At 74.8% G+C, this 461373-nt stretch carries 399 protein-coding genes, 2 tRNA genes, 6 pseudogenes and 1 riboswitch (2 of these 408 cut by a window edge); of the genes and pseudogenes, 258 read left to right on the top strand and 149 right to left on the bottom strand.

The features are described from left to right. Positions 1-1762 carry the 5' portion of an isoleucine--tRNA ligase gene (ileS, locus tag HNR12_RS05430; RefSeq protein WP_179766463.1) on the bottom strand. The gene continues 1430 nt to the left of window position 1, outside the view, so the window shows 1762 of its 3192 coding nt (coding positions 1-1762); the start codon lies at positions 1760-1762; the stop codon falls past the left edge of the window. 423 nt (positions 1763-2185) lie between these two features. On the opposite strand from ileS, the gene HNR12_RS05425 reads away from it, so the two are divergent. The 4 genes from HNR12_RS05425 (at position 2186) to HNR12_RS05410 (ending at position 4894) form a co-directional block, all read left to right on the top strand. Then, on the top strand, positions 2186-2479 hold the full coding sequence (locus tag HNR12_RS05425; protein WP_308118603.1) for a hypothetical protein: 294 nt from the start codon (positions 2186-2188) through the stop codon (positions 2477-2479). Positions 2480-2841: 362 nt separating this feature from the next. After that, positions 2842-3222, top strand: coding sequence for a TraR/DksA family transcriptional regulator (locus HNR12_RS05420; protein ID WP_308118604.1), 381 nt, complete (start codon positions 2842-2844; stop codon positions 3220-3222). An 89-nt stretch (positions 3223-3311) separates the two neighbouring features. Beyond that, positions 3312-3953 (top strand): signal peptidase II, encoded by a 642-nt coding sequence (gene lspA, locus HNR12_RS05415; protein ID WP_308118602.1) that lies wholly within the window; start codon positions 3312-3314, stop codon positions 3951-3953. A 32-nt stretch (positions 3954-3985) separates the two neighbouring features. Further along, the gene (locus HNR12_RS05410) at positions 3986-4894 is read left to right on the top strand and encodes an RluA family pseudouridine synthase (protein WP_179770423.1); all 909 of its coding nucleotides are present in this window, start codon (positions 3986-3988) and stop codon (positions 4892-4894) included. Positions 4895-4928: 34 nt separating this feature from the next. Here HNR12_RS05410 and HNR12_RS05405 read toward each other — a convergent pair whose 3' ends face one another. From HNR12_RS05405 to HNR12_RS05390, 4 genes are all read right to left on the bottom strand, one after another. Continuing rightward, positions 4929-6659, bottom strand: coding sequence for a thiamine pyrophosphate-dependent enzyme (locus tag HNR12_RS05405; RefSeq protein ID WP_179766461.1), 1731 nt, complete (start codon positions 6657-6659; stop codon positions 4929-4931). Positions 6660-6750: 91 nt separating this feature from the next. Beyond that, positions 6751-7065 (bottom strand): AzlD domain-containing protein, encoded by a 315-nt coding sequence (locus HNR12_RS05400; RefSeq protein ID WP_179766460.1) that lies wholly within the window; start codon positions 7063-7065, stop codon positions 6751-6753. Continuing rightward, the gene (locus HNR12_RS05395; RefSeq protein WP_179770422.1) at positions 7062-7736 is read right to left on the bottom strand and encodes an AzlC family ABC transporter permease; all 675 of its coding nucleotides are present in this window, start codon (positions 7734-7736) and stop codon (positions 7062-7064) included. Before HNR12_RS05395 ends, HNR12_RS05400 begins: the two co-directional genes overlap by 4 nt. A gap of 167 nt (positions 7737-7903) precedes the next feature. Further along, positions 7904-8743 (bottom strand): AraC family transcriptional regulator, encoded by an 840-nt coding sequence (locus tag HNR12_RS05390; RefSeq protein WP_179766459.1) that lies wholly within the window; start codon positions 8741-8743, stop codon positions 7904-7906. Positions 8744-9114: 371 nt separating this feature from the next. Here HNR12_RS05390 and HNR12_RS05385 point away from each other — a divergent pair, with 371 nt between their 5' ends. The 4 genes from HNR12_RS05385 (at position 9115) to HNR12_RS05370 (ending at position 12349) form a co-directional block, all read left to right on the top strand. After that, positions 9115-9540, top strand: coding sequence for a GNAT family N-acetyltransferase (locus HNR12_RS05385; protein WP_179766458.1), 426 nt, complete (start codon positions 9115-9117; stop codon positions 9538-9540). A gap of 211 nt (positions 9541-9751) precedes the next feature. Beyond that, a complete protein-coding gene (locus HNR12_RS05380) occupies positions 9752-10426 on the top strand; it encodes a PaaI family thioesterase (protein WP_179766457.1) in 675 nt (224 codons plus the stop codon). A gap of 118 nt (positions 10427-10544) precedes the next feature. Beyond that, positions 10545-11474 carry a hypothetical protein gene (locus tag HNR12_RS05375; RefSeq protein WP_179766456.1) on the top strand — a complete coding sequence of 310 codons (930 nt, stop codon included), beginning with the start codon at positions 10545-10547 and terminating at the stop codon, positions 11472-11474. 137 nt (positions 11475-11611) lie between these two features. Beyond that, entirely contained in the window at positions 11612-12349 is a 738-nt protein-coding gene (locus tag HNR12_RS05370; protein ID WP_179766455.1) for a carbonic anhydrase family protein, read from the top strand. Positions 12350-12415: 66 nt separating this feature from the next. On the opposite strand, the gene HNR12_RS05365 is transcribed toward HNR12_RS05370, so the two are convergent. Next, complete coding sequence (locus tag HNR12_RS05365) at positions 12416-12697, bottom strand: hypothetical protein (protein ID WP_179766454.1); 282 nt, start codon at positions 12695-12697, stop codon at positions 12416-12418. Positions 12698-13000: 303 nt separating this feature from the next. Here HNR12_RS05365 and HNR12_RS05360 point away from each other — a divergent pair, with 303 nt between their 5' ends. The 3 genes from HNR12_RS05360 to HNR12_RS05350 all read left to right on the top strand — a co-directional run bounded on the left by HNR12_RS05360 (position 13001) and on the right by HNR12_RS05350 (position 16329). Next, positions 13001-13780: an SDR family NAD(P)-dependent oxidoreductase gene (locus HNR12_RS05360; protein WP_179766453.1), complete on the top strand. Its 780-nt coding sequence runs from the start codon at positions 13001-13003 to the stop codon at positions 13778-13780. 118 nt (positions 13781-13898) lie between these two features. Further along, entirely contained in the window at positions 13899-15695 is a 1797-nt protein-coding gene (locus tag HNR12_RS05355; protein ID WP_308251213.1) for an AMP-dependent synthetase/ligase, read from the top strand. Between the two features lie 253 nt (positions 15696-15948). After that, on the top strand, positions 15949-16329 hold the full coding sequence (locus tag HNR12_RS05350) for a chorismate mutase (RefSeq protein ID WP_246425003.1): 381 nt from the start codon (positions 15949-15951) through the stop codon (positions 16327-16329). A 50-nt stretch (positions 16330-16379) separates the two neighbouring features. Here HNR12_RS05350 and ligD (HNR12_RS05345) read toward each other — a convergent pair whose 3' ends face one another. The 3 genes from ligD (HNR12_RS05345) to HNR12_RS05335 form a co-directional block, all read right to left on the bottom strand. Next, the gene (gene ligD, locus HNR12_RS05345) at positions 16380-17333 is read right to left on the bottom strand and encodes a non-homologous end-joining DNA ligase (protein ID WP_179766452.1); all 954 of its coding nucleotides are present in this window, start codon (positions 17331-17333) and stop codon (positions 16380-16382) included. After that, positions 17330-17995 carry a DNA polymerase ligase N-terminal domain-containing protein gene (locus HNR12_RS05340; RefSeq protein WP_179766451.1) on the bottom strand — a complete coding sequence of 222 codons (666 nt, stop codon included), beginning with the start codon at positions 17993-17995 and terminating at the stop codon, positions 17330-17332. The genes ligD (HNR12_RS05345) and HNR12_RS05340 overlap by 4 nt, the downstream gene beginning before the upstream one ends. Before the next feature lie 146 nt (positions 17996-18141). Continuing rightward, positions 18142-19371, bottom strand: a complete 1230-nt coding sequence (locus HNR12_RS05335) for an endonuclease/exonuclease/phosphatase family protein (protein WP_179766450.1) — start codon at positions 19369-19371, stop codon at positions 18142-18144. A gap of 236 nt (positions 19372-19607) precedes the next feature. Here HNR12_RS05335 and HNR12_RS05330 point away from each other — a divergent pair, with 236 nt between their 5' ends. Continuing rightward, positions 19608-20549, top strand: coding sequence for a PadR family transcriptional regulator (locus HNR12_RS05330; RefSeq protein ID WP_179766449.1), 942 nt, complete (start codon positions 19608-19610; stop codon positions 20547-20549). Between the two features lie 97 nt (positions 20550-20646). Here the strand turns inward: HNR12_RS05330 and HNR12_RS05325 are convergent, their stop codons facing one another. Further along, positions 20647-21186 carry a DinB family protein gene (locus HNR12_RS05325; protein WP_179766448.1) on the bottom strand — a complete coding sequence of 180 codons (540 nt, stop codon included), beginning with the start codon at positions 21184-21186 and terminating at the stop codon, positions 20647-20649. On the opposite strand from HNR12_RS05325, the gene HNR12_RS05320 reads away from it, so the two are divergent. Further along, on the top strand, positions 21178-22026 hold the full coding sequence (locus HNR12_RS05320; RefSeq protein WP_179766447.1) for a hypothetical protein: 849 nt from the start codon (positions 21178-21180) through the stop codon (positions 22024-22026). The genes HNR12_RS05325 and HNR12_RS05320 overlap by 9 nt on opposite strands. A 21-nt stretch (positions 22027-22047) precedes the next feature. On the opposite strand, the gene HNR12_RS05315 is transcribed toward HNR12_RS05320, so the two are convergent. The 4 genes from HNR12_RS05315 to HNR12_RS05300 form a co-directional block, all read right to left on the bottom strand. After that, positions 22048-23166: a TIGR04222 domain-containing membrane protein gene (locus HNR12_RS05315; RefSeq protein ID WP_179766446.1), complete on the bottom strand. Its 1119-nt coding sequence runs from the start codon at positions 23164-23166 to the stop codon at positions 22048-22050. 117 nt (positions 23167-23283) lie between these two features. Further along, complete coding sequence (gene ybaK / locus HNR12_RS05310; RefSeq protein WP_179766445.1) at positions 23284-23766, bottom strand: Cys-tRNA(Pro) deacylase; 483 nt, start codon at positions 23764-23766, stop codon at positions 23284-23286. Positions 23767-23819: 53 nt separating this feature from the next. Then, positions 23820-24497: an LON peptidase substrate-binding domain-containing protein gene (locus HNR12_RS05305; RefSeq protein ID WP_179766444.1), complete on the bottom strand. Its 678-nt coding sequence runs from the start codon at positions 24495-24497 to the stop codon at positions 23820-23822. An 88-nt stretch (positions 24498-24585) separates the two neighbouring features. After that, entirely contained in the window at positions 24586-25158 is a 573-nt protein-coding gene (locus HNR12_RS05300; RefSeq protein WP_179766443.1) for a ferritin, read from the bottom strand. 301 nt (positions 25159-25459) lie between these two features. On the opposite strand from HNR12_RS05300, the gene hisD reads away from it, so the two are divergent. The 9 genes from hisD (at position 25460) to HNR12_RS05255 (ending at position 35149) form a co-directional block, all read left to right on the top strand. Continuing rightward, a complete protein-coding gene (hisD, locus tag HNR12_RS05295) occupies positions 25460-26773 on the top strand; it encodes a histidinol dehydrogenase (RefSeq protein ID WP_179766442.1) in 1314 nt (437 codons plus the stop codon). A gap of 41 nt (positions 26774-26814) precedes the next feature. Then, entirely contained in the window at positions 26815-27930 is a 1116-nt protein-coding gene (locus HNR12_RS05290) for a histidinol-phosphate transaminase (protein WP_179766441.1), read from the top strand. A 49-nt stretch (positions 27931-27979) separates the two neighbouring features. After that, positions 27980-28573 carry an imidazoleglycerol-phosphate dehydratase HisB gene (gene hisB, locus HNR12_RS05285; protein WP_179766440.1) on the top strand — a complete coding sequence of 198 codons (594 nt, stop codon included), beginning with the start codon at positions 27980-27982 and terminating at the stop codon, positions 28571-28573. Further along, positions 28573-28734 (top strand): hypothetical protein, encoded by a 162-nt coding sequence (locus HNR12_RS05280; RefSeq protein ID WP_179766439.1) that lies wholly within the window; start codon positions 28573-28575, stop codon positions 28732-28734. Before hisB ends, HNR12_RS05280 begins: the two co-directional genes overlap by 1 nt. 70 nt (positions 28735-28804) lie before the next feature. Continuing rightward, on the top strand, positions 28805-29452 hold the full coding sequence (hisH, locus tag HNR12_RS05275) for an imidazole glycerol phosphate synthase subunit HisH (protein ID WP_179766438.1): 648 nt from the start codon (positions 28805-28807) through the stop codon (positions 29450-29452). A 70-nt stretch (positions 29453-29522) separates the two neighbouring features. After that, positions 29523-30254, top strand: a complete 732-nt coding sequence (gene priA / locus HNR12_RS05270; protein WP_179766437.1) for a bifunctional 1-(5-phosphoribosyl)-5-((5-phosphoribosylamino)methylideneamino)imidazole-4-carboxamide isomerase/phosphoribosylanthranilate isomerase PriA — start codon at positions 29523-29525, stop codon at positions 30252-30254. After that, complete coding sequence (gene hisF, locus HNR12_RS05265; RefSeq protein WP_179766436.1) at positions 30251-31021, top strand: imidazole glycerol phosphate synthase subunit HisF; 771 nt, start codon at positions 30251-30253, stop codon at positions 31019-31021. The genes priA and hisF overlap by 4 nt, the downstream gene beginning before the upstream one ends. A gap of 235 nt (positions 31022-31256) precedes the next feature. Further along, a complete protein-coding gene (locus tag HNR12_RS05260; protein ID WP_179766435.1) occupies positions 31257-33317 on the top strand; it encodes an ABC transporter ATP-binding protein in 2061 nt (686 codons plus the stop codon). Further along, entirely contained in the window at positions 33314-35149 is a 1836-nt protein-coding gene (locus tag HNR12_RS05255) for an ABC transporter ATP-binding protein (RefSeq protein ID WP_179766434.1), read from the top strand. Before HNR12_RS05260 ends, HNR12_RS05255 begins: the two co-directional genes overlap by 4 nt. Before the next feature lie 25 nt (positions 35150-35174). Here the strand turns inward: HNR12_RS05255 and HNR12_RS05250 are convergent, their stop codons facing one another. Next, positions 35175-36161, bottom strand: coding sequence for an SIS domain-containing protein (locus HNR12_RS05250; RefSeq protein WP_179766433.1), 987 nt, complete (start codon positions 36159-36161; stop codon positions 35175-35177). Positions 36162-36301: 140 nt separating this feature from the next. Here HNR12_RS05250 and hisI point away from each other — a divergent pair, with 140 nt between their 5' ends. The 13 genes from hisI (at position 36302) to HNR12_RS05185 (ending at position 47683) form a co-directional block, all read left to right on the top strand. After that, the gene (hisI, locus tag HNR12_RS05245) at positions 36302-36721 is read left to right on the top strand and encodes a phosphoribosyl-AMP cyclohydrolase (RefSeq protein WP_179766432.1); all 420 of its coding nucleotides are present in this window, start codon (positions 36302-36304) and stop codon (positions 36719-36721) included. Further along, the gene (locus HNR12_RS05240) at positions 36718-37413 is read left to right on the top strand and encodes a Trp biosynthesis-associated membrane protein (RefSeq protein WP_179766431.1); all 696 of its coding nucleotides are present in this window, start codon (positions 36718-36720) and stop codon (positions 37411-37413) included. Before hisI ends, HNR12_RS05240 begins: the two co-directional genes overlap by 4 nt. Next, positions 37413-37832 (top strand): HGxxPAAW family protein, encoded by a 420-nt coding sequence (locus HNR12_RS05235; RefSeq protein WP_179766430.1) that lies wholly within the window; start codon positions 37413-37415, stop codon positions 37830-37832. The genes HNR12_RS05240 and HNR12_RS05235 overlap by 1 nt, the downstream gene beginning before the upstream one ends. Before the next feature lie 288 nt (positions 37833-38120). Further along, positions 38121-38489: a CD225/dispanin family protein gene (locus tag HNR12_RS05230; protein WP_179766429.1), complete on the top strand. Its 369-nt coding sequence runs from the start codon at positions 38121-38123 to the stop codon at positions 38487-38489. Then, complete coding sequence (locus HNR12_RS05225) at positions 38489-38932, top strand: DUF2752 domain-containing protein (protein ID WP_179766428.1); 444 nt, start codon at positions 38489-38491, stop codon at positions 38930-38932. The genes HNR12_RS05230 and HNR12_RS05225 overlap by 1 nt, the downstream gene beginning before the upstream one ends. A gap of 206 nt (positions 38933-39138) precedes the next feature. Continuing rightward, on the top strand, positions 39139-39945 hold the full coding sequence (trpC, locus tag HNR12_RS05220) for an indole-3-glycerol phosphate synthase TrpC (protein WP_179766427.1): 807 nt from the start codon (positions 39139-39141) through the stop codon (positions 39943-39945). 263 nt (positions 39946-40208) lie between these two features. After that, on the top strand, positions 40209-41447 hold the full coding sequence (trpB, locus tag HNR12_RS05215) for a tryptophan synthase subunit beta (protein ID WP_179766426.1): 1239 nt from the start codon (positions 40209-40211) through the stop codon (positions 41445-41447). Positions 41448-41452: 5 nt separating this feature from the next. After that, on the top strand, positions 41453-42316 hold the full coding sequence (trpA, locus tag HNR12_RS05210) for a tryptophan synthase subunit alpha (RefSeq protein ID WP_308118869.1): 864 nt from the start codon (positions 41453-41455) through the stop codon (positions 42314-42316). Between the two features lie 261 nt (positions 42317-42577). Beyond that, a complete protein-coding gene (locus tag HNR12_RS05205; protein WP_179766425.1) occupies positions 42578-43099 on the top strand; it encodes a MauE/DoxX family redox-associated membrane protein in 522 nt (173 codons plus the stop codon). A 108-nt stretch (positions 43100-43207) separates the two neighbouring features. Then, the gene (locus HNR12_RS05200; RefSeq protein ID WP_179766424.1) at positions 43208-44221 is read left to right on the top strand and encodes a DsbA family protein; all 1014 of its coding nucleotides are present in this window, start codon (positions 43208-43210) and stop codon (positions 44219-44221) included. Positions 44222-44241: 20 nt separating this feature from the next. Further along, positions 44242-45345: a prolipoprotein diacylglyceryl transferase gene (gene lgt / locus HNR12_RS05195; RefSeq protein WP_179766423.1), complete on the top strand. Its 1104-nt coding sequence runs from the start codon at positions 44242-44244 to the stop codon at positions 45343-45345. 78 nt (positions 45346-45423) lie between these two features. Beyond that, complete coding sequence (locus HNR12_RS05190; RefSeq protein WP_179766422.1) at positions 45424-46668, top strand: hypothetical protein; 1245 nt, start codon at positions 45424-45426, stop codon at positions 46666-46668. 292 nt (positions 46669-46960) lie between these two features. Beyond that, entirely contained in the window at positions 46961-47683 is a 723-nt protein-coding gene (locus HNR12_RS05185) for a hypothetical protein (RefSeq protein ID WP_179766421.1), read from the top strand. A gap of 90 nt (positions 47684-47773) precedes the next feature. Here the strand turns inward: HNR12_RS05185 and HNR12_RS05180 are convergent, their stop codons facing one another. Next, complete coding sequence (locus tag HNR12_RS05180; protein WP_308118913.1) at positions 47774-49492, bottom strand: bis-aminopropyl spermidine synthase family protein; 1719 nt, start codon at positions 49490-49492, stop codon at positions 47774-47776. Between the two features lie 768 nt (positions 49493-50260). On the opposite strand from HNR12_RS05180, the gene gltB reads away from it, so the two are divergent. From gltB to pyk, 6 genes are all read left to right on the top strand, one after another. Further along, positions 50261-54823, top strand: a complete 4563-nt coding sequence (gene gltB, locus HNR12_RS05175; RefSeq protein ID WP_179766419.1) for a glutamate synthase large subunit — start codon at positions 50261-50263, stop codon at positions 54821-54823. A 36-nt stretch (positions 54824-54859) separates the two neighbouring features. Further along, positions 54860-56314, top strand: a complete 1455-nt coding sequence (locus HNR12_RS05170) for a glutamate synthase subunit beta (protein ID WP_179766418.1) — start codon at positions 54860-54862, stop codon at positions 56312-56314. A gap of 158 nt (positions 56315-56472) precedes the next feature. Then, positions 56473-56868 (top strand): DUF2784 domain-containing protein, encoded by a 396-nt coding sequence (locus tag HNR12_RS05165; protein ID WP_179766417.1) that lies wholly within the window; start codon positions 56473-56475, stop codon positions 56866-56868. A 131-nt stretch (positions 56869-56999) separates the two neighbouring features. Beyond that, positions 57000-57902, top strand: a complete 903-nt coding sequence (locus HNR12_RS05160; protein WP_179766416.1) for a prenyltransferase — start codon at positions 57000-57002, stop codon at positions 57900-57902. 195 nt (positions 57903-58097) lie between these two features. Next, positions 58098-58652 (top strand): type 1 glutamine amidotransferase domain-containing protein, encoded by a 555-nt coding sequence (locus HNR12_RS05155; protein WP_179766415.1) that lies wholly within the window; start codon positions 58098-58100, stop codon positions 58650-58652. Positions 58653-58723: 71 nt separating this feature from the next. Continuing rightward, positions 58724-60154, top strand: coding sequence for a pyruvate kinase (gene pyk / locus HNR12_RS05150; RefSeq protein ID WP_179766414.1), 1431 nt, complete (start codon positions 58724-58726; stop codon positions 60152-60154). A 204-nt stretch (positions 60155-60358) separates the two neighbouring features. Here pyk and HNR12_RS05145 read toward each other — a convergent pair whose 3' ends face one another. Both HNR12_RS05145 and HNR12_RS05140 read right to left on the bottom strand, forming a co-directional pair. Next, a complete protein-coding gene (locus tag HNR12_RS05145) occupies positions 60359-61297 on the bottom strand; it encodes a DUF1266 domain-containing protein (protein WP_179766413.1) in 939 nt (312 codons plus the stop codon). 242 nt (positions 61298-61539) lie between these two features. Next, a complete protein-coding gene (locus HNR12_RS05140; RefSeq protein WP_179766412.1) occupies positions 61540-63021 on the bottom strand; it encodes an MDR family MFS transporter in 1482 nt (493 codons plus the stop codon). Between the two features lie 147 nt (positions 63022-63168). Here HNR12_RS05140 and HNR12_RS05135 point away from each other — a divergent pair, with 147 nt between their 5' ends. Next, entirely contained in the window at positions 63169-63774 is a 606-nt protein-coding gene (locus HNR12_RS05135; protein ID WP_179766411.1) for a TetR/AcrR family transcriptional regulator, read from the top strand. A 113-nt stretch (positions 63775-63887) separates the two neighbouring features. Here the strand turns inward: HNR12_RS05135 and HNR12_RS05130 are convergent. Continuing rightward, positions 63888-63961: transfer RNA gene (locus HNR12_RS05130), tRNA-Leu, on the bottom strand. A gap of 150 nt (positions 63962-64111) precedes the next feature. Here HNR12_RS05130 and HNR12_RS05125 point away from each other — a divergent pair. The 5 genes from HNR12_RS05125 to HNR12_RS05105 all read left to right on the top strand — a co-directional run bounded on the left by HNR12_RS05125 (position 64112) and on the right by HNR12_RS05105 (position 69445). Further along, the gene (locus tag HNR12_RS05125; protein WP_179770418.1) at positions 64112-64681 is read left to right on the top strand and encodes an ANTAR domain-containing response regulator; all 570 of its coding nucleotides are present in this window, start codon (positions 64112-64114) and stop codon (positions 64679-64681) included. 396 nt (positions 64682-65077) lie between these two features. Continuing rightward, positions 65078-66538, top strand: a complete 1461-nt coding sequence (locus HNR12_RS05120; protein WP_179766410.1) for a branched-chain amino acid ABC transporter permease — start codon at positions 65078-65080, stop codon at positions 66536-66538. Positions 66539-66550: 12 nt separating this feature from the next. Continuing rightward, positions 66551-67549, top strand: coding sequence for a branched-chain amino acid ABC transporter permease (locus HNR12_RS05115; RefSeq protein ID WP_179766409.1), 999 nt, complete (start codon positions 66551-66553; stop codon positions 67547-67549). Next, positions 67539-68432 carry an ABC transporter ATP-binding protein gene (locus HNR12_RS05110; protein ID WP_179766408.1) on the top strand — a complete coding sequence of 298 codons (894 nt, stop codon included), beginning with the start codon at positions 67539-67541 and terminating at the stop codon, positions 68430-68432. The genes HNR12_RS05115 and HNR12_RS05110 overlap by 11 nt, the downstream gene beginning before the upstream one ends. A gap of 182 nt (positions 68433-68614) precedes the next feature. Next, a complete protein-coding gene (locus HNR12_RS05105) occupies positions 68615-69445 on the top strand; it encodes an ABC transporter ATP-binding protein (RefSeq protein ID WP_179770417.1) in 831 nt (276 codons plus the stop codon). Positions 69446-69881: 436 nt separating this feature from the next. Here HNR12_RS05105 and HNR12_RS05100 read toward each other — a convergent pair whose 3' ends face one another. Both HNR12_RS05100 and HNR12_RS05095 read right to left on the bottom strand, forming a co-directional pair. Next, positions 69882-71129, bottom strand: coding sequence for an ABC transporter substrate-binding protein (locus tag HNR12_RS05100; RefSeq protein ID WP_179766407.1), 1248 nt, complete (start codon positions 71127-71129; stop codon positions 69882-69884). A gap of 376 nt (positions 71130-71505) precedes the next feature. Beyond that, a complete protein-coding gene (locus tag HNR12_RS05095) occupies positions 71506-71922 on the bottom strand; it encodes a PaaI family thioesterase (RefSeq protein WP_179766406.1) in 417 nt (138 codons plus the stop codon). Positions 71923-72164: 242 nt separating this feature from the next. Here HNR12_RS05095 and polA point away from each other — a divergent pair, with 242 nt between their 5' ends. The 19 genes from polA to HNR12_RS05000 all read left to right on the top strand — a co-directional run bounded on the left by polA (position 72165) and on the right by HNR12_RS05000 (position 93892). Next, positions 72165-74831: a DNA polymerase I gene (polA, locus tag HNR12_RS05090; protein WP_246425311.1), complete on the top strand. Its 2667-nt coding sequence runs from the start codon at positions 72165-72167 to the stop codon at positions 74829-74831. Positions 74832-74947: 116 nt separating this feature from the next. Further along, on the top strand, positions 74948-75412 hold the full coding sequence (gene arfB / locus HNR12_RS05085; RefSeq protein ID WP_179766405.1) for an alternative ribosome rescue aminoacyl-tRNA hydrolase ArfB: 465 nt from the start codon (positions 74948-74950) through the stop codon (positions 75410-75412). A 420-nt stretch (positions 75413-75832) separates the two neighbouring features. Then, positions 75833-77314: a 30S ribosomal protein S1 gene (gene rpsA / locus HNR12_RS05080; RefSeq protein ID WP_179766404.1), complete on the top strand. Its 1482-nt coding sequence runs from the start codon at positions 75833-75835 to the stop codon at positions 77312-77314. Between the two features lie 111 nt (positions 77315-77425). Next, on the top strand, positions 77426-77941 hold the full coding sequence (locus tag HNR12_RS05075; protein WP_179766403.1) for a GNAT family N-acetyltransferase: 516 nt from the start codon (positions 77426-77428) through the stop codon (positions 77939-77941). A gap of 8 nt (positions 77942-77949) precedes the next feature. Beyond that, positions 77950-78543, top strand: coding sequence for a dephospho-CoA kinase (gene coaE, locus HNR12_RS05070; protein WP_179766402.1), 594 nt, complete (start codon positions 77950-77952; stop codon positions 78541-78543). Between the two features lie 95 nt (positions 78544-78638). After that, entirely contained in the window at positions 78639-80735 is a 2097-nt protein-coding gene (gene uvrB / locus HNR12_RS05065) for an excinuclease ABC subunit UvrB (protein ID WP_308118660.1), read from the top strand. Positions 80736-81290: 555 nt separating this feature from the next. Then, positions 81291-82286, top strand: a complete 996-nt coding sequence (locus HNR12_RS05060; protein ID WP_179766401.1) for a GNAT family N-acetyltransferase — start codon at positions 81291-81293, stop codon at positions 82284-82286. Between the two features lie 87 nt (positions 82287-82373). After that, positions 82374-83276 carry a hydroxymethylglutaryl-CoA lyase gene (locus tag HNR12_RS05055; protein ID WP_179766400.1) on the top strand — a complete coding sequence of 301 codons (903 nt, stop codon included), beginning with the start codon at positions 82374-82376 and terminating at the stop codon, positions 83274-83276. A gap of 178 nt (positions 83277-83454) precedes the next feature. Beyond that, positions 83455-85104, top strand: a complete 1650-nt coding sequence (locus HNR12_RS05050) for a CTP synthase (RefSeq protein WP_179766399.1) — start codon at positions 83455-83457, stop codon at positions 85102-85104. Then, entirely contained in the window at positions 85101-85745 is a 645-nt protein-coding gene (locus tag HNR12_RS05045) for an NUDIX domain-containing protein (RefSeq protein ID WP_179766398.1), read from the top strand. The genes HNR12_RS05050 and HNR12_RS05045 overlap by 4 nt, the downstream gene beginning before the upstream one ends. Before the next feature lie 192 nt (positions 85746-85937). Next, positions 85938-86936, top strand: a complete 999-nt coding sequence (locus HNR12_RS05040; protein ID WP_179770414.1) for a site-specific tyrosine recombinase XerD — start codon at positions 85938-85940, stop codon at positions 86934-86936. Between the two features lie 215 nt (positions 86937-87151). Beyond that, positions 87152-88111, top strand: coding sequence for a ParA family protein (locus HNR12_RS05035; RefSeq protein WP_179766397.1), 960 nt, complete (start codon positions 87152-87154; stop codon positions 88109-88111). Further along, positions 88108-88482: a hypothetical protein gene (locus tag HNR12_RS05030; protein ID WP_179766396.1), complete on the top strand. Its 375-nt coding sequence runs from the start codon at positions 88108-88110 to the stop codon at positions 88480-88482. The genes HNR12_RS05035 and HNR12_RS05030 overlap by 4 nt, the downstream gene beginning before the upstream one ends. 73 nt (positions 88483-88555) lie before the next feature. Next, on the top strand, positions 88556-89386 hold the full coding sequence (locus tag HNR12_RS05025; protein ID WP_179766395.1) for a segregation and condensation protein A: 831 nt from the start codon (positions 88556-88558) through the stop codon (positions 89384-89386). A gap of 23 nt (positions 89387-89409) precedes the next feature. Continuing rightward, positions 89410-89997, top strand: coding sequence for an SMC-Scp complex subunit ScpB (gene scpB / locus HNR12_RS05020; RefSeq protein ID WP_308118661.1), 588 nt, complete (start codon positions 89410-89412; stop codon positions 89995-89997). After that, positions 89981-91564 carry a pseudouridine synthase gene (locus tag HNR12_RS05015; RefSeq protein ID WP_179766394.1) on the top strand — a complete coding sequence of 528 codons (1584 nt, stop codon included), beginning with the start codon at positions 89981-89983 and terminating at the stop codon, positions 91562-91564. Before scpB ends, HNR12_RS05015 begins: the two co-directional genes overlap by 17 nt. A 100-nt stretch (positions 91565-91664) precedes the next feature. Then, positions 91665-92027: a chorismate mutase gene (gene aroH, locus HNR12_RS05010; RefSeq protein WP_179766393.1), complete on the top strand. Its 363-nt coding sequence runs from the start codon at positions 91665-91667 to the stop codon at positions 92025-92027. A 237-nt stretch (positions 92028-92264) separates the two neighbouring features. Beyond that, positions 92265-92783, top strand: a complete 519-nt coding sequence (locus HNR12_RS05005; protein WP_179766392.1) for a flavin reductase family protein — start codon at positions 92265-92267, stop codon at positions 92781-92783. Positions 92784-92800: 17 nt separating this feature from the next. After that, on the top strand, positions 92801-93892 hold the full coding sequence (locus HNR12_RS05000; protein ID WP_179766391.1) for an LLM class flavin-dependent oxidoreductase: 1092 nt from the start codon (positions 92801-92803) through the stop codon (positions 93890-93892). A 104-nt stretch (positions 93893-93996) separates the two neighbouring features. On the opposite strand, the gene HNR12_RS04995 is transcribed toward HNR12_RS05000, so the two are convergent. Then, positions 93997-94431, bottom strand: coding sequence for a nuclear transport factor 2 family protein (locus tag HNR12_RS04995; protein ID WP_179766390.1), 435 nt, complete (start codon positions 94429-94431; stop codon positions 93997-93999). A gap of 282 nt (positions 94432-94713) precedes the next feature. Here HNR12_RS04995 and HNR12_RS04990 point away from each other — a divergent pair, with 282 nt between their 5' ends. From HNR12_RS04990 to HNR12_RS29695, 3 genes and pseudogenes are all read left to right on the top strand, one after another. Then, entirely contained in the window at positions 94714-95982 is a 1269-nt protein-coding gene (locus HNR12_RS04990; protein ID WP_179766389.1) for a cytochrome P450, read from the top strand. Positions 95983-96002: 20 nt separating this feature from the next. Then, entirely contained in the window at positions 96003-96311 is a 309-nt protein-coding gene (locus tag HNR12_RS04985) for a muconolactone Delta-isomerase family protein (protein WP_179766388.1), read from the top strand. A 259-nt stretch (positions 96312-96570) separates the two neighbouring features. Further along, positions 96571-96972, top strand: a pseudogene (locus tag HNR12_RS29695) (SDR family NAD(P)-dependent oxidoreductase); the annotation flags it as partial. A gap of 202 nt (positions 96973-97174) precedes the next feature. Here the strand turns inward: HNR12_RS29695 and HNR12_RS29430 are convergent. The 5 genes and pseudogenes from HNR12_RS29430 to HNR12_RS04955 all read right to left on the bottom strand — a co-directional run bounded on the left by HNR12_RS29430 (position 97175) and on the right by HNR12_RS04955 (position 102329). Continuing rightward, positions 97175-98340 (bottom strand): annotated as a pseudogene (locus tag HNR12_RS29430) (SDR family NAD(P)-dependent oxidoreductase). Between the two features lie 64 nt (positions 98341-98404). Further along, positions 98405-99403 (bottom strand): 3-oxoacyl-ACP synthase III family protein, encoded by a 999-nt coding sequence (locus HNR12_RS04970; RefSeq protein ID WP_179766386.1) that lies wholly within the window; start codon positions 99401-99403, stop codon positions 98405-98407. Between the two features lie 77 nt (positions 99404-99480). Continuing rightward, on the bottom strand, positions 99481-99738 hold the full coding sequence (locus HNR12_RS04965) for an acyl carrier protein (RefSeq protein WP_179766385.1): 258 nt from the start codon (positions 99736-99738) through the stop codon (positions 99481-99483). 84 nt (positions 99739-99822) lie between these two features. After that, the gene (locus tag HNR12_RS04960) at positions 99823-101067 is read right to left on the bottom strand and encodes a beta-ketoacyl synthase N-terminal-like domain-containing protein (protein WP_179766384.1); all 1245 of its coding nucleotides are present in this window, start codon (positions 101065-101067) and stop codon (positions 99823-99825) included. Next, positions 101064-102329 carry a beta-ketoacyl-[acyl-carrier-protein] synthase family protein gene (locus HNR12_RS04955; RefSeq protein WP_179766383.1) on the bottom strand — a complete coding sequence of 422 codons (1266 nt, stop codon included), beginning with the start codon at positions 102327-102329 and terminating at the stop codon, positions 101064-101066. The genes HNR12_RS04960 and HNR12_RS04955 overlap by 4 nt, the downstream gene beginning before the upstream one ends. 436 nt (positions 102330-102765) lie before the next feature. On the opposite strand from HNR12_RS04955, the gene HNR12_RS04950 reads away from it, so the two are divergent. From HNR12_RS04950 to der, 3 genes are all read left to right on the top strand, one after another. Beyond that, on the top strand, positions 102766-103884 hold the full coding sequence (locus HNR12_RS04950; RefSeq protein WP_308118666.1) for a prephenate dehydrogenase: 1119 nt from the start codon (positions 102766-102768) through the stop codon (positions 103882-103884). A 114-nt stretch (positions 103885-103998) separates the two neighbouring features. Beyond that, positions 103999-104712 carry a (d)CMP kinase gene (gene cmk / locus HNR12_RS04945; protein WP_179766381.1) on the top strand — a complete coding sequence of 238 codons (714 nt, stop codon included), beginning with the start codon at positions 103999-104001 and terminating at the stop codon, positions 104710-104712. 132 nt (positions 104713-104844) lie between these two features. Further along, positions 104845-106272, top strand: coding sequence for a ribosome biogenesis GTPase Der (der, locus tag HNR12_RS04940; RefSeq protein ID WP_179766380.1), 1428 nt, complete (start codon positions 104845-104847; stop codon positions 106270-106272). Between the two features lie 71 nt (positions 106273-106343). On the opposite strand, the gene HNR12_RS04935 is transcribed toward der, so the two are convergent. Continuing rightward, entirely contained in the window at positions 106344-107720 is a 1377-nt protein-coding gene (locus HNR12_RS04935; RefSeq protein ID WP_222600972.1) for an MFS transporter, read from the bottom strand. Positions 107721-108883: 1163 nt separating this feature from the next. On the opposite strand from HNR12_RS04935, the gene HNR12_RS04930 reads away from it, so the two are divergent. The 4 genes from HNR12_RS04930 to HNR12_RS04915 all read left to right on the top strand — a co-directional run bounded on the left by HNR12_RS04930 (position 108884) and on the right by HNR12_RS04915 (position 112348). Further along, complete coding sequence (locus tag HNR12_RS04930; RefSeq protein ID WP_179766378.1) at positions 108884-109795, top strand: LLM class flavin-dependent oxidoreductase; 912 nt, start codon at positions 108884-108886, stop codon at positions 109793-109795. Between the two features lie 95 nt (positions 109796-109890). Next, positions 109891-110196: a GNAT family N-acetyltransferase gene (locus HNR12_RS04925; protein ID WP_179766377.1), complete on the top strand. Its 306-nt coding sequence runs from the start codon at positions 109891-109893 to the stop codon at positions 110194-110196. A 93-nt stretch (positions 110197-110289) separates the two neighbouring features. Further along, entirely contained in the window at positions 110290-110898 is a 609-nt protein-coding gene (locus tag HNR12_RS04920; RefSeq protein WP_179766376.1) for a cysteine hydrolase, read from the top strand. A gap of 160 nt (positions 110899-111058) precedes the next feature. Continuing rightward, complete coding sequence (locus HNR12_RS04915; RefSeq protein ID WP_179766375.1) at positions 111059-112348, top strand: ArsR/SmtB family transcription factor; 1290 nt, start codon at positions 111059-111061, stop codon at positions 112346-112348. A 978-nt stretch (positions 112349-113326) separates the two neighbouring features. Here HNR12_RS04915 and HNR12_RS04910 read toward each other — a convergent pair. After that, positions 113327-114064 carry an HAD family hydrolase gene (locus tag HNR12_RS04910; RefSeq protein ID WP_179766374.1) on the bottom strand — a complete coding sequence of 246 codons (738 nt, stop codon included), beginning with the start codon at positions 114062-114064 and terminating at the stop codon, positions 113327-113329. 255 nt (positions 114065-114319) lie between these two features. Between HNR12_RS04910 and HNR12_RS04905 the strand changes: the two genes are divergently transcribed. Next, positions 114320-114649: a histone-like nucleoid-structuring protein Lsr2 gene (locus HNR12_RS04905; protein ID WP_179766373.1), complete on the top strand. Its 330-nt coding sequence runs from the start codon at positions 114320-114322 to the stop codon at positions 114647-114649. Between the two features lie 78 nt (positions 114650-114727). On the opposite strand, the gene HNR12_RS04900 is transcribed toward HNR12_RS04905, so the two are convergent. The 6 genes from HNR12_RS04900 to paaA all read right to left on the bottom strand — a co-directional run bounded on the left by HNR12_RS04900 (position 114728) and on the right by paaA (position 119535). Further along, on the bottom strand, positions 114728-115558 hold the full coding sequence (locus tag HNR12_RS04900) for an SAM-dependent methyltransferase (protein WP_179766372.1): 831 nt from the start codon (positions 115556-115558) through the stop codon (positions 114728-114730). Positions 115559-115701: 143 nt separating this feature from the next. Continuing rightward, positions 115702-116787, bottom strand: a complete 1086-nt coding sequence (gene paaE, locus HNR12_RS04895; protein WP_179766371.1) for a 1,2-phenylacetyl-CoA epoxidase subunit PaaE — start codon at positions 116785-116787, stop codon at positions 115702-115704. Between the two features lies 1 nt (position 116788). Continuing rightward, positions 116789-117316, bottom strand: a complete 528-nt coding sequence (gene paaD / locus HNR12_RS04890; protein WP_372451108.1) for a 1,2-phenylacetyl-CoA epoxidase subunit PaaD — start codon at positions 117314-117316, stop codon at positions 116789-116791. After that, positions 117310-118245 carry a 1,2-phenylacetyl-CoA epoxidase subunit PaaC gene (gene paaC, locus HNR12_RS04885; RefSeq protein WP_179766370.1) on the bottom strand — a complete coding sequence of 312 codons (936 nt, stop codon included), beginning with the start codon at positions 118243-118245 and terminating at the stop codon, positions 117310-117312. Before paaC ends, paaD begins: the two co-directional genes overlap by 7 nt. A gap of 16 nt (positions 118246-118261) precedes the next feature. Next, a complete protein-coding gene (paaB, locus tag HNR12_RS04880) occupies positions 118262-118582 on the bottom strand; it encodes a 1,2-phenylacetyl-CoA epoxidase subunit PaaB (RefSeq protein WP_179766369.1) in 321 nt (106 codons plus the stop codon). Beyond that, positions 118579-119535, bottom strand: a complete 957-nt coding sequence (gene paaA / locus HNR12_RS04875; protein WP_179766368.1) for a 1,2-phenylacetyl-CoA epoxidase subunit PaaA — start codon at positions 119533-119535, stop codon at positions 118579-118581. The genes paaB and paaA overlap by 4 nt, the downstream gene beginning before the upstream one ends. A gap of 131 nt (positions 119536-119666) precedes the next feature. Here paaA and paaZ point away from each other — a divergent pair, with 131 nt between their 5' ends. Together paaZ and HNR12_RS04865 are read left to right on the top strand one after the other, a co-directional pair. Further along, positions 119667-121706 carry a phenylacetic acid degradation bifunctional protein PaaZ gene (gene paaZ, locus HNR12_RS04870; RefSeq protein WP_179766367.1) on the top strand — a complete coding sequence of 680 codons (2040 nt, stop codon included), beginning with the start codon at positions 119667-119669 and terminating at the stop codon, positions 121704-121706. Between the two features lie 482 nt (positions 121707-122188). Next, the gene (locus HNR12_RS04865; RefSeq protein WP_179766366.1) at positions 122189-125008 is read left to right on the top strand and encodes a tetratricopeptide repeat protein; all 2820 of its coding nucleotides are present in this window, start codon (positions 122189-122191) and stop codon (positions 125006-125008) included. Between the two features lie 73 nt (positions 125009-125081). Here the strand turns inward: HNR12_RS04865 and HNR12_RS04860 are convergent, their stop codons facing one another. Together HNR12_RS04860 and HNR12_RS29425 are read right to left on the bottom strand one after the other, a co-directional pair. Beyond that, positions 125082-126203, bottom strand: a complete 1122-nt coding sequence (locus HNR12_RS04860) for a baeRF2 domain-containing protein (protein ID WP_179766365.1) — start codon at positions 126201-126203, stop codon at positions 125082-125084. Positions 126204-126403: 200 nt separating this feature from the next. Beyond that, entirely contained in the window at positions 126404-127303 is a 900-nt protein-coding gene (locus HNR12_RS29425) for a diacylglycerol/lipid kinase family protein (RefSeq protein WP_338119838.1), read from the bottom strand. Between the two features lie 181 nt (positions 127304-127484). Between HNR12_RS29425 and HNR12_RS04850 the strand changes: the two genes are divergently transcribed. From HNR12_RS04850 to HNR12_RS04835, 4 genes and pseudogenes are all read left to right on the top strand, one after another. Beyond that, positions 127485-128669 carry a polyprenyl synthetase family protein gene (locus HNR12_RS04850; protein WP_179766364.1) on the top strand — a complete coding sequence of 395 codons (1185 nt, stop codon included), beginning with the start codon at positions 127485-127487 and terminating at the stop codon, positions 128667-128669. 241 nt (positions 128670-128910) lie between these two features. Further along, positions 128911-130437 (top strand): phytoene desaturase family protein, encoded by a 1527-nt coding sequence (gene crtI / locus HNR12_RS04845; protein WP_179766363.1) that lies wholly within the window; start codon positions 128911-128913, stop codon positions 130435-130437. After that, a pseudogene (locus tag HNR12_RS04840) lies at positions 130434-131384 on the top strand (phytoene/squalene synthase family protein); the annotation flags it as partial. The gene crtI and the pseudogene HNR12_RS04840, both read left to right, overlap by 4 nt. Before the next feature lie 266 nt (positions 131385-131650). Beyond that, positions 131651-132652, top strand: coding sequence for a DUF5914 domain-containing protein (locus tag HNR12_RS04835; protein ID WP_179766362.1), 1002 nt, complete (start codon positions 131651-131653; stop codon positions 132650-132652). Between the two features lie 597 nt (positions 132653-133249). Here the strand turns inward: HNR12_RS04835 and HNR12_RS04830 are convergent. Together HNR12_RS04830 and HNR12_RS04825 are read right to left on the bottom strand one after the other, a co-directional pair. Next, entirely contained in the window at positions 133250-134812 is a 1563-nt protein-coding gene (locus tag HNR12_RS04830) for an FAD-dependent oxidoreductase (RefSeq protein WP_179766361.1), read from the bottom strand. Next, positions 134809-135546, bottom strand: coding sequence for a class I SAM-dependent methyltransferase (locus tag HNR12_RS04825; protein ID WP_179770410.1), 738 nt, complete (start codon positions 135544-135546; stop codon positions 134809-134811). The genes HNR12_RS04830 and HNR12_RS04825 overlap by 4 nt, the downstream gene beginning before the upstream one ends. Positions 135547-135630: 84 nt before the next feature. Between HNR12_RS04825 and HNR12_RS04820 the strand changes: the two genes are divergently transcribed. From HNR12_RS04820 to HNR12_RS04775, 10 genes are all read left to right on the top strand, one after another. Then, positions 135631-136821, top strand: a complete 1191-nt coding sequence (locus HNR12_RS04820) for a lycopene cyclase family protein (RefSeq protein WP_179766360.1) — start codon at positions 135631-135633, stop codon at positions 136819-136821. Positions 136822-136972: 151 nt separating this feature from the next. Next, complete coding sequence (locus HNR12_RS04815; RefSeq protein WP_338119722.1) at positions 136973-137581, top strand: helix-turn-helix domain-containing protein; 609 nt, start codon at positions 136973-136975, stop codon at positions 137579-137581. Between the two features lie 236 nt (positions 137582-137817). Then, positions 137818-139005, top strand: a complete 1188-nt coding sequence (locus tag HNR12_RS04810) for an NAD(P)/FAD-dependent oxidoreductase (protein WP_179766358.1) — start codon at positions 137818-137820, stop codon at positions 139003-139005. 77 nt (positions 139006-139082) lie between these two features. Then, positions 139083-139352, top strand: coding sequence for a (2Fe-2S)-binding protein (locus HNR12_RS04805; RefSeq protein WP_179766357.1), 270 nt, complete (start codon positions 139083-139085; stop codon positions 139350-139352). Further along, the gene (locus HNR12_RS04800) at positions 139349-140755 is read left to right on the top strand and encodes an FAD/NAD(P)-dependent oxidoreductase (RefSeq protein WP_179766356.1); all 1407 of its coding nucleotides are present in this window, start codon (positions 139349-139351) and stop codon (positions 140753-140755) included. Before HNR12_RS04805 ends, HNR12_RS04800 begins: the two co-directional genes overlap by 4 nt. A 66-nt stretch (positions 140756-140821) precedes the next feature. Further along, positions 140822-141745, top strand: a complete 924-nt coding sequence (locus tag HNR12_RS04795; protein ID WP_179766355.1) for a dihydrodipicolinate synthase family protein — start codon at positions 140822-140824, stop codon at positions 141743-141745. A gap of 1 nt (position 141746) precedes the next feature. Further along, positions 141747-142748: a proline racemase family protein gene (locus HNR12_RS04790; RefSeq protein WP_179766354.1), complete on the top strand. Its 1002-nt coding sequence runs from the start codon at positions 141747-141749 to the stop codon at positions 142746-142748. A 196-nt stretch (positions 142749-142944) separates the two neighbouring features. Beyond that, positions 142945-144396 (top strand): alanine/glycine:cation symporter family protein, encoded by a 1452-nt coding sequence (locus tag HNR12_RS04785; protein WP_179766353.1) that lies wholly within the window; start codon positions 142945-142947, stop codon positions 144394-144396. 285 nt (positions 144397-144681) lie between these two features. Continuing rightward, complete coding sequence (locus HNR12_RS04780; RefSeq protein ID WP_179766352.1) at positions 144682-146205, top strand: aldehyde dehydrogenase family protein; 1524 nt, start codon at positions 144682-144684, stop codon at positions 146203-146205. Positions 146206-146350: 145 nt separating this feature from the next. Next, positions 146351-147274, top strand: a complete 924-nt coding sequence (locus tag HNR12_RS04775; protein WP_179766351.1) for a YDG/SRA domain-containing protein — start codon at positions 146351-146353, stop codon at positions 147272-147274. Positions 147275-147384: 110 nt separating this feature from the next. Here HNR12_RS04775 and HNR12_RS04770 read toward each other — a convergent pair whose 3' ends face one another. Continuing rightward, positions 147385-148089 carry a carbonic anhydrase gene (locus HNR12_RS04770; protein WP_179766350.1) on the bottom strand — a complete coding sequence of 235 codons (705 nt, stop codon included), beginning with the start codon at positions 148087-148089 and terminating at the stop codon, positions 147385-147387. A gap of 381 nt (positions 148090-148470) precedes the next feature. On the opposite strand from HNR12_RS04770, the gene HNR12_RS04765 reads away from it, so the two are divergent. Both HNR12_RS04765 and HNR12_RS04760 read left to right on the top strand, forming a co-directional pair. After that, positions 148471-149286: an SAM-dependent methyltransferase gene (locus HNR12_RS04765; protein ID WP_179766349.1), complete on the top strand. Its 816-nt coding sequence runs from the start codon at positions 148471-148473 to the stop codon at positions 149284-149286. A gap of 323 nt (positions 149287-149609) precedes the next feature. Beyond that, positions 149610-152885, top strand: a complete 3276-nt coding sequence (locus HNR12_RS04760; RefSeq protein WP_179766348.1) for an amidohydrolase family protein — start codon at positions 149610-149612, stop codon at positions 152883-152885. Positions 152886-153000: 115 nt separating this feature from the next. Here HNR12_RS04760 and HNR12_RS04755 read toward each other — a convergent pair whose 3' ends face one another. Beyond that, positions 153001-154314 (bottom strand): FAD-binding oxidoreductase, encoded by a 1314-nt coding sequence (locus HNR12_RS04755; protein ID WP_179766347.1) that lies wholly within the window; start codon positions 154312-154314, stop codon positions 153001-153003. A 104-nt stretch (positions 154315-154418) separates the two neighbouring features. Between HNR12_RS04755 and sigJ the strand changes: the two genes are divergently transcribed. Further along, complete coding sequence (sigJ, locus tag HNR12_RS04750; protein WP_179766346.1) at positions 154419-155306, top strand: RNA polymerase sigma factor SigJ; 888 nt, start codon at positions 154419-154421, stop codon at positions 155304-155306. A gap of 27 nt (positions 155307-155333) precedes the next feature. On the opposite strand, the gene HNR12_RS04745 is transcribed toward sigJ, so the two are convergent. After that, complete coding sequence (locus HNR12_RS04745; RefSeq protein WP_179766345.1) at positions 155334-155912, bottom strand: TetR/AcrR family transcriptional regulator; 579 nt, start codon at positions 155910-155912, stop codon at positions 155334-155336. A gap of 32 nt (positions 155913-155944) precedes the next feature. Continuing rightward, positions 155945-157459 (bottom strand): MFS transporter, encoded by a 1515-nt coding sequence (locus HNR12_RS04740; RefSeq protein WP_179766344.1) that lies wholly within the window; start codon positions 157457-157459, stop codon positions 155945-155947. 237 nt (positions 157460-157696) lie between these two features. Between HNR12_RS04740 and HNR12_RS04735 the strand changes: the two genes are divergently transcribed. Both HNR12_RS04735 and HNR12_RS04730 read left to right on the top strand, forming a co-directional pair. Further along, the gene (locus HNR12_RS04735) at positions 157697-158674 is read left to right on the top strand and encodes an ABC transporter substrate-binding protein (protein WP_179766343.1); all 978 of its coding nucleotides are present in this window, start codon (positions 157697-157699) and stop codon (positions 158672-158674) included. 245 nt (positions 158675-158919) lie between these two features. Then, complete coding sequence (locus HNR12_RS04730) at positions 158920-159795, top strand: GntR family transcriptional regulator (protein WP_179766342.1); 876 nt, start codon at positions 158920-158922, stop codon at positions 159793-159795. 51 nt (positions 159796-159846) lie between these two features. Here HNR12_RS04730 and acnA read toward each other — a convergent pair whose 3' ends face one another. Continuing rightward, positions 159847-162621, bottom strand: coding sequence for an aconitate hydratase AcnA (gene acnA / locus HNR12_RS04725; RefSeq protein ID WP_179766341.1), 2775 nt, complete (start codon positions 162619-162621; stop codon positions 159847-159849). A gap of 428 nt (positions 162622-163049) precedes the next feature. Here acnA and HNR12_RS04720 point away from each other — a divergent pair. Then, positions 163050-163931: pseudogene (locus HNR12_RS04720) on the top strand (tripartite tricarboxylate transporter permease); the annotation flags it as partial. 147 nt (positions 163932-164078) lie between these two features. Here HNR12_RS04720 and HNR12_RS04715 read toward each other — a convergent pair. Both HNR12_RS04715 and HNR12_RS04710 read right to left on the bottom strand, forming a co-directional pair. After that, positions 164079-164297, bottom strand: coding sequence for a DUF6243 family protein (locus HNR12_RS04715; RefSeq protein ID WP_179766340.1), 219 nt, complete (start codon positions 164295-164297; stop codon positions 164079-164081). Between the two features lie 193 nt (positions 164298-164490). After that, the gene (locus HNR12_RS04710; protein WP_179766339.1) at positions 164491-164844 is read right to left on the bottom strand and encodes a cupin domain-containing protein; all 354 of its coding nucleotides are present in this window, start codon (positions 164842-164844) and stop codon (positions 164491-164493) included. 117 nt (positions 164845-164961) lie between these two features. Between HNR12_RS04710 and HNR12_RS04705 the strand changes: the two genes are divergently transcribed. Further along, complete coding sequence (locus tag HNR12_RS04705) at positions 164962-166404, top strand: aminotransferase-like domain-containing protein (RefSeq protein WP_338119721.1); 1443 nt, start codon at positions 164962-164964, stop codon at positions 166402-166404. A gap of 13 nt (positions 166405-166417) precedes the next feature. Here HNR12_RS04705 and HNR12_RS04700 read toward each other — a convergent pair whose 3' ends face one another. After that, the gene (locus HNR12_RS04700) at positions 166418-166999 is read right to left on the bottom strand and encodes a hypothetical protein (RefSeq protein ID WP_179766338.1); all 582 of its coding nucleotides are present in this window, start codon (positions 166997-166999) and stop codon (positions 166418-166420) included. A 200-nt stretch (positions 167000-167199) separates the two neighbouring features. Here HNR12_RS04700 and HNR12_RS04695 point away from each other — a divergent pair, with 200 nt between their 5' ends. From HNR12_RS04695 to HNR12_RS04625, 15 genes are all read left to right on the top strand, one after another. Further along, positions 167200-167793, top strand: a complete 594-nt coding sequence (locus tag HNR12_RS04695) for a sugar O-acetyltransferase (RefSeq protein WP_179766337.1) — start codon at positions 167200-167202, stop codon at positions 167791-167793. A gap of 186 nt (positions 167794-167979) precedes the next feature. Continuing rightward, entirely contained in the window at positions 167980-168711 is a 732-nt protein-coding gene (locus HNR12_RS04690) for a hypothetical protein (protein WP_179766336.1), read from the top strand. A 284-nt stretch (positions 168712-168995) separates the two neighbouring features. Next, a complete protein-coding gene (locus tag HNR12_RS04685) occupies positions 168996-169418 on the top strand; it encodes a YciI family protein (RefSeq protein ID WP_179766335.1) in 423 nt (140 codons plus the stop codon). A 108-nt stretch (positions 169419-169526) separates the two neighbouring features. Further along, positions 169527-170756: a sigma-70 family RNA polymerase sigma factor gene (locus HNR12_RS04680; protein WP_179766334.1), complete on the top strand. Its 1230-nt coding sequence runs from the start codon at positions 169527-169529 to the stop codon at positions 170754-170756. Positions 170757-171835: 1079 nt separating this feature from the next. Next, positions 171836-172873 (top strand): substrate-binding domain-containing protein, encoded by a 1038-nt coding sequence (locus tag HNR12_RS04675; RefSeq protein WP_179766333.1) that lies wholly within the window; start codon positions 171836-171838, stop codon positions 172871-172873. Positions 172874-172935: 62 nt separating this feature from the next. Then, positions 172936-174567 (top strand): sugar ABC transporter ATP-binding protein, encoded by a 1632-nt coding sequence (locus tag HNR12_RS04670; RefSeq protein WP_179766332.1) that lies wholly within the window; start codon positions 172936-172938, stop codon positions 174565-174567. A gap of 12 nt (positions 174568-174579) precedes the next feature. Beyond that, the gene (locus HNR12_RS04665) at positions 174580-175590 is read left to right on the top strand and encodes an ABC transporter permease (protein WP_179766331.1); all 1011 of its coding nucleotides are present in this window, start codon (positions 174580-174582) and stop codon (positions 175588-175590) included. Positions 175591-175626: 36 nt separating this feature from the next. Continuing rightward, positions 175627-176718, top strand: coding sequence for a zinc-dependent alcohol dehydrogenase family protein (locus HNR12_RS04660; RefSeq protein WP_179766330.1), 1092 nt, complete (start codon positions 175627-175629; stop codon positions 176716-176718). Further along, on the top strand, positions 176715-177677 hold the full coding sequence (locus tag HNR12_RS04655; RefSeq protein WP_179766329.1) for a DUF4380 domain-containing protein: 963 nt from the start codon (positions 176715-176717) through the stop codon (positions 177675-177677). Before HNR12_RS04660 ends, HNR12_RS04655 begins: the two co-directional genes overlap by 4 nt. 20 nt (positions 177678-177697) lie before the next feature. Continuing rightward, positions 177698-178453, top strand: coding sequence for an SDR family NAD(P)-dependent oxidoreductase (locus HNR12_RS04650; RefSeq protein WP_179766328.1), 756 nt, complete (start codon positions 177698-177700; stop codon positions 178451-178453). A 22-nt stretch (positions 178454-178475) separates the two neighbouring features. Continuing rightward, positions 178476-179204 carry a FadR/GntR family transcriptional regulator gene (locus HNR12_RS04645; protein ID WP_179770408.1) on the top strand — a complete coding sequence of 243 codons (729 nt, stop codon included), beginning with the start codon at positions 178476-178478 and terminating at the stop codon, positions 179202-179204. Continuing rightward, entirely contained in the window at positions 179201-180346 is a 1146-nt protein-coding gene (gene dgoD / locus HNR12_RS04640; RefSeq protein ID WP_179766327.1) for a galactonate dehydratase, read from the top strand. Before HNR12_RS04645 ends, dgoD begins: the two co-directional genes overlap by 4 nt. Beyond that, positions 180340-181236 (top strand): SMP-30/gluconolactonase/LRE family protein, encoded by an 897-nt coding sequence (locus HNR12_RS04635; RefSeq protein ID WP_179766326.1) that lies wholly within the window; start codon positions 180340-180342, stop codon positions 181234-181236. Before dgoD ends, HNR12_RS04635 begins: the two co-directional genes overlap by 7 nt. 29 nt (positions 181237-181265) lie before the next feature. Beyond that, on the top strand, positions 181266-182222 hold the full coding sequence (locus HNR12_RS04630; protein ID WP_218902261.1) for a sugar kinase: 957 nt from the start codon (positions 181266-181268) through the stop codon (positions 182220-182222). Further along, positions 182219-182812 (top strand): bifunctional 4-hydroxy-2-oxoglutarate aldolase/2-dehydro-3-deoxy-phosphogluconate aldolase, encoded by a 594-nt coding sequence (locus HNR12_RS04625; protein ID WP_179766324.1) that lies wholly within the window; start codon positions 182219-182221, stop codon positions 182810-182812. Before HNR12_RS04630 ends, HNR12_RS04625 begins: the two co-directional genes overlap by 4 nt. 95 nt (positions 182813-182907) lie before the next feature. On the opposite strand, the gene HNR12_RS04620 is transcribed toward HNR12_RS04625, so the two are convergent. Beyond that, entirely contained in the window at positions 182908-184170 is a 1263-nt protein-coding gene (locus HNR12_RS04620) for an MFS transporter (protein WP_179766323.1), read from the bottom strand. A 1243-nt stretch (positions 184171-185413) separates the two neighbouring features. Between HNR12_RS04620 and HNR12_RS04615 the strand changes: the two genes are divergently transcribed. The 5 genes from HNR12_RS04615 (at position 185414) to HNR12_RS04595 (ending at position 192473) form a co-directional block, all read left to right on the top strand. Then, the gene (locus HNR12_RS04615) at positions 185414-187168 is read left to right on the top strand and encodes an ABC transporter transmembrane domain-containing protein (protein ID WP_179766322.1); all 1755 of its coding nucleotides are present in this window, start codon (positions 185414-185416) and stop codon (positions 187166-187168) included. Further along, positions 187165-189048 carry an ABC transporter ATP-binding protein gene (locus tag HNR12_RS04610; protein ID WP_179766321.1) on the top strand — a complete coding sequence of 628 codons (1884 nt, stop codon included), beginning with the start codon at positions 187165-187167 and terminating at the stop codon, positions 189046-189048. Before HNR12_RS04615 ends, HNR12_RS04610 begins: the two co-directional genes overlap by 4 nt. A gap of 171 nt (positions 189049-189219) precedes the next feature. Beyond that, on the top strand, positions 189220-191433 hold the full coding sequence (locus HNR12_RS04605; RefSeq protein ID WP_179766320.1) for a hypothetical protein: 2214 nt from the start codon (positions 189220-189222) through the stop codon (positions 191431-191433). Positions 191434-191651: 218 nt separating this feature from the next. Continuing rightward, the gene (locus tag HNR12_RS04600) at positions 191652-192287 is read left to right on the top strand and encodes an MBL fold metallo-hydrolase (protein ID WP_179766319.1); all 636 of its coding nucleotides are present in this window, start codon (positions 191652-191654) and stop codon (positions 192285-192287) included. Between the two features lie 112 nt (positions 192288-192399). After that, a tRNA-Pro gene (locus HNR12_RS04595) sits at positions 192400-192473 on the top strand. Between the two features lie 79 nt (positions 192474-192552). Here the strand turns inward: HNR12_RS04595 and HNR12_RS04590 are convergent. The 8 genes from HNR12_RS04590 to HNR12_RS04555 form a co-directional block, all read right to left on the bottom strand. Continuing rightward, a complete protein-coding gene (locus HNR12_RS04590) occupies positions 192553-193791 on the bottom strand; it encodes a tyrosine-type recombinase/integrase (RefSeq protein ID WP_179766318.1) in 1239 nt (412 codons plus the stop codon). Between the two features lie 29 nt (positions 193792-193820). Then, positions 193821-194021, bottom strand: a complete 201-nt coding sequence (locus tag HNR12_RS04585) for a helix-turn-helix transcriptional regulator (protein WP_179766317.1) — start codon at positions 194019-194021, stop codon at positions 193821-193823. Next, complete coding sequence (locus tag HNR12_RS04580) at positions 194018-195697, bottom strand: replication initiator (protein ID WP_179766316.1); 1680 nt, start codon at positions 195695-195697, stop codon at positions 194018-194020. Before HNR12_RS04580 ends, HNR12_RS04585 begins: the two co-directional genes overlap by 4 nt. Next, the gene (locus HNR12_RS04575) at positions 195697-197109 is read right to left on the bottom strand and encodes an FtsK/SpoIIIE domain-containing protein (RefSeq protein ID WP_179766315.1); all 1413 of its coding nucleotides are present in this window, start codon (positions 197107-197109) and stop codon (positions 195697-195699) included. The genes HNR12_RS04580 and HNR12_RS04575 overlap by 1 nt, the downstream gene beginning before the upstream one ends. Then, positions 197109-197339, bottom strand: coding sequence for a hypothetical protein (locus HNR12_RS04570; RefSeq protein WP_179766314.1), 231 nt, complete (start codon positions 197337-197339; stop codon positions 197109-197111). The genes HNR12_RS04575 and HNR12_RS04570 overlap by 1 nt, the downstream gene beginning before the upstream one ends. A 114-nt stretch (positions 197340-197453) precedes the next feature. Next, positions 197454-197870 carry a plasmid replication, integration and excision activator gene (locus HNR12_RS04565; RefSeq protein ID WP_179766313.1) on the bottom strand — a complete coding sequence of 139 codons (417 nt, stop codon included), beginning with the start codon at positions 197868-197870 and terminating at the stop codon, positions 197454-197456. 150 nt (positions 197871-198020) lie between these two features. Beyond that, positions 198021-199229, bottom strand: a complete 1209-nt coding sequence (locus HNR12_RS04560) for a helix-turn-helix domain-containing protein (RefSeq protein WP_179766312.1) — start codon at positions 199227-199229, stop codon at positions 198021-198023. Further along, entirely contained in the window at positions 199226-199534 is a 309-nt protein-coding gene (locus HNR12_RS04555; protein WP_179766311.1) for a putative quinol monooxygenase, read from the bottom strand. The genes HNR12_RS04560 and HNR12_RS04555 overlap by 4 nt, the downstream gene beginning before the upstream one ends. A gap of 156 nt (positions 199535-199690) precedes the next feature. Here HNR12_RS04555 and HNR12_RS04550 point away from each other — a divergent pair, with 156 nt between their 5' ends. From HNR12_RS04550 to HNR12_RS04535, 4 genes are all read left to right on the top strand, one after another. After that, on the top strand, positions 199691-200107 hold the full coding sequence (locus HNR12_RS04550; RefSeq protein ID WP_179766310.1) for an ATP-binding protein: 417 nt from the start codon (positions 199691-199693) through the stop codon (positions 200105-200107). Between the two features lie 1485 nt (positions 200108-201592). Continuing rightward, complete coding sequence (locus tag HNR12_RS04545) at positions 201593-202912, top strand: hypothetical protein (protein ID WP_179766309.1); 1320 nt, start codon at positions 201593-201595, stop codon at positions 202910-202912. Between the two features lie 144 nt (positions 202913-203056). Further along, the gene (locus HNR12_RS04540; RefSeq protein WP_246425000.1) at positions 203057-203656 is read left to right on the top strand and encodes a class I SAM-dependent methyltransferase; all 600 of its coding nucleotides are present in this window, start codon (positions 203057-203059) and stop codon (positions 203654-203656) included. Positions 203657-203804: 148 nt separating this feature from the next. After that, positions 203805-204722, top strand: a complete 918-nt coding sequence (locus tag HNR12_RS04535) for an NAD(P)-dependent oxidoreductase (RefSeq protein WP_179766308.1) — start codon at positions 203805-203807, stop codon at positions 204720-204722. Between the two features lie 48 nt (positions 204723-204770). On the opposite strand, the gene HNR12_RS04530 is transcribed toward HNR12_RS04535, so the two are convergent. Then, complete coding sequence (locus tag HNR12_RS04530; protein WP_179766307.1) at positions 204771-205319, bottom strand: DUF523 domain-containing protein; 549 nt, start codon at positions 205317-205319, stop codon at positions 204771-204773. A gap of 157 nt (positions 205320-205476) precedes the next feature. Here HNR12_RS04530 and HNR12_RS04525 point away from each other — a divergent pair, with 157 nt between their 5' ends. Then, positions 205477-205791 carry a hypothetical protein gene (locus HNR12_RS04525; RefSeq protein WP_246424999.1) on the top strand — a complete coding sequence of 105 codons (315 nt, stop codon included), beginning with the start codon at positions 205477-205479 and terminating at the stop codon, positions 205789-205791. Positions 205792-205960: 169 nt separating this feature from the next. Next, positions 205961-206788 (top strand): aldo/keto reductase, encoded by an 828-nt coding sequence (locus HNR12_RS04520; protein ID WP_179766306.1) that lies wholly within the window; start codon positions 205961-205963, stop codon positions 206786-206788. Between the two features lie 87 nt (positions 206789-206875). Here HNR12_RS04520 and HNR12_RS04515 read toward each other — a convergent pair whose 3' ends face one another. Beyond that, on the bottom strand, positions 206876-207034 hold the full coding sequence (locus HNR12_RS04515; RefSeq protein WP_179766305.1) for a hypothetical protein: 159 nt from the start codon (positions 207032-207034) through the stop codon (positions 206876-206878). 431 nt (positions 207035-207465) lie between these two features. Between HNR12_RS04515 and HNR12_RS04510 the strand changes: the two genes are divergently transcribed. The 3 genes from HNR12_RS04510 (at position 207466) to HNR12_RS04500 (ending at position 209188) form a co-directional block, all read left to right on the top strand. After that, positions 207466-207900, top strand: a complete 435-nt coding sequence (locus HNR12_RS04510; RefSeq protein ID WP_179766304.1) for a RidA family protein — start codon at positions 207466-207468, stop codon at positions 207898-207900. 113 nt (positions 207901-208013) lie between these two features. Continuing rightward, positions 208014-208841 carry an alpha/beta hydrolase family protein gene (locus HNR12_RS04505; RefSeq protein ID WP_179766303.1) on the top strand — a complete coding sequence of 276 codons (828 nt, stop codon included), beginning with the start codon at positions 208014-208016 and terminating at the stop codon, positions 208839-208841. Positions 208842-209029: 188 nt separating this feature from the next. Then, the gene (locus HNR12_RS04500; RefSeq protein ID WP_179766302.1) at positions 209030-209188 is read left to right on the top strand and encodes a hypothetical protein; all 159 of its coding nucleotides are present in this window, start codon (positions 209030-209032) and stop codon (positions 209186-209188) included. On the opposite strand, the gene HNR12_RS04495 is transcribed toward HNR12_RS04500, so the two are convergent. Continuing rightward, on the bottom strand, positions 209185-210069 hold the full coding sequence (locus HNR12_RS04495; RefSeq protein ID WP_179766301.1) for a sulfotransferase: 885 nt from the start codon (positions 210067-210069) through the stop codon (positions 209185-209187). The genes HNR12_RS04500 and HNR12_RS04495 overlap by 4 nt on opposite strands. 450 nt (positions 210070-210519) lie before the next feature. Here HNR12_RS04495 and HNR12_RS04490 point away from each other — a divergent pair, with 450 nt between their 5' ends. Next, positions 210520-211293: an SIR2 family NAD-dependent protein deacylase gene (locus tag HNR12_RS04490; protein ID WP_179766300.1), complete on the top strand. Its 774-nt coding sequence runs from the start codon at positions 210520-210522 to the stop codon at positions 211291-211293. Between the two features lie 34 nt (positions 211294-211327). Here the strand turns inward: HNR12_RS04490 and HNR12_RS04485 are convergent, their stop codons facing one another. From HNR12_RS04485 to yczE, 5 genes are all read right to left on the bottom strand, one after another. Next, entirely contained in the window at positions 211328-214699 is a 3372-nt protein-coding gene (locus HNR12_RS04485; RefSeq protein ID WP_179766299.1) for an NACHT domain-containing protein, read from the bottom strand. 130 nt (positions 214700-214829) lie between these two features. Then, positions 214830-215504 (bottom strand): uracil-DNA glycosylase, encoded by a 675-nt coding sequence (locus tag HNR12_RS04480; RefSeq protein WP_179766298.1) that lies wholly within the window; start codon positions 215502-215504, stop codon positions 214830-214832. 111 nt (positions 215505-215615) lie between these two features. Beyond that, a complete protein-coding gene (locus HNR12_RS04475; protein WP_246424998.1) occupies positions 215616-216326 on the bottom strand; it encodes an MgtC/SapB family protein in 711 nt (236 codons plus the stop codon). A gap of 42 nt (positions 216327-216368) precedes the next feature. Further along, complete coding sequence (locus HNR12_RS04470) at positions 216369-218192, bottom strand: glycoside hydrolase family 15 protein (protein ID WP_222601007.1); 1824 nt, start codon at positions 218190-218192, stop codon at positions 216369-216371. Between the two features lie 492 nt (positions 218193-218684). Then, positions 218685-219278 (bottom strand): membrane protein YczE, encoded by a 594-nt coding sequence (yczE, locus tag HNR12_RS04465; protein ID WP_246425299.1) that lies wholly within the window; start codon positions 219276-219278, stop codon positions 218685-218687. 202 nt (positions 219279-219480) lie between these two features. On the opposite strand from yczE, the gene yczR reads away from it, so the two are divergent. Then, positions 219481-220905: a MocR-like transcription factor YczR gene (yczR, locus tag HNR12_RS04460; protein WP_308118692.1), complete on the top strand. Its 1425-nt coding sequence runs from the start codon at positions 219481-219483 to the stop codon at positions 220903-220905. 141 nt (positions 220906-221046) lie between these two features. Continuing rightward, positions 221047-222924, top strand: a complete 1878-nt coding sequence (locus HNR12_RS04455) for an AMP-dependent synthetase/ligase (protein WP_179766296.1) — start codon at positions 221047-221049, stop codon at positions 222922-222924. Positions 222925-223001: 77 nt separating this feature from the next. On the opposite strand, the gene HNR12_RS04450 is transcribed toward HNR12_RS04455, so the two are convergent. From HNR12_RS04450 to HNR12_RS04440, 4 genes are read right to left on the bottom strand one after another with little or no spacing between them, the layout of a single operon-like run. Further along, positions 223002-223829, bottom strand: coding sequence for an alpha/beta hydrolase (locus HNR12_RS04450; protein ID WP_179766295.1), 828 nt, complete (start codon positions 223827-223829; stop codon positions 223002-223004). A gap of 42 nt (positions 223830-223871) precedes the next feature. Then, the gene (locus HNR12_RS29055) at positions 223872-224306 is read right to left on the bottom strand and encodes a cation:proton antiporter domain-containing protein (protein WP_276516404.1); all 435 of its coding nucleotides are present in this window, start codon (positions 224304-224306) and stop codon (positions 223872-223874) included. Continuing rightward, positions 224306-224773 carry a cation:proton antiporter domain-containing protein gene (locus tag HNR12_RS29050; protein ID WP_276516365.1) on the bottom strand — a complete coding sequence of 156 codons (468 nt, stop codon included), beginning with the start codon at positions 224771-224773 and terminating at the stop codon, positions 224306-224308. Before HNR12_RS29050 ends, HNR12_RS29055 begins: the two co-directional genes overlap by 1 nt. Positions 224774-224782: 9 nt before the next feature. Then, positions 224783-225262 (bottom strand): cation:proton antiporter regulatory subunit, encoded by a 480-nt coding sequence (locus HNR12_RS04440; protein WP_179766294.1) that lies wholly within the window; start codon positions 225260-225262, stop codon positions 224783-224785. Positions 225263-225629: 367 nt separating this feature from the next. Between HNR12_RS04440 and moaA the strand changes: the two genes are divergently transcribed. From moaA to mobA, 4 genes are all read left to right on the top strand, one after another. Next, on the top strand, positions 225630-226619 hold the full coding sequence (gene moaA, locus HNR12_RS04435; protein WP_179766293.1) for a GTP 3',8-cyclase MoaA: 990 nt from the start codon (positions 225630-225632) through the stop codon (positions 226617-226619). Positions 226620-226966: 347 nt separating this feature from the next. Beyond that, positions 226967-228154 (top strand): RtcB family protein, encoded by a 1188-nt coding sequence (locus HNR12_RS04430; RefSeq protein ID WP_179766292.1) that lies wholly within the window; start codon positions 226967-226969, stop codon positions 228152-228154. A gap of 76 nt (positions 228155-228230) precedes the next feature. Next, positions 228231-228800 carry an NADAR family protein gene (locus HNR12_RS04425; RefSeq protein WP_179766291.1) on the top strand — a complete coding sequence of 190 codons (570 nt, stop codon included), beginning with the start codon at positions 228231-228233 and terminating at the stop codon, positions 228798-228800. 139 nt (positions 228801-228939) lie between these two features. Then, the gene (gene mobA / locus HNR12_RS04420) at positions 228940-229554 is read left to right on the top strand and encodes a molybdenum cofactor guanylyltransferase (protein WP_179766290.1); all 615 of its coding nucleotides are present in this window, start codon (positions 228940-228942) and stop codon (positions 229552-229554) included. 44 nt (positions 229555-229598) lie between these two features. On the opposite strand, the gene HNR12_RS04415 is transcribed toward mobA, so the two are convergent. Then, positions 229599-229886, bottom strand: coding sequence for a hypothetical protein (locus tag HNR12_RS04415; RefSeq protein WP_372451135.1), 288 nt, complete (start codon positions 229884-229886; stop codon positions 229599-229601). Between the two features lie 489 nt (positions 229887-230375). On the opposite strand from HNR12_RS04415, the gene HNR12_RS04410 reads away from it, so the two are divergent. Further along, a complete protein-coding gene (locus tag HNR12_RS04410; RefSeq protein ID WP_179766289.1) occupies positions 230376-230585 on the top strand; it encodes a dodecin in 210 nt (69 codons plus the stop codon). 135 nt (positions 230586-230720) lie between these two features. Here the strand turns inward: HNR12_RS04410 and HNR12_RS04405 are convergent, their stop codons facing one another. From HNR12_RS04405 to HNR12_RS04395, 3 genes are all read right to left on the bottom strand, one after another. Further along, the gene (locus HNR12_RS04405; RefSeq protein WP_179766288.1) at positions 230721-232187 is read right to left on the bottom strand and encodes a serine hydrolase domain-containing protein; all 1467 of its coding nucleotides are present in this window, start codon (positions 232185-232187) and stop codon (positions 230721-230723) included. A gap of 279 nt (positions 232188-232466) precedes the next feature. Further along, positions 232467-233894, bottom strand: a complete 1428-nt coding sequence (locus HNR12_RS04400) for a metallopeptidase TldD-related protein (RefSeq protein ID WP_179766287.1) — start codon at positions 233892-233894, stop codon at positions 232467-232469. Continuing rightward, on the bottom strand, positions 233891-235384 hold the full coding sequence (locus tag HNR12_RS04395) for a TldD/PmbA family protein (RefSeq protein WP_218901859.1): 1494 nt from the start codon (positions 235382-235384) through the stop codon (positions 233891-233893). Before HNR12_RS04395 ends, HNR12_RS04400 begins: the two co-directional genes overlap by 4 nt. Positions 235385-236066: 682 nt before the next feature. Between HNR12_RS04395 and HNR12_RS04390 the strand changes: the two genes are divergently transcribed. Continuing rightward, positions 236067-237407 (top strand): MFS transporter, encoded by a 1341-nt coding sequence (locus HNR12_RS04390; RefSeq protein WP_179766286.1) that lies wholly within the window; start codon positions 236067-236069, stop codon positions 237405-237407. Between the two features lie 97 nt (positions 237408-237504). On the opposite strand, the gene HNR12_RS04385 is transcribed toward HNR12_RS04390, so the two are convergent. Then, on the bottom strand, positions 237505-238281 hold the full coding sequence (locus tag HNR12_RS04385; RefSeq protein WP_179766285.1) for a hypothetical protein: 777 nt from the start codon (positions 238279-238281) through the stop codon (positions 237505-237507). A 359-nt stretch (positions 238282-238640) separates the two neighbouring features. Here HNR12_RS04385 and HNR12_RS04380 point away from each other — a divergent pair, with 359 nt between their 5' ends. Continuing rightward, positions 238641-239189 (top strand): flavin reductase family protein, encoded by a 549-nt coding sequence (locus HNR12_RS04380; RefSeq protein WP_308118972.1) that lies wholly within the window; start codon positions 238641-238643, stop codon positions 239187-239189. Between the two features lie 87 nt (positions 239190-239276). Here HNR12_RS04380 and HNR12_RS04375 read toward each other — a convergent pair whose 3' ends face one another. After that, complete coding sequence (locus HNR12_RS04375; protein ID WP_179766283.1) at positions 239277-240854, bottom strand: LCP family protein; 1578 nt, start codon at positions 240852-240854, stop codon at positions 239277-239279. A gap of 375 nt (positions 240855-241229) precedes the next feature. On the opposite strand from HNR12_RS04375, the gene HNR12_RS04370 reads away from it, so the two are divergent. The 3 genes from HNR12_RS04370 to HNR12_RS04360 all read left to right on the top strand — a co-directional run bounded on the left by HNR12_RS04370 (position 241230) and on the right by HNR12_RS04360 (position 244039). Next, positions 241230-242174: an Lrp/AsnC family transcriptional regulator gene (locus HNR12_RS04370; protein WP_179766282.1), complete on the top strand. Its 945-nt coding sequence runs from the start codon at positions 241230-241232 to the stop codon at positions 242172-242174. A gap of 112 nt (positions 242175-242286) precedes the next feature. Beyond that, positions 242287-243162, top strand: a complete 876-nt coding sequence (folP, locus tag HNR12_RS04365; RefSeq protein WP_179766281.1) for a dihydropteroate synthase — start codon at positions 242287-242289, stop codon at positions 243160-243162. 202 nt (positions 243163-243364) lie between these two features. After that, on the top strand, positions 243365-244039 hold the full coding sequence (locus HNR12_RS04360) for an RraA family protein (protein WP_338119720.1): 675 nt from the start codon (positions 243365-243367) through the stop codon (positions 244037-244039). A gap of 61 nt (positions 244040-244100) precedes the next feature. Here the strand turns inward: HNR12_RS04360 and HNR12_RS04355 are convergent, their stop codons facing one another. From HNR12_RS04355 to HNR12_RS04340, 4 genes are all read right to left on the bottom strand, one after another. Next, positions 244101-245705 carry an alkaline phosphatase D family protein gene (locus HNR12_RS04355; protein ID WP_217782697.1) on the bottom strand — a complete coding sequence of 535 codons (1605 nt, stop codon included), beginning with the start codon at positions 245703-245705 and terminating at the stop codon, positions 244101-244103. 125 nt (positions 245706-245830) lie between these two features. Beyond that, on the bottom strand, positions 245831-246775 hold the full coding sequence (locus HNR12_RS04350; RefSeq protein ID WP_179766280.1) for an ABC transporter ATP-binding protein: 945 nt from the start codon (positions 246773-246775) through the stop codon (positions 245831-245833). 21 nt (positions 246776-246796) lie between these two features. Beyond that, positions 246797-247597 (bottom strand): ABC transporter permease, encoded by an 801-nt coding sequence (locus HNR12_RS04345; protein ID WP_308251346.1) that lies wholly within the window; start codon positions 247595-247597, stop codon positions 246797-246799. Then, complete coding sequence (locus HNR12_RS04340; RefSeq protein WP_179766279.1) at positions 247594-248394, bottom strand: ABC transporter permease; 801 nt, start codon at positions 248392-248394, stop codon at positions 247594-247596. Before HNR12_RS04340 ends, HNR12_RS04345 begins: the two co-directional genes overlap by 4 nt. A gap of 259 nt (positions 248395-248653) precedes the next feature. On the opposite strand from HNR12_RS04340, the gene HNR12_RS04335 reads away from it, so the two are divergent. Then, positions 248654-249385 (top strand): TetR/AcrR family transcriptional regulator, encoded by a 732-nt coding sequence (locus tag HNR12_RS04335; RefSeq protein WP_179766278.1) that lies wholly within the window; start codon positions 248654-248656, stop codon positions 249383-249385. On the opposite strand, the gene HNR12_RS04330 is transcribed toward HNR12_RS04335, so the two are convergent. Then, positions 249349-250026 carry an FCD domain-containing protein gene (locus HNR12_RS04330; RefSeq protein ID WP_179766277.1) on the bottom strand — a complete coding sequence of 226 codons (678 nt, stop codon included), beginning with the start codon at positions 250024-250026 and terminating at the stop codon, positions 249349-249351. The two genes, HNR12_RS04335 and HNR12_RS04330, sit on opposite strands and share 37 nt — an antisense overlap. Positions 250027-250185: 159 nt before the next feature. Here HNR12_RS04330 and HNR12_RS04325 point away from each other — a divergent pair, with 159 nt between their 5' ends. Further along, on the top strand, positions 250186-251439 hold the full coding sequence (locus HNR12_RS04325) for a CynX/NimT family MFS transporter (protein ID WP_308118354.1): 1254 nt from the start codon (positions 250186-250188) through the stop codon (positions 251437-251439). On the opposite strand, the gene HNR12_RS04320 is transcribed toward HNR12_RS04325, so the two are convergent. Beyond that, positions 251436-252335: a CPBP family intramembrane glutamic endopeptidase gene (locus HNR12_RS04320; RefSeq protein ID WP_179766275.1), complete on the bottom strand. Its 900-nt coding sequence runs from the start codon at positions 252333-252335 to the stop codon at positions 251436-251438. The two genes, HNR12_RS04325 and HNR12_RS04320, sit on opposite strands and share 4 nt — an antisense overlap. A 162-nt stretch (positions 252336-252497) precedes the next feature. Beyond that, positions 252498-253796: an isocitrate lyase gene (gene aceA / locus HNR12_RS04315; protein WP_179766274.1), complete on the bottom strand. Its 1299-nt coding sequence runs from the start codon at positions 253794-253796 to the stop codon at positions 252498-252500. 228 nt (positions 253797-254024) lie between these two features. On the opposite strand from aceA, the gene HNR12_RS04310 reads away from it, so the two are divergent. Continuing rightward, complete coding sequence (locus HNR12_RS04310; RefSeq protein WP_179770397.1) at positions 254025-255461, top strand: helix-turn-helix transcriptional regulator; 1437 nt, start codon at positions 254025-254027, stop codon at positions 255459-255461. Between the two features lie 196 nt (positions 255462-255657). After that, the gene (locus HNR12_RS04305) at positions 255658-256908 is read left to right on the top strand and encodes an acyl-CoA dehydrogenase family protein (RefSeq protein WP_179766273.1); all 1251 of its coding nucleotides are present in this window, start codon (positions 255658-255660) and stop codon (positions 256906-256908) included. 44 nt (positions 256909-256952) lie between these two features. On the opposite strand, the gene HNR12_RS29045 is transcribed toward HNR12_RS04305, so the two are convergent. Continuing rightward, positions 256953-257087, bottom strand: coding sequence for a hypothetical protein (locus HNR12_RS29045; protein WP_274706711.1), 135 nt, complete (start codon positions 257085-257087; stop codon positions 256953-256955). Between the two features lie 173 nt (positions 257088-257260). Here HNR12_RS29045 and HNR12_RS04300 point away from each other — a divergent pair, with 173 nt between their 5' ends. The 8 genes and pseudogenes from HNR12_RS04300 to HNR12_RS04265 all read left to right on the top strand — a co-directional run bounded on the left by HNR12_RS04300 (position 257261) and on the right by HNR12_RS04265 (position 264087). Continuing rightward, positions 257261-257872 carry a TetR/AcrR family transcriptional regulator gene (locus tag HNR12_RS04300; RefSeq protein ID WP_179766272.1) on the top strand — a complete coding sequence of 204 codons (612 nt, stop codon included), beginning with the start codon at positions 257261-257263 and terminating at the stop codon, positions 257870-257872. 269 nt (positions 257873-258141) lie between these two features. Beyond that, a complete protein-coding gene (locus HNR12_RS04295; RefSeq protein ID WP_179766271.1) occupies positions 258142-259107 on the top strand; it encodes an aldo/keto reductase in 966 nt (321 codons plus the stop codon). Between the two features lie 62 nt (positions 259108-259169). Further along, complete coding sequence (locus HNR12_RS04290; protein WP_179766270.1) at positions 259170-260075, top strand: transposase; 906 nt, start codon at positions 259170-259172, stop codon at positions 260073-260075. 88 nt (positions 260076-260163) lie between these two features. Beyond that, positions 260164-261041, top strand: a pseudogene (locus HNR12_RS04285) (IS5 family transposase). An 85-nt stretch (positions 261042-261126) separates the two neighbouring features. Then, positions 261127-261789: a TetR/AcrR family transcriptional regulator gene (locus tag HNR12_RS04280; protein WP_338119719.1), complete on the top strand. Its 663-nt coding sequence runs from the start codon at positions 261127-261129 to the stop codon at positions 261787-261789. A gap of 55 nt (positions 261790-261844) precedes the next feature. Then, positions 261845-262453: a hypothetical protein gene (locus HNR12_RS04275; RefSeq protein ID WP_179766269.1), complete on the top strand. Its 609-nt coding sequence runs from the start codon at positions 261845-261847 to the stop codon at positions 262451-262453. After that, positions 262450-262836, top strand: a complete 387-nt coding sequence (locus HNR12_RS04270; protein WP_179766268.1) for an SRPBCC domain-containing protein — start codon at positions 262450-262452, stop codon at positions 262834-262836. Before HNR12_RS04275 ends, HNR12_RS04270 begins: the two co-directional genes overlap by 4 nt. Positions 262837-263073: 237 nt before the next feature. Beyond that, entirely contained in the window at positions 263074-264087 is a 1014-nt protein-coding gene (locus HNR12_RS04265; RefSeq protein WP_179766267.1) for a substrate-binding domain-containing protein, read from the top strand. On the opposite strand, the gene HNR12_RS04260 is transcribed toward HNR12_RS04265, so the two are convergent. The 3 genes from HNR12_RS04260 to HNR12_RS04250 all read right to left on the bottom strand — a co-directional run bounded on the left by HNR12_RS04260 (position 264041) and on the right by HNR12_RS04250 (position 270186). After that, positions 264041-265264, bottom strand: coding sequence for an MFS transporter (locus tag HNR12_RS04260; protein ID WP_179766266.1), 1224 nt, complete (start codon positions 265262-265264; stop codon positions 264041-264043). The two genes, HNR12_RS04265 and HNR12_RS04260, sit on opposite strands and share 47 nt — an antisense overlap. Positions 265265-267379: 2115 nt before the next feature. Continuing rightward, on the bottom strand, positions 267380-267841 hold the full coding sequence (locus tag HNR12_RS04255) for a nuclear transport factor 2 family protein (protein WP_179766265.1): 462 nt from the start codon (positions 267839-267841) through the stop codon (positions 267380-267382). Positions 267842-267927: 86 nt separating this feature from the next. Next, a complete protein-coding gene (locus HNR12_RS04250; protein ID WP_179770395.1) occupies positions 267928-270186 on the bottom strand; it encodes a HelD family protein in 2259 nt (752 codons plus the stop codon). Positions 270187-270575: 389 nt separating this feature from the next. Here HNR12_RS04250 and HNR12_RS04245 point away from each other — a divergent pair, with 389 nt between their 5' ends. The 9 genes from HNR12_RS04245 (at position 270576) to HNR12_RS04205 (ending at position 281372) form a co-directional block, all read left to right on the top strand. Continuing rightward, entirely contained in the window at positions 270576-272804 is a 2229-nt protein-coding gene (locus HNR12_RS04245; RefSeq protein ID WP_179766264.1) for an anthranilate synthase component I, read from the top strand. Between the two features lie 68 nt (positions 272805-272872). Continuing rightward, on the top strand, positions 272873-273679 hold the full coding sequence (locus HNR12_RS04240) for an NAD-dependent epimerase/dehydratase family protein (RefSeq protein ID WP_179766263.1): 807 nt from the start codon (positions 272873-272875) through the stop codon (positions 273677-273679). Between the two features lie 66 nt (positions 273680-273745). Then, the gene (locus tag HNR12_RS04235; protein ID WP_179766262.1) at positions 273746-273886 is read left to right on the top strand and encodes a GPGG-motif small membrane protein; all 141 of its coding nucleotides are present in this window, start codon (positions 273746-273748) and stop codon (positions 273884-273886) included. A gap of 280 nt (positions 273887-274166) precedes the next feature. After that, positions 274167-274964, top strand: a complete 798-nt coding sequence (gene thyX, locus HNR12_RS04230) for an FAD-dependent thymidylate synthase (RefSeq protein ID WP_179766261.1) — start codon at positions 274167-274169, stop codon at positions 274962-274964. A gap of 397 nt (positions 274965-275361) precedes the next feature. Then, complete coding sequence (locus tag HNR12_RS04225) at positions 275362-275973, top strand: CDP-alcohol phosphatidyltransferase family protein (protein ID WP_179770394.1); 612 nt, start codon at positions 275362-275364, stop codon at positions 275971-275973. 136 nt (positions 275974-276109) lie between these two features. Then, positions 276110-278608, top strand: a complete 2499-nt coding sequence (locus HNR12_RS04220) for a mannose-1-phosphate guanyltransferase (protein ID WP_179766260.1) — start codon at positions 276110-276112, stop codon at positions 278606-278608. 364 nt (positions 278609-278972) lie between these two features. Next, positions 278973-279515, top strand: coding sequence for an FHA domain-containing protein (locus HNR12_RS04215; RefSeq protein WP_179766259.1), 543 nt, complete (start codon positions 278973-278975; stop codon positions 279513-279515). A 293-nt stretch (positions 279516-279808) separates the two neighbouring features. Then, positions 279809-280279, top strand: a complete 471-nt coding sequence (locus HNR12_RS04210) for a bifunctional nuclease family protein (protein WP_179766258.1) — start codon at positions 279809-279811, stop codon at positions 280277-280279. Positions 280280-280415: 136 nt separating this feature from the next. Continuing rightward, a complete protein-coding gene (locus HNR12_RS04205) occupies positions 280416-281372 on the top strand; it encodes an ATP-dependent DNA ligase (protein WP_179770393.1) in 957 nt (318 codons plus the stop codon). Positions 281373-281441: 69 nt separating this feature from the next. On the opposite strand, the gene ku is transcribed toward HNR12_RS04205, so the two are convergent. Then, positions 281442-282545: a non-homologous end joining protein Ku gene (ku, locus tag HNR12_RS04200; protein WP_179766257.1), complete on the bottom strand. Its 1104-nt coding sequence runs from the start codon at positions 282543-282545 to the stop codon at positions 281442-281444. 109 nt (positions 282546-282654) lie between these two features. Between ku and ligD (HNR12_RS04195) the strand changes: the two genes are divergently transcribed. Continuing rightward, positions 282655-283563 carry a non-homologous end-joining DNA ligase gene (gene ligD / locus HNR12_RS04195; RefSeq protein ID WP_179766256.1) on the top strand — a complete coding sequence of 303 codons (909 nt, stop codon included), beginning with the start codon at positions 282655-282657 and terminating at the stop codon, positions 283561-283563. Between the two features lie 26 nt (positions 283564-283589). On the opposite strand, the gene HNR12_RS04190 is transcribed toward ligD (HNR12_RS04195), so the two are convergent. Together HNR12_RS04190 and HNR12_RS04185 are read right to left on the bottom strand one after the other, a co-directional pair. Further along, positions 283590-284861, bottom strand: coding sequence for a D-arabinono-1,4-lactone oxidase (locus HNR12_RS04190; RefSeq protein WP_179766255.1), 1272 nt, complete (start codon positions 284859-284861; stop codon positions 283590-283592). A 102-nt stretch (positions 284862-284963) separates the two neighbouring features. Then, positions 284964-285491: a hypothetical protein gene (locus HNR12_RS04185; protein ID WP_179766254.1), complete on the bottom strand. Its 528-nt coding sequence runs from the start codon at positions 285489-285491 to the stop codon at positions 284964-284966. A gap of 397 nt (positions 285492-285888) precedes the next feature. Between HNR12_RS04185 and HNR12_RS04180 the strand changes: the two genes are divergently transcribed. From HNR12_RS04180 to HNR12_RS04165, 4 genes are all read left to right on the top strand, one after another. After that, a complete protein-coding gene (locus HNR12_RS04180) occupies positions 285889-286482 on the top strand; it encodes a MerR family transcriptional regulator (RefSeq protein WP_372451070.1) in 594 nt (197 codons plus the stop codon). Between the two features lie 278 nt (positions 286483-286760). Continuing rightward, positions 286761-286850, top strand: a riboswitch (glycine riboswitch). Between the two features lie 119 nt (positions 286851-286969). After that, positions 286970-289894, top strand: a complete 2925-nt coding sequence (gcvP, locus tag HNR12_RS04175) for an aminomethyl-transferring glycine dehydrogenase (RefSeq protein WP_179766252.1) — start codon at positions 286970-286972, stop codon at positions 289892-289894. Between the two features lie 293 nt (positions 289895-290187). Then, positions 290188-291387, top strand: coding sequence for a hypothetical protein (locus tag HNR12_RS04170; RefSeq protein ID WP_179766251.1), 1200 nt, complete (start codon positions 290188-290190; stop codon positions 291385-291387). A gap of 89 nt (positions 291388-291476) precedes the next feature. Then, on the top strand, positions 291477-292085 hold the full coding sequence (locus HNR12_RS04165) for an alpha/beta hydrolase family protein (protein WP_179766250.1): 609 nt from the start codon (positions 291477-291479) through the stop codon (positions 292083-292085). 170 nt (positions 292086-292255) lie between these two features. Here HNR12_RS04165 and HNR12_RS04160 read toward each other — a convergent pair whose 3' ends face one another. Both HNR12_RS04160 and HNR12_RS04155 read right to left on the bottom strand, forming a co-directional pair. Beyond that, entirely contained in the window at positions 292256-292453 is a 198-nt protein-coding gene (locus HNR12_RS04160; protein ID WP_179766248.1) for a DUF5999 family protein, read from the bottom strand. Positions 292454-292711: 258 nt separating this feature from the next. After that, positions 292712-293431: an endonuclease V gene (locus HNR12_RS04155; protein WP_179766247.1), complete on the bottom strand. Its 720-nt coding sequence runs from the start codon at positions 293429-293431 to the stop codon at positions 292712-292714. Between the two features lie 817 nt (positions 293432-294248). Between HNR12_RS04155 and HNR12_RS04150 the strand changes: the two genes are divergently transcribed. From HNR12_RS04150 to HNR12_RS04140, 3 genes are all read left to right on the top strand, one after another. After that, positions 294249-294971, top strand: coding sequence for a (Fe-S)-binding protein (locus HNR12_RS04150; RefSeq protein ID WP_179766245.1), 723 nt, complete (start codon positions 294249-294251; stop codon positions 294969-294971). After that, positions 294968-296620: an LUD domain-containing protein gene (locus tag HNR12_RS04145; protein WP_179766243.1), complete on the top strand. Its 1653-nt coding sequence runs from the start codon at positions 294968-294970 to the stop codon at positions 296618-296620. The genes HNR12_RS04150 and HNR12_RS04145 overlap by 4 nt, the downstream gene beginning before the upstream one ends. Positions 296621-296761: 141 nt before the next feature. Further along, a complete protein-coding gene (locus HNR12_RS04140; protein WP_179766241.1) occupies positions 296762-297421 on the top strand; it encodes a LutC/YkgG family protein in 660 nt (219 codons plus the stop codon). 296 nt (positions 297422-297717) lie between these two features. Here the strand turns inward: HNR12_RS04140 and HNR12_RS04135 are convergent, their stop codons facing one another. Beyond that, positions 297718-298488, bottom strand: a complete 771-nt coding sequence (locus tag HNR12_RS04135) for an SDR family NAD(P)-dependent oxidoreductase (protein WP_217781679.1) — start codon at positions 298486-298488, stop codon at positions 297718-297720. Between the two features lie 68 nt (positions 298489-298556). On the opposite strand from HNR12_RS04135, the gene HNR12_RS04130 reads away from it, so the two are divergent. After that, positions 298557-298904, top strand: a complete 348-nt coding sequence (locus tag HNR12_RS04130) for an ArsR/SmtB family transcription factor (protein ID WP_179766239.1) — start codon at positions 298557-298559, stop codon at positions 298902-298904. Positions 298905-298920: 16 nt separating this feature from the next. Here HNR12_RS04130 and HNR12_RS04125 read toward each other — a convergent pair whose 3' ends face one another. Beyond that, entirely contained in the window at positions 298921-300054 is a 1134-nt protein-coding gene (locus HNR12_RS04125) for an NADAR family protein (RefSeq protein WP_179766237.1), read from the bottom strand. Between the two features lie 121 nt (positions 300055-300175). On the opposite strand from HNR12_RS04125, the gene HNR12_RS04120 reads away from it, so the two are divergent. Beyond that, entirely contained in the window at positions 300176-300757 is a 582-nt protein-coding gene (locus tag HNR12_RS04120) for a MarR family winged helix-turn-helix transcriptional regulator (RefSeq protein WP_179766235.1), read from the top strand. Positions 300758-300899: 142 nt separating this feature from the next. Further along, a complete protein-coding gene (locus tag HNR12_RS04115) occupies positions 300900-301754 on the top strand; it encodes a multidrug DMT transporter permease (RefSeq protein ID WP_179766233.1) in 855 nt (284 codons plus the stop codon). 91 nt (positions 301755-301845) lie between these two features. Here HNR12_RS04115 and HNR12_RS04110 read toward each other — a convergent pair whose 3' ends face one another. The 6 genes from HNR12_RS04110 to HNR12_RS04085 form a co-directional block, all read right to left on the bottom strand. After that, positions 301846-303267: a threonine/serine exporter family protein gene (locus HNR12_RS04110; RefSeq protein WP_179766232.1), complete on the bottom strand. Its 1422-nt coding sequence runs from the start codon at positions 303265-303267 to the stop codon at positions 301846-301848. Positions 303268-303850: 583 nt separating this feature from the next. Continuing rightward, entirely contained in the window at positions 303851-306403 is a 2553-nt protein-coding gene (locus HNR12_RS04105; protein WP_276516401.1) for an ABC transporter permease, read from the bottom strand. 2 nt (positions 306404-306405) lie between these two features. Next, the gene (locus HNR12_RS04100; protein ID WP_179766230.1) at positions 306406-307227 is read right to left on the bottom strand and encodes an ABC transporter ATP-binding protein; all 822 of its coding nucleotides are present in this window, start codon (positions 307225-307227) and stop codon (positions 306406-306408) included. 243 nt (positions 307228-307470) lie between these two features. Continuing rightward, a complete protein-coding gene (locus HNR12_RS04095; protein WP_179766229.1) occupies positions 307471-308148 on the bottom strand; it encodes a response regulator in 678 nt (225 codons plus the stop codon). A gap of 111 nt (positions 308149-308259) precedes the next feature. After that, positions 308260-309624 carry a sensor histidine kinase gene (locus HNR12_RS04090; RefSeq protein ID WP_308251245.1) on the bottom strand — a complete coding sequence of 455 codons (1365 nt, stop codon included), beginning with the start codon at positions 309622-309624 and terminating at the stop codon, positions 308260-308262. An 80-nt stretch (positions 309625-309704) separates the two neighbouring features. After that, positions 309705-310529: a RecB family exonuclease gene (locus HNR12_RS04085; protein WP_179766228.1), complete on the bottom strand. Its 825-nt coding sequence runs from the start codon at positions 310527-310529 to the stop codon at positions 309705-309707. A gap of 733 nt (positions 310530-311262) precedes the next feature. On the opposite strand from HNR12_RS04085, the gene HNR12_RS04080 reads away from it, so the two are divergent. Then, positions 311263-312348, top strand: a complete 1086-nt coding sequence (locus tag HNR12_RS04080) for a site-2 protease family protein (protein ID WP_179766227.1) — start codon at positions 311263-311265, stop codon at positions 312346-312348. 110 nt (positions 312349-312458) lie between these two features. After that, positions 312459-313336 (top strand): annotated as a pseudogene (locus HNR12_RS04075) (IS5 family transposase). Here HNR12_RS04075 and HNR12_RS04070 read toward each other — a convergent pair. Continuing rightward, the gene (locus HNR12_RS04070) at positions 313333-313806 is read right to left on the bottom strand and encodes a hypothetical protein (RefSeq protein ID WP_179766225.1); all 474 of its coding nucleotides are present in this window, start codon (positions 313804-313806) and stop codon (positions 313333-313335) included. The pseudogene HNR12_RS04075 and the gene HNR12_RS04070 sit on opposite strands and share 4 nt — an antisense overlap. A 66-nt stretch (positions 313807-313872) precedes the next feature. After that, complete coding sequence (locus HNR12_RS04065) at positions 313873-315135, bottom strand: helix-turn-helix domain-containing protein (RefSeq protein WP_179766223.1); 1263 nt, start codon at positions 315133-315135, stop codon at positions 313873-313875. 164 nt (positions 315136-315299) lie between these two features. On the opposite strand from HNR12_RS04065, the gene HNR12_RS04060 reads away from it, so the two are divergent. Then, complete coding sequence (locus HNR12_RS04060) at positions 315300-315665, top strand: hypothetical protein (protein ID WP_179766221.1); 366 nt, start codon at positions 315300-315302, stop codon at positions 315663-315665. A gap of 107 nt (positions 315666-315772) precedes the next feature. On the opposite strand, the gene ppgK is transcribed toward HNR12_RS04060, so the two are convergent. After that, complete coding sequence (ppgK, locus tag HNR12_RS04055) at positions 315773-316552, bottom strand: polyphosphate--glucose phosphotransferase (protein WP_179766219.1); 780 nt, start codon at positions 316550-316552, stop codon at positions 315773-315775. 215 nt (positions 316553-316767) lie between these two features. Here ppgK and HNR12_RS04050 point away from each other — a divergent pair, with 215 nt between their 5' ends. The 8 genes from HNR12_RS04050 to HNR12_RS04015 all read left to right on the top strand — a co-directional run bounded on the left by HNR12_RS04050 (position 316768) and on the right by HNR12_RS04015 (position 326469). Then, a complete protein-coding gene (locus HNR12_RS04050; protein ID WP_179766218.1) occupies positions 316768-317730 on the top strand; it encodes a tRNA (adenine-N1)-methyltransferase in 963 nt (320 codons plus the stop codon). 161 nt (positions 317731-317891) lie between these two features. Continuing rightward, positions 317892-319661, top strand: coding sequence for a proteasome ATPase (gene arc, locus HNR12_RS04045; RefSeq protein WP_179766216.1), 1770 nt, complete (start codon positions 317892-317894; stop codon positions 319659-319661). 270 nt (positions 319662-319931) lie between these two features. Next, a complete protein-coding gene (dop, locus tag HNR12_RS04040) occupies positions 319932-321452 on the top strand; it encodes a depupylase/deamidase Dop (protein ID WP_338119717.1) in 1521 nt (506 codons plus the stop codon). Positions 321453-321637: 185 nt separating this feature from the next. After that, positions 321638-321841 (top strand): ubiquitin-like protein Pup, encoded by a 204-nt coding sequence (locus HNR12_RS04035; RefSeq protein WP_179766214.1) that lies wholly within the window; start codon positions 321638-321640, stop codon positions 321839-321841. 247 nt (positions 321842-322088) lie between these two features. Further along, positions 322089-322937: a proteasome subunit beta gene (prcB, locus tag HNR12_RS04030; RefSeq protein WP_179766212.1), complete on the top strand. Its 849-nt coding sequence runs from the start codon at positions 322089-322091 to the stop codon at positions 322935-322937. A gap of 44 nt (positions 322938-322981) precedes the next feature. Beyond that, complete coding sequence (gene prcA / locus HNR12_RS04025; protein ID WP_179770389.1) at positions 322982-323740, top strand: proteasome subunit alpha; 759 nt, start codon at positions 322982-322984, stop codon at positions 323738-323740. Positions 323741-323913: 173 nt separating this feature from the next. Next, on the top strand, positions 323914-325272 hold the full coding sequence (gene pafA / locus HNR12_RS04020; protein ID WP_179766210.1) for a Pup--protein ligase: 1359 nt from the start codon (positions 323914-323916) through the stop codon (positions 325270-325272). Positions 325273-325374: 102 nt separating this feature from the next. Then, the gene (locus tag HNR12_RS04015) at positions 325375-326469 is read left to right on the top strand and encodes an FKBP-type peptidyl-prolyl cis-trans isomerase (protein ID WP_179766209.1); all 1095 of its coding nucleotides are present in this window, start codon (positions 325375-325377) and stop codon (positions 326467-326469) included. Positions 326470-326518: 49 nt separating this feature from the next. On the opposite strand, the gene HNR12_RS04010 is transcribed toward HNR12_RS04015, so the two are convergent. Beyond that, positions 326519-327604: a DUF3866 family protein gene (locus HNR12_RS04010; protein WP_179766207.1), complete on the bottom strand. Its 1086-nt coding sequence runs from the start codon at positions 327602-327604 to the stop codon at positions 326519-326521. Between the two features lie 71 nt (positions 327605-327675). Here HNR12_RS04010 and HNR12_RS04005 point away from each other — a divergent pair, with 71 nt between their 5' ends. The 12 genes from HNR12_RS04005 (at position 327676) to HNR12_RS03950 (ending at position 343044) form a co-directional block, all read left to right on the top strand. Beyond that, on the top strand, positions 327676-329772 hold the full coding sequence (locus HNR12_RS04005; protein ID WP_179766205.1) for a helix-turn-helix transcriptional regulator: 2097 nt from the start codon (positions 327676-327678) through the stop codon (positions 329770-329772). Positions 329773-329870: 98 nt separating this feature from the next. Continuing rightward, entirely contained in the window at positions 329871-330059 is a 189-nt protein-coding gene (locus HNR12_RS04000; protein WP_218903484.1) for a hypothetical protein, read from the top strand. A 66-nt stretch (positions 330060-330125) separates the two neighbouring features. Then, positions 330126-330518 carry a twin-arginine translocase TatA/TatE family subunit gene (locus tag HNR12_RS03995; protein WP_179766201.1) on the top strand — a complete coding sequence of 131 codons (393 nt, stop codon included), beginning with the start codon at positions 330126-330128 and terminating at the stop codon, positions 330516-330518. 143 nt (positions 330519-330661) lie between these two features. Continuing rightward, positions 330662-331471: a twin-arginine translocase subunit TatC gene (tatC, locus tag HNR12_RS03990; RefSeq protein ID WP_179766199.1), complete on the top strand. Its 810-nt coding sequence runs from the start codon at positions 330662-330664 to the stop codon at positions 331469-331471. Positions 331472-331532: 61 nt separating this feature from the next. After that, positions 331533-331949, top strand: coding sequence for a DUF397 domain-containing protein (locus HNR12_RS03985; protein ID WP_179766198.1), 417 nt, complete (start codon positions 331533-331535; stop codon positions 331947-331949). Positions 331950-332061: 112 nt separating this feature from the next. Further along, a complete protein-coding gene (locus HNR12_RS03980) occupies positions 332062-334929 on the top strand; it encodes a DEAD/DEAH box helicase (protein WP_179766196.1) in 2868 nt (955 codons plus the stop codon). A gap of 407 nt (positions 334930-335336) precedes the next feature. Beyond that, on the top strand, positions 335337-336485 hold the full coding sequence (locus HNR12_RS03975; RefSeq protein ID WP_246424996.1) for a glycosyltransferase family 4 protein: 1149 nt from the start codon (positions 335337-335339) through the stop codon (positions 336483-336485). A 259-nt stretch (positions 336486-336744) separates the two neighbouring features. Continuing rightward, on the top strand, positions 336745-337992 hold the full coding sequence (locus tag HNR12_RS03970) for an acyl-CoA dehydrogenase family protein (RefSeq protein WP_179766194.1): 1248 nt from the start codon (positions 336745-336747) through the stop codon (positions 337990-337992). A gap of 206 nt (positions 337993-338198) precedes the next feature. Continuing rightward, positions 338199-339428, top strand: a complete 1230-nt coding sequence (locus HNR12_RS03965; RefSeq protein WP_308118577.1) for an ABC transporter ATP-binding protein — start codon at positions 338199-338201, stop codon at positions 339426-339428. Continuing rightward, the gene (locus HNR12_RS03960) at positions 339421-340728 is read left to right on the top strand and encodes an ABC transporter substrate-binding protein (RefSeq protein WP_179766191.1); all 1308 of its coding nucleotides are present in this window, start codon (positions 339421-339423) and stop codon (positions 340726-340728) included. Before HNR12_RS03965 ends, HNR12_RS03960 begins: the two co-directional genes overlap by 8 nt. A 70-nt stretch (positions 340729-340798) precedes the next feature. Then, positions 340799-342136, top strand: coding sequence for a carbohydrate ABC transporter permease (locus HNR12_RS03955; protein WP_179766189.1), 1338 nt, complete (start codon positions 340799-340801; stop codon positions 342134-342136). Continuing rightward, positions 342133-343044 carry a carbohydrate ABC transporter permease gene (locus tag HNR12_RS03950; protein WP_179766187.1) on the top strand — a complete coding sequence of 304 codons (912 nt, stop codon included), beginning with the start codon at positions 342133-342135 and terminating at the stop codon, positions 343042-343044. The genes HNR12_RS03955 and HNR12_RS03950 overlap by 4 nt, the downstream gene beginning before the upstream one ends. A 121-nt stretch (positions 343045-343165) precedes the next feature. On the opposite strand, the gene HNR12_RS03945 is transcribed toward HNR12_RS03950, so the two are convergent. Next, a complete protein-coding gene (locus tag HNR12_RS03945) occupies positions 343166-344377 on the bottom strand; it encodes an ABC transporter ATP-binding protein (RefSeq protein ID WP_179766186.1) in 1212 nt (403 codons plus the stop codon). Positions 344378-345001: 624 nt separating this feature from the next. On the opposite strand from HNR12_RS03945, the gene lnt reads away from it, so the two are divergent. The 7 genes from lnt (at position 345002) to HNR12_RS03910 (ending at position 351685) form a co-directional block, all read left to right on the top strand. After that, complete coding sequence (lnt, locus tag HNR12_RS03940; RefSeq protein ID WP_372451101.1) at positions 345002-346600, top strand: apolipoprotein N-acyltransferase; 1599 nt, start codon at positions 345002-345004, stop codon at positions 346598-346600. A 75-nt stretch (positions 346601-346675) separates the two neighbouring features. Beyond that, entirely contained in the window at positions 346676-347188 is a 513-nt protein-coding gene (locus tag HNR12_RS03935) for an FxsA family protein (RefSeq protein ID WP_179766184.1), read from the top strand. 141 nt (positions 347189-347329) lie between these two features. Next, entirely contained in the window at positions 347330-348121 is a 792-nt protein-coding gene (locus HNR12_RS03930) for an HAD-IIA family hydrolase (RefSeq protein ID WP_179770386.1), read from the top strand. A gap of 299 nt (positions 348122-348420) precedes the next feature. Then, positions 348421-348690 carry a hypothetical protein gene (locus tag HNR12_RS03925; protein ID WP_179766182.1) on the top strand — a complete coding sequence of 90 codons (270 nt, stop codon included), beginning with the start codon at positions 348421-348423 and terminating at the stop codon, positions 348688-348690. A 4-nt stretch (positions 348691-348694) separates the two neighbouring features. Next, positions 348695-349294: a DUF6879 family protein gene (locus HNR12_RS03920; RefSeq protein ID WP_179766180.1), complete on the top strand. Its 600-nt coding sequence runs from the start codon at positions 348695-348697 to the stop codon at positions 349292-349294. Beyond that, the gene (locus HNR12_RS03915) at positions 349284-351146 is read left to right on the top strand and encodes a tetratricopeptide repeat protein (RefSeq protein WP_179766178.1); all 1863 of its coding nucleotides are present in this window, start codon (positions 349284-349286) and stop codon (positions 351144-351146) included. The genes HNR12_RS03920 and HNR12_RS03915 overlap by 11 nt, the downstream gene beginning before the upstream one ends. Continuing rightward, on the top strand, positions 351035-351685 hold the full coding sequence (locus HNR12_RS03910; protein ID WP_338119837.1) for a tetratricopeptide repeat protein: 651 nt from the start codon (positions 351035-351037) through the stop codon (positions 351683-351685). The genes HNR12_RS03915 and HNR12_RS03910 overlap by 112 nt, the downstream gene beginning before the upstream one ends. A gap of 58 nt (positions 351686-351743) precedes the next feature. Here the strand turns inward: HNR12_RS03910 and HNR12_RS03905 are convergent, their stop codons facing one another. Together HNR12_RS03905 and HNR12_RS28220 are read right to left on the bottom strand one after the other, a co-directional pair. Next, positions 351744-352127, bottom strand: a complete 384-nt coding sequence (locus HNR12_RS03905; RefSeq protein WP_179766176.1) for an RNA polymerase-binding protein RbpA — start codon at positions 352125-352127, stop codon at positions 351744-351746. Positions 352128-352411: 284 nt separating this feature from the next. Next, complete coding sequence (locus HNR12_RS28220) at positions 352412-352825, bottom strand: nitroreductase family deazaflavin-dependent oxidoreductase (protein ID WP_179766174.1); 414 nt, start codon at positions 352823-352825, stop codon at positions 352412-352414. A 322-nt stretch (positions 352826-353147) separates the two neighbouring features. Here HNR12_RS28220 and HNR12_RS03895 point away from each other — a divergent pair, with 322 nt between their 5' ends. Further along, a complete protein-coding gene (locus HNR12_RS03895) occupies positions 353148-354587 on the top strand; it encodes a S28 family serine protease (protein WP_179766172.1) in 1440 nt (479 codons plus the stop codon). Positions 354588-354634: 47 nt separating this feature from the next. Here the strand turns inward: HNR12_RS03895 and HNR12_RS03890 are convergent, their stop codons facing one another. Next, entirely contained in the window at positions 354635-356050 is a 1416-nt protein-coding gene (locus HNR12_RS03890) for an MFS transporter (RefSeq protein ID WP_179766170.1), read from the bottom strand. Between the two features lie 71 nt (positions 356051-356121). Beyond that, the gene (locus HNR12_RS03885) at positions 356122-356988 is read right to left on the bottom strand and encodes a glycerophosphodiester phosphodiesterase (protein ID WP_179766169.1); all 867 of its coding nucleotides are present in this window, start codon (positions 356986-356988) and stop codon (positions 356122-356124) included. A 209-nt stretch (positions 356989-357197) separates the two neighbouring features. Between HNR12_RS03885 and HNR12_RS03880 the strand changes: the two genes are divergently transcribed. The 11 genes from HNR12_RS03880 (at position 357198) to HNR12_RS03830 (ending at position 368354) form a co-directional block, all read left to right on the top strand. Then, positions 357198-357641 carry an Rv3235 family protein gene (locus HNR12_RS03880; RefSeq protein ID WP_218901851.1) on the top strand — a complete coding sequence of 148 codons (444 nt, stop codon included), beginning with the start codon at positions 357198-357200 and terminating at the stop codon, positions 357639-357641. 318 nt (positions 357642-357959) lie between these two features. Beyond that, positions 357960-359117: a Gfo/Idh/MocA family protein gene (locus tag HNR12_RS03875; RefSeq protein ID WP_179766168.1), complete on the top strand. Its 1158-nt coding sequence runs from the start codon at positions 357960-357962 to the stop codon at positions 359115-359117. Next, entirely contained in the window at positions 359114-360286 is a 1173-nt protein-coding gene (locus tag HNR12_RS03870) for a dihydrodipicolinate synthase family protein (protein WP_179766166.1), read from the top strand. The genes HNR12_RS03875 and HNR12_RS03870 overlap by 4 nt, the downstream gene beginning before the upstream one ends. A 92-nt stretch (positions 360287-360378) precedes the next feature. Beyond that, positions 360379-361230, top strand: a complete 852-nt coding sequence (locus HNR12_RS03865) for a sugar phosphate isomerase/epimerase family protein (RefSeq protein WP_246425281.1) — start codon at positions 360379-360381, stop codon at positions 361228-361230. Positions 361231-361365: 135 nt separating this feature from the next. Then, complete coding sequence (locus HNR12_RS03860) at positions 361366-362271, top strand: 5-dehydro-4-deoxyglucarate dehydratase (RefSeq protein ID WP_179766164.1); 906 nt, start codon at positions 361366-361368, stop codon at positions 362269-362271. Positions 362272-362311: 40 nt separating this feature from the next. Beyond that, positions 362312-363373 carry a mandelate racemase/muconate lactonizing enzyme family protein gene (locus tag HNR12_RS03855; RefSeq protein ID WP_179770383.1) on the top strand — a complete coding sequence of 354 codons (1062 nt, stop codon included), beginning with the start codon at positions 362312-362314 and terminating at the stop codon, positions 363371-363373. 7 nt (positions 363374-363380) lie between these two features. Then, positions 363381-363677, top strand: coding sequence for a hypothetical protein (locus HNR12_RS03850; protein ID WP_179766163.1), 297 nt, complete (start codon positions 363381-363383; stop codon positions 363675-363677). A 164-nt stretch (positions 363678-363841) separates the two neighbouring features. Then, positions 363842-364306, top strand: a complete 465-nt coding sequence (locus HNR12_RS03845) for a hypothetical protein (protein ID WP_179766162.1) — start codon at positions 363842-363844, stop codon at positions 364304-364306. After that, entirely contained in the window at positions 364303-366567 is a 2265-nt protein-coding gene (locus HNR12_RS29035; protein ID WP_179766160.1) for a hypothetical protein, read from the top strand. The genes HNR12_RS03845 and HNR12_RS29035 overlap by 4 nt, the downstream gene beginning before the upstream one ends. 107 nt (positions 366568-366674) lie before the next feature. Continuing rightward, positions 366675-367346, top strand: a complete 672-nt coding sequence (locus HNR12_RS03835; protein ID WP_179766158.1) for a HEAT repeat domain-containing protein — start codon at positions 366675-366677, stop codon at positions 367344-367346. A 3-nt stretch (positions 367347-367349) separates the two neighbouring features. Further along, entirely contained in the window at positions 367350-368354 is a 1005-nt protein-coding gene (locus HNR12_RS03830; protein ID WP_179766156.1) for a MerR family transcriptional regulator, read from the top strand. A 91-nt stretch (positions 368355-368445) separates the two neighbouring features. Here the strand turns inward: HNR12_RS03830 and HNR12_RS03825 are convergent, their stop codons facing one another. Continuing rightward, positions 368446-368838: a peptidase inhibitor family I36 protein gene (locus tag HNR12_RS03825; RefSeq protein WP_179766154.1), complete on the bottom strand. Its 393-nt coding sequence runs from the start codon at positions 368836-368838 to the stop codon at positions 368446-368448. A 665-nt stretch (positions 368839-369503) separates the two neighbouring features. Between HNR12_RS03825 and HNR12_RS03820 the strand changes: the two genes are divergently transcribed. The 5 genes from HNR12_RS03820 (at position 369504) to HNR12_RS03800 (ending at position 374072) form a co-directional block, all read left to right on the top strand. Continuing rightward, the gene (locus HNR12_RS03820) at positions 369504-370010 is read left to right on the top strand and encodes a hypothetical protein (protein ID WP_179766153.1); all 507 of its coding nucleotides are present in this window, start codon (positions 369504-369506) and stop codon (positions 370008-370010) included. 22 nt (positions 370011-370032) lie between these two features. Continuing rightward, entirely contained in the window at positions 370033-370482 is a 450-nt protein-coding gene (locus tag HNR12_RS03815) for a hypothetical protein (RefSeq protein WP_179766152.1), read from the top strand. Further along, entirely contained in the window at positions 370476-371255 is a 780-nt protein-coding gene (locus HNR12_RS03810; RefSeq protein WP_179766150.1) for a hypothetical protein, read from the top strand. Before HNR12_RS03815 ends, HNR12_RS03810 begins: the two co-directional genes overlap by 7 nt. Positions 371256-371291: 36 nt before the next feature. Then, positions 371292-371795 (top strand): hypothetical protein, encoded by a 504-nt coding sequence (locus HNR12_RS03805; protein ID WP_179766149.1) that lies wholly within the window; start codon positions 371292-371294, stop codon positions 371793-371795. 270 nt (positions 371796-372065) lie between these two features. Further along, on the top strand, positions 372066-374072 hold the full coding sequence (locus tag HNR12_RS03800) for an amino acid transporter (RefSeq protein WP_246424994.1): 2007 nt from the start codon (positions 372066-372068) through the stop codon (positions 374070-374072). A 133-nt stretch (positions 374073-374205) separates the two neighbouring features. Here the strand turns inward: HNR12_RS03800 and HNR12_RS03795 are convergent, their stop codons facing one another. The 3 genes from HNR12_RS03795 to HNR12_RS03785 are packed head-to-tail and all read right to left on the bottom strand — an operon-like array spanning position 374206 to position 377316. Continuing rightward, entirely contained in the window at positions 374206-375759 is a 1554-nt protein-coding gene (locus HNR12_RS03795) for a tripartite tricarboxylate transporter permease (RefSeq protein ID WP_179766147.1), read from the bottom strand. 1 nt (position 375760) lies between these two features. Beyond that, entirely contained in the window at positions 375761-376327 is a 567-nt protein-coding gene (locus HNR12_RS03790; protein ID WP_179766146.1) for a tripartite tricarboxylate transporter TctB family protein, read from the bottom strand. Beyond that, the gene (locus HNR12_RS03785; protein WP_179766145.1) at positions 376324-377316 is read right to left on the bottom strand and encodes a Bug family tripartite tricarboxylate transporter substrate binding protein; all 993 of its coding nucleotides are present in this window, start codon (positions 377314-377316) and stop codon (positions 376324-376326) included. Before HNR12_RS03785 ends, HNR12_RS03790 begins: the two co-directional genes overlap by 4 nt. 294 nt (positions 377317-377610) lie before the next feature. Here HNR12_RS03785 and HNR12_RS03780 point away from each other — a divergent pair, with 294 nt between their 5' ends. Genes HNR12_RS03780 through HNR12_RS03770 form a run of 3 tightly spaced genes read left to right on the top strand, consistent with a single transcriptional unit; the run spans position 377611 to position 380464 of the window. Next, entirely contained in the window at positions 377611-378405 is a 795-nt protein-coding gene (locus tag HNR12_RS03780; RefSeq protein ID WP_218901850.1) for an IclR family transcriptional regulator, read from the top strand. Further along, on the top strand, positions 378402-379628 hold the full coding sequence (locus tag HNR12_RS03775) for a CaiB/BaiF CoA transferase family protein (RefSeq protein WP_217782311.1): 1227 nt from the start codon (positions 378402-378404) through the stop codon (positions 379626-379628). Before HNR12_RS03780 ends, HNR12_RS03775 begins: the two co-directional genes overlap by 4 nt. Further along, complete coding sequence (locus HNR12_RS03770; protein WP_179766141.1) at positions 379625-380464, top strand: citryl-CoA lyase; 840 nt, start codon at positions 379625-379627, stop codon at positions 380462-380464. Before HNR12_RS03775 ends, HNR12_RS03770 begins: the two co-directional genes overlap by 4 nt. A 47-nt stretch (positions 380465-380511) precedes the next feature. On the opposite strand, the gene HNR12_RS03765 is transcribed toward HNR12_RS03770, so the two are convergent. Together HNR12_RS03765 and HNR12_RS03760 are read right to left on the bottom strand one after the other, a co-directional pair. Continuing rightward, positions 380512-381546, bottom strand: coding sequence for a LacI family DNA-binding transcriptional regulator (locus HNR12_RS03765; RefSeq protein WP_179766140.1), 1035 nt, complete (start codon positions 381544-381546; stop codon positions 380512-380514). Positions 381547-381765: 219 nt separating this feature from the next. Continuing rightward, positions 381766-382680: an NAD-dependent epimerase/dehydratase family protein gene (locus tag HNR12_RS03760; protein WP_179766139.1), complete on the bottom strand. Its 915-nt coding sequence runs from the start codon at positions 382678-382680 to the stop codon at positions 381766-381768. Positions 382681-383127: 447 nt separating this feature from the next. Here HNR12_RS03760 and HNR12_RS03755 point away from each other — a divergent pair, with 447 nt between their 5' ends. Both HNR12_RS03755 and HNR12_RS03750 read left to right on the top strand, forming a co-directional pair. Further along, the gene (locus HNR12_RS03755; protein WP_179766137.1) at positions 383128-383868 is read left to right on the top strand and encodes a hypothetical protein; all 741 of its coding nucleotides are present in this window, start codon (positions 383128-383130) and stop codon (positions 383866-383868) included. Between the two features lie 22 nt (positions 383869-383890). Next, positions 383891-384142: a hypothetical protein gene (locus tag HNR12_RS03750; RefSeq protein WP_179766136.1), complete on the top strand. Its 252-nt coding sequence runs from the start codon at positions 383891-383893 to the stop codon at positions 384140-384142. 18 nt (positions 384143-384160) lie between these two features. Here HNR12_RS03750 and HNR12_RS03745 read toward each other — a convergent pair whose 3' ends face one another. Next, entirely contained in the window at positions 384161-385102 is a 942-nt protein-coding gene (locus tag HNR12_RS03745; RefSeq protein ID WP_179766134.1) for a DUF6807 domain-containing protein, read from the bottom strand. A 99-nt stretch (positions 385103-385201) separates the two neighbouring features. Beyond that, on the bottom strand, positions 385202-386356 hold the full coding sequence (locus tag HNR12_RS03740) for a Gfo/Idh/MocA family protein (protein ID WP_179766133.1): 1155 nt from the start codon (positions 386354-386356) through the stop codon (positions 385202-385204). A gap of 317 nt (positions 386357-386673) precedes the next feature. Between HNR12_RS03740 and HNR12_RS28210 the strand changes: the two genes are divergently transcribed. Beyond that, positions 386674-386856, top strand: a complete 183-nt coding sequence (locus HNR12_RS28210) for a hypothetical protein (RefSeq protein ID WP_246424993.1) — start codon at positions 386674-386676, stop codon at positions 386854-386856. 182 nt (positions 386857-387038) lie between these two features. After that, a complete protein-coding gene (locus HNR12_RS29030; RefSeq protein WP_308118505.1) occupies positions 387039-387392 on the top strand; it encodes an STAS domain-containing protein in 354 nt (117 codons plus the stop codon). 136 nt (positions 387393-387528) lie between these two features. On the opposite strand, the gene HNR12_RS03730 is transcribed toward HNR12_RS29030, so the two are convergent. Together HNR12_RS03730 and HNR12_RS03725 are read right to left on the bottom strand one after the other, a co-directional pair. After that, the gene (locus HNR12_RS03730) at positions 387529-389187 is read right to left on the bottom strand and encodes a PH domain-containing protein (protein WP_179766130.1); all 1659 of its coding nucleotides are present in this window, start codon (positions 389185-389187) and stop codon (positions 387529-387531) included. After that, positions 389184-389690 carry a PH domain-containing protein gene (locus HNR12_RS03725; RefSeq protein ID WP_179766128.1) on the bottom strand — a complete coding sequence of 169 codons (507 nt, stop codon included), beginning with the start codon at positions 389688-389690 and terminating at the stop codon, positions 389184-389186. The genes HNR12_RS03730 and HNR12_RS03725 overlap by 4 nt, the downstream gene beginning before the upstream one ends. 91 nt (positions 389691-389781) lie before the next feature. On the opposite strand from HNR12_RS03725, the gene HNR12_RS03720 reads away from it, so the two are divergent. Together HNR12_RS03720 and HNR12_RS03715 are read left to right on the top strand one after the other, a co-directional pair. After that, positions 389782-390702 (top strand): SPFH domain-containing protein, encoded by a 921-nt coding sequence (locus tag HNR12_RS03720; RefSeq protein WP_179766126.1) that lies wholly within the window; start codon positions 389782-389784, stop codon positions 390700-390702. A gap of 15 nt (positions 390703-390717) precedes the next feature. Further along, positions 390718-390978, top strand: coding sequence for a hypothetical protein (locus HNR12_RS03715; RefSeq protein ID WP_179766125.1), 261 nt, complete (start codon positions 390718-390720; stop codon positions 390976-390978). A 78-nt stretch (positions 390979-391056) separates the two neighbouring features. Here HNR12_RS03715 and HNR12_RS03710 read toward each other — a convergent pair whose 3' ends face one another. Both HNR12_RS03710 and HNR12_RS03705 read right to left on the bottom strand, forming a co-directional pair. After that, positions 391057-392805 carry a class I adenylate-forming enzyme family protein gene (locus HNR12_RS03710; protein ID WP_179766124.1) on the bottom strand — a complete coding sequence of 583 codons (1749 nt, stop codon included), beginning with the start codon at positions 392803-392805 and terminating at the stop codon, positions 391057-391059. A 102-nt stretch (positions 392806-392907) separates the two neighbouring features. Continuing rightward, complete coding sequence (locus tag HNR12_RS03705; RefSeq protein ID WP_179766123.1) at positions 392908-393999, bottom strand: Zn-dependent alcohol dehydrogenase; 1092 nt, start codon at positions 393997-393999, stop codon at positions 392908-392910. A gap of 159 nt (positions 394000-394158) precedes the next feature. Here HNR12_RS03705 and HNR12_RS03700 point away from each other — a divergent pair, with 159 nt between their 5' ends. The 3 genes from HNR12_RS03700 to HNR12_RS03690 all read left to right on the top strand — a co-directional run bounded on the left by HNR12_RS03700 (position 394159) and on the right by HNR12_RS03690 (position 397072). After that, positions 394159-394809, top strand: a complete 651-nt coding sequence (locus HNR12_RS03700) for a TetR/AcrR family transcriptional regulator (RefSeq protein ID WP_179766122.1) — start codon at positions 394159-394161, stop codon at positions 394807-394809. Between the two features lie 150 nt (positions 394810-394959). Next, a complete protein-coding gene (locus HNR12_RS03695) occupies positions 394960-396756 on the top strand; it encodes a thiamine pyrophosphate-requiring protein (protein ID WP_179766121.1) in 1797 nt (598 codons plus the stop codon). An 88-nt stretch (positions 396757-396844) separates the two neighbouring features. Then, positions 396845-397072 (top strand): hypothetical protein, encoded by a 228-nt coding sequence (locus HNR12_RS03690; protein WP_179766120.1) that lies wholly within the window; start codon positions 396845-396847, stop codon positions 397070-397072. A 13-nt stretch (positions 397073-397085) separates the two neighbouring features. Here the strand turns inward: HNR12_RS03690 and HNR12_RS03685 are convergent, their stop codons facing one another. Next, positions 397086-397595: a hypothetical protein gene (locus HNR12_RS03685; protein ID WP_179766119.1), complete on the bottom strand. Its 510-nt coding sequence runs from the start codon at positions 397593-397595 to the stop codon at positions 397086-397088. 391 nt (positions 397596-397986) lie between these two features. Here HNR12_RS03685 and HNR12_RS03680 point away from each other — a divergent pair, with 391 nt between their 5' ends. The 4 genes from HNR12_RS03680 (at position 397987) to HNR12_RS03665 (ending at position 402865) form a co-directional block, all read left to right on the top strand. Beyond that, complete coding sequence (locus HNR12_RS03680; protein ID WP_179766118.1) at positions 397987-399315, top strand: GAF domain-containing protein; 1329 nt, start codon at positions 397987-397989, stop codon at positions 399313-399315. A gap of 483 nt (positions 399316-399798) precedes the next feature. Further along, the gene (locus tag HNR12_RS03675; protein WP_179766117.1) at positions 399799-400203 is read left to right on the top strand and encodes a hypothetical protein; all 405 of its coding nucleotides are present in this window, start codon (positions 399799-399801) and stop codon (positions 400201-400203) included. A 422-nt stretch (positions 400204-400625) separates the two neighbouring features. Continuing rightward, positions 400626-401858 (top strand): aminotransferase-like domain-containing protein, encoded by a 1233-nt coding sequence (locus HNR12_RS03670; protein ID WP_179770380.1) that lies wholly within the window; start codon positions 400626-400628, stop codon positions 401856-401858. Positions 401859-401884: 26 nt separating this feature from the next. Beyond that, positions 401885-402865: a D-alanine--D-alanine ligase family protein gene (locus tag HNR12_RS03665; RefSeq protein WP_338119716.1), complete on the top strand. Its 981-nt coding sequence runs from the start codon at positions 401885-401887 to the stop codon at positions 402863-402865. Positions 402866-402943: 78 nt separating this feature from the next. Here HNR12_RS03665 and HNR12_RS03660 read toward each other — a convergent pair whose 3' ends face one another. From HNR12_RS03660 to HNR12_RS03630, 7 genes are all read right to left on the bottom strand, one after another. Further along, entirely contained in the window at positions 402944-403984 is a 1041-nt protein-coding gene (locus HNR12_RS03660; protein ID WP_179766116.1) for a TerC family protein, read from the bottom strand. 80 nt (positions 403985-404064) lie between these two features. Further along, positions 404065-404628, bottom strand: a complete 564-nt coding sequence (locus HNR12_RS03655; protein ID WP_179766115.1) for a hypothetical protein — start codon at positions 404626-404628, stop codon at positions 404065-404067. Then, positions 404628-406238 carry an Nramp family divalent metal transporter gene (locus HNR12_RS03650; protein WP_179766114.1) on the bottom strand — a complete coding sequence of 537 codons (1611 nt, stop codon included), beginning with the start codon at positions 406236-406238 and terminating at the stop codon, positions 404628-404630. The genes HNR12_RS03655 and HNR12_RS03650 overlap by 1 nt, the downstream gene beginning before the upstream one ends. A 241-nt stretch (positions 406239-406479) precedes the next feature. Next, the gene (locus tag HNR12_RS03645; RefSeq protein WP_179766113.1) at positions 406480-408627 is read right to left on the bottom strand and encodes an acetate--CoA ligase family protein; all 2148 of its coding nucleotides are present in this window, start codon (positions 408625-408627) and stop codon (positions 406480-406482) included. A gap of 4 nt (positions 408628-408631) precedes the next feature. Then, entirely contained in the window at positions 408632-409861 is a 1230-nt protein-coding gene (gene frc, locus HNR12_RS03640) for a formyl-CoA transferase (protein ID WP_179766112.1), read from the bottom strand. 19 nt (positions 409862-409880) lie between these two features. After that, on the bottom strand, positions 409881-411569 hold the full coding sequence (locus HNR12_RS03635; protein ID WP_179766111.1) for a thiamine pyrophosphate-binding protein: 1689 nt from the start codon (positions 411567-411569) through the stop codon (positions 409881-409883). A gap of 75 nt (positions 411570-411644) precedes the next feature. Further along, positions 411645-413009 carry an MFS transporter gene (locus tag HNR12_RS03630; RefSeq protein ID WP_308118900.1) on the bottom strand — a complete coding sequence of 455 codons (1365 nt, stop codon included), beginning with the start codon at positions 413007-413009 and terminating at the stop codon, positions 411645-411647. Positions 413010-413194: 185 nt separating this feature from the next. Between HNR12_RS03630 and sucC the strand changes: the two genes are divergently transcribed. The 3 genes from sucC to HNR12_RS03615 all read left to right on the top strand — a co-directional run bounded on the left by sucC (position 413195) and on the right by HNR12_RS03615 (position 417020). Then, entirely contained in the window at positions 413195-414367 is a 1173-nt protein-coding gene (gene sucC, locus HNR12_RS03625) for an ADP-forming succinate--CoA ligase subunit beta (RefSeq protein WP_179766109.1), read from the top strand. Positions 414368-414394: 27 nt separating this feature from the next. Then, positions 414395-415276 carry a succinate--CoA ligase subunit alpha gene (sucD, locus tag HNR12_RS03620; protein WP_179766108.1) on the top strand — a complete coding sequence of 294 codons (882 nt, stop codon included), beginning with the start codon at positions 414395-414397 and terminating at the stop codon, positions 415274-415276. A gap of 196 nt (positions 415277-415472) precedes the next feature. Continuing rightward, positions 415473-417020, top strand: a complete 1548-nt coding sequence (locus HNR12_RS03615) for an aldehyde dehydrogenase family protein (protein ID WP_179766107.1) — start codon at positions 415473-415475, stop codon at positions 417018-417020. Positions 417021-417152: 132 nt separating this feature from the next. Here the strand turns inward: HNR12_RS03615 and HNR12_RS03610 are convergent, their stop codons facing one another. Continuing rightward, the gene (locus HNR12_RS03610; protein WP_179766106.1) at positions 417153-417344 is read right to left on the bottom strand and encodes a hypothetical protein; all 192 of its coding nucleotides are present in this window, start codon (positions 417342-417344) and stop codon (positions 417153-417155) included. Between the two features lie 174 nt (positions 417345-417518). On the opposite strand from HNR12_RS03610, the gene HNR12_RS03605 reads away from it, so the two are divergent. After that, positions 417519-418343: a TetR/AcrR family transcriptional regulator gene (locus tag HNR12_RS03605; protein ID WP_179766105.1), complete on the top strand. Its 825-nt coding sequence runs from the start codon at positions 417519-417521 to the stop codon at positions 418341-418343. Between the two features lie 95 nt (positions 418344-418438). Beyond that, on the top strand, positions 418439-419026 hold the full coding sequence (locus HNR12_RS03600; protein ID WP_179766104.1) for an HhH-GPD-type base excision DNA repair protein: 588 nt from the start codon (positions 418439-418441) through the stop codon (positions 419024-419026). Positions 419027-419293: 267 nt separating this feature from the next. On the opposite strand, the gene fdhD is transcribed toward HNR12_RS03600, so the two are convergent. The 5 genes from fdhD to HNR12_RS03575 form a co-directional block, all read right to left on the bottom strand. Further along, positions 419294-420154, bottom strand: a complete 861-nt coding sequence (gene fdhD, locus HNR12_RS03595; RefSeq protein ID WP_179766103.1) for a formate dehydrogenase accessory sulfurtransferase FdhD — start codon at positions 420152-420154, stop codon at positions 419294-419296. A 182-nt stretch (positions 420155-420336) separates the two neighbouring features. Next, positions 420337-421278: a 2Fe-2S iron-sulfur cluster-binding protein gene (locus tag HNR12_RS03590; protein ID WP_179766102.1), complete on the bottom strand. Its 942-nt coding sequence runs from the start codon at positions 421276-421278 to the stop codon at positions 420337-420339. Next, positions 421275-423308, bottom strand: coding sequence for an NAD(P)H-dependent oxidoreductase subunit E (locus tag HNR12_RS03585; protein ID WP_179770378.1), 2034 nt, complete (start codon positions 423306-423308; stop codon positions 421275-421277). The genes HNR12_RS03590 and HNR12_RS03585 overlap by 4 nt, the downstream gene beginning before the upstream one ends. Positions 423309-424474: 1166 nt before the next feature. After that, on the bottom strand, positions 424475-426445 hold the full coding sequence (locus tag HNR12_RS03580) for a molybdopterin oxidoreductase family protein (protein WP_179766101.1): 1971 nt from the start codon (positions 426443-426445) through the stop codon (positions 424475-424477). 225 nt (positions 426446-426670) lie between these two features. Further along, a complete protein-coding gene (locus HNR12_RS03575; protein WP_179766100.1) occupies positions 426671-427693 on the bottom strand; it encodes a 2-dehydropantoate 2-reductase in 1023 nt (340 codons plus the stop codon). Positions 427694-428139: 446 nt separating this feature from the next. Here HNR12_RS03575 and HNR12_RS03570 point away from each other — a divergent pair, with 446 nt between their 5' ends. After that, on the top strand, positions 428140-428823 hold the full coding sequence (locus HNR12_RS03570; protein ID WP_179766099.1) for a GntR family transcriptional regulator: 684 nt from the start codon (positions 428140-428142) through the stop codon (positions 428821-428823). A 100-nt stretch (positions 428824-428923) separates the two neighbouring features. Here HNR12_RS03570 and HNR12_RS03565 read toward each other — a convergent pair whose 3' ends face one another. The 3 genes from HNR12_RS03565 to HNR12_RS03555 all read right to left on the bottom strand — a co-directional run bounded on the left by HNR12_RS03565 (position 428924) and on the right by HNR12_RS03555 (position 433061). Further along, positions 428924-430945: a CocE/NonD family hydrolase gene (locus tag HNR12_RS03565; protein ID WP_179766098.1), complete on the bottom strand. Its 2022-nt coding sequence runs from the start codon at positions 430943-430945 to the stop codon at positions 428924-428926. Positions 430946-430978: 33 nt separating this feature from the next. After that, complete coding sequence (locus tag HNR12_RS03560) at positions 430979-432322, bottom strand: ATP-grasp domain-containing protein (protein ID WP_179766097.1); 1344 nt, start codon at positions 432320-432322, stop codon at positions 430979-430981. Between the two features lie 94 nt (positions 432323-432416). Further along, the gene (locus HNR12_RS03555; protein WP_179766096.1) at positions 432417-433061 is read right to left on the bottom strand and encodes a response regulator transcription factor; all 645 of its coding nucleotides are present in this window, start codon (positions 433059-433061) and stop codon (positions 432417-432419) included. 184 nt (positions 433062-433245) lie between these two features. Here HNR12_RS03555 and HNR12_RS03550 point away from each other — a divergent pair, with 184 nt between their 5' ends. Then, complete coding sequence (locus tag HNR12_RS03550) at positions 433246-433668, top strand: hypothetical protein (protein WP_179766095.1); 423 nt, start codon at positions 433246-433248, stop codon at positions 433666-433668. A 563-nt stretch (positions 433669-434231) separates the two neighbouring features. Then, a complete protein-coding gene (locus HNR12_RS03545; RefSeq protein ID WP_179766094.1) occupies positions 434232-434492 on the top strand; it encodes a hypothetical protein in 261 nt (86 codons plus the stop codon). A gap of 327 nt (positions 434493-434819) precedes the next feature. Here the strand turns inward: HNR12_RS03545 and HNR12_RS03540 are convergent, their stop codons facing one another. Beyond that, positions 434820-435962 (bottom strand): pyroglutamyl peptidase, encoded by a 1143-nt coding sequence (locus tag HNR12_RS03540; RefSeq protein WP_179766093.1) that lies wholly within the window; start codon positions 435960-435962, stop codon positions 434820-434822. A gap of 288 nt (positions 435963-436250) precedes the next feature. Here HNR12_RS03540 and amaB point away from each other — a divergent pair, with 288 nt between their 5' ends. Together amaB and HNR12_RS03530 are read left to right on the top strand one after the other, a co-directional pair. After that, complete coding sequence (gene amaB / locus HNR12_RS03535) at positions 436251-437792, top strand: L-piperidine-6-carboxylate dehydrogenase (RefSeq protein ID WP_179766092.1); 1542 nt, start codon at positions 436251-436253, stop codon at positions 437790-437792. 690 nt (positions 437793-438482) lie between these two features. Beyond that, positions 438483-440870: a lysylphosphatidylglycerol synthase transmembrane domain-containing protein gene (locus tag HNR12_RS03530; RefSeq protein WP_308118481.1), complete on the top strand. Its 2388-nt coding sequence runs from the start codon at positions 438483-438485 to the stop codon at positions 440868-440870. A gap of 71 nt (positions 440871-440941) precedes the next feature. On the opposite strand, the gene HNR12_RS03525 is transcribed toward HNR12_RS03530, so the two are convergent. Further along, entirely contained in the window at positions 440942-441187 is a 246-nt protein-coding gene (locus HNR12_RS03525; RefSeq protein WP_179766091.1) for a type B 50S ribosomal protein L31, read from the bottom strand. 214 nt (positions 441188-441401) lie between these two features. Here HNR12_RS03525 and HNR12_RS03520 point away from each other — a divergent pair, with 214 nt between their 5' ends. The 4 genes from HNR12_RS03520 (at position 441402) to HNR12_RS03505 (ending at position 443630) form a co-directional block, all read left to right on the top strand. Further along, positions 441402-441896 (top strand): MarR family winged helix-turn-helix transcriptional regulator, encoded by a 495-nt coding sequence (locus tag HNR12_RS03520; RefSeq protein WP_179766090.1) that lies wholly within the window; start codon positions 441402-441404, stop codon positions 441894-441896. Between the two features lie 91 nt (positions 441897-441987). Continuing rightward, complete coding sequence (locus tag HNR12_RS03515) at positions 441988-442506, top strand: MarR family winged helix-turn-helix transcriptional regulator (protein WP_179766089.1); 519 nt, start codon at positions 441988-441990, stop codon at positions 442504-442506. A gap of 45 nt (positions 442507-442551) precedes the next feature. Next, entirely contained in the window at positions 442552-442974 is a 423-nt protein-coding gene (locus HNR12_RS03510) for an organic hydroperoxide resistance protein (protein WP_179766088.1), read from the top strand. Positions 442975-443087: 113 nt separating this feature from the next. After that, positions 443088-443630 carry a hypothetical protein gene (locus tag HNR12_RS03505; protein WP_179766087.1) on the top strand — a complete coding sequence of 181 codons (543 nt, stop codon included), beginning with the start codon at positions 443088-443090 and terminating at the stop codon, positions 443628-443630. A gap of 34 nt (positions 443631-443664) precedes the next feature. Here the strand turns inward: HNR12_RS03505 and HNR12_RS03500 are convergent, their stop codons facing one another. From HNR12_RS03500 to HNR12_RS03480, 5 genes are all read right to left on the bottom strand, one after another. Beyond that, positions 443665-444606: a DMT family transporter gene (locus HNR12_RS03500; RefSeq protein WP_338119715.1), complete on the bottom strand. Its 942-nt coding sequence runs from the start codon at positions 444604-444606 to the stop codon at positions 443665-443667. Between the two features lie 281 nt (positions 444607-444887). Continuing rightward, positions 444888-445898 carry a hemolysin family protein gene (locus HNR12_RS03495; protein WP_179766086.1) on the bottom strand — a complete coding sequence of 337 codons (1011 nt, stop codon included), beginning with the start codon at positions 445896-445898 and terminating at the stop codon, positions 444888-444890. Continuing rightward, on the bottom strand, positions 445895-447286 hold the full coding sequence (locus tag HNR12_RS03490) for a hemolysin family protein (protein ID WP_179766085.1): 1392 nt from the start codon (positions 447284-447286) through the stop codon (positions 445895-445897). The genes HNR12_RS03495 and HNR12_RS03490 overlap by 4 nt, the downstream gene beginning before the upstream one ends. Positions 447287-447561: 275 nt before the next feature. After that, positions 447562-448158: a TrmH family RNA methyltransferase gene (locus HNR12_RS03485; RefSeq protein WP_179766084.1), complete on the bottom strand. Its 597-nt coding sequence runs from the start codon at positions 448156-448158 to the stop codon at positions 447562-447564. A 143-nt stretch (positions 448159-448301) separates the two neighbouring features. After that, positions 448302-448976, bottom strand: a complete 675-nt coding sequence (locus HNR12_RS03480) for a class I SAM-dependent methyltransferase (RefSeq protein ID WP_179766083.1) — start codon at positions 448974-448976, stop codon at positions 448302-448304. Positions 448977-449180: 204 nt separating this feature from the next. On the opposite strand from HNR12_RS03480, the gene HNR12_RS03475 reads away from it, so the two are divergent. The 4 genes from HNR12_RS03475 to HNR12_RS03460 all read left to right on the top strand — a co-directional run bounded on the left by HNR12_RS03475 (position 449181) and on the right by HNR12_RS03460 (position 452060). Then, positions 449181-449939 (top strand): SDR family oxidoreductase, encoded by a 759-nt coding sequence (locus tag HNR12_RS03475; protein WP_179766082.1) that lies wholly within the window; start codon positions 449181-449183, stop codon positions 449937-449939. A 182-nt stretch (positions 449940-450121) separates the two neighbouring features. After that, complete coding sequence (locus HNR12_RS03470) at positions 450122-450325, top strand: DUF1918 domain-containing protein (protein ID WP_179766081.1); 204 nt, start codon at positions 450122-450124, stop codon at positions 450323-450325. A 34-nt stretch (positions 450326-450359) separates the two neighbouring features. After that, a complete protein-coding gene (locus HNR12_RS03465) occupies positions 450360-450635 on the top strand; it encodes a DUF1876 domain-containing protein (protein WP_179766080.1) in 276 nt (91 codons plus the stop codon). 156 nt (positions 450636-450791) lie between these two features. Next, positions 450792-452060 carry an APC family permease gene (locus HNR12_RS03460; RefSeq protein ID WP_179766079.1) on the top strand — a complete coding sequence of 423 codons (1269 nt, stop codon included), beginning with the start codon at positions 450792-450794 and terminating at the stop codon, positions 452058-452060. 50 nt (positions 452061-452110) lie between these two features. Here HNR12_RS03460 and HNR12_RS03455 read toward each other — a convergent pair whose 3' ends face one another. From HNR12_RS03455 to HNR12_RS03435, 5 genes are all read right to left on the bottom strand, one after another. Next, a complete protein-coding gene (locus HNR12_RS03455) occupies positions 452111-452989 on the bottom strand; it encodes an NUDIX hydrolase (RefSeq protein WP_179766078.1) in 879 nt (292 codons plus the stop codon). Further along, positions 452989-453741: an HAD family hydrolase gene (locus HNR12_RS03450; RefSeq protein WP_179766077.1), complete on the bottom strand. Its 753-nt coding sequence runs from the start codon at positions 453739-453741 to the stop codon at positions 452989-452991. Before HNR12_RS03450 ends, HNR12_RS03455 begins: the two co-directional genes overlap by 1 nt. Before the next feature lie 277 nt (positions 453742-454018). Next, positions 454019-454966, bottom strand: coding sequence for a VWA domain-containing protein (locus HNR12_RS03445; protein ID WP_179766076.1), 948 nt, complete (start codon positions 454964-454966; stop codon positions 454019-454021). 100 nt (positions 454967-455066) lie between these two features. Continuing rightward, a complete protein-coding gene (locus tag HNR12_RS03440; protein WP_179766075.1) occupies positions 455067-456044 on the bottom strand; it encodes a DUF58 domain-containing protein in 978 nt (325 codons plus the stop codon). A 9-nt stretch (positions 456045-456053) separates the two neighbouring features. After that, positions 456054-457133: an AAA family ATPase gene (locus HNR12_RS03435; protein WP_179766074.1), complete on the bottom strand. Its 1080-nt coding sequence runs from the start codon at positions 457131-457133 to the stop codon at positions 456054-456056. Positions 457134-457291: 158 nt separating this feature from the next. On the opposite strand from HNR12_RS03435, the gene HNR12_RS03430 reads away from it, so the two are divergent. Then, on the top strand, positions 457292-458086 hold the full coding sequence (locus HNR12_RS03430; protein WP_179766073.1) for a hypothetical protein: 795 nt from the start codon (positions 457292-457294) through the stop codon (positions 458084-458086). Between the two features lie 656 nt (positions 458087-458742). Beyond that, positions 458743-459048: a 4a-hydroxytetrahydrobiopterin dehydratase gene (locus tag HNR12_RS03425; RefSeq protein WP_179766072.1), complete on the top strand. Its 306-nt coding sequence runs from the start codon at positions 458743-458745 to the stop codon at positions 459046-459048. 29 nt (positions 459049-459077) lie between these two features. On the opposite strand, the gene HNR12_RS03420 is transcribed toward HNR12_RS03425, so the two are convergent. Then, a complete protein-coding gene (locus tag HNR12_RS03420; protein ID WP_179766071.1) occupies positions 459078-460706 on the bottom strand; it encodes an AMP-binding protein in 1629 nt (542 codons plus the stop codon). A gap of 159 nt (positions 460707-460865) precedes the next feature. Here HNR12_RS03420 and HNR12_RS03415 point away from each other — a divergent pair, with 159 nt between their 5' ends. Continuing rightward, positions 460866-461373 carry the beginning of an acyltransferase domain-containing protein gene (locus tag HNR12_RS03415; RefSeq protein WP_179766070.1) on the top strand. The gene runs 512 nt beyond the window's last position, so the window shows 508 of its 1020 coding nt (coding positions 1-508); the start codon lies at positions 460866-460868; its stop codon lies off the right edge, out of view.

The following is a 461373-nucleotide window of genomic DNA, read 5'->3' as shown; positions in this document are numbered from 1 at the left end:
AGTGGCCGAACACGAGCGTGCTCACGGCCATCATCGAGTAGAACCAGCCGCGGGTCTGGTCGATCGCCTCGCAGATGTACTGGCCGGGGAAGTTGGCCTCGAACGCCTCCTTGTTGCGGTGCGGCGCGCCCCACTGGGCGAACGGCATGGCGCCGGAGTCGAACCAGACGTCGATGACCTCGGGCACGCGGCGCGCCTCGGCGCCGCACTGGGGGCAGGGGAAGGCGACGTCGTCAACGTAGGGGCGGTGCGGGTCCAGCGCGCTGAGGTCGCGCCCGGCCAGCCCGCCCAGCTCGGCCAGCGACCCCACCACGGTGTGGTGCTCCTCGGCGCAGGTCCACACCGGCAGCGGGGTGCCCCAGTAGCGGCTGCGCGACAGCGCCCAGTCGATGTTGTTGCGCAGCCACTCGCCGTAGCGGCCCTCCTTGACGTTGCCCGGGAACCAGTTGGTGCGGGCGTTCTGCGCCAGGAGTTCGTCCTTGATCGCGGTGGTCCTGATGTACCAGGACGGCACCGCGTAGTAGAGCAGCGGCGTGTGGCAGCGCCAGCAGTGCGGGTAGCTGTGCTCGTAGGGCTGGTTGCGCATGAGCAGCCCGCGGCTGTCGAGGTCGGCCACCAGCGCGGCGTCGGCGGTCTTGAAGAACCGGCCGCCCACCAGGTCGAGGTCGGCCTCGAACGTGCCGTCGCCGCGCACCGGGTTGACCAGCGGCAGGCCATAGGCGCGGCAGACGGCCATGTCGTCGGCGCCGAACGCCGGGGCCTGGTGCACCAGGCCGGTGCCGTCCTCGACGGTGACGTAGTCGGCCAGCACGACGAAGTGCGCGGGGGCGTCGAACGCCACCAGCTCGAAGGGCCGCTGGTAGGTCCAGCGCTCCATCTCGCCGCCCTCGAACCGCTCGCCGGTGGGCTCCCAGCCCTCGCCCAGCGCCTTGCCCAGCAGCGGCTCGGCGACCAGCACGCGCTCGGTGCCGTCGGTGGCCACCACGTAGGTGACGTCGGGGTGCACCGCCACCGCCGTGTTGGACACCAGGGTCCAGGGCGTGGTGGTCCACACCAGCAGCGAGGTGGGCCGCTCGGGGTCGGCCAGCGGCCCGGAGGTCACCGGGAACCGCACGTAGACCGAGGGGTCGACCACGGTCTCATAGCCCTGCGCCAGCTCGTGGTCGGACAGCGTGGTGCCGCAGCGCGGGCAGTAGGGGCTGATGCGGAAGTCGCGCACCAGCAGGCCCTTGTCCCAGATGGTCTTGAGCGCCCACCACACCGACTCCACGTACTCGGGGTCCATGGTGCGGTACGCCTCGTCCATGTTCACCCAGTAGCCCATGCGCTGGGTCATGGCGGTGAAGGCGTCGACGTTGCGCAGCACGGCCTCGCGGCAGCGGGCGTTGAACTCGGCGACGCCGAACTCCTCGATGTCCTTCTTGCCGCTGAGGCCCAGCTCCTTCTCGACGGCGACCTCGACGGGCAGGCCGTGGCAGTCCCAGCCGGCCTTGCGGTCGACGTGGTAGCCGCGCATGGTCTTGAAGCGGGGGAAGAGGTCCTTGAACACGCGGGCCTCGACGTGGTGCACGCCGGGCTGGCCGTTGGCGGTGGGCGGGCCCTCGTAGAACACCCAGTTGGGCTTGGCGCGGGACTGCTCCAGGGAGCGCTCGAAGACCTTCTGCTCGCTCCAGCGGCGCAGCACCTGGTGCTCGGTGGCCGGCAGGTCGATCTGCGCGGGCAGCACGGGCAGTGCGCGGGAGGCGGTGGGATCGTCGGCCATGCGGCGTCGCCTTTCCAACAGGGCGTGTGGTGTCCTGATGGAGGGACGAGGCCGGGCGCCCCGCGGTACCACCCTCCTTGGGCGTGGCGGCGAACGCGCCGCACGCGCCCCACTTCGTTGCTGCAGCGGCCGGGTCTACTGGGCGGGCGCGGGTGCGCCGCTGCCGTTCTTCCGGCGGCTCCGGGGTGATCTTCGCGGCGGGCATGCCCCCGGGCTCGCACCGTCCCCGGGTCGCTTGGGGCTGGGGCCGCCGTTACTCGTCCCATCAGCGCCGTGCTGTGCCTTGAGGATAGCCCACCCGGCGGCGTGCCCTCCCGCCGTTTTCCGCGCCTGGCCGGGGCGCGGGCATACTGGCCTGCCGTAGGGCGCGCGCCGGCCCCGGGGGGCGGTGGTGCGCCGGGGCGCAGCGAGGGAGGACACGCCGTGGGGAGCGCGACGGGCGGCGCGGGCGGGCCGGACGGCCTGGCGGGCGCCGTGCTGGTGACCCTGGCCGACCGCGAGGACGCCGAGGAGTTGGCCGAGCAGCTGCTGGACCAGGGGTACGCGCCGTGCACGGTGCACCGCGACATGCTGGCCGGCGAGGACGACGCCGAGGACGTCGACTGGGTGATCGAGGTGCGCACCGGCCCGCACGGCGGCCCGGCCGCGCTGGACGAGCCGCACCTGCACCTGCTGGCCGAGGACTACGGCGGGTTCGCGGCGGCCCACCGGCCCTGACCGCTGTGCGCCGCGCCGCCGGCAAATGGGCGCCGATGGCCGGACACGGCCCGATTGGGTAGCGGTGCGGGGTGTGTTCCGGGCTGCGCCGTGGTTGGTTGATTCGCCGCCGGCGGGCGTTTAAGCTACCCGGAATCGCGTGCGGCGGACACGGGGAGTAGCGGTGTCCTCGCACGTCAGGACGGGGGTTGACGGCCGCCGTGCCCGTGCGGCCGAGGGGGGAGTACCGCATGGTGTCCACGACCACTGGCAAGGTCCACCAGCAGGCGCGCACGGCGGCGCCCGACGCCGCGGGCGGGACCGCGGCCCGGACGAAGGCCGCACCGAGCGCGGACGGGGCCGCCGGCGCCGCCGGCCTTCCGGTGCGCCAAGGCGAGGACCCCTGGAGCGAGGCCGAGTTGGCTGAGGTCCGCGAGGGGCTGGAGGCCCAGGTGGAGCGGCTGCGCCGCGACATCGCCGAGGCCCAGACCGAACTGGCCGAGCGGCTGTCGGACTCCGTGGAGGGCGCCGGCGACGACCCCACCGACACCGGGGCCAAGGCCTACCAGCGCGAGCACGACCTGGCGCTGGCCTACAATACTCGTGACCTGCTCGCGCAGAGCGAGCGGGCGATCCAGCGGATGGACGCGGGGACCTACGGGGTCTGCGAACGCTGCGGCAGTGCCATCGGCAAGGCCCGGCTCCAGGCGTTCCCCCGCGCCACATTGTGTGTGCAGTGCAAACAGCGCGAGGAGCGTCGCTGAGTCACGTAGAGCCCTCCGGGCAGCCGAAGCAGACCGTTCACGAGACCGCCGCGCCCCGGCCGCGGCGGTACCTCCCCCTTCTTTTGATCGTGGCGGCGGCCGCTCTGGGGGCCGATTTCGCGACCAAGGAGATCGCGCTGGCCGGCTTCGCGCCGGGCGAGTCCATGCCGGTGGTCGACGGCCTCCTGTGGTTCACGCTGATCACCAACTCCGGGGCCGCGTTCTCCATCGGCTCGGGCGTGCCGTGGGTGTTCTTCCTGATCGCCTCGGGCGTGGTGGTCTACATCCTCTTCATGGCCCGCCGGCTGGGCAGCCTGGGGTGGACCGTCGCGCTGGGGCTGATCCTGGGCGGGGCGAGCGGCAACCTGGTCGACCGCGTCACGCGCCCGCCGGCGCCCTTCCACGGCGAGGTCGTGGACTGGATCGCGGTGCCGAACTTCCCGGTGTTCAACCTCGCCGACTCCTGCATCTGCGTGGGCGGCGCCCTGGCGGTGCTGCTGGCGTTCCGCGGGATCAACATCGACGGCACCCGCGAGTCCGACCAGGCGCGCGGCACCGAGGCGGCCGGGACCGCCGAGAAGGCCGCGAAGTCGGAGGACGCCGAGGCGGCGGAGCCGGCCGCCCAGGACCGCCCGGCGGAGGCGGGCGGCGCCCCCGCCGCCGGTGCCGACGACGGTCCCGGCGAGGCCGGGCCCGCCCCCCGGGGCGAGGACGGAGGACAGCGCCCGTGACCGGTTCCACCGCGGCCGGCGACCACCGCGCCATGCCGGTCCCCGACGGCCTCGAAGGCGACCGCCTCGACTCCGCCATCGCCCGGATGTTCGGCCTGTCGCGCACCCGCGCCGCCGAACTCATCGCCGAGGGCAACGTGCTGGTCGACGGCGGGGTGGGCGCGAAGTCCGACCGGCTGGAGGCGGGCTCGTGGCTGGACGTCACCCTGCCCCCGCCGCCGGGCGTGCCCACCGCGCGCCCCGAGCCCGTGCCGGGCATGGCCGTGGTCCACGAGGACGCCGACATCGTCGTGGTCGACAAGCCCGTGGGCGTGGTGGCCCACCCCACGGTGGGCTGGACCGGCCCCACCGTGATCCAGGGACTGCTGGCCTCGGGGGTCGCGCTGAGCACCAGCGGCGCCGCCGAGCGGCAGGGGGTGGTGCACCGGCTCGACGCCAACACCACCGGGCTGATGGTGCTGGCCAAGAGCGAGACCGCCTACAGCGTCCTCAAGCGCGCCTTCAAGGAGCGCACGGTCGACAAGGTGTACCACGCGCTCGTGCAGGGCCACCCCGACCCGCTGCGCGGCACCGTGGACGCGCCGATCGACCGGCACCCCGCGGGCGACGGCAGGTTCGCGGTGGTGGCGGGCGGGCGGCCGTCGGTCACCCACTACGACACCGTGGAGGCGTTCCGGTCGGCCAGCCTGCTGGAGATCAAGCTGGAGACCGGCCGCACCCACCAGATCCGCGTGCACATGTCCGCGCTGCGCCACCCCTGCGTGGGCGACCACCTCTACGGCGCCGACCCCACGCTCGCCGAGCGGCTGGGGGTGCGCCGCCAGTGGCTGCACGCGGTCCGGCTGGGGTTCGAGCACCCCACCGAGGGCCGCTACGTGGAGTTCGAGAGCACCTATCCCGACGACCTGGCCGGCGCGCTGGAGCGGTTGCGCGCCGAGTGACGCCGCCGCGCCCCCGCGCGGCGGGCGCCGGCGGCTAGGCCCCGCCGAGGAGACCGGACAGGGACGCCTCGGGACTGATGATGTCGGGGTCGGTGCGGACGTCGATGAGGGTGGGGCCTTCGGCGGCCACCGCCTCGGCCAGGGCGTCGGCGAGTTCGCCGGGGGTGGTGGCGGTGCGCCCGGCGGCGCCCAGGCCCCGCGCGTAGGAGGCGAGGTCCAGCGGCCCGCCGATGTCGACGGCCGCCGTGCGGCCGAGTTCGCGGGCCTGGTGCATGGCGATGGTGCCGTACAGGCCGTTCTGGAACACCACCACGGTCACGGCCAGGCCCAGCCGCGCCGCGGTCTCCAGTTCCTGGCCGGTCATCAGCACGCCGCCGTCGCCGGCCACCGCGACCACCGTGCGGTGCGGCGCCGCGAGCTTGGCGGCCACCGCCGCGGGCACGGCGTAGCCCATGGCGCCGCTGGTGGGCGCCAGTTGGGTGCGCGGGTGGCGGTACCACCAGCCCCGGTGCAGGAACGCCGCGAAGTTGCCCGCGTCGTTGGTGACCACGGTGTCCTCGGGCAGGGCCGCGCGCATGGCCTCGACGACCGCCCAGGGGTGCAGGCCCGCCCCGGCGTGCGCGGCGGCCTCGGGCGGCGGGGTGGAGGCGCGCACCCAGGCGTCGTGGGCGGCGGTGTAGTCGCGGTCGGGCGGCACGGCGGGGACCTCGACCAGTGCCGCGAGCGCCCGGCGGGCGTCGGCCACCGCGCCCAGCCACACCCCGGTGGCCGCGCCGATCTGGTGGGGGTCGATGTCGATCTGGGCGACGGTGGCGGCCGCGCCCGGCCCGGCCGCCGGCAGCCGGTAGGACTGGCTGGTGATCTCGCTCAGGCGCGAGCCGACCACGAGGACGGCGTCGGCCGACTCCAGGGCGGCCAGCACCGGCGCGGGGCAGCCCAAACCCAGGTGGCCCAGGTAGAGCGGGTGGTGGTTGGGGAACACGTCCTGGCGCCGCCAGGAGGTGTAGACGCCGGTGTTGAAGCGTTCGGCGACCGCCACGAGTTCGTCGCGCGCCGACCGGGCCCCGCCGCCGGCGACGATGACCGGCCGCTCGGCGCCGACCAGCCACGCGGCCAGGCGGTCGCGCTCGTCCTCGCCCAGTGGGGGCGCGGGCGGGGCGGCCCCGGGCAGGGCGGCGGGGGGCGGCACGCGCCGGCCGAACAGGTCGCCCGGCACCACCACCGCCACCGGACCGGGCCGGCCGGTGGTGGCGGTGCGCAGCGCCTGCGCGGTGGTCTCGGCCAGGCGGTCGGCGCGCGTGACGGTGGTGGTCCACTTGGTGATGGGGGTGTAGAAGGCGGCGAGGTCGACCTCCTGGAACGCCTCGCGGCCGAGGTGGTCGGTGGTGACCTGGCCGAGGAACACCACCATGGGGGTGGAGTCCTGGCGCGCGGTGTGCACGCCCACGGCGAGGTTGCCCGCGCCGGGGCCGCGCGTGGCGGCGGCCACCGCCGGCACCCCGGTGAGCTTGGCCTCGGCCTCGGCCATGAACGCCGCCCCGCCCTCGTGCCGGGTGGAGACGAGCTGGATGTCGGCGTGGCGCTCCAGGGCGTCGGCGAGCTCCAGGAAGCTTTCGCCGGGCACGGTGTAGCAGCGGCGGACACCGGCGGCGGCGAGCACCGCCACCGCCTCCTCGGCGGCGGTGCGCCACTCCGGGTCCTCCGACGGCCGCGGCGCGGCGGCGGGGGAGGTCCGCGGGAGAGCGTGCGGTCCGGTGTGGGTCATGGGGCTGCCTTCCGTCCTTGGCCGGCGGGGGTCACCCTGAGCTTCTGCCCGCCCGCGGCGGATTCGTCACCTCACCCGGCTTTCGCCGCGCTTACAGGCCGAGCAGCCGCAGGCCCGCGGCCACGCCCGCCGCCGCCACCAGCACGACCAGGAACGGCGCGCGCAGCAGCAGGGCGATCGCCGCGGCGCCCATGCCGCCCAGCCGCGCGGGGTCCAGGGCCAGCTCCCGGCCGCCGTCGGTGGCCGTCTGGACGGCGATGAGCGCCGCCAGCAGGGCCACGGGGACCGCCATGGCGAAGCGCCGCACCGCCGGGTGGTCCAGCAGCCGCCGCGGCGCCGAGAGCCCGGCGAGCTTGAGCAGGTAGCACCCCGCGCAGGTGCCGATGATGACCAGCCACAGGGTCACGGCCGGACCTCCTGTTCGGACGGGCCGCCGTCGTCGGCGGCGGGGGAGGCGGCGGCCCGGCCGCCGGGGATGACCAGCGCCGCCGCCGAGGCCAGCAGGATCGGCACGCCGGGCGGCAGGAACGGCACCGCGGCCAGCGCGATCACGGCGGCCAGCAGCGCCACGCCCACCTCGCGGCGGCCCTCGCGCAGGCGCGGGGCGAGCAGGGCGAGGAAGACCGCCGCGCCCATCGCGTCCAGGCCGAAGGCGTCGGTGTCGCCGATGCGCTCGGTGGCCAGCCCTCCGATGAGGGTGGTGAGGTTCCAGGTGAGGTAGATCGCGGCGAACACGGTCACGAAGGACGCCCGTGCGTCGGCGGGGGTGCGCTGGGCGATGGCGCCGGCGAAGGTCTCGTCGATCACGCCGTGGGCGGCGACGAGGCGGCGCGGGCCGCGCCAGGGGAGCATGTCGGCCAGGCGCAGGCCGTAGAGGGTGTTGCGGGCGCCCAGCAGCAGCGCGCCCGCCGCGCCGGCCGTCAGGCTGCCGCCGCCGGCGATCACGCCCACCAGCGCGAACTGCGAGGCGCCGGTGAAGGCGAGCAGGCTGAGGACGCACGCCTGGGCGACCGACAGGCCCGCGGTGACGGCCGCCGCGCCGAAGGCCAGCCCGGACAGCCCCACCGCGATGCCCATCCCCAGTCCGTCGCGGACCGGTGGTGACAGGAGAGTGGTCGAGGTGTTCACGTCCGGCGACGCTAACGGCGTCGTCGCCGCCGCGTCTTGAACGTTCTTGCGCGAAGCGGGGGGATCCGGCGGGGCGGGGCGCGAAGGGGCGGTGTCGGCAGCAGGCGGGGCGCCGGTCAGTCCCGGCGCGGGCGCTCCAGCATCCCGCGCTGGAAGGCGCCGGGCGGCACCCCGGTGCTGCGCTTGAAGTGCCGGGTCAGGTGCGACTGGTCGGCGAACCCCAGCACGGCGGCGACCTCGCCGGGCGGCGTGCCCTGGGCCAGCAGGCGGCGGGCGCGCTGGACGCGGACGTTGTTGACGTAGGCGTGCGGCGGCAGCCCGTGGGCCTTGCGGAAGGCCCTCAGCAGGGCGAACGGCGAGGTCCCCACGGCGGCGGCCAGCTCCTCCAGGCTCGGGGGATCGGCCAGGCGGGCGCGCAGCAGTTCGCCGGCCTCGGCGACGGCGCGCATGGGCCCGGCCGGGCCGGGCGCGGCCGAGCGGGCGCGGGTGTGGCGGGCCAGCAGGCGGTGCAGCGCCTGGCGGGTGAGCGTGGAGGCGCTGAGCCGGTCGCCCCGCTCGGTGGCGCGGTGCGCGGCGCGCACCAGGGCGGCCGAGGCCGGGTCGTCGATCACGTCGTCGCCGAAGCGCGGCACCTGCGCCATGCCCAGGTCGTGCGCGGCCGCGGCGACCACGTCGATCTCGGGGTAGAGCACGCGGTAGCGCCAGCCCTCGGGCACCCCGGCGTGGCCGGTGTGGACCTCGTGCGGCTCCACGACGGCCAGGGTGCCGGCGGGCGCGGTGCGCAGCGCGCCCCGGTAGCTGAAGACCTCGACCCCCGACTCGATGAGGGCGAAGGTGTAGGTGTCGTGCGTGTGCCGGTTGAAGGTGTGCCGCACGTAGCGGGCCTTGAGGAGTTCCACCCCCGGCAGGCCGGGATGACGCCAGAACCGCGCGCGTTCTCCGGACTCGTCGGTCATTCCGCCAGCTTAGGCGGTTGGTCCGCTTTCACGGTGGTTGCCGGGATGCGTCCGGTATCACGCACGTTCGCCCGGAGGTTCGCCGTTCGTGGGCGCGGCGCGTCTGGAGGGAGGCGCCCGCCCGCGGCGCGCGGGGGAGGGCTTGGGCCCGGCGGCCACCGTCGCCGGGACGCACGCGCCCGCTCGCCGCGGGTGCGGGGAGGTTCCCGAGAGCACGCGGGGCGCCCCGCCCGGTGCCCGATGTGGAATCTATGGTGTAAAGGTGGCTGTTCCGGCTTTCGCGTGTCCCCGTCATGGGGGCTCCCGCGCCCGGGCCGGTGCGGTCCGGTGGGATGCGGGACCTGGGCGCGCCGCTGCTCTAGACTGCGCGGGTGCTGAGTATCGACCTCGCGGTGAGCGCCCAGGACCGGGCGGCCGTCTTCGCCATCCGGGGCGCCGTCTTCATCGCCGAGCAGCAGGTGCCGATCGAGGAGGAGTGGGACGCCCACGACCTCGACGCCGACCACCTCCTGGCCCGGATCGACGGAGTCCCGGCCGGGACGGCGCGGCTGGTCGCGGCGGGGCGGCGCGGGGTGCTCGGCCGACTCGCGGTGCTGCCGGGCGCGCGCGGCACGGGCGCCGGCGCGGCGCTGGTGCGCGCCGTGGAGGAGCAGGCCCGCAAGCGCGGTGTCACCGAGATCGAGTTGCACGCCCAGACCCACGCCCTCGGCTTCTACGAGCGCCTGGGCTATGCCGCCCACGGCGAGGAGTTCCTCGACGCCGGGATCTGGCACCTGCACATGAGCAAGGACCTGTAGCGGCCCCCGGGACGGCGCCCGGGCGCGGCGCGGCGGCTTCCCGCGCGCCGCTCGCGCGCGTTTGTGATGGTTGTCGCGCCGTCTGGGGCGGGGGCGCGGTCGATCTTGAAAGCTACCAGCCGGTAATATCTGCTCCGGCGGTGCCGCGCGGCCTGCACCCGCGCGCCCGCCGCTCCCCGTTCTCCCGACGCGCAGCACAGCGAAGGACGCCATGACGGTCGACGCCCATCCGGACACCGAGATCCCCGACCCCCGCGACTTCGGCCTCGCCGTGGTCGCCGAGGAGGACCTCTCCGACGAGGCGCTCGCCCTGGTCCAGGAGGTCCGCGCGCTGGTCGACACGGTCGCCCACACCCGCGCCGGCGCGGACGACCTGGCCGCGGCCCGCGCGGCCGTGGCCGAGGCGCGCGCCCGCCTCGACGGCCCGCGCCACGACGTCGGCACCATGGTCCGCCACTCCTTCCCCGACGGCCGCGTGGAGTGGGGCACCCTCACCAACGCCGTCGCCGGGCCGACCAACCCGCTGGCCATGCCGCTGCGGCTGGAGCGCGCCGAGGACGGCGACCTGCGCGGCACCACCGTGCTCAACGGCGTCTACCAGGGCCCGCCCGGGCTGGTGCACGGCGGCTGGCTGGCCGCCGTGCTCGACCAGGCCCTCGGCTCGGCCGCGAACGCCGCCGGAATGCCGGGCCTGACCGCCAACCTCGACGTCAACTACCGCCGCCCGACCCCGCTGAACACCCCGGTGGAGGTCAGCGCCCGCGTCACCGGCACCGAGCGGCGCAAGGTCTTCGTCGCGGCCGAGATCCGCCACAACGGCGAGGTCACCGCCGAGGGCACCGCCATCATGGTCCGCATCGGCCTGCCGGGCGACAGCGGCTCCTGATCCCCCGGCCCCCGCCGGCCCGGGCCGCCCCCGCGCCGGGGCGCGGGCCGGGCCGACGCAGGGGCGGTGTCCGATTCGATCAAGACGGGCCGGGCGGCCTCCACCCCAGACTGGCCCCATGAGCACCACGATCGACATCGCGGCGGCCACCGCCTTCATGACCGCGCACGCCCGCGTGCTGGACCGCCGCCGCTTCGCCCTGCACCAGGGCCGCACGGACGCGGAAGGCGTCCTCGCCGCTCTGGAGGGCTACCGCAACGCCGACGGCGGCTACGGCTGGGCCCTGGAGCCCGACCTGCGGTGCGAGCGCAGCCAGCCGGTGGCCGCCCTGCACGCCTTCGAGGTCTTCGAGGAGTGCGCGGTGCCCACCGCGCGGGCGCGCGAGCTGTGCGACTGGCTGGAGGCGGCCACGCTGCCCGACGGCGGTCTGCCGTTCGCCCTGCCCTTCGACGGCCCCGACGCTGCCGGGTCCGCGCCGTTCTGGGTGGAGGCCGACCCGTCGGCGTCCTCGCTGCACATGACCGCCGAACTCGCCGGCGCCGCCCACCGGGTCGCCCGCCACGACCCCGGCGTGCGCGACCACCCCTGGCTCGCCCGCGCCACGGAGTTCTGCCGCCGCCGCATCGCCGCGCTGGAGGGCGCGCCGCCCGCCATCGAGTTCCGGTTCGTGCTCGACCTGCTGGACACCGTGCACGACACCCACCCCTGGGCGCCCGCCGAACTGGCGAGGCTGGCCGCGTTCCTGCCGCGCGGCGGCGACGGCGCCATGGCGGTGGAGGGCGGCGCGCCCGGCGAGGCCATGCGCCCCCTGGACGTCGCGCCGCGCCCCGGACGCCCGCTGCGCTCCTTCGTCGACCCCCGGGCCCTGGCCGCCGACCTCGACCGCCTCGCGGCGGGCCAGTGCGAGGACGGCGGCTGGACGGTCGACTGGGCGCCGCGCTCGCCGGCGGGCGCGCTGGAGTGGCGCGGCCACGCCACCGTGCGGGCGGTCGCGCTGCTGACGGCCCACGGCCGACTGCCCGGCCCCGGGGCGGGCGGCACGCACTGAAGCGGGCCGTGTGCGCCGCGTAATGGCGGGGCATAACGCGATGGGACCTCCGTTCCGCCGGCCGGCGCCCCGCCGCGGCGCGCCGGGCGCCGCCGGGTCCCCACCGCACAGACCCGATGACCGACACAGGAGGCACCGTGTCCGACGCGACCGTGCCCGGGCCGGGTGCCGCGGCCCCCGGCCCCTTCCCGCCCGCGCACCCCCGGCCCTGGGGCCAGGAGCAGAGCCCGGTCAACGTGCGCACCGACCGGCTGGTGCCGACCGCGCCGCTGGACCTGCGGTTCGACTACGCGGCCGAGGACGTGGAGTTCCGCTACACGCGCTACGCCGCCGACCAGCCGCCCGGCCTGGAGTACCGCGCGGTCGAGGAGAACGTGCCCGGCACCGTCGTCGGCGAGGGCAGCCGGCTGCGCTGCCAGGGCCGCGAGTACGTCCTCACCGAGATCCACTGGCACACCCCGTCGGAGCACCTGGTCGACGGCCGCTCCTACTGGCTGGAGCAGCACCTCAAGCACCACCCCGTCGACGACCGCGGCGCGGCGCTGGTGGTGGCGGTGTTCTGGGCGGCCGGTCCGGCCAACCCCGACCTCGACCGGGTGTTCGGGGCGCTGCCGCGCGGGCGCGACGCCACCGCCGTCACCCGGGTGGGCGCGGTGCGGCTCGACCGCCTGGTGCCCGAGGCCACCGAGTCCTACGGCTACATCGGCTCGCTCACCACCGGCGCCTACACCGAGGGCGTGCGGTGGGTGCTGCTCAGCACGCCCATGACCGCCTCCGCCGACACCCTCGCCGCGTTCGAGGGGCTGTTTCCCGCCGGCAACGCCCGCCGGGTGCAGCGGCTGCACGGCCGCCGGGTCACCCTCTCCCCGCACTGACCCCGGCATGCGGCGGCCGCCCGGGAGCACCCCAAGGCGCCCCGGGCGGCCGCTCGCCGTGGCCGGTCAGTGGCGGCGCAGCATACGGCGCAGCCGCGACTCGATCTGGCGGATGCCGCGGGACATCTCCGGCGGCAGGCCGCCGCCCGGACGGCCCCCGACCCGGCGGGCCGGACGCGGCCCCGCGCCGTAGGTCGGCCGCCGACGACGGGACATACCGCCGAACCCGCGGGTCGGCGCCACTCCGCCCGTCCGGTGGGGCCGCGGGGAGCGCGCGGTGGGCGCGCCGCCCCGGCCGTTGAGGAACTGGCGGGCCTTGCGTTCGATCCAGGTTCTACGGGTCCCCATGAGATTGCCTCCTCGGGGGGATGGCTCCTTGCTTCGTGCGCGTTCTTCGGCTGTCAGGCTCAGGGTCGGCAATCGCCGGGTCCCTGCTGACTGCGGTACTACCCCGGGCGGGCCGCGATATTGCGCCGCGGGTGCCGGGCCGCCCGCGGCGCGGCACCGCCCGTGCCCGCCGCGTCCGCCCGCGATCAGGCGCATGCGCAGGTCACAGCGGGCGGGCTGCGCCGCGCAGCCCCGCCCGCCCGGCGGCCCGCGGCCCGGAAAATCGATGGACCGCGCCGCGCCGAACCGGGCACACTGCGCCCCATGATCGACACCGGACTGAGCGGATGTGCCGTGCTCGTGACCGGAGCCGCCGGCGGGATCGGGGCCGCCATCGCGCGGGCCTTCGCCGACCAGGGCGCCCGGGTGGCCGTGCACTACCTCGACACCCCGCAGCCCCCGCCCGACGGTGTGGCCTGGGAGCACACCGCCCCCGGCGCCGAGGCCGCCGAGCGGCTGGCCGCCGAACTCCCCGGCGCGGTCGCCGTGGGCGTCGACCTCGCCGCCCCCGACGCCGCCCCGCGGCTCCTGGACGCGGTCGAACGCCGCCTGGGCCGGGTGGAGGTGCTGGTCAACAACGCCGCCCACTGCGAGAACCCCGACTCCTTCGACGCGCTCACCGCCGAGGGCCTCGCCCGCGCCTACCGGGTCAACGCCGCCGCGCCCGCCCTGCTCATCGCCGAACTCGCCCGCCGCACCCCGACCGGAGCGGCGTCCTGCGCCGTCAACATCTCCACCGACGCCGCCCGCGCGTTCCCCGGCCAGATCGGCTACGGCACCTCCAAGGCCGCGGTCGAGGCGCTGACCCGCGCCGCCGCGCTGGACCTGGGCGGGGCGGGCGTGCGCGTCAACGCCGTGGCGCCGGGCCCCGTGCAGACCGGCTGGATGGACGACGCCCTCGTCGCCGAGGTGAGCCGGGCCATCCCCCTGGGGCGGGTGGGCACGCCCGAGGACATCGCCGACGCCGTGGTGTTCTTGGCCTCGCGCCAGGCCCGCTGGATCACCGGGCAGGTGGTGCAGGTGGCGGGCGGCCACGCCCTGTGAGGCGGCCGGGTGCGTGGCCGCCGGGGGGACCGGCGCGGCGCGGGTCCGCGCGCGGCTATGAAATAGATCATGCCGCCCCCGGTGGGAACGGGTGCGGGCGGTCCTATACACCGGAAGGGTGACCAGCTTCTCCTCCCCGCCCCCGCGGCCGCTGGGCGTCGACGGCGGCCTGGCAGAGACCCTCTTCGACCGCGCCCGGCGCCATCCCGACGCGCCCATGATCAGCGTGCGCGAGGCCGACGGGTGGCGCGTCCGCACCGCGGCCCAGGTGCGCGACGACGTCGTGGCCCTGGCCAAGGGGCTGATCGCCGCCGGGGTGGGCCCCGGCGACCGGGTGGGCCTGCTGTCGGCCAACCGCCCCGAGTGGACCCTGCTGGACTACGCCGTCTGGACGGCCGGCGCCGTGTCCGTGCCCGTCTACCCGTCGTCGTCGGCCGAGCAGGTCGCGATGATCCTCGACGACTCCGGCGCGGTGGCCTGCGCGGTCGACGACGCCGAGCACACGGCCCTGGTCGAGGGCCTGCGCGACCGGCTGCCCGGCCTGGCCCGGGTGTGGACCTTCGACTCCGGCGCGCTGGACCGGCTGCGCGAGGCGGGCGCGGGGGTGCCCGACTCCGCGGTGGAGGAGCGCCGCGCGGGCGTGGCGGTGGAGGACCCCGCCACCATCGTCTACACCTCGGGCACCACCGGCTCGCCCAAGGGCTGCGTCCTCACCCACGCCAACTTCCGCGCCGAGATCGCGGCGGTGGTGCAGGAACTGGGCGTGGTCTTCGAGCCCGAGCCCGACGGCACCCCGCCCTCCACCCTGCTGTTCCTGCCGCTGGCCCACGTCTTCGGCCGCATGGTGCAGGTCGGCGTCATCCACGCGGGCGCCTGCCTGGGCCACACCGCCAGCGTCCGCTCCCTCATCGCCGACCTCGGCACGTTCCGGCCCACGTTCCTGCTGGCGGTGCCCTACGTCTTCGAGAAGATCCACGCCACGGCGCGCAAGCGCACCAGCGGCCTGAGCCGCCGGATCTTCGACGCCGCCACCGCCACCGCGGTGGCCTACAGCACCGCCCTGGACGAGGGCGGCCCCGGTCCGCTGCTGCGGCTGCGCCGCCGCCTTTTCAACGCGCTGGTCTACCGCCGGCTTACGGGCGCGCTGGGCGGGCGCTGCCGTCGCGTGATCTCCGGCGGCGGTGCGCTGGAGCCGCGCCTGCTGCACTTCTACCGGGGTATCGGCCTGGAGGTCTACGAGGGCTACGGGCTGACCGAGACCACCGCCGCGGTGCTGGCCAACACGCCGGGCCGGGTGCGGCCGGGCACCATCGGCGGCCCGCTGCCCGGGGTCGAGGTCCGCCTCGCCGACGACGGGGAGCTCCTGGTCCGGGGCGGGCCGGTGTTCACCCGCTACTGGAACCGCCCCGAGGAGACCAAGGCGGCGTTCGTCGACGGCTGGTTCGCCACCGGCGACCTCGGCGCGGTCGACGACGACGGCTACGTCCGCGTCGTGGGCCGCAAGAAGGAGATCCTGGTCACCGCCGGCGGCAAGAACGTCTCGCCGGTGCCCGCCGAGGAGCGCGTCTGCGCCCACCCGCTGGTCGACCAGTGCATGCTGGTGGGCGACGGCCGCTCCTTCGTCGGCGCGCTGATCACCCTGGACGCCGACGAACTCGCCGCCTGGCGCGAACGCGAGGGCCGCCCGGCCGCCGGGGACCCCGACTCCGACCCCGCCGTGCGCGCCGAGGTGCAGAAGGCGGTCGACGCCGCCAACCGGGCGGTCTCGCGTGCGGAGTCCATCCGGGCCTTCCGCATCCTGCCCGAGCCCTTCAGCGTCGAGACCGAGACCATGACGCCCACGCTCAAGCTGCGCCGCGCCCGGATCGCCGACCGCTACGCCGCCGCCATCGAGGAGATGTACGCCAAGCGCTAGCGCGCCGGCCCGCCGCCGAACCGGCCGCACCGACCCGGAGGGGCGGCGGGCCGCGCTACACTCAACGCCATGATCTTCGGCTATCGCGACTTTAGGCAGCCGGCTGCGCGCCGGTCGCCCGCTGGTTGACCCAGCGGTCGCGGTCCGCACGCCGGCTCAGGAGCGCCAAGGCATCGGCCTTGCGCTCCTTTTTGCTTCCAGCGGCGGCTCCGCGACCGGAGTGGAGCGGCCGCGCCACCAACACGGAGAGACCATGGCTGAGATGGCTGAGACCACCCGTACCCTCGACCCGGCCGGCGCCGCCCCCACCGCCGACCCCGCTGACCTCCCGGCCGCCGCGCCGCACCGCGTCCCCGCGCCCTCCGCCGGCGTCGGCGAACTGCGCGAGCGCATCGACCGCATCGACGCCCAGCTCGCCGACCTCCTGGAGCGCCGCGCCCTGCTCGCCGCCGACGTGCAGCGGCTCAAGCCGGTGGGCGGGTTCGCCGGGCGCGACCCCGAGCGCGAGCGGGCGCTGGTGGCGGCGATGGCCGAGCGCGCGCCCCGGCTGGGCGCCGCGCGGCTGGCCCGCATCATGGCCGGCGTGATCGAGGCCGGCCTGGAGGCCGCCGAGGAGGAGCGCGCCGCACGCTGAGTCGCGCGCCCTGGCCCGCGCGGCGCGGCGGGGGAGTGGCGCTGCGCCCCTCAGCCGCCGGTGTCGCGCAGCAGCCGCTCCAGCCGCTCGGCGGCCCGCCGCGGGGAGCGCGCGTGCCGCGCCATCCCGTGCCAGGGGTCGCCGCCCGCCTCGCGGTTCTCGGCCAGCCGCCGCCCCAGGGTGCGCACCGTCCAGGCCCCCGCCGACTCCACGCCGTCCAGCTCCGCCCAGTCCAGCGGCACCGCCACCGGTGCTCCGGGCAGCGCGCGCACCGCGTAGGGGGCCACGGCGTGCTGGGCGTAGGCGTTGCGCAGCACGTCCAAAAACAGCCGCCCGGCGCGCTTGGCCTTGCGGAACTCGGTGGTGTAGGCGTCGGGCCGGCGCCGCGCCACCAGCTCGGCCAGGCCGCGGGTGAACTCCCGGGCGCCGGCGAAGTCGAGTTCGGGCCGGACGGGGGCCACCACGTGGAGCCCGCGCGAGCCGGTGGTCATGGTGAAGGCGGCCAGCCCGATCTCCTCCAGGGCCGTGCGGACGTCGCGGGCGGCGGCGCGCACCAGCGCGAAGTCCGCGCCGGAGGGGTCGAGGTCGACGATGACGCGGTCGGGGCGGTCCAGGTGCCCGGCGCGGCTCAGCCACGGGTGCGGGGTGATCACCGCCTGGTCGGCCAGCCACACGAGGGTGGCGGTGTCGTCGCAGACCACCATGGTGATGCTGCCGCCGTGCTCGCGGCGCACCTCCACGCCCTTCACCCAGTCGGGGGCGTGGGCGGGCAGCTGCTTCTGGTAGAACCCCTCGGTGCCGGCGTCGGGCGAGATCCCGTCGGGGAAGCGGTGCAGGGCCAGCGGGCGCCCGCGCAGGTGGGGCAGCATCACCGGGGCCACGGCGCGGTAGTGCTCGGCCAGCTCCCGCTTGGTGACCCCCTCGGCGCCGAACAGCTCCTTGCCGGGGCGGCCCACCGCGACCGTGCGCGCCCCCGCGCGCAGCCGGGCCGGTTCCGCGCTCACCGGTCGGCGCCCGGGTCGCGGGGCCGCCCCTGCAGGGTGCGGCCGTCGTCGTCGGCGACCTCGGCCAGGACGCGGCCGGTGCGCACCGACTCCGGCCGGGTGGAGACGGGGTCGGTGCGGGGGTCGGCGGCGGCGTCCTTCTCCTTGACCAGCAGCCATGCCTCCTCGCCGTCGTCGCCGCGGAACCGGTTGAGGGCGTAGCCGCCGCTGAGCTTCTCGCCGTGCAGCCGGAACGACACGTGGCCGTGCTCCAGGCCCTCGGCCATGGTCAGCTCACGGCCCTTCTTGCTGGTGGTGTTGGTGTAGGTGCCGGTGTCCCAGACCAGCACGGTGCCGCCGCCGTACTCGCCGGCGGGGATGGTGCCCTCGAACTCGGCGTAGTCGAGCGGATGGTCCTCGGTGGGCACGGCCAGCCGCTTGGCGCGCGGGTCGGTGGAGGGTCCGCGGGGCACCGCCCAGGACTTCAGCACGCCGTCGACCTCCAGCCGGAAGTCGTAGTGCTCGCGCCGGGCGACGTGGTGCTGGACGACGAACACGGGTTCGCCGCGGCCCCGGCGCTTGCGGCGCGGGGCGCCCTCGGGCTCGCGGGTGCGGTCGAAGTCGCGCTTGCGCCGGTACTCCGCGAGACCGGCGCCCTCGGCCCGTCTGCCGCCCCGTTCCATGCTCGCCCCCGCTCGTCCGCAGGCCGCCCCCGCCCGGCGGCTCGGCCGGGCGGGGCCTGTGTAGGTGCGCGGTACCCGGGTGCGGGGCGGTTACACCCGGCGGGCGCGGAGCCCGTGCGGGGCGGCGGCCCCGCACGCGCTCGGCCTCAGCGCACGTCCAGCCAGACCAGGTGGTGGTCGGAGGCGGCGGCCGCCTCGGCGCCGGGCTCGCCGGCGGCGGGCCAGAACACCCCGGTGCCGCGCACCGGCAGCCCGCGCGAGGGCAGGACGTAGTCCACGCGCAGGTTGCCGGGGCCGGGGACGTCGCCGAAGTCGGCGGTGTCGTGGGCCGGATCGCCGGTGTGCCCGGTGTTGGCGCCGCCCTGGGCCGCGGCGGCCTGGGGCCCGCCCTCGCTCGCGGGCAGCAGGCCGCCGTTGACGCGGCGGTGCTCCAGCAGTTGGCGGGTGGCGTCGGGGTGGCCGTCGCCGTCGTTGGGGTCGGCGTTGAGGTCGCCGGCGATCACGAACCGCGCGCCGGGGCGCAGGCCGCCGCGGCGGCCGTCGTCGTCGTAGATGTAGCCGCCGCGGCCGGGCGAGACGTAGTCGGCGAAGAAGCGGTTCTCGTCGTGGTTGCGGGCCACGTTGCGGCGCTCGGGGCCGTCGAAGGAGGGCGGCGTGGGGTGGGCGGCGAGCAGGTGGACGGGCTTGCCGCGGCCGGTGCGCACGGGGATGTCCCAGTGGCTCTTGGACGACAGCCGCAACCGCTCCAGTTCCTCGTCGGAGTAGAAGGGCTCGCCGGTCTGGGGGTCGGTGGGCAGCAGCGCGCCGGGCATGTCGGCCCAGCGGAAGGTCTGGAAGGTGCGCACCGCGCCGGTGTCGATGGGGTAGCGGGAGTACACCACCATCCCGTACTGGCCGGGGAAGGCGCCGAACCCGTAGGCGTCGTCGCCGTAGCCGCCCTGCCCGGGCTCGGTCACGGTGCGCCCGTCGTTGTCGAGGTCCAGGCCGCTGGCCACGCCGGTGTTGCTGGGAGCGGTGTAGCGGTAGGGGTAGTGGATCGGCTCGGCGCCGTTCTGGCCGTGGGAGAGGTAGTTGCGCTGGAACAGGCGGGCGGCCCGCCCCTCGGAGTCGTAGTCGAACTCGTTGACCAGCAGCACGTCGGGCCGGGTGCGCTGGATGACCTCGGCCGCGTCCTGGGCCTGCGCGTCGTGGGGGGTGGACAGGTCGGCGACCAGGCCGCCCTCCTGGGGCCGGTTCAGCGAGGCGTTGAAGGTGGCGAAGCGGACCTCGCCGCCGGGGCGGTGGCCGCCGTGGTCCGCCGAGGCGGGCACGGCCGCCGCCGACCACAGCAGCGCGGCGGCGGCCGAGAGGGCGAGCAGGGTGCGGGGGCCGGTCATGCGGGGTCCCTTCGACGGTCGGGTCCGGTGCCGGGCGGGGCGGACGGCGTCCCAGGGTGCCACCTCCAAACGTCCCCCCGACGATCGGCGGGTGAACAGGGTGCCGCCCGCGGCCGGCTCCGCCCACCGCCGGGCGTTGACCGCGACCTATTGCCGATATATCGTGTAATTGTTCCGACGGTCGGTAGTGTGTCGGAGCTCGTTACGGAGGACTGGTCGATCCAGGGGAGGTCGCCATGACAGCGATTCCGATGCCGTGGACCTGGCGCGGACCGGGCGGTCCCGGCTTCGCGGCCGCCGCCCGCTTCGCGCACGCGGCCCGTGCCGCGCACGACGCCGTGCGCGACCACGACGAAACCGAGGACGCCGCCGACCCCCGCACCGGGCCGCGGGGGCGCCCGGGCCGGTGGGGCGGCTGGGGAGGATGGCACGGCCCGCGCGCCGTCCTGCGGGCGGCCGCCGGCGGCCACGGGGGGCCCGGCGGGCGCGGCCACCACCCCGGCTTCCCGCCGCCCCACCCGCCGCACATGCCGCCCGTTCCGCCGGGCGCGCCGCACGGCCCCTGGGGTGGCGGGCCGTTCCCGCCCAACCCCTTCGAGATGTTCGGCGGCGGGCGGCGCCGCCGCGGCGGCCCCCGGGCGCGCCGGGGCGACGTGCGCACCGGGATCCTGCTGCTGCTGGCCGAGGAGCCGCGCAGCGGGTACGAGGTCATCCGCGAGGGGCGCGAGCGCAGCGGCGGGGCGTGGCGGCCCAGCCCCGGGTCGGTGTACCCGATGCTGCAGCAACTGGAGGACGAGGGCCTGGTGCGCCTGGCCGAGAACGCCGAGGGCGGGCGCCGGCGGCCCTTCGAGCTGACCGACGAGGGCCACGCCTACGTCGAGCGGCACGCGGCCGAGCTGACCCCGCCCTGGGACGCCGTGCCCGAGGAGTACGAGGACGCGCTCTCGCGCTACGCCGAGATCAGCGCGCTGGCCGCCCAGCTGTCGGCCGCCGCCGCCCAGGTGGCCCAGGCCGGCACCGAGGAGCAGGTCGAGCGCGCCAAGCGGCTGCTGGGCGAGACCAAGCGCGGGCTCTACCGCATCCTCGCCGAGGAGGACCCCGCAGAGGAGCCGGCACCCGGCGGCGCGGACGGATCGGACGGGCCGGACGGCACCGCCCCCCGCGGCACGGCCGGCTGACGCCCGCGCCTGGCCGGCGGGCACCCTCCCACCGGGCGCGGTGCGGCCCCGCCGCGCCGCGCCCCGCGGCCGCCCCGGGGCGCGGCACCGCCGCGCGCTAGCGCCCCCGGGCGCCGTCGGCGGCCTCGCGCAGCAGGTCCAGGTGGCCGTTGTGCCGCGCGGTCTCCTCGATCATGTGCACCAGCACCCAGCGCAGCGTGCGCGGGCCGTCGGAGGCCCGCCCGCGCGAGGTGCTGCCCAGCTCCAGCCTGGCGGTGATCTCGCGGGAGCGGGCGCACTGGGCGTCGTAGGCGTCCAGGAGTTCGGCCAGCGGCACCCGCGCCCCCAGCCGCCACTCGGCGTCGGGGTCGTCCCTGGTATAGGGTCCCTGATCGGGCAGTCCGAGCAGCACACTCTCGAACCAGGCGTGCTCCACCCACCGCAGGTGCGAGACGATCCCCCCGATCGACATCAGCGGCGAGGTCGGCAGCGGCGCCCGCCGGGCCGCCCCCGAGTCCAGACCCGCGCATTTCTCCCGTACGGTTGATCGGTGCCAGTCCAGCCACGCGGTGAGCATGGTGCGCTCGTCGGCCGAGTGCGGCGGCTCGACGCGCCGGGCCGGACCGGAGGTCCCCACGGACTCGATCGTGTGTTCCATCCGGTCATTGTCGGTCGGCTCCCGCGCCCGGACCACTGGTTTTCCCCCCGGCGCGCCCGCGCCCGGGCAGGCGGACAAGGCGAGAGGAGCGCCGAGATCGGCAAGGAGGACGGGGCGCCCGCCGCGGCGGCGCGCCCCCGGCAGCTGAGAACGGCGGCCGCGGTCGCCGGGGCCGTCACCGCGCTGGGCCCGCCGCTGGGCGGGCTGTGGTGGCTGGTCGCGCCGCGCCCCGACGTCACGGTGGGCACCGGCGGCGAGGTGCTGCCCTACCCGGTGACCGAGACGACGTTCGCCGTGGACGGCTGGTTCGCGCTGATGGCGATGGCCGCCGGGCTCGTCTGCGGCTACGCCGCCTACATGGTGCAGTACCGCCTGGCCGCGCGCGTGCGCGCTGACCTGCGCCTGGCCTGCCTGCTGGGCCTGGCTCTGGGCTCGGCCGCGGGTTCGGCGGCCGCCTGGCAGACCGGCACCCTGCTGGACGCGGCCCAGTTCGCCGACGCGGTGGCCGCGGCCGAGCCCGGCGACGTCGTCGAGTCGGGGCTGCGGCTCCAGGCGCTGAGCGCGCTGGTGGCCTGGCCGTTCGTCGCCGTGCTGCAGTACGGGCTGTTCGACGCCGTCAGCCTGTGGCGGGGCGACGTGCCCGGCGCGCGCCCGCCCGAGGACCCCGGCGAGGGCGGCGGCGACCCGCCCGGGCCCGCCGGCCCGCATCAGGGGGCCGGGCCCGCCGACGGCGGCGGCCGGCCCGAGGGTACCGGGAGCCCCGGCCCCTTTGAGCCGCCCGGGCACCCCGGACGCCCCGGCGGCGCGGACACCCCCGGCCCCGGCGGCGGCCGGGCCTGAGCGGCGCGCCGCGCCCGGCGGTCAGTCGGGCTGGGGGCGCCGGCGGGCCGCCGGGGGAGCGGCGCCGTCGCCGCCCCACTCCCCGCTGCCGCCGTCGCCGGCGAAGTTGCCGCCCAGGCCGGTGTTGGGCCGGCCCACCCCGCTGCCGCAGGCCGCGGCGAACGACCGCACCGCCGCGAACTCCGCGCACGCGGGCCCCTGGGGGACGCGCCCTGCGCGCGGCCTGCGGCGCAGCGCCTGGAAGCCCAGCAGCGCCGTGGCGCGCAGCGCGGTGTCGACCGGTTCGGGGCCGGGCAGGTCGGCGCGCGCCTCGGCCAGCAGGGCGTCGCCGGCCACCGTGCGCGGCCCCAGCTTGCCCCCGGTCCACCGGTACACCCCGTTGAGCACCGACCACCCGGCCAGCAGCACCAGTCCGGCCGCGAGCCCGCGCGGCGCCGGCACCACCGGGATCGCCGCGCCGGTGACCAGCGCCGCCGCCACCACCGCGCCCTGCATGCCGCCGATCAGCCGGTCGGCCAGGTAGAGCAGGAACGGGTAGGTGATCAGCACCACCGCGAACACCAGCGGCACCGCGTCGATGCGCTCGCCCTTGGGGACCATCGCCCACAGCACGGCCGCGCCGCCCGAGGCGACCCCGGCCACCCCGATCAGCATGTGCAGGCCCCAGGCCGCGCCGCGCAGCCCGCCCACCCGGCGCAGCCGCTCGGGCGCGAAGAACAGGCCCAGCCGGCGCAGCCGCCACAGGGCGGCCACGGCGGGGTCGCCCTTGGCGGCCACCCGCACCAGCTGCTCGGCCGGGACGGGTCGGCCGGCGGTGAGGCGGGCGTCGAGCATCCGCGCGAAGGGCGCGGGCGAGAGCGGCGCCGGCGGCGAACCGCCCTGCGGCGTGCGGGCCACCATGCCGTGGCCGCGCGCCACCGCGCGGCCGCTCAGGTAGAGCTCGGCCAGCGCGACCTCGCCCACGCGCTGCCGGCCGCCGGCCAGCATGCCCAGCTCGAAGGGGGAGAGGTCCTCGGGGCCGACCGCGGGGCGCCGCGGCCCGGCCCGGCGGATGCGCGCGTAGCGCCACCGCGTGGCGAGGTAGCAGGCGGCGATGACCAGGTAGCCCAGTGCTGTTGCGAGCACGATTGCCGTGACCATCGCGCCTCCTCCACGGACCCCGCGCCATGCACCTCGGTGACACAACGGTAAATCCGAAGAGGCACGGAGGAAAGGGGCATCGTGACCTTCGCCACGCGGATCGGGCGAACCCGCGGGTCAGCCGCCGGCGGCGATGGGGCCCGTGGCGGCGCCCGTGAGGCGCACGAGGTCGGCCGGCGCCAACTCCATCTGCAGGCCGCGCCGCCCCGCCGACACGAAGACGGTGGGGTGGGCGGCCGCCGAGGAGTCCACGACCGTGCGCAGCCGCCGGCGCTGGCCCAGCGGGCTGATGCCGCCGCGCACGTAGCCGGTGGCGCGCTCGGCGGCAGCGGGGTCGGCCATGGCGGCCTTCTTCCCGCCGGCCGCGGCGGCCAGCGCCTTGAGGTCCAGGGTGGCGCTCACCGGCACCACGCCCACCGTCAGCGCGCCGTCGACCTCGGCCACCAGGGTCTTGAAGACCCGGTCGCGCGCCACGCCCAGCGCGTCGGCGGCCTCCTCGCCGTAGGACCCGCCGCCGCCCGCCGCCGTGTAGGGGTGCAGGGTGAACGCGATGCCCGCCCGCGTCGCCGCCACCGTGGCCGGGGTGCCCTTGCCGCTCACCGCTGTCGTGCCTCCTCGCCTCGTGCCCGCGTGCCCCGCGCGGGGCACGCCCGTCAGTTCAGGTTGACCTCGTGCCGCAGGAACCGCCCGGCCGGAAGCACGGGCAGCGACGCCAGCACGCGGTTCTCGCGGCGCAGCAGGCCGGCGGCCAGCTCCAGCCGGGCCGCGGCGTGGTCGGCCTCCAGCAGGTCCTGCTGATCGGCCTGGTCGACGACCATGGCGGCCGACACCGCGTAGGACAGCGGCAGGGGGTCCGCCGGGAGCTCCTCGGGCGGCTCGGCGGGCACGCCGACGCGGCGCAGGCGCTCGCGGTAGACGCCGAAGCGGCGCCTGACACGCTCAGCGTAGTCCTCGGCGCCGGGGCCCACCTCGTCGGGCAGGGGCGTGGTGTCGGCGCGGATGAAGGGGGTGTCGGCGTCGGGGTCGTCGCGGCGGTCGACCCGGAACCGGGTGCCGCCCTCGACCACCAGGTCGTAGCGGCCGTCGGCGCGGCGCCGGGCGGTGCGGACCTCGGCGGTGCAGCCGACCGCGGCGATCCGGTGGGCGGACCCGGGGCCGACCTCGTGGCCGAGTTCGATCCCCACCACGCCGAAGACCCGGGGCTCGCCCTCGGGGGTCTGGAGGACGTCGGCGACCAGGCGGCGGTAGCGCTCCTCGAACACGTGGAGCGGCAGAGCGGCCCCGGGGAACAGGACCGTGCCGAGGGGGAAGAGCGGCAACCGGTGAGGCATTGCTCAAGTATGCCCAACCGCCGGGGCCCGAGTGGGTGCGACCGCGCCCGCCCGCCGCGGCGGGCGGGACCAGGGGCCTGCGCGGCGGTCAGCTGACGGCGGGGCCGGCGGTCTCGGGCGCGTTGGAGTCGCCCTCGGCGGGGGAGGACAGTTCGCGGGTGACCCAGGTCTCGACGTCGAACATGTTGCCGCTGCCGCGCTCCACCACGTTGAGCAGGGTCGACATGGTGGCGACCTCCTCGACCTGCTCCTGGAGGAACCAGTTGAGGAACTGCTCGCCGGTGTAGTCGAGTTCGTCGCGGGCGGCCTTGGCCAGCGCCTTGATCTGCTCGGTGACCTGCTGCTCCTGGCGCAGCGCGAGGGCGACGAGTTCGCGCGGCTCGGTGAAGGAGGTCTGGATTTCCCCGATGCCGGGAATGTCGGGCGCGACGTGATTGTCGATCAGGTAGCGCACGATCATGGCGGCGTGGTCGCGCTCCTCCAGCGACTGGCGGTAGAACACCCGGGCCAGGGCCGGGAGGTCGCGGTCGTCGAACCAGGCCGCGAGCGCGAAGTACTGGTGCGACGCGGTGAATTCGTGGCCCACCTGCTCCAGCAGCAGCCGGTGGAACTTGGTGAGGCCGGCGGGGCCGTGGTCAGCGGTTCTTCTCAGCGCGTTCATGCCTGAATAATAACGCGGCCGAAATGCGGTGTCGATTAATGTCCGAGTAATGCGCGACACGCAGGAAAACCTTGGCTACGTTGATTTAGGCTAGGTGATCCAAACTCAGGCGAGTCTAATTCGACCCCATTCACCGCTGTTTCGGTAAGCCTTCCCTCAGCCCTTTCCGGGCCGTTTCGGGCGCCCGCCCGCGCCGCGGGCCGCGCGGACGCCCCGAAGGCGCCCCCCGGCCGCCCCGCGGGCCCGCCACCAGCGCGGCCGGGTGCCGACCGGCCCCGCGCGCGGCCCCTAGAATGAACGCGTGATCTCCCGTATCGACCTCCGGGGCGCCGTCGGCGACCCGCGCGACCTGCTGCCGCGCGCCGAGCTGGACATCGAGACCGCCCTCGACCGGGTCCGCCCCATCTGCGAGGACGTCCGCCGCCGCGGCACCGAGGCGCTGATCGAGCTGACCGAGCGGTTCGACGGCGTCGCGCTCACCGACATCCGCGTGCCGCGCGAGGCGGTCGACTCCGCCCTCGCCGCGCTCGATCCCGAGGTCCGCGCCGCCCTGGAGGAGTCCATCCGCCGCGCCCGCCTGGTCCACGCCGACCAGCGGCGCGAGGACACCACCACCACCGTCGTGCCCGGCGGCACGGTCACCGAGCGGTGGGTGCCCGTGGCCCGCGTGGGGCTCTACGTCCCCGGCGGCCGCGCCGTCTACCCCTCCAGCGTCGTCATGAACGTCGTGCCCGCCCAGGAGGCCGGGGTCGCCTCGCTCGCCGTGGCCTCCCCGCCCCAGGCCGAGTTCGGCGGCCTGCCCCACCCCACCGTGCTCGCCGCCTGCGCGCTGCTGGGCGTCGACGAGGTCTACGCCGTGGGCGGCGCCCAGGCCGTCGCGATGTTCGCCTACGGCGCCGGCCCCTGCGCGCGCGCCGACATGGTCACCGGCCCCGGCAACATCTGGGTGGCCGCGGCCAAGCGCCTGCTCAAGGGCGTGATCGGCATCGACGCCGAGGCCGGCCCCACCGAGATCGCCATCCTCGCCGACGACACCGCCGACCCCGGCTACGTCGCCGCCGACCTCATCAGCCAGGCCGAGCACGACGTCGTCGCCGCCTCCGTGCTGGTCACGCCCTCCACCGACCTCGCCGGAAAGGTCGAGGCCGAACTGGCCGCCCGCGTGCCCGCCACCCGCCACCGCGACCGCGTGGCCGAGGCGCTGGCCGGCCGCCAGTCGGGGATCGTCCTGGTGGACGACATCGACCACGGCCTGGCGGTGGTCGACGCCTATGCCGCCGAGCACCTGGAGATCATGACCGCCGACCCCCACGCCCACGCCGCGCGGGTCCGCAACGCCGGCGCCGTCTTCGTCGGCGACCACTCCCCGGTGTCCCTGGGCGACTACTGCGCCGGCTCCAACCACGTGCTGCCCACGGGCGGCAGCGCCGCCCACACCGCCGGGCTCAGCGTGCAGACCTTCCTGCGCGGGATGCACGTCGTGTCCTACGACCGCGCCGCCCTGGCCGAGGTCGCCCCCCACGTGGTCGCCCTGTCCCAGGCCGAGGACCTCCCCGCCCACGGCGAGGCCGTCATCGCGCGCGTGGGCGCCGGACCCGCCGGAGGCGCCCGGTGACCCCGACCGACCCCACCGACCCAAGGGACGCACCCGCCCCCATGGACGAATCCGCCCGGCCCGACCCCGCCGCCCTCACCCTGGCCGACCTCCCCCTGCGCGCGGACCTGCGCGGCACCGAGCCCTACGGCGCGCCGCAGCTGCCGGTGGCGGTGGCGCTCAACACCAACGAGAACCCCTACCCGCCCTCGCCGCGCCTGGCCGAGGCCCTGGGCCGCAACGTCGCCGACGTGGCCGCCGGGCTCAACCGCTACCCCGACCGCGACGCCACCCGGCTGCGCGCCGACCTCGCCCGCTACCTGGGCCACGGGCTCGACACCGCGTCGGTGTGGGCGGCCAACGGCTCCAACGAGGTGCTCCAGCAGCTCCTGCAGGCGTTCGGCGGCCCCGGCCGCCGCGCGCTGGGGTTCGAGCCGTCCTACTCGATGTACCCGGTGATCAGCCGGGTGACCGCCACCGAGTGGGTCGGCGCCGAGCGCGGCCCCGACTTCGGGCTCACCCCCGAGGCCGCCGCGGCCGCCGTCGAGCGCCACCGCCCCGACATCGTCTTCCTCACCTCGCCGAACAACCCCACCGGCACCGCGCTGCCGCTGGAGGTCATCGCCGCCGTCGCCGAGACCGCCCCCGGCATGGTCGTGGTCGACGAGGCCTACGCCGAGTTCCGCCGCGAGGACACCCCCAGCGCGCTGAGCCTGCTGGCCGACCACCCGCGGCTCGTCGTCACCCGCACCATGTCCAAGGCGTTCGCGCTGGCCGGCGCGCGCGTGGGCTACCTGGCCGCGCACCCCGCCGTGGTCGACGCCCTCCAACTCGTCCGGCTGCCCTACCACCTGTCGTCGGTCACGCAGGTGGTGGCCGGCACCGCCTTGGAGTTCGGCGACGAACTGCTGGGCCAGGTCAAGCAGCTGCGCGAGGAGCGCGACGCCCTCGTCGCCTGGCTGCGCGGCCAGGGCTACACCGTCGCCGACTCCGACGCCAACTTCGTCCTCTTCGGCGACTTCCCCGACCGCTCGGCCGCCTGGCGCGGCCTGCTGGAGCACGGGGTGCTCGTCCGCGAGGTCGGACCCCCCGGCAAGCTGCGCGTCACCGTCGGCACGCCGGAGGAAATGTCGGCCTTCCGCACGGCGTTGCTCCAGGTACGCGCCGAACACCGGTAGAGCAGCCGCCCACCGCCCACCGCCATCCTCCCGGGAGAACCGCACCGCCATGAGCCGCACCGGCCGCGTCGAACGCGCCACCAAGGAGACCAAGGTCGTCGTGGAGCTGAACCTCGACGGCAGCGGGGTCGCCGACATCTCCACCGGAGTCGGCTTCTACGACCACATGCTCGACCAGCTCGCCAAGCACGGACTGTTCGACCTCACCGTCCGCACGGAGGGCGACCTCCACATCGACTCCCACCACACGATCGAGGACACCGCCCTGGCGCTGGGCGCGGCCTTCCGCGAGGCCCTGGGCGACAAGGCCGGCATCCGCCGGTTCGCCGACGCCAAGGTCCCCCTGGACGAGGCGCTGGCCGAGGTCACCGTCGACGTGTCGGGCCGCCCCTACCTCGTGCACAGCGAGCCCGAGGGCATGGCCCCGGTCATCGGCCGCGACTACGACACCACCATGACCCGCCACGTCTTCGAGTCCTTCGTGGCCCAGGCCCGGGTGGCCCTGCACGTCCACGTGCCCTACGGGCGCAACGCCCACCACATCGTGGAGTGCCAGTTCAAGGCCTTCGCCCGGGCGCTGCGCTTCGCCTGCGAGCGCGACCCCCGCGTCAGCGGCGTGCCCTCCACCAAGGGCGCGCTGTAGTGAGCGCGCTCTGGGGCGTCCTGCTCGTCGCCCTGGGCGGACTGCTCGCCGGAGGCACGGCCGCCCTGTGGCGGGTCAACAAGGTCCTGGCGGCGGGCCTGGGGGCGTGCGCGCTGCTGGCGGTCGTCGCCGGCGCGCTGCGCCTGGGCTACTTCGGCTGAGCCGCCCCGCCGCACCGCGCCCACCACACCACCGACCCACCCGCACCCCAGTGAAAGGCGGGATGCGCACATGACGCAGCGCACACCACCACGCGTGGTCATCCTCGACTACGGCTCGGGCAACCTGCGCTCGGCCCAGCGCGCCGTCGAGCGCACCGGCGCCGAGGTCGCCGTGACCGCCGACCCCCATGCCGCGCTGGAGGCCGACGGCCTGGTCGTGCCGGGCGTGGGCGCCTTCGCCGCCTGCGCCGAGGGACTGCGCGCCGTCGGCGGCGACCGGGTCATCGGCAAGCGCCTGGCCGGCGGCCGCCCGGTGCTGGGCATCTGCGTGGGCATGCAGGTGCTGTTCGAGCGCGGGGTGGAGCACGGCGTCACCAGCGAGGGCTGCGGCGAGTGGCCCGGCACCGTGGAGCGGCTGCGCGCCGACGTCGTGCCGCACATGGGCTGGAACACCGTCGAGGCGCCCCAGGGCAGCCGGCTGTTCGCCGGGCTCGACCGCGACGCCCGGTTCTACTTCGTGCACTCCTACGGCGTGCTCGACTGGACGCTGACCCCCGCCTCGGCGCACATCGCGCCGCCGCTGGTCACCTGGAGCACCCACGGCGCGCCCTTCGTCGCCGCCGTGGAGAACGGCCCGCTCAGCGCCGTCCAGTTCCACCCCGAGAAGTCCGGCGACGCCGGAGCCCGGCTGCTGGCCAACTGGGTGGGCACGCTCTAGCCGCGCCCGGCCCGCCCCCAGGGCACCGCACCGCACAGCACCACGATCCGCATCCGACCAGAAGGCGCTCATGTCCTCCACCCTTGAACTCCTGCCGGCCGTCGACGTCGCCGACGGCCAGGCCGTCCAGCTCGTCCAGGGCAAGGCCGGCTCCGGCGGCCGCTACGGCGACCCCCTCCAGGCCGCCCTGGGCTGGCAGCGCGCCGGAGCCGAGTGGATCCACCTGGTGGACCTCGACGCCGCCTTCGGCCGCGGCCACAACCGCGACCTGCTCGCCGAGATCGTGGGCCGGCTGGACGTCCGCGTGGAGCTGTCGGGCGGCATCCGCGACGACGAGTCGCTGGCGGCGGCCCTGGCCACCGGCTGCACCCGCGTCAACATCGGCACCGCCGCGCTGGAGAACCCCGAGTGGTGCGCCCGCATCATCGCCGAGCACGGCGAGCGGATCGCCATCGGCCTGGACGTGCGCGGCCAGACCCTGGCCGCGCGCGGCTGGACCCGCGACGGCGGCGACCTGATGACCACGCTGGAGCGGCTGGAGGCCGACGGCTGCCCCCGCTACGTCGTCACCGACGTCACCAAGGACGGCACCCTGCAGGGCCCCAACCTGGAGCTGCTGCGCACCGTGGCCCGCTTCACCGACAAGCCCGTGGTGGCCAGCGGCGGCATCTCCTCCCTGGAGGACCTCACCGCCATCGCCGCGCTGACCGGCGAGGGCGTCGAGGGCGCCATCATGGGCACCGCGCTCTACGAGGGGGCCTTCACCCTGGAGGACGCCCTCAAGGCGGTGCGCGCGGCATGAGCCTGGCCATCCGTGTCATCCCCTGCCTGGACGTCGACGCCGGGCGGGTCGTCAAGGGCGTCAACTTCCAGAACCTGCGCGACGCCGGCGACCCGGTGGAGCTGGCCGCCCGCTACGACACCGAGGGCGCCGACGAGCTGACCTTCCTCGACGTCACCGCCTCCAGCGGCGACCGCGCCACCACCTACGACGTGGTGCACCGCACCGCCGGGCAGGTGTTCATCCCGCTGACGGTGGGCGGCGGCGTGCGCACGCCCGAGGACGTCGACCGGCTGCTGCGCGCGGGCGCCGACAAGGTCGGCGTGAACACCGCGGCCATCGCCCGCCCCGAGCTGATCCGCGAGATCGCGCACCGCTTCGGCAACCAGGTCCTGGTGCTGTCGGCCGACGTGCGCCGCACCGCCGAGGGCACCGCGACCCCCAGCGGGTTCGAGGTCACCACGCACGGCGGGCGCACCGGGACCGGTATCGACGCGGTGGAGTGGTGCGCCCGCGCCGCCGAACTGGGCGCCGGCGAGCTGCTGCTCAACTCCATGGACGCCGACGGCACCCGCGCCGGGTTCGACCTGGAGCTGATCCGCGCCGTGCGCGCGGTGGTGGACGTCCCGCTGATCGCCAGCGGCGGCGCCGGCCGGGTGGAGCACTTCCCGCCGGCCGTCGACGCCGGGGCCGACGCGGTCCTGGCCGCCAGCGTGTTCCACTTCGGGGAGTTCACGGTCGCCGACGTCAAGGCCGAGCTGCGCGCCCACGGCCACCCGGTGCGCTAGCACGCAGGCCCGGCACCCCGGCACCCCCGGGCGCGCACTCCTAGCACGACACGCCGTCCGCCGCCACCCCTCGCGCTCCGCGCCGAAGGAGGCGGAATAGGGCGCACCCGCCCACCGCTGAACTAAACGGCTACAGCCTGCCCCGCGCGGCGGAGTAGGTTGGAAGGCGGGCGTCCTGTCATGGGACGCCCTCGTCATGGCCGCCACATGCAAGCGTCGAGGCGCAGGGGGACGTATGCCCGGAGACCAGAGCACGACCAGCCGGGAGGAGGGGCGGTCGGCGGTCTTCCGACGCGGCATGTACGTGCTGTGGGTGGCCATCCGCACCGAACCCGTGGTGTTCTCCGTCGCCGTGCTCGGTGCCGGGCTGCACGCCGCCGTCAGCGTGGGCTCGGCATCGGTCATGGGCGGTATCACCGACCGCGTCATCCTGCCCGCGCTCGCCGACAACCGCACCACCGCCGCCGCCCTCGCGCTGGCCGCCGCCGCGCTGCTGGGGGTGGGGGTCGCCAAGGCGCTGGGCCTGGCCGCCCGGCGGCTCTACGCCGGTCTGATGCAGTTCCGCATGCAGGCCCGCTACCGCCGCGCGGTCTCGCGCACCTACCTGCGGCTGCCGCTGTCCTGGCACCACCGCCACGCCACCGGGCAGCTGCTGTCCAACGCCAACGCCGACGTCGAGGCCACCTGGCAGCCGCTCGCGCCGCTGCCCATGGTGATCGGCAGCCTGGTGATGCTGGTCATCGCCGCCGTCGCCATGGTCGCCACCGACCCCGTGCTGGCCCTGGTCGCCTTCGTCGTGTTCCCGGTGCTGGCGGTGGCCAACATCGTCTTCCAGCGCCGCGTGGCGCCGGTGGCCACCCGCGCCCAGGCGCTGCGCGCCCAGGTCAGCGAGGTCGCCCACGAGTCCTTCGACGGCGCGCTGGTGGTCAAGAGCCTGGGCCGCGAGGAGCACGAGACCGAGCGGTTCACCGCCGCCGCGCACCGCCTGCGCGACGCCCAGATCCAGGTGGGGCGCATGCGCGCGGTCTTCGACCCCGTCATGGAGCACCTGCCCAACTTCGGCATCCTGGCGGTGCTGCTGATCGGCATGTGGCGGCTGTCCACCGGGGCCATCGCCCCCGGCGACCTCGTGCAGGTGGCCTACCTGTTCACCCTGCTGGCCCTGCCCATCCGCTCCCTGGGCTGGATCCTGGGCGACCTCCCGCGCTCGGTGGTGGGCTGGAACCGCGTCCAGGCGGTGCTCACCGCCCAGGGCGAGATGCCCTTCGGCGAGCGCCGCATCGCCCCCGGCACCGGCGGGGTCGCCCTGGCCGCCCGCGGGGTGGGCTTCTCCTACGAGGACTCCTACGACACCGGCGCGCGCGACCTCGCCGACGCCGACACCGCGCCCGGGCGGCGCAGCACCGTCCTGCGCGGCGTCGACTTCGGGATCGCCCCCGGCCGCACCGTGGCGCTGGTGGGGCCCACCGGGTCGGGCAAGTCCACGCTCACCACACTGCTGATGCGCCTGGTCGACCCCGACACCGGCACCGTCGAACTCGACGGCGTGGACGTCCGCGACCTCGCCCGGGGCGAGATCGCCGCAGCCGCCGCCCTGGTGCCGCAGTCCACGTTCATCTTCGAGGACACCGTGCGCGGCAACGTCACCCTGGGCGCCGACATCGACGACGCCGACGTGTGGGCGGCGCTGCGCCTGGCCCGCGCCGACTCCTTCGTGGCCGCCCTGCCCGAGGGCCTGGACACCCGCCTGGGCGAGCGCGGCACCACGCTGTCGGGCGGCCAGCGCCAGCGCCTGGCCCTGGCCCGCGCCGTGGTGCGCCGGCCCCGGCTGCTCATCCTGGACGACGCCACCTCGGCGGTGGACCCCCAGGTCGAGGCGCAGATCCTGGCCGGGCTGCGCGACGCCGACCTCGCGGCCACCGTGGTCGTGGTGGCCTACCGCCGAGCCACCATCGAACTCGCCGACGAGGTCGTCTACCTCGAACAGGGCACCGTGCGCGACCGGGGCACCCACGCCGAGCTGCTGGAGCGCTCGCCCGGCTACCGCCGCCTGGTCACCGCCTACGAGCGCGCCGCGGCCGAACGCGCCGCCGAACGGGCCGCCGGCGCCGGGGAGGCCGCCGACCCCGCCGACACCGACGACCCCGCGCCGCGGCCGCTGCGCGCGGGCCGTCTGCCCGGCGAGCCCGGCGGGGCCGCGGGAGCCGCCGCACCCGACGGCGCCGGGGACCGGGGCGGCGCGGCGGCCCCGGCGGGCGCGGACGACACCGAGGCGACCCAGGAGACCGTGCGATGAGCGCCCCCGCCTCCGACCGCACCCGCCCCGCGCCCGGCGCCGAGGCCCCCGCCGCGGGTCCCGGGCTGCGGCGCGCCAACGGCGGCGCCCTCGACACCGTCCGCCGCGGCCTGCGGCTGACCCCGGAGTTCACCGAGGGCCTGTGGCTGACCCTGCTGCTGGCCGTCGTGGCCACCGTGGGCAAGGTCGTGGTGCCCATCGCCATCCAGCAGATCATCGACCGCGGCGTGGGCGCCGAGGGCGGCGGCCCCGACCTCGGGTTCGCCGCCGCCACCGTGGGCGTCTGCGCCGTCCTGCTGGCCGCCACCATGGCCGCCGCCTACGTGATGAACGTCCGGCTCTACCGGGCCACCGAGTCGGCGCTGGCCACCCTGCGCCGCAAGGCGTTCCGGCACGTGCACGACCTGTCGGTGCTCACCCAGAACAGCGAGCGCAAGGGCGCGCTGGTGGCCCGGGTGACCGCCGACGTCGACCAGATCAGCACGTTCATGCAGTGGGGCGGGCTCCAGCTCATCGTCAGCGTGGGCCAGCTCATCGTGGCCACCGTGCTGATGGCCGTCTACTCCTGGGAGCTGACCCTGCTGGTGTGGGTCTGCTTCCTGCCGCTTGTCTACGGCGCCCGCTGGCTGCAGGTCCGGCTCTCCCGGGCCTACCTCACGGTCCGCGAGCGCACCGGCGACATGCTCGGCGCCATCGGCGAGACCGTCATGGGCGCCGCCGTCATCCGCGCACACGCCACCGAGGAGCGCACCGCCCGCCGCATCGACACCACGGTGCTGGCCACCCGCACCGCCCAGGTCCGGGCGCAGCGGCTGTCCATGGCGGTCTCGCCCTTCGCCGAGCTGGTCGCCGCCGTCGGCAACGCGGCCGTGGTCGTGGCCGGCGTGCTGCTGGGCATCGGCGGCGGCATCACCGCCGGGGAGCTGGTGGCGTTCCTGTTCCTGATGACCCTGTTCATCGCGCCGATGATGATGGCCACCGAGATCTTCAACGAGGCGCAGAACGCCATCGCCGGGTGGCGGCGGGTGCTGGGCGTGCTCGACACCGTGCCCGACATCGCCGACCCCGGCGAGGCCGGGCGCACCCTGCCGCGCGGCCCGGTGGCGGTCCGCTTCGAGCGCGTCTCCTACGCCTACCCCGACGGCCCCACCGTGCTGGACGGGGTCGACGAGGAGATCGCCCCCGGCACCCGCGTGGCGGTCGTCGGCGAGACCGGCTCGGGCAAGACCACGTTCGTCAAGCTGCTCACCCGGCTGATGGACCCGGTCGAGGGCAGGGTCCTCATCGACGGCGTGGACCTGCGCGAGGTCGCGTTCTCCTCCCTGCGCGGCCGGGTCGTCATGGTGCCCCAGGAGGGCTTCCTCTTCGACTCCTCACTGGGCGCCAACATCCGCTTCGCCCGCCCCGAGGCCACCGACGCCGAACTGGAGGCCGCCGTCGCCGAACTGGGCCTGGCCGACTGGCTGGCGGGCCTGGCCCACGGCCTGGACACCCCCGTGGGCCAGCGCGGGGAGTCGCTGTCGGCGGGGGAGCGGCAGCTGGTCGCGCTGGTGCGGGCCTACGTCGCCGACCCCGACCTGCTGGTGCTGGACGAGGCCACCTCGGCCGTCGACCCCGACACCGAGGTCCGCATCCAGCGGGCCCTGGACCGGCTCACCCGCGGCCGCACCTCGGTGGCCATCGCCCACCGGCTCTCCACCGCCGAGGCCGCCGACGAGGTCCTGGTCTTCGACGAGGGCCGGGTGGTGCAGCGCGGCACGCACGAGGAGCTGGCGGCCGTCCCCGGCGTCTACGCCGACCTGTACGCCTCGTGGGTGCGCAGTTCGGCCTGATGAGGCGGCCGCGCCGGGCGGGGGCTCAGCGTCCCCGCTCGGCCCACCAGTGCGCGGCCAGCCGCTCGGCCACCACCGGCTCGGTGAGCAGCGCCACGTCGGGCACGGTGTCGCCGGGGTAGCGCACGGTCGCCGCAGCGCCGGGCACCTCGCCGCCCACCGCGACCAGCCTGCCGCGCAGCTGGGTCAGGTGCTCGGCGGTCCGATCGTCGTAGTGGGAGCCCGCGAACAGCAGCGCACGGTAGTCGGTGACCGCCGCGAGGTAGCGGTCGCTGTGGGACCATTCGCCGGTCTCGGCCGCGTACGCCTTGACCACCGGCCCCTTGCGCAGCGCCAGCGCCCCGTGCGCGGCCGAGGACAGCCGCTCGGCGGGGGCCACCAGGTGCACGCCGTCGGGCGAGGACAGCGCGGCGGCGACCTCGGGCACCCAGGTGCCGGCGCGCTCCAGCAGCCCGGCCGTGGCGTTGGCCGCCCGGCGCAGGGTCTGGGCCAGGTCGGCGCCGGGGGAGACCGCGGGCGCGCCCAGCCGGTAGCCCAGCAGGAGCAGCAGCGCCAGCGCGTTCTGCACCGCAGCGCAGGCCAGTCCGCTGCGGTCGGGCCCCGCCAGCAGCGGCACCAGGATGTCGGCGTAGCGCGCCACCGGGGAGTCGGGGTCGTCGCCGAGCACGATGATGGCCGAGCGCTCGGCGTAGGTGTCCAGCAGGGAGCACAGCTCGCGCGCCCCGCCGCCCGCGGCGACCGCCACCACCAGGGTGTCGGGGCCCGGCGGCAGCGACCTCTCGGCCGAGGCGAACTCCGCGGTGGCGCCCAGGCCGCTCAGCCGCATCCGCGCCGCCGCGGTCTCGCACACGTGGCGGGCCGACCCCATGCCCAGCAGCAGGATGCCCGCGGGCTCGTCCTCCAGCAGCGTGGGCAGCGCGCCGTAGGGGTCGTGGCGGGCCAGGCGGTCGGCCAGGCCCATCAGGGCGTCGGGCTTGCCCGCCAGGTCGGCGGTCAGCTGTGCGGCGGTCACGGGTCTCCTGCCAGGTCGGCCAAGCGGTGAGGAGGGTGCCACGGTGGCGCTGGAACTCTACAAAACAACCGGGTGTGCCGGGTGCGCGCGGCGGGGCGACCCGGCCGCGACCGGGCCCGGCACCGCCATAGGGTGGAGGTATGAGCATCAGCCCCGCCGGAGGCGGTGCCGGAACCGCCGGCGCCCGCCTCGCCCCCGAGATCGCCGCCCGGCTCAAGCGCAACCCCGACGGCCTGCTGCCCGCCGTCGTCCAGCAGCACGACACCAAGGAGGTGCTGATGCTGGCCTGGATGGACGACGAGGCGCTGCGCCGCACCCTGGACACCGGCAGCGCCACCTACTGGTCGCGCAGCCGCGGGGAGTACTGGGTCAAGGGCGCCACCTCGGGAAACGTGCAGCGGGTCGTGGGCGTGGCCCTGGACTGCGACGGCGACACCCTGCTGGTGCGTGTCGACCAGACCGGTGCCGCCTGCCACACCGGCGACCACACGTGCTTCGACGCCGGCGAGCTGCCCCTGGGCGGCGGCACGGCCCCCGCCGGCGCGCGGGAGCCGGCGTGACCGAGCACGGCCCCCGGGCCGCGCGCCGCGCCCGCGCCGAGTACGGCGCCGTCCTGGCGGCGCTGGCCGCCGGCGCCGGGGTCCTGCTGGGCGCGGGCGGCCGCGTGTGGGCCCGGGCCGAGATCGCCCTGGGCGGCCGCGTGGCCCCCGCCCCCGTCGAGCTGACCGGCCAGGACGCCGCCGCGCCCGCCTTCGCCCTGGGCCTGGCCGGACTCGCCGCCCTGGCCGCTGTGGTCGCCGCGCGCGGCTGGGCGCGCCGCGCGGTGGGCGCGGCCGTCGCGGCCTTCGGTGCCGCCGCCCTGTACTCCGTGTGGCAGGGCACCCGCACCTCCGCGCTGACCGCGCTGGCCGCCGAGCAGTCCACCGCGCAGGGGCGCGTCGAGGCGCTGCGCGTGGCGGCCCAGTGGCCCGCTCTGGCCGCCGTCGGGGCGGCGCTGCTGGTGGCGGCGGGGGCGGCGATACTACTTCGGGGTGCCGCCTGGCCGGGCATGAGCAGCAGGTACGATCGCCACAGCGCCCCGGGCGCGGCCCGCTCCAGCGATCCCGCCGAGTTGTGGAAGTCGCTCGACAGCGGGGCCGATCCCACCCTGGACCCGCCGGACGCCGCCGCGCCGGAGGCCCCGGCGCGCGAACCGGCCCCCGCCGGGCGCTCCGACGCGCACACCGAGCCGAAGAATCCGAAGGAGCCTTGATGGCCGACGAACACCACGAGGACCACGGCAACACCGTCGCCGCGTGGTTCCTGACCCTGAGCTGGATCGTGCTGTGGAGCGTGGCCGGCGTCGCGATCATCCTCGGCGGCGACCTCATGCTGTGGACCGCCGTGGGCCTGGGCGGCAGTGTGGTCTTCGCCGTGATCGCCGGAGTCATGAAGAAGGCCGGCCTCGGCCGCAAGACCCCGCGTCCCGTCCCGCCCACGCGCGAGGAGTGGGAGGCGCTCCAGGCCAAGGCGAAGAAGACCGCCAAGGAGGCCGTCAAGGAGGTCAAGGACGCCGTGACGGCCGATGGCGGCCACGGCAGGGACGGCGCCAAGGACGACTCCGCCGACTCCGCCGCCCCCGCCGGGTCCGCCGCCGCCTCGGCCGGCGAGACCGCGGGATCCTCGCGTTAGCCCAGGCGGAACGCGCTTCACCGGTACGGCCCGCGGCGGACGCCGCGGGCCGTGGCGTCTGTCGCACCCCGTGGTTACATTACGGGGAACGGCTTGCCGCCGAATGGCCTCCGTTTCGGCAGCCGTCCCGTTTATCTGGCATGATGCGGGTCTGCCCGCGACGCGTTCACGGCGTGCGGCCAGCCAGGACCCCGTTGGCGCGCAAGCAGCACGCGCGCGAGGGCGCATCCTCCCGGATCGCAACCAGTATCCAAACCAGTAGTCACCGCAACGAAAGACGTGTCGACCATGAGCTACGGTCCTCCGCCCGGTCCGCCGCCCTCCCAGCCGCCCGGCGGCGGCTACGGTCCGCCTCCCGGGGGCTCGGGCGGGTACCCCAGCGCCGCCGGCGGCGGCGAGCCGCCGAACAACTTCCTCGTGCCCGCCATCCTGGCCATGTTCTGCTGCTGGCCGCTGGCCATCCCGGCCATCCTGGCCGCCGCCAAGGTGAACGCCCAGTGGAACCTCGGCGACTACGCCGGGGCCCAGGAGGAGGCCGCCAAGGCCAAGCGCTTCACGCTGATCGGTGTGATCGTCGGCATCCTCGCCTACGTGATCATCTTCATCCTCTACTTCGTGATGTTCGCCGCCGCCATGAGCAGCGTCTCGACCTACTGATGTCGGCCGAGGAGACCTCGCTGTCCCGGCGCCGCCGCCCGCACCCGGCGGCGGCGCCGCTGCTGGTGGGCGCGGGGGGCCTGGCCGGGGCGGCCCTGCTGCACTTCGTCGACCCCAACGAGCCGGGCCACTACCCCACCTGCCCCTGGCTCATGATCACCGGAACCTGGTGCCCGGGTTGCGGGACCATGCGGGCCGTCCACGCGCTGACCGAATTCGACGTCGTGGGCGCCCTGGACATGAACCCCCTGTTCGTGGTGCTGCTGCCGTTCATCCTCTACAGCTACGGCCGGTGGCTCTACCGCTCCGTGCGGCCCGCCCCGCCGCGCACCGTGCCCCGCAAGGCCCTCAACCCGATCTGGCTCTACGTGCTCCTCGCCGCCATCCTCGGGTTCTGGTTGGTCCGCAACCTGCCCTTCGGGGCCTTCCTGGCCCCCGGATAAACCGCCCGAGTCCCCCCAACGCCGGGGGGAGTGGCCCCGCGCCCGCCCGGGATCGATACGATCGAGGCAGTCGCGGGAACCGGTTCGCGTCCGGACACGGCCGCGCCCCCGCCGGGGCGCGCGGGGCCACGGGCGCCACCCGCCGACCACCGAGCCCCGCGTCCGCGGGGCGTCCGCAACACGGCGATTTGAGGGGGCAGTCCCACGTGAGCGTGCTCGACGAGATTGTCGACGGAGTGCGCGCCGATCTCGCCGATCGGCAGGCGGCCACGCCCCTGGAGGAGCTGAAGGAGCGGGCGCGCTCGGTGCCGCGCCCCCAGGACGTGGTGGCGGCCCTGCGCCGCCCCGGTGTCCAGGTCATCGCCGAGGTCAAGCGCTCCAGCCCGTCCAAGGGCCCCCTGGCCGAGATCGCCGACCCCGCCGCGCTGGCCCGCGACTACGCCGCCGGCGGAGCCGCCCTCATCAGCGTCCTCACCGAGCGCAGGCGCTTCAACGGCAGCCTGGACGACCTCGCCGCCGTCCGCGCCGCGGTCTCCACCCCGCTGCTGCGCAAGGACTTCGTCGTCACCTCCTACCAGCTGTGGGAGGCCCTGGTCCACGGGGCCGACGCCGTGCTCCTCATCGTCGCCGCCCTCGACCAGGACGCCCTCGTGTCCCTCGTCGAGCGCGCCCAGTCCCTCGGGCTGACCCCGCTGGTCGAGGTGCACACCGAGGAGGAGGTCGGCCGCGCCCTCGACGCCGGCGCCACCGTCATCGGCGTCAACGCCCGCGACCTCAAGACCCTCCAGGTCGACCGCGACACCTTCGCCCGCCTGGCTCCCCTGATCCCCGCCGACCGCGTCCGCGTCGCCGAGTCCGGCGTCCGCGGCCCCCACGACCTCCTCGCCTACGCCGGGCACGGCGCCGACGCCGTCCTGGTGGGCGAGAGCCTGGTACGCGGCCGCCACCCGCGCGACGCCGTCGCCGACCTGGTGACCGCCGGCGCCCACCCGGCGCTGCGGGACCGGAACTAGCGCCCATGCCCGCCCGCCCGGCAGGCCACCGCCGCCCCGGTCCGCCCACCGCCGACCGGCGGTTCGGCGCGGCCGCGCTGCGGCGCCCCGCGGCCGGCCGATGGCGCTAGGGAGTCCTCCTCTTCCGCGCACACCTCCGCGTCCGAGGACTCCCGCAGCCGCGCCGACACCGCGCCCGCCCGGCGGCCACCGCCGCCGGTGCCGCGGCGCCGATCCGCTTCGACCGGCGCGCGCAAGCTCAGCGCGCCGCCATGGAGAACGACATGACATCCGTGACACCGGAGTCCACCGGCCCCGCCACGCCCGACGCCCGCGGCCACTACGGCCGCTACGGCGGGCGGTTCAGCCCCGAGGCGCTCATCGCCGCCCTCGACCAGGTCGCCGCCGAGTGGGACAAGGCCCGCAACGACCCCGCCTACCACGCCGAGCTGGACGCGCTGCTGCGCGACTACACCGGCCGCCCCAGCCCGCTCACCGACGCCAGGCGCTTCTCGGAGTACTGCGGCGGCGCCCGGATCCTGCTCAAGCGCGAGGACCTCAACCACACCGGCTCCCACAAGATCAACAACGTGCTGGGCCAGGCCCTGCTCACCAAGCGCATGGGCAAGACCCGCGTCATCGCCGAGACCGGCGCCGGCCAGCACGGCGTGGCCACCGCCACCGCCTGCGCCCTGATGGGCCTGGACTGCGTGATCTACATGGGCGAGGAGGACACCCGCCGCCAGGCGCTCAACGTCGCCCGGATGCGGCTGCTGGGCGCCGAGGTGGTGCCGGTGACCATCGGCTCGCGCACCCTCAAGGACGCCATCAACGAGGCGTTCCGCGACTGGGTGGCCAACGTCGAGCACACGCACTACCTGTTCGGCACCGCCGCCGGGCCGCACCCCTTCCCGGCGCTGGTCCGCGACCTGCACCACGTCATCGGGGCCGAGGCCCGCGCCCAGGTCCTCGAACTCACCGGCCGGCTGCCCGACGCCGTCGCCGCCTGCGTGGGCGGCGGCTCCAACGCCCTGGGCCTGTTCGGCGCGTTCATCCCCGACACCGGGGTCCGCCTCTACGGCTTCGAGGCCGGCGGCGACGGTGTCGACACCGGCCGCCACGCCGCCTCCATCACCGGCGGCGCGCCCGGCGTGTTCCACGGCGCGCGGACCTACGTCCTCCAGGACGAGTTCGGGCAGACCCTCCCCAGCCACTCCATCTCCGCAGGCCTGGACTATCCTGCCGTGGGCCCTGAGCACGCCTGGTTGGCCGACACCGGCCGCGCCGTCTACCGGCCGGTGACCGACTCCGAGGCGATGGAGGCGTTCCAGTTGCTCAGCCGCACCGAAGGCATCATCCCGGCCATCGAGAGCGCGCACGCGCTGGCCGGTGCCCGGACCATCGGCGCCGAGCTCGGACCCGACGCCGTGATCGTGGTGAATCTCTCCGGCCGCGGCGACAAGGACGTCGACACCGCCGCGGCGTACTTCGGACTTGTCGGCGGCGAGGAGGAGGGCGCGTGAGCGGGGTGATCGGCACCGAGCCGGCCGGCCGGAGCGGTGGACAGGGGGCCGCGGACCAGACCGCGCTCCAGGCGGCGCTGGCCGCCGCCAAGGCGCAGGGGCGCGCCGCACTGGTCGGCTACCTGCCGGCCGGGTTCCCCGACGTGGAGTCCTCCATCGCCGTCATCGAGGCGATGGTCGAGGGCGGCTGCGACGTGATCGAGGTGGGCCTGCCCTACTCCGACCCCACCATGGACGGGCCCTCCATCCAGCGGGCCGCCGCCACCGCGCTGGCCGCGGGCACCACCCCGCCCGACGTGCTGCGCGTGGTCGAGGCCGCCGCCGCGACGGGCGCCGCCGCGCTGGTGATGACCTACTGGAACCCCGTCGAGCGCTACGGCGTGGACCGGTTCTGCGCCGACCTCGCCGCGGCCGGGGGATCGGGGGTCATCACGCCCGACCTCATCCCCGAGGAGGCCGACGAGTGGTTCGCCGCCACAGACGCCACCGGGCTGGACCGCATCTTCCTCGTGGCGCCCTCCTCCAGCGACCGCCGGCTCGACCTGACGGCCCGCGCCTCGCGCGGCTTCGTCTACGCGGCGTCGCTGATGGGCGTCACCGGCACCCGGGCCCAGGTCTCGGGCGCGGCCGAGAAGCTGGTGGCCCGCACCCGCGCCGCCGCCCCCGAGGGCCTGCCGGTGTGCGTGGGCCTGGGGATCTCCAACGGCGGGCAGGCCGCCGAGGTGGCCTCCTACGCCGACGGCGTCATCGTGGGCACCGGGTTCTGCGAGCGGGTGCTGGACGCCCCCGACCTGCGCACCGCCACGGTCGCGGTGCGGGCCTTCGCCGCCGAGCTGGCCCAGGGGATCCGGCTGGGGCGCGAGGACTGAGCACGCCCCCATCCGCCTCCGCCCAGGTGGAAACCGGGTTAGACAGGTAAGAATCGGGTGTGAGCCGGCTCCTGCGGGCCCGCCGGAGGGAATCCATCGCCCTTCCCGGCGTTAGATTGCGCAGGAGCCGGCCCCACGCCCGCGGGCGGATTCCAATCGGGCCGACTTCGTGTAGCGGTGGCGCCACATACAGTAGTATCCGCACGGTGCGCTGTTGGCGCCGCCGTACATGACCGTCTCGCCCCCGGGGATCTGCGACCATTGGACACCACACACCAGCCGGCACCCGCCGCATCCGCCCCGGCGCCGGCCCCCGGCCGCTGGGCCGCCGTCCAGCCGTGGGTCACCCTGCTGGCCCGCCTGGCCCTGGCCGGAGTGCTGGGCTACGCCGCCTACACCAAGCTGCCGCCGGCGCTGTCGGTGCAGTCCGTTGAGGCCTACCAGCTCTTCTCGCCCGAACTCGCCCAGCTCATCGGCTACACGCTGCCGCTGTTGGAGTTCGCGCTGGCCCTGCTGCTGGTCATCGGGCTGGCCACCCGCTACGTCGGCGCCGCCACCGGCCTGCTCATGGCGGTGTTCATCGCCGGCATCGTCTCGGCCTGGGCCCGCGGGCTGGCCATCGACTGCGGCTGCTTCGGCACGGGCGGCCAGGTCGCCCCCGGCGAGACCCGGTACGGCCTCGACATCGCGCGCGACCTCGGCTTCATGGCGCTGGCCGGCATCACCATGCTGTGGCCGCGCTCGCCGCTGTCGATGGACCGGCTCTTCGGCCTCTACCGCTGAACCCGGCCCCGCACCCCCCGCGCGACGGGGCGCCGCGCCGTGCCCGCGCGGCGCCGGGCGCACCACTGACCAACCAACGGACCAACGACGAAGCACGGTGATCGGCTGATGGGCAAGGCGGCACGGGAAGCCTCCCGCGAACGACTCAGGCAGGAACGGCAGAAGGCCGAGGTGCGCGCCCGGCGCACCAAGGTCCTCGCCGTGGTGGGCGCCGCGCTGGCCGTGGTGCTCGTGGTGGTCGGCGGCGGCTACCTGGTGCTGTCCCACCAGCGCGCCGAGGAGCAGGAGTTCGCCAACCGCTACGAGAGCCTGCCCGAGCAGCGGGTGCAGCAGGACGGCAGCGTCGTGGTGGCCGAGGATGGCGCCCGGGCGCCCGTGGTCGAGGTCTACGCCGACTACCAGTGCCCGCACTGCAAACAGTTCGAGCTGACCAGCGGACCCACCCTGCAGCGCCTGGCCGCCGAGGGCGAGGCGATCGTGCACTACCGGCCGGTGAGCGTCTTCGCCCAGCAGCCCGCGCCCCTGGGCGCCAACTCCCTGCGCGGCGCGGCCGCCGCGCGCGCCGCCGCCGACTACGGCAAATTCGTGCAGTACAACGACCTGCTGTTCGAGAACCAGCCCGCCGAGGGCGCCGAGGGCTACTCCGCCGAGCAGCTCAAGGAGTGGGGCGCCGAGGCCGGGATCGACGACCCCGCCTTCGCCGAGCGCGTCGACGCCGAGAGCGAGGTCGTCGACACCTTCACCGGCGGCTACCTGGACGACCTCGTCGCCGCCGCCGAGAAGGAGCTGAGCGCCGAGCGCATCCAGGAGATGGGCCTGAGCGGCCTCATCGACTGGGGCCAGGAGAACGGCGTCGACGGATCGTTCCTGGAGGGCACCTACGTCCGCGAGGCCATCGACTCCACATCGGCGGTCGAAGACAGGTACGCTTCCGGGGCGAACGCTTTCGGCGGCACGCCGGCCGTCTACGTCAACGGCACCCTGCTCGGCAACGAGGCTTACTCCGGCAACGGCATCCAGGAGGCGGTGGAGCAGGCCGAGCCCGGCGAGGTCGACACCGAACCGCTCACCGCGGGCGGTTCCGCGGCCGACGCGTCGCCCCAGCCCGACGCCTCACCCTGACCCAAGGACAGATCCGAGCGATGACGATCCCGCTGATCGCCCCCGAGGGCGCGGCCGACACCGGCCGCGCCCTCGCGGCCATCCCCAGCCCCGACGTGAGTTCGATCTCGCTCGGCCCGGTGACCATCCACTTCTACGCGCTGTGCATCCTCGCCGGGGTCGTGGTCGCGGTGTTCTGGGCCGAGCGCCGCTGGAGCGCCATGGGCGGCGAGCGCGGCACCATGATGGACCTCGCCGTGCCCGCGGTGCTCCTCGGCCTCGTCGGCGGGCGGCTCTACCACGTCATCACCGACTACCAGCTCTACTTCGGCCCGGGCCGCGACCCCATCCAGGCGCTGAACATCCGCAGCGGCGGCCTGGGCATCTGGGGCGCGGTCGCCCTGGGCGCCGTGGGCGTGTGGTACGTCGCCCGCCGCCGCGGGCTGTCGATGTCCAAGCTGTCCTTCGCCATCGCGCCCACCATCCCGCTGGCCCAGGCGCTCGGCCGCTGGGGCAACTACTTCAACCAGGAGCTGTTCGGCGCTCCCACCGACCTGCCGTGGGCGGTGCGGGTCTCGCTGGACTACACCTACAACGCCAACGGCGAACCCCGCCCGGGCATGCAGCCGCTGCCCGGCAGCACCACCGAGTACCACACCACCTACCACCCCACCTTCCTCTACGAGTTCCTGTGGTGCCTGGCCCTGGCCGCGCTGCTGGCCTGGCTGGGGCGGCGCTTCGAGGACCGCCTCGGCGGCGGACGGCTCTTCGCGCTGTACATCATGGGCTACTGTGTGGGGCGGTTCTGGATCGAGTACCTGCGTGTCGACCCCGCGCACGAGATCCTCGGCCTCCGGTTGAACAACTGGACCTCGGTGCTGCTGTTCGCCGGCGCGCTGGCCTACTTCTGGTGGGCCGGGCGCCGCATGGACCGGTTCTCCACCCGCGTCGTGCCCGTGGGCCACGACTCCGGCACCCAGGTCTTCGACACCGACCCCGCGTCCTCGGACGACCCCGCCGCCGAGACCACGGCGGTGGACGACCCGGACCGCACCCGTGCCGCGACCGCCGATCCCACCGCCGTGGACGACGGCGCGACCGCCCCCCGGCCCGAGGCCGGGGGCGCTGACGGGGCGCGGTCCTAAGAAGCAGGCACCCGCCACGCACAGCCGGGTCGGCGGCGCGACACCGCGCCGCGCGGCCCGACGGATGGATGAGACCACGTGAGCAGATCCGACTCCACCGGGCGCTCGGGCAGACGCCGCGCGCGCGGACCGGCGCCGGCCCGCGCGCCACGCGACCGCCACGACTCCGCCGACCGCCACGACGACGGCCATGACGACGGCGGCGCGATGGCGCAGGACCGCTCGGGCGGCGCCGAGGGGCGCGGCCCGAGCCGCGCCCGCGCCGCCTCCCGCCGCGGCGGCCGGGCCGCCGCGGCCGAGGCGCGGCGCGCCGCCCAGCCGCCCAAGCGCGGCGGCCGCGCGGCGGCCAAGGGGCGCCGCGGCGCCCCCGCGCCCGAGGAGCAGCCGCCCGCGCCGGCCCCGCGCCGATCCCGGCGCGGCCAGGGCGACGACACCGGCGGGCGGCGCCGGGCCGCCGCCGTGGACCCGGTCTCCCGGTTCTCCGCCTCGGCGCTGCGCCGCGTCAGCGTGCTGGGCGACCGCCCCAACCAGGTCGTGGCCAACCTCGCCGAGCACAGCACGCGCCGGCGCGGCACCGTGGTGCTGGCCACCCTGCTCGCGCTGTGCTGCGTGTCGCTGGTGGCCCTGCTGGGCGTGCTGGCCTACCAGCTGACGTCGGCGCCCGAGTCCGCCGGCGGCGCGGGCTCCACCGCCATCGTCGAGCCGCCCGAGGGGCACTCGACCCTGGTGCCGACCCTCTACCAGGGCGACCCCGAGGGCAGCGAGCGCTTCGCGCCCATCGCCGAGCGCTCCGGCGACGCCAAGCCGATGGCCGAGGACCAGGTGTTCGCCAAGGACACCAAGAAGCTGGAGCTGAACGACTACGAGCTGGTGCGCGGCCAGACCGAGGTCACCGACACCTGCACGGCCATGGTGTGGGGCGACGCGGTCGCCCAGGCGCTGGTCGACGGCGCGTGCGGTTCGGCCGCCGGTGCGGTCTTCCGCGACCCCGACGAGGACTACATCGCCCAGTTCACCCTGTTCGACCTGGACAGCGCGGAGTCCGCGGGCGCGGTCTCGGCCGCCCTGGACCCCCAGGGGGAGTCCACCGAGGCCGGGTTCGTGCTGCCCATGGACACCGAGGTGCGCGGGCTCCAGGAGGGCTACAGCCAGGCCACTACCCAGGTGATGGGCCACTACCTGGCCGTCTACTGGGTGGCGCGCGCCGACGGCGCCCCGCCCGGCGACGACGAGCACCTCTCCACGCTCAACGTGCTGGCGATGGACGCCTCCACGTGGGTCTACCGGCAGGTCCGCGACGCCGAGGAGGGCGAGGGCTCCTGACCCGGGCGGGGACGGGCGCCGCCGCGCTCAGGCTAGGCTGTGCGACAGCGCGGCGGGCCGCCCTCAGCCCCGCCGTCCCACCCTGCACAGGGTTTCCCCGTTTCCCCCGCGACCTGTCCGAGAGGTTCTGGTGTCTTCTTCTGAGTCGTCCGTGCCCGGTTCCCGCGGCCGGAGGAGGAAAACCGACGATGCCGACGCCATCGCGGGTCTGGCCGTGTCGTCTTCCCGACGCAAGGGAGCCCGCCGGCGGCGCAGGGGCGGCGCCCGCGCGGGCGGCAGGCGCAGGACCCGGATGCTGCCGCTGCTGATGGGCGCGCTGGGGGTGGCCGTCGTGGCGCTGGCGGTCGTGCTGGTCCTGCAGTTCGTCTCGGGCGGCTCCGCGCCGGAGAACCCCGTGCCCACGGCCTATGAGACCCACGACACCGGCGACGAGATCCTGGCCACGCGCGAGGTCGACTCCCGGCCGCTCAGCGAGGGCGAGATCTTCGGCGACGCCGAGGAGATCGACAGCTCCAGCCAGAACGTCACCTTCACGCTGGCCGAGTCCGGGCTGACCGAGGACTGCGCGTCGGCGGTGTGGGGCGAGGAGGTCGCGGCCGCGCTGGCCGACGCCGACTGCACCCAGGCCGCCCGCGCCGGCTACACCTCCGGCGACTACCTGGGCGCCGCCGTGATGTTCAACCTGCGCGACCAGGAGGCCGCCCAGGCGGTGGCCACCGCGCTCAAGCCGCCCAAGGACCCCGAGGCCGAGCCCGCGGGCTTCATCACCGTGCCCGGCGCCGACGGCGAGCTGGCCGACCTCGGCGCGGGCTACAGCGCCGCCGAGGCCACCGTCAGCGGCCACTACCTGACCGTCACGTGGGTGCAGGCGACCGACTCCACCGACACCGCCGAGCGCGAGAGCCTGGTGTCGCCGCTGATCGCGCTCAGCGCCTTCCGCGACCCGCTCTACAACCGGGTGGTCCAGTTGGAGACCCTCCAGGAGAGCCAGACCACCACCACGCCCGTGGCCTGATGAGGCCCCGCGTGCTCCGGCGCCGCCGCGCTCGACCGTGCGGCGGCGCCGCCGTGTGCGCCCGCTCGGCGCTCGCACCGGTGCCGCCGGTCAGCCGCCCGTGGGCGCGGAGAACGGGGCGGCGAGGTCTTGGGCCGCCGCGCGCAGGTCGGCGAACCGGTGCTCGGGCAGGTCCAGCGGGGTGTGGCCGCGCAGCCACGGCGCCGCCCGGGCCACGGCCAGCCGCGCCGCGCGCTTGTTGAGCGGGGCGCCCGCGGCCGCGGCGGCGCGCTGCAGCCCCTCGCGCAGGGTGGCGGTCAGCGTGCCGTGCGCCCGCCGCAGGCAGTGGGCCAGCAGCTCCTCGGCGGGCCCGGCCGGGGCGCGCTCGGCGGCGTGCACCAGGGTGAGGCGGGGGCCGGGGACCCCGCGCAGGAACCGGACCGCAAAGCGCGGCGCCAGCAGGTCGGCGAGCGCGCGCTGCCCGGCCTGGTCGCGGACGCGGGGGTCGTGGGAGGGCACCGCGGCGAAGACCTCGGTGCCGGTGGCGGCGAGCACGGCGCGGGGCAGCAGCGCCGCCCAGCCGCCGGTGAGGTTGAGGGCGGCGCGGTCGGCGGCCACCGGCGACTCCAGCCAGGTCTCCAGGCGCACCCGCCGGGGCGCGTCCGCGTGCCCCTCGGCGGGGCCGGCGGGCCAGTCGCCGACGACGGTGTCGGGCGCCGCGCGCTCCAGTGCCGCCCGCGCCTCCGCCTCGCCCCAGGAGCCGGCCGCCTCGGCGGCGTTGGCGCCCCGGCTGTAGACCCGGGCCCGGGCCGGGCCGCCGCGCGGCGCGGCCGGGGTGCGCGAGGTGGGCCGCAGCACGTAGAGGTCGGCGGCGGCGCCGATGGCCTCGGCGCCGAGGTAGCGGTGGAACTCCGGCCACAGCGCCTCGGTGACCAGGCCCAGCCGCGCCAGGCGCTGCTGGACCTTGGCGGCCAGGGCGGGGGTGGTCTCGCTGGCGCCGTAGGCGAGCAGCACCCGGCCGCGCTGGGGCTGGGCCAGGCCTTCCAGGGCGCGGCGCAGGAAGAGTTCGACGCCCTCGGGGGTGTAGGGCGGGTCGGTGAAGGCGAGGTCGCAGGTGCCGCGCACGGCGGCGGGCAGGCCCAGCCGCAGGTCGGCGAAGTGGCAGCGGACGGGCAGGCCCAGGCGGGCGGCGGCGTCGTCGATGTAGGCCAGGATCCGCTCGTCGATGTCGACGACCACGGCCTCCAGGCCCGGGTTGACGAGGGTGGCGGCCAGCGAGGTGAGGTCGTGGTCGCCCACGCACAGCAGCCGCGCGCCGGCCAGGGCGTAGTTCTCGCCCAGGAACGCGGCGCGGCGCAGCGCGGTCCGCGGGGTGGCGGTGACGTGGTCGAGGTCGGTGAGCGGGGGAGGGGCCGCCTCGACCAGGCGCGCGATCTCGGCCGCCGCCGCGGAGGCGGCACCGCCGGCCAGGGCGGGGCCCAGGGGGTCGGGCGCGGCCGGCCGGGCGTAGCGGGCGTAGGCGCGGGGGGAGCGCAGCCGCACACGGCCCCGGGAGTCCCACTCGGCCTCCTCGCCCAGAGCCTCCAGGACGGCCTGGACGACCCGGTGGGCCACGGCGGTGGCGCGCACCAGGTCGCGGGGCGTCCACCACTCGCCCGAGGAGAGCGCGCCGAGGACCCGGTGCGGGCGCGGCGCGGCGACGCCGTGCTCGGCGAGCAGCGCGTCGAGCGGGGAGCGCGGCGGCGCGGGGGGTCCGTCCGCGGGGTCCGCGGCGGGCGCGTGGTGTTGATCACCCTGGTGGGCGGGGTCTTCGGCGGCGCGGTCGGTCACCGGACGATCCTCCCACGGGCCGCGGGGGGCCGTGGCGGGCGTGAAAACGATCACGTCGCCGGTGCGCGGGGGCGGCCGCGGGGCGGTGCGCGGGCCGCGCGGGGCCGGGTTCGGGGGAGGCGCGCGCGGCCCGGCGGCGGCGCGGATCGTGGGCGTGTGCCGGGGGATCGGGAATGGTGCGGGGACGGCCGCCGTTGCACTGCCCGCGCACGTCGAGCGGCCACGGCGCGGTGGCGGGCGCGCGCGTGCGCGGGGCCGGCGGCCGTTCACGCCCGGCGGTATATGTCCGATCTGTGTCGCGCGGGTTACCCTGACTGGTGTGCCGAGGCGGCCCCGGTGACGGAGCGCGACCCACGGCACGGTACGGTTCCCTAGCCGCATTCGCCCCGGTTTGGGGTGTTTGAGGCATGGGGACATGTTTGCGGGGAACGGCCGGATGGAAAGATCACGGCTAGTGCCCCGACGGAGGACCGACGCCGATCCCCTCGGGGGGTGCCGAAGGCGCCGTCCTCGACCACCGCGCTGTGGCGGTGGTTGGTCTAGACCTTGGGTTCCATGCCGGGGCTGGACCGATGTATAACGTAGCTACTCACGAGTGTGGCCACTCACCTGGGAAAACGCCGGTCACCACGACGAGGTGACGCGTGCCGGCACGTCCGGACACCGCGGTACCGGCGCCAGGCGGAGGGCCGTCTTCGCACGCAGCAGGGCCAATGTCGTCCCGGATGCGCTTTATCAAAGCCCAGACGTACGACGACAGGAGGGTAGATGCCTGCTGGCCAGGTGCAGCGTTCGTCCGTCCGACCGAACGCCGAGTCCACTCACGAGGGCCTGTACGACAGCGCCTACGAGCACGACGCCTGCGGCGTCGGCTTTGTCGCCGACCTCTCCGGTCGTCGCAGCCACGACATCGTCCAGCAGGCCCTGACGGTCCTGCGCAACCTCGACCACCGCGGCGCCTCGGGCCACGACCCCGACGACGGCGACGGCGCCGGGATCATCACCCAGGTCCCCGACGCCCTCTACCGCGAGGTCTGCGGGTTCGACCTGCCCGAGGCCGGCGCCTATGCCACCGGTATCGCGTTCCTGCCCACCGACGCCGCCGAGCGCGCCCGCGCGGTGGCCGGCATCGAGGCCATCGCGGCCGAGGAGGGCCTGGCCGTCCTGGGCTGGCGCGACCTGCCGTTCGAGTCGCGGTTCTGCGGCCCGGCGGCCCGCGAGGTCATGCCGTTCTTCGGCCAGGTGTTCCTGGCCGGCGCGCCGGGGTCGCCGGCCGAGGGCCTGACCGGCATCGACCTGGAGCGCTACGCCTACTGCGTGCGCAAGCGCGCCGAGCACGAGCAGGGCGTGTACTTCCCGAGCCTGTCCCCGCGCACCATCACCTACAAGGGCATGCTCACCACGCCCCAGCTGGAGCCGTTCTTCCCCGACCTGTCCGACCGCCGCTACACCAGCGGCCTGGCGCTGGTCCACTCGCGGTTCTCGACCAACACCTTCCCGTCCTGGCCGCTGGCCCACCCCTTCCGGTTCATCGCCCACAACGGCGAGATCAACACGGTCAAGGGCAACCGCAACATGATGCGGGCCCGCGAGGCCACCCTGGCCAGCGACCTGCTGCCCGGCGACCTGTCGCGGATCTTCCCGATCATCGACCCCGAGGACTCCGACACCGCGTCCTTCGACGCCGCCCTGGAGCTGCTGCACCTGGGCGGGCGCTCGCTGCCGCACGCGGTGCTGATGATGATCCCCGAGCCGTGGGAGAACCACACCGAGATGGACCCGGCGGTGCGGGCCTTCTACGAGTTCCACTCCATGCTCATGGAGCCCTGGGACGGCCCCGCCTCGGTCTCCTTCACCGACGGCACCCTCGTGGGCGCGGTCCTGGACCGCAACGGCCTGCGCCCGGGCCGCTACTGGGTGACCGACGACGGCCTGGTCGTGCTGGCCAGCGAGGCCGGCGTGCTGGACATCGACCCCGCCCGGGTCGTGCGCAAGGGACGCCTGCAGCCCGGCCGCATCTTCGTGGTCGACACCGAGCAGGGCCGCATCATCGAGGACGAGGAGATCAAGGCCCAGCTCGCCGCCGAGCACCCCTACGCCGAGTGGCTGGAGCGCGGCGTCGTGCGCCTGGGCGACCTCGCCCCCGGCGAGCCCGCGCCGCTGACCGACCTCGTGCACCACCAGCAGGTCTTCGGCTACACCGAGGAGGAGCTGCGGGTCATCCTCACCCCGATGGCCCGCACCGGCGCCGAGCCGATCGGCTCGATGGGCACCGACACCCCCGTCGCTGCCCTCTCCGCCAAGCCGCGCCAGCTCTTCGACTACTTCTCGCAGGGCTTCGCGCAGGTCACCAACCCGCCGCTGGACGCCATCCGCGAAGAGCTGGTCACCAGCCTGCAGACCGCGCTGGGCGCCGAGGAGAACGTCCTGTCGCCCGACCCCGAGGACTGCCGGCGGATCGTGCTGCCCACGCCCGTGCTGGACGAGTCCGAGCTGGCCGCCGTGGTCGGCGCCGGCTCGCCCGAGGGCGACCCCGCCTTCCGCGCCTTCACCGTCAACGGCACCTACGAGGTCGCCGGCGGCGGCGCGGCGCTGGCGGCCCGCCTGGACGAGATCTGCGCCGAGGTGTCGGCCGCCATCGCCGAGGGCGCCCACATCATCGTCCTCAGCGACCGCGGCGCCGACGCCCGCCGGGCGCCCATCCCCTCGCTGCTGCTCACCGGCGCGGTGCACCACCACCTCGTGCGCGAGAAGAGCCGCACCGAGGTCGGCCTGGTGGTCGAGGCCGGCGACGTCCGCGAGTGCCACCACGTGGCCCTGCTGCTGGGCTACGGCGCCTCGGCCGTGTGCCCATACGTCACCCTGGCCACCGTGCGCGACCTGGTGGGCCGCGGCGTGATCGGCGGCGTCGACGCCCACACCGCGGTGCGCAACACCGTGAAGGCGCTCGGCAAGGGCGTGCTCAAGATCATGTCCAAGATCGGCGTCTCCACGGTCAGCTCCTACACCGGCGCGCAGATCTTCGAGGCCCTGGGCCTGGGCGGCGAGGTCGTCGACCGCTGCTTCACCGGCACCCCCTCGCCGCTGGGCGGGGTGGGCTTCGACGTCCTCGCCGCGGAGGTCGCAGCCCGCCACGGCGCCGCCTACGCCGCCAACCCGGCCGGCCACCGCCGGCTGGCCGTGGGCGGCGAGTACCAGTGGCGCCGCGAGGGCGAGCCGCACCTGTTCAACCCCGAGACGGTCTTCAAGCTGCAGCACGCCACGCGCACGCGCCGCTACGAGATCTTCAAGGAGTACACCGCCAAGATCGACGACCAGGCGCAGAACCTCATGACCCTGCGCGGGCTGTTCCGGCTCAAGGAGGGCGTGCGCGAGCCGGTGCCGATCGAGGAGGTCGAGCCGGTCTCCGAGATCGTCAAGCGGTTCTCCACCGGCGCCATGTCCTACGGGTCGATCTCGGCCGAGGCCCACGAGACCCTGGCCATCGCCATGAACCGGCTGGGCGGCAAGTCCAACACCGGCGAGGGCGGCGAGGACCCGGCGCGCTTCACCGCCGACGACAACGGCGACCTGCGGCGCAGCGCCATCAAGCAGGTGGCCTCGGGCCGCTTCGGCGTGACCTCGCACTACCTCACCAACGCCGACGACATCCAGATCAAGATGGCCCAGGGCGCCAAGCCCGGCGAGGGCGGCCAGCTGCCGGGCCACAAGGTCTACCCGTGGATCGCCGACACCCGGCACTCCACGCCCGGGGTGGGCCTGATCTCGCCGCCGCCCCACCACGACATCTACTCCATCGAGGACCTGGCCCAGCTCATCCACGACCTGAAGAACGCCAACCCGCGGGCGCGGGTGCACGTGAAGCTGGTCTCGGAGGCCGGGGTGGGCACCGTGGCCGCGGGCGTGTCCAAGGCCCACGCCGACGTCGTGCTGATCTCCGGCCACGACGGCGGCACCGGCGCCTCGCCGCTGACCTCGCTCAAGCACGCCGGCACCCCCTGGGAGCTGGGCCTGGCCGAGACCCAGCAGACCCTGCTGCGCAACGGCCTGCGCGACCGCATCGTGGTGCAGGCCGACGGGCAGATGAAGACCGGGCGCGACGTCATCGTCGCGGCGCTGCTGGGCGCCGAGGAGTTCGGCTTCGCGACCGCGCCGCTGGTGGTCTCGGGCTGCGTCATGATGCGGGTCTGCCACCTGGACACCTGCCCGGTGGGCGTGGCCACGCAAAACCCCGAGCTGCGCAAGCGCTACACGGGCAAGGCGGAGTTCGTGGTGAACTTCTTCGAGTTCGTGGCCCAGGAGGTGCGCGAGTACCTGGCCGCGCTGGGCTTCCGCACCCTGGAGGAGGCCATCGGCGCCGTCGACCTGCTCGACACCACCGAGGCCGTCGACCACTGGAAGGCCGCGGGCCTGGACCTGGGCCCGATCCTGCACGAGGTGGAGCCGTGGGCCGGCGACCACCGCCGCCAGGTGCGGGCCCAGGACCACGGGCTGGAGAAGGCGCTGGACAACACGCTGATCCAGCTGGCCGAGGGCGCGCTGGAGTTCGGCGAGCCGCTGCGGCTGGACCTGCCGGTGCGCAACGTCAACCGCACCGTGGGCACCATGCTGGGCCACGAGGTCACCAAGCGCCACGGCGCGGCGGGCCTGCCCGACGACACCATCGACATCACGTTCACCGGGTCGGCCGGGCAGTCCTTCGGCGCCTTCGTGCCCCGCGGGATCACCCTGCGGCTCGTGGGCGACGCCAACGACTACGTGGGCAAGGGCCTCTCGGGCGGCCGGATCGCCATCCGCCCGCCCGAGGGGGTCCAGTTCACCCCCGAGGACCACATCATCGCGGGCAACGTCATCGGCTACGGCGCCACCTCCGGCGAGATCTTCCTGCGGGGCGTGGTGGGCGAGCGGTTCTGCGTGCGCAACTCCGGCGCGCTGGCCGTGGCCGAGGGCGTGGGCGACCACGGCTGCGAGTACATGACCGGCGGGCGCGCCGTCGTCCTGGGCCCCACCGGGCGCAACTTCGCGGCGGGCATGTCGGGCGGCATCGCCTACGTGCTCGACCTGGACACCCGCCGGGTCAACGGCGAGATGGTCGACATCGACCCGCTGGAGGAGGCCGACCGCGCGTTCCTGCACGACGTCCTCACCCGCCACCACGAGGCCACCGGGTCCGGCGTGGCCGCGGCGCTGCTGGCCGACTTCGACACCGCCGTCGAGCGCTTCGGCAAGGTCATGCCGCGCGACTACAAGCGGGTCCTGGCCGCACGGGAAGAGGCGGAGCGCGCGGGCCGCGACGTCGGCGAGGCCATCATGGCCGCCGCGCAGTCCTGAGAGCCGGCCGCCACAGAAAGGAGGGAGAAACCGACCATGGCTGACCCGAAGGGTTTCCTCAAGATCACCGAGCGGGAGCTGCCCGCCCACCGCCCCGTCGACGTCCGCATCCAGGACTGGCGCGAGGTCTACGCCGACTTCGACCGCGGCACCGTCGTCAGGCAGGCGTCGCGCTGCATGGACTGCGGCATCCCGTTCTGCCACAACGGCTGCCCGCTGGGCAACCTCATCCCCGAGTGGAACGACCTCGTCTACCGGCACGACTGGGGCGAGGCCATCGAGCGGCTGCACGCCACCAACAACTTCCCGGAGTTCACCGGGCGGCTGTGCCCGGCCCCGTGCGAGTCGGCGTGCGTGCTGGGCATCAACCAGCCCGCCGTGACCATCAAGAACGTCGAGGTCTCCATCATCGACCGCGCCTGGGAGGAGGGCTGGGTCCGGCCCCAGCCGCCCGCGGTGCGCACCGGCCGCAAGGTCGCCGTGGTGGGCTCGGGGCCGGCCGGCCTGGCCGCCGCCCAGCAGCTCACCCGCGCCGGGCACGAGGTCACCGTCTACGAGCGGGCCGACCGGATCGGAGGGCTGCTGCGCTACGGCATCCCCGAGTTCAAGATGGAGAAGCGGCACATCGACCGCCGCCTGGGCCAGATGGCCGCCGAGGGCACGGTGTTCCGCACCGGCGTCAACGTCGGCGTGGACATCAGCGTGGCCGAGCTGCGCGCCCGCCACGACGCCGTGCTGCTGGCCGGCGGCGCCACCGCCTGGCGCGACCTGCCCGTGCCCGGGCGCGAGCTGGACGGTGTGCACCAGGCCATGGAGTACCTGCCCCAGGCCAACCGGGTGCAGCAGGGCGACATCGAGGTCCCCGCCATCAACGCCGAGGGCAAGCACGTCATCGTCATCGGCGGCGGCGACACCGGCGCCGACTGCGTGGGCACCGCCCACCGCCAGGGCGCGGCCTCGGTCACCCAGCTGGAGATCATGCCCAAGCCGCCCGCCGAGCGGCCCGCCCACCAGCCCTGGCCGACCATGCCGATGGTCTACAAGGTCACCAGCGCCCACGAGGAGGGCGGCAAGCGGCTGTACTCGGTCAACACCCTGGAGTTCCTGGGCGACGACCAGGGCCGGGTGCGCGCGCTCAAGCTGGTCGACGTCACGCGCACCGACAAGGGCTTCGAGCCGGTGCCCGGGACCGAGCGCGAGATCCCGGCCGGCCTGGTCACGCTGGCCATGGGCTTCGTCGGCCCGCAGAAGGCCGGGATGATCGAGGACCTGGGGGTGGAGCTGGACGGGCGCGGCAACGTCGTGCGCGACCGCGACTACGCCACCACCGTCGAGGGCGTGTTCTGCGCCGGCGACATGGGCCGCGGCCAGTCGCTGATCGTGTGGGCCATCGCCGAGGGCCGCGCCGCGGCCGCCGGGGTGGACCGCTACCTCAGCGGGTCCACCAGCCTGCCGACCGGGATCGCCCCCACCGAGCGGCCCCTGGTCTAGGCGGTGGGCCGGCGGCGCGGGCGGGACCCGCCCGCGCCGCCGGCCCCGCCGAGCGGCCCGGCGGCGCGGTCGAGCCGGGCACGCGAGGCGCCGCGGCGGCCCGCATCCCCGGCCGCGCCGGACGTTCCGGCCGTGCGCGCCGGGGGTATTTCCCTTGCATGGTCTATCGCTTCATCGGCGAGGCGGCCATGCTGGTGCACTTCGGCTTCCTCGCCTACGTCGCGCTCGGCGGGTTCCTCGCCTGGCGCTGGCCGCACGCGTTCTGGCCCCACCTGGTGGTGGCCGCCTACGCCGTCGGCCTGCTCGAAGTCGGATGGACCTGCCCGCTCACCGTGGTCGAGGACTGGGCGCGCCGGCGCGCCGGCCAGGAGGGCCTGCCGCCCGAGGGGTTCATCGACCACTACCTCACCGGGGTGGTCTACCCCGAGGAGCACCTGGGCCTCGTGCAGTTCGGCATGGGCGTGTGCGTGGCGGTCTCCTGGATCGGCCTGCTGGTGCTGCGCCGCCAGGGCGGCCGCCGGGTTCGTGGGGACGGCGCCGAACAGCCGCGTTAAGGATCCGTTCATGTTTTTTCCGGCAAATTCCGCGTAACGGGCGTAAGACAGCGCCATAAAACGGCAAAACCGGGCATTAAGGTCATTGCGGCTGCGGTGCTGGTCGGGGGCACAGGCGTACATTCGGGACCATGAGCAAGGTGACCTCGGAAGCCCTCCGCTCCGCGGAGCACTTCATCTGGCGCAACGCCCGGCTGATCGACCGACACCGGTTCGCGTTTCACTTCCGAAGCGGGCCCGCAGGCCCGGTCCGCTCCGCTCTGGAGTCCTACCGCAACGTCGACGGCGGCTACGGCAACGGACTCGAACCCGATCTGCGCGGCCACGGCAGCCAGCCGCTCGCCGCCGCGACGGCACTGGGCTACCTCGACGAACTCGGGCCCGTCCCCAGGGACGTCGGCGCGGGCCTGTGCCGCTACCTGACCAGCGTCACCCACGCCAACGGCGGAGTGCCCTGCGTCCTGCCCTCAGCCCGACACACCGAGGCCGCGCCGTGGTGGCGCGAGGCCGCCGACCACAGCGGCGCCCTCTACCCCACGGCGACCATCGTCGGCCTCCTGCACCGCCACCACCTCTGCCACGCCTGGCGCGACCGCGCCACCGCCTTCTGCTGGACCCGCATCGGCGCCCTGCACTGGACCGAGCCCGACCAGGCCATCGCCGTGTGCACCTTCCTCCAGCACGTCCCCGACCGGCCGCGCGCCGAGGCGGAGTTCACCCGGCTGGCCTCGGCCATCCGCGCGGGGCTCGCCCTCGACCCCGCCGCCACCGGGCACGTGCACAAGCCGCTGGACATCGCCCCGCGGCCCGACCACATCGCCCGCCGGCTGTTCAGCGACGACGAGATCGCCGCCCACCTCGACGCGCTCGTCGCCGACCAGCGCCCCGACGGCGGCTGGGACGTCCCCTGGCCCACCTGGGCCGAGGCCGCCCGCAGCGAGTGGCGCGGCATCATCACCGTCCACCGGCTGCTCACCCTGCGCGCCTACGGGCGCATCGCCGAGGAGGTGCCCGCGCCCCTGCGCGTCGGCTGACCTCCTGGCCCACGCCGCCCTTCGACCCGCGGCCGGCCCCTTGTGGCCGGCCGCACGCGTAAGCGCCCGCCCGCGTGGGCAGGGGCAAAGGTGCGGGCGCGCGGAGCCCGGGGCGCACACCGGTGCGCCGCCGGCGGGTCCGGGCGCCCGAGCGCACAGCCGAATCCGCCGTACGTACGAAGGAGGACGCCCACCATGCCTTCCGACCTCGCCGGCGCCGCCGTCGCCTTCCTCGTGGCCCCCGAGGGCACCGAGCAGATCGAGCTGACCGACCCCTGGGAGGCCGTGGAGAAGGCCGGCGGCACCCCGCGGCTGGTGTCCACCTCGCCGGGGGAGATCCAGGCGTTCAACCACCTCGACAAGGCCGACACCTTCACCGTCGACGCCACCGTCGAGGAGGTCGGCGCGGCCGACTTCACCGGCCTGGTGCTGCCCGGCGGCGTGGCCAACCCCGACTTCCTGCGCACCGTGCCGCGCGCCGTGGAGTTCGTCAAGGAGTTCTTCGACACCGGCAAGCCGGTGGCCGCCATCTGCCACGCGCCCTGGACGCTGATCGAGGCGCGCGCCGTGGACGGGCGCCGGCTCACCTCCTACCCCAGCCTCGCCACCGACGTCCGCAACGCCGGCGGCGAGTGGGTCGACGAGGAGGTCGTCACCTGCGCGATGGGCCCCAACACGCTCGTCACCAGCCGCAAGCCCGACGATCTGCCGGCCTTCGACCGGGCTTTGCTCGACGCGTTCGCCAAGTAGCGACCTGGCGTACGCCCAGTCGCAACCTGGTTTAGACCACTGCACCAGCGAGACGCTTTAGAGTGTTAGGCGTGACACGTCGAGCAAAGATCGTCGCGACCCTCGGTCCCGCGACGTCGAGCCCCGAGACCATCCGGGCGCTCGTCGACGCGGGACTTGACGTGGCGCGACTCAACCTCAGCCATGGAACGCACGAGGACCACCACACCAGCTATACCAACGTCCGGGCGGCCGCCGAGGCTACCGGACGCAGCGTGGGCATCCTCGCCGACCTCCAGGGGCCGAAGATCCGCCTGGGCACCTTCCCCGACGGCCCCGTCGAACTCGTCGCGGGCGACGAGTTCACGGTGACCGTCGAGGACGTCCCCGGCGACCGGCACCAGGTCTCCACCACCTACAAGGGCCTGCCCGGCGACGTCCGCCCCGGCGACCGCGTCCTCATCGACGACGGCCGGGTCGTACTGGAGTGCGTCAAGACCACCAGCACCGAGGTCCAGACCCGCGTGCTGATCGGCGGCCAGGTCTCCAACCACAAGGGGCTCAACCTGCCCGGCGTGGCCGTCAGCGTCCCGGCCCTCACCGAGAAGGACGAGGCCGACCTGCGCTGGGCACTGGAGGAGGGCGTCGACATGGTCGCGCTGTCCTTCGTGCGCAGCCCCTCCGACGCCGAGGACGTCCACCAGATCATGGACGAGGTCGGGGTCCGGGTCCCGCTCATCGCCAAGATCGAGAAGCCGCAGGCCGTCGAGCGCCTCCAGGACATCATCGAGGTCTTCGACGGCGTCATGGTCGCCCGCGGCGACCTCGGCGTCGAACTGCCCCTGGAGAACGTCCCGATGGTGCAGAAGCGCGCCATCGAGCGCTGCCGCGACAAGGCCAAGCCGGTCATCGTCGCCACGCAGATGCTGGAGTCCATGATCAGCGCGCCGCGGCCCACCCGCGCCGAGGCGTCCGACGTCGCCAACGCCGTCCTCGACGGCGCCGACGCGGTCATGCTCTCCGGCGAGACCAGCGTGGGGCGCTACCCGATCGAGACCGTCGAGACCATGGCCCGCATCGTCGCGGCGGCCGAGCAGGAGTCCCTGCGCGCCTCGCACATCCTCAACCGGGTCCCCGAGACCACGGGAGGGGCCATCGCCCGCGCCGCCGCCGAGGTCGGAGCCACCGTCGGCGCCAAGGCCCTGGTCGCCTTCACCATGTCCGGCGAGACCGCGCGCCGCCTGGCCCGCTACCGCTCGCCCATCCCGCTGATGGCCTTCACCACCAGCGGTGCCACGCGCGCGCAGCTGTCGCTCACCTGGGGCGTCGAGACCCACTGCGTGCCCTGGGTCGACCACACCGACGAGATGGTGCGCCAGGTCGAGAGCGAACTGCTCGACATGGGCGTCTACCAGAAGGGCGACAAGATCGTCATCGTCGCCGGCAGCCCGCCCGGAACCCCTGGTTCCACCAACTTCCTGCGGGTCCACCGCATCGGCGACGCGATCGCCCACGGCAAGTAGCCGGCGCATCCGCCGGCGGCCGGCCCGAGCGGCCGGCCCCACCGCGCCGCCGCGGCCGGCCGAGCAGGCCCGGCCCACCACACGGCGGGCGCGCTCACCACGGCCCCTGCCCCGGGGAGGCGGTCACCGCTTCACCGGGGAGGGCCGACGGGGAGCCCGGGCCCGCGGCCGGCCCGCCGGCATCGCCTCCGGCTTTCTGGCCCGCTACCTCGGCTGGGCGCTCGGCGCCCCGGCCTCGTGCCCGACCCGCTCCAGCGGCATGTCCCAGGGCAGCAGGTTCCACGGGCTCGCCGGATCCGCCACCAGCAGGCCCAGCGCGGTCCACACGCGCTCCCAGCCGGGCCCGCGCTGGCCGTACCACAGCAGGTAGCCGGCGTGGAAGGCCTCGGCGTACTGCTGCCAGCCCGGGTAGCGCCGCTGCAGGTCGGCCGCTGCCCGGCGCAGCAGCGCCCGGGTCTCGGCGCCGCTCAGCCACTCCAGGGTCGCCCCGCCGCAGGCCAGGCGGATGATCTGCGCCGAGCGCCACCACTGGTGGGCGCCGATGACCACGGTGGCGGAGGCGGGGTCGGCCCCGGTCACCGCGCGCAGCCGGCCCACCTGGTCGGGGGTCAGCCCCACCACGCGCTCCTCGGGAGCTCCCGAGCGCAGCCGCCCGCGCAGCGTGGCCGCGCGGAAGTCCACCACCAGGTCGCAGTCGCCGCCGCTGTGCAGGTCGGCCCAGACCCGGTCGACGGCCGCCAGCAGCGAGGCGCGGTCGACGACCCCCCACTCCCGCTCGAAGGCCCGCCGGTAGCGGCGGCGCAGCTGCGGGCGCTCGACCTCGTCCCAGGGCTCGGCCAGCGCCACGCGGAACGGTGCGGCCACGGCGGCGGCCCAGCGCTCGGTGGTCAGCGGGGCATCGGGGTCGGCGGCGCGCAGCGCGGGCGCCTCGCGGGAGCCGATCACCAGTTCGGTGAAGGAGCCGGCGGCCAGCAGCACCGCCGGGAGGAACGCCCACGCGGGCTCGCCCACCACGACCAGCCCCACGACCAGGACCGCCATCGGCGCCAGCAGCAGCGGCTGCCGGCGCTTGGCGCCCCAGGCCACCAGGGCCCAGAATCCGATCGCCAGCGCCCCGGCGATCGCGGCCACCGCGGTCAGCACCGGCCACTCCCTTCGCGGCGGACAGCACGCGCCCAAGGCGGCGGAGGCGCTGTCGGTGGACACACTCCCGCCATCAAGCATCGGCGACCGCGGGGCCCGGTGGCGCCCTCAGCCACGGGTTGTGCTCAGGTTGTGGCCGCGATGTGACCGGCGGCGGCGCGCGGGGCCCACGACGCACCGGCGGCCCCACGCGAACGCGCGGGGCCGCCGGTGCGTGGCGGGGGAGGAGGGCCGGGGCCGCCTCAGTGCGCCGGCGCCGGGGCGTCGGCGGCGGAGGCGTCGTCGGCCGGCGGGCGGCGGACGAAGAACGCTCCGGCTACCGCGACCAGCGAGATGACCGCCGCGGTGAGGAACGCCGTGTGGACACCGGCCGCCTGCGCGGCGGCTTCGCCGAGTCCGGCGGGCTGCCCGCCGGCGACCGAGGACATCGTGGTGATCAGCAGCGACACGCCGGCCGCCCCCGCGACCTGCTGCAGTGTGTTCAGCACCGCCGAACCGTGGGAGTACAGGCGCGGCCGCAGCGAGCCGAGCGAGGACGAGAACAGCGGGGTGAACGACATCGCGAGCCCGAACGACATCCCCGTCTGGATGGCGACGAGCAGCCACACCGGTGTCGTCTGCCCGACGGTGCTGTAGAACCACAGCGCCGCCGCGACCAGGACCGTCCCGGGGATCAGCAGCGGCCGCGGACCGCGCGCGTCGTAGACGCGGCCGATGATCGGGCCCATGACCCCCATGAGCACCGAACCGGGGAGCACGACGAGCCCGGCCTCCGTGGCGGTCAGTCCGAGCACGTTCTGCAGGTACAGCGGCAGCAGGGTCAGGCCGCCGAACATGGACAGCGCCAGCACCGACATGACCGCGACCGCCACCGTGAAGTTCACCGAGCGGAACACCCGCAGGTCCAGCAGTGCGGCGTCCCTGCGCTGGAGCAGCAGCTGCCGCCACACGAACACCCCGAGCGAGACCACGGCGGCGCAGGTGATCACCGCGATCGTCCCGACAGACAGCGCCGCCTCGGCCTGGTGCTCGCCGCCGAGCTGGCTGAGCCCGAAGACCAGCCCGCCGAACCCGATCGCGGAGAGCACGATCGAGAGCACGTCGATGTGCTTGGGCTCCGGCTCGCCGAGGTTCAGCATCCACTTCGCCCCGATCAGCAGCGCGAACACCGCGATCGGCAGGATCAGCCCGAACAGCCACCGCCAGCTCAGCGAGTCCAGGATCAGCCCCGACAGCGTGGGGCCCACCGCGGGGGCCAGGGCCATCACGATCCCGGCGCGGCCCATGATGCGGCCGCGCGAGTGGGTGGGGATCACGTTCATCACGGTGGTCATCAGCAGCGGCATCATGATCGCCGTCCCCGACGCCTGCACGACGCGCCCCACCAGCAGCACGGCGAACCCCGGAGCGACCAGGCAGACCAGCGTGCCGGCGCAGAAGAGCGAGGCCGCGGTCAGGAACACGCCGCGCGTGGTGAACCGCTGCAGCAGGAACCCCGTGATCGGGATCACCACCGCCATGGTGAGCATGAAGGCGCTGGTCAGCCACTGGCCCAGCGAGGGCGGGATCCCCAGGTCGACGTTGAGGTGGGGGATCGCGATCCCCATCGTCGTCTCGTTCAAGATGGCGACGAACGCGGCGATCAGCAGCAGCCAGATCACCCGCATCCCCCGCGGGTCGATGCCATCGGTCGGACGGGCCGTGGGCGTAGCGGCGGTAGCCATGGAACTCCTGTGGACAGACCTTCAAGGAAGCGCGGCGCCGTGCCTCGACCCTGCGGCGGGGAGGTTTTCTCGTGCGGCGGTGACGACTACGGCAGTATATGCCTTTGGTGGCAGTATGTGACAGTTGGGGCAGCCGGACTACGAGTCGTGGAAGACACCATCGTGGGCATCAGAGAGCGCGCGCGGGAAATGCTGCGCGAGGAGTTGGCGGAGACGGCGACGCGCCTGTTCGAGGAGCGCGGCTTCGACCACACGACGGTCGAGGACATCGCGGCCGCCGCAGGAATCTCCCATCGCACCTTCTACCGGTACTTCGGCACCAAGGAGGACGTGCTCTTCGGCGACCTTCCGGCCGCCGGCGGCGAGGCCCTCCGCGACCGGCTGGCCGAGAACCTCGGCCGGTACCGGCCCTGGGACGCGCTGCACCGCCTCATGCGCGCCACGGCGGAGCAGATCCAGCCGCCGGCCGCCCGCTGGGCGCGACTGGTCCGCATCATCAACGCCAGCGAGACCCTGCGGGCCAGGAACCTGGAACGGCAGATGCACCTCTGCCGGCTGCTGACCCCGGTCGTCTCAGAGAGCGTCGACGCGCATCCGCCGCTCAACGAACTCCAGGCCACCGTGCTCGTCCACACGGCGCTCACCTGCTTCGACGCCGCGTTCTCGTTCTGGGCGGAGCAGGGCGGGACCCCCGACATCCTGACCGCGCTCGACACGGCGTTCGCAACGTTCGCACCGGCGGACGCGGACTGAGGCCGGTCGGCGCCGTCGGGGTGGGAGACGCACCGCGGCCCGATGGGTCCGGCGGGGCGGTGGAGGTCCGCGCGAAGGGGGAGCGCCGCGGGTGTGCACCGGGAGGTCCGGGGTGCCCTGAGTGGGACTCGAACCCACACTGTACGAGGTTTGAGCTCGCTCGCTCTACCGATTGGCGTATCAGGGCCGCGCGGCCGCAGGCGACGGGTACCGCACCCGACCTGGGGGCGCGCGGCGCGGCTGCCAAGGTCACGCCTTGGCTCCGTTCCCGTGGCCGTTGCTCTGCATCCTAGCGGATCTCGGTACCCTCATGTACGTGACGACGACGCAGAGCCGCGTGGTGATCGCGGAAGACGAGGCCCTGATCCGGCTCGACCTCAAGGAGATGCTTGAGGAGGACGGCTATACGGTCGTGGGCGAGGCCGGCGACGGCGAGGCCGCCATCCGGCTGGCCACCGAGCACAAGCCCGACCTCGTCATCCTCGACATCAAGATGCCGGTCATGGACGGCCTGACCGCCGCCGAGCGCATCGCCGCCGAGCGCATCGCGCCCGTCGTCATCCTCACCGCGTTCTCCCAGCGCGAGCTGGTCGAGCGGGCGCGCGACGCCGGCGCCATGGCCTACCTGGTCAAGCCGTTCAACAAGGCCGACCTCGTACCGGCCATCGAGATGGCGGTCAGCCGCTACGCCGAGCTGGCGGCGCTGGAGGCCGAGGTCTCGGGCCTGCAGGACCGGCTCGAGACCCGCAAGCTGGTCGAGCGGGCCAAGGGCCTGCTGCAGAGCCGCCACGGGCTCAGCGAACCCGAGGCGTTCCGCTGGATCCAGAAGAACTCCATGGACCGCCGGCTGACCATGCGCAAGGTCGCCGAGACCGTCATCGAGACCCTGAGCGAGCAGCAGCAGTGACCCCGGGCTGACACCCGCCCGCACCCCTTTTCGCCTTGTCGGGCCCCGGCGCGCCGCGCCGGGGCCCTTTCGCGTGCGCGGCGCATCCGGCGGCGCGCGGGGCGGCTGCCGCGGGGCTGCCGCCGGGCAGGGGCGCGGCGGCGGCCCCCGCTTCCGCGCGGCCCGTCGGCCCGTGCGGCCTGCGGGCGGTGACCGAGGGTGACGCTGCGCCATGCCCCGGTCGCGGGCCGTCCAGCGCGGCATCACGGTTGCGCACAAAGCAGTGACGTTTCCATCACGCGGGCTTAAGGGCTGCTGAAGTGCAGGAGTAAACCCGGCTAAACTCACGCCACCGACCAGAAAACAGTCGGTTTAGGACATTGATAATGAATCGGTCAGATGCGCAAGGGAGCGCACGTGCGCACACGCCTCGTGACGCTGCTGCTCGCCGTCATCGCCGCACTCCTGGCGATCCCGGGGACAGCAGCAGCAGACGCCCAGGGCGGTGAGTCTGTGTGGGGCCAGATCCGCAACCCCGACAGCGACGACGAAGGTGTCGAAGGCATCGACATCGCCGTGTCGCAGGAGGGCGAGGAGATCGGCTCCGCCACCACCGACGCCGACGGCAATTGGGAAGTAGAGGTGCCCGAACCCGGCACCTACCAGGTGGTGCTCGACGAGGAGACCGTCCCCGAAGAGTTCGACCTGCTTCAGGTTCCCGCGGGAGCCGAACGGGACGTGGAGGTGCGGGCGGACCAGCGCTTCGCCGTGGTCTACCGGCTCGTGCCCCAAGGGGAGGGCGACGTCGCCGCCTCGCCCAGCGAGTCCGCGGAGTCCGACTCCGAGGACTCCGGCGGCTCCGGCGGTGAGGACTCCGCCGGCTCCGGCGCCGAGGCGGGCGAGGGCGTCGTCGAGTCCCCCGGGGTGGCCGCGGGGCCCGGCCTGGTCAACCAGGTCGTCGGCCTGACCGTCGCCGGCCTGCTGTTCGGCCTGATCATCGCGATCTCCTCGGTGGGCCTGTCGCTCATCTTCGGCACCACCCGGCTCATCAACTTCGCCCACGGCGACATGGTCACCTTCGGCGCCGTGATGGCCATGATCTTCAGCGGCACGTCGCTGCTCACCGGCGTCCACGAGCCCTTCGCCGACGTGCCCGTGCTGGGGCTGGTCACCAATCCGCTGATCGTGGGTGCGGCACTGGCCGTGGTCTGCGGCGCCGCGGTGGGCGGGGTGCTCGAGGTGTTCCTGTGGCGGCCGCTGCGCCGGCGCAACGTCGCGATGATCCAGATGTTCATCGTGACCATCGGCGTGGCCCTGCTGCTGCGCCACCTGCTGCTGGTGGCCTTCGGCGCCAACCGCGAGAAGTACGTGCAGTTCCGCATCCAGGACATGATCACCCTGGGGCCGATCGCGATCACCCCCCGCGACCTGGGAATCATGGTGCTGTCGGTGGCGGTGCTGGTCGGCGTGGCGAGCATGCTGCAGTTCACCCGCATCGGCAAGGCCATGCGCGCGGTCTCGGACAACCGCGACCTCGCCGAGTCCTCGGGCATCGACGTCAACCGCGTCACCGTCTACGTGTGGATGCTGGGCGGCGGCCTGTCGGCGCTGGGCGGGGTGTTCCTGGGCCTCAACCAGTCGGTGTACTGGCAGATGGGCTTCCACCTGCTGCTGCTGATGTTCGCCGCCGTCATCCTGGGCGGTCTGGGCACCGCCTACGGCGCGATGGTCGGCGGCCTGGCGATCGGGCTCGTCGCGCAGCTGTCCACCCTGTGGTTCTCGGCGCAGCTGATGAACGTGTGGGCACTGCTGATCATGATCGTCGTGTTGTTGGTCCGGCCGCAGGGCATCCTCGGCCGGCGCGAGCGGGTCGGCTAGGGGAGACAGACGATGGACATCATGATGACCCTGGCCCTGTCCCTCGAAACGGCGATCGGGCCCATCGCGGCCATCTACGTGCTGGCGGCCATCGGCCTGAACATGCACTTCGGCTACACCGGCCTGCTCAACTTCGGCCAGGTCGGGTTCATGCTCGTGGGCGCCTACGGCGTGGCCGTGTGCGTCACCACCTTCGGCCTGCCGCTGTGGGCCGGGTTCGGCGTCAGCGTGCTGTGCTCGGTGGTGCTCGCCCTCATCCTGGGCATCCCCACCCTGCGGCTGCGCGCCGACTACCTCGCCATCTCGACCATCGCCGTGGCCGAGGTGCTGCGCCTGCTCTACCGCGCCGAGTTCGCCCGCCCCATCACCGGCGGCGTGTACGGGCGGCAGAGCTTCGCCGACGGGTTCTACGAGTTCAACGACCGGCTCGGCATCATCCCGCCGGGCAGCTACGGCATCGGCGACGTCGACTTCTCCGCCGACGAGCTGTGGCTGATGCTGGTGTCGTGGGGGTGTGTCGCCCTGGCGCTGGGCATGACCGCCATGCTGATGCGCAGTCCCTGGGGCCGCGTCATCAAGGGCATCCGCGAGGACGAGGACGCCGTGCGCAGCCTCGGCAAGGACGCCTTCACCTACAAGCTGCAGAGCCTGGTGCTGGGCGGCGTGTTCGGCGGCGTGGCCGGTGTGCTCATCGCGCTCAACCAGGGCAACATCACCCCCGACCAGTTCATGCCGCAGGTGACGTTCTACCTGTGGGCGATGCTGCTGCTCGGCGGCGTGGGCACGCTCTGGGGCCCGGTGATCGGCCCCGTGATCATGTGGTTCCTGCTCACGCTGTTCGACGAGTCGCTGCGCTCGCTGGCCTCCTCGGGGGCGCTGCCGTTCCTGGCCACCTCCGACTCCGGTGCGCTGCGCCACGCCCTGGTGGGCATCGCGCTGATGCTGCTGATCATCTACCGGCCACAGGGCCTCGTCGGCAACCGCAAGGAGATGCTGGTCAATGTCAAGTGACGGGAACGAAGCGACGCGCACCGCGCCCGGCGCGGCCGGCGACCCGCTGGCCGCGGTGGAGCCGGTGCCCGGCGTCGCCAAGCCGGACCCCATCCTGACCGCGTCGAACATCCGCCGCTCCTTCGGCGGCCTGACCGCGGTGAACGTGGACCGCCTGGAGGTCCAGCGCGGCACCATCACCGCGCTGATCGGTCCCAACGGCGCGGGCAAGTCGACGCTGTTCAACCTGCTCACCGGGTTCGACAAGCCCAACGAGGGCACCTGGGAGTTCCAGGGCCGCCCCCTCAACGGGGTGGCCGGCCACCGGGTGGCGCGCCGGGGCATGGTGCGCACCTTCCAGCTCACCAAGGCCCTGACCCGCCTGACCGTGCTGGAGAACATGCTGCTGGCCGCGCCCGGCCAGGTCGGTGAGGGGTTCTTCGGCGCCTTCGGCTGGTGGATGTGGCGCAGGCAGGAGGAGGCCAACCGCGAGCGCGCCATGGACCTGCTCGCCCGGTTCAAGCTCGACGCCAAGAAGGACGACATCGCCGGCAGCCTGTCCGGCGGCCAGCGCAAGCTGCTGGAGATGGCGCGGGCGCTCATGGTCAACCCGAGCATGGTCATGCTCGACGAGCCCATGGCCGGGGTGAACCCCGCCCTGGTGCAGTCGCTGCTGGGCCACATCACGGCGCTGCGCGACGAGGGCACCACCGTGCTCTTCGTCGAGCACGACATGGACGTGATCATGGGCATCAGCGACTGGATCGTGGTCCTCGCCCAGGGCCGGGTCATCGCCGAGGGCCGGCCCTCCGACGTCCGGTCCGACCAGCAGGTCATCGACGCCTACCTGGGCACCCAGCACGACGAGCCGCGCGGCGGCGCGAAGACGGAGGTGAAGCCGTGAGCGAGTCCGGCACCGCGCCCGGTTCCGCGGGCGGCACCGAGGCCGCGGGCGCGCCGGCGCCCGGGGCCCCCGAGCCCGGCGGCGCCGCCACCGGCAGGGATGCGGAGCAGCCGGCCCCGGCCGGCACCCGGACGGCATCCGAGCGGCCCGGCAGCGCCGCGCGCCCAACAGCCGCCGCGCCGCTGGACCACCCCCCGCAGACCAAGGCCGAGGCCGAGGTGCTGCAGGAGCACCGCGAGGACGTCCTGGAGCACGCGGGGGAGGCGGCACCGCGGGTCGGCGACCCCGGCGACTACCTGCTGCTGGCCCACGAGCTGAAGGCCGGCTACATCCCCGAGGTCAACATCCTCAACGGCTGCACGCTTACCCTCACCGAGGGCGAGGTCGTGGGGATCATCGGTCCCAACGGGGCGGGCAAGTCCACGCTGATCAAGACCATCTTCGGGCTGCTGCCGGTGCGCTCGGGCAGCATCACGCTGCGCGGCGAGAGCATCGTGCGCCGCAGCGCCCACCAGTTGGTCTCCAGCGGCGTGGGGTACGTGCCCCAGACGCAGAACGTGTTCCCCTCGCTGACCGTCGAGGAGAATTTGGAGATGGGCGCGTTCTTGCGGCCCAAGGTGTTCCAGCGCCGCCTGGAGGCGGTGGCCGAGCTGTTCCCGCTGCTGGGCCAGCGCCGCAAGCAGAAGGCCGGGGCGCTGTCGGGCGGCGAGCGGCAGATGGTCGCCATGGGCCGGGCGCTGATGATGGAGCCCTCGGTGCTGCTGCTGGACGAGCCCACGGCCGGCCTGTCGCCGATGTTCCAGGACGAGGTCTTCCAGCGGGTCCGCCAGATCAACGAGACGGGCGTCTCGGTGATCATGGTGGAGCAGAACGCCCGCCGCTGCCTGCAGATCTGCGACCGCGGCTACGTGCTCGACCAGGGCCGCAACGCCTACACCGGCACGGGGCGCCAGCTGCTGGACGACCCCAACGTGATCGAGCTGTACCTGGGGACGCTGGCCAAGGCCGACTGACCCGGCCCCGTCCGGGCGGCGCCGCCGCCCGGACGACCGCCGCACAGGGGCGGCGCCCGAACCGGGCGCCGCCCCTTCGGCGTGCCGGGGGCGCCGAAGGGGCGGGGGAGGGGCGGGGAGAGGACGGGAGCGGTGCCCGGGTGCGCGGGCCGCGGGCGCCCCGGCCGGTGGCCGCGGCCCGCGTCCCGCGGCCCTCGGTCCACAGGGCCGCACGCGCGGCGCGGTGGGCGCGGGGAGGGCCGGGGAAGAGGGGAGGGGCGGTGCGGCCGCCCCTCCCCTCGGAGGGCGGGCGCGCCCGGCGGCCGGAACACGGACGGCCCCGGCACGGGTGCCGGGGCCGTCCGCTGGGGGGATGGGGGATGGGGTGGGGTGGTGGGCCCGCCGCCTCCGCTCCGCCGCGCGGCGGAGCGGAGGCGGCGGTCAGGCGCGCCGGCTCCTACTCGCCGGACTCCGCGTCGACGGTGATCTCGTCCTGCTTGCTGTGGACGCCCTCGTCGTCGAAGCCGTAGATCTGGAACGTCGCCGAGGTGACGTCACCGGTGTCGTTGAAGTCGAGCGGACCGCTGACGCCCTGGTAGTCGATGTCCTCGCCGTCGGCGATCAGGTCGCGGCACTCCTCGAAGGTGGTGCACTCGGTGCCCCCCTTGGACACCGCCGCGATCTCCTCCACGAAGACCGCGGGGTCGGTGCTCTCGGCCTGCTCGGCCGCCAGCGCCGTGACGATCACGCAGTCGTAGACCTGGCCGGAGAACTGGAAGACCTCCAGGTCGCTGTCGAAGGACGTGAGGTCGTCGATGAAGTCGTCCCCGCCGTTGTCGGGGGCGGTGCCCTGGAAGCCGGAGACCGTGCCCGGGTCCTCGGCGTCGACCTTCTCGGCGAGGGTCTCGTCGTTCAGGCCGTCGGTGCCGTACATCTGGTCGGCGCTGACCCCGGCCTCGATCAGGCCGGTGACGACCTGCACGCCCTCCTCGAAGGCGACGATGACGACCGCGTCGGGCTCGGCGTCGGCGATGCCGTTGATCACGGAGTCGAAGTTGGAGGCGTTGGGGTCGTAGCCCTCGTTGAACGTCACCTCGATGCCGTTCTGCTCCAGCGCGTCGGCGGTGGCGTTGGCCAGGCCCTCGCCGTAGTCGTCGGCGCGGTAGGTGATCGCGACGCTCTGGTGGCCGTCGGCGGCGATCTTCTGCGCGAGCACCGGGCCCTGCATGAGGTCGCTGGGGGCGGTCCGCCAGTAGAACCCGCTCTCGTCCTCCTCGGCCAGGCCCGGGGCGGTGTTGGAGCCGGAGCACTCCACGACCTCGGCGCTGGTGACCGTGTCCATGATGGCCTGGGTCATGCCGGAGGCGGCGGCGCCGATGATGACGTCGGCGTCCTGGTCGATCAGGCGGCTGGCGGCCTCGGTGGCCTGCGCCGCGTCGTTGGCCTCGTCGCCGGTGAGCATCTCGGGCAGCTCCGCGCCGAGGACGCCGCCGGCGCTGTTGATCTGCTCGCGCGCGTACTGCGCCGCGCTGATCTGGGGCGGGCCCAGGTGGGAGAGGTCACCCGTCTCCGGAAGGACGTAGCCGTACTGCAGCGGCTCGTTCTCGCCGCCTCCGTCCTCTCCTCCGCCGCCTCCGCAGGCGGTCAACCCAAGGGTGAGGGCCGAGGCCGCAGCGATGAGGCTGAGGGCCTTCTTTCTTGGCATCGAGGTGTCTCCGTTCAACCGGCTGGATAGCGCAGGGGCTCCACGCACTGGCCGCGGCGAGGGTGATCGCGCTTAACCAAGGGCGTTAGCGGAGCTTAATCACAAGGGTTCACCTTCCGGTAGATCGCTTCTCATGTCGCTGCTGAGTCGGATTCATGCCGTTATCGCTCCGTAGTCAACATCTGAGGTGAAATGCGCTGATCAGCGGCATTTCTCACGATCCGCCGCCGCGGAATCGCGGTTGGTGACCACGCAATGTGTGCGGCGCCCCAGGCGCCCCGCCCCGGTGGGACCCTCCGGCCCCCGATCGGCCCCCGGACGCGAAGCGGCCCCGCCCCCCAGTGGGGAGCGGGGCCGCTTCGCGTCCGGGCGGCGCTCAGGCGTCGCGCATCAGGCAGGTCAGCCGCGAGGTGCACACGCGCCGGCCCTCGTCGTCGGTGATGGCGATGTCCCACGTGGCCAGGGTGCGGCCCTTGTGCACCGGCGTGGCCACACCGGTGATGTGCCCGGAGGTCGCGCTGCGATGGTGGGTCGCGTTGATCTCGACGCCCATGGCCACCCGCCCCTCGCCGGCGTGGATCATCGAGCCGATCGAGCCCAGCGACTCCGCCAGCACGCACGAGGCGCCGCCGTGGAGGAGCCCGTAGGGCTGGGTGTTGCCCTCCACCGGCATCCGGCCCACCACCCGGTCGGCCGACGCCTCCAGCACCTCAAGGCCCATGCGCCGGCCGAGGTCCCCGGCCGCCGTGTTGGCGTTGATCATCGCGTTCAGCTTCTCGGCGTCGATCGACATCGCCTCTCCCGTTCTGCGATCGCCCCGGCCCGCGCCGTCCGCGGCCCGCCGGCGCCCCGCGCCGCCGGGCGCCCCCGGCGGCGCGGGGCGCCGGGGGCGCCGAGCGGCGCGCAAATGTCCGCACGGCATCCTAGGATTTGCCTGTGGCGATGACAGAAGAGACCCCCGGTCAGAACGGCCCGTCCCCGGCGCAGGCGGCGCCGTCCGATTGCGGACGCCTGCTGCTGCTCGACGGCCACTCCATGGCGTTCCGCGCGTTCTTCGCCCTGCCGGTCGACAAGTTCACCACCAGCACGGGCCAGTCCACCAACGCCATCTACGGCTTCACCTCGATGCTGATCAAGCTGCTCCGCGATGAGCGGCCCACCCACATCGCGGTCGCCTGGGACCTCTCCGGACCCACCTTCCGCGACGAGATCTACACCGACTACAAGGCCGGGCGCGCCGACACCCCCCAGGAGTTCCCCTCCCAGGTGGAGTTCGTGCAGGAGCTGCTCAAGCTCGTGGGCATCACCAGCGTCTCCGCCCCCGGCTACGAGGCCGACGACGTCATCGCCACGCTCGCCGCCCGCGGCCGCGAGGAGGGCATGGAGGTCCTCATCGCCTCCGGCGACCGCGACGCCTTCCAGCTGGTCGACCGCACCTGCACCGTGCTCTACCCCGGCAAGAGCATCTCCGACCTCACCCGCATGACCCCCGAACGGGTCCAGGAGAAGTACGGCGTGCCGCCCGAGCGCTACCGCGACCTCGCCGCGCTCGTGGGCGAGAAGGCCGACAACCTCCCCGGCGTCCCCGGGGTGGGCCCCAAGACCGCCGCCAAGTGGATCGCCAAGTACGGCTCGCTCGAGGAGCTGGTCGCCCACGCCGACGAGGTCACCGGCAAGGCCGGCCAGAGCTTCCGCGACCACCTCGACCAGGTCCTGCGCAACCAGCAGCTCAACCGCCTCGACCCCGACGTCCGGCTCGACGCGGGCGTCCACGACCTCACCATGGGCGAGGCCGACCGCTCCGGCGTCAACGACCTCTTCGACAACCTGGAGTTCGCCTCCACCCTGCGCGACCGCCTCTTCTCCGTGCTGGGCGAGGCCGAGCAGACCGCCGCCCCCGCGGTCGCCGCCGAGGAGTTCAGCGTCGACCTCACCGCGGCCGAACCCGGCACCGTGGCCGCCTGGCTGCAGCGGCACGCCTCCTCCGGCGCCCGCTGCGGCCTGGCCGTCACCGGCACCTGGGGCGCGGGCACCGGCGAACTCACCGGCCTGGCCGTCGCCGCGCCCGACGGCCCCGCCCTCCACGCCGACCCCGCCGCCCTGGGCGCCGACGACGAGTCCGCCCTGGCCGCCTGGCTGGCCGACCCCCGCTTCCCCAAGGCCCTGCACGACTCCAAGGGCCCGCTGCTGGCCCTGTGGGCGCGCGGCTGGGAGCTGCGCGGCCTCACCAGCGACACCGCGCTCGCCGCCTACCTGGTGCAGCCCGGCGGGCGCAAGTTCGAGCTGGGCGACCTCTGCCGGCGCTTCCTCAACCGCGAACTCACCGAGCAGCAGGGCGACGGCGGCCAGCTCGCCCTCGACCTCGGCGAGGGCGAGGGCGACTCCCGCGCCGCCGAGCGCCTCGACCTCGCCGTGCGGGCCCGGGCCACCCTCGACCTCGCCGCCGGGCTCGACTCCGACCTCGACAAGCGCGGCGGCGCCGCGCTCCTGCGCGACGTCGAACTCCCGCTGGTGCGGGTGCTGGCCGGCATGGAGCGCACCGGCATCGCCGCCGACCGCGCCTACCTCGACTCCCTTGAGGAGGAGTTCGCCGCCGCCGTGCGCCAGGCCGTGGCCGAGGCGCACCGCGTGGTCGGCCGCGAGTTCAACCTCGGCTCGCCCAAGCAGCTCCAGCAGATCCTCTTCACCGAACTCGACCTCCCCAAGACCAAGCGCATCAAGACCGGCTACACCACCGACGCCGACGCGCTGGCCTGGCTGGCCGCGCGCACCGACAACGAGCTGCCGGTCATCCTGCTGCGCCACCGCGACCAGACCCGGCTGCGCACCACCGTCGAGGGGCTGGTCAAGACCATCGCCGCCGACGGCCGCATCCACACCACCTACAACCAGACCGTGGCCGCCACCGGCCGCCTCAGCTCGGTCGAACCCAACCTGCAGAACATCCCGGTGCGCACCGACGCCGGGCGGCGCATCCGGCGCGCGTTCGTGGTGGGCGAGGACTACCAGCACCTCCTCACCGCCGACTACAGCCAGATCGAGCTGCGCATCATGGCCCACCTGTCCGAGGACACCGCCCTCATCGAGGCGTTCCAGACCGGCCACGACTTCCACGCCGAGATCGCCGCCCGCGTCTTCGGCATCGACGTCACCGAGGTCGACGGCGAGGCCCGGGCGCGCATCAAGGCCATGAACTACGGCCTGGCCTACGGGCTGAGCGAGTACGGCCTCTCCCAGCAGCTGGGCATCACGCCCAAGGAGGCCAAGGCCCTCATGGACGACTACTTCGTCCAGTTCGGCGGGGTGCGCGACTACCTCCAGGCGGTCGTCGACCGCGCCCGGCGCGACGGCTACACCGAGACCATGCTGGGCCGCCGCCGCTACCTGCCCGACCTCACCAGCGACAACCGCCAGCGCCGGGACATGGCCGAACGCATGGCGCTCAACGCCCCCATCCAGGGCTCGGCCGCCGACATCATCAAGGTCGCCATGCTCGACGTCGACACCGCCCTGCGCGAGGCCGGCCACCGCTCCCGCATGCTCCTGCAGGTCCACGACGAACTCGTGCTGGAGGTCACCGCCGACGAGCTCGACCCCGTGCGAAAACTGGTGTCGGACAAGATGGCCGGCGCCTATCCTCTTCGTGTGCCGCTGGCGGTCTCCGTCGGCGTCGGCCGCGACTGGCACGACGCCGCGCACTGAACCGGGAATTCCCGGTCGGCGCGGACCGCCGCACCCGAACGGGCGGCGGACCGCACCGACCGGGCGGCACGGCGCCGCCCGGCCGCCGACGAACGCGAACCCTGGGGGTGAGGACCATGGGCAGGACACCGGAGCCGGTGGGCCGGCCGCAGACCGCCGACCCGGTCCGCACCTCCCCCCGCGTCCGGCTCGTCGAGCAGGAGCTGGTCTGGCGGTTCTCCCGCTCCGGCGGACCCGGCGGCCAGCACGTCAACACCTCCGACACCCGCGTCTCGCTCTCCCTGGACCTGGCGACCACCCGGTCGCTGTCCGCGCCGGAGCGCGAACGCGCGCTGCGCCGCCTGGCGGGCCACCTGGTCGGGACCGTCTACACCGTCACGGTCGAGGACTTCCGCTCCCAGGCGCGCAACCGCGACACCGCCCGGGAGCGCCTGGCGGTGCGGCTCTCCCTCGCCGCCGCGCCCGAGCCCCGCGCCCGGCGCGCCACCCGGCCCACGCGCGGTTCCGCCGAGCGGCGGCTGGCGGCCAAGAAGCGGCGATCCCAGGTCAAGCGCATGCGCGGGCGCGGCGCCGACGACTGACCCCCGCCCGCCGGCGCCCGCCGCCGGGCCGGCCGGCACCGCTCGCGCGCGGCCCCCGCCGCGCTCCGGGCGCCCCGTTCCCGCCCGCGGCCGGAAGGGGAGTAAGATCACGCGGATGCGCGAAACCCGGTTTGTCGGCCGGATTCCGATTGACCTGACCGCCCCCGTCTCATATTGTGGCTAGAGCGTTGTGGACTCGCGTGCGCAACTCGACCTCGGAGATCGTGCCGGTGTGACAGCCAGATCGCATACTCGACCCCCGGGATTCGGGTCGGCGCAGCGGTCCGCCGGCACCTCACCGGGTCACCGACCCCATCCGGGCCTTTCGTCCGGGCGGGTCGCCCCGGCGGTGGCGGCGCGGCCGGGCGGTTCCGCGGCGCACCCTTTCTGCCAATGTCCGTATCCGGAGTCCACCCACACATGACGAGCAGCACCGAGGTAACCTCGACACCCCAGGTAGCGGTCAACGACATCGGGTCCGAGGAAGCCTTCCTCGCAGCGATCGACGAGACCATCAAGTACTTCAACGACGGTGACATTGTCGAAGGCACCATCGTTAAGGTCGATCGAGACGAGGTCTTGCTCGATATCGGCTACAAGACCGAGGGTGTTATCCCGTCCCGGGAACTGTCGATCAAGCACGACGTCGACCCAGGCGAGGTCGTGTCCGTCGGCGACCACGTCGAGGCCCTCGTCCTCCAGAAGGAGGACAAGGAAGGCCGCCTCATCCTGTCCAAGAAGCGCGCCCAGTACGAGCGCGCCTGGGGCACGATCGAGAAGATCAAGGAAGAGGACGGCGTTGTCACCGGCACCGTGATCGAGGTCGTCAAGGGCGGCCTCATCCTCGACATCGGACTCCGGGGCTTCCTTCCGGCCTCCCTGGTCGAGATGCGCCGTGTGCGCGACCTCCAGCCCTACGTCGGTCGCGAGCTTGAGGCCAAGATCATCGAGCTCGACAAGAACCGCAACAACGTCGTGCTCTCGCGGCGCGCCTGGCTGGAGCAGACCCAGTCCGAGGTCCGCCAGACCTTCCTCAACACCCTCCAGAAGGGCCAGATCCGCAAGGGCGTGGTCTCGTCCATCGTCAACTTCGGCGCCTTCGTCGACCTCGGCGGTGTTGACGGCCTCGTGCACGTCTCGGAGCTGTCCTGGAAGCACATCGACCACCCCAGCGAGGTCGTCGAGGTCGGCCAGGAGGTCACCGTCGAGGTCCTCGACGTCGACATGGAGCGCGAGCGCGTCTCCCTGTCCCTCAAGGCCACCCAGGAAGACCCCTGGCAGCAGTTCGCGCGCACGCACCAGATCGGCCAGGTCGTGCCCGGCAAGGTCACCAAGCTGGTCCCCTTCGGCGCCTTCGTCCGCGTCGAGGAGGGCATCGAGGGCCTGGTGCACATCTCGGAGCTGGCCGAGCGCCACGTCGAGATCCCCGAGCAGGTCGTCCAGGTCGGCACCGAGATCTTCGTCAAGATCATCGACATCGACCTCGACCGCCGGCGCATCAGCCTCTCGCTGAAGCAGGCCAACGAGAGCGTGTCGCCCGACCAGGTCGACTTCGACCCCACGCTCTACGGCATGGCGGCCGACTACGACGAGCACGGCAACTACAAGTACCCCGAGGGCTTCGACCCCGAGAGCGGCGAGTGGCTCGAAGGCTTCGAGGCCCAGCGCGACGAGTGGGAGCGCCAGTACGCCCTGGCGCAGGCCCGCTTCGAGGCGCACCGCAAGCAGGTCGAGGAGGCCCAGGCCGCTGAGGCCGAGGCCGCGGCCGAGCCCGCCTACGACGGCGAGCCCGCCCCCGCGCCCAGCTCCGGCGGCGAGTCGGAGTCCGGCGGCGGCGCGCTGGCCTCCGACGAGGCCCTCGCGGCGCTCCGCGAGAAGCTCGCGGGCGGCTCCGACAGCTAGTCCGCCGCAGCCCGCTCGCGCACCGCGCGAATCGCCAGGGCCGCTCCCGGCTACGGGGGCGGCCCTTCGCTATGATCGCCGAAGCCGAGCCGCCGCACGAGGGGAGCCGCGATGAGCCTGCCGCCCGGCCTCGCGATCGAGGACGCCGTCCCCGAGGACGCGGGCGAGGTCTGGACCCTGCAGCGCGCGGCCTTCGTCGACGAGGCCCAGGCCTACGGCGATCCCTTCATCCTGCCGCTCACCGAGTCCCTCGACCAGGTCCGCCGCTTCGGCGAGTCCGGGGGAGTGCTGCTCAAGGCGGTCCTGGAGGGGCGCATCGTGGGCGCGGTCCGCGGCCGGGCCGCCGAGGGCGTCGCCCTGGTGAGCAAGCTGTGCGTGGCGCCCGACCTGCGCCGCCGCGGCATCGCCCGCGCGCTGATGACCGCGCTGGAGGACCGCGTCACCGCGGCGTTCCCCGCCGTCACCGGGTTCGCCATCGCCACCGGCCACGACAGCGCGGCCAACCTGCGGTTCTACCGCGGCCTGGGCTACCACGAGACCCACCGCGAGCGCCTGGCCGACCACCTGACCATGGTCCACCTCCGCAAGCCCGTCCCCGGCCGCGCCGCCGCGTCGGGAATCGGCTAGGGGCGGCCGTGCTGCGCGTGGGACTCACCGGGGGCATCGGCTCGGGCAAGAGCGCGGTCGCCAGGCGGCTGGCCGAGCACGGGGCGGTCGTGGTCGACGCCGACCAGATCGCCCGCGAGGTCGTGGAGCCGGGCACCCCCGGGCTGGCCGAGGTCGTCGCGGAGTTCGGCGAGGAGGTGCTCACCCCCGAGGGCCGGCTCGACCGCCCGCGCCTGGGCGAGATCGTGTTCTCCGACTCCGCCCGGCTGGCCCGCCTGAACGCCATCGTGCACCCCCGCGTGGCCGCCCGCACCGAGGAGCTGATGGCCGCCGCGCCCGTCGACGCGGTCGTGGTCTACGACGTCCCCCTGCTGGTCGAGAACGACCTCGGCGCGCTCTACGACGTGGTCGTGGTGGTCGACCTGCCCGAGGAGGAGCAGGTGGCGCGGGTGGTCGCCAACCGCGGCATGCCCGCCGACCAGGTCCGCGCCCGCATCAAGGCCCAGGCCACCCGCGAGCGGCGGCGCGCCGCCGCCGACGTCGTCATCGACAACTCCGGCACCCCCGCCGACCTCGACCGGCGGGTCGCCGAGCTGTGGGCCGACCTGAGCGCCCGCGCCTGAGCCGGGGGAGCGGGGAATCCGCCGCGCGCGGCCGGTGTTGTCGCACCCGGGCTATACCGTGGAAGGACCAGTGGTCCCGAGGGGAGTGAGGCAGCGTGCGGCCGGTCACCGACATCCAGCGCAAGATGGCGCCGTTCGAGGTCGTCTCGGAGATGACCCCGGCGGGCGACCAGCCCGCGGCCATCGCCGAACTCACCCGCCGGGTCCGCGCCGGCGACCGCGACACCGTCCTGCTCGGCGCCACCGGCACCGGCAAGACCGCCACCGTGGCCTGGATGGTCGAGCAGCTGCAGCGGCCCACCCTGGTCATGCAGCCCAACAAGACCCTCGCCGCGCAGTTCGCCAACGAGCTGCGTGAGATGCTGCCCAACAACGCGGTGGAGTACTTCGTCTCCTACTACGACTACTACCAGCCCGAGGCCTACGTCCCCCAGACCGACACCTACATCGAGAAGGACTCCTCGATCAACGACGAGGTCGAGCGGCTGCGCCACTCGGCCACCAACTCCCTGCTGACCCGGCGCGACACCGTCGTGGTCGCCTCGGTGTCGTGCATCTACGGCCTGGGCACGCCGCAGGAGTACGTCGACCGCATGGCCGCCCTCGAGGTCGGCATGGAGATCGACCGCGACGACCTCCTGCGCCGGCTGGTGCAGATGCAGTACACCCGCAACGACATGGCGTTCACCCGGGGCACCTTCCGCGTGCGCGGCGACACCGTCGAGATCATCCCGGTCTACGAGGAGCTCGCCATCCGCATCGAGATGTTCGGCGACGAGATCGAGCGGCTGCTCACCCTGCACCCCCTCACCGGCGAGGTCCTGGGCGAGGCCGACCACATGTACCTCTTCCCGGCCTCCCACTACGTCGCCGGCCCCGAGCGCATGGAGCGCGCCATCGCCGGCATCGAGGCCGAACTCGCCGAACGCCTCACCGAGCTGGAGAACCAGGGCAAGCTGCTGGAGGCCCAGCGGCTGCGCATGCGCACCACCTACGACCTGGAGATGCTGCGCCAGGTCGGCACCTGCTCGGGCATCGAGAACTACTCCCTGCACTTCGACGACCGCGCGCCCGGCAGCCCGCCCAACACCCTGCTGGACTACTTCCCCGAGGACTTCCTGCTGGTCGTGGACGAGTCCCACGTCACGGTGCCCCAGATCGGCGGCATGTACGAGGGCGACGCCTCCCGCAAGCGCACCCTGGTCGACCACGGGTTCCGGCTGCCGTCGGCGCTGGACAACCGCCCGCTCAAGTGGGAGGAGTTCGTGGAGCGCATCGGGCAGACCGTGTACCTGTCGGCCACGCCCGGCCCCTACGAGCTGCGCCAGAGCGGCGGCGACGTCGTGGAGCAGGTCATCCGCCCCACCGGCCTGGTCGACCCCGAGGTCGTGGTCAAGCCCACCGACGGCCAGATCGACGACCTCGTGCACGAGATCCGGCTGCGCGCCGAGCGCGACGAACGCGTGCTGGTCACCACGCTGACCAAGAAGATGGCCGAGGACCTCACCGACTACTTCGCCGAGCTGGGCATCCGCGTGCGCTACCTGCACAGCGAGGTCGACACCCTGCGCCGGGTGGAGCTGCTGCGCGAGCTGCGCGTGGGCGAGTACGACGTCCTGGTGGGCATCAACCTCCTGCGCGAGGGCCTGGACCTCCCCGAGGTCTCCCTGGTGGCCATCCTCGACGCCGACAAGGAGGGGTTCCTGCGCTCCTCCAGCGCGCTGATCCAGACCATCGGCCGCGCCGCCCGCAACGTCGCCGGGCAGGTGCACATGTACGCCGACAACATCACCGACTCCATGCGCAACGCCATCGACGAGACCAACCGGCGCCGCGCCAAGCAGCTGGCCTACAACGAGGAGCACGGGATCGACCCGCAGCCGCTGCGCAAGCGGATCGCCGACATCCTCGACTCCCTGGCGCGCGAGGACGTCGACACCGAGGAGCTGATCGGCTCGGGCTACCGCAGCCCCAAGGCTCCGGTGCCCGGCCTGGCCGGGGCGGGACAGGAGCGCTCCAAGGACGTCAGCGCCATGCCGCGCGCGGAGCTGGCCCAGCTCATCGACCAGCTCGGCGAGCAGATGCACCAGGCCGCCGCCGACCTCCAGTTCGAGCTGGCGGCGCGGCTGCGCGACGAGATCAAGGAGCTGAAGCGCGAGCTGCGCGGCATGGACGCCGCCGGGGTGAGCTGACCCCGGCTGACGCTGCGTCACCGGGCGGCGGGGCCGGGGCGGGCGGGCCCCGGCCCCGCCGGCGTGTTTGCGCCGCGCGCCCGGGCCGGTAGAGTACTCCGTTCCCCTCTCGCCCCCTCCGGCGCGCTGAAGTGCGGAAATGACGAAATCGGCCGCCGAATGACACGCAGAGTGAATTGCGGTGCGCCATGGTTACGCTGCGCCGTTCGCGCTGGAGGTGACCGGCGAATGCATGTGCCGACGCCGCGTGCGTTCGCCGAGTTCGGGCGCGTCCGCGCATTTCAGCGCCCCTTCTGCGGGGCCGGACCCCCGTGGTGGCAGGGGATCCCGATCGGCTACCGTAGGGCGGACCGGGCTTTGTCGCCGATGAAATTGCACGGCGACAATTTCAAAACGATCCGGGGAATTCTCGCCGGGTCGGCGGGCGAATGCGCGCCGAAGGCGCTACGGTCTTTGTGTCCGTGTTGCAACGGTATGTGACCGCTGATCGGTCGCCGGCACGCCGCGTCGGCGGGCGGAAGGCAGGTATGCGGTATGCGCGGCCAGGGAGGTGGGATGGGCGGTTATGTCGCTCGGGTGCGGCATGACGAGCTGCCCGGCAGCGGTGCCGAGTTCGACCGGCTGGTGAACTCCGCGGCCCAGCGCTGGCGGGCGGTCGACCCGCTGCTGCCCGCGCCCACGCGCCCCCGGTCCAGCACCTATCCGCTCCTGACGGTGTGCGACGAGAACGGCGAACCGGTCGCCGCCGGCACCATGCGCTACACCTGGCACCAGCCGGGCGAGGTCGGGCGCACCTGGGGCATGCCCGACCAGCACTGGCTCACTCCCGTCGTCGGCGGCCCCGACCCCCGCCGGGCCCTGGACTCCCTGCTGTCGAGCTGGCGCGACCAGCTGCAGCAGCTGCCCACCGGCACCGGGTCGGAGTCGGCCGCCCTGCTGACCTGGCCGGCGCGCGACGTCAGCGCCGTCTCCGCGCTGCAGTGGCACGGCCTGCAGCCCTACAGCGTGCTGGCCGCCCGCGAGCGGCGCCGCGGCGTGCCGCCCTCGCTGCCGCCCCGCGACGTCACCATCCGGCTGGCCGACTCCCAGGACCTCACCCAGATCGTCAGCCTCCTCATGGAGGAGCACCGCTACGAGGAGCACTTCGGCGGCGTGTTCGTCCAGCCCGAGACCGCCGAGCAGACCCGCGGCGTGGCCGCCCGGTCGCTGGCGCGCTCGCCGTCGTGGATCTGGCTGGCCGAGCGCCGCGGCCGCCCCGTCGGCCTGATCTGGGTCTCCCCGCCCGACCGCGCCCGCTGGGCCGCGCCGCTGGTGCGCAGCGCGCCCGCCGCCCACATCGGCTACGGCGTCGTGGCCGAGGAGGAGCGCGGCCGCGGCATCGGCACCGCCCTGGTCAGCCACGCCCACCAGGCGCTGGACACCCACAACGTGCAGGTCACGCTGCTCAACTACGCCATGCTCAACCCGCTGTCGGGCCCCTTCTGGAACCGCATGGGCTACCGCCCGGTGTGGACCACCTGGGAGGTCCGCCCCGCACTCGCCCTGCGCTGACCGCGCGGGCCCCGCCGCACTACCCTGGGCGCAAAAGGCGCCGCCGTGCCGGGCGGCGCCGCGGGCGCGCGACGAAGGGCGGACGGCATGGCGGCGGCGGAGCGGGTGGAGATCGTCGAGGTCGGGCCGCGCGACGGCCTGCAGAACGAGGACACGCCCCTGTCGGTGGCGGACAAGGTCGAGCTGATCCGGCGGCTGGTCGAGGCCGGCGCGCGCCGCATCGAGGCCGTGAGCTTCGTCAACCCGCGCCGGGTGCCGCAGATGGCCGGGGCCGAGGAGGTCATGGCGGCGGTCCCGCGCACCCCGGGCGTCTCCTACATCGGCCTGGTCCTCAACCGCAGGGGACTGGACCGCGCGCTGGCCGCCGGGGTGGACGAGGTCAACGTCGCCATCCCCGCCACCGACGAGTTCTGCCGGCGCAACCAGGGCACCACCGTCGAGGAGATGACCGCCGCCTTCGCCGACATCGCCGCGGCCGCCGCCGAGGCCGGCACCCCCGTCAGCGCCACCGTCTCCACGGCCTTCGGCTGCCCCTTCGAGGGCGAGACCGACCCCGGGCGCGTGGCCGCCGTCGCCCGTGCGGCCGCCGAGGCCGGGGCCGTCGAGATCGCCGTCGCCGACACCATCGGCGTGGGCGTGCCCCGCCAGGTCGCCGACCTGCTCGCGCGGGTGCGCGCGGCGGCGCCGGGCGTGCGGCTGCGCTGCCATTTCCACAACACCCGCAACACCGGCTACGCCAACGCCCACGCCGCCCTGGAGCACGGCGTGGACGTGCTCGACGCCAGTGTCGGCGGGTTCGGCGGCTGCCCGTTCGCGCCCGGCGCGACCGGCAACATCGCCACCGAGGACCTCGTGTACCTGCTGGACCGCAGCGGGGTCGCCACGGGCGTCGACTCCGCCGCCACCGCCCGAACGGGCACCTGGCTGGGGTCGCTGCTGGGCAAGCCGCCCACGGCGCTCCTGGGGCGCGCCGGCGGGTTCCCCGACTGAGGTCGCGCCCGGCGGGCCGCGTCCGGGGCGTGTATCGGCCCAGGTGCCCGGCACTGTTATCCTGGTGGCCCGTGGAGTCCGAGGTCGCCGACGACCAGCCTGACCGCGGCACCGGGCACCGCACGGACGTCCGATCGAAAGCGGGACGGCCGTCGCCTCACGACCACGGGAGCATCATTTGGCATCCGCCGCGAGCACCAAACACCTCTTCGTCACTGGCGGTGTCGCCTCCAGTCTCGGAAAGGGCCTGACCGCCTCCAGCCTCGGGCGGCTGCTGAAGTCGCGCGGCCTGCGGGTCACCATGCAGAAGCTCGACCCCTACCTCAACGTCGACCCGGGAACGATGAACCCGTTCCAGCACGGCGAGGTGTTCGTCACCGACGACGGGGCCGAGACCGACCTCGACATCGGCCACTACGAGCGCTTCCTCGACACCGAGCTGTCGGCGTCGGCCAACGTCACCACCGGCCAGGTCTACTCCAGCGTGATCGCCAAGGAGCGCCAGGGCGCCTACCTCGGCGACACCGTGCAGGTGATCCCGCACATCACCAACGAGATCAAGGCGCGGATCTACGCCATGGAGTCCGCCGACGTCGACATCGTCATCACCGAGATCGGCGGCACGGTCGGCGACATCGAGTCCCAGCCCTTCCTTGAGGCGGTCCGCCAGATCCGGCACGAGATCGGCCGCGACAACTGCTTCTTCCTGCACGTGTCGCTGCTGCCCTTCCTCGGCCCCTCGGGCGAGCTGAAGACCAAGCCCACCCAGCACTCGGTGGCCGCCCTGCGCAACATCGGCATCCAGGCCGACGCGATCGTGTGCCGCGCCGACCGGCCCATCCCGCAGAGCCTCAAGAGCAAGATCAGCCTGATGTGCGACGTGGACGAGGGCGGTGTGGTCTCCACGCCCGACGCCCCCTCGATCTACGACATCCCCAAGGTGCTGCACCGCGAGGGCCTGGACGCCTACGTCGTGCGCCGCCTGGGCCTGGCCTTCCGCGACGTCGACTGGACCGAGTGGGACGACCTGCTGCGCCGCGTGCACCAGCCCGCCCACGAGGTCACCATCGCCCTGGTGGGCAAGTACATCGACCTGCCCGACGCCTACCTGTCGGTGACCGAGGCGCTGCGCGCCGGCGGGTTCGCCGAGAACACCCGCGTGGACCTGCGCTGGGTGGCCAGCGACGACTGCGCCACCGAGGCGGGGGCCGAGCGGGAGCTGTCGGGCGTCGACGGCGTGCTGATCCCCGGCGGGTTCGGCGTGCGCGGGATCGAGGGCAAGCTCGGTGCCATCCGCTACGCCCGCCAGAACCGCATCCCGCTGCTGGGCATCTGCCTGGGCCTGCAGTGCATGGTGATCGAGTACGCGCGCAACGTCGTGGGCCTGGAGGGCGCCAACAGCGCCGAGTTCGACGACAAGGCCAAGCACGCCGTCATCGCGACCATGGCCGACCAGACCGACGTGGTCGCCGGCGAGCGCGACATGGGCGGCACCATGCGGCTGGGCCTGTACCCCGCCGACCTCGCCGAGGGCTCCCTGGCGCGCGAGCTGTACGGCCGCGCCCAGGTCTCCGAGCGGCACCGCCACCGCTACGAGGTGAGCAACGCCTACCGCGACCAGCTGGCAGAGGCCGGCCTGGTGTTCTCCGGGCTCTCGCCCGACGGCCGCCTGGTGGAGTACGTGGAGCTGCCGCGCGAGCAGCATCCGTTCTTCATCGCCACCCAGGCCCACCCCGAGCTGCGGTCGCGCCCCACCCGGGCCCACCCGCTGTTCCACGGGCTCGTCTCGGCCGCCCTGGAGCGCTCCGCCGCGGTCGGCCGCGCATGAGCGCCGCCGGCCCCGGCGCCGCCGCGCTCGCCGACAGCCCGGAGTCCTGGCCGGTCGACCGGACCAGCGAGGTCTACCGGGGCGCCAAGACCTCCACGGTGGTCGACTGGGTGCGCATGCCCGCCGCCGGCGGCGGGCACGAGACCGTGCCGCGTGAGCGGCTGGAACACCCCGGCGCCGTCGCCGCGCTCGCCCTGGACGACCACGACCGCGTGCTGATGATCCGGCAGTACCGGCACGCCGTGCGGCACCGGCTGTGGGAGCTGCCCGCCGGCGTGCGCGACGAGGAGGGCGAGCCGCCGGTGCGCACCGCCCAGCGCGAGCTGGCCGAGGAGGCCGGCTACCGCGCCGAGCGCTGGTATGAGCTGGCCGACTTCTTCCCCTCGCCCGGGTTCTCCAGCGAGCGCATCCAGGTGTTCCTGGGACGCGGGCTGCACGCGCTGGACGAGGCGGAGGTCGCCTTCACCCGCGAGCACGAGGAGGCCGACCTGGCCGCCGCCTGGGTCCCGCTGGCCGAGGCCGAGGCCGCCGTGCTCGCCGGGCGCGTGCACAACGGCGCCGCGGTGATCGGGGTGCTGGCCGCCGCCGCGGCCGCCCGCGCCGGGTTCGCCGACCTGCGGCCGGCTCCCGACGCCGACTGAGCGACCGCGCCCCGCGCTCGCGCCCCGCCGCGCGGGGCGCGAGCGCGGACGGGTTGTCCGCATTGCGGGCTACCTGGGAGTGCTTGGGGATGCTTGGGGAGGCTTGCGCGCATATCGCCGTGTCGCCCGGCGAATGTCGGCGCCGTGTGGCATGATCGGCCGCGTTGACCTCCCCAGCGGCGGAAGACGGTGATCGTGACAGCGGCCGAGCGGCACGAGTCCCCTGCGCGGCAGCCCGGTGCCGCGCTGGTCTCGGTGGTGCGCGGCTACCTCGACCACCTCGCCGTCGAACGCGGCCTGGCCGACAACACCCTGTCCTCCTACCGCCGCGACCTCAACCGCTACCTCGCGTTCCTTGCCGCGCGCGGTGTCACCGCGCTCGACGGCGTCACCGAGTCCGACGTCACCGAGTTCCTGCGCCGCCTGCGCGAAGGCGACCCCGACCACCCGCCCCTGGGCACCAACTCCGCCGGCCGCGCCGTGGTGGCGGTGCGCGGGCTGCACCGGTTCGCCCTGCGCGAGGGGATCACCGCCGCCGACCCCGCCGGGGGCGTGCGCCCGCCCGCGCCGCCGCGTCGGCTGCCCAAGGCGGTCTCGCTGGACACCATCGAGTCCCTGCTGGGCGCGGTCCCGGCCGAGGGCGACCCCCGCGCCGCCCGCGACCGCGCCCTGCTCGAACTCCTCTACGGCACCGGCGCGCGGATCTCCGAGGCCGTGGGCCTGGACGTCGACGACCTCACCCGGGTCAGCGCCGGGGAGGCGGGCTCGGGCGAGGTCAGCGTGGTGCGGTTCCGCGGCAAGGGCGGCAAGGAGCGGCTGGTGCCGATCGGCCGGTTCGCGCGCGGCGCGGTGGAGTCCTACCTGGTGCGGGCCCGCCCGGTGCTGGCGGCGTCGGGCCGGGGCGTGCCCGCGCTCTTCCTCAACGCCCGCGGCGGGCGGCTGACCCGCCAGGGGGCGTGGTCGGTGCTGCGGGCCGCGGCCGAACGCGCCGGGCTCACCGACATCTCGCCGCACACGCTGCGGCACTCCTTCGCCACCCACCTGCTCGACGGCGGCGCCGACGTCCGCGTGGTGCAGGAGCTGCTGGGGCACGCCTCGGTGACCACCACCCAGGTCTACACGATGGTGACCGTGGACCGCCTGCGCGAGGTGTACGCGGCCAGCCACCCCCGGGCCAACGCCGCCACGTGACCCCGCCGCCGGCCGTCCGGCGCCGCCGCCGCCGCGAACCGGCCCGCTACCCGCGGGCGAGGCCGTAGAGTGTCGCGTTGAATCATTGCGTGCCGTCGTTCTAGAGTCGCCGCACGACGGTTGGTCGCTGTCGACATATTGAGTTTTTCCGACGGCCGGCCGCGCGGGGCGCCCAACCGCCCGGCGCCGGCGGGTCCGTAGGGAGGTCAAGGGTTGTGAGCTGGTCGGAGTACGACGACGCGGAGCCGGTCGGCCCCGTCGACGAAAACATGCCGGACTCCCCGGCGAGCAACCCATGGGGGGAAACGCGCAGCACGGGGGCGGCACTGCAAGCGAACAGACCGAAACCGGAGTTCCCGGTACCGGCGCCGTTGGACAGCCACGGTCCGGCACGCATCGTAGCACTGTGTAATCAGAAGGGCGGGGTCGGCAAGACCACAACGACGATCAACCTCGGCGCGGCGATCGCCGAGTACGGCAGGCGGGTGCTGCTGGTCGACTTCGACCCGCAGGGCGCGCTGTCGGTGGGGCTGGGGCGGCTGGATCCGCGCGAGCTCGACCTCACCGTCTACAACCTGCTCATGCAGCGCGACGTCACCGTCGAGGACGTCCTGATCAAGACCGACGTCGACGGCCTCGACCTCATCCCGAGCAACATCGACCTGTCGGCGGCCGAGGTCCAGCTGGTGGGCGAGGTCGCCCGCGAGCACATGCTCTCGCGCGCCCTGCGCCCGGTCATCGACGACTACGACGTCGTGCTCATCGACTGCCAGCCGTCGCTGGGCCTGCTCACCGTCAACGCGCTCACCGCCGCCGACGGCGTGATCGTACCGCTGGAGTGCGAGTTCTTCGCGCTGCGCGGTGTCGCGCTGCTCATGGACACCATCCAGAAGGTGCAGGAGCGGCTGAACGAGCGCCTGGTCATCGACGGCTTCCTGGGCACCATGTACGACCCGCGCACCCTGCACGCGCGCGAGGTGCTGGCCACCATCATCGACGGGTTCGGCGACAAGGTCTACGGCACCGTCATCAACCGCACCGTCCGCTTCCCCGACGCCACCGTGGCCGGGGAGCCCATCACCCGCTTCGACTCGTCGTCGGCGGGTGCCAACGCCTACCGGGAGCTCGCGAAGGAGGTGCTGGCCAGGTGGCCAATCAGCGGACACGACGTGTGACGCTGCCGGGCGCCGACGAGCTGTTCTTCCGGTCGTCGGAGCCCACCGGACCCGAGCCCGCACCATCGGCGCCCGAGCCGCCGGCCGCCCGCTCGGCCGGGGCCTCCGGCACCACGCGGCCGGTGCCGCGCGCCCGTCCGGCGCGTCCGCCGCGGCCCAGTGGCCGCCAGCGCCACGACGAGAAGATCACCGTCTACATCTCGGCGCCCGAACTGCTGGCGCTGGAGCAGACCCGGCTGACCCTGCGGGGCGACCACGGCCTCACGGCCGACCGCGGCCGCATCGTCCGCGAGGCGGTGGCGGTGCTGCTGGCCGACTTCGAGGAGCACGGCGCCTCCAGCATGCTGGTGCGGCGGCTGAGCGAGACGTGAACAGGGCACCGGTTCAACGGTGCCACCCTGGAACGATGACCCAGACCAGCCCGGCCTCGCCGCGGGCGCGCCCATGAGCGCTCCCGGCGGCGAGGCCGTCTCCGACGGCGGATTCCAGGTGCACCTGGACAACTTCGAGGGGCCCTTCGACCTGCTCCTCGGGTTGATCTCCAAGCACAAGCTCGACATCACCGAGGTGTCGCTGTCGAAGGTCACCGACGAGTTCATCGCCCACATCCGCGCCCACGAGGACGACTGGGACCTCGACCAGGCCAGCCACTTCCTGCTGGTGGCCGCCACGCTGCTGGACCTCAAGGCGGCGCGGCTGCTGCCGCGCGGCGACGTGGAGGACGAGGCCGACCTCGCCCTGCTGGAGGCGCGCGACCTGCTGTTCGCCCGCCTCCTGCAGTACCGCGCCTACAAGGAGGCCGCCGCCGTGCTGGCCGGGCGCCTGGCCGCGCAGGGGCGGCGCTTCCCGCGCGCGGTGCGCCTGGAGCCGCGGTTCGCCGAGGCGCGCCCCGACGTGTTCATCAAGCTCGGCCCGCAGGAGTTCGCGATGCTGGCGGCGCGGGTGTTCACCCCCCGCGAGCCGCCCAGCGTCCCGGTGACCCACATCCACCAGACCCGCACCTCGGTGCGCGAGCAGGCCGAACTGGTGGTGCGGGCGCTGCGCGAGCACGGGCGGCTGACGTTCGCCGAGCTGACCGCCGACTGCGCCGGTACCTTCGAGGTCGTCGCGCGGTTCCTGGCGCTGCTGGAGCTGTACCGGGCGGCCAGTGTGGGGTTCGACCAGCCCGAGCCGCTGGCCGAGCTGGTGATCACCTGGACCGGCAGCGCCCAGGGCGCGATCGCGGTGTCCGACGAGTTCGACCAGGCCAAGCGCGAGGGCGAGGACGAGGAGTGAGCGCGGTGGAGCACGAGGAGGCGGTGGCGGACCGGCCCGCGGCGGCCGGCGGCGACGGCGCGGCGGAGCTGCGCCGCGACCTGGAGGCCGTGCTGATGGTGGTGGACCAGCCGGTCGCCGAGTACGACCTGGCGCGGGCCTTCGACCGCCCGGTCGACGAGATCGCGCGGGTGCTCGCCGAGCTGTCGCGCGAGTACACCGCGCAGGGGCGCGGGTTCGACCTGCGCCAGGTGGCCGAGGGATGGCGGTTCTACACCCGGCCCGAGTGCGCGGCCGTGGTCGAGCACTTCCTCAAGGAGGGCCAGGAGGTCCGCCTGACCCAGGCCGCGCTGGAGACGCTGGCGGTGGTGGCCTACCGCCAGCCGGTGTCGCGCGGACGGGTCTCGGCGGTGCGCGGTGTGAACTGCGACGGGGTTATGCGTACCCTCGTACTGAGGGGCCTGATCGAGGAGGCCGGACAGGACCCGGAGTCCGGCGCCCTGCTCTACCGCACCACCACCTATTTCCTGGAGCGCCTTGGCCTTCGCGACCTCGGTGAACTCCCCGACCTCGCCCCCTTCCTGCCTGACGACATCGAAGGTTTTGACGACACCGGTGAACACGCCACGTAAGAACTCCCGATCCCGCGGTGAGCGGGACCACGACGACCGCCGCGCCGAGCGCGGCCGGTCCGCCCCGCGCGGTGAGCGCGGCGACCACGACACCTCGGCCCGGGGCCCGCGCGGCGGCGCCCGCGGGGCCTCCGGCTCTACGGGGCGTGACGGCAACCGCGGGGCGGCCCGCGGCTCCTCCGGCGACCGCTTCGCGCGGGGCGGCCGGGCGGAGCGGTCCGACCGCGCCGGCGGCGGCGCTCGGGGCGAACGCCCCGCGCGCTCGGGCGGCCCGGGCGGCTACGGGCGCTCCGCCCGCGACGATCGGCCCGGCCGGGGCGACTCCCCGGCGCGCGGCGGCCGGCCCGCCCGCGACGACCGCGGGGCCCGCGGCGAGGGCCGCGACCGCGACCGCCGGGACCACCGCGAGTACCGCGACCAGCGGGAGCGCGCCGACCGGTCCGACCGGTCCTCCCGCGACGACCGATTCGAGCGCACCGACCGGGGCGGGCGCGGCCGGCCGGGCGAGCGCGCCGGCTCGGCCCGGGGCGCCGACAGCCGCGCTCGCCGGGGCGCGGACCGCGCCGATCGCACCGCCCGCACCGACCGGTCGGAGCGGTCCGAGCGTCCCGCGCGCTCGTCCTCCCGCGTCTACACCCGCCGCGACGACCACAAGTTCCGGGCCACGGGCCGCGGCCCGGCCGCCCGCGACTTCCGCGACAGCCGCGTGCCGCGCGGCGGCGGCCAGGCCGAGCGCGACCTGTCCCCGGCGGCGCGCGCCCGGCTGAACACGCTGCGCGCCGAATACGACCCGCGCGACGACGACCGCGCCGACGACGACCGCGACACCTACACCGACGTCCCCGGCGGCATCCGGCTGCAGAAGGCGCTCGCCCAGGCGGGCGTGGCCAGCCGCCGCGCCAGCGAGGAGCTGATCGTGGCCGGCCGGGTCACCGTCGACGGCCACACCGTGCGCCGCTTCGGCGCCCGGGTCGACCCCGAGGCCTCCGAGATCCGGGTCGACGGCATGCGCGTGGTCACCGCCCCCGACAAGCTGTACTTCGCGCTGCACAAGCCGCGCGGCGTGGTCAGCACCATGTGGGACCCCGAGGGCCGCCCCACCCTGGCCGACTACACCGGCCAGACCGAGGAGCGGCTCTTCCACGTCGGTCGGCTCGACACCGAGACCGAGGGCCTGATCCTGCTGACCAACGACGGCGAGCTGGCGAACCGGCTCACCCACCCGCGCTACCGGGTCGTCAAGACCTACATCGCCAAGGTGCCGGGACCGGTGCCGCGCGAGGTGGTGCGCGAGGTCCGCGGCGGCGTGGAACTGGAGGACGGCCCGGTCGAGGTCGACTCCTTCCGCGTCGTGGAGAACGGCGAGCCGCAGGCGCTCGTGGAGGTCCGGCTGCACGAGGGGCGCAAGCACATCGTGCGGCGGCTGCTGGACGCGGTGGGGCACCCGGTCTCCGACCTCGCGCGCACGCAGATCGGCCCGGTGGGGATCAACACCCTCAAGCCGGGCACCATGCGGGCGCTGACCGCCAACGAGGTCAGCGAGCTTTACACTGCCGCGGGTATGTGATCATCCCGGCGGCGCGCGGGCCCGACCCGCGCGCCGCCGCTCGGCCGCGCCGCACGGCGGCGGCCGCGGCCGAGAACGAGAGTGCAAAGGACGGGCGAAAGTGGCAGTACGAGCGATCCGGGGTGCGGTCCAGGTCGAGGGCGACGAGCGCGACCTCGTGCTGGAGGCCACCGCCGAGCTGGTGGCCGAGGTCATGCGCCGCAACGACCTCACCACCGACGACGTGATCAGCGTGCTGTTCACGGCCACGCCCGACCTCAGCTCGGAGTTCCCCGCCCTGGCGGCGCGCAAGATCGGATTCACCGACGTCCCGCTGATGTGTGCCACCGAGATCGCGGTGCCGCACGCCCTGCCGCGCGTGGTGCGGCTGATGGCCCATGTCGAGACCGACCGGCCGCGCGCCGAGCTGCAGCACGTCTACCTGCGCGGTGCCCAGGCCCTGCGCCTGGACATCGCCCAGTAGGCCGCACAGCCCAACGCCCGGCCCGGACCGGACCGGGCCCGCCACCGGGGCCCGCCGCACGCCCGCACAGGGCCGCGCGGCGGGCCCCGCGCCGTTGCGCCCCGCCGCTCCCGCCGCCTCCCGCGCCCTCAACCGGGGCTCGACGCCGTCTCGAACATGGTCGGCGATCGTGCTGTGCGACAGCGCGCCCCCGGCCGCCGAGCCCCGGCGGCCGGCGGGGCGGCAGGGGAGGTCCTGATGCCCGCCGAGGTGGTCGACTCCGTTCGGATGCGGCTGATCATGGGGAGGTTCGCCAACGGTGTGGCCGTGGTGACCTCGGTCGACCGCTCCGGCCGGCCGCAGGGGTTCACCAGCAACGCGATCGCCTCGGTGTCGGTGGAGCCCCCGCTGCTGCTGGTGTGCGTCGGCCGGCAGGCCCGCACCCTGGGGGCGATCACCGCCAGCAAGGCGTTCGCCGTGAACCTGCTGGCGGCCGGCGGCGAGGAGCTGTCCCGCCGCTTCGCGGGAACCGGCGAGGACAAGTTCCGGGGCGTGCGGCACCGCCCCTCCGACCGCGCCTCGGGAGCGCCGGTGCTCTACGCCGACAGCGTGGCCACCGTGGAGTGCGTCGCCGTGGACTTCCTCGACGTCGCCGACCACGTCCTGGTCATCGGCGCGCCCCAGGCGGGCGCGGTCTACGACCGGCCCGCGCTCGTCTACCTCCAGCGCGAGTACGGGAGCTGGCGGCCCGGCCCTCCGCGCGCACCGCGTCCGTGAACGAACCGGGAGATGCCATGCGATTCGGGATCAACTTCTTCCCCACCGTCGGCCCCGCCGAGAAGCCGGCCGACCGCTACTTCGCCGAGTGCCTGCGGCTGGCCGAGGTCGCCGACGAACTCGGCCTGGACCACGTCAAGACCGTCGAGCACTACTTCCACCCCTACGGCGGCTACAGCCCCGACCCGGTGACGTTCCTGGCCGCCGCCGCGGCGCGCACCGCGTCCGTCCGCCTGGTCACCGGCGCGGCCATCCCCGCGTTCACCCACCCCCTCAAGCTCGCGGGCAAGCTCGCGATGCTGGACAACATCTCGCGGGGCCGCCTGCAGGCCGGGTTCGGCCGGGCGTTCCTGCCGGACGAGTTCGACGCGTTCGGGGTCCCCATGGACGAGAGCCGCGAGCGGTTCCAGGAGGGCGTGGAGGCGTGCCGCCGGCTGTGGACCGAGGAGGACGTGCGCTTCGAGGGCCGCCACTACGCCTTCGGTCCGCTCACGCTGCTGCCGCGCCCCTACCAGCGGCCGCACCCGGCGATCCTGGTGGCCGCGGCCTTCAGCCCCGAGTCGTGCGCGGCGGCCGGGCGGGCCGGCCACGGGCTGATGGTGGTGCCCTCGATCCTGGACCGCGAACGCCTCCAGGGGCTGCTGGCGGTCTACCGGGAGGGCTGGGCGGCCTCGGGCGGGGCACCCGGCGCCGAGCACGTCCACGTCAGCTACGAGTGCTACCTGGACGAGCACGACAGCTCCGCCGCCTACGCGGCCGGGCGCGCCTACGCCGACAACTACCGCGCCAAGCTGGCCGAGGCCGTGACCGCCTGGGGCCGGACCCGCAGCGACCAGTACCAGGGCTACGAGCGGCTGGTGGAGGGCGTCAAGCGGATCGACTACGACGCCTCGCTGCGCGAGGACAAGCTGCTGGTGGGCACGCCCGAGGAGATCGCCGAGCGGCTGCGGCGGATCCGGGAGCACTTCGGCGAGGTCACCGTCAGCCTGCACGTCAACTCCGGCACCACGACGGTGGAGCGGGCCGAGCGCACGCTGCGGGTGCTCGCCGACCGGGTGCTGCCGGAGTTCACCCGCCCGCGCGAGCAGAGCCCGGCCGCCGCGCGCTGAGGCGCGGCCGGGCCGCCGCCCGGCCGCGCGGCGGCCCGGCGGCGGACCCGGGGAGGCGGGCGCGCCCGGGGCAGGGGTGCGGCGCGGCCCGCCTCCCCGGGCGCTCAGCGCAGGTCGTCGCGCACGACGGTGCGCGCGCGGACCCGCGGCTCGCCGCCGTGGAGGACCAGTTCGTCCTCCAGTACGGTCTGGGCGACCGGCACCGGCGGGGCGCCGGGCAGCGTCTCCACCACGGTCACATAGGAGCGGCAGCGCAGGGTGCCGGCGCCCGCATCGCGCACGGCCAGCGCCGACTGCACGTGCCGGTGGCGGGCACCGCGCGCCCGCCGCTCGGCGGCGGCCCGCAGGGCGCCGGCCTCGATGGCGGCGCGCCCGTGCCCGGGCGCGGGCAGCCCGTTGGAGGAGAAGACGGCGTCCTCGGTGAACGTCGCCGCCCACCCCGCGACGTCGCCGTCGTCGATGAGCTGCATCTGCTCGGCGTAGAACTGCCGCACCCGGCTGACGGTCTCGGGCGCGACCTGCTGGGACGTGGTCGGCATGGCACCTCCTGGCTGGCGTGTGGGCGGCTTGCCGGGGCCAGCCTGGCGCCCGCCGGTCGTCGTCGGGTCGACGGCGGCTGGAGGCGCCGCGGGGGCGCCGGCGGCCGCGACCCGATCTCCAGGCGACGTCGAGCGCCGCGGGGCAGCCTGGCCGGGCGGCCGCAGCGGCCGGGCGGCTCCGCACCGCCGCTGTCCGCCCGCGGGGCCCGCCCTGGGTCCCCGGCCCGTCCATCCACCCCCGAGCGGCCCGGCGCCGCCGGAACCCGGCAGGGAGCACGTGCCATGACCGCTGAGCGGACCGAGCAGCCCCGGCAGCCCGCGGGAGCCTCGGTCGACGAGATGCTGTTCGGACTGATGATGCGCGGGGACATCGACCCCTACCCCGTCTACGCGTGGCTGCGGGAGAACGCGCCCGTCGCCTGGAGCGGGGGCTTCAACGCCTACGTCGTCTCCGGCTACGCCGACTGCGACCAGGTGCTGCGCGACCACGAGGTCTTCCGCGCGATCGACGAGGAGATGCTGGCCGCGCTGTTCCCGCAGGCCGCCCAGCACGAGGCCTACCGCATCTTCCAAACCTCGCTGGTGGGGCACAACCCGCCCGGCCACACCCGGCTGCGCCGCCTGGTCTCCCGCGAGTTCACCCCGCGCCGGATCAACGGCATGCGGCCCGAGATCGAACGCGTGTGCGCCCGGCTGCTGGACCGCGCCCAGGAGCGGATGCGCGCCGAGGGCAGCGTCGACCTGCACCGCGAGGTGTCGGTGCCGCTGCCCATGCACGTGCTCGCCCGGCTGCTGGGGATCCCCGAGGCCGACCTGCCGCACGTGTCGGCCCTGGTGCCCCGCATGCTGCACGTGGTCGACCCGGCGGCGGGCGAGGAGCAGTTCACCGACGCCGACGCCGCCTTCGCGGAGTTCGGGGACTACCTCGACGTCCTGGTGGCCCAGCGGCGCCGCGAGCCCCGCTCCGACCTGCTGTCGGGGCTGGTGTCGGTGCACGACGAGGACGGCGACCGGCTCAGCGGGGACGAGCTGCGCACCATGGTGTTCACCCTGTGGGCGGCCGGGTTCGAGACCCCGGCCATCGCCGCCGACAACGGCGTGGCGACCCTGCTGGCCCACCCCGAGCACGCGCACTGGCTGGACGCCGAGGAGACCGCCGGGGCGTTCGTGGACGAGCTGCTGCGGTGGGAGACGCCGGGACCGGTGGCCGCCGCGCGCCGCTACACCGCCGTGGACACCCGCATCGGCGGCGTCGCGGTGCCCGCCGGGCGCGAGGTGCGGCTGCTGATCGGCTCGGCCAACCGCGACCCCCGCCGGTTCCCCGACTCCGACCGATTCGACCCCGCCCGCGCCGCCGCCAACCCGCTGATGTTCGGCGCGGGCATCCACTACTGCCTGGGCGCAGGGCTGGCCCGGCTGGAGATCACGGTGCTGCTGCGGGAGCTGCGCCGGCGCTTCCCGGGGCTGCGCGCGGCGGCCGAACCGGTGCGCCGCCGCTCCATCCCGCTGCGCGAGTTCAGCTCCTTCATCGTCACCGCCGACAACCGATGAGCCAAGGGAAGGAAAGCGGCATGCTGTTCGAGGTCGTCACCAAAGGAAATCCGGCCGGTATCAGCGGAGCGGAGTTCGAGGACCGTTTCCGCCGCGCATTGCGGTACATGAAAGACCTTCACGAAAAAGGCGTGATCGTGCACGCCTGGGTGCGCGTCGGCGGTTTCGGCGCCACCAACATCTTCGAGGTGGATTCCCACGCCGAACTCCTGGACTACCTCAACGGGAGCCCGATGGTCCCCTATGTGGAGTACACCGTCACACCGGTGGTGGACGGCACCCGGTTCGGCGGTCTCCCGCCCGGCGCCCCCGCTGACCAGGCGGCCTGACGCCGCGTCCGCCCATGCGGCCCGGCCGGGCCCGGCGGCCCCGACGGGTCCGCCGGGCCGCCCCGCCGTACCCCGAAAGCACCGGAAAAACCAGCGAAGATCCTTTTCCCAAGATCGCGGAAACGGCCGTCCGAGTGCACCGGGTCAATTCTTGGTTTCCTTTTTCCGCTCCACTTCCGCGGGCGCCCGGACTCCCTAGAATGAGTACGGTTCCACGCTCGGTCCGCTCGGTTTCACGATTTTTAGAGGGAGACTCTGCATGGCTGCGATGAAGACCGGCGCCCATAGCGCGGTCGTCACGGGCGCGAGCCGCGGCCTGGGCTACCACACCGCGCTAAAGCTGCTGCGCGCCGATCCCGACCGCCACGTCGTGGTCGCGGTGTGCGAGGCCCCCGCCACGGTGGCCCGGCGGCTCGCCGACGAGTCCGGCAACCCCAACGTCCACCCGCTGCACTGCGACTTCGCCTCGCTCGACAGCGTCCGCTCCGCGGCGGCCGAGCTGGGCGAGCGGCTGACCGCCGGGACCCTGCCGCGGCTGGCGGCCCTGGTCGGCAACGCCGGCCTGCAGACCACCACCGCCGACCAGACGACCGAGGACGGCTTCGAGCTCACCTTCGGTGTCAACGTCCTGGGCCACTACCTGCTGGTGCGGCTGCTGCGGGACGCCCTGGTCCCCCCGGCGCGGGTGGTGCTGGTCAGCAGCGACGTCCACTTCGGCGACTTCGCCCACACCAGCCGCGTAATTCGCGTGACCGAATCCGGACGGTTAATCCTGTGTTTCCGCGCGCGGGGAGGGGGCGCACACGCCCGTGCCCCGCGCGGGGGCGCGGGGCACGGGCGCGACGGCGGGGCGGCGGCGCGGGCTACAGGCGGGCGACCAGGCCGGTGTCGTGCCGCCCGGCGCGGAAGTCGGGGTCGCGCAGCACCCGCAGCAGGAACGGGATGGTGGTGCGCACGCCCGCGCCCGCCACCCGGAACTCCTCCAGGGCCCGCACCGCCCGCGCCAGCGCCTGCGTGCGGTCGGGCGCCCACACCACGACCTTGGCCAGCAGGGAGTCGTAGGCGGCGGGGATCCGCATCCGGCGCGGGCGTGGGTGTCCACGCGCACGAACGGCCCGCCCGGCGGGGTGAACTCCTCCAGCGTGCCCGGCGCGGGCGCGAAGCCGCGCTCGGGGTCCTCGGCGTTGACCCGGCACTCGATGACCGCGCCGCGCGGCCGCGCCGCCGCCAGTTCGGCCGACAGCGGCTCGCCCGCCGCCGCCAGGAGCTGCTCGCGCACCAGGTCCACGCCGTAGGCCATCTCGGTGACCGGGTGCTCGACCTGGATGCGGCTGTTGACCTCCATGAAGTAGTGGGCGCCGTCGGGTCCCGTCAGGAACTCCACGGTGGCCGCCTCCTCTTCGCTGACCGACCAGCCCGCCGCGTAGTCGGCGCGCACCCGCTCGGCCATCGGCGTCTCGACGTAGCCGGGGCACACCGCGTTGACCGTGGTGCCGGTGGCGGCCAGCTCCTTGCCCAGGGCCTTGCTGAACCCCACCACCCCGTGCTTGCTGGCCGAGTACGGCGCGGCGAAGGCCACGCCCTGCTTGCCCCCGGTGGAGGCGATGTTGACGATCCGGCCGCTGGGCAGGTCCAGCATCCCGCCCTCGGCCAGCACCTGGCGGGTGGTCAGGAAGACGCCGGTGAGGTTGGTCTCCACGACGTCGCGCCACAGCTCCTCGGACACGTCGCGGGTGACGCCGCCGCCGTTGCGCCCGGCGCTGTTGACCAGGACGCCCACCGCGCCGAAGCGGTCGGTGGCCGCGGCGACCAGATCGGCCACCGAGGCGGAGTCGCGGACGTCGCAGGCGCGCCCGTCAGCAGAGATCCCCTCCTCGCGCAGCCGCTTGACGGTGCGGACGACGTCCTCGGTGGTGCGGGCGCACACGTACACCCGGTGGCCGGCGCGGCCCAGCGTCCGCGCGCAGGCCAGTCCTATGCCGCTGGTGCCGCCGGTGATCAGGACCGGCGGCCGTGGGTTCTCGCTCACGTACTCGTCTCCTTCGTGCTGCGGGGGATCGGCGAAGGGGGCAAGAGCCCTCGAGGGTGCGGTGTCAGGGGATGTCCACGACCTGGGCCGCGTAGACCAGCCCCGAGCCGAACCCGATGCACAGGGCGCGCTGGCCCGGACGCACGGCGCCCGAGGCGCTCAGCGCCTCCATGGCCAGGGGGATGGACGCCGAGGACGTGTTTCCCGACTCGGCGATGTCCCGGGCCACCGCCACGTGCGCGCCCAGGCCCAGCTGGCGGACCAGTGCGTCGGTGACGAGCATGTTGGCCTGGTGGGGGATGAACGCGTCGATGTCGTCGAGGGTGAGCCCGGCGCGCGCCACCGCCAGGCGCGCCGCCGGGGCCAGTTCGGTGGTGGCCCACCGGTAGACCTTCCAGCCGACCATGCCCAGGCGCGGCCAGGGCAGCGCCGGGTCCGCGCGCAGTTCGGGCACCCAGCGGCCGGTCATGCCCACCGCGTCGGGCCGGTCGACGTCGCTGCCCCACACCACGGGGCCGATCGCCGCCCGGTCGGCCGCGCTGACCACCACCGCCCCGGCGCCGTCGCCGAACAGGAACGCGGTGGCGGGGTCGTCGTGGTCGAGGATGTCGGAGATCCGCTCGGCGCCGACCACCAGGACGTGCTCGGCGCTTCCGGCGGCCACCATGTCGCGGGCCAGCCCCACGGCGTAGGGGAACCCGGCGCAGGCGGCGAGGATGTCGAAGCCCGCGACGCCGTTGCCGCCCAGTTCGCGCAGCACCGCCGTGGCGGCCGAGGGCATCTGGCTCAGGTGGGTGGTGGTGGCCACGACGGCGCAGCCCAGGTCGGCGGCGTCCACCCCGGCGCGCTTGAGCGCGGTCGCGGCGGCCATGGCCGTCAGCGTCTCGTGGGGCTCGGCGAAGCGGCGGTGCCGGATGCCCGAGCGCCTGGCCAGCTGCCGTTCAAAGACCCCCAGGCGCTCGGCGATCTCGGCGTTGGGCACCACCCGCGAGGGGCGGTACACGCCCAGCCCGCTGATGCGCGCGCCGCGCGGCGGGGGCGGTGCGGGGGTGAAGGTCGGCATCGGCTGCTGCCCTTTCTGTTCGGGACGCCGGCGCGCGTGCGGGCGGACCCGCGCCGCGCGCCGGCGCGCGGCGCGGGTCAGGCGGTGGCGGGCCGGTGCGCGTTGACGTAGTCGATGACGCTGCGCGGGGTCGTCAGCTCGGCCACGACCTCGTCGGGCATGACCAGGCCGAACCGCTGCTGGATGCTGGTGGCGATCTCCAGCACGGCCAGGGAGTCGAAGCCCATGTCGGTGAAGGGCTGGTCGAGCAGGTCGCCCTCCCAGTCGACGTCGGTGTCCTCGTCGGCGGTGGCGCGCATGATCTCCTTCAGGCGCGGCATGTCGAGCGTGCTCATGTCGGGTCTCCTCTCGCAGGGGGCGCGGGGGCGCGGGGGCGCCCGCCGGGCGTTGTCCGATCGGCCGAAGTGGTGCCGCGCGCGTCAGCGGGTCACCACGGCGGCGGCGTTGAAGCCGCCGTAGCCCCGGGCCAGCACCAGCACGGCGCGCAGCGGGGCGGGGCGCGGCTCGCGCACGAGGTCGACGGTGACCCCCGGCGCGAGCCGGTCGACGTTGGCGGTGGGCGGTATGACCCCGTCGCGCAGCGCCAGCAGCGCCGTGGCGAGGTCCAGCGCGCTGCCGCCGGCCGACAGCCGGCCGGTCAGCGTCTTGGGCGCGGTGACGGGCACACCGCCGGGGCCGAACACGGCCTCGACGGCCCGCGACTCCGCGAGGTCCAGTTCGGGCACCCCGTAGGCGTCGGCGAAGACCGCCCCGATGTCGTCGGGGGCCAGTCCGGCGTCGGCCAGCGCCTTCTCGGCGGCCCGCCGCAGGCGCGGCGCCGCCGGGGCCGAGGGCGGGTCGAACGGCGCGCGGCGCGCGGGCGCCCGCGGGTCGGGCGGGTCGAAGGTGGCGGCGTATCCGGCCAGCCGGCCGTAGATGCGGGGTGCCCCGCGCTCGCGCGCCGCCGCCTCGTCCTCCATGACCAGGATCGCTCCGCCGTCGCCGGGGACGTAGCCGCGGGCCCGCGCGTCGAACGGCACGAACGCCCGGTCGGGCGCCGGCTCGGTGCTCAGCAGGCCGGTGGCGATCTCGAAGCTCAGCCCCACCGGCGACACCGAGGCGTCGGTGCCCCCGGTGAGCACCAGCCGGGTGCCCCGGCGGACCTGCCGCCGCGCGTGGCCCACCGCGTCCAGCCCGCCGGCCTGCTCCGAGGCGGTCACCATGCACGGCCCGCGCAGCCCGTGGCGGATGGAGAGCTGGCCCGCGGTGGCCGCGTAGAACCAGGCCACCGACATGTAGGCGCTGACGTGGGCGGGGCCGTGGGACCACAGCTTCTGCAGCTCGCGCTGGCCGAAGGCCACACCGCCCGAGGAGTTGGCGGCCACCACGCCGCGCTCGAACTCCCCGACCGACTCCAGGTCGACTCCGGCGTCGGCCAGGGCCATCCCCGCCCCGGCCACGGCCAGGTGGGTCATGTGGTCGGTCTGGTTGCGCAGCTTGCGCCCCATGTGCTCGGCGGGGTCGAACCCCCGGGTCTCCCCGGCCAGGCGCACCGGGTAGGAGGCCGGGTCGAAGGCGGTGATGCGGTCGATGGCGCAGCGCCCGGCCAGCGTCGCCGCCCAGTGCTCCTCGGTGCCGATCCCCGTGGGGGCGGCCACCCCGATCCCGGTGAACACCGCGCTCACGCCCGCACCCCCTCGCGGGCGACCACGATGGCGCTCTGGAAGCCGCCGAAGCCGCTGCCGACGCTCAGCACCCGGTCCAGCCGCGCCTCCCGCGCGGTCAGCGGCACGTAGTCCAGGTCGCACCGGGGGTCGGGCTCGTGCAGGTTGGCCGTCGGCGGCACCGCCTGGTGGCGCAGCGCAAGCACGCACGCGGCGATCTCCAGCGCTCCGATGGCGCCCAGCGAGTGGCCGATCATCGACTTGATCGAGCTCATCGGCACCTCGCGGGCGCGCCGGCCCAGCGTCCGCTTGACCGCGGCGGTCTCGTGGATGTCGTTCTGCACCGTGCCCGAGCCGTGGGCGTTGACGTAGTCGATGTCCTCGGGCGCGGTCTTGGCCTCGTGCAGCGCCACGCGGATCGCCTCGGCCAGCTCCCGGCCGTCGGAGCGCAGGCCGGTCATGTGGTAGGCGTTGGCCCGGCTGCCGTAGCCCAGGATCTCGCCGTGGATCACCGCGCCCCGCGCCAGCGCGTGCTCGCGCTCCTCCAGCACCAGCACCGCCGCCCCCTCGCCCAGCACGATCCCGTTGCGGGTGCGGTCGAAGGGCCGGCACGCCGACGCCGGGTCGTCGTTGCGCGGCGTGGTCGCCTTGAGGGCGTCGAAGCAGGCCAGGGTGATCGGCGAGAGCGGCGCGTCGGCCGCGCCGGTGATCATCACGTCGGCCGAGCCGTCCTCCACCAGTTGGGCGGCGTGGCCCACCGCGTCCAGGCCCGAGGTGCAGCCGGCGGTCACCACCCCGGCCGGCCCGGCCGCACCCGCCAGCCACGCCACCTCGGCGACGATCGAACTGGGGATGATGTAGGAGTAGCTGTAGGGCACCGCGTAGCGCCAGTCCACCAGCCAGCCCCGCCCGCCGTCGCTGACGGCGGCGTACTCCTCCTCCATGCGGATGGTGTTGCCGACCGCGCTGCCGATGGAGACCCCCGTGCGGTCGGGGTCGGCCGGGGCGGCCGCCAGGCCGCTGTCGGCCAGCGCCTCCTTTGCGGCGGCCACGGCGAGCTGGGCGGTGCGGTCCATGCGCCGCACCTCCAGCGGGGTCAGCCCGTGGGCCGCGGGGTCGAAGTCGCATTCCGCGGCGATGCGGCAGCGCAGCCCCGCGGGATCGAACAGCGTGATCGGGCGGGTGGCCGTGCGGCCCTCCACCAGCAGCCGCCAGAAGGCGTCCGCGTCGGAACCGCCGGGCGCAACGGCGCCCAGCCCGGTGATCACCACCCGGCGGTTCACGGCGCCGACCCGTCGGCGCGCCCCGTCTGGCTCAGCATGCCCGCGTCTCCTTCGCAGCCCGATGACAGGTGGTGCCGCGGCGCCCGGCCCCAGGGGCGGCCGCCGCGACCGCCCCCATCGTGGGCGGCGGGGTTCGAGGGTCGTTCGAGACCGGATGCGGCAACGGGTCGACGCCCGGCGGCGGACCGTCCGGACCGCCGCTGACCTGGTACACCCGGTCGGGCGCCGGCGGCGGGCGGCCTGGGCGGAACCGGCGGCCGAGGCCGCCGGTGTGCTCTACGCTGGTAGGACGCGCCCGCCGCCGCGCCCGCTCCGCGGGCTCAGCCGCCGGCCGCGCGGCCGATCCGATCCGGGGCCGCGCCCGCGCGGAGGCCGCGGCGGCGCGCCCAGGAACGCGCCGGCCCGCACCCGGACCGGCCCACACCCAAGGAGCCACGTGGCCAGGATCCACCGCGCCGCGGTCGTCGGCGCCGGTCTGATCGGCACCTCCATCGCGCTGGCGCTGCGCGAGCGCGGGGTCGCGGTCGCCCTCGCCGACCCCGACCCGGCGGCCCTGCGGCTGGCCTGCGAACTGGGGGCCGGGGAGCCCCTGCCCGACGGCCCCGCCGAGCGCCCCGCCGACATCGCCGTCATCGCCGCCCCGCCCTCGGCCGTGCCCGACGTGCTGCGCGCCGCCCAGGACCGCGCCCTGGCCCACGTCTACACCGACGCCGCCAGCGTGAAGTCCGGCATCGTGGCGGCCGCCGAGCGCGCCGGCTGCGACATGGCCACCTTCGTGCCCGGCCACCCCATGGGCGGCAGCGAGCGCAGCGGCCCCGGCGCCGCCCGCGCCGACCTGTTCCTGGGCCGCTCCTGGGCCCTGTGCCCCACCGGCAAGTCCGACCCGGTCGCGGTCGCCGCCGTGGTGGAGCTGGCGCGGCTGTGCGGCGCCGAGCCCGTCATGCTGGAGGCCCCCGCCCACGACCGCGCGGTCGCCCTGGTCTCCCACGCCCCCCATGTCGCATCGGCCGCCGTGGCCGCCCGCCTGGCCGGCGGCGACGACACCGCGCTGGCCCTGGCCGGGCAGGGCGTGCGCGACGTCACCCGGATCGCCGGGGGCGACCCCCGGCTGTGGCGGGAGATCCTGGCGCACAACGCCGCCCCCGTCGCCGGGGTGCTGGAGGAGATCGCCGCCGACCTCGCCGCCGCCGCCCACGCCCTGCGCTCGGGCACCCGCGAGCACGACCCCGCGGCCGCGGCCGAGGCACCGGAGTGGGACCGCTCGGTGGTGGGCCTGCTGGAGCGCGGCGTGCGCGGGCGCGACCGCATCCCCGGCAAGCACGGCACCCCGCGCACCGCCGACTACGCCGTGGTGCCCGTGGTCATCCCCGACGAGCCCAACGCCCTGGGCCGGCTGTTCGCCGCGGCCGGCGCCGCCGACGTCAACGTCGAGGACGTCCGCATCGACCACTCGCCCGGCCTGCCGCTGGGTGTGGCCCAGCTCTTCGTGGTGCCCGAGGCCGTGGAGCGCCTGGTCGGCGCCCTCAGCGCCGAGGGCTGGTCGGTGCACGCCTGAGCCGCGCCCGGCCCGCCCGGCGGGCGCGGTACTCCGCCGGTGCCGACGCTCCGCGGCGCCTGTAGGCTGAATGGCTGAGATGAGATGGAAGTACACCTCGGAGGAGAGCACCACGTGAGCGCGCAGGGCAGCGCCGGGGGAGTCGTCGTGGCCATCGACGGTCCCTCGGGGTCGGGCAAGTCCAGCACGGCCAAGGGCGTCGCCTCGGCACGCGACCTCTGGTACCTCGACACCGGGGCGATGTACCGGGCCGTCACCTGGTGGATGCTGCGCAACGAGGTCGACACCGCCGACCCCGCCGCCGTCGCGGCCTCCGCCGCGCACCCGGTCATCACCATGGGCACCGACCCCGCCGCGCCCACCGTCCAGGTGGACGGCCGGGACGTCGCCCGTGAGATCCGCACCCCCGAGGTCACCACGCACGTCAGCGCCGTGAGCGCGGTGCCCGAGGTGCGGGAGCGCCTGGTCGCCCTCCAGCGCGACATCATCGCGCGGGCGCGGCGGCAGGCCGGAGGCATCGTCGTCGAGGGGCGCGACATCACCACCGTGGTGGCCCCCGACGCCCCTGTGAAGATCTACCTGACCGCCAGCGCCGAGGCGCGGGCGCACCGGCGCAGCCGCGAGGTCAGCGCCGACGCCGCGGCCACCCAGGCCGACCTGCTGCGCCGCGACCGCCTCGACTCCAGCCGGGCGGCCTCGCCGCTGACCCGGACCGAGGACGCGATCGAACTCGAGACCACCGGCCTGAGCCTGGACGAGGTCATCGCGATCGTCGTCAAGCTGACCGACGAGGCGGTCGCCGGAACCGGATCCTCGGCGGCGGTCTAGCCGGCCGCGCCCGGCACGGCGCGGCTCCACCTTCACACAGCACTGCTCGCGGCGCCCGACCGGGCGCCGCGCCGTTTCCGCTCCGCGGCACGCATCCTGGGCGCGCGGGGCGGCGAAACCGGGAGTACCGCAATGACTGACAGCAGCCGTGCCCGCAGCGGCGGGCCCGACAACGGCGACGGCGACGGCGAGGTCCGGGTCAAGCCGGTGGTGGCCGTGGTGGGCCGCCCCAACGTCGGCAAGTCCTCACTGGTCAACCGCATCATCGGACGGCGCGAGGCGGTCGTCGAGGACGTCCCCGGGGTCACCCGCGACCGGGTCGCCTACGACGCCTCCTGGCAGGGCCGGGAGTTCACCCTGGTCGACACCGGCGGGTGGGAGACCGGCGCCGCCGGACTGGCCGCCATGGTGGCCCGCCAGGCCGAGTACGCCGCGCAGACCGCCGACGTCATCCTGTTCGTGGTCGACGCCACGGTGGGCATCACCGACGCCGACGAGGCGGTCACCCGGGTGCTGCGCGCCACCAACCGGCCCGTGGTCCTGGCCGCCAACAAGGTCGACGGCGGGCTGCAGGAGGCCGACGCCCTGGAGCTGTGGAACCTGGGCGTGGGCGAGCCGTTCCCGGTCAGCGCCCTGCACGGGCGCGGCTCGGGCGACCTGCTCGACGCCGTGATCGCGGCCCTGCCCGAGACCGCCGAGCCCGAGGAGGAGGACGACGACCTGCCGCCGCGCGTGGCGCTGGTGGGCCGGCCCAACGTGGGCAAGTCCAGTCTGCTCAACCGGCTGGCCGGTGAGGACCGGGTGGTGGTCGACTCCGTGGCCGGCACCACCCGCGACGCGGTGGACGAGATCATCGAGCTGGGCGGCCGGCGGTGGACGTTCATCGACACCGCCGGCATCCGGCGCCGCTTCCGCGCCCTGCAGGGCGCCGACTACTACGCCACCGTGCGCACGTCCTCGGCCCTGGAGCGGGCCGAGGTCGCCGTGGTGCTGATGGACGTCAGCGAGCCGCTGGCCGAGCAGGACATCCGCGTGGTGGAGCAGGTGGTCGAGGCGGGCCGGGCGCTGGTGCTGGCCTTCAACAAGTGGGACACCCTCGACGAGGACCGCCGCTACTACCTGGAGAAGGAGATCGACCGCCAGCTCTCGCGGGTGTCGTGGGCGCCGCGGGTGAACATCTCCGCCAAGACCGGCCGGCACATGGAGCGGCTGGTGCCCGCGCTGGACACCAGCCTGGAGGGCTGGAACACCCGCATCCCCACCGGCCGGCTCAACGGCTGGCTGAAGGAGCTGGTCGCGGCCACGCCGCCGCCGGTGCGCGGCGGCAAGCAGCCCAAGATCCTCTTCGCGACCCAGGCCGACGCCCGGCCCCCGCAGTTCGTGCTGTTCACCACGGGGTTCCTGGAGGACAACTACCGCCGCTTCATCGAGCGGCGGCTGCGCGAGGACTTCGGCTTCGAGGGCAGCCCGATCAAGCTGACCATGCGCATCCGCGAGAAGCAGGGCAAGTCCGGCGGCAAGGCGTCGCGCGGCAGCACCCGCCCCGACTGGAACCGCTGACGACCGCCGGGCGGCGCGCGCCCGGACCGGTGGGGACCGGCCCCGGCGGGCCCCACCGGGGGCGGCCGGGGTCAGCCGCTCGGCCGCCCGCGCCCGGCGGGCCCCGCGCCGTCGGTGTCGCGCGCCGACACGGTGGCGCGGGCGCCCGGCAGGGGGCGGTTGGCCGACTCCGCCATGAGGCTCACCGCGACGATCCCGATCACCCCGGCCAGCATCAGCTGCGCGGCCGGGGCGTAGGGGTTGCCGGTGGCGTCGACCAGCGCCTCGGCCACCAGCGGGGTGGTGCCCCCGAACAGCGCCACCGAGACGTTGAACGCGATGGCCAGCGCCCCGTAGCGCACCCGGGTCGGGAAGAACGCCGGGAGCGCCGCCGGCGCCGCGCCGGAGAAGTGCACCAGGGTCAGCGCCAGCAGCAGCATGCCCGCCAGCACCCCGGCGTAGGTGTCGCGCTGCAGCAGCCAGAACGCCGGGAGGGCCAGCACCACCGTGCACACGCTGCCCGACATCAGCACCGGGCGGCGGCCCACGCGGTCGCTGAGCCGGCCCACCAGCGCCACCGTCAGCAGCATCGCCGCCATCGCGGCCAGGGCCATCAGCAGCCCGTGGGTGGGGCTGTAGCCCAGCACCGCGCTGAGGTAGGTCGGCATGTAGGACGTCGTCATGTAGTTGTTGACGTTGAAGACGAGCACCAGTCCGACGCACAGCAGCATCGGGCGCCACTGGCCGACCACGGTCTCCCGGAGCCGGTGCGAGCCGCGCTCCCCGGCCGGGCCCGCGTGGGCGCCGGCTTCGCCGAAGGACTCCGCGGCGGTGAACACCGGGGTCTCCTCCAGCCGCAGCCGCAGGTACAGGCCCACCGCGCCCAGCGGCAGCGCCAGCAGGAACGGGATCCGCCAGCCCCAGGAGTGCAGGTCGGCGGTGTCGAGCACCCCGGTCAGCACGGTGACCAGCAGCGCGCCCGCCATGTAGCCGCTGACGGTGCCGAACTCCAGCCACGAGGCGAAGAACCCGCGCCGCCGGTCGGGCGCGTACTCGGCGATGAAGGTGGTGGCGCCGCCGTACTCGCCGCCGGTGGAGAACCCCTGCACGAGCCGGGCCGCCAGCAGCAGCACGGGGGCGGTGATCCCGATGGCGCCGTAGGAGGGGATCAGGCCGATGGCGAAGGTGCCCACCGCCATCGTGATCATGGTGATGGCCAGGACCCGCTTGCGGCCGATGCGGTCGCCCAGCGGGCCGAAGAACAGGCCGCCCAGCGGGCGCACCAGGAAGGCGGCGGCGAAGGTGGTGAACGTGGCGATGAGCTGCACGGCGGGTGAGGCGGCGGGGTAGAACACCGCGCCGATCACCACGGCCAGGTAGCTGTAGACCCCGAAGTCGTACCACTCGGTGGCGTTGCCCAGCGCGGCGGCGAAGACCGCGCGGCGCGTGGTGCGGTGGTCGGCGACGATGGGGCGGGCGACGGCGGAGCCGCCGGAGGGGGAGCGGCCGGACGCGTGGTCGGTGGCGCCGGCCGGGGTGCCCGGGGCGGTGCCGGCAGGGGCGCCGGAGGGCGAGCCGGAGTCGGCGGGGGAGGCGGTCGGCTGCTCGGCGGGCGTCCCGGAGGGGAAGCCGTGCGGGGCCGCGGGAACGCCCGGCCGTCGGGGATCGGCCCCTTCGGCGCCCGGCTCTGGCGCCTCGTGCCGGTGGCCGCCCCGGCCGGCTGCGTCGGATTCGCCCACGACCGCTCCGTCCTGTGCCGCCGCGCCCGCGCGCGCCGTCGTGCCTTCGCGCTCGCGCGGCCGCGCGGTGGTGGCGGCTCGACCGCCCACCGCAGCCGGTGACCAGCGCGCACTCCCGTGTGCGCCCATGGTGCCACGCACGGTCCCAAACGGGCGTGAGGGCCGCCCGGCGCGTCCTGCGCGGGCGCGGCGGACGGGGGGTGCGGTGGCGCGCAGCCCGGACGAGGGAGGGGGCGCGCGTGCGCGGTCGCCCGATGGACACGCCCGGCGGCGGCCTGTTACCGGGCTTGCGAGAACACCTTAGGAGCGCGGCCGAAACCGGCCGAAATACGGGCGGTCCCGGGCCTGCGCGCAGACCGATGCGTCTGTATCATCTTCCCGGGAAGCCGAGATCGTCCGCTCGATGCCCGTCCGTCCGCTTTGCGGTCGAACGAGCGCCGAGTCGCGGTCCGCACGGTCCGCGTAGCGGTGTCCGGCGGTGCCCGGCGACCGGGCGGCTCCACTGGAGGGGAGGAGCCGCGGGAGGCGCCCGCGCGAGCGGTGCCTCCTTTTCCATGTCCGGCGGCGGCGCCCGGCGCCGCCGCCCCGCGTCCCCGCGACCGGTTGGTCCGAAGCGGGTGGGGTTCGGTGGGCGGCACGGCGGTGTGTCGGGCGCCCCGTGCGGTCCCCGGAGGCCGGGGGCCGCGGGTTCGGCCTCGGGCCGTCCTCCGCTCTGTCCCCCGCCCGATCGGGGTGGGCGTGGGGCCCCTTGCGGTGGCACGAGGGCTCCGCCGCCGCGCCGCCCGCCCGAAACGTCCGGTCTTTGGCAGACTCGGCCGGGACGGCACACCCCGCGGCGCGCCCGACGGCGCGCCCCGCGCCGCGCGGCGGCGACCGCAGCGAGAGGAGCGGCCATGCCCGACTACGGACAGGACCTGCGCTTCGGCGTCTTCCCTGCGCCCGACGCCGACCGCCTGACCCAGACCCTGGAGTTGGCGCAGCTCGCCGACCGCGCCGGCCTCGACCTGATCGGTGTCCAGGACCACCCCTACCAGCGCCGCCATCTCGACACCTGGGCGCTGATGGCCACCCTGCTGGCGCGCACCGAGCGCGTCCGCGTCTTCCCCGACGTCGCCAACCTCCCGCTGCGCCCGCCCGCCGTCCTGGCCAAGGCGGCCGCCAGCCTGGACCTGCTCTCCGGCGGCCGGTTCGAACTCGGTCTGGGCGCCGGAGGCTTCTGGACCGCCGTCGACGCCATGGGCGGCCCCGCCCGAACCCCCGGCGAGGCCGCCGCCGCACTGCGCGAGGCCGTCGACGTCGTCCGGCTGATGTGGTCGGGCGAGCGGTCGGTGCGCTACGACGGCCGCCACTACCGGCTCGCCGGGGTCAAGCCCGGCCCCGCACCCGCCCACCCCATCGGCGTCTGGCTGGGCGTCTACGGACCGCGCCTGCTGGAGTTCACCGGCCGCGCCGCCGACGGCTGGGTGCCCTCCAGTGCCTACGTCCCCCCGGAGCGCCTGGGCGAGATGAGCGACCGCATCGACACCGCGGCCCGCGAGGCCGGGCGCGATCCCGCCGCCGTACGCCGCGTCTACAACGTGATAGGGGAGATCACCGCCTCCGGCGGCGGCCCCGGCTCGTTCCTCCACGGCCCGCCCGAGCGCTGGATCGACGAGTTGACCGCCCTCGCCCTCGACCACGGTATGGACACCTTCGTGTTCGCGCCCCCCGGAGACGACCCCGCCCAGGTGGAGGTCTTCGCCGCCGAGGTCGCCCCCGCCGTGCGGGACGGCGTCGCCCGCCATCGCGGCTCCGCATCGGGGTAGCGGGCACCCGGACGCCCCGCCGGCGGCCCCGCGCCCGCCCGGCACCCGGGACACCCGGCACACTGAGCACACCACCCACCAGCGCAGGAGGAACCATGGACGTGGCGGTCAGCGACGCGCCCGAGCGCAAGCGCTACGAGGCCCGCACCGGCGACGAGGTCGCCGGGTTCGCCGAGTACATGCTCACCGACGAGATGATCGTCTTCACCCACACCGAGGTCGATCCCGCCTACGAGGGCAAGGGCGTCGGCGGCGCGCTGGTGCGCGGCGCGCTCGACCACGTCCGCGGCAGCGGCCGGTCGGTGCTGCCGCTCTGCCCGTTCGTGAAGGGCTGGATCCAGCGCCACCCCGACTACGCCGACATGGTCTACAAGGGCAGGCCCAGCCGCGTCTCCGACTGACGCGCGCGGCGGCGGCACCCCCGAACAGCGCGCACACCGCGCAATCGGGGGGTGCCGCGCGGCACCCGGAAGGGCGGTGGCAGGATCACCGCCATGACCATCGCAACCGAGCGGGCCGCCGTGCTCGCATTGCACTGGCAGGTGAACGTCATCCGGCCCGAGGGGTTCTTCGGCGGCATGCTGAGCGAGCCCGTGCGGCACAGCGGGGTGGTCGGCCGCGCCGTCGGCTTCCACGCCCGCGCCCGCGCCGCCGGCCTCCCGATCGTGTTCACCCGCTTCGTGATCCCCGAGGGCGAGGGCGCCCTGGTCCGCAACACCGCCTTCATGGCGGCGGTGGGCGACGCCCAGGAGAGCTTCCGCCCCGACGCCCCCGGCAGCCTGCTGATCCCCGAGATGGCCGCTCTGGAGGAGCGCGACGTCGTCGCCGACGGCCAGCGGCTCTCCGGCCTGGCCGCCACCGACCTGCCCGACCGCCTCGCGGCCATGGGGGTCGACACACTCCTGGTGACCGGTGTCGCCACCAACCTCACCGTCGAGCAGACCGCGCGCAACGGCACCGACCTCGGCTTCACCGTGCACGTGATCGCCGACTGCACCGCCGCCGCCGACCCCGATGTGCACGCCGCGTCCCTGGCCAACCTCGACCTGACCACGGCCGGGTGCCTGACGGCCGAGGAGGCGCTGGCCCGGGTGACCGGCTGAGGTTCCCCGCGCCCGGCCCAAGCGATCCGCAACCGGGTTGCAAGCGGACCGCCCCTACCATGGGCCGGTAAGCGAACACGGACGGTAGCGGCGCCTGGTCCGGCCGGTCGGCTCGGGGGGCCGACCCCGGCGCCGCGCCGGCCGTGCCACGGGAGGAACCATGCTGCGCATCCACTTCGACCCCGCGCGCCCCGAACCCGTCCACAGCGCGGCGCGGCCGGACGCCATGTGGGAGGTCCTGCTCAGCCTGCACACCCTGCAGGACCCCTTCGCCGACCCCGGACACGACCGCTGGCGGGCGCGGGTGCGGCGCGACATGACCGAGCCGATGCGCCGGCTGGCCGCCCTCGCGCCGCCCGAGGGCTACTCGCCCGACTTCCTCACCCCGCTGGGCGCGGGCACCGGCCACCCCGCCGGAACCGAGGGCCCCGGCGGCCTCGACGCCGGGCTGGCCGCGCTGCGCGCCACGCCCCCCGACCGCTTCCGCCGCGACCTCCACCTGCTGGCCCGCCAGGACGACCCCGAGCGCGGCGCCACCGCGCGAGGGCTGCTGCGCGAGGGGCCCGCCGCGCTGGGGCCGCTGGCCGAGGCCGTGCGCGCCTACTTCGACCTCGCCCTGGCCGCCGAGTGGGACGCCCGCACGGCGCTGATCGCCGAGAACCTGGCCCCGACACCCCGCCGTCCGGCGCCGGGCCGCCCGGCGGCCGCGTCCGCGCCGCCTTCGGACGCCGGGGTCCGCGCCGTGCCGGGCACGCGGTCCGCGCCGCGGGCCGGCGGGCGCGCGGGAGTCCGCACCGGGCGGGTCCGCACGCCCGGCCGCGTGCCCGCGGCGCGGGTGGCGGCGGCGCCGGCGGGTGCGGCGGGGGAGAGGGGCGTGCGCGGCGCGGTCGGGACGACCGCGGCGGCCGTGGGCACGGGCACCGGCGCCCTCGGGGCGGGCCGGGCGGCCCAGCCCGCCGGAGGGGACACGGGCGGGCCGGTGCCGCTGCCCGCGCCCCTGCGCCGCTCGGCGCGGTGGCGGGGCCCGATCCTGGAGATCCCCTACCCGCTGCACCGCGACCTCCGGCTCGGCGGGCGCCCGCTGCACCTGGTGCCGTCGTACTTCTGCCGGCGCTATCCCATCGCCCTGCGCGACCCGCTCCAGGCGGTCGTGGTGGTCTACCCGGCCGTGCACACCGCGCTGGTCCCCCTGCGCACGTCGCTGGAGCCGCAGCGGCGGGCCGCCCTGGAGAAGCTGCTGGGCCGCACCCGGGCGGCGGTCTTCGAGGCCCTGGCCGAGGGCTGCACCACCACCGAGCTGTCGCAGCGCCTGGAGATCTCGCCCGCCTCGGCCAGTGAGCACACCACCGTGCTGCGCGGTTCGGGGCTGGTGGCCAGCCACCGCGAACGCAACACCGTGTGCCACCGCGTCACCGAACTCGGCTTCCGCCTGCTGCACGGCCACCGCTGACGTCCTGTGGGCCGGCCGCAGCGCAGGGCGGGCCGGACCGAAGGAGTCCGGAAGCAGGCCGAAACGGCCTCCCGGCCCGCAGCGGCATTGGCGGGGATCGGTGCTCGGGCGGGGGATGAGGTCGTTACGGGGCGCCGAGGGCGGCCGGTGGCCGGGCGGGCGGGTGTCGGGGCTTGGAGTGCGTGGCGCCGGCCGGACAGCGGTGGGCCGACAACGAGGCGGGACGGCGCGTGTGCCGAGATGGCCCGGTTGAGTAGCCTGGCGGGCGTTTTTTCACTTTTGCGGTTATCCAGCACGCTTGTTTGTTACTCCGGCTGGATTTTCCGGTCTGTACAGAGGTGCGGCGGGGGCGTTTCGCTGCCGCTGGTCTCAGTATGTGAGACGTGGGTAAATATCGTGTCTGGTTTCGCGAATTATGTCGGATTGTTTGGCCGCCAATCTCGCATTACCGGTCGGTGCGCGTGCTGAGAAGGCGAGATCACCGGTCGGTGGCTTGTATTCGTCTCAACATGTGAGACGTGGTGGGCGGTGGTGCGCTTTCCAGCCGCATCGGCGCCCCGGACACGGCGAACGGAGCGAGGCCGTCGCGCGTAGCCGCGTCCTTCCGGCGCGCCGCGATGCGAGGGCGCGGGGCGCCGGGGCCGAATGCCAGTGCCTCCAGGCCCGGTGGCCGCGTATCCGGGCCCCGGTCACCGTCGCCGCCCCGTCGGCGCCTTGTTACGGCATTGGGGGCGGCGTCGTGCGCCTGGCCCGGCGCCCGCTGTCCTCGCCGCTGCTGAGAGGGGGCCTTGGGTGCGCCGTCCGCCCCGCCCGGCCCTCCGCCACCGCTCTCCCCGCGGTCCGAGGTGAGCGCCGGCGTACCGGTGGCCGCCTGCCGGCCCCGGAGCCCCCGGCCGCCGCCTTCATGCCTCCGCAACTGACTCCGCCGGCTCCGTTCCCCCGCCGGCGCCGTTGCCCGTTCGGACGCGGCTGCTCACCTCACGTCACCGGCCTCGCCGCCGCCTCGGCCAGGCCGACCAGTGTGCTCAGCGCCGCCAGGCGGGTACGGCCGGGGCCGTGGGCGGTGGGCAGCGCCCCGGGTGCCAGCAGGACCCGGCAGCCGGCGCGCTCGGCCGCCTCCGCGCCGCTGGGGGAGTCCTCCACCGCCCAGCAGTCGCCGGGCGCCACTCCCAGCAGTTCGGCGCCGAGCAGGTAGGGCAGGGGGTCGGGCTTGCGCCGCTCGACGTCCTCGGCGGTGACCACGGCGTCGAACTCCGCGCCCGCGAGCGCCTCCAGCACGACCTCGGTGACCTTGCGGGGCGAGGAGGTCACCAGCGCCGTGGCCGCCCCCGCCGCGCGCACGCCGCGCACCGCCTCCACCGCGCCCTCCAGCACGGGCACCGAGTCCCGCAGGACGCCGGTGACACGGTCCACGATCCGCTCGTGGAGCGCGTCCAGTCGCGCGCCGGTCACCGCGACACCGGTGTACTCGGCCAGCATCCGCATGGTGGTGCGGTCGTCGGTACCGGTCATCGCGTCGCGGACGGCCTGGTCCAGGGGGCGGCCGAGTTCGGCGGCGACCTCGTCGAGCGCGACGCCCCACAGCGGCTCGGTGTCCACCAGCGTGCCGTCCATGTCCCACAGGACCGCGCGCGGCGCCACCGCCGCCTCCGTGCTTCCGGCCCTCTCGGCCGCGTCGGCCTCGGCCGCCCCGCGGGCCTCCGGCGTCACCGCCATGCCTCTCCCATCATCCGGCCTTTGGCGGCGCCGTGCGGTCCGCCGCCCAGCAGGATACGGCGCGGCCGATACGCGCGACCGGGCGGGATGGGCCGGGGAAGCGGCGGGCGCGGCCGGGTTCAGGTCAATGAATACTCCGAAAAAACCGGAACAAAGAGAAAGACGGCCTTGTTTGATTTTTGCGTTGGATTTCCTATAGTGGTCCCCACCGACGCGAATCCAGCAGCGCCGATTGAGTAGATCTGAGGTACCGCCATGTCTCGGAAGGTTGAAGTCCTGCTTGTCGATGACTTGGACGGCGGCACTGCCGAGGAGACCGTCGAGTTCGGCCTCGACGGCAGGAGCTACCAGATCGATCTCAGTTCCGCCAACGCGAAAAAGCTGCGCGAGACCCTGTCGCCGTATTTGGACAGCGCCCGCAAGACCTCCCAGGGCAGCCGCCCCGGTCGGCCGCGGCGCAAAACCGCCGACAGCGGCCAGCGCGCCGCCGAGATCCGGTCCTGGGCCAAGCAGGCCGGCAAGCGGATTAACGACCGCGGGCGCATTCCCGCGGACATCGTGGCGGAATATGAGGCCGCTCACTGAGCGCGGGTCCGCCGCGACTCAGACCGACAGAACCCGACCCAATGGAGGCGGGCCCCCGGGCCCGCCTCCATTGGGGTTTCACTGCGTCTTTCGCGCGATTCCGGCCATCCCGAGCTGTTCTCCGGGGGTGAGCCGGCCGGGGTCCACGGGGCCGTCGGGCCGCCACAGCGCGGTGTAGACCACTCCGGGCTCGACGAGTTCGAAATCACCGAAGTGGCGGGCGATCTCCTCGGGCGTGCGCGCCCAGCCCTCCTCCAGGCTCTCCCGCGTGATCCGGGCCAGCTCCTGCTGGGCGGGCAGGCCGGTGTCCACCAGCGAGGTCATGAACAGGTAGCTGCCCGGCGCCAGGCGCTCGCGGTAGGTGCCCACCACCTCGTCCACCACGTCGGGGGAGAGGTAGTGCAGCATGCCCACCAGCATCAGCGCCATCGGCCGGTCGAGGTCCAGCAGGCGGCGCGCCTCGGGGTGGTCCAGCACCTTCTCGGGCTCGCGGACGTCGGCGGTGAACACCCCCGTGTTGGCGTTCTCGGCCAGGATCGCCTGGCCGTGCACGGTCACCAGCGGGTCGATGTCCACGTAGACCACGCGGGCGTCGGGGTTGACGCCCTGGGCGACCTCGTGGGTGTTCTGCACGGTGGGCAGCCCGCTGCCCAGGTCGAGGAACTGGTCGATCCCGGCCTCGGCGGCCAGGTGGCGCACGCCGCGCACCAGCACCCTGCGGTTCTCCCACGCGGAGTCCTTGAGCCCGGGGATGTGCTGGGCGGCGTACTCGGCCAGGGCGCGGTCGGCCGCGTAGTTGTCCTTGCCCCCCAGGAGCGCGTCGTAGGCGCGGGCGATGGTCGGCCTGCTGAAGTCCATGCTCGGGGGCGGCCACGCGCTTCCGGCCGCCGCGGCGCGTTCGTCGGACATGGGGGGTCCTTCACCGTTCGGGGGGTGTGGGGTGGTGCGGAACATCGTAGGGCCTTCGCGGCTCCGGCGCGCACGGCCGCGCCGTCCGCGCCTCCGGCCCCGCCGACCCGCCCGCGACCCCCGCCCGCCGCGCGGGCGCCGGGTCAGGCGTCGTAGTCGACCGCCACGTCCTGGCTGCGCGGGTAGGACTGGCAGGTGAGCACGAACCCCTTCTCGACCTCGGCGGGCTCCAGCGCGTAGTTGCGGCGCATGTCGACCTCGCCGGCGGTCACCCGCGCCCGGCAGGTGCCGCACACCCCGCCCCGGCACGCGAACGGCAGGTCGGCCCGCACCGCCTGGGCGGCCGACAGCAGGGTGCGGTCGGGCGGCAGCGGCGCGGTGGTGGAACGCCCGTCCAGCAGCGCGGTGAGGCGGCCGGCGGTGCCCGGCGCGTCCTCGGCCGCGCGGCGCGGAGGCGGGGGCGGCTCGTCCACGTAGAACAGTTCGAAGTGCACCCGCTCGGGGGGAACGCCGGCCTCGGCCAGGACCGCGCGGGCGCCCTCGATGAGCGGCAGGGGCCCGCACAGCCACACGTGGTCCGTCGCCGCGAGCGGCACCAGCGCGGCCAGCAGCCGGCGCAGGCGGTCGGGGTCCAGCCGCCCCGAGAGCAGTTCGGCCTCGCGCGGCTCGCGGGAGAGCACGTGCACCAGGTGGAACCGGTCGCGGTGGCGGTCCTTGAGGTCGGCCAGCTCCTCGGCGAACATCACCGTGGCGCTGGTGCGGTTGGCGTAGACGAGCGTGGCCCGGGACCGGGGGTCGGCCAGCACCGACGCCGCGATGGACAGCACCGGCGTGATCCCCGAACCCGCGGCGATGAGCAGGTGGTTGCCCGGGGCCGCGGGGTCGGCGCGGAACGCGCCCGAGGGCGGGGCGGCCTCCACCGTGTCGCCGGGCGCGGCCTCGCGCACCAGCCACGAGGAGAACAGGCCGCCGGGCACCTCGCGCACGCCGATGCGCAGCGGGCCGCCCGCCGGCGCGCACACGGAGTAGGTCCGCCGGTGCTCCACCCCGCCGACCCGGCGGCGCAGGGTGACCGACTGGCCCGGCGCGAACGCGAACTCCCCGGCCAGCTCGGCGGGGACGTCGAAGGTCACGGCGGCGGCGTCGGGGCACAGCCGCTCGACGGCGGCCACCCGCAGGGGGTGGAAGACGGGTGCGCGGCGCCGCGCACCGGACACGACGGCGCTCACGTCAGATCTCCTTCACGTGCTCGAACGGCTCGCCGCAGGCGGCGCAGCGGTACAGCGCCCTGCAGGCGGTCGCGCCGAACTCCGAGGTCAGCTCCGCGCCCCGGGCACCGCACCGGGGGCAGCGCAGGGCGCGGCGGCGCGGCACCAGCGACAGCGGCACCGGGCCGCCGTGGCGGGGAGCCGGGCCCGGCGGGGAGATCCCGTGCTCGGCCAGCCGGCGCCGGCCCCGCTCGGTGATCCAGTCGGAGGTCCAGGGCGGGTGCAGGGCGGTGCGCACCCGCACCTCGGTGAACCCGGCGGCCTTCAGCGCCCGCACCACGTCGGCCCGCATGGCCGCCATCGCCGGGCAGCCGGAGTAGGTGGGGGTCAGCGCGACGTCCACCCCGCCCTCGGCGTCGGCGGCGACCTCGCGCAGCACGCCCAGGTCGGCCAGCGTCAGCATGGGCAGCTCGGGATCGGTGACGGCCGCCGCCGCGCGGCGGGCGCGGGCCGTGGCCGCCGCCTCGGGGCCCCGCGCCGCGCTCACCACGACCCCAGGGGGTGCGCGCGGGCGACCGACTGCATCTCGGCCAGCAGCCGGCCCAGCTCCTCGGTGTGCACGCCGTCGCGGCCGGCCCGCCCGCCGACCCGGGCCAGGCCGGGGACCTCGGGCGGGGCCAGGCCGGCGGCCGCCCACACCTCCTCCAGCACCGCCGCGCAGGGCGCGCGCAGGTCCGCGGGGTCCGGGCCGATGCCGGCGCGGGCCATGCGGCGCTCCACCGGGTGGGCGGTGAAAAGTTCGTCGCGGTAGGGCCACACCGCCTCCAGGGCGGCGCCCACGCGGCGGCGGGACTCCTCGGTGCCCTGGGCCAGCACCACCGTCCAGCGGGCCGCGTGGTCGCGGTGGTAGGCGACCTCCTTGACGCCCTTGGCGGCCACCGCCGCCAGGACGGGGTCGCGGGAGCCGCGCAGCCGCTCCAGCAGGGCCAGCCGCCACACCGAGAACAGCAGCAGCCGCACGGTGGAGCGGGCGAAGTCGCCGTTGGCGGTCTCGACCAGCCGGACGTTGCGAAACCCCGGCTCGTCGCGGAAGAACGCCAGCGCGTCCTCGGGCGGGGCGGGCGACCCGGGCGGCAGCACCGGGACCGCGCCGGGGTCGGCCTGGGCGGCGCGCGCCAGCAGCGGGCGCGCCTGGCCCAGGAGGTCCAGTGCGATGTTGGCCAGGGCGACGTCCTCCTCAAGCTCGGGCGCGCGGCTGCACCACTCGGCAAGGCGCTGGGCCAGAACGAGGGCGTCGTCGCCCAGCATCAGGCAGTAGGCGGCCAGGTCGGCGCGGTCCACGCCCTCGGGCACGGCGGTGTCCACCCCGGCCAGCGGGTCGTCGAACCCGGTGCCGAAGGCCCAGTGGGACGCGTCGGTGTCGCCGAGCAGCCCGGCGTAGACCGACTCCTGGTCCCCGGTGGCGTCGTGCGGCGTCATCGGCGGCTCACCCGGCTCACATGTGGGGGACGTCGGCGGGGATGGTGTAGAAGGTCGGGTGCCGGTAGACCTTGTCGCCGGCGGGCGCGAACAGGGGGTCCTTCTCCTCGGGGCTGGAGGCGGTGATCAACGCTGAGCGCACCACCCAGATGCTGACCCCCTCGTTGCGCCGGGTGTAGACGTCGCGGGCGTTGCGCAGCGCCATGGTGTCGTCGGCGGCGTGCAGCGAGCCCACGTGCACGTGGTTGAGGCCGCGCTTGCCGCGCACGAACACCTCGTACAGCGGCCAGTCTCCGGCCGTGGGGGACTCGCGGGGCTCGCGGGGGTCCGGGGTCACGGCGCCTCCTCCGCGGCGGTGCGGGCGGCGTAGGCCGCGGCGGCCTCGCGCACCCAGGCGCCGTCCTCGTGTGCGCGGCGGCGGTGCGCCAGCCGCTGGGCGTTGCAGGGGCCGTCGCCGCCGATGACCGCGCGCAGTTCGGCCCAGTCGGGTTCGCCGAAGTCGTAGGACCCGCGCTCGGGGTTCCAGGCGAGGTCGGGGTCGGGCAGCGTGACCCCCAGCGCCTCGGCCTGGGGCACGGTCATGTCCACGAAGCGCTGCCGCAGCTCGTCGTTGGTGTGGCGCTTGATGCCCCAGGCCATCGACCGGGCGGTGTTGGGGGAGTCGGAGTCGGGCGGGCCGAACATCATCAGCGAGGGCCACCAGAACCGGTTCACGGAGTCCTGGACCATGGCGCGCTGGGCGTCGGTGCCGCGCATCATCGTCATCAGCAGTTCGTAGCCCTGGCGCTGGTGGAAGGACTCCTCCTTGCAGATGCGGATCATGGCGCGGCTGTAGGGGCCGTAGGAGCTGCGGCACAGCGGCACCTGGTTGCAGATGGCGGCGCCGTCGACCAGCCAGCCGATGGTGCCGACGTCGGCGTAGCTGAGCGTGGGGTAGTTGAAGATCGAGGAGTACTTCTGCGCCCCGGTGATCAGCCGCCGGGTGAGGTCGGCGCGGTCGGCGCCCAGGGTCTCGGCCGCCGAGTACAGGTACAGCCCGTGCCCGGCCTCGTCCTGGACCTTGGCCAGCAGGATGGCCTTGCGCCGCAGCGAGGGCGCGCGCGAGATCCAGTTGCCCTCGGGCTGCATGCCGATGATCTCGGAGTGGGCGTGCTGGGCGATCTGGCGGATCAGCGTGCGGCGGTAGCCCTCGGGCATCCAGTCGCGCGGCTCGATCCGCTCCTGGGCGGCGATCACCGCCTCGAAGTCCGCGTTCAGCTCCGCCTCGTCGGGTGCGGCCGGTGCCGTCATGGCCCCTCCCGGGATCGCGCCGGATCATTTACTGACCGATCGGTCTGTAATAGTGTGCACGATGCGGGGCCGGGGGCGCAATGAAGGGCGCCGGCAGGGGCGCATCGGGCTTGAGCGAGAGGACTGCGGCCGTGGGCGCACTACTGGAGAGCTACGCGCAGGGCACCTGGTTCCGCGCGGCCGACGAGGGCCGGCCGCTCACCGACGCCGCCACCGGCGAGACCGTGGCGCGGCTGTCCGGCACCGGCCTGGACGTGGCCGGAATGGTGGAGTACGCCCGCCGCGTGGGCGGTCCCGCCCTGCGGGGGCTCACCTTCCACGAGCGCGCCGCCATCCTCAAGAGCCTGGCCAAGCACCTCACCGGGTTCACCGAGGAGTTCCACGCGCTGTCCCACCGCACCGGCGCCACCGCGCGCGACAACGCCTTCGACGTCGACGGCGGGCTGGGCACCCTGTTCAGCTACGCGAGCCGGGGCGTGCGCGAACTGCCCGACGACACCGTCTACCTCGACGGCCGCACCGAGCGGCTCGGCCGCGGGGGCACGTTCGCCGGCCAGCACGTCTACACCTCACGGCCCGGGGTCGCCGTGCAGATCAACGCCTTCAACTTCCCGGTGTGGGGCATGCTGGAGAAGTTCGCGCCGGCCTTCCTCGCCGGGCTGCCCACCGTCGTCAAGCCGGCCGCGCCCACCGCCTACCTCACCGAGCGCGTCGTGCGGCGCGTCGTGGAGTCGGGCCTGCTGCCCGAGGGGGCGCTGCAGTTGCTGGCCGGCGGTCCCGAAGGGCTGCTGGACCACCTCGGCCCCCAGGACACCGTCGCCTTCACCGGCTCGGCCGCCACCGGCGCGCTGCTGCGCGCCCACCGCGCCGTGGTGGCGGGCGGGGTGCGGCTCCAGGTCGAGGCCGACTCCCTCAACTGCTCGGTGCTGGGGCCCGACGTCGCGCCCGAGGACCCCGAGTTCGCGCTCTACGTCGACCAGTTGGTCACCGAGATGACCGTCAAGGCCGGGCAGAAGTGCACCGCCATCCGCCGCGCCCTGGTGCCCGAGCACCGCGTCGAGGACGTCGTGGCGGCGGTGGCCGAGCGGCTGGCCGCCGTGGTGGTGGGCGACCCCGCCGACCCCGGCGTCGACATGGGGCCCCTGGCCGGGCAGGACCAGCGCACCGAGGTCCGCGCGGCCCTGGCCGCCCTGCGCGCCGGCGCCGACACCGCCTTCGGCGACCCCGACCGCGGCGCGCTCCACGGCGCCGACCGCGAGCGCGGCGCGTTCGTGTCACCCGTCCTGCTGCGCGCCCGCACCGGCGCCGCCGAGCCCCACGACGTCGAGGCGTTCGGCCCCGTCAGCACGGTGATCGGCTACCGCACCGTCGAGGACGCCGTCGCCCTGGCGGCGCGCGGGCGCGGCAGCCTGGTGGGGTCGGTCGTCACCCGCGACCCCGCCGTGGCCCGCGCGGTGGTGCTGGGGTGCGCGCCCTGGCACGGCCGCATCCTGGTGCTGGACCGCGACTGCGCCGAGGAGTCCACCGGCCACGGCTCCCCGCTGCCCGTCCTGGTCCACGGCGGCCCGGGCCGCGCCGGCGGCGGCGAGGAGCTGGGCGGGGTGCGCGGGGTGCTGCACCACATGCAGCGCACCGCTGTGCAGGGCTCGCCCGACATGCTCACCGCCGTCACCGGCCGCTGGACCACGGGCGCGCACCGCCGCGCCACCGGCGAGCACCCCTTCCGCAAGAGCCTGGCGCGGCTGCGGATCGGCGACACCGTCTCCTCGGCGCCGCGCACGGTCACCCTGGACGACATCGCCCACTTCGCGGAGTTCACCGGCGACACCTTCTACGCCCACACCGACCCCGAGGCCGCGGCGGCCAACCCCCTCTTCGGCGGGATCGTCGCCCACGGCTACCTCGTGGTGTCGCTCGCCGCCGGGCTGTTCGTGGACCCCGCGCCGGGGCCGGTTCTGGCCAACTACGGCGTTGACAACCTCCGCTTCCGCACCCCGGTCAAGGCGGGCGACAGCATCGCGGTCGAGCTCACCGCCAAGGAGATCACCCCGCGCGCCGGAGCCGACTACGGCGAGGTGCGCTGGGACGCGGTCGTGCGCAACGGTGACGGAGAGACCGTGGCGACCTACGATGTGCTCACGCTCGTCGCCAAGGAGGACCCGGCCGGGTGAGCGCCCCCGCGCCCCGCCCGCTCCCCGGGGCGCCGGGCCGCGCCTCCGACGTGAAGACCCGGTGAACTCCGCCGGTCCGAACACCCGCGGGCATGGACACCGGCGCCGCGGGGGCCGACCATGAGGTCCCTCCGGACCGCACCCCACGGCCGGGCGCGAGACCCCCACAGCCGAACAGGAGCGCAGAGACCCCCGATGCCGGTGAAGACGAGGGCCGGTGCGGCCGACCGGACCGGACCGCGCATCCGGTGGTGGCTCGTGGGCGTGCTTGCCGCGGTGGGGGCGTGCGCCGGCGCGCTGGCCGTGGTGGGCGACTTCCTGCCCCAGGCGCCCCTGCTCCTGGTGGCGGCCGCCGGCGCCTTCTCCGGCGTCCTGGGCACGGTCAACGAGCTGATCCGCACGCGGATGCTGGACCCCCGGCCGATCCGCCGCCGGCCGCGCCGGGGCCCGCGGCCCCCGAGCGCCTGGCCGAGCGCGACGACATGTCCTACGCCAGCCCTTACTTCGCCGGGCGCGCCGACGTCATCGCGGCCGTCGAACGGGACGTCGAGGAGCACTTCGCGGGCGTACCGGGCCGCAACTCCACCGACCCGCTGATCATCGCCGTCACCGGAGGGCGGGGCCTGGGCAAGAGCGAACTGGCGCTGCACCTCGTCCAGCGCCTGGAGCACCGCTTCGCCGACGGCTGGCTGGCCAAGGTCCTCAACGGCGGCCCCGAACCGCCCGTCGAGGCCGGCCGGCACCCCGGCCACCGCGAGCAGCCCTTCGCGCCGCCCCGCCGCAGGCCCCGCCACCCCGAGAAGGTGCTGGCCGAGATGCTGCGCCTGGTCGACGAGCCCCCGCAGCGCGACGACCTCGGCGTCAAGGCGCTGAGCGCGGCGTGGAAGGCCGCCACCCGCAGGCGCGGCCTGCTCGTCGTGCTCGACGACGCCAGGGACTTCGAGCAGATCAGGCCGCTGCTGCCGGAGGGCCCGCGCAACGCCGTGCTGATCACCAGCAGCGACGCCCTGGCCGACGCGGCCCGGCACGGCGCCCGGCACTACCGCCACTACCCGCTGGGCCCGCTCACGCCCGAGGAGGGGGCCGAGCTGCTGCGGCGGATCGCCGGCGAGCGCGCGGCCGACTTCGCGCCGGAGGCGCTGCGCGAGATCGCCGAGCAGTGCCAGGGCCACCCGCTGTCCATCTCCTTCTGCGGCACGCGGCTGCGCGACCGCGGCGGCTGGCGGCCCGAGCAGCTCCTGGCCGAACTGCGCAGCGACCGCAACACCGTGCTTCTGGGACCGGCCGGGGTCACCGCGGCCTTCGCCGAGGCGTTCGCCGAGTGCACGGCCGCCGAGCGGCTGCTGCTCAGCCGGTTCGCCCGGGTCGGACTCGGCAGCTACACCCCGTGGTCGGCGGCCGCGCTGCTGGGGGTGGGCACCCGCGACGCCCGGACGCTGCTGGACGGGCTGTGCGACCGCTACCTCCTCAAGCGGCTGAACGAGGAGGCCGACGGCCGGTTCCGCTACGCCCTCGACGCCGACGTCCGCACCATCCTCCAGGGCAACGACGCGCGTGCGCTGGGCGTGCCGCGTCCGGAGCTGCTGCGCTGGTCGGCGCGCTCCCTGACCCGCTCCGTCGACCGGCTCCTGGCGGGCTATGTGTGGCTGGCCCAGGAGGCGGCGCGCACCCGCGCCCCGCAGGAGTGGGGCTTCACCGAGCCCGACGTGCCCTCGGCGCCCCCCGACCCCGGCCTGGACCTGCGGGTGCCCGAGCGCCCCGACACCTGGTTCGAGTCCGAGCGGCACAACCTGCGGGCCTGCCTGACCCTCGCCGAGAGCCGCGGCGCCACCGCCGCGGCCTGGCGGCTGGCCCGCGCCATCGCCGCGCTGTGCCGGGCCGGGCGGGTCTACTGGCAGGACTGGGGCGAGGCCCTGGACCGCTGCTCCGCCCACGCCCTCGCCCTGGGCGACCGGCTGGCCCACGGGATCTCGCTGCTGGACCGGGCGGAGTTCGCCGGCAGCCAGGGCCGCCACACCGACGCCGTCGGCCTCGCGCGGCGGGCGCGCGACGAGTTCGCCGGCGGCGACGTGCGCTGGCAGGCCCGCGCCGCCCGCGCCATCGGCGTCAACCTCTACCGGCGCGGCGACCGCGACGAGGGAGAGAGCGAACTGGTGTGGGCCGCTCGGGTGTTCGGCGAGCGCCGCGAGGGCCGCTGGCACGCCCGCACCCTGTGCAACCTGGGCGAGCTGTACCGGTTCCGCGGCGACTTCGAGCGCGCGCAGGAGCACCTCGTCGCCGCCCGCGCGGAGGCGGCGGCCCACGGCGACACCGACCAGGCGGCCAACGCCGGGCTGCTGCTGGGCGAGGTCCTGGGGCACCTGGGGCAGGACCTGCGGGCCTGGCTCATCCTGCGCGACGTCCTGGACACCCTGGAGGCCACCGGCGGCGCCGACTGGTACCGCGCCCGGTGCCTGCGCACCATGGGCCGCCTGGACCCGATCCGGCTGCGCGACCAGTACGACGCGTGCGACCTGCTGCTGGACCCCGGCGCCGAGCAGGCGCGCCGGGCCGGTTGGGAGCGCTACTTCAGCGGCAGCACGCTGGAGAAGCCGGTGTCCGAGCGGCGCCGGGCCGAGCTGGAGCGGGCCTGGAGCCGGGGCCTGCACGCGGCCGCGGAGCGCGCCCTCGGCACGGAGAACTGGCCCGTCTACGTCCGCGTCGTCGGCGGGCGGCCCCGGTGGTCCGCCGGAGCGGCCGCCCGCCGCCTCGCGGCGGACCGGGCCGAGTGGAGCCACGAGGCCGCCGTCGCCCGCGTCGAGGAGGCCGACGACCTGCTGCGCCGGGCGGGCGACGCCTGGGGCAGCCACCGCACCCGGCTCATCCTGGGCGAGCTGCTGATGCGGACCGACCCGGACCGGGGCCGGGAGGTCATGGAGGCGGCGGCCGAGGGGTTCGCCGCCCTGGAGGACTGGTGGTGGCACGCGCGGGCGCTGCGCCACACCGCACAGGAGCTGTTCAACGCCCGGCGCGCCGCCGAGGCGCGGGACAAGGCCGAGCGCGCCAAGGCGGGCTACGAGCGGCTGAGCAACCTGTCGGGCCTGCTGCGCACCCAGGTCCTGCTGGGCAAGATCCTGGGCCAGGCCGGGGACTACCGCGGGGCCAGGGCCGAACTGGACCTCGCCCTGGAACGCGCCCGGGAGGGCCACGCCAAGAAGATCGTCCACCGCGCCCTGCTCGACGAGGTGTACCACGTCCGCAGCACCATCATCGGCGACGACCCCCGCCGCCGGCTGCGGCCTTTCGGGGGCGAGGAGGCCTAGGCCGGGACCGGGCCCCCGCGGCGCGGGGCGCCTCCGCCGCGGGCGGCGCGCCCCGCGCGGATCACCGGGGGCGTCACGTCGGCAGGCTGGGGTCGGAGAACCGCAGCAGCGCCCCGACACCGCCCTCCAGGCGCACCTTGTCCTCGGGCACGAACACCAGCTCGGCGTTGGTCTGGGCGGCGGCGCGGACCAGGACGGGCGCCGCGTCCTCCTCCAGGGCCTCCTCGGCGCCGAGGTCGAGCAGCTCCCGCTCGGTCAGCGCGATCCGCGCGCCCTCGGGGTCGCTCCACAGCCGCTCGCCGCGCAAATCGGCGCCGGCCGACCACAGCAGCGTGTCGACCTGGCCGCGCTGCAGCGTGGCCACGACCGCCTCCAGGCCCTCGGTGACGCGGTCGGCGGTGCCGCGGCCCTCCAGGAAGCCGTCGACCACCCGGCGCCGCCCCTCGTCGGCGTGCTCCTCCAGGACGCGGTCCAGCTCCCGCTCGAAGGCGGCGTTGTCGGACCCCGAGGCGCGGCTGCCCGCCTCGGCCTCCACCGTGCGGGCGCGGGTGCCCTCGGGAAGGTGGTCCACCAGGTCGCGCACCACGCCGGGCTCGCCCGCCACGACGACCACCTCGGCCCCGTCGCGCTGGGCGCGCTCGTGTACGGCCGAGGCGACCTGGCGCGCGTTCTTGAGGACCTGCTCCTCCACCGCGCGCTGCATCTGCTTGTGCTTCCAGCCGCCTCCGGGGACCTTGTGCGTGGGGTGGTCCCCGCCCTCGACGCGGTCGGTGCGGCGCGCCCCCGACGCGGCGACCGACACGAGGTCGGCGCCGATGCTGTCGGCCAGCACGGCGACGTGGGGGACCCGCCGGCCGCGGTTGCGCAGGTAGGGGAGGGGGTCGGGCAGCGGGCCCACGCGGACGGCGTAGTCCTGGGGCGGCGCCGCCACCAGCGCGTCGAAACCGACCTCGCCCCCGCCTGCGAAGGCCACCTGGCCCTGCGCGCCGGAGCCGCCGTCGCTGCGGCCCACGACGCCGTCCAGCGCGCGCAGCGTGTCCTCGTCGGCGCCCTGGGAGCGCAGTTCCGACCGCGCCTCCCGCCACCGGAGGCCGACGGCGTGCTCGGCGTCGGCGCTGTCGCGCGAGACGTTGATGTACACCGACGCGACGGGGGAGGAGACCCGGTACGCCTTCTGCAGAAACGTCAGATCCATGGGTGCGGGCTCCTTCCGTTCGCTCCGGTCGCCTCCGGCCGGAGGTCTGGGCAGTTCCCGGCGGCGCGGCGGGCCGGAGGGCGGACCCCGCGCCGGGAAACCCGGGACGCTGCGTGGGACTCCTGGAGGAGGCGGCTACCACAGGTGCGCGCGGTTAACCGCCCCACGCCGCGCGAACCCGGCGGGGCGGCGGCCCGCCGTCAGGGCGCGGGCGGGGCTCCGGCGTGGTCGGCGAAGGCGCGCGGCACCAGGAAGCGCCAGGCTCGCGGCCGGATCCGCCAGGTGCGGGCGGTGATGTCGTCGGTGAGCTCGCCGTCGTCGCTGGCCGAGCACGGCTCGCCGCTGACGCTGACCCGCCGCGCCTGGCGGTAGTGCACGTCGACCTCCAGCGGGTGGGTGCCCCGGTGCAGCCGCACGGCGTGGACGGCGCGCTTGGTGAACCCGCGCGAGCGCGACACCACCAGGCTGATCATGCCGTCGTCGGGCAGGGCGTCGGGGGCGAACCGGGCCGCGCCGCCGCCGATGAACTTGCCGTTGCCCAGGCCCACCATGAGCACCTTGTGGTTGGTGTCGATGATGATCTCGCCGTCGGCCTCAACGCGCAGCCGGTAGCCGCGCGCGGCGAACCCGGCGATCACGCCGCCGAGGGGGAAGCTCGCCGGGCCCAGCAGCCGCTTCCACCGCGAGGCCGCGCGGGTGCTGTCGGCGCCCACGCCCAGGTGCACGGCGTTCACGGTGATGCCGCCGGTGTCGTCCTCGATCAGGTCCAGCGGGCGCGCCACGGCGTCGCGCAGCGCGGCCCCGGCCTCGCGGGGCTCCAGCGGCATGCGGATGGTGCGCGCGAAGTCGTTTCCGGTGCCCATGGGGATGAGCCCGGCGGTGCGCTCGCCCAGCTCACCGCGCCGGTGCAGGGCGTTGGCGAGCGCGTGCAGGCTGCCGTCGCCGCCGGCGGTGACGACCGTGTCGTGGCCGCGGTCGAGGGCCTCGTCCAGCTCCCCGGGCGAGGAGACCCAGGCCAGTTCGGGGTTGCCGCCCAGTTCCGCCATGGCCTCCTGCAGGCGGTCGGCCTGGGCGCTGCCGGCCTCGCTGTTGGTGACGATGAGGATGGCACCGCTCCGTTCGCTCGACGCGCCCGCGACTGTCCGAGGCGCGCTTCACCACGCAACCTACGCGATCCGGCGGAGGCGCGCCGGAGCGCGGGCGCCCCCGCCGGCCGCCGGCGCGGGGCCGCGGCCGGCCGGGGCGAGGTTTACCGTGCGTGAATCCTGAAACTAGTGCGGTATGAGGCGAAAGGCGGCGAACCACCACGAGGACGCGGCGGCCGGCGGAGCCCGGCGGCCCGCCGCACACGGCGCGCCGCAGGGGCCGGACGGCGGCGGTGCGGGCGCCGACACCGCCGTCGCCGCGGCCGTGACCGCCTGCCTGCGGGAGTTCTTCGCCGAGCGGTCCGCCGACGTCCGCGCCGCCGACACCGCGGAGTTCGCCGACGAGGTCGTGCGGCGCCTCGCCGACTTCACGCTCACCGGGGGCAAGCGGCTGCGGCCGGCCTTCGCGTGGTGGGGCTGGCGCGCGGCCGGGGGAGCCGCGGGCGGCCCGCGGGCGCGGGCGGCGCTGCGCGCGGCCGCCGCCCTGGAACTGCTGCACGCCTGCGCCCTGGTCCAGGACGACGTCATGGACGGGTCGGCGCTGCGGCGCGGCCGTCCGGCGCTGCACGCCGCGCTCGCGCGCGAGCACGCCGAGCGGGGGTGGGCGGGCCGGGCGGGGCGCTACGGCGAGTCGGTGGCCGTGCTGGCCGGGGACCTCGCCCTGGCGTGGGCCGAGGACCTGTTCACCGAGGCCGCGGCCGGGCTGGGCGCCGGCCGCCGGGCGCGCGCCCCCTGGCGGCACGTGCGCACCGAGCTGATCGCCGGCCAGTTCCTGGACCTGCGCGCCCAGGCCAGCGGCGACACCGCGCCCGCCACCGCCCTGCGCGTGGACCGGCTCAAGACCGCCGCCTACAGCGTGGAGCGCCCGCTGCATCTGGGCGCCGCCCTGGCCGGGGCCGACGACGGCCTGGTGCGGGCGCTGCGCGGGTACGGCACCGCCATCGGCACGGCGTTCCAGCTGCGCGACGACCTCCTCGGCGTCTACGGCGACCCCGCGGCCACGGGCAAGCCCGTCGGCGACGACATCCGCGAGGGCAAGCCCACCCTGCTGTGGTCGGCCGGCCTGCGCCGCGCCCGCGAGCGCGGCGGCGCAGCGGAGCGCACCCTGCGGACGGCCTCGGGCGACCCGGCGCTCACCCCGTCCGGGGTGCGGGGTCTGGGCGCGCTGCTGGAGGACCTCGGCGCCCGCGCCGAGGTGGAGTCCCGGATCGCCCGCCTGCTCCGCACCGGCCTGGCGCACATCGCCGACACCCCCATGCCCGGTCCCGCCCGCGCGGCCCTGCGCGCCCTCGCCGCCCAGGCGGCCGCCCGCACCGCCTGACCGGTCCAGAGGCCGCCCGGCGGCGGCGCGTCCGGCCGCGCGCACGGCGGTCGGGCCGCAAGGCCCGTTTCGGCGGGGCCCGCTCGGAAAGGCGGAGTGCCAGGGCGTCCCCGCCCGCACCGGCCGGGGAGCCCGTAAGGAGTGCGGTTTCGGCACGGGCGGGTAAAGGTTGCGCGCAAGGCGGGTCGGGTGCCCGCACTTCGCCGCCGCCCGCTCCGGCGCCCCGAGGGAAAGTGAGCCCATGGCAACACGGTCTGGCACCCCGCGCACCGTGTCCGGCCCCACCGACCACGTCGTCGTCGTGGGCGCGGGCGCGGCCGGCCTGTCGGCGGCGCTGCACCTGCTGGGCGCCGGCCGGTCGGTGACCGTCCTGGAGCGCGACCCCCACCCCGGCGGGCGCGCCGGGCGGCTGGACGTCGACGGCTTCCGGCTGGACACCGGCCCCACCGTGCTGACCATGCCCGAACTGGTCGACGAGGCGCTGGCGGCCGTGGGCGACTCCCTCGACGAGCGCCTGGAGCTGACCCGCCTGGAACCCGCCTACCGGGGCCTGTTCGCCGACGGCTCGTGCATCGACGTCCACACCGGCGCCGAGGCCATGGCCGCCGAGGTCCGCCGTGTCGCCGGCCCCGCCGAGGCCGCGGGCTACCTGCGGCTGCGCGCCTGGCTCGGCGAGCTGTACCGGCTGCAGATGCGCCGGTTCATCGACGCCAACTTCGACTCGCCCCTCGACCTGCTCTGCCCCGAACTCGCGCGGCTGGCCGCCATCGGCGGCTTCGGCCGCCTGGCGCCCGCCGTGGGCCGCTTCCTCACCGACGACCGGCTGCGCCGCCTCTTCACCTTCCAGGCCCTCTACGCCGGGGTGCCGCCCCGGCGGGCCCTGGCCGCCTACGCCGTCATCGCCTACATGGACACCGTCGCGGGCGTGTACTTCCCCGCGGGCGGCATGCGCCGCCTGGGCGAGGCGATGGCGGCGGCGGTGGCCAAGGCCGGCGGCACGCTGCGCTACGGCACCGCCGTGCGCCGGCTGGAGCGCCGGGGCGACCGCGTCACCGCCGCCGTCACCGCCGACGGCGTCCGGGTGCCCTGCGACGCCGTCGTCCTCACCCCCGACCTGCCGATGGCCTACCGGCTGCTGGGCCGCACACCCTGGCGGCCCGTGCCCCTGCGCTTCTCGCCCTCGGCCGTGGTCCTGCACGCCGGGACCGACCGCACCTGGCCGCACCTGGCCCACCACACCGTGTCCTTCGGCGCGGCCTGGCACGGCACCTTCACCGAGATCACGCGGCGGGGCCGCACCATGTCCGACCCCTCCCTGCTGATCACCCGGCCCACCGCCACCGACCCCGGCCTGGCCCCGCCCGGCCGCCACCTGCTGTCGGTCCTGGCGCCCTGCCCCAACCTGCGCACCGGCCCCGCCGACTGGCGCCGGCACGGCCCCACCTACCGCGACCACCTGGTGGAGGTCCTGGAGCGGCGCGGGTTCACCGGGTTCGGCTCGGCGATCGTGGCCGAGCACCTCATCACCCCCGAGGACTGGTCGCGCCGCGGCATGGCGTTCGGCACCCCCTTCGCCACCGCGCACACCTTCGCCCAGACCGGCCCGTTCCGCCCGCGCAACCTCGTGGCCGGCACCGCCAACGCCGTGCTCGCCGGCTGCGGGACCACCCCGGGGGTGGGGCTGCCCACCGCCGTGGTCTCGGGCAAGCTCGCCGCCGCCCGCATCGCGGGAGCCGCGGCCGTGGGCGCACGAGGGGGCCGCCGGTGAGCACCGCCTCCGAACTCGACGCCGCCGGGATCGGCGATCCCGCCCTGCGCGCGGCCTACGCCCGGTGCCGGGCGCTGCACGCCCGCCACGGGCGCACCTACTACCTGGCCACCCGCGTCCTGCCGCCTGACCGCCGGCCGTCGGTGCACGCCCTCTACGGGTTCGCCCGCTGGGTGGACGACGTGGTGGACGACCTCGGCGTAGCCGCGACCACGGCCGAGCGCCTGGCGCGCCTGGACGCCGTGGAGGCCGACCTGCGCGCCGCGCTCGCGGGCGCGGCGGCCCGCGAGCCCGTCGTCGCCGCGCTCGCCCACACCGCCCGGCGCCACGCGATCCCCTCCGGGCACTTCACCGCCTTCATGGGCTCCATGCGCGCCGACCTCACCGTCGACCACTACGCCACCTACGCCGACCTGCGCGGCTACATGTACGGGTCGGCGCAGGTCATCGGCCTGCAGATGGTGCCCGTCCTGGGCACCGTGGTTCCGCCCGAGCGGGCGGCGCCGCACGCCGCCGCGCTGGGCGAGGCCTTCCAGCTCACCAACTTCCTGCGCGACGTCGCCGAGGACCTCGACCGGGGCCGGGTCTACCTGCCCGCCGACGTGCTCGCCGCCCACGGCGCCGACCGCGGCCTGCTGGAGCGCTGCCGCCGCACCCGCACCCAGGACCCGCGCGTGCGGGCGGCGCTCGCCGAGATGGCGCGCCTCAACCGCGACGTCTACCGCGTCGCCGAACCCGGCTGCGCGATGCTCGACCCGGTGGCGCGGCCCTGCATCGCGACCGCGCTGCGGCTCTACCGGGGGATCCTCGACGAGATCGAGGCGGCCGACTACGACGTGTGGACCCGCCGCCACCGCGTCCCCACCGCGCGGCGGCTGCGCGTGGCGCTCCCGGCCCTGGGCCGCGCCGCCGCGGCGCGGGCGGGCGCGGCGCGGCGGCGCCGGACGGCCGATGCGGGCCTGCCGCGGGTGCCGCGCCGGCGCACCGCTGCCGAGCAGGAGCGCGCCCGGGGGCGGGAGCGCGCGAAGGCGCCCCGAACCCGCACCGGCCCCGACGGGGAGCGGGCGCCCCGGGAGGACCGCTGCGGGGCGCACCGCGCTCCCGCGCCCGGCGGTCCGGCCGTGCCGCCGCCGCGCGCCGCCGAAGGCCGCACCGGCTCCGCGCCGCGTCCGGGCGGCGGCGCGGAGACCCCGACCGCGAAGGAGCCTCCGGAATGACCCTCGACCCCGCACCGACCCGCTTCGCCCTGCGCCGCCTGCCGCGCTCGCTGATGCGGCCGCGCACCTCCACCTGGCGCGAGGCCGCGCCCGGGGTGATCGACGCCGCTCTCAAGCGGGCGCAGGCGCGCCCGTCGGGCAACTGGTTCGTGTTCGCCGCCAGCGCCGAGGTGCGCCCCGGCCGCCCTTTCGGGCGCGTCATCGCGGGCACCGAGATCGTGGCCTGGCGCGGCCCCCGCGGCGAACTGCACGCCGCGCCCGGCGCCTGCCCGCACCTGGGCGCCCCGCTGTGCCGGGGCGAGGTGGCGGGCGGCCGCCTGGTGTGCCGCTGGCACGGGCTGTCGCTGGGCGGCGACGGGTTCGCCGGATGGGCGCCCTTCCCGGCCTACGACGACGGCGTGCTCGCCTGGGTCCGGCTGGACCGGGCCGGCGGCGAGGAGCCCCTGCCCCGGCCGGTGATCGGCCCCCGCCCGGCCGGGGCCAACGTGATCGCGGCGGTGGAGAGCACGGCGGGCGCCTGCGAGCCGGAGGACGTCGTGGCCAACCGGCTCGACCCCTGGCACGGGTCCTGGTTCCACCCCTACTCGTTCGTGGGGCTGCGGGTGACCGAGACGCCCGCCGGCCCGGACCCCGACCCCGACCGGTTCGTCGCCGAGGTCGCCTTCAAGGTCGCCGGCCGGTGGGGCGTACCGGTGCGGGCCGCGTTCGAGTGCCCCGAGCCGCGCACCGTGGTCATGCGGATCATCGAGGGGGAGGGGGAGGGCAGCGTGGTCGAGACCCACGCCAGCCCGCTGGGCGTGCGCGCGGGCGTGGCGCGCACCGCCGTCATCGAGGCCGCGATCGCCGCCTCCGAGCGCGCCGGATTCGCCCTGGCCCGCCGCGCCGCGCCGCTGGTCCGCCCTCTCATGCGCCTGGCGGCCCGCCGCCTGTGGCGCGACGACCTCGCCTACGCCGAACGCCGCTACCTGCTGCGCACCACGGGCCGGTGGCCCGGGTAGCTCCGCGGCGCGGTCGCGCGAACGGCCTCGCCGCTTTCTCCGGGAAATCCGGCGGGTTCATTCCGTTTTCCCGCGCTGTTGGTGTCCTGTTTCCGTTTTTATTTCCGGCCGCATGTGCGCGGAAAGCGTCAGGCGGTGTCAACGGAAGACGGTCGCCGCATGCGGATAAAGGGCGTCATTTCGGCTGTGTGCTGCGGTTTCGTCTCTCCCGGGCCGGTGTCCGAATCCGGGCCACGGCAAGGATTCGGAATGCGTTGACCCGTCGTCGTGCGCCCTCCTGGCGTGTGTCCGGGGCGCAGTAAAACGCCTCGGGAAAGGACCCGGAAATGCCGTGCAGGGCAGCGGCGATTATCGGCACTCAGGCCTCGGCCGCCGTCAGTTCTCCATTCCCCAGGATCAGAGCAGTGTGTGGGAGCACGAACACGTGCGCAACCCCAACGCGGTGCCTCGCATCCGGTTCCGGGTGTGCCAGGAGCGCCAGAACGACTCCGACCTGTGCCTGGACTGGCGCTGGTACGCCACGTGATCCACGCGGTCGGCCACCGCTGATGCGCCGCCGCTCGGCCGGACCGGGCGGCGGCGCCGGGCGCGGCGTCCTCACCCCGCGCGCGAGCGCGCCCAGCGGGCGAAGGCGCGGGCCAAGGCCAGGCGGCCCCGGCGGGGGACGCTCCAGACCGTGTGGCCGGGCAGGCCCCAGTCCGCCAGCAGGGCGTTGGCGGCCAGGAACCCGCTGGTGGCGGCGCGCTCCATGAGGGCGACGGGCAGGTCCACCCGCACGTGGTCGCCCGCCACCACGATCCCGGGGTGGGGGGTGCGCACCGCCGCCCGCTCGGCGAACCCGCCCGGCGGGAACAGCGGGCAGTCGGCGCGCAGTTCGTGGCGCTCGTCCACCACCCCGGCGCGGGCGGTCTCCGGATAGACCCGGTGCAGCTGGGCGCGCAGCCGCGCGCGCTCGGCCGCCTCGTCGCAGCCTGCGGGCAGCGCGTAGGCGTGCAGCTCCACCACCGACCCGCCGGTTCGCCCCGCCCACGCCGCCGCCTCGTCCTCGAAGCGCTCCAGGACGCTGACGTTGTCCAGCGTGGGATACCCGGCCGTGCCCAGGAAGCCGGGGCGCGAGGCGGCCACCGGCCGGTCCAGCCACAGCCGCGACACCAGGAACGGCGGCGCGCCCGGCAGCCGCTTGAGCCGGCCCAGCCACGCGGGGTCGGCGCCCTCGACGCGCTCGGCCAGGCCGCGCAGCCCCGGCACGTCGGCGGCCAGCACCACCCCGTCGCAGGCGTGCCGCTCGCCCGCCGCCCACACCGCCGGCCGGCGGCCGGCCGCCGACGCGGCCCCCTCCACCTCGACGCCCTCGGCCTCCGTGCCGGTGCGTACCTCGGCGCCCAGCCGCCGCAGGCGCGCGGCCAGCGGGTCCCACAGCGCCCGGGGGAACGGCGCGCGCGGGACGTCGAACAGCAGCCCCTCGGCCGACCCCAGGAAGTAGATGTGGAACATCACCGCCAGCTCCGCCGCCGACAGGTGCCGGGGGTCGGCGAAGAAGCTGCGCGAGAACACCTCGAAGGCCAGGTGCCGGGCGCTGGCCGGAAACCGCACCGCCGCCAGCAGGTCGGGCGCCGGCACCCGGTCCAGGCGCGCGTAGACCCCGGGCACGTCCACGTCCAGCAGCTGCGCGGCGGCGGCCGTGTTGACCCGCGCCAGCTCGCGCACCGGAAAGCTGGGGCTGCGCGCGGCCAGCGCGAACGCGTTCCACGGCGGCGCGGACGGCAGCCCGGCGAACCCGTCGCGGGCGCCGCCGGCGTGCACCAGCGGGTAGTCGGCGAGCGGGGCGAGCGCGGCCAGGCCGGGGTCGGCGCGCCCAAGCAGCGCCCGCAGGTTGTAGTACTGCCGGAAGAACGCGTGGAACCCGCGCGACATGGTCACCCGCGAACCGTCGCGCAGGGTGGTGGGCCAGCCGCGCAGCCGCCCGCCCAGCTGCGCCTCGCGCTCCAGCACGGTCACCGCCACGCCGCGCTCGGCCAGCGCGGTCGCCGCCGCCAGGCCCGCGATGCCGCCGCCGATCACCACCGCGCGCGGGCGCGGGCCGGCGGGCGCGCGGGAGGCGCGGGGCGGGGGAGCGGGGGCGACGGCCTCGGCGCGGCGGTCGCGGCCCGGGCGCGTCATGCCCCGCCCCGCCCGCCGGGCGCCCGCGCGGTGAGCGTGTGGGTGATGCCGCGCTGCCAGCCCGGCAGGGGATGGGCGCGCACGTCCGCGAACCCGGCCGCGCGCACGCGCTCCCGCAGCCGCGCCAGGCCGTCGAACTCCACAACGCTGCGCCACAGGTAGCGGTACAGGTCGGCCCGGCCGGTCACCAGCCGGCCCAGGGGGATGATCACCCCCCAGCTGACCAGGGTCCACACCGCGCGCGCGGCGGCGGAGTCGGCCACGGAGTACTCGTGCAGGGCCAGGCGCCCGCCCGGCCGCAGCAGCGCCCGCATGGCGGCCAGCGCGGTGTCGGGATCGGGGCAGTTGCGCAGCAGGTAGGCCGCGAAGACGGCGTCGACCGGGCCGCCGATGTCGCGCGGGGTGAGGTCCTCGGCCCGCGCGCGCACGAACCGCACCCGGTCGGGCCAGGGCTTGGCGCGCGCGGCGGCGAGCATGCCCGCCGAGGCGTCGACCCCGATCACGGCGGCCCCGGGCAGCACGGCGGCCAGCGCCGCCGTGGAGGCGCCGGTGCCGCACCCCAGGTCGAGGACGCGCACCCCCGCACCGGGGGCGGCGCCCAGGCGCCGCGCCGAGGTCCGCAGGTCGCGGTGGTAGCCGGGGTTGGCCCCCACCAGGCGGTCGTAGCCGGAGGCGGCGCGGTCGAACTCGGCGGTGACCGCCCCCGCCTTCATGCCGTGCACCGAACCCCGCATCGCGCCCCCCGAGCCGCCAGGCCGCCGCGCCGCGCGGCGGATCGCCGCCGTGCGCCGGGCCGGACCGCGTGCCATGCTGGCACCATGCGCCAGTTCGATGTGGCCGTGGTGGGCGCCGGGGCGGCTGGGCTGTCTCTTACCCACCGCCTGGCGGCGTCGAACCGTGCGGCGGGCCGGCGCCTTGGGATCGCGCTCGTTGAGCCGCCGCCGGGCCCGGCGCGCCCGCCCGAGCGCACCTGGTGCTACTGGGAGCGCGGAGTGGGCCGGTGGGACCCCGTGCTGGCGGCGCGGTGGGAGCGGCTGGCGGTGGTCGGCGCCGACGGGCGGCGGCGGGTCCACCGCACCGCGCCCTTCAGCTACAAGATGCTGCGCTCGCGCGACTTCGAGAAGTACGTGGCCGCGACGGCCGTCGAGGGCGTCACCGTGCTGCGGGCCACCGTGGCCGAGGTCGCCGACGGCGCCGAGCGCGCGGTGGTGCGCGCCGTGGACGGCGCGGGCGCGCCGGTGGAGATCGCCGCCACCTGGGTCTTCGATTCCCGCCCGGCGGCGCCGCCGCCCGGGCGCACCGCGCTGCTCCAGCACTTCCGGGGCTGGTTCGCGCGCACGCCGCACGACGCCTTCGACCCCTCCGGCGCCGTGCTGATGGACCTGCGCACGCCCCAGCCCGCACGCGGGGTCTCTTTCGGCTACGTGCTGCCGCTGTCGCCGCGCGAGGCGCTGGTGGAGTACACCGAGTTCACCCGCGAGGCCTTGGACACCCCCGCCTACGAGGCCGCGCTGCGCGACTACACCGGCCGCGTGCTCAAGTTGCGCGAGGTCGAGGTGACGGCGGCCGAGCAGGGCGCCATCCCGATGACCGACGCGCGCTTTCCCACCCGCGCCGGGCGCCGCGTCTTCCGCATCGGCGCGGCCGGGGGCGCCACGCGGCCCTCCACCGGCTACACCTTCAGCGGGATCCAGCGCCAGACGGCGGCCGTGGCGCGGGCCCTGGAGCGCGGCGCCGAGCCCGTGCCGCCGACGCCGCACCGGCGCCGCCACCTGGCCATGGACGCGGTGCTGCTGCGCGCCCTGGACACCGGCCGGGTCGACGGGGCGGCGTTCTTCACCCGGCTGTTCGACCGCACGCCGCTGCCCGCGGTGCTGGACTTCCTCGACGGCCCCTCCCACCCGCTGCGCGAACTCGCGATCGGCCTGCGCGCCCCGGTGGCGCCCATGGCCCTGACCGCCGCCGAGTGCGCCCTGCGGAGGCGGCCCCGGGTGCGCCCGCGGGGCTGACCCCGGGAGCGGCCCCCGCGTCCCCGAACCGGGCCCGGGGCTCGCCTCCGCGAGACGGGGCCGGTACATTCCAGTGAACGATTCCAGCGCCCCCTCCCGCCGCGCCGTCCGCGCGCCGGGGCCCGGGGCCGAGCCGGGGGAGGGGTCCACGGTGCGCGCACGCGGCGGACAGGTGTTGGCGGCCAATCTGCGTGTCCTGCGCGAAATGGCGGGGATCTCGCTCTCGGAGCTGGCGCGCGGGTCGGGGATCGCCAAGGGCACCCTGTCGCAGCTGGAATCGGGCGCGGGCAACCCCACCCTGGAGACCGTGTTCAGTCTGTCGAACGCCCTGGGTGTCCCGGTGTCCTCGCTGCTGACCGAGCGCCGCGACCCCGACGTGGTGCTCGTGCGGGCCGAGGACGTCGAGGTCTTCAGCGGCGACGCCGTGGACCTGCGCATGCTGCGCCGCCTCGACCTCACCGAGGGCACGATCGAACTCTACGACCAGCGCTTCCGCCCCGGGCGGCCGCAGTACTCCGACGGCCACCCCGGCCGCGAGCACCACATCGTCACCTCCGGCGTCCTGCGGCTGGGCCCGCCCGACGACCCCTTCGAGCTGGGCCCGGGCGACTACGTGTGCTTCTCCGCCGAGCACCCGCACTTCTACGAGGCGGTGGGCCCCGACCCGGTGGCCTCCACCCTGCTCCTTCAGTACTCCGACGACGCCCCCTCGCCCGCGGCGCGCGCGTGCTCGGTGCACGGCCGCCGGCGCCGCGGCTGAAACCCCTGCCGGGCGCGGCGACCGGAGCCTCCGGTCGCCGCGCCCGACGCGTTCGCGGCCACCGGCCGTTCACCCCGACGAACGACCGGGGCGGATTCCGGTTGTGTTCCGGGCAAGTAAAACCTGAACACCAGGGAAAACTTGTCGCCAACCGGGCATTGACGTGAGCCACGCCGCATGATTAGCCTCTCATCGTTCGCTTTAATGAACGGCCTTCGGGTGAGAGGTGGTGCGCCATGCCGGGGAGTCCCGACGTCGTCGTGGTCGGCGCGGGCGTCGTGGGCGCCGCGTGCGCCGAGGCGCTGAGCGCGGCCGGCCGCCGCGTCGTGGTGGTCGACCGCGGCGCCCCCGCGTCGGGCACCACCGGAGCGGGCGAGGGCAACGTCCTGGTCTCCGACAAGGAGCCCGGCCCCGAACTGGAACTGGCCAAGCTGTCCCGCCGCCTGTGGCCCGACCTGCTGGCCGGCCTGCGCGAGGAGCTGGGCCCGCGCGCCGCCGAGGCCGAGTGGGACCCCAAGGGCGGCCTGGTCGCCGCCCTCGGCGACACCGACGCCGAGGCCCTGGCCGCCTTCGCCGCCACCCAGCGCGACCAGGGCGTGCGCGCCGAGGACATCACCCCCGAGCACGCCCGCGAGCTGGAGCCCCACCTCACCCCGCGCGTCTCCGGCGCCGTCCTCTACCCCGACGACGCCCAGCTCCAGCCGGTGCTCGCCGCCACCGCGCTCCTGGCGGCCGTGCGCGCCCGCGGCGGCGAGGTCCGCGGCCGCACCAGCGCGCTGGGCGTGCGCCGCGACCGCTCCGGCGCCGTCGCCGCCCTGGCCACCAGCGGCGGCGACATCCCCTGCGGCGCCGTGGTCAACGCCTGCGGCCCCTGGGCCGGCGCCTTCGCCGAGACCGCCGGGGCCCCGCTGGACATCCGCCCCCGGCGCGGCGTCGTCCTGGTCACCGCCCCGCTGCCGCCGGGCACCGTGCGCCGCAAGGTCTACGACGCCGACTACGTGGGCGCCGTCGGCAGCGACGACGCCGACCTGCAGACCTCCACCGTGGTGGAGTCCACCGCCGCCGGGACCGTGCTCATCGGCTCCAGCCGCGAGCGCGTCGGATTCGACGACACCATGCGCGTCCACGTGCTGCGCGCCATCGCCCGCAAGGCCGCCGCCCTGTTCCCCGTGCTGGAGCGGGTGCCCGTCATGCGGGCCTACGGCGGGTTCCGCCCCTACGCCCCCGACCACCTGCCGGTCATCGGGCCCGACCCCCGCCTGCCCGGCCTGTGGCACGCCACCGGCCACGAGGGCGCCGGGATCGGCCTGGCCGCCGGCACCGGCCGGCTGCTGGCCGACCTGCTCACCGGCGCCGACCCCGTGCTCGACCCCGCGCCCTTCCGCGTGGACCGCCCCGCGCTCCTGGCGGGAGCCCCCGCGTGAGCGCCCCCGCCGACCACCGTCCCCCGGCCGCCGCCCCCGGCGGCCCCCGCCCCGACCCCGCCCAAGGAGGTGCGCCCGTGAGCGAGCGCCTGACCGCGCGGATCGACGGCCGCGAGGTCGCCGTCACGCCCGGAGAGACCGTGGCCGCGGTGCTGCTGCGCCAGGGGCGCCGCTCCTGGCGCACCACCCGGGGCGCCGGCCGCCCGCGCGGCGTCTTCTGCGGCATCGGCGTCTGCTTCGACTGCCTGGTGGTCGTCAACGGCGTGCCCGACGTGCGCGCCTGCCGCCGCCGGGTCGCCGACGGCGACGACATCCGCGTGCAGCACGGAGCGGAGCTGCCCCGATGACCCAGACGACCCCGGCCGCCCCGGCCGCCCGCACGGACCGCGTCGTCGTGGTCGGCGCCGGCCCCGCCGGCCTGGCCGCCGCGCGCAGCGCCGCCGCCGCGGGCGCCGCCGTCCTGGTGATCGACGCCGAGCCCGCGCCCGGCGGCCAGTACCTGCGCCGCGACGCCCTCGCCGGCGCCGATGACCGCGACCCCGCCACCGCGCTGCCGCCCGGTGTCGAGCACCGCCCCGACACCGTGGTGTGGGCGATCGAGCCCGTGCCCGGCGGCCACCGCCTGCACCTGCGCACCGGCCCCGCCGACGACCCCGGCCGCACCGGTGCCACCGTCGACACCCGCGCCCTGGTGCTGGCCACCGGAGCGCACGACCGCGCCCTGCCCTTCCCCGGGTGGGACCTGCCCGGCGTGTACACCGCCGGAGCCGCCCAGGCGCTGGCCAAGGCCCAGCGCCTGGCCGTCGGCGAGCGGGTCCTGCTCGCCGGCACCGGTCCGTTCCTGCTGCCCGTCGCCCGCTCACTGCTCGACGCCGGCGCGCGCATCACCGCCGTCCTGGAGGCGGGCGAGCCCGTCACCGGCTGGCTGCGCCACCCCGGCGGGGTCCTGGCCGGCAGCGGCAAGCTCGGCGAACTCGCCGGCCACCTCGCCGCGCTCGCCCGCCACCGGGTGCCCTACCGGCCGCGCACCACGGTCGTGGCCGCCCACGGCACCGACGCGGTCGAGGCCGCCACCACCGTGCGGCTGGACCGCGACTGGAACCCGGTGCCCGGCACCGAGCGGCGCGTCGAGGCCGACGCGGTCTGCGTCGGCTTCGGGTTCACCCCGCAGACCGAGCTGGCCGTCGCCGCCGGGTGCGCCATGGCCGAGGGCTTCGTGCGGGTCGACGCCGCCCAGGCCACCTCGGTGCCCGGGGTGTTCGCCGCCGGCGAGCTGACCGGGATCGGCGGTGCCGCGCTCTCGGCCGCCGAGGGCGAGGTCGCCGGAGCCGCCGCCGCCCGCCTGGTGGGCCGCGACCCCCGCCCCCCGCTGGCCGCGCTGCGCCGGGTCCGGCGCGGGCGCCGGTTCGCCGCCGCGCTGGCCGCGGCCCACCCCGTGCGCCCCGGCTGGTCCACCTGGCTCGCCGAGGACACCCTGGTCTGCCGCTGCGAGGAGGTCCGCGCCGGGGAGCTGCGCGCGGCCGCCCGCGAGCGCGGCGCCTCGGCGGCGCGCCCCCTCAAGCTGGTCACCCGGGCCGGACTCGGCCCCTGCCAGGGCCGCGTCTGCGGCCGCAACGTCGCCGAGCTGCTCGGCGACCCGCGACTCGCCGACGGGTTCGCCCGCCGGCCCATCGCCGCCCCCGTGCGGCTCGGCGAGCTGGCCGCCGGCGACACCGCCGACGGCGCCGACACACCCGCGGGCCGCCGGTGAACCGCCGCCCGGCCCGCCGCCCCGCCCCCCGTACCACCCCATCCCGAGGAACCGGAAACAGGAGCCATGACGCAAGAGAAGCTTGACGGGGTCATCGTCGCCACGGCGCTGCCCTACCAGGAGGACCCCGCCGCCCCCGCCGGCCTGCGCGTCGACCTCGACCGCTACGCCGAGCACTGCCGCTGGCTGGTCGACAGCGGCTGCCGCGGCGTGGGCCCCAACGGCTCGCTGGGCGAGTACTCCTCCCTGACCGACGACGAGCGCCGCGCGGTCGCGCGCACCGCCATCGAGGCCGTGGGCGACGACGGCGTCGTGGTGGTGGGCGTGCACGGGGTCGGCGCCCACCAGGCCCGCGCCTGGGCCGAGAAGGCCGCCGAGGACGGCGCCGACGGCGTGCTGTGCCTGCCGCCGACCATGTACCGCGCCAACGAGTCGGAGATCATCCACCACTTCGAGCAGGTGGCCGCCGCCGGCCTGCCGGTGATGGTCTACAACAACCCGTTCGACACCAAGGTCGACCTCACCCCCCGCCTCGTGGCCGAGATCGCCGCCATCGACAACGTCGTGGCGATCAAGGAGTTCACCGGCGACGTGCGCCGCGTGCTGGAGCTGCGCGAGCTGGTGCCCGACCTCACCGTGGTCGCCGGCGCCGACGACGTCGCCCTGGAGGCGCTGCTCATGGGCGCCACCGGCTGGTTCGCCGGGTTCCCCAACGTGTTCCCCGCCGAGTCCGCCCGCCTGTTCGAGCTGGCCACCGCCGGCCGCCTGGAGGAGGCCCGCGCCCTCTACGAGCCGCTGGTCGCGGCGTTCCGCTGGGACTCCCGCACCGAGTTCGTGCAGGCCATCAAGTACGCCATGGAGCAGGTCGGCCGCTACGGCGGCCCGTGCCGGCCCCCGCGCGGCCCCATCACCGGCGAGAAGCTCGCGGAGCTGGAGGCCGACGTGCGCCGCGCCCTGGACCACCTCGCCTCCGCGCAGCCGGTGGCCTGACATGCGCGCCGCACGCTACTTCTCCGCGGTCGACTCCCACACCGAGGGGATGCCGACCCGGGTGATCACCGGCGGGGTGGCGCCGATCCCGGGCGCCACCATGGCCGAGCGGCGCCAGTACTTCGTCGAGCACCTCGACCACATCCGCGAACTGCTGGTCAACGAGCCGCGGGGGCACGCCGCCATGAGCGGGGCCATCCTGCAGCCGCCCCTGCACCCCGAGGCCGACTGGGGGGTCCTCTACATCGAGGTCTCCGGCTGCCTGCCGATGTGCGGGCACGGCACCATCGGGGTGGCCACCGTCCTGGTGGAGACCGGCATGGTGGAGGTCACCGAGCCGGTGACCACGGTCCGGCTGGACACCCCGGCCGGCCTGGTCACCGCCGAGGTCGCGGTCGAGGACGGCCGGGCGGCGGCGGTCACCATCCGCAACGTCCCGTCGTTCTCGCTGGACCTGGACGCCGTGGTCGAGGTGCCCGGCGTGGGCACGGTCACCTACGACATGGCCTACGGCGGCAACTTCTACGCGATCGTCCCGGCGGCCGACCTCGGAATCCCCTTCGAGAAGGCCGCCAAGGACCGGATGATGGACACCGGCCTGGCGATCATGGCGGCGATCAACGAGCGGAACCGGCCCGTCCACCCGGCCGACCCGCTGATCTCCGGCTGCAAGCACGTGCAGATCGTCGCGCCCGGCCGCGACGGTTCCCACGCGCGCAACGCCATGGTCATCCACCCCGGCTGGTTCGACCGGTCGCCCTGCGGCACCGGCACCAGCGCCCGCATGGCCCAGCTGCACGCCCGCGGCGAGCTGGCGCTGAACAGCGACTTCGTCAACGAGTCGCTGCTGGGCACCCGGTTCACCGGGCGCCTGGTCGAGGCCACCGAGGTCGGCGGGCTGCCGGCCGCGGTGCCCACGGTGACCGGCAGCGCCTGGATCACCGGCATGGGCCAGTACCTGCTGGACCCGAGCGACCCCTTCCCCCGGGGCTTCACGCTCTGACCGGCCGCGGCCGCGGCCGCGGCCGGTCGGGTACCGCGGTGCGGGGCGGTCCCGCCGCCCCGCACCGCCTGCCGGCGCAACCCGCACACCCCGCGGGTTCCCGCGCACCCCGCTCATCCCCCCATCCCCCCTTCCCTCCCATCGGCTCCGCGTGCGCGCGCCGCCGATCCCCCGGACGACCGAGAGTTGGTCCGCCATGGAAATCCTCGTCACCATCAACGACTGGCTGTGGAACCCGCTGGTCGTGCTGGCCCTGGGACTGGGCCTGACCCTGACCGTGCTCACCCGCGGCGTGCAGTTCCGGCTGCTGCCCGACATGCTCCGCCAGATCCGCGCAGGAAAGAGCGGCGGCAAGGACGCCACCGAGGGCATCTCCCCGTTCCAGGCCCTGGCCCTGACGCTGTCCAGCCGTGTCGGCGTGGGCAACATCGCCGGCGTCGCCACCGCCATCGCCGCGGGCGGGCCCGGCGCCCTGTTCTGGATGGGCGTCATGGCGCTGCTGGGCAGCGCCCTGGCGTTCGTCGAGTCGACCGTCGCCCAGATCTACAAGCGCAAGATCGACGGCCGGTTCTGGGGCGGCATCCCCTACTACATCGAACGCGGCCTGGGCCTGAAGTGGCTGGCCGTGGTCGCCGCCGTCACCACCATCGCGCTGTACGCGGTGCTGGCGCCCGGCGTGCAGGCCAACAACATCACCGCCGCGATCGACACCGCGACCGGGGTGAGCCCCTGGATCAGCGGGGTGGCCCTCACCGCCGTCTTCGCCTTCGTCGTGTTCGGCGGGCGCAAGCGGGTCGTGGGGGTGGCCGACATCCTGGTGCCGGTCATGGCGGCCGGCTACATCCTGGCCGCGGTGGTCGTGCTCGCCGTGCACGCCACCGAGATCCCGGGCGCCGTCGCCCTGATCCTGGGCAGCGCGTTCGGCGTCGACTCGGTCTTCGGCGGCATCGTCGGCGCGGCGGTCGCGTGGGGCGTGCGCCGCGCCATGTTCTCCAACGTCGCCGGCGTGGGCGAGGGCACCTACGGGTCGGCGGCCGCCGACGTCTCGCACCCGGTCAAGCAGGGGCTGGTGCAGGCGTTCTCGATCTACATCGACACCCTGTTCGTCTGCATGGCGACCGGCCTGATGATCGTGGTGACCGGCAACTACAACGTCGTCACCGAGGACGGGCAGCAGCTGGCCGACAACCTGCCGGGCGTGGAGGCCGGGGCCGCCTACACCCAGGCGGCGGTCAGTTCGGTGGCGCCGGGCGTGGGCCCGGTGTTCGTCGCCGTCGCGATCACCCTGTTCGCCTTCACCACCCTGGTGGCGTTCTACTACATCTCCGAGACCGCGCTGACCTACCTGTCGCGCACCGGCGTCCGCGGCGGCTGGGTGCTCGCCCTGCGCCTGGTCATGATCGCGGTGACGATGTACGCGTCCGTGCAGTCGGCGGACCTCATCTGGGCGATCGGCGACGTGGGATACGCGTCGCTGGCCTGGGTCAACATGCTGTGCCTGCTGTTCTTGGCCAAGCCCGCGCTGCGCGCCCTGCGCGACTACGACACGCAGCGCAAGGCGGGGCTCGACCCGACGTTCGACCCCGAGAAGGCCGGCATCCCCGGCGCCGACTACTGGATCGGCGACGACGCCCCGGCGCGCCGCTGACCCGCCCGCGCCCCGGCCGCCCTCCCGCACGGGCGGCCGGGGCCGTGGGCGTTCCCGCGCCCGCGCCGCGACCGGGGGAGCGGCGCGGGGCGCGGGGCGTCCGCGCGGCGCCGCCCGGAACGGGGGACCGGGACGGCGCCGGCCGCGGCCGTGCGGCGCGGCGCAGGGGCCGCCCGGGCCGCCGCGCCCGCACCACCGCGCTGAAGCGCCGGCCCGCGGGGCTGAGGGGCCCGCGGGCCGGCGCGCCCGCACACCACCACGTGAAGCGAAAGGACGAAACCACCCGTGTCCGTCGAAGCCAGCATCGACCCGCGTACCGGACGCCAGGTCGAGGAGGTGGCCGCCACCTCGCGGCCCGAAGAGGTCGCCGCCGCGGCGCTGGCGGCCGAGCGCGCCGCGCCCGCTGTCGAGGCCATGGGCCGGTCGGGGCGCGCGGCACTGCTGCGCGCCCTCGGCGCCGCCCTGGAGAACGGCCGCGAGCGCATCACCGCCGTCGCCGACCGGGAGACCGCCCTGGGGCCCGACCGCCTCAACGGCGAGCTGACCCGGACCGTGGCCCAGGCCGAGCACTTCGCCGAGGTGCTGGAGGAGGGCTCCTACCTGGAGGCCGCCATCGACCACGCCGCCGGGCCCGGACAGCCCGACCTGCGCCGGATGCTCGTGCCGCTCGGCCCGGTGGCGGTGTTCGGGGCGAGCAACTTCCCGCTGGCCTTCTCCGTGCCCGGCGGCGACACGGTGTCGGCCCTGGCCGCCGGCTGCCCGGTCGTCGTCAAGGCCCACGAGTCGCACCCGGCGACCAGCGAGCTGGTCTTCCGCGTCATGGCCGACGCCGCACGGCAGGCCGGGGCGCCCGAGGGCGTGCTGGGCCTGGTCCGCGGCCGCGAGGCCGGCGGCGCGCTGGTCGCCGACCCCCGGATCAAGGCCGTCGGGTTCACCGGGTCGGCCGCCGGAGGGCGGGCGCTGATGGACATCGCGGCCGCGCGCCCGGAGCCCATCCCCTTCTACGGCGAGCTGTCCGGCATCAACCCCGTCGTGGTCACCCGCGCGGCGGCGCGGCACCGCGCGGCGCGGATCGCGGCCGGGGTCCTCGCCTCGGTGACCGGCAGCGGCGGCCAGCTGTGCACCAAGCCCGGCCTGGTGTTCGTCCCGGCGGGCGCCGAGGGCGACGCCCTGGCCGAGGAGGTGCGCGCCGGGTTCGCCGCCGCGCCGGCGGCGGTGCTGCTCAACGAGCGCGTGCACACCGCCTACGGGTCGATCGGCGCGCGGCTGGCCGGCCTGCCCGGCGTCGCGGTGCTCGCCGAGGGCGCGGCCGCGCCCGCCGAGGGCTACTGGGCGGCCCCGCGCCTGCTCGGCGTCGCCGCCGCCGACCTGACGGCGGACGCCGCCGAGGAGTGCTTCGGCCCGCTGGCCGTCCTGGTCCGCTACACGGGGGAGGAGGAGCTGCGCGCGGCCCTGCGCCGCCTTCCGCCGTCGCTGTCGGCTGCCCTGCACACCGGCACCGCCGAGGAGGGCGAGGACGCCGCCGAGGTCGCCGCGCTGACGTCCGTCCTGCGCGCGGGATCGGGCCGCGTGGTGTTCGGCGGCTTCCCCACGGGCGTGCGCGTGTCGTGGGCCCAGAACCACGGCGGCCCGTGGCCGTCGACCTCCACCGTCCACACGTCGGTCGGCGCCACCGCCATCCGCCGCTTCCTCCGCCCGTTCACCTGGCAGGACGCCCCCGAGCCCGTTCTTCCTCCCGAACTCCGCGACGACCAGCCGTCCATCCCCCGCCGCATCGACGGCCGCCTCGTCCTCCCCGCCGCCTACTGACCCGGCACACGCCCCCGCCCGCCCCGAACCGACCCGGGGCGGGCGGCCCCATGTCGCGACTGCGGTACCACACTTTCGTTCTCCCGCGAAGTGGCCGGGGAGAATGGGCTGGTGCTCATCGGGGCGTTTCGGTCAAGATAGGGTCATGGCGTATCAGCGAACGTTCGGCGAGATCCCTGGGCACCCTGAAGGGTCGACCTACGCCACACGGGCAGAAATGCGCAAGCATGGGCTTCATGCGCATAACCAGGCAGGTATTTCAGGAACTAAGAAGCAAGGCGCGGACGCGATCGTGCTGAGCGGTGGTTATCCTGACGACCAAGACTACGGCGATATCATTGTTTACACCGGGCATGGTGGCCAGGACGCCAACAAAAAACAGATTGCAGATCAAACGCTCGATGATAATGGAAATGCTGGCTTGGTCAAGAGTCAACTTGACAAACTGCCGGTGCGAGTGATTCGCGGTTCGGAAGAAGACTCCGAATTTGCGCCCGCAAGCGGTTATCAGTATGGTGGCTTGTATAGAGTGGTAAGGCACTGGTTCAAAACTCGCGCTGACGGTTTCAAGGTCTGCCAGTTTCTAATGGTCAAGTGGGGGAGTGTCGCTGACGTCGAGGATCCCCAGCTCCCTGCGGGGATCGAGCTCCCTGTGCAGGCAGGTGATGAAGGCGACACTGCTGAAGTGGGCCCCGTTGGCCGCACCAAGCATGTTATCAACAAGGTCCAGCGAAGAGCTGACGTTGTTCGCAATGTGAAGTCTTGGTATAAGAACCAGTGTCAGATCTGCAGGAAGTCAGTAGACTTGCCGAGTGGGCCCAGTAGTGAGGCGGCGCATATTCGCCCTCTGGGTGTCCCGCACAATGGTCCGGATCATGAATCCAACGTCTTGTGCCTCTGTCCAAATGATCACCTTCGGTTTGACAATGGGGCCCTCTATATCACCTCTGATTTCAAAATTGTTGACAATTTAACAGGTGAGGTAATTGGGGATCTTTGGGTGCAGTCGGAACATAAAATCGGAGTGGAGTACATTAATTATCACCATGAGTCTTGGACAAAGGAATGATGTCAAATATGATATGAATGCTAGTTTAATATTGGGCTTAATATATGCGGTCTTAAATAAGTGAACCCCAGGGGAGGGCCCCTGGGGTTCACTTATTTTCTACTGCTCATTTAGTCCAAGAAGTGGACGCGGGAGGTGTCGAGGTCGTAGCGGGCCGCGACGATGTGGACGGTGCCGGACTGGACGGCGTCGGTGAGCTCAGGGTCGGCGGCGAGTTCGGCGGCGATGTGGCGGGCGTTGGCGGTGACGCAGGTCTTGACGTAGTCGCCGCCGGTGTCGGGGGTGGACTCCACGACGGGGAGGATGTGCTCCACGAGGTAGCCGATGTGGCCCTCGGGCAGGGGGGCGCCCCGGTGGACGTCGACGGCGGCGGTGACCGCGCCGCACGAGGAGTGGCCCAGGACGACGATCAGCGGGATGTGGACGTGCTCGACGCCGTAGACGACGCTGCCCAGGACCGACTCGTCGAGGACCTGGCCGGCGGAGCGGACGTCGAAGATGTCGCCCAGGCCCTGGTCGAACACGAGTTCCGGGGGGACGCGGGAGTCGGCGCAGCCGACCACGAGGGCGAAGGGGTGCTGGCCCGCCACGAGGCGGTCGCGGGTCGCCTGGCCTTCGCGGGGGTGGCGCTGGTCCAGGCGGCGCCAGCGGCGGTTGCCGGCCTTGAGGCGGTCGAGGGCCTCGTCAGGGGTGAGGCGTCGGGGGGCGGGGGCGTCCTCGTCGGCTAACGCGGGGAGGGCGCCGAGCCCGCCGACGAGCAATCCGGCGCCGCCGGCCGCTTTCGCGGCGAGCGCGCCACGGCGGGAGATCGCCATGGGGGTACCTGCTTTCGGCATCAGGACCGCCCGGTCTGGATGGGGTGGGCGGTGCGATGCAGAGCAACATATTCCTGATGGGGCGAAAACGGTAGAAGTCGCCATTGATAGTGACTTGGTAGACATTGCAATAATTGTGAATTTTGATCGTGGCCCTTCGGCTCCCGCGCGTGCGGGATCGCCTGCCGCCACGGGGCACACGTGTCGTAGCCGGTCGGCCACGAAAAGCGTGGGGCGGATGGGGGAAAGTCGCCTGGAGTGTGCGCGCAACCGTTTCGGGCTTTTACGATGAGTTGCCGACACATGCGGCGCGTGGTGGTTTTTCCGCGGTAACGCGCGCCCGCCGCTGCCGCCGCACCGCCCCCTTCCAGGAAAGACCCGATGACCGACAACGACACCGCCGCCGCCGGCGGCCTCCCCGCATCGATCGACACCTCCGTGCCGCACTCGGCCCGGGTCTGGAACTACTGGCTGGGCGGCAAGGACAACTACGCCGCCGACCGGGAGGCCGGCGAGCAGTTCCGCGAGACCTGGCCGCAGGTGGCCACTTTCGCCCGGCAGGGGCGCGGCTTCCTCAAGCGGGCGGTCACCTACCTCGCCACCGAGGCCGGTATCCGCCAGTTCCTCGACCTCGGCACCGGCATGCCCACCGCCGAAAACACCCACGAGGTCGCCCAGGCCCACGCGCCCGACGCCCGGATCGTCTACGTCGACAACGACCCCCTGGTGCTGGCGCACGCCCACGCGCTGCTCGTGGGCACGCCCGAGGGCAGGACCGACTACATCCACGCCGACATCCGCGAGCCCGAGGCCGTCATCGCCATGGCCCGCGAGCGCCTCGACTTCGAGCGGCCGATCGCCCTCATCCTGATGGGCGTGCTCGGCCACGTGGCGGCCGACCGGGTGCCCGGCATCGTGCGCACGCTCGTCGACGCCCTGCCCAGCGGCAGCCACCTCGCGCTGTGGGACGGCACCGACACCGACGCCGACGTGCTCGCGGCGCTGGAGGAGTACAACCAGAGCGCGCCGCTGCCCTACCGGCACCGGGCCCCGGAGTGGATCGCCGCCCTGTTCGACGGGCTGGAGATCGTCGAGCCGGGCCTGGTGCCCTGCCCGCGGTGGCGTCCCAGCGGCCTGGAGGCCGGGGCCGGATGGTCCAACCCGCCCTCGCTCGCCGGGGTGGGCCGCAAGCCCTGACACTGGCCCTGACACTGGGGGCCCAACCCGGGCGCGGCGCGGGCCGGAGCCTGCCCCCGCCTCGGGCGGGGCGCACCGCCGCCGGGGGGCGGCGCGGCCCGGGTGCGCAGCGCGAGGCGAGGGCGCCTCCCCGGCCCGCTGGAGCGTCCCGGTACGCGGCGGTCCGTGCCGCGGTGCGGGGCCGGCGGGGTGCGCGGGGCGCGGTCCGGCCCAGGTGGCGCGTCCGCCCTCCTTGCGCCGCACGCGTCGCACGGTATACAACGTACCGGTCGGTGTGCCGGGCGTAGTGCGTCCGGCACTCTCCGCCTATTGAGCGAGGCCGTATGGCGCATCCCCGCCCGTCCCAGCCCCCCGCCTCATCCGCCCCCGACACCCCCGCCGCTCCCGGCGCCCCGGCCGCGGCCCCCACCGCCGGCTCCCCCCTCTCCGCACCCCCGCCGCGCCCCGCACCCGAGCAGCCCGCCGAGCCGGGCGGCGCCCTCACCCGGCGCGACCTGTTCGAGACCGGCGGCAAGGCCTCGCTCGCCGGCGGCGCCGCCTGGCTGCTGGCCCCCGGAGCGCCCGCGGCCGCCGACGACACCGCCGACGCCGACTCCTCCGGCGGCTCGGTCACGGTCACCCAGGGCACCAACATCTCGGCCGCCGCCTCGCCCGACGGCGAGTGGATCGCCTTCGACCTCTACACCGCCATCTGGCTGGTCCCCGCCGCCGGCGGCACCGCCCGCCGCCTCACCGGCGACATCGTCGACGCCACCCGCCCGCGCTTCAGCCCCGACTCCTCCCAACTGGTCTTCCAGGCCTACCGCGACGGCAACTACCACGTCTACCTGCTCGACCTGCCCGACGGCCGGCCGCGCCGCATCACCGAGGGGCCCCACGACCACCGCGAACCCGCGTTCTCGCCCGACGGCACCCGCATCGCCCTCGCCTCCGACCGCGAGGACGGCTACGACATCTGGGTTTACGACGTCGCATCCGGCGAGCTGACCCGGATCACCGGCGACGCCTCCGACGCGGGCGAGCCCGCCTGGACACCCGACGGCGAGCGGATCGTCTACACCGCCGACCGCGCCGGCGTCCGCGCCACCGACCTCGACGGCAACAGCGAGGAACTCGTCCCCGCCGCCGACCACACCACCGTCTTCTCCCCGGCCCCGGGCCCGGGCGGACGGCTGGCCCACGTGCGCTTCCACGCCGACACCTGCCGCCTGGTGGTCGACGGCGAGGCCGTCAGCGGCGACGAGGACGTCTTCGTCGGCACCCTCACCTGGACCGGCGAGGACCGGCTGCTCTACACCGCCGACGGCGCCATCCGCCACCGCACGCTCGGCTCCGGCGCCACCGACGTCGACTTCCGCGCCACCGTCCCCTACCTGCGCCGCCAATCCCGCCCCGCCCGGCGCGACATCGACGACCACGACGAGCACCCCGTGCGCGGGATCGCCGGGCCGGTCCTGTCGCCCGACGGCACCCGCGTGGCCTTCCGGGCGCTGGGCGCGCTGTGGGTCATGCCGATCGGCAAGAAGCCCCGCGCCATCGTGGACGACGGCTACTTCAACTCCGACCCCGACTGGCACCCCGACGGCACCTCCCTGGTGTACTCCGGCGACCGCTCGGGCGCGCCCGCCCTGTGGCGCTACGACCTCGACTCCGGCGAGACCACCCGGCTCACCCACCTGGACGGCGCCCAGGTCACGCCCCGCTGGTCGCCCGACGGCGAGCGGATCGCCTACCAGGACCAGGACGGCGCCACCTGGGTCTACGACGTCGCCGCCAACACCACCCGCCAGGTCCTGCCCGCCCTCTTCCAGCCGGGCCGCCCCACCTGGTCGCGCGACGGCCGTGTGCTGGCGCTGGCCGCGGTGCGGCCGCGCTCGCGGCGGTTCCGCGAGGGCACCAGCCAGATCCTCACCGTCGACCTGGAGACCGGCACCACCCGCTATATCGAGCCCGCGCCCTACCGGTCGCTGTCCACGCGCGGCGACGACGGCCCGGTCTGGTCGCCCGACGGCCGCCACATGGCGTTCGTCATGGACAGCGTGCTGTGGACCGTCGAGGTCGACGCCGACGGCGGCTTCCGCACCGAACCCCGCCAGTTGACCACCGAGCCCACCGACGCCCCCAGTTGGAGCGGGGACTCCCAGACCCTGCTGTACCTCAGCAGCGGCCGGCTGCGCACCGTCGCGCGCACCGGCGGGCGCTCCGCCGGGGTGGCCATGCCGCTGCGCCGGCGCCGCGCCCGCCCCTCGGGCCGCACCCTGGTGCGGGCCGGGGCCGTCTGGGACGGCACCTCCGACCGGCTGCGCCACGACGTGGACATCGTCATCGACCGCAACCGCATCACCGAGGTGCGCCCGCGCACGCGAGGCGCCGGCGGCGCCCGGGTGGTGGACGCCGCCGACCTCACCGTGCTGCCCGGCCTCATGGACGCCCACAACCACTGGCACCTGCGCGGCCGCCACTGGGGCGCCCGGCAGGGGCCGCTGTGGCTGGCCTACGGCATCACCGCCACCCGCTCGCCCGGCGACCCCGTCTACCAGATGCTGGAGACCCGCGAGGCGCTGGAGTCCGGCAAGATCACCGGCCCCCGCTACCTCGCCACCGGCGAGGCCGTCGACGGAACGCGCATCTACTACAACTTCATGCGCCCCACCCACGACGAGGAGGCCCTGGAGCGCGAACTGGAGCGCGCCTTCGAACTGGACTACGACCTCGTCAAGACCTACGTGCGGCTGCCGGTGCGCCTCCAGCGCACCGCCGTGCACCGCGCCCACCGCGCCGGCCTGCCCCTGACCTCGCACTACCTCTACCCGGCCGCCCACCTGGGCATGGACGGCATGGAGCACATGGGCGCCACCAACCGGCTGGGCTACTCCCACACCGCCAGCCAGCTCGGCCGCGCCTACGGCGACGTCACGGCGATGTTCGCGGCGTCGGGGATCGCCATCACGCCCACCCTGTTCAACGCCTCCGCGCTCTACGCCGAGGACCGCTCCCTGGTCGAGGACGAGCGCACCCGCCGCCTCTTCCCCGCCTGGGAGTACCGGGCGCTGGAGACCAAGGCCGACGACGCGGCGGCGGGCGGCCCCGACGCCCGGCGGGCCCGCGCGGCGCTGCCCGACAACGTCGCCACCCTGCGCACCGTCCACAAGAAGGGCGGGCTCATCATCGGCGGCACCGACGCCCCGCTGGACAACATGGCCGTCAGCCTGCACCTGAACCTGCGGGCCATGGTGGCCCACGGGTTCACCCCCCGCGCGGCGCTGACCGTCACGACCTCCACCACCGCCCGCTGGCTGGGCCTGGGCCGCGACCTCGGCGCGGTCGAACCGGGCCGGCTGGCCGACCTCGCCGTGGTCGAGGGCAACCCCCTGGAGGACATCACGGCCGCCGCCGCGGTCCGCATGACGATCGTCAACGGCGTGGTGCACCGCGTCGAGGAGCTGATGGAGCCCTTCGCCGAGGACGCCACCCGCCCGCAGACCCGCTCGGCGCCCCCCGCGACCAGGCGCGGCGACCCCCTGCCCTCGGCGGGCACCGGGGGCGACGCCCCGTGGTGGCACGGCGAGTCCGAGCGGACCGCCCCGCACCGCTGCTGATCCGGCCGCGCCCGCCGACCGCCCGGCACCCGCGGGCGGTCGGCGGGCGCGCGGCGCGCGGAGCCGACCACGGCGCCGCGCCCCGCCCCGCGCCCCCGTCGGTGCGCGGAGCCGGTCAGTCCAGCACCGGGAAGTTGGCGCGGAAGACGCCGTGCGGGTCGCGGGCGCGCTTGACCTCCCGCAGCCGCGCCACCGCTTCGGGGGTGAAGGCGTCGGCCGCCGACTCGCCCGGCGCCAGCAGGCTGTAGGGCCGCCGCCCGCCCACCCGCCCGCCCAGGGACTCCCACAGCCGCGCGCACCGCTCCCGCAGCCCCGCCGCCAGGTCCGCCGACAGCGGCAGCCCCAGCGTGTAGACCAGGTAGGGCGCCGCCAGGGCGCCGGTGGCGGAGTCCGACGGGCGGGCCAGCGCGCCCCCGAGGTGGCGCACCTGCACCATGAGCAGCGGCGCCGCGTCCTCCTCCGCCAGCACCGCGCCGGCGTCTCCGTCGAGGTCGGCGAGCGAGCGGGCCCGGCTGAACCCGGGGCCCGGGTCGGTGGGGTCGGCGGTGATCGCGCCGAGTTCGGCGGGGGACATCGGCCGGCGGGTGTCGGCGATCGCCGCGCCCACCGCCTCCAGCGGGCGCAGCAGCTCCTTGGCCTCGGCCTCGCCGCCCAGGAAGGCAACGTCCACCGCGACCAGCGGGTCGCCGCCGGGCGGGTGCAGGCGGGTGTACCACGTCGACAGCGCGTCGGGGGCCTTCTCGGTGATCGCGCGGAAGGCGTCGAACGCGCGGGCGGCCAGCGCGCCGGGGAACAGCATCCGACCGCCGTACAGCTCCGGCGCCGGGTGCAGGTCGAACTCCACCGCCGTCACCAGCGCGAAGTCGCCCCCGCCCCCGCGCAGCGCCCAGAACAGGTCGGGATCGGAGGCGGCGGTCACCCGGCCGCGCTCGCCCTCGGCGTCGACCACCTCGAAGGCGGTCACGCTGTCGGCCGCCCACCCGTGGGACCGGCCGAACCAGCTCAGCCCCCCGCCGAGGGTGTAGCCCACCACGCTCACGATCGGCGAGCTGCCCGCCATGCCCGTGAGCCCGTGCGGGCCGGCCTCGGCCTGCACCCGCCCCCAGGTCACGCCCGCCTCCGCACGGGCGGTGCGCGCGGCCGGGTCGACCGCCAGCCCGTCCAGCGCGCCGGTGCGCAGCAGCACCACGCCGGCGGTGTTGCCGGAGGCGCCGTGGCCGTTGGGCTGGGCCGCCACCGTCAGCCCCGCGGCGCGGGCGTGGCGCACCACGGCCGCGGCGTCGTCGGCGTCGGCGGCCTCCACGACCGCGGCCACGGGCTGCTCCACCGCGCGGTTCCAGGGCGAGCGGGCCTGGGCGAACCCGTCGTCGGAGGGCAGCAGGACGCGGCCGCGCACCTGTGTGCGAAGGTTCTCCACAGCAGCGTTCACGTTCAATCCCCGTATCTCGCAGAGTGTCCGCAGGGGCCGGTCACATCAGCCTCGTTCGGTCCGTCACTCCCATGACGGACCTCGGAGAGGAGATGTGACCGGTTATGGAGAACTTTTTTCTGGGAGACCGGTTCCAGGAGCACCGCGATCGGCTGAGGGCGGTGGCCTACCGGATGCTCGGCTCCCAGGCCGAGGCCGAGGACGCGGTGCAGGAGGCGTGGCTGCGCCTGAACCGCGCGGACGCCGCGGAGATCGACAACCTCGGCGGCTGGCTGACCACCGTTGTCGGCCGCGTGTGCCTGGACATGCTCCGGTCGCGCCGCGCCCGCCGCGAGGAGCCGGCCGGCGCCCGCCTACCCGACCCGGTGGTCGCGCCGCTGGAGGCGGCCGAGGGCCCCGAGCAGCAGGCGCTGATGGCCGACTCCGTGGGCCTGGCGCTGCTGGTGGTGCTGGACACCCTGCCGCCCGCCGAGCGCCTGGCGTTCGTCCTGCACGACCTGTTCGGCGTGCCGTTCGACGACATCGCGCCGATCGTGGAGCGCTCGCCCGCCGCCGCGCGCCAGCTGGCCAGCCGCGCCCGCCGCCGGGTGCGCGGGGCCGCCCCGGCACCCGACCCCGACCTCGCCCGCCAGCGCCGGGTGGTGGAGGCGTTCCTGGCGGCCGCGCGCGGCGGCGACCTCGCGGCGCTGGTGGAACTGCTCCACCCCGACGCCACCACCCGGGTCGACTGGGGCGCGCTGCGGCCCGGCGCGGCGCCGGCGGTGCGCGGCGCCGAGGAGGTGGCGCGCCAGGCGGCGCTCTACGCCCGGCCGCCCGAACTGGTGCGCACGGTGGTGGTCAACGGCGGGATCGGCGTGCTCAGCCGCACCGAGGACGGGCGGCTGTACTCCCTGCTGGCCTACACCGTGGTGGACGGCCGGATCGCCTACATCGACGCGCTGGCCGACCCCGAGCGGCTCGCCCGGCTGGACCTGTCGGCCCTGGACGGCTGACCCCGGTGCCCCGGCGCCGCGTCCGGATCAGGGCGCGGGGGCGGTGTCGGCGGCCAGGGCCCGGCTGAGCACGGCGTGGATGTGGTCGACATCGGCCCGGTCGGGGTCCAGCAGCACACCCGCGCACAGGCCGTCGGCCGCGGCCACGAGCGCGGCGACCCCCTCGGGGTCGGCGGTGTGGGCGCGGCCGAGTTCGGCGACGTTGTCGCGCCAGCGGCGGGCCACCGGCCGCAGCGCCGGGCGGCGCGCCGCCAGCGTGGACAGCTCGCGCTCGGCGAGGGCGCGCTCGCGGCCCGTCCCCGCCGATTCCGCGATCAGCTCCGCCAGCCCGCGCAGGGTGTCCCCTCCGGCGTCGGCGATGGCCCGGATCCGCGCGGTGTAGACGTCGGCGACACTGGACAGCGCGGCCACGAGGAGGTCGTCGAGGGTGGCGAAGTAGTAGGTGGTCAGGCTGGTGGGGATGCCGGCCTCCCGCGCCACGGTGCGGTGGGTGACCCCCGCCGCGCCGTCGCGCCGCACCACCCGCAGCGTGGCCTCGATGATCTCCGCGCGGCGGCGGCGCCCCCGCAGCCGGCGGCCGTCGGTGACGGGCGCGTCTTCACCCATGGTGCCTCCTCGCCGCCCAGGCTAGCCGGTCGTCACGGCTCCGACCCGGTGATGGGCCCGATGCCGCGCAGCGCGACCGCGCACAGTACGGCGGCGGCGACCGTGGCCAGCCCGGCGACACCGGCGGCGGCGTTGAACCCGGCGGTGAAGGCCGCCTGGGCCTGGACGACCGCCTCGGCCGGGACGCGGTCGGCGACCGACAGCGCCCCCGGCAGGCTGTCGCCGACGCGCGCGGCGGCGCCCGCGGGCGCGCCCGGCGGGACGGCCACGGTCGCGCGGTAGACCGCCGTGGCCAGGCTGCCCAGCACGGCCACCCCCACGGCCAGCCCCAGTTCCTGCACGGTCTCCGACATCGCCGCGGCCGACCCCGCCTTCTCGCGCGGGGCCGCGCCCACGACCAGGTCGGTGCCCAGCGCGCTGATCGCGCCCAGGCCCAGGTAGACCAGGGCGAACCCGCCGACCACGGCGACGCGCGCGCCGGAGCCGGCGGTGGCCAGCAGCCCGTAGCCCACCACGGCCAGGACCAGCGATGCGGCCATCACCGTGCCGGGGCGCACGCGCCGGGCGACCAGCGGCGCGCCGATGGCGGCGGCCAGCATCGCCAGCGCGGGCAGCCCCAGCAGCACCCCGGCGGCCGCCGCCGACAGCCCCTCGACCAGTTGGAGGTACTGGGTCACCAGGAACATCACCCCGCCGACACCGGTGAGGCCGACCAGCAGGATGACCAGCGCGCTGGTGAAGGCGCGCCCGGTGAACAGCGTCATGTCCAGCAGCGGCTCGGGCAGGCGGAGCTGGCGGCGGACGAACACCGCGCCCAGCCCCAGCCCGGCGGCCGCCGCCGCGGCCGCCGCGGTGTCGGGGTCCTCGGCGGCGGTGTGCTTGACCGCGTAGACGACCGAGACGATCGCGGCCACCGACAGCGCGACGCTGGGCAGGTCGAACCGGCCCCGCGCGGGCGCCCGGTACTCCGGCAGCAGCACCGGCCCCGCGGCCAGCACCACCGCGGCCACCGGAACGGCGGCCAGGAACGCCGACCCCCACCAGAAGTGCGCGAGCAGCGCGCCGCCCAGGACCGGCCCGGCCGCCATCCCCAGGGCGAACATGGTGGCCCACACCCCGATGGCCAGCGCCCGCTCCCGCGGCGCGGGGAACATCGTGCTGACCAGGGCCAGCGTGGAGGGCATCAGCGTGGCGCCGGCGACGCCCAGCAGCGCGCGGGCCGCGATCAGCGCCGGCGCGGTGGGCGCGAACGCCGCCGCCACGGACACCACCGCGAACGCCGCGGCCCCGATCATCAGCAGCCGGCGGCGGCCGATCCGGTCGCCCAGGGTGCCCATCGTGATCAGCAGGCCGGCGATCAGGAACCCGTAGGCGTCCATGATCCACAGCGTCTCGGTGGCGGTGGGCGCCAGGTCCGCCGCCAGGCTCGGCATCACCAGGTACAGCACGGTGACGTCCAGGCCGAGCAGCACCGTGGGCAGGGCCAGCAGCGCCAGCCCCGCCCACTCGCGCGCGCCGGCGCGCCTTCGCGTATCCGTTCCGACCACGTGGTCCCCCTCGCATAGGCAATGTAGTTGGACGCTAATACAACTAGTACGTTCGTTCAACTAAATGCGGACGAGAGGGGCGGCACACCGGGCCGTGGCGAAAGGCGGCAGGAGGTCGGGCGGGCGCCGGGGGTGCGCGGAGGAGGGGTGGGAGGGGGTGGTGTGCGGCGTGCGCGCCGGGCGGTGCCGTGGACGCGGGCGTTGCGCCTGATGAATTACTAAGGCTAGCCTTACCTCATGAAACCTGGCCGCCTCCTCCGCCGGACCGCCCCCGCCGCCGTGCTCGCGCTCGCCCTCGCCGCGTGCAGCCCCCCGGAGACCCAACCGGAGGACGACGCCCGCCCGCTGGCGGAGCCCGTCCGCGTCGAGCATCAGTTCGGCACCACCGAGATCGACACCGTGCCCGAGCGGATCGTCACCATCGACCTGCAGTGGACCGACGTCCTGCAGTCCATGGGCGTCGACCCCGTGGGCTACACGGTCGACCCCGGCATGCCCGAGGGCGGACCGCCGTGGCAGGACCTCCCGGCCTCCGCCGAGGCGCTGCGGGCGGACGACGGCGTCCCCGTCGAGCAGATCGCCCTGCTCGAACCCGACCTCATCCTGGGCACCTACTCGATCGCCGACCAGAACACCTACGACCGGCTCTCCGAGATCGCCCCCACCGTGGCCACCCTGGACGAGCGCCAGGTCACGCCGTGGGAGGAGCTGGTCGAACTCGCCGGGCGCATCCTCCAGGACGCCGAGACCGCCGACGAGGTCGTCGACTCCGTCCACGGCCGGGTGGACGACGCGGCGGCGGACCTGCCCGGGCTGGAGGGCGGGACGTTCGCGCTGGCCCAGTACATCGTCGGGGACGGCATGATCATCGTCGCCGACGAGGAGGACGGCTCCAGCGTCTTCTTCCAGCGGTTGGGCATGACGATGTACGGCCCCGTGCGCGAGCGGGGCCAGGAGACCGGCCTGCCCCGCATCGAGGTCAGCACCGAGCGGTCGGACCTGCTGCGCGCCGACTTCGTGGCCTTCCTGGTCAACGGCGGCGACGAGGACGACCTGTCCGACATCCCCGGGTTCGACGACCTCCCCGGCACCGTCGCCGTCCTGGACTACGCCACCGTGGCCGGCCTCAACACCCCCACGCCGCTGTCCGTCGAGCACGCTCTTGACGCCATGCGCCCCCACCTGGAGGAGGCGTCGCGGTCCGCGCGGGAGTGAGCGCGCATACCGGGTCCTGCCGGGGTCGCGCCCCGGCAGGACCCGTCCGGGCCGGAGCGCCGGGGCCCGCTCTCCGCTCCGTCTGGGCCCTAAGCTGGTCCGCGTGAATCGCGGCCGTGCCGGGCGGGGAGCCCCGGCGCGCGAAGGCCGGGCGGGTGCACAGCCGTGAGGAGCGGGTGCGGGTGGGCGAAGGAGCCGTTGGGGGGCGCGGGGCGCCCCGCGCCTCGGGGGCGACGGCACTGGCCATGCGGGTCGTCGACCTGGCGGTGCGCCACGACCTCGCCGAGGGCGCCCACGTCACCGAGCAGTGGGTCGCCGACGAGCTGGGGGTGTCGCGCTCGCCCGCGCGCAAGGCCCTGCTGTTCCTCGCCGAGCTGGGGATCGTCGAGCGGATCCCCAACCGCGGTTTCTTCCTGAGCAGGCCCGCCGCCGACCTGGGGCGGGTCGACCTCGACGCCGCCTCCGAGGCCGAGGAGGCCGGCTACTTCCACTTCGTCGACGACCAGCTCGGCGGGCGGTTCGGCACCGAGTTCACGGCAGCCGACGTCGCCCGCCGCTACGGCCTCACCGCCCGCCAGGCCCAGCGGCTGCTGGCCCGCCTGGAGGGCGAGGACCTGGTGCGGCGCCGCGCCGGGCGCGGCTGGGAGTTCCAGCGGGTGCTCACCACCGTCGAGGGCCACGACCAGAGCTACCGGTTCCGGATGATCGTGGAGCCGGGGGCGGTGCTGGAACCCGGGTTCGCCGTGGACCCCGACGCCTTCGCCGAGCACCGCGCGCGCCAGGAGGCGTTGCTGCGCGGGGGCATCCTCACGTCCTCGCGCACCGAGCTGTTCCGTACCGGGGCGGAGTTCCACGAAATGGTGGTGGCCTGCTCGCGCAACGCCTTCCTGCTGGACGCGCTGCGGCGGCAGAACCGGGTCCGCCGGCTGATCGAGTACCGCCACCAGTTCGACCGCTCGCGGCTGGTGGGCCAGGCCCGCGAGCACCTGCGGCTGCTGGAGCTGCTGGAGCGCGGCGAGCGCGAGGCGGCCGCCGCGCTGCTGCGGGCGCACCTGGACCGGGTGCGCTGGCTGAAGACCGGGATCGGCCCCGAGCCGCGCCCCCCGGCCCTGGAACCCTAGAGGGCGCCGCCGGCCCGGCGGTCCGGCGGCGGGTGCCGCCGGACCGGGAGGTCAGCTCCGGGCGGGCGCGCCGGGGCCGCCGGTCCCGCCGGCCGCCGCGGGCTCCGCGGCCCCCGGGTGCGCGGCCGGCCCGCGCGCGGCGTCCGCGGGCAGGAAGCGGCGGACCACGTAGGACATGGTCCCGCCGTGGCGCAGGTAGGCGGCTTCGTGACGGGAGTCGATCCGCAGCCGCAGCGGCTCCTGGGCGGTGGAGCCGTCCGCGCGCCTGATCCGCAGCACGGCGGTGGCCGTGCCCGGCCGCGGGTCGTCCAGGCCCTCGATCGACAGCGGCTCCTCCCCGGTCAGGCCCAGGTCGGCGGCGCGCCGACCCGGGGTGAACTCCAGCGGGAACACGCCCATGCCGATGAGGTTGGCGCGGTGGATGCGCTCGAAGCTCTCGGCGATGACCGCGCGCACCCCCAGCAGCGCCTGGGCCTTGGCCGCCCAGTCGCGGCTGGACCCGGCCCCGTAGTTGCGTCCGGCCACCACCACCAGGTCCAGTCCGGCGTCGCGGTAGGTCCGGGCGGCGGCGTACACCGGCGCCACGCGGGTGCGGTCGGCGGTGTAGGCGCGTCCTCCGCCCCCGCGCAGGTCCGGCGGCAGCAGCAGGTTGGCCACGGCCGGGTTGGTGAAGGCGCCCCGCAGCATCACCTCGTGGTTGCTGCGCCGCGTGGAGTACTGGTTGAGGTGGCGCGGGGGCGTCCCGGCGGCGGCCAGGTGGCGGCCGGCCGGGCTGCCGGGCGGGATGGCGCCCGCGGGCGAGATGTGGTCGGTGGTGATGTCGTCGCCCAGCCACAGCAGGACGCGGGCGTCGGCGACGTCCAGCCGGCGCGGCGGGCGCGGGTCCACACCGGTGAGGTAGGGCGGGCGCCGGACGTAGGTGGACGCCGGATCCCAGGGGAAGCGCGTGGCGCCCTCCGCGCCGAGCGCCCGCCACTGGTCGGTGCCCTCGCGGATGGCGGCGCTGTTGTCGCGGAACATCTCCGGTGTCAGGACCTCGGCGGCCAGGGCCGCGACCTCGTCGTCGTCGGGCCACAGGTCGCGCAGGTGGACGGGCCGGCCCTGGGGGTCGCGGCCCAGCGGCTCGGCAGCCAGGTCGCACAGGACCGTGCCCGCCAGCGCGTAGGCCACCACCAGCGGCGGCGAGGCGAGGTAGGCCAGGGAGACGCCGGGGTTGACCCGGCCGGGGAAGTTGCGGTTGCCCGACAGCACCGCCACGGGCCGCGCGCCGGCCTCGACCAGTTCGGCCATGCGCGGCTGGAGCGGCCCGGAGTTGCCGATGCAGGTCATGCAGCCGAACCCCACGGTGTGGAACCCGGTCTCGGCCAGGGGCTCCAGCAGGCCGGCGGCCTCCAGGTAGCGCGTGACCACCCGCGAGCCGGGCGACAGCGACGCCTTGACCCACGGCCGGGCCGCCAGGCCCCGCTCGCGCGCCCGGCGGGCGAGGAGCCCGGCCCGGATCATCAGCGCGGGGTTGGCGGTGTTGGTGCAGCTGGTGATGGCGGCGATGGCCACGGCGCCGTCGGGGACGGCCGCACCGAGCACGGGGTCGGGTCCGGCGGGTCCGGTGCCGGACGCGGTGCTCGGGGCCGGCGCCGCGGCGCGGTAGGAGCGGGGCACCTGGGAGAGGGGCAGGCGCTGGTCGGGGCGGTGCGGCCCGGCCACGGACGGCTCCACCCCGCCCAGGTCGAGTTCGACGACGCGGTCGTAGTCGGGAACCGGGCTTCTGGGCGTGCGCTTGAGGCCCTGGGCCGACAGGTAGGCGTCGACCACGGCCCGGTGCCCGGCACCGCGCCCGGTCAGCCGCAGGTAGTCGGCCACCTCGTCGTCGTAGGGGAAGAAGGTGCAGGTGGCGCCGTACTCGGGCGCCATGTTGGCCACGGCCGCGCGGTCGGCCAGCGACAGCGCGGCGACCCCGGCGCCGAAGAACTCCACGAACGCCTCCACGACCCCGTGGCCCCGCAGCGCCTCGGTCAGGGTGAGGGCGAGGTCGGTGGCGGTGACCCCCTCGCGCAGCCGGCCGGTGACGTGCACGCCCACCACCTCGGGGAATCCGAACAGCACCGGCTCGCCCAGCAGGGCCGCCTGCGCCTGGAGGCCGCCCACGCCCCACCCCAGCACGCCGATGGCGTTGATCATGGGGGTGTGGCTGTCGGTGGCCACGAGCGCGTCGGGGTGCAGCAGGGGCGGGTCCTGCGCGGAGTCGCGCCAGACCACGCGGGCCAGCGTCTCCATGTTGACCTGGTGGATGATGCCCTTGCCGGGGGGCACCACCCGAAAGCCCCGCAGGCTGCGCTCGGCCCACTTGATGAACCGGTAGCGCTCGCCGTTGCGCTCGAAGTCGACGCGGAGGTTGGCCTCCAGGGCGGCGGGGGAGCCGTGGGCCTCGGCGATCACCGAGTGGTCCACGGTGAGGTCGGCGTCGATCACCGGGTTGACCCGGGCGGGGTCGCCGCCCAGTTCGGCCACCATGTCGCGCAGCGCGGCGAAGTCGGCCAGCGTGGGCAGGCAGGTGGTGTCGTGCAGCATGATCCGGTTGGGGTGGAAGGGGACCTCGCAGGCGCCCGCGCCCGAGCGGATCCGGCCCACCACCTCGGGCAGGGACTCGGGCGCCCGGCGGGCGACGTTCTCCAGCAGGACGCGCACGGAGTAGGGCACAGCCGCGAGTTCGCGCCGGGTGAGCAGGTACTCCAGCGGGACGTAGCGGTAGGCGGTACCGCCGACGTCCAGCACCCGCAGCACCGGCGGCGCCGACGTCGTCGCCCGCGCCTCGTTCGGACCGGTCATCGTCCCCCCAGGGTGGTTCGGCAGCTGATTGTTCAATGATGCAGGTACGTACAATCACGCCCCATCGTAGGGGTGCCGAAGGCCCTCGCCCCGCCTTGGGGCGGGTGGCGAGCAGAAGCATTCCGGTGTGCTCAAGGAGGTGCGTGCGGGATCGGGTCGTCGCGTCGGCGGCTTCCGTTGCCCGTGAACAGGGATTGCACTTACATGCGTTTTCGTACAATAGGCTCCCGTCACAGCGCACCGGGACGCAGGCCACGGTGCGCCCGCGCCCCGCCGGGGCGCGCTTCCCCGCCACCGCGACACCTGCCCGCACCGACCCCCGGGAGAGCGATGAGGATGACCGCCCCAAGCCGCCGCGAGATGCTCGCCGGGACGATCGGCGCCGTCGCGCTCGGCGGCGGCGTGCTGGAGGTGCGCGCCGGCGAGGCGGGTTCCGCCCCGGCGGCGCGGCCGCCGACCGCGTCCTGGCCAGCGGCACGCCGTGGCTCAGCCGCGCCGACCTGCGCCGGTCCTGGCTGCCGTGGCTGCGCGGCACGGCGCTGGGGCTGCCCTTCGGCGTGGTGCCCGCCGGAGGCGCCGAGATCCCCACCTTCCTGTCCTACGGGGCCGAGAAGGCACTGGCCCGCCGGCGCGGCGGCAGCGAGTTCGGCCGCGGGGCGATCGAGGGGGTGGCCGGGCCCGAGGCGGCCAACAACGCCACCACCGCCACCGCCATGATCCCGCTGCTGGGCCCGGGCCTGCCCACCTCGGCGACCGCGGCGGTCATGCTCGCGGCGTTCCAGCAGTACAGGATGCAGCCCGGCCCGCTGCTGTTCGAGAGCGAGGGCGACCTGGTGTGGGCGCTGCCGGCCAGCATGTTCGTGGGCACGGTGCTGCTGCTGGTGATCAACCTGCCGTTCGCGCCGCTGTGGGCGCGCCTGCTGCGGCTGCCCCGGCGGCACCTGTACGCGGGCCTGGTCGTCTTCGCCTCGGTCGGCGTCTACGCGGGCAAGGGCTCGGTCTTCGAGGTCGGGCCGCTGTACGTGGTCGGGGCGCTGGGGCTGCTGATGCGCCGCTACGGCATCCCCGTGGCGCCCGTGCTGATCGGCGTCATCCTGGGGCCGCTGGCCGAGGGGGAGCTGCGCCGTGCGATGGCGGCGAGCCAGGGCGACCCGGCGATCCTGGTGGACAGCGGGATCGCCGTCGGCATCTACGCGGTGCTGCTGGTGGTGGCGGGCGCGCTCGTCGCCAAGCGGGTCGGCGACCGCCGTCGGCGGGCCGATCCGGCGGGGGAGCGGGTCGGGGACGCGGCCCCGTCCGGGCGGGGCTGAGCGCGGCCCGGCGCGAGCGCCGGGCACCCGGGAGAGGAAGGAACGCCTCCGCGGCCGGTGCGGGCCGCGGAGGCGCGGGTGCGCGGTCGCGCACGGGGAGCCGATGGCGCGGCGCGGTCGGCGGAGCGGCCCGCACCGCGCCATCGCTCAGGCGCGGGTGTCGTCCTCGGCGGGGCGCTCGGCCTCGTCGTCCTTGGCGGCCCGGTCGGCCTGGGCGCGCTCGCGCATCTTGCGCAGCAGCTCCTCCTTCTGCGCGGCGGCGCCGGAGCGGGCGCCGGCGCGGCCGGGGGCGGAGCCGGGCTGCTCGGCGGACATGTGCTTGCGCTGCCCTCCGATGCCCAGAAGGCTGTTATGGCGTTTGGCCACGGGTTTCTCCCTTGCTCGGCGGTGGTGCGACGACGTGGGTGGGGGGTGCGTTGCGGCCCGCCGGGCTTTCGTTAGAAAGGCGCTGGACGTGCAGGGCGCGACATGTAACGGTAGCGCGCGCCCAAAGCGCCCGGCATCCGCTTTTTCGGGCACCGGCCAGGCGGGGAGCGCCCCGGCCGCGCGGGGCGGGGCCTCAGCTGCCGTACTGCCGGGTGTCGGGGTGCTCGATGAGGAGGACGTGGGCGGGTTCGTCGGCCACCGGGCGGTGGCGGACGCCGCGGGGGACGACGAAGAGGTCGCCGGGGCCCAGCGCGACCGGCGCGCGGTCGGCCAGTTCGATGCGGAACGCGCCGTCCCAGCAGAGGAAGAGCTCGTCCTCGTCGTGGTGGTGCCAGGGGAACCCGCCCTCCAGGCGGGCCAGGCGGACGACCGTGGTGTCGTTGACCGCCGCCAGGGTGTGCTGCTGGAAGGGGCCCGGCAGGGCCGCGGCCGCGCGGGGGATGGAGACCGCCCCGCCGCGGCGCGGTTCGTCGTGTGCTGTGGTCATGGCACGATCCTGGCCGCCGACGCGTTCGCCGCACAGGGCCAATGCGCGACAATTGGTCCACCGAACGAACCAATCCCCCACCCCTCCCCCCGAACACCCCCTCGAAAGAGCGCGCTCATGTCGATGGACCCGGCCGCGCTGGCCGACCGCCTGGGCCGCTGGTCGGCCGGCCGCGGACCGCTGTACCTCCTGCTCGCCGCGCGGCTGCGCCGCCTCATCGACGAGGGCGAGCTTGCCCCCGGCACCGCGCTGCCGCCCGACCGCACGCTGGCCGCCGCGCTCACCGTGGCGCGCGGGACCGTCGTGGCCGCCTACGAGGAGCTGCGCCGTGAGGGCCGCATCCGGCGGCGGCAGGGCAGCGGCACCCGGGTGGCCGGACCCGTGCGGCCCGGCCCCCGCGAGAGCACGGGCGCGCCGGTCTTCCTCCACCTGCTGGAGCCCCGCGACGACGTCGTCCTGCTGGCGTGCGCCGCGCCCGACGCGCCGCCGCCCGCCCTGCCGGCCGCCTACGAGCGGGCGCTGGCGCGGCTGCGCGAGGTGACCGGCGACATCGGCTACCACCCGCTGGGCCACGTCCGGCTGCGCCGCGCGGTGGCCGAGCACTACGCGCGGCGCGGGGTGCCCACCGAGCCCGACCAGGTGCTCGTCACCAACGGCGGCCAGCAGGCGCTGGCGCTGCTGGCCCGCGCCTTCGTGGGGCCCGGCGGCACGGCACTGGTCGAGGCGCCCACCTACCCCGGCGCCCTGGAGGCGTTCCGCGAGCAGGCGGCCGCCGTGCGGACCCTGCCCGTGGGCCTGGACGGGTTCGGGCGCGCCGTGCGCGACCGGGGCCGCCGCCCCGACCTCGCCTACGTCGCCGCCACCCACCACAACCCCACCGGGGCGGTCCTGCCGCCGCTGGTCCGCCGGCGGCTCGCGGCGGCGGCGGAGGCGGCCGGGGTGCCGCTCGTGGACGACGAGGTCCTGGCCCACCTCGCCTTCCCCGGCCGGGACACCCCGCCGCCGCTGGCCGCCTACGGCCGGACGGTGATCTCGGTGGGCTCCCTGAGCAAGAGCGTCTGGGGCGGCCTGCGCGTGGGCTGGATCCGCGCACCGCGCCCGGTCGTCGACCGCCTCGGCCGGCTGCGCGCCGTCCACGACCTGGGCGGCAACGTCGCCGCGCAGCTCGCCGCCGCCGAGCTGCTGCCGCGCGTGGAGTCCCTGTGCGCGGACGGGGCGGCCGACCGCCGCGCCCGCCACGACCACCTGCGCACCGAACTCGCGCGGCGGCTGCCGGACTGGCAGGCCCCGCCGGTCCCCGGCGGCCAGACCCTGTGGGTCCGCCTCCCGCACGGCGACGGCGACTCCTTCGCCCAGACGGCCCTGCGCCACGGTGTCGCCGTCCTGCCGGGCAGCGGCCTGGACGCCTCCGGCGGCAGCCGGGAGTTCGTCCGCATCCACTTCCTCGCCGACCACGCCACCCTCACCACGGCGGCCGAGCGCCTGGCCCGGGCCTGGCGCGCCTACGAGGGCGGGGAGCCCGACCGGGACACACCGCCGTCGCGGGCGCTGGCGGTCTGACACCGCGAGGGGCTCAGGCCCCGCCGTGGGGCGACCGCCGCCGGCGCCGCCAGTAGGCCCAGGTGACGGCGGCCAGGAGCGGACCCCACAGGACGAGGGGGAGGTAGCAGGCGTAGAGCACGACGGCCTGCCAGCCGCCCGCCTGGGTGGGGAACTCGGCGGGGATCGGGTCGCCGCGCACGGTCAGCCCCGCGAAGTGGGTGGCGAAGGTCCAGGTCCACAGGGCCGTCAGGAGCACGGCGCCGGCGGCGGCCGGGACGACCGCGGCGGGGGTCGGCACCCGGCGGCCGCGCAGCCACGGGATCCAGCGCGGGAACCGCTCGCCCCACCCGGCGACCAGACCGACGGCGGTGAAGGCCAGCAGCTCCGACACCACCGACAGCAGCACGATGTACACCCGCTCGCCGAAGCCGACCTCTTCGAGGAAGGCCACCGGAAGCCGCCACAGGCCGGAGGGCAGCACGGTGAGGGGAACGGCGTAGGCGGCGTAGCGGGCCCAGCGGGGGACGCCGGGCACGGGTTCGTGCGCGGCCCGCCACGCGGCCCGGATCCGGGCCGCGGCCGCGGGGGCCGGGGGTGGCGTCGTGGTTGTCATGGGTGTCCCCTCTTCCGCGTCGGGGCCGGCGGTCCGGCCCGCGTCAACGGTGGCAAGGGGAGCGGGCCGCGGTCCTCACCCGCGCGGGGGAACACGGCCCCCGGACGGGGGAGCGCGGCGCGGGAAGCCTCCGGCCTCGGCGCGGTGCGCCCGCCGGTAACCCGCCCCCGCGGCGGCCGCGGACGGTACGGTCGGATCCCATGGCGACGGACTACTTCGCGGACGACCCCCGTACGAACCTGGAGCGGATGCTCGCCGGAGACCTCTACATCGCCGACGATCCCGAGATCGCCCGGCGCCAGCAGCGCGCCGTGCGGCTGGCCGCGCGGTTCCAGGCCGCCTTCGCGGAGGACGCCGAGGCGGCCCAGGCGGTGCTGCGGGAGCTGCTGGGGTCGGTGGGGGAGGGCGCGCACGTGCGGCCGCCGCTCCACGTCGACTACGGGAGCAACATCGCCATCGGCGCCCGGACCTTCGTCAACTACAACCTGACCGCGCTGGACGTCGCCGCGATCACCATCGGCGCGGACTGCCAGTTCGGCCCCAACGTCCAACTGCTCACCCCCACCCACCCCCTGGATCCGCGCCCCCGGCGCGACAAGCTGGAGGCCGCCCGGCCGATCACCATCGGCGACAACGTGTGGCTGGGCGGCGGCGCGATCGTGCTGCCCGGGGTCACCATCGGCGACAACAGCGTGATCGGCGCCGGGGCGGTCGTCACCCGGGACGTGCCCGCCAACGTCGTCGCCGTGGGCAACCCGGCCCGCCCGGTGCGCACCCTGCACGAGGAGGAGTAGGGCGGCACGGGCGGCGCTCCTGCGGCGGCACGGGCACGCGGCGGCCGCATCCGGCCACCGCCCCGACATCCGCGCCGATCCCGTGCGGCTCCCCTTGCGGGCCGCCGTGCGCCGCCGGGAGGATCGGGGGGCACGGCGACGGACGGAGACGGCAGCGGTGACCGACACGGCAGCGAGGGCCACCCGGTGACGGCGCGGCATCCGGCCCTGTGGGTCGCCGCCGTCGCGGCCGCGGCCGGTGTGGCGGTCGCACTGGCCCTCAACCCGCCCCGGCTCGGCGGCGACCCGCCGGGCGGTCCGAGCGCCGCCTGCCCGGTCGCCCCCGCCCCCGGCGAGCCCGCCGCGCGCCCGCGCCCCTACAACCCCGACAGCCCCGGCTACGCGGGCGCCCCGCCGCATCCGGCCGCCGTGGTCGACACCCTGGACTTCGCGCGGCGGACGCGCGACGGCGCGCCGCTGGAGGCCGAGATGGCCGTCGGCGACGACCCGCCGGGGCGGGCCTACGAACTGCCCGAGGAGTGGCGGCCGGCCGGGAACGGCGATAGCGGCGATGGGGGCGAGGGCGAGGAGGGCGGCGAGGAGCGCACTGCGGCGCAGGTCGTGGCGTGCGTGTACTACGACGCGGTCGGAAAGCCCCTGGAGCACTGCTCCTACCGGATGCAGGACGGCACGTTCGCGATCGCGGCGGTCCGCATGACGGTGGTGGTGCGCGAGGCCGCCACCGGCCGCACCGTCGGCGGCTTCCCGCTGCGCAGCGACCCCGCCAAGGTGGAGGGCGCCAACACCGCCTTCCTGGACACCGAGTACTGCCCGCCCAGCGTCGTCGACGACACCGAGGGGCCGCGCACGTGGCTCGTCCCCCCGCGCAACTCCGACTTCGTTGAGGGTCTGCGGCCGGTGGTGGAAAGGCGGCTGTAGGGGACGTCCGGGGCCCGGCAGGGCGGTCGGGTGCGGAGGACGGCGGCGGCACGGGGGCCGGGTACCGGTGGGGCGGCGGGCGGCCCCGGGGCTCTGCGGCTCCCGGAATCGCAGGTCACCGGCGCGGCGAAGGCGTAGGGAATGTCCGGCGGCGGGCTGTCCCGGACCCCGCCGGAAATTCCTGAGAAAAAATCCACCACTGTGTCGATCGGGGCCCGCGCCGTTCGACGTCTTAGTCAGAGGCGCGGATCACGGCGCCGCTCGCACAACAGAGGAGAACCACCATGAAGTACATGCTCATCATGCGCGCTAACGCCGCCGCCGTCGAAGCCGCCAAGAACATGCCCATCGAGGAGATGATCAACGCGATGGGCGCCTACAACGAGTCGATGATGAAGGCGGGCGTCCTGCTGTCGGGCGAGGGCCTGAGCGACGCCGAGGAGGGGGCGGTCGTGGACTTCGCCGCCGAGGAGCCCATCGTCACCGACGGCCCCTACGGCGAGATCCACGAGTTGTTCAACGGCTTCTGGATCATCCAGGTCGCCAACAAGGAGGAGGCCGTGGAGTGGGCCAAGCGCGCCCCCCTCGGCGCGGGGTCCAAGCTTGAGGTGCGCCGCGTGACCGACGAGAGCGACTTCGAGGACTTCTCCGGCAACGAGTACCTGGAGAAGGAGAAGGGCTGGCGCAAGGACCTCGGCACCGAGTGACGGCGCCACCGGACACGGAGCGGAGTCCCGGTGACGACGACGGCGGCGGCGGGCACGGACGGAACGCGGAACGAGGACGGCAGTGAGCGGCGAACGGACGGGGGCGCGGTGACCGACGACGTCCGCCGCACCGTCGAGGCGGTGTGGCGCATCGAGGGAGCGCGTGTCGTGGCCACGGTCGCGCGCATGGTCGGCGACGTCGGCCTGGCCGAGGACCTCGCCCAGGACGCGCTCGCCGACGCCCTCGCCCAGTGGCCTGAGTCGGGCGTCCCGCGCAACGCGGGCGCCTGGCTCACCGCCGTGGCCAAGCGCCGGGCGATCGACGCGTGGCGCCGCAGCGAGCGCCTCGACGAGCGGTACCGGACCATGGCCCACGACCTGGGCACGGCGGCCGAGCAGGAGTGGGAGCCGATCGAGGACGACGTGCTCAAGCTCGTCTTCGCGGCCTGCCACCCGGTGCTGAGCCGGGAGGCGCAGGTGGCGCTCACCCTGCGCGTGGTCAGCGGTCTCACCACCGAGGAGATCGCGCGGATGTTCCTCGTACCGGTCCCGACGATGCAGCAGCGCATCGTGCGGGCCAAGAAGACGCTCTCGGCGGCCCGGGTGCCCTTCGCGGTGCCCGAGCCCCACGAGTGGGGCAAGCGGCTGTCGGCGGTGCTCGCCGTGGTCTACCTCGTCTTCACCGAGGGGTACGCGGCGACCTCGGGCGATCGCGTCATCCGGGCCGACCTCGCCGGCGAGGCGCTGCGGCTCGGGCGCATGGTGGCGGCGCTGGCCCCGCGCGAACCCGAGGCGCACGCGCTGGTCGCGCTGATGGAGATCCAGGCGTCGCGATTCGCCGCCCGGGTGGGCCCCGACGGCAGCCCGGTCCTGCTGGCCGACCAGGACCGCAGCCGCTGGGACCGGGGGCAGATCACGCGCGGCCTCGCGGCCCTGGCGCGCGCCGACGCCTTCGCGCGGGGGCGCGGGCCCTACGGGCTGCAGGCCGCGATCGCCGCCTGCCACGCCCGCGCGGCCGACGTCGCGGACACCGACTGGGAGCAGATCGTCACCCTCTACACGGCGCTGGAGCAGCTCACCAAGAACCCGGTGGTGACCCTGAACCGCGCCGTGGCGGTGTCGATGGCGGCCGACCCGGCCACGGCGCTGCGCATCCTCGACGAGGAACTCGACGCCAAGCGGCTCGCCGGCTCCCACCTGCTGCCCAGCGCGCGCGGTGAGCTCCTCGCCCGCCTCGGCCGCACCGACGAGGCCCGCGAGGAACTGCGGCGCGCGGCCGACCTCGCGGGCAACGAGCGCCAGCGCGCCGTGCTGTTGGAGCGCATCGCGACGCTGTAAGGCCCGAGAGGCGGCGGGGAGGGCGGCGGGCGGTTCGCGTGCGGCCGTCGGTACACGGGGCGGAGGGCCGGGGCCGTGACGAGGTGACGGGTGTTCGGCATGCGGCCATTGGTTCGCCTGTCGGCGGCCGGGTTGAGGCGGGGCGGCGGCTGGGCGCGTTTGCCGAGGGATGAGTGCCGGAGCCGGGGGCGGCCGCGCGTCTGAGGACCCGCGGGAGGGGCGCCGGGTGCGAGAGCCGCTAAGTCGTCGCGCAGAGGCCCGGTGGTTTGGGAGTATTGCCCGCTCTTTCCGATGACTGTCGCTCACGGAGGATGCGGACTCTCCGGTGGCTGGATGGCCACATGGTGAGACGTCATGCGCTGGGGCGTGTCGATTTGCCCCTTATGCCCGCTTCTTGATGTGACGGGTATGCGCTCGCGTTCACACGGGCTGCCGTGGCGCGTAGACCGTCGTGAAAGCAGCCCCAATCGTCTCGCTCCATGAGACATGCGCGCTGCCGGCTTGTCGGGTTCGGCGGCACGCGGGTCGACGGCGACCGAGGATGGGCCGCGACTCGGCGGCTGGAGCCTCTCCCTTGAAGAAGGGGCGGCGCTGAACCGCCTTCAGAGCTTCGTGCCTTGTCGCTCCGGTCCCGCCGACCGCGGTGTCCGAGCGTGGACCGCCCTCACCCCTTGGGCGTGATTCCCGCGCCCCGGGTGCGCGGCCGCCGTTGGGAACCACCGTCGCCGGTGCAGAGCGCGAGCCGGGGCCGGTGGTCGCCTGCCCGGCCCCTCGCCGTCCTCGCTGCCCCGTCGCAGCCCGGCGATCCGCTCGGAGAAGCGGTGGTCGCCCTCCTGTGCCGGTATCCGAGTTCGCGTCCCCCTCCCCGCCTGTGTCCGCCCTCCCCCTGCGTCCGCTCTCACGTCCGCGTCCGCTCCGGCGCCCGGCGCCGTCTCCTCGCTCTCGCACCACCTGTCCGGAAAAAATAATTAATTAGTATTTATCATTGACGAGACCTAGCGCACAGTGGCATGCTCTCAGCCAGTCAGGACGGCATCCTCCCAGGTGAGGCGGGTGCCTGTACCCCAGGGAGGTCCCCCATGTCTCGATGGCCGCAGCGCCCGCCCGGGCGTGACCGCGCCGGCGGCCGCGCCCGCCTCGGCACCCGTGCCTTCGCCGCCGCGGCGGCGGTGCTGTGCCTGGTCTCCCTCGCGGGGTGCGCCGGGGGCAGGCTCGGTGAGAACGGGCGCGTCGGCATCGTCTACATGGACGCGCAGGGCTACTACGCCGGGGTGCGCGAGGGGCTGCGCGACCACGCCGAGGAGCAGGGGCGCGGGTTCCAGCTGCTGGAGCTGAACGCCCAGGGCGACGCGTCCGAGGAGAGCACGTTCGTGGACGTCACGGCCTCGGCCGGGGTCGACGCCCTCGTGCTCTCCCCGGTCTCGGCGACCGCCTCCGTCCCGGCGGTGCGGCTGGCCCACGAGAGCGGCATCCCCGTCGTCTGCTACAACACCTGCATCAACGACGAGGCGGCCCGCAAGTACGTCACCTCCTACATCCTGGGCGACCCCCACGAGTTCGGCCGCCTTCTCGGCGAGGCCGCCGCCGACCACTTCGAGAGCGAGGGCGTCACCGACCCCGACATCGCCGTCCTCAACTGCGAGTTCGTCGAGGTCTGCGTCCAGCGGCGCGAGGGCTTCGAGGAGGCGCTGTTCGCCCGCCTGCCCGATGCCGAGATCGTCGCCAACCAGCAGGGCGCCACGATCGACGAGGCCGTCGAGGTGGGCGAGCGCGTGCTGACCGCCCACCCCGACGTCGACGCCTTCTACGGCGAGGCGGGCGGCGCCACCATGGGCGCGGTGCGCGCGGTCAACGCCGGCGGACGCGCGGGCGAGGTGGTGGTCTTCGGCAGCGACATGTCCACCGACGCGGCCCGCGCCCTGGCCGACCACACCGTGCTCAAGGCCAACGTCGACATCTCCGGCCTGGTCGTGGGCCGCATGGCCGGGGAGACGGTCGAGGAGATCATCGCGGGCGACGCGCCCGAGGAGTTCATCACGGACGCGCCCATCGACCTCTACACCACGCCCGAGGACGGCGCCCGGTGGCTGGAGGAGCACCCGGACGGGATCCCCTGACCCGTGGCCGCGCCCGCTTCTCCCGCCCGCACCCACGCTCACGCCCAGGAGTGGAGACACCCATGAGCAGCGACACCCCGTCCTCGGCGGCACCCGGCCCCGGTCGGGCCGCCCCGAACGGCCCCGCCTCCAACACCGCCCCCGGCAGTGTCCCCGGCAGTGTTCCCGGCACCGCCCCCGGCACCGGCGCCCCCGCCTCCGCCCCCGGCGCCGTCGTGGCCGCCACGCGCGCCGTGGCCAAGTCCTACCCGGGAGTCCGGGCTCTGGACGGCGTCGACTTCGAGGTCCGCGCCGGCGAGGTCCGCGCGCTGCTGGGCCGCAACGGCGCCGGCAAGTCCACCCTCATCCGCCTGCTGTGCGGGGTGGAGACCCCGGATGAGGGCACCGTCGAGATCGGCGGCACGCCCCTGGCCGACGGCGGCGTCCGCCGGGCCGCCGAACTCGGCGTCGGCACCGTCCACCAGGAGCTGAGCCTGGTGCCCCAGCTCTCGGCGGCCGAGAACCTCTGCCTGGGCGCCTGGCCCACCGCCGGCGGCCGGATCGACCACACCGCCATCCGGGCCGGCGCCCGCGAGGCGTTCGCGGAACTGGGCGTCGACATCGACCCCGACACCCCCGTCGGCGAGCTGCCCCTGGCCCAGCAGCAGCTCGTGGAGATCGCGCGGGCGCTGCGCTCGCGCCCCCGGCTGCTCATCCTCGACGAGCCCACCAGCGCCCTGGCCGCCGGCGAGGCCGAGATCGTGCTGGCCGCGGTCACCCGCGTCGCCGGGCGCGGTGTCGGCGTCGTCTACGTCAGCCACCGCCTGGACGAGATCCGCCGGGTCGCCGACACCGTCACCGTCATGCGCGACGGCGCGGTCGTGGAGACCACCCCGGTGCGCGGGGCCACCACCGCCCGCATCGTGTCGCTCATGCTGGGCCGCGAGGAGGAGGAGCCGGTGCGCCGCCCCGCCGGGGCGGTCGACCGCTCGGGCACCCCGCTGCTGTCGGTGCGCGACCTGGCCGTGCCGCCCAAGGTGGACGCGGTCTCCTTCGACCTCTACCCCGGCGAGGTGCTGGGGCTGGCCGGGCTCATGGGCTCGGGCCGCACCGAGGTCCTGCGCGCCCTGGCCGGTTTCGCCCCCTCCACGGGCACCGTCGCGGTGGAGGGCGACACCGTGGCCCGCCGCACGCCCCGCGCCATGAAGCGCCTGGGCGTGGGCATCACCCCCGAGGACCGCAAGGGCGAGGGCGTCGTCCCCCTGCTGGGGGTCTCGGAGAACATGGTGCTGACCTGGTTCGGCGGCGCCTCCACCGCCGGCACCGTGCGGCCCTCGCGGGTGTCGGCCATCGGCCGCGGCCTGGTCGAGCGCCTCTCCATCAAGACCGCCCGGCCCGACACCCCGATCGTCAACCTCAGCGGCGGCAACCAGCAGAAGGCCGTCATCGGCCGCTGGCTGCACGCCAGGAGCCGGATCCTGCTGCTGGACGAGCCCACGCGCGGCGTCGACGTGGAGGCCAAGGCGCAGATCTACCGGATCGTGCGCGAGCTGGCCGACCACGGCGCGGCGGTCCTCTTCGTCTCCAGCGAGCTGGAGGAGCTGCCCCTGGTGTGCGACCGGGTGCTCACCCTGCGCGCGGGCCGGCTGGAGCGGGAGCTCACCGGCGACGACATCACCCTGGACAACATCATGACCGCCGCGATGGCGGCCTGAGGCGAGGTAGCAATGACCACCACCACCCCAGTCCCCGGCGCCGCCGCCCCCGCGCGGCGCGACCTCGTCGGCCGCTACGGCCGCAGGCTCAACGAGATCGGCCTGCTGGCCGCCATCGTGCTCCTCTACGTCGTGCTCGGCGCCTCCGCCAGCGGCTTCCTGAGCCTGGACAACCAGCTCGGCCTGCTGCGCAACGCCGCGACCATCGGCATCGCCGCCTGGGGCGTGACGCTGGTGATCGTGGCGGGCGAGATCGACATCAGCATCGGCCCGGCCGTGGCCTTCGCCTCGGTCCTGGTCGCCAAGGGCGCCGCCGAGTGGAACCTCGGCGTGGCCGGGGCGATCGCCCTCACCCTGCTGCTGGGTGTGGCCTGGGGCGCCCTGGCCGGGTGGCTGCGCGCCCGGTTCAACGTCCCCTCCTTCATCACCACGCTGGGCCTGTGGAGCGTCCTGGGCGGGCTCGCGCTGTACATGACCGACGCGCTGCCCGTGCCGCTGCCCGAGAGCGCCGTCTTCGACGTCCTGGGCGGATCGGTCCTGGGCGTCCCCACCTCCGCCCTGGTCATGCTCGCCCTGTTCGCGGTGTTCGCCTACGTGGCCCGCTACACCGCCTACGGGCGCTCGGTCTACGCCATCGGCGGCAACGCCGCCGCCGCCCGCCTGGCCGGGCTGAACGTCACCCGGGTGCGGGTGCTGCTGTTCGCCACCACCGGCCTGCTCGCCGCCATCACCGGGATCCTGCTGGCCGCCCGGCTGGGATCGGGCAACGGCGGCGCGGCCGCCGGACTGGAGTTCGACGTCATCGCGGCCGTGGTCATCGGCGGCACCGCGCTGGCCGGCGGGCGCGGGTCCCTGCTGGGCACGTTCCTGGGCGTGGTGTTCATCAGCGTCATCGCCAACGGCCTGGTGCTGCTGGGCGTCAACCCCTTCTTCCAGGACGTCGTGCGCGGCCTCATCATCGTCGCCGCCGTCCTGGTGAACGTCCTGGTCAACAGCCGCTCGGCCGCCAACCGCCTCACTTGAGGGCCGCGGCGGGCTGCGAGAGAGGAAGGAACCGCGTTGAACACGACCACCACCGCGCCGACGCCCGCGACCATGCGCGGGGTCCGGCTGCCGGGCGACTCCACCGCCGTGGTCGACACCCTGCCCGTGCCCGAGCCCGGCCCCGGCCAGGTGCTGCTGCGCATCGGCGCGTCGGGCATCTGCGGCAGCGACATCGGGTTCATCTACCACGAGCACAAGACCCACCGGGGCATCGACGGCCCCGCCTACCGCGGGGTCGTCGCCGGGCACGAGCCCTCGGGCACGGTCGTGCGGGCCGGGGCCGGCTGCCGCCGGTTCGGCCCCGGCGACCGGGTGATCGTCTACCACATCGCCGGGTGCGGGCTGTGCGACAACTGCCGCCGCGGGTTCATGATCAGCTGCACCGCCCCGGCGCGGGCCGCCTACGGCTGGCAGCGCGACGGCGGCCACGCCCAGTACCTGCTGGCCGAGGAGTCCACCTGCGTCCCGCTGCCCGACGAGCTGTCGTTCGTGGACGGCGCCCTCATCGCCTGCGGGTTCGGCACCGCCTACGAGGGCCTGCGGCGCATCGGGGTCAACGGCGACGGCGACCTGCTCGTCGTCGGCCTGGGCCCCGTCGGGCTGGCGGCCGGGATGGTCGGCCGGGGCATGGGCGCCGCCCGCGTCATCGGCGTGGAGCCCTCCCGGCGGCGCCGCGACTGGGCGGCCGGCCTCGACGTCTTCGACGCCGTGGCCGCGCCCGAGGAGGCGGCCGACACGGTCGCCGCCGCAACCGCCGGGCGCGGCGCCGCCACGGTGATCGACTGCTCGGGTTCGCGGCCGGGCCGCTCGCTGGCCCTGGAGCAGGCCGCCGAGTGGGGGCGGGTGTCGCTGGTGGGGGAGGGCGGCACCCTGGAGACCGAGGTCTCCGACACCCTCCTGCACAAGCAGCTCACGCTGTACGCGTCCTGGGTGACCTCCCTGCCGGCCATGGCCGAGCTGGCCCGCAACCTGGTGCGCTGGGGGCTGTCGCCCGAGCGGGTGGTCTCCGACCGCTTCGACCTCGCCGACGCCGACGCCGCCTACCGGCTGGCGGCGGGGGAGAGCCGCGGCAAGGTCGTGCTGACCGCCGGGGCGGGGCAGCGGTGAGCGGGCCGGTGCGCGCCGCGCGCGAGGGCGCCGGGCCCGACGAGCGCGTGGTCCTGGACAACGGCGTGCTGCGGCTGACCGCCGCACCCGGCCTGGGCGGGCGCGTGCTGTCGCTGCGCCTGGCCGGCCGGGAGTTCCTGTACCGCAACCCGCGCCTGCTCGACGCCGGCCTGCGGCGCCGCGAGGGCGTGCGCCTCGACCCCGTCGAGGGGCCGATGAGCGCCTGGAACAACGTCGGCGGCGACAAGACCTGGCCGGCCCCGCAGGGCTGGTCGGGCCCCGGAGAGTGGGCCGGCCCGCCCGACCCCGTGCTGGACTCCGGGGCCTACGCCGCCGAGGTCGGCGCCCTCGGCGGCGGCGCCGCCGTGCTCACCATGACCAGCGGCGACGACCCGCGCACCGGCCTGCGCCTGCGCCGCCGGATCACCCTGGAGCCCGGCGCTTCCGGGTACCGGCTGGACCTGACCGCGCGCAACACCGCCGACGCCCCGCGCACCTGGGCGCTGTGGAACGTCACCCAGCTCGACGGCGCCGCGCGCGCCGACGACGGCGGCGTCTACGTCGGCGTGGCCGGCGAGGGGCCGCACACCGTGCCCCTGGTCGCCGGTGACGCCACCCCCCGCGTGGTCGAGCACGCGCCCGGCGTGCTGCGGGTGCCCGCCCAGGACGTGGTCGGCAAGGTCGGGTTCCCCACCGCCGCGGGCTGGATCCGCCACGTGGGCGCCGCCGGCGCTCTGACCCAGACTTTCACCCCGGCGCCGGGCGCCTACCCCGACCAGGGGTCGCGGGTCGAGGTGTGGCTGGAGTACCCGCTGGAGCACCCCTTGGCGCACTTGGGCGGGCTGCGGCCCCAAGACCGGGTGGTGGAGTGCGAGGTGCTGGGGCCGCTCACCGAGCTCGCCCCCGGCGAGGAGGCCTCGCTGAGCATCGCGTTCGACCTGGCGCCCGCCGGGGCCTAGGACACAGTCGCAGGAGAGACATGGCACACAGCAGACACGAGGGGGCCACCGCGGTGGTCACCGGCGCGGCCCGGGGGATCGGCGCGGCCGCCGCCCGCCGCCTGGCCGCCGAGGGTGCCGGGGTGGTCCTGACCGACCTGTCCCCGGAGGTGGAGGAGGCGGCCGCGCGCGTGCGCGCCGAGGGCGGCCGCGCCGTGGCGGTGCGCGCCGACGCCGCCGACGAGGCGGACTGGGCGCGCGTCGTGGACACCGCCCGCACCGCGTTCGGCCCGGTCGGCGTGCTCGTCTCCAACGCCTACACCGTCCAGGTCGCGCCCGCCCACGAGACCTCGCCCGCCTCCTGGGAGCGCCAGCTCGCCGTCAACCTCACCGGGGCCTTCCTGGGGGTGCGGGCCTGCCTGGCGGACCTGACCGCCACCGGCGGCTCCGTCGTGCTGGTGTCCTCCGTGCACGCCTGGTTCGGGCTGCCGGGCCGGCCCGCCTACGCCGCCACCAAGGGCGGGCTCACCGCGCTGGCCCGGCAGCTGGCCGTGGAGTACGGGCCGCGGGTGCGGGTCAACTGCGTGCTGCCCGGACCCATCCTCACCGCCGCCTGGGAGGAGATCGGCGAGGACGACCGCCGCGACAGCGCCGCCCAGACCGCCGCGGGGCGCATGGGCGAGCCCGACGAGGTCGCCGCCGCGGTGTCGTTCCTCGCCTCCGCCGACGCCTCCTACGTCACCGGGGTGAGCCTTCCGGTCGACGGAGGATGGAGTATCTACAAGGCGTCGTCGTGAGGCGCGTGAGAGGAAGGACATGATGGCGGCCTACTCCGAACGCGGGGTCCACGGGCAGATCGTGCAGCTGCTGGGCGAACGCGTGCTCTCCGGCGAGATCGCCGAGGGGGAGACCATCGACCTGGCCGCGCTCAGCGCCGACCTGGGCCTGAGCCTCACGGCCATCCGGGAGGCGATCAAGGTCCTGGCCGCCAAAGGGCTGGTCGGGTCGCGGCAGCGCAAGGGGACGTTCGTGCGGCCCCGGGCCGACTGGAACCTGCTCGACCCCGACGTCGTCAAGTGGCAGGTCGCCACCGGAGCCGGCGACCTGTTCTTCCGCGACTTGGCCGAGCTGCGCGGCGCCCTGGAGCCCACCGCCGCCCGGCTGGCGGCGCTGCGCCGCACCGACGCCGACGTGGCCGAGCTGCGCGCGGCGGTGCGGGCGATGGCCGACAGCCACGGGTCCTCGCCCGAGGAGGCCGCGGCCAGCGACCTGCGCTGGCACCGCGCGCTGCTGGCGGCCACCCACAACGAGCTGTACACCCGCACCGACATCTTCCTGGCCGCGGGCCTGGTCGAACGCGACCGCCTGGTGCACGCGGGCGCCCACAAGGACCCCGTGCCCAGCCACACCTCGGTCACCGAGGCCGTCGCCGCGGGCGACCCGGCCGCCGCCGAGACCGCGATGCGCTCGCTGCTGGAGCAGGCCGACGAGGACCTGTTCGGCGCCACCGGCGACGGCGCCGACGACGAACTGGAGAGACCCGCATGAGGATCACCCGCATCGAGACGTTCCTGGTCGCCCCGCGGTGGCTGCTGTGCTGCGTGGAGACCGACGAGGGCGTCGTCGGGTGGGGCGAACCGGTGGTGGAGGGCCGCGCCGCGACGGTGCGCGCCGCCGTCGAGGAGCTGTCCGACCTGCTCCTGGGCGAGGACCCCACGGCGATCGAGCACCACTGGCAGCGCCTGACCAAGGCCGCCTTCTACCGGGGCGGCCCGGTGCTCTCCAGCGCCGTGGCAGGGCTCGACCAGGCGCTGTGGGACATCGCCGGCAAGCGGCTGGGCGTTCCGGTGTACCGGCTGCTGGGCGGACCGGTCCGCGACCGGGTGCGCGTCTACGGCTGGGTCGGCGGCGACGACCCCGCGCAGCTGGGCGAGGCCGTCGCCGCGCGCGTGGAGTCCGGGCTCACGGCGGTGAAGATGAACGCCGCCGGGGTGGTGGGCCGCTCGCCCACCGTCCGCGAGATCGACGCCGTGGTGGAGCGGCTGGCCCAGGTCCGCGCGGTGCTGGGCGACGACCGGGACGTGGCCGTGGACTTCCACGGCCGGTTCAACGCCGCCGCCGCGCGCCGGGTGCTGCCGCTGCTGGAGCCGCTGCGCCCCATGTTCGTGGAGGAGCCGGTGCTGCCGGAGTACGGGCACCGGCTCGCCGACGTCGTGGGTGCCAGCCCGGTGCCCATCGCCACCGGCGAGCGCCTGTACTCCCGCGGCGACTTCCTGCCCGCGCTGCAGGCCGGGATCGCGGTCGCCCAGCCCGACCTGTCCCACGCGGGCGGCATCTCCGAGGTGCGGCGGATCGCGGCGCTGGCCGAGACCTACGACGCCCTGCTGGCCCCGCACTGCCCGCTGGGGCCGGTGGCGCTGGCGGCCAGCCTCCAGGTCGCGTTCGCCACGCCCAACTTCCTCATCCAGGAGCAGGGCATCGGCATCCACTACAACCGGGAGGCCGAACTGCTCGACTACGTCCTGGACACCGGGGTGTTCGCCTTCCCCGACGGCCACATGCGCCGCACCGAGGCGCCGGGCCTGGGCGTGGCGGTCGACGAGGACGCGGTGCGCGCGGCCGACCGGGTGGGGCACCGCTGGCGCCCGCCGGTGTGGAGCCACGACGACGGATCGTTCGCCGAATGGTAGGGGAGGAAGCGGTGGAGGCAGCGGTGCGCGCCTGGGCACCGGACCGGTTCGAACTGGGCGAGGGGCTGCGGTGGACCGCCGCGGGCCTGCTGGGGGTGGACATCCTCGCGGGCCGGCTGTTCGCCCTGGACCCCGAGCACCCGGGGCCCGCCCGGCTCCTGGCCGAGGTGGACGTCCCCCTGGGCGCGGTCGCGCCCGTGCGCGGTTCCGGCGAGGTCTACGTCGCCGCCGCCGGCACCGGGGTGGCGCTGCTGACCGTGCGCGAGGGCCGTGCCCCCGGCGTGGAGTGGCTGGCGCGCCCCGAGGACGGCGCCCCCACCGCCATGCGCATGAACGACGGCTGCTGCGACCCCGCCGGGCGCTTCTGGGCCGGGTCGATGGCCTACGACGGCACCCCCGGGGCGGGCGCGCTGTACCGGGCCGACCCCGGCGGCGCCGTGCACCGGGTGCTGGAGGGCTACACCATCCCCAACGGCCCGGCGTTCTCCCCCGACGGGCGGCTGATGTACCTGGCCGACAGCGCCGAGGGCCGGATCGACGTGTTCGCGCTCGACGGCGACGGCGAGCCGGGGCCGCCCCGCGTGTTCGCCCGCCTGACCGAGGGCAGCCCCGACGGCATGCAGGTCGACGACGCCGGTCACCTGTGGACGGCGGTCTGGGGCACCGGGCGCGTCCACCGCTACACCCCCGAGGGCGCCCTGGAGCGCGTGGTGCGCCTGCCCGCCGCCCAGCCCGCGAGCGTGTGCGTGGTGGGCGCGGACCGGCCGCACCTGTTCGCGGCCACCGCCCGGATCGGCCTGGAGGAGGCCGCCGACGCCGACGGCGCGGTGTTTCGCGTACCCGCCGACGTGCCCGCCCGGCCCGCCGCGGAGTTCGGGGACGCGTTGTGAGCGCGCCGGTGGTGTGCGTCGGCGAGACCATGGCGCTGCTGGTGCCGGCCGATCCGCTGCCGCTGGACGCGGCGCCGCGCCTGGCCCTCACGGCGGCCGGAGCGGAGTCCAACGTCGCCTGCGCCCTGGCCGGGCTCGGGCACCGGGCGGCCTGGTTGAGCGCGGTGGGCGACGACCCCTTCGGGCGGGTGGTGGTGCGCGCGGTGGCCGGGCGCGGCGTGGACGTGTCGGCGGTGCGGACCGACCCCGCCCGCCCCACCGGGCTGTTCGCCAAGGACCCCGCGCCGTCGGGCAGCACGGTGCACTACTACCGGGCCGGCTCGGCGGCCTCGGCACTGGGGCCCGAGGCCGCCGACCACCCGCTCGTGCGCGGGGCGGCGGTGGTGCACGTGTCGGGGATCACCCCGGCGCTGTCGCCGGAGTGCGCCGCGCTCACCGAGCGGCTGCTCGCCGACCCCGCGCTGACGGTGAGCTTCGACGTCAACCACCGGCCCCGGCTGTGGCCGCGGGGCGGGGCGGCGGCGCGCCTGCTGGAGCTGGCGCGGCTGGCCGACGTGGTCCTGGTCGGCCGGGACGAGGCCGAGGCCCTGTGGGGCACCGCGACAGCCGAGCAGGTCCGCGCGCTGCTGCCCACGGTGCCGCGGCTGGTGGTGAAGGACGCCGAGCACGGCGCCACCGAGTTCGGCGCGCACGGGCGCACGCACGTGCCCTCGCCGCGCGTCGAGGTGGTGGAGCCGGTCGGCGCGGGCGACGCCTTCGCCGCCGGGTACCTGGCGGGCGGGTTGCGCGGGCTCGACGCGGCGGGCCGGCTGCGCCTGGGGCACCTGTGCGCCGGTCGGGTCCTGCGCGAGCTGGGCGACCTGGCCGCGCCGCCGGAGGCGGGGGAGTGGGACGAGGCGCTGCGGGCGCCCCGGGAGCGCTGGGTCGAGGCGGCCTCGGCGGTGCTGGCGGGCGGGCGAGTGAGCGAGAGAGGGAGCACGGCATGAGCGGCGACGACCTGGAGCGGATGTTCGAGGGCCACCGGGTGATGGCCATCCTGCGGGGGCTGTCCCCGCAGGAGACGGTGGCCGTGGCCACCCGGGCGTGGGACCTGGGCATCACGGTGGTGGAGGTGCCCGCCCGCGATCCCCAGGGGCTGGAGGCGATGCGCGCGACCGTGCGGGCGGGCGCGGAGCGGGGCCTGGCCGTGGGCGCGGGCACCGTCGTGGACACCGAGCAGGTCCGCGCGGTGGCGGCGGCGGGGGCGGCGTTCACGGTGGCGCCCGGGTTCGACCCGGAGGTCATGGCGGCCTCGGAGGCGGCCGGGATGCCGCACCTGCCCGGGGCCGCCACGCCGTCGGAGGTGCAGGCCGTGCTGCGCGCGGGCGGGCGCTGGGTGAAGGCGTTCCCCGCGTCGGTCCTGGGACCCGAGTGGATCCGGGCCCTGCACGGGCCGTTCCCCGACGTGCGCGTGGTGGCCACCGGCGGCGTGGACGCCCGCAACGCCCCGGACTTCCTGAAGGCGGGCGCGGCGCTGGTGGCGGTGGGCTCGGCGCTGTCCGACCCGGACCAGATCCCGGCCTTGAGGCGGCTGTAGGCCCCACGGCCCCCGGACGCTCCGCGTCCGGGGGCCGTGGCGGGGCGCCGGGCCGGAGGGGGCGGCGGCCGGGGAGGGGCGGTGGGGGATCGGCGTCAGCCGGTGGGCGACCCGCTGCCCCGGCGGACCGAGAGCGCGATGAGCGGGAGCACCGCCAGGGCCAGGACGCCGCCGCCCGCCGCCAGCACGGCGTAGTCGGCCGCCGCCACCACCAGGCCGGAGACCAGGCCGCCGCCCGCGCCCGCCACGGCGACGGCCACGTCCACCAGCCCCTGGGTCCGGGCGCGTACGGCCAGCGGGGTGCTGTCGGTGACGATGGCGGTCCCCGCGACCAGTCCGAGGCTCCAGCCCAGGCCGAGCAGGGCCAGCGCGAGCGCGAGCAACCCCACCGAGTGCGGCGGGGCCAGCGCGGCGAGAAGGCCGGCGGCCGGCAGCGTCAGGCCCGAGGCCGCGGCCACCGCCCCCGGCCCGAAGCGGTCGACCAGGAGGCCGCTGAGCGGTGAGGGCAGGTACATCGCGCCCACGTGCACGGCGATGACGAGGCCCGCCGCCCCCACCGAGTGGCCGTGCGCGGCCATGTGGACGGGGGTCATGGTCATCAGCGCGACCATGACGAGCTGGGCCGACACCATGACCGCCGCCCCGCCCAGCAGCGCGCGGGTGCGCGGCGGCGCGGTGCCGCCGACCGCGGTCCCCGCCGGGGCGTCGGCCGCCCGGACGGCGGCCAGGGCGCGCGCGGTGATGAGGGGGTCGGGGCGCAGCAGCAGGCCCAGCACCAGCGCGGCTGCGGCGTAGGCGGCGCCCGCCAGCAGGAAGGGCCCGGCCAGCGGCGGGATGCCCAGCGCGGTGGCCAGGCGGCCCAGCGGCGCCACCAGGTTGGGTCCGGCGACGGCGCCGAGGGTGGTGGCGACCAGCACGGTGCTCACCGCGCGCGAGCGCCGGTGCGGGGCGGCCAGGTCGGCTCCGGCGTAACGGGCCTGGAGGTTGGTGGCGCTGCCCGCGCCGTAGACGAGCAGCGACGCGAGGAGCAGCGCCACGCTGCCGGACGCGGCGGCGGCCACCACTCCCACGGCGCCCGCCGCACCGGCCGCGTACCCCGCCGCGAGCCCGCCCCGCCGCCCGGCCCACTGGGAGACGCGCCCGACCAGGGCGGCGGCAGCGGCCGAGCCGACGGTGAGCAGGGCAATGGGCACACCGGCCCACCCCGCGCCGCCGAGAATGTCCTCGGCGAGCAGCGCCCCGACGGTAATGCCCGCCGCCAGCCCGGCGCCGCTGAGCACCTGCGCGGCCACCAGCACGGCAAGAACGCGCCGCTGCGCGGGGTGAGGGGTGGAGGTGGCGGCGGTCGACGAGGACATGTGAAGGGCCTTTCCCGGGAGACCGCCGACGAGCAGGACCCCCGCCGTTCGCGATCAGCGCCATCCTCCCGCTCGGCCCCAAGGCCTCAACGCCCGGGTCACGCATTTCGGTCATCCGTCCACAAGACGCCGATTCCCGGCCCGGGGACCTCTACCGCCAACCCGCCAAGTGCAGTACACGTGCTGAAAACGCCACGCCCGAGCGCCGCCACCGCAGTTCACGAAGAGTGCTCCCCGCGCACGCGGGGATGGGCTTCACCACTTCACAAAGCCACGGGCGGGCACGTCGGGTCGTCGTGGGTGGGAATGGGCCCCGAGGGCATGCGAGCTTACGGCTGGGTCGGGCCCGGCTTGCCGCGTCCGATGCTCGGCCTTCAGTCGCCGCCGGGTGCGCGAGGTCGGGGGTGATGGGGGTGTGCGGTCATCGGTCCCGGTTGCCCGTGGTCGGGGTGGGGCGTCGGGGCGCCGAGGGCAGAGGTGGGCCGAGGCACGCCGACCGGACTGGATGGCGGCGATGGGTGGCTCGGCCGGTGAGGGCTGCCGGTTCGGGCTCTTCGCTCGCCTACGGCGCCCATCTCCGCTCTGTGTCGGCCCTTCCGGGTGCAATTCCGGGCAAACCAGTCATCCAGCGCCGCGTATCTCGCATGGCGAGACGAAATCGGGGCCTTTCGCGACGATTTAGCATGCACGGCCGCCCCGATGGCCGAGAGGCCGGACTCGTGGCCTTCAATAGCCGACATACAGGACGAAGCGACGGTCTGGTGGTCCCGGGTGTCTCATCATGTGGATGCCGCGTGCTTCCGGCGGACTTGGGGGTCTCCGTGCGACAGTCGAATGAAAGAGCAAACCGGGCAATCGCTCCCATGGCGATCAGGTGGAATGCGGCGACATGACGGTTTCCGCCCTCGGCCCTCGCGCACGTGCCCCCGGGTGCCGCGACCCGCCCGAACTGCCCGCCGCTCTCGCGGCCCCGACGCCACCCCCGCCGTGGCGTGCTCCCGACAAGACGAGGGCACTGTGGCGCTTCTAGCGCACTCCCGCCCCGCTCTCGCTCATGTGCAGCTGGTTAGATTAGCCTGCACTAACTTCCTGTATCGGACAGGTGGAATCCCGCCGCCCATCTCGCGTGGCGGGTGCCGCGCCGTGGCCGGGTACCCGGTGGGAGGCGGCGAGTACGGAAAGGGACGCGATGGCACGTGGGACGAGGCGGCCCTGGCTGCGGGTGCCGGAGGATCCGGTCCCCGTGGAGCTGCCGCCGACCGGGCCGGAGCAGACGCCTCGGCGCTTCACCATCGGGGTCATCCTCTCGGCGAAGCGCTACACCCTGCCCGCCGCCGGGCTGATCGTCCTGTGGCAGCTGGGCGAGGCGCTGGTGCCCGTCCTCATGGGCGTGGCGATCGACCGCGCCATCGGCGGCGCCGACCCCGTTGAGCTGGTCCTGTGGGTCGGCGTGCTCGTCGTGAACTACCTCGTCTTCATGGTGTCGTTCCAGCTCGGCTCCCGCATCGGGCTGCTCGGCATGCAGTCCGTCCAGCACCGGCTGCGCACGGCCGTCTCCGAGCGGCTGCTCGACCCCGGCGGCCTCCAGGGCGCCGCGCGGCTGCCCGGCGTCGGGCTCTCGGTCGCCTCGTCCGACGTCTCGCGGCTGGCCACGGCCGTGGCGATCGCCGTCTACCCGCTCGGCGAGTTCGCGGCGATCATCTTCGGCGGCGCCGTCCTCTTCACGCTGTCCTGGCCCCTGGGCCTGGCCGTGTTCGTCGGCGCCCCCGCCATGATCCTGCTCATCGACCGGGCGGGCGGGACCCTGCGCCGGCGCTCGGGCCGGGAGCAGGCGCTGGCCGCGTCGGCGGCGGGCAAGGCCGCCGACCTCATGGCGGGCTACCGGATCGTCACGGGCCTGGGCGCCGGGCCCGAGGCCGCGGCGCGCTACCGGCGGTCCTCGCGCGATGCCCTTCAGGCCACCCTGCACGCGAAGTCCGCCCAGGGCGTCCTGCTCGGCTCGATGAACGCCGCCACCGGCGTCTTCCTCGCCGCCATCACACTGACGGCCGGCTGGCAGGCGCTCTCCGGCTCCCTCAGCGTCGGAGCACTGATCACCGTCGTGGGCCTGGCCCAGTTCCTCGTCGGGCCGATGACCATGGTCGCGACCAACTTCGGCACCATCTGGGCGGCCGCGACCGCGTCCGCCGAGCGCGTCCTGGACGTCCTGCGCTCCCCGCGGCCCCACGAGCGCGGCACCGGCACCGCGCCCGCCGAGGGCGCCGACACCGGCGACCCTCCGGAGCACGGCCTCGACTGCGAACTCGACCTCGACCTCACCCTCGGCTCGGCGGCCCTGCACGGCCGCGTCGGGCCCGGTGAGTGCGTGGCGGTGCCCGTGGACGGGGCGCAGGCGGCCGAACTCGTGGCGGTGCTGTCCGGCCGCGCCGAGCCCGGCACCGGGCGGGTGCACCTGGCGGGCCGCCCCCTCGCCGACGCGCCGCCCGGCACCCTCCTCGTGGCCCCGCACGCCGCCGACCTCTTCGACGGGACCGTCCTGGAGAACGTCGCGATCGGCGACGCGGGCACCGACCGCGCCCGTGCGGCGCTCGATGACGCGGGGTGCGCCGAGTTCCTCCAGGCCATGCCCGACGGCGTGCACACCGCCGTCGGCGAAAGCGGGCGCCGGCTGTCGGGCGGGCAGCGGCAGCGGGTGGCGCTGGCCCGCGCGCTCGCCCAGGACGCGCCCGTCCTCGTGCTGCACGACCCCACCACGGCGGTGGACTCGGTGACCGAGCAGGCCGTGGCCGCACGGCTGCGGGACTGCCGTCAGGGCCGCACGACCCTCCTGCTCACCCGCTCGCCCGCGCTGCTGGCCGCCGCCGACCGGGTCCTCGACCTGGTCGACGCACACACCGACGCCGACGGCGGCGACGAGTCCGGCGGTGTGGACTCCTACGCCGGGGCGCCCGGCTCCGCGGTGACCGCCCCGACGACCGCCCAGGGAGGCACCCGATGACCGCGCGCGAGCAGGACACCGCGCCGGCCCCGGAAGCGGCCCGCGCCGGGCGGCGGCTGCCGGTCGCCGACGCCCGCCAGGTCGCCCGCGCGGTGCGCGCGGCGCTGGGCGGCCGGTGGTGGGCGCTGGCCGGGGTGGCCGCCATCCTCACGGCGGGGGCGGCGGCCGACCTCATCGCGCCGGCCGCGCTGGGCGGGCTGGTCGACGCCGTGCAGTCGGGGGAGTCGGGGACCGCCTGGCTGTGGCGGCTGGGGGCGGCCATGGTCGTCGGCGCCCTCGTCGGCGCGGTCCTGACGGCCGCCGGGGTGGTGACGGCCTCGCGCCTGTACGAGACGGTCATCGCCCGGCTGCGCGAGCAGATGGTCGCCCGCGCGTTCGAGCTGCCGCAGGGCATGGTCGAGGAGGCGGGCAGCGGCGACCTGGTCTCGCGCGCGACGGACGACGTCGCCGAGATCTCCCAGGCCGCGCCGCGCATCGTGCCCGCCCTGACCGGCTCCCTGTTCACCATCGCCGTGACCGTGGTGGGCATCGCCGTCGTGGACTACCGCTACGCGCTGGCGGTCGCGGTGATCGTGCCCGTCCACGTGTTCGCCGTGCGCTGGTACCTGCGCAACGCCCCCCAGGTGTACGCGGCCCAGCGCGCCGCCATGGCCGAGCGCGCCCACCACCTGCTGACCTCGCTCCACGGGATCGAGACGGTGCACGCCTACCGGCTGCAGGACCGCCACAACGGCCGCATCGCGCGCGCGTCGTGGGAGGTCGTGGGATGGGAGCTGCGCGCCCGCGTCGTGCAGAACCGGTTCTTCGGGCGGCTGAACGCCGCGGAGCTCCTCGGCATGACGGGGCTGCTCGTCGTCGGCTACCTGCTGGTGACCAACGACCTGGGGACCCTGGGCGGCGCGACGACCGCGATCATGTTCTTCATCCGGCTGTTCAACCCGATCAACAACCTGCTCATCGTCATCGACGACCTGCAGTCGGCCCTGGCCTCACTGGCGCGGATCGTCGGGGTCATCGACGCCCTGCCCGACCCCCGAGACCCCTGCGACCCCTCCCGTACCGGACCCGCCGACGCGGCGGGGGAGGGCGCCGGGGAAGCCGGCTTCGCGGCCGCCCCGGCGGCGGGCCCGGCCGTCCCCTCTGCGGACACGGGAGGCAACGGCCCCGTCCTGGCCCTCAAGGACGTCGAGTTCCACTACGACCCCGCACGCCCGGTCCTGAGCGGGGTCAGCCTGGAGATCGGCCGCACCGAGACGGTGGCGCTCGTCGGCGCCTCCGGCGCGGGCAAGAGCACCGTCGCGGCGCTTGCGGCCGGGGTCCACGAGCCGACGGCGGGAACGGTCCGCCGCCCGCCGGCGACGCCGCAGCGGGACCGCGACCTCGTCCTCATCACCCAGGAGGTCCACGTCTTCGCCGCCACCCTGCGCGAGAACCTCACCCTGGCGGCGCCGTCGGCCGACGACGATCAGGTCAGGGCCGCCCTCACCACGGTCGGCGCCGACACCCTCCTTGCCCGCCTGCCCGAGGGCCTCGACACCGTGGTCGGCACGGAGGGCCACAGCCTCACACCGGCCGAGGCGCAGCTGCTGGCCCTGGCCAGGATGGTCCTCGCCGACCCGGCCGTGGCGATCCTCGACGAGGCCACAGCGGAGGCGGGCTCCGCCCACGCGGGCGCCCTCGACAGCGCCACCGCGGCCGCCCTGTCCGGCAGAGCGGGCCTCGTGGTGGCCCACCGCCTCGACCAGGCGAAGGCCTGCGACCGCATCCTGGTCATCGAGTCCGGCCGCATCATCGAAGAGGGCACCCACGACGGCCTCCGCGCCCGAGGCGGCACCTACGCCACCCTCTGGGAGGCATGGTCCCGGAAGGCGGCGCAGTAGGCGCGTCCCGATGGGGGAGTGCTCGGCATGGCCCCGCACGCGCTTTTCCGTCGGGCACGTGACCGCCGCCCCGCTCCACCCCCGCCCGGCGCTGTGGTCGGTATGGGGCGAAAACAGGGTGACCCCGACCGGGTTCGTCCGGGATGGTTGGGGGCGGATCAGGAGGCGCACATGGACGACGTGATCGACCGCGGCGGGCTGGAGGCCCGTCTCATCCAGGCGACCCTGCGGGTGCCCGCCCGCGAGAGGGCTTCCTCCGGGGGCTCCGGACGGGCGGAGGGGGTCGCGCGGCAGCTGGACGCCGCCCTGCTCACGGTGGGGTTCGCCGGCTCCCGCGAACTGCTGGAGCACGTCGCCGGGCTCGGCACCGGCGCCGCCGTCGACACCGCGATGGGCGTCCTGGCCGCCGTGCGGCGCCTGGCGGGGGACCACGTCGAACACAACGTCTACTTCGCCGACTTCCCCGCCAGCGTGCCCGACACCCTGGAGTTCTGGGCCGACTGCCTGGCCCAGGCGCTCGTCGGCGCCGACGGCGAGGGCGAGGAGCGCGATGAGAGCGACGAGGGCGGTCCGCTGCCCCGCCTGGACACCGTGAACCTGCTGGACCTGCCCGCCTACGGCCGCTACCAGCACTCCTACGCCGACCTGCTCCGGCGCCACGACGACCTCGTGGCCTCCGCCAAGGACCGCGTTACCGTGCTGCACCTGGGCGGGCCCCTGCCCCAGGAGGCGCACCGCCTCTACCTGCGGCTGGCCGCCTCGCCCGTCCCGCTGGGCGAGGACGACCGCGACCTGCTGGGCCTGCTGGCCGCCTACTGCCTCGACGACCCCCAGCCCGAGGACATCGGCGTGCGCGAGAACCGCGCGCTGGTCAACCGGGTGCGGTTCGCGCACGGCCGCCCGCTGCTCGTGGACACCGTCACCGACGTGCTGCGCCTGGCCTGCGCCCTGTCCGGCGGCGACGTCACCCTCACCGCCCCCACCCGCTTCACCTCGCTGCCCCGCGCCGACCGGCGCGCGCTCATGGCCGCCCTCGACCGGGTGGTCGCCGACCAGCCCGCCAAGCTCGGCGACGTCAACCGCCACGCGGGCCGCTGGAAGCGGCTCGGCGAGCGGCTGCACCCCCACGAGCACCCCGGGCACCCGCACGCCCAGGACGTGTTCGCCGTCGCGCGCGGCGACCGGCGCGCCGTCTCGCTGGCCGGGCGCATCGAGGCGGCGTTCGCCGCCGGCGACACCGCCGAGGCGGTGCGGCTGCTCGCGGCGTCCCCCGGCCGGCTCGTGCGCGGCCTCGACCGGCTGCTGCGCACGGCGGGCCCCGACCAGGCCGGTCTGGTCACCGGCGCCCTGGCCGAGGCCGCGCCGCACGTCGCCGGGCGGGTGCTGGTCGGCGCCCGCGAGCACCTGGCCGCCCGCACCGCCCCCGGCGGCGCGCGGTTCTTCGCCAACCGGGCCGCCCGCGCCTGGGCGGCGCCCGACGACCGCGCGCCCCTCGACGCGGGCGCGGTCGCGCGGGCCGTGGAGGTCCTGGACGCCGAGATCGCCGCCCGCCTGCCCGCCCCCGAACGCGTCCTGGTCGACCCCGCGGTGCTGGAGGTGGCCGTGCCCACCGGCCGCGCCCCCGACGGCGGGCTGGGGGTGCTGCCCCGTGGATCCACCACCGACGTGGACGGCGAGCGCCTGCGGTTCTTCGTGCACTGGCGCGAGGCCCGGCGCACGACCGACCTCGACCTGTCGGTGCTGCTGCTCGACGCCGACTTCGGCTTCCACGGCCAGCTGTCCTGGACGTCGCTGTCGGGCTACGGCGGCGCGCACTCCGGCGACATCGTCGAGGCGCCCGAGGGCGCCACCGAGATGATCGACCTCGACCTGGCCCGGGTGACCGCCGCCTACGTCGTGCCGCAGGTCAACGTCTACCACGGGGAGGGCTTCACCGAGCTCGCCGAGGCGTTCTTCGGCTACATGACCCGCGACACCGGGCAGGAGGGCATGCCGTTCGAGGCCCGCACGGTCCGCACCAAGTCCGACCTGACCGGAACGGGCCGCGTCGCGCTGCCGCTGGTGTTCGCCCGCCACCCCGGGACCGGCCGCTGGCGGGCGCGCTGGATGCACCTGTGCCTGTCGGGAGGGATCTCGTTCAACCGCGTCGAGGACAACCGGGTCGGCGCCGGGACGCTGGCGCGCGGCATCCTCGAACGCCGGTACCTGACCATCGGCGACCTGGTGGAAATGATGCGCCGGCGCGGCGCGGCGGTGGAGCACGGCACCGCCCCCGGCCCGCTGCGGCCCGGCGACCTCTACCTGGGCCTGGAGCGTCCCGAGGGCCTGGGGCAGGAGGGGGAGGTGTTCACCCCCGACCGCTTCCCGGAAATCGTTGGAGGCTGAGGGCCCCCGTGGCCTAGACTCCGAGGCGGTGAGGCCATGGTGGAGCTTCCTTCTCAACCACTTCTAATGGCATAGCTTCGCCCCTCTCCTCACCCTCCGCGTCGTGAAGGGCCGGCCGCCGCCGGCCTTTCACGCTTTCCCCGCCGCTCACGTGCCCCCGTTTCGGCCGGTCGCGAACGCCGGTGCGGGCGGACCGGGGCACCTGGCAGGGTGGGCCCGTGAGCGGCACCACGAGAATCACCAAGTTCGGGCACGCGTGCGTACGGCTGGAAAAGGACGGCCGGGCGATCGCCATCGACCCCGGAGCCCTGACCCCCGAGCCCGACGTGCTGGACGGCGTCGAGGCCGTCCTCGTCACCCACGAGCACTTCGACCACCTCGACCCCGAGCGGCTGCGCGCGGCCCCGGTCGACGTCTACACCTGCGCCGGCACCGCCCGCCGCCTGGGCGCGCTCGGGGGGCGCGTGCACACGGTGCGCGGCGGCGACCAGTTCACGGCGGCCGGCTTCGAGGTGGCCGTGGTGGGCGACAAGCACCACTTCAGCCACCCGGACGCGCCTCCGGTCGACAACGTCGGCTTCCTGGTCGACGGGGCCGTCCTGCACCCCGGCGACGCGCTGACCGAGGTGGCGGACGCGTCGACCCTGCTGGTCCCCGGCCAGGCGCCCTGGCTCACCGTCCCCGCGCTGGTCGACTACCTGCGCCGGACCCGGCCGCGCCGCGCCTACGCGGTGCACGACGGCCTCCTCAACGACTGGGGCCTCAAGGTCCTGGACGACGTCCTCGCGATGGAGGCGGCCCGGTCCGGCGCCGACATCCGCCGCCTCCGCCCCGGGCAGAGCGTGGACCTGTGAAGGCGGCCGCCGGTCCGCGGCGGCCGGTCCGCGGCGGCCGGAAATCCCGTCCCAAGCAGCCCTCAAGATGCGATAGAGTCTTACTCGTCCGAAGGGGAAACCCGCAGGACACCGGGACGTAGCGCAGTTTGGCAGCGCACTTGACTGGGGGTCAAGGGGTCGTGGGTTCAAATCCCGCCGTCCCGACATAGGAACGGGCGTTCACGCAGGTGAGCGCCCGTTCGTCGTTTCCGGGGTCCGGTGGCTGAGGGCCGCCGATGCACATTCAGTGCACATGGCTCCCGTCGCTGAGCTGGGATTGCGCGGCCCGCGCCGCCGCCTTCATCCGGCCCCTGTCCATCGCGTCGGCGATCTCGTCCAGGCGATCGGGGAACAGGTGCCCGTAGGTATCGAGCGTCATCGTCGCCGTGGCATGGCCGAGCATCTGTTGCACCACCTTCACATCGGCCCCGGCGGCGATGGCGAGCGACGCGGCGGTGTGCCGCAACTTGTGCGGAGTCAGTCCCATACCGTCGAGTCCCACCGCCGCCCGCGCCCGGTTGAACTCCCGATCGCGCCAGTTGTGGGCGCGCAGCGGCATACCCCGCTTGGTGGTGAAGAGGAAGGCGTCCTCGTCCCGGCCGTGGACCAGCGGCTTCAGCTCCGGAGCCAGCGAGGCCGGGATGGGCACCGTCCTTCGCTCACCGGTCTTGGGCGCGTGCTCGATGAGCTTGCCTTTGACCTCGGCGAAGGTCGATGCCACGCGGATACGCCGCCGTTCCAGATCCACCCGGCCCACGCGCAGCGCCGCCGCCTCACTCCAGCGCAGGCCGGTGTAGGCGAGCAGCAGGATCAGCGGCCGATTGACGGATGAGGTCGCCGAGGTCTGGTTGTACTTCGTGCGCAGCTCCGATGCGGCGTTGGCGAGCGCCTCCACCTGGTCATAAGTGAGGTAGACATGTTCCACCTCACTGGGCTTGGGCAGAGGCACGCCCTTTGCCGGGTTGAAGGCCAGGCGGCGAGGCACGCACCAGCCGAGAACCATCGACAGCACCGTGTAGCAGTGGCGGGTCTGGGAGGCCCCGAGGTTGCTGCCGCCTTCGTCCCTCGGCTTCTGAAGTTCGGCGACCCACACGGCGATGTCCTCAGTGTGGATCGCGTCGAGCGGCAGGTCTCCCCAGCGGGGCAGAATGTGCGCGTCGAGGAGCCCTCGGTACTTCCACCACGTCGACTTCTTGATGTCGGTGCGGACGGGAAGCCACTTTTCCGCCATGGCGCCGAAGGTGACCTTGGAGGCGGCGGGATCGCGGTAGGTGCCCGTGTTCAGGCTGGCCTGTAGCTCCGTCTGCCGATTCTCGGCGTCCGGCTTCTTGGTGTAGGTGCCGCCGCTCTTGGGTTTCCCGGAAGGATCGTAGTAGCGCACCTGCCAGCGGGCCGGAGGCGTGCGCTTGGCGGCCTTGGCGGCGGCCACCGCTTCCCGATAGTTCTTGTCGCGTGTGCGGTCGTAGATCCACACCCGAGCCATGGTTTCCTCGTCTCTGTTGATCGCCGTGTCTACTGCGTGCGAACCCAGGCGTGCACCTCGGCCGGCACGTACCGCAGGTGCCGCCCGATGCGGTGGGAGGGCGGTCCGTCTCCCTTGTAGCGCCACTCGTAGAGGGTTTTGGCGGGAACCCCGAGGAAGCGTGCGGTTTCCTTCACCGACCAGAGTTGCTGCGGAACGGTGGATGCGGGGTCGGCGGTGGCGGTGGTCATGCGGCCCTTTCCGGAGTTGCCGAGAAACTGGTCTGGCGTGCTGCGTCGAGTTGGGCGCGGCGTTTGAGGGCTTCGCCGACCGCGCGCAGTAGGCGGTGTTCGCGGGGCGGGACGTCGGGGTCGGTGGGGCGCGCCAGCTCCCAGGCGTGATCGCCCGAGGCCACCGACGCGAGCGCCGGGGGTTGTTGGGCGTCGTGGTCCTGGCCCTTCTCGCCGGGACGGACGCCGAGGGCGTTGAGGACCCATGTGAGGCGGTCGGCTTTGTGGTCGGCCATGGTCTTGCCCGACCATTTGCGGGAGACCAGGACTCGGCGTCCGGCGTAGCCGAGGTGTTCGCGGCGGTGGGCCTTGGACCGGCAGTAGCCCGGCACCATGCCCGGCTTGGGGTTGTCGGGTTGGATGCCGTAGCGGAGCCAGTTGGCGCAGCGGGGCGAGCAGGGCTCGAACCGCAGGGCCTCAACGAGGCGTTCGACGTGGTGGGCTTGGGTGTCGGTCTCCACTTGGTGGCATTCGGCGATGTCCTTGGTCAAGTACTTCGCCAGATAGCGAACGCACCGGTCAGCGTCCGGCGACCCGGCCAGGACCCCTTTGGCGTCCACCTGCGGCCCGAAGCGGACCACGTGCATCGGCTCGGCGTCGGGGTCGGCGTCCAGGGCGTCCAGCGCCTCATCCCACGTGGGCAGCACCTCACCCGTGGAGGGATCAACGTAGGTCCCTACCGCTTCGTCCCAGACGGGCAGGGTGGCGCCGTCGTAAACCACGGTGTCGGCCGGGGGCCACCAGACCTGGTGGTAGGTGGCCGCCGCGATCTGGCGCAGCTCGGCGCGCGGAATGGTTCCGCGTGTGGCCATGTGCAGGTGCGGGGCCAGCCGCCGTTGCGGTTCGACGGTGGCGAAGTACTGCACATCAAAACCCGCGACGCGGCGGAGGTTCTGCACGAAGCGGTCGATGAGCTTGGAGAAGTGCAGCGCATCCCGCGCCGCACGCCGGTAGTCATACGTCGAGGGATCGACAGGCGTCCCATCAGCCTTGACCCGCCCGTAGGTGTCGCAGGTGAGCGTGATGAACAGCGACGGTCGGAACACCCGCCCCGTCTCCGGGTCCTCAAAGGTCCGCCCGAGGGTGGTGGGTGCCTTCTGCCGACGAGGCAAGTCGGGGGCGTCCTGGCGGCGCCTGGTGGAGCGCACCCGCCGCGACCGCCCCGAGGCCGAGGTGTTCCGGGAGACCGAGCCGCGCAGGCCGGAGGCGGTGATCTCGGCATCCAGATCGGCGATAGCCGCATCCAGCGCGGCCACCTCCTCCGGAGACGCTTGGCCGGCCGCCACCAGGCGGTCCCGCTCGGCCGTGACCATCGCCCGGCGCTCGACCCAGGCCCGTTGCACCTCGCTCGCGGGATCGGGAACGACGGTCGGGTCCTGGTCGAGGTGCCAGCCCTCTTCGCACTGGGTGCGGCGGATCGAGCGCTTGCGCCGCGCACACGCCGGACAGCGGGATTCCAGCGTGGAGTTGCACGGCACGTCGATGATCTCGGTCCGGCCGGTGGCGATGTCGGTGCGGCGCAGCGCCACCGGCCGGACGCACACCCCCTTCTCGGCCGCCATGGTCTCGGCCACCTCACGCGCGAGCGGCTGTGCGAGGCGCTCAGCCCGGGTGCTCTTGCCGGTCGGGGTGGGCATCAGCCCTCCACCCCCGCCGCAGCGTCGGCCATGGCGTCGATATCGGCATCGGAGACGAACGCCGCCCGGACCCGGACCGGGACCGGGGAGCCCTCCAGCTTCACAAACCCCACTCCCGGTAGTTCGGGGTCGATGAGGTGGGCGTTGGCGCCCCGGTCCCGGGCGCCCTCCCCGAGCACCATGTCCACCTGGGAGGCTTCGTCTAGGCGGAGGGCGATCTTGTCGGGGAAGAGGTTGCGCAGGTTGAGGACTTCTTTGCGGGGGTCCTGGAGCGCGGCCAGGACGCAGAACCCCACCGACCGGCCCTGGCTGGTCAGGGTGGCGATGGCGTTCTCGGCGCGGCGGCGGATGTCGCGGTCGGGGTGGTAGGCGGTCAGGAACGCCACCTCGTCCAGCACCACCACCGTGAACGGGTCGCGGACGGTCGGCACGTGCACGCGTTGGCGTCCGGCGTAGCGCTCCGCACGCTCCTGCATCGCGGCCACCGCCTGGTCGAGCAGGGCCACCGCGGATTCGGCGTCGGCCGCGTAGTGCGCGAACAGAGCAAGCCCGTAAGACAGCTCCATCCGCTTGGGGTCGATCGCCCACACCTCAGCGATACCGGCCTCGATCGCCGAGGACATCGCCCGGATGGCCGACCACAGCACCGACCCCTTGCCCGCACCGGTCACCCCGACCGTGAGGACGTGGGTGCCGTGCAGACGCAGCAGCCAGGGTTCCCCGTCCTCACAGATCCCCACGGGCAGGGCCGCCAGGTCCGGTTCCTCGGGGATCGGGAGGGCGTCGATGGGGTCGGCGAGGGTGTCATAGCGCGGGAACTCCAGCACCACATCCCTGGGTCCGCGCACCTCGATGCGGCAGGAGGGGGCGCCGAAGCCGTGCGCCAGTTCCGCCACGCGCTTTTCGAAGTCGGCCGGGGACGTGCCGGCCACCAGGCGCACCCGGACCCGGTCGGCCCACGCCGAGCACGTCACGCCCCGGATCTGGGGGAGGTACTGGCGTTCGAGGTAGCTTTCGGCCAGGCCCGACACGACGAGGACGGGTTGCCAGTGCCGCCGGTAGACCCACAGGCGGCGCCAAGTGGCCAGCGCCCGCAGCGCCACCCGGTCACGGAACGAGCGCGGCCAGCGCCGCCACCACACCAGCAGCACCAGGTCCACCACCGACCAGAGCACGGCCAGGCCCGCCCAGCCACCGACGTGGTAAGCGGCCACCGAGGCGACCACGGCGCCCACCGACACCGGGAACTGCGCGGGCAGCAGCACCAGGGCGCGCAGGAACCGCCACAGCCACCCGGTCAGAATGAACACCCCCGGCGTCTCGACCACCGGAGTCGTGAAGCGGATCGTCTGCGCCGGAACCGGCGCGGTCGGCTGCACCTGCGTGGCGCCGGCGCTCTTACGGCCCAGCATCAGAGACCACCCGCCTCGTGCTGCTCGGTGGAGCGGGCGGCGGCCAGTTCGGCGCGCGCCGCCTCAGCCACCGCGTGGGTCTCCGGATCGGCCGTGGACTGGGCGATGCGGTCGAGCAGGGAGGACTTCCAGGCCAGCAGCGCCACGCCGTCACCGGTCGAGCGGGACCGCAGCGTGGCCAGGAAGTCGGCGATCTCACGCGGACTCACCCGCGCGGTTCGGTCGGACATACTGAAGACACCTCTTCTGCCATCACGTGATTGGGAAGTCGCGGATCAGAGGGGTTGAAGGGGCGGCCGGGTGCGCCAACACCAACGGCCGCCCCGCTTGGGTTCAGCGGCTGGTTAGGCGGCGTCCTTGGCGGTCGCAGCCGCCGGGGACTTGCGCGAGGCCGAAGTACTAGGGGTCTTCACGCCCCGCGCCCGCAGCGAGTACGCCACCCGAGGACGCCGCCCCGACTCATCCACATAGGGCATGACCGACATCGCCTCGAACTCGATCGGGCGGAACGGCAGACCCGGCACCTCCGCAGGCAGCACCGGGCAGTGCTCGGCGGCCACCTTGACCTTCACCGACTTGGCCTTGCCACGCGCGTCCGGATCGGCGTCGATCACGTCCACCGCCCACAGCGGCAGCCCCGTCGCCTTGTCCAACTGCGGGCGCTTGGTCTCGAAGTCGGTCACCGGCTCCACCCCCAGCGCGAACGCGCCGTGGGGAAACACCGTCCCGAACTCGATCGGCAGCGCACCCTGAATCGCCATGGTTGGACCTCTCTACGGCCCGGTGACCGGGCCGGACATACGAAAGCGTGTGGGCCGTCGCCGCTTCCAGGGTTGGAAGGTCATCGGCGATAGCCCACACGCTAACCCGTACTTTTAATTCTGTCTAGTAGTTGAAGTACTATCCCGCACTCAAAGTACGCCCGCCCTCCTCGCAAGCCCCTGGAGAGCCGGTCCGGCAGGGTCCTGAATGGTCAGAAGGTCTCCGAGCGCCTGGCGCACCAGCGGGTGAGTACGCACCTGCTCAGGCGTGATCGCCTCCGCCTTCTCCAGCGTCGAGACCGCCCTGTCGGCGTTGCGCCGCTGAAGGTGAGCCCGCGCGACATCGATGAGGAAGCGCCCCTGCCGCTCAGGCGAAAGGCCGGACGCGTCGACACCTTCGGCCGCCCGCAGTGCCACCCCGGCATCTCCCAGTTCCACGGCCACGGCGACCTCGTGGAGGGAGACGTTGGTCGGCCCGAACTCGGTGTTGTAGTCGTTGCGGTCACCGCCCAGGCGGTCCGCCACCGAGCGCGCATGGGCCACGTTGCGATAGGCGGCCGTGGCGTCGTTGCGCCGAGCTGCGGCAACCGCCCGTTGCAGAGTGAGGGCGCCAAACAAGGACATGGCTTCGGGGTCGCCCTTGTCGGCCAGACGCGACAGCGCCTCACAGGAGGTCCCAGCGGTCGCCTCGACCTGTTCGTAGTAGCCCGCACCCTGGAACGTCAGGCACAACCGGAACTCACCGGCGGCCATCAACAGCGGATCATCGGCGCGTTCGGCCGCCGTGATCGACCGATCGGCCGCGATCCAGGCGGCCTCGTACTCCCCGAGCTTGGTCAACGCCGAAGAGCACGCCTGATAGGCGCTGTTGAGCAGGCGGAACAGCGGAACCCGCTGTCCGTTGGGCACCGAGCGCGCCGCCGCCTCCAACTCGGGAATCAGCGGTTCGAGCGCTTCCGTCAGGTCCAGGTAGCGGCTGGTATGGGTCAACTCCCACACGTGATCGACCTTGCGGCCCAGCGCGTCGACATCCGGCGGTTCGCCCCCGGCGCTGAGCATCGCCCTCAGTGCATGCGCCCGACTCAGGACCAACCGAAGGCGACTGCTGCCGGGCGCCTCCTCGGCGGCCGAGGCGACAACGGGCGCTTCGGCGGCCAGCTCCGAAAGCGGGACCTCCAGCGCATCGGCGACAGTCTCCAGGACCGACATGCGATCAATCCGGCGGACGCCACGCTCCACCTGCGAGACCCAGGCTTCCGAGCGCTCGACCAGGCGGGCGAATTCGCGCTGTGAGAGGCCGCGCCGCTTTCTGTGCTGCGCGATTTTTCGGCCTAGCGCCTTTTGGTAGTCATTGCTCATCCTGCGACCCCCTTTGCTCCCTGGAGCGAAAGGAAGTCGACCTCTACGGAGTCGAGGAACGCACCGCGCGCCTCAAGGAACCGCTTGACGTGGGGCTGTTCCTCGTGCGCGTCGAACGCGGCGCGGTCGCGGTACAGCTCGTAGAAGTACCGCTCCAGCGGCTTGCCTTCGACCTGGTGAACGGCGTAGACGAGCGTGCCCGGCTCACTCTCGCGGATGTGGGGCAGCGTCTCCCCCACCAGGGCATCAAAGCCCGAAGCGCTGTCCTCGTCCTTGAGCGTGAATCGCACGGCAAGTCCGAACATGGGGACTCCTCAACTCACTTCGACATCACTTGTCGCACTAATTGTCTTGCGAACGTAGTGCAAGTACCAGGCACCTAATGTACGGTAGCCGTACTAATAGTACTAGACATGCAGCTCAGTGTCTCGTGAGCTGTTGATCTCACCGAGGTGAGCCCTATGTCTCTGCACCCGAACGGCCCTAACCGAGGACAGGTGGCGGCCCTCCGCTGGTTCCCCGGTCACCCTTCGTCCGTCGGCGATGTCCGCCGGTTCATCGCCAACCGCCTCCAGTACTGCGCCGAGCCGGACGCGGCCATCCTCGTTGCGAGCGAGCTTGCCAGCAACGCCCTCCAGCACACCGAGTCCGGCAACTGGACAACCGGCTTCCTCGTCATGCTGGAGCACACCGCCGAGGGCGCGCTCATCACCGTCCATGACGCGGGCAGCGCCTCCCACGTGCCTTACATCGCCACGCCACCACTCGACACGGAGAGGGGGCGCGGCCTGCACTTGGTCGACCGTCTCACCGAGAGCTGGGGAAGCCAAGGCGGCCCGGCCGAACGGATGACATGGGGAGTCGTGCGCTGCCACTAGGCATTGCCGAATTGGGCTGTATGGGATCAAGGCGACGGCGCTTCGCGCCGTCGCTCCCGGCGTGCCGCCCGCCGCTCGGGCTGCGGGCTGCCGCCCGGTCCCGAGCGCGCGGCCGGCCGCCGGGGCCGCGGAAGCGTCCGTCGCCTTGAGGCCGTCCGTCGGCTGTGGGTCGCGCCGTCGCCGGGACGATCCGATGCGAAGCGCCGAAACCTCTCCAGGCGAACCGGCTGTGGTCCCTGGCGTCCTCGGTCCCGAGGCACTTGGTCACGCGACCCTCACTGTCTTGGGTGGCCGACTGCAGCGCGACCAAGCACCTCGGACCGACACCGTGGTTGCCGAAGGCTCGGGTTGCTGGGGGCCGGGGGACCCGTGGGAGGACGGTGCCGCGCTGCTGGCGTGAGCGTGGGGGCGGTCCGTGTGCATCATGGGCGACGGGAGTGGGAACTCCGGCCGAACTGGGAGAACGGCGCTCCCGCGATACACATTCAGTGCACATGACGTCAGGAAGCAGCCGGAATCAGCGAGTGTGTACCGGTACACATTCCCACGTCGTTCGGCGAAAGCGTGATCACGCCGCAGGCCCCGTCATCCCACCGGGAAGTCAAGGGGTCGTGGGTTCAAATCCCGCCGTCCCGACAGAGAAGTAGCAGGTCAGCGAGGGGTCCACCATCAGGTGGGCCCCTTTCTGCGTTCCAGGTCGGGTGGCAGTGGGGCTGCACCGGGGCATGTGGTCCGTCGGCCCACGTCGTTGAGGACGTCGTCCATGGCCTTGACCGCGGAGCCGCACACCGGCCTCAGTTGGTGGCACCTGGTCCCAGGATCCCGAAAACCGGCTCCCGAAGGCGCAGGACACACCCCGCCCTCGTCCGGGGGTTGTCCCAGCCGTCCACTCCGCAGCCCTCTCCGGTGGGTCGTCGATCTTCGAGATGCACGATCATCGAGCCCGCCGTCGAAATCTGGAGGAGAAGCACACCTTTCCAGCGGGCGTCAACGTATCGGCACCTCCCGCATCGGCTGCCTGATCTGACAGGTCGCGGTCTCACAGTCTCGGGATCTGACCAATCAACACGGTTCTTGAGTCAGAGAATATGGAGACAGCGGCATCTTTCTGTGGAAGATCATGGTTCTCAAAGAGGGCGGTGATCTTCGCGTTGATGCACCAATGCGTCCTTGTCAGGGCATGAGTGGATTCTTCCTGTATTTCTGTCATAGGCGTCTCCAACGGGCCGACTGGGGCTTCGTTCCATGCAGATGTCATGGCACGATCCACCACTCATGGCATCGCCGGTAGAGGCTTCGGGGCTGGGTCTTGAGAATTATGAGTCCGATGGGATTCCCGGGGCGTAAGTGATTTCAAGATGGCCATTTTTCAATACGGCCGATTATTATAGGGGTTATGTTCCCGGCCTGCTCTTGTGGATTCCTGCCGCCGATCACATAATTCGCTCTGAAGCCGGCGAACCGCATAGCGTGTCAGGAGACTCCTTGTCTGAGCTGGAAGCGATCCTGCGACGTCTTGTTGATTCTTCGTCCGTGGCAGTGACTTCAGGAGACCTCCTCGCTGGAAAGGTCGAATCGGCGATCGCCCGGGACGACGAGCGCTACAGGGAAAAGCAGCAGGAACCGCCGCGCCGGAAACCACGGCTGGCCCGTCTCCCTCAGGTGAAGAGGACATCCGTCGGTGCGGCTCCTCTGAGCGTTCTCCATGCTCTGGGAAGGGCGATCTCTCTGGACAGGCAGGGATCGGTCCGGGGACTCGCCGAGCACTGGGGCTGCCTGAAGTACGCGCTGGCACTGGACGGGAGCCGGAAGCAGGACCACATGGCCCTGTCAGAGGAGGGACGGTCCACCCAGCGCCAGCACAAGACGGTCCAGGCCCACGAACTCGGCGTCGGTTTCGGGGTGGTGGCCGCGGAACACATTCTCCGGGAGCGCTATCGAGACCACCGTGTCTCCATCGTCCCCGCGGAAGTCGTTCTGCGGGCCGGATGGCCGCTGACGGGCCTGCGGTACCGTCCCCGTTTCTTCGCCGAGGTGTGGAGGCCCGGGGAGCGGGCCAAGGTCTTCCCCGTTGTCTGCAAGGGGCACCACGGTCGTCGGAGTTATTCGTATCCGCAACTGGCCTCCGCTTCGGCGCACGTGGAGGCGGTGCACATCGGCCCGTGGAACGAGACCCCAGCCCTGGTTCTGAGCACGGAACTGAGTATGAAGGGGCCGATCGTCGTACACGTGCTTGCCGCGGACGGCGACGGGGGAATCCTTCCGGCAGGGGAGGAGGAGCTGAACTCCTCGCCGCGCGACCGCTCCATGCCCCCTCAGATCACCAAACCAGCCGAAGGCGCCACCCCGGAGGAAGGTCTGCCCGGCTTTCACGTGCTCCCCCAGCACACCGGGTGGTTCCGGACGGTCCTGGCCCACACGGACGCCGCCGGCCTGACGGCTTTCACCGGTGACGGTAATGCCACCGCGCCCCACCTCACCAAGCGTCAGGGGCGCGAATACTACATGCGGCAGTCGCATGCCGCCATCAGCAGTGTCCGAAGCATGGAATACACGCTTCTCGATATTCCCTGTGTGGGAACCGAACACGTGTTCCGCCTCAACGGTGAACGCGTCGAGGCCTTCTCCGGACTCGCCGAAGACTTGTTCAATGCCCTTGTGGAGGAACGCCTGGACAAGTACCGACGCGAAGTCGATGCCCAGTACACGCGTCATCCCTACGCGCGGTGGGACCGGACCTGGGAGGGTGCGGTCTCTGTGCGGCCGGACGGGTCTGTGCTGGCGATCCGCCGCCTCAAAGCCTAGAGACGCCGTTGGAAAGGCGGGAAAGCCTGTTGAGGGGCCCTGGTGGAGCAGTCCCGTCCCGCCTGACGTGCGGCGACGCGGGCGGCCGGGCGCTTGGCGGGGGGTGAACGGGCCCTTCTGGAAACGCGGTTTACCTTGTTGGCCATGACGAAATACGCGTGGATGTACCGGCTCGGCTTCACCCCGTGGGAGCGCTACGGCGCCGCGGGCGGGGCGCAGTTGGGCGCTCTGCTGGACCGCGAGGCGGCGGACCGGCCGACCGGCCCGGGGCGGGCACTGGACGTGGGGTGCGGGCGCGGGCAGTTCACGCCCGAGTTGGCCAAGCGCGGGTGGGAGGCGGTCGGCCTCGACATCGTGCCCGACGCGGTCGAGGCCGCCCGGCGCAACGGCCCGCCGGAGGTCACCTACGTCGTGGGCGACGTGACCGACCTGGAGTCCGCCGGTCTGGGCAGCTTCGACCTCTTCGTCGACATCGGCTGCTTCCAGGGCCTCGACGCCGGCCAGCGCGCCGCCGAAGGGCGGGGGATAACGGCCCTGGCCGCTCCGGGCGCGGGACTGGTGATGCTCGCCTTCGGGCCGTCGCGCTACAGCAGAATGGTCGAGGGCGTCTCGCAGGCGGAGGTCGAGGCCGCGTTCCCCGCGTGGGACCTCCTGGAGGTCGAGGACGCCGACACCGCGGGCCTGGGCTGGCCGATGAACCGGACCGCCCCGAAGTGGTACCGGTTCCGCCGCGCGGCCGCGTGAGGCCGGCGGGGACGCGCTGACCACCGCCGCTCCCCTCCCGCCCGAAGGCGCGGCGCCGTCGGGGCCACTTCTTCGGATTGGCTGTTGTGCGGCCGGCGGCGAGCCGGTGGGATTGCCTTGGCGGCGAGGTGAGCGGAGGGCGGTGCGCATGGCCGGCAGCGGTGAGGCCGAGGGCGCGGCCGGATTCATCGGACTGGGGATCATGGGGCAGCCCATGGCCCTCAACCTGGCGCGGGCGGGGACCCCGCTGGTGGTGTGGAACCGGACCCCGCAGCGGTGCGCGCCGGTGGTCGCGGCCGGTGCCCGGCACGCCGGCGGACCGGGCGAGGTCCTCGCCTCCTGCCGAACCGTTGTCCTGATGCTCGCCGACGAGCCCGCCGTCGACGCGGTGCTGGGCCGGGGCACCGAGCGGTTCGGCGCCGTGCGCGGGCGCACCCTGGTGCAGATGGGCACCCTCCGGCCCGCCTACTCCGCCCGGCTGGCCGCCGACGTCCACGCCGCCGGCGGCGCCTACGTCGAGGCGCCCGTCTCCGGTTCGCGCGGCCCCGCCGAGGCGGGGCACCTCGTGGCCATGCTCGCCGGGCCCGCGCAGGAGGTGGAGCGCGTGCGGCCCCTGCTGGGGCCCGTGTGCGCGGAGGTGTTCACGTGCGGCGACGTGCCCTCAGCGCTGGAGACCAAGCTCGCCGTGAACGTCTTCCTCATCACGATGGCCACCGGCCTCGCGGAGTCCTTCCACTTCGCCGAGCGCCACGGCATCGACCCCGCCCTGCTGGAGCGGATCCTCGACGCCGGACCCATGGCATCGGCCGTCTCCCGAGCCAAGGCCCGCAAGCTCACGGCCGCCGACTTCACGCCCCAGGCCGCCATCGCCGACGTGCTCAAGAACAGCCGCCTCGCCGCCGAGGCCGCCCGCGAGCGCGGCGCCGCCGCGCCGCTGCTGGACGCCGCCCACGCCCTCTACACCGAGACCGACGCGCTCGGGTTCGGGCGCAGCGACATGGCGGCGGTCGTGCAGGCGCTGCGGGCGCGCAGCGCGGCGCCGCCCGCGCCCGGCGCCCCGGCGTGAGACGCGCCCGGCGCCGTGGTGCCCCCGGCCGCCGGGGCGGCGGCCCGCTCAGCCGTCCTGGGCGCGCAGATGGGCGTCGGCCCCGGCCAGGTCGGTCTCGGCGAACACCGCGATCCCGTGGTCGCGCAGCAGCTGGGTCGTCACCCCGGGCCCGGGGGCGGTCCGCCCGCTGAAGGTGCCGTCGTAGACCCGGAGCAGGCCGCACGAGGGGCTGGACTCCTTGAGCACGGCCGTGCGCACCCCCCGCCCGCGGGCGGTCTCCAGCGCGGCCCGGGCCCCGGCCACGAAGTACGCGGTGACGTCGGCCCCCTCGGGGGTGAGGATGCGCGCGGCCCCCGCCAGGACGTCCTCGGCGCTGCCGCCCGGCTCGATCTCCGCGGGCGGCCGGGGCACCGGCAGCCCGCCCGCGACCTCGGGGCAGTGGGCGACGACGCGCCCCTCGGCCCGCCAGCGGTCCAGGATCGTGTCGCACACGGTCTTGGCGCGCCCGTCGAAGCGCACCCGGCCGCCCAGCAGGCACGCGCTGACCAGGACCCGGGCCGTTGGGGCGGCGCCCCCGGACGGGGCGCCGAGGGTGTCGGGCGTGCGGCGGCGCATGGGCTCCTCCCTCAACCGGCGGGCGCGGCGGTGTGGTCCGCTGCTGCCGACTGTAGCGCCGCGCCCGGCGTCGGGCGCCCGCCCGTTTCAGCGGCGCCCGCGGGGTTACCGAACAGGGCAGGGACCGTCGGACGAGCGGACGGGGAAGTGGTGCGCCATGGGCGAGGACACGCGCGCGAGGTGGCTGAGCCCCCGGCTGGAGGCGGCCCGCCACCACCCTGAGCTGGTGCCCGAGCAGGCGCGGCCGGTGGACCTGGTCGTGCGCTCCTGCGGCACCCTGGCCGACGACACCGGCTCCCAGCGGGAGGTCGCCGTGGCGGCGGCCCGGACGGCCGTGGCCGAGGAGATCGAGCGCCGCCGCCCCGGCGAGCCCTACATGCTGCGCCAGGGGCGCGTGCACGACTTCTGCGACGTGGTGCCCGAGTGCCCGCTGGACGAGTACGTGGTCGTCGGCGTGGTCTACCGCCGCTGAACGGCCGCCCGGCCCCGTTCGGCCGCGCCCAGGCCCGCCCCCGGCGCACCGGCGCCCGGGGCGGCGTGGCAAGGTGCACATCGCCCCCTGTCCCGGAATGCGCCGGGGGGAGCGTGTGGTTGGCGCCCCTGGGTAGGAAGATCGTTCAGTTGAGCAACGGGGAGAATTCATGTCGACGGTTCCCGAGGTCACCCTGAACAACGGGGTGCGCATCCCGCAGTTGGGGTTCGGAGTCTGGCAGGTCGACAGCGGCGACGTCGTCGACGTCGTGCGCACCGCCATCGAGACCGGGTACCGCAGCATCGACACGGCGGCCGCCTACGGCAACGAGGAGGGTGTCGGCGAGGCCATCCGCCGTTCGGGGGTGCCGCGCGAGGAGATCTTCGTGACCTCCAAGCTGTGGAACACCGACCAGGGCTACGACAGCACCCTGCGCGCCTTCGACGCCACCGTGCGCCGCCTGGGCCTGGAGGTCCTCGACCTCTACCTGATCCACTGGCCGATGCCCGCCCGCGACACCTACGTCGACAGCTGGAAGGCCATGGAGCGCCTCTACGCCGAGGGCCGCGTCCGGGCGATCGGGGTGTCCAACTTCCACGCCGACCACCTCACCCGCGTCCTCCAGGAGGGCGGGATCGTGCCCACGGTCAACCAGATCGAGCTGCACCCGCGCCTCACCCAGGAGCGGCTGCGGGAGTTCGACCGGCAGCACGACATCGCCACCGAGGCGTGGAGCCCGCTGGGCCAGGGCAACGTCCTGAGCGACCCCACCATCGGCAAGATCGCCGAGGCCTACGGCAAGACCCCGGCGCAGGTGATCCTGCGCTGGCACCTGCAGATCGGCAACATCGTCATCCCCAAGTCGGTCACGCCCGAGCGCATCCGCTCCAACTTCGACGTGTTCGACTTCCAGCTCTCCAGCGGAGACGTCGACACGATCTCGGGGCTCAACACCGGGGAGCGGTTCGGGCCCGACCCCGACACCCTCAACTCCTGAGCGCGGGAGCACACCCGCCCTCAGCGGCGATCGCGGCCGGCCGCCCCCTGGCGGGGCGGGCGGCCGCCGCGCTGTGCGGGGGACGTGTCAGGCGAGTTCGCGCCGCTTGGCGGCGTCGGCGAGGGTGGCCTGCGTACCCCGCCGCGCGAGGCGGAGGACGTAGACGATGGCGGCCGCCACGATGGCGACCGGAACCCCCACGATGACCACGAGCGCCAGCAGGCTGATGATGCCGAGTTCTCCCATGCCCCCATCGTAGGCAACGGCATCCGGCGCGGCCAGGCGGGATGTGTCACGCGCCCCGGCCGGGCGGCCCTGTCAACCGGGCGGGCGGCGAGCGCGTCGGCGGCCGCCGACGCCCCGTTGCGCCCGTTGCCGGGCGGCCCGGCGCGGGAGGCGGATTCGCGCCGACAAACCGGCTAGTGTCCCGGTATGCGCAGCTCAGCCCGGCTGCCGGGGGAGGGCGGACGGGCTGCGGCGGCGCCGCCGACGGGTTCACCGGGGCCGGGACCCGCCATCGGCCGGGCGGCCCGACCACCCGTCCTGTGCGGGACGGCCGCCCCAGCGGCCGCCCGGCCGCGCCAACCGACCGGCCCGCGGTCGCGCGCCGCCGCACGGCGCGCACAGCGACTCTGCGTTCGCCAGGAGTGGCCGGCCGGAGTGGAAAGGGGCGCCGGATGGGTGCGGACGCGCACCGGATCGTCAACCCGCTGACCTTGGCCCAGCCTGTCGGCTTCGCCCATGCCGTGGTGGCCGCGCCGGGCCGCACGGTCTACCTCGGCGGCCAGACCGCGCAGCGCCTGGACGGCGTGATCCCCGAAGCCGGCCTGGTCGAGCAGTTCGACCTGGCCTTGGAGAACGTGGTCAAGGCCCTCGCCGCGGTGGGCGGCCGGCCCCGGCACCTGGTCAGCATGCAGGTGTTCACCACCGACATCGGGGCCTACCGCGCCAACACCAACGCGCTGGGCACCATCTACCGGCGCCATTTCGGACGCCACTACCCCGCCATCGCGCTGCTCGGCGTCTCCGCCCTCATCGTGCCCCAGGCCAAGGTGGAGCTGATGGGCGTGGCGGTGGTCCCCGACATCGAGGCGTGGGCCGCCGACACCTGATCGGGGCGCCGCGCCCGCCGCCCGCACCGAGGGCGGGGGGTGACCGCCCCGTCGCCGAGGGCACCCGCCAGGATGGGCGGACCACCCGGCGGCGGAGCGGACGGGAGCATCTGATGGGCAATGCGAGCACGGGCCCGGCCCGGCACAGCAGGCACGTCTTCGACTACGGCGGGCACGCCGGCCAGGTGGTGCACATCCATCAGCCCGCGGCCGACGACGACGCGCCGTTCCCCGTGGCCGTGCTGCTGCACGGCGGCTGGTGGCGCGCCGCCCACGACACCCGCCTGATGGAGCCCGTCGCCGCCCACCTCGCCGACCGCGGGTGGCTGGTGTGGAACGTGGAGTACCGGCGCACCGGCGGCGACGGCGGCGGCTGGCCGCAGACCCTGGAGGACGTCCAAGCCGCGCTCGCTCTGCTGGGCGCCCGCCTGGCCGAGGGCGCCGAGCCGGGCGACCCCGCCACCGTGGTGGCCGTGGGCCACTCCGCGGGCGGCCACCTGGCGCTGATGGCGGCGCCCGGATCGCCGCTGACGGGCGTGGTCGCCCTGGCTCCCGTGACCGACCTGCGCGCCGCCGCGGACCGGGGTCTGGGGGAGGGCGCGGTCGCCGAGTTCCTGGCGCCCGCGCACCCGCCCGAGCCCGCCGGGCCCGGTGGCGAGCCCACAGGGCCGGCCGGCGAAGAGCGCCCCGCTCCGGCCGACCCCGAGTCCGCGTCGCCGCTGCACCGGCTGCCCCTGGGCACGCCGCAGCTGGTGGTGCACGGTGCCGCCGACCGCCGGGTGCCCGTCGCGCAGAGCCGCGCCTACGTCGAGGCCGCGCGGGCGGCCGGCGACGCGGTGGACTACGTCGAGCCGCCCGAGGCCGACCACTTCGCCGTCATCGACCCCGCCCACCCGGCCTGGACGCCCGTCCGCGCGTGGCTCGACCGCGCGCGGGCCTGACCGGGGCCGGCTGCCGCGCGCACGCCGCCCGGCCGGCGGTCCCGTGCCCGCGGCGAGACTTGTCCACAGGCGCGCGGGCAGCGCTGGATCCGGCGGTGCGGGGTCCCCGCCTTCGGGAGTGTGCGGCCGGACGGGTACGGCGGCCCGCACCACCCGTCCGGACCGTCCGCCCTGTTGGAGGTGGTCCCGTGCCCGTCGCCGGCATCGGCCCCGTCGGGCGCCACGAGCCCGCCCAGGCCGTCCTCCGCGCCAAGCGCCGCGCGAACGTCCCCGGGCAGCGCCCCGACGGCAGGTACCCGCCCGACCGCGGGTTCTGGCCGCGCGCCGGCGGGAGTCCCGCCTACTAGTGCCCCTTGGCGTAGCCCAGCCGCGACAGCTCGGCGCCCGCTACCGTCCGCACCGCCTCGCGCTCCTCCACGCCCAGCCGCTTGCGCCACGTGCCCACGCCCGAGTCCTCGCGCACCAGCTCCAGGGCCGACACCCGCGCCCCGGTGAACTCCCGCAGCTGCTCGGCCGCCTCCACCTCGCCGCCGAACACGTCCTCATAGCGCAGGGTCATCAGCCGGTCGGGGCCCAGCGCGCCGCGCAGCCGCGCCGACAGCCGCACCGCCCCGCGCCAGCGCAGCGCGCACTTGGCGGCGTTGGACAGCCTCGGGTACTCCGCGCGCTCCTCCTCGGTCTCGATACCGAAGAACGGGTTGGGCAGTTCGTGTTCGAGGTTGGCCAGGGCGGGCCGGAACCACGCCAGCGCGCGCTCGTCGGCGAGCATGTCCGCCACCACGTCGCGGCCGTCCCGGATGATCTGCACGAACGCCGCGTCGTCGAACGCCGCGCTGAGCGCGGTGGCGCAGTAGAGCAGGTCGGGGCTGGCGTCGCCGTAGCGCGCGGTCTCGGCGGCGTGCCGGCACGGGGCCGCGGCCTCGCGCGCCGGCACGGGGCCGCCGGGGCACATGGGGCAGGTGAGGGGGGTGAGCTGCCACGACTCCGCGAACGCCGCCCGCAGCAGGCTCGCCGTGCCCGAGGCGCGGTCCTCGGCCATCGAGGGCCGCCGGGCCAGCGCGTAGACCGAGTCCAGCACCGAGGGGTGGCCCGATCCGATGTGGAACCCGGGGGCGCGGTCCAGCGCGTGGGCGATCAGGTCAACACCCGAGTGCGGGGCGCCCAGGACGAACACCGGTCGGTGGACCTTCGTCCCGTTCACGACGAGAATGTAGGGCGGCTGTTTCATGGCTGAGGAGATCTTTGCACTCTTCGCCGGGTTCCGGGTGTTTCCGGCCCCGGTGCGGCCGGGCGCGGCCTCGGCCGCCGTTGCGTCGCAGCGAACCCCATCGCCCCTGAGCGCCCTCGTCTTCCCCGGGTGTCGGCGCGTCGCCGAACGTCCCTCGGCCGTGTGCCGGCGAGTCCTTCTCGCTCCCCACTGGCACGTGAGATTACCGTGAAGCACCACTTGCACAGGTATGTCCGGTGCGGTGGGCGACGAGAAGTGCTGGATACGTGGTCGATGTGTGATCCGCCCGTGAGCCGGCTCACCCGCGCACCCCGAGCACCCGGGCTCGCCCGCTCCCGCCCCGCCGTTTCCGCACCGCCCGGCCGCGCTGCCACAATGATCGGCATCCTCAGTCCGCCGCGGCCGAGCCCACGCCGCGCCCGACCGTTCCCGACCCGAGGACCGACCGCAATGACCGCAGCCGCCCGTCCCGCCGACATCGCGCCGCTCCTGGCCGGAGCCGACCGGCTGACCGTGCTGACCGGCGCGGGGATCTCCACCGACTCCGGAATCCCCGACTTCCGCGGCCCCCAGGGCGTGTGGACCCGCGACCCCGGCTCCGCCGCCCTGTTCGACTTCGACGTCTACATGTCCGACGCCGACGTCCGCCGCCGGGTGTGGCGCATGCGCCGCGACCACCCCGCCTGGACCGCGCGCCCCAACGCCGCGCACCGGGCCCTGGCCGACCTCGACCGCGCCGGGCGGCTGCGCGCCCTGATCACCCAGAACATCGACGGCCTCCACCAGGCCGCCGGCACCGACGACCACTACGTCATCGAGGTCCACGGCACCATCCACTGGGTGGTGTGCATGGGCTGCGGCGCCCTCACCCCCACGCCCGAGGTGCTGGCCCGGCTGGAGGAGGAGTCCGACCCCCGCTGCGTCATCTGCGGGGGCATCCAGAAGGCCGACACCATCTCCTTCGGCCAGCGCCTCAAGACCGACGTGCTGGAGCGCGCCGTGGACGCCGCCGCCACCTGCGACGTGTTCGTCGCCATCGGCACCTCGCTTGCGGTGCACCCGGTGGCGGGCCTGTGCGACATCGCCCTGGACGGCGGGATCCCGCTGGTCGTCGTCAACGCCGAGGAGACCCCCTACGACGACCGCGCCACGGCGGTGCTGCGCGACCCCATCGGCGAGGTCGTGCCCGCGCTGGCCGCCTACGCGCTGGGAGCCGCGCGCTAGCCGCCTCGGCGGGCGGCGCGGCCGCGTCGGCGCCTCAGCCGGGTACGCCCGCCCCGGAGCCGCTGTGGCCGTAGGGCGGGTCGAAGGGATGGGTCTCGGGCCGGGGGCCCTGCTGAGCCGGTGCCGGCCCCGCCGACGACATCACGGCCCCGCCGGCCCCGGTGGCGGGGCCCGCGTCGGCGGGGGAGGGACCGACCTGGTCGGAGCCCTCGGCGCGGAGGCGGACGCGTCCGGCCCACCCCTGGGCGGGGTCAGAGGAGCCGGAGGCGCGCAGCCGGTCCAGTACCTCCTGCGGCGACCCCAGGCCCGCTTCCGTCTTCGGGTCCTCGCGGGTGAGCCGGTGGAGCACCCGCTCCAGCGCTCCGGGCGCGGCGGCGACCTCGGGGGAGAGCCCTTCGAACTGGGAGAGGGCAAAGCGCACGGTTCGCCGCAGGGTGTCCCCGTAGGAACCGCCCTGCTCCGACTCCCCGTCGCTGAGCTGCGAGAGGTCCTCCACGGCCTGCCGCAGCACCAGCACATGGGAGCCGTCAAGCCGCGCGCCGGTCAGCAGCCGCCGATAGCACCGCAGCCGCCGGCGCGCCTCGTTCTCAGTGGCGGGCCGGGGCGGGCCCAGGCGCAACTCCAGGATGTCGTGCGCCTCCGACCACGGTTGCCCGCCATGCGGACCCGCCAGCCAGGTCGCCAGTTCGTCGCCGACGTGTGCCAGGTAAGGCAGCAGCACGATCACCATGCGGCCCACCGACCCTTGGACGCGCATCGCGCTGGACCGCAGCAGGGTCGACGTCAGCGACTGGTAGGGCAGGACGACGCCGTAGGGATTGCGGACCGAGATCGGCTCGCGGGATTCCGAGACCAGTTCGAAGCCGACGCATTCGCCGACGTTCACGGGTCCGTGGTCCTCCCGCGTCAGCACACTGCGCGGCGCGGGGCCGTCGAAGTCCAGATGGCGCAGCCGGATCGCGTCGACCTGGCCGTGCCACTGAGAGTTCGGCAGCCGGCGCCACTGCGAGGCGAGCCCGCCCCACTCGTAGAGCCAGCCCCGGTCGGTGCCCAGCAGTTCGCTCAGCTCGATCCCCTCCGGGCACACCCGCGTGACGAGCAGGGCGAGGTTGGCGGTGTAGGACGCCTGGCGCTCGGTGACCGGCATCCGGCGCGGCTGGTAGGCGGTGTAGGAGCGGCCGGCCGCCGGGTAGGGCGCCTCGCGGAACAGCTCCACCAGCAGCTCCCGGTAGGCCGCCCGCTCCGCGTCGTCGCCCGCGATCCGCCGGTCGAGCATCTCCTGGGTGAACTCCACCATCGGCCGGGTGCCCGCCAGCAGCGCGAACGAGGTGAGCGCGTAGAACAGGCCGTCGTCCAGCGGCGGCGCGCCCCGGTGGCGGCGCGCGGCGAACCGGCGGGCCTCCAGCAGCTCGGCGAGCTCGGCGGTGACCGCCCGCGCCACCAGGTACTCGCCGAACGTGGCGTGCAGGAACTCGTACACGCTCGCGTTGTGCGCGTCGGTCCGGGCCTGGGACTCGTGCACGAAGAAGAACCGCCCCAGCACCTGGTGGGCGTCGCTGAGGGCGCCGTGCAGCCCGGGGTCGGCCGGGCGCACCCCGGCGTCGGGCATCAGCACCGCGAGGTCCTGGTCCAGTTCGGCCGCTGTCACGTACTGGCGCAGCCGCGCGAACATGGCCAGCGCCACGACCTCCAGGCGGTGCAGTTCGTCCTCGACCGCGCGCTCCAGTTCGGCCGGAGCCAGGTACGCGTGGTGCTTGCGGACCTCGCGCTCGGCGAACATGGTCAGCAGCTGCTCGTAGAGGGCGCTGCGCGACAGCCCCGCCTCCGACCGCGCCAGCGCGTTGTCGGCCGAATCGTAGACCAGCAGCATGAGCAGCAGCAGCGGCTGCTCGGCGAGCTCCCGGAACCGCAGGACCGCCTCGGGGGAGAGGGGCACCAGCCCGCGCGCCCGCAGGGCCGCGCCGTTGGCGCCGTTCCAGATCCCCACCATGCGGGCCACGCGCCGGTCGTCGAACGGCTCCAGCCGCAGGACCGGGGTGAGGGCGGGGAAGCGTGCCCGGTCGGCCACCACCGTCCTGCTGGTGACGATGACCGCCACCGGATTCCCGATGGTGCGCTGGCGGTCCTGGAACTCCTGCACCTGCTCCAGGTAGTCCGACCGGTTGACCCCGGTGGCCTGGAGCAGTTCGTCGAACCCGTCGAGGATCACCACCGGGAGCGCGCCCTCGGCCGCGTCGGCGAGGTCGCGCCACTCCACCGAGGTGTGCAGGGTCGCCGCCAGGCCCTCCTCGATCTGGGCGTGGATGGGGGCGTTGGGCCGTACCGCCCGCAGTTCGACCCGCAGCGGCAGGAAGTCGGCCGCCGACAGCCGGGCGGCCAGCATCTCGGTGAGCACGGACTTGCCCGCGCCCGGGTGGCCCAGGATGACGATCGGCCGCAGCACCGCCCCCGGCTGGGTGAGCAGCCCGGCCAGGACCGTCTGCAGGTCCTCCCGCAGCGGAACGCGGGCCCACGCCGACTCCGAGGACGGCGCCGACCCCGTGGTGACCACCTGCAGCCGCCCCGCCGGAGCCAGGTAGGACGACTCCAGGGTGGGCAGCCGCAGGCCGTCGGGCAGGTCGGCCGTGCGCAGCAGCGGCCGGTCCAGCGCCGCCCGGTACACGGCGGCGAGTTCGGCGCGGCGGCGGTCGGCCGCCGCGCGCGGCTCCATCGCGGCGAGCGTGTCGCGCAGGCCGCCCAGCCCGGTCTGGACCTCGGCGACCCGGTCGCGGGTGGCCGCGTGCTCGGCCATGGCCGCCCACACCCCGAACTCGGGGACGTCGGCGGCCAACTGGCGGAACAGCTCGGTGAAGTGGCGCTCGGCGTGGCGGGTGCACGCCGACTCGAAGCGCTCCCACGCCTCCTCGTCGGGGCGCGGCTCCGACCGCCCCTGCCCGCTCCCGGTCAGCGCGGGATACAGGTTGCCCGCCAGCGTCATCCACTCCACCGCCCGGCTCTCGGGGTCCAGCCACGCCGAGATGCCGTCGCGGGTGTCGGGGTGGGCGAGTTCGTCGGCCAGCTCCCACTGCTCGGCGGTCGTCAGCCGGAGGCCGTCGGCCGACAGCGGGGCCCCGGCGTCCTCCAGCGCCCGGCCGAGGCCCTCGAAGGCCGACACCACCACCAGGACCTCCAGCGCGGCCGCCACGCGCTCGGTGCGGTCCATGCGGCTCACCCCGGTGATCTTCTCCCGCAGCCCGGTGAGGGCCCGGCGGCCGATGCGCACCATCTCGGCCCGCAGCCCGAACAGGTCGGGCACGCCCAGCGCGGCCAGGCCGCCGTCGGCCAGCTTCTCGCCGACGTCGAGCACGGCGGAGTCGTCGCGGCCCAGGAGGCGGAGCGCGTCGGCGTAGCGGAGGCGGCGTGCCATCGGCGGGGCCTTTCACATCGGGGGGCGGTGCGGCGGGCGGGGCCGCGCCCATTCAAGTACGGCGCCGCCCCGCCGCTCAAACCCGACCCACGCCCCCGGCGCCGCGTGCGTCCGGGCGCGCGGGGCCCGGTTAGGGCAGTCGCCAGTCGACCGGCTCGGCGCCCTGCTGCTCCAGCATCGCGTTGGCGCGGCTGAACGGCCGCGACCCGAAGAAGCCGTTCTTGGCCGACATCGGGCTGGGGTGGGTGGACTCCACGCACGGGACGGCGGGCATCAGCGGGCGCAGGCTGCGGGCGTCGCGGCCCCACAGGATGCCGACCATCGGGACGTCGCGGGCGGCCAGCGCGCGGATGGCCTGGTCGGTGACCTCCTCCCAGCCCTTGCCGCGGTGGGAGGCGGGCCGGCCCGGCGCCACGGTGAGCACGCGGTTGAGCAGCAGCACCCCGCGCTTGGTCCAGGGGGTGAGGTCGCCGCTGGAGGGCATCGGCAGCCCGAGGTCGTCGCTGTACTCCTGGAAGATGTTGCGCAGGCTGCCGGGCGGCTTGCAGTCGGGGGCCACCGAGAAGCTGAGGCCCACTGCGTGGCCGGGCGTGGGGTAGGGGTCCTGGCCCACGATCAGCACCCGCACGTCGGAGAACGGCTGCTGGAAGGCGCGCAGCACGTTCTCGCCGGCGGGGAGGTAGGTGCGCCCGGCGGCGACCTCGTCGCGGAGGAAGTCGCCCATCTGGCTGATCCGGTCGGCCACCGGTGACAGCGCCTCGGCCCAGCCGCTGTCCATGATCTCGTTCAAGGGTTTGCCTGACATGGCAGCACCCTAGCGGTCGCCTGTGACGCCTCAGACCGCCCGAAAGGCCGGGTGGGCCGGGCTTAGCGGCCGGCCGCGCGGCGCGCCCGGCGCGCGGGCCCCGCCCCGCCCTCACTCCTCCTCGCCCGGCTCGCCCGTGCGCACCGACAGCACCCCCTCGCTCTCCGACAGCGCCGCCGCCAACTGGTCCACCTTGCCGTTGCCGCGCACCTGGACGACCAGGTCGATCACGGCGCCCCGGGGGTGGGCCCGCTCGGTGTACACCTCGCGGACGTCGAACCCGCGCCCGGTGATCTCGGTGAGGATGGTGCGCAGCGCCCCCATGCCGTCGAGGTAGGAGACCCGCACCGGCGCGGTGGCCGGGCGGGCGCGGGTGACCAGCCGCAGCAGCGGCGGGTAGCCCAGCGCCACCAGGAAGTGCGCCGCGGTCACCGCCGTGGCCACCAGCCACAGGCCGCCGCCCGCCGCGGTGCCCACGGCCGCCGCCACCCAGATGGTGGCCGCGGTCGTGAGCCCGCGGACGATGTCCTGGCGCACGAAGATCACCCCGGCGCCGATGAAGCCGATGCCCGAGGCGATCTGCGCGGCCACCCGCGAGGGGTCGAGCATGACGTCGTCGCCCAGGACGTCGGAGAAGCCGTACTTGCTCACGACCATGAACAGCGCGGCGCCCACTCCCACGAGGGTGTGGGTGCGCAGCCCCGCCGTCTTCTGCCGCAGTTCGCGTTCCAGGCCGATCAGCGAGCACAGCACCAGCGCGACGGCCAGGGCCGCCAGTTGCGGCCAGCCCTGGCCCTCCAGACTCCCCATGAAATCCGCCATGGAGCAGAGGTACCCGCGCCGGGGCGGGTTGTGCGGCCGGGGTCAGTCCTCGGTGCCCGCGGCGCCCTCGGCGGGGTCGGGGCCGCGCCGGTGCCCGTTGTGGTGGGACAGGTTCAGGGCGGTGGTGACCAGCGGCACGTGGCTGAACGCCTGGGGGAAGTTGCCGACCTGGCGGTTGTTCTTGACGTCCCACTCCTCGGCGAGCAGCCCGACGTCGTTGCGCAGCGCCAGCAGCCGCTCGAACAGCTCGCCGGCCTCCTTCTCGCGCCCGATGGACAGCAGGGCGTTGGCCATCCAGAAGCTGCACGCCAGGAAGGCGCCCTCGTCGCCGGGCAGGTGGTCGGCGGTGCCCTCGCGGTCGGTGCGGTAGCGCATCACGAAGCCGTCGACCATCAGGTCCTCGCGAGTCGCTTCGATGGTGCCGATGACGCGGGGGTCGTCGTAGGGCAGGAACCCGACCTCGGGGATCAGCAGCAGGGCGGCGTCCAGCTCCTTGCTGCCGTAGTACTGGGTAAACGTGTTGCGCTTGGAGTCGAAGCCGTACTCGCAGACCTCGGCGTGGATGGTGTCGCGCAGCGCGCGCCACCGCTCGATCGGGCCCTCCTTGCCGAAGTCCTCGATCATCCGCACCGCGCGGTCGGCCGCCACCCAGGCCATCACCTTGGAGTGGACGAAGTGCTGGCGCGGGCCGCGGACCTCCCACAGGCCCTCGTCGGGCTCGTCCCAACACCACTCCAGGTAGTTGACCAGGGAGCGCTGCAGGCCCCACACGTGCTCGCCGCCGTGCAGGCCGCTGCGCCGCGCCAGGTGCAGGACGTCCATGACCTCGCCGTAGACGTCGAGCTGGTACTGGCCGACCGCGGCGTTGCCGATGCGCACCGGGCGGGAGTTCTCGTAGCCGGGCAGCCAGTCGGCCTCCCACTCGGCCAGGCGCCGCTCGCCGCGCACGCCGTACATGATCTGCATGTGCTGGGGCTCGCCCGCCACCGCGCGCACCAGCCACTCGCGCCAGGCCTGCGCCTCGTCGGTGTAGCCGCTGCGGATCAGCGCCTCCAGCGTGATGGTGGCGTCGCGCAGCCAGCAGTAGCGGTAGTCCCAGTTGCGCACGCCGCCGATCTCCTCGGGCAGCGAGGTGGTGGGGGCGGCCACGATGCCGCCGCTGGGGCGGTAGGTCAGCGCCTTGAGGGTGATCAGGGAGCGGACCACGGCGTCGCGGTACTGGCCCTCGTAGGTGCACTGGTCGACCCACTGGCGCCAGAAGCGCTCGGTGCGAGACAGCGCTTTCTCGGCGTCGAGGTGGTCGGACTCCTCGACCTGGGAGGGGTGCCAGGTCATGACGAAGGGGACGCGCTGGCCGGCGCTCACCGTGAAGGTGGCGTCGTGGACGAAGTTGTGGCCCTCCAGCGGCACCGGCGAGCTCATCCACACGGCGTCGGGGCCGGCGATGGCCACCAGTTCGGTGCCGCTGCGGTGGATCCAGGGCACCACGTTGCCGTAGTCGAACCGCAGCCGCAGCGCGGTCTGCATGCGCACGGTCCCGGCCACGCCCTCGACGATGCGCACGATGTGGGGTGCGCCGCCGCGCGGCGGCATGAAGTCGATGACCCGGACGGTGCCCTCAGGGGTGTCCCATTCCGTCTCAAGGATCAGGGTCTCCTGGCGGTAGCGCCGCCGGGTGGCCCGCGGCTCGCCGTTGGCCGGGCGCATCCACCAGTTGCCGTTCTGTTCGTCGCCCAGCAGCGCGGCAAAGCACGCGGGGGAGTCGAAGTGGGGAAGGCAGAGCCAGTCGATGGAGCCGTCGCGCCCAACGAGAGCAGCGGTCTGCATGTCGCCGATCAGCGCGTAATCCTCGATCAGGCCGGACACGCGACTCACCCCCTTGAAACCTCGTCAATCAAGATCACGTCTACGCGGACGTACCGTATCCAACTCCCGGCCACCCTGGGGACACGCGGCTGCGACGCGGTATGCGACCGGAGTGGGGCTCTGCGCCCCCACGACCGGTTCCGCGAAGGGGTGATGGCCCGGAAACGCCTTTGTGTACCGCTGCGGTCACGTTACCGGCTACCGGGCCTTCGCAGGTGGAAGCCGAAGCAAATGTGCGTCAGGTGATAGTGGGCGTACGGTCGGGGACGGGTCGGAGAATGGCGGACGCGCTCGGTAATGCCCGCATGGGGGAGTGGAGGGGCTGATTGCCGGTGCGGGCCCCTGGTTTGTGTCTGAGAATCCGTTATTGCGCCGTAATCGGCGGGCGGCGGGACCGGACGCGGACGGCCCCGCGGTGACCGGTTCCGGTCGCCGCGGGGCGGGGCCGCCGAAGGGCCACCCGGCGGCCCGGCCGGGCCACCCGGCCGCGCGTCAGGCGGCGGGGGCGGAGGGGGAGCCGGTCCGCGGCGGCGCGGGGTCGGGCACCGCGCCCAGCGGCATCAGCGCCTGGGTGAGCGGACCGATCACCAGGGCGAACAGCAGCGTGCCCACGCCCAGGGTGCCGCCCATCAGCACGCCGACGGCCACCACGGCGACCTCGATGGCGGTGCGCGCCAGGCGCAGGGAGAAGGGCGTGCGCTCGGCCAGGCCGACCATGAGGCCGTCGCGCGGGCCCGGCCCCAGCCGGGCGCCGATGTAGAGTGCGGTGGCGCCGGCGATCGCCAGGATGCCCAGCGCCAGCATGAGGCAGCGCAGGGGCAGCGCCTCGGGCTCGGGCAGCCACCGCAGCCACAGGTCGGTCCACACGCCCACCAGCAGCACGTTGGACAGCGTGCCCACGCCGGGGCGCTGGCGCAGCGGGATCCACAGCAGCATCACCATGCCGCCGACCAGGATCATCCAGGTGCCCACCGACAGCCCGGTGATGCGGGCCAGCCCCTGGTGGAGCACGTCCCAGGGCATCGAGCCCAGCCGGGCGGCCATCAGCAGGGCGCAGCCCAGGCCGTAGAGGTGCAGCCCCACCATGAGGTGCGCCAGGCGGCGCAGGCGGGGGCGCGGCAGCGCCGGGGTGAGCAGGACGCGGCCGGCCAGGCGGGACAGGGGTCCGGGTGCGGAGGGCTCCGCACCGGGAGCACGGGTAGTGCGTGAGAACTTGTGAGCCACTCGGGTAATGTTGGACCGCTTCTTGGGCGGAGAACAGCGCCAATTCGGGAAAGTGGCACCTTTCGTGGTCGGTGAACGACGGATCAATGGCCATCTACTGGCCCGCCTCATCGGGGCCGCCGCGCGCGAGCGGCCCTACTACCTGGGAGTGGCGCGCGCCATCAGCGGCCTCGTGCTCGACGGCCGGGTGCCCACCTACACCCGCCTGCCCGCCGAGCGCGACCTCGCGGCGGCGCTGGGAGTCAGCCGCAACACCGTCACCGCCGCCTACGCCTGGCTGCGCGAGAACGGCTACCTCGACAGCCGCCAGGGCGCCGGGAGCTGGACCGTGCTGCCCGACTCCGGACCGGGCGGCGGCCAGCTGCTGCCCCACACCGAGCACGTGGATTTGGGCATCGCCGCGCCCGCGGCCATCGACGGCCTCCAGCAGGCCGCCCGCCTGGCAGTGGACCAGCTCGCCGCCCACGTCGGCGGGATCGGCTACAACCCGCGCGGCCTGCCCGAACTGCGCCACGCCATCGCCCGGCGCTACGTCGAGCGCGGCCTGCCCACGGCACCCGAGCAGATCTGCGTGACCAACGGCGCCCAGCACGCCGTGGCGCTGCTGCTGGGACTGCTCGCCGACCCCGGCGACACCCTGCTCGCGGAGTCGCCCAGCTACCCCCACGCCCTGGACGCCGCCCGCCGCCACGGCCTCCAGGTGCGCGCCGCCGGGGTCACGCCCTCGGGCTGGGACATGGACCACGTCCTCGACGCGTTCCGCCGGTTCCGCCCCCGCCTGGCCTACCTGATCCCCGACTTCCAGAACCCCACCGGCGCCCTCATGGACGACGAGGAGCGCGCGGCCGTGGTCGCCGAGGCCCGCCGCGCCGACGCCGCGCTCATCGTGGACGAAAGCGTCGCCGAACTCGCCATCGACTCCGGCGACCAGCCCGCCCCCACCGCCGCGCACGACACCGACGGCCGGGTCTACACCGTGGGGTCGGTGGCCAAGACGTTCTGGGGCGGGCTGCGCATCGGCTGGGTGCGCACCACCCCGCCGATGGTGGAGCGGCTGGCGGCGGCCCGCCAGCGCGTGGACCTCTCCAGCTCGCTGATGGACCAGCTCACCGTCACCCACCTGTTCGCCGACATGCTGCGGGTGCGCGCCGAACGCAGCCGGCAGCTCGCCCGCAACCGCGACGCCCTGGTGGCGGTGCTGCGCGAGCGCATCCCCGAGTGGCGCTGCTCCCGCCCCTCCGGCGGCCTGGTGCTGTGGGCGGGCCTGCCGCGCCCGGCGGCCACCGCGCTGCGCGAGGCCGGCGCCCGCCACGGCGTGCACCTCGCGCCCGGGCCGCTGTTCGGCGCCGACGGCACGCTGGAGCACTACGTGCGGCTGTCCTACACCCTCCCGCCCGAGGTCCTGGCCGACGGGGTGGAGCGGCTGGCGCGGGCGTGGGCCGAGACCGCGGCCCGTCCCGGCGCCCCGCGCCACGACCTCTACGTCTAGTACGGCGGCCCCCGCTGGCGGAGCCGCCGTCCCACCGCCCCGCGCCGCGTCGAAACCGTGCCCCGCGCGGTGCTTGCGGGCGTGGGCGGGCCGTGGTCCGATTGCGCCAGGCGGCGTGATGTGGAACACACGGGAGCGGCGATGGACCCCAGCGAGACCCTGCGCGTCCGGCGGGACGTCGAGGACGAGATCAGCGGACTGACCCTCGTGGACTGGCTCCGCGACACCGCCGAGCGGCACGGCGACATGCCCGCGCTGTCCTGGCGCCCCTCCGGCACCGCCGACGGGGAGTGGGCCACGCTGACCTGGGCCGAGTACCGCCTCGCCGTGCTGGAGGCGGCCGCCGCGTTCGTCGTCCACGGGCTGGCCCCGGGCGAGGTGGTGGCGCTCATGCTCGGCAACCGCCCCGAGCACCTCGTCGCCGACCTGGGCGCGGTGCACGCCGGAGGGGTGCCGTTCACCGTCTACCCCACGCTGGCGCCCGAGCAGGTGGAGTTCGTCGCCGGCGACTGCGGCGCGGCGGTCGCCGTGCTGGAGGGCGCCGCCGAACTGGAGCGCTGGGCGGCGGCCCTGGAGCGGCTGCCCGGCCTGCGCACCGTGGTGCTGCTCGACGCCGGCGCGGTGCCGAGCTCCGGCGGCGGCGCCGGCCCCCGCTTCGTGAGCTGGGCGGAGTTCGTGCGGGCCGGGCGCGGCGCGCACGCCGCCGACCCCGGCCCCGTGCGCGGGCGCGCGGCCGCGGTGCGCCCCCAGGACAGCGCCACCCTGCTCTACACCTCCGGCACCACCGGCGCGCCCAAGGGCGTACCGGAGTCCCACCGCCAGGTGCTGTACCAGGTCACCATCACGCTGCGCGCCAACGACCTGCCCTTCGGCGGCTGCTCGGTGTCCTACCTGCCCATGGCCCACATCGCCGAGCGGGTGCTCAGCGCCTACCTGCCCATCCGCATCGCCGGGCACCTGCACTTCTGCCCCGACCCCCGGCAGCTGGGCGCCTACCTGCCGCTGGTGCGCCCGCACGGGCTGTTCGGGGTGCCGCGCGTGTGGGAGAAGCTGCAGGCGGGGCTCACCGCCGCGCTGGCGGCGGCCCCCGCCGAGCGGCGCGCCGCCGTCGAGGAGGCCGCCGAGGTCGCGCGGGCCTACCTGGAGGCCGGACAGTACGGCCGCACCCGCGGCCGGGAGCTGGAGCGGCGCTTCGCCGAGGTCGACGAGGGGGTGCTGCGGCCCGTCCGCGCGCTGGTCGGGCTGGACCGCTGCACGGCCTTCACCACAGCCGCCGCGCCGATGCCCGAGGAGACCCTGCGCTTCTTCTCCGGGCTGGGTGTCCTGCTGCGCGACATCTACGGCATGACCGAGAACTGCGGCGCGGTCACCGTCAACCGGCCCACCGCCTACCGCTTCGGCAGCGTGGGCCGCCCCTCCGACGGCATGGAGATCGCGCTGGCGCCCGACGGCGAGATCCTGGTGCGCGGCCCCGTCAACACCGCCGGCTACCTCAACCGCCCCGACGAGACCGCCGCGCTCATCGACGCCGAGGGCTGGCTGCACACCGGCGACATCGGGCGGCTGGACGACGACGGGTTCCTCTACGTCGTGGACCGCAAGAAGGAGCTGATCATCACGGCCGGGGGCGAGAACATCCCGCCCGCGGTCATCGAGAACCGGCTCAAGGAGCACCCGCTCATCGGGCAGGCCCTGGCCTACGCCGACCGCCGCCCCTACCCGGTGGCGCTGCTGACGCTGGACCCCGACGTGGCGCCCGCGTGGGCGGCCGCCCACGGCATCGACGCGGCCGGGCTCGCCGAGCTGGCGGAGCACCCCAAGGTGCTGGCCGAGGTGGAGACGGCGGTGGTCGCCGCCAACGCCCGCCTGGCCCGCGTCCAGCAGGTCAAGCGGTGGCGGCTGCTTGCGGAGGAGTGGACGGTGGAGGGCGAGGAGCTGACCCCCTCGATGAAGATGAAGCGCCGGGTGATCCAGCGCAAGTACGCCGAGGCGATCTCCGCCCTCTACGAGCAGGGCTGAGGGCGGCCCGCGCCCCGGGCACCGGCCCGGCCGCGGGCCGGTGCCCGGGGCGCGGAGGCGGGTACGGTGTCGGCGGGTCAGCCCAGGCCCGCGCACCGCCGCGCGAACCGCACGACCTCGGCCAGCACCTCGTCGCGGTTGGTCTCGTTGAACACCTCGTGCCGGGCGCCGGGGAAGATCCGCGCGGTCACGTCCTCGCCGGCGAACGCCTCGATGCCCACGCGGGTGTCGGAGAGCGGGACGAGCCGGTCGTCGGAGCCGTGCACCCACAGCAGCGGCGTGCCGTCCAGGCGGCCGTGCTCGGTGACGCGCCGCAGTTCGGTGTCGACGGCCCGGAGGGTGGGGCGCTTGAACGGGCCGTGCCAGACCAGCTCGTCGGCGGCGTAGGCGCGGCCCACCTCGGGGTCGCGCGAGAGGGTGCCGGTGTCGATGGGGGTGTCGGGGATCTCGGCCGCGGCCAGCAGGTCCTGCGCGGAGGTCCAGCGGCCCAGGACCGGGCCCGACAGCACCAGGCCGGCGAGGCCGGCGCCGTGCAGCTGGGCGTAGCGGGCGGCGATCAGCCCGCCCATGGAGTGGCCGACGAGCACCAGCGGCAGCGTGCGGTAGGCGGTGCGCGCCTGGGTCACCACGCGGTGCACGTCCTCGACCACGTCGGCGAAGTCCTCGATCAGCACGCGCTCGCCCGAGGACCGGCCGTGCCCGCGGTGGTCCAGCCCGTAGACCGCCGCGCCGCCGGCGCACAGCGCCTCGGCCACGTGGGTGTAGCGCCCGATGTGCTCGCCGTAGCCGTGCACCAGCACCGCCAGCCAGTCCGGCTCCCCGCGCTCGGGCGCCCACGCCCGCGCGGCCAGCCGCCCGCCGCCTCCGGGGCCTCCGGGCAGCTCCCATTCCCGCGTGCTGACCACCTGCGACTCCTCCCTATCGCCGACGACGTCGTTCCGGGCAGACTACGCGGCCCACCGCGCCGCGGCGGCCGGGAGCACGGGCAGCAGGTCGCGCGGGTCGATCGTCAGGCCGATGGCCAGGAAGAACACCAGCGAGAACAGGTCGCGCAGGGGTTCCACGGCCAGCCGCGCGCGCTCGGCGAGCTGGCCGCTGAGCGCCAGGCCCACCAAGAACGCGCCCACCGCCGCCGAGGCGTGGGCGGCCTCGGCGGCGCCGGCCACCAGCAGGGCCAGCCCCAGGACGCGCAGCAGGAACTGCTCGGAGTCGGCGGTGTCCAGCAGCCGGTTCAGCGGGTCGCGCAGCCGGTGGGAGGCGAACAGCGCGAGCGCGACCGCGCCCAGGGCGGTGGCCAGCGCCACCAGGGTGCGCCCCGCGGAGCTGCCGACCAGCGCGGCCCCCAGCAGCGGCAGGTACACCGCCATGGCGATGTCCTCCATCACCAGCACCGACAGCACCGAGGGGTCTCGCGGTTGCCCAGCCGGCCCAGGTCGGTGAGCAGCCGCGCGATGATGCCCGAGGAGGAGATCCAGGTGATCCCGGCAAGCGCCAGGGCGCCGCGCCAGTCCAGGCCCATGAGCCACCCGGCCAGCGCGCCGGGGGCCGCGTTGAGCACGGCGTCCAGCGCCGAGGAGGGCAGGTGCAGGCGCAGGCTCTGGGTGAACTCCCGAGGGGAGAACTCCAGGCCGAGCAGCAACAGCAGCAGCACCATGCCGATGGCCGCGCCCGTGCCGATGAAGTCGCCGGCGGCCGGGACCGGCGCCACGCCGCCCTCGCCCAGGGCCAGGCCGGCCAGCAGGTAGAGCGGGACGGGGGAGAGCCCGAGGCGCCGGGCCGCAGCCGAGGCGACGCTCAGGACCACGAGGACGGCGCCGAGTTCCACGAACAGGGCGACGGAGACCTCCATGGCGCTGGGCTAGGCGCCGATGATGGACTCGACGCCCGCGATGCCCTCGGCCGTTCCCACCACCACGAGCACGTCGCCGGCGCGCAGGAGCTGGGCGGGCGTGGGCGAGGCGATCACGTGGTCGCCGCGCACGATGGCCACGATTGAGGCCCCGGTGCGGGTGCGCGCGCGGGTGTCGCCCAGCGCCCGGTCGCGGTAGGGCGAGCGGGGGCCGACCTCGATCTGGCCCGAGACCAGTCCGGGGACCTCGCGGGTGAGGTCGGCGAAGCGCTCGGCGATGCGCGGCGCGCCCAGGATCTCCGCGACGGTCTCGGCCTCCTCGCGGCTGAGGTGCAGCAGGTGGCGGGGGGTGTCGGGGTCGCCGCCGCTGTAGCTGAGCAGTTCGGTGTCGCCGTTGCGGCGCGCCACGACCCCGATGCGCGCGCCGCGCGATGTGGTGAACTCGTAGCGGATGCCCACGCCGGGCAGCAGGACCTCGGTGACCTCCATGGCCTGACCTATGCCCCGCGGCGGGGCGGGATACCCGCCGGGCACCGCGGCGCCCGCGCGCCGGGCGGAGGCCCGGCCGCCGGCCCCGGCGACGCGCCGGGCGGGTTTGGGTGGCGGGCCGGTTCCGGTCAGCGCGGGCGGGTTCGGTCCGGCCCCGGCGGGGAAGCCGGGGGTCTGACCAGCCGGACGGAACACGCGAAATCGACGAACGCGACAATCGTCCGCTTTCGCTCAGGGTTCACCAGAAGGTGCGAAGGAGGCATCTTTTAGGCTGGGGGCGCTGCGGGCATGAGTCAGGTGACGTCACCACCGACGCATCCGCACCTGCCGCACTCCGGCAGCCAACGAATCTGAGAGGTGACGCCCCATGCTGGCCGATTCCTACGGCAGAGTCGCCACCGACCTACGAGTCTCGCTCACCGACCGCTGCAACCTCCGCTGCACCTACTGCATGCCCCCCGAGGGCCTGGAGTGGCTGCCCAAGGACGACCTCCTGACCGACGACGAACTCATCCGCCTCATCGGCATCGGCGTGACCCGGCTGGGCATCGAGGAGGTCCGCTTCACCGGCGGCGAACCCCTCCTGCGCCGCGGCCTGGTCGGCATCGTCGCCGCCACCACCGCCCTGCGCCCCCGCCCCCACACCGCCCTGACCACCAACGGCATCGGCCTGGCCCGCACGGCCGCCGCGCTGGCCGAGGCCGGCCTGGACCGGGTCAACGTCTCCCTCGACACCCTGCGCCCCGACGTCTTCGAGAAACTCGCCCGCCGCCGCCGACTGCACGACGTCCTCGACGGCATGGCGGCCGCGGCCGCGGCCGGGCTCACCCCGGTCAAGGTCAACAGCGTGCTCATGCGCGGCGTCAACGACGACGACGCCCCCGACCTGCTGCGCTTCTGCCTGGACCACGGCTACGAACTGCGCTTCATCGAGCAGATGCCGCTGGACGCCCAGCACGGCTGGCGCCGCGACACCATGGTCACCGCCGACGAGATCCTGGACCGGCTCGGCGTCCACTTCGACCTGGCGCCCGCCGACGCCGACACGCGCGGCAGCGCCCCGGCCGAACTGTTCCACGTCGACGGCGGCCCGGCCACCGTCGGCATCATCGGCTCGGTCACCCGGCCCTTCTGCGGGGCCTGCGACCGCGTGCGGCTGACGGCCGACGGCCAGATCCGCAACTGCCTGTTCGCCCGCGAGGAGTCCGACCTGCGGCCCCTGCTGCGCGGCGGCGGCACCGACGAGGAGATCGCCGACCGCTGGCGCGCCGCCGTGGCCGCCAAGCTGCCCGGCCACGGGATCAACGACCCCAGCTTCCTCCAACCGTCCCGCCCGATGTCGGCCATCGGCGGCTGAGCCCGCCCGCGTCCGTCCCCGGTCTCCCCGCAGGGGGGAGCGCGCCCCGGGGGCGCGCGCCACCGCGGCCCCGCGCCGCACCCGGTCCCCACGGGACCCCCCTCAGCGGCCGGCCTTTGCCGCGGAAGCGCGCCGGCCGCGCCCGAGGCCGGCCGCCGGCCAGACCCGCCGGCCCGCCGGATCCACCGCCGCCCAGAAAACGCGCGTGGCGCCGACGTCCGCGCCCGGCCCGGCTGTTCCGGGCGGGAAAACCGGTTGCCCGGCCCGCGCCGTCTCTGGCGTCATAGGGGGGCGCGATCATGGGGTGGTCGCGCACCGCACCGGCTTTCCATCGAGGAGGTGGCCCCATGCCCTACACCGAGGTTCCCGGAGCGCGGGTTCCGATCCGCATGTGGGCCGACCCTGACACCGTCGAGCCCGCCGCCATGGACCAGCTGCGCAACGTCACCCGCCTGCCCTGGGTGCACGGGCTGGCCGTCATGCCCGACGTCCACTACGGCAAGGGCGCCACCGTGGGATCGGTGATCGCCATGCGCGACGCCGTCTCGCCCGCCGCCGTCGGGGTGGACATCGGCTGCGGCATGACCGCCGTACGCTCCACCCTGACCGCCGCCGACCTGCCCGACGACCTCGCCCGGCTGCGCTCGCGCCTGGAGGCGGCCATCCCGGTCGGCTACCACGCCCACGAGCGCCCCGTCGACCCGCGCCGCGTGCACGGGCTGCGCACCTCCGGCTGGGACGACTTCTGGGCCCGGTTCGACTCCCTGGCGCGGCCCGTGCACGACCGCCGCGAGCGCGCCGCCCGCCAGCTGGGCACGCTGGGCGGGGGCAACCACTTCCTGGAGGTCTGCCTGGACGACGACCAGAAGGTGTGGCTGGTCCTGCACTCCGGGTCGCGCAACATCGGCAAGGAGCTGGCCGAGCACCACATCGAGCGCGCCCGGCGGCTGCCGCACAACCAGGACCTCCCCGACCGCGACCTCGCGGTGTTCGTCGCCGGCACCCCCGAGATGGACGACTACCGGCGCGACCTGTTCTGGGCGCAGGAGTACGCGCGCCGCAACCGCGACATCATGATGGGCCTGGCCTGCGACGTGCTGCGCGCGACCGTGCCGGGCGTGCGGTTCGAGCAGTGGATCTCCTGCCACCACAACTACGTCGCCGAGGAGGAGTACGACGGTGTGCGGGTGCTGGTGACCCGCAAGGGCGCCATCCGCGCCGGAGCGGGCGACTACGGCATCATCCCGGGCTCCATGGCCACCGGCACCTACATCGTGCGCGGGCTGGGCAACCCCGCCGCGTTCAACTCCGCCTCCCACGGCGCCGGACGCCGGATGAGCCGCAACAAGGCCAAGCGGCGGTTCACCGAGGCCGACCTCGTGGAGCAGACCAAGGGCGTGGAGTGCCGCAAGGACGCCGGGGTCCTCGACGAGATCCCCGCCGCCTACAAGGACATCAGCGCCGTGGTCGAGGCCCAGACCGACCTGGTGGAGGTCGTCGCCCACCTGCGCCAGGTCGTGTGCGTGAAGGGCTGAGCCCCGCCCGTCCGCCCGCGCGGGCGGACGGGCGGGTGTCGGCCCGGACCATGGAACGAGCGAGGAGTGGATTGCGATGCCCCGGCCCGAGGCGGACCAGCCGCTGTCGGTCGCCGCGCTGCGCGAGCGCGTGGCGCGCGGGGAACACCCGCGGTACCTGTTCTTCTGGGGCCACCGGCCCGCCCGTGACGGATCGGTGGGGCCGGGCTGCCTCAGCCAGTGGTGGCCGGCCGGGTTCACCGTCGGCGGCGTCTCCTACCCCACCGCCGAGCACTGGATGATGGCGGAGAAGGCGCGGCTGTTCGGCGACGACGACGCCCTGCGCCGGGTCCTAACCGCGCAGAGCCCCGGTGCGGCCAAGGCCGTCGGCCGCCAGGTGCGCGGCTTCGACCAGGACGTCTGGTCCGACCGCGCCTTCGACATCGTCGTCCGCGGATCGGTGCACAAGTTCGGGCAGAACCCCGACCTCGGCGCCTTCCTCCAGGCGACCTCCGGGCGGGTGCTGGTCGAGGCCAGCCCGCTGGACCGGGTGTGGGGGATCGGCCTGGCCGCCGACGACGACCGCGCCGCCGACCCCGACCAGTGGCGCGGCGCCAACCTGCTGGGGTTCGCCCTGATGCGCGCCCGGGCGGAACTGGCGGCCTGACCCCGGGCGGCGCCCGCCTCGTCTGCGGTTCGGCCCGGGGCGCCCGGCGGGCGGCGGCGCCGGACCGGGTGAGGAGAGGCGGAGCCCGCGCCCCGGTGGCATGCTGGGGGCGGGGCACTGCGAGTGCGAGGAGGGCGCGATGCCCGGTGCCGAGCCGTTCGACGCCGTCGTCCTGGCCGGGGGAGCCGCCCGGCGCATGGGCGGCGGCGACAAGCCCGGCCTCACGGTCGGCGGAACGCCGCTGGTGGAGCGCGTCGCGGCGGCCGCGCGCGCGGCCGCCGCGCTGGTGGTCGTTGGCCCGCCGCGCGAGCGCCCGGCCGCCCGCTACGTCCGCGAGGACCCGCCCGGAGCCGGTCCCGTGCCCGCCCTGCGGGCCGGGCTCACCCGCGTCGAGCGGCCGTGGTTCGCCCTGCTGGCCGGCGACCTGCCGTTCGTGCGCCCCGAGGACGTCGCCGCGCTGCTGGCGGCCGCCCGGCGCAACGGCGCGGGCGCGGTGCTCGTGGACGGCGGCGGACGGCCGCAGTGGCTGCTGGGCGCCTGGCGCACCGAACGCGTCCGCGCCGCCCTGGCCGACTACACCGGCGGCTCCCTGCGCGGCCTGCTCGGTCCGCTCGGCCCCGCCCTGCTCCCGGCCGCGGCCCTCGGCGGGGGCTCCTGGGCCGCGTTCGACTGCGACACCCCCGAGGAACTGGCCGCCGCGCGGGCGGTGCCGGCCGATCCGGCCGCCGACCGGCCGGGCGGCCCCCACGCGTGAAGGCGTCCACGCGGCGGAGTGCGGGGAAGCCCCGGGCGCGCGGCTCAGCCGCCGAACTCCGCGAAGGGCACCGTCTCCAGCAGGAACCCGCGCACGCCCAGGAAGTCGGCGAGGTAGTCGCGGTGCTCGTCGCAGGCGACCCAGGTCTTGCGGCGGTCGACGGTGTGGATCCGGGGGTTGTTCCACACCAGCACCCACGTGGCGGGCGCGCGGCAGCCGCGCCGCGAGCACAGGACCTCGGGCTCCGGTGAGCCGGGCCCGGCCCCCGGTGCGGGTCCCGGGCGCCCGGCGCCGTCGTCGCCCCGGCCGGGGGTTCCTCCGCTGGTGTCCACGCCGCTCCCCGTGGTAGTGCGACCGCGCGGTCGCGGGCGCGATGCGCCGTCGGTCGGATGCCGGTCACGAGCATGCCACGGCCCGCCCATCGGCGCACAAAAAAGCGACGTCGGGTGGCTACGGGGGCAAACCACCCGACGTCGCAACGGTGTTCCGACGGGGGCTCGGAACACCGGCCCAGCGCTTCGACGGGGGACCGAAGCGCTGAGGCCCAATCTACACCGACAACCCCCTGTGTACGTCAAGACTTAGTTACGACGTGGTCTCGGGAGAGTCCAGCAGGTCAATACGTCGATGGTCCTGAACAGGCAGGAAAGGCGCATTACACACAGGAGCCACAGCACGGCGAAGCGGTCACCCGGGCCCCGCGCAAAGCCCGTCCGCAATCCGCCCCGCCACCCGCGCGGACGCCTCCGGCGGCCCGCTTCCGCGATTGCCGCCGCGCGCGGCGGGCAGTGTGCCACCGAGCACCGACGGAAGGGAGCCGTATGTCCCACCACACCTACCGCGTCACCGAGATCGTGGGCACCTCGACCGAGAGCGTGGACCAGGCGATCCGCAACGGCATCGAGCGCGCCGCCGCCACGCTGCGCGAACTCGACTGGTTCGAGGTCACCGAGATTCGCGGCCACCTGGAGAACGGCCGGGTCGGGCACTTCCAGGTCGGCCTCAAGGTCGGGTTCCGGCTGGACGAGTAGCCGCGCCGGACCCCGGGCCGCCCCCCGGCGGCCCCGCGCGGCCCGCGCCGCGCCGCCGCCCCGCCCAGGGCGACGGACGGCGCGGCCCGCGTGCGGCGCACCCGCGCCCGGCGGGGGCGGTGGCCCCGACTCCGGCTACCGCCGCGCCTCCCCTGCGCCGGGCGCGGCGGTGCGCACCCGGGCCGCCACGCGGGCGGCCGTGAGCGCCGCACCCGCGGCCGCCAGCGCCGCCACCAGCACCATGAACGCCGGGAACAGCCGGAACGCGTCCGCCGTGGTGTAGCTGTTGCCCTCCAGCGCGGGCGCGACGAGGAACAGGAACACCGCCAGGGCCGGAGCGGCCAACTGGGGCAGCAGGCGCAGGCCGAACCGCCACGCGGGCCAGGCCGCGCGCCGCGCCGCCCACCGGCCCGAGCGCCGCAGCCCCAGCACTCCCAGCGCCAGGGCCGCGGCGGTGAGCGCGCCCAGGACCAGGTCGACCGCTGTCGCGGTCGGCGCGCCGGGGTCGGGGGTCCGCCCCTCGGTCAGGTCGATGATCCCCGAGCTGATCTCATAGGCGTGCTCCCGCGCCGGGGAGAAGGCGTTCACCAGCACGGCCACGCCGTATCCGCTGCCGGTGACCAGGTCCTGCTGGGCGTTGAACCCGGCGGTCACCCCGCTGTGGGAGACCCGCGCGGGTGTCACCCCCTCCCCGCTGTGCCGCCAGCCGAGCCCGGCCCGGCCGGCGTGGGGCTGCCGGTTGCGGGACTCCTCGACCAGCGCCTCCGACAGCAGCCGCCGCCCGTCGGGGCCGATCCCGCCGCGCTGCTGCATGGCGAGCCAGGCGGCCATGTCGTGGGCGGTGCTCACCACGCCGCCGGCCCCGCCGTTCATCGCCTCGGGCTCGGGCGCGGGCAGCGCCCCGCCGTAGGCGGTCACGTGGCCCGGGACCAGGCCCTCCACGGGCTCGCTCGGCGTGGTCGTGCCGACCGTGTCGTCCATGCCCAGCGGGGCGAAGACGCGCTCGGCCAGGTGGTCGCCGAACGGCCGGCCCGCGACCGCCTCCACCACGCGCGCCGCCACCCAGTAGTTGGCGTTGCTGTAGGCGTAGGACGTGCCGGGCTCGGCCGACAGCTCCCACTCCGCGATCCGGGCGACACCCTCCTCAAGGGTCGTGGCCGGGGCGACGACCACGGGGCTGGGCAGCCCCGAGGTGTGCGACAGCAGTTGGCGCAGGGTGATGCCGCGGTCGGGTCGGAAGTCCGGCAGGTAGCGGGTGACCGGGGCGTCGAGGTCGACCCGGCCCTCGTCGGCCAGGCGCAGCACCGCGAAGGCGGTGAACGACTTGGCCACCGAGCCGATGCGCAGCCGGCTGTGCTCGGTGAGCGGGGCGCCGCCCAGCCCCTCGCCGTAGCCGGCCTCGTGGACCGTCTCGCCGTCGCGGACCACGGCGACGGCGGCGCCCGGCAGTCCGTGGCGGTCGAGGTAGCCGGTGACGAAGGCGTCCACCTCGGCCGGGTCCACGCGGCCCGGCGGGGCGGCGGCCGCGGCCGCGGGGGCGGTGGGGCCGGCCGCGGCCGACACGGCCAGGGCCAGGGAGAGGACGGAGGCGAGTACCCGCATGCGGTGGCTTTCGTGGTGGAAGGGGGGACGCGCGCCGGCGGGCCGTCCGCCCGCGCGCCGTGATCGGCTGCCACCCTGCCACCGGCGCCGGGCCCGGCGGCTCAGGGATCACCCCTGGTTCGGCCCCCAACGCACCGCCCCGGACCCCTGCGGGCCCCCACCTCCGGGACGCCGCAGCAAACCGCCCGCCGCACGGCGCGGGGGCCGTCCGATCCCGCGATCGAACGGCCCCCGCGTATCGCGCCCCGGCCTTCCCCGGCGCCCCTCGGCGCCGGCCGGCTAGGACGCCTGGCTCACCGTGGACATGTTGAAGTCGGGGATGCGCAGCGGCGGCATCGCCGTGCGGGTAAACCCGTCGCCGAACTCCCGGCCGAGCGCCGGAACGGTGGCCCCCGCCTGCTGGGCCCGTTCCAGCAGGCCCACCGGCGACTCGTTGAACCGGAAGTTGTTCACCGCGCCCGTGACCCGGCCGTCCTCGACCAGGTAGACGCCGTCGCGGGTCAGCCCGGTCAGCAGCAGCGACTGCGGATCCACCACCCGCACGTACCACACGCAGGTCAGCAGCAGCCCGCGCTCGGTCTGGGCCACCATCTCGTCCACGGTGGCCGTGCCGTCGGCCTGCCACAGCACCAGGTTGTCGATGAACGCCGTCAGCGGCAGCCCGGTGGTCTCCGCCGTCCGGCGGGTCTGGGTCAGCGCCGCCAGTTCACCGTTGGATATCCACTCCGTGCGCCGCAGCGGCAGCCCGTTGTCGAACGCCGTGACCCGCCGCCCCGGCGCCGTGGCCGACACGAACGGCGCGCACTCCAGCCCCGGCAGGTGCGGGTCGCTGAACAGCGTCAGCGGCAGCGAGGCCAGCCGGTCGCCGACCCGGGTGCCGCCGCCGGGCGCCGAGAACACCGTCCGCCCCTCGGCCGCGTCGCGCCCGTTGGCGTTGAGGTAGAGGAAGACCATCATGTCCGCCACGGCGCTGGGGGGCAGGATGGTCTCGTAGCGCCCGGCCTCCAGGTCCACCCGGCGCTGGGCCCAGCCGATCCGCCGGCCCAGTTCGTGCTCCAGCGCGTCGACGTCGACGTCGGAGAAGTCGCGGGTCGCCTGGCCCACCCACGCCGAGTGGCCCGTGCCCGCTCCCGACTCCGGCTCCCCGGCGGACTTCGCGTTCACGTCGATCGTGCCGGTCGGCTGGTCGTGGCGCAGCCGGACCCCGGTCGAGGTGCCGAGGAAGGTCGAGGTCACGGTGTGCTCGGCGAACCCGTACAGGCGCCGCCCGCCCGCGCCGGCGCGCTCGAAGGCGCGGCCCAGCCCCGGGGCCACCCCCGAGAAGGCGGAGATGTCGGTCGCGGCCGCCGGCGCGTCCCACGGGGTCGCCGCGGCGGGGGAGCACGCCGCCTCGGGCGCCGGCAGCGGCGAGGCGTCGTCGGTCGGCAGCGCCTCCTCGCTCGCCGCCTCGGCGGCCCGCACCAGGTCCTCCAGTTCGTCGTCGCGGACACCGGTGCGCGAGCGCGTGCCGACCGCCACGCCGCGCGAGGTGCGCGTGAGCGCGACCACCGTGACCGTGCGCCCGCGCGTGGCGCCGTTGGTGGTGAGCGAGTTGCCCGCCCAGCGCAGGTTGGCCGAGGAGGTCTCCTCCACGAGGACCACGCACTCGTCGGCGCGCGCCAGCTCCAGCGCCCGCTCCACCACCGCCTGAGGAGCGGTCCCGCTCATCGCCCTGCCTCCTGCACTGTGTTGAGAACCCGGATGTCGGAGAAGACCGCCGTGGGGCAGCCGTGGCTCACGGCCGCGACCTGCCCGGGCTGGCCCTTGCCGCACATGAACGACCCGCCCAGTTCGTAGGTCTGGGGTCCGCCGACGGCGCGCATCGCGTTCCAGAAGTCGGTGGTGGTGGCCTGGTAGGCGACGTCGCGGACCATGCCGGCCAGGCGGCCGTTCTCGATGCGGTAGAAGCGCTGGCCGGTGAACTGGAAGTTGTAGCGCTGCATGTCGATGGACCAGCTCTTGTCGCCGACGATGTAGACGCCGCGCTCGACCTGGGAGATCAGCTCGTCGGTGGAGGGGCCGTCGGGGTCGGGCGCCAGCGACACGTTGGCCATGCGCTGGATCGGCATGGTCGAGGGGGAGTCGGCGTGGGCGCAGCCGTTGGAGGACTCATAGCCCTGCAGCCGGGAGATGCGCCGGTCGCGCTGGTAGCCCACGAGCACGCCCTCGCGGATGAGGTCGAAGGAGGAGGTGGCGACCCCCTCGTCGTCGTAGCCGATCGTGGCCAGGCCGTTCTCGGCGGTGCGGTCGCCGGTGACGTTCATGATCGGGGAGCCGTACCGCAGGGTGCCGAGCTTGTCGGGGGTGGCGAACGAGGTGCCCGCGTAGGCGGCCTCGTAGCCCAGCGCGCGGTCCAGTTCGGTGGCGTGGCCGATCGACTCGTGGATGGTCAGCCACAGATTGGAGGGGTGGATGACCAGGTCGTAGCGGCCGGCCTCGACACTGGGCGCGGCCAGCTTCTCGGCGAGGAGTTCGGGCAGGGCGTCGAGTTCAAGCTCGACCTGCGCGGTGTACTCCCAGCCGCGCCCGGCGGGGGCGGAGATGGTGCGCATGCTGTCCAGGCGCCCGTCGCGGGTGGCGACGACCTCGACCTCGGGGGCGATGCGCACGCGCTGCTGGGTGGTGACGGTGCCGGCGGTGTCGGCGTAGAACTTCTGCTCCTTGACCGCCTCGAAGGAGGCGTCTACGTGGTTGACGCGGCTGTCCTCCAGCAGGCGGCGGCTCCATCCGGCCAGCAGCGCGGTCTGCTCGCGCGGGGTCACGGTGAAGGGGTCGACCGTGTAGGAGGACACCCAGGTGACGTCGCGGTGGGCGGGCTCGGGGGCGAGTTCGACGCGCTCGGTGGCGACGGCGGCGGACACGGTCGCCACCTCGACGGCCCGCCGGGCCACGGCGGCGGCGGCGTCGGTGGTGAGGACGGTGTCGGCGGCGAACCCCCAGACGCCCCGGTGGATCACCCGGACGGCGAAGCCGAGGGTGTCGGTGTCGCTCTCGCTGTCGAGTTCGGCGTCCGCCAGGGAGACGTAGCGCCCCCGTATCCGCTCCAGCCGGAAGTCGGCGTGGTCGGCCCCGAGGTCGCGGGCCGCCTGCAGCGCCGCGTCGGCGAGTCGCCGCATCGGCAGGGCAAGGAAGTCAGCATCAATGTCAGGCACAGTCATCCAACCTAACGAGGGACGCAACCGGGGGCCAGGATGGCGGGATGAACGGGACACTCGGAGCGGAAGGGGAGATATACCGCGTAAAGGTGCCGGCGGCGATGCTCGCGCGGACGGCGCCCGAGCCGGGAGCAGTGCCCCCGGCCACACGCGAGAGCGGTTGGACAAAGTCGCCTGAGGCCCCGGGTGCGTTTACGGCTCCCACTGTGGCATGGGCCACCGAAATTCAAGGTTGCGGCGGGTCGCGTCCGGTATTCCGCGCCTGTTAGCTTGGTCATGTCACACGGTCATCACGGTCCACCGTCGGTGGTCCGGGCCGGGTGAGGCTTTTTCTCCCCAGTCGTGGACTCGGTACACGGTTGGGAAATCGGAGTGGCGCCATTGCGGCGCGCACTCGCCGTCCTCCACGACAGTGCTTCTGCCTGCCGGTACGCCCCGGCGGGCGGAGGGCTGCGGGGCATGCCCCGGTGGGCCGGCGGGCACTCCGGCGACCGTTCACAGTGTGAACACATTACGACTCAGTCGGTGAACGCGCTTTGCCGTGCCCGAATTCAGCCGGGTTCGGAAACCGCGTCCGCGGACTGGACAACCCTGCCCGAACAACCGGCCGCGACTTTATGTCGCCGATCGGAACTTTGGCGACCCCTAAAACACACCCACTGCATTTCTGTCCGCAGGAGCCGCCATGTCGGTGAGGATTCTCGCCCTCGCTCTCGGTAACTTCGCCGTTGCCACCGGTGCCTATGTCATCGCCGGAATGCTCTCCGATATCGCCTCCCATACCGGCGTGTCCGTGTCCCTGGCGGGGCAGCTCGTCACCGTCTACGCGCTGACCTACGCCGTGGCCGCGCCCGTGGTGTCCACGCAGTTCGGGCGCTGTGACCGCCGCCGGCTGCTGGCCGCCGCCCTGGCGCTGTGCGCCCTGGGCAACCTGCTCACCGCGCTGGCGCCCGGGTTCGGCGCGCTCCTGGCCGCCCGCGTCCTCACGGCCGTGGGCGCCGCGATGTTCACGCCCCTGGCCGTCGTCACGGCCGCCGACCTCGCCCCGCCGCACCGGCGCGGCAGCGCGGTGGCGCTCGTGGTCACCGGCTCCACCCTGGCCACGGTGCTCGGCGTGCCCGCCGGGGTCGCGCTCGCCGGGCCGGTGGGCCGCCCCGGCGTCTACGCCGCCATCGCGCTGCTGGGCCTGGCCGCCATGGCCGCCCTGCGCGTCCTGCCGCGCACCGGGGCCCTGCCCCGGGTGCCGCTGCGCGCCCAGGTGGGCGTGCTGCGCGGCGCCGCGGTGCCCGCCGTCCTGGCGGTCTCGCTGCTCGCCGCCGTCAGCGACTTCGCCGTCTACACCTTCGTCGTGCCGGTGCTGACCGACCTCGGCGGCCCCGGGCCCCGCGAGCTGAGCGCCCTGCTGGTCGTCTACGGCCTGGCCGGAGCATTCGGCAACGTGGTCTCCGGCTGGGCCACCGACCGGGTCGGCGCCGACGCGACGATGCTCGGCGCCCTCGCGGTGCTGGCGGCGGGACTGTTCGCGCTGCCCGTCACGGGCGGCGAGGCGGTGCCCACCGCCGCGGCCCTGGCGCTGTGGGGCCTGGGCGGCTGGGGCGTGCTGCCCGCCGTGCAGGCCAAGCTGATCGGCGCCGCACCGGCGGCCGCCGGATCGGCCGTGGCGCTCAACGCCGCCGTGATGTGGCTGGGCATGGGCGCGGGCGGAGTCGTCGGCGGCGGGGTCATCGAGGCGGCGGGGAGCGGGGCGCTGGCCGTGGTCGGCGGGGCCATCGCCGTCGCGGCGCTCGTCCCCCTGGCCGTGGCCGCCCGCGCCACGCGGCGCGGTGCGCCCGCCGGGGCGGCCGTGGCCGACGCCGGCACCGGGTCGGGCATCGCGTTCGACGCCGCCGGTTGCGCTCCGTCGGCCGCCTACGGCGGCCCGGCCGCGCAGGTGGGCGCGCCCGCCCCCGGCGGGCTCGCCGGCGCCGCGCCCGCGCCCGCGCCGGTGCCCCGCACCGCCGCTCCCCGGGTGGCGGCCGACGCCTGAGCCGCGCGGCTCCCGGGCGCCGTCCGGGGGCCTCCGGGGGGCGGCGCTCCCGGGTGCGGCCGCACGCGCGTGGCGCGCGGCCGCACCCGGCCCGCCGCTAGTCGCCGCCCTCCTGGACGTCCACGTGCACGTGGTCGAGGTGGCGCAGGATCTCGTTGTTCGGATCGGGCGAGCGGTAGGGCCACCAGCCGCCGCGCGAGCCCCGCGCGTTCCAGATCTTGTCGTCGAAGATGACGTTGGCGATGTGCAGCTCCTCGGCGTGGGCGACCAGCCAGTGCGCGAGCAGCCAGCCCTCCCGCCGGTTCTCCTCGGTGACCGGTCGGTAGAAGACGTCGATCGCCCGGCCGTCGTAGTGCGCGGAGTCCTCGCCGTGCCCGGTGCCGATCCCGCCGGGTTCGTAGCCGCCCAGGCTCATCTCGCCGAAGACCTCGCCCATCGCGTCGAGCACCGCCTGTGCGCGCGGGGTCAGCCCGGTCTCGGTGAGGTCCTCGCGCTCCAGGCCGTCGGTGGTGGAGGCGCGGCAGGTCAGGCTGGGGCCGGCGTCGTCGGGCGGGCCTTCGCGCAGCCGCCGCAGCACCGCCGGGTCGATGCCGGAGGTGTCGGGCCCCTCTTCGCCGCGCGCCTCCAGCGCCACCGCCGTCGTGGCGCGCCGCGCCTGGGCCAGGGTGAGCATGACCGTGCCCTCGCCGGTGTCCACCGAGCAGGGGTCGGCCCACGGCAGCGCCGTGCGGTCGAGGTCGATGCCCGCCCGCGCCAGCAGCCACGGGGCGGCGGCCGCCAGCCCTGTTCCGCACAGGGCGACGACCACGGCGAGCACGAGGGCGCGGCGGGCACGGCCGGTCCGGCCGGGCCGCGGCCTCCTCTGCGAGTGCATATGCCGGACTTTAGCGGTCTCGTTGGCAGAAGTCCCTCTTTTGATTGTTACGGTCCGTCATGGTTTGAGTCATCCGCGCGACCGCCGCAGGCCCGCGCCCCGCCCCTACGCGGCGCAGCGGCCCCGCCAAGGCGGTGAGGTGCGCCACGGAGCGTGGCCGCCCGCGCCCGCGCCGCCCGCCGTGCGCACCGGCCACGCCTCCGGCGCCCTGCCGGGGCGCGCCACCGCCCCCCCCGCGGCGGGGAATACCGGCGCGGCGGGCGCGGCTGTGCCAGGGGGACCGGTGCGCGCTTTCGGCGCTCCGGTGCCGACCCCAGGGACGACGACCCGGCCGACCCGGCCGGCGGATGGAGGCGTGCGTGCGCACTTCGGCGGAGGCGGCAACCGGTTCGGACGAGCACGGCGGGCGGCGGCTGGCCCGGGACGGCGCGCTGTCGGCCGACGCCTTCCGGCGCGTCATGGGCGCCCACGCCGCCGGGGTGGTCGTGGTGACGGCCGAGGGCGCCCAGGGGCCGGTGGGCGTGACCGCCACCTCCTTCACCAGCGTCAGCCTCGACCCCCCGCTGGTGTCCTTCTACATCGACGACCGCTCGGGAAGCTGGCCCGCGCTGCGCGGTGCGCCCTCCTTCGCGGTCAACATCCTCGGCGAGGACCAGCGCGAGGTCGCCGCGCGCTTCGCCACGCGCGGGATCGACCGCTTCGCCCACCCCACCCGCTGGCGGCGCGGCGCCGACGGCCTGCCGCTGCTGCAGGGCGCAGCCGGGCACGTGCTGTGCCTCAAGCACGACGTCCTCGCGGTGGGCGACCACTGGCTGGTCGTGGGCCGGGTGGCCCAGGCGCACGTCTCCGAGGACACCGAGCGCCCCCTCCTCTACCACCGCGGGCGCTACGGCCGCTTCACCGCCTGAGCGGGGCCGCCCGGCGCCCTTCGCGGGTGCGCGGGCGCCGCGTGGGCGGCGCCCGCGCAGGGCGGTGTCAGGGGCGGCCGGCGGGGGTCAGGGGCAGATGGTCTCCAGCGCGGTCGCGTCCTCGCCGACCTGGCGGCCCGGGGTGGTGGGGGAGGGCTCGGCCAGCCCGGTGTACTCCTGCCACTCGGTCTGGTCGCCCTGCTGCTGCGTGCCCTGCCGGCCGTTCTGGCCGTCGGCGGCGCTCTCGTCGGCGGGGTCCTCGCCGCTGGGCGTGCTCCGCGGCGTCACGGCGTCGTCCTCGGCGGCCTCGCCGCCCTGCGCGGCCTGCCCCTCCTCCTGCTCGTTGATCGCGTCCTCGATGAGGTCGCGGATCTGCTTCCAGTCGGGGTGGGCGGTGTTGACCTGCGGGGGCGACAGCTGCAGGGTCGCCATCTCGCCCTCGCTGGTGACCAGCTCGGCCAGGTCGATGAAGGCCGGCAGCTTGGACTGCGGGATGTCGGTGCGCAGCGTCTGCTTGGTGGCCCCCGCCAGCTCCTGGAAGCTGGTGAGCAGGGTGGTGGGCTCGGTCTGCTCGGCCACGTACATCAGCAGGCAGCCCTGGCGACCCATGCGCGCGTAGTCGTCGCTGTTGACCCGGCTGCGCCCGTACCACAAAGCCTCGTTGCCGTTGAGGTGCTGGTCGCCGGCCTCCAGGACGTCGCCCTCCTCGCCGTAGGGGATGGGCTCGTCGATGTGCACGTCGATGCCGCCGATGGCGTCGATCAGCGACTCGAACCCCTTCATGTCGACCAGGGCGTAGTAGTCCAGGTCCAGGTCGGTGAGGTTGGCGATCACGTGCTTGAGGGTGTCGGCCGCGGGGTCCTTGACCGTGGGGTCGATGGCCAGGCGCTCGGGGTCCTCGGCCACCGTCTGGTAGACCTCGTTGAGGAGGTTGTCGAAGCCGTAGGGCGGCGGGTACGCCTCGGCCAGGGCGGTGCCCTTGGGGAACTGCGCGTTCTCCAGGTTGCGCGGCAGGCCGATCAGCACCACGTCGCCGTGGGTGACGTCGATGCTGGCCACGATCATGCTGTCGGTGCGCATGCCGTAGCGGTTGCTGCCGGAGTCGCCGCCCAGCAGCAGCACGTTGACGCGGTCCTGGTCGCCCCAGGGGTTGGCCGCGTCGTGCGGCGCGTCCTCGTCCTCGGGGCCGAACACCGAGTTGATGGTGTCGTAGGCGGTGTAGGTGGTGCGCAGGGCCTGGGCGGCCGGGGCGGCGATGCACAGGCACAGCACCGCCACGATGACCACGCCGCCGGCGCGGGCCATCCGCCCCGAGGACGGCGGCCGGGTGATCACCCAGGAGTGCACGACGACGGTCATCCACAGCACCGCCACCGCGAACACGGCTGCGGAGGCCGCGGCCAGGTAGCGGCCCTGCACCGCCAGGCGCGCGCCCTGCGCCAGGTCGCCGCGCATCAGCAGTACGCCGGCCACCACCAGGGCGGCGATCATCGCGAGGTAGCAGCCCAGCACGGTCCAGCCGAGCACGCGCCGGCGCATGCGCAGGTGGGCCAGGCCGGGCAGCGGGAGCGACCCCGCCGTCCACAGCAGCGCTCGCCAGGTACTCGCGGGCCGGGCGGCGGCCGCCGGCCCCCGTGGCTCCGACCGGTCCCCTCGCTGTGCCATGGGATTCCCTTCTGACCGCCCGTCCCCTGGTGGCGCCCGCATCCGATTCGAGGACGAATCACGGCGCGGAAGGACATACTTCCCCTTCTCCTACCGCGCGGGGCGCCGAACATGCCGGACAACAGTGTCTCGCTTTGCCGGAGTTGTTCGCACACGTGAGGCGAACCACGGCCTGTTCGTTACGTGTCTGCGATGTCGGTATACGTGACTGAATGAAGTTGAATGTCGCTATCTCCGAGCATGGACGGCCAAAGTCGTCCTTGTTTCTTTCGTGATCAGTAGTTAACCGTCGCCACAACTGCCATGATCTGGCCGCAGGGAGGGGCGGCGCCCGGGGGGAATGGGCGCCGACATGCGAGGGAAAGGCATGACATCGTGCTCGATGCGGTCGATGCCGCGCTCATGAGGGCGCTGCAGGGGGACGGAAGGGCCACATACCAGGCGCTGGCGGACGGGGTCGGACTGTCCCGGACGGCGGTACGGGCGCGCGTCAAGCAGCTCGTCTGCGCCGGGGCGATCCGGATCGTGGGGGTCCTGCACGCCGGTGTCCTGGGGATGGAGGTGTTCGCGCACATTTCATTCCGTGTTTCCGGTCCGGTCAGGCCGGTCCTGGAGGAGCTGACGGGGCGCGAGGCGGTCGTGTTCGCCGCGCACACGGCCGGGCGCTTCCCGGTCGTGGCCCACGTCCGGGTGCGCGACGACGACGCGCTGGCGGCGGAGCTGGCCGAGCTGCGCGCGCTGCCCGGCGTGGAGGGCGCCGAGACGTTCCGCGGCGGCGCCATCGTCAAGGACGCCTACAGCAGCGTGCGGCCGCTACGCGGCATCGCCATCGACCCGCTGGACTGGCGGCTGGTGCGCCACCTGCAGCAGGACGGGCGCGCCTCCTACGCCGAGCTGGCGCGCCAGGTCGGGCTGTCGCAGGCCGCCGCCCGCTCGCGGGTGGTGCGGCTGATCGAGGCCGGGGTCGTCCACGTCACCGCGATCGTGGAGCCCTCGGTGGTGGGCGCCAACGAGCAGGTCGGATTCGGCGTGCGCTGCCGCGGCGACGCCGCCGCGGTGGCGTCCCGGCTGGGTACGCTGGCGGGGGTGTCGTTCCTCGCCACCGGGTTCGGGCGCTACGACCTCGTCGGCACCGCGACCGCGCCCGACCGCGCCGCGCTGGTGGAGGCGCTGGAGTCGGTGCGGTCCTGTCCCGAGGCGAGCTACGTCGAGACCTGGGAGCACCTGGTGGTGGCCAAGGAGCGCCACGGAGCCGGCGCCGCCCCCGGCGCCGGCGAGGGCGCGCCGCCGGCCGAGGCCGCGGTGGGGGCGGCCCGCTGACCCGGGCGCGGGCACCGCGCCCGCGCGCGCGTGCCGGGTGCCGGAGGGGGCGCCGGGTGGTCGAGCAGGTGCCGGCGGGAGGGGGTTCCGCGGCGCCGCGGGGAGGGCGGACATGGGCCAGGGCCGCGTGCCCGGGGGAGTGCTGCGGCTGCGCGGCCGGGAGTTCGGTCCCGGCCGCCCCGCCGTCATGGCGGTCGTCAACCGCACGCCCGACTCCTTCTACGACGCGGGCGCCACCTTCGCCCTCGACGCGGCGCTGCGCGCCGCCGACGAGGCCGTGGCGCACGGCGCCGACATCATCGACGTCGGCGGGGTGAAGGCGGGGCGCGGCGCCCGGGTCAGCCCCGCCGAGGAGATCGACCGCACGGCGCCGCTGCTGGCGCGGCTGCGCGAGCGCCACCCGGCCATCGTGCTCTCGGCGGACACCTGGCGCGCCGAGGTCGCGCGGGTCTGCACCGAGGCGGGCGCCGACCTGGTCAACGACACCTGGTCGGGCGCCGACCCCGCCCTGGCCGCCGTGGCCGCCGCGGCGGGCGCGGGGCTGGTGTGCAGCCACACCGGCGGCCTGGGGCCGCGCACCGACCCCCACCGCGTGCGCTACCGCGACGTGGTGGCCGACGTGGTGGACCGGGTGACCGCCCTGGCCCGCCGCGCCGTGGCGCTGGGGGTGCCGCCCGACCGGGTGCTGATCGACCCCACCCACGACTTCGGCAAGAACACCTACCACTCGCTGGAGGTCACGCGCCGGCTGGGCGAACTGGTCCGCACCGGGTGGCCGGTGCTGGTGGCCGCGTCCAACAAGGACTTCATCGGCGAGACGCTGGACGCCCCGGTGCACGACCGGCGCGCGGGCACGCTGGCGGTGCTGGCCGTGGCCGCCTGGCAGGGCGCCGCGGTGTTCCGGGTGCACGACGTGGCCGCCGCCCGCGCCGCCCTGGACGCGGTGGCCGACCTCACCGGGGAGGGCGGGCAGGACAGCGGGGTGTAACCGCCGGTAGCGTTTTTTGCGGATTTCCGTGCGGTATGTCTTGCGTCACGCTTAAGTTACCCATGAGTATATGAACAGCCGGGTCGCCGGGGAGGTGCCGTGGCCCTCCCCGCGCCGCGCGCCGCCCGGGCCCGCCCTCGGGGCGGGTCCGCGGCCCCGCGGACGGGCGGCCCGCCAGGCGCGGTTGCAATGGGAGGCTGACGTGGCGCTTGCGGACACCTTGACGGCGATAGGGACGGCCGCGCTGACTCGGTCCGGCGCGCGGCCGCTGGGCTCGCACCTGTTCCCGGTCTGGCCCGGCGCGGCCTTCGCCGCGGCGGCGCTGCCCGTGCGCTGCGCACCGGGCGACAACCTCGCCGTCCACGTGGCCGTCGCCCAGGCGCCGCGCGAGTCGGCGCTGGTCGTGGACGTCTCCGGCGAGCCCGAGTACGGCTACGTGGACGAGATCCTGGCCGTGGCCGCCCGCCTGCGCGGCGTCAGCGGGATCGTGGTCGACGGCTGCGTGCGCGACGTCGCCGCCATCGCCCGCACGGGGCTGCCCGTGGTCAGCGCCGGGGTCTCGGTGCGCGAGCCCGGCCACGACGCCGGGGGCGCCGTGGGCCGCGAGATCGTGTTCACCGCCGACCACCCGCCCGCGCCCGTGCGCCGCGGCGACTGGATCGTCGCCGACGACGACGGCGTGGTGTGCCTGCCGCGCGGCCGCGTCACCCAGATCGTCGCGGCGGCCGTGGAGTCGGTCTCCCACGACCAGGAGGTGCTCGACGCCCTGTGCTCGGGCAAGTCCACCTTGGACCTGCTCAACCTCGACCCCTCGCGGGTGGCCGGCTGGGAGGGGGCCGCCGTCAGCGCCGCCCGCTCGGCCGAGCGGGCCGGCTGAGGACCCCGGGCGCCCGGCCGGCGGGCCGGGCCCGCCGGCCGGGCGCCCGGCGCGCGCGGCGTCAGGCCGACTGCACCACCCCCGGCTGCCCGTCCTCGACCACGAAGGTCGCCCGGGTCGAGACGGGCGCCCCCGGCCGGCTCACGTAGGGCACCACGCGGAAGTCGGTCCGCCACTCGCGCGGCGTCACCCGGCAGCGCACGTAGCCGCGCTGCTCGTTGACGAAGTGGAAGTGCGGGTTGGCCGCCAGGAACGCCCGCCCCTGCTCGCCGATGTCCTGGCCGTCGCCCCCGGTGGCCACCGAGGTCCCCACGAACTCCGCGGCCACCGTGGCCGCGTCCTCGTCGCGGTAGTCGGCCTTGAGGTCGGCCGCGTAGTTCTGGTGGCGGTCGCCGGTCACCACGACCAGGTTGTGCACCCCCTCCTCCACGGCGGCGGTCAGCACCCGCTCGCGGTCGGCGGCGTAGCCGTCCCAGGGGTCGGTCCACACCCGCTCGGCCTCGCCCTCCAGGTGGTCGGTCTGGGTCATCGGCGACTGGTTGCCCAGCACGTGCCAGCGCGCCTGGGACCGGCGGAACCCGTCGATCAGCCACTCCCGCTGGGCCTCGCCCAGGATGGAGTGGTCCTCGGCGAAGCGCTCGGGGCAGTCGTCGACGATCCGGCCGCCGCAGGGCTGGTCGTCGCGGTACTGGCGGGTGTCGAGCATGGTGAAGTCGGCCAGCCGCCCGTAGGGCAGGCGGCGGTGCAGGCCCATGTCGGGGCCCACCGGCATGGAGGCCCGCCGCAGCGGCATGTTCTCGTAGTAGGCCTGGAACGCCTGGGCGCGCCGGTCCAGGAACTCCTCGGGCGGGTCGTCGTCCTGGGAGATCTCGTCGGCCCAGTTGTTGTCGACCTCGTGGTCGTCGGGGGTGACCACCCAGGAGAACCGGGCGTGGGCGGCCTGGAGGTGGGGGTCGGACTTGTACAGCCCGTAGCGCACCCGGTAGTGCTCAAGGCGGGTGGTCTCCACCAGCAGGTGGTCGGGCACGGTGCCGCGCAGGTCGCCCTCGATGGGGTACTCGTAGATGTAGTCGCCCAGATGCAGCACCAGGTCCAAATCCTCCTGGGCCAGGTGCTCGTAGGCGGTGTAGTGGCCCTGGTCCCACTTCTGGCACGACACGAACGCGAACGCCAGCCCGCCGGTCAGCGAGGTCGGCGGCGGCGCGGTGCGGGCCGTGCCCGCCGGGCTGATCTCGTTGAGCGCGCGGAAGCGGTAGTGGTACTCCCGGGCCGGGCTCAGCCCGGTGATCTCCGGGTGCACCGAGTGGCCCAGTTCGGGGGAGGCCACGGCACTGCCGCGCCGCACCACGCGGGTGAACCGGGAGTCCAGCGCCACCTCGTACTCCACGTCGACCGGCTCGGGCGGCATGCCGCCCGAGCCGTCCTCGGCCAGCGGCTCGGGCGCCAGCCGGGTCCACAGCACGAAGCCGTCGTGGGCGGGGTCGCCCGAGGCGACACCCAGGGTGAACGGGTAGCCGGGGGAGCGGCGGTTGTCGGCGGAGGCCGGCGCCGAGGCGAACAGGCCGGTGCCCAGCGCGACGGCGGCGGCCGAGGCGGTGCCGATTCCCAGGAACCTGCGTCGTTTGGGCCACGCGGCACTGCGCGCGGGCGGTAGGATGGCGGGCAAGACGAACCTCCAGCGGGGATGGGCGGGGTCCTGCGGTGTCCGCGAGTGATCGTCCGGTCCCGTTGTGTCCGCTTGTCGAGGCTACGGACACGCAGTGGTGAAGTCTGCGTGACACTCCGTTGCCGTCACCGATCCGCGTAGATCCGGTGCACCACCTCCTCGATGTCGGGTTCGCGCAGCGTGATGTCGGCCACCTCGTAGTCGGCCGCCACCTGGGCGATCACCCGCGCCGGATTGCCCTCCAGCTCCAGCCACTGCCGCGGCCCCTCCACCCGCACGGTCCGCGCGCCGGGCACCGCGATCGGCGCGGCGGGCGCGGCCAGGTCCACCACCAGCGTCCGCGGCGAGGGCGCCACCGCGTGCAGCCCCGTGAGGTCGCCGTCGAAGGCCAGCCGGCCGCCGTCGATCACCATGACCCTGCGGCACAGCCGCTGCACGTCGCCCAGATCGTGGGTGGTGAGCAGGATGGTGGTGCCCCGCTCGGCGTTGAGCCGCAGCAAGAACTCCCGGATGGCGGTCTTGCTGACCACGTCCAGCCCGATCGTGGGCTCGTCCAGCACCAGCACCTGGGGCGCGTGCAGCAGCGCGGCGGCCAGGTCGCCGCGCATGCGCTGGCCCAGGCTGAGCTGGCGCACCGGGGTGGCCAAAAACGGCGCCAGCTCCAGCACCTCGGTCAGTTCGGCCAGCCGCCGCGCGTGGTCGGCGCGCGGCACCCGGTACAGGTGGCGGGTCAGGGCCAGGCTGTCGCGCAGCGGCAGGTCCCACCACAGGGTGGTGCGCTGGCCGAAGACGACCCCGATCCGCCGGGCCAGCCGGGTGCGGGCGCGCACCGGCTCCAGCCCGGTCACCCGCACCCGCCCGGTGCTGGGCGCCAGGATCCCGATCAGCATCTTCAGCGTGGTCGACTTGCCCGCGCCGTTGGGCCCCAGGTAGCCGACGATCTCCCCGGGCGCCACCCGGAAGGAGACGTCGCGCACCGCGCTCACCCGGCGCCGCCTCCGGCGCAGCAGCGGGCCCTCGGCCACGGTGTAGTCCTTGCCCAGCCCTTCGGCCTCGATCACGGCCGCCACGGGCCGCCTCCTCTCGCGTCGTCAGCTTCCCGTCGACCGGTACCGGCGCAGGCCCGCGCGCCACACCGCGGCGGCGGCCAGCGCCAGCAGCACGGCCACCGCCGGCGGGGCGAAGCGCAGCCACTCCGGCATGCCCAGCGGGTCGGGCCGCTCCAGCAGGTACAGCGCGGGCTGCCAGCTCACGAACGCCAGCGGCACCACGTAGGTGGCCGCCCGCGCCACCTCGCGGCCGTAGACCGCCAGCGGGTACTGCGCCATGGCCTGGCCGCCGTAGGTCACCGAGTTGGCGGCCTCGCGGGCGTCGAGGGCCACGAACTGCAGGCAGGCGCCGATCACCCAGACCGAGCAGCAGATGACGGTGCCCGAGGCGACCAGCACCGGCACGGCGGCAACGCGCAGCGGCGTCCACTCCGCCGGCAGCGCCGCCAGCGCCCAGCCGAGCGCGGCGGCGCAGGGCACCACCTTGCCCAGCCGGCGCGGCGAGAACTCCTCGACGGCCATCTGCAGCAGCGCGGGCACCGGCCGCACGAGCATGACGTCGAAGGCCCCGGTGCGGATGTGCTCGCCCAGCCGCTCCACCGACCCCATGAGCAGGTCGGCCAGCGTGAACGCCAGCCCGGCCAGGCCGTAGACCAGCAGCGCCTCGTGCAGGCCGAACCCGCCCAGCCGCCCGGCGTGGCCGAACAGGAACACCAGCGCCGCCAGTTCGCCGACCGTGGCCACCGCCTGCGCCGCCGTCAGCATCGCCAGCGACGCCGGGTACTGGGCCAGCGCACGCGTCCACGCCCACGCCAGGCGCACGTAGGTCACCACCGCGCTCACCCGCCCTGCACCGCCACCCGGCGGGCCGCCCGCGCGGTCAGCAGCGCGCCCAGGCCCAGCAGCGCCGCCGCCCACGCCGCCTGGAACACCAGGCCGCCCAGCACGGTGCCGCCCGGCAGGGTGGCCTTGCCCAGCACGATCTCGGCGGGCACCTGCACCAGCGCCGACCACGGCAGCGCCCGCAGGACCGCGGCCACCGCGTCGGGGAACAGCACCAGCGGCAGCACCAGGCCCGAGCACAGCGGCCCCACCGTGCCGGCCAGCGCGGTCACGCCGCGCGCGTCGCCGATCCAAAAGCCCGCCAGCGCGTAGAGGTAGCGCAAGGCGAAGGAGACGAGCACGGCCAGCAGCAGCGCCAGGCCCGCGGCGGCCCAGCGCGCCGGCTCCTGGGGCAGCGCCAGCCGGAACAGCACCAGACCCACGCAGAAGGTCGGCACGCTGCGGAAGACCGCGGCGAACACGGCCCGCCCCAGGTCCTGGGCGAGGAACCACAGCAGCGGGTGCGCCGGGCGCAGCAGGTCCACGGCGACGTCGCCGGAGCGGATCCGCTCGGCCAGCGCCAGCGGGCGGCCGATGATGTCGACCGGGCCCAGCAGGGCCTGGGCCACGTAGACCTGGGTGACCGCGTCGATCGCGGTGTAGCCGTTGATCTGCGGGCGCGCCGCGAAGACCGCGAGCAGCACCAGCGCGTTGATGACACCGAAGACGCTGTTGGTGAACAGCCCCGCCGCCGTGGCGGCGCGATAGCCGGAGTACCGGCGCAGGGCGCAGCCGAACACCGAGAGGTACACCCGCACCGTGCCGTGCCTTCCTTTCGTCAAGGGGGTTCGGAAAGTGGCACGGCCCTGGGTGACTCAGGTCCGGGACGCCGGAGCCGAAAACCCTAGCACACCGGCGACATCCCTCCGTTCCGCGGCGGCTCCCGGGCGGAGCGGGCCACCCGGTTGGCCGGATCCGGCTAAGCCGGGGGCGGGCGGCGGGCCGGACCGGCAGACTGGGCGCGGACGCGGCGGCCGGCCGCGCCCACCGGGCACCGGCGGCACACTGGGGGCTGGCGTGGACACGAGGAGTGGCGGAAGCGGCACCGAGCGCGACGGGCGCGGCTCCGGCGGCACCCGCGCCCGCGACCGCGCGCAGGCGGCACCCGGCGCGGTCTCACCGCGCGGGCGCGCCACCCGGGCGCGATTACTCGCCGAGGCCCAGGAGGTGATCCTGGCGAGCGGCGGCCACCTGGAGGTCGCCGCCGTCGCGCGGCGCGCCGAGGTCTCCGCCGGCCTGCTCTACCGCTACTTCGGCAGCAAGGACGGCCTGGTGGCGGCGGTGGTCAACACCTTCTACGACGGCTACGACTCCGAGGTGTTCACCACCCGCCTGGACACCGGCGCGTCCTGGCCCGAGCGCGAGCACGACCGCATCGCCCGCGAGATCGACTTCCTGTGCGACGCTCCGCTGGGCCGGATGATCGTGGGCCGCCGCCTGCGCGAACCCGCCGCCGCCCACGTCGACGCCGAACGCGTGGCCCGCCAGATCGACATCGCCGCGCGCAGCATCGCCCGCGGCCAGGCCGACGGCGAACTGGACGCGTCGGTGGACCCCCGCCTGGCCGCGGCCGCGGTCCTGGGCGCCTTCCGCGAACTGATGGCCGAGGCGCTCAGCGGCGAGGGCGACCCGCCGCGCGCCGCCGTGCTGGACGCCATGTGGCGCGTGGGCAGCAGCCTGCTGCTGCGCCCGCCGGCCGGGCCGCCGCCCCGCTACTCGCCCGCCAGCGACAGCAGTTCGTCCAGGTAGCAGGCGGCCTCGCGCAGCGCCCGGTCGGCGTCGCCCGAGCGGATGGCCTCGGCCAGCCCGTTGTGGTCGATGCCCTCGTCGGTGGAGGGCTGGCCGTAGGCCGTGTGCGCGATGCTGTCGTAGACCACCTGGGCGATGTCGTCGTACAGCTCGATCAGCAGCGAGTTGTGCGTGGCGTTGACCACCGCGCGGTGGAACGCGAAGTCGGTCTCCACGAACGCGCTCATGTCGCGCTCGCGCCAGGCCGCCTCGCGCAGCCCGATGGCGCGGTCGATCTCGGCGAGGTCCTCCTCGGTGTGGCGCAGGGCCGCCAGCCGGGCGGCCTCCATCTCCAGCGCCCGGCGGACCTCCAGGTTCTCGCGCAGCCGGGAGCGCTCCAGCCGGCGGCGCAGCGCGCCCCCCAGTTCGCTGGAGGCGCGCACGAACGTGCCCGCGCCCTGGCGGATCTCCAGCAGGCCGGCGTGGGCGAGGGCGCGCACGGCCTCGCGGACGGTGTTGCGCCCCACCTCAAGCTGCTCGGACAGCTCGGACTCGGTGGGGATGCGGTCGCCGACCGCCCACTCGCCGGAGTCGATCTGGGCGCGGAGCTGACTGATGACCTGGTCGACAAGGCCGGTGCGGCGGGTCGAGGCGAGAGGCACGCGAACCTCCTACGGGCAGGCGGCCACGAGACGAAGGGGCCGGCGGTTGTGCGGGCGGTTAGGCCGGAGCTTAGACCAGTCTCGGCCGGGAATTGGCCGTCGCGGGCAATGCGTTACGGTCATGATGTAGATCCTGTGATCCCACCTCTAGGAGACCGCGTGACGGGCGCCTCAGTCGACTCCGCAGCCCCGCGGGCCGACGCCGAACCCTCGACCGCCACGGCCCGGCGTCCGCGCCGCGTCGTCTGGCTGCTCGTCGGCGGTGTCGCGCTGGCCGCGCTCAACCTGCGCACCGCCATCACCAGCGTCGGGCCGCTGCTGGACGAGGTCACCGGCGGCCTGGGCATGTCGGGGGTGCTGGCGGGTGTGCTCACCACGCTGCCGGTGCTGTGCTTCGCGGTGTTCGGCGCGCTCACCCCGCTGCTCATCCGGCGGCTGGGCGAGCACCGGCTGCTGCTGTCGGCGCTCCTGGCGATCGCGCTCGGCCTGGCCACCCGGCCGCTGGTCGACAACGCCTGGCTGTTCCTGGCCCTGAGCACGGTGGCGCTCTCCGGCGGCGCGGTGGGCAACGTGCTGCTGCCCACCCTGGTCAAGCAGCACTTCCCCGGCCGGGTCGGGCTCATGACCACGGTCTACACCACCTTCCTGGCCCTGGGCACCACCATAGCCGCCGCCGCGACCGTGCCGGTGTACCAGGCGAGCGGCAGCTGGCGGCTGGCGCTGGGCGGCTACGCGGCGGTGGGCCTGGTGGCGGCCCTGCCGTGGCTGGGCCTGCTGCGCCACGACCCGCCGCGCGCCGGCGGCTCCGCGCCGCTGGGGCTGCGCCAGGTGCTGCGCACGGGCATGGGCTGGCAGAGCGTGCTGTTCTTCGGCACCCAGTCCACGGTGGCCTACATCCTCTTCGGCTGGTTCGCCCAGATGCTGCGCGAGCAGGGCATGGACGCCGCGCAGGCCGGGCTGATGCTGTCCTACCTGACGGCGCTGTCGGTGCCCACCTCGCTGGCGCTGCCCGGGCTGATGGCCCGGGTGCGCGACCACCGGGCCTTCGTGCTCGTCTTCTACGCCTGCTACCTGGCCGGCCTGGCCGGGCTGTGGCTGTCGCCGCTGGAGGGCACCTGGGTGTGGACCACCCTGATCGGCGTGGGCATGGCCACCTTCACCCTGGCGCTCACCTTCTTCGCCGTGCGCACCCGCACCCCCGGCGCCACCGCCGCGATGTCGGCCAGCAGCCAGAGCCTGGGCTACCTCATGGCGGGAGTGGGGCCGTTCCTGTTCGGCATGCTGCACGAGCTGACCGGCGGCTGGCACGCCCCGCTGCTGCTGGTGCTGGTCCTGGTCACCGCCAACGCGGCGGTGGGCCTGCTGCTGGGCCGCCCCCGCTACCTGGAGGACTCCCTGGAGCGGGTCGGCTAGGCTCCGGGGAGCCAGTCGACGCGGCCGATGAGGTAGACCGACCCGACGAAGGCCACGATGTCGATCAGCGAGTGCGCCACCACCAGCGGCATCACCCGGCCGTGGCGGCGGTAGAACCAGCAGAACACCAGGCCCATCACCAGGTTGCCGAAGAACATGCCCACGCCCTGGTAGAGGTGGTAGGTGGCGCGCAGCAGCGACCCGGCCACGGCGGCGCGGACCGGCGGCCACCCCAGCTGGTCCAGCCGCAGCATGAGGTAGCCGACCACGATCACCTCCTCCAGCACGCCGTTCTTGACCGCCTGGAGCACCAGCACCGGCAGCGTCCACCAGTGCTCGTTGAGGGCGCTGGGCGCCACGGTGACCGTCAGGCCCAGCCGCCAGGACACCAGGTAGACCACCAGGCCGCCGCAGCCGATGAGCGCGGCCAGAACGGCGCCGCCCAGCAGGTCCCGGCCGGGGCGGCGCAGGTCGAACCCGATGGTGGCCGCCGACTCGGTGCCGCGGTGCAGCAGGTGGACCACCAGGGCCACCGGGGCCAGGGCGAAGAGCACGGCGGCCAGCTGGCGCGCCAGGTCCAGCCAGGGGCGCTCGGCCTCGGCGCGCGAGCCCACCAGGCTCGCGGTCTGCTCGGCCAGCGACTCCGGGGCGGTGATCGACCCCACGAAGGAGATGACGGCCGACACCGCCGCGGCGGCCAGCGACAGCAGCAGCACCATCGCGACCTCGCCGCGCAGCAGGCGCGGGGTGAGCGCGGCGGCGGCGGGCAGCGGAGCGCGCGGCCGGGGTGCGGCGGGCTCGGACGCGCCGGGGGAGGCGGGGGAGCCGGGGGAGCCGGGGGTCGCGTGCGGCTCGGCGCGCTCGTCGGAGGTGGGCTCGGCCATGGACCCGATCATGGCACGTGCTGACCGGCGGTCCCGCACGCGGTCGGCCGCGCACGCAGAGGCGCCGGCCTCGCGGGTGACACGGTTGCCGCGAGGCCGGCGCGGGACGGCCTGCCCGCCGCGCCCCAGCCACGAAAGCGGGGCGGGCTGCCGTCAGGGAAGGAGGATCCAGTGTCAGTGAGCCGCTGAGAACTGGTCCTCTTCGGTCGATCCGGTGAGGGCGGTGGTGGAGGCGTCCGGCGTGATCGCCGTGCTGACCAGGTCGAAGTAGCCGGTGCCGACCTCACGCTGGTGGCGGGTGGCGGTGTAGCCCTGCTCCTCGGCGGCGAACTCGTTCTCCTGGAGTTCGACGTAGGCGCTCATGCCGCTCTCGGAGTAGCCCTTGGCCAGGTCGAACATCGAGTAGTTCAGCGAGTGGAACCCGGCCAGGGTGATGAACTGGAACTTGTACCCCATGTGGCCCAGTTCGCGCTGGAACTTGGCGATGGTGGAGTCGTCCAGGTGCCGCTTCCAGTTGAAGGACGGCGAGCAGTTGTAGGCGAGCATCTGGTCGGGGTACTCGGCCTTGATGCGCTCGGCGAACTGCCGCGCGACCTCCAGGTCGGGGGTGGAGGTCTCCATCCACAGCAGGTCGGAGTAGGGCGCGTAGGCCAGGCCGCGCGCCACGCAGGCCTCCAGGCCGTTGCGGACCCGGTAGAAGCCCTCGCCGGTGCGCTCGCCGGTGATGAAGGGGCGGTCGGCCTCGTCGACGTCGCTGGTGATCAGGGTCGCGGCCTGGGCGTCGGTCCGCGCGATGACCAGGCTGGGCACGCCGGCGACGTCGGCGGCCAGGCGGGCGGCGTTGAGCGTCTTGACGTGCTGGCCGGTGGGGATGAGCACCTTGCCGCCGAGGTGGCCGCACTTCTTCTCCGAGGCGAGCTGGTCCTCCCAGTGCACGCCCGCCGCGCCGGCCGCGATCATGGCCTTCATCAGCTCGTAGGCGTTGAGGACACCGCCGAACCCGGCCTCGGCGTCGGCGACGATCGGCGCCAGCCAGTAGGGGGCGGACTCGTCGCCCTCGGACCAGGTGATCTCGTCGGCGCGCTTGAGGGCGTTGTTGATGCGGCGGACCACCTGCGGGACCGAGTTGGCCGGGTAGAGGCTCTGGTCGGGGTAGGTGTGGCCGGAGAGGTTGGCGTCGGCGGCGACCTGCCAGCCCGACAGGTAGATGGCCTTCAGGCCCGCGCGGACCTGCTGGACCGCCTGGTTGCCGGTGAGCGCGCCGAGGGTGTTGACGTAGTCCTCGGTGTGCAGCAGGTCCCACAGCCGCTCGGCGCCCAGCCGCGCCAGGGTGTGCTCCTCGGTGATCGAACCGCGCAGGCGGACCACGTCCTCAGCGGAGTAGGTGCGCTGGATCCCGGCCCACCGGGGGTTGGTCTCCCACTCCTGCCGCAGCGCCGCTGCCGCTTCCTGCTGACGACCGCTGATGCTCATGGCCTGTCACCCGCCTTCGCGTGTTTCCCCTGGATGTGGTGCCGGCTGGAGACCCGCCCCCGGGGCGGCCCGGGTGGTCCCGCGGCCTCCCCGGCGGCTTGTTCCCCGCCGGTAACAACGATTCTTCGCAAAGTTCCAGGGTTTTTCGAGACGATTCGCGGTGAAGATCTTTCATTCTTTCTCTATGATGAACCCATGGCGTACTTCGGGACTGAAGAAATACCGTCTTTGCCGGGGGACCTCGATCTGGTCACCTTTGGCCAGCGGCTGCGGCACCTGCGGCGCACGCGCGGCATGACCCTGTCGGACCTGGGCGAGCGCGTGGGCCGCGCGCCCTCGCAGCTCTCCCTGCTGGAGAACGGCAAGCGCGAACCCAAGCTGTCCCTGCTCACCGCCCTGGCCCAGGCGCTGGGCGTCTCGGTGGAGGAGCTGCTGTCGCGCCAGCCGCCCAGCCGCCGCGCCCAGTTGGAGATCGCGGTCGAGGAGGCCCAGCGCGACCCCCTGTACCAGTCCCTGGACCTGCCCCACCTCAAGGTCGGCAAGCGGGTGCCCAACGACGTGCTGGAGCACATCGTGGGGCTCTACGACGAGCTGAAGCGGCGCAGCGCCAAGCCCACCGCCTCGCCCGAGGAGGCGCGCCGCGCCAACGCCGAACTGCGCCGCCAGATGCGCGAGCGCGGCAACTACTTCGCGGCCATCGAGAAGGCCGCGCAGGAGACCCTCGACGCCGTGGGCTACAGCGGCGGCGCGCTGTCGCAGGGCCAGATCCTGGCGATCGTCACCCACCACGGGTTCACCCTGCGCTACGTGCAGGACCTCCCGCGCTCGGTCCGCTCGGTCACCGACACCCGCAACCGCCGCCTCTACCTCAAGCGGGAGTCGCTGGGCATGCACAGCCCGCGCACCATCCTGCTCCAGACGCTGGGCCACTTCGTGCTGGGCCACGCCCAGCCGCGCGACTTCGCCGACTTCCTGCGCCAGCGGGTGGAGGCCAACTACTTCGCCGCGGCCGTGCTCATCCCCGAGGGCACGGCGGTGCCCTACCTCCAGGAGGCCAAGAAGGCGCGCGACCTGTCGGTGGAGGATCTGCGCGACGTCTACTCGGTGTCCTACGAGATGGCGGCGCACCGGTTCACCAACCTCGCCTACCGGCACCTGGACCTGGTCTGCCACTTCATCCGCAACGACGAGACCGGGATCATCTACAAGGCGTATGAGAACGACGGCCTGATCTTCCCCACCGACGACACCGGCGCCATCGAGGGCCAGCGGATGTGCCGGTACTGGTCGGGGCGGCAGGTGTTCATGTCGCCGGACCGCTACTCGATCTACTACCAGTACACCGACAAGCCCAACGGCACCCACTGGTGCGTGGCCCACGTCGATCCCAGCCGCGAGCGCAACTTCGCCATCACCCTGGGCGTGCCCTACAAGGAGTCCCGCTGGTTCCGGGGCCGGGAGACCACCAACCGCACCAAGTCCAACTGCCCCACCGGCGAGTGCTGCGTGCGCCCGCCCGCCGACCTGGCGGCGCGCTGGGAGGGCAACGTGTGGCCCTCGGCCCGCGCGCACTCCCACGTGCTCTCGGCCCTGCCCTCGGGCACCTTCCCCGGGGTGGACGAGACCGACGTCTACACCTTCCTGGAGCGCCACCAGGCCGAGTAGTCCGGCCGGAGACAAAGGGTGCGGCGTCGGCCGGGGCGGCGGAGCGCCAGGGGAGCCGGGCCGGGCGCACTTCCGTGCCGCCGGACCATCATGTTACCGTTGGTAACACTTGCGCGGCCGCGCGCGGCGCGCCCCCCGCCCGCGCGCCGCCGCCCCCTCGCGCCGCCGAGGCCCCCTGAGCAAAGGACGAGTGCAGATGAGCGACACCGCAAGCGAGCCCCAGGAGCAGGCCGCCGCCGGGTTCAGCCTCGAACTCAACGAGGACGTCCGCGACGTCCGGGACTGGGCGCACGGGTTCGCCCGCGACGTCATCCGCCCGGCCGCCGCCGAGTGGGACGCGCGCGAGGAGACCCCCTGGCCGATCATCCAGGAGGCCGCCAAGATCGGCCTGTACTCGCTGGACTTCTTCGCCAACCAGTGGCTGGAGCCCAGCGGCGTGGGCATCCCCGTGGCGTTCGAGGAGCTGTACTGGGGCGACCCGGGGATCGCGCTGTCCATCACCGGCACCGCCCTGGCGGCGGTGGCCGTGGCCGGCAACGGCACCCAGGACCAGCTGTTCGAGTGGGTGCCGCAGATGTTCGGCTCGCCCGACGACGTCAAGCTCGGCGCGTTCTGCTCCTCCGAGCCCGACGCCGGCAGCGACGTCAGCGCCATCCGCACCCGGGCGGTCTACGACGAGGCCGCCGACGAGTGGGTCCTCAACGGCACCAAGACCTGGGCCACCAACGGCGGGATCGCCGACGTGCACGTGGTCGTGGCCTCGGTCGACCCCGAACTCGGCTCGCGCGGCCAGGCCAGCTTCGTGGTGCCGCCCGGCACGCCGGGCCTGTCGCAGGGCCAGAAGTTCAGCAAGCACGGCATCCGCGCCTCCCACACCGCCGAGGTCGTGCTGGAGGACGTGCGCGTGCCCGGCCGCTGCCTGCTCGGCGGCAAGGAGAAGCTGGACGAGCGGCTGGCCCGCGCCCGCGAGGGGCAGCGCTCGCGCGGCCAGGCGGCCATGCGCACCTTCGAGGCGTCGCGCCCCAGTGTCGGCGCCATGGCGGTGGGCTGCGCCCGCGCCGCTTATGAGTACGCCCGCGACTACGCGGTCCAGCGGCGGCAGTTCGGCAGGCCGATCGCCGACAACCAGGCGATCGCCTTCACCCTGGCCGACATGGCCACCCGCATCGACGCCGCCCGCCTCCTGGTCTGGCGCGCCGCCTGGATGGCCCGCAACAACAAGGAGTTCGCCCAGGCGGAGGGCTCCATGAGCAAGCTGTTCGCCAGCGAGACCGCCACCTGGGTCACCCAGAACGCCATCCGCATCCTGGGCGGCAACGGCTACACCAAGGAGTACCCGGTCGAGCGCTGGCACCGCGACGCCACCATCTTCACGATCTTCGAGGGCGCCAGCGAGATCCAGCGCCTGATCATCGGCCGAGCGGTCACCGGCCTGCCGGTGCGGTGAACCACCGGTCTCTCCGGGAGGGAATCCGGCGGACGCCTGCCATGTCAGACGATCCGCCGGCTTTCTGAACAGCCAGGACGGAAAACGTCGTCGAAAAACCCCTCGGCGTGTGCCGGAAGGGCGCCGAGGGTAAGGGCGGCGAGTCCGGCGAGGGCGAGCGCGGCGATGAGTCGGTTCATGGGATCACTACTCCTGTGACGTTGTGTCGCTGTATCGTCTCGCTTTGTGTTCAAAAAGGAGAACTCGGCCCCGTGACCTGGTGGCCAGGTTGTCCGCCGCACCGTGCGGCGCCTTGACGGCGGGCCGCTCCGTCCCCGCGCGGCGCCGCCCGCCAGGCGCTACCGTCTGACGGGTGGCTTCCGAACCCGCTCAGCACACCGCGCCCGCCGCCCGGGGCCGCAACCCCGAGCGCCGGCGCGCCATCCTCGACGCCGCCGACCGGGTGATCCAGCGCGACGGCCCCGACGCCTCGATGTCGGCCATCGCCGCCGAGGCCGGGATCAGCAAACCGATCCTCTACCGCCACTTCGGCGACAAGAGCGGGCTCTACCGCGCCCTGGCCCGGCGCCACGTCGACCCGCTGATGGAGCGGGTGCGCGCCGAACTGCACGCCGACACCTCCCTGGCGCGCCGCACCCGCGCCACCGTGGGCGCCTACCTGGGCATGATCCGGGGCAACCTCAACCTCTACCGGTTCCTGATGGACCGCGCGACCTCGGAGGACCCGCGTACCCGCGGCGACCTGGGCATGATGGTGCGCCGTCTGGGCGAGGAGCTGGCCGGGGTGCTGCTGGCCGACGGCGAGGTGGCCGACCCCGTGCGCGCCCAGATCGTGGCCCACGCGGTGGTGGGCATGGTGCAGGCGGCGGGGGAGTGGTGGCTGGAGCATCCCGAGGTCGCCGAGGACGCCATCATCGAGGACCTCGCCGCCTCCGTGGCCGGAGCCATCACCGCCCGGCCGTAGCCCGGCCGCCCCGGGCACCCGAGCGCCGGCGCGCCCCGCGCCCTTCTCCGCAGGCCGGCCGCGCGCGGGGCCGTGCCACAGGGCGTGCGCGCCTGCGTGGTGCGGGCGGATGCGCCTCCCGGGGGCGGGCCGGTGCGGGCGCGGGCTTGACCTGGAGCGCGCTCCACCTCCCAGGATGTCACCGACGGCGCGGCCCGGGCCCGGCCCGGCGCCGCCGCCGCGCGTCGGCAGCGCCCCCGCGGGGGCCGGTGAGAAACGGAAGCAACCTCATGCGCACACGCACCATCGGATCCGGAGAGTCCACCCGCCAGGTCAGCGCCGTCTGCCTGGGCGCCATGCCGTTCGGCACCACGGTCGGCGAGGAGGAGTCGTTCGCCATCCTGGACCGGTTCGTCGCGGCCGGCGGAACCTTCATCGACACCGCCAACAACTACGCGTTCTGGGCGCCGGGCGGGCGCGGCGGCGAGAGCGAGGCGCTGCTCGGCCGCTGGCTGGCCGCCCGGGACTACCCCGAGGTCGTGCTGGCCACCAAGGTCGGCGCCCAGCCCACCGTGCCCGGCGCCGGCCTGGAGGCCGCCCAGGGGCTGGCCGGCGACACCGTGCGCGCCGCCGCCCGCGCCAGCCGCGAGCGGCTGGGCGTGGAGCGCGTCGACCTGCTCTACACCCACATCGAGGACCGGTCGGTGGCGCTGGAGGAGACCCTCTCCGCCCTGGCCGACCTGGTCGACGAGGGCGTGGTGGGCCTCCTGGGCGCGAGCAACCACGCGGCCTGGCGGCTGGAGCGCGCCCGCGCCGTCGCCGCCGCGAGCGGCCGGCCGGGGTACTCGGTGCTGCAGTACCGCTACAGCTACCTCCAGCCGCGCTACGACGTGCCCTTCCCCGAGGGGGGCCACGTGCACGCGAGCCCTGAACTGCTGGACTTCGCCAAGGTCCACGGGCTGCCCGTCCTGGTGTACTCCTCCCTGCTGTCGGGCGCCTACACCCGGCCCGACAAGCCGCTGTCGCCGCCCTACGACCACCCGGGCACGCAGGCGCGGCTGGCCGCGCTGGACGAGGTCGCCAAGGAGACCGGTGCCACCCGCAACCAGGTGGTCACCGCCTGGCTGCTGGGCCACGACCCCCAGGTCCTGCCCCTGGTGGGCGCCAGCTCCGTCAGCCAGTTGGACGAGGTGCTCGACGCGGTGGAGCTGGAGCTGACCGCCGACCAGCGGGTGAGGCTGGACGCGGCCCGCTAGATCGTTGATGGGGGTTTTCTGAATCTCCTGCGGACATGGCGAAGGGCGTCGAGGATCGGTGTGTGACGACCAACCTTGACGCCCTTCTGACCGCACTCTACGTCCACCTGGACGACCACGTCCTGCCTTCGCGCGAACAACCCGTCAAACGCGGCCCCAACCGGCTTCTCACCGACGCCGAACTCGTCTGCGTCGCGGTGGCCCAGGTCCTGCTGCGCCATGACTCCGAACGTCACTGGATGCGCGCTGCCCCCGCCCGTATCGGCCACCTCTTCCCCCGCTTGCCCGGCCAGTCCGAGTACAACCGCCACCTGTGCGATCTGGGACCGGCCCTGCTCACAGCAGCGAGGTGGCTGGCCCGGGCCGTGCCCACCTGGTGGGAGCGCCTGCGGCTGATGGACGGCACCCCGGTGCGCTGCGGCGCCTCCCGCGTCACCGTCAACCGCTCCGGCCTGGGTGAGATCGCCGGGTACGGGATGGACAAGTCCCACCACGCCTTCTACTGGGGCGCCAAGCTCATGCTCATCACCACCGCTGAGGGGGCCGTCACCGCCTTCTCCCTGGCCCACCCCAAGGAGCTGGACGAACGCAAGCAGGCCCTGCACCTGCTCCACGTCCACGACTGCGCCCCCGGCCCAGGGCCAGTGCCGATCGTATGTGACAAGGGCTTCGCCGGAGCCGGCATCGAGACCGCCGCGGAGGAGGTGGGCCATCTGCTCATCCGCCCGGTCCGCCAGGACGAGCCCGAACCCGAGGTGAAGGTGTTCCCCTCCCGGCTGCGCCAGCGGATCGAGGCCGTCATCTGGACGCTGAAGAACCAGCTCGGCCTGGAGCGCCACGCCGCCCGCACCACCGAGGGCCTGTGGGCGCGCACCTGCCAGCGGGTGTGCGCGCTCAACGCCGCGATCTGGCACAACTGGCTGATCGGGGCCCCGGTCAAGCGGTCATTGATCGCTTACGACCACTGACCAGGGCACCAATTCCCCATCAACGATCTAGGTCCTGTTTTTTGAAAGGTCTGCGGGGCGGGCTGGTCTTCGGTAATCCTTGGGATTCATGGTCCGACGCCATGAACTCACCGACGCCGAGTGGGACCTGCTCGCCCCGCTCATGCCCGCCCACCCTCGCAAAGGCAAGCGGTGGGCCGACCACCGCCGCGTCATCAACGCCATCCTCTTCCGGACCAGAACCGGTATCCCCTGGCGCGACCTGCCCGAACGCTACGGCCCCTGGGAGACCGCCGCCGGACGCCACCGCCGCTGGTGCCTGGACGGAACCTGGGACAGGATCGCCGAGCGGCTGCGTATCGACGCCGCCACCGGCCGGCCCTTGGACGTGGGAATCGACTCCACCCTGGTGCGCGCCCACCACCACGCCGCCGGAGCGGCGAAAAAGGGGACGCGGTTCGGGAGGAATGGGACGGATCCGAAGCGCTGGGCCGGTCCCGGGGCGGGCTGACCACCAAGATCCACCTGCTCGCCGACTCCCGCCGCCGCCCCCTTGCCATCGCAACCAGCCCGGGCCAGCGCGGCGACACGTTGATGTTCGCGCCGCTGATGGGTGCGCTGCGGCTGCCGCGGACCCGGGGCCGGCCCCGCACCCGTCCCGACCGCCTGCTGGGCGACAAGGCCTACTCCTCGGCCGCGATCCGCGCCCGTCTGCGGGCGCGCGGCATCAAGGCGACCATCGCCCAGCCCGCCGACCAGCGGGCCAACCGGCGCAGGCGCGGATCACGGGGAGGCAGGCCGCCGGCCTTCGACCGGCAGGCCTACCGGGGCCGCAACACCGTCGAGCGCGCGATCAACCTGCTCAAGCAGAACAGGGCGGTCGCGACCAGGTACGACAAGAGGGCTGCGGTCTATGACGGAACCGTCCAGCTCGCCTCCATCCGCATCTGGCTTCGCGACCTCACTAAATCAAAAAACACTGCCTAGCACGGGGCCGCGGGAGGCCGGGCGCGCCGCCCCGGCTCCCGGCACCCCCTGTGGTCCCGGACGGCGGCACGGCGGCCGACCGGCCGTGGTGTCGACCGCCGAGATCGTCCGCGCCGGCCGCGCGCTGGGCATGCGCCGGCTGGGCGTCAACGCCGTCGCGGCGGAGCTGGGTGTGTCGGCGACGGCGCTGTACCGCCACATCGAGGGCCGCTGGGAGCTGGAGCGGCTGGTCGGCGAGAGCCTGCTGGCCGACCTCGTGCTCCACGACGACCCCGACCACGGCATCGAGCCCCACCTGGTGTCCTTCGCCGGGCAGTTGCGGGGCTTCCTGCTGGCCCACCCCGGCCTGGCGGGCTACCTCCAGGTGCTGTTCCCGCGCGGCGAGTCGGGCATGCGGCTGCTCCTGCACGAGACGGCGGCGCTGGAGCGGCGCGGGTACTCCGCCGAGGCGGCGATCGTGCTCGCCTCGGCGGTCGCCTCCCTGGTCACCTGGTCGGCGCTCGCCGAGGAGCGCGACAACGCCGTGGACGAGGCCGGGTACCAGCGCGAGCGCGAGGCCGTGGTGAGGATGCTGCTCGACGACGCCCGCCTGGGCCCGGCGCACCTGCGGCTCCCCTCGGTGACCGGTCGGGAGTTCTCCCGCCTGCTGCTGATCGCCGAGATCCGGGGCCTGCTCGCGGTGGCCCCGCCCGGGCGCGCCGTGCACGAGATCGTCGCCGACCTCGACGCCGCCGGAGACCCGTGGTGACCGGGCGCGCGGCACACCACCCCCATGTGATCCCCGCACCCCAGGGAGGGAAACCGTGAGCAAGCGGAACGAGGAGCCGGGCCCCGTCACGCGCGTGGCCGGCTGCGCGGCGGCGCTTGTGGTGGTCGTCGGGCTCCCCGCCGGCTGCGTCTACGGCTTCGTCCAGTGGACCAACCGCCCCCTCCACCAGACGGCCGAGAGCATGGACGACTACAGCACCCTGTGCCAGGGCCGCCCGATCCCCGGCGCGGCCGAGTACACCCCCGGCTCGGGGCCGCACCCGGTCGCGGTCTTCGAGGACGTCCGCAACGCCGAAGCCACCTCGCTCAGCCGGGTGCCGCTCAACGTGGACCGGGCCGACGACCCGTTCAACCCCGCCGCACCGGGCGACGTCCAGCTCGTCGCCTGCACGGAGCGCACCGACACCGGCGAGGAGGTCGCCACGTGCGAGTTCACCGGCGAGTCCGCGCCGATGCGCAGCGCCACCGTGGAGGTCCGGGTGTATGAGGCGCGGACCGCTGAGGAGGTCGGTGAACCGGTGGAGATGGTCGGCGAGGACACCGACTGCCCCTACATGGTGACCTTCGAGGGGTCGCCCAAGCTGTTCACGATCCCCTCGGAGGACCAGTACACCTCCGCGCTCGGCTCCCTCGTCAACGGGTGAGAGGCGTCCGGGGCGGTGGCCCTCGGCGCCGATGGACGGACGGCGCCGAGAACCGCCCCGGCGACCGGCGGTGTCCCCGTTCGCCTGGGAGCGACCCGCCCCGCCTGCTGGAACTCGACTGGTCCGGCGACCTGCTGCGCTTCGAGCTGCACCCGGTGGGGGAGGGCACCGAACTGGTGTTCACCCAGACCTTCGACCAGCTCGGCCGCGCCGCCCGCGACACCACCGGCTGGCACGTGTGCCTGGACGCCCTGGGCGCCCACCTCGACGGCGCGAGCCACGAGGCGGCCGGGGAGTGGCGCCGGCTCAACGCCCACTACGCCAAGGAGTTCGGCCCCGAGGCCGCGACCATCGGCCCGCCCGAGGGCCACGAGCCCGCATAGATCCCGGTGGGAACCGGCGCCCCGGTCAAGCGGTCGATGACGGCTTGACCGGGGCGCCGGTCCGGGGGAGTGGACGGGATTGGACCGGAGTCAGGCGGAGCCAGGCGGAGTCGGGCGGAGCGGGGAAGCCCCGGCGTCGCCACCGTCCCGTCCCGCGCGCGCCGCGCGGTGCCCGCGCGCTCCGCGCCCCTCAGCGCGCGACGGCGCCGGTCGGGGGCGCGCGGCTATGCTGAGCCCGTGACCACCGGCAAACCCCCCACCAGCCACGACGTCGCACGGCTGGCCGGGGTCTCGCAGTCCACCGTGTCGCTGGTCTTCCGCGGCGCCGCGCGCGGGCGCGTCGCGCCGGGCACCCAGCAGGCGGTCCTCGACGCCGCGCGCCGCCTGGGCTTCCGGCCCAACGCCGACGCCCGGCGGCTGCGCGTGGGCGGGCCGCGCATGGTCCTCATCGCCATCCCCGACATCGTGAACCCGTTCTTCGCGCGGGTCTTCACCGGCGCGCGCGGCACCGCCCGCGAGGCCGGGTTCCAGGTCGTGCTCTCCGTCCAGCGCGACCTCGCCTCGGTCGCCGCCGACGTGGCCGGCCAGCGGGTCGACGCCGTCCTGGCCTGCTCCCTGGACGACGGCGGACGGCCCCTGGACGACAGTGTCCCGGCCGTGGTGCTCGACGCCGAACCGCCCCAGGGCATGGGCGCCGTCCGCTTCGACATCGCCCCCGCGCTGACCGAGGTCGTCGACCACCTGTACCGCCTCGGCCACCGCGACATCCTGCACCTGCGCGCCGACGTGGACACCTCCACCTTCCGCGAGCGCGCCGCGGCAGTCGACGCCGCCTGCGCCGCGCGCGGCATGCGCCGGGCGCGCGCCGCCGCGGCGGTGGACCGCGACGCCGCCCGCGACACCGCCCGCGCCGCTCTTCGGCGCGAACGCGCCGCCGGTCGCGCGGTCACCGCCGTGGTCTGCGACGACGACATCCTCGCGGTCGGCGCCTACAAGGCCGCGCAGGCGGAGGGCCTGGCCGTTCCCGGCGACCTGTCGGTGACCGGCGTTGACAACGTCGACCTCGCCCAGGCGCTCACCCCTGAGTTGACGACCGTCGACCTGCCCGGCGAGACCCTGGGCGCGCTGGGCATGCGCCGCCTGCTGGCGGCCGTGGACGGCGCCGACCAGGCGGCCGAGGTCGTGCGGCTGCCGGCCCGCCTGCTCATCCGGGGGTCGACGGCGCCGCCCCCGTCCCGCTCGTCGGGCTGAGTGTCCCCGTCCCGCGCGGCTCACGCACCCGCAGCGACAGCAGCGCCGCCAGCAGGGTCGCCGCGGCGGCCACGACGAAGGGGGCGACCGGCCCGGCCAGTTCGACGGCGGCTCCCGCCGCCGCGCTGCCCAGGGCGTTGCCGCAGACGAACATCGAGATCAGCCACGCGAACGCCTCGGTGGCGGTGCCGGCCGGGGCCGCCCGTCCCAGCAGCAGGAACGTGCACGCCAGCGCGGGCGCCAGGAACAGGCCCGACAGCGCGGCGAACACCGCCATCAGCGCGGTGCCGGGCATCAGCAGCAGCGGCAGGTAGCCCAGCGCCAGGCCGCCCAGCAGCAGCCGGAACCGCACGGTGGGGGAGAAGGGCATCGGCAGCGCGCCGTAGAGCAGGCCGCCGACCAGCGCGCCCAGCCCGTTGGCGCTGAGCAGCAGTCCGGAGACGTCGCGCGCCCCCGCCGCCTCGGAGTAGGCGACCGCGCCCACGGCCAGGGCGCCCAGCGCGGTGCCCACGAACACGAAGCACACGACGACCCGGCGCACCCGCGCCGACATCAGCGGCCCCAGCCAGTTGGTGCGGCGCGGCACCGGCCGCCAGCGCCGCACCGGCCGCAGCGCGGCGAACGCGGCGGCCCCCGTCACCGTGATCACGGCGGTGGCCACGACCGCGCCCACCGGTGCGAACGGCGCGGCCACGGCGACCACCAGCAGGGGCGCGGTGACGAAGATGACCTCCTGGAGCGCGGCGTCCAGCGAGTAGGCGGTCTCGCGCTCCTGCTCGTCGGGCACCAGGTCGGGCCAGATGGAGCGCAGGCACGGCTCCAGCGGCGGGGTGGAGGCCCCGGCCAGCGCCGTCAGCGCGAGCGCCGCCGCCAGAGGGGCGTCCGGCGCGAGGGCGAGCCACATCAGCGTCCCCGCCGCCACCGCGCCGCTGACCACCAGCACGACCGGCTGCCCGTAGAAGTCCACGAGCCGCCCCAGCACCGGCCCGCCCACGGCCGTGCCCACGCCGTAGACGGCCACCAGCACTCCGACGGTGCCGAAGGGCACGCCCTCGTCGCGGAACAGCAGGGTGAGCGCGAGGGCCACTATCCCGTGGGGGAGGCGGCCCACGATGTTGATCGCCAGCGCCGAGGGAACGTGCGCCCGCCGCAGCAGCGCGAGGTAGGAGCCGAGCACGAAGCCGCCTTTGCCTGGGTGGGTGTGGTGAAGGTGAGAGCGGGTGGAGGTGGGGGGTGCGATGCGGAGGTACCGGTAACCGAGTACTACGTAGTACTTGCCATGGTTCGAGCCTGGCACACCCGGCGCCGCAGCGGCAACCGCCTAATGCTCACCGCTCCCAGGGAACGGTGGGGAGATGGGGGCGGCGGGCATCGGTGCCCCCTGCGGCCGGCGGAGGCCACGACGGCGCCAGCGGCGGCGGGTGGTGGGGCCGAGCGGCCGTCGGTGGGGCGGCGGGTGGTTGGGGGTGTGACGGGGGTCGGCGAGGGCGGTGGGGTTGGTGGTTGGGCTGGGCCGTCATCGGTGCCGCCCGTGGGTGGCTTTGCTTGGCGACGGGAGCGGCGACGGCGGCGGGTGGCCGGGCATGCGAACCAGCGGTTCCGTTGCGGTTGGCCGGGGTGGCGGCGAGGGCGCCAAGGTCGTCGGGGATTCGGGTCGGCGGTTACCGCCCCTGCCGGTGGGTGGCTTTGCTGGGCGACGGGAGCGGCGACGGCGGCGGGTGGCCGGGCATGCGGTCAGCGGCAAGGGCGGCGGCCGCTCGGGTGACCTCGGGATTATGGGGAGGTGCGGGGCCGCTTTGCCGCCTGTCCGTCATTTGTGCGAGGTGGGAGTCGCGTGCCCGAACACCAACGGGCTGCTGCGCTACTCCTTCCAAGGGGGCATTGGCCCCTGCAATCTCACATGGCGAGGCGGAAAGACCTTTTTGCGACCACGTGCCGCTGGGGGTCGCCGTTTCGACCGGAGGGCACTTGCGTCGCTCCGACGCCGCACCCCGGTGGACCGGCCACGCCGCTGCGGCCACTTGGTCGGCGAGGGCGGCGCGGGTGGCCGGGGCGGGTGCAGGAAGTTCAGGGCGCCGAGACCGTCATCTCGTCGGCCTACGCTCGATTGCTATGGGCTGATTGCCCGATTTGTTCATTCATTCGACTCTCACTGGGGGCATGGAGGCCGCTGGTGCGCTCACGGTGTCCGCATAATGAGACAGTGTGGGTGCTGCGAGGGTTGCTTCGGGGCTTATGTCGCTTTTCAGGGGTGGCGAGTATGTATTCACGGTCGTTCGGGCGGCCGTGGATGCTAGATCGTCGTGAAAGGCCCCGATTTTGTCTCGCCATGTGAGATGCAAGGGGGTGAGTGTCCGGTTTGCCCGGTGCTGTCCGTTGGTGGGGCGCGCGGAACGGGGGACGGTCGTGCTCGACCGGTCCGGCCCCGACCCCGCAGGCGCACGCCGCCCCGGGCGCGTGGCCGCCTCCGGCTCGCCATCACTGTGGCCCTTGTGAGGTGTCTCCCGTGCTGCCCCGCTCTCCTCGGTCGGGGCAAAGGGGCGACTTCCATGACAGCGCCGCGCTGTGCGCCGAGGACATTCGGGTTTCCTCGACCGTCCCTTCACATGCCACCTGAGCAGAGACAGGACCATGAGAGCTCGCGCCACCGCGCGCGGTGGCGCCCCAGACCGGCCCGGCCCCGGCCGCACCGCCGAGCGGCCGTCTCTCCCGTCGCCGCCGCGGCCACCCGTTCCGCCGCCGATGATCGCGGGCTGTGGCCGCGCCCGGCCTCGGTGCCCGATGCCGCCTCGACCGTCCGCCCTGCCGGTCGGTGGTCGCGTGCCCGGCCCCGCGCTCGGCTTCGGCCGCGTCGCCACCTCGGCCGGCGGACCCGGGGACCGGTGGTCGCGTGCCTGACCCCCGCTTGGCCTTGGCGCCTCGTCGGGGCCGAGCCACGTGCCGGCAGTCCCGGTGGGCGCGGCGCCTGACCCTGGTCGGCCTCGGTGCCTCGTCTGGGCCTTCGCCCTCGCCCGGCGGGAGCGGTGGGCGCCGGCCTGGCCGCTGGCTGCCGTGGGCGCCTCGTCGGGGCCTCATCCTCCGCCGGCCGTGCAAGATGGTCGCGGCGCCGCACACGCGCCCCCCGTTGCCGCCCCGTTGGGGCAGGGCCGCCCTTCCCGTGTCCGGTGTCCGCCGCGCCCGGCCCCTCGCCAGCCGACGCCCCCCCGAGTCGGCGTCCCTGTTCCCGCCGATTCCCCCCCCCGAATCCCTCCACCCATCCCACCCCATGCCACCCCACCCCCCTCAGCCGGCCTCAGCCGGTACCGGCAGGGGCCGCGGCCGTGGCCGTGCAGGCGGCCGCGATCGCCGCCGTGTCCCAGTAGAACGGGCGCACCTCGCGGATTCTCCCGTCCTCGACCGCGATCGTCTGCAGGATGGGGAAGGCCAGATCGCGGCCGGTGGCGCGGGCGCGGGCGTGGACCTGGGTGAGCACCACGGCGGTCGGTCCGGTGGCCAGGAACGCCTGCTCGGCCATCGCGAACGACTCCCACGTCCGGCTCATCGCGTGGAAGAACCGCGCCAGCCCCGCGTGCCCGCGCCACGTGCCGCCGTAGGGCAGCGCCGCCGCCTGATGCAGCTCCACGTCGGGAGCGAAGTAGGGGGCGAGGATGTCGAACGAGGCCGCACCGGGTCCGCCCGCCGCCAGGTACCGCGCCTCGGCCGCGTACATGCCGGTGAGGACGGCGGTCGAGTCGGTGTCGTATGTCTTTGTCATGGGACCAGGGTGGACGGCGCGGTCGGACCTGTCCGGCGGGGATCGGACACCGTTCTGCCGCCCCTTCCACCCGCCCCGACCCGTCACTAGGCCGGCTCCTCCCGCAGCCGGCGCAGCATCGGCGGCAGCGGCCCCTCGTGGACCACGGTCAGGCGGCGGGTGGCGCGGGTGAGGGCCACGTACAGGTCGCGGCCGCCCGCCGCCGACGACGCGGCCACCCCTACCGGGTCGACCACCACCACGGAGTCGAACTCCAGCCCCTTGCTCGCGCCCGGGGTCAGTACCGCCACCGCCGCGTCCAGCGCCCCGGGCCCTGCGTCGGCCGCAGCGGCAGGCAGCAGCGCGGCCACCTCGGTGTGGCGGTCGGGCGGGGCGATGACCGCCACCCGCCCCTCGCCGATCGCGGCCAGCTCCTCGGCCACCAGCTTTGGCAGGCGCGCGGGCAGGTCGGTGTCAGCGACCCGGACGGCGCGCGGCGGGTCGCCCCCGGCGCGCACCGACTCCGGGGCCCGCTCCCCGGGCGCCGCCTCGGCCAGGACGTCGGCGGCCACCGCCATGATCGGCGCGGGCGTGCGGTAGTTGACCAGCAGCCGCTGCTCGCGCAGCCGCCTGTTGGCGTAGCGGCCCAGCATGCCGCTCCAGGACCGCGCGCCCGCCGGGCTCCCCGTCTGCGCGGTGTCGCCCACGACCGTGAGCGAGCGGGTGGGGACCCGCCGCATGACCACGCGCCAGGCCATCTCCGACAGCTCCTGGGCCTCGTCCACGATCACGTGGCCGTAGGCCCATTCGCGGTCGGCCGCGGCGCGCTCGGCGGTGGTGGCGGCCGGGGCCGCGCCCCGCTGCCGCTCGGCCAGCGTGTCGGCGGCCATCAGGCCGTCCTCGAACAGCCCGGTGTACTCCAGCACCCCCTGGGCGTAGCGCTCCTCGTCGGCGCGGCGCCGGCGGTCGGCGCGCTCGGCGGCCAGGTCGGCGCTGTTGTCGGCGCCCAGCAGCTCCGCCGCCTCGTCCAGCAGCGGGACGTCGCCGACGGTCCACGGCCCGCCGGCCGGGCGGTGCAGCGCGGCGCGCTCCGACTCGGTGAGCCCGGCCCGCGCCCCGACGCGCTCCAGGACCGCGCGGTCGGCGAGCAGCCGGCCGACCAGCTCCTGGGGGGTGAGGTGCGGCCACAGCCCGTCGATCGCGCGCCGCACCGGCTCCTCCTGCCACAGGGCCTGGGCCGTGTACCGCAGGTCGGCCTCGTCGGCGGGGCGGTCCAGTTGGCGCGCCTGGTCGCGCGCCAGCGCCTCCAGCAGGCGGTTGACGACCAGCTTGCGGGCCATGTTGTGGGGCAGCGGCAGCGCCCGCGCGCGGTCGCGGACCGAGCGGCACACCGCGGCGGGAACCCGCAGGCGCATGCCGTCGGCCGCGACCACCAGCGCGGAGCCCGGGCCGGTCCCGCCCGGCTCGCCCGGCACGCGCTGGCGGTCGGCCACCGCCGCCTCCACCAGCGCCGTCATGCGCAGGGAGCCCTTGACCACGGCGGTCTCCGGAGGGTCCTGGGCGGTGGCCGCGACGCCGGGGAAGAGTTCGCCCACCGTGCGCAGCACCACGTCGGTCTCACCGAGGGACGGCAGCACCTCGCCGATGTAGCGCAGGAAGGCCGGGTTGGGCCCCACGACCAGCACGCCCCGGCGCTCCAGCACGGCGCGGTGGGTGTAGAGCAGGTAGGCCGCCCGGTGCAGGGCGGCGACCGTCTTGCCGGTGCCGGGGCCGCCCTGCACCACCAGCACCCCCGCCAGGTCCGACCGGATGACCCGGTCCTGCTCGGTCTGGATGGTGGCGACGATGTCGCGCATGCGGCCGGTGCGTCCGCGGCGCAGCCCGGCCAGCAGCGCCGCCTCGCCCACCAGCGTGCGGCGGTCGGAGTCGCTGAGGCCGTCGAGGTCGAACACCTTGTCGTCCACCCCCGTCACCGCGCGGTCGCGCATGTGCAGGTGGCGGCGGCGCACCAGGCCGTCGGGCGAGACGGGGGTGGCCGAGTAGAAGGGCCGGGCGGCCGGCGCCCGCCAGTCCACCAGCAGTGACTCGTGGTCGTCGTCGCGGATGCCGATGCGGCCGATGTAGAGCGTGTCGCCGCCGTGGTCGGGGGCGTGGTCGATCCGGCCGAAGCACAGGCCGTTCTCGACCGCCGAGAGCCGCGCGGCGCGCGCCGCCTGCTCGGCGACGGTGGCCTCGCGCTCCATCAGCGCGGCGTAGCCGCCGGCGCCGCCGCGCGCCAGCGCCGCGGTGAGCGCGGAGGCGGCGCGTTCGCGCAGCACGTCCAGGCGGGCGTAGACCCGGTCGACGTGGTCCTGCTCGGTGCGCAGGGCGGCACCGCGGCCGGGGGAGGGGTGTGACGGCCGCTGCGGGGCGGGCGACTGCTCGGCTACCTAGTCGGTTTGACGCTGCTCCATGTCTGTGGTATGCTCCTTAATGAGATATGCTCTCATCTATATTTGAGCCAATCGAGCGTAGCAGAACCGCGTGTCGCGATCCAGGCGTACACCCGCACCGCCGACCTCCGATGCGCTATGCTTCCTCCATGCGAATCGCTCCGACCCCACCCCAGTGGTGGCGCCGCCCCTAGGCGGCGCCCGCAGGTTCGCGATTCCACCAACCAGCGCACGACCGCCCGCACCGGCGGTCGTTTTTCGTGTTCACGGCCCCGGTTCGGCGGCGCCAAATCCGCACCGTCCACGTGTGAAAAGGACCGGCCGTGACCCCAGGTACTGACTCCGCACCGTCCGAGTCGAGCCGCATCGCCTACCGCACCGCCGGTGGGCTCGCCGTAGAGCGCACCGCCGCGCCCTGCGACCCCGAAGTCCTCACCGCGCTCGTCCAGGCCGTCGAGCACCGCCGCGGCGGCGTGCTCTCCTCGGGCATGGAGTACCCCGGCCGCTACAGCCGCTGGCACCTGGGCTACGTCGACCCCTGCGTGGAGGTCGCCGCGCGCGGGCGCCGCGTCACCGCCGTCGCGCTCAACGACCGCGGCCGGGTGCTGATGCCGGTGATCGCCGCGGCCTTCGCCGAGCACGGCGCCGCCCGCAGCGGCGACCCCGACCGCCTTGAGGTCACCGTGCCCGAGCCCGGCCCCGGCGAGTTCTTCACCGAGGAGCAGCGCAGCCGGCGGCCCAGCGTGTTCTCCGTGCTCCGCTCCATCGTCGCGCTCTTCTCCGCCGAGGACGACCCCCACCTGGGCCTCTACGGCGCTTTCGGCTACGACCTCGCCTTCCAGTTCGAGCCGATCGAACCGGTGCTGGAGCGCCACCCCGAGGACCGCGACCTCGTGCTGCACCTGCCCGACGCCATCGTCGTGCGCGACCGCAAGCGCGAGACCTGCCTGCGCTACACCTACGAGTTCACCCGCGAGGGCGCCGCGGCGGGTGCCGGGCCCGCCACCACCCACGGCCTGCCCCGCGCGACCGAGCCCACGCCCGCCGTGGTGCCCGCCGAGATCCCGCCCCCGCCCGAGCCCGGCAGCTACGCCCGCATCGTCGAGAAGGCCAAGGAGCGGTTCGTCCGCGGCGACCTGTTCGAGGTCGTGCCCGGCCACCGCACCTACGGCGCCTGCGAGTCGCCCGCCCGCTTCTACGAGCGGCTGCGCGAGCGCAACCCCGCCCCCTACGAGTTCTTCTTCAACCTCGGCGAGGGCGAGTACCTGGTCGGGGCCTCGCCCGAGATGTTCGTGCGCGTCAGCGGCGCCCCCGGCCAAGGCCAGCGCGTCGAGACCTGCCCCATCTCCGGCACGATCGCGCGCGGCGACGACGCCTTGGGCGACGCCGAGAACATCCGCGAGCTGCTGTCCTCCCTCAAGGAGGAGTCGGAGCTGACCATGTGCACCGACGTCGACCGCAACGACAAGTCCCGGGTCTGCGAGCCCGGCAGCGTCCGCGTGATCGGCCGCCGCCAGATCGAGCTGTACAGCCGCCTGATCCACACCGTCGACCACATCGAGGGCCGGCTGCGCCCGGAGTTCGACGCGCTGGACGCCTTCCTCACCCACATGTGGGCCGTCACCGTCACCGGCGCCCCCAAGACCTGGGCCATGCGGTTCATCGAGCAGCACGAGACCACGCCCCGGCGCTGGTACGGCGGCGCCGTGGGGGTGGTCAACTTCAACGGCGCCATGAACACCGGCCTGACCCTGCGCACCGCCCACATCCGCGACGGCGTGGCCACGGTGCGCGTGGGCGCCACCCTGCTCTACGACTCCGACCCCGACGCCGAGGAGCGCGAGACCTTCCTCAAGGCGCGGGCGCTGCTGGAGACCCTGGCCCTGGACGCCGCGCCGCGCGCCGACCGCCACGAGGGCGCCCCCGCCGAGCCCGAGGCCCGCCCTCTCCCGCCGGTCGGCGCCGGCATGCGGGTGCTGCTGGTCGACTACGAGGACTCCTTCGTCAACACCCTGGCCGACTACGTCCGCCGCCACGGCGCCGAGGTCACCACGGTGCGCCACGGGTTCGACCCCGCGCTGCTGGACGAGCTGGCCCCCCACCTGGTGGTGCTCTCGCCCGGTCCCGGCCTGCCCGCCGACTTCAACACCGCCGCCCTGCTGGACGAACTGGACCGGCGCGCCCTGCCGGTGTTCGGCGTGTGCCTGGGCCTGCAGGCCATGGTCGAGCACGCCGGCGGCGAGCTGCTCACCCTGGCCGAGCCCGTGCACGGCAAGCCCGGCCGCATCCGCGTGGAGGGCGGCGACCTGCTCACCGGCCTCGCCGAGAACGGCCTGTTCACCGCCGCCCGCTACCACTCCACCTACACCACCCCCGAGCGGGTCAAGGGGTTCACGGTCACCGCCGTGACCGACGACCCGGCGGCCCCCGTGGTGATGGCGGTCGAGGCGCCCGAGGCGCGCCGGTGGGCGGTGCAGTTCCACCCCGAGTCCATCCTCACCGCCGCCGTGGGGGAGCGGATCATCGAGCGGGTGCTGCGCATGGCCAGGTGAGGCGCGCACCGGCGCCCCGCCGCCTTCGGCGGACGCGGGCGCCGGGGCGCGACCCTACGCTCGACGGTATGGACGTGAAACCGGGCAGGATCGTGATGACGGGAGCGGCGGGACGGATCGGCTCCGTCCTGCGCGCGGGGCTGCGCGCCGACGCCGAGCACCTCGTACTGCTCGACCGCGAACCGGTCGAGCCCGAGGGCGACCGCGAGAGCGCCGCCCGGGTCGACATCGGCGACCGGGCGGCGCTGGTCGAGGCGTTCACCGGCGCCGACGCCGTGCTCCACCTCGCCGCGATCCCCGACGAGGCGCCCTTGGACGACCTCCTCGACGTCAACGTGCGCGGCACCCACAACGTCCTGGAGGCCGCCCGCCGCGCCGGGGTGCCCCGCGTGGTGCTGTTCTCCAGCAACCGCGTCACCGGCAACTACCCCATCCACCACCACGTGTTCCCCGACGAGCCGCCGCGCCCCGACGGCCTCTACGGGGTCAGCAAGGTCGCCGCCGAGGCGCTGGGCCAGCTCTACGCCGACACCTTCGGCCTGGAGGTGGTGGCCCTGCGGGTGGGCTCCTTCGCGGAGGAGCCCACCCAGACCCGCCACCTCGCCACCTGGCTGAGCCCGCGCGACTGCGTCGGGTTCGCGCGGGCCGCGCTCACCGCGCCCAACGTGGCCTTCGTCGCCGCCTACGCGGTCTCGGGCAACGCCCGCCGCTTCTGGGACCTCAGCGCGGGCGAGAACGAGCTGGGCTACCGCCCGGTCGACGACGCCGCCCGCTTCGCCGGGCGGTTCGGCGACGACGACCCCTTCTGGCACGGAGGCCCGCAGGGCGGCGCGTTCGCCCGACCCGAGTCCGTGCTGCCTCACCTGCGGGAATAACGAGATCTGCGACAATCTTGGCCCGGCCCGCGTTATGCCGAGGACCCCAGGGGCAGTCCATAGGCCATGGGTATTCTCTTGCTGATACTGGGGATCATCCTCATCGTCGCCGGCGTTTTCGCGCTGGTGCGCCGCCAGCTCCTCTGGGGCATCGTGCTGATCGTTCTCGGCGTGATCGTGGCGCCCGGGCAGTTCTACCTCGGTTGACGCGGACATCCCCCGTATCCCCGAACAGGACCGAAAGAAGAAGCCGACAACAGATTCGCCCGCAGGTCCCCGGCCCGCCACCGCGGCGGGCCGGGGACCTGCCCTGTGGGCGGGCGGTGCTACGTTCGACCTGTGCCGCCCGCCGAGGCCGCCGGCCGCCACCGCGCCGCCGCGTCCTCCCCGCCGGCCCGCGCACCGCGCGCGGGCCCACCGCCCGGGCGGCCTCGCCATGAGCAACCGCCGCGCCCGCCCACGGCGCGGCCCTGGGGGAGAGAACCACGTGAAGAGCGTCGAGCCCGAGGTCCACCTGATCGCCCGGCCGCAGCTGGACTACGACGAGATCGCCCGCTACCTCGCCGACGTCGGCGGCCAGAGCTGGCTGGAGCGGCTGGACCGCGGCGAGCTGGACACCCCGCTCAACGACCCGCAGAACCTCGCCGAGTTCGCCGGCCGGCTGTGCTACCGCTCCTGGGAGCCCGGGCTCAACCCCAACGTCACCCGCATCCGCACCGACCAGGACGCCTACCTCGGCAACATCCTGGCCAGCATGCACGGCTCGGTGCTGGAGCACGTCAGCTTCAGCTTCGTGCTGCACAACGTCAGCCGGGTCCTCACCCACGAACTCGTCCGCCACCGCCCCGGCACCGCCGTCTCCCAGGAGTCGCTGCGGTTCGTGCGGCTGACCGACATCCCGTTCTGGTTCCCCGAGTGGGCCAAGGACGACCCCGAGCTGATGAAGCGCGCCACCGAGATGCTGGACCAGATGGAGCGGTTCCAGCTGTGGATGGCCGAGCACTTCGGCCTGGACGAGGAGGGCGTGGCCTTCGCCGAGAAGAAGCACCGCACCTCGTTCATGCGGCGCTTCGCCCCCGAGGGGGTCGCCACCGGCCTGGTGTGGACCGCCAACGTGCGCACCCTGCGCCACACCATCGAGGCCCGCACCGCCCCCGGCGCCGAGGAGGAGATCCGGCTGCTCTTCGGCCGCATCGCCGAGGTCCTGCGCGCCGAGGCCCCGGCGCTGTTCGGCGACTACGAGGTCACCGACGGCGCGTGGGTGCCCGCCTGGCGCAAGGTCTGATCCCGGCGGGGCCGCCCGGGAGCGCGCCCGCGGCCGCGCGGGCGGCCCCGCCGCGCCCCGACCCGCTCGGCCTCGCGCCGGGCGCATTTGGGATGGCCGCCGCGCGGCCGGGCGAGGCGCCCCAATCCCCGCCCCCGCGCGGCGGCGACGGGTGCCGGGCGGGGCGTCCGGGCGGGCGGGAGGGGTATCGCCGCTGACCACGGCCGGGGCCCCGAGGGGCCCGACCCGCCGCGCGGCCGCCGTGCGCCGCGCCCGTGCCGGGTAAGCTCGCTATTCGGACACACGGGAGGTGGGGTGGCGAGCCGAGGGAACCCGGCGCCGAGCGGCCAGCGCGCGCGAGGGCGCCGTGACTGAGATCACGACCGACCGGGTGTGGACGGTCCCGAACCTGCTGAGCATGCTCCGCCTCATCGGCGTCCCGGTCTTTCTGTGGCTGGTGCTGGTTCCCCAGGCCGACTGGTGGGCCCTGGGGGTGCTGGCCTTCGCCGGGGTCTCCGACTGGCTCGACGGCAAGATCGCCCGCGCCTGGAACCAGACCAGCCGGCTGGGCACCGTGCTCGACCCCATGGCCGACCGCCTCTACATCTTCGCCGCGCTGTTGGGCCTGGTGGTGCGCGGCATCGTGCCGTGGTGGCTGATGGCGGTGCTGGTGCTGCGCGACGCGCTGATCGTGCTGGCGCTGCCCGTCATGCGCTACTACGGCTACGGCACCCTGCCGGTGAACTTCGCCGGCAAGGCCGCCACGCTGTGCCTTCTCTACTCCTTCCCGCTCCTGTTCGTCGCCGGTTATGCCGGAATCGTCGGTGATGTGGCGCGGATTATGGGTTGGGCGTTCGCCATCTGGGGAACGGCTATCTACTGGTGGGCCGGACTGCTCTACGCGATACAGGCGACACGACTGATCGCGGAGTCGCGACGGGCCGACGGCGCAACGGGTGACGATTCCGTTTCCGGGGTAGCGGCCACGACCAGCGACAGAGCGACCGACTCCGAGCGGCCCGCCGACTAGCACCCGGCCGCGGCCGTGCCGGCGACAGCCGCGCGGCCATGCGGCACGAGCAAGAGGAAGGGAGCGACATCCCCACCATGATTACGCGCCCCAGGGCGTCCGGCCGTCCATCACGCGGGGTCTGGGGGTGGCCCCGATGAAGGCCGTCGTCATGGCCGGAGGGGAAGGCACCCGCCTTCGGCCCATGACCGCCAACCAGCCCAAACCGCTGCTCCCCGTCGTCAACCGCCCCATCATGGAGCACGTGCTGCGCCTGCTCAAGCGCCACGGGTTCGTCGACACCGTCGTGACCGTGCAGTTCCTCGCCACGCTGATCCGCAACTACTTCGGCGACGGCGAGGAACTCGGCATGAACCTGCACTACGTGGCCGAGGAGGTGCCCCTGGGCACCGCCGGCAGCGTGAAGAACGCCGAGGAGCACCTGAAGGGTGAGCCGTTCATCGTCATCTCCGGCGACGCGCTCACCGACATCGACCTGACCGACATGGTGCGCTTCCACCGCGAGAACGGCGCCAAGGTCACCATCGGGCTCAAGCGGGTCGCCAACCCGCTGGAGTTCGGCATCATCATCGTCGACGAGCAGGGCCGGATCCAGCGGTTCCTGGAGAAGCCGACCTGGGGGCAGGTCTTCTCCGACACCGTCAACACCGGCATCTACATCATGGAGCCCGAGGTCCTCGACGAGGTCGCCGCCGGCGAGGTCGTCGACTGGTCCAGCGACGTCTTCCCCAAGCTGCTCAAGGACGGCGCGCCCCTCTACGGCTACATCGCCGACGGCTACTGGGAGGACGTCGGCACCCACGAGAGCTACCTCAGCGCCCAGGCCGACGTGCTCTCGGGCAAGGTCGACGTCGAGATCGACGGCTTCGAGGTCTCCCCCGGCGTGTGGATGGCCGAGGGCGCCGAGGTCGACCCCGAGGCCGTCCTCAAGGGCCCGCTCTACATCGGCGACTACGCCAAGGTCGAGGCCGGCGCCGAGCTGCGCGAGTTCACCGTGCTGGGCAGCAACGTGGTCGTGCGCTCCGAGGCGTTCCTGCACCGCTCGGTGGTCCACGACAACGTCTACATCGGCTCCAGCACCAACCTGCGGGGCTGCGTCATCGGCAAGAACACCGACGTCATGCCCAGCGCCCGGATCGAGGAGGGCGCGATCGTCGGTGAGGAGTGCGTCATCGAGTCCGAGGCGTTCGTCTCCAACGACGTCAAGGTCTACCCCTTCAAGACCATCGAGGCCGGCGCGGTCGTCAACACCAACGTCATCTGGGAGTCGCGCGGGCAGCGCTCGCTGTTCGGCCCCCGCGGGGTGTCGGGGCTGATCAACGTCGAGATCACCCCAGAACTCGCGGTGCGGCTGGCCAGCGCGTATGCCACCACCCTGAAGAAGGGGTCGGTCGTCACCACCTCCCGCGACGTGTCGCGGGCGGCGCGGGCGCTCAAGCGCGCGGTCATCAGCGCGCTCACCGCCAGCGCCATCGACGTGCGAGACCTGGAGGTCGTGCCGCTGCCGGTGGCGCGCTACCACACCTCCCAGAGCGGGGTCGCCGGCGGCATCAGCCTGCGCACCTCGCCGGGCGACCCCCAGTCGGTCGACCTCATCTTCTTCGACGAGCGGGGCGCCGACCTCTCGCCGGCCGCGCAGCGCAAGCTGGAGCGCGTGTTCAGCCGGGCCGAGTACCGCCGCGCCTTCCCGGGCGAGATCGCCGAGCTGTCGTTCCCCTCGCGCGGGGTGGAGAACTACGCCCACGAGCTGCTGCGGCTGGTCGACACCTCCGGGGTCGAGGAGGCCGGGCTCAAGGTCGTGGTCGACTGCGCCGGGGGCACGGGCTCGCTGATCCTGCCCTCCCTGCTGGGGCGGCTGGGGGTCGAGGTGCTGACCGTCAACAACCGCCTTGACGAGGCGTCGCCCACCGACACCCTCGCCAAGCAGATGCGCGACCTCCAGCACCTGGGCGAGCTGGTGTCCTCGTCCAACGCCGACTTCGGCGTGCGCTTCGACCCGGTGGCCGAGCGGCTGTCGCTGGTCGACGAGAACGGCGAGCTGGTCGACAACGAGCGCGCCCTGCTGGTCGTGCTCGACCTCATCGCCGCCGAGCGCAAGGGCGGCCGGGTGGCGCTTCCTGTCACCACCACGCGCGTGGCCGGGCAGGTCGCCGGCTACCACGGCGTGCAGGTGCAGTGGACCCCCACCGCCGTCGACGAGCTGGCCAAGGCCGCCCAGGCCGACGACATCGTCTTCGCCTCCGACGGGCGCGGCGGGTACGTGGTGCCGGAGTTCTCCCGCACCGCCGACGGCATCGCCGCGTTCGTCCGGCTGCTGGGGCTGGTGGCCCGCACCCGGCTGTCGCTCAGCCAGATCGACCGCCGCATCCCGCAGGCGCACCTGCTGCGCCGCTCGGTGCCCACCCCGTGGGCCGTCAAGGGCAGTGTGATGCGGGCCGTGGTGGAGGCCGCCGGCGACCGCGAGGTCGACACCACCGACGGAGTGCGGGTGATCGAGTCCAACGGCGCCTGGGCGCTGGTGCTGCCCGACACCTCCGAGGCGGTCACGCACCTGTGGGCCGAGGGCCCCGACACCGACACCGCCCAGCGGCTGCTGGACGAGTGGGCCGAGGTCGTGGAGCGGGCGGAAGGCTGACCCAGGGCGGGCGGGCGCGGCCCCGCCCGCCCCCCGGCGGCCCGCGGCCAAATCCGGCCGCGGGCCGCCGTTGAATCGGGCGGTCAGCGGCGCCTCGCCGACGTCGATATGGTTTAGAGTCGAGTGTTCCCCAGCCCCGGGCACGGCGGGCTTCGCGGCGTTTCGGGGCCGGGGCTGTGACAGGTGAGACCAGCGGATGGCGGGGGATGACACCATGTAAGAATTCGCGGTGAACCGGGGGGAACATCACACTGGTCTGCCCCGTTTTCAGGAGGGGTGAGCGGTATGTCCGTTGCACCCTGGCGCGAACGACTACCAGCCGAATCAAGCACCGCCCCCGTGCGGTAGGAGGCCGAGCCGACCTATGTCGAGCGTTTACTGCACGCAGTGCGGTCACGCCGTTGCGGATGATGCCCGCTTCTGCTCCAACTGCGGTTCCCCCGTCCGTACGGCAGGAGGGGAGGCCCCGCGATCCGGCGAGCGCCGAGACTCCGTCGGCGAGACCACGTCCACGATCTCCATCTCCGGCATCCAGGCGCTTGAGGCCGAGGCCGACGCCGCCGACGACCTCCCCGGCGAGCCCACCAACGTCGACGCCCTTCCCCCGGGCACGGCCCTGCTGGTGGTCAAGCGCGGCCCCAACGCCGGCAGCCGCTTCCTCCTCGACAGCGACGTCACCACCGCCGGACGCCACCCCAACAGCGACATCTTCCTCGACGACGTCACGGTCTCCCGCCGCCACGTCGAGTTCTTCCGCCGCGGCAACGGCTTCGGCGTGCGCGACGTCGGCAGCCTGAACGGCACCTACGTCAACCGCGAGCGCATCGACGAGGCCGAGCTGGGCGGCGGCGACGAGGTCCAGATCGGCAAGTTCCGGCTGGTGCTGCTGACCAAGCCGCGCCGCTGAGGCACGGGCCGGCCCGGCCGCTCCCGGGCGCCCGGATCAGGTTTGCGCCACCCCTTCACCGGAGAGCTTTTCTAGGGAAGACCGCCACCGATGGCGCGATCGGACACACCGCGGTCATGTCGTCTGAACGCGGAATCGGGGGAGGGGCGACCAGCCCCGGTCCGGGCACCGAACCACCGCCCGGGACCGCCTCGGCCGCCTAACGCCTGGGCGGTGTACCGTGAAGAAGACGGAGCGGAGCGCACCATTCGCGGGTGCCCCTCCGGCACGACGAGTCGTGGGACGGAGCCGCAGTGAAGCACATGGAGGTTGTCGGCGTCCGAGTCGAGATGCCCTCGAACCAGCCGATCGTCCTGCTCAAAGAATCCGACGGCGAGCGCTACCTCCCGATCTGGATCGGCGCGGTCGAGGCCACCGCGATCGCCCTCGCCCAACAGGGCGTCATGCCCGCACGCCCGCTCACCCATGACCTCTTCCGCGACGTGCTCGACGCCCTCGACGCCAGCCTGAGCACGGTGAACATCACCGCGCTGAGCGACGGCATCTTCTACGCCGAACTCGTCTTCTCCAACGGTGTCGAGGTCAGTGCCCGGCCCTCCGACTCCATCGCGCTCGCCCTGCGGACCGGCGCGCCCATCTACGCCCACGACGACGTCGTGGACGAGGCCGGCGTGCCCATCCCCGACGAGCAGGAGGACGAGGTCGAGAAGTTCCGCGAGTTCCTCGACCAGATCACCCCCGAGGACTTCGGCCGCACCACCTGATGAGGCGCGGGGCGGGCGCGCGGCGCGGTGACGCGCCGGCGGCGCTCCGGCCAAAGGGCCGGTCAAGTTCGCCCCATGATCGGCCAGGGAGCCACTGCGCGGGGCGTGCGGCGGGCAGGCTCCCGCCGTGGAACCCATGCTCGCCCGCACCGTGTCCCGCCTGCCCGAAGGCCCCCGCTGGCGCTACGAGCCCAAGTGGGACGGCTACCGCGCCATCGCGGAGCGGGGTGCCGAGCGCACGCTTTTGACCTCCCGGGCCGGCAACTCCTTCACCGCGACCTTCCCCGAGGTCGCCGCGGCCGTGCACGAGGCGCTTCCGCCCGGTACCGCCGTGGACGGCGAGATCGTGCGCTGGTCGCCCGAGGGCCGGCTGGACTTCGACGCCGTGCAGCGGCGCGGCCGCTCCGGACCGGCCGCCGCCCGCCGGCTGGCCCGCACCGAGCCCTGCCACTACGTCGTGTTCGACCTGCTGCGCGAAAAGGGCGCCGATGTGGCCGCGCGGCCGCTGGACGAGCGCCGCGGCCGCCTCGCCGCGCTGTTCCGCGAGGCCGCCCAGCCGGTGCTCATGCTGGGCTGGCACACGGCCTCCCTGGAGGTCGCGCGCCAGTGGTACGAGGAGATGCCGGCCGTGGGCGTGGAGGGGCTGGTGGTCAAGGACGGCCGCGCGCCCTACCGGCCCGGGCGCCGGGAATGGCAGAAGTACAAGCGCCGCGTCACCACCGAGGCCGTGGTCGGCGGGGTCACCGGGTCGCCCGAGCACCCCGGGCAGCTCGTCCTGGGCCGCCGCGACTCCGCCACCGGCGAGCTGCGGATCGTGGGGCGCACCGCCGAGCTGAGCCGGACCGAGCGCGCGGCGGTCGCCCCGCTGCTGCGCGCCGCCGAGGGCGACCACCCCTGGCCGGCCGTGCTGCCCGCCTCGTGGGGCTCCCACCGCTCGCGGGAGTACACCCGGGTGGTGCCCGAGGCGGTGGTGGAGGTCGCCCCCGACACCGCCGTGAGCGCCGGCCGCTGGCGGCACGTCGTGCGCTACGTGCGCCCGCGCCCCGACCTGGACGCCGCTGACGTGCCCGCCGACCTCGACATCGAGTCCTAGGCCGCCCGGCTTCTCCGTCCGCGGACGGGCGGGCCGGGCGGTGCGGGGGCGCGCGGACGGTGCCCGGGCTCAGGCCGAGCGGGCCCTGCGGCGGGTGCGGCCCGAGGCGGCGCCGCGGGCGCGGGTCACCGCCTCCTCCAGCTCCTCGCGGCTCATCTTGGACCGGCCGGGGACGTCCAGCTCGGCGGCCAGCCGGACCAGCTCCTTTTTGGACAGCTCGGCGACCGGGGCCTCGCGCGGCTCGGGGGCCTTGCCGCCGCCCGAGCGCCCGCCGCCGGCGCCCTCCGCGCCGCCGCGCGCGCCGCCCCCGGAGGAGCCCCGGGCGGTCGCGCCCTCCTTGCCCTTGGCGCGGCCGCCGCCCTTGCCGCCGCCCCGGCCGCCGCTCTTGCCGCCGCCCAGGCTGGCGCGCAGCGCCTCGGTCAGCTCGACCACGTTGGTCTCGCGCGGCGGGCCCTCCTCGGCGTAGCGCACCCGCTCGCCGGTGCTCTTGGCGCGCACCAGTTCGTCCACGCGCTCCTGGTAGTCGTCGGTGTACTCCTCGGGCCTCCACTCCTCGGCCATCGCGCCGATGAGCTGCTCGGCCAGGTCCAGGTCGCGGTCGGCCAGGTCGGCCTCGGGGATGGCGGGCAGCGTCTCGGCGGGGTCGCGGATCTCGTCGGCCCACCACAGCGTGCTCAGCGCCAGCACCCCGTTCTGCGGACCGATCACGGCCAGGTGCTGGCGCTCGCGCAGCACCAGCGTGGTCAGGCCCAGGCGGCCCGCGCGCTCCAGGGCGGCGTAGAGCAGCCGGTAGGGCTTGGCCGAGCCCTTGGAGTCGGGGGCGAGGTAGTAGGCGGAGTCGTACCACAGCGCCTCGACGTCGCCGGCCGGCACGAAAGCGGTGATCTCCAGGGCGCTGGAGCGGCCCGGCGCGATGTCCTCCAGGTCCTCGGGCTCCAGGACGACGTACTCCTCGTCGCCCCCGGAGTCGTCCACCCGGGTGCCGCGCACGATGTCGGAGGAGTCGACCTCCTTGCCGGTGCGCTCGTTGACCCGGCGGTAGCGGATCCGGTCGGAGGTCCCGCGCTGGAACTGGTGGAAGCGCGTGCCGTGCCGCTCCCGGGCGCTGAACAGCCGCACCGGCAGGCTCACCAGCCCGAAGCTGAGCGTCCCCTTCCACACCGGCGATGCCATCAGGCACCTCCTCCCCGTTCGGCCGCTTTCACCATCATGCCCCCTAACAGGTAAAACGCCCGGGATGGCGGGTAAAGGAGCAAGCACGGGTGCGAACGGGGGGAGCGCCATGGCCACACAGGACACCGTGCGCGCGGGCGGACGGGCGGTGCGCCTGAGCCGTCCGGGCAAGTCGCTGTTCGGAGTGGGCGGGGTCACCAAGCGCGAACTCGCCGACCACTACCGGTCGGTGGCCGAGCCCATGCTGCGCCATCTGCGCGGCCGGCCGCTGGCCCTGCAGCGGTTCCCCAACGGCATCGACGACCCCGAGGGCGGCTTCTACGTCAAGAACCGGCCCTCCTACGCGCCCGACTGGGTGCGCTCGGTCGAGGTGCCCAGCAGCCGCAGCGCCGACAAGGAGATGATCACCTGCGACGACGCCGCCACCCTGGTGTGGCTGGCCGACCAGGCCGCGATCACGCTGCACCCCTGGCTGAGCCGGCGCGGCGCGCTGACCACCCCCGACCGGCTCATCCTCGACCTCGACCCCGCCCGCGACGACTTCCCGGCGGTGCGGCGCACCGCCTACGACGTCCGCGAGGTCATGGCCGACCTCGGTCTCGTCTGCTACGTGATGACCACCGGCTCGCGCGGGCTGCACGTGGTGGCGCCCATCCGCCCCGAGATCGACGCCGGCCAGGCCCGCGACCTCGCGCACGTCATCGCCGAACTGGTGGCCCGGCGCCGCCCGCGGGAGCTGACCACGCTGGTGCGCAAGCAGCGGCGCGGCGACCGGCTCTTCATCGACTACCTGCGCAACGGCCACGCCCAGCTGGCCGTGGCGCCCTACTCGGTCCGGCCGCTGCCCGACGCACCGGTGGCCACTCCGCTGGCGTGGGAGGAACTGGACTCCGTGGAGTCGGCACGCGCCTGGACGGTGCGCACCTTCGCCGAGCGCGCCGGCCGCGACCCCTGGCGGGATCTGGCGCGCCGGGCCCGCTCCCCGCGCCGGGCCATCGAGCGCCTCGACGTCGGCTGAGCCGCCGGGTGCCGCCCCGGGTTCGCCTACCCGTCCAGCAGATGGCGCTCCAGATAGGCGTTGCCGAACTTGCCGCGCGGGTCGTAGCGGCGGGCCAGGGCCAAAAAGTCGGGCAGCCGGGGGTAGCCCTCGCGCAGGGTCCCCGGCGCGACGGTGAACAGCTTGCCCCAGTGCGGCAGCGCGCCGAAGGGCGCCAGCCGCTCCTCGACCAGCCCCAGCACCGGCTCCACCGCCGCGAGGTCGCGGACCAGGGTGAAGTGCACGCCCACGGTGTCGCGGCCGTAGGCGGGGCTCAGCCACAGGTCGTCGGCCGCCACCGTGCGGACCTCGCAGACCTGCAGCACCGGCGCGATGCGGGCGCGCACCGCCGAGAGCGCGTTCAGCGCCGCCACGGCGTGGCGGCGCGGCAGCAGGTACTCCGCCTGGAGTTCGTCGCCGGCGCTGCTGGGCGGCGCGCCGGGGCGGAAGTGCGGCAGCCGCTCCGACCACGGGCCGGCCACCCCGCCCTGCTCGGTGCAGTTGGCCGTGTCCATGCCCGGCACCGGGTGGCGCGGGCCGCCGGCCTCGGCGGCGCCGAAGAGGCGCCCGCCCTCGGGCACGGGCGCGGGGTCGCCGACCCGCTGCTTGACCCAGACCTGGTCGATCCGCGGCGCCCGCCAGCCGGTGAACAGGCTGACGCTGTAGGCGCAGGACATGATGTCGTCGAAGTGGTCGTCCAGCACCTCCAGCGGCAGGTCCTCATACACCCGCTGCGCGACGTCGAAGGCGGGGCCGGTGCGCAGGGTCAGCGCGGTGACCACGCCCAGGGCGCCCAGCGCCACGACCGCGCCGGCGAACTCCTCGCCGGCGGTGGCGCGGTCCAGCCGGACGGTGTCGCCCTCGGCGGTGAGCAGGTCCAGCCCGGTGACCGCCGTGGCCAGGTTGCCGTTGGCGTCGCCCGAGCCGTGCGTGGCCGTGGCGCAGGACCCGGCGACCGAGATGTGCGGCAGCGAGCCCAGGTTGTGCAGGGACCGGCCGCGCCCGCTCAGCCACTGCGCCAGTTCGGCGTAGCGCACCCCGGCGCCCACCAGGACCTCGCCGGTGGCGCTGTCCAGTTCCATGGTGCGCGGCAGCCCGGCCAGCGAGACCAGGTCGCCGGGGGTGTCGGCGATGTCGTTGAAGGAGTGGCCGCTGCCCAGCGCGCGCACGCGCGCGGAGCCGGCCACGATGTCGCGCAGCTCGGCCAGGGAGGAGGGGCGGTGGACACGCTCGGCGGAGAAGCCGACGTTGCCTGCCCAGTTGGTCTCGCGCCGGTTCACCAGGGGGGGGTCCCTTCGCGCCGGGGGGATGGATGCACGGCATGCCAACTTAACCAGACCCGGCGCGCGTGTCCGCGCGGGGGAGGGCGCGCGCCCGCGCGCCTAGGTGTCCGGCGCCGACGCGGAGGGTGCCGGCTCGCGGCCGGGGGCCGCCAGCAGCAGCACCGCGTTGGCGACCGCGATCAGGGTGGCCGCCAGCACCGCCCACAACTGCGTCTGCAGCGCGTGGGAGTAGAGCCGGAACACCTCGGCGGTGGACCAGCCGAACCAGCCGGTGGTCGGGGCGTAGGTGAAGAGCCCGAACGAGGTGGTCACGGGCACGAGGACGGCGGCGGCGACCTGGACGGCGGCCGGCAGCAGCAGCGCGGACACCAGCACGCCGCGGCGCGGGCGGCGGGCCAAAGCCAGGTAGAGCAGGAGCGCGGCGGCCACGCCGCCCGTCAGCGCCGGGGCGGCGAGCGAGCGCCCGCCGTCGGCCGCCATGCCCAGCGTCCGGCCGACGTCGAGCGCGACGGCGCCGGCTGCGGCGCCGACCGCGGAAGCGGCCAGTTGGAGCCACAGCAGGACCCGGGTGCGGGCCGCGGCGCGCTGGGACGAAGGCGGCGGGGGCAGGTCGGCGGAGGCGGACACGTGCGGGACACTACCAGCGCCGACACCCGGTCGGGCGCCGTGGCGGCGCGGTCCGGCCCCGCCGCGACACGCCCGGCGGCGACGGAATCCGCAGGCGCGCGGGTGAGGCCCGCAGGCCGCGGGCGCCCCCAACGGCGGGCGGCCCGGCCGACCCCTCGGGGGTATCCTGGTCAGCGCAGGCCACAGCAGCGGTGCGGGGGTGCTCCGGCCGGGCGCCGCCCGCGTTGCGGACGGGGCGCGCGGGGCGGGCGCAACACCCGGACAGGTTCGGCGACGCGCCGGTGAGTGTCGTTGACGCTGTCGGGCGACCGGCTTACCTTCAATGTCGAAGGAACCCGCGGCGCACCCTTCATGCCCCCTGTCAAACCGCCGTGGGCCGAGAAGCCGGAGGTTCGGCGTGGCGGTTACTAGCGGTGAGCAGCAGACCTCCGCTCTCAGGCATACAGCCATACGACGGGCTGGGGAGCAGGGCCTGCTGTGCGACGAGAACGTGGTGGCGCTGCCTATGGACGTCGGTTATCGCGGCCCCACCGCGTGTGCGGCCGCCGGAATCACCTATCGCCAACTCGACTACTGGGCGCGGACCGGCCTGGTCGGCCCCAGCGTGCAGCCCGACAGCGGCGACCCCCCGCTGTACAGCGTCCGCGACATCCTGCTGCTCAAGGTCGTCAAGCGGCTGCTGGACACCGGCATCTCCCTGCAGCAGATCCGCACGGCGGTCGACCACCTGCGCTGCCGGGGCACGGCCGACCTCGCCCAGATCACCCTGATGAGCGACGGCGTCAGCGTCTACGAGTGCACCTCGCCCGACGAGGTCGTCGACCTCATGCAGGGCGGGCAGGGCGTGTTCGGGATCGCCCTGGGCCGGGTGTGGCGCGAGCTTGAGGGCACCCTCGACGACGTCCCGGGCGAGCGCCTGAGCGAGCCGCTGGCCGACAACCACCCCGCCGACGAGCTGGCCCGCCGCCGCCGGGAGCGCAAGACCGGCTGACCGGCCCCTGCTCCCGCACCCCCGGCCGCGTCCCGCCTCCAGCGCCGGACGCCCCTCCCGCGCCGCGCGGCCGGAGCGTCCGCGAGGGACGCCCGCACCGCCGCACCCGTGCACCGCGCACACCGCACCGGTGCGTACGCCACTCCACCGCTCCCCGGTTTTCGAGTACCGTCGAAACGTGTGCCGCGCGCGCCGAACGGAGCCGGGACCACCCCGGACTCCACGCGGGGCGCGCTGCCATGGATAATGCAGAACCGTCCGACAGCAACGACGGCCGTCGATACCACGCGGGAGAGACCCCTTCCAGGGGCGCCGACGGGGCAATACTCCCCAGTAACCTCTCAGGCACCAGGGACCGCGTGGAGAAGGCCACTCTGGAGCGGTAGGCGCGACGTGCCTGGGCCGCGGCCGATGCGGCCGTGAGCGACAGAGGGGGAGACCACACAGGAGCAGCCGCGCGAGCGGCCACTGCGACCAGGAGGTCTCCATGACGGAGCAGCCAACCCGCGACCACGGCCGGGCCCCCGACCCCGCGGTCCCCGCCCGCGCCTTCGCCGACCGCCACATCGGCCCCGACCCCGCGGCGCTGGCCCACATGCTCAAGACCGTCGGGTTCGGCTCCACCGCCGAGCTGATGGCCGCCGCGCTGCCCGAAGGGATCCTCACCGGCCCCGGCAGACCCGCGCCGCTCAGCGCCCTGCCCCAGGCCGCCGGGGAGTCCGAGGCGCTGGCGGAGCTGCGCGAGCTGGCCGGCCGCAACCAGGTCCTGACCTCCATGATCGGCCTGGGCTACTACGACACGGTGACCCCGCCGGTGATCCGGCGCAACATCCTGGAGAACCCGGCCTGGTACACCGCCTACACGCCCTACCAGCCCGAGATCTCCCAGGGCCGCCTTGAGGCGCTGCTGAACTTCCAGACCGTGGTGTCCGACCTCACCGGCCTGGCCGTCTCGGGCGCCTCGCTGCTGGACGAGGCCACGGCGGCCGCCGAGGCCATGACCCTGGCCCGCCGCGCCTCCCGCGGCAAGGGCAGCGCCTTCATCGTCGACTCCGACGTCTTCCCGCAGACCCTGGCGGTGCTGCGCACGCGCGCCGAGCCGCTGGGCATCGACATCGTCGTGGCCGACCTCTCCGGCGGCCTGCCCGACGCCGACGCCTTCGGCGTGCTGGTGCAGTACCCGGCCGCGAGCGGCGCGGTGCGCGACCCCCGCGCCGTCATCGCCGAGGCCCACGAGCGCGGCGCGCTGGCGGTGGTGGCCGCCGACATCCTCGCGCTGACCCTGCTGACCAGCCCCGGCGCGATGGGCGCCGACATCGCGGTGGGCTCCACCCAGCGCTTCGGCGTGCCCATGGGGTTCGGCGGCCCGCACGCCGGCTACATGTCGGTGCGCGAGGGCCTCCAGCGCCAGCTGCCCGGCCGCCTGGTGGGCGTGTCGGTCGACAGCGCCGGGCGCACCGCCTACCGGCTGGCGCTGCAGACCCGCGAGCAGCACATCCGCCGCGAGAAGGCCACCAGCAACATCTGCACCGCCCAGGTGCTGCTGGCGGTCATGGCGAGCATGTACGCCGTCTACCACGGCCCCCACGGCCTGCGCGAGATCGCCGAGCGGGTGCACGCGCGCGCCGCGCTGCTGGCCGAGCGGCTGCGCGCGGCCGGGTGCGAGGTCGTGCACGACGCGTTTTTCGACACCCTGCGGGTGCGGGTGCGCGGTGCCGCGGCCGCGGTGGTCGAGGCGGCGGCGCAGCGGGGGATCAACCTGCTGCTGGTCGACTCCGACACCGTGGGCGTCAGCTGCGACGAGACCACCACCCCCGCCCACCTCGACACGGTGGTGGCGGCCTTCACCGAGGCCGACCCCGCCGCCTCGCCGGTGCCGCGCGGCGCCGAGCCGGCACAGGCGCCGTACCTGCTGCCCGCCGGGCTGCGCCGCGAGGTCGACTACCTGGCCCACCCCGTCTTCAGCGCCCACCGCAGCGAGACCTCGCTGCTGCGCTACATGCGCCGCCTCTCCGACAAGGACCTGGCGCTGGACCGCACGATGATCCCGCTGGGCTCGTGCACGATGAAGCTGAACGCCACCGCCGAGATGGAGGCGGTGACCTGGCCGGAGTTCGCCGGACTGCACCCCTTCGCGCCGCTGGAGCAGGCCGCGGGCACCGTGCGCGTCGTGCGCGACCTGGAGCGCTGGCTGGCCGACATCACCGGCTACGACGCGGTGTCGCTGCAGCCCAACGCCGGCTCCCAGGGCGAGCTGGCCGGGCTGCTGGCCATCCGCGGCTACCACCGCTCGCGCGGCGACGAGGGCCGCGACGTCTGCCTGATCCCCAGTTCGGCGCACGGCACCAACGCCGCCAGCGCGGTCATGGCCGGCATGCGGGTCAAGGTGGTGGCCTGCGACGAGGGCGGCAACATCGACCTGGCCGACCTGCGGGCCAAGACCGCCGAGCACGCCGCCGACCTCGCCGCGATCATGGTGACCTACCCCTCCACGCACGGCGTCTACGAGGACACCATCGTCGAGGTGTGCCGCCTGGTGCACGAGGCCGGCGGGCAGGTCTACGTCGACGGCGCCAACCTCAACGCCCTGCTGGGCTGGGCCAAGCCCGGCGAGTTCGGGGCCGACGTCAGCCACCTCAACCTGCACAAGACTTTCTGCATCCCGCACGGCGGCGGCGGCCCGGGCGTGGGGCCGGTCGCGGTGCGCTCCCACCTGGCCGGGTTCCTGCCCAACCACCCCGGCCAGGCCGAGGCCGGGCCCTACACCGGGGTCGGGCCGGTCTCGGCGGCGCCGTTCGGCTCGGCGGGCATCCTGCAGATCTCCTGGGCCTACATCCGCATGATGGGCGAGGAGGGCCTGCGCGCGGCCACCGAGGCGGCCGTGCTCAGCGCCAACTACGTGGCCAAGCGGCTGGAGCCCTACTACCCGGTGCTTTACACCGGCAGCGGGGGACTGGTGGCCCACGAGTGCATCGTGGACATCCGCCCGCTGGCCAAGCGGACCGGCATCAGCAACGAGGACGTCGCCAAGCGGCTCATCGACTACGGGTTCCACGCCCCGACGATGTCGTTCCCGGTGGCCGGCACGCTGATGGTCGAGCCGACCGAGTCCGAGGACCTGGCCGAGCTGGACCGCTTCATCGACGCGATGATCGCGATCCGCGGCGAGATCGACCGGGTGGCCGACGGCGGCTACGACGCCGAGGACAACCCGCTGAAGAACGCGCCGCACACGGCCGAGGCGCTGACCGCCGACGACTGGAAGCACGCCTACACCCGCGCCGAGGCCGGCTACCCCGTGCCCGAGCTGCGCCGGGCGAAGTACTGGGCGCCGGTGGGCCGGATCGACCAGGCCTACGGCGACCGCAACCTGGTGTGCGCGTGCCCGCCGCCGGAGGCGTTCGAGGACTAGGCGCACCGCGCCTCGAACGGGCCCGCCGGCCCCCGCTCCACGCGGGCGCCGGCGGGCCGTGCGCTGCCCCGGTGGCCGATATGGTGATCTACGCCGTAAAGGCGTTCGCCGATCCGGTGTGCATCCCCTGCGCGCCCCTTCCGCGCCCGCGCCCCCGCGCCCGCCGGGGACCGATTCCGGACGCCCCGGCCCCGCCTCGTCAGCGTGTCCGCCGCGAGCCGCTAACCTCCCAGAGGAACCGCCGGTGCGGCAGGCGCCGCGCCATGCTCCCCCCGTGTGGAAAGTGGCTCTTCATGACAGCCTCGGTCGGACCCACCACCTTCGACGCCGCCGGCGACGAGCCGGAGTTCAAGAGCCTGTGCGACCAGGCCCGCGACCTCGCCGAGAACGGCCACCTCACCCGGGCGGCCCAGGTCTACGAGCAGGTCGTGGAGGGCGGCTCGCGGCGCTACCTGCCGATGGCCGCCATGGGCCTGGCCGTGGTCCGCCACGACATGGGCGAGGTCGCCGCCGCGCGGGCCGCCGCCCGCCAGGCCATCGACACCGGCCACCCCGAGTACGCGCCGCGCGCGGCCTACCACCTGGCCCTGTCCTATGAGCAGGAGGGCGCCGCCGAGCAGGCCGCCGCGGCCTGGCGCGCGGTGCTGGACTCCGGGCACAGCCGGTACGCGCCCGCCGCCCACCACGGCCTCGCCAAGCTGGCCGAGGACCGCGGCGACACCGCCGCCGCCGAGGACCACTGGCGCCAGGCGCTGGACGGCGCCGCGCCCGACATCGCGGCCGAGGCCGCGCACGACTACGCCGCCCGGCTGCTGGCGCGCGGGCGGGCCGACGAGGCCGCCGAGGTCATCCGGCGCGGGCTGGAGTTGCGCGAGGACCCGGGACTGCGGCTGCTGCTGGGCGCGGTCCACGTCGAGCACGCCATCAGCGCGTTCGGCGCCGTGGTCGCCGAGGCCGAGACCGACCCCGAGGGCGGCGGCGCGCGCGTGGCGCCCGAGGTCGCCGGCGGCGCGGTGGAGCTGCTGGCCCGGCTGCTGGCGGTGCGCGGCGACACCGTGTCGGCCGAAGGGGTGTGGGACAGCGGCCTGCGCCACCGCGACCCCGCCACCGCCGCCGAGGTCCGCGCCCGGCTGCGCCGGGGGTTCCTGGCGCCCGAACCGGGCCCCGCCGACGCCGAGGACGGCCGGGGCGCCGACGAGCCCGAGGCGTGGTGGGAGCCCTACGTCGAGGCGGCGGTGGCCCAGGGCAGCGCGCCGATGCTGACCGGCGAGCTGTTCGTCGCCCTGAACCAGATGTACACCCACCTCGCCCTGCCGCTGGCCCAGGGCGAGAGCCGCGCGGGCGAGCTGCTCCGGGCACTGGAGGACGCGGTGCGCACGCCCAGCGAGTACGTGTGGGGCCGCGCGCTCCACGACGACTTCCGCGAGCGCCTGCGGCTGGCGGCGGGCACCGGCGCCGACGTGCTGCCGGAGGGCTGGCCCGACCAGGGGTGAGGCGGCCGCCGCCGGGCGGCCGCGCGAACGGGGGCGGAGCCGGCGGCGGCCCGCTCCGGCGCGGTGAGGGGAAGCGGAGGAGCGCACGGGTGGAGATCGAGACGCCGCGAGGGCCGGCACGGGTGGAGCTGGACGCGCCCGGCCCGGGGAAGCCCCGGTACCTCCTGGCCATCACGCACGGCGCGGGCGGAGGAGTGGACGCCCCCGACATCGCCGCGGTGTCGGCGGCGGCCGCGGCCGAGGGCGCCGCCGTCGCCCGTATCACCCAGCCCTACCGGGTGGCGGGGCGGCGCATGCCGGGGTCGGCGACCGGACCCCAGGACGAGGCGTGGCGGTCGGTGGTGGAGCAGGTGCGCGCCTGGCCGGAACTGGCCGGGGCCCCGCTGGTGCTGGCGGGGCGGAGCAACGGCGCCCGGGTGGCCTGCCGCACCGCCGCCGCACTGGAGGCGGCGGCCGTGGTCGCGCTGGCGTTCCCGCTGCACCCGCCGGGCCGGCCGGAGCGCTCGCGGGCCGGGGAGCTGCGCGGGGCCGGGGTGCCCACCCTGGTGGTCAACGGCGACCGCGACCCCTTCGGCGTGCCCGATCCCGCTGACGCCACCACGCTGGTGGTGCGCCAGGGCGAGCGCCACGACCTGGCCAAGGACGTGGAGTCCCTGGCCGCGGTGGTGGTGGAGTGGCTGGCCAGGCACGTCGGCTGACGCGCGCGGCGGCGCGAGCGCCGGCCCGTGCCGCCCACCCCGAGAGGGCGGGCGGTCGGGGCGCGGTGCCCGGGCGCGCTCCCGTGGCGCCCGTGAGGAGGCCGCCGCGCCGGGTCGGCGGCGGCCGCGCCGACCGGAGGGGTCGGGGTGCGGCCGAAGGAGCCCGGCGGTCAGGCCGCCGCGCGCACGTCGGTGGGGCGGCGCGGCGCGATGACGCCGCCGTTGGGGAGCAGTTCGCCGGTGTCGTCGAAGACCACGACCCCGTTGCAGAGGAGGCTCCATCCCTGCTCGGGGTGGCTGGCGACGACGCGCGCCGCCTCGCGGTCGAGAGCGGTGAACGACGGGCAGGTGGGCTGGTGTCGGCACATGGCGCGTCTCCGATGGTCGTCTCGTACCCGTGCGGGGGGCGGCCCGACGCCGCGGGCCCGCCGCCGCACGCGGCCCCGCGGCCCCGTATCGCCGCGCAGCCTGGTGGTGCGGGTCACAGTACATTCGGTTTCGCTGGTATTCGACGCAGGAGCACAGCGTGTCGGTGCGCTACGGAGCGGGATTGGCCGACTGCGGCCAGGCACCCAACCGGCGGCGCGGCGCGGGGATCACACCGGGGATGCGGGGGTGCCCGCGGATCAGGCCGCGGCCAGGCGCTCCCGGCACCGCCGGTCGGCCTGGCGCACGGGCTCGGGCAGCCGGTAGCGCGGGGCCAGCCGCAGCACCAGTTCGGTGGCGGAGGCCAGGTCCACCCGGTGCCCGACGGAGACGTAGACGGGCTTGACGCCGTCGCGGGTGCGCAGGCAGCGGCCCACCACCTCGCCGCCGTCGACGAGTTCGCTCCAGGACCCCCGCGCGGCCGCGGGGGGCTCGGCCCGCCCGATGAAGGGCGTCTTGCCCACCCCCAGGACCGGGCGGTCGAGGGCGAGACCGATGTGGCAGGCCAGGCCGAAGCGGCGGGGGTGGGCCAGGCCGAAGCCGTCGCACACCCACACGTCGGGCTCGGCCCGCAGCCCCGCGACCGCCTCCAGCAGGGCGGGCGCCTCGCGGAAGGCGAACAGGCCGGGCACGTAGGGGAAGCGCGGGCGGGAGACGGCGGTGGCGGTCTCCACGACCGTCCAGTCGGGGGCGGCGAGGACGACGGCGGCGGCCGCGAGGCGGTCGTCGCCGGGGCTGTAGGCGACGTCGAGCCCGGCCACCAGTGAGACGCCCGCGAGGTCCAGCGGCTCCTGGCGCACCAGGGGAGCCCAGCGCTCCTGAAGCGCCTCGGCGGCCTCGGCGGTGGCGGGCGGGTCGCCGAACAGCGTGTCGGCGCGTTCGTCGGCCCCGGCGGGGGCACCGCTGTCGGGCGTGCGCATGCGGGAAAGCCTAGAGCCTGGAGCGTTGCGCGGCATCTCGGCAACCGGCACGTGCGGCGCGGCGGGAGCCAAAGCGGCCGAGCCGGCCCCCGCCGCGCCGCACGCGAGACCGGGCCGAGCGCCGCGAGCGGGAGGGCGGGGTGGTGCTCGGCCGCGGCCGCACACCCGCGCGGCCCCGGCGGGCGGACGCACCGCCGGCTGCCCGGCACGGGATCGACCCGGCGCGGAACCCGCGCTCGGTGGCCGGCCTGGTGCCGCGGCCCTGCGGTCGGGGGCGGGTGGCGGCGGGCGGCCGGTCCGCTGCCGCCGGCGTTGACGCCACGGGTGCGGGCGCGGTCTCGCCGGACGCCGACCGCGCCGCTCGCCGGTGCACGCCTCCGGCGAGCGGCGCGGTGCGCGCGGCCGGGTCCGGTGCCGCACTCCCGGCGGGCGATGCCCGGGCCCGTCCCCAGACGCTGGCGGTGCGGGTGCGGGGGTGCGGGCGCGGCCGTCGGGCCGACGGGCGGCGGCGGACGCGGTTTCGCCGGTGCGCGCCTCCGGGATCGATCCTTCCTTCACACGGGCCCCGGTGCCTGCGGCGCCCCGGCGCCCCGTGGCCGCGTCCGGCCGCGGCGGCCGGGGTTCGCGGCCGCAGGGGCGCCGTGCGCGAAGCTGCCAGCTGGGGCGATGCCGGAGACGCGCTGGCAGGGGCTTGGGGAAAGCCCGGCAACGGGAGGCGGCGGGTGTCTAGGATGAGGCGCGTGGATCCGGGCGTGGGCCCGGGTCCGGCTGTGCCACAGGCATTCCCCGTGCCCCGGTGGGGGCGCAAGGAGCAGCGTTGCGCATCGGTCTATTCGTCGCCTGCCTCACCGACACCCTCTTCCCCGGCACCGCGCGGGCCACGGTGCGCGTCCTGGAGAGACTCGGCTACGAGGTCGTGTTCCCGCGCGAGCAGACCTGCTGCGGGCAGGCGCACCACACCTCCGGCTACCGGCGCGAGGCCGCGGCCCTGGCCGCGCGGTTCGCCTCGGTGTTCGCCCGGTGCGACCTCGTGGTGACCCCTTCGGCCTCCTGCGCCGCCATGGTGCGCACCGGCTACCCGCGCCTGGCCGAGCGCGAGCGCCGCGCCGAGGAGGTGCCGCGGGTGCTGGAGCTGACCGAGTTCCTGGTCGACGTCGCCGGTGTCACCGACGTCGGCGCCACCTTCCCGCACCGCGTCACCTACCACCCCACCTGCCAGTCGCTGCGCGCCCTGAAGGTCGGCGACCGCCCGCTGCGGCTGCTGCGGGCGGTGCGCGGACTGGAGTTGGCCGAACTCCCCGCCGCCGAGGAGTGCTGCGGGTTCGGCGGCACGTTCGCCTGGAAGAACGCCGACACCTCGGTGGCCATCGTCGCCGACAAGGTGCGCCACATCGGCGAGACCGGCGCCGAGGTGGTGTGCGCCGTGGACGACGCCTGCCTGACCCAGATCAGCGGGGCCATGTCGCGGCTGCGCGGCGGGGTGCGCACCCTGCACCTGGCCGAGATCCTGGCCGCCGACACCGGCGAGGTGCCCCGGTGAGCCCCGCGCCCCCACCCGGCGCGGGCCCGGCACCCGGGGCGGGTGGCGCCGGGCCGGCCTACCCGTGGGGGCACCTGCTGGGCCGCGGGCAGGGCCCGCGCGCCGCGGGCGAGCCGCGGTTCGCCGACACCGCGCGCACGAGCCTGGGGCACAGCGCCGCGCGCACCTCGCGTGCCACGGCGGCGGCCGAGCTGCGGGCCGACCGCGACACCGGGCGCCGCGCCGAGCCCGACTGGGCGGGTCTGCGCCGCGCGGCCACGGCCGTGCGGGAGCGGGCGCTGGCCGACCTGGAGCGCCACCTCACCGAGTTCGAGAAGCGCGCCGAGGCGGCGGGCGCGCGCGTGCACTGGGCGCGCGACGCGGCCGAGGCGGGCCGGATCGTGGCGGGCGTCGCCGCGCGCGCCGGCACCCGCGAGGCCGTGCGGTCCTCCTCGGCGACCGCCGGCGAGCTGCGGCTGGACGCCCACCTGCTGCGCGCCGGGATCACCGTCCACGAGACCGCCGTGGCCGACCTCATCGCGGGGCTGGCCCACGAACCGCCCCACTTTGAGTCGCGCACGGTGCGCCGCCACGACCGGGCCGGCGCGCGGGCGGTGCTGGCGCGGCGGCTGCCGGGCGCGCCCACCGACCTGCGCGCCGACCCGGGGGCGCTGGTGGCGGTGGCGCGCGAGTACCTGCGCGAGACCCTGCTGGAGGCGGGCACCGCCATCACCGGCGCCAACGCCCTGGTCGCCGAGACCGGCAGCGTGGTCGCGATGGAGACCGAGGGCAATGTGCGCATGGGCGCGGCCGTGCCGCGCACGCTCATCACGGTGGCCGGAATCGACAAGGTGGTCCCGGCCTGGGCCGACATCGCGGTCCTGGCGCGGGTGTGGGCGCGCTCGGCCACGGGCGCGGCGCAGGCGCCGGTGGTCTCCACCTGGACGGGACCGGTCGAGGGCGACGGCCCCGACGAGGTGCACGTGGTGCTGGTCGACGCCGGACGCAGCGCCACCCTGGGCGACCCGGTGGGCCGCCAGGCGCTGCGGTGCATCCAGTGCACGGCGTGCCTGGACGTCTGCCCGGTGTTCGAGCGCACGGGTGCGGCGCCCTACGGGTCGGTGCACGCCGGGCCGATCGGGGCGGCGCTGACCCCGCAGCTGCGGGGGACCGCCTCGGCCCGCGAGGCGTCGCTGCCGTTCGCCTCGACGCTGTGCGGTGCCTGCACCGAGGTGTGCCCGGTGGGGGTGGACATCCCCGAGATCCTGCTGGAGCTGCGCGCGCGGGTGGTCGACGAGCGCCGCGCCAACGCGGTGCCCACTCCCGAGGCGCTCGCGGCGCAGAGCGCCGAGTGGGTGATGGCCGAGGAGCGGCGGTTCGCGCGGGCGCAGCGGGCGGGGTCGCGCTGGGCGCGGCTGCTGGCGCGCTCGGGGCGGCTGCGCCGGCTGCCGGGGCTGCTGGGTCGCTGGACCGAGGCCCGCGACTTCCCGGTGCCCCCGGGCGAGTCCTTCCGCGCGTGGTGGGCCCGCCGCCGGCGTGCGCTCCTGCTGGGGGCGGCGATCCGCCCGCGCGGGGCCGCCCGTGGCCCCGGTCCGGGCGTGTCGGCCGGCCCGGGGCCGGGGGAGCGGCGCAGGGACTCCCACACGCGCCCCGAAAGCGGGCCGGAGTGAGGGGCGGCGGCCTCGCCGCGCGGCCCGGCATCGGCATCCGCCGCCGGGGCGTTCGGACGTCGGAGGGGCGGACGGGGGGCGTGGGCCGGGTGCGCGGCGGGCCGGGGGACCGGCGGCCGTGGGTGAGAGCGAGGCGGTGTGATGGCTGACGGGCGCGATGCCGCGCGGGCGCAGATCCTGGCCCGGGTGCGCCGGGCGGCCGCCGCCACCGGTTCGGCCGAGGCGGCGCCCGGCGGTGCGGGGCGGGTGTGGTCGGCGGCGGGCACGGAGGGCGCGGATGCCGTCGCCCTGTTCACCGACCGCCTGGCCCGGCACGGGATCGGTGTGCAGCACGTGACCGACCTGGACGACCTGCCGAGGGTGATCGCCTCCTCGCTGTGGGGCTACGGGGTCCGCCGGGTGGTGGTGCCGCGCGACCTGTCGTCCATCTGGCTGTCGGACCTGGACGGCGTGTGGGCCATGCGCGACGACCCGCCGCACGCGCCGCTGTCGGCGCGGGCGATCGAGAGCGCCGGCGCCGCAGTCACGCGCTGCGCGCTCGCGGTGGCCGACACGGGCACCCTGGTCCTGGACGGCGGTATCGGACAGGGCCGCCGCGCGCTGTCCCTGCTGCCCGCCCACCACCTGTGCGTGGTGGAGTCGGGCCAGATCGTGGACACGATGGCCACCGCCCTGGCCGAACTCGACCCGGCGCGCCCCACGACCTGGCTGACCGGCCTGACCTCCACCACGGCGATCGACGGCGTCCCGGTGGGCGGTGTGCACGGTCCCCAGCGCCTGGACGTGGTCATCGTCGGCTGAGCCGGTCGCGGCGGCGGTCCGCGGCGGTCCTCGGTCAGCCGAGTCGGCGGCGGCCGGCACGTGTGGGAGATTCCCGTGCGCCGCACCCGGCCGCCGGTGGCCCGCCGGGCCGGGGAGTGCTGCGAGCGCATGCCGCGGCGCCCCCAACGCCGCCGACACCCCCGTCGGGAGGCGTCTGACGCGCGCCCGCCCGCGCGAACCGCCGGGGGCGGGGCGGCCCGGCACCACGGCGGGGGTGGCGGTGGCGCAGCGGCCGTGCCCGCGGCCGCGTGCTCGTGCGGGGCCGGCCGGCGGGCTCAGGTGAGGTCGAGGCCCCCGTCGACCGACAGCACCTGCCCGGTGACCCAGGTGGCGCCCGGGTCGGCGAGCCGCACGATCCACGCGGCGACCTCCTCGGGCTCCCCTCGGCGGCCCAGCGGAATCCGCGCGGCCTCGGCCTCCTTGATCCGCCGCACGGTGTCCTCGGGCAGCCCGGCCGCCGACAGCGCCTCGCTCTCGGTGGGCCCGGGGGCCACGGCGTTGACGCGCACGCCCTCCGGTGCGAGTTCGGCCGCCCAGGAGCGGGTCAACTGCTCGACGGCGGCCTTGGAGGCGGCGTAGTGGGCGGCGCCGGGCAGCGGCCGGTGGCCGTAGGTGCTGGAGACGTTGACGATCGTGCCCCGCTGCCGGCGCAGGTGCGCGAGCGCGGCGGCGGCGAGCAGGCTGGGGGCGGTGACGTTGAGCGCGAAGAGGTCGGCGACGCGTGCGGGGTCGGTTTCGGCGAGCGGCATCATCGCGGTGGCGCCCGCGTTGTTGACCAGGACGTCGAGGCGGCCCCAGCGCCGCACGGCGGCCTCGACCACCTCGGCGGGGGCCTTCTGGGCGCGCAGGTCGGCGGCGTGGACGGCGATGGCGGGGTGCTGGGCGGCGGTCGCGGCCAGCGCGTCGCGGCGGCGGCCCACGACCAGGACGCGGGCTCCGGCGCGGGCCATGGCGGTCGCGGTGGCGCGGCCGATGCCCGAGCCTGCCCCGGTGACGATCGCGACGCGGTCGCTCAGCAGGTCGCCGCGGTCGTGCGGTGCGGTCAACTCGACTCCCGGTTCCTCGTTCGACTTGTTCGACGTTCGACGAACGTCGAACAAGTTAGCATGGGGCCATGAGAAGCGCGCACCACCCGGCCACCGGGGACCTGTCGCTGCCCGAGGTGATGGCGGCGCTGAGCGATCCGCTGCGCATCGGGCTGCTGCGGGTCCTGGCCGACGGCGGCGAGCGCGGCTGGGGCGAACTGCGGGCCCCGGTGGCCAAGTCCACGCTCAGCCACCACCTGCGCGTCCTGCGCGACGCGGGCGTCACCCGCACCCGCCAGGAGGGCACGCGCTGCTTCGTCACGCTGCGCCGCGACGACCTGGAGTCCCGCTTCCCCGGCCTGGTCGCCGCCGTCCTCGCGGCGGCCGAGGCAGACGGGGTCGGCGGGGGAGTGCGCCTGGCCTCCGACGCCGCCTGAACCGCGCCGCCCGCGCTCAGGGCGGGACCGGGCCGCTGCGCCGGAGCAGGAGTTCGGCCCGGACCACCTCCAGCAGGCGGCCCGTCCAGTTGCGGCCCGCGCCGCCGGGGGCGTCCCGCCAGAACGGGGACTCGGCGGCGCCGGTGTAGCTGATGGGCGCCTCACCCGTCGACACCAGCACCTCGGCGAGCGCGGGGTGCTGGGTGAACTTGGCGCGCAGCAGGGCCGCCATCACGGCCAGGCGCAGGCGCGGCCAGTCGGCGCGCCGCCGCGCCCGGCCGCCGCGTTCCCGGGCCTCCCGCGCCGAGGGCGCCTGCCGGATCCGGGTCCGGTCGGCCGCCTCGGCCGCGGACAGCGCCCAGTAGGCGTGCTCGACCGAGGGGTAGACCTCGCCCTCCACCTCGATCGGCGCGGGGTAGTCGTTGCGCAGCGCGAACGTGCCGGGCCGCTCCGGCAGGCCGCGGGGGAAGACCGTCTCGTGCAGGACGATCGCGGGGGGCGGCGGCCGCTCCGGGTCGTCGGCGTGTAGGACGGCCCGCCGCCGGCGTTCGCGTGCCAGCGCGTCCTCCGTCCGCGCGAAGTAGGCCCGCGCGCTTGCGCGCAGCTCCTCGGTCACCAGCGGCCCGTCGCCGTCCAGCACCGTGCCCGGGTCGGCGGCGAGGATTTGCAGGGGCCGGTCCAGGGCGTCCATGTCGCCCAGCACGTACACGCGCCGGTGGGGCGGTACGGCGAGGTAGGCGGCGCGCACCGCGCGCCGGTTCGCCTCGGAGGGGTCGCGCAGGTAGCCGCGGACCGCCGCCCAGCAGCGGTCGGCGGCGGTCGGACGGCCGGCGAGCTCCGCCACCTGGTCGGCCGCGTCCAGCAGGAGGCCCTCGGGGGTGAGCGGTTCGGGGGCGCGCGAGCGCCATCCCCGCTCGCCGGCGGGCGCGGTGGCGGCGGGGTCGGCCACGGCGATGTGCCCGGACTCCAGCAGCCGGCGGAGTCCGTTGAGGTCGGTGGAGGTGCTGCCGCAGCGGACGGCGCCGTCCGCGAAGACCACCAGGTCCTCCACGAAGTAGGAGCCGCCCGCCGCCCGCCGCCACACGTGGCACCACGCGCCGTCGATCCGCTCCCCGTCCACCAGGCGGTAGGTGGGGCTCCGCCACATCATGGGCGCAGGCTACCGGGCAGCGCCGGATTGCGCCCCGGTCGGGGCGGGCACCGGCCTTCCGGTCGCGGTCCACCCCGGCAGGGGTATTGCGCCGGTCACCGAGCGCTGTTATGCATGAGTCATGCATGATGTAGACCGAACCGCGAACCTTCTCGGCGCCACGGCGCTCGCCGTCACCGACATGGCGCTGGCCGGGGCCACCGGCGCGGCCGGGGTGAGCGCGAGCGGCGCGGCGGCCCTGGTGGTGCTCTCCGCCGCACCCGGGATCAGCGTCACCGAACTGGGGCGGCGCGTGGGGCTGTCGCAGCCCGCCACCGCGCGGATGGTCGACGCGCTGGAACGCCGAGGGCTGGTGGAGCGTCGCCCGGGGGTCGGGCGGCTGGTGGCGGTGGCGCCCACGGCGGCCGGGGAGCAGGCGGCGCGCGGGCTTCTGGCCGCGCGCGGCCGGCCGCTGGCCGACGTGGTGTCGGTCCTCGACACCGACGAGCGGGCGGTCCTGGCCGGACTGCTCGCCAAGCTCCTGCGGCGGCTCTACGGCGATGTCGGCGACCCCGACCTGCTGTGCCGGCTGTGCGACCGCGCCGCGTGCGTGCGCGACGCCACGTGCCCGGTCGGCCAGGCCGACCGCGAGGCCCGCGCGGCCACCGCCGGCGACGACGCCGCGCCGCGCGGGGCGGGCGGCGGAGCGGGGGCCGCACCGTGACGGCCCGCCGCGCCTCCGCGCCGTCGCGTGCACCCCTCCCGCGTGCCGGGCCGCGCCGCCCGGGGCCCGCCGGGCGCCACCGGGCCCGGGCGGGCCGCCCCCGCGGCGGCCGGGCGGGTGCCGACTTCGGGGGCGGGCGCTGATGGGCACGGTCCTCGCGCTGGCCTCGGCCTGCTGCTACGGCGTCGTCGACTTCGGCGGCGGACTCCTGGCGCGCCGGGCGCACTTCGCCGCCGTCGCCCTGCTGGGGCAGGTGGGCGGCCTGCTCGTCGCGGCGGCCGCCGCGACGCTGGCGCTCGGCGGCGCTCCCGGCCTGGCCGACCTCGCCTGGGGCGCCCTGTCCGGGGTGGGCACCGGCGTGGGCATGGTCTTCCTGTTCCGGGGCCTCACCCACGGGGCGATGGCCGTCGTGGTGCCGGTCTCGGCCGTGAGCGGCGTGGCGCTGCCCGTGCTGGTGGGGGTGCTGCTCCTGGGCGACCGCCCCGCCGCGCCGGCCTGGATCGGGATCGCCCTCGCGGTACCCGCGCTGTGGCTGGTGGCGCGCCCCACGGGTGCCGGGGGCGGCGCGGCGGGCTGCGCGCCGGCCACAGCCGTGGACGCGCTCGTGGCCGGGGTCGGGGTCGGGGTCGGGGTCGCCGTGCAGTACGTGGCCCTCGCCCAGGCCGGGCCGGACGCCGGGATCTGGCCGGTGGCGGCCGGGCGGGTGACCGCCGTGCTCACCGTGCTGCCCCTGGTGCTGCCCGACGTGTCGCGGCTGCGCATGGGCGCGCGTGACGCGCTCGCTGCGGGCGCCCTGGGCATGGTCGCCGCGGCGGCGCTGGTCTGCTACCTGCTGGCGGCCCACCAGCGGCTCATGGTCGCGGTGGTGCTGGCGTCGTTCTACCCCGCGATCCCCGTACTCCTGGGCGTCGCCGTGCTGCGCGAACGCGTCGCGCCCCCGCAGGTCGCCGGGCTTGTGGGCGCCGCCGCCGCGGTGGGCCTGCTGACCGCCGGCTGAACGGCCGCGCGGCCCCGGCCCAAGGACCGACCCGGAGGCCGCGCCCCTTCGGCGGGGCGGGGCCGTGGCAGGGGCGCCGCGGAATCCGGCCCTAGACGGCGCCGCGGCTGCGGCGGGCGGCGGGGCGGCCCCGGCGGCCCGCTCCGGCCAGCCCGCCGCGCTGGAAGGCGCGGACGAGTTCGCCGCCCAGGTTGACCCCCGCGCCCAGGGCCAGGCCGATGGCGACGGCCTCCGACAGGCTCAGCAGCCCTTCCACCGGCTGGTTGAGCGTGATCTCCAGCAGGCCCCGGTAGAGCACGCTGCCCGGCAGCAGCGGGGCGATCGCGGGGATGACGTAGGGCAGCACCGGCCGGTGCGTGCGCCGGGCCAGGGCGTGGCCGACCACGCCCACCGCCACCGCGCCCGCCACGGTGCCCAGGATCGGCGGCGCGTCCAGGAAGGCGCGCACCCCGGCGTAGATCACCCAGATCATCACGCCCATGACGCCGATCCAGGGCAGCATGCGCGGGGGCACCGTCAGCGAGACCGCGAACGCCATCGCGATCCCGGCGGCGCCGATCAGCACCGGCAGTGCCACCGACGCGTCGGCGCCCGGCAGGTCCTCCAGGTTCACGTTGACGCCCAGCCGCACGGCGGTGTAGGCGACCGCGCCCACGCCGGAGATGATCGCGCCCAGGGTGAAGAAGACCTCCAGCAGCCGCGCCGAGGAGGAGACGTAGCTGCCGCTGATGGCCTCCTGGAGGCTGGAGACCAGCGGACGGCCCGGCAGCAGGGCCATGATGTTGCCGGTGATGACCGCGCCCGCCTGGAGGTTGAGGTCCATCCGGTCGCTGGCCCACAGCAGCGCCACCCCGATGCACGACGCCACCACGGTGGCGGCCGTCATCTGGTAGAACTCCGCGACGCCGCGCCGCGCCAGAAACGCCGACGCGCGGTCGCCCAGCACCGTGGCCAGGAACGCCGCCGCCGCCACCAGCAGTTGGCCGCCGACCATGAGACTGGCACTGGAGGCGATCAGCCCGAAACCGGTGACGATCAGCCAGTTGGGGTAGGGCGGGCGGGCGCGCTTGATGGCCCGCAGCCGGGCGATGGCGCCCTCCAGTTCCACCGCGCCCAGCGCCGCGTCCTGCACCAGCGTGTGCAGCTCGTTGACACGGAAGTAGTCCAGCGTGCGGCGGCGCACCACCCGCTCGCCGGTGATCGGGGGCTGGTCGCCGCCGGGGTGGGTCGACAGGGTGATGGCGGTGAAGGTCACCGACACCTCGGCGCGCGGCAGTTCGAAGGCCACCGACAGGCTCAGCATCGACTCGCTGACCACCTCGGTGCTCTCGCCGCTGGCCAGCAGCAGCTCACCGACCCGCAGCACGAGGTCCAGGGCGCGCGGATCGGGAAGCTCCACCGCCTCGTCGAAGAGGTCGGCGTGCATCTCCGATTCGCGCGCCGCCCTCCAGTCCCGCAGTCGGCTCAGCAGGTTGGCGTCGTTCAGCGGTGCGGGTCGCGGGTCGTGGGCCATGGCCTGGCTTGGCCACCTCCTCCGTGGTGTGCGCGGTCGGCGGGTGCGGCGGGGTGCGAAGCCGCGGCGGTTCGGGGCGCGGCCACGCGTGAGACGCCCCGGTCGCGGCACCGGTTGGCGGTGGCTTGCCCCCTCCGCCGGTGAGGTCTGTCACCGGTCATCGTCGCAGGCCCGCCGCTGATTCCGGCGCAGCGCGGCGGCCCGAGTGGCGCCGGTGGCGGCGGCCGGAGCTGCGGCGGCCCTGGCCGACACCGCTGACCACGACGCCGGTCCCCGACCGCCGAGCGTAGCCGGTCGGTCGCGGACGCGGCCGACGCGGGGCCGCGCGGCGGCCGTAGTCGGGCCGGGCGCAGCGCGGCGGCGCGGACAGGGGGCGCGCGGCGGACGCGGCGGCCCGAGAGCGGGCGGCCGGGCCGCCCGGCCCAGGCGTGCGGCCGCCCGACCGGCGGTGCGGAGCGGTCGGCGCCAGGCCGGACCGGGCGATCCCCTCGCCTGGCGGCCGCCCGCGCCGGCCGCCGCGCCGCCGTGGACGGTCGGGAGGGCGCGGCCGGGTCGGCGGCCGCCGGCACCGGGGCCCGCCGGGCTACTCGGCGGCGATCGCGCGCAGGATGTCCAGGCGCGACGCGCGCCAGGCGGGCCACAGGGCCGCCAGGACGCCGATCACCACCGCCACCCCCAGCAGGCCCACGAGTTGGCCCGCGGGCACGTCCAGCACGGTCACCCCGCGTTCGGCCAGGACCTGCTGCAGCGCCCAGGCGAACACCAGGCCCAGAACCACCCCCACCACCGCGCCCAGCAGCGCGATCACCACCGCCTCCAGCCGGATCATGCGCCGCAGCTGCACCCGCGACAGGCCCACCGCCCGCAGCAGGCCGATCTCGCGCACCCGTTCGGCCGTGGCCAGCGCCAGGGTGTTGATGATGCCCAGCCCGGCGATCACGATCGACAGCAGCAGCATGGCGTAGATGGTGTTGGTGAGCAGGGCCAGGTTCTCGCGGTTGCGCTCCTTGAGTTCGCCGCGGTCCATCACCTCCAGCGCGGGGTGGTCCGCCAGCGCGGTGTCGACGGCCCCGCGCACCCGCGGGGAGGCGTGGTCGGCGGTCAGGTAGACGCTGAGGGTGAGGTCCTGCGGGAAGTGGGCTCGGTAGGCGGCGGGGGAGACCAGGTAGTCGGAGCGCATGGCCTGGGAGGCGGAGTAGACGCCCTGGAGTTCGAGGTCGGCCTCGCCGCCGTCGGGGAACACGAACGAGACCTCGCGGCCCACCCGCCAGCCCCGGCGGTCGGCGACGCTCTCGGCCACCATGAACCCTTCGCCGTCGAACTGCGCCGCGCCCCGCACGACCTCCATGCCGACCGTGCGCTCCAGCCCGGCGGGGGCGGCCGAGACCGTGAACGCGAGTTCGCCGTCGACCTGGGCCTGGCCAATGCGCATCGGTACCACGGTGTCCACCCCGTCCACCTCGCGCAGGCGGTCCAGGGCGTCGGCGGAGACGGTCTCGGTGGGGCCGTCGGTCGTCACGATGTAGTCGGCGCCCAGCGCCCGGTCGATCTCGACGTCGACCGACCGCGAGGCCGACGCGCTCAGCGTGGCGATCGCGGCGACCAGGCCCAGCCCGATCATCAGCGCCGTGGCCGTGGCGGCCGTGCGGCGGGGGCTGCGGACGGCGTTGTCGCGGCCCAGGCGGCCGGCGACGCGGAACACGGCCGGGAAGGGCGCCGCCATCAGCGCGATCAGGGGGCGGCTGACGTGCGGCATCAGCAGCGCCACCGCCAGGAAGCCCACCCCGGCGCCGAACCCGACCAGCCACGGCGCGGCCTCGGCCGAGGGGGCGCGCACCCCCGCCCACAGCAGCGCCGCGCCGCCCGGCAGCGCCAGTAGCCCGGCGGCCGCGCGCCCCCACCCGGTGGAGGGCGCCACGGCGCTGCCGGCGTCGTCGCGCATGGCCGCCACCGGCGGGACGCGGGTGCCGCGCCGGATCGGCACGTAGGCCGCCAGCACGGTGACACCGGTGCCCACCAGGAACGCCGCCGCGACGGTGAGGGGGGTGACGCGCAGCCCGGTGTCGGGCAGGTCGATGCCCAGCGCCTCGACCGCGGCCAGCATCGACCAGGCCAGTCCGACACCCGCGGCCAGCCCCAGGCCCGAGCCCACCAGCCCCACGCCCAGCGCCTCGCCGGTGATCGCGCCGCGCACCTGCTCCTGGCCGGCGCCGATAGCCCGCAGCAGCGCGAGTTCGCGCCCGCGCTGGGCCACCAGCATGGCGAAGGTGTTGAAGATCAGGAACGAGCCCACGAACAGCCCGATCCCGGCGAAGGTGAGCAGGAACACCCCGAAGTAGTCGAGGGCCTCGCGCATGGGGCCCAGCTGCTCGTCGCGGACGATGTCCATGGGCAGCGACTCCATCCCCGGCTCCAGCAGCGGCGCCGCGGCGTCGGCGATCTGCCACTGCGACTTGCCCGGCACGCCGTCGAGGTAGTAGGCGTTGACCCGGTCGGGATCGCCCAGCAGCAGCCGCTGCGCGGTGGGCAGGTCGAACGCGGCGACGGTGGAGCCCGCCGTGCTGCCCAGCTGCCCCGACCGGAACACGCCCACCAAAATCATGTCGCGGTCTTCGCCGCCGGCGCGCACCGTGACGGAGTCGCCCACGGAGAGCCCGGCCGCCCGCGCGCTGCCCTGGTCCAGGACGAACTCGCCGCCGCCCCGGGGGCCGCGCCCGGCCACGATCCCGCTGCCCGAGCCGGGGCGGTCGTGCCAGGTGGTGCCGATCTGCGGCGGGCCCTGGCCGCCGATCTCCTCGCCGTCGGGCCCGAGCACGGCGGCGGTGCCCTCGGCCATGGGATAGACCGCCTGGATCTCCTCGACCTCCGCGAGGTCGCCGGCGAGGTCGTCGGGCAGCAGTGTGGCGGTGCCGGCCTCGCCCCCGGCGGCGAAGCCCTGCGCGAACTCCTGCTGCGGGCGCACCACGGCCGCGATGTCGGCGTCCATGCCCTCAAACATGCGGGTGAAGGCGCGGTCCATGGTGTCGGTGAGGATCAGCGTGCCCGACACGAACGCCACACCCAGCACGACCGAGAAGCCGGTCAGCAGGAACCGCAGCCGGTGCGCGGCCAGGCCGCGCAGCGTGAGCCGCAGCATGATCACGGCCGCCCACCCCCCGGGCCGCCGGGGCCGGCGGTGTCCTCGCCCGGATCCAGGTGCTTCATGCGCTCCAGCACGCTGTTCTGGTCGGGGTGGGCGAGCTGGCCGGCCACCCGGCCGTCGGAGAGGAAGACGACGAGGTCGGCGTAGGCCGCCGCCGCAGGGTCGTGGGTGACCATGACGACGCTCTGGCCGGTGCGCCGCGCGGAGTCGCGCAGCAGGCCCAGCACCTCGCGCCCGGAGCGGGAGTCGAGGTTGCCGGTGGGCTCGTCGGCGAAGACGACGTCGGGCCGCGCCGCCAGCGCCCGCGCGCACGCCACCCGCTGCTGCTGGCCGCCCGACAGCTCCGAGGGGCGGTGGCGCAGGCGGTCGCGCAGGCCGACGGAGTCGATGAGTTCGTCCAGCCAGGCGCGGTCGAGGCGCCGCCCGGCGATGTCGGCGGGCAGGGTGATGTTCTCCAGGGCCGTGAGCGTGGGCACCAGGTTGAACGCCTGGAAGACGAACCCCACCCGGTCGCGCCGCAGGCGGGTCAGGGCGCGCTCGTTGAGCCGGGTGAGGTCGGTGCCGCCCAGCACGACCCGGCCCGAGGTGACGCGGTCGAGCCCGGCCAGGCAGTGCATGAGCGTGGACTTTCCCGATCCCGAAGGGCCCATGATCGCGGTGAACCTGCCCTTGGGCACGCCCAGGGTGATGGCGTCCAGAGCCGCGACGCGGGAGTCGCCGCGGCCGTAGACCTTGCTGACCTGTTCGGCGTAGGCGGCGAGGTCGCCGGGGTCGCCGGCCGCCAGCAGGTCGGGAGTGGTGGGAGCGGTGAGGGCCACGGAAGGACCGTCCTCTCCGGCCGAGGTCGGGTGGCGCGGCGGGGCGCCGTGCCCGCACCGCGTTCTCAGCTTGAAGCTAGACGGCGCGGCCACGCGCGCGCATCCCTCGACGGAGGGATGTGGAAAACCCGTGCCGGCTCCCTGCGCGGGCGCGCCCGGGCACGCGGTGCGGCGGGCCGGGCCCCGCGCCATGGCCCCCGGGCGGCGGCCACGCGCGTGGCGGGCGCACCGCCGCCCCCGGCCCTACTCCTCGCCCGGGCGCACGATGCCCGTTTCATAGGCGTGCACCACCGCCTGGACGCGGTCGCGCAGGCCCAGCTTGGTGAGCACGTTGCCCACGTGGGTCTTGACGGTGGTCTCGCTGACCACCAGCCTGCGGGCGATCTCGGCGTTGGACATCCCCCGCGCCAGCAGCCGCAGCACCTCGCGCTCCCGCTCGGTCAGCAGCTCCAAACGCGGTTCTGGCCGCTCCCGGGTGGTCGGCAGGTGGTGGGCGAACCGGTCGAGCAGCCGACGGGTGATCGTGGGGGCCACGATCGCCGCGCCGTCGGACACCACCCGGATCGCGCTCGCCAACTCGTCGGGCGGCACGTCCTTGAGCAGAAACCCGCTCGCCCCGGCCCGCAGCGCCTCCACCACGTACTCGTCCAGGTCGAAGGTGGTCAGCACCAGCACCCGCACCTGCTGGCCGGCGCCCGCCGCCCACTCCAGGATCTCCCGCGTGGCGTCGATGCCGTCCTTGCCCGGCATGCGGATGTCCATCAGCACCACATCGGGCAGCAGGCGCTTGGTGTCGGCGACGGCGGCGTGGCCGTCGGCCGCCTCGCCGACGACCGAGATCTGCGGCTCCGACTCCAGGATGAGGCGGAAACCCGTGCGCAGCAGCGGCTGGTCGTCGACCAGAAGGACGCGGATGGACATGATCAGATTCTGGCCGACTCCGCGACCCCCGCCGACCCCCTTCACGCCCCCGGCCACAACCGGCCGCCCCGGCCCGCCGCGCCCCGGCCCCGGGCCGCCGGGGCCCCGAGGTCAGCCCGGTCCGCGCCGGTCCAGCGGCAGCCGGGCCCGCACCTCGAACCCGCCGCCCGCGCGCGGACCCGTGCGCAGGTCGCCGCCGTAGAGCGCGACCCGCTCGCGCATGCCCACCAGGCCGTGCCCCGGCTCGTCGGCGGCGCGCCGCGGGCCCGGCTCTCCCTCGCCGCCCGGCGGTGGACCCTCGTCGGTCACCACCACCTCCACCGCCTCGGATGTGAAGCGCACCTCGACCGCCGCGCGTGCGCCGCGCCCGGCGTGCTTGAGCACGTTGGTCAGCGACTCCTGCACGATCCGGTACACCGTCAGCCCCAGGCCGGGCGCCAGTTCGGGCGGCTCGCCGCTCACCCGCAGCTCCGTGCGCGTACCGGTGTCGCGGACCTGCTGCACCAGTTCGGCCAGCCCCGCCAACCCCGGCTGCGGGCCCCGGTCGGGGCCGCCGCCCTCGGCCATCCGCAGCACGCCCACGATCCGCCGCATCTCCGCCATCGCCTGCCGCCCGGTCTCCTCGATCTCCACCAGGGTCTGCCGCGCCCGTTCGGGCGAGCGGTCGATGACCCGGCGGCCCGCCGTGGCCTGCACGGTCATGACGCTGACGTGGTGGGCCACCACGTCGTGCAGCTCACGGGCGATGCGGCTGCGCTCCTCGGCGAGCACGGCGCGGGTGTGGGCGTCGCGGGCCCGCTCCAGGCGCTCGGCGCGGGTGGCCAGCTCCTCCATGTGGAAGGCGCGCATGCGCACCAGGCGGCCCACCCACCACGCCGCCAGGAGCCACCCCAGGTAGAAGCCCTGGTTGATCCACCAGGGCTCGCCGGGGTCGCCCGCCTGGGCGGGGCTCAGCGTGGTCGCCAGCACGTTGACGACCACGCCGGTGCCCAGCGCGATCAGGGCGCGCGTCAGCGGCAGGTACCGTCCGACCGAATAGGCGGCGACCGCGATCCCCAGGCTCGCGGTACCCCACACCAGGACGCGGGTGTGGTCGCCGACCAGCCCGCTGAGGGTCAGGACCAGCAGCACGGTGAAGGGAAGGTGCCGGCGGGCCAGCATGGTCAGCGCCAGCAGCGCACCCCCGATGTGACCGGCGGTGAACTCCCCCCACAGCTGCGCCATCGCCGGCACGGTCCGCGCCAGCTCCACCAGCGAGCTGTTCAAGACCACCAGTGCCACCACGATGAACGCGTCGGTCAGCAGCGCCGGCAGGGCCGAGCGCAGCCGCGACCGCGAGGGCACCGGCGCCGCCGACTGCCCGAGGCCCGTGCGCGACCGGGCGCGGCACGCGCCGGGGGAGGAGCGGCCGGCGGCGGAGGCGGCCGGGCGGGCGCCGGCGGCGCTGGACGTCGGCGGCGCTGGTGTGGACCTCACACGACAACGCTAGAAGGGGGACCGCCGCGCGCGGACCTCCCCCCGACCGATTCCGCCTCCTACGCCCGGATGAGTTTCGGCTACACCACTGGAAGTGAATCGGGCATCGGGGGAGGGGTGCCGCCGAACTCCGGGCACCGCTCGCGGTGGTCGCACCAGTCGCACAGCCGGCTGCGCCGGGGCGACCACACCCCCGATCGGGCGGTGTCCTCGATCTGCCGCCAGATGCCCAGGATCTCGGCTTCGGCGGCCAGCAGCTCCTGCTCGGTGGGCTCGTACCAGCGCACGCCGCCGTCGCCCAGGTACATCAGCTGCAGGCGGGTGGGGATCTCGCCCAGCTCGCGCCAGAGCATCACCGCGTAGAAGAAGATCTGGAACCGCGCCTTCTGCTCGAAGCGCGGTTGCGGCGACTTGCCGGTCTTGTAGTCGACGATGCGGATCTGGCCGGTGGGCGCGACGTCGAGGCGGTCCAGGTAGCCGCGCAGCCGCAGGCCGGACTCCAGGGTGACGTCCAGGCGCATCTCGCGCTTGTGGGGTTCGAGCCGCTGGGGCTGCTCCATCTCGAAGTAGCGCCCGATCAGCGTGCGCGCCTCGGCCAGCCAGGCGGCGAGTTCCGCGTCGGAGGCGAACAGCCCGGCCACCGCCTCGGCCCGGGAGGCGCGCAGCCGCTCCCACTGCGGCTCCAGCAGCGACAGGGCGGTGCGGGGCGTGCGGGTGTCGGCGGGCAGCTCGAAGAGCCGCTCGAGTACGGCGTGCACCAGAGTGCCGCGCAGCGCGGCCGCGCTCGGCTTCTCGGGCAGCCGGTCGATGACGCGGAACCGGAACAGCAGGGGGCACTGCAGGAAGTCGGCGGCCCGGGAGGGCGACAGCGCCGATACCAAGGGGGTGGCGGGCGGCGAATCCATGCTCCAACAGTACGAGCCGCGGAGGACGCGGGAACCGCCCGGCCACAGCGCCCGGGCACGGCGCCCGGGACCGGTTGATTGATTTCCCCTCATGATCCGCGGTTTTCTCGCGGTCGGCCGCCGACGCGGCCGACCGGGACACCGAGAGGCCGAACCCAGGGCAACCGGGTGGAACCGGCGCTACGCGGGGGGACGGCCCCCGCTTCGCTCGCCGGGTGCGCTGACGCGGGCTTCTGGTTCGTTGGGAGGCCTCGCTTGCTGCGCGGGGTCCGTGGGGGGCGCTGCGCGCGGGGGACGGCCCCCGCTTCGCTCGCCGGGTGCGCTGACGCGGGCTTCTGGTTCGTTGGGAGGCCTCGCTTGCTGCGCGGGGTCCGTGGGGGGCGCTGCGCGCGGGGGACGGCCCCCGCTTCGCTCGCCGGGTGCGCTGACGCGGGCTTCTGGTTCGTTGGGAGGCCTCGCTTGCTGCGCGGGGTCCGTGGGGGGCGCTGCGCGCGGGGGACGGCCCCCACTCCGCTCGCTCGGCGCCCTCACGCGGGCTTCTGGTTCGTTCGGATGCCTCGCTTGCTGCGCGGGGTCCGTGGGGGGCGCTGCGCGCGGGGGACGGCCCCCACTCCGCTCGCTCGGCGCCCTCACTCACAGCACGTAATCTGAACACGTGACCGACCACGGCAACACCACCTCCTCGGAGCCTCCCGCGACCCCCCGGCCGCCTGAGCGGGGGGCGGGGTGGCTCATGGCGCGCCCGTTCGGCATCCCGGTCTACGTGACACCCTCCTGGCTGGTCATCGCCGTCATCATCACGCTGCTCTACCAGCCGATGGTCGACCGCACCCTCGCCCTGGGGCCGCTGTCCTACCTCGTGGCGTTCGTCTTCGCGGTGCTGCTGTACGTGTCCGTGCTCATCCACGAACTCGCCCACTGCGTCGTGGCCCGCATGTTCGGCCTGCCCGTCCGCCGCATCACCCTCTACATGCTCGGCGGCGTCTCGGAGATCGAGCGCGAGGCCCGCAGCCCCGGCCGCGAGTTCCTGATCGCCTTCTCCGGCCCGCTGCTGTCCCTCGTCCTGGCCGCCGTGGGCTTCGCCGCCTCCTGGCTGGTGGCGCCCCAGACCATCGTGGGCGTCCTCATCTGGCAGCTGTGGGTGGCCAACCTCCTGGTCGGCGTGTTCAACCTGCTGCCCGGCCTGCCGCTGGACGGCGGCCGCATGGTCCGCGCCGCCGTGTGGGGCCTGACCCGGCGGCCCGCCGCCGGCACGGTCGTCGCCGCCTGGGGCGGGCGCGTGCTGGCCGTGTGCGTCGTGGCCCTGCCCATCCTCCTCGCCCTGCGCGGCGGCACCTCGCCCAACCTCTTCGGCCTCCTGTGGGCGGTCCTGCTGGCCTCCTTCATCTGGATGGGCGCGGGCTCCGCCCTGCGCGCCTCCCGGCTGCGCGCCCGGGTCCCCACCCTGCGGGCCCGCGCCATGGCCGCCGCCGCGGTCCACGTGCCGGCCGACACCTCCGTCGCCGAGGCGCAGCGCCGCATGGCCGAGGCCGGTGCCGGGGCCATCGTGGTCACCGACACCGCCGGCACGCCCACCTCGATCGTCAACGCCACCGCCGCCGCGGCCGTCCCCGAGGCCCGGCGCCCCTGGGTGCCGGTCTCCAGCGTGGCGCGCGCCATCACGCGCGGCGCCGTCGTGCGCGCCGGGCTGGAGGGCGAGGACCTCCTCGACGCGATGCGGGCCCACCCCGCCTCGGAGTACCTGCTGGTGGAGGACGACGGCACCGCCGTCGGCGTGCTGCGCACCTCCGACGTCGAGGCGGCCTTCACCCGCCGCTGACGCCCCCGTCCCGCCGGGCCCGCGCGGCGCGCCCGCCCGCGGCCGAGCCCTAGGTCCTGTTTTTTGAAAGGTCTGCGGGGCGGGCTGGTCTTCGGTAATCCTTGGGATCCATGGTCCGACGCCATGAACTCACCGACGCCGAGTGGGACCTGCTCGCCCCGCTCATGCCCGCCCACCCCCGCAAAGGCAAGCGGTGGGCCGACCACCGCCGCGTCATCAACGCCATCCTCTACCGCACCAGGACAGGCATCCCCTGGCGCGACCTGCCCGAACGCTACGGCCCCTGGGAAACCGCCGCCGGACGCCACCGCCGCTGGTGCCTGGACGGCACCTGGCAGCGCATCGCCGACCGGCTGCGCATCGACGCCCTCACCGGCGCCGAACTCACCGCCGGTATCGACTCCACCGTGATCCGCGCCCACCACCACGCCGCCGGAGCCCCAAAAAAGGGGAGGCGGCCCGGGACGAAGGGGACAGGGCCCAAGCACTCGGGCGCTCGCGGGGCGGCTGGTCCACCAAGCTCCACCTGATCGCCGACACCCGCCGGCGGCCGCTGGTCCTGGCCCTCACCCCCGGCCAGCACGCCGACACGGTGATGCTGCGGCCTCTGCTGGAGCGGCTGCGCCTGGCGCGCTCCCAAGGGCGGGCGCGCACCCGCCTGGACCGGTTGCTGGGCGATAAGGCCTACTCCAGCCGCGCCAACCGGTCCTACCTGCGCCGGCGCAAGACCAAGGCGACCATCGCCGAGCCCGCCGACCAGCGGGCCAACCGGCTGCGGCGCGGTTCGGCGGGCGGCAGGCCCCCGTCCTTCGACCGGGAGGCCTACCGCTTGCGCAACACCGTCGAGCGCGCGATCAACCTGCTCAAGCAGAACCGCGCGGTGGCCACCCGCTATGACAAGCGGGCCGTGATCTTCGAGGGCACCGTCCAGGTGGCCTCGATCAGAATCTGGCTGCGCGACCTTACCCGTTCAACAAACACTGCCTAGCGCCGCGCGCCTTCCGGCCAGACCACCGTCACCGCGCGGTGCTGCCGCCGGGCGTAGTCGACGATGTCGGCCGTGCCGCCGGGCCCGCGCGGCGGCCGCCCGTCCCACGCCGCCATCAGTTCGTCGCAGTGCTCGACCAGGTAGCGCCCGGCCTCCAGGTGCGCCTGCGGCGTGGACTCCACGTGCGGCAGGTGGTGCACGAGCACCGCGGCCGCCAGCAGTTCGTCGTAGACCGCCCGGTGCCCGGCCGGCAGCCCGTCGCGGTAGCGCTCGGCGGGCACGACCGCCTCCAGCGCGCCGCCGTGCTCCAGCACCGCGCGGGCGAACAGCGTGTCCGCGCCGTCGGCCAGGCAGGACAGGCCCGTCACCGGCCCCTCGATGTGCCGCAGCCGGTCGCGCAGGGCGCCCGCCACGGCGCGCTCCACCTCGGCCGGAAGTTCGCGGTGCCCCGTGATCGCCACTCGCCGCATCGGTCGTCTCCTCCTCCGTCGCCCAGCCCCGGGTGTGCCGGAGGGTCTACCCCCGGCCGCGAGCGGCTACAGCGCCAGTGTGTCGGCCAGCCGCTCGTCCAGCTCGCGCAGGCAGCGCGCCGGGGCGCCCCGGTAGCTCCGGCGGAAGCGGCGCACCCGCGAGACCAGCCGGTCCGACCCGTAGCGCACGCCGATGCCCAGCGCGTCGCCCGCCAGCCGGAACGCCTCGTCGACCTCGCCCGCGGCGATGTGGGCACGCGCCATCTCCACCATCAGCACCCCGCGCTGCTTGGTCGCGGGCGCGGCCTGGGCGAACGCCTCGGCGAAGGCGCGCCGCGCGTCGGCGGGCCGGCGCAGCCGCACCGCCACCAGCGCCCGGTAGCCCGCCACCTTGGCGGCGTCGAAGGGGAACACCCACGGCCAGGGCGGCTGGGCGTTGTCGCGGCGGGCCACCGCCGCCTCGGCCGCCGCGATCGCGCGGTCGGCGGCCCGCGCCTCGCCCAGCGCGGCGTGGGCCACCGCCCGCACGCAGGCCAGCCACGCCGCCGCCGTGGGGTGGGCGCCGGCGCCCACCAGCCGCCCGGCCTCGCGGGTCAGCTCCAGCCCGACGGCCGCGTCGCCGTTGTCGGTCTCGAAGGCGGCCAGGCTGCCCAGCATGTAGGCGCCCAGCAGCGGCTCGCCGGCCAGGCGGGCGCCGCGCACCGCGGTGCGGTAGTGGCCGCGCGCCGAGCCGGCGTCGTCCATGTCGGCGTGCAGCCAGGCGGCGAACCCTGCGGCCTCGCTCGCCGCCGCGGCGATGTCGGGCGCGTAGGGCGTGCGGCGGGCCCGCGCCAGGGTGCGCGTGGTCAGCTCGACGTGGGCGCGCGCGCCCGCCGCCAGGTCGCGCGAGGGCGAGGACGCGTCCAGCCGCCGCTGGCCCCCGGTGATGGCGCGCAAGGTCGGCGCGGTGTGGTCGCCGATGTCCCCGCGCGCCGGTGCCACCGGCACCGTCAGCGCCGCCGTGACCACCTTGCCGAATTCCCGTCGCTTCGTCGGACCGGCCCCCCTCTCCGGCGCTGCGGCGTCCGCGAACCGGAGGAGGTGGATGGGGATCCCCAGCCGTCCGGAGAGGTCGCGGACCTGCTCGACGGTGAGCGCCTGCTGCCGGTTGATCACGCGCGAGACCCAGCTCTGGGAGTAGCCGACGGCTGCGGCCAGTTCCCCCTGCGACCACCCCTGCGCCGAGCGGACCCCCTCCAGCACCGCCGGGAGGTCGCACGTGGCCAGTGCGGCCGCGATGTGGGGGCGCGCCCAGAAATCCCGCGGCAGAGCGCTGTCACGTCGAGGCATGAGCCTAGGCTAGGGTGACGACCTGGTTTTGGTGGCTATGAGTGAGAGGATTACTGCTATGCGTAATATGCATGGAAGGGTTCGCGAGGGCGGTCGGTGAGGCAGATTCAAGGGACTAAAGTCCCCCCGGTGCTGGGGATTCCCCCGAACAGTCAGGAGCGCCGATGACCGTCGAGACCCCGCCGTCCGGCATCCCCGGCCTGGCCGCACACGGCCACCGGCTTGACAACGCCCCGGTCGAGCTGCTGTGGGTCCGGGCGCTGAACGCCCTGCGCGCCGAACTCCGCTCGTGCGGTGTCGAGGCGCGCGTCGACGGCGTCATCGGCACCGTCGAGGCCGTCGCCCACGACGGCGCCTCGCGAGTCCAGCGGGCCGTCCTGCGCCCGCACCGCGGCCGCCTGTGGTGGTGGCTGCACTGGCACGGCGACCCCTCGGTGCCCCCGCCCTACCGCGCCCCGCTCGCCCCGGCGGCGCGCACCGCCGACGCCGCCCGCAGGATCGCCGGAGTCCTGGCCCGCACCGGCGCCTGACGCGGTTCCCGCCCGGACCGCGCCCGGGCGGGACAGCCGCGCCGCCCGCCCGGGCGGCCGCCCCGGGCTGTGAGCGGGCGGTCCGCCCCCGGACCGCCCCGTCCGCTCTACTCCGCGCCGAACCGCTCGGCGGCCAGGCAGGCCGCGCCCACGATCCCGGCGGTGTTGCGCAGCTCGGCCGGAATGATCGGGGCGTTGAGCTTGAGGTGGGGCAGGAACTCGTCGGCGACCCGGCTCACGCCGCCGCCCACCACGATCAGGTCCGGCGAGAGCAGCTTCTCGATCACGTCGTAGTAGCGCTGCAGCCGCTCGCGCGCCCACACCTCGTAGGACAGGCCGTCGCGGGCCTGGGCGCTGGCGGCGGCCCGGGTCTCGGCGTCGTGCCCGTCGATCTCCAGGTGCCCGAACTCGGTGTTGGGCACCAGGCGGCCGTCCACCAGCAGCGCGGTGCCGATGCCGGTGCCCAGCGTCGTCATCAGCACCACGCCCCTGACCCCGCGCGCCGCGCCGAAGCGGTGCTCGCCCACCGCGGCGGCGTCGGCGTCGTTGACGACGTAGACCCGCCGCCCGGTGGCCTCGGCCAGCAGCTTCTCGGCGTCGGTGCCGATCCAGGACCGGTCGACGTTGGCCGCGCTGCGCGCCACGCCGTGCTGGATGACGGCCGGGAAGGTCACCCCCAGCGGCGCCGAGGGGTCGACGTGCCCGGGGAAGGCCGCCGCGATCTCGGCGACGACCTCGGCCACGGCCGCCGGAGTGGAGGGCTGGGGCGTGGCCCGCTTGACGCGGTCCACCACGAACGTGCCGGTGGCCAGGTCCACCGGCGCGCCCTTGACCCCGCTGCCTCCGATGTCGATCCCCAGACCGACCTGCGGTTTCGTGACCGCCATCATCATCCCGTCCTTCCGATCAAGTCCGCGGACCCGGCAGGCGTCCGCCGCCGCGCTCCCGCCGTCCCAATTGTGGCGTGCCCGCGCGCACACGCGCTCGCCTCCGCGCGGCCGCGGCCGGGGGCGGCCGCGCGATTACACCGAGGGCCGCGGCGGCCGCTACCCTGGGCGACTGCCCCGCCCGCACCACCCACGACCTGTAGAGACGAGCACCAGTGACCGGCATCCACGGCCGCCGCGGCCCTTTCGGCGACGGCGACATCGTCCAGCTGACCGACCCCAAGGGCCGGATGCACACCATCACCCTGCGCGCCGGAGCGGCGTTCCACACCCACCGGGGCCGACTGGACCACGACGACCTGATCGGGCGGCCCGAGGGCAGCGTGGTGCGCTCCACCTCCAACATCGCCTACGTGGCCCTGCGCCCCCTGCTCGCCGACTTCACGCTGTCGATGAAGCGGGGCGCCACCATCGTCTATCCCAAGGACGCCGCCCAGATCGTCGCCCAGGCCGACATCTTCCCCGGCGCCCGCGTCGTGGAGGCCGGGGGCGGCTCCGGCGCGCTCACCTGCTGGCTGCTGCGGGCCGTGGGCGAGGAGGGCCTGGTCTCCTCCTACGAGCGCCGCGCCGACTTCGCCGAGATCGCCCGCACCAACGTCGAGCGCTTCTTCGGCCGCCCCCACCCCGCCTGGAAGCTGACCGTGGGCGACCTCGCCACCGACCTCGCCGACACCGAGGTCGACCGCGTCGTGCTGGACATGCTGGCCCCCTGGGAGTGCCTGGAGGCCGTGGCCAAGGCCCTGGTGCCCGGCGGCCTGGTGTGCGTCTACGTCGCCACCACCACGCAGGTCTCGCGGGTGGTGGAGGACCTGCGCGAGCACGGCGCCTTCTACGAGCCCCGCACCTTCGAGACCCTGGTGCGCACCTGGCACGTGGAGGGCCTGGCCGTGCGCCCCGACCACCGCATGATCGGCCACACCGGGTTCCTGGTGACGGCGCGGCGGCTGGCCGAGGGCACCGAGGCGCCCGAGCGCCGCCGCCGGCCCGCCAAGGGCTCCTACGGCGAGGACTGGCAGCGCGAGCAGAAGGCGCGGGAGGCGGCGGGGCGGGGTGCTTCGGCCTCCGCCGAGGGCGCCGAGGCGGCCACGACCGGCCCCGAGGACCCGGTCGAACACTAGTCGCAACGTTACTTTCTCATTACGCCCGGCCCGCCTTTACCAGTGTGACCTAGGCGTTCACAAGATCGAGAAGTGAGTGCTTCGACACTCGCCGAGTGCCGGAGGTTAGGAATAGTCCATGGGTAGGTAGGGTTTCGAGTAGTCGTCCTTCTTATTGGGAGGTGGCGGACGTGGCCGATCGCGACGACGAGCGTCAGACCCAGCGCGACCGTGAAGTCGCAGAACTCACCGCTCAGGTCTCCTACTTGGAGAAGGAGCTCAGCGTAGTCCGGCGCAAGCTCGCCGATTCCCCCCGCCATGTGCGGCTGCTTGAGGACCGGTTGCGCGAGGCGCAGGCCAACCTCGCCGCCACCAACGGCAAGAACGAACGCCTCGCGGCCACCCTCAAGGAGGCCCGGGACCAGATCACCGCGCTCAAGGAGGAGGTCGACCGGCTCTCGCAGCCGCCGTCGGGCTTCGGCGTGTTCCTTGAGGCGCGCGACGACGACACCGTCGAGATCTTCACCAACGGGCGCAAGATGCGCGTCAACGTCAGCCCCTCGGTGGACATCGACTCCCTGCGCCCCGGCCAGGAGGTCATGCTCAACGAGGCGTTCAACGTCGTCGAGGTGCAGTCCTACGAGACCATCGGCGAGGTCGTGCTGCTCAAGGAGTTCCTTGAGGGCGGCGACCGCGCGCTGGTGATCTCCAACCACGACGAGGAGCGCATCGTGCGCCTCGCCGAGCCCCTGCGCGACCAGCCGGTGCGCCCCGGCGACTCCCTGCTGCTGGAGCCGCGCTCGGGCTACGTCTACGAGCGCATCCCCAAGTCGGAGGTCGAGGAGCTGATCCTCGAAGAGGTCCCCGACATCTCCTACACCGACATCGGCGGCCTGGGCGGCCAGATCGAGATGATCCGCGACGCCGTCGAGCTGCCCTACCTGCACAAGGACCTCTTCTACGAGCACCGGCTGCGCCCGCCCAAGGGCGTTCTGCTCTACGGCCCGCCCGGCTGCGGCAAGACGCTCATCGCCAAGGCGGTGGCCAACTCGCTGGCCAAGCAGGTCGCCGAGAAGACCGGCCGCGACGTCGGCAAGAGCTTCTTCCTCAACATCAAGGGCCCCGAGCTGCTCAACAAGTACGTCGGCGAGACCGAGCGCCACATCCGCCTGGTGTTCCAGCGGGCGCGCGAGAAGGCCGGCGAGGGCACCCCGGTGATCGTGTTCTTCGACGAGATGGACTCCATCTTCCGCACCCGCGGGTCCGGGGTCTCCAGCGACGTCGAGAACACCATCGTCCCCCAGCTCCTCAGCGAGATCGACGGCGTCGAGGGCCTGGAGAACGTCATCGTCATCGGCGCCTCCAACCGCGAGGACATGATCGACCCCGCGATCCTGCGGCCCGGCCGGCTCGACGTCAAGATCAAGATCGAGCGGCCCGACGCCGAGGCCGCCCGCGACATCTTCTCCAAGTACATCACCCCCGACCTGCCGCTGCACGACGACGACCTCGCCGAGCACGGCGGTTCGGCCAAGGCCACCGTCGACGCCATGATCCAGCGGGTCGTGGAGCGCATGTACGCCGAGAGCGAGGAGAACCGCTTCCTGGAGGTCACCTACGCCAACGGTGACAAGGAGGTCCTGTACTTCAAGGACTTCAACTCCGGCGCGATGATCCAGAACATCGTCGACCGGGCCAAGAAGATGGCCATCAAGGACTTCATCGACAACCAGTCGCGCGGCATCCGGGTCTCCCACCTGCTGCAGGCCTGCGTCGACGAGTTCAGCGAGAACGAGGACCTGCCCAACACCACCAACCCCGACGACTGGGCCCGAATCTCGGGCAAGAAGGGCGAGCGGATCGTCTACATCCGCACCCTGGTCTCGGGCAAGAAGGGCGCCGACTCCGGCCGCTCCATCGACACCGTGGCCAACACCGGCCAGTACCTCTAGCCGCCCGCGGCCTCGTCCACGGCCGGTCCCCGCAGCCGACGCGGGGGCCGGCCGTCGGCGTCGCGGCGCATCGGCACCGCCCCGCCCGCGGTCACCGCGCGTGTCGGGACCGCCCGCTCCGGCACGCCCGGCCGCAAACCACGCAATCCCCGGCCAGCCGGGCTTTTGGGGCCGCGGCGGCGCCCGCGGCGAGTCCGGGGGAGAGCGGCTGTTGGGCCACAATTCGCCATGGAGAGTTCAAGACCCCCCGTCGATGGATAACCTTCCACCATGAGTGTGCAGCGGATTATGGGCATCGAGACCGAGTACGGCATCTCCGTGCCCGGAAACCCCGGTGCCAACGCGATGGTGACCTCCACCCAGGTGGTCAACGCCTACCTGGCGGCCTCGGCCGCGCGGGCGCGCAAGGCCCGCTGGGACTTCGAGGAGGAGAACCCGCTGCGGGACGCCCGCGGATTCGACCTCGCCCGCGAGGTCGCCGATCCCACCCAGCTCACCGACGAGGACCTCGGGCTCGCCAACGTCATCCTCACCAACGGCGCCCGCCTCTACGTCGACCACGCCCACCCCGAGTACTCCGCGCCCGAGGTCACCAACCCGCGCGACGCCGTGCTGTGGGACAAGGCCGGCGAACGCGTCATGGCCGACGCCGCCCGGCGGGCCGGCGCCGTGCCCGGTGTCGAGCCCATCCAGCTCTACAAGAACAACACCGACAACAAGGGCGCCTCCTACGGCTGCCACGAGAACTACCTGATGCGCCGGTCCACGCCGTTCGGCGACATCGTCCGCCACCTGATCCCGTTCTTCGTTTCGCGCCAGGTCGTCTGCGGCGCCGGCCGGGTCGGGATCGGCGCCGACGGCCGCGACACCGGCTTCCAGATCAGCCAGCGCGCGGACTTCTTCGAGGTCGAGGTCGGCCTTGAGACCACCCTGAAGCGGCCCATCATCAACACCCGCGACGAGCCGCACGCCGACCCCGACAAGTACCGGCGCCTGCACGTGATCATCGGCGACGCCAACATGAGCGAGATCTCCACCTACCTCAAGCTGGGCACGACCTCGCTGGTGCTGGCCATGATCGAGGACGGCTTCATCAGCGTCGACCTCTCCCTGGAGACCCCGGTCGCCGACCTGCGGGCGTTCTCCCACGACCCCGGCCTCACCCACACCGCGCGGCTGCGCGACGGCCGCCGGATGACCGCCGTGGAGATCCAGCGCGAGTACCTGGAGCAGGCCCGCAAGTACGTCCAGGACCGCTTCGGCGCCGACATCGACACCGACACCGCCGACATCCTCGACCGCTGGGAGTCCGTCCTCGACCGCCTGACCGAGGACCCGATGACCCTGGCCGAGGAGCTGGACTGGGTCGCCAAGCTCAAGCTGCTGGAGAGCTACCGCACCCGCGACGGCCTGGACTGGGGCCACCACCGCCTGCAGCTCGTCGACCTCCAGTACTCCGACGTCCGCCCCGACAAGGGCCTCTACAACCGCCTGGTCGCCCGCGGCCGGATGAAGCGGCTGCTGGACGAGGCCGACGTCGAGCGCTCCATCACCGAGCCGCCCGAGGACACCCGCGCCTACTTCCGGGGCCGGTGCCTGGCCAAGTACGCCGACTCCGTGGCCGCCGCCTCGTGGGACTCCGTCATCTTCGACCTGCCCGGCTACGACTCCCTGCAGCGCGTGCCCACCCTGGAGCCGCTGCGGGGCACCCGCGAGCACGTCGGGGCGCTCCTGGACCGCTCTCCCACCGCCGCCGACCTGGTGTCGGTGCTCACCGGGGACCGCCGCTGAGGCCGTCCGCCGCGCCGCCGCCGGCCCGCCGGGGAATCCGCCCCGGCGCCGGGGCGTTCGTTCGTGTGTACGGGCTCACCACCCGTGCCACCGGTAACGTGCACACAACGGGCGCCGCGATCAAGGTTGAGGCGCCCGTGCGCGGGCCAAGATAAGGGCGTAGGCCCATCGAGGAGGTTGCATCCATGGCGACGAAGGACACCGGCGGCCAGAAACACGGCAGCCGACGCGACGAAGAGGTCGAAGAGGTCGAGGCCGGAACCGAGGCCCAGGAGCGCAACGAGAAGCTCAGCGAGGACGTCGACGACATCCTGGACGAGATCGACGAGGTCCTGGAGAGCAACAGCGAGGACTTCGTGCGGCAGTTCGTGCAGAAGGGCGGTCAGTGACCGCCGAGCCGGGACGCCCCTCCCGGACACCGCGGCCGGCCGCGGGGGCATCCGCCCCCGCGGCCGGCCGCCACACCGGGGGCGGCCCCGCCGGGTGAGCCCCGCCGGTTCGCTCTCAGCGGATACGGGCTGGCGAGTGCGCCAAGCCGGGCCAGGGTCAATAGGGTCTTCTGTACCTGCAAACCGAACAACCTCGCGCGCCCCGTCCGTCCCCCAGCCGGGCGGGCCGCCTGCCGAAGGGAGTCGCGTGTCCGAAGCGTTCGACGGCGGAGCACACCTGCCCGCCGCGTTCATGAATCCGGGAACCTCCTCGTTCTCCGAGTTCCTCGGCATGGTCGCCCCCGACCTCCTGCCGGGCAACCGGCAGCTTCCGCAGGGCGTCTCCTCGACCCACCTCACCCCCGAGGCCACCACCATCGTCGCGCTGACGTTCCCGGGCGGCGTGGTGCTGGCCGGTGACCGCCGGGCCACCTCCGGCAACGTCATCGCCAACCGCGACATGGACAAGCTCTACCGCACCGACGAGTTCTCGGCGATCGCCATCGCCGGAGCCGCCGGCATCGGCATCGAGCTGGCCAAGCTGTTCCAGGTCGAACTGGAGCACTACGAGAAGATGGAGGGCCGCTCGCTGTCGCTGGAGGGCAAGGCCAACCGCCTGGCCACCATGATCCGCGGCAACCTCCCCATGGCCCTGCAGGGCTTTGTCGTGGTGCCGCTGCTGGTGGGCTACGACGAGGCGCGCCGCGAGGGCCGCATCTTCAGCTACGACCCCGTGGGCGGCCGCTACGAGGAGCACAACTACCACTCCATCGGCTCGGGCTCGGTCTACGCCCGCGGCGCGCTGAAGAAGCTGTTCGCCGACGACCTGTCCGAGGAGGACGCCGCCACCGTCGCCATCCAGGCCCTCTACGACGCCGCCGACGACGACTCCGCCACGGGCGGCCCCGACCTCCACCGCCGGATCTTCCCGCTGGTCGACGTGATCACCGCCGACGGCCACCGGCGCCTGCCCGCCGAGGACGTCGCCCGCCTGGCCACCCAGGTGGTCGAGGACCGCGCCGACCGCCCCGACGGACCCCGCGCCCCCGTGCGCTGAGGTCCCGCCCCCACGACTTAGCAAAGGAACGATCCGCGGTGTCGATGCCGTTCTACGTTTCGCCCGAACAGAGCATGAAGGACAAGGCCGACTACGCGCGTAAGGGCATCGCGCGCGGCCGGAGCGCCGTCGTCCTGCAGTACGACGGCGGCATCCTGTTCGTGGCCGACAACATCTCCCGCACCCTGCACAAGATCAGCGAGCTCTACGACCGCATCGCCTTCGCGGCGGTGGGGCGCTACAACGAGTTCGAGAACCTGCGCCAGATGGGCGTGCGCCTGGCCGACGTGCGCGGCTACGCCTACGACCGCAGCGACGTCAGCGGCCGGGTGCTGGCCAACATCTACGCCCAGACCCTGGGCACCGCCTTCAGCGAGAGCAACAAGCCCTGGGAGGTGGAGATCGTGGTCGCCGAGGTCGGCGAGGACGCCGCCGCCGACCAGATCTACCGCATCACCTTCGACGGCTCGGTCGTCGACGAGCAGGGCTTCTTGGCCATGGGCGGCTCGGCCGAGCAGGTCACCACGGCCCTCAAGGAGCGGTTCAACAAGGACGCCGGCCTGGGCGAGGCGCTCAGCGCCGCCGTCCACGCCCTGCGCCACGAGAACGGCGAGGAGCGCGACATCGAGGCCGCCGGGCTGGAGGTCGCGGTGCTGGAGCGCGCCCGCCGCGAGCACCGCAAGTTCCGGCGCATCCAGGGCGAGCGGCTGAGCGCCCTGCTCGCCGACCGCTCCGGTGGCGCCGCCGACACCGACACCACCGCCGGCGGCACCGCGTCCGCCGGCACCGAGGACGAGGGCTGACCGTGCCGCGCCGGGCGGGCGCGGGCCCTGGGGCACCTGGAGGCAGGGGCGCCGGGCCGGTGCCCGCCGGGGGTTTCCGCGGCGCGCGGGCGGCCCATAAATAGGCTGGGAGTCGTTGCATCGCTCCGGCATCGGCCGGTAGCGGCGACCACGGACCGAAACGGGTGAGGCCAATGGAACGTCGGATCTTTGGGCTGGAGAACGAATACGGCGTCACCTGCACGTTCCGGGGCCAGCGCCGGCTGTCGCCCGACGAGGTCGCCCGCTACCTGTTCCGCCGCGTGGTCTCCTGGGGCCGCAGCAGCAACGTGTTCCTGCGCAACGGCGCCCGCCTCTACCTCGACGTCGGCAGCCACCCCGAGTACGCCACCCCCGAGTGCGACTCCCTGGCCGACCTCGTGGCCCACGACAAGGCCGGCGAGCGGATCCTGGAGGGCCTGCAGGTCGACGCCGAGCAGCGGCTCCACGAAGAGGGCATCGCCGGCGAGATCTACCTGTTCAAGAACAACACCGACTCCGCCGGCAACTCCTACGGCTGCCACGAGAACTACCTGGTGGGCCGGCACGGGGAGTTCGGCCGCCTGGCCGACATCCTCATCCCCTTCCTGGTGACCCGCCAGATCATCTGCGGCGCCGGCAAGGTGCTGCAGACCCCGCGGGGCGCGCTCTACTGCGTCAGCCAGCGCGCCGAGCACATCTGGGAGGGCGTCTCCTCGGCCACCACCCGCTCCCGGCCCATCATCAACACCCGCGACGAGCCCCACGCCGACGCCGAGCGGTTCCGCCGCCTGCACGTCATCGTCGGCGACTCCAGCATGAGCGAGGTCACCACCCTGCTCAAGCTCGCCTCCACCGACCTCGTCCTGCGCATGGTCGAGAACGGCGTCGTGATGCGCGACTTCACCCTGGAGAACCCCATCCGGGCCATCCGCGAGGTCAGCCACGACATGACCGGGCGGCGCAAGGTCCGCCTGGCCAACGGCCGCGAGGCCAGCGCCCTGGAGATCCAGCGCGAGTACCTGGAGAAGGTGCAGAACTTCGTCGACCGCAACGGCACCGACGCCACCGGCAAGCGGGTGCTGGAGCTGTGGGCGCGCACCCTGGAGGCCGTCGAGACCCAGAACCTCGACCTGGTGGCCCGCGAGATCGACTGGGTGGCCAAGTACAAGCTGCTGGAGCGCTACCGCGCCAAGCACAACCTCCCGCTGTCCTCGCCGCGGGTGGCCCAGCTCGACCTCACCTACCACGACATCTTCCGCGACCGCGGGCTGTTCTACCTGCTGCAGCGCAGAGGCCAGATGGACCGGGTCGTCAACGACCTGCAGATCTTCGAGGCCAAGTCCGTGCCGCCGCAGACCACCCGGGCGCGGCTGCGCGGGGAGTTCATCCGCAAGGCCCAGGAGAAGCGGCGCGACTTCACCGTCGACTGGGTGCACCTCAAGCTCAACGACCAGGCGCAGCGCACCGTGCTGTGCAAGGACCCGTTCAAGGCGGTCGACGAGCGCGTCGAGAAGCTCATCGCCGGGATGTGACCGCGCGACTCCGGTTCTTACACTGTTCTCACCCCGCCGGGGCATTATGGGCTCTCCGATAGTGTGTCGGGGACCCGAGCCGGATATTTGAGGTTGTGACCTATGCGACTGCGTGCCGCCGCCCTTGCGGTGCCGTTCCTAGCCGTGCTGTTCGCGGTGTCGAGTTGTAGCTCCATCCCCGAGGACTGGCGGACCCCTGCCTTCCTGCAGTCGGAGGAGGACGACTACGACTCCCGGCTGCCCGAGGTGAGCGGCGAGGTCGGCGAGGAGCCCAAGGTCGACTTCAGCGACAAGGCGCCGCCCCAGGACGAGCAGATCACCGACGTGGTCGAGCAGGGCGCCGGCGAGAACGAGCTGGTGCGCTCCACCGACATCATCCAGGCCGAGGTGGTGGAGTACCAGTGGACCGCCGAGGGCAAGGCCGAGAAGACCCAGTCCACCTACGAGTCCGGCGCCCCCATCCTGCTCAACCTCTCCCAGCTGGGTGAGGAGCTGACCGAGGGCCTGGTCAACCAGCCGGTCGGCAGCCGGGTCATCTACGCCTTCCCGCCCCAGGACCCCGCCGAGGCCCAGGCCATGGGCCAGCCCTCCCCGGCCCCCGGTGCCTCGGTGTCGGTGCTCGACATCAAGGAGCGCTACGGCGAGGGCCAGGTCGTGCCCGGCGAGCAGACCGCGCACGGCGGCGACGGCCTGCCCACCGTGCACCAGCCCGGACACGAGCTGCCCGACATCGAGATCCCTGACTCCGACCCGCCCGCCGACCTGGAGACCCAGGCGCTCATCGAGGGCGACGGCCCCGAGGTCGAGGAGGGCCAGCAGCTGGTCGTGCAGTACACCGGCATGCGCTGGGACGACAGCACCGTCTTCGACTCCACCTGGAACCGCGAGGGCGCCGAGGGCGTGCCCTCCACCTTCATCATCGGCGCGGGCCAGGTCATCGAGGGCTGGGACAAGGGCCTGGTCGGCCAGAAGGTCGGCAGCCGCATGCTGCTGGTCATCCCCGAGGACATGGCCTACGGCGAGAACGCCGAGGAGTCCGGGTCGCCGGCGGGCACCCTGGTCTTCGTGGTCGACATCCTCGACGCCGTCGACAGCGCCCCGCCGCCCGAGGAGGACGGCGGCGGCGACGGCGGCGGCGACGGCGGCGGTGACAGCGGAGGCGACTCCGAGGAGACCGCCGAACCCGAGAGCGAGTAGCGCGGCCGCGGGGGCCGGCGCGGCGGTGCCGCGCCGGCCCCCGCGCGCCTCAGCCCAGCAGGGCCGCCGCGTGCCGGCCGGCGGCCCCGGCCGCCAGGAACGCCGCGCGGTCCTGGTCGTAGGTCCGGCCCATCGTGCTCAGCCGCACCGGCAGCGCCCGCAGCGCCGCCTCCAGCCCGGTCACCCCCACCTCCACCAGGCGGTGGCGTCCGCCCAGCTCCGCCGCCTGCGCGCGCACCCGCTCGCCCAGCGCACCCGCCAGCACCGGCACCACCACGTCGGCGCGCGCCAGCGCCACCCGCCCGTAGGCGGTGAGGCTGTGGTGGGACACCCCCCGGTGCCGCTCCCGCGGATCGGCCTGGCTCACCCGCAGCGCCGCCACCGGGCGCCCGCCCAGCACCGCCGCCGCGTTGACCGCCTCGCCCGCCGCCACCCCGGAGAACCCCCACCGCGTGCCGGTGCCCAGGTTGCCCGGCCCCTGCGCCACCACCGCGACGTCGGCGCCGGCCGCGTGCCGGGCCGCCAGCAGCCCGCTGTGCACCGTCACCGCCTCCAGGTCGCCGCCGAAGGACTGCCCGGTGGTCACCACCGCCGCCAGCAGCCCGGCCGCGCGCAGCCCTGCCAGCGTCCGGGAGAACGCCGCCGGCAGCGCGCCGCCGTCGAGCATCACGTAGGCGACCCGGGCGCCCGGCGCCGCCTGGCGCACCCCCGCCACCACCGCCGGCAGCGCCGAGTGCAGGTCGGCGACCACCACCGGCATGCCGCCCACGTCGTCGGCGTCGCGCAGCAGGTCGTGGTGGGGCGAGCCCTGCTCGTCGGCGCCGGCCACCGTGGCCTGCAGCGGGGTGTAGCGCGCCTTCACCAGGTGGCCGGGGCCGCCGGGGTCGGGCGGCAGCCGGTCGGGCAGCGCCGCCACCAGCGCGTAGCCGCCGGTGCCCAGGCCCATCTCCAGGGCCGTGGCGTTGAGCAGCACCCGGTCGCCGACCTGGGGCGCGCCCACCAGGGCGGTGTAGGCCAGCGCCCGGACCGGCGGCGCGGGGACGCCCCCCGGCGCCTCGGGCGCGGCCTCGACCTCGACCGCCCCGGGCCACGAGCGCAGGACCGCGGTGACATGTGCACAACGCCAACGGATCACGCCAGGCACGGTACCGTCGTGGCTGACACAACTTCGGGGACGGCGCGCCCACGGCGGGAAAGGGATCGGCGATGTCGCGGAGGAAGACCGAACGGCAGCTCAACCTGGTGATCTGCCTCCTGGCCACCAGGCGCTTCCTCACCGCGCGCGAGATCCGCACCATGGTCGCCGGCTACGAGGAGGCCGACTCCGACTCCGCGTTCAAGCGCATGTTCGAGCGCGACAAGCGCGAACTCCGCGAGAGCGGGATCCCCATCGAGACCGGCGGCAGCGACCCCTGGACCGACGACGAGGGCTACCGCATCTTCCCCGCCGACTACGAGCTGCCCGAGATCGAGCTGATGCCCGACGAGGCCGCCGTGCTCGGCCTGGCCGCCCGCGCCTGGCGGCACGCCGCGCTCGGCGACGCCGCGGCCAACGCGCTGATGAAGCTGCGCGCGGCCGGGGTCCCCGTCGACACCGACGCCGCGCCCGCCCTCACCCCCGTGCTGGGCACCGACGAACCCGCGTTCCTGCCGATGTGGCAGGCCGTGCGCGACCGCCGCCGGGTCGCCTTCGCCTACCGCAAGCCCGGCGAGCCGGTGGCGCGCCGCCGCCTGGAGCCCTGGGGCGTGGTCAACTACCGGGGCCACTGGTATGTCGGCGGCCACGACCTCGACCGGGGTGCGCGGCGGGTGTTCCGGCTGGGCCGCATCGTCGGCGAGGTCGAGGTCGACACCGCCGGCCCGCCGGTCGAGGTCCCCGCCGGCGTCGACGTCCGCTCCCTGGTGCGCGGCCGCGACCCCCTGGAGCCCCAGGGCGTGGCGCGGGTGCGGGTGCGCGCCGACTCCGGCCACGAGCTGCGCCGCGCCGCCCAGCGCATCGTGCCCGGCCCCCACCAGGGCGACGACCCCCGCTGGGACCTCATCGACCTGCCCTACGCCGACCTCGACGACCTGGTCGGCATGGTCGCCCGGTTCGGCGACCGCGCGGTCATCGAGGCCCCCGCCGAGGCGCGCGCCGCCATCGCCGCCCACCTGGCCGACCTCGCCGCCCGCGACCCCGGCCCCGAACCCGGCGACCCCGCCGCCGAGCCCGAGCCCGCCGCCGACGCGCGGCGCGGGTCGGCCTCGGCCGAGCAGCTGCGCCGGCTGCTGATGCTGGTGCCCTACGCCCTCAGCCACGACGTCCGCGTGCACGAGGTCGCCGAGCACTTCGGCCTGTCCCAGCGCCAGGTGCTCAAGGACCTCAGCCTGCTGTGGATGTGCGGCCTGCCCGGCTACACCCCCGGCGACCTCATCGACGTCGACATCGAGGCCGCGGAGTCCACCGGCGAGATCATCATCGCCAACGCCGAGACCCTGGCCCAGCCGCTGCGGCTCACCGCCGACGAGGCCGCGAGCCTGATCATCGGCCTGGAGCTGCTGGCCGAGCTCCCCGGCGTCGCCGACAGCGACGCCCTCAAGCGCGTGGGCGAGAAGCTGCGGGCCGCCGCGGCGGCCCCGGCCGGGGCCGCGCGCGCCCTGGCCGCGGTGGGCGCGGGCGGCGCGGCCCGCCCCGGCGGGGTCGAGCCCGGCCCCGACCCCGTGCACCGCCTGGCCGACGCGGTGGGCGTGCGCATCGAGCTGAGCGACGAGGTCCGCGAGGTCCAGCGCCGCTGCGACGAGGCGCTGCGCGCCGGGCAGCTGGTGCACCTGCGCTACCTCTCCGGCTACGTCGACGAGGTCACCGAGCGCGACGTCGACCCGATGGGCCTGGTCGTCTACGGCGGCCACGCGTTCCTGGAGGGCTGGTGCCGGCTGCGCGGCGACGTCCGGCTGTTCCGCCTGGACCGGGTGCTCGACCTCACCGTGCTGCCCGAGCCCGCGCGGGTGCCGGCGCGGGCCCGCCGCCGCGACCTGCGCGCCGGTGTCCTGCGGCTGTCCGACGACGACACCCGGGTGACCCTCGACCTCGACCCCTCCGCCCGGTGGGTCGCCGAGGAGTACCACTGCTCCTCGGTCCGCGACCTGGAGGGCGGGGGAGTGCGGGCCACGCTGCGCACCCCGGCGCCGGAGTGGGTGCGCCGGCTGGCGCTGCGGCTGGGCCCGCGCGCCCGGGTGGTGGCGCCGGTGGAGCTGGCCGAGCAGGTGCGCGAGCGGGCGCGGGCGGCCCTGGCCGCCTACGGCCCCGATCCGAGCGGAACCTAGGATGATCGGCGAAGCGCCCCGGAGGCCGGCTGGCCGGTACCGCCCGGTTCATCCCGTGTCCATCGTCGGCGCCCGGTTCACGGAGTAAGGTGGGAGAGGTGTTCGTGTTCGCCGCACTGGGGGTGCTGACCCTCCTCGGCCTGGTCCTGGTGGGTGTGCTCGCGCTGCGGATGCTGGCCGAGCTGCACCGGCTCCGGGCCCAGCTGGCGCGGACCCGCGCACAGGTCCAACCGGGGTACGACAGGCTGCGCGCGCTGAGCGACCGCGGCTCGGTGGGCGCCCCCTGAACCCGTCACGGGCGGGGACGTACCATCGAAGGCGCAGGCGGCCTGCGCCGGGAAAGAGGTTGAGTCATGGGTCTTGACGCCCGCACGCTTTTCATCCTGCTGCTGATCGCACTTCTGCTGTTCGGCGCGCGGCGGCTGCCCGACCTCGCCCGCTCCCTGGGGCGCAGCGCGCGTATCCTCAAGTCCGAGGCCAAGGGCCTGGGCGACGACGACGGCCACGAGTCCCGCCGCGACGACGCGGGGGCGCGGCACGGGGCCGGCGCGCCGGCCGACCCCGGCCACCAGGGCGGCCACCCCCACGCGGCCGATCCGCGGCCGGCCGCCCGTCCCGAGGCGGCGGCCCCGGCCGAGGCCGAGCCCTACCGGCAGCAGGCCCACCCGGTCTACCCGGAACTGCCGCCGGGGCAGCAGATCATCAACGAGAACGGCGAGCCCGTGCGCCGCACCTACAACGGCTGAACGGGCCGCGGCCGCCGCGGGCGGCCGCGCACATCCGGCCGCGCGGACAGGGGCGCGGCCGGGCGGACGCGAGACCAGGTCGAGGAGCGTAGCAGGCGATGCAGGTGCGGCGACGGCGGCGGCCGAGGGACCCCGAGGGTCGCATGCCGCTGATGGACCATCTGCGGGAACTCCGCAACCGCCTGGTCAAGGCGCTGCTGTTCGTCGCGCTGGGCACGGTGGCCGGCTACTTCCTCTACGACCCGGTCTGGGACCTCCTGCGGGGCCCCTACTGCTCCCTGCCCGCCGACGCGCGCGGCGGCGAACCCGGCTGCGACCTCATCTTCACCGGCGTCTTCGACGCGTTCTTCGTGGCCTTCCGGGTCTGGATCATCGTCGGCGTGCTGGTCTCCAGCCCGTTCTGGCTCTACCAGCTGTGGGCGTTCGTGGCGCCCGCGCTGACCGGCCGCGAGAAGCGCTACACCTACGCCTTCGTGCCCACGGCAGCCGCGCTGTTCGTGGGCGGCGCCGCGCTGGCCTACTACATCACCGGCCTGGCGATGGCGGTGCTGTTCGAGTTCGCCCCCGAGGGCTCCCTGCCGATGATCACCATCGACAGCTACCTGGGCTACATGACCCTGATGATGCTGGTGTTCGGCCTGGGCTTCGTCACCCCGCTGCTGGTGGCGCTGCTCAACCTCATCGGCGTCATCCGGCACGAGACCCTGGCCAAGTCGCGGCGGCTGATCATCTTCGGCATCTTCGTCCTGGCGGCGGTGGTCACGCCCGCCGAGCCGCTGTCGATGCTGGCCTTGGCGGTCCCGCTGGTGGTGCTCTACGAGGGCGCCGAGCTGTTCTGCTTCATCAACGACCGCCGCCGGGGCCGCCGCGACGAGTTCGCCGACCTCTCCGACGACGAGATCTCCCCGCTCGATGACGAAGAGTCGCTGACCGATTCCGGTCCGAGCCGCTAGGGTCGGTCCCGGCAGTCCCGACCAGCGGGAGAACACGAAGCAGGCGCGAGGAGAACCAACAGTGGCCGAGACCCCCGGTACCCGGCGAGACCTGCCGCCAGAGGCGCAGGGCAACGAGAAGTGGCACGACACCACCCATGCCGTGTGGAAGCGCTCCTCGCTCTCGCGCGAGGACTCCGAGGCCGTCGTCGAGGTCGCCAAGTTCGAGGACGGGTTCCGCGCGGTGCGCGACGGCAAGCACCCCGAGAAGGGCATCCTGTTCTTCACGCCCGCCGAGTGGGAGGCGTTCGTCCTGGGCGCCAAGGACGGCGAGTTCGACATCCCCGAGGAGTACCTGACCCCCGAGGAGGCCGCCATCCAGCGCGGCGACGTCCCGGTCACCGCCGTGGTCTCCCCCCACTCCCGCGCGGCGGCCCAGGACACCGCGGCCGATTCGGCCGCGGACCCCGCCGAGCCCGGCGGCGGCCCGGCGGCCTGAGCGGCGCCGCCACCACCGCGCCCCGTCCCTCCGGGGCCTTCGACCGGGACGGCGGCGGCCGCCGTCCCGGCGTGTGCGCCTCACTGGCCGCAACGCCCTAGGCTTGATCGATATGAGTACCCACGCCGAGCGGTACGCCGCCTTCCGTCGGCGCCAAGCCGAGTCCAGCGCCGCCATCGAGGAGTTCCAGGGGCTCTACGGGTTCGAGTTCGACCCGTTCCAGGTCCGGGCGTGCAAGGCGCTGGAGCAGGGCCAGGGGGTACTCGTCGCCGCCCCCACCGGCTCGGGCAAGACCGTGGTGGGGGAGTTCGCGGTGCACCTGGCGCTGCGCGACGGCGCCAAGTGCTTCTACACCACCCCCATCAAGGCGCTGTCCAACCAGAAGTACACCGACCTCGTGCGCCGCTACGGCGCCGACAAGGTCGGGCTGCTCACCGGCGACAACAGCGTCAACGGCGAGGCGCCGATCGTGGTCATGACCACCGAGGTGCTGCGCAACATGCTCTACGCCGGCTCGCAGACCCTGCTGCGGCTGGCCTATGTGGTCATGGACGAGGTCCACTACCTCGCCGACCGCTTCCGGGGCGCGGTGTGGGAGGAGGTCATCATCCACCTGCCGGAGTCGGTGCGGGTGGTGGCCCTGTCGGCGACCGTCAGCAACGCCGAGGAGTTCGGCGAGTGGATGCAGCAGGTCCGCGGCGAGACCACGGTCATCGTGGACGAGAAGCGCCCGGTCCCGCTGTGGCAGCACATGATGGCCGGCAAGCGCATGCACGACCTGTTCGTCTCCGCCGACGACCCCGACACCGGGGACTCCGAGTCCGCTGAGGACGGCGGACGCAACGCCAAGGGCGGCCGGGGCGGACGGCGGTCCCGCCGGCGCGACCGCCAGGACGCGGGCGGCTCGGGCGAGATCCTGGTCAACGGCGAGCCCATGCGGATCAACCCCCGCCTGACCCGCCTGGCCCTGGAGGACGACCGCATCACCCAGTTGGCGCACCGCCGCCGCCACCCCCAGGCGCGGGCCCGCTCCTCGGCGCGCCCGCGCGCCAAGTACGCGCCGCCCAGCCGCGTGCAGATCATCGACGAGCTGGACCGCGAGGGCCTGCTGCCCGCGATCGTGTTCATCTTCAGCCGCGCCGGCTGCGACGACGCCGTGCGCCAGTGCATGTACGCGGGCATGACCCTGACCACCGAGGAGGAGGCGCTGGAGATCCGCGCCTTCGCCGAGCGGCAGTGCGCCGACATCCCGCCGGCCGACCTCGCGGTGCTGGGCTACGACGAGTGGCTGCGCGCCCTGGAGCGCGGCGTGGCCGCCCACCACGCGGGGCTGCTGCCCACGTTCAAGGAGGTGGTGGAGTCGCTGTTCTCGCGCGGCCTGATCCGCGCGGTCTTCGCCACCGAGACCCTGGCGCTGGGCATCAACATGCCCGCGCGCACCGTGGTCATCGAGAAGCTGGACAAGTGGAACGGCGAGACCCACGCCGCCCTGACCGCCGGCGAGTACACCCAGCTCACCGGGCGCGCCGGCCGGCGCGGTATCGACGTCGAGGGCCACGCGGTGGTGGTGTGGCAGCCGGGCACCGACCCCGAGGCCGTGGCGGGCCTGGCCAGCACCCGCACCTACCCGCTCAACTCCAGCTTCCAGCCCTCCTACAACATGGCGGTGAACCTCGTGGGCCAGGTGGGCCGCGAGCGCAGCCGCACCATGCTGGAGGCGTCCTTCGCCCAGTTCCAGGCCGACCGCGCGGTGGTGGGGCTGGTCAAGCAGCTCCGCAAGCACGAGGAGGCGCTGGAGGGCTACGGCGCCGCCGCAACGTGCCACCTGGGCGACTTCATGGAGTACGCGGCGATGCGCCGCGAGCTGAGCGACCGCGAGAACCAGGCGGCCAAGGGCCGCAGCGCGCGCCGGCGCGAGGAGGCGGTGCGCAGCCTGGAGCGGCTGCGCGCCGGGGACATCATCCGGATCCCGGCCGGGCGCCACAGCGGGTTCGCGGTCGTGCTCGACCCCGGCCTGCGCGGCGACGTCCCGGCGCCCCTGGTGCTGACCGCCAAGCGGCAGGTCAAGCGGGTCAACGCGGCGGACTTCCCGGCGCCGGTGGAGCCGGCGGGGCGGCTGCGCATCCCGAAGAACTTCTCGGCGCGCTCGGCCCAGGCGCGCACCGACCTCGCCTCCAGCCTGCGCAACAAGCTGCGCGAGACCGGGGCCGAGGAGGAGGCGCGCGGGCGCGGCGGTGAGGGCGCGGGCGACGACCCCGAGATCACCCGCCTGCGCCGCGAGCTGCGCCGGCACCCCTGCCACGGCTGCCCCGAGCGCGAGGACCACGCCCGCTGGGCCGAGCGCTACTTCCGGCTGCGCAAGGAGACCGACTCCCTGCGCCGGCGGGTCGAGGGCCGCTCGCACGTCATCGCGCGCACCTTCGACCGGGTGTGCGGGGTGCTGGAGGACCTGGAGTACCTCGACGGCGACACCGTCACCGAGGAGGGCCGGCGGCTGGCCAAGGTCTACTCCGAACTGGACCTGCTGGTGGCCGAGTGCCTGCGGCGCGGGCTGTGGGACGACCTCGACCCCCAGGACCTCGCCACCTGCGTGGCCTCCCTGGTCTATGAGTCCCGCCGCTCCGACGACCCCTTCCCGCGCGTGCCCGACGGCGCGCCCGCGGAGGTCCTCGCCGAGATGGAGCGGCTGTGGGGCGAGCTGCACGAGGTGGAGCGCGACCACCACGTGTCGTTCCTGCGCCGCCCCGACCTGGGGTTCGTGTGGGTCACCCACCGCTGGGCGCGGGGCGACCGCCTCGACCGCATCCTGATGGAGGCGGACATGCCCGCGGGCGACTTCGTGCGCACGACCAAGCAGTTGGTCGACATGCTCGGGCAGGTGGCCGACGCCGCCCCGGAGGCCGGCGGCGTGCGCCGTACCGCCCGCAAGGCCGTGGACCTGGTGCGCAGGGGCGTGGTGGCCTACTCGTCGGTGGGCTGACCGGCACCCGTGGCCCCGCGCCGGCCGGGTGCGGTTCCGGCCCGGCCGGTTGGGCCCGGTCGCGCCCCGCGCGCGGCCGGGCCCAACCGCGCCGGCAGCCTCGCGCGCCCCGTTCGCGCCCGCCCCGTGCCGCCGGGGCCGCCCCGCCCCGCCGCGAAAGTGGCGAGGAGCACGGCACTTCGCGCGCCCCAGCGGCGTTGTCGTAGTCAGCGGTACCGCCCCGGCCGGGACCTTCGGCCCGGGTCCGCCCGCCGGATCGGGGGCATCGGCAGGGGAGGGCCGCGGGGTAGCAGGCCAAGGTCGAGCGCAGGTGCGGCGCCCCCGACCCCGCCACCGCGCATGGTCGCGGTCGCGCGGGGAACCCCGTAGTGACGGGCGCGGGCGGCGCACCTGCACTGGGACGACACATGATGCGGGGGGTCTACTTCACCATGGCGTCGCGCACTCTTCTGGTCACCAACGACTTCCCCTCGCGTGGAGGGGGCGACGACACGTTCGGCTGCGCGCTGGCGCGGCATCTGGCCGGACCCGACGGCGAGGGGGCGGTGGTGCACACCTTCCGCTCCGGCAGCGGCGGGTTCGACGACCTCCAGGAGTTCCCCGTCGAACGCGACGGCGGGCCCCGGCTCATGCCGACCCGCCGGACCGTCCGGCGGATCAAGGAGCTGATGCGGGGATACGACTGCGACCGCGTGCTGCTCGCCGAGGCGCCGCTGGGCCTCATGGCGGCGCCGCTGCGCGCCGAGGGCGTCGGCGAGGTCGTCGCCGCCACGCGCGGGGTGGGCCGGTGGGGTCCGGCGGCGACCTCGATGCTGCGCCGTATCGGGGGCGGCGCCGACGTGGTCGCCTATCCCGGGGAGTCCCAGCGCCCGCTGGTGCAGCAGGCGCTGCCGCCCGGCAGCGGCGCCCGCCTGGTCCGCCTCGCCCCCGGCGTGGACACCACCGCGTTCCGCCCGGGCCTGGACGGCGACGACCTGCGCGAGCGCTTCGACCTGGGCGACGGCCCGGTGGTGCTGTGCGTGGGGCGGCTGGACCGGCGCGCCGGCGTCGACTCCCTGATCCGGGCCATGACCTGGCTGCGCCCGCGCTTCCCCGGCGTGCGGCTGCTGGTCGCCGGCGAGGGGCCCGACCGGCGGCGGCTGCGCGCGCTGGCGGCGTGGGCCGGCGTGGAGGGCTCGGTGGTGTTCGCGGGCGCCTGCGGGCCCCAGGAGCTGCCGCGGCTGTGCGCGGTGGCCGACGTGTTCGCGCTGCCGGGCCGCCCCGGCTCGCCCGGCCGGGGCATGATGCCGGGCGCCGGGTTCCTGGAGGCGGCGGCCTGCGGGCTGCCGGTGGTGGCCGGGGTCGACGGCGGCGCCGGGGACCTCGTCCGCCACGGCGAGACCGGCTACGTGGTCGACGGCGGCAACGCCCGCTCGGTGGCCCAGCACCTGTCCCACCTGCTGGCCAACCCCGAGGCCGCGCGCGCCATGGGGGAGCGCGGCCGGCAGTGGGTGCTGGCGGAGTGGACCTGGGACCGGGTCCTGGCCCGCCTGGAGGGGGCGCCGGCGGCGGCCTGACCCGGCCGCCGCGACCGGCGGCACCGGGCGGTACCGGGAGGCATCGAGCAGCACCGGGGCGGGAGCGGCCGCGGCCGCCCCCGCCCGCGTGTGCGCCTGCGCAATGGCGGCGCGCGCCCGGGGCGGGTGCGCGGCGGCCGGGGAGCGGCCACGGGCGGGGGCCGGTGGATCTTCCGGGGTGGTGTGCGCCACTATATAGTCGGACGTCCTACTAATCGGCCGGTCACCGCGCGGACCGCACACAGACAAGGGAGTCGGCATGGCCGTAGAGCGCACGCTGCCCACCTCCGAGGCCGAGGACCTGCTCGACCTCACCCGGGGACTCGCCGACAAGGAGCTGGGGCCGCGCGCCGCCCCCGACGAGGAGGCCGGCGCCTTCCCGCGCGACGTGTTCGCGCTGCTGGGCCGCTCCGGGCTGCTCGGCCTGCCCTACCCCGCCGCCTACGGCGGCGGCGACCAGCCCTACGAGGTCTACCTCCAGGTGGTCGAGGAGCTGGCCGCCCGGTGGCTGGCCGTGGGGCTGGGGGTCAGCGTCCACACCCTCTCGTGCTTCCCCGTGGCCGCCTACGGCACCGAGGCCCAGCGCGCGGCCCTGCTGCCCGACATGCTCGGCGGCTCCCAGCTGGGCGCCTACTGCCTGTCCGAGGCCCACGCCGGCTCCGACGCCGGATCGCTGGCCACCCGCGCCGAGCCCGAGCCCGGCGCCGTGCCCGCGCCCCGCGCCGCCGCGAGCGGCGGCACCGGCCCCGGTGCGCCGCCCGAGGCCCCCGGCTACCGGATCGCCGGCGCCAAGTCCTGGATCACCCACGGCGGCGTCGCCGACTTCTACACGCTCTTCGCCCGCACCGGCGGCCCCGACTCCGGGCGCGAGGGCATCAGCTGCTTCCACCTGCCCGCCGCCACCGCCGGCATCACCGCCGACCCGCCCGAGCGCAAGATGGGCATGTCCGCCTCGCCCACGGCCGTGGTGCGCTTCGAGGACGTCCGCGCCGCGCCCGAGGCCCGTATCGGAGCCGAGGGCCAGGGCTTCGCCATCGCCATGGCCGCGCTGGACTCCGGCCGGCTGGGCATCGCCGCCTGCGCCGTCGGGGTCGCCCAGGCCGCCCTCGACCTCGCCGTGGCCCACTCGCGCGAGCGCCGCCAGTTCGGCCGGCCCGTCGGCGACTTCCAGGGGCTGTCCTTCCTGCTCGCCGACATGGCCACCCAGACCGCCGCCGCCCGCGAGCTGTACCTGTCGGCCGCGCGCCGCCGCGACGCCGGCCGGCCCTTCGCGACCCAGGCGGCCATGGCCAAGCTGTTCGCCACCGACACCGCCATGCGCGTGACCACCGACGCCGTGCAGGTGCTCGGCGGCTCCGGCTACACCCGCGACCTGCCCGCCGAGCGCCTCATGCGCGAGGCCAAGGTGCTGCAGATCGTCGAGGGCACCAACCAGATCCAGCGGATGGTCATCGGCCGGGCCCTGGCGCGCGAGGCGCGCACCGCCGCCGGGGCCGCCGCACGCTGACGCGCGGCCAGGTCGCGGCAGCGGACACGAGTTCATAACAGGGACATAGCGAGCACTGTCGTGTCGGCACATCGGCTGATACAAGAGGGCAGGAGCTGATGTGGGGCAGCGCACACGCCCGCCCGGCGGGGCCGGTGTGCCTGCCCGTGGCGCGGACGACCGCCCCGGCGACGCTACCGGTGGGGCGGTATCGGACGGAGGCGAAGGTGGCGCAAGTCAGACTTGCCGGTATCGGCAAGACCTATCCGGACGGCACGAGCGCGGTGAAGGGGCTCGACCTCGACATCGCCGACGGGGAGTTCCTCGTCCTCGTCGGCCCGTCCGGATGCGGCAAGACGACGGCCCTGCGCATGGTCGCGGGCCTGGAGGAGATCACCGCGGGCACGCTCACCATCGGGGACCGCGTGGTCAACCGCACCCCCGCGCGCGACCGCGACGTCGCCATGGTCTTCCAGAGCTACGCCCTCTACCCGCACCTGTCGGTGCGCGACAACATCGGCTTCGGCCTGCAGCTGCGCAAGCTGCCCAAGAGCGAGATCAAGACCCGCGTGGAGGCCGCCGCCGCGACGCTCGGCCTCACCGAGCACCTGGACCGCCGCCCCCGCAACCTCTCCGGCGGCCAGCGCCAGCGCGTGGCCATGGGCCGCGCCATCGTGCGCCAGCCCCAGGCCTTCCTCATGGACGAGCCGCTGTCCAACCTCGACGCCAAGCTGCGCGTGCAGATGCGCGCGGAGATCTCCCGCATCCAGCGCGACCTCGGCGTCACCACCATCTACGTCACCCACGACCAGGTCGAGGCGATGACCCTGGGCGACCGGGTCGCGGTCATGAAGAAGGGCGTGCTGCAGCAGGTCGCCCCGCCCCAGGAGCTGTACCTGCGCCCGGCCAACATCTTCGTCGCCGGGTTCATCGGCTCGCCCGCCATGAACCTGCTCCAGGGCCGCCTGGTCGCCGAGGGCGCCGGCCTGCGCCTGGAGCTGGGCGGGCAGACCCTGGCCGTGCCCGAGGCCCTGGCCGCCGAGCGGCCCCGGCTGCGCGAGTACGCCGGCCGCGACATCGCCGTGGGCATCCGCCCCGAGGACATGGAGGACGCCGCCCTGGGCGGTGACGGCGGCGCCGTGCTGGCCTCCACCACCGACCTCGTGGAGGCGCTCGGCTCGGAGCTGCTGGTGCACTTCCGCCTGGCCGCCCCGCCGGTGGTCACCGAGGACACCAAGGAGCTGGCCCGCGACGCCGGCGCCGACGACCTCGACACCGCCGCCCCCGACAGCGACGTCATCGCCAAGTTCAGCCCCCGCTCCACCACCGCGCCCGGCCGGCCCGTGCAAGTGCGCGTGGACACCGAGCGCCTCTACTTCTTCGACCCCGTCACCGGCGAGGCCATCTGGGGAGAGCCGGCTCCCGCACCGCAAGCCAAGGAGGGAACCCATGCCTGAGCACCAGTGGAGAGGCCGCGCGACGCTCGCGGCCGCGGCGGCCGGAGCGCTCGTCGCCGCCTCCGCCTGCAGCCCCGGGTCCACCAGCGGGGCGGGCTCCGGCGAGCTGGCCGGTGTCGAACTCCTGGTCGCGGCCAAGTGGACCGGTGTCGAGCAGGACAACTTCACCGAGGTCCTGGCCGCCTTCGAGGAGGAGACCGGCGCCACCGTCAACTACGAGTCCACCGGTGAGGACACCGGCGCCTACCTCGGCCCCAAGATCGAGGCCGAGGAGCCGCCGGACATCGCGATCCTGCCCCAGCCCGGCCTGGTCGCCGAGTACGCCGAGCAGGAGGCGCTGGTGCCGCTGTCGGGCGACGCCGCCACCGCCCTGGAGGAGAACTACACCGACTACTGGCGCGAGCTGGGGTCGGTCGACGGCGAGCCCTACGGCGTGCTGCTCAAGGCCGCCCACAAGTCCATCGTCTGGTACCGCCCCGACGCCTTCGACGAGGCCGGCGTGAGCGCCCCCGAGACCTGGGCGGACCTGACCGGCGAGACCGCGAGCACCCTCTCCGACGCCGGCGTCACCCCCTTCTCCATGTGCGGCGCCTCGGGCTGGACCCTCACCGACTGGTTCGAGAACGTCTACCTCTCCCAGCATGGCCCCGAGGCCTACGACCAGCTCATCGCCCGCGAGATCCCCTGGGACGACGACACCGTCGTGGAGACCCTGGAGACCCTGGCCGAGGTCTGGGGCGAGGAGGACTGGCTGGCCGGCGGCACCGACGGCGCGGTCCAGACCGACTTCCCCACCTGCGTCACCGAGGTCTACGGCCAGGAGAACGCGGCCATGGTCTATGAGGCCGACTTCGTGGCGGCCAGCGCCCAGGAGGCCGGCGCCACCGTCGGCGAGGACGCCCAGGCGTTCCCCTTCCCGGCCGTGGGCGAGGAGCCGCCGGTCGTGGTCGGCGGCGACATCGCCGTGGCGATGACCGAGAAGGAGGGCGTGCAGCAGCTCATGGCCTACCTGGCCTCGCCCGAGGCGCAGACCACCTGGGCGGGCCTGGGCGGCTACCTGTCGGCCAACTCCGAGGTGCAGCCCGACGCCTACCCCGACGAGTTCACCCAGACCCTGGCCCAGACCATCCTGGAGGCCGGCGACAACGTCCGCTACGACCTCTCCGACCAGGTGCCCAGCCAGTTCGGCGCCACCGAGGGCAAGGGCATGTGGGCGGTGCTCCAGGACTTCCTGCGCGACCCCTCCGACCCCGAGGCCGCGGCCGCGGACCTGGAAGAGGCCGCCGCGTCGGCCGAGTGACCCCGGCCGCCCGCACGGGCGGCGCCCCTCACCGATCAGGACGAATCGACACGAGAAGTGGGTCCGTTCGATGACGACCACTGACGAGCCCTCCGCGCCGGGCCAGGCCGGCCCGGCCGGGGGGAGCGGGCGCCTGGGTCCGCCCCCCTGGCTGGCGCTGGTGTTCCTCATGCCGGCGCTGCTGTTCCTGGGCGCCTACATCATCTATCCCATCGTGTTCTCGGTGTACCGCAGCCTGTGGGACGCCCCCGGGCTGCAGTTCGTCGGGCTGGACAACTACGTCCGGATGTTCACCCGCCCCGACACCTTCATCGCGCTGCGCAACAACGTGATCTGGCTGGTCGTGGCGCCGGCCCTGGTGACGGTGGCCGGGCTGATCTTCGCGGTGCTCACCGAGCGCATCCGCTGGGCCACCGCCTTCAAGATCGTCATCTTCATGCCGATGGCGATCTCGTTCCTGGCCTCCGGCGTGATCTTCCGGCTGGTCTACGAGCAGGACCCCGAGAGCGGCCTGGCCAACGCCGTCATCACCACCGTCCACGACACCTTCTCGCCCAGCGCGGCCTACCCCGACGCCCGGCCGCGCCCGGAGGGCCCCCTGGAGGCGGCCCAGGACGCCTACGTGCTGCGGGACTCGGCCCAGCCCGGGGAATCCGTGCTGGTCCCGCTGGTGGGCGTGGGCGCCGACGAGGTGCCCGCCGACGCCGAGCCCGCCGCCGAGGCCGAGTCCCGGCCGGACGCCATCACCGGCACCGTGTGGGTGGACTTCACCCGCGGCGGGGGCGGCGAGGAGGGCGCCATCGACCCCTCCGAGAGCGGCCTGCCCGCCATGGAGGTGCAGGCGTGGATGGACGGCGAACTGCGCGCCACCGCCATGGCCGGACCCGACGGCACCTTCGCCCTCACCGGCCTGGACGAGGGCGACTACACGGTGCAGTTGGCACCGGAGAACTTCACCGAGCCCTACAACGGGCTCAACTGGCTGGGCCCCACCCTCATCACGCCCTCCATCATCGCCGCCTACCTGTGGGTGTGGGCGGGGTTCGCCATGGTGCTCATCGCCGCCGGGCTGGCGGCCATCCCGCGCGACGCGCTGGAGGCCGCGCGGGTCGACGGCGCCACCGAGTGGCAGGTGTTCCGCCGCGTCACCGTGCCGCTGCTCTCGCCGGTGCTCATGGTCGTCTTCGTGACGCTCATGATCTACGTCCTGAAGATCTTCGACCTGGTGTTCGTCATCGCGCCGGGCTCGGTGCGGGCCGACGCCAACGTGCTGGCACTGGAGATGTGGCAAGTCTCCTTCGGCGTCAACGACCAGGGGCTGGGCAGCGCGCTCGCGGTGTTCCTGCTCGTGCTGGTCGTGCCCGCGATGATCTTCCAGATCCGCCGCTTCCGCCGGGAGGAGTCATGACCACGCAGACCGAGCCCGGCACCGCCGCAGCCCCTGACCTGGCCGGGGGTGCCCCGCGGCGCTCGGTGGCCTCGCGCGTCGTCGCCCGGCTGGGCTCGGGCGCCGCGCAGGTGCTGCTCATCGTCATCGGGCTGTTCTGGCTGGTGCCCACCCTGGGGCTGCTGGTCTCCAGCCTGCGCTCGCCCCAGGACAACAGCGCCTCGGGCTGGTGGACGGTGCTCACCGAGCCCTCCCAGATCACCCTGGAGAACTACGCGGGCCTGCTGGACAACGAGGACTTCGTCGCGTCCTTCACCAACACCGTGCTGATCACCGTGCCCGCCACCGTGATCATCGTGGTGGTGGCGGCGCTGGCGGCCTACGCGTTCGCCTGGCTGGAGTTCCCCGGCCGCGACTGGCTGTTCCTGGGCGTGGTGGGGCTGCTCGTGGTGCCGCTGCAGGTGGCGCTGGTGCCGATCTCCAGCCTGTACGGCGGCACCCCGCTGTACGGCACGATCCCGGCCGTGGTGCTGTTCCACGTCGGGTTCGGGCTGCCGTTCGCGATCTTCCTGCTGCGCAACTTCTTCGCCGCCATCCCCCGCGACCTGCTGGAGGCCGCGCGCATGGACGGCGGCAAGGAGTTCACCATCTTCCGCAGGGTGATCCTGCCGCTGGGCGGGCCGGCGATCGCCTCGCTGGGCATCTTCCAGTTCCTGTGGGTGTGGAACGACCTGCTGGTGGCCCTGGTGTTCGCGGGGGAGTCCAGCCAGCCCATGACCGTGGCGCTGCAGTCGGAGATGCGGCAGTTCGGCGCGAACATCGACGTGATCGCCGCCGGGGCGTTCCTGTCGATGGTGGTGCCGCTGATCGTGTTCTTCGCCTTCCAGCGCTACTTCGTCCAGGGCGTCATGGCCGGCGCGGTCAAGTAGCGGTCCGGGCGGGCCGGGCCCGCCCGGACCCCCGCACACGACGGCGGGCCCCGGGATCCCCCTGGGCCCGCCGCGGTGTGGGAGGGGCGGCCCGCCGCGCGGGAGGCCGCCCCGGGGCGGGTCAGCGGTGGCCGATGGCCAGGCCGCTCTCCTTGTCGAAGTAGTGCAGCTGGGTGACGTCGACCGACAGCGCGATCGAGGTGCCCGGCCGCACCCCGCTGCGCGGGTTCACGCGGGCGGTGAACAGCGACTTGTCGCCGCTCAGCGGCAGCGCGGTCTCGGGCGCCTCGCCGTCGCCGGCGGCGTCGGCGGCCAGCGCGGCGGCCTCCTCGTGGCGGACCGGCGGGGCGTTCACCGAGAAGATGACGTTGATCTCGGTGCCCAGCTCCTCGGTGACCTCGGCGACGACGTCCATGGTGCTGCCGCCGTTGCGCGAGGCCAGCGAGGCGTCCTCGAAGTCGGAGGGGCGGATGCCCAGGATGATCTGCTTGCCCAGGTAGTCGCGCAGGCCCGGCTTGGTGTCGACCACCGCGCTGGGCACCGACAGGGAGTGCTCGGCGAACTTCAGCACCGCGCCGGTGCCGTCCTGCTGCAGCTCGGCGTAGACGAAGTTCATGGCGGGGGAGCCGATGAACCCGGCGACGAACAGGTTGGCCGGGTTGTCGAACAGGTTCTTGGGGGTGTCGACCTGCTGGAGGCGGCCGTCGCGCAGCACCGCCACGCGGTCGCCCAGGGTCATGGCCTCGATCTGGTCGTGGGTCACATAGACCGTGGTGACGCCCAGGCGCTCGTGGAGCTGGTTGAGGGAGGCGCGCATCTGCACGCGCAGCTTGGCGTCGAGGTTGGACAGCGGCTCGTCCATGAGGAACGCCTGGGGCTCGCGGACGATGGCGCGGCCCATGGCCACGCGCTGGCGCTGGCCGCCCGAGAGCGCCGCCGGCTTGCGCTTGAGGTAGGGCTCCAGGCCCAGCATCGCGGCGGCCTCGTTGACGCGCTTCTGGATCTCGGGCTTGGCGATCTTGCGCAGCTTGAGACCGAAGGCGAGGTTCTGCTCGACGGTCATGTGGGGGTAGAGCGCGTAGTTCTGGAAGACCATCGCGATGTCGCGGTCCTTGGGCGGCCGGTCGTTGACGACCTCGTCGCCGATGCGCAGCTCGCCGCCGGTGATCTCCTCCAGCCCGGCGATCATGCGCAGGGCGGTGGACTTGCCGCAACCGGAGGGGCCGACGAGCACCATGAACTCGCCGTCTTCGATTTCCAGGTTCAGCGCGTCGACGGCCTTGACCCCGCCCGAGTACACCTTGTCGACGCCGTCCAGGACGATCTTCGCCATGGGGCAACAGCTCCCGTGTCCGTGGGGCCCGCTCCGAAGCCCGGGAGCGAGCTGATTTCCGCTGGGCTGATCGTTTCGTATCGATCCGCTGTCCATATCGAACACCAGTGGTGCCGTTCTGTCGATAGTTCGCGCTGTTTCGATCCGATACCGTCCGCATGGTGAGACGGGGTGGTTTCGGGCGCGTGTGCAGCGCGCCGCGTCGGGGCGGGGGCCGACTGGCGTGGCCGGGGTGGGTGCGTTAGCCTGGCGGCGGATATCCGGCACCGGCCGTTGTGCCGTGCCCGCAGCCGCCTGAGCGGGGAGTTTCCCGCCGCCGACACGTCGGCCGGGGGTTGCGGCGCACGACCGGGAGTCTGGGTAATCTACAGACCAGTCCAGCACTGGACGGACCGGTCGAGCGGTCCGGTTGTTGGCTCGCCGGACGTCGCACCACGCACCAGGTGCGGTCGGAGGCGCGGCAAGGACCGGGGTTCCGCGACCGGGCGGGGGGTTGGACCCGGAGAAGGCCCGAACATCCAGTAGACAACGGTCTCCGCGCTCGCCGCCGACGAGACGGATCCGGTCCGAAGGGTGTTTTCGGGCCTTTTCCGCGTCCCCCCATCAGCAGAAAGCGAGCCAGGCGTGGTTGCCGAAGACGCCCAGCAGGCGAACGAGGACACGCGCACCGCCCCACCCTCGGCGGTCGGCACCCCCTCACGGCGCAGGCGCCTGGGCGCACTCTGGCGGGCCGCCGCCGCGGTCGCCGCCGGGCTGTGCCAGCTGCTCGCACTGGAGCCCTACGGGCTGTGGTGGCTCGGCCCGCTGAGCGCGGCCCTGCTGGCGCTGGCCGTACGCAACACCCGCGTGCGCCGCGCCGCCTGGCTGGGCCTGCTCAGCGGCGCCGCGCTCATGGTGCCGCTCCTGCGCTGGCAGGACGTCTTCGGCGCCGACGTCTGGCTGGTCATCGCCGCCGCCCTGTCCGTGTACTACGCGCCCATGGCCATGGGCCTGGCACTGGTGATGCGGCTGCCCGGCTGGCCGGTGTGGACCGCCGCGGTGTGGGTGCTGCAGGAGGCCGTCCGCGCCCGCTTCCCCCTGGGCGGGTTCGCCTGGGGCAAGCTCGCCTACGCCCAGCCCGACACCCCGTTCACCGGCTACGCCGCGCTGGGGTCCTCGGCCCTGGTGACCTTCGCCGTCGCGCTGGCGGGCGGACTGCTGCTGTGGGCGGCGCTGCGCGCCGCCCGGCCCGGCCGCTCCGGGCTGCCCGGCGCCGCCGCCGCGGTGGGCGCGGCGCTGGCCGTGGCCGCCGCCGGCCTGGCCTGGCCACCGCTGACCGCCCCGGCGGTCGACCACACCGCCACCGTCGCCCTCATCCAGGGCAACGTGCCCGGAGTGGGCCAGATGAGCGTCCTGGGCGAGCGCATGCAGGTCCTGCGCAACCACGTCGAGCAGGTCCACCTGCTGGCCGAGGACGTCGACGCCGGCCGGGCGCCGCAGCCCGACCTGGTGGTGCTGCCCGAGAACGCCAGCGACATCGACCTCTACACCGACCCCGCCGCCGCCGAACTGGTCGACGAGGCCGCCCGCGACATCGGCGCTCCGCTGCTGTTCGGCACCGCCCGCTACAGCCCCGACGGCTCCGAGCGGGAGATCCGCAGCGTGGTGTGGGACCCCCGTGAGGGGCCGGTCGACCACTACACCAAGCGCTACCTGGTGCCCTTCGGCGAGTACATCCCCTACCGCGACTTCTTCACCCGGTTCGTGCAGCGCCTGGAGCAGATCGGCAGCGACGCCGTGCCCGGCGACGAGCCCGGCGCGCTGCGCCTGGGCGGCACGACCGTGGCCACCGCCATCTGCTTCGACATCGCCTTCGACCTGCCGGTCCGCGAGTCGGTGGCCGAAGGCGGCCAGATCATCGCGGTGCCGACCAACAACGCCAACTACAACTTCACCGGCCAGACCCACCAGCAGCTCGCCATCACCCGGCTGCGCGCCGTCGAGCACGGGCGGCCCGCCGTGGTCGCCGCCACCAGCGGCCTCAGCGCGGTGGTGACCGCCGGCGGTGAGGTCGCCTACCGCTCGCCCGAGGCCGAACCCGCCCGCCACGTCGCCGAGCTTCCGGCCATGAGCGGGCTGACCCCCGCCACCCGGCTGGGCGCGCTGCCCGAGGCCGCGCTGAGCCTGCTGGCGCTGGGCGCCGTCGTCGCCGCCGCCGTGCGGGCCCGCCGCGCCCGCGCCTGAGCCGGCCGGGGGAACGATCCCCGGCGGCGGGGCGTTGTGCCCACAGGTGAGCGGAACCGATCGAGGATGGTGCCCATGCCGCTGCTGATCGTCATCGCCCTGATGGCGCTGCCCTTCCTGGAGATCTGGCTGATGATCCTGGTCGGCCAGCAGATCGGTGTGGCCTGGACCATCGCCGCGCTGTTCGCGCTGAGCACCGCCGGCGTGCTCGTGCTGCGCCGCGCCGGCACCACCACCTTCCGCGAGGCCGACCGCGCCATGCGCACCGGCCAGCCCCCCAAGGGCAGCCTGCTCGACACCCTCATGCTGCTCGTGGGCGGCGTCCTGCTGATCATCCCCGGGTTCGTCACCGGCGCGCTGGGTGCCCTGCTCGCCCTGCCCTTCACCCGGCCCGCGCTGCGCTGGGCGTTCACCGCCTGGGCCGAGCGCCGCATCCGGCGCCTGCGCGACTCCGCCGAGGCGGAGTTCGTGGCCCAGGGCGGGGTGGTCCCCGGCCCGCGGGGCGAGCCGCGCGCCCCCAGCGGCGGCCGCGTCATCCGGGGCCGCATCGTCGAGGAGGGCACCGACCAGCCGGGCACCACCGCCTGAGCCCGCCGGGCGCACCGGGCGCACCGGGCGCACCGGGCGGCCCCTGGCGCCCCGACGGCCACGCGCGGCCCACACCGTGCCGCGGGGCGGGCGTGCCGATACGGTATTCCCGTGAACAAGACAGCCACGTGGAACTACCTCATGGACATGGACGGCGTCCTGGTGCGCGAGGAGCACATCATCCCCGGCGCCGACGTGTTCGTCTCGGAGCTGGTGGAGAACGGCATCGGTTTCATGGTGCTGACCAACAACTCCATCTACACGCCGCGCGACCTGCGCGCCCGGCTCAAGCGCTCCGGCCTGGACATCCCCGAGGAGTCCATCTGGACCTCCGCGCTGGCCACCGCGCGGTTCCTGGACCAGCAGCGGCCCGGCGGGTCGGCCTACGTGGTGGGGGAGTCCGGGCTGACCACCGCCCTGCACAGCATCGGCTACGTGCTCACCGACCGCGACCCCGACTACGTGGTCCTGGGCGAGACCCGCACCTACAGCTTCGAGGCCATCACCCGCGCGATCCGCCTGGTCGAGAGCGGCGCCAAGTTCATCGCCACCAACCCCGACGAGAAGGGCCCCAGCCGCGAGGGCTCACTGCCGGCCACCGGCGCCGTGGCCGCCCTGATCGAACGCGCCACCGGCCGCGCCCCCTACTACGTCGGCAAGCCCAACCCGCTGATGATGCGCTCGGCCCTCAACGCCCTGGGCGCCCACTCCGAGAGCACGCTGATGATCGGCGACCGCATGGACACCGACGTCCGCTCGGGCCTTGAGGCGGGCCTGCAGACCCTGCTGGTCCTGTCCGGAATCTCCGACCGCGACACCGCCGAACTCTTCCCCTACCGCCCCACCCGCGTCCTCGACTCAGTAGCCGACCTGGTCGGCCGCACCCGCAACCCCTTCGACACCGACCCCGCCGAGCCCCCGGCCGCGGAGTAGCCCCGCACCGTGCGGGGCGCGTGTCCCGGCGGCACCCGGTCGGCGCCGCCGGCTCCGGCGCGAAGGCCCTACCAGAACCGCCGCCGTTGGCGGGCGGCCATCGGCGGTCGAGTCCAGGGCGGGCATGGGAAAGCGGCGGTCGAGCAGCCGCGTCGGAATGCGGCCATGGGTGTGCACGTGAATCCCGTGATTCGTGCTGCGCCGGGTGCAATGGCGTTCAGCGCCCGGCGCAAAGGCCCTGGGGCGGTGAGATGCGCCATGCTACGATAAGTGCCCTCCGAGTCGTAGGAGGGCGGAAAATGCCCCGTCCCTGGGAAGCCGACGAATCCGCGCGGTTGAAACGGCGCCTGGGGAAGTCGCCCGCCGAATTGGGGAACACCGACAAAATCAGCGGCTGCCCCGATATCTGGGAACTGGAGAACGGGGACATCGCCGTCATCGGCCGCGACCTCACTGCTGTCTACGCCGACGGTCGTCCGGGTGAACTCAAGGTCGACGGCGACGAACGCGTGGTCGTCATCCCGCGCAATGTTCTGATCGCCGCCAAAACCGATATCCCCGATGCTTGAGCGAATGGCGTTCGCCCGGGGCCGCCACCTGGACTTGGCGGCGTACCTCGCCGACTTCGAGAAGCGCATTTCAGCTCCCGAATCCGGCGATATCTGGAAACTCGAACGGCGCCAGCGCTTCCGGCAGCCCGAGAGCGAGAGTTGGTCGGCGTTCGCGGCAGGGGCGTGGGACGAGGCACTGCGCATCCTGGACGATGCCGGCCCGTCCGTTCGAGGCGAACTGGTCGCCCTCGCCGGATCCGGGATCCGTGTGCACCGCCTGCGGGTCGCCGAGCGGCCGCTCACCCCCTATCTCCAGTGGGAGTTCCACTCCCTCCGTATCCGCCACAGGCATGGCGAGGACATCAGGGTCGGGGGCGGTGAACTGGTCGCCCGGTTCGAACGCGAACACGAACTGCCCGAAATCCTCATCATCGGCGACTCCGTCATGTACAAGATCCGCTATACGGAGTCGGGGGTTCTGTGCGGTGCCGAGTCGTACGCGGACGCCGCAGTGATCGCCGCATGCCGCGACGAGATCGCCCGAATGCACAGTGCGGCTGTTCCGCTCCCTGAGTACTTCGCCCGCCACGTGGCAACGCTCCCTCCGCCCCATGGCGAATGACGCACCGGATGAGGCCGGCCGAGGGACACCGCCGCGCGCCGTTTATTCGCGCATGGCAGATGTCAGTGGCCAGGCGGTGCAGGCCGGCGCGGTGTGGGGAGGAATTCACTTCCATGGCGGTCGCGACGGCTCGCGCCTCCCGGTCCCGCGCCAACTTCCCGGGGACATTCCCGACTTCGTCAACCGCTCGGACGAGGTCCACCGCCTTGACGAACTGCTGAGCCACCGGGGAGCCGGAACGTTCGTCATCGTCGGCACCGCAGGAGTGGGAAAAACCGCGCTTGCGGCCCATTGGGCGCACCGGATCAAGAAACGCTTTCCGGACGGGCAGTTGTACGCGAACCTGCGGGGCTTCGACCCCCGCTCCCCGGCCACCGCGGAACAGGTTCTGGGCCGGTTCCTGAAAGCGCTCGGTACGGCGCCGGAGGTGGTCCCGGTCGATCCGGACGAGCGGGCCGGCCTGTACCGGTCGCTGCTTGCCGAGGGCAGGTTCCTGGTCGTGCTCGACAACGCGTCCTCCGCCGCCCAGGTCCGCCCGCTGCTGGCCGGTGCGGCGGAGTGCGCGGTGGTGGTCACCAGCCGCAACCGGCTGTCGGGGCTGGTCACCCGAGACGGCGCGCACCGCGTCTCACTGCGGACCTTGTCGCCCGCCCAGTCCGTGGCGCTGCTGCGAAAGGTGACCACGGGACAGCGGGCGCAGGATCCCGCCGCTGAACTCGCTCTTCTCGCGCGCCTGTGCGCGCGACTCCCTCTCGCATTGAAGATCGCCGCGGAGCGGGCCGTGACGCGACCGCACACGCCGCTGAGCGAACTCATCCAGGAACTCCAGGACGAGTCAGGGCGCTGGGAGGTCCTCGCCATGGACGACGAGCAGGACACGATCGGCTCGGTGTTCGCGTGGTCCTACAAAGCACTCCCGCAGGAGGCGGCCCGCCTCTTCCGGGTGCTGGGCGTGCTGCCGGGCACCGACTTCAGCGCGCAGGCGGCGGCCGCGGCGGCGAACCTGCCCGTCACGACCGCGAGGCGGCTGCTCGACGTCCTGACCGGAGCGCACCTTCTTGAGCAGACGGGCGCGGAACGCTTCGAGCAGCACGAGCTGCTGCGCGCCTACGCCGCCGAACTCGCCCAGCGCCAGGACACGGCCGCGGACCGCGCACAGATCCTCCACCGGCTCCTGCTCTGGTACCTGCGCTCCGCGCATGCGGCGGCGTCGCTGATCGGCGCGCAGTTTCCAGAGCCGACCTGGCCTTCGCTCGCAGGCGGGCCGGCCCGCGCGTTCGCCGGCCATGGAGACGCCGTGCGCTGGTATGAGGAGGAGTGCGCGAACCTGACCGCCGCGGTGAAGACGGCGGCCGCCGCCGGTTTCCACGAGATCGCCTGGCAGCTGCCGCTGGTCCTCCGGCGCATCCACGCGTTCCACGGACCGGTCGGCGAGTGGATCGCGACCGCGGCCATCGGCCTCGACGTGGCCCGAGACCACGGACCCGACTCCGCCGTCGCCGATCTTTCCGAGAGCCTGGGCATGGCCCACGTCCAGTGCCATCGGACGGACACGGGGCGGGAGCACCATCGCCGGGCCCTGGAGATCCGCCTGGCCACCGGCGACCTCTTCGGGCAGGGATCGTCCTACAACTGCCTCGGCCTTGTGGACCTGAGGGAGCGCCGGTTCGCGGAGGCGCGATCGAACTTCCGACGCGCCCTCGAACTCTTCCGGTACCTCGGAGACGAGCGTGGCAGGGGATCGCTCTGGGGAATCTCGCGGACGCCCTGTTCGAGGCCGGCTCCGTTGCGGAGGCGGAACAGGCGGCGAGTGGCGCGGCGGCGCTCCACCAACGGACGGGCAACCGGATGAGCGGCTTCTCGGCCATGGTCACCCTCGCGTGGACGGCGCGCGCCCGAGGTGACCTGGACGGCGCGCTCGCCCGGCTCACCACGGCGCTGGAGTTGGCCTACGAACTCGGCAACGAGATGCGGATCGCCTATGCGTCGATGGAACTCGGGCGCCTTCACGCCGACCGAAGTGATCTGGACGGCGCCCTGGACGCCTACCACCGTTCGGCCGCGGCCCACCACACAACCGGCGACACCGTTCGCGAGGCAGAAGCGCTCCAGGGAGCGGCGGAGGTCCGGAAACGCCAGCATGCCGTCGATGAGGCCGCAATCCTCTACGAAAGGGTGCTGGAGATCCATCGCAGGTCAGGGGCCGAACGGCGGGCCGCGTTCGCGCAGGCCGAGTACGGCAGGCTGCTCCTCCAGGCGCGCCGGTACGCAAAGGCGCGCCCGGCTCTGGAGGACGCGCAGAGGCGGCTGTCCCGCTTCGCCGACGTCGAGGCGGCGGCCAGGAGCGCGGAGGTCGCGGGCTGGCTTGGAGAGGCATCCCGGCATGACTAAGGGGCGGAAGGCCTGAAGGCCGCCGCCCCTTGGTGATCGGTGGGTGCTTGGTGTCCGGCTAGGCGCTGCGGCGCTGTTCGGTCATGGCGCGCAGGTGCTCCTGCTCCTCCTTGCGGCGGGCGCGGAGGAGTTCCAGCCGTTCGGCCAGGACCTCTTCGAGGTCTTCCATGCTGCGGCGCTCCAGCAGCATGTCCCAGTGGGTCCGCGCGGGCTTCGCCTTCTTCTCCTGCGGCTGCTGGCCGTCGACCATGAGGGCGGTGTCGCCGCAGAAGCGGCACTCCCAGCTGGCCGGGATCTCGGCCTCGGTGGCGAAGGTGACGGAGAAGCGATGACCCCGAGGGCAGTCGTAGGTGACCTCTTGGCGCGGGGCCAGGTCGGTGTTGCGGTCGTTCTCGTAGCTGGTCGCCCCGAGTCGCGTACCGCGAAGTGCTCGCTCGGCCATCGTTTACGTGCCTCCAGGCGCTCTTGCGGTCTTCATGGGTCTAACACGGCGGTCCGTGTCAAGATTCCCCGCCCGCCGGTTCTCCAACCGTGCGATAATGTTCGGTCCCTTGTGACCGTGTTGTGCCGCACGGTAGTCCATGCAGGTCCGCGGTGCGTGCACGCCGCTCCGTGGCCGCCCGGATCGGGTCCTCCATCCGGCCCCCGGCCGCTCGGCCCGGCCGCCCGGACGCCCCCGCGGCGGCACCCGGCGGCGCCGCCGGGTGCCGCCGCCTCGCGCCGGAATCAGGCCAGCTTCTCCACCGGGTCCAGCACCACCACGGGGATAGAGCGTTCGGTCTTGGTCTGGTACTCGTCGTACTGCGGCCAGGTGGCCGCCATCCGCGGCCACAGCCGGGCCTTCTCGTCCTCGTCGGCGGTGCGCGCCCGCACCCGGTAGCGGTCGGCCTTGACCTGGATCTCCGCCTCGGGATTGGCCAGCAGGTTCTTGTACCACAGCGGGTGGTCGGGATCGCCGCCCTTGGAGGCCACCACGACGAACGCGTCGCCGTCGGTGCGGTAGATCAGCGGGGTGCTGCGCCGCTGACCGGACCTGCGGCCGACGGTGGTGAGGATCAGTGTGGTGGTGCCCTGCCAGTCGTGGCCCTCCTCCCCGTCGGTCGCCACGTAGCGCTCGACGTGCTCCTTGCCGTACAGCACGGTTCTCCCCTTTCGACGGTCACGGTGTTTTACGCCGCCAAGGGCGGAAAACGCGGAAGCGCCCCAGGTGGATTCCCCGGGGTGCGGGCGGTGACACGGTGTTACCCACGTGTTACCCGGGGGCGCACCCGTGCGTCTACCCGCCGCGCGGGCGCGACTCACCCGAAGGGCGCGGAACCTGTGCGGCTCCGGGGCGCCCGGGCGGGGCGGGGCCGCGTCCTTGACTCGGGGCAGGCCGCCCTCAATCATCGTTCAGTCGGCAACCGACCACCCGCGGCCACCGCCGCCGGGCGCATTCCGATCCCCCAAGGAGGTTGAACGGGTGACCCCCCGCACTCCGCGTTCCGCGGCCCCGGCGCGCGCCGCCGGCGTCGCGCTGCTCACCGCCGCGAGCCTGCTCCTCAGCGGCGCGCCGGTGAGCGCCGACCCCGGGCCCGACATCACCGACCGGCTGGAGGCGATCCCGGGCCTGCGCGTCATCGACGAGGTCGAGACCGAGCCCGGCTTCCGCTACTTCGTCCTGGGCTACACCCAGCCCGCCGACCACGACCGCCCGCGCGGCCAGACCTTCGAGCAGCGGCTGACCCTGCTGCACCGCGGCCTCGACCGGCCCACCGTCCTGCACACCAGCGGCTACGGGGTCAACACCCGGCCCTTCCGGGCCGAGCCCACGCGGCTCGTCGACGGCAACCAGATCTCCACCGAGCAGCGGTTCTTCGAGCCCTCGCGGCCCGAGCCCGCCGACTGGGACGACCTGGACATCCGCCAGGCCGCCGCCGACCACCACCGCATCATCGAGGCGCTCAACGACGTCTACACCGAGGAGTGGGTCTCCACGGGCGCCTCCAAGGGCGGCATGACGTCGGTCTACCACCGCCGCTTCTACCCCGGCGACCTCGACGGCACGGTCGCCTACGTGGCGCCCAACGACGTCCACGACGGCCGCGACCGCGCCTACCTGGAGTTCTTCGAGACCGTGGGCGAGGACCCCTCCTGCCAGGAGGACCTGGAGGCGCTGCAGCGCACCGCCCTGGAGCGGCGCGGCGAACTGGTCGACCACTACACCGGCCTGGCCGAGGAGAACGGCTGGACCTTCGACCAGACCATCGGCAGCGCCGACAAGGCGTTCGAGATGCTGGTGCTGGACACCGCCTGGGCGTTCTGGCAGTACCAGCCCCAGCCCCAGGCGTGCGCCGAGGTGCCCGCGGCCGACGCGCCCACCACCGAGATCGCGGCGTTCCTGGACGAGGTCGCCGGGTTCTCCTTCTACACCGACCAGGGCACCATCCCCTACATCCCGTACTACTACCAGGCGGCCACCCAACTGGGCACGCCCAGCGTGCCCACCGGCCACCTCCGGGGCCTGCTGCGCTACCCGGGGCTGTTCCAGGCGCGCACCTACCTCACCGACGAGCTGGACGACGCGCGGTTCGACCGCCGGGCCATGCCCGACATCGACCGGTGGGTGCGCACCCGCTCCGAGCAGATGCTGTTCGTCGACGGCGAGTGGGACCCGTGGGGCGCCGAGCCCTTCCGGGTGCCCGAGAGCACCCGGCGCGAGACCATGCGGTTCGTCGCGCCCGAGGCCAACCACGGCGCCAACATCGCGGCACTGGAGGCCGCCGACCGCGCCGCCGCCACCGAGGCGCTGCGCCGGTGGGCGGGCGTGGACGACGAGGTGCGGACCCTGACCGACGGCTGGGTGCCCGGCCTGGACGACGCCGAGGAGCAGCGCCGGCTGCCCGAACGCGGGTTCGTCTAGCCCGGCCCGCGCCGCCGGGCGGGGCGGGCCACCCCGCCCGGCGGCGCCTACACGTGGGCGGGCGCCCGGTTGCCGGCCTCGCGGATGGCGCGCGGGATGTCCACGGCCGCCAGCAGCGCCGCGCCCGCCACGAAGAAGCCCACCAGCGAGAGGATCGCCAGCCGGTAGTCGCCGCCGGTGGCGTCCAGCGCCACGCCGATCGCAAGGGAGCCCAAGAACGCAGAGCCCTTGTCGCTGATCTCGTACAGCCCGAAGTACTCGGCCTCCTTGCCCGGCGGGATCAGGTGGGAGAACAGCGACCGCGACAGCGCCTGGGTGCCGCCCAGCACGACGGCGATGGCGAACGCCAGGACGAAGAACTGCACCGCCGACCCGGCCTGCAGCACCGGCGCCACCGCCACCACCGCGATCCACACCACCAGGCTGCCCAGGATGGTGCGCTTGGCCCCGACGCGGCGGCCGATCGCGCCCAGCAGCAGCGCGCCCCCGAAGGCCACGAACTGCACCATGAGGATCGCGCCGATCTGGACCTCCTGACCCAGGCCCAGGGCCTGGTCGGCGAAGGTCGCCGAGAACCCGATCACCGTCTGGATGCCGTCGTTGAAGAGGATGTAGGCGACCAGGAACAGCAGGGTGCGCGGGTAGGCGCGCAGGCCGCGCACGGTGCGGGCGAGCTGCCCGAAGCTGGCCAGGACCGCGCGGGCGCCGGTGGCCCGGCCCGGCGCCGCCCCGGCGGCCGCGGCGCCCCCGCCGGCGGACGCCGCACCGCCGCGCCGGTTGCGCAGCCGCGTCAGCGGCACCACGGTGAACACCGCCCACCACACGCCCGCCGACGCCATGCAGATCCGCACGGCGTGGCCCTCCTCCAGCCCGAAGGCGTCGTGGAAGAGGTAGAGCACCAGTTGCGCGGTGAGCAGCAGCGCGCCGCCCAGGTAGCCGGTCGCCCACCCGCGCGAGGACACCGCGTCGCGCTCGTCGGCGGTGGCCAGGTCGGGCAGGAAGGAGTTGTAGACCACGACCGAGGCGCCCACCGCCAGGTTGGCGACCACGAACAGCGCCGCGCCCAGCAGGTACCCCGACCCCGCCACGAAGTACAGGCCCATCGTGGCGAACGCGCCGATGTAGGCCAGCAGCCCCAGCATCTCGCGCTTGCGCCCGGTGTAGTCGGCCAGGGCGCCCACCGCCGGCAGCAGCACCAGTTGCAGCAGCACCGACAGCGAGGTGGCGTAGGGGTAGAGGGCGGTGGGGTCCATCGCCCAGCCCAGCACGCTGATGCGGCCGTCGGGGCCCGCGCCGGCCTCGGCCAGCGAGGTCAGGTAAGGGCCGAGGAACACCGAGATGATCGAGGTGAAGAAGACCGAGTTGGCCCAGTCGTAGACGTACCAGGCGCGGCGTTCGCGGCGCAGTTCGGCGGTGGTGTCGGGGGCGCCGCCCGCGGGCCGCGCCGGGGGAGAGGTCGACATGGTGGTCCTAAATCCTTGCGCGGGCCGGGGCCGGGGCGGGCCGGCTCGTGGGGGGCGGAGCGCCCCGGGGGTCAGGGGGCGGCCGGGCCGTTGGGGGAGGAGCCGGCGGGGGTGCCGCGGGACGTATTGTGCCGGTCGCCGGCCGGCGCCGGGCCCGGCCAGGCGCCGCGCTCGGTGAGCACGCGGCGCAGGCCGTCGATGTTGTCGCTGACGATGCCGTCGACGCCGGCGTCCAGCAGGCGGGCCATCACGGCGGTGTCGTTGATGGTCCACACGTGCACCTGCATGCCCAGCCCGTGGGCCGTGGTGATGAGGTCGCGGGTGACCAGCGGGAACCCGCGGTGGTGCAGGGGGATCTGGGCGCACACGGGGCCGCGCCGCACCAGCGCGCGCAGCGGCCGGGCCAGGGAGCCCGCGCGCAGCCGGGCGACGTCGAGCGGGCCGCAGCTGGTGGCCACCGGGCGGTCGAAGGCGCGGCGGGCGCGGTCGAGGCGGCGCTGGCTGAAGGAGCCCACGCACACGCGGTCCCAGGCGTTGGTGCGGCGCAGGACCTCCACCAGCGGCTCGACGGTGTCGTCGGCCTTGAGGTCGATGTTGAAGCGGACGTGCGGCCAGGAGCCCAGCAGGTCGGCCAGCAGCGGGATGGGTTCGCTGCCGCCGACGCGGGCGCGGGCGACCTCGGCGTAGGGGAGGTCGGCGATGCGGCCCCGGCGGTCGGTGGCGCGGTCCAGGGTGGGGTCGTGGAAGGCGAGCAGCGTGCCGTCGCGGGTGGCGTGGGCGTCGGTCTCCAGGTAGCGGTACCCCAGGTCGACGGCGTGCTGGAACGCGGCGGCGGTGTTCTCCAGCGCGGTGCTGACCTCGCCGGAGGGGTCGGTGCGCCAGCCGCCCCGGTGCGCCAGGGCGATGGGCGTGGGGGAGTCCAGGTACCCGTCAGTCACAGCAGCAGTATGCCCGCTCGCGGACGGCCGGGGCACCGGGGCCGGGCGGAGGCGCGGCGGGACGAACGGGGAAAGCCGGAATTCCAGGTGGCAGCGCGGGGCCGCCCGCGGCTCTGGAGGGGTGTCGGACACCGGCGTCCGCGTCCGCCCCTGCGGGGCCGGGGCCAGCCCGCCCCGGCTCCGCGCCGCCTTCTGGAACGGAGTCCCCCTTGGCCGGTCACCAGCTCACCGCCGCTCTTTCCGCCGGGCCGCACCGCCGCCCCCGCCGCGCCCCTGCGCCCGCCCGGCCCGGCGGGGCGCGCTATCCGCGCACGCGCAGCCCCCGCCACCTCACCGCCTTCGCCCAGGTGGTGGCCGAGGTCCTCGCGGGCGACCGCCCGGCGGGCCAGGTCCGCCCGCTGCTGTCGCGGCGGGCCTATGAGCTGCTCCAGCGCCGGGCGGGGGCCTACGCCTGCGCCCGGCGCCCGCGCCTGCGGCGGGCGGTGCTGACCTCGCCCGAGTCCGACGTCGCCGAGGTCACCGCGGTCATCGACTGCGGCAGCCGGTGCCGGGCGCTGGCGCTGCGCATCACCTACGCCGAGCACGCCTGGCTGTGCACCCACCTGGAGACCGACGTCTGCGGCCCCCGGCGCGGGCGGCGGAGCGGCCGGTAGGGGCCGCCCGCGGGAGCCCATGCGGGGGCGGGCCGGCCCGCCCCCGCACCCGGCGGGGCGGCGACGCCCGGTCGCCCCGGGGTTGGTAAGCGCTTTCTGGATTGGGTGGGCACCTGCGGCGGCCGCGGCCACCCCGGGGAGCGGCGGCCGAACGCCCCGATCCCCGTGTCGACCGGGGACGACACGGTGGGGCGCGGTGCGCCGGCGCGCGGGCGGCCGGTCCGGTGCGGAGAAACCGGGCGAACCTCTCTCTGGCGGCGGAAAGGACGTTAAAGTACTTTGGAAAGCGCTTTCTGGTGCCGAGTGATAGGACGACGTATGCAAGACCGGGTGCTGGCCGTCGCCATGAACGGCGTCACCGGCCGCATGGGCTACCGCCAGCATTTGACGAGGTCGGTGCTGGCCATCAGGAACGCCGGAGGGGTCGAGCTGCCCGACGGCTCGCGCGTGGTGCCCGAGCCCGTCCTCGTGGGGCGCTCGCCCGACAAGCTCCGCGCCATCGCCGAACGCCACGGCGTGGAGCGCTGGAGCACCGACCTCGACACCGTGCTCTCCGACCCGGCGATCGAGGTCTACTTCGACGCCCAGATCACCTCCGTCCGCGAGGACGCCGTGCGCGCCGCCATCGCCGCGGGCAAGCACGTCTACACCGAGAAGCCCACCGCCGGGACGCTGAGCGCCGCCCTGGAGCTCGCCAAGCTCGCCCGCGACGCCGGGGTGTGCAACGGCGTCGTCCAGGACAAGCTCTTCCTGCCGGGCCTGCTCAAGCTGCGCCGGCTCGTCGAGAGCGGGTTCTTCGGCCGCGTGCTGTCGGTGCGCGGGGAGTTCGGCTACTGGGTGTTCGAGGGCGGCTGGCAGGAGGCCCAGCGCCCCAGCTGGAACTACCGCAGCGAGGACGGCGGCGGGATCGTGCTCGACATGTTCCCGCACTGGCACTACATCCTGGAGCGCCTGTTCGCGCCCGTCCGCGCTGTCACCGCGCGCACCGCCACCCACATCCCGCGCCGCTGGGACGAGGAGGGGCGGCCCTACGCCGCCACCGCCGAGGACGCCGCCTACGCCGTCTTCGAGCTGGAGGGCGGCGTGATCGCCCAGATCAACTCCTCCTGGTGCGTGCGGGTGGACCGGGGCGAACTGGTGGAGTTCCAGGTCGACGGCACCGAGGGCAGCGCCGTGGCCGGGCTGCGCGAGTGCCGCGTGCAGCACCGGGTCACCACCCCCCGGGCGGTGTGGGACCCCGACGCCCCCGCCGACCCCGGCGGCTACCGCGACCACTGGGAGCCGGTGCCCGACAACACCACCTTCGTCAACGGCTTCCGCGCCCAGTGGGAGCGGTTCCTCGCCCACGTCTGCGCGGGCGAGGAGTTCCCCTACGACCTGCTCTCGGGCGCCCGCGGCCTGCAACTGGCCGAGGCCGGGCTGCGCTCGGCCTTCTCGGGCCACCGCGTGGAACTGGAGGAGGTGGAGCTGCGATGAGCGCGGCCCCCCTGCGCCTGCCCACCCCCGGCGGCGGCCTCAGCGCGTTCACCCCCCGCCCCGCGCCCCCGCCGCCGGCCGCCCCCGCCGCGCCGCCGCGCTCGCGCGTGGCCTACGCCGCCGCCCACGTCGCGGCCGACCCCCTGGCCGGCAACGCCATCGGCGCGCCCGCCCGGCTGGACTGGGACGCCACCCTGGCCTTCCGCCACCACCTGTGGGACCTGGGCCTGGGCGTCGCCGACGCCATGGACACCGCCCAGCGCGGCATGGGCCTGGACTGGCCGGCCACCGCCGAGCTGATCCGCCGCTCGGGCGCCGAGGCCGCCGCGCGCGGCGCCGCGCTCGCGTGCGGCGCGGGCACCGACCACCTGCCGGCCGGCGCGCCCGCCACTCTGGAAAGCGTTATCACGGGCTACGCCGAGCAGCTGGAGACCGTCGAGGCCGCCGGGGCGGTGCCCGTGCTGATGGCCAGCCGGCACCTGGCCGCCGTCGCACGCGGCCCCGAGGACTACGCCAAGGTCTACGGCCGCCTGCTGGAGCAGGTGCGCGGCCCCGTCATCCTGCACTGGCTGGGCACCGCCTTCGACCCCGCGCTGGCCGGCTACTGGGGCCACGCCGACCCCGCCGACGCCGTGCCCGCGGTCGCCGAGCTGATCGCCGCCCACGCCGACCGCGTCGCCGGCATCAAGGTGTCGCTGCTGGACGCCGACCTGGAGGTGCGGCTGCGCCGCCGGCTGCCCGCCGGGGTGCGGCTCTTCACCGGCGACGACTTCAACTACCCCGACCTCGTCCTGGGCGACGCCGAAGGCCACTCCGACGCCCTGCTCGGCATCTTCGCCGCCATCGCCCCGGCAGCCGCCGCCGCCCTGCGGGCGCTGGACTCCGGCGACACCGACCGCTACCGCGCCCTGATGGCCCCCACCGTGCCGCTGGCCCGGCACGTCTTCGCCGCCCCCACCTACCACTACAAGACCGGGATCGCGTTCCTGGCCTGGCTCAACGGCCACCAGCCCGGGTTCACCATGGTCGGCGGCCTGCACAGCGCCCGCGACGTCGTGCACCTGGCCGAGACCCTGCGGCTGGCCGACGCCGCCGGGGTGCTCACCGACCCCGACACCGCCGTGCGGCGCATGCGCCGCCTGCTGGAGGTCGCGGGGGTGGCGCCGTGACCGGCGAACCCGCCATGCCCGGCGCCTCCTCCGCCCCGCAACCGCGGCCGGCGCCCGCCGGCGCCGACGGCACCCCGCTGGACGTCCCCTCCATGGCGCCCGCCCGGGTGCCCACCCCCCGGCCCGGCGACCCCCGCCTGGCCCGGCTCTCCCTCAACCAGATCACCGTCCGGCGGTGGAGCGTGGCCGAGGCCGCCGCGGGCTGCGCGCGCGCCGGGATCCCCGCCATCGGCCTGTGGCGCGGCCCCGTGGCCGAGACCGGCACGGCCAAGGCCGCGCGCCTGGTCCGCGAGGCGGGCCTGCGGGTGTCCTCCTACTGCCGGGGCGGATTCCTCACCGGCCCCGACCGCGCCGCCGCCCTGGACGACAACCGGCGCGCGCTGGACGAGGCCGCCGAACTGGGCGCGCCCTGCCTGGTGATGGTGGTGGGCGGACTGCCCGAGGGCGACCGCGACCTCGCCGGCGCCCGCGAGCGGGTCGCCGAGGGCATCGCCGAGCTGGCCCCCTACGCCGCCGAGCGCGGCGTGTGCCTGGCCCTGGAGGCGCTGCACCCGATGTTCTGCGCCGACCGGGCCGTGCTCTCCACGCTCGGCCAGGCGGTGGACATCGCCGAGCGGTTCCCCGCGGGGCAGGTCGGCGTGGTGGTCGACGCCTACCACGTGTGGTGGGACCCCGACGTCCACTCCGCGATCGCGCGGGCCGGCGCGCGCATCGCCTCCTTCCAGGCGTGCGACTGGATCCTGCCGCTGCCCGCCGACGCGCTGCTGGGCCGGGGCATGGTCGGCGACGGCCGCGCCGACGTCGCCGGACTGCACGCCGCGGTGCTGGCCGCGGGCTACACCGGCGACGTCGAGGTGGAGATCTTCAACGCCGACGTGTGGTCGGCCGACCCCGACGCCGTGCTGGCCACGCTGGCCCGGCGGCACGTGGAGTACCTCGGCTGACGCACGCCACGACCCGTGCGGTGGGGCGCCCCGGGCCCCCACCGCACGCGGCGCCGCACGCCGCGGCGCGCCGCCCGCCCCCACCCCCGGCCCGGCCGCGCCGGGCCATCCGCTACACGGAGGGAACCCACACCTATGGACTTCGACGGAATCCTCTTCTTCCCGGTCACCCCGTTCGACCGGGGCGGCGGCCTGGACGAGGCCGCCCTGGAGCGCCACATCGCCTCCGGGCTCGACCACCGGCCCGGCGGGGTGTTCGCCGCCTGCGGCACCGGCGAGGCCCACGCCCTCTCCAGCGCCGAGCACGCGCGCGTGGTGCGCACGGCCGTGGCCGTCGCCGGCGGGCGGGTGCCCGTGGTGGCGGGGGCCGGTGGCAGCCTGGGCACCGCCGTGGAGCAGGCCGCCGCAGCCCGCGACCTGGGTGCCGACGCGATCCTGCTGCTGCCGCCCTACCTGGTGGGCGGCACCCAGCGCGGCCTGGCCGACTACGTCCGCGCCGTCACCTCGGCCGTACCGATCCCCGCGATCGTCTACCAGCGGGGCTCGCTGGCGCTGACGCCCCAGACCGCCGCCGAGGTCGCGGCCCTGCCCGGCGTGGTCGGCATCAAGGACGGGCTGGGCGACCTGGACCGGATGGCCCGCGTGGTCGCCGCCGTGCGGCGCGACCAGGGCGAGAGGTTCACCTTCTTCAACGGGCTGCCCACCGCCGAGGTGACCGTGCCCGCCTACACCGCCATCGGCGTGCCGCTGTACTCCTCGGCCGCGTTCGCGTTCGTGCCCGAGGTCGCCACCGCCTTCTACCGCGCCTTCCACGCCGGCGACCCGCTCGCCGAGACCCTGCTCGACGTCTTCTACCGCCCGCTGGCGGCGCTGCGCGACCGCGCGCCCGGCTACGCCGTCTCGCTCGTCAAGGCGGGCGCCCGGCTGCGCGGCGCCGAGGTGGGCGGGGTGCGCCCGCCGTTCACCGACCCCACCGAGGACGAGACCGCGCGGCTGGCGGCGATCATCGACGCCGGTCTGGCGGCGGTCAAGGAGGGGTGAGCGCCGCGTGGGCACCGCCGGACACGGCACGGCCGACACCATCGCCGCCATCACCACGCGGACGCGGGCGCTGCGGCTGCACCGTCCCTGGGACGGCGGGGTCACCCACAACCACCTCGTGGTCACCCGCGTCACCACCGCCTCGGGCGCCGTGGGCACGGGGTTCGCGTGGACCCCGCGCGTGGGCGTCGGCGCGGTCCGCGCGCTGCTGGAGGAGGACTGCCCGGCCGCGCTGGTGGGGCGGGCGCCGGACCCGGGTCCGCGCTGGGCGGAGCTGACCGCCCACCTGGCCGACGCGGGGGCCGGGGGACTGGCCGCCATGGCGACGGCGGCCGTGGACATCGCGCTGTGGGACCTCGCGGCGCGGGCGGCGGGCCGCAGCCTGGTGGGGCTGATCGGCGCCCGGCGCGACCGCGTGGCCGCCTACGGCAGCGGGGTCAACCTCGACTACGACCTGCCCGACCTGCTGGAGCAGGTGCGCGGATGGCTGGCGGCCGGGCACCGGGCGGTCAAGGTCAAGGTGGGCTCGCCCGACCTGGACCGCGACGTGGAGCGGGTGGCCGAGGTGCGGCGGGTGCTGGGCCCGCGGCGGCTGCTGATGCTGGACGCCAACCAGCGCTGGGACCTCCCGGCGGCCGCCCGGGCGCTGCGGGCCCTGGAGCGCTTCGACCCGCACTGGATCGAGGAGCCGCTGCCGGCCGAGGACCTGGCCGCCCACGCCGAGCTGCGCCGCCGCACGGCGGTGCCCTTCGCCATCGGGGAGAACCTGCGCACCCCGCGCGCGTTCGCGGCGGCCCTGGCGGCGGGGGTGTGCGACATCGCCCAGCCCAACGCGGTGCGGGTCGGGGGCATCACCCCGTTCCTGCGGATCGCCGTGCTGGCCGCCGACCACAGCGTTCCGGTGGCGCCCCACCTGCTGCCGGAGCTGTCCACCCAGCTGGCGCTGTGCGTGCCGCGCGCGGCCATGGTGGAGGACATCGACCGCGCGTCCCTCGCGGCGCTGGGCGCGCTGGCCGCGCCCAGCGGCGTGCAAATCGCCGACGGCTGGGCCGAGGCCGAAACCGGCCCGGGCCACGGCCTGGACTTCGGGGCGGAGACGTAAAACCACCGTGAATTGCGCGCGGGAGCCGATCAGGCGCCGAAATCGATTGCGCCGACGGCGCGCCCGGCTCCCGCCGCCGGCCGATCTCACGCTGGGCAATCACCGTTTCCTGCTCACCCCCGAGGAGAACCGGAACAAGCTCGGCTGGAATCCGGGTCAGGAGGTGTTCCTCGAACTCCTCGCGGCCGTGAACGCGATTCGCAACGAGACCATGCACTTCAGCCCGGACCCGTTGACCTCCGAGCAGTTCGAACAGCTCAACGGATTCGCCGGGCTCCGCAGAACGGTGGCCCCCACCGGCTGAAACCGGTGCGACCGGCGGAAACACCGGAAAACGGCCGCACCGGACCGGATCTTTCGCCATGCCCTCGACCACCGCCCCGTGAAACGGGGCTCGGAACGCGCCGCCTCGGCCGCTATTTTGGAGCGTCCGCCGCATTCAGCGCCGTACGCCGTGGAGGAGTGGCCGTGTCCGATCCCCTGAACGTCGTGGAAGTCGAATTGGCCCGGGCGATCGTGCAGGCCGTTGTCCAGGGCCTGGCCGACCTCGTGCGCAAGGTCCCGGCGCTGTTCCGCCGGGGCGGCGGCGAGGACGCGGAGCAGGAGGCCCAGGCCGAACTCGACCGGTCGGCCGCCGCGCTGGAGGCCGCCTCCGGAGCCGACCGGGAGCGCGAGGTGGTCCGCCAGGAGGCCACCTGGGAGACCCTGCTGCGCCGGCTGCCCGCCGACGACGCGGGCACCCGCGCGGCGGCCGAGGCGCTGCTGGCCGAACTGCGCGCGGGGCTGGTCCAGGCCCCGGCGCAAGACGGGGGCGGCACGCAGGCGGTGTCGGGGGGCGAGGTCGGCGCGGTGCAGCAGGTGCGGGCCGGCCGCGACGCGTTCACCGCCGGGGGTGACCAGCACTTCGGCTCCGGACCGGACGCCCGGCGGTGAGCACCCCGGTGCCCCCGGCGCGGTCGGGGCACACGGGGCAGTCCGTCACCGCCGGACGGGACGCCTACACCGCGGGGCGCGACCAGCACTTCCACATCACGCTCGCCCCCTCGGTGCGGGCCGTCGCGGTGCTGCTCGCCGCCCTGGTGGCGGCCGGGGTCGGGCTGGCGTCCACGGCAACGGTCCACCTGGGCTCCTCCCTCACCGTCCGCGCGCTGGTGGGCGTGCTGGCGGTCCTGGCGGCGGTGGCGGCCGTCGTCGTCGCGGGCGTGGTCGTGTGGACCCGGCGCCGCCCGGGCCGGACGCTGGGCCCCCAGCACCTGGCGGGGCTGAAGGCCGACCTCGCCCGGCAGGCCCGGCGCGAGTGGGCCCGCGAATGGCACACCCGCATGCGGTTTCCGCCGCTGGCGGTGGAGTGGAGTGTGCCCGCCGGCCTGGAGGCGGGGGCGGGCGACCTGCCCCGGTCGGGTACGACCGCCGACGTGCTCCCCGCGTTCACGCGGCAGCCCCCGGCGCGGCGGCGACTGGTCGTGGTCGGCGCCGGCGGTTCGGGCAAGACGGTCCTGGCCCTGCAGTTGACGCTCGGCATGATCGACGCGGTCGCCGACTGGGGCGGCCCCGCGCCGGTGCCGGTCTACGTGCCGGCCGCGCTGTGGGACCCCACCTCCCAGGACCTGCGCGGCTGGCTGGTCGAACGGGTCGCGCAGGACTACGCCGGCTTCGACACCGTGGTCGTGGACGAGGCCGACGGCAGGTCCAAGACGGTCGCGGGGCTCCTGTTCGACCACGGCGCCCTACTGCCCGTCCTGGACGGCTTCGACGAGATGGGGCCGCGCAACCTCGCGGCCGAGGCGCTGCTGGACGCGGACCTCCCCTTCGTGCTGACCAGCCGCCCCGCCGAGTTCGACGCGGCCGCCGCGTGGCTGCGGGGCCAGGGCCGGGCGTTCGACCGGACCCCGGTCGTCGGGCTGCTGCCGCTCACCGCCGACGACGCGGTTGTCGACTACATCAGCGCGGGCTCACCGCCGCGCCGCGCCGGCGCCTGGGAGCGTGTCAGGCACCGGCTGCGGGCCGAACCCGACGGCCCGCTGGCCCGCGCGCTCAGCACCCCCCTGATGGTGGCCCTGGCGCGGACCGTGCACGGACCGGCCGACCGCGGCCCCGAGCCGCTGCTGGAGGCCCCCGACGCGGAGTCCTACCTGCTGGACGCGTTCTTCGCGTCGGTCTACGACGACCGGCTCCGCTCCGTCGACACCGAGCGGCGCGAACGGGACCGGCCCCACCACCGCGGGGACCGCCCGCTCCGGTGGCTCGGCTTCCTCGCCTCCCGGACGCGGCGCACCGGGCGCGGCACCCTGGCGTGGTGGGAGCTGCGCGGGCTGGCCGCGCCCCTGGTGCTGGAGACGGCGTGGGGTGCCGCCGCCGGGGCGGCGGCGGCGCTGCTGCTCGTCCCGCTGGGGTGGCGCGGCCTGGGCGTGGTGGCGGGTCCGTGCCTGGGCCTGCTGCTCGGCGCCGCGTTCGACCTGGCCTACGCCAGCGTCCGCCAGGCACGGTCCGCCGACCGGTCGGTCGGCGGCTTCCGGACCCGGCTCGACCTGCCGACCATCGGGCGCTGGCTGGCCACCGGGTCCTTCGTGGTCGCGGTGGCGCTCGCCGCCGGCGCCGCAGTGCTGGCGGCGAGCGCCGCGGCCGGGTGGCGGGCCCCGGCCGCACCGCCCGCGCGGGCCGACACCGCCGTCCTGGGGCTGCTGATCGCGGTCGTCGTCGCGGTCGCGGCCGGTATGGTGATCGGCCTGGTCGCCGGGGCGGCGCTGAGCCGCCCGGCGGTGGAGAAGCGGGTCGCCACCGTCCGCGCGGCCACCCCGACGAGCACGCTGGCCAGGGACCGGACCGCGAGCCTGGCGTTGACGGCCATGTTCGGCGTGGCGGTGGGGTTCGCCTCGGGCGCCGGGACGGCCGTGGCCTTCGGCGGCGACCTCGGCATGGGCGGCTGGGCCGCGGGGACGGCCCTGGTGCCGGGCGGTGTCGCGGCGGCCATGATGTTCACCGCGTGGACGCCCTATGTCCCCGTCCTCCTGTGGCTGGCCGCCCGCGGCAGGCTTCCGCTGCGGCTGGCCACGTTCCTCGCCGACGCGCGCAGGTGGGAGGTGCTCCGCCAGTTCGGCGCGCACTACCAGTTCCGGCACGAGGCGCTGCGGCGCCACCTCGCCGCCGGCTACGAGGCCGACCGGGCGGCCGGGGGCCGGGTGCGGGGCGGATAGGTTCGCGCAGGAGGGGTGCGGGGGCAGGGGCGTGGGGCGGACGGGAGCGCCGGTTGACCTTGACACGGTGGCAAGGGCTTTACTGCGTGTCCGAGGAGGTGGTCCCCATGACCACGGCGAACCAGGACACCCATGCGCGGCGCGCGCTCCGGGCTCTGCGGGACGGCAGGTCCTCCGTGCGCCTGCGGGCGGCCATGGCGGTCGGCACGGCGCCGGACCCGCGCTTCGTCGACACGCTCGTCGAGCGCTGCGCGGTGGAGCCGGAGTTCTTCGTCCGCGACATGCTGAGCTGGGCGCTCACCCGCCACCCGGTGGAGGCGGCGCTGCCCCCGCTGCTGCGCGAGGTGCGCGCCGAGTGCGCCCAGGCCCGCAGCCAGGCCCTGCACACGCTGTCCAAGATCGCGGACCGGCGGGCGTGGCCGGCGATCACCCGGGAGCTGCTGACCGACGCCGACGATGAGGTGGCGCGGAGCGCCTGGCGGGCCGCGGTGGTGCTCGTGCCGGAGGGCGAGGCGGCCGGCTTGGCCGAGGTGCTGGCGACGCAGCTGGGCCGCGGCGGGCGCGAGACGCAGCTGAGCCTCAGCCGGGCGCTGGTCGCGCTGGGCGAGGCCGCCGTGCCGGCGCTGCGCGCCGCGAAGGCGGCGCCCGCCTCCGGCGTGCGCGCCCACGCGCTCGCCACGGAGCGGCTGCTGGAGGACCCCGACGCCGCGTTCGCGTTCGCGATCGAGGAGGCCAAGCGCGTCGTGGCCCTGGGCGGGTCCGGCCAGGGGGGACACTAGGACGTGTTGATCGGTGAGGTGGCCCGGCGCTCCGGGGTCAGCGCCCGCATGCTGCGGCACTACGAGGCGCTGGGCCTGGTGCGCCCCTCGGCCCGGACGGGCTCGGGCTACCGGGAGTACTCCGGCGAGGACATCCGCCGCATCCTGCACATCGAGATCCTGCGGTCGCTGGGGCTGCCGCTGCGGGAGATCGGGCGGGCGCTCGACGACCCCGGCTTCACGCCCGCGACGCTCGTCCGCGACCTCATCCGCCACACGCGCGAGCGGATCGCGGCCGAGACCGAGCTGCTCACGCGGCTGCAACGGATCGACGCCGCGGAACCCGCCGACTGGGCGGACGTCCTCCAGGTCGTCGCCTTCCTCCAGGCGCTGGGGTCCGCCAGGGCCGGCGTGCGCCAGCGCGCGGCCCTCTCCTCGGGCGAGGACGCCGCGGCACCGGTGGAGGCACTGGCCGATGCGGTGCTGAGGGAGACCGATCCGCACGTCGCCGGCGCCCTGCGCTGGGCGCTGGCTCGTGCGGGCGACAGCGGCGTGGCGCCGCTGGCCGAGGGCCTGGGCTCACCGGAGGCCGCGGTGCGGGAACGGGCCGTGCGGTCCCTCGCCGAGATACCCGGGGACGAGGCCACCGCCCGGCTGCGGGAGGCCCTGGCCGACCCCGACGCCGCGGTCCGCGGGCCCGCGGCGCTGGCGCTGGGGGTGCGGGGGGTGGCCGACGCGGCGCCGGTGCTCGTGGAGATGGTCGCGGAGGGGCGCAACGACACCGAGGCGGCCGACGCGCTGGGCGCGCTGGCGGGCGACACCGCGACCGCCGACCGGATCGCGGCCGGGATCGTCGACCGCCTGGCCGACACCGCGACCCGGCCCCCTGCGCGCGTGTGGCTGACCCAGGCGCTGGCGGACATCCCGGGGCCCGCGGCCGGGCGCGCGCTGGAGGAGTTGGCGCGGGACGGCGACCGTGCCGTCGCGGTGACCGCGGCCTACCTGCTTCAGCTGCGCGGCGCGCGGTGAGGGGCGGCGCCCCGGCGGGTGCCCGGCCGTCCGGGCCGGGCCGGCGACCGCGGGAGGGGCGGCCAACCGCCCGTCCCGCGTCGCGCCCGCCTCAGCAGTAGAACGTGTAGCTCTCGGCCTTGTTGTCGAAGCCCTGGAGTTCGAGGTTGCCCCAGCGGCCGGGGCCGAGGTCCACGTAGCCGCCGGCGAACCCGTCCAGGTCCCACAGGCGGACGGTGCAGTTGGTCTCGTTGATGACGGACGAGATCTCGTTGTCGCCGTCCCACCCGTCGATGTCGCATCCCTCGGCCGGGCACTGGCCGGGCGTGGTGTGGACGTAGAGGGAGCCCGTGTAGTCGGGGTCCTCCCACATGCGCACCTCGCCGGGCGCCGCGACAGCCGGCGTGGCGCCCGTGGCGGACGCGAACGCGCTCGGCGCCGGGATCGCGACGGCCGCCGCGATGAACCCCGCCGCACCAAGGACCTGGGACTTCCTGCCAAGCACGATGACATACCCCCTGTGTGGTACGTGGTGTGAACCGGTGGGAGAACGCTAGGAGCCGGGGGTTGGGCTGTGGTTGCGCGCCGGTTGGGCCCGCTGGGTGCCCGACCTTCGCGCGCTGTCCGCGCGCCTGCCGCGCGGTCGGCGCACGGGAGGCGGGTGTGGTGGCACACCGCCCGTCGCGCTGGGCGCGGCAAAGAGGTCCGGGGAAACGTGAATTTCTCGGGGCGAAAATCCGGCGCGCGCTCCACCCCAGCCGCTCCCGGGCGGGCGGCGCGGAGCGCGGGCCCGGTGCCCCCGTGCGAGCGCGCCGTCACGCCCCGCGGCGGCGCGGTGCGCCACCGCGGGGAGGTGCGGAAAATCCCCGGCGGGCCGGTCGGCACCGGCCTCGGCCGCACCCGGCGGGACGCGGCCGCGGGCCGGGGCACGCCCCCCCGCGACCCCGTGCGCGCGGGAAGCGGTGACCGGAACCGACCCGGTTGGTACGCGCCATTTCTCCCCATTTCGGACATTGGGTGCCTTGATACACTTCCTCCCCTGGGTCAAGGTAAGCGCCGAGCGGGCGGCCGCGCGCCGCGCGACCGGAACACCGGACGGGCGCGGCGCCCGCGCCGGTGGACGACCGCGTCCGAGGCGTGGCGGGGACACGGGGAGGAAGGCAGTCTGGCGTGCTCGAAACTCTGTCCGGCGTACTGGTGCAGGTGGGAAACGCGCTCTCCAGCGGCGACGGCCTCCGGCTGCTCATCTACGGCAACACCGCCGTCCTGCTGGCGATCAACTCCATCGCGGGCCGCATCACCGCCCGCAAGAAGGCCGAGGCGCTGCGGAACAGGGCGCTCGCCGCGGGCGGCCCCCTGGCCAAGCAGCGGACCGCGATCGAGCGGTGGATGGAGCTCCAGCGACGGCGGGCCGAGCTCACCAAGGGGCGCGTCGAGACCCGCGCCCAGCGCGCCAGGGCCGCCGAGTACATGGCCCGGCAGATGCAGAACACCGAGCGGGGGGCCGGCGGCCTGCTGCCGGCCGCGCGCAACATCGCCGAGATCTTCAGGAAGGCCAACGAGAAGCGCGACGAGGAGGCCAAGAAGACGCCGGAGATCATCCTGCCCCAGGTGACCCGGCGCACCCGGCCGCACGCGGGCCGGGACGAGGCCGCCAAGACGTCGGTCCGCCGGTAGGCCGCCGCACGAAAGGACGGGCATGGACCCACTTCAGTGGCAGACACTGGCCGTGGCGGCCGCCGCGACCCTGCTCCTGGTCGCCGACCTCGCGCTGCGCCGCCGCGAGAACCGCACCGGGACGGCCGTCCCGCCCGCCCGGGACCTCGACGCCATGGCCGCGCGGCGCCGCGGCCTGGAGGAGGCGGGCCTCCCATTGGCCCGGCAGGAGGCCGCCGCCGGCAGCCGGGTCGACCAGCTCGCCGAAGCGGTGGAGGACGCCGCCGCGGGCCGGGCCCTCGTCGCCCTGGCCGACGTCGCCCGGCACGTCCGCGCGACCGACCGGCTGCTGGCCCAGGCCGGGCAGGCCGTGGACGCGGTGGTCGGCGCGGGGGAGGCGCCGACGGCGGACGACGGCTCCGGGGGCGGCCGCGCGCCCGCGCGGCCGCCGGCCGGCGAGCGGCACGGGGAAGGGGGGCGGGACCGGTGGTAGGCGCCATCGTCGTCGCGGCGTTCGCGGTCATCTACGCCCTGGTCATCCGCAAGGTGAACGCGGACCAGCGCGCCGCGGAGATGGAGCTGGTGGAGTCGCGGAAGGCGCTGCGCAAGAAGGGAGAGGAGGACTACAACGCCATCGAGAAGGCGCTCACGACCGGCGAGGCCTATCGGCGCTACGTCGCCGAGACCGCGCTCGCCAAGGACGGCGCGAGCGTGGCCCAGTACACCATGGCGGAGAAGCTGGTGCGGCAGTCGGCGGCGGTCATGGAGCGCAACGGGGCCCTGATCCCACCCCAGCTCGCGCCCTACATGGAGGGCGACTCCCCCCGGCTCGCCTACGTCGGGCCGCGTTCCCGCAAGCTGGAACTGGTCGACGACTCCTACCTGTCCGACCCCGACAGGCGCGCCGTCCGCTACTTCATCCGGGCCTACAACAACGGCCTGGCGGTCAGCCCGCGGCGGTCGTTCCTGCGCGCGTTCGCCGCGGTCCGACCGGTCCTTGTGGAGGGGCGCGACGAGGAGCTGCGGGACGGGCTGCCGGCCGACCGGGAGCCGCCCGTGCTCGCGCCGTCGGCGTTCGACGACGCCCTGGACCTCTCGACACCGCAGGGGATGGGGATCCGCGCGGTACTCCGCCGGGGGCGCGGCAAGTACTCTAAGCCCTTCAAGAGCACCGGCCTGTACCACCGGACGCAGGAACTGATCGAGCGGACCCGCGCCCGGCGCTCCGGGCCGAACGGCCAGGAGAGGAGGGGGCGCGATGCGTGAGCCCGTCCGCCCCGGCGCGCGGGCTGGAGGCGCGCGATGACGGTCCCCGAGGTGCTGTCCTTCGTCCTGTTCGCCTACTCCCTGGCCGTGCTGCTGCGCGTGCTGCGCTCGGTGCGCGAGCGGGGGTGGGAGGTGCCCGACGTGCTCCTGGCGTTCGACGCCGAGAACACGGCCGAGGCGCGCCGGGCCGCCGTGCACCAGGACGTGCTGCGCCGCCGGATGGCGCTCGTCCGCGCCTGCGAGGAGCGGGTCTACGGCCCCGAGGTGCACGCCGAGGAGCCTCCCCGCGGCGGGCGCGCCGCCGTCGCCGACCCCGTGGAGGGCGCACGGATGCTGGCCGAGCTGCGCGGCCGGCTGGCCGACCTCGACGCCGAGCGCGACCGCCGGATCGCGGAGGTCGACCGGGAGGCGGCCGCCACGCTGGACCGGCGCCGTGCGGCCATCGCGGCCGCCGCGCCCTACGACCGCGCGCTGCGGGCCGGGGCGTGGGCCTGCCTGGCCTGGCTCGCGGTGGTCACGCCGCTGTCCCTGGTGCTGTAGGCCGCCGCGCGACCGCGCCGGGAGCCGGTCCTGGGCACCCGCCCCAAGGAGAGGCGCCTGCGGGTCCCGGCCCGGACACGCAGCGCCCGCGGCCGGGCCGTGCCCCGGCGCTCGGGGCCAGGCCGCCGGGCGGTCCCGCCGCGGGCGGACGCGGCGAGGACCTCCGGCCCGGCACCGCACACGTCCTCTCGTCGCCTCCGCGCCCGCGCGGGGTAGTCGCCCGGTGGCGGCGGGGCACCGCCCGCCGCACCGCGAACAGGGAGGCCGACCATGGACGCCCGCGGCGCCGCAGGCGAGGACACCGACGGTTCGGGCATGGCGTGCGAGTGGGCCAGCGCCGTGCGCCCGCGCCCGCCCGCCGGGCCCCTCGCCCGATGGCTGCTGCGCAACCGGGTCGACCAGGTGCCCGGCCCCGCCGCGCACCCCGCGCGGCACCGCCGCCACCCCTGGTGGCGGATCATGTGCCTGACCGGTGTGGACTACTTCTCCACCCTGGGCTACCTGCCCGGTATCGCCTTCCTGGCCGCGGGCGCCCTGTCGCCCCTCGCGACCCTGCTCCTGGTCGCCCTCACCCTGGGCGGCATACTCCCGATCTACCGGGCCGTCGCCGCCGCCAGCCCCAACGGCCAGGGATCGGTGGCGATGCTGGAGCACCTGCTGCCCGAGTGGCGCGGCAAGCTCACCGTCCTGTGCCTGCTCGGGTTCGTCGCCACCGCCTGGATCATCACCATCACCCTGTCCTCGGCCGACGCCACCGCCCACATCGCCGAGAACCCCCTCACCCCCGAGCCCCTGCGCGGCCACCGCGTCGCCATCACCGCCCTGCTGCTGGTGCTGCTGGCCGCCGTCTTCTGCGCCGGGTTCACCGAGGCCGTCCTGGTCGCCATCCCGCTGGTGGCCGCGTTCCTCGCCCTCAACGCGGTCGTGGTCGCCGCCGCCCTGCACCGCATCGCCACCACCCCCCGCACCCTGGACGCGTGGTGGCAGGCGGCGGTCGAGGCGGGAGGCGGCGACCCGGCCCGCATCGCCCTCACCGCCGCGCTGGCCTTCCCGCTGCTCGCCCTGGGGCTGTCGGGGTTCGAGACCGGGGTCAGCATGATGCCGCTGGTCCAGGCCCGCGGCGCCACCGAGGAGCGGCGCCTGGCCGACCGCGTCACCGGCACCCGGCGCATGCTCACCACCGCGGCGCTCATCATGAGCGCCTACCTGCTCACCACCACCTTCACCACCGCCGCGCTCATCCCCGCGCGGGAGTTCGCCGACGGCGGGCGGGCCGAGGACCGCGCCCTGTCCTACCTGGCCCACACGCTGCTCGGCGAGGCGTTCGGCACCGCCTACGACCTCGCCACCATCGCCATCCTGTGGTTCGCGGGCGCCTCCGCCATGGCCGGACTCATCAACATCGTGCCCCGCTACCTGCCCCGGTACGGGATGGCGCCCGCCTGGACCCAGGCCGTCCGCCCGCTCGTCCTCGTCTACACCGCGGTGGCCCTCGCCCTCACCGCGGCTTTCGGCGCCGACGTCAACGCCCAGTCCGGCGCCTACGCCACCGGCATCCTCGCCATGATGGCCGCGGCCGCCGTGGCCGTCACCCTGGCCGCCCACCGCCGGCGCCGCCGCGCGGCCACCGCGGCCTTCGCCGGGGTGACGCTGGTGTTCGGCTACGCCCTCGCCGACACCGCCGTCACCCACCCCGACGGAGTCGGGATCTCCCTGGCGTTCGTCGCCGCGATCGTGGCGGTCTCCCTGGTCTCGCGCGTTGCCCGCAGCACCGAGCTGCGGGCCGAGAGCCTGCGCTTCGACTCCTCCGCCCGCGCGATGGTCGGCGCGGCGGCGGCCCGCGGGCCCACGCTGCACATCATCGCCAACCGCCGCCAGGCCGGCGACACCGCCGAATACCGCGCCAAGGAGCGCGAGCAGCGCACCATCAACCCGATCCCCGCCGACGCCCACGTGCTGTTCCTGGAGATCACCGTCCAGCACCCCTCGGACTTCTCGGAGGTGCTGTGCGTGCGCGGCGTGGACGTGGGCGGCTACCGGGTCCTGCGCGCCCGCAGCCCCGTCGTGGCCAACGCCCTGGCCGCGATCCTGCTGTGCCTGCGCGACGCTACGGGGCACAGCCCGCACTGCTACTTCCAGTGGACCGAGGGCCATCCACTGGTGAACCTGGCGCGCTACGTGCTGTTCGGCCAGGGCGACACCGCCTACCTGACCCGTGAGGTGCTGCGCGAGGCCGAGCCCGACCCGCGGCGCCGGCCCCGCGTCCACGTCGGATGACGCCCGGCGGAGCCCGGCATGCGCCCCCGATCACCGCCGCCCGGCGCGCACGCCCCGCGCCCGGCCCCGGGGCGGACTCGGGGCCGCGACGGGCGCTTCCGGCGGCGTGGGCCGAGCCGGCGCGCCGGGACGGTCAGGGGGCCGCCGCCGGCTCCCGCACCGCCTCCGGGCCGCCGCGCCGCCGGGCCCGGACGCGGGCGACCGCGACGGCGGCGACGGCGGCCGTGATGACGGCGTAGACGCTCAGGGTGATGGGCCCGGCGAACAGCACGCCGACGTCCCCCTGGCCGATCGCCAGGGCCCGGCGCAGCTCGCTCTCCGCCAGCGGCCCCAGGATCACGGCGATGAGCACCGGCGCCACGGGGATCGCGTACCGGCGCATCATGAAGCCCAGCATCCCCAGCACGATGAGCAGCCACAGGTCGGTGGTGGAGTGGGAGGAGGCGTAGACGCCCAGCACGGCGAACCCGGTGATGCCGGCGTACAGGTAGCGCTTGGGGATGAGCAGCAGCTTGGCCCACAGGGGAGCGAACGGCAGGTTGAGGACCAGCAGCAGCACGCTGCCGACGAACAGGCTGGCCAGCAGCGCCCACACCAGGTCGGCGTCGCGCTCGAACAGCAGGGGGCCGGGCTGCATGCCGTACTGCTGGAACGCCGCGAGCATGATCGCCGCGGTGGCCGAGGTCGGCAGCCCCAGCCCCAGCAGGGCGCCCATGGCGGTCCCCGCGGTGGCGCTGGCGGCCGTCTCGGGCGCCGCGACCCCCTCGATGGCGCCCGCCCCGAACTCGTCGGGCCGCCCGCCGCGCCGGGCCCGCAGCCCGGCCAGCTTGCGCTCGGTGCCGTACGCCAGGAAGGTGGGGATCTCCGAGCCGCCGGCCGGGATGGCGCCGAAGGGCAGGCCGAAGCCCAGCCCGCGCAGCCAGGCAGGGACGGCGCGGCGCAGTTCGCCCGGGGAGAGCCAGGGCGTGCCCCGCGCGGAGACCAGCCGCTCGCCCGCGTCCCGGCGGTGGAAGCGCGACGCGACGTGGAGGACCTCGCCCAGGGCCAGCAGGGCGACGGTCACGGTGACGATGTCGATGCCCTCGAACAGCGAGGGCACGCCGAGGGTGAACCGCGCGGCGCCGCTCTGGGCGTCGATGCCGACCATGGACACGGCCAGGCCGATGGACAGGGCGACCAGCCCCCGCACCATGGACTGGGCGACCACGGCGGAGGTCGCCACGAACGCGAAGACGGCCAGGGCCAGGTACTCGGCGGGGCCGAAGCTCAGCGCGACGGCGATGATCGTCTCGGAGAAGAACGCCACCACGGCCGTCGAGACCACCGCGCCGATGAAGGCCCCGACCGCCGCGGTGGCCAGCGCCTGGGGCGCCCTGCCGCGCAGGGCCATCCGGTGGCCCTCGATGGCGGTGGCGATGGCCGAGCTGTTGCCCGGCGTGTTCATCAGGATGGAGGCGGTGGAGTCGCCGAAGAGCCCGCCGTAGTAGACGGCGGTGAACATGATGAAGGCGCCCGTGGGGTCGAGCCGGAAGGTCACCGGCAGCAGCAGCGCCACCGCCATGGCCGAGCCCAGGCCGGGCAGCACGCCCACCGCGGTGCCCAGCACCACGCCGACGAACGCCCACAGTAGGTTCTCCGGGGTCAGGGCGGCGGCGAAGCCGCCGCCCAGGAGCGCGATGGTCTCCATGTCAGAGCAGCCCTCCCAGGATCCCGGAGGGCAGGTTCAGGCCGAGCCCGCCGACGAAGGCGAGCTGGACGACGGAGGAGTAGACCAGGGCCACGGCCGCCTCGTACAGCGGCCGCCTGCCCCCGAACGCCCAGGCCACCCCGAAGAACAGCAGGGCGCCCGACAGCAGCCACCCCAGCGGCTGCAGCAGCAGCGCGAACGCCGCGACCGCGCCCAGCACCGTGCCGACCGTGCGCCAGTCGGTGTAGGGGCCGCGCCGGCGGTGTGCGGCGGTGTCGGCGCCGTCCGCCGCGGGGGCGGCCGGCGTGCGGACGACCTGCACCACCAGGGCCGAGCCGAGCAGCAGCATGAGGCCCGACACCAGCCCGGGGAAGAGCCGGGGGCCGGGGCCGGTGGAGGTGTCGGGGACGTGCATCGCGGCGGTCTGGACGGCCATGAAGACGGCGATGCCGATGACCAGCAGCCCCACGAAGACCTCGCTGCGGCCCGTCCACCAGGACGGGCGGTCGGCGGGGGCGGCGGCGGGGCGCGGGGGCGCGGTGGGCGGGGACTCGCTCGTGGGGTTCATGACAGGTCCAGGTCCTCGGTGATGTCGGTGATGCGGGCGATCTCTGCCTGGAGGAACCGCTCGAACTCCGGGCCGGTCTGGAAGGTGTCGTCCCACCGGTTGCGTTCGAGGGTGTCCCGCCACTCGGGCGAGGCGACCATCTCCTCCACGATGGCCGTCAGCTCCGCGCGTTCGGCGTCGGTGATCCCGGGCGGTGCCATGAACCCCCGCCAGTTGGGCAGCACGGCGTCCACGCCCTGCTCGGGCAGCGTGGGGTGCTCCTCCAGGCCCTCGACGCGCTCGTGCGCCGAAACGCCCAGCACCCGCAGCTCCCCCGCCTCGACCTGGTCGCTGAACTCGTTGTAGCCGGAGACGCCGACGTCGATGCTGCCCGACAGCAGCGACGTCAGCGCCTGCGCGCCGCCGGCGAAGGGGATGTAGTTGACGTCGGCGGGGTCTATCCCCTCCGACTTCGCGGCCAGCCCGGCCAGCAGGTGGTCGGTGCCTCCGAGCGAGCCCCCGCCCACGGCCACGGCGCCGGGGTCCTCGCGCCAGGCGTCGACGAGGTCGCCCATGTCGCGCAGCGGCGAGTCCGCGGGCACGACGAAGACCTCGTAGTCGTCGGCGACGCGCGCGATGGGTACCACGTCCTCCAGCGTCTGGGCGGAGTCGTTGACGATGATGCCGCCGATCATCACCGTCCCCGTGGTCATCAGGGTGGTGGCGCTGCCCTCGCGCCGGACGGTCTGGGCCAGGCCGATGGTGCCCCCGGCGCCGGGCAGGTTGACCACCTGGGTGTTGCTCACGATGCCGTTGACGCGCATGGCGTTCTGCGCCTCGCGGGCCACCAGGTCCCACCCGCCGCCGGGGTCGGCGGGCACCACGATGTCGATGCGGGCGCGGGCCTCGGACCCGTCCGTCTGCGAGAGCGCGGCGTTGGCCGCCCCGGCCCCCACGACGAGCGCCGCGCCCACGGCACCCGCCGCGCGCAGGACGCGCTGCTTGTCCATCGTCCTCCCTCTCACCCGCTGGTCCACCAGGCGGACCAACGAGGCCGCGGATTGGTTCCGAGAATGATCCAGATCACGTGCGGCCCTGTCAATGGGCGGGCGTCATCTGCTGTTAACAAGGCGATCACCGGGCGCGCTGCGCCTCCCGGCTGGTCAGCGCGCCTCCCGCTGCACCGGGCGCCCCGTGCGAAGCGGAGCCCTCTGGCGGTCCGGCTGCCTTTTGGGTACTGTGGCCACTCCATACCGTCTGACAGTCCAAACGGTCCATCTAGTGGACCAGTGGAGGGAAGGGTGATGGGGGCGGATACCGACGGGGGCGTCAGGAGCGTGGTGCGCGCGCTCGACCTGCTCGACCTGTACGACGAGCGCGACCAGCGCTACTCCACGCGCGAACTCGTGGAGCTGACCGGCCTGGCCAAGACCACGGTTCTGCGCCTGGTCGCCACACTGGAGCAGCGCGGCCTGCTGTGGACCGGCTCCGACGGCCGCGTCGGCGCCGGGCCGGGCCTGCTCCGGTGGGCGCGGCTGGCGCACGCGCTGTGGCAGGTGCCCGAGCCCGTCCGCGCCGTGATGCGCGACCTCACCGTCCAGACCTCCGAGACCGTCAACCTCTACGTGCGGGTCGACGCCGTGCGCGTGTGCGTGGCCCAGGAGGAGGGCCCGCTGCGCCTGCGCCACATCGTCAACCCCGGCGACGAGATGGTCCTGTGGGGCGGGGCGGCCAGCAAGGTCCTGCTGCAGGGGGCGCCCGACTCCGTGCTGGAGCGCGTCGCCGCCGCCTCGCCGCAGGGGCCCCGGCACGCCGACCGGCTGCGGGCCGAGGTCGCCCAGGCCCGGGAGCGCGGTTTCGCGGTCAGCCACGGCGAGCGCGAACACGGCGTCTCCGGGGTGGCCGCGCCCGTGCACCGGCCCGAGGGCGGCACGGCGCCTGTTGCCGCCCTGGCCGTGGGCGGCCCCACCGCCCGCTTCACCGACGCCGCGGTCCGCGGGTTCGCCGCCGCCGTGGTCGAGGCGGCCCGGCGGGTCACCGAGATCGGCTTCGACCCCGGGGCGCCGGCCGCCGCGGCCGCCTCAAGGGGCGACCGGTGAGCGCCGGCGCGCCCGCGCCCGACCCGCGGCCCCTGGCCGGGGTGCGCGTGCTGGACCTGACCAACGTCCTGGCCGGGCCCTACGCCGGCTACCAGCTCGCCCTCATGGGGGCCGACGTGGTCAAGATCGAGGTCCCCGGCGCAGGCGACCTCGCCCGGCAGCTGGGGGCCTCCCCGGAGCTGAACGCCAAGGGGCTGGGCGCCTCCTTCCTCGCGCAGAACAGCGGGAAGCGCTCGCTGTCGCTGAACCTGAAGGCGGAGCGGGGCCAAGAGGTCATGCGGCGCCTGGTCGAGCGGGCCGACGTGCTGCTGGAGAACTTCCGGCCCGGGGTCATGGAGCGCCTGGGCTTCGGCTGGGAGGCGCTGCGCGGGATCAACCCCGGCCTGGTCTACTGCGCCGTCTCGGGGTTCGGCGCCGACGGCCCGCTCAGCGACCGCCCCGCCTACGACCAGATCGTCCAGGGGCTGTCGGGCATGATGGACGCCACCGGCACGGCCGGCACCGGCCCGCTGCGCGCCGGGTTCCCCATCGCCGACATCCTGGGCGGGCTGGCGGCGGCCTTCGCCGTGGCCGGCGCCCTGGTGCGGCGCGAACGCGGCGGCGAAGGGGCCTACCTGGACGTCTCCATGCTGGAGACCGCCATCACCGCCATGGGGTGGGGCGCGTCCAACTACCTGTCGGCCGGGGTGGAGCCCCGCCGCATCGGCAACGAGAACGCCACCGCCGCGCCCTCGGGCACCTTCCGCACCGCCGAGGGCGACCTCAACATCGCCGCCAACAAGCAGGAGCAGTTCGAGACCCTGTGCGCGGTGGTCGGCGCCCCCGAACTCGCCCGCGACCCGCGCTTCGCCGCCCGCGAGGACCGCAAGGCCCACCGCGGGCCGCTGCGCGAGGCGCTGGAGGAGTACCTCGCCCAGCGGCCCGCGGCCGAATGGGAGGTCGCGCTCTCGGCGGCCGGCGTCCCCGCAGCACGCGTCCTCAGCGTCCGCGAGGCCCTGGAGTCGGACCACATCGCGCACCGGCGGCTGCTGCACACGCTGCCCTTCCCCGGCGAGGAGGGGCGCAGCCTGCGGGTGCTGGGCAGCGGCGTGCACGTCGACGGCGCCGCCCTGGGCCCCGGGAGGCCACCGCCGCTGCTGGGCGAGCACACCGACGAGATCCTGCGCGAGGCGGGATACGGACCGGCCGACATCGATCAGCTCAGAGAGGCGGGAGCGATATGAGCGACCCCGACGCCGCGACCATGACCCACGAGGAGATCGGCGCCTGGTGGGCCACCTCCGTCACCCGCGTCGCCCCCGGCGAGATCGACCTGCGGGGCTATGCGGTGCAGGACGTCATCGGCCGGCTGGGGTTCGTCGAGGTGGTCTGGCTCCTGCTGCGCGGCGAACGGCCCGACCCCGCCCGCGCGCGGATGCTGGAGGCCGCGCTCGTGGCGAGCGTCGACCACGGGCCCCAGGCGCCCTCCATCGCCGCCGCCCGCATGGCGGCCACCTGCGGGCTGGGGCTCAACAGCGCGGTGGCCACCGGGGTCAACCTCCTGGGCGACGTCCACGGCGGCGCCGGGCAGCAGTGCGTGGCCCTGCTCCACCGGATGGCCGACCTGCGCGCGGCGGGGGGCGGCGCCGAGGCCGTGGCGGAGGCGGTCGTCGCCGAGTACCGGGAGCGCGGCGCCTACGTCCCGGGGTTCGGGCACCGGTTCCACCCCCGCGACCCGCGCCGCGACCCGCTGCTGGCCATGGTGCGCGAGGCGGTCGAGGACGGCGTGGTCGACCCCGGTCCGCTCGAGTCCGCGCTGGCGCTGGAGAAGGCCCTGGCGGCGCGGCGGACCCGCCCGGTCCCGATGAACATCGACGGGGCCACCGCGGTCGTGTACGCCTGCCTGGGCTTCGACGCCGAACTGGCCCGCGGCCTGTTCGTCCTGTCGCGCTCGGTCGGCATCCTGGCCCACGCCTGGGAGGAGAGCCGCGGCGGAGCCCGCATCAAGGGCCCCCTGCCCCGCCAGGTCCTGGCCGCCTACACCGGCCCGCCCACCCGCGCGCTCGGCCCCGACGCCTGACCCCGCCCGCCCCCGAGCCGCCGGGGACCGGCCCCAGGCGGGCCGCGCTACCCGGCGGTGGGGGCGGCGGTGCTCTCGCGGACCACGACCTCGCCCGACACCGCCACCGTGCGGGGCTCCTCGTCGGCGTCCTCGCGCAGGGCCAGCCGGGCGGCCTCCTCGCCCATCCACTCCAGGGGCAGGCGCACGGTGGTGAGGCCCGGGGTGAGGTCGCGCAGGGTGGGGATGTCGTCGAACCCGGCCACCGAAAGGTCGCGCGGCACGTGCAGGCCGGCGTCGCGCAGCGCGGCCATGGCGCCGGTGGCCATGACGTCGTTGACGGCGAACAGGCAGGTGGCGTCGGTCCCGGCGGCCAGCAGGCGGCGGGTGGACTCGTAGCCGCCGTCGCGGGTGAAGGCGCCGTGCACCACGTTGCGCGGGTCCAGTTCGATGCCCGCGGCCGACAGCGCCGCGTGGAAGCCGTCGAGCCGGTCGCGGGCGGTGCGCAGGTTGGTGGGCCCGGCCAGCAGCGCGAAGCGCCGGTGGCCCAGGCCGATCAGGTGGCGGGCGAGTTCGGCGGCGCCGTTGCGGTTGTCGGGCACGACCGTGTCGGCCGGCAGGCCCTCCTGGGACACGCACGCGATCCGGCCGCCGCGCCCGGTGAACGTGGCGATCTCGTCGGCGAGGCGGCGGGTGGTCTCCTCCTCGACGGTGCGGCTGCCGGCCAGCACCACCGCGCGGGCGCGGTGGGAGCGCAGGGTGGCCAGCAGCTCCAGCTCGCGCTGGGGCGTGCGGCCCGTGGTGCCCAGGACCACGACCAGGCCCTCGTCCTCGGCCGCGCGGGTCACGCCCGAGGCGATGCTGGAGAAGTAGGGGTCGGCGATGTCGTGCACGATCAGGCCGACCAGGGAGCTGGTGTTGCGGGCGAGGGTCTGCGCCGAGGCGTTGGCGAGGTAGCCCAGTTCGTGCGCGCTGGCGGTGACCCGGTCGCGCAGGGTGCGGCCCACCTGGCGGGTGCTGCCGTTGAGCACGCGCGAGGCGGTGGCCAGGGAGACGCCGGCGTGCCGGGCGACCTGTTCCAATGTCACGTATCCGCTGCCCACAGCCTGACCTTTCGCGCCTGTTGGAAAACTCTTTCCGCGGTTCGATCATAGGCCGCGCGCGAGGGGGGCGACCAGCCGCGACCTCCGGCGGACCCCGCTCACCCCCGGCACGCTGGGCCGACGCCCGACCGGCGGCCCGGGCGGGCGCCAGCCGACCTGGCGGCCCGGTGGGGGAGGGGCGCTCGCCCGGGAGGGCGGGGCAACCCCCGGTGCGCGGGGTCAGGGCGCCTCGGGGAGGGGTTCGCGCAGCTCCGTGCGCCAGGTGCGGGCGGGCCGCCAGCCCAGCCGCTCGGCGGCCGCCCGCGCGGAGAACGCCGCCCGCCGGCCGGTGAGCGCGGCGGCGTGGGGGGCCGTGCCCGGGTGGAAGCGCGGCAGCAGCTCGGCCAGCGGCGCGAGCGCGAGGGCGTCCTCGGCGATGGCGTGGAAGACCTCGCCGCTGACGGCAGCCTCCGGCCGCTCGCACAGCAGCGCGAACAGTTCGGCCGCGTCGCGCGCGTCGACGTAGTTGAACAGCGCCACCGCCGACAGTCCGGGGTCGCGCAGCCGCTCGGCGACCGTGTGCCCCTGCTGCGTGGGCGCGCCCGCCCACTCCTCGGGCGCGATGACGTACCCGGGGCGGACGCAGGTGAGCGTGCAGCCGGCGGCCCCCGCACGGGCGAGGGTGCGCGCGGTCTCCTCGATGATGAGCTTGCTCAGTCCGTAGGAGTGGCGGGGCGCGCGGGGGTGCGCCTCGTCCAGCGGCAGGTAGCGGGGCCGCCAGTCGGGGGTTCCGTAGCCGAACACGGTGGGGCTGGAGGCGGCGGTGGCCGACCGGGCGCCGTGCTCGGCGGCGGCGGACAGCACCGCCCAGGCCAGCCGGGTGTTGACGTCGAGGATCTCGGTGTCGGGGCGGGCGAAGGGCACCGCGATCCCGGCGAGGTGGACCACGGCCTCGGGGCGCACCTGGGCGAAGAGGTCGCCGCGCGCGGTGTCGTCCAGCAGGTCCGCGGTGAGCCGGATGACGCCGTCCGTGCGCGCCGGGGCTTCGGGAGCGGGCGCGACGTCGGCGGACACCACCTCGTGCCCGCGCGCGGCGAGCACGGCGACGACGCTGCGGCCCAGCCTGCCCGCTCCACCGGTGACGAGAATGCGCATGGCAACGGCCCCTCATTCCAGTCGGAGTCGGCGTCGGGCATGGTAAGGAAAGCGCTTACCGCCAGCATGGCACGGAGTTGCGAGCCGGGTCAACGGGAGAGGGAAGGCCGGTCTGGGGGAAGGTGTGTCGGTTCCGAAAAAGCGTCCTCTTTGCCGGAACCGGTGGTGATATGGCGGCGGGCTCGGGGCTTCCGGATATCCGCAATGTCGGTAACGTATTCCGCGACTTCGGCGGCGATTACCCGCGGTGGCTGTCGTCTGAGTAATCTCCCCGCCATGCCCGGAAAAGAACATGAATTGCAGGTGCTGTTCCTGCAGTGGGCGCCGGACGTGGTGCCGACCATCCTTCGCGAGATATGCGGGATGGATGTGCCCGAGTACCATCACGCGGAACTCGGGTGCACCGATCTCACGACAATATCTCTTAAAACCCATAAAGCGGACAAGGTGACGGTCCTCTACGACGAAGAAGGTGCGAAGAAGTTGGCCGTCATCACCGAGATCCAGCTGCGCCAGGACGACGACAAGCCCTATACGTGGCCCCTGTACGTCGCCCAGGTGCGCGAAAGGCTGCGCTGCCCGGTGCGGCTGCTGGTGGTGTGCCCCACCGCGCAGACCGCCGGGTGGGCCCGCAGCCCGATCGAGGTCGAGGCGGGTGGCATGGTCCTGCGGCCGGCGGTTATGAGCCCTGACAACGTCCCCGTCATCGACGACGTCGAGCGCGCCCGTGCGCTGCCCGAACTGGCGGTCCTGGCGGCGCCCGCGCACCAGGACAACCGCAAGGTCCTGGACTGCCTGCAGGCCGCGCTGGACGCATCGCCCGAGGACAGGCGCGCGTTCTACTATGACTATGTCGTCGCCAAGCTCGACGCGGAGGCGCGGCGCTACTGGGAGGACCTCATGAAGACCATGGAATACGAGTGGCAGAGCGACTTCGCCAAGAAGTACGTCGGGATCGGCCTTGAGAAAGGCCGTGAGGAGGGGCGTGAGGAGGGGCGTGAGGAGGGCCGCGCGGAGGCCCTCGCCAAGATGGTGACGGCGCTGGAGGACGTCCTGGAGAGCCGGCGTATCGAACTCGCCGGGGAGCAGCGGCAGGCGGTGCGCGCGTGTGACGATCCTGACCAGTTGGCACAGTGGATTGTACGGGCGGCCACGGCCGCTGACGCGAGCGAGGTCTTCTCCGGCTGACCGGATTGTCGGGGATTGGGCAATGCGTCCTGCTGATTACGAGTGGCAGAGTGACTTCGCCAAGAAGTATGTGGCAATCGGTCGCAAGGAGGGCCTCGCGCAGGCCTGGGCTGAGTCTGTTCTCAAGGTTCTGCTGGCTCGGGGCTTTCAGGTCACTGATGAGCAGCGGGAAAGGGGCCTGTCCTGTCAGGATCCCGAGCAGTTGGAGACCTGGCTTGTACAAGCGGCCACGGCCGCTGACGCCAGCAGGGTCGCCGACGTCCTCGGAAGGTGACCGGGGCGTCGGCGCCCCTCACGCCGCGGTGACCGCGTCGCGTGCCCGTGCGACCAGTTCCGCGATATCCGGTCGCGGCAGGTGGCCGTCGGCCACCACGGTGACCACCTGGCGGTCGACCTCCCCGTCCGGGGGGACGGTCAATGGGGAGTCCCACGCCAGCGCCGCGCCGACCCCGGGGTACTCCTCCGCCCGCACGAACCACGGGTCTTGCTCCGCGCCCAGGGCCGCGAACACCAGCGTCCAGCGCGTGTCGGCGGACGACCCGCCGAGCAGCGCCAGCCACGGCGACCGGGAGCCGTGCAGCGCGGCCTCGCCCTCGGCCTCCGGGCCGAGGCACCTGGGCGGGGCCTCCTCCTTGGGCGCCCGCCAGAAGTAGCCGCCGTAGCCCGCTCCCGGTCGGCCCTTGGTCGCGGGGCTGTTGACCTCCAGGTCGCGGCCCGACGTGTTGCGCAGGCGCGTGCGCAGGTGCAGCGCCCACGACCGCGCGTCCAGTTCCACGGCCGCGGTCTCGCGGACCTCCTCGCACAGTGCCTCCCCGGCGCGGCTCAGCCACGCGACGCGCTCCGCCCGCCGCGCCGCGCCGGCCGATGTCCACGCGCGGTGCTCCTGGCGGCCGTGGTTGTCCAGCAGCACCGGTCCGCGGTCGCGCGTGAACGTCGTGCCGCCCCAGAAGCTGGTGCCGTCGATGTCGGGCACCGCCACCCCGACCCCCAGGTGGTGGAGGTGGTCGCCGGGGGAGACCTCGGTGACCACCGTCCCGCCCAGCGTCCGCACCGGGTGCAGGTAGGGGCGCGGCGACAGGTCGGGCGGGACGTCGGTGCCCGCCCGCCACTCCGCCACGGCGACGCCCCGGCAGCGCAGCTTCACCGCCGCCGGCCCGTCTGCCGCCGCGCCGCCCCCCTGCTGCGCCGTCCCCGCTGTCGTTGCCCTCCGCGCCGCCTCGGTCTGCTCGGCCATGGTGCCGCTCCCCTTCTCCGCCGCGTGTCCACCGCTCCACCTGCGCGGCCGCCCGGCCGCGCCGCGCCGTCAGGGGCGTCCGGCCCCGTCCGGCCCCGGTCAGGCGGGGTCGGGTTCGGCCACCGCCGCCCACGGCGCGCCGAGTTCCGAGAACAGGGCCACCCGTTCGGCGCTCATCGCCACCAGGTCGTCCACGTCGGCCACCACCCGGTGCGTGCCGTCCGCCTCCTCGGTGACCTCCTGCAGCGCCTCGGGGATCGGCAGCGGGTCCGGGGCGCGGCGCACCGCCTCCAGGACGGCCATGAACCCCGCGGTCGCCTCCGGCGGCACCAGCAGCGGCGCGCCGCCGTCCAGGTGCTCCACCAGGTTGCGCAGCAGGTCGGTGCGGCCGTACACCGTCGTCCGCGGCGGCTCGCCGGGCCGCTCCAGGAGCACCTCGTCCAGCGTGTAGTACAGCGTGATCCGCCCGGCGTCGCCGTGTACGACCAGGTGCGGCGGCCGGTGGGTGCGCGCGCACAGCGTGACGGCCACGCTGATCGGGGTGCCGTCGGGGGCGCGCAGCCGTACGCACGAGGTGTCGTCGCTCTCGATCGGGTGGGCGTGGAACAGCTCCAGTTCGATCCCGTGGCCGACCGCCTCCTGGGCACCCGCTATCGCCAGGGCCGTGGCCACGGCGTGGGCGAACGGGTTGGTCAGCGCGCCGTCGACCACGTCGCGCCCGGCCAGCGTCCGCCGCCCCGCCCACGCGGCGCGCGCGTAGTAGGCCGAGGTCCGCACCCAGGTGCCCGCGCCGCCGATCCCGCGGACCGCCCCGACGGCGCCCTCCGCGATCAGCTCCCGCACCGCCGGGACCGCCGCCGAGCCCAGGCTCTGGAACCCCACCTGGCAGGCGAGCCCCGATTCGGCCACCGCCGCGCGCAGCGCCGCGAACTCGGCGGCGGTCGCCGTGGGCGGCTTCTCCAGCAGCAGGTGCGATCCGGCCGCCAGCGCGGTGCGCGCGAGCGGCAGGTGGGTGTGGATGGGCGTGCACAGGATGGCCACCCGCGCGCCCGTCCGCGCGATCAGCGCGGCCAGGTCGCCGTCCTGGGCGACCCGGCCGAAGCCCGCCAGTTCGGCCTCCGGCAGCGGCACGAGGTCGCACACGCCCGCCAGGCGGACCAGCCCATCGCCGGCCAGGGAGCGCAGATTGCGCAGGTGGGAGCGGCCGTGGCCGTGCGCGCCGACGAGGACGACCGGAACGGGGGTCTGGCTCATGGGGGCCTGCCTTGTGCACGTCGGGACCGGTCGGGACGGCGCGCCGGCGGGGCGGCGGCGCGGGGGAGCGGACCGCCGGACGAGTCCCGGCCGAGGGCCCGCCGCCTCTCCGCCGTCCGTTTTGGAAAGCGCTTGCCGAGTTAATGTAGGCAGGCCCCTCCACACGTGTCAACGGCCGAGGGCGCCGCGCCGGGGAGAGGGGGTGGGGGAGGGGGTCGGTGGGGCGCTTGCAGGTGCACTCCCCGCGCGGGGCCGGTCAGCCGGGCACTTTGACGTCTCCGCCTACGCCGGACTCGACCGCGCCCACCTCCTCCTCGATGCACCTGTCCCGCCTGGTCGAGACCCCCACCTGGCAGGCTCTCGCCACGATCGCGGTGTGGCGCGGCGGCCTGGGGATCCTGCTGGGTTGCCTGTGGTCCCGCCACCGCAGTGTGTGGGGTGTGCCGGCCGTCCACACGGCGGTCAACTCCCTGATCCTTCTTCCGGTGGTGCTGGGCTGACCGCTCCGGGCGGCCGGGCCCCCTGCCTGCGGTGTTCCGGTCGGCCTCGCCGCCGGGCGGGCGCCCGTCCCACGACGGGACCTCTGACAGGCGGTCACGGAGCGCCTCCGCCCGATACGATCATCATCCGGGGGGAGGTGTCCGAACAGCCGGACATTGGGCGAGCGAGAGGCGGCGCGGTGGTGCCAGCACAAGACGGTGGGCGGGACGCGGACGAGCAGATCGCGGTCGTTCCGGTACTGGGCGAGATCGACATCGCCACCGCCGACGACATGTACGCCCGGCTGCTGGCGGCCGGGCCCGGCCGCGCCGCGGTCGCGGCCGACCTCTCCCGCGTGGAGTTCTTCGACGCCAGCGGCGTGCGGGCGCTGGTCTCGGCCCGGCGCCGGCTGGCCGAGCGCGGGGTGCGGCTGGTGCTGGGCGAACCCTCCCACGCCGTCGTCCGCACGCTGGAGGTGCTGGGCCTGGCGGACTCCTTCGACGTGCTGCCCCTGCGCGAGCTTCCGCTGGCGGGCCACACGGCCGCGCCGAACTGACCCGGCGCACCCCGGCGGCCGCCGAACGGCGCGGCGCCGCCGCCCGGGCCGCCTCCGGCCCCCGCGAGCGGGAGCGCGGCCCGTCCTGCCGCGCTCCCGCCGTGCGAGGCGGGCGCACCGCGCCCGCGGCCCGTGCTCACCGGAACCCGGGGTGGCGCGCCCCGGTCGGCGCCGGACCCGCCGGTCCGGCGGCCCTCGGCCCGGCTTCCGGCCCGGCCTCCGGTCGGCGCGCCCTCGGCGGCTCGGCGAGGAACTGGTCGAGCAGGCCGGGCACCGCCGCGGCCGCCACGCGCAGCCCCGCCGACTCCTCGGCGTCGACCACGGCGTACAGCCCCGACCCGGCGGCCGTCGTGGCGCCCACGGTGGCCAGCCCCAGCCGGCGCTGGAACGGTGAGCGCGAGATCCGCCACCCGATCACTCCGTCGCGCCGCAGCGCCACCGTGCCCCGCAGGACCGCGCCCCTGCGCACCACCAGGTAGCCGGGCGTGAGGGTGTGGCCCAGCCCCCGGTAGGAGCCCACCGCCCATACGGCCAGCACCGGCGCCGCCGCCGCGGCCGCGCCCGCTCCGGCCGCCGCCCACGCCACCTCGGGCACCCAGGCCCACGGCAGCGCCGCGGCACCGGCCGCGCCCAGTGCCGCCAGCGCTCCCAGGGCGAGCGCCGCCGTGGCCGCCCGCCGCAGCCGCAGCCGCAGCGCCGCCCGCGGGTGGGCGCGCAGCGGCGCGGCGACCGGGGTCGACGGCGCGCGCAGCACGTCGGCGGTAAGCCGCAGTGCCCGCTCGCGCGGCATGTCCGGCGAAAGGCCGCTGCGCTGCGCGCCGCCCTTCTGCTTGGAATCGGTGCCCAGCCCGGTGGCCACCGCCTTGACGCGGGCGCCGCCGAACCAGCGCATCGGCGCGGGTTCGCGCAGCTCCACCCCGCGCAGGCGGCGCTCCTCCACCGACAGCGACGTGCTGGTCACCAGGCCGCGGCGCACCAGCAGCGTGCCGTCGGGCTCGCGGACCAGCCGGTAGCCCCACCACGCCTCGACCTGCGCCGCCGAGGCCGCCACGGCGCCGGTGGCCAGCACCACCGCCACGGCGCCGGGGACCACCACCAGGGGGTTGGCCACCGCGAACTCGAACACGGCCACGGCCACGCGCCCGGCGCGCCGCTCGCCGAACCAGCTCAGCACGTTGTAGGCGCCGCCGATCACGCCCAGGCCCAGGGCGGGCACGGCCGCGCCCAGCGGCGCGAAGGCGAACCAGCGCGGGCGCAGCCGCGCCAGTTCGACGCCCTCGGCGGCCTGCGCCGGCGCCCCCTCCGCCGCCTCGGGAGCCGCGCCGCGCAGCAGCAGTTCGCGGCGCAGCCGCTCGCCCTCGGCCCGCGCGACGTACTCCAGGGAGATCTCCTCGGCGCCGGCGCCCTGGCCGGTGCCCACGGTGACCTTGCAGACGCCGAAGGGCCGCAGCCAGACGGGCACGGCGACGTCGACGCTGCGGATGCGCTCGCGCGGGATGGCGCGGTGCGCCAGCACCAGGATCCCGCCGCGGATCTCCAGGCGCGGCTCGGTGACGCGGTAGCGGGTGCGGTGGACGCGCAGCGCGTCGGCGCCCGTGCCCAGGGCCGCCACCAGAACGGCGCCGCCCAGCACCAGGGCGCCCCACGGCAGGAACACACCGCTCACGGCCAGGACGGCGGCGACCACCGAGCCCGGCCCCAGCAGCAGGGCGGCGAACGCGGCGCATCCGGCCCACAGGCCGACGCGGCTCAGCCGCCGCCACCCGTCGTCGGCGGTGCGCGTGTACCCGGTCATGTGGCGTCCCCCGGGGTGCGGCCGGTGGCCTCGGTCAGCTCGGCCGCGATCGCGTCGGCGCGGCGGCCGTCGAGGCCGTCGATGACCACGGGCCCGGCCGCCGAGGCGGTCGTGACGGTGATCTGCGCCAGGCCGAACAGCCGCTGGAGCGGGCCGCGCTGGGTGTCCACGGTCTGCACGCGCGACATCGGGGCCACGCGCCACTCCTGCCACAGCCAGCCCGAGGCGGTGTAGACGGCGGTGTCGGTGACCTCCCAGCGGTGCACCCGGTAGCGCCACACGGGCATCACCGCGGCGGCGGCGGCCCCGGCCGCGCCCAGCGCGGCGGCGGCCAGCAGCAGCCAGGCGCTGTAGGGCGCGGGCACGAAGAGGGCGGTGGCGGCGGGCGCGGCGGCCGCGGGCACGGCCACCGCCAGGGCGCGCGCGGTCCACCAGCCCACGGCGCGGCGCTCGACCCGGTTGCGGGGCGGCCGCAGCGCGACGGCGGGGTGGGTCAGGGTCATGGTCGGTCCTTCCGGCGGGCGTCGATTAAAAAAGTGATATCACTATGCTATGATGATGACATCTTTGCAAGAGGGAAGGAAACAACCGCATATGAACACCCGCCCCGCCCCCGCCCCCACGGCGGTCCAGATGCCCGCCCCCACCTACCGCGAGCGCGCCGCCTTCGGCGCCGCCGGCCTCCCCATGGCCGGGCTGAGCCTGCTGGTCGCCGCCGCCGGGGTCGCCGTCGCCGTCCTCGGGCTCGTCCCCCTGTCGGTGCCGCTGCTGGTGGCGGGCGCCGTGCTCGTCCTGGCCGCCCTGCTGCTGGCCGCCGGGCTGACCGTGGTCTCGCCCAACCAGGCCCGCGTCCTGCAGTTCCTCGGCCGCTACGTGGGGACCGTGCGCGCCGACGGCCTGCGCTGGGTCAACCCGCTCACCACCCGCGCCGTGGTCTCCACCCGCATCCGCAACCACGAGACCTCGGTGCTCAAGGTCAACGACGCCGGCGGCAGCCCCATCGAGATCGCCGCCGTGGTCGTCTGGCAGGTCGAGGACACCGCCCGGGCCATGTTCGAGGTCGACGACTTCGTGCAGTTCGTCTCCACCCAGACCGAGGCGGCCGTGCGGCACATCGCCAACAACTACCCCTACGACGCCCCCACCGAGGACGCGATGTCGCTGCGCGACAACGCCGAGCAGATCACCGAGCAGCTCTCCACCGAGATCGCCGAGCGCGTGCAGTCGGCCGGTGTGCGCATCGTGGAGTCGCGGTTCACCCACCTGGCCTACGCCCAGGAGATCGCCCAGGCCATGCTGCAGCGCCAGCAGGCCGGCGCCGTGGTCGCCGCCCGCCGGCTGATCGTCGAGGGCGCCGTGGGCATGGTCGAGTCCGCGCTCCAGCGGCTCGCCGAGCAGGAGGTCGTCGACCTCGACGAGGAGCGCCGGGCCACCATGGTCAGCAACCTGCTCGTCGTGCTGTGCTCCGACCGCCCGGCGACACCGGTCGTCAACGCCGGATCGCTCTACCAGTAGGAGGCAACTCCACTCGTGGCCGAGCGCAAGAAGATCCTGCTGCGGCTCGACCCGGCGGTCCACGACGCCTTGGCGCGCTGGGCCGGCGACGAGCTGCGCAGCACCAACGCCCAGATCGAGTTCCTCCTGCGCCGCGCCCTCTCCCAGGCCGGCCGCCTGCCCGGCAACACCGGGGCCATGCCGCGCCGGGGCTGGCCGCGCAAGCGGCCCGCCGACGGCGAGGGCGCCGCCGGGACGGAGCAGGCGCCGGACGCGCCGGCCGACGAGGAGGACTGAGCGGACGCGGCGGGCGGTCGGGCCCGCCGCGTCCGGCGTTTCGCGCGCCCCGCGCGCGAACGCGGCGCGCCCCGCCGGCTAGGCCTGCTCCGCCCGGTCCCAGCCGTGGGCCTGCCGAACCTGCCGCTTGAGGAGCTTGCCCGCCGCGTTGCGCGGCAGGTCCTCGGCCGTGATCCGGATGTGGGTGGGGATCTTGAACGGCGCGATGCGCGGCTTGAGGTAGGCCACCAGCTCCTCCTCGGTCAGCTCCCGCCCGGGGATCAGCCGCACCACCGCGCCGACCTCCTCGCCGTAGACCTCGTGGGGCACCCCCACCACCGCCACCTCGCCCACGGCCGGGTGCTCGTGGATGGCGGCCTCCACCTCGGCGCAGTAGACGTTCTCCCCGCCGCGGATGATCATGTCGGTGGCGCGGTCGACGATGTAGAGGAACCCCTCCTCGTCCAGCCGGCCCAGGTCGCCGGTGCGCAGCCAGCCCTCGGTGAACGTCGCGGCGGTGGCGTCGGGCCGGTTCCAGTAGCCGTGCACCACGCCCGGACCCCGGATCCACACCTCGCCCACCTCGCCGGGCGGCAGTTCGGCCTCGCCGGCGTCCACGATCTTGACGTCCACGGTCGCCACCGGCAGGCCCGCGCTGTCGGGCCGCAGCAGGTAGTCGCTGCCGCCGTTGACCGTGGCCGTGGCCGAGCACTCCGTCAGCCCGTAGCCCTGCCCCAGCAGCGCGTTCTGCAGCCCGCTCACCGCGCGGGCGCGCGAGACCAGCGCCGGCGCGGCCGGGGCCCCGCCCGAGCCCAGCACCATCAGGCTGGACAGGTCGCGGTCTTTCAGGGACGGCGAGGCCAGCATCTGGGAGATCATCGCCGGCACCGCCGTGATCCCTGAGACCCGCTCGCGCTCCACCAGCCGCAGCGCCTCCTCGGCGTCCCACCGGTACATCAGCAGCAGGGTGCCGCCGTTGGCCAGCGTGGGCAGCATGACCGTCTGCGCGCCCGTGGCGTGGAACAGCGGCAGCGCGCACAGGATCACCGAGGGCGGCAGCGCGTCCACGAACGCCTGCACCTCGTGCATCTCCAGGCCCAGCCGCATGAGGGAGCGGAACCGGGAGTAGGAGCCGGCCACCAGGTTGGAGGCGAGGTTGCGGTGCGAGGCGACCGCGCCCTTGGGCCGCCCGGTGGTGCCCGAGGTGTAGAACAGCGCGCACGGCTCGTCGGCGGCCAGGTCGGCCGGGGGCAGTCCGGCGTCGGGCGCCACCTCGCCCAGCACGTTCTCCCAGGTGCGCGCGCCTGGCGGCAGTCCGGCGCCGCCGGTGCGCACGGCCACCACCGACAGCTCCAGCCGCTCCAGCGCCTCGCGCAGCGAGGCGATGCGCTCGCGGTCGGCCACCAGCACCCGGGCCCCGCTGTCGGCCAGCCCGAACTCCAGTTCCGGCCCCGTCCACCAGGAGTTGAGCGGGACCGCGATCGCGCCCAGGCTCACCGCCGCGAAGAACGCCACCACCCACTCGGGGTAGTTGCGCATGGCGATGGCGACGCGGTCGCCCTTGGCCACGCCGTAGTCCTCGGCCAGGCGGCGCGCCAACGTGGCGGTGTGCCGGTGGAACTCGCTGTAGGTCAGCCGCTCGTCGCCGTAGACCAGGGCGGCGGTGTCGCCGTGCCGGGGGGCGTCCTCGACCACGGCGCGCAGGTGCGGCAGGGCGTGCTTCCACACCCGGGTCGCCACGCCGTTGACGTCGACGACCTCCATCTCGAAGGGGCCGCCGGAGACCAGCAGCCGCGCGGTGACAGCGGTGAGCGGGCGTATCGGGCGGGCGATCTCGGGTTCGGTCATGTCCACTCTCCCAGGGTCGTTCGCGCACCGCCGCGGTCGGTGCGCCGTGGAGCGGGTCTTGGACGGGCGGGGGCGCGGCGGCCGGGCGCCGCGCCCCCGGGTTCAGGGGAAGCGGACGACCGAGCGCCCGCCGCGGCCCTCGCGCATGCGGGCGAACGCCGCGGGCAGGTCGGCCAGGGCGATCTCGTCGGTGACCATGGACGCCAGGTCGAGGTCGCCGGCGCGCACGTGGCCGGCCAGCAGGGGGATGTCGCGCTGGGGGTCGCTGGAGCCGTAGAAGCAGCCGCGCAGCGTGCGCGCGGTGTAGAAGACCTCCAGCGCGCTGAGGGCCACCGTGTCCTCCAGCGCGCCCGCGCCCACCACGGTGACCTCGCCGCCCCGGCGGGTGATGTCCCAGGCCGCGCGGATGGTGGCCGAGGCGCCGACCACCTCGAAGGCGTGGTCCACCCCGCGCCCGCCGGTCAGCCCGCGCACCTCCCCGGCCAGGGTGTCGCCGGCCGCGAGGAAGTGGGTGGCGCCCAGGCCCAGGGCGAGGTCGCGCTTGGCGGGGGCGGAGTCCACGGCGATCACCGGGTCGGCACCGGCGTGGCGGGCCGCCTGGAGCACGGCCAGGCCCACCCCGCCCAGGCCGATGACCGCGGCCGAGCGCCCCGGCGCCACCGCCGAGGTGTTGGCGACCGCGCCCCATCCGGTCAGGACCGCGCAGCCCAGCAGCGCGGCCGCCCCCGGGTCGATCGCCTCGGGCAGGGGCACCACGCCGTTCTCGGGCACCACCGTGGCCTCGGCGAAGGCGGCCGTGCCCAGGCCGGCGTAGACCGGCGTGCCGTCGGCGAGTTCGGCGTAGGGGCGCTGGGCGGCGTCCTGGGCGCGCTCGCACAGGTGCGGCTCGCCGTTGGCGCAGTACCAGCAGGAGCGGCAGGGCGGCGACCAGTTGAGCACCACCGGGGTGCCCACGGCCACCGACTCCACGCCCGGGCCCACGGCCTCGACCGTGCCGGCCCCCTCGTGGCCCAGCACGGCGGGGAAGTGGTGCGGCAGCACGCCGTTGGCCAGCGAGAGGTCGGAGTGGCACACGCCCGCCGCCGCCACGCGCACGCGTACCTGGCCCGGTCCCGGGTCCGGCAGGGCCACCCGCTCGATCCGGGGCGGCTCGCCGACCGCGGGGAACACGGCGGCGCTGACGGTGTCACTCATGGGCCCTCCCGAGTGATCTGGGTTACTCCGAGGTGGTGCGACACTACAAGACCGACCAGTCGGTCCACCAGAGGGCGGTCGGCCCCGCCCGCCCGCAACGCCCGCCTGGCCGGGGATCGCGGCGTCGCCGGCCCCCGGCGCGGTCGGTAGGGTCGGGGCGTGGCCAGCAAACAGCAGCGGCTGCCGCGCGCGGTCCGCGAGCAGCAGGTGATCGACGCCGCGGTGCGCGTCTTCTCGCGCTCCGGCTACCACTCGGCGAGCGTCGACGAGATCGCGGAGGCGGCGGGCGTCTCCAAACCGATGGTCTACATCTACCTCGGCTCCAAGGAGCGGCTGTTCACCGCCTGCATCCACCGCGAGGCCGACCGCGCCGTCGAGGCCGTGCGCGCCGCCCTGCGCAGCGGCGAGCCCCCCGAACTGGGCCTGTGGTCGGGGCTGCGGGAGTTCTTCGGCTACGTCGCGGCCAACCGCGACGCCTGGCGGGTGCTCTACCAGCAGGCCCGCACCCAGGGCGAGCCCTTCTCCCAGGAGGTGCACGCGGCCCGGTGCCGGGTCGTCGACGAGATCACCCGCCTGGTGGTGGCCGGGACCGCGCTGCCCGAGGGCGGGCGCATCGTCGGCGAGCGCGACGCCGAGATCCTGGCCCGCATCGCCATCGGCGCCGCCGACGCCCTGACCGACTGGCTGCTGGAGAACCCCGACGAGACCGCCGACTCCCTGGTCGACCGGGTCCTCAACCTCGCCCTGGTGGGCGTGGAGCGCTACCAGACCGGCGACATCGCGGCTCCGGCCCCCGGAACGGCGCCCTAGCGCGTTCGCCCACGGCGAACACGCCCGCGCCGCCGGGCGCGGGAGCGCCCCGCCGCCCCGCCCGCGCGCCCGCGGCCGGGTTTGGCCCCCCACCTCGCGGGCAGCGGGCGGGGAAAGCCGACCGGCCGCGAGACGGATGGGGGATCTTTTGTGAGCCAGAGTGTCGCCGACCACCTGCTGGGCCGCCTGCGCGCGTGGAGCGTGGAGCACGTGTTCGGCTATCCGGGCGACGGGATCAACGGGCTCATCGCCGAGCTGGGCAAGGCCGAGGGCCCGCACTTCGTGCAGAGCCGCCACGAGGAGATGTCGGCGTTCGAGGCGGTGGGCTACGCCAAGTTCAGCGGCCGGCTGGGGGTCTGCCTGGCCACCAGCGGTCCCGGCGCCATCCACCTGCTCAACGGCCTCTACGACGCCAAGCTCGACCACGTTCCCGTCGTGGCGATCGTCGGCCAGACGCACCGCTCGGCCATGGGCGGCAGCTACCAGCAGGAGGTCGACCTCCACTCCCTGTTCAAGGACGTGGCCGGCGCCTTCGTGCAGACCGCCATGGTGCCCGAGCAGTTCCCCAACCTCATCGACCGCGCCATCCGCACGGCCCTGGCAGAGCGCTGCCCCACGGCCGTGATCGTCCCCGCCGACCTCCAGGAGGCCGACTACAGCCCGCCCGGCCACGCGTTCAAGCAGGTGCCCTCCAGCCCGCCCGGCCTGGGCGCCCCGCTGGTGGTCCCGCGCGACGAGGACGTCGCGCGCGCCGCCGAGGTCGTCAACGCCGGCGAGAAGGTGGCCGTCCTCATCGGGCAGGGCGCCCGCGGCGCCGTGGACGAGGTGGTCGAGCTGGCCGAGACCACGCGCGGGGGGATCGCCAAGGCGCTGCTGGGCAAGGACGTGATCGGCGACGAGCAGCCGTTCGTCACCGGCTCCATCGGCCTGCTGGGCACCCGCCCCTCCTGGGAGATGATGCGCGACTGCGACACCCTCGTCATCGTCGGCTCCAGCCTGCCCTACAGCCAGTACCTGCCGCCGTTCGGCCGGCGGGCCGTCCAGATCGACATCGACCCGCACATGATCGGCATGCGCTACCCCACCGAGGTCAACCTGGTGGGCGACGCCGCCGAGACCCTGCGCCGGCTGCTGCACCGCCTGCGCAACCGCCGCGGCGAGGCCGGGCCCGAGCGCTGGCGCGAGCGCATCGAGACCTCCGTGCGCGAGTGGTGGACCACCATGGACCAGCAGGCCCACGTGCCCGCCGACCCGGTCAACCCCATGCTCATCTGCAACGAGCTGTCGTCGCGGCTGCCGGAGAACGCCATCGTCACCGCCGACTCCGGATCCGCGGCCAACTGGTACGCCCGCCACCTGAAGTTCACCAGCGGCATGCGCGGCTCGGTCTCGGGCACCCTGGCGACCATGGGCTGCGGCGTGCCCTACGCCATCGGCGCGAAGTTCGCCCACCCCGACCGGCCCGCCATCGCGCTGGTGGGCGACGGCGCCATGCAGATGAACGGGCTGGCCGAGCTGATCACCGCCCGGCGCTACGCCCGCGAGTGGAGCGACCCGCGCCTGGTGGTGTGCGTGCTGCACAACAACGACCTCAACCAGGTCACCTGGGAGCTGCGCGCCATGGGCGGCTCGCCCCGCACGCCCTACAGCCAGGACCTGCCCGACGTCTCCTACGCCGGGTTCGCGGCCTCGCTCGGGCTGGGCGCCGAGACCGTGCAGGCGCCCGAGGCGATGGGGCCGGCCTGGGACCGCGCGCTCGCGGCCGACGGCCCCTTCGTGCTCGACGTCCACTGCGACCCCGACATCCCGCCGATCCCGCCCTATGTCGAGAGCGGCCAGCTCACCGACATGGCCAAGGCCCTGGCCTCGGGCGACCCCGACGGGTTCGCCCTCATGACCAAGGGCCTGCGCACCAAGCTGCAGGAGTTCATCTCGCCGCACCGTTAGCGGCGCACAGCCCGCCGGCGCCGGAGCCCGGCCGCCCGCGGGCGCCCGACCGGCCGGCGCCGTCGGCCCGCCACAAGGAGCAGCGACCGTGACCAGCGACAGGGGCACCGGCCCCCGCAACGGACCTGACGAGGAGACCCGGCACGCGCCGGCCGACGACGACCGGCCCCTGGCCGACCGCCGCGCCGGCCAGGGCGCCGAGCCGGCCCCCGACACCGAGATCGCCGCCGAGCGCGAGCCCTCTCCCTCCGACCCGCCCGTCCAGGACGGCGCGCGCGAGGGCGACGAGCCGCCGGAGCCCCCCACCCGGGTCTGAGCGCGGCGAGGGCCTACCCCGCGCCTTCGCCGCCGGGCCCGCGGCGCTCCTCCTGGGCGCGCGGGCGGTCGCGGGCGCCGGCCTTCTTGGGCTCGCAGTTGAAGCACGTCATGCGGAAGACCTCGCGGCCGGCCACGGTGCCGGTGTAGGCGCCGGGCAGGCCCTCGTCCTCGGCGCGCTGGGCGGCCAGCGCGGCGGGGTCGACGCGGCCCTCGAACCGCGCCTTCTCGCCGTCCTCGGTGCGCCCGGAGCACACCACGGTCAGCTCCGCGGCGTCGCCCTCGGGGCTGCGGCACTGCAGGGCGCCCTCGATGGGGTGGCCCTTGCGCTCGAACGCCTGCTCGGCCTCGGGGCGCAGCAGCACCGCCGACAGTTCACCGGTGGCCGCGGCCAGCGTGTCCGCCCCGGGGTCGGCCTCGGCCCCGGAGCAGGCCGCAACGCCCAGCAGCGGTATCAAGGCCGCCGCCAGCGCCGCCGTGGTGGTCCGGGCGCGCCCCGCGCGCCGCGTGGGCCGATGCAGCATGGTCCGCCTCCCTCGCGGGGGCCCGGTGGGATCCGCGCCCCCGGCTCGCGCCGGTGCCGTCACGTCGGGGCCACTATCGCCCGGGGCGCGCCGCGCGCCCGGCAGCGCCACGGCCCGCGCGGCCCAAGAAACCGTCAAAGCGGCCGGTCGGGCGCCCGGTGAAGGGCAACGGCGCAGGTACCGGATGAAAGGCCGTCCTGCGTCGGATACCGGGCAAAGTCCGTTCCCGAAGCCGATTCCCTGGCCCAACCGGCCGCCCGGCAGCGTTTTCGGCGGCCGATGACCGCCCCCGCCGTTCGAGTGCTGTTACCTCCCGGTTCCGGTTGCCGCGGACCGCCATGCCCACAAGGATGAGACGGGCGTGGAACGAGCAGGTCAGCCGGGGGGAGCCATGGTCCATCCACATCTGGACGCCGCGGTGCCCGCGGGAACCGACCCGCGCGAGTACGCCCGGCTGCTGCGGCGCGTGCACGCGGCGGTGCTCGCCGGCCGCACCCCGCCCGCCCGCCCCCGGCCCGTCATCGAGGACTCCTGGGCCCGCATGCGCCTGCGCCGCGTCGACCCCGAGAACGGGGGCCGGCTGCCCATGCTGGGCCGCGAGGACATCCAGCGCCACCGCCGCGAGTCCCCGCTGGAGGACCTGCTGCCCATGCTGCGCCACGCGCTGACCGCCGTGGCCGACGACGCCGCCCACGTCATGGTGATCACCGACGAGAAGTGCCGCGTGCTGTGGCGCGACGGCCCCGCGCGGGTGCGGCGCCTGGCCGACAGCATCGGCCTGGTCGAGGGCGCCTCCTGGAGCGAGGACGTCGCCGGCACCAACGCGATCGGCACCGCCCTGGTCGTGGGCCGCCCGCTGCAGGTCTACTCCGCCGAGCACTACGTGCGCGGCCTGCACCAGGTCACGTGCGCCTGCGCGCCCGTGCACGACCCGCGCAACGGCCGGCCCATCGGGGCCGTGGACGTCACCGGCGCCGCCGAGACCGTGCACCCCTCCACGCTCGCGCTCGTCAACGCCGTGGCCCAGCACGCCGAGTCGCTGCTGCGCGGCTGGCACCACGCCCACCTGGAGCGGCTGCGCGTGGTGGCCGCGCCGCTGCTGGCCGGGATGAACGGCCGGGCGCTGGTGGTCGACAACGACGGCTGGACGGCCGCCGCCGCCCACATGGAGCCGGTGCGCCGGGTGCTGCTGCCCCGCTCGCTGGAGGCGGGCGTGGCGTGGCTGCCGGGGGTGGGGGAGTGCCACGTGGAGCCGCTGCCGGGCGGCTGGCTGGTGCGGCCCGACGGCGGCGAGACCGCGCCGGTCAGCCACCTGCTCCTCGACCTCTCCGACGGCACCGCGCCCCAGGTCACGGTCAGCGGCGCCAGCGGCACCTGGTCCCACCGGCTGAGCCTGCGCCACAGCGAGCTGCTGTTCCTGCTGGCGCGCAGCCTCAACGGCCGCAGCGCCGCCCAGCTGGCCGGCGACCTGTTCGGCGACACCGACCGGCTGGTCACCGTGCGCGCCGAGATGTCGCGGCTGCGCCGCCACCTGGGGGGCGTCGTCGAGTCGCGCCCCTACCGGCTGCACGAGGGGCTGCGGGTGAGCGTCCGCACCCCGGCCACCCCCGCCGAGCTCCTGCCCGGCTCCACCGCGCCGGAGATCCGCCGGATCCGCCGGGCGGCGGACTGGGGGCAGGAGCCGGTGCCCTGGGCCGACCCGGAGTCCCTGCTGCGCTGACCGGGACCGCGCCCGGGCCGCCATCACGCGCGCCGCCCAGGCCCCCGTGACCTGACACGGTAAGAGTGCACATGTGCTTATTGGACTAAAAACACTACGCACAGTCACTAATCTGCAACGTGGTGCAACGTTTGCCGGTGCGGGGCCGGGTGCGATGGACTCGGTGGTGACGGTGATCGCCGCAGCACCGAGGCGGCGGCCGCCGACGGAGGACTCCGGTCCGCCCGCGCCCGTGCCTTGAGGGGGGTAGCGGGATCCGTTTACGCCGGCGGACCTTCCCCGGCGGCGGCCCGAGGGAGAGTGGGGGAGCTGACCCGGGCCGCCGCCCGCCCCGCGGGCCGCCGGGCGCACCCCGGAACCCGGTGCGGCCGGCGGTACCGCCGGCCCGCCCCCCGAGCGCACCCGCGCCCGACCACACCGGCACACACCCGCGCGCCCCGGGCCCGGGGGTGCAACGCGCCGCGGATGTGAGACGCTGCGGCGGTGAACCGCGACGCGACCACACCCGGCGGCGCCTTCCCCGACAGCCGCCCCGCCGCCGTCCTGCGCTTCGGCTGCGAACTCCTCGGCTGGATCTCGGTCTTCTGGGCGCTGAGCGACCGCTCGCTCCTGCTCGCCGCGGGCGCCGTGCTCCTGCTGATCGTGGTGCCCACCGTGTTCGCCACGCCCGGCGACAAGGCCCACGCCCTGGTGGCCGTGCCCGGAGCCGCGGCGGTGGGCCTGGACCTCCTCCAGTTCACCGCGGCAGCGGCCGCCGCCTGGTGGGCCTGGCCCGCGCCGGCGGCCGTCGCGGTCACCGCCTGGGCCGCCTCGGCGGCCGTCCTGCAGTGGCCGCGCTGGCGGCTGCTGGCCCTCACCCCCGCCTCCGGCCGCCCCGCCGCGCGCTGAGCCCTCGCCGCCCCCGCGGGTCGGGAGGCGGCCAGGAATCGGTCAAGACCCGGCCGGGGCGGGTCGCTTCGCCGCGCGCCGGGGCAGTCGGTCCGGCAGGCGCCCGCGCGGGCCGCGCCGGGCCCGGTGCCGCCTGACCGCGGCCCGCCCGGCGGGCCGCGGCCGCGGTCGGCATACACTGGGCCGGGACTGATCGGCGGCGCGCGCCACGCGCGCCGGCCGAGGCGTGGGCGAGCGCCGGATCGGCCGCCCCGCGTCAACCCGCGGCAGGCCACTCGCGTCTCACCTGCCAACAACACAACCGTCCACGCCAGCGGAGGTGGATCGTGTCCCAGGATCCCCGGCAGTCCCACCGGCAGCCCTCAGCGCAGGGCTCGCGCATCGACCCCTACGTGGGCGCCTACGCCGCCCGCGCCCAGGGCATGGTGGCATCGGAGGTCCGGGCCCTGTTCGCCGTCGCCTCGCGCCCCGAGGTCGTCTCGCTGGCGGGCGGCATGCCCAACGTCAGCGCCCTGCCCATGGGCGAGATCGGCGACATCGTGCAGCGCGTCGTCGCCGAGGAGGGCGCCACCGCGCTGCAGTACGGCTCGGCCCAGGGCGACCCCGTGCTGCGCGAGCAGATCTGCGAGGTCATGGCCGAGGAGGGCATCGACGCCGCGGCCGACGACGTCATCGTCACCGTCGGGTCCCAGCAGGCGCTGGACCTGGTCACCCGGGTGTTCGTCGACCCCGGCGACGTCGTGCTGTGCGAGGCGCCCACCTACGTCACCGCCGTCAACACCTTCGCCGCCTTCCAGGCCGACATCCGCCACGTCGCCATGGACGACCACGGCGTGCTCCCCGAGGCGCTGGAGGAGCACCTCACCCGGCTGGCCGCCGAGGGCCGCCGGGCGAAGTTCTTCTACACCATCCCCAACTTCCACAACCCCGCCGGTGTCACGCTCACCGCCGAGCGCCGCCGCCGGGTCCTGGAGATCTGCCGCCGCCACGGCCTGCTGGTGCTGGAGGACAACCCCTACGGCCTGCTGCGCTACGGCGGCGAGCCCGTCGCGCCGCTGCGCGCCGAGGCCCCCGACCAGGTCATCTACCTGGGGTCGTTCTCCAAGACGCTCTCGCCGGGCTTCCGCATCGGCTGGGCGCTGGCGCCCTCGGCGGTGCGCGCCAAGCTCGTGCTCGCCGCGGAGTCGGCCATGCTCAGCCACTCCTCCTTCAACCAGATGGTGGTGCGCCGCTACCTGGCCACCCACCCCTGGCGCGAGCGCATCAAGGACTTCAACGAGATGTACCGGGAGCGCCGCGACGCCATGCTGGGCGCGCTGGACGCGATGATGCCGGCCGGCAGCTCCTGGACCCGGCCCGAGGGGGGGTTCTTCGTGTGGGCCACCCTGCCCGAGGGGCTGGACGCCAAGGCCATGCTGCCCCGCGCGGTCAGCGCCCGCGTGGCCTACGTCCCCGGCACCGGCTTCTACGCCTCCGACGAGGGCCGCCGCAACATGCGGCTGTCCTTCTGCTACCCCACCCCCGAGCAGATCCGCGAGGGCGTGCGGCGCCTGGTCGGCGTCATCGAGGGCGAGACCGCCCTGCGTGATACCTTCGGCGGTGCGTCGGCCCCAGCCACCCGGGGCGACGACTCCCCGTTCCCCGACCTCCCCTAACCTCCCACCACCAGGGGGCGTCCCTCGTGACAGCAGCGCAGCAGGAAGGCAGGACCGTGGCCGATCTCGACCGGGTGCTCGTACTGGCGGGCGGGATGTCGCCCGAGCACGAGGTCAGTGTGCGTTCGGGGCGCCGCGTGGCGGAGTCCCTGCGCCGCCTGGACGTCGAGGTGCAGATCGCCGACGTCGACTCCGCGCTGCTGGGCACGCTGGCCGCCGACCCCCCGCAGGTGGTGTTCCCCGCCCTGCACGGCGCCTCGGGCGAGGACGGCGCCACCGCCGAGATCCTGGAGCTGAGCGCGGTGCCCTACGTGGGCGCCCCGCCCGCGGCCTGCCGGGCGGCCTTCGCCAAGCCCGTCGCCAAGGCCCTGGTGGCCGAGCGCGGGATCGCGGTGCCGCGCGGCGTGGTCCTGCCCAAGTCCGCCTTCCACGACCTGGGCGCCCCCGCGCTGCTGGAGCGCATCGTGGCCACCCTGGGCCTGCCGCTGTTCGTCAAGCCCGACCAGGGCGGGTCGGCGTTCGGCGCCGGCGCCGTGGACACCCCCGAGGCGCTGTCCTCGGCGCTGGTCAGCTGCTTCGCCTACGGCGACCGCGCGCTGATCGAGGAGCGCGTCGAGGGCACCGAGATCGCCGTGGGCGTGCTCGACCTCGGCGACGGCCCCTTCGACCTGCCGGCCGTGGAGATCGTGCCCGACGGCGGCGTCTACGACTACACCGCCCGCTACACCCCCGGGCGCACCGAGTTCTTCTGCCCGGCGCGGCTGTCGGACGCCGCGGCGCGCGCCGCGGCCGAGGCCGCGCTGACCGCCCACCGGGCACTGGGCCTGCGCGACTACTCCCGAACCGACCTCATCGTCGACGGCGACGGCACGGTGCGCTTCCTGGAGGTCAACGTCGCCCCGGGCATGACCGAGACCTCCACCTTCCCGCTGGCGGTCGAGGCGGCCGAGCTGGACTTCGCCCGGGTCTGCCGCGACCTCGCGTTCAACGCCTACAACCGCCGCTAGGCGCGCCCGCGCGAAAGGCCCTCCGCGCCGACGGCGCGGAGGGCCTTTCGCGTAGGGGGAGGGCGGCGTGCCGCCCCGTCAGACGGACACCCGCTCGCCGCGGTCGTCGTCGCCGCCGTCGGACACCGGCTGGGCGGGCTCGCCCGACTCGGCGCCCGCGCTCGCGGCCGGGGCCGCGGCCGCGTCGCGGCGGCTCTTGACCAGGCTGGCCACGGCGGTGACCGCCAGGGTGAGCACGATGACCACCAGCGACACGGTGGTGGGGATCTCGGGCACGTGCAGGTCGGTGGTCTCGTGGACCGCGTGCAGGATCAGCTTGACGCCGATGAACCCGAGGATGACCGCCAGGCCGTGGCTGAGGTAGACCAGCTTGTCCAGCAGCCCGCCGATGAGGAAGTACAGCTGGCGCAGGCCCATCAGCGCGAAGGCGTTGGCGGTGAAGACCAGGTAGGGCTCCTGGGTGATCCCGAAGATCGCCGGGATGGAGTCGAGCGCGAACAGGATGTCGGTCAGGCCCACCGCGATCATCACCAGCAGCATGGGCGTGACCACGCGCTTGCCGTCGATCCGGGTGACGAGCTTGGCGTCGTGGTAGGTGTCGGTGGTGGGCAGCACCCGGCGGACCATGCGCACCGCCGCGTTCTCCTTGTACTCCTCCTCGTCGTCGCCGCCGCCGGCCACCAGCTTCCACGCGGTGTAGAGCAGGAACGCGCCGAAGAGGTAGAACACCCCGGCGAAGGCGTTGACCGCCGCCGCGCCCACGGCGATGAACAGGCCGCGGAAGACCAGGGCGAGCGCGATGCCCACCAGCAGGACGCGCTGGCGGTGCTCCCGGGGCACCGCGAAGGAGCCCAGGATGAGGATGAACACGAACAGGTTGTCCATGCTCATCGAGTACTCGACGATCCAGCCGGTGAAGAAGTCGACGGCCTGGCCCTCGGTGGTGAAGGCGAGGCCGATGCCGAACACGATCGCCAGGGACACGTAGACCGAGATCCAGATGGCTGCTTCGCGCATCGAGGGCTCGTGCGGCCGGCGGGCGATGATGATGAAGTCGATCAGGATCACGCCGAGCAGAACGGCGATCGTGACCCCCCAGACCCAGGGTGCGATTTCCAAGCCAGTACTCCAGACGATCGTAGGCACACGGGTGCCGGTCCCGGACGTCCGAAAACGTCCGGGAACCGGTTTACTACATGTCAGGAACCGCCGCGTCGGCGACCCCGCCCGGCCGCGGCGCGGCGCTCCTCCATGGCGGCGGCCTGGCCGATGTAGCGCCGCATCAGATCGGCGGCGGCGGTGTTGTGGCGCTGGATCCGGTGGTACCAGTGCGGAGCCAGGCGCTCGTGCAGCCACAGGAACCCGATCGCGAAGCCTATGCTGAGCAGCGCCTGGAACGCCAGGAACGACAGCAGCGGATCCCGGAGCACGTCGTCGTGCCCCAGCACCCCGGCCACCGCGACCTCGTCGATCAGCCTGGCCAGCGGGAACCCCACCAGCCAGTACAGCGCCACCGGGCCGACCGCGCCGACCCCGAACCGCCCGGTCGCGAGCAGGACGCAGTATCCGGCTCCGAGCAGGGCGAGCGGGATGCCCAGTCCGGTGGCGATGGTCGCGATCTGCACGCCGGGCAGCCCGGCCAGCGCCGCCACCCCGGCCGCGAACACACCGGCGACCAGGCCGATCGCCGCACCCGGAACGGCGATCTCAGCGTACTGGGCGGGAGCCGGGACACGTCCGGCCGAGGGGGCGTGCGCGCTCATCAGCTCACCACCACACCGTAGGCGAACAGCGAGTAGAACAGCATGCCGAGGTAGAACACCGCGGCGCAGGCGATGAGGACGTTGGGGAGGATCCCGGGCCGGATCGGCTTGGGGAGGGTGAGGTTGTTGACCAGCAGGAGTGTCACGCAGTAGGCGCCCATCGCGAAGGTGGACAGGAACGCCAGTGTGTCCAGGATCGCGGCCGGGCCGTCGGCGGGGCCGAACAGCAGGATGACGATCCCGAACGCGATCAGGCCCCACAGGAAGAACCCGTAGAGCTTGGACATGCTGAACCGGCGCGCGCCGGGGACGAAGAAGTAGGTCATGTCGGCCTGGCCGCGCGAGAAGGAGTCGAACAGCCCGAGCGTGGCGTTGAGGCCGATCAGGGAGATGAACAGGAAGAAGATCGTGCCGAAGACGGGGCTGCCGGCGGCGGTGAAGGACGCGGCCATGGCGTCGAGGGCGGCGTCGCGCTCGCCGTCGCGGATGACCGTGGCGACCTGGGGGTCGAACCGGGCCGACGCCTGCGCCAGCACGGTGAACGACACGGTGACCAGCATGGTGATGCCCCAGAAGAGCACGAAGGCGTCGAAGGTGACCCAGCGCCGCCAGCCCTTCCACTTGCTCATCTCCGCGGGGTCGGAGGTGTCGAACATGAACCCGCGCGAGGGCATGGTCTCCTGCTCCTCGGCGTGGCGCAGCCCGCGGATGCGGGGGATGTGGCTGCCCATGCCCGCGCCCTTGTCGCGCAGGTGCAGGGTGTACCACATCTGCTGCATGCCCGAGGGGCCGGCGAAGGCGATCGAACCGACGATGACGGGGAACCACGCCGGCGACAGGGCCTCGTCGGGCAGGTAGCCGAAGGCGAACATGCCGGTGAGGGTGGTGGAGAGGTCCGAGAGGCTGCCGACCATCGCAGCCACGACCGAGGTGCCCACCACCAGCAGGCCGATGCAGATGGAGAGGACGTTCTCCAGCAGGTTGTAGACCACCTTGGCCAGGGTGAACACGACGCCCACCAGCAGCATGCCGGTGACCGCCGTGGCCTGCCAGGGTATTCCGGTCACCCGCTCGAACGCCGACGCGCCGGCCGAGAGGTGGCCGGGCCAGATGTAGACCAGGATCGCGGTGACGAAGAAGAACCACATCAGCGGTTTGAACACGCGCGCGGCACCGAAGAAGATGCTCTCGCCGGTGGCCATGGCGTACCGCGACATCTCCAGCATCACCACCGCCTGCAGGGTGACGCCGATGAGGAACAGCCAGCGGATCTCGGGTCCGAAGATCAGGACCAGCCGCGGCCACATGTAGGACTCGCCCATGCCCACGCCCAGCGCCACGAGGAACACGGTGGGGCCGAGCAGGTGGATGGAGGGCGGTGCCTTGGGAAGGGGGCGGATCGGCATCGGCTCCAGCCGACCCGCCTTCCAGAAGCGCTCCTGTTCAGGGGCGGGGGTCTCGCCGGCGCCGCCGGGGCCACCGCCGGCGGCGGCCCCGGACTCGGCCGGGACGGGTCCGCGCTGGGCGGGCACCCGCGCCGGTGGGGTTTCGGTGCCGGTGAGGTCATCACGGCCCAGCGGCCGGTCGGAGTTGATGTCTGAGGAGTCCATGCGTGAGACTCTCCCTCGCTGGATCGCGGATGCGGGCTGGTTGCCCCCTCATGCGCCCCCTGTCCTTGCGTTGCCTCCCTCGCGGCTCGTGCGTGGCGGATCGTGCGGTGATCCGCGGCGGCGGCGCTGGCGTACGCCGCCGCCGCGGGCGGCCCGGCGGTCTCGGGTGGCGGCTCGGCGGCCACCGGGCGTGTGTGCTGCGGCTGGTGCGTGCTGTGTGGCGGGGGTTACACGCGCGGGATCAGAGTAGTCCCGCCGCGCGGGCCCAGCGATACTTCGCGCCCAGCACCTGCACCGGCTTCTCGGTGGTGTAGGGGTAGGCCACCACACCGTGGCGGAACAGGTGGGCGCTGGCGGCCTCGACCTCGGTGTCGCCCGAGAGCGAGGCCACGATCGGCTTGTCGATCCCGGCGGCCCGCGCCTGGGTCACCACGTCGGCGACCAGTTCGGCGAAGACCATGGGCGGGGTGACGATCGTGTGCCAGTAGCCCAGGATGAGGGCGTGCACCCGGGGGTCCTCCAGGCCCAGGCGGATGGTCTTCTCGTAGGTGGCGGGCGGCTCGCCGCCGGTGATGTCCACCGGGTTGCCGGCGGCCCCGAAGGGCGGGATGAACGCGCGGAAGGCCTCGTCCAGGTCGGGCGGGATCTCCATGAGCGTCATGCCGTTGTCGACCACGGCGTCCGACAGCAGCACGCCCGACCCGCCCGCGCCGGTGATGATGACGACGTTCTCGCCGGTGGGCGCCGGCATGATCGGCAGCGCCCGGCCGAACTCCAGCAGTTCGTTGAGCCCCGGCGCGCGGACCACGCCGGCCTGGCGCAGGATGTCGTCGTAGACCTTGTCGTCGCCGGCCAGCGCGCCGGTGTGGGAGCCGGCGGCGCGCGCCCCGGCCGAGGTGCGCCCGGCCTTGAGCACCACCACGGGCTTGCGGGGCACGACCTCGCGGGCGGCCTCGACGAAGGCGCGGCCGTCCTTGAGGTCCTCCAGGTGCATGGCGATGGCGTTGGTGTTGTCGTCCTGGCCGAAGAAGGTGAGCAGGTCGTCCTCGTCGATGTCGGCCTTGTTGCCCACGCCCACGATCGCCGACACACCCGTGCTGGTGCTGCGGCTGTAGCCCAGGATGGCCATGCCGATCCCGCCGGACTGCGAGGTCAGGGCGGTGCCGCCGCGCACGTCGTAGGGGGTGCAGAAGGTCGCCGACAGGCTCTGGGGCGTGTAGTAGTAGCCGTAGATGTTGGGGCCCAGCAGCCGCACGCCGTGGCGGCGGGCCACGGCCAGCACCTCGTCCTGCAGTTCCTGCTCGCCGGTCTCGGCGAAGCCCGAGGGGATGAGGACCGCCCCGGCCACGCCCTTGCGGCCGGCCTCCTCCAGCGCCCCGGCGACGAACTTGGCGGGGATGGCGAACACGGCGACGTCGATGCCGTCGGGGGCGTCGGCGATGCTCTTGTAGGCCGTGCGCCCGTAGACCTCGTCGGCCTTGGGGTTGATGGGGTAGACGTGGCCGGCGTAGCCGCCGTCGACGATGTTGCGGATGACGGAGTTGCCGATCTTGCCGGCCTCGTTGGAGGCGCCGATGATCGCGATGGCGCGCGGCTTGAAGATGCGCTCCATCGCGCCCAGGATCTCCTCGCGGGTGAACCGGGCCGGCGCCTTGGGCGGCGTGAAGTCCAGCACGAACCGCAGGTCGGCCGCCACGGCGCCGGTGGCCGAGGCGAACACCGGGTTGAGGTCGGCCTCGGCGATCTCGGGGAAGTCGGTGACCAGGTCGGAGAGCCGGGTGAGGACGTCGGCCAGCCGCTCGCGGTCCACCGCCGCGCCGCCGCGGACCCCGTCCAGCACCTCGGCGGCCCTGGTGTCGCCCACCTGGGCCAGGGCGTCCTCGCGGGTGACCGGGGCCAGGCGGAAGGCGACGTCCTTGAGGACCTCGACCAGTACGCCGCCCAGGCCGAACACCACGACCTTGCCGAAGGTGGGGTCGGTGGTGGCGCCGATGATGACCTCGGTGCCGCCGCCGACCATCTGCTGGATCTGCACGCCCTGGATGGCGGCGTCGGGGTTGTAGGCGCGGGCGTTGCCGACGATGCGCTCGTAGGCGGCCTTGACCTCCTGGGGGGAGGACAGCCCCACCTCAACGCCGCCGGCCTCGGTCTTGTGCAGGATGTCGGGGGAGACGATCTTGGCGACGACCGGCAGCCCCAGCTCCACGGCCAGCGAGACCGCTTCGTCGGCGCTGGTGGCCAGCGCCTCGCCGGGGACCGGGATTCCGTAGGCCTCGGCGAGGACCTTGCCCTCGGGCGCGGTCAGCGCGCCGCGGTTCTCGGCGCGCGCCCGGTCCAGCACCGCCCGTACGGCGTCGCGGTCGTAGCCGGAGGAGGGTTCCGTGGCCATGTGTTCAGATCACTCCGTTCGCTTTGAGTGCCGCCAGTTCGTCGGCGGAGAGTCCCAGTTCGCCCTGGTAGACCTCGGTGTTGTGCTCGCCCAGCAGCGGTGAGCGGTCGATGTCGGCGGGGGAGTCCGACATGCGGATCGGCAGGCCCACGGTCTTGTACGCGCCGCGCTGGGGGTGCTCCACGGTGGTGACGATCCCGTTGCCGTTGAGCGTGGGGTCCTCGATGATCTCCCGGGTCGACAGGATCGGGCCGCAGGGGATGTTGTGCTCGTTGAGCGCGGCCAGCACGTCCCATTTGGGCAGGGTGGCCGACCACTCCTCGATGAGGGCGAACATCTTGTCGAGCTTGTCCAGGCGGGCCTCGGGGGTGGCCCACTCGGGGTCGTCGGCCAGTTCGGGCCGGCCGATGATGCGGGCGATCGGCTCCCAGCCGGCGGGCTGGACGATGACGTAGACGTAGTCGTTGGGCCCACCGGGCGCGGTGCGCACGGCCCAGCCGGGCTGGCCGCCGCCCGAGGCGTTGCCCGAGCGGGGGACCTCGTCGCCGAAGCTCTCGTTGGGGTACTCGGCGAGCGGGCCGTGGGCCAGGCGCTGCTGGTCGCGCAGCTTGACCCGGCACAGGTTGAGCACGGCGTCCTGCATGGCGACCTCGACGCGCTGGCCGCGGCCGGTGCTGGTGCGCTGGTACAGGGCGGCAAGGATACCGGCTACTGTATGCATTCCCGTGCCCGAGTCGCCGATCTGGGCGCCCGTGGCCAGCGGGGGCCCGCTCTCGAACCCGGTGGTGCTCATGGAGCCGCCCATGGCCTGGGCGATCACCTCGTAGGCCTTGAAGTGGGCGTAGGCGCCGGGGCCGAACCCCTTGATCGAGGCGTAGATGAGCCGCGGGTTGGCCTCCTTGAGGACCTCCCAGGTGAACCCCATGCGGTCCAGCGCGCCCGGCGCGAAGTTCTCCACCAGCACGTCGCTGCGCTTGACCAGGTCGAGGAAGATGCGCTTGCCCTCGTCGGTCTTGGTGTTGAGGGTGATGCTGCGCTTGTTGCCGTTGAGCATCGTGAAGTAGAGGCTGTCCACGTCGGGCAGGTCGCGCAGTTGGCGCCGCGTGATGTCGCCGCTGGGGGCCTCCAGCTTGATGACGTCGGCGCCCAGCCAGGCCAGGATCTGGGTGGCCGAGGGCCCCGATTGCACGTGGGTCATGTCCAGGACGCGGACACCGTCGAGTGCCTTGGTCATTGGGTCCTCCCCGGGTGGCCTACTTGTACATGGTCTGGTTCATGGTCCCCGGGGCGTAGACCTCGGGGTCGATCCAGACGTTGATCAGCGAGGGCTTGCCGGACTCGCGGGCGCGGCGCAGCGCGGGGCCGATCTCGGCGGGGTCGTGGACCTCCTCGCCGTAGCCGCCCAGCATCCGGGCGAACTCCGAGTAGCGGACGTCGCCGAGGGTGTTGCCGATCTCGCCGCGGTCGGCGCCGTACTTGGCGATCTGGCCGTAGCGGATCTGGTTCATGGAGGAGTTGTTGCCGACGACCCCCACGAAGGGCAGGTTGAAGCGCACCAGCGTCTCGAAGTCCCAGCCGGTGAGGCTGAAGGCGCCGTCGCCGAAGAGCGCGACCACCTCCTTGTCGGGCCGGGCGTACTTGGCCGCCATCACGAACGGCACGCCCACGCCCAGGGTGCCCAGGGGGCCGGGGTCCAGCCAGTGGCCGGGGGACTTGGGCTGGACCACCTGGCCGGAGAACGTGACGACGTCGCCGCCGTCGCCGATGTAGATGGAGTCCTCGGTGAGGAAGTCGTTGATCTCGCTGACCAGTCGGTAGGGGTGGATGGGGGTGGAGTCGGAGGCCAGCAGCGGCGCGCGCTTGTCCAGCGCCTGGCGCTCGACCTGGCGCAGCTCCTCAAGCCACGCCTTGCGGCCCTGCGCGCCGTTGTCGCCGTAGGCCGAGGTCGCCTGCAGCACCGAGCTCAGCACCACGTCGGCGTCGCCGACGATCCCCAGGTCGATGTCGCGGTTGCGGCCCACCGTGGCGTAGCTGAGGTCGATCTGCACGACCTTGGCGTCGGGGGAGAGCCGCTTGCCGTAGCCCATGCGGAAGTCGAAGGGCGTGCCGACGATGACGATCAGGTCGGAGTTGTTGAAGGCGTGCCGGCGCGAGAGCTGGAAGTGGTGGGGGTCGCCGGGCGGCAGGGTGCCCCGGCCGGCGCCGTTCATGTAGGCCGGGACGTTGAGCGCGCGCACCAGCTCCACGGCGGAGTCGGTGGCCCGGGTGGTCCACACCTGGTTGCCGAGCAGGATGCTGGGGCGCTCGGAGCGCACCAGCAGCTCGGCCAGGCGCTCGACGGCGTCGGGGTCGCCGGCCTGGCGGGTGGAGGCGCGGTAGCCGCCGGGCCGGGGGATGCGGGCCGAGGACAGCGGGACCGAGGCGTCCAGGACGTCGCGCGGGATCTCCAGGAAGGAGGGGCCGGGGGCGCCGTTGAGCGCCTCGCGGAAGGCCATGGAGACCATGTCGGCGACGCGCTCGGTGTGGGGCACGGTGGCGGCGAACTTGGAGATGGGGTTGATCATGTCGACGTGCGGCAGGTCCTGCAGCGAGCCCATCTTGTGCTGGCTGAGCGCGCCCTGCCCGCCGATCACCAGCATCGGGCTCTCGGCGCGGAAGGCGTTGGCGATCCCGGTGACCGCGTCGGTGGTGCCGGGGCCGGCGGTGACCACCGCGCAGCCGGGCTTGCCGGTGACCCGCGCGTAGCCGTCGGCGGCGTGGGCGGCGACCTGCTCGTGGCGGACGTCGATGACGTCGATGCCCTCGTCGGCGCAGCCGTCGTAGATGTCGATGATGTGGCCGCCGCACAGCGTGAAGATCACGTCGACCCCCTCGGCCTTGAGGGCCTTGGCGACGAGGTGACCGCCCGAGATCGTGGTGTCGCCACCCTTGTCGTCAGTCATCTGAGCACCCATCTCCATTCATTGGATACTGCATACCGTATGGCTTCCATTGCTACACGAGCCCCTCTCCGGTGTCTAGAGAGGAATCGTGCGAATGGGTACGGGGCGCCGCAGCCGCCCGGCCGTCACCGCCGCCGCCAGCCCCGCCGCACCCGCGGCGAGCAGCGCCGCCGCCGCTCCGGCGCCGGGCAGCCAGACCAGCAGCGCGGCGGCGCCGCCCACGCCCAGCAGCCCGCCCACCGCCTTGGCGCTGTAGACCAGCCCGGAGATCTCGGCGCTGTCGCGGCTGCCGAAGTAGTCCAGCGCCAGCGTGCGCGTCAGCGGGTAGCAGCACCCCCCGCCCACCCCCGCCGGAACGGCCAGCGCGACCAGCGCCGGCACCGAGCCCAGCGCGGCCGCGGCCGGCAGCGCGAACTGCGCGGCGCCTCCGGCGGCCAGCGCGGCCACCAGGATGCGGCGCCGGCCCACGCGCTCGGCCCAGCGGCCCGCGGCCGCCCGGCCCAGCCCGCTGGCGGCCACCAGCGCGGCCAGCACCGCGGCGGCGCCCCCGGGCGGAAGGTCGGCGCGCGCCAGCAGCAGCGGCAGCACCGCCAGGTCGGCCAGGGCCATGGCGCCGGCCAGGGCGACCACGGCGTGCAGGCCCGGCAGCGCCCCGCTGCGCCAGGCCTGGGCGGGGGAGAGGTCGACGCAGGCCAGGGGTTCGCGGCGGCGGCGCAGCGCCCAGGCGCGGGGGTCGCTTCCGGGCGGCCACCAGCGCGGCGGCGGCGCGCTCAGCCGCCACCCGGCCCCGGCGACCACCAGCGCCAGCGCCGCCCCCACCCACGGTGCGGCGGCCAGGTGGGCGGGCTCGGCCAGTGCGATCCCGGCCACCAGCGGCACCGCTCCCAGCGCGAACCCCGCACCGGCGGGCACCGCGTGGGTGGCGGGGCGCTCGGGGTACCAGGCGGCGACCACGTGCACGGCGGAGTGGTAGACCAGGCCGGCGCCCAAACCGCCGAGCAGGCCGTAGCCCAGCGCGACGACGCCCAGGTGGCCGCTGAGCCCGCAGACCGCCAGGGCGGCCGCGCACAGCGGGGCGCCGGCGACCACCGCCCGGCCCGGGTCCAGGACGCCGCGCTCGCGCAGCCGGGCCAGCGGCAGCGCGGTGGCGCCCTGCACCAGGGTCCACAGCGCGAAGGGCAGCAGCGCGGCGGCCGGGCTCCAGCCGTGGGCGGCCACCAGCAGCGGCACGGCCGCCCCGTAGCCGAACTGGAGCACGCCCACCGCCGCCACGGCCACTACGGCGCGCGCGGCCAGGACGGACCGGTCGGCGCCGGCGAGTTCGCGGGCCGAGCGGCCCACCGCGTAGCGGCGGCCGGTCCAGTCGGCCAGTTCGCCGGGCGCGGCGGGGGCGTAGGGCGAGGCGAGATGGCCCGCAGGGGCGGAAGGCGGAGGGTTCACTGTGGTGCACCTCACATCGTGGCGAACGTATACAGTATGCGTTCTGCGGTCGGGCGTGTGAAGGGGGTCGCGGCGGCCGGTTCGCGCCCCCGGTGAGGGTCGCTGGTGGTATTGCATACTGCATACGATCTCGCGTATGACAGTCAGGAGGGTCCGTCAACCGCACGCGACGCCGAGGAGGCCCGGTGGACCTCTACGAGTACGAAGCCAAACAGCTGTTCGGTGAGCACGAGGTGCCGCTCGCCGAACGCCAACTCGCATCGACCCCCGAGCAGGCCGCCGCCAGCGCCGCGCGGCTGGGCGGCCGCGTGGTCGTCAAGGCGCAGGTGAAGACCGGCGGGCGCGGCAAGGCCGGCGGGGTGAAGGTGGCCGAGGGGCCCGAGGACGCCCGCGCCAAGGCCGAGCAGATCCTCGGCATGGACATCAAGGGCCACACCGTCCACCGGGTCCTGGTGGAGGAGGCCACCGACATCGCCGAGGAGTACTACTTCTCGTTCCTGCTGGACCGCGCCAACCGCTCCTTCCTCTCCATCTGCTCCGCCCAGGGCGGCATGGAGATCGAGGAGGTCGCCGCCACCCGGCCCGAGGCCGTGGTGCGCACGCCCGTCGACCCCCTCGCCGGCCTGGACCGCGCGGCCGCGCTGGCCATCTGCCGCGCGGCCGGCCTGCCCGAGGACCTCCACCCGCCCACCGCGGTGGTGCTGCAGCGGCTGTGGCGCGTGGCCGTGGAGGAGGACGCCACGCTGGTCGAGGTCAACCCGCTGGTGCGCACCACCGGCAACCGCCTCGTCGCCCTGGACGGCAAGGTCACCCTCGACGACAACGCCCTGGACCGCCATCCCGAGCGCTTCCCCTTCCACGACGACGGCCTGGCCGACTCCCGGGAGGCCCGGGCCAAGGAGAAGGGGCTCAACTACGTCAAGCTGGACGGTCAGGTCGGGATCATCGGCAACGGTGCGGGCCTGGTGATGTCGACGCTGGACGTGGTGGCCTATGCCGGTGAGGAGTTCGGCGGGGTCAAGCCGGCCAACTTCCTGGACATCGGCGGGGGCGCCTCGGCCGAGGTCATGGCCAACGGCCTGGAGATCATCCTGGGCGACCCCGATGTCAAGAGCGTGTTCGTCAACGTGTTCGGCGGGATCACCGCCTGCGACGCGGTGGCCAACGGCATCGTGCAGGCCCTGCGGCTGCTGGAGGGCCGGGGCGACGATGTGACCAAGCCGCTGGTGGTGCGCCTGGACGGCAACAACGCCGAGCTGGGCCGCCGGATCCTGACCGATGCCGCCCATCCGGCGGTGCGCCAGGTGGCGACCATGGACGGCGCTGCCGCCCGGGCCGCTGAACTGGCCGCGAAGTAACGAGGGCGCGAGGCGAGTAGAAGCATCATGGCTATCTTCCTGACCAAGGACAGCAAGGTGCTGGTGCAGGGCATGACGGGCTCTGAGGGCACCAAGCACACCCGCCGGATGCTGGCGGCGGGCACGCGGATCGTGGGCGGGGTCAACCCGCGCAAGGCCGGCCAGTCGGTGGACTTCGACGGCACCCAGGTGCCGGTGTTCGCGTCGGTGGCCGAGGGCATGGCGGCCACGGGGGCCGATGTGTCGGTGGTGTTCGTGCCGCCGCGCTTTGCCAAGGCCGCGGTGGTGGAGGCGATCGACGCGGGTATCGGGATGGCGGTGGTGATCACCGAGGGCATTCCGGTGCACGACACGGCGGCGTTTTGGGCGCACGCCTGCGCCAAGGGCAACCGGACGCGGATCATCGGGCCCAACTGCCCGGGTCTGATCACGCCGGGGGAGTCCAACGCGGGCATCATTCCGGCCGACATCACGCGGCCGGGGCGGATCGGGCTGGTGTCGAAGTCGGGGACGCTGACCTACCAGATGATGTATGAGCTGCGGGACATCGGTTTCTCCACGGCGGTGGGGATCGGTGGGGACCCGATCATCGGGACGACCCACATCGACGCGCTGGCGGCGTTCGAGGCCGACCCGGGTACGGACGCGATCGTGATGATCGGTGAGATCGGCGGGGACGCCGAGGAGCGGGCCGCGGAGTTCATCAGGGCCAACGTGTCCAAGCCGGTCGTCGGTTACGTGGCGGGGTTCACGGCTCCCGAGGGCAAGACGATGGGGCACGCGGGCGCGATCGTGTCGGGGTCGGCGGGTACGGCCGCGGCGAAGAAGGAGGCGTTGGAGGCCGCCGGCGTCAAGGTCGGCAAGACCCCCACCGAGGCGGCGGAGATCGTCCGGGGCCTGTGGCAGTAGCCGCCGGCCCGGCAACGGGACGACAGCGGGAAAAGACGCCGAAAGCGACAGGACGAGAAGTGTGGCGGAAGAACCCGCCCGCGGGCCTGGTCCGCACGCGTCATCCGCGGGACCTTTGGGCGAAGGCCGGCGGCCCCGCCGGGGCCGCCGGCCCTCCCGAAACCACGAGCAGGTCACACACACCAGGGGACCCTGAATGACGCTCATGCTCAAACCCGGGACCGAATGGACCACCCTCTACCGACGCTGCCGCGAGACCGCGCCCGAGGCGTTCGGCGCCGACCGCGTCAACAACCACTGGGGCGGGAGCTGGCGGGCCGACGGCGAGCCGCGCCTGGCGGTGTCGCCGGTCGACGGCACCGAGATCGCCGGCCCCCCGATGATCGACGCCGCCACCGCCGAGGCGGCGGTGCGCGCCGCCGTCGACCAGCACAACGCCTGGCGCGTCCAGCCGCTCGCCGAGCGCCGCGCCCGGGTGCGCGCCGCGCTCGACGCGTGGGGCGAGCACCGCGACCTGCTGGCGCTGGCCCTGGTGTGGGAGATCGGCAAGCCCTGGCGGCTGGCCCGCCAGGACGTCGACCGCGCCATCTCCGGCGTGGAGTGGTACCTCGACGAGATCGAGGAGATGCTCGACGGCCGCGCGCCGCTGGACGGCCCGGTCAGCAACATCGCCAGCTGGAATTACCCGATGAGCGTGCTCGCCCACGCCATGTGCGTGCAGGCGCTGGCGGGCAACGCCGCGATCGCCAAGACCCCCACCGACGGCGGTCTGGTCTGCCTGACCCTGGCCGTGGCGCTGGCCGCCCGCGAGGGGCTGCCGTTCACCCTGCTCAGCGGGGGCGGCCGGGAGCTGTCGCCGGTGCTGGTGCGCGCGCCCGAGATCGGCTGCGTCTCCTTCGTCGGCGGCCGCGACACCGGCGGCCAGGTCGCCACCGCGCTGGCCGACCTCGGCAAGCGGCACATCCTGGAGCAGGAGGGCCTGAACTGCTGGGGGGTGTGGGAGTACTCCGACTGGGAGACCTTCACCGGCCAGGTCCGCAAGACCTTCGACTACGCCAAGCAGCGCTGCACCGCCTACCCCCGCTTCATCGTGCAGCGCTCGCTCTTCGACCGGTTCCTCGGCGCCTACCTGCCGGCGGTCTCGGCGGTGCGGTTCGGCCACCCCCTGGCGGTGTCCGACGCCGCCGAGGAACTGCCCGAGCTGGACTTCGGCCCGCTCATCAACGCCGCCAAGGCCAAGGACCTCGCCGCCCAGGTGGCCGACGCGGTGGCCGGCGGCGCCGTGCCGCTGTACCGGGGCGCGGTGTCCGACGCCCGGCTGCTGCCGGGCCAGAACACCGACGCCTACGTGGCGCCGGTGGCGCTGCTGGAGCCGCCGCGCTCCTCGCCGCTGTTCCACGCCGAGCCGTTCGGGCCGGTCGACTCCATCGTGCTGGTGGACACCGAGGCCGAACTGCTGGCCGCCATGAACGCCAGCAACGGCGCGCTGGTGTCGTCCATCTCCACCGACGACCCCGACGTGGCGGCGCGGATCTCCGCCGGCGTGCGGGCGTTCAAGGTCGGCGTGAACAAGCCGCGTTCCCGCGGGGACCGCGCCGAGCTGTTCGGCGGCTGGGGCGACTCCTGGCGGGGCGCCTTCGTCGGCGGGCGGCTGCTGGTGCAGGCCGTCACGCGGGGGCCGGCGGGCGAGCGCCTCCCCGGCAACTTCCCCGACTACACGCTGCGCCCCGAGGAGCACGGCTAGCCGGCAAGGCGCGCCCGCCCGCCGCGCTGGGCGGCGGGCGGGCGCGGCGTCCACCGGTCCGTCCTCCGGCGGATCGCCCCGCGCCGCGGCCCCGTCGGGGAGTCCTGCCGCGGCCCGGTCGTCCAGGCGCCCTCAGCGCGGGCCGTCGGGATCGGTCGCGGGGGTCACCCCGCGCAGCGCGGCGAACGCGGCCGCGGCCGCCACGACCAGCACCGCCGCCCCGACCAGGGCCAGGGTGTCCAGTCCCGAGGTGAACGCCTGGCGCGCGCCCTTGCGTGCCGTCCCTTCATCTCCGTAGACCGTAAAGTGAAGCGCCGCTGACAATACCTTATGGCGTAATGAATTGTGACCGAGCGGCGTCCAGGCGGTCTGAACTGCGGGGAAGGGCGGCCGCGTGCGCCGATCCGCACCCGCCGCCGGACTGGTAGTTTTACGGGGGTCCGCGCGGCGCGCGGACACTTTAGGGCGTAATGCGACACACACCGAGGAGGCGCGGCCGTGAGCGTGTTCGCGGGCCAGGGCGACCCCCGGCGGTCGGTCGAGCTGCTGTGGCGCACCGCGGACCCCCCGGGGCGCCGGCGCGGCTCGCCCGGGCCCCGGCCCGGCCTGAGCCTCGACCTGATCGTGGACACCGCCATCGCCCTGGCCGACTCCGAGGGCCTGGCCGCGCTGTCCATGCGGGCGGTCGGCGAACGCCTCGGCCGCTCCGCCATGGCGCTCTACACCTACGTGCCCGGCAAGGCCGAACTCCTGGACCTGATGTACGACCGCGCCCTGGCCGAGCTCCCCGCCGGCTACGACACCGGCCGGGGCTGGCGGACGGCGCTGCGCGCGTGGGCGGCCGACACCCGCGACTTCCACGTCCGCCACCCCTGGAGCCTGCAGGTCTCCCCGGCGCGCCCGGTGCTGGGCCCCAACGAGCACGCCGCGATGGAGGCCCTCGTGCGGCTGCTGGAGACCTCCGGACTGCCCGCCCCCGTGCTGCGCCGCGTCGTGGGCACCCTGCTGCACTTCGTGCGGGGCGCCGCGCAGGCCATCGCCGACGCCCGCGCCGCCACGGCCGCCACCGGCACCGACGAGCGGGAGTGGTGGCTGGCCCGCATGGCGGCGATCGGCGAGGCCGCGCCCGACTTCGCCGAGCGCTTCCCCGCCCTGCTGCGGGTGTCCACCGCCGAGGAGGGCGCCGAGCCCGACGCGGGGGAGGCGGGCGCCGCCGCCCCGCCGGACGCCTCCTTCCTGGAGGCCGAGGCCCGGCGCACCTTCGACACCGGCCTGGGCATCCTGCTGGACGGCATCGCCGCCGCCGTCCCGCGCCCCTCCTGACGGGCCCGGCAGCCCCGCCGCGGAGCCCGCCCCGGCGCGGCGCGCCGCGCGGCGGCTGCGCGCCCGCACCGGCCGTGCCTGGGACAATGGCCCCCATGACGTCCTCGTTGCACCTGGTCCAAGAACCCGAGGCCGACGCGCTGCTGGCGGCGGACCCCCTGGCGCTGCTCCTGGGCATGCTGCTTGATCAACAAGTGGCGATGGAGGTCGCCTTCGCCGGTCCCAAGAAGATCGCCGACCGCATGGGCACCGACCGCCTCGACCCCGCCGCGATCGCCTCGGCCGACCCCGAGGAGTTCACCGCCCTGTGCGCCCGGCCGCCCGCCGTGCACCGGTTCCCCGGCTCCATGGCCGGCCGCATCCAGGCGGTCTGCGCCTACCTGGTGGAGAACTACGACGGCGACGCCCGCGCGCTGTGGACCCGCGGAGACCCCGACGGCCCCGAGGTCCTGCGCCGCCTCAAGGCCCTGCCCGGCTACGGCGACCAGAAGGCGCGCATCTTCCTGGCCCTGCTGGGCAAGCAGTTCGGCCTGGCGGCCCGGGGCTGGCGCGAGGCCGCCGGCCCCTACGGCGAGGAGGGCGCGCGCCGCTCCATCGCCGACGTGGTCGACGAGCAGACCCTCGCCGAGGTGCGCGCGTTCAAGAAGAGCCAGAAAGCCGCCAAGAAGGCCGGAAAGTCCTGAGTCGGGTGCGCGGGGCGGGCGCCGGTGCGCGCTGATGCCCGCGCAGGGCGCCGCCGCGCGCCCCCGCCCGGCCCGCCGGCCGGGCGGGGGCGCGGCGTGCGGCCGGGGGGGGACACCCGGATCCCCGGCCCGGGCGCCGCGCGGCGCCGCGGGAGTGCCGGCCCGTCGCGGAGGCCCGTGGGGGCCGCGCGGAGGATGTCGGGACCGGTCGGCGCAGGGGGCTGGTGCACGCCGACCGGTCTCGCGCCTACGGGCCGGTCGGCGGTATCACCCTGGGGCCGCCATCGGCGCCGTCGGCGCCGTCTCCAGAGTGACCCGTTGCCGGCCGGTGTAGACGTTCATGGAGGCGCCGCGGAGGAACCCGACCAGGGTCAGGCCCGAGTCCGCCGCCAGGTCCACGGCCAGCGACGACGGGGCCGACACCGCCGCCAGGACCGGGATACCGGCCATCAGCGCCTTCTGCGCGAGTTCGAACGAGGCGCGCCCCGAGACCATCAGCGCGGTGCCGCGCAGCGGCAGCCGCCCCTGGCGGGCCGCCCAGCCCACGAGCTTGTCCACGGCGTTGTGCCGCCCGACGTCCTCGCGCACGGCCAGCAGGTCGCCCTCGGGCGTGAACAGCCCGGCCGCGTGCAGTCCGCCGGTGCGGTCGAACACCCGCTGCGCCTCGCGCAGGCGGTCGGGCATGCGCGACAGCAGCGGCACCCCGAAGCGCGCGGTGTCCTCGGCGACCGTCCAGTGCGCCACGGTCGTGACCGCCTCCAGGCTGGCCTTGCCGCACAGCCCGCAGGAGGAGGTGGTGTAGAAGTTGCGCTCCAGCGACCCCTCGGGCACCGCTACGCCCGCAGCCAGCGAGACGTCCACGACGTTGTAGGTGTTGGAGCCGTCGTCGGTGGCGCCCGCGCAGTAGCGGATGGCCGCGATCTGGCCGGCCGAGGACACCACGCCCTCGCTCACCAGGAACCCGGCGGCCAGGTCGAAGTCGTGGCCCGGCGTGCGCATCGTGACGGTGAGCGGGCGGCCGTTGAGCCGGATCTCCATCGGCTCCTCGGCGACCAGGGTGTCGACGCGCTCGCTCCCCGCGCCGTCCCGGATCCGCCAGATCCTCTCGCGGACCGTTACGCGTCCCATGGGCTGCCCCTTCTCCGTGGCCGTGCTCGCGGGTCCGCCTCGCGCGGACCCTCGGAGGGATTCCCCCGCCGGGGGCGGTTCAGTCGTCCGCCCGGCGGGCCCTTTGCCGCCTCGGCCGCGGTGGTCGAGTGTGGCGGCGGCGGCCCGGGCGCGGCGCCCGGACCCCGCCCCTGCTCCTGCGGTCAGTCCTGCCGCCGGTGCTGCACGTGCTGGAAGCCGAACCTGCCCTTGATGCACAGGTTGCCGTGCGTCACCGGGTTGTCGTGCGGCGAGGTGACCTTGACGATCTCGTTGTCCTGGACGTGCAGGGTGACGTTGCAGCCCACCCCGCAGTAGGTGCACACCGTGGTGGTCCGGGTCTGCCGGTCCTCGTCCCAGGTGCCCTCGGCGCGCATCTCGTACTCGGTGCGGAAGGACAGCGCGCCCGTGGGGCACACCTCGATGCAGTTGCCGCAGTAGACGCAGGCGGAGTCGGGCAGGGCGAGGTCGTGCTCGGTGGAGACGCGGGCGTCGAAGCCGCGCCCGGCGATCCCGATCGCGAACGTGTTCTGCCACTGCTCGCCGCAGGCGTCCACGCACTTGTAGCACATGATGCACTTGCCGTAGTCGCGCACGTAGAGGTCGTTGTCGACCTTGGCGGGCTGCTCCACGGTGGCCGCCACCGCGCCGTCGCCGGGCTCGTGCTCGCCCGCGTGGCGGGCGTCGCGCTCGCCCAGCGGCGCGGGCTCGGCGCGCGGGCCGAACCGCTCGGGCCGGGCCTCGTAGCGGTCCATCCACTCGGGCACGTTGGGGGTGGTGGACAGGTCCACCGACGACCCCAGCAGCTCCAGCACCATCTTGCGGCTGTGGCGCACCCGCTCGGAGTCGGTCTTGACGGCCATGGACTCCTCGACCTTGCGCGAGCAGGCCGGCACCAGCGTGCGGGCGCCCTCGACCTCGACCACGCACACCCGGCAGGCGTTGCGGGGGGTCAGGGTGTCGCCGTAGCACAGCGTGGGGACCTCGGTGCCCAGCGCCTCGCACGCCTCCAGGATCGTGGCGCCCTCGGGGACCCGCACCTCGCGGCCGTCGACGGTGACGTCGACCAGCCGCCGCGGCGGGGACAGCGTTACCGGTGTGCTCACCGGGCCTCCTTCAGGGTTGGGTGGTCGTCCGGGCCGAACACGCCCAGCCGGTCGATCGCCGATTCCACCGCGTTCCACGCGGTCTGGCCCAGGCCGCAGATCGAGGCGTCGCGCATCGCCTGGCCGACCTCGCGCAGCAGGGCGAGGTCGGTGCGGCGGGTGCCGGTGCCCCGCGACAGCCGCAGCAGCGCCTCCTCCTGGCGGACGGTGCCCACGCGGCAGGGCACGCACTGCCCGCACGACTCGTCGCGGAAGAACGCGGCGATGCGCACCAGGATCGCGCCGAGGTCCACCGAGTCGTCGAGCACCAGCACCACGCCCGAGCCCAGCGTGGCCCCGGCCTCGCGCGCGCCCTCGAAGGTCAGCGGGATGTCGAGTTCGTCGCCGCGCACGAACCCCCCGGCCGCGCCGCCCAGCAGCACCGCGCGGGGGGCCGGGGCGTCCGCGCCCAGCCCGGCCAGCTCCAGCAGCTCGCGCAGCGTGGCGCCGAAGGGGACCTCGAAGACCCCGGGGCGCGGCACCGCGCCCGAGACGCAGAACAGCTTGGGCCCGGTGGAGCGCCCGGTGCCGATGGCGGCGTAGGCCGGGCCGCCCATCAGCATGATCGGCAGGACGTTGGCCAGCGTCTCGACGTTGTTGATCGCGGTGGGCCTGCCGAACAGGCCGCGCTCGACCGGGAAGGGCGGCTTGCTGCGCGGCTCGCCGCGCAGGCCCTCGATCGAGTTGAAGATCGCGGTCTCCTCGCCGCAGATGTAGGCGCCCGCACCCCGCCGGATCTCGATGTCGAAGTCGAACCCCGAGCCCAGGATGTCGCGGCCCAGCAGGTTGCGCCCGCGCGCCTTGGCGATGGCGTTCTCCAGCCGCGACAGCGCGCGCGGGTACTCGCCGCGGATGTAGAGGTAGCCCTGTGCCGCGCCGTTGGCGTAGCCGGCGATGGTCAGCGCCTCGATCACCGCGAAGGGGTCGCCCTCCATGAGGACGCGGTCCTTGAAGGTGCCCGGTTCGCTCTCGTCGGCGTTGCACACGACGTAGCGGGGGGTCTCGGGGCGGCGCGCCGTGCCCTCCCACTTGCGGCCGGTGGGGAACGCGGCACCGCCGCGCCCGACCAGGCCGGAGTCGGTGACCTCGCGGATGACCGCCGAGGGGCCCATGGCCAGCGCCGCGCGCAGGGCGGCGTAGCCGCCGTTGGCGCGGTAGTCGTCGAGGCTCTCGGGGTCGACCACGCCGATGCGGCGCAGCAGGACCAGGCCGGGGTCGCCGGCCTGCGGCACCGCCGCCGCGGGCGGCGGCTCGGGCGCGGGGCCGGGCAGGGTGTCGGGGGAGAAGGTGGTGGTGCGCCGCGGGCGGTGGCCGTTGGGCGATCCGGTGCCGGGGTGGGGCCCCGACCCGTTGGGTGAGGCGGGGGCCGCCTCGGCCGGCGCGGCGGGCGCGGACTCGGCGGCGGGGTGCGGCGCCCCGGTGCCCGGCGGGCTCCCCGCGCCGGTGACCAGGTCGCCGGGGCGAGCGGGGGCGGCAACGGCGTAGCGGGGCGGGTCGCCGGCCTCCAGGGACAGGGCGGCCGGGGCGCGCTCGCACATGCCCAGGCACGGGCTCTCGTGCCAGACGAGGTCGCCGTCGCCCGTGCCGGGCGGGCCGACCCGCTCGGTCATGGCCGCGCACAGGGAGTCGGACCCGCGCGCGGCGCAGGCGATGTCGGTGCACACGTGGACCACCCGGCGGGGCCGCTCCTTCAGCGCGAACATGGCGTAGAAGGAGGCGACGCCGTAGGCCTCGGCGGGCGGGACGGTCAGGCGGCGGCAGATGTAGTCGAGGGCGGCCGGGCTGATCCAGCCGACGCGGTCGTTGACGGCGTGCAGCGCGGGAAGGAGGAGGTCGCGCCGCCCCCGGGCGGCGTGCCCGCCCTCGGCGAAGCGCAGGTCGGACGCCTGGCGCAGGCCGCCGTCCCACCCCGACTCGGGGGGCCCGAGGACGGAGTCGACGGCCTCCCGTTCGGTGTCGTCCGGAACAGCATCCAGGAAGTGCAGGTCCACGTCCCCGGTCACCTCGAATCATGTGTAAGCCAGGTCACAGACGTTGTATACGGGCTACAGTATGCTTCATTCCCTTGGCGGGCAACCCCTCGCGCGGGGGCGGTTGGGGCGCCGCCGCCGGGGCCGGGCACCCGCTGTGACGACGCGGTTTCCCCTCAGCGCGATCCTCGGGGACCCGCCGCGCGCCGCCCGTGATTTCGGCCTCATCCGCCCCGCCCGCCCCGCGCGGTCCGAACCGGGACCCCGCGCCGCGCCTTTGGTGCGGCCCGCCGGGCCGCGGCCGGCCCGCGGCGGCAGCGGGCGCGCACACCGACGCCCGCGCGCGGGCGCGGAGACAGCTGCGCTGGCGGGGTGCGGCACTCACGGGCTTCCCAGGGCGGTCATGCGGGCGCGCCGGCCAGGGGGCGGGGCGCGGGTGCCGGGCCGCGCCGGTCGGCGCGGCGGCACCGCTCCGTCTCTCTCGGACGGCGGTGGTACGGCAAGGACATTCCCCGGCGGCGGCGCCCGCAAGCGGCCCCGGCCGTTTGGGGGCGCCGCCGCGGCGCGGCCGCCGTCTTGCCCGCCGCCCGGGCGGATGCCTGCGCCCCCGGCCCGGTGGGGGACCGGGCGGCCCGGGGTGCGGGCGTCCGGCCTGCCCCGGGGGCGTTGCGGACGCCTTCCGGGCCCCCGGCCGGGGGTGTGCGCGGCGGGCCGCCCGGGCGCCGTTCGGGCGGCCCGCCGCTCCCCGGTGCGGGCGGCGGGGGACCGGGACGCCTGGCGTCGCGGCCGTCGCCGCCCGCACCCGCGACCGCGCCCTCGGGTGCCGGGTGGCGAACAGCGCACCCGAAGGCGCGGCCGGGACCGCGGGGGTCCCGGCCGCCGGTCGCGGCGGGATCGGGGGGTCTGCGGGTCTGCCGGGGTGCGCGCGCGGCGGGTGCGCGGCGGACCGCCGGGAGGAGGAACGGGGGAGGGGAGCGGGGGCGGCGGGACGGGATCCGGCGCATGCCGGGGGGCCGTGCGCGGCGCGGACCGTTCCCCGCGGTGCCGCGGCGCGGCCCCCCGCGAACCGCGCCGGGCGGGGCACGCGCCCAGCGCCGCCACCCGGCGCGCGGTCCCGCGCCGCCTGCCCGCGGCGCGGGACCGCGCCGTCCGCCGCCAATCCGGCCCGGCGGCGGACTCCCGGCCGGTCAGGGGGCGGCGTGCACCGCCACCGGTGCCGCGCCGGCGGCGGACCGCTCCGCGTCGCCCACCTTCTCGATGCGCACGGCGGCGGCCTTGTACTCGGCCGTCCCGGCGATCGGGTCGGTGGCGTCGATGGTCAGCAGCTGGGTGTCGACCTGGTCGGGGAAGTGGAAGGTCATGAAGACCAGCCCCTCCCGCATCGCCGGGGTGATCGCCACCGGCACCAGTACCGAGCCGCGCCGCGAGGACACCCGCACGACCTCGCCCTCGGCCAGGCCCAGGCGCCCGGCGTCCTCGGGGGAGATGTCCAGGGTCTCGCCCCTGCGCAGCGGGGAGGAGAAGCCGCTGGTCTGCACGCCGGTGTTGTAGTCGTCCAGCCGGCGGCCCGTGGTGAGGCGGAACGGGTAGTCGTCGTCGAGCAGGTCCACCGGCGGCGAGTGCCCCACGATCCCGAACGGGGCCGGCCGGCCGCGCTCCTCGGGGTCCTCCGACCACAGGCGGGCGTGCAGGTAGCTCGGCTCCAGGGTGTCCTCGGAGTAGCACGGCCACTGGATGCCGTGCAGCTCCTCCAGCCGCCGGTAGCTCATGCCGCGGTGGATGGGCGAGAGCGAGCGCAGTTCGTCCCACACCTCCTCGGCGCTGGGCCGGCGCCAGGGGTGGCCCAGCCGCTCGGCCAGGTCGCACAGGATCTCGATGTCGTCGCGCGCCCCGGGCGGCGGGTCCAGCGCCTTGCGGACCAGCTGCACGCGCCGCTCGCTGTTGGTGAAGGTGCCGTCGGACTCGCACCACGACGCGCTGGCGGGCAGCACCACGTCGGCCAGTTCGGCGGTGCGGGTGAGGAAGATGTCCTGGACCACCAGGTGGTCCAGCCGCTTCAGCCGGCGGGTGGTGGTGTGGGTCTCGGGCTCCGACTGCACCGGGTTCTCGCCGATGACGTAGAGGGCCTTCAGCTCGCCCTCGTCCATCGCCTCGAACATCTGGGTGAGGGTCTTGCCCTTGTGCGGCTGGATGGTGGTGTCCCAGGCGGCCTCGAAGCGCGCCCGCACCTGGGGGTCGAGGATGTCCTGGAACCCGGCCAGCCGGTCGGGGATGGCGCCCATGTCGCCGCCGCCCTGCACGTTGTTCTGCCCGCGCAGCGGCTGCAGGCCGGAGCCGTGGCGGCCCACGTGCCCGGTGAGCAGCGACAGGTTGATCAGCGCCTTGACGTTGTCGGTGGCGTTGTGGTGCTCGGTGATGCCCAGGGTCCAGCACAGCTGGGCGCGCTCGGCGGTGGCGTAGGCGTGCGCCAGTTCGCGGATGGCCTCGGCGGGCACCCCGGTCTCGGCCTCGGCGGCGGCCAGGGTCCAGGGCTCCACCAGCTCGCGGTACTCCTCGAAGCCGGTGGTGCCGCGGCGGATGAAGGTGTCGTTGGCCAGGCCGGCGTGGATGATCTCGCGCCCGATGGCGTGCGCCAGCGGGATGTCGGTGCCCACGTTCAGGCCCAGCCAGCGGTCGGCCCACTGCGCCGAGGAGGTGCGGCGGGGGTCCACCACGAACAGCCGGGCGCCGCGGTGCACGCCCTTGAGCACGTGCTGGAAGAAGATCGGGTGGGCGAAGCGGGGGTTGCCGCCCCACACCACGATCAGGTCGGTGTCCTCGACCTCGGCGTAGGAGGAGGTGCCCCCGCCCGAGCCGAAGGCCGCCGCCAGCCCGGCCACGCTGGGGGCGTGGCAGGTGCGGTTGCAGGAGTCGACGTTGTTGGTGCCCATGACGACGCGGGTGAACTTCTGGGCCATGAAGTTCATCTCGTTGGTGGCCCGGGCGCAGGAGAGCATCCCGAACGCGTTGGGGCCGTGGGTGTCGACGGCGGCGGAGAAGCCTGCGGCGGCGCGGTCGAGCGCCTCGTCCCACGAGGCGGGGCGGAGTTCGCCGTTCTCCCGCACCAGGGGCCGGGTGAGCCGTTCGTAGCTGCCGGGCGGATAGTCCTTCGATCGCATGGTGTCGGCCTCGCTTTGGGTCTCAGGGCCACTGCGGTTCGTCAGCCGCGCGGGGAAACGCTGGGAGAGCGCCGCACTACGCGGTGCTGCTGATTCTGCACTACCCGAAGTCGGTCAATATTGTCTACAGTATGCGCCGTCGCGGCGGCGGGCAAGGGGCGCGGGCGGCGGGCGCCGGGGGGCGAGCGGCGGGGCGGTGTGGGGGCGGTGGCGGGGCGGGGCCGCTCAGGCGGCGGCGGGCGCCCTGCGGGCGGCCTCGATGCCGGCGGCCACGCTGCCGTCCATCAGCCGGGCGTTGAGCAGCCGGGCGATCGCGTCGACGGTGCGCAGGGTGGGCACCTCGGCGCCCGTCAGGTCGGCCAGTTCGATCACCGCGGTGAGCAGGACGTCCAGCTCCATGGGGCGGCCGCGCTCCACGTCGTGCAGGGTGGAGGTGCGGTGGTCCCCCGCGCGCTCGGCGCCGGCCAGCCGGCGCTCGACCGAGACGTCGGTACGCACCCCCAGCCGCCCGGCCACCTCCAGCGTCTCGCGCATCATCGTCAGCGCCAGTTCGCGGGTGGAGCGGTCCCGGCAGATCTGCGCCATGGTCGAGCGGGTGAGCGCGCTGAGGGGGTTGAAGGTGATGTTGCCCATCAGCTTGACCCAGATGTCCTCGCGCAGGTCGGGCTCCACCGGGCACTTGAGGCCGCCCGCCCGCATCGCCTCGGCGAAGTCCCGGCAGCGCGCGGAGTCCGACCCGTCGGGCTCGCCGATGGAGAACCGGGTGCCCTCCAGGTGCCGGATGACCCCGGGCGCGGCGATCTCGGTGGCGGCGTAGACCACGCACCCGATGGCGCGTTCGACCGGGATGGCCCGGCTGACGGCGCCGCCGGGGTCCACGGTCTCGACCCGCCGCCCGGCGAAGGGCCCCTCGACCCCGTGGAAGTACCACCAGGGGATCCCGTTCTGCGCGGCGACCACGGCGGTGCCCGGTCCCATGAGCGGGCGCAGCATCGGGCCGCAGGAGGCGTAGTGCTGGGCCTTGAGCCCGAGGAAGACGATGTCGACCGGGCCGACCTCGCGGGGGTCGGCCGTGGCGTTGGGCCGGGCGGTGAAGTCCCCGCGGGGGCTGAGGACGCGCACGCCCTCGGCGCGCAGGGCGTCCAGGTGGGCGCCGCGGGCGATGAGGTGGACCTCGGCCCCGCCGCGGTGCAGGGCCGCTCCGGCGTAGGCGCCGATCGCGCCCGCGCCGAGGATGGCGATTCTCATACTGGGCTCCGTTCGCTGGGCGGAACGATTTTGTATACAGTATGCTGAGTGACCGCGGTGTTCGAGGGGGCGGTGGCGGAAAAGGAACGTGCGAATGCGGAGGAACGGCAACATCCCGAGTTCTTCTCGGTGCCGGACGCGCCCTCCGCCGTGCGCCCTTCCGCCGCCGCGCGGGCCGGACACCGCGGCCGGGCCGGACGGCCCCGCCCTGCGGCGGGGACCGGCCGCGGGTGCCCCGGCGCCGGCGGCCCGTCCGGCGCACCGCCGGTGCGCCCGGTGCGATCGCGGGTCGGTGAGCCGCCCGCGGGCTCGCGATCGCCCTCGGGCCGGCCCGGCGGTGCGGGGTGATATCCGAGCGGTTCGAGCGGTTCCCGTGTAGAGGTGTTCGGGATTTCGTAGACTGTCTACACCATCCACCGATTCGTGCGACGGGCAGGAGCGGCGCCATGACCACACAGCCGTTGAAGGCCGCGCTGGGCGGGCGGGTGCAGCGGCCTGTCCCGCTGCGCGAGGCCGTCTACGAGACCATCCTCAACCTGATCATCACCCGGGAGTTCCCCCCGGGCCGCCACCTCGTCGAAAGCGAGCTGGCCGAGCAGCTCGGCGTGTCCCGCCAGCCCGTGCGCGAGGCCCTGCAGCGGCTCAGCAACGAGGGCTGGGTCGACCTCCGCCCCGGCTACGGCGCCTTCGTGCACACCCCCACCGAGAGCGAGGCCGACCAGCTCCTGGCCGTGCGCTCGGTGCTGGAGACCGAGTCCGCGCGCCTGGCCGCCCGCCAGCCCCACCACGAGCGCACCGGCCACCTGCGCGACCTGTGGCGGGCGGGCGTGGCGGCCGTCGAGGCCGGCGACGTCGACCGCGTCGTCACCGCCAACGCCGACTTCCACCGCGGCGTCATCGAGGCCTCGGGCAACCGCGTGCTGGCCGAGCTGGCCGCCCAGGTCGACCGCCGCGTCCGCTGGTACTACGCCCCCATCGCCCGCTCGCGCGGCATGGCCTCCTGGCACGAGCACGCCGGGATCATCGACGCCATCGCCGAGGGCGACGAAGCCGAGGCCGCCCGCCTGATGAGCGAGCACACCGAGCGCACCCGGCTCACCTACCACGCCCAGATCGACCGCCCCGCCTGAGCGGGCGGGGCCGCGCGCGCCGCGCGGGGCGGGCCCGCCCCGCGCCGGACGCGCCTGGAGGCACCCCCACGCACCGTACGCCGCGCGCGGCCCCGCCGCGCTAGACGTGGTCGCGCGGCACCACCGTGTTCCACGACCGCGCCGCCACGCGCGCCTCCCCCTCGAAGGCGTCCAGCGTGGCGTTGATCCGGAACTCGTCGGGCGTGGAGGTCAGCACCGTCTTGGTGACGGTCTCGACCATCCAGTCGCCCCGCCGGAACCGCATCAGCCACTCGGTGCTGCCGCACGGCGAGGAGAAGTCGTCGCCCTCGGAGGTGTAGACCTCCTCGCTGCGCCGGGTGACCTCCAGGTCGATGTCGTCGAACCGCACCGTGCCCAAATCCTTGACCACCTTCAGCGCCGAGCGGTAGCCCACCAGGTCGCGCTCCACCAGCCACTGCTCGTCGCCGGGCGCCACGTGCTCGGTCTCCAGCGGCGGCGTGCCCTCGGCCTCGCCGAAGGGGTCGGGGGCGACGTCGTCGGGGGTGTCGGTGGGCCGCACCGGCAGCACCAGGTCGGTGCCGCCCTCCAGCAGCACCGTCAGCACCACCGGCTTGGGCGGCGGCCAGGCCAGCGGCCAGTAGGAGGTCGAGACCGATACCCGCAGCCTGTGCCCCGGCGGGAACGCCTGGGCCACGCCGTTCATCGGGATCGCCACCCGGTAGCGCTCACCCGGCACCAGTTCCTCGGGGCGGTCGTGCCCCTTGGCGTGGGTCAGGTTGAGCAGCCCGTAGGTCACCCGGGTCGCCTTGCCGTCGGGCGCCACGTCCGACAGCCGCACGCTGGCCATCGCCACCGGCTGGTCGACGGTGAACTCCAGGTTGACCACGGGCGCGCCCAGGATCTCCAGCCGCTCGGTCAGCACCTCGCTGTCGAAGACCACCGAGCCGCCGTCGTCCTCGCGCTGGTCGTAGGGCAGGTCCGGCGGGGCGTTGTAGGAGCACCACTTGCCCGCGAACTGCCCCACCGTCAGCGGCGACTGCACCGTGGCGATGTCGTGCTCGACCTCCTCGCCCGGCGCGGCGATGCGGTGCAGCGCCAGCGGGCGGCGGTGCTCCAGCACGCGCGGCGAGGGCCAGGAGTCCTCGCCGACCCACCGGCCGGGCCGCTCGGCGTAGGCGGTGGAGGGCGGCACGCTCTCCTGCATCCAGATGCGCAGCGTCGGCTCGTCCATCACGTCGTTGTCGACGCCCTTGAGCCAGCGGTCCCACCAGCGCACGCACTGCTGCAGGAACCCGATGGCCGGGCCGGGCACGCCCAGGTGCGGGTACTTGTGCGACCACGGGCCGATGAGTCCCAGCCGCGGCACGTCCAGCCCCTCCATCAGCCGGAACACTGCGTTGGAGTAGCCGTCGGCCCAGCCGCTGACCGCCAGGACCGGCGTGCGGATCGCCGACAGGTCCTCGCACACCGACCCGTGCCGCCAGTAGTCGTCGCGCCGCTGGTGGCGCAGCCAGGTGTCCAGCCACAGCCCGCTGTGCTCCAGCCGCTCGCGCCACATCTCGCGCCAGCGGTCGCCCACCACCGCGGGGTCGGGCGGGCAGGAGGTGTAGGCGAACATCGTCGAGGCCCACGACAGGTTGTCGCCCAGCAGGCAGCCGCCCATGTAGTGGACGTCGTCGGCGTAGCGGTCGTCGGTGGAGCACAGCGTCACGATCGCGGCCAGGCTCTCGGGCCGGCGGGCGGCCACCTGCAGGGCGTTGAACCCGCCCCAGGAGATGCCCATCATCCCGGTCCGGCCCGAGCACCAGGGCTGCTCGGACAGCCAGGCCAGGATCTCCTCGGCGTCGCGCAGCTCCCGCTCCAGGTACTCGTCCTGGAGCACCCCCTCGGAGTCGCCGCTCCCGCGCAGATCCACGCGCACGCTGGCGTAGCCGTGGCCGGCCTGGTAGGGGTGGATGGTGGAGTCCCGCTGGGCGGTCAGGTCGCGCTGCCGGTAGGGGATGAACTCCAGGACCGCCGGCACCGGTTCGTCGGTTTCGGGCCGCCAGATCCGGGCGGCCAGGCGGACCCCGTCGGACATGGGGATGAAGATCCCCCGCTCCTCGATGATCTTGTACGGCAGCGCTGTGACGGTGCGCATGCAGGGCCTCTCCCTTCTCGCGTCAGACGCTGGTCAGCGGTCGTCTCCGTCCGGTTGCCCCCCGCCGGCCCGCCCGCCCCCGGCGGGCTCGGTGTCCCCGGCGTCCTCGACGTCCTCGATCTCGAACGGGAGCCGGGCCAGGCACAGCTCGTAGGTGTTCTTCAGCCCCTCGGTGTCGTTGGCGCCGGTGAAGATCTCGGCCAGGCAGAAGCTGTAGCTGTCCTGGTCGGTCAGGTCCGACAGCCGCGTGCCCGGCTCCACCAGGATGTTGGCGGCCGTGCCGGGGATGTCCTCGCTCATGCGGGCCACGTCGTCGGCGTCGGGCGCGGTGCGCACCACCCCGTCGGAGAACCGGCGCAAAAACCACTTGGCGCCGACGTTGTGCTGCCCGCCGCCCTCGCGCAGGTGCGGCTCGCGCCCCAGCGCCAGCTCGACCACGTAGGCGTGGTTGGGGTAGCCGTCGACGAACTCCAGCAGCCGCGCGTGCGACTGGGAGTGCCGCGGGTTGACCTCGAGCAGGCAGGTGCGGCCGGTGTCGGGGTCGTGGAAGTACTCGATGTTGAACGTGCAGTTGTCCAGCCCCAGCCGCATGACCACCTTCTCCGACACCTCGGTGACCTGCTGGATCACCGGGCCGGGCAGGTCGGAGGGGTACTGGTAGCGCAGGAAGCTCGGGGTGTCGGGATAGTTGTGGGAGTCCACCACACCGTAGACGTGGGGCCGGCCGGCGTAGACGAACCCCTCCACCGTGAGCTGGCGCCCCGAGCACTCCTCCTCGGCCAGGCACGCCGCGCCGCCCGCCTTGGCCACGGCCTCGGGCATCTCCACGCGCTCCAGCACCCACTCGAAGGGCTCGCCGACCCGGCCGGCGCCCTCCTCGATCTGGGCCAGCGCCTCGCGGAACTCCGCGTCGTCGGTCACCCGGAACGCCAGCTCCGAGGAGAACGACTTCACCGGTTTCAGCCACATGGGGTAGCTCAGGTGCTCGGGCGGGCGCTCGGAGTCGAACGGGATCTCGGCGAAGCCGGGGATCTCGTCGATGACCTCGGCCTGCTCCAGCCGGCTCCAGTACTTGTGCTCGCACTTGACCACGGCCTCCAGCGGGGCCGAGGGCAGCCCGCGCTCGGCGCACAGCACCGGAACCAGGGTGCTGACGGGGAAGTCCCAGTAGCCGATGATGGCGTCGACCGAGCCGTCGAAGGCGTCGAGCTGCGCCCGCGCCTCCTCCACCACCTCGCCCAGGTCGAGGTCGGCCGAGCCGTGGAGCCGCTCCTTGGTCAGCAGCGGGTGGAAGCGGTAGTCCTCCGAGCCCGGGATGCTGCTGAGGGTCTGGCGGTTCATCTCGTCCAGACCGAGGACGAAGATGTTCTTGGTCATTGGGCACCTCTCTCGTCTTTCGCCGGGTGTGGCTACCCGGGGATGACGGGGATGCGATGCCCGTTTGGCGTGATTCGAACCTCGGAGCGGCCTCTCACCCGCCCAGATACCGCAGCACCGCGAGGACGCGGGGGCTGTAGCCGGAGGAGTGGGACAGCTCCAGTTTGTCGAAGATCGAGGAGATGTGCTTCTCGACCGCGCTCTGCGACACGTGCAGGCGCTTGGCGATCGAGGCGTTGGCGAACCCCTGGGCCATGTGCTCCAGCACGCTGCGCTCGCGCTCGGTGAGCCGGGCCAGCGGGTCGGCGCGCGTGGTGCGCGCCAGCAGCCGGCGCACCACCTCGGGGTCGATGGCGGTGCCGCCCGCGTGCACCCGCTCCAGGGCCTCCAAAAACTCCTCGACCTCCGAGACGCGGTCCTTGAGCAGGTAGCCCACGCCCTCGCCGCGCCCGGCCAGCAGCTCGGCGGCGTAGCCCTGCTCCACGTACTGCGACAGCACGAGCACGCCGACGTCGGGGTGGAGCTCCCGGATGCGCAGGGCCGCGCGCAGCCCCTCGTCGGTGTGGGTGGGCGGCATGCGCACGTCCACCACCGCCACGTCGGGCTTGTCGGCGGCCACCGCCGCCAGCAGGGCCTCGGCGTCGCCCACGGCCGCGGCGACCTCGTGGCCCTCCTCCTCCAGCAGCCGCACCAGGCCCTCACGGAGCAGGATCGAGTCGTCGGCGAGGATGAGCCGCATGGTCACTCCGAACAAGGGTCGGCACGAACGGTGGGGACCGCGCCATTATCGCAAGTGGCGCGGTGCGCGGCGGCACGGCGCGTGGGGCGGTGGGGGGCACCGTGCGTGGCGCGGCGGGGATGGCCGCACGTGGGACGGTGCGCGGCGGCTCGCCGGAGCGCGGCCGCGCCCTAGTCTGGTGCCCATGGCGCACCGACACCCCAGCAAGCTTACCGCCGAGCACGTCGTGCACCCCGGGGCGCGCCGGCTGCTCAAGGCGGAGCTGGCCAACTGCGCGGAGTGCCGCGCCCAGGGCGACGCCGACGCGCTGGGCGACACGGCGGTGCTGGAGTCCCTGCTGCACGGATTCGTCCTCAAGCGCGCCGAGCAGTGGCGCAACCGGCACTCCCGCTACCCGGTGACCCTCTACGACCTCGCCCCGCCCGACGAGCTGCGGTTCCTCGACATCGCCACGCGTGAGGTGGTGCGGCTGTGCGTGGTGGAGGGCCGCGCGGGCGACCGCGTGGAGACGGCGGGGGCGCTGGCCGAGCTGGCCAACCTCACCGACGAGGAGCGGGCCCGGGTCCTGGGCGACCTGGTCGACGGCATCCTGGAGGACGAGGGCTGACCCCGCCCACGGCGGTCGGCGGTGAGGGCGCCGGCGGCGATACTCCTCCACCGAGGGTGCGGCAGGAGCAGGAGCAGGAGCGGGGGGCGGGCAGCAGGCGGGCCACAGGCGCCGGCAGGTCCGCGGGGCGCCCTCGCGGCGTTGCGGGCATGGCCGCATCCGGACGCCGGCGTGGCCGGGGCCTGGAGCGGGGCGGCGTATCCTGGCCCTTGCGAAGCGCCGGGGCCGCGAGGCAGCCCGGGTTTCGGTCGCTCCGGCGCGTGCTCACCGCTGTGACCCGAATCGGTAACAACTCCCCGAACACCGGGAACCGAGGCCGTCTTGGGCCCATCAGATCTGGCAGCATCGTTCGGACATCCCACACGTACCCAGTAGCCGCCATGGGCTCTTACGGGGAGGAATCGCAGATGAGTTACGGGCCGCCAGGGGGCCAACCGCCGCAGGGACCCGGATGGGGACCCCCGCCGCCGCCCCCGCCCCCCGGGCCTCCGCCCGGCGGACCCTACGGTCCCGGTGGTGGCGGAACCGGCGGCTACGGCCCGCCCCCGCCGCCCCCGCCCGGCATGGGCGGCAGCGGCGAGAAGCCGGCGAGCCAGGGCAGCGCCATCGGCGCGCTGATCGCCAACGTCATCGGCCTGTGCCTGTGCTGGCCCTTCGGCATCATCGGCATCATCCTGGGCATCATCGCCGTGGTGAACGTGACCAGCAACCCGTCCACCTCGCGCACCTGCGGCCTGATCTCCTGGATCGCCTTCGGTGTCGGCGCCGTCGCCGGTATCGCCTACTGGGTGATCTACGGCTTCGCCGCGTTCGCGGCCTACTGAGCCCGCGGCCCACGGAGCCGGTCCGGTCCGCCGCGCGCGGCCAGGGGCGCCCCGCACCCGCACGGGTGCGGGGCGCCCCCCTTATTTTTGCGGCCCTCGCCCGTCGGCGGCTTTTCCAGCCGTCATCCTCCGGCGGCAGCGGCCTGTAGGCGGTCCGTGGCGAGGAGGTGCGGCGCGGCCTTCTGACGTATGCCGCGTCCGGCGGCCACGGTCCCCAGATCGCTCTCGGGCTCGCCCTGTCGGACGGGCGGCGTGCCCGTCCGGCTCCTCGCCCGCCTGCCGGTGCGTCACGATGAGGCGGTCGGAGGGCGCTCCGGCGTCGCCCCCTCAACGCTCCAGCGCCGCCTCGATGATCGCGCGCAGCTGGGCCACGATGTCGGCGCGGTCGCGCTCGAAGGCCGGTCCGCTCAGCGCCTCCGGGTCGGCGGCGTCCACCTCCAGCGCCGGGGTCAGCACGTGGCCCGCGGTCACGTCCCGGCCCGAGGCGTCGCGCAGCAGCGTGTTGCGGTAGGCGACCTCGTTGGAGAACCCGGCGCCGGCCGACCCCGCCCGCGCGGCCGAACCCCCGACCGGGCCGCCCGCGCGGGTGCGCGGCGCGGTCTCCCCGGGGGCGATCTCGGTGACCTCGGTGGCCTCGCGCACCGGGAACCGCCCCGCCGCCCGTGCCGGCACGGCCCCGCGCGGCAGGCTGGACTCCGTCCAGGCCGGCGGTTCGGCCGCGCCGGGCTCGGCGCGCGGCAGCGGCACCGGGCCCGGCGCGCGCACCCCCTCGTTGTCGGCGGTGCCGTCGCGCCAGCCGGCGTAGTAGACCGCCAGGTCGAACCGTCCGGAGTCGCCCTGGCCCACCGTGATCACCGCGTCCGCCGGCGCCGCGCCGGGTCCGGGCGCGTAGTGGGGGCCCAGCACCCGTTCGACCATGCCCGCCGAAAGGTCCCGCCAGCGCGCGGGGAACAGGGCGGTCCGCACCGCGGCGGTGCGCCCGCGCGCCTCGAAGCCGGCGCCGTGCAGGGTCAGCGCCGCCGCGCCGGAGGGGTTGGAGCGCCGCAGGTCGGTGTCGAGGCCGGAGGGGTCGAACCCGGTGACGATCACCCGCAGCAGCCGGTCGTCGGGCGGGAAGACGAGGTCGTCGTGGCCCCGTGAGGCGCGCTCCAGGCGGTCCGACAGCGCGGCTCGGTCGGAGTCCTCCAGCGGGAAGTCCGGCCGCCAGGCGCGCAGCCGGGCGCTCAGCGTCAGCCGCGCCCAGTACAGGTGGCGGTCGTCGGCGACCTCACCGGCCTGGCGCACCGCCTCGGTCCACAGCCGGCGGCCGTGGGAGGCCACGATCTGCACGGCGTCGTCCAGGCTGCGCGCCGCCGCGAGGTCGGCGGCGAACAGCGGAGCCGCCGCGGCGAACCCCGAGCGGCGCAGGATCGCCTGCGGCGCCGCGGACGCGGTGCGGGACTCCTCGACGGTGCTGGCGGTGGCCTTCATGTGCGTGGCGGCGTGCCCCGCCTCGACCGCGGCGGCCGAGGAGAACGCCGCTCCTCCTTCCGGGTATAGCGCAGACGCCGGTGGTTGTCGAAGTCGTCACCGTACGCCCCGGCTGCGATGGATTCGCGCGCGGCGTACGGTTCGACAGCCTCCCACATCCGGCACCCCCCGCCGTCCGCCCCGGGCGCGGAGGCGGTTAGCGGCCGAGCCCGCAGGGAACGAGAGACCTACCCGCACGGCCGCCCCTCGACGGCGAGGGGACGACACGGAAGAGACTGAGACACCGCCATGCCCGCGCTCCCCAGCACCGACCACGTCCACGACCGCGTCACCTCCGCGCTGCAGCGCTGCGGTGTCGACCACCTGCCCGAGGTCACCGGAACCGGCCATCCCGCCCGCACGCCCATCACCGGGGAGGCCCTGTTCGACGTCGCCGCCTGCGGTCCCGCCGACGTCGAACGCGCGATCGGCGCCGCCGACACCTGCTTCCGCACGGCCTGGCGCGACACGCCCGCCCCCGTGCGCGGCCACCTGGTGCGCCGCCTGGGCGAACTGCTGCGCGAGCACAAGGGCGACCTCGCCGACATCGTCACCGTCGAGGCGGGCAAGATCCGCTCCGAGGCCGCCGGCGAGGTCCAGGAGATGATCGACATCTGCGACTTCGCCGTCGGGCTCTCCCGCCAGCTCTACGGCCGCACCATGGCCTCCGAGCGGCCCGGCCACCGGCTCATGGAGACCTGGCACCCGCTGGGCGTGGTCGGGGTGGTCACCGCCTTCAACTTCCCCGTCGCGGTGTGGGCGTGGAACACCGCGGTCGCCCTGGTCTGCGGCGACACCGTGGTGTGGAAACCCTCGGAGCTGACCCCGCTCACCGCGCTGGCCTGCCACGCCCTGCTCGCGCGCGCCGCGTCCGACGTCGGCGCCCCCTCCGACGTCCACCACGTGCTGATCGGCGGACGCGACACCGGCGCCCTGCTGGTCGACGACCCCCGCGTGGCCCTGCTCAGCGCCACCGGATCGGTGCGCATGGGCCGCGAGGTCGCCCCGCGCGTGGCCGCCCGCCTGGGCCGCTGCCTGCTGGAGCTGGGCGGCAACAACGCCGCCGTGGTGGCGCCCTCGGCCGACCTCGACCTCGCCGTGCGCGGTGTCGTCTTCGGCGCGGCCGGCACCGCCGGGCAGCGCTGCACCACGCTGCGGCGGCTGATCGTGCACGAGGACGTCGCCGAGGCCGTCACCGACCGCGTGGTCGAGGCCTACGGGCGGCTGCGCGCCCGCATCGGCGACCCCTTCGACGACGCCACCCTGGTGGGGCCGCTGATCGGCGAGAGCGCCCACCGGGCCATGGCCGAGGCGCTGGAGGAGGCCGCCGCCGAGGGCGGCACGGTGCTGTGCGGGGGCGCCCGCTGCCTGGAGAAGGAGGCGCCCGACGCCTACTACGTGGAGCCGGCCGTGGTGCGCATGCCCCGCCAGAGCGACATCGTGCGCCAGGAGACCTTCGCGCCGATCCTGTACGTGCTGACCTACCGCACCCTGGAGGAGGCGCTGGACATCCACAACGGCGTGCCCCAGGGGCTGTCCAGTTCGATCTTCACCACGGACCAGCGCGAGGCCGAGCTGTTCATGTCGGCCGCCGGGTCCGACTGCGGGATCGTCAACGTCAACATCGGCACCTCCGGCGCTGAGATCGGCGGCGCGTTCGGCGGCGAGAAGGCCACCGGCGGCGGGCGGGAGTCGGGCTCCGACGCCTGGCGCGCCTACATGCGCCGGGCGACCAACACCGTGAACTACTCCACCGAGTTGCCGTTGGCCCAGGGGGTCAGCTTCCTGTGACCGGGCGGACGGTGGGTCCGTGACCGATGGGCTCGCTGACCGGCGGCCCCCGCCCCGACCGGCGGTCCCACCCAGCGGTGGGGCGGGCGCCGGAGCCCGGGGGCCGGCGCCCCGGGCCCGCCCACCGTTGGGCGGCACTTGTGGGCGGCAGGGCGTTCGCCGGTGGCGGTACGTGCCGACGGGCGGGGCGGCCGGCGCCGCAGGAGGTCCGAGGTGCCGCGCCGGCCGGTCCCGGTCCGCCGGTACCGCGTCTGCCCCGCCGCCCCTCGCGCGGCGGCGGACCGGCGGCACGCGGCCGCGTGGTCGCCGCCGAGGGGCATCGGGACTGCCCCGTGGCGGCGCGAGGGGCCCGCTACCCCGATCCGGGCCGACCGCAACACGGCGCTCGGGCCCCGGCGAGGCCGCGGGGCGCTCGGGTGGTCGCGGTATGCGGATTCTCGCCGCCGGGGCCTCGGCTGCCGCTGTCGGTGCCTGTCCCGCGCCGACGCTTGGCGAGGGCGGGGCGCCGGGGCGGGAAAGTGAGCGGGGTAGTGCCGCAAGGAGGGGGTCTGCGGCACTACCCACCGGTAACCTTACTGGGCCGCGCGCCGCTCGGCCACCCCGCGCCTGCTCCGCGCCCCCGGACCGGGGCGTCTGACACGCCAGGGGGCCTAACGCGAGCAGTGCGGCGGGTCGGGCAGTCTTAGGAGCGTGAAACCAGGAGGAGACGGCGCGTCCCGGGGCGACGGCGAGCGGCTGGCGGAGCTGCGGCCCACGGCGCGGCGGCCGGTCGACCTGCTGGTGGCCTTTGCCGGCGCGCTCGCCATCACGGGCGTGCTGCTCGTCGTCCGCGCCACCACCGACGGCGACACCGCCCCCGCGCCCGCCGAGCTGCGCACCCTGCTGCCGCCCTCGCTGCTGGCGCTCATCGCCGGTGTCGCCAACATGACCGTCGTCGTGCTGATCGGAGTCACCGCCGTGGAGCGGCTGCTGCGCCGGGAGTTCCGCCAGATCGTGCGCGCGCTGACAGCCGCCGCCTTCGGCTACGGCCTCACCGGCGCGGTGAACGTCACCCTGCAGGCCATGGCCGCCCCCGGCGCCCTGCCCGACGTGCTGCTGGCGCCCGAGTCCAACAGCGTCTTCACCAGCCCCCTGCACGCCTACCTCGCCGGCGCCGTCGCCTACGTCCGCGCGCTCCCGCTGGGCCACCTGCCGCGGGTGCGCGCCGCCATGTGGGCCGGGATCGCCGCCACCTCGGCCTCGGTGCTGCTGGCGGGGGTCACCACGGCCCTGGCCCTGGTGCTGACCGTGCTGGCGGGCTGGACGTGCGCGTCGATGGCGTCCTACGCCGTGGGCCTGTCCCGGCCGGTGCCCGCCACCGGGCGGCTCATCCGCGAACTGCGCCGGTTCGGCTGGGAGCCGCTGGGCCTGCACTCCGTGGGCACCGACGCCGACGGCAACCAGCGCTTCGCCGTCGACACCGTCCAGCGCCGCCTCGACGTCGTGCTGATCCGCGCCGACGACACCACCGGCCTGTGGCAGCGCCTGCTGGGCGCGGTGATGCTGCGCGGCCCGGCGGCGCCCTCGGTCCTGCTGGGCGTGCAGCGGCGCGTCGAGCACGCCGCCCTGATGGACTACGCCGCGCGCACCGCCGGCGCCGCCGCCCCGCGGGTGCTGGCCATCGGCGAACTCGGCCTGGGCACGGTCGCCCTGGTCACCGAGCACATGCGGGTGCGCACCCTGGACGAGACCGACACCACGGAGCTGACCGACCCCGTCCTGGACGCGCTCTTCGCCGAACTGGACCTGCTGCACCGCCACCGCATCACCCACGGCAGCGTCAACGGCGACACGGTGGGCCGGCGGCTGGACGGGCGCGTGGTGTTCACCGGGATGGCCACCGGAACCGTGGCCGCCGCGCCGCTGAAGGCGTCGCTGGACGTCGCGGCGCTGCTGACCGTGGTCGCGCTGCGGGTGGGGGAGGACCGCGCGGTGGACTCCGCCATCCGGGTCCTGGGCCGCGAGGCCGTGGCCGCCGCCCTGCCGTTCCTGCAGACGGCCGGCATGCCCTTCGCCCTGCGCCGCCGGCTGCGCTCCCACCGAAAGGTGCTGGGCGCGCTGCGCGGGCGGATCACCGGCGCGGTGCCCGAGGCCCCCGCGCGCCCGGCCCGCCTGGAGCGCATGCGCCCGCGCACCGTGGTCAGCGTGGTCGTGGCCACCGCCGTGGGCGTGGCGCTGGCCTACCAGCTGGCGGGCGTGGACCTGTCGACCATCTCCGACGCCGACCTGGGCTGGACCGCGGCCGCCTTCGGCGCCTCGACGCTGTGCATGGTGGCCGCGGCCATGGCGCTGATGGGCTTCGTGCCGATCCGGCTGGGCCTGTGGACCACGGTGCTGGTGCAGTACGCCGGCTCGTTCGTGCGCATCGCCGCCCCGGCCGGCCTGGGGTCGCTGGCGATCAACACCCGCTACGTCGCGCAGATGGGCGCCTCGCCGGGCCTGGCGATCTCGGCGGTGGGCCTGTCGCAGGCGGTGGGGCTGATCCTGCACGTGCCGCTGCTGCTGGTGTGCGCCTACCTCACCGGCACCGCCTACCTGGCCGACTTCTCGCCCTCGCCCACCGTCATCGTCGTCACCGCGGCGCTGTCGGTGGCGGTGGCCCTGGTCCTGCTGCTGCCGCGGCTGCGCCGCGCGGTCCTGGAGCGCGCCCGGCCCTACTTCCAGGGCACGCTGCCCCAGTTGCTGGACCTGCTCCAGCACCCGCGCCGGGTGGTCATGGGGATCGGCGGCACGCTGCTGCTGACGGTCGGGTTCGTCATGTGCCTGGCGTTCTCGGTGGCGGCCTTCGGCGGGCGGGCCGACATCGCCGCGCTGGCCGTGGTGTTTTTGGCCGGCAACGCGATCGGCTCGGCGGCGCCCACCCCCGGCGGCCTGGGCGCGGTGGAGGCCGCACTGCTGGGCGGCCTGACCACGGTCGCGGGCGTGCCCGCCGGCGTGGGGCTGCCCGCTGTGCTGCTCTACCGGCTGCTCACGTTCTGGCTGCCGGTGCTGCCGGGCTGGGCGGCCTTCCACTGGCTGCAGCGCCGCAAGGCGCTGTGAACCGCCGCACCCCGGACAGCGGTGCGGCCCGGCGCCGTCGGGCGCCGGGCCGCGCGCGACGCGCCGCACCCTCAGTCCCGGCCGTATCGCCGGCGGAACTGCTCGACCCGGCCGGCGGTGTCGACGACCCGGCCCCGGCCCGTGTAGAACGGGTGGCTCGCGCTGGAGATCTCGACGTCGACGACCGGATAGGTGTTGCCGTCGGTCCACTCCACGGTCTCGGTGGAGGTGCGCGTGGAGCGGGTCAGGAAGGCGGTGTCGCCGGCCTTGTCGCGGAAGACGACGGTGCGGTACTCGGGGTGGATTCCGGTGCGCATGGACTGCTCCTTCGGCTGTCGCGGTCCGCGGCGCGGGCGCCGCGGACCTCCTACAACAACCGGGAGGCGTTTTCATTCCCCGGGCGCGGGGAGTGGCCGGTACCCGCCCGCGCACGGGCGCACCGGTGGAATCATGGGGAGGGCCGGCCGGAGGCCCCGGGGCGCGGCGGCGCCCGCGTGCGGACGGCGGCCGGGCGGTGGGAAGGCGGATGCAATGGCCAGGGACAGGCTCGCCGAGGAGGCGTGGGAGGCGCTGGCGCGCGCCCAGATCGCGCTGATGCGCCGCTTCCAGGACGACTTCCGCGGGTGGGAGGTCACCATGCGCGAGTACGACGTCCTGTTCACCCTCTCGCGCTGCCCCAAGGGCACCCGCCTGCGCGACCTCAGCGAGCACGTGCTGCTGACCCAGCCCAGCATCAGCCGCCTGGTGGAGCGCATGGCCGAGAGCGGGCTGGTTTCGCGCGAGGGCGACCCCACCGACCGGCGCGGCACGATTGTGGGGCTCACCGAGCGCGGCCGCGAGGTCCTGCGCCGGGTGGGCCGCGCCCACGCCGCCGCCATCCGCGACTACGTCGGCACCGCGCTCACCCCCGACGAACTGCGGGCCCTGCGCGACATCGCGCTGAAACTGCGCCGCGCCCAGAACGCGTCCCCCGGCACCGCCGGGCGCGGCGGCGGCGCGGCGGCGCCGGCCGGGGACGGCGGCTAGTCCACCGAGCCGCCTCTCTCCCGTCACCCCCCGATCGGTTGTGCACAACCTGGTTGTGCTAGATTCGCCGGGATCGAGGAAGGACGCCCCGATGGCCGACGCCGCCGACCCCCTCCGCCACGACCGCCAGCTCTGCTTCGCCGTCTACGCCGCCTCGCGGGCCCTGACCGGGCTCTACCGCGAACTGCTCGCCGGGACCGGCCTGACCTACCCGCAGTACCTCGTGCTGCTGGTGCTGGGGGAGCGCGGCACGCTGTCGGTCAAGGAGCTGGGCACGGCGCTGCGGCTGGACTCGGGCACGCTGTCGCCCCTGCTGCGCCGCCTGGAGGAGGCCGGCCTGGTGCGGCGCCGCCGCGAGGCGGCCGACGACCGCGTGGTGCTCGTCAGCGCCACCCCCGAGGGCGCCGCGCTGCGCGCCCGCCTGCGCGGCACCCCCGGCCGGCTGCTGCGCGCCACGGGCATGACCGCGGCCGAGGCCGCCGAGCTGCGCACCGCCCTTGATCACCTCACCGACTCCGCCGGCGCCGCCGCGGCCGGACTGCGGGCGCGGCGCACCGCCGGCGCCGGGGCGCCGGCTGGCGGGTCGGCGCCCGAAGGACCGGACCGCTGAAGACCGGCGGCCCGCCACACCAGAGGACACCCGAAGGAGACCCCCATGCAGGTGAAGTACACCGCCGAGGCCACCGTCGAGGGCGAGGGCCGCAAGGGCCGCGGCCGCACCGCCGACGGCCGGCTCGACGTCGAGCTGTCGGTGCCCAAGGGCCTGGGCGGCGACGACGGCCCCGGCACCAACCCCGAGCAGCTCTTCGCCGTGGGCTACGCCGCCTGCTTCCACGGCGCCCTGAAGAAGGTCGCCCGCGAGTCCGGCGCCAGCCTGGAGGGCTCCACCATCGACGCCAAGGTGAGCATCGGCAGCGTCGAGGACGGCCTCAGCCTCGCCGTCGAGCTGAACGTCACCGTCCCGGGCAAGCCCCAGGAGGAGGTCCAGAAGCTGGTCGAGGCCGCCCACCAGGTCTGCCCCTACTCCCGCGCCACCCGCGGCAACATCGAGGTCACCCTCAACGCCGTCGCGGGCTGACACCGCCGTCCGCGCCGCGGCCGGCCGGCACCCCCCGGCCGGCCCCGGCGCGGCCCCCGGGCGCGCGTTCACCGGCTGTCCGCGGGCGCGGGCGGTTGGTTACCCTGGCGGCCATGTTCGACCCCCTCATCGCGCGGGCGGGACTGCCCGCTGACGCCTCCCTCGCCGCCGTGGTCGACGCCGTCCACCGCATCCCGTTCGGCGCGCCCAGCGTGCGCACGGCCGAGGGAACCCTCGCCGAGTGGCGCGGCACCAGCGCCACCAAGCACGCCCTGCTCGCGGCGGCGCTGCGCCGCCGCTGGCCCCACACCGAGCCCCGCCTCGTCCACCGCGTGCACCACTGCGCGCGCGACCGCGCCCGCGAGCTGTTCGGGCCGGGAGCCGCCCGGGCCCTGCCCGAGGAGGGCCTGTGGGACGTGCACCGCTACCTCACCCTGGCCCTGGACGGCCGGCGCGTGGTCGTCGACGTCACCTATCCCGCGGCGCCCGGCTGGGACGGCGCCTCGTCCATGCCGGTGGCCGCCGAGCCCGGCACCGACCACGAGGCCGGACCCGACGCCGACCGCGAGAAGAGGGTCCTGGAGGCGGCCCACTGCGACCCCGCCGTCCAGGAGTCCTTCCTGGCCGCCCTCACCGCGTCCCTGGCCGCCCGCTGAACCCGCCCGGCGCACCACCGCGGGCGCCGCCGCCCTAGCGCCTGGCGGCCTCGACCACGGGCGGCTCTGCGGGCGCCTCCACCCCCGAGGGGCGCGGCCCGGAGCGGTCCAGGGCCAGCGCGGTGACCGCCGCGAGCACCACGGCACCGCCCGCCCACTGGCCCCAGGTGAGCTGGGCGTCCAGCAGCGCCACCCCCACCAGGGCCGAGACCAGCGGGAACGCGAGTTCGCCCAGCGTGGCGCGCGAGGCGGCGGTGCGGCGCAGTCCCCAGTAGTACAGGGTGAGCGCGGCCAGGCCGGGGATCAGCGCCAGCAGCACGATCCCGGGCACTTGCCCCGCCTCGATCGCCAGCGACGATCCCGAGGCCAGGGCGATCACCAGCGCGGCGGGCAGCCCGATCGCGAACCGCAGCGCTGTGACGTGCATGAACGACAGCCGCGCGCCGGCGAGCCGGCCCAGCACCGTGCCCGCCGCCCACAGCAGCGCGGCGCCCACCGCCAGCGCCGCGCCCCGCGCGTCGCTCACGCTCACCGCGAAAGGATCGGGGAAGGCCAGGAACCACGCGCCCACCAGCGCGGGCACGGCGAAGAGCGCGAACCGGGGCGCCAGGCGTTCTCCCAGCAGCGCCAGCGCGAGCAGGATCGCGAACACCGGCTGCAGCTTCTGCAGCACCTGCGGGGTGATGGGGTCGCCCGCCGCGAAGGCCATGGTGAACAGCGTCGTGGCCAGCGCCGAGGAGCCCGCCCCGATCACCACGACCGAGGCGGCCACCACCGGCCCGGCCTTGGCCAGGGCCCGCACCGCCGGCACGATCCAGGGCAGCAGCAGCACCGCGATGACCGCGTGCTCGTAGACCACGATGGTGGCGGCCGGAAGCTCGCGTGCCAGAGGTTCGCGCATCAGCGCCGAGGTGCCCCACATCGCGGCGGCCAGCGCCACCGCCCACAACCGGTCCGCCTCGCGTGTCCTGGCCACGTGATCCGTCCTCACTCATCGTCGACACCGGCCGCCCCAGACCGCGGCGCACACCGCGCACACCGCGACGACGCCCGCGGGCGGCCTGCGCGCGGGCGTCGGTGCAGCAATGCAGAACAGTGCGCGCCGCGAACTGATTCCCACCGGGTGGCCCGGTCGGGCCGGACCGGGCGGCGCCGGCGCGCGCGTACCCGCGTGTGCGCGGGCGAACGCGGTGCGGCCCGCCGCCCCGGTGCGGGGCGGCGGGCCGCGGCGGGGCGGCGGGCCGCCCCATGGCGCGGTCAGGCGGGGGAGTCGATCACCAGCAGGCGGTCCAGCATGTCCTGCATGGTGACCAGCCCCGCCAGCACACCGTCCTCCTCCACCAGCGCCAGGTGGGTGCGGCTCTCCCGCATGATCCCCAGCGCGGCGTAGATGGGGGTGTCGCCCTCCAGGGTGAGCACCGGCCGCATCAGGTCGGCGGCGGTGGTCTCGGGCGGGCTGGTCAGCGCGTCGCGCACGTGCAGCACGCCCACCGGGTCCTCGCCCTCGCGCACCACCAGCCGCAGGTGGCCCGACTCGCGCGAGACCCGCTTGACCTCGTCCAGCGTGGCCGAGGGCGCCACGGCCGCCAGCTCCTCGCGCGGGGTGGTGATCTCCCGCAGCGGGCGGGAGTTCACCTCCAGCGCGGTGGCCAGCTGGTCGCGGCGGTCCTCGTCCAGGGCGCCGGCCTTGGCCGAGTGGTCCACCAGCTCCCGCAGGTCGTCGGGGCCGTGGCCGCCGGCGACCTCGTCGACCGCCTGCACGCCCACCCGGTGCAGCGTCCAGTTGGCCAGCCCGTTGAGCACCACCAGCGCCGGGCGGGTCAGCCACATGAACGCCCGCATCGGCAGCGCCAGCAGCGTCGCCGACCGCTCGGGGTGGGAGATCGCCCAGGACTTGGGCGCCATCTCGCCCACCACCAGGTGCACGAAGGTGACCAGCACCAGCGCCACGATGAACGCCGCCACGTGGGACACCGCCTCGGGCAGCCCGGAGAACAGCGGCTCCAGCATGTGCTCCACGGCCGGCTTGGTGATGGCGCCCAGCGCCAGCGTGCACAGCGTGATGCCCAGCTGGGATCCGGCCAGCAGCAGCGACAGGTCGCGCGCGCTCTTCAGCGCCGCGCGGGCCGACAGGCTGGTCTCGGCGGCCTCCTCCAGCCGGTAGCGGCGCGCCGCCACCAGGGCGAACTCGATGGCCACGAAGAACGCGCTCAGGCCGATGATGGCCACGGTGATCAGCATGGCCAAGGCCGGGTTCAGGTCGCTCACGCGTTCACCCCGCTGTCCCTGCCGGCGCCCTGGTGGGCCGGTGTCTCGCGCAGCTCCAGCCGCACGGTCTCGGGCACGTGCCGGTCGACCGTGCGCACGCCCAGGTCGATGGCGCGCAGCGGCTCGTCGTCGCCGGCGCCGGGATGGCGCGGCAGCTCGACGCGCACGCTGTCGCCGACCTCGGGCAGCCGCCGCAGCTCGCTGATCACCAGGCCGCCTATCGTCTCGAAGTCGCCCGAGGGCAGGTCGTGGCCGATCAGCCGCTCGACCTCGTCCACGTGCAGCGCGCCGGGCAGCAGCCAGCTGCCGTCCTCGCCCACGCGCGCCTCGCCGGCGTCCTCGGGGTCGTGCTCGTCGGCGATCTCGCCCACCAGCTCCTCGGCGATGTCCTCGGTGGTGATGACGCCGGCCAGACCGCCGTACTCGTCCACCACGCAGGCGAACTCCTCGTCGGAGGCGCGCAGCTGCCCCAGCACGCCGGGCAGCGGCAGCGACCCGGGCACCAGCACGGCCGACCGCGCGACGTCGGACACCCGCACGGAGTCCAGGTCGCGCTCGCCCAGCGCCAGCACGTCGCGCAGGCAGATGACGCCGACGATGTCGTCCACGCCGTCGCCCAGCACGGGGAAGCGGGAGTGGCCCGAGGCCATCAGCTCCACCACGCGGCTCACCGGCTCGCCCGCCTCGACGGTCGAGACCTGCGGCCGCGGGATCATCGCGTGCTCGGCGGTGCGGTCGTGGAAGTCCAGCGTGCGGTCCAGCAGCGTGGACAGCTCCGCGGGCAGGTCGCCGCTCTCGCGCGACTCCTCGACGATGTGCTCCAGGTCGCGCGGTGTGGCCGCGTGCTGGACGTCCTCCACCGGCTGGATCCGCACCGCGCGCAGCAGCAGGATCGCCGCCTGGTCGAACAGCCAGATCAGCCAGCCGAAGACCCGCAGGTACACGCCGGTGGACAGCGCCAGCCAGCGTGCGACGGGTTCGGGGCGGGCGATGGCGAGGTTCTTGGGGAACAGCTCGCCGAAGACCATCTGCACCATGGTGGAGAACAGCAGCGCGAACACGGTGCCCACGGCCAGTCCGGTGCCGGCCGGAACACCGGCCCAGCCCAGCAGCTCGCCCACGCCCTCGCCCATCATGGGCTCGGCCACGTAACCGACCAGCAGACCGGTGACGGTGATGCCGAGCTGGGCGCCGGAGAGCATGAACGAGGTGCGGTTGGTGATCGCGAGGGCGCGCCGGGCGCCGGAGTCGCCCTGGGCGGCGCGGGCTTTCAGGCGGGAGCGGTCGACCGCCATGTAGCCGAACTCCTGGGCGACGAAGTAGCCCGTCGCCGCGGTGATCGCCAGGATCACCAGTGCTCCGAGAAGGATGCTGAGAACGACGCTCATGTCGCGCGCACCGCCTCGGAGCGGGGAAACTCGGTGCGCACGCTACCTGGTGATGGCGGCTCGTCGGGTTCGGAGGCGCGTCCGGTGATCAGGACGCTGCCGGTACTTCGGGACGGGTCCACGTATCCTCTCTCATCTCGTGTCTAGGGTGCTGACGAACGTGGAGCTGGAAAAATTCCCGGGCGGCGCCGGGTTGAACCCTGCGATCGCGAGGTGATCGGCGGGCCCGGCCGCCACGGGCGGGCGCACCCGCGCGGCGGGTGCCCAGGGCGAGGTCAGCGCGGTCCGGCGGCCTCGGGGGCGGGTGCGGCGGCGGTGGTTTCGGCGGGTTCGGCGACCGCCACGGGACGGCGCCATTCGCGGCCGCGGGTCTCGGCCACGGCGATCGCGGTGGCCACCGCGACGTTGAGGGAGCCCACCCGGCCGATCTGGGGGATGTAGGCCAGGGCGTCGGCGCCGTTGAGCAGCGCCGGGGAGCAGCCGTGGTCCTCGGCGCCCACGGCCAGGCAGACGTCGCCCTCCAGAGGGGCCTCGTGCAGGGGCAGCGCGGTGTCGGCCAGCTCCACGGCGACCACCCGGTAGCCGTCGCCGCGCGCGGCGGCGATCGCCTCGGGGGTGGTGCGCAGCTTCTCCCACCGCAGCTTGTGCTCGGTGCCCAGGGCGGTCTTGCCGACCTGGGGGTGGGTGGGCTCGACGGAGTTGCCGGTGAGCCACACGGTCTCGACGCCGAACGCGGCGCAGGTGCGCAGGATCGACCCCAGGTTGAAGGGCTGGGTCACCGACTCCACGATCAGGGAGACGCGGCCCTCGGTGCGCCTGCGCCACTGGCGGTTGAGTCGCTTGACGTCGGTGGGGCGCAGTTGCGTGCTCACCTGCGGTGTGTTCCTCGTGTCCGGTCGGGTCCAGGGGGCCGGATCGGCCCGCCACCACGATACCGTCCGCCGCCCGCGTCCCGGAAGGTGCCGCCGCCCGGCGCGGCGGGGCCGCGCGGGTGCCCGGGGCGGGGGAGGGGAGGTCAGGAGGGGGCGGTCACCCGCAGCACGCGGAAGCCCGCGCGCGAGGCCGCGCGCTCGGTGGCCAGCCCGGCGTCCTGCTCCAGCCACCGGTGCAGGGAGTCGGCGCCCAGGTTGCGCTGCACCACCAGGTGGGCCTGGGCGCCGGGGGCCAGCCGGCCCAGCCAGGTGCGCAGCAGGGCGTGCAGGGCGCCCTTGCCGACGCGGATGGGCGGGTTGGACCACAGCGCGTCGAAGGGGCCGGCCAGGGCGGCGGGGCCGGTGCCCGCGGCGGGCGCGCCGTCGGCCGCCACCACCTGGAAATCTACATTGTCAAGGTGGTTGGCCGCGGCGTTGGCCCGCGCCAGGTCCACCGCGCGCGCGTTGACGTCCACCCCCAGCACCGCGGCCCCGGGGGCGCGGGCGGCCATGGCCAGCGCGATGGGACCGTAGCCGCAGCCCACGTCCAGCAGCCGGCCGCGCGGGGGAGGCGGGGGCACCGACTCCAGCAGCACGCGGGTGCCCAGGTCCACCCGGTCGGCGGAGAACACGCCGCGGTCGGTGGCCAGGCGCAGGTGCAGGTCGGGCAGCACGACGTCCACGCTCGCCGGCCGGCTCGCCGCGCCGGGGTCGGCGGTGAAGTAGTGCTGGGGGCCCCGCGGCGCGTCGTCGCGCGGGCCGCCGTCCCGTTGCGGCACGGCCTCCTCCGTTCGGTGGCGGCGGGCCGTCCCCGCCCGCCGGTGGAATCCAGCCGCGAACGTTACCAGGGCCGACGCCCTTGCCGGGGCGGCCCGCCGGGCGGGGACCGGCGGTGCCCGGCGGGCGGGGCGGCGCGCGTCACAATCCGACCGGTCGGTAAGGTTGAGGAAACCCCGTCATGACCGACGAAAGGACGCAGCCTCGTGGGACGTTTCGACGGCAGGGTCGCCATCATCACCGGTGCCAGCCGGGGGATCGGGCTGGCCACCGCGCAGCGCATCGTGCAGGAGGGCGGCCGCGTGGTGATCACCGGCCGCAAGCCCGAGCCCCTGGAAAAGGCGGTGGAGGAGCTCGGCGGTGCCGGGGTGGCGCTGGGCGTGGCGGGCAAGGCCCACGACCCCGAGCACCGAGCGGAGGCGGTCGAGCGCACCATGGCGGAGTTCGGCCGTGTCGACGTCCTGGTCAACAACACCGGCACCAACCCGGTCTTCGACGCGATCGTCAACGTCGAGCCCGCCGCCATGGCCAAGATCTTCGAGGTCAACGTGATCGCCGCCGCCGCGTGGGTCAGCGCCGTGCACCGCGCCTGGATGGCCGGCAACGGCGGCGCGGTGGTCAACGTCGCCTCGCTGGCCGGCCAGCACCCCTCGCCCGGCATCGGCGTCTACGGCGCCAGCAAGGCCGCGCTGATCAACCTCACCCAGCAGCTGGCCTACGAGTTGGCCGCAGCGCGCGTCCGGGTCAACGCCGTGGCGCCGGCCGTGGTCAAGACCCGGTTCGCCACCGCGCTGTTCGCCGAGGACGAGGACAAGGTCGCCGCCGGCTACCCGCTGGGCCGCCTGGGCGAGCCCGAGGACGTCGCGGCGGCGATCGCCTACCTCGCCTCCGACGACGCCTCCTGGGTCACCGGCCAGACCCTCACCCTCGACGGCGGGCGGACCCTCAGCGCCGGAGTGGAGTAGGCCGCCGCGCCCGGGCGCGGGCGGCCGTCTCGCCGCGGCTGCCTGTTCGGCCCCGCGCAAAGCCGGTGACCTGCTTGAATTCACCCGTGGTGAGGCGGAGGATGGTGGGTAGCCCCCAGATGTGAGGACCGGGCGCCGGCGGCCCCGCCTTCGGCGCCCACGCGTTCGCGAGGGGAGTCGCCATGAGAGCACGTGTCGGCGACCGGCTCGTGGTCGAGGCGCGGCGCGACGACGCCCACCGCCGCACCGGTGTCGTCACCGAGGTGCGCGGCGGGCAGGGCGCGCCGCCCTACCGGGTGCGCTGGCTGGACAACGCCTCCCATACCGAGACGCTGGTCTATCCCGGACCCGACGCCCATATCGAACGGGAGGCGGCCGGGCGCTGAGCCCGGTCGGCCCGCGACGCTGGAGGTGGGTGCGATGCACACCACGAAGCGGTGGAACATCGACGTTGTGTTGTCGGAGGAGAGCGAGGGCGACACCGCCCGCACCCTGGCCGAGGTCGGCCTGGTGGCCGACGACGGCCCGGGGCTGCGGGGGCACGGCATGGCGCGCAAGCACCCGGCCGACGCCGACGTGCCCGAGATCGGCGACGAACTCGCCGTCTCCCGGGCGCTGGCCGACCTGTCCCGGCAGCTGCGGCAGGTCGCCGCCGAGGACATCGACGAGCACACGGGGGTGCCGTGGAGCGTGTGATTGCGGAGTGTGCCGATTCCCACCCCGTGCGGGCGGGCGCGCAACCCTGCCGCGCCCGTCGGGGCGGCGCTTCGGCGCGATCCGGCCGGATGTGGTCGCACAGGGTCACACCGGAGTTCACTGAGGCGTGATCATGCTGGGGCAGACTCAGGCACTATGACCACCTCTTCAGGATCGCAGGCCCGCCCCTCCCGGGTGCTGGGTACCGCCGATGCCGTCACCCTGGGGGCGTCGGCCATGGTCGGCGCCGGGGTGTTCGCGGTGTTCGCCCCGGCCGCCGAGGAGGCGGGGGCCTGGCTGCTGGTGGCGCTGCTGATCGCCGCCGTGGTCGCCTACTGCAACGCCACGTCCTCGGCGCGCCTGGCCGCGCGCCACCCCGAGTCGGGCGGCACCTACGTCTACGGGCGCGAGCGCCTGGGCGAGATGTGGGGCTACCTGGCCGGCTGGGCGTTCACGGTGGGCAAGACGGCCTCGTGCGCGGTGATGGCCCTGACCTTCGCCGCCTACGTCGCGCCGGAGTGGAGCCGCCCGCTGGCGGTGGGCGCGGTGGTGTGCCTGACGGCGGTCAACTACACCGGGCTGCGCAAGTCCACCGGGGTGGCCCGCATCCTGCTGGCCCTGGTGCTGGCGGTGCTGGCCGCGGTGGTGGCGGTGGCCCTGGGCGGCAGCGAGGCCGACGCCCGCCACCTGGACGTCTCCACGCAGTGGCCCGGCTTCTTCGGGCTGCTGGGCGCGGCCGGCATGCTGTTCTTCGCCTTCGCCGGCTACGCCCGGATCGCCACGCTGGGGGGCGAGGTGCGCGACCCCTCGACCACCATCCCGCGCGCGATCGGGCTGGCCCTGGCCGGGGTGTTCGTGGTCTACCTGCTGGTGGGCGCCTCGGTGCTGACGGTGCTGGGCCGCGAGCGGCTGGCCGCCAGCGCCGCGCCGCTGGCCGACACCGCGGTGGCGACCGGCTGGCCGCAGCTGGTGCCGGCGGTGACCGCGGGCGCGGCGGCGGCCAGCCTGGGGGCGCTGCTGGCGCTGATCCTGGGGGTGTCGCGCACGGTCGCGGCCATGGCCGCCGACGGCCACCTGCCGCGCTTCCTGGCCCGCGTGCACGACCGCTTCGGGGTGCCCCACCGGGCCGAACTCGCGGTGGGTGCCGGGGTGTGCGTCCTGGTGCTGGCGGCCGACCTGGGCGACGCGATCGGGTTCTCGGCGTTCGGCGTGCTGGCCTACTACGCCATCGCCAACGCCTCGGCGCTGCGGCTGGGGCCCGACGAGAACCGGCCGCCGCTGCTGGTACCGGTGGTGGGCCTGGCCGGGTGCGTGGTGCTGGCCTTCAGCCTGCCGCTGAACTCGGTGATCGCCGGGGTCGGCGTGCTCGCCCTGGGCGCGGCCCTGTGGTGGGTGCGCCGGGTCCTGCCGGGCCTGCGCTCCTGAGCGCCCGCCGCCCCGCCCGGTCGGGGCGGCGGGCGCTCAGGAGCGGCGGGTCAGCCGCTGACGCCCGCCGCGCGGGCGACCGCGGCCAGGCCCTGCTGGGCGGTGCGCGACAGCGGGACGGCGGCGAGGTCTTCGGGGGCGAACCAGGCGCAGTCGGCGGTGGAGCCCTCCACCTCGGTGACGCGGGGCGTGCCGGGCTCGGCGACGTGGGCGTGGAAGAACGTCCACACGGCGTAGGTCTCCGTGGTGGGCGTGTGGGGGTCGGGCCGGCGCTCGCTGTGGTGGTGGGTGATGGTGATGAGGCCGCCCACGCCGGCGTCCTGGTCGGTCTCCTCGGCGATCTCGCGGCGCAGCGCCGCGCGCGGGTTCTCGCCGTGGTCCACCCCGCCGCCGGGCAGGTGCCAGGTGTTCTCGCCGGGGAAGCCGGGGGCGATCAGGCTGAGCAGCAGGCGCCCGGCGGGGTCGGTGACCACGCCGTAGGCGGCCAGGCGGCGCAGGGACCGGCCGGTGCGCGCGGGCTCCTCCTCGGCGAGGTCGGCGGCGGCCGGCAGCGCGGGCAGGGCGACGGCGGCGCGCGGGGGCACCCGCCGCCCGCCGGGGGCCGCGGGGGCCGCGGCCAGCGGCGCGGTGTAGTAGATGCGGTCGGTGTGCAGCTCCAGGGCGCCCTGGGAGTCGTGCAGCAGCGTCAGCTCGGTGCGCACGTCGTAGGGGACCAGGTGGGTGCCGGGCGGCGCGCCGCCGGCGGCGCGGGCCACCTCGGCGGGGTCCTGCCCGAAGAGCACCCGGGCGCCGGGCAGCACCTCGCCGCCGTGCGGCGGGCCCTCGGGGTCGGCGGGCGGGGGCGGCAGCACGGCGCGGCCCTCGGGGTCGGTCCACAGCAGGTGCGCGGTGACGCGGCGGGCCCGGCGCGGCGCGGAGGGGCCGCCCATCACAGGACCGGGCCGGCGGGGCGGGCGGCGGCGGTGTGCGCGGCGCGGGCCAGGTTGCGCACCTCGTCCAGGCCGGTGACGACGGTGATGTCGTGGTGGGCGGCGGCCTCGCCGCGCTCGTGGCGGTCGATGAGGATGGGGTGCAGGCCGGCGGCGATGGCGCCCAGCGCGTCGGCGCGCAGCTGGTCGCCCACGTGCCAGGCGCGCTCCGGAGGCACGCCCACGCGCTGGCAGGCGATGTGGAAGATGCGCGGGTCGGGCTTGCCGGCGCCCACGGAGTCGGCGCACACGACCGCGCCGAAGTACTCGGCGATGCCCAGGCGGGCGAGCTTGTCGGTCTGCAGCTGCTCGATGCCGTTGGTCACCACGGCCAGGCGCACGCCGTTGCCGGCGAGGTCGTTGAGCACCGGGGCGACGTCGCGGAAGGGCGTCCAGGCGGCGCGGTGGGCGGCCAGGTAGCGCTGGTAGAGGTCGTCGCAGTGGGCGTCGGCGATGTGGGCGTGGCCGGCCTGGACGGCCAGGGCGCGCACGCGTTCGCGGCGCTGCTCGGCCAGGGTGAGCCGGCCGGCGATGTAGGCGCCGAAGGAGATGTCGGTCTGGACGTCCCAGAGCCGGCGCGCGGCGCCGAAGTCGGGGTGGCCCAGGAGTTCCATGAGGGTGCGCAGCCCGGCCGAGCTGGCGGCGCGGTCGTCGAGCAGGGTGTCGTCGAGGTCGAAGAAGATCGCCTCGGGGGCGGGGGCTGTAGCGGGCATGGGTCCTTTTCCGTGTATCCCGACTTGGGGGCAAACATCCCCACGATACTCGGCGAGCTGGGGAAACGCGGTGGGGCGGTCCGTTGAGGGCGGACTGGCCGGTGCGCCGCGCGGCCCCGAGCGCGCACCCTCGCGGGGCGTGCGCTGGGTTGGAGGGCGTGCGCGGCGGCGCGGCTCCCGTGTGGCCGGATCAGGCCACGCCCCGGCGGGCCGGGGCCGGGGGCCGGCAGGCGGCCGGCCGGGCGGGTGCGGGAGCGGGGACCGGGTGCGGGCGGGGTCAGGGCACCCGCTGGCCGAAGGCGAGGGCGGCCACGGCGGTGGCGCCGGCCAGCAGCAGGGCGATGGCCACGAAGTGGGTGACGATCTCGCGGTCGACGGTCTCGCTGCCCAGGGAGGAGCCGATGTCGTCGTAGACCTCGGTCAGCTCGGCCTCGGACTCGGCCTCGTAGAAGTGGCCGTCGGTGTCCTGCGCCAGCCGCTCCAGGGCGTCCTTGTCGATGTCGGCCTCGACGGGTTCGCCGTTGATCTCGATGATGGCCGCGCCGGTGCCGAAGGCGATCGTGGAGACGGGAACGCCCATGTCGGCGGCCGCGCGGCCGGCGGCGGTGATGGGTCTGCCGCTGGTGTTCTCGCCGTCGGAGAGCAGCACGATGGCCGAGGGCGGGGGGTCCTCGCCGGCCTCCTCGTCGAAGGAGCTGATGGACTGCAGCGAGGTGAACACGCCCTCACCGATGGCGGTGCCCGGGGTCATCTGCAGGTTCTCGATGGAGTCGGTGACCGCCTGGTGGTCCTGGGTGGGGGAGGACACCACGCTGGCGGTGGCCGAGAACACCACCAGGCCGACGTTGAAGCGGTCGGGCAGCGACTCCACGAACCCGCGGGCGGACTCCTTGGCCGCGGTGAGGCGGTTGGGGTCGACGTCGTTGGCGGCCATGGAGGGCGAGACGTCGATGGCGACCATGATGGTGGCGCGCTCGCGCGGGACCTCCACCGGCATGGCCGGGCGCGCCATGGCGCCGATCAGCACCGCCACGGTCAGGAAGAACAGGGCCGAGCTGAGGTGGCGCCACCAGCCCGGCCGCGCGGGCGCGACCCGGTCCAGCAGCGCGAGGTTGGTGAAGCGCAGCGTGTACTCGCGGCGGCGGTACTGCAGCAGCACGTAGACGGCGACGAGGGCGGCCAGGACCAGCAGCAGCCACAGCCATCCAGCGGAGAGGAAGGTCACCCGGTCGTCCTTTCTGCCTGCCTGCGTGGGTCGCGCCGCGCGGCGCGAGGGTGCGGTTCGGCGGCGGGGGCCGCGGCGCCGCGCCCCCCGCGGGCTCGGCTCAGCGCGGCACCGCCGGGGTGTGGCGGGCCAGGCGGTGGGCGGTGCGCCGCTGCTCGATCACGAACCGGGCCATGTCGACGACCCAGTCGCGGTCGGTGCGCAGCACCAGGTGCGGCACACCGCAGCGGCGCAGCCCCGCGCGCACGGCGGCACGCTGGGCCTGGGCGGCCCGGCGGTAGTCCTCCCGCACCTTGGGGGTGAGGCGGACCTCGCGCGTGCGCCCGGTCTCGGGATCCTCCATCGTGACCAATCCTATGTCGGGCAGGTCGAGTTCGCGGGGGTCGAGGATCTCGACCGCCAGCACCTGGTGGCGCCCGGCCAGGCTGCGCATCGGCCGCTCCCAGGCGGCGGGGGCGGCGGGGCCGGCCTCGGGTGGGGTGTCCAGGAAGTCGGAGACGACCACCCGCAGCCCGCGCCGCCCGCGCGCGCGGGCGAGGTCGTCCAGGGCGTCGGCCAGCGTGGCGCCGCCGGGCTCCACCGGCCCGCTGGGCGGAGCGGCGGCCACGGTGGACAGCAGCGCCATCAGCGCGGCCTTGCCGGAGCGGGCGGGCCAGCGGCGCAGCCGGCCCCGGTGCAGGAAGTGCGCGCCGAAGCGGTCGCCCACGCGCTGGGTGAGGACGGTGACGGCGGCCAGGGCGCCGATGGCGATCTCGCGCTTCTGCTCGCGCACGGTGCCGAAGTCCATGCTGGCCGAGAGGTCCAGCAGGGTCCAGCTCTCCAGTTCGCGGTCGGCGACCAGGTCGCGGACGTGGGGCAGGGTGGTGCGGGCGGTGACCGACCAGTCCATCATCCGGACGTCGTCCTCGCCGGGCTGGTACATGCGGGCCTCGGCGGGCTCGCTGCCGGGCCCGGCCCGCAGCCCCAGGTGCTCGCCGTGCAGCAGCCCCTCCAGGCGCCGGATGACCCGCAGGTCCAGGCGGTGCAGGGCGGCGTGCATGCGCGGGTCGAAACCCGGCGCGACGTAGCGCTCGGCCATGGCGGGCGCCTACCGCGCGGCCATGGCGGCGGGGTCGCCGCCCGGCGGGTCGTCCCAGATGACGCGGGGCGGCGGCACGGTGGCCAGCACCCGGTCGACGATCTGGGTGGTGGTGACGCCGTCGGCCAGGGCGTCGAAGGTGAGCACCAGGCGGTGGGCCATGATGTCGCGGGCCAGCACGCGGACGTCCTCGGGAAGGACGTAGTCGCGGCCCCGGATCAGGGCCAGCGCCCGGGCGGCCGCCACCAGGCCCAGGGTGGCGCGCGGGCTGGCGCCGACCTCCAGGACGCGGCGGAGTTCGGGCACGCCGTAGTTCTCGGGTTCGCGGGTGGCCATGACCAGGCGCACGACGTAGTCGGCGATGAGCTGGTGGACGTGCACCTGCTCGGCGTCGCGCTGCAGCTCCAGCAGGGTGACCGGGTCGAGGACCTGGTGCGGCTCGGGCGGGCTGGTGCTCATGCGGCGCAGGATCTCCATCTCCTCGTGCGCGCGCGGGTGGGACACCACGACCTTCATCAGGAAGCGGTCGCGCTGGGCCTCGGGCAGGGGGTAGACGCCCTCGGACTCCACGGGGTTCTGGGTGGCGATGACGACGAAGGGGTCGGGCAGCGGGTAGGTGGTGCCGCCCAGGGAGACCTGCTTCTCGGCCATGACCTCCAGCAGCGCCGACTGCACCTTGGCCGGGGCGCGGTTGATCTCGTCGGCCAGCACGAAGTTGGCGAAGACGGGGCCGAGTTCGACGTCGAAGCGCTCGGCGGAGGAGCGGTAGATGCGGGTGCCCACGATGTCGGAGGGCACGAGGTCGGGGGTGAACTGCACGCGGGAGAACGAGCCGCCGGTGACCTTGGCCAGGGTGGACACCGCCAGGGTCTTGGCGATGCCGGGGACGCCTTCGAGCAGGCAGTGGCCGCGGGCGATGAGCGCGACCATGGTGCGCTCGACCATCTGGTCCTGGCCGACGATGACGGTGGAGACCTCCTGCAGGGCGGCGCGCAGCAGCCGGGTGGGCTCGCCGGTGGACTCCGCCGCCCCGCGCCGGCGCGGCTCGGCGCCGTCCTCGTGCCCGGCAGCGGCATCGGTGTCCGGCATGTCTCCCGCCTTTCCGCGGGCGGCGGGACACGCCTGGGCTCCGCCGCCGGGTACGTTGATGGTCACGCACCGGCGATGCTACCCGTTCGCGCCGTGAGGAACCGGTCGTGCCGGGGCATTGGTGTGGATGTTGCGACAAGCGCGAGGAGGACACCGCCGTGCCGCTGGCAGAGGACGATCCGCGCCAGCTCGGGCCCTTCCGGCTGAGCGAGCGGATCGGCTCCCGTGCCGAGGGCGTGGTGTACCGCGGGCGCGACGCGCGCGGGCGCGCGGTGACCGTGGCCATGCTCAGCGCGGGCGCGGCGGCCGACCCGGCGGCGCGCGACCGCTTCCGCGCGGCGGTGCGCAAGGGCGCGGGCGTGTCCGGCGCCCCGCGGGTGGCCGGCTCCAACCTGTCGGGTTCGGCGGCGGTGTGGGTGGCGGTGCGCGAGGGGCAGGGCAGCGCCGAGGCGTTCTTGGCGCCGGTGGGCATGGCCGGGGCGGACTTCGGCGCCGCCGGCGCGGCGCCGTCCTACGCGCCCTACTGGGCCGGGCGCGCCGGCCGGCCGGCGTCGTCGGTGTGGTCGCGGGCCGTGGGACTGCGGCGCGGGCCGCAGGGCGAGGCCGCGGCGGCGCACCCCAACTGGACGGTGGTGGCGGCGCTGCTGCTGGTGCTGCTGCTGTTCGGCGTGCTGATGGTGGTGCTGTTCCTGCTCCTGCAGACCGTTGCGCCCCGGGCCGGTCAGACCCCGCCCCCGCCGCCCTCCTACACCCCGGGCTCCCAGCCGCCCACCGAGGCGCCCTCGCCCACGGGCGAGGGGACCACCCCCGACGAGGACGGGAACCAGCCCCGGCCCACGCCCTCGGCGGGCACCCCGTCGGTGTCGCCCAGCGGCGACGTGCCCTCGGTGGAGTTGGACGAGGACGACTACCCGCAGGGCGGGCCCACGCTGGACCCCGGCGACCAGGCGTAGGGGACGGGTAGGCGCTGGTCGGACGCGGTTCGGCGAAGTTGCGGCCTGGGCGCCGCGGCTGTCGGGTCCCGTGGTGGGTGGCGGGGCTTGCGTCGGGGCTGTGACGGCGGGTGGGGGTTGGGCGGCGCTGTTGTCGTGCGGTTAGTGCGGAGGCGGCGCGGTGTCGGAGCAACGAGCGCGCGGGGGTTCGGCGGGGCGGACATCGGTTCTCGGGTTGGGAGGCGGCGGTCTCGCCGAGGGGAGGGTTCCGTGCGGGCTCCGGTTCCGGCGCGGGGGCGAGCCCCGGTGCCCGGGCCCGGGGCGTGCTCTCGGGCGGGTGTGGGGGAGAGGCGGGCGGGGACGCCATGGGGCCCGGCCCGGCTCCGGCTTCCCCCTCGGTGCTCCCGTCGGGTGTCCAGTCCTCGGTCGTCGGGGGCGGTGGTCGGGGCCGGGAGTTCTCTTGCGCTCTCATGTGTCGTGCCGGCCGCCGCGCAGCCCTATGCGAATCTACGATGTAAAGGCGGTCGTTTCGATGTAGTCCAGCACTCCCCCGAACAGTCGCCCGCCCACCGCCACTCCTCGACACGGTTGACACGCCCGGCGGCGCGGTAGGACGCCCAACGCGGGAGAACACAGGCGACGCACTCCGGAAGAAGGCGGAAAAAGGAGGCCCGGCCATGGGGCTGTTGAGCGAGGAGCGGATCACCGAGGGCCTGGCGGGGCTGGAGGGCTGGGAGTGGGACCGCAAGGCCGGGGCGATCCGGCGCAGCGTGGAGATGCCCGACTTCATCAGCGGGATCCATCTGGTCACCGCCGTCGCCCACGTCGCCGAGGAGGTCGACCACCACCCCGACATCGACATCCGCTACACCACGATCACGTTCCACCAGACCACCCACGCCGCCGGCGGGATCACCCAGGCCGACCTGGACCTGGCCGCGCGGATCGACGCGCTGGCGGCCGAGGCGCTGCCCCGGCCCTGACCGCGGGCGCGGCGCGGGCGGCGGGCGGATCAGCCGCGCGGCGGCGGAGCCAGCCGGGCGCGGCGGATCTTGCCCGAGGGGCTGCGCGGCAGCTGGTCGGCGAAGGTGATCCGGCGCGGGTAGGCGTGCGCGGCGAACCGGGTGCGCACGGTCTCGCGCAGCTCCTCGGCCAGCCGGTCGTCGCCCTGGACGCCGTCGCGCAGCACCACGGTGGCGGCCACCAGCTGCCCGTGGAGGTCGTCGGGCACCCCGTAGACCGCGGCCTCGGCCACCGCCGGGTGCTCCAGCAGCGCCGACTCCACGTCGAAGGGCCCGATGCGGTAGCCCGAGGTGAGGATGGCGTCGTCGTCGCGGGAGGCGAAGTACAGCCGCTCCTCGCGGTCGCGGGTGCCGGTGTCGCCGGTGAGGTACCAGCGGCCGTCGGGGGTGAACCGCGCGGCGGTGGCGGTGGGGGCGTCGGCGTAGCCGGTGAACCACATGAGCGGGCTGGCCTTGGTGTCGACGGCGATGCGGCCGAAGGCGCCGGGGGGCGCCTCCTCGTCGGCGACGGGCTCCAGCACGGTCACCGCCCAGCCGGGCAGCGCGATCCCCAGGGAGTCGGGGCGCGGCTCGGCGGAGAGGTCGGGGTGGTTGGGGTGGCCCACGCACATGCCCAGCTCGGTCTGGCCGTAGTGGTCGCGTACGGCGACCCCGAAGGCGTCGGCGGCCCAGTCGACGACGTCGGCGCTGAGGGGTTCGCCGGCGCTGGACAGGTGCCGCACGGCGATCTCGGGCGGCATGGTCTTCAGGGTGGCGCGCAGCGACCGGTAGACGGTGGGGGAGGCGGCGAGGTTGGTGACCTCGTAGGTGGCCAGGACGTCGAGGGTGAGTTCGGGGTCGAAGCCGGCGCGCAGGTGCAGGGTGCGGTGCCCGGCCAGCAGCGGTGAGATGAGGCCGTGGTAGAGGCCGTAGGTGCCGCTGGGGTCGGCGGTGTTCCAGTAGACGTCGTCGGCGTCGACGTCCAGGCCGTAGTGGTGGTAGGCGTGGAAGGCGGCCAGGGCGCGCACGGGCACGGGGATGGCCTTGGCGGGGCCGGCGGCGCCGGAGGTGTGCAGGAGCAGGAACGGGGCCGCGCCGCCGACGGCGGCGGGGGGCGGGGGCGGGGCGCCGGCGCCCAGGGCGGCGAGGGAGTCCAGGGTGTGGTCGCCCTCGCGGGCGGTGCGGCCGGTGGTGGCGATGAGCCGGTGGGGGTCGGCGGGCATGCCGGGGCCGGGGGCGAGCTTGGCGCGCTGGTCGTCGTCGCAGACCACGAGCTTGACGGCGGGCCGGGCGAGCCGGTGGGCGATGGCGGTGGGGGCGAACGCGGTCAGGAGGGGGACGTGCACGGCGCCCAGGCGCCAGACGGCCAGGGCGGTGACGGCGAGATCGGTGCCCTTGCCCAGCAGGGTGGCCACGTGGTCGCCGCGGCCGATCCCGGCGGCGGCCATGCCGGCGGCGAGCGCGGCGGAGCGGTCGGCGAGTTCGCCGTAGGTGAGGTCGCGGGAGTCGAGGTCGGGGCCGATCTCGGTGAGGGCGACGCGGTCGCGGGGGTGGCGCTCGCACAGCAGGTGGGCGACGGCGGCGGTGGGGCTGTCGTAGGCGGCCAGCCAGTCGCGGACGTGCTGCGCGGGGTCGGGCATCGCTGGTGGTCCCCTTGTCCGGTGGTTGGGCGGGTTGGTGCGTTCTCGTACCAGAGTATGTCCCTGTGTGTGATGGTCGCCTCTCGCGCGCGCGACGCAGGTCTCAGGGAGCGGGGGAGCGGTGTGGCGGCGCGGAACCGGGCTCGCCAGTATGGGGGCATGGACGCTGCTGCGGTGACACGACGGTTCGGGCTGGACGAGGCGGTGCGGGTGTGGCTGGAGGAGGCTGCGGACCTGCCGCTGCCCGATGGCGGGGTGCCGCTGGCGCCGCCGGAGCGGGCGCGCGAGGCGGTGGCGCCGCTGGGGCTGGCGCCGCGTGACGCCGACGAACTGGTGGCGGTGTGGCCTGACGCCGGGTGGCCGGTGGAGCTGCTGTGGGTGGTGGAGCGGATGTACGCGCGGCTGGCCGACGACCTGGCGCGCGGGGGGCGGGAGTGGCGCGACTGGCCGGTGCTGGTGGGGGCCGGCGACGTGCGGGTGCGGTGCACGGTCCTGGTGGCGCTGGCGGCGGCGGTGCCGCTGCTGCGGGCCCACCACGCCGCTCACGGGGTGGAGGAGGAGGTGTCGGCGGCGACGCTGGCCGACACCGGGCGGCACGTGGCCCAGACGCGGACGATGTACGGGCTGCTGGGGCTGGAGACGAGCACGTGGATGGCGCTGCACTTCC

This window comes from Streptomonospora nanhaiensis, assembly GCF_013410565.1.
Taxonomy (GTDB): Bacteria; Actinomycetota; Actinomycetes; order Streptosporangiales; family Streptosporangiaceae; genus Streptomonospora; species Streptomonospora nanhaiensis.
Note: the sequence above shows the minus strand (reverse complement) of the source record. Positions and strands in the feature narration are given on the sequence as shown.

Excerpts from the sequence above, each read along its gene's own strand:
- HNR12_RS05410 (WP_179770423.1), top strand. The coding sequence starts at position 3,986 with ATGCCGGTCCCCGACGGCCTCGAAGGCGACCGCCTCGACTCCGCCATC.
- HNR12_RS05405 (WP_179766461.1), bottom strand. The coding sequence starts at position 6,659 with ATGACCCACACCGGACCGCACGCTCTCCCGCGGACCTCCCCCGCCGCC.
- HNR12_RS05395 (WP_179770422.1), bottom strand. The coding sequence starts at position 7,736 with ATGGGCATCGCGGTGGGGCTGTCCGGGCTGGCCTTCGGCGCGGCGGCC.
- HNR12_RS05390 (WP_179766459.1), bottom strand. The coding sequence starts at position 8,743 with ATGACCGACGAGTCCGGAGAACGCGCGCGGTTCTGGCGTCATCCCGGC.
- HNR12_RS05380 (WP_179766457.1), top strand. The coding sequence starts at position 9,752 with ATGACGGTCGACGCCCATCCGGACACCGAGATCCCCGACCCCCGCGAC.
- HNR12_RS05375 (WP_179766456.1), top strand. The coding sequence starts at position 10,545 with ATGAGCACCACGATCGACATCGCGGCGGCCACCGCCTTCATGACCGCG.
- HNR12_RS05365 (WP_179766454.1), bottom strand. The coding sequence starts at position 12,697 with ATGGGGACCCGTAGAACCTGGATCGAACGCAAGGCCCGCCAGTTCCTC.
- HNR12_RS05360 (WP_179766453.1), top strand. The coding sequence starts at position 13,001 with ATGATCGACACCGGACTGAGCGGATGTGCCGTGCTCGTGACCGGAGCC.
- HNR12_RS05350 (WP_246425003.1), top strand. The coding sequence starts at position 15,949 with ATGGCTGAGATGGCTGAGACCACCCGTACCCTCGACCCGGCCGGCGCC.
- HNR12_RS05340 (WP_179766451.1), bottom strand. The coding sequence starts at position 17,995 with ATGGAACGGGGCGGCAGACGGGCCGAGGGCGCCGGTCTCGCGGAGTAC.
- HNR12_RS05335 (WP_179766450.1), bottom strand. The coding sequence starts at position 19,371 with ATGACCGGCCCCCGCACCCTGCTCGCCCTCTCGGCCGCCGCCGCGCTG.
- HNR12_RS05330 (WP_179766449.1), top strand. The coding sequence starts at position 19,608 with ATGACAGCGATTCCGATGCCGTGGACCTGGCGCGGACCGGGCGGTCCC.
- HNR12_RS05325 (WP_179766448.1), bottom strand. The coding sequence starts at position 21,186 with ATGGAACACACGATCGAGTCCGTGGGGACCTCCGGTCCGGCCCGGCGC.
- HNR12_RS05315 (WP_179766446.1), bottom strand. The coding sequence starts at position 23,166 with ATGGTCACGGCAATCGTGCTCGCAACAGCACTGGGCTACCTGGTCATC.
- HNR12_RS05305 (WP_179766444.1), bottom strand. The coding sequence starts at position 24,497 with ATGCCTCACCGGTTGCCGCTCTTCCCCCTCGGCACGGTCCTGTTCCCC.
- HNR12_RS05300 (WP_179766443.1), bottom strand. The coding sequence starts at position 25,158 with ATGAACGCGCTGAGAAGAACCGCTGACCACGGCCCCGCCGGCCTCACC.
- HNR12_RS05290 (WP_179766441.1), top strand. The coding sequence starts at position 26,815 with ATGGACGAATCCGCCCGGCCCGACCCCGCCGCCCTCACCCTGGCCGAC.
- hisB (WP_179766440.1), top strand. The coding sequence starts at position 27,980 with ATGAGCCGCACCGGCCGCGTCGAACGCGCCACCAAGGAGACCAAGGTC.
- hisH (WP_179766438.1), top strand. The coding sequence starts at position 28,805 with ATGACGCAGCGCACACCACCACGCGTGGTCATCCTCGACTACGGCTCG.
- priA (WP_179766437.1), top strand. The coding sequence starts at position 29,523 with ATGTCCTCCACCCTTGAACTCCTGCCGGCCGTCGACGTCGCCGACGGC.
- hisF (WP_179766436.1), top strand. The coding sequence starts at position 30,251 with ATGAGCCTGGCCATCCGTGTCATCCCCTGCCTGGACGTCGACGCCGGG.
- HNR12_RS05260 (WP_179766435.1), top strand. The coding sequence starts at position 31,257 with ATGCCCGGAGACCAGAGCACGACCAGCCGGGAGGAGGGGCGGTCGGCG.
- HNR12_RS05255 (WP_179766434.1), top strand. The coding sequence starts at position 33,314 with ATGAGCGCCCCCGCCTCCGACCGCACCCGCCCCGCGCCCGGCGCCGAG.
- hisI (WP_179766432.1), top strand. The coding sequence starts at position 36,302 with ATGAGCATCAGCCCCGCCGGAGGCGGTGCCGGAACCGCCGGCGCCCGC.
- HNR12_RS05235 (WP_179766430.1), top strand. The coding sequence starts at position 37,413 with ATGGCCGACGAACACCACGAGGACCACGGCAACACCGTCGCCGCGTGG.
- HNR12_RS05230 (WP_179766429.1), top strand. The coding sequence starts at position 38,121 with ATGAGCTACGGTCCTCCGCCCGGTCCGCCGCCCTCCCAGCCGCCCGGC.
- HNR12_RS05225 (WP_179766428.1), top strand. The coding sequence starts at position 38,489 with ATGTCGGCCGAGGAGACCTCGCTGTCCCGGCGCCGCCGCCCGCACCCG.
- trpB (WP_179766426.1), top strand. The coding sequence starts at position 40,209 with ATGACATCCGTGACACCGGAGTCCACCGGCCCCGCCACGCCCGACGCC.
- HNR12_RS05200 (WP_179766424.1), top strand. The coding sequence starts at position 43,208 with ATGGGCAAGGCGGCACGGGAAGCCTCCCGCGAACGACTCAGGCAGGAA.
- lgt (WP_179766423.1), top strand. The coding sequence starts at position 44,242 with ATGACGATCCCGCTGATCGCCCCCGAGGGCGCGGCCGACACCGGCCGC.
- HNR12_RS05185 (WP_179766421.1), top strand. The coding sequence starts at position 46,961 with ATGCTGCCGCTGCTGATGGGCGCGCTGGGGGTGGCCGTCGTGGCGCTG.
- gltB (WP_179766419.1), top strand. The coding sequence starts at position 50,261 with ATGCCTGCTGGCCAGGTGCAGCGTTCGTCCGTCCGACCGAACGCCGAG.
- HNR12_RS05170 (WP_179766418.1), top strand. The coding sequence starts at position 54,860 with ATGGCTGACCCGAAGGGTTTCCTCAAGATCACCGAGCGGGAGCTGCCC.
- HNR12_RS05165 (WP_179766417.1), top strand. The coding sequence starts at position 56,473 with ATGGTCTATCGCTTCATCGGCGAGGCGGCCATGCTGGTGCACTTCGGC.
- HNR12_RS05160 (WP_179766416.1), top strand. The coding sequence starts at position 57,000 with ATGAGCAAGGTGACCTCGGAAGCCCTCCGCTCCGCGGAGCACTTCATC.
- HNR12_RS05155 (WP_179766415.1), top strand. The coding sequence starts at position 58,098 with ATGCCTTCCGACCTCGCCGGCGCCGCCGTCGCCTTCCTCGTGGCCCCC.
- HNR12_RS05140 (WP_179766412.1), bottom strand. The coding sequence starts at position 63,021 with ATGGCTACCGCCGCTACGCCCACGGCCCGTCCGACCGATGGCATCGAC.
- HNR12_RS05115 (WP_179766409.1), top strand. The coding sequence starts at position 66,551 with ATGGACATCATGATGACCCTGGCCCTGTCCCTCGAAACGGCGATCGGG.
- HNR12_RS05110 (WP_179766408.1), top strand. The coding sequence starts at position 67,539 with ATGTCAAGTGACGGGAACGAAGCGACGCGCACCGCGCCCGGCGCGGCC.
- HNR12_RS05100 (WP_179766407.1), bottom strand. The coding sequence starts at position 71,129 with ATGCCAAGAAAGAAGGCCCTCAGCCTCATCGCTGCGGCCTCGGCCCTC.
- HNR12_RS05095 (WP_179766406.1), bottom strand. The coding sequence starts at position 71,922 with ATGTCGATCGACGCCGAGAAGCTGAACGCGATGATCAACGCCAACACG.
- polA (WP_246425311.1), top strand. The coding sequence starts at position 72,165 with ATGGCGTTCCGCGCGTTCTTCGCCCTGCCGGTCGACAAGTTCACCACC.
- arfB (WP_179766405.1), top strand. The coding sequence starts at position 74,948 with ATGGGCAGGACACCGGAGCCGGTGGGCCGGCCGCAGACCGCCGACCCG.
- rpsA (WP_179766404.1), top strand. The coding sequence starts at position 75,833 with ATGACGAGCAGCACCGAGGTAACCTCGACACCCCAGGTAGCGGTCAAC.
- HNR12_RS05075 (WP_179766403.1), top strand. The coding sequence starts at position 77,426 with ATGAGCCTGCCGCCCGGCCTCGCGATCGAGGACGCCGTCCCCGAGGAC.
- HNR12_RS05060 (WP_179766401.1), top strand. The coding sequence starts at position 81,291 with ATGGGCGGTTATGTCGCTCGGGTGCGGCATGACGAGCTGCCCGGCAGC.
- HNR12_RS05055 (WP_179766400.1), top strand. The coding sequence starts at position 82,374 with ATGGCGGCGGCGGAGCGGGTGGAGATCGTCGAGGTCGGGCCGCGCGAC.
- HNR12_RS05045 (WP_179766398.1), top strand. The coding sequence starts at position 85,101 with ATGAGCGCCGCCGGCCCCGGCGCCGCCGCGCTCGCCGACAGCCCGGAG.
- HNR12_RS05025 (WP_179766395.1), top strand. The coding sequence starts at position 88,556 with ATGAGCGCTCCCGGCGGCGAGGCCGTCTCCGACGGCGGATTCCAGGTG.
- HNR12_RS05005 (WP_179766392.1), top strand. The coding sequence starts at position 92,265 with ATGCCCGCCGAGGTGGTCGACTCCGTTCGGATGCGGCTGATCATGGGG.
- HNR12_RS05000 (WP_179766391.1), top strand. The coding sequence starts at position 92,801 with ATGCGATTCGGGATCAACTTCTTCCCCACCGTCGGCCCCGCCGAGAAG.
- HNR12_RS04995 (WP_179766390.1), bottom strand. The coding sequence starts at position 94,431 with ATGCCGACCACGTCCCAGCAGGTCGCGCCCGAGACCGTCAGCCGGGTG.
- HNR12_RS04990 (WP_179766389.1), top strand. The coding sequence starts at position 94,714 with ATGACCGCTGAGCGGACCGAGCAGCCCCGGCAGCCCGCGGGAGCCTCG.
- HNR12_RS04985 (WP_179766388.1), top strand. The coding sequence starts at position 96,003 with ATGCTGTTCGAGGTCGTCACCAAAGGAAATCCGGCCGGTATCAGCGGA.
- HNR12_RS04970 (WP_179766386.1), bottom strand. The coding sequence starts at position 99,403 with ATGCCGACCTTCACCCCCGCACCGCCCCCGCCGCGCGGCGCGCGCATC.
- HNR12_RS04965 (WP_179766385.1), bottom strand. The coding sequence starts at position 99,738 with ATGAGCACGCTCGACATGCCGCGCCTGAAGGAGATCATGCGCGCCACC.
- der (WP_179766380.1), top strand. The coding sequence starts at position 104,845 with ATGACTGACAGCAGCCGTGCCCGCAGCGGCGGGCCCGACAACGGCGAC.
- HNR12_RS04930 (WP_179766378.1), top strand. The coding sequence starts at position 108,884 with ATGCCCGACTACGGACAGGACCTGCGCTTCGGCGTCTTCCCTGCGCCC.
- HNR12_RS04925 (WP_179766377.1), top strand. The coding sequence starts at position 109,891 with ATGGACGTGGCGGTCAGCGACGCGCCCGAGCGCAAGCGCTACGAGGCC.
- HNR12_RS04920 (WP_179766376.1), top strand. The coding sequence starts at position 110,290 with ATGACCATCGCAACCGAGCGGGCCGCCGTGCTCGCATTGCACTGGCAG.
- HNR12_RS04915 (WP_179766375.1), top strand. The coding sequence starts at position 111,059 with ATGCTGCGCATCCACTTCGACCCCGCGCGCCCCGAACCCGTCCACAGC.
- HNR12_RS04910 (WP_179766374.1), bottom strand. The coding sequence starts at position 114,064 with ATGGCGGTGACGCCGGAGGCCCGCGGGGCGGCCGAGGCCGACGCGGCC.
- HNR12_RS04905 (WP_179766373.1), top strand. The coding sequence starts at position 114,320 with ATGTCTCGGAAGGTTGAAGTCCTGCTTGTCGATGACTTGGACGGCGGC.
- HNR12_RS04900 (WP_179766372.1), bottom strand. The coding sequence starts at position 115,558 with ATGTCCGACGAACGCGCCGCGGCGGCCGGAAGCGCGTGGCCGCCCCCG.
- paaC (WP_179766370.1), bottom strand. The coding sequence starts at position 118,245 with ATGACGCCGCACGACGCCACCGGGGACCAGGAGTCGGTCTACGCCGGG.
- paaA (WP_179766368.1), bottom strand. The coding sequence starts at position 119,535 with ATGACGGCACCGGCCGCACCCGACGAGGCGGAGCTGAACGCGGACTTC.
- HNR12_RS04865 (WP_179766366.1), top strand. The coding sequence starts at position 122,189 with ATGTCCTACGCCAGCCCTTACTTCGCCGGGCGCGCCGACGTCATCGCG.
- HNR12_RS04860 (WP_179766365.1), bottom strand. The coding sequence starts at position 126,203 with ATGGATCTGACGTTTCTGCAGAAGGCGTACCGGGTCTCCTCCCCCGTC.
- HNR12_RS04850 (WP_179766364.1), top strand. The coding sequence starts at position 127,485 with ATGAGGCGAAAGGCGGCGAACCACCACGAGGACGCGGCGGCCGGCGGA.
- crtI (WP_179766363.1), top strand. The coding sequence starts at position 128,911 with ATGGCAACACGGTCTGGCACCCCGCGCACCGTGTCCGGCCCCACCGAC.
- HNR12_RS04835 (WP_179766362.1), top strand. The coding sequence starts at position 131,651 with ATGACCCTCGACCCCGCACCGACCCGCTTCGCCCTGCGCCGCCTGCCG.
- HNR12_RS04830 (WP_179766361.1), bottom strand. The coding sequence starts at position 134,812 with ATGACGCGCCCGGGCCGCGACCGCCGCGCCGAGGCCGTCGCCCCCGCT.
- HNR12_RS04825 (WP_179770410.1), bottom strand. The coding sequence starts at position 135,546 with ATGCGGGGTTCGGTGCACGGCATGAAGGCGGGGGCGGTCACCGCCGAG.
- HNR12_RS04820 (WP_179766360.1), top strand. The coding sequence starts at position 135,631 with ATGCGCCAGTTCGATGTGGCCGTGGTGGGCGCCGGGGCGGCTGGGCTG.
- HNR12_RS04810 (WP_179766358.1), top strand. The coding sequence starts at position 137,818 with ATGCCGGGGAGTCCCGACGTCGTCGTGGTCGGCGCGGGCGTCGTGGGC.
- HNR12_RS04800 (WP_179766356.1), top strand. The coding sequence starts at position 139,349 with ATGACCCAGACGACCCCGGCCGCCCCGGCCGCCCGCACGGACCGCGTC.
- HNR12_RS04795 (WP_179766355.1), top strand. The coding sequence starts at position 140,822 with ATGACGCAAGAGAAGCTTGACGGGGTCATCGTCGCCACGGCGCTGCCC.
- HNR12_RS04790 (WP_179766354.1), top strand. The coding sequence starts at position 141,747 with ATGCGCGCCGCACGCTACTTCTCCGCGGTCGACTCCCACACCGAGGGG.
- HNR12_RS04785 (WP_179766353.1), top strand. The coding sequence starts at position 142,945 with ATGGAAATCCTCGTCACCATCAACGACTGGCTGTGGAACCCGCTGGTC.
- HNR12_RS04775 (WP_179766351.1), top strand. The coding sequence starts at position 146,351 with ATGGCGTATCAGCGAACGTTCGGCGAGATCCCTGGGCACCCTGAAGGG.
- HNR12_RS04770 (WP_179766350.1), bottom strand. The coding sequence starts at position 148,089 with ATGGCGATCTCCCGCCGTGGCGCGCTCGCCGCGAAAGCGGCCGGCGGC.
- HNR12_RS04765 (WP_179766349.1), top strand. The coding sequence starts at position 148,471 with ATGACCGACAACGACACCGCCGCCGCCGGCGGCCTCCCCGCATCGATC.
- HNR12_RS04760 (WP_179766348.1), top strand. The coding sequence starts at position 149,610 with ATGGCGCATCCCCGCCCGTCCCAGCCCCCCGCCTCATCCGCCCCCGAC.
- sigJ (WP_179766346.1), top strand. The coding sequence starts at position 154,419 with ATGGAGAACTTTTTTCTGGGAGACCGGTTCCAGGAGCACCGCGATCGG.
- HNR12_RS04745 (WP_179766345.1), bottom strand. The coding sequence starts at position 155,912 with ATGGGTGAAGACGCGCCCGTCACCGACGGCCGCCGGCTGCGGGGGCGC.
- HNR12_RS04735 (WP_179766343.1), top strand. The coding sequence starts at position 157,697 with ATGAAACCTGGCCGCCTCCTCCGCCGGACCGCCCCCGCCGCCGTGCTC.
- HNR12_RS04730 (WP_179766342.1), top strand. The coding sequence starts at position 158,920 with ATGCGGGTCGTCGACCTGGCGGTGCGCCACGACCTCGCCGAGGGCGCC.
- acnA (WP_179766341.1), bottom strand. The coding sequence starts at position 162,621 with ATGACCGGTCCGAACGAGGCGCGGGCGACGACGTCGGCGCCGCCGGTG.
- HNR12_RS04710 (WP_179766339.1), bottom strand. The coding sequence starts at position 164,844 with ATGACCACAGCACACGACGAACCGCGCCGCGGCGGGGCGGTCTCCATC.
- HNR12_RS04705 (WP_338119721.1), top strand. The coding sequence starts at position 164,962 with ATGTCGATGGACCCGGCCGCGCTGGCCGACCGCCTGGGCCGCTGGTCG.
- HNR12_RS04700 (WP_179766338.1), bottom strand. The coding sequence starts at position 166,999 with ATGACAACCACGACGCCACCCCCGGCCCCCGCGGCCGCGGCCCGGATC.
- HNR12_RS04695 (WP_179766337.1), top strand. The coding sequence starts at position 167,200 with ATGGCGACGGACTACTTCGCGGACGACCCCCGTACGAACCTGGAGCGG.
- HNR12_RS04685 (WP_179766335.1), top strand. The coding sequence starts at position 168,996 with ATGAAGTACATGCTCATCATGCGCGCTAACGCCGCCGCCGTCGAAGCC.
- HNR12_RS04675 (WP_179766333.1), top strand. The coding sequence starts at position 171,836 with ATGTCTCGATGGCCGCAGCGCCCGCCCGGGCGTGACCGCGCCGGCGGC.
- HNR12_RS04670 (WP_179766332.1), top strand. The coding sequence starts at position 172,936 with ATGAGCAGCGACACCCCGTCCTCGGCGGCACCCGGCCCCGGTCGGGCC.
- HNR12_RS04665 (WP_179766331.1), top strand. The coding sequence starts at position 174,580 with ATGACCACCACCACCCCAGTCCCCGGCGCCGCCGCCCCCGCGCGGCGC.
- HNR12_RS04650 (WP_179766328.1), top strand. The coding sequence starts at position 177,698 with ATGGCACACAGCAGACACGAGGGGGCCACCGCGGTGGTCACCGGCGCG.
- HNR12_RS04645 (WP_179770408.1), top strand. The coding sequence starts at position 178,476 with ATGGCGGCCTACTCCGAACGCGGGGTCCACGGGCAGATCGTGCAGCTG.
- dgoD (WP_179766327.1), top strand. The coding sequence starts at position 179,201 with ATGAGGATCACCCGCATCGAGACGTTCCTGGTCGCCCCGCGGTGGCTG.
- HNR12_RS04635 (WP_179766326.1), top strand. The coding sequence starts at position 180,340 with ATGGTAGGGGAGGAAGCGGTGGAGGCAGCGGTGCGCGCCTGGGCACCG.
- HNR12_RS04630 (WP_218902261.1), top strand. The coding sequence starts at position 181,266 with ATGGCGCTGCTGGTGCCGGCCGATCCGCTGCCGCTGGACGCGGCGCCG.
- HNR12_RS04625 (WP_179766324.1), top strand. The coding sequence starts at position 182,219 with ATGAGCGGCGACGACCTGGAGCGGATGTTCGAGGGCCACCGGGTGATG.
- HNR12_RS04620 (WP_179766323.1), bottom strand. The coding sequence starts at position 184,170 with ATGTCCTCGTCGACCGCCGCCACCTCCACCCCTCACCCCGCGCAGCGG.
- HNR12_RS04610 (WP_179766321.1), top strand. The coding sequence starts at position 187,165 with ATGACCGCGCGCGAGCAGGACACCGCGCCGGCCCCGGAAGCGGCCCGC.
- HNR12_RS04605 (WP_179766320.1), top strand. The coding sequence starts at position 189,220 with ATGGACGACGTGATCGACCGCGGCGGGCTGGAGGCCCGTCTCATCCAG.
- HNR12_RS04590 (WP_179766318.1), bottom strand. The coding sequence starts at position 193,791 with ATGGCTCGGGTGTGGATCTACGACCGCACACGCGACAAGAACTATCGG.
- HNR12_RS04585 (WP_179766317.1), bottom strand. The coding sequence starts at position 194,021 with ATGACCACCGCCACCGCCGACCCCGCATCCACCGTTCCGCAGCAACTC.
- HNR12_RS04580 (WP_179766316.1), bottom strand. The coding sequence starts at position 195,697 with ATGCCCACCCCGACCGGCAAGAGCACCCGGGCTGAGCGCCTCGCACAG.
- HNR12_RS04575 (WP_179766315.1), bottom strand. The coding sequence starts at position 197,109 with ATGCTGGGCCGTAAGAGCGCCGGCGCCACGCAGGTGCAGCCGACCGCG.
- HNR12_RS04570 (WP_179766314.1), bottom strand. The coding sequence starts at position 197,339 with ATGTCCGACCGAACCGCGCGGGTGAGTCCGCGTGAGATCGCCGACTTC.
- HNR12_RS04565 (WP_179766313.1), bottom strand. The coding sequence starts at position 197,870 with ATGGCGATTCAGGGTGCGCTGCCGATCGAGTTCGGGACGGTGTTTCCC.
- HNR12_RS04560 (WP_179766312.1), bottom strand. The coding sequence starts at position 199,229 with ATGAGCAATGACTACCAAAAGGCGCTAGGCCGAAAAATCGCGCAGCAC.
- HNR12_RS04555 (WP_179766311.1), bottom strand. The coding sequence starts at position 199,534 with ATGTTCGGACTTGCCGTGCGATTCACGCTCAAGGACGAGGACAGCGCT.
- HNR12_RS04550 (WP_179766310.1), top strand. The coding sequence starts at position 199,691 with ATGTCTCTGCACCCGAACGGCCCTAACCGAGGACAGGTGGCGGCCCTC.
- HNR12_RS04540 (WP_246425000.1), top strand. The coding sequence starts at position 203,057 with ATGACGAAATACGCGTGGATGTACCGGCTCGGCTTCACCCCGTGGGAG.
- HNR12_RS04535 (WP_179766308.1), top strand. The coding sequence starts at position 203,805 with ATGGCCGGCAGCGGTGAGGCCGAGGGCGCGGCCGGATTCATCGGACTG.
- HNR12_RS04530 (WP_179766307.1), bottom strand. The coding sequence starts at position 205,319 with ATGCGCCGCCGCACGCCCGACACCCTCGGCGCCCCGTCCGGGGGCGCC.
- HNR12_RS04525 (WP_246424999.1), top strand. The coding sequence starts at position 205,477 with ATGGGCGAGGACACGCGCGCGAGGTGGCTGAGCCCCCGGCTGGAGGCG.
- HNR12_RS04520 (WP_179766306.1), top strand. The coding sequence starts at position 205,961 with ATGTCGACGGTTCCCGAGGTCACCCTGAACAACGGGGTGCGCATCCCG.
- HNR12_RS04515 (WP_179766305.1), bottom strand. The coding sequence starts at position 207,034 with ATGGGAGAACTCGGCATCATCAGCCTGCTGGCGCTCGTGGTCATCGTG.
- HNR12_RS04510 (WP_179766304.1), top strand. The coding sequence starts at position 207,466 with ATGGGTGCGGACGCGCACCGGATCGTCAACCCGCTGACCTTGGCCCAG.
- HNR12_RS04505 (WP_179766303.1), top strand. The coding sequence starts at position 208,014 with ATGGGCAATGCGAGCACGGGCCCGGCCCGGCACAGCAGGCACGTCTTC.
- HNR12_RS04495 (WP_179766301.1), bottom strand. The coding sequence starts at position 210,069 with ATGAAACAGCCGCCCTACATTCTCGTCGTGAACGGGACGAAGGTCCAC.
- HNR12_RS04490 (WP_179766300.1), top strand. The coding sequence starts at position 210,520 with ATGACCGCAGCCGCCCGTCCCGCCGACATCGCGCCGCTCCTGGCCGGA.
- HNR12_RS04485 (WP_179766299.1), bottom strand. The coding sequence starts at position 214,699 with ATGGCACGCCGCCTCCGCTACGCCGACGCGCTCCGCCTCCTGGGCCGC.
- HNR12_RS04480 (WP_179766298.1), bottom strand. The coding sequence starts at position 215,504 with ATGTCAGGCAAACCCTTGAACGAGATCATGGACAGCGGCTGGGCCGAG.
- HNR12_RS04475 (WP_246424998.1), bottom strand. The coding sequence starts at position 216,326 with ATGGCGGATTTCATGGGGAGTCTGGAGGGCCAGGGCTGGCCGCAACTG.
- yczE (WP_246425299.1), bottom strand. The coding sequence starts at position 219,278 with ATGGTGGGGCTGCACCTCTACGGCCTGGGCTGCGCCCTGCTGATGGCC.
- HNR12_RS04455 (WP_179766296.1), top strand. The coding sequence starts at position 221,047 with ATGGACCCCAGCGAGACCCTGCGCGTCCGGCGGGACGTCGAGGACGAG.
- HNR12_RS29055 (WP_276516404.1), bottom strand. The coding sequence starts at position 224,306 with ATGGAGGACATCGCCATGGCGGTGTACCTGCCGCTGCTGGGGGCCGCG.
- HNR12_RS29050 (WP_276516365.1), bottom strand. The coding sequence starts at position 224,773 with ATGGAGGTCTCCGTCGCCCTGTTCGTGGAACTCGGCGCCGTCCTCGTG.
- HNR12_RS04440 (WP_179766294.1), bottom strand. The coding sequence starts at position 225,262 with ATGGAGGTCACCGAGGTCCTGCTGCCCGGCGTGGGCATCCGCTACGAG.
- moaA (WP_179766293.1), top strand. The coding sequence starts at position 225,630 with ATGCTGGCCGATTCCTACGGCAGAGTCGCCACCGACCTACGAGTCTCG.
- HNR12_RS04430 (WP_179766292.1), top strand. The coding sequence starts at position 226,967 with ATGCCCTACACCGAGGTTCCCGGAGCGCGGGTTCCGATCCGCATGTGG.
- HNR12_RS04425 (WP_179766291.1), top strand. The coding sequence starts at position 228,231 with ATGCCCCGGCCCGAGGCGGACCAGCCGCTGTCGGTCGCCGCGCTGCGC.
- mobA (WP_179766290.1), top strand. The coding sequence starts at position 228,940 with ATGCCCGGTGCCGAGCCGTTCGACGCCGTCGTCCTGGCCGGGGGAGCC.
- HNR12_RS04410 (WP_179766289.1), top strand. The coding sequence starts at position 230,376 with ATGTCCCACCACACCTACCGCGTCACCGAGATCGTGGGCACCTCGACC.
- HNR12_RS04405 (WP_179766288.1), bottom strand. The coding sequence starts at position 232,187 with ATGCGGGTACTCGCCTCCGTCCTCTCCCTGGCCCTGGCCGTGTCGGCC.
- HNR12_RS04400 (WP_179766287.1), bottom strand. The coding sequence starts at position 233,894 with ATGAGCGGGACCGCTCCTCAGGCGGTGGTGGAGCGGGCGCTGGAGCTG.
- HNR12_RS04395 (WP_218901859.1), bottom strand. The coding sequence starts at position 235,384 with ATGACTGTGCCTGACATTGATGCTGACTTCCTTGCCCTGCCGATGCGG.
- HNR12_RS04390 (WP_179766286.1), top strand. The coding sequence starts at position 236,067 with ATGTCGGTGAGGATTCTCGCCCTCGCTCTCGGTAACTTCGCCGTTGCC.
- HNR12_RS04385 (WP_179766285.1), bottom strand. The coding sequence starts at position 238,281 with ATGCACTCGCAGAGGAGGCCGCGGCCCGGCCGGACCGGCCGTGCCCGC.
- HNR12_RS04375 (WP_179766283.1), bottom strand. The coding sequence starts at position 240,854 with ATGGCACAGCGAGGGGACCGGTCGGAGCCACGGGGGCCGGCGGCCGCC.
- folP (WP_179766281.1), top strand. The coding sequence starts at position 242,287 with ATGGGCCAGGGCCGCGTGCCCGGGGGAGTGCTGCGGCTGCGCGGCCGG.
- HNR12_RS04320 (WP_179766275.1), bottom strand. The coding sequence starts at position 252,335 with ATGATCGGGTCCATGGCCGAGCCCACCTCCGACGAGCGCGCCGAGCCG.
- aceA (WP_179766274.1), bottom strand. The coding sequence starts at position 253,796 with ATGAGCATCAGCGGTCGTCAGCAGGAAGCGGCAGCGGCGCTGCGGCAG.
- HNR12_RS04305 (WP_179766273.1), top strand. The coding sequence starts at position 255,658 with ATGAGCGACACCGCAAGCGAGCCCCAGGAGCAGGCCGCCGCCGGGTTC.
- HNR12_RS29045 (WP_274706711.1), bottom strand. The coding sequence starts at position 257,087 with ATGAACCGACTCATCGCCGCGCTCGCCCTCGCCGGACTCGCCGCCCTT.
- HNR12_RS04295 (WP_179766271.1), top strand. The coding sequence starts at position 258,142 with ATGCGCACACGCACCATCGGATCCGGAGAGTCCACCCGCCAGGTCAGC.
- HNR12_RS04255 (WP_179766265.1), bottom strand. The coding sequence starts at position 267,841 with ATGACAAAGACATACGACACCGACTCGACCGCCGTCCTCACCGGCATG.
- HNR12_RS04240 (WP_179766263.1), top strand. The coding sequence starts at position 272,873 with ATGGACGTGAAACCGGGCAGGATCGTGATGACGGGAGCGGCGGGACGG.
- HNR12_RS04235 (WP_179766262.1), top strand. The coding sequence starts at position 273,746 with ATGGGTATTCTCTTGCTGATACTGGGGATCATCCTCATCGTCGCCGGC.
- HNR12_RS04225 (WP_179770394.1), top strand. The coding sequence starts at position 275,362 with ATGCTCCGCCTCATCGGCGTCCCGGTCTTTCTGTGGCTGGTGCTGGTT.
- HNR12_RS04220 (WP_179766260.1), top strand. The coding sequence starts at position 276,110 with ATGAAGGCCGTCGTCATGGCCGGAGGGGAAGGCACCCGCCTTCGGCCC.
- HNR12_RS04215 (WP_179766259.1), top strand. The coding sequence starts at position 278,973 with ATGTCGAGCGTTTACTGCACGCAGTGCGGTCACGCCGTTGCGGATGAT.
- HNR12_RS04205 (WP_179770393.1), top strand. The coding sequence starts at position 280,416 with ATGCTCGCCCGCACCGTGTCCCGCCTGCCCGAAGGCCCCCGCTGGCGC.
- ku (WP_179766257.1), bottom strand. The coding sequence starts at position 282,545 with ATGGCATCGCCGGTGTGGAAGGGGACGCTCAGCTTCGGGCTGGTGAGC.
- ligD (WP_179766256.1), top strand. The coding sequence starts at position 282,655 with ATGGCCACACAGGACACCGTGCGCGCGGGCGGACGGGCGGTGCGCCTG.
- gcvP (WP_179766252.1), top strand. The coding sequence starts at position 286,970 with ATGACGGAGCAGCCAACCCGCGACCACGGCCGGGCCCCCGACCCCGCG.
- HNR12_RS04170 (WP_179766251.1), top strand. The coding sequence starts at position 290,188 with ATGACAGCCTCGGTCGGACCCACCACCTTCGACGCCGCCGGCGACGAG.
- HNR12_RS04160 (WP_179766248.1), bottom strand. The coding sequence starts at position 292,453 with ATGTGCCGACACCAGCCCACCTGCCCGTCGTTCACCGCTCTCGACCGC.
- HNR12_RS04155 (WP_179766247.1), bottom strand. The coding sequence starts at position 293,431 with ATGCGCACGCCCGACAGCGGTGCCCCCGCCGGGGCCGACGAACGCGCC.
- HNR12_RS04140 (WP_179766241.1), top strand. The coding sequence starts at position 296,762 with ATGGCTGACGGGCGCGATGCCGCGCGGGCGCAGATCCTGGCCCGGGTG.
- HNR12_RS04130 (WP_179766239.1), top strand. The coding sequence starts at position 298,557 with ATGAGAAGCGCGCACCACCCGGCCACCGGGGACCTGTCGCTGCCCGAG.
- HNR12_RS04125 (WP_179766237.1), bottom strand. The coding sequence starts at position 300,054 with ATGATGTGGCGGAGCCCCACCTACCGCCTGGTGGACGGGGAGCGGATC.
- HNR12_RS04120 (WP_179766235.1), top strand. The coding sequence starts at position 300,176 with ATGCATGATGTAGACCGAACCGCGAACCTTCTCGGCGCCACGGCGCTC.
- HNR12_RS04115 (WP_179766233.1), top strand. The coding sequence starts at position 300,900 with ATGGGCACGGTCCTCGCGCTGGCCTCGGCCTGCTGCTACGGCGTCGTC.
- HNR12_RS04110 (WP_179766232.1), bottom strand. The coding sequence starts at position 303,267 with ATGGCCCACGACCCGCGACCCGCACCGCTGAACGACGCCAACCTGCTG.
- HNR12_RS04105 (WP_276516401.1), bottom strand. The coding sequence starts at position 306,403 with ATGCTGCGGCTCACGCTGCGCGGCCTGGCCGCGCACCGGCTGCGGTTC.
- HNR12_RS04095 (WP_179766229.1), bottom strand. The coding sequence starts at position 308,148 with ATGTCCATCCGCGTCCTTCTGGTCGACGACCAGCCGCTGCTGCGCACG.
- HNR12_RS04085 (WP_179766228.1), bottom strand. The coding sequence starts at position 310,529 with ATGGATTCGCCGCCCGCCACCCCCTTGGTATCGGCGCTGTCGCCCTCC.
- HNR12_RS04080 (WP_179766227.1), top strand. The coding sequence starts at position 311,263 with ATGGCGCGCCCGTTCGGCATCCCGGTCTACGTGACACCCTCCTGGCTG.
- HNR12_RS04070 (WP_179766225.1), bottom strand. The coding sequence starts at position 313,806 with ATGCGGCGAGTGGCGATCACGGGGCACCGCGAACTTCCGGCCGAGGTG.
- HNR12_RS04065 (WP_179766223.1), bottom strand. The coding sequence starts at position 315,135 with ATGCCTCGACGTGACAGCGCTCTGCCGCGGGATTTCTGGGCGCGCCCC.
- HNR12_RS04060 (WP_179766221.1), top strand. The coding sequence starts at position 315,300 with ATGACCGTCGAGACCCCGCCGTCCGGCATCCCCGGCCTGGCCGCACAC.
- ppgK (WP_179766219.1), bottom strand. The coding sequence starts at position 316,552 with ATGGCGGTCACGAAACCGCAGGTCGGTCTGGGGATCGACATCGGAGGC.
- dop (WP_338119717.1), top strand. The coding sequence starts at position 319,932 with ATGAGTGTGCAGCGGATTATGGGCATCGAGACCGAGTACGGCATCTCC.
- HNR12_RS04035 (WP_179766214.1), top strand. The coding sequence starts at position 321,638 with ATGGCGACGAAGGACACCGGCGGCCAGAAACACGGCAGCCGACGCGAC.
- prcA (WP_179770389.1), top strand. The coding sequence starts at position 322,982 with ATGCCGTTCTACGTTTCGCCCGAACAGAGCATGAAGGACAAGGCCGAC.
- pafA (WP_179766210.1), top strand. The coding sequence starts at position 323,914 with ATGGAACGTCGGATCTTTGGGCTGGAGAACGAATACGGCGTCACCTGC.
- HNR12_RS04015 (WP_179766209.1), top strand. The coding sequence starts at position 325,375 with ATGCGACTGCGTGCCGCCGCCCTTGCGGTGCCGTTCCTAGCCGTGCTG.
- HNR12_RS04005 (WP_179766205.1), top strand. The coding sequence starts at position 327,676 with ATGTCGCGGAGGAAGACCGAACGGCAGCTCAACCTGGTGATCTGCCTC.
- HNR12_RS03995 (WP_179766201.1), top strand. The coding sequence starts at position 330,126 with ATGGGTCTTGACGCCCGCACGCTTTTCATCCTGCTGCTGATCGCACTT.
- tatC (WP_179766199.1), top strand. The coding sequence starts at position 330,662 with ATGCCGCTGATGGACCATCTGCGGGAACTCCGCAACCGCCTGGTCAAG.
- HNR12_RS03980 (WP_179766196.1), top strand. The coding sequence starts at position 332,062 with ATGAGTACCCACGCCGAGCGGTACGCCGCCTTCCGTCGGCGCCAAGCC.
- HNR12_RS03975 (WP_246424996.1), top strand. The coding sequence starts at position 335,337 with ATGATGCGGGGGGTCTACTTCACCATGGCGTCGCGCACTCTTCTGGTC.
- HNR12_RS03970 (WP_179766194.1), top strand. The coding sequence starts at position 336,745 with ATGGCCGTAGAGCGCACGCTGCCCACCTCCGAGGCCGAGGACCTGCTC.
- HNR12_RS03960 (WP_179766191.1), top strand. The coding sequence starts at position 339,421 with ATGCCTGAGCACCAGTGGAGAGGCCGCGCGACGCTCGCGGCCGCGGCG.
- HNR12_RS03955 (WP_179766189.1), top strand. The coding sequence starts at position 340,799 with ATGACGACCACTGACGAGCCCTCCGCGCCGGGCCAGGCCGGCCCGGCC.
- HNR12_RS03950 (WP_179766187.1), top strand. The coding sequence starts at position 342,133 with ATGACCACGCAGACCGAGCCCGGCACCGCCGCAGCCCCTGACCTGGCC.
- HNR12_RS03945 (WP_179766186.1), bottom strand. The coding sequence starts at position 344,377 with ATGGCGAAGATCGTCCTGGACGGCGTCGACAAGGTGTACTCGGGCGGG.
- HNR12_RS03935 (WP_179766184.1), top strand. The coding sequence starts at position 346,676 with ATGCCGCTGCTGATCGTCATCGCCCTGATGGCGCTGCCCTTCCTGGAG.
- HNR12_RS03930 (WP_179770386.1), top strand. The coding sequence starts at position 347,330 with ATGGACATGGACGGCGTCCTGGTGCGCGAGGAGCACATCATCCCCGGC.
- HNR12_RS03925 (WP_179766182.1), top strand. The coding sequence starts at position 348,421 with ATGCCCCGTCCCTGGGAAGCCGACGAATCCGCGCGGTTGAAACGGCGC.
- HNR12_RS03920 (WP_179766180.1), top strand. The coding sequence starts at position 348,695 with ATGGCGTTCGCCCGGGGCCGCCACCTGGACTTGGCGGCGTACCTCGCC.
- HNR12_RS03915 (WP_179766178.1), top strand. The coding sequence starts at position 349,284 with ATGGCGAATGACGCACCGGATGAGGCCGGCCGAGGGACACCGCCGCGC.
- HNR12_RS03905 (WP_179766176.1), bottom strand. The coding sequence starts at position 352,127 with ATGGCCGAGCGAGCACTTCGCGGTACGCGACTCGGGGCGACCAGCTAC.
- HNR12_RS03890 (WP_179766170.1), bottom strand. The coding sequence starts at position 356,050 with ATGTCGACCTCTCCCCCGGCGCGGCCCGCGGGCGGCGCCCCCGACACC.
- HNR12_RS03875 (WP_179766168.1), top strand. The coding sequence starts at position 357,960 with ATGCAAGACCGGGTGCTGGCCGTCGCCATGAACGGCGTCACCGGCCGC.
- HNR12_RS03870 (WP_179766166.1), top strand. The coding sequence starts at position 359,114 with ATGAGCGCGGCCCCCCTGCGCCTGCCCACCCCCGGCGGCGGCCTCAGC.
- HNR12_RS03865 (WP_246425281.1), top strand. The coding sequence starts at position 360,379 with ATGGCGCCCGCCCGGGTGCCCACCCCCCGGCCCGGCGACCCCCGCCTG.
- HNR12_RS03860 (WP_179766164.1), top strand. The coding sequence starts at position 361,366 with ATGGACTTCGACGGAATCCTCTTCTTCCCGGTCACCCCGTTCGACCGG.
- HNR12_RS03835 (WP_179766158.1), top strand. The coding sequence starts at position 366,675 with ATGACCACGGCGAACCAGGACACCCATGCGCGGCGCGCGCTCCGGGCT.
- HNR12_RS03815 (WP_179766152.1), top strand. The coding sequence starts at position 370,033 with ATGGACCCACTTCAGTGGCAGACACTGGCCGTGGCGGCCGCCGCGACC.
- HNR12_RS03805 (WP_179766149.1), top strand. The coding sequence starts at position 371,292 with ATGACGGTCCCCGAGGTGCTGTCCTTCGTCCTGTTCGCCTACTCCCTG.
- HNR12_RS03800 (WP_246424994.1), top strand. The coding sequence starts at position 372,066 with ATGGACGCCCGCGGCGCCGCAGGCGAGGACACCGACGGTTCGGGCATG.
- HNR12_RS03795 (WP_179766147.1), bottom strand. The coding sequence starts at position 375,759 with ATGGAGACCATCGCGCTCCTGGGCGGCGGCTTCGCCGCCGCCCTGACC.
- HNR12_RS03790 (WP_179766146.1), bottom strand. The coding sequence starts at position 376,327 with ATGAACCCCACGAGCGAGTCCCCGCCCACCGCGCCCCCGCGCCCCGCC.
- HNR12_RS03785 (WP_179766145.1), bottom strand. The coding sequence starts at position 377,316 with ATGGACAAGCAGCGCGTCCTGCGCGCGGCGGGTGCCGTGGGCGCGGCG.
- HNR12_RS03780 (WP_218901850.1), top strand. The coding sequence starts at position 377,611 with ATGGGGGCGGATACCGACGGGGGCGTCAGGAGCGTGGTGCGCGCGCTC.
- HNR12_RS03770 (WP_179766141.1), top strand. The coding sequence starts at position 379,625 with ATGAGCGACCCCGACGCCGCGACCATGACCCACGAGGAGATCGGCGCC.
- HNR12_RS03760 (WP_179766139.1), bottom strand. The coding sequence starts at position 382,680 with ATGCGCATTCTCGTCACCGGTGGAGCGGGCAGGCTGGGCCGCAGCGTC.
- HNR12_RS03750 (WP_179766136.1), top strand. The coding sequence starts at position 383,891 with ATGCGTCCTGCTGATTACGAGTGGCAGAGTGACTTCGCCAAGAAGTAT.
- HNR12_RS03745 (WP_179766134.1), bottom strand. The coding sequence starts at position 385,102 with ATGGCCGAGCAGACCGAGGCGGCGCGGAGGGCAACGACAGCGGGGACG.
- HNR12_RS03740 (WP_179766133.1), bottom strand. The coding sequence starts at position 386,356 with ATGAGCCAGACCCCCGTTCCGGTCGTCCTCGTCGGCGCGCACGGCCAC.
- HNR12_RS28210 (WP_246424993.1), top strand. The coding sequence starts at position 386,674 with ATGCACCTGTCCCGCCTGGTCGAGACCCCCACCTGGCAGGCTCTCGCC.
- HNR12_RS03730 (WP_179766130.1), bottom strand. The coding sequence starts at position 389,187 with ATGACCGGGTACACGCGCACCGCCGACGACGGGTGGCGGCGGCTGAGC.
- HNR12_RS03725 (WP_179766128.1), bottom strand. The coding sequence starts at position 389,690 with ATGACCCTGACCCACCCCGCCGTCGCGCTGCGGCCGCCCCGCAACCGG.
- HNR12_RS03720 (WP_179766126.1), top strand. The coding sequence starts at position 389,782 with ATGAACACCCGCCCCGCCCCCGCCCCCACGGCGGTCCAGATGCCCGCC.
- HNR12_RS03710 (WP_179766124.1), bottom strand. The coding sequence starts at position 392,805 with ATGACCGAACCCGAGATCGCCCGCCCGATACGCCCGCTCACCGCTGTC.
- HNR12_RS03705 (WP_179766123.1), bottom strand. The coding sequence starts at position 393,999 with ATGAGTGACACCGTCAGCGCCGCCGTGTTCCCCGCGGTCGGCGAGCCG.
- HNR12_RS03685 (WP_179766119.1), bottom strand. The coding sequence starts at position 397,595 with ATGCTGCATCGGCCCACGCGGCGCGCGGGGCGCGCCCGGACCACCACG.
- HNR12_RS03680 (WP_179766118.1), top strand. The coding sequence starts at position 397,987 with ATGGTCCATCCACATCTGGACGCCGCGGTGCCCGCGGGAACCGACCCG.
- HNR12_RS03670 (WP_179770380.1), top strand. The coding sequence starts at position 400,626 with ATGGTGGCATCGGAGGTCCGGGCCCTGTTCGCCGTCGCCTCGCGCCCC.
- HNR12_RS03655 (WP_179766115.1), bottom strand. The coding sequence starts at position 404,628 with ATGAGCGCGCACGCCCCCTCGGCCGGACGTGTCCCGGCTCCCGCCCAG.
- HNR12_RS03650 (WP_179766114.1), bottom strand. The coding sequence starts at position 406,238 with ATGGACTCCTCAGACATCAACTCCGACCGGCCGCTGGGCCGTGATGAC.
- HNR12_RS03645 (WP_179766113.1), bottom strand. The coding sequence starts at position 408,627 with ATGGCCACGGAACCCTCCTCCGGCTACGACCGCGACGCCGTACGGGCG.
- frc (WP_179766112.1), bottom strand. The coding sequence starts at position 409,861 with ATGACCAAGGCACTCGACGGTGTCCGCGTCCTGGACATGACCCACGTG.
- HNR12_RS03635 (WP_179766111.1), bottom strand. The coding sequence starts at position 411,569 with ATGACTGACGACAAGGGTGGCGACACCACGATCTCGGGCGGTCACCTC.
- sucD (WP_179766108.1), top strand. The coding sequence starts at position 414,395 with ATGGCTATCTTCCTGACCAAGGACAGCAAGGTGCTGGTGCAGGGCATG.
- HNR12_RS03615 (WP_179766107.1), top strand. The coding sequence starts at position 415,473 with ATGACGCTCATGCTCAAACCCGGGACCGAATGGACCACCCTCTACCGA.
- HNR12_RS03600 (WP_179766104.1), top strand. The coding sequence starts at position 418,439 with ATGACGTCCTCGTTGCACCTGGTCCAAGAACCCGAGGCCGACGCGCTG.
- fdhD (WP_179766103.1), bottom strand. The coding sequence starts at position 420,154 with ATGGGACGCGTAACGGTCCGCGAGAGGATCTGGCGGATCCGGGACGGC.
- HNR12_RS03580 (WP_179766101.1), bottom strand. The coding sequence starts at position 426,445 with ATGCGATCGAAGGACTATCCGCCCGGCAGCTACGAACGGCTCACCCGG.
- HNR12_RS03575 (WP_179766100.1), bottom strand. The coding sequence starts at position 427,693 with ATGAGAATCGCCATCCTCGGCGCGGGCGCGATCGGCGCCTACGCCGGA.
- HNR12_RS03570 (WP_179766099.1), top strand. The coding sequence starts at position 428,140 with ATGACCACACAGCCGTTGAAGGCCGCGCTGGGCGGGCGGGTGCAGCGG.
- HNR12_RS03565 (WP_179766098.1), bottom strand. The coding sequence starts at position 430,945 with ATGCGCACCGTCACAGCGCTGCCGTACAAGATCATCGAGGAGCGGGGG.
- HNR12_RS03560 (WP_179766097.1), bottom strand. The coding sequence starts at position 432,322 with ATGACCAAGAACATCTTCGTCCTCGGTCTGGACGAGATGAACCGCCAG.
- HNR12_RS03555 (WP_179766096.1), bottom strand. The coding sequence starts at position 433,061 with ATGCGGCTCATCCTCGCCGACGACTCGATCCTGCTCCGTGAGGGCCTG.
- HNR12_RS03550 (WP_179766095.1), top strand. The coding sequence starts at position 433,246 with ATGGCGCACCGACACCCCAGCAAGCTTACCGCCGAGCACGTCGTGCAC.
- HNR12_RS03545 (WP_179766094.1), top strand. The coding sequence starts at position 434,232 with ATGGGCGGCAGCGGCGAGAAGCCGGCGAGCCAGGGCAGCGCCATCGGC.
- HNR12_RS03540 (WP_179766093.1), bottom strand. The coding sequence starts at position 435,962 with ATGAAGGCCACCGCCAGCACCGTCGAGGAGTCCCGCACCGCGTCCGCG.
- amaB (WP_179766092.1), top strand. The coding sequence starts at position 436,251 with ATGCCCGCGCTCCCCAGCACCGACCACGTCCACGACCGCGTCACCTCC.
- HNR12_RS03525 (WP_179766091.1), bottom strand. The coding sequence starts at position 441,187 with ATGCGCACCGGAATCCACCCCGAGTACCGCACCGTCGTCTTCCGCGAC.
- HNR12_RS03520 (WP_179766090.1), top strand. The coding sequence starts at position 441,402 with ATGGCCAGGGACAGGCTCGCCGAGGAGGCGTGGGAGGCGCTGGCGCGC.
- HNR12_RS03515 (WP_179766089.1), top strand. The coding sequence starts at position 441,988 with ATGGCCGACGCCGCCGACCCCCTCCGCCACGACCGCCAGCTCTGCTTC.
- HNR12_RS03510 (WP_179766088.1), top strand. The coding sequence starts at position 442,552 with ATGCAGGTGAAGTACACCGCCGAGGCCACCGTCGAGGGCGAGGGCCGC.
- HNR12_RS03505 (WP_179766087.1), top strand. The coding sequence starts at position 443,088 with ATGTTCGACCCCCTCATCGCGCGGGCGGGACTGCCCGCTGACGCCTCC.
- HNR12_RS03490 (WP_179766085.1), bottom strand. The coding sequence starts at position 447,286 with ATGAGCGTCGTTCTCAGCATCCTTCTCGGAGCACTGGTGATCCTGGCG.
- HNR12_RS03470 (WP_179766081.1), top strand. The coding sequence starts at position 450,122 with ATGAGAGCACGTGTCGGCGACCGGCTCGTGGTCGAGGCGCGGCGCGAC.
- HNR12_RS03465 (WP_179766080.1), top strand. The coding sequence starts at position 450,360 with ATGCACACCACGAAGCGGTGGAACATCGACGTTGTGTTGTCGGAGGAG.
- HNR12_RS03460 (WP_179766079.1), top strand. The coding sequence starts at position 450,792 with ATGACCACCTCTTCAGGATCGCAGGCCCGCCCCTCCCGGGTGCTGGGT.
- HNR12_RS03455 (WP_179766078.1), bottom strand. The coding sequence starts at position 452,989 with ATGGGCGGCCCCTCCGCGCCGCGCCGGGCCCGCCGCGTCACCGCGCAC.
- HNR12_RS03450 (WP_179766077.1), bottom strand. The coding sequence starts at position 453,741 with ATGCCCGCTACAGCCCCCGCCCCCGAGGCGATCTTCTTCGACCTCGAC.
- HNR12_RS03440 (WP_179766075.1), bottom strand. The coding sequence starts at position 456,044 with ATGGCCGAGCGCTACGTCGCGCCGGGTTTCGACCCGCGCATGCACGCC.
- HNR12_RS03435 (WP_179766074.1), bottom strand. The coding sequence starts at position 457,133 with ATGCCGGACACCGATGCCGCTGCCGGGCACGAGGACGGCGCCGAGCCG.
- HNR12_RS03425 (WP_179766072.1), top strand. The coding sequence starts at position 458,743 with ATGGGGCTGTTGAGCGAGGAGCGGATCACCGAGGGCCTGGCGGGGCTG.
- HNR12_RS03420 (WP_179766071.1), bottom strand. The coding sequence starts at position 460,706 with ATGCCCGACCCCGCGCAGCACGTCCGCGACTGGCTGGCCGCCTACGAC.